Here is a 461373-nt window from a genome sequence, read left to right as displayed (position 1 = left end):
ACTACAAAGTCGCAGCGGGTCAAGTGCGCAGCCGCGGCTTCGACCTCAACGTCGCCGGCAACCTCACCCCTGAATGGCGCGTGATCGGCGGCTACGCCTACGTCGACGCCGAAGTCACCAAAGACAACACCGTCCGCGTCGGTTCACACCTGGCCAACATCCCGCGCAACAGCTTCAGCCTGCTCAACGTCTACGAATTCCAGGACGGTCGCCTCAAGGGCCTTGGGCTGGGCGCTGGCGCCAAATACGTCGATGAACGTGTTGGCCAGACCTCCAACACCGCCTTCTCCATGGACGCCTACACCGTGGTCGACCTGCTGGGCTACTACAAGGTCAACGACAAAGTCCGCCTGAACCTGGATGTGAAGAACCTGTTCAACCGCGATTTTGAGGAAGGCGCGTTCGGCAACTTCTACGCCTACCCAGGCGCGCCACGCACGGTGCAGGTGGGCATCGCCTACACCCTGTAAAACCGGGGCGGTGTGCAATCCCTCTGGGTGATTGCACACCGTATTCCTCAGCCCTCGAACACTGGGTGCGACGACCTTTCAATCGCCACCATGGCATCGGCCTGGCTCATCAACCCCGACTCTTCCAGAATCGACAACAGCGAGCGCCCTTGCGCCACCGATTGGCGTGCCAGCTTGCTCACACGGGCGTAGCCTAGCTGCGGAACCAGCGCGGTGGCCACGGCCATTGATTGAGCCAGGTGTTGTTCGTTACGTTCGGCATCGGCGGTTATCCCACTGATGCACTTCTCGCGAAACCGTTGGATGCCTTGGGTCAGCAGCGCAATGCTGTCGAACACGCGGGACGCCACCAGCGGCTCGAAGTGGTTGATCTCCAACTGACCGGCCTGGACCGCCTGCGCCACCGCCACATCATTGCCGATGACGGCGAAGCTCAACTGGATCATCGCCATGGGCAACACCGGGTTGACCTTGCCTGGCATGATCGACGAGCCGGCCTGGGCTTCGGGCAGCTTCAATTCGCCGATCCCACCGACCGGCCCGGAGGACAGCAAGGTCAGGTCAGAGGCGATCTTGGCCAGGGACGCGGAACCGGTGCGCAACTCAGCCGAAACCCGACAAAACACATCCATGTTCTGCATCGCATCGAAGGCGTTCGAGGGGGCCTGGTACTCAATGCCAGTGACCTGTACCAAGTGCTGATACACCGCGGCGCGATAAGCGGGCGGCGCACCAAACCCGGTGCCGATCGCTGTGCCGCCCAGCGGCAGGGTGCGCAGTGTGTCGCGCACGCCAGCCAGCGCGGTCGCCAGGCGATGGGTGAGGGCAGCGTACCCGGAAAACAGCTGGCCCAGGCGCATCGGCTGGGCATCCTGCAGGCAGGTGCGGCCCAGGTGCAGAATATCGGCAAACTGCACGGCTTTCTGGTCGAAGCGCGTAGCCAGTTGTTCCACTTCATCGATCAATGGCCCGAGCATCGCATGTGTCGCGATCTTCAATGCCGCAGGGTACACATCATTGGTCGACTGCGAGGCATTCACATGGTCATTGGGGTGCACCACGTCATACGAACCCGCCGCGTGGCCCATCAATTGCTGGGCGCGGTTGGCGATGACCTCGTTGAAGTTCATGTTGGTGGACGTGCCGCCGGAGCCTTCCAGCAGGTCAACGATCAGCGAGTCGTCGCACCGGCCGGCGATCACCTCGGCGCAGGCTTGCACGATGGCGTCGCACTGGGGCTGGGCAAGTACGCCGCAGGCGCGGTTGGCCAGTGCGGCCGCCCACTTGCACTGGGCAAAGGCATCGCGGAAGGCCGGGTAATAAGCGATGGTCAGCGGTGATACGCTGAGGTTGTCGAACCCGCGCACCGAGTTCACCCCGTACAGCTTGTCTGCCGGAATCTGTACGTCGCCGACGTAATCGGTTTCCAGCCGTGTAGCAACAGCATCAAAAATACTCACGAGCATCACCCTCATCAAATTGGATTAACGCCTCCACCCCTTTGTCCAGGGCCGTGAGCCTGGGCAGGAAGGAGTGGCGGATCACATCACGCGCCGTTTCGCACGCATCGGCGAAAAAGGCGCTGTATTCATTGCGTCGTGCTACCAGGTAAAGCGAGCGTTCCAGTTGCAGGTCCGGTGTGAGGTGCGCGGTCACGTTGTCGACCCAGGCACTGGCCTGCAAAAAACACATGGGGCTGGTAACGGCCCAACCGATGCCTTCGGCGACCATCGACGTCAGTGCATCGGCGTTATCCAGCTCCAGGCGGTTGGGCACTCGTACGTTCAGGCTGCGCAGATGACGCTCGATCTGCAGCCCCACCTGGGACATCCGGTTGAAGCGCACCACCGGCAGCACATTGGCCAGCGCGCGTACGTCCTCGACCGTGTGGATATCGCAGCGCGCTTGCCTGGGCGTGATAACAAAGTACTTTTCTGAAAACAGCCGATAGCGAATCACGTCATTGGCGTCCATCAACGGGTCGCTGGTGACGATCAGGTCCAGGTCGCGCCGCAACAGGGATTCACCTTGTTGCGGGCTGAGCCCTGTGCGAATGGACAACTGCGCGACCTTGCCGAGCAATTGCCGGGTGAACACCGACCCGCAGGTGGCGGCGAAGGAGTCCACCAAGCCGATGCGCAGGTCGGGGTTCACACCGCGCCCGGCGTCGATCACCTGAGCCTTGAGGTGGGACAGTTCCTCGCTCAACACCGAACCCCGGTTGCGCAAGGCAACCCCGAATGCGGTGAGGGCCATGGGCCGGGTGGTGCGGTCCACCAGCACCACCCCCAGTTCCTCCTCCAACTGACGCACCATCTGTGACACGCCGGACTGGGAAATACCCATGCGCGCGGCGGCCCCGGACATGCTGCCTTCCTCGGCAACCGCGATGAACACCTGGACTGCATACATGTCGATCAGCCTGTTCGCAGACATCCTCAACCTCACTTGATGGTGTTATTCAATGGCAACCTTGGCGTCCGTCCGAAGAGGATCGGGCGTGACCCCCGACAAGTCTTCCTTGCTGGTTTCTGGCGCAAACACGTGGCAGAACACGCCGCCGAAGACCAGCACGCCAACGCATACGCCCAACGCCGCATGGACCCCCACGTGCTGCACCGCGACTGGCAGCAGGAACGTCGCCACCGCCGAGCCGAACCGGCTGGCCGCCACGGCCAGGCCGATCCCCGAGGCCCGCAGATGGGTGGGGAACAATTCGGGTGGGTAGACGAACTCCAGGTTGACCGCCGCCGCCATCACACAGGCAAAAACGCCGAAGGCGAGGATGGTGCCCAGGGGGCCGAAACCGGCGTAGGCCAATACTGCCAGGCCCGCAGCACTCAAGTAGAAGGTGCCGACCAGGAATACGCGCCGGGACAGCCGATCAATGACCAGCAGACCGAGCAGTGCGCCGAGCAATAGCAACACGTTGTAGACCAGGCCACCGGCAAACTTGTCCTGCACGTTCAGGGCTTCCAGGACTTTGGGTGCGAATGTGCCGAGGGCGAAGAACGGAATCACCTGGCAGGTGTAGAACACGCAACCCACCAGCGTATTTTTGCGCCAGCGCGGGCTGAACAGTTCTGCCCATCTGCCACGCTGCTTGTGCCCATTGGCCGGGGCCACGGGTGCTGGCAGGAACACATGCGGGCCGAACTTGCTGCGCACAATGGCCATGGCTTCCTGGCTACGCCCGCGGGCCATCAACCAGATCGGCGATTCCGGCACGCCCATGCGCAAGGGCAGAATCAACAGGGCTGGGACGCCACTGAGGGCCAGCATCACGCGCCAGGCATCCGGGCCGATATCGCGGATGGCAAAGCCCACCAGATACGCCGCCACATAGCCCCCCGCCCAAGCTGCCGCTAGCACACTGAGCAGGCGTCCCCGATAGCGGCGCGGGGCAAATTCGGTCACCAGCGACTTGCTCACGACATAGTCGAAGCCCAGCACCAGCCCCAGCAGCAAACGCAGCGCCAACAATTGTTCGGGCGAGGTGACAAAGAACTGCGACGCAGAGATGACGGCGAACAACAGCATGTCCCAGGCGAAGATTGCCCGCCGGCCGAACTTGTCCGCGATAGGCCCGGCCAACAGGCTGCCAAGGAACAGTCCCGCCAAGGAAGCGGCGCCCAATAAGCCCATCCACAATGCCGTCAACTGTAACGGGCCGGCCGCCATGCTGACGGCGATCCCGATAATGCCCAGTACGAAACCATCACTGAACTGGCCACCCGTGCCGCTGAAAACCGTGCGGATATGGAAGCGGCTCAGCGGAAGGTCTTCGAACGCTACTTGACCACTCATTCGTCTCTCCACTTGCGTTTTTATAGTTGTGGGAACCGGTGCATCGGCACCGGCTGAGAGCGAGTCTAGGGCGGCAGCTTCACGAAATCAGCAGGTGCCCTGTGAGTATCAAGATAGCTGATACTGAGAGCCGCTTTTCTTGAACAGGGCACAAACGTGAAAGATATGAGCGAGTACGCGCAACTGACTCACGAGCTTGAGTCGCCGCAAAGTAGGACCCACATCACAGCTGCGACAGATGGCGGCCAATAAGCATTTACGTCCACCCCCAATCGATGAGAAAAGCACGTCCATTCCCTCGGATATGGACATCGCATGCCTCGTTCAACCCTCATCGTTCGTGTGTTCGTCGCGCTGCTGGCCAGTCTTGCGCTCGGGTATATCTGGATCATCGTCAGCGCCAAGCTGGAAATCGGCGGCGCCAGCCCGAATCAACAACGGCTGGGCACACTGCCGGGCGTGCGGCCACACGCGGTCAGCCAGGATTGCACCGGAGTGAAGGTGACCGCCCAGGGCACGTGGCTGGTGGGGCGGGTGACGAATGAATATGAACAGCTGGAACCCTCAAGCGAGCGGGTGGACTTGAATGGCTTGCTCGACGGCGAACTGCGTTCGGAGCCGGAGACCACCGTGGTTGCGCGTCTGGGGGCTGACGGGGTGTTCAAGCAGGTCGCCCAGGTCAGCGGCTCGGCCTGCCTGGTGGCGAGTGCGGAGGGCGCGCGCGTGTTTCTGCTGAGTTCGCTCTATCGACCCAACGATGCGGGGGGCCAGAACGCGGTGTTCCGCAGTGATGACCAGGGCAAGACCTGGCGCTGGGTGGCCGACGGGTTTTTCCCCGAGGTGAGCGGTGTGGCCACCCTGGTTTCGCCGTACTTCTATAATCAGGACGAGGTCTGGGCCTCGCGTTGGGCCGATGACGTCGAGCCGCAGGCCGGGGTGTACTACTCCGCCGACGGTGGCGCCCACAGCACGCCGATCACGGTGCCGCAACCGCTGGCGGTGACCCAAGACTACGCCCACAGCCTGCGCCCGGATATCCAGGAGTGGCGTGACTCAACTGAACAACTGACCCACGTATTGCAACAGGATGCGCAGCACGCGGTGATCTGGGTGTCGCAACGCTTCTGGGGCAGCCATCCCGATGGCAAGAGCGACAACCTGGCGATCGGTGTCACCACTCGCGTGCAGTTGAAGCGCACGGCCGGCACGTGGCAAGTCGAGGATATTCAGCGGGAAAACGGCCTGTACATCAGCGAGCTTGCGGACAACGGCGCCGGGCGCGTGATCGGCCTGATCGACCAGGGCCCCCATGGGCGCGCGGTGGTCGCCGAATTGAACACCGCGACGCTGGCCTGGAACACCTTGGGCGACTTGCCCAGTGTGTTCTCGCCCTTGAGTGCCGATACCCAGGCGCGTGGGCTATGGGTAGGGCGCAACAGCCTGGTGGTCAATACCTACAGCGATCATAAGCCGCCGCGCTGGCTGTACTGGTGGAGCGAGGCGAGTATCTCCGCCGATGCGGTGTTCTATTCGACGGACTGGGGCCATTCCTGGAAGCGTCTGTCGCTGGACGGGTACATGGGCGTGCGCGGGTTTGACGGTGCCAGTGATCGGGTGTTCTGGAGCGAACAGAATAACGCCGACGACACCCTCATTCACGCCTATGGCCTGCGCTGAATCGCCTACAACGGCGTCAACACATTCATCACCGTATCCAATGCCACCCGCGTGTCATCCAGTTGCACCAGCGATGCATGCCGGGCGCCGAGGGCGTCGCGGTTCTGGATCGCGGTGAGGATCGCCTTGTGCCGGGGCAGGCTCAGGCCCTGGATGTCGGGGCGGCGGTTGGTGATGTTGATCGACTCGCGCAACGGCAGCGACAGCATGTTGCACATGTAGGCGAGCAAATCGTTGCGCGTGGCGTCGGCGATGGCGCGGTGGAAGTCCAGGTCGGCCTGCAGCAGCTGTTCGTGGGTCTGCGCGGTTTCCATGCCCTGGTAGGCTTTTTCGATGGTGGCGATGTCTTCGTCGGTGGCAGTGGTCGCGGCCATGGCGGCGATCTCCGGCTCGAGGATGCGCCGCACACCGGCCAGGGTGTTGAAGAACTCACTGTGGGGCGTGGACTGCATCAACCAGGACAACACGTCCGGGTCGAGCAGGTGCCACTTCAACCGCGGCCGCACCACCGCGCCCACCCGTGGCTTGGAATACACCAGGCCCTTGGCGCTGAGCACCCGCGTGGCTTCGCGCAACACCGAGCGGCTGACCTGGTACTCCTCGCAGAGCGTGGCCTCCATGGGCAGCCGTTCTTCGGGCTTGAAGCGGCCGGAAACGATGTGCATGCCCAAGTCCTGAACGATCTGGGCATGCTGGCTCTTGCGCGGCTTGGGCGGCTGGTGATCCATGACGACGGGGAGGCTCTGGCTTAAAGACGCGGCATCATAGCATCCCAATTAGTGGGAATGCCGTGGGACTTCCGCCCCACGGCAACCCACCAGGAAGTCAAAGTCGCAGCCCTGGTCGGCCTGCAGCACATGGTCGATGTACAGCTGGCGGTAGCCGCCGACGATGAGGTTCTGCGGAGGCGCCAGGTCTGCCATGCGCGCCGCCAGCTCTGCGTCGGGGATGTCCAGGTGCAGGCGGCCGTTGGCGCAGTCCAGTTCGATCCAGTCGCCTTCCCGCACCGTGGCCAACGGCCCGCCGGCAGCGGCTTCCGGTGCCACGTGCAACACCACCGTGCCGTACGCCGTGCCACTCATGCGCGCATCGGAAATCCGCACCATATCGGTCACACCCTGGGCCAGCAGCTTGGCCGGCAGGCCCATGTTGCCGACCTCGGCCATGCCTGGGTAGCCCTTGGGCCCACAGTTTTTCATGACCAGGATCGAGTTGGCGTCCACGTCCAGTTCCGGGTCGTTGATGCGCGCCTTGTACATGTCGAAGTTCTCGAACACCACCGCACGGCCACGGTGCTGCATCAGCTCTGGGCTGGCGGCGGACGGCTTGAGCACCGCGCCCAGCGGGGCGAGGTTGCCGCGCAGCACGCAGATGCCGCCGTCGGCGCGGATCGGGTTGTCGAGGGTGCGGATCACTTCGTCCTGGCCGTAGATCGGTGAGTCCTGGGTGTTCTCGCCCAGGGTCTTGCCGTTGACGGTCAGGGCATTCGGATGCGGGATCAGGTTGGCTTCACCCAGGCGGCGCAGCACCGCGGGCAGGCCGCCGGCGTAGTAGAACTCTTCCATCAGGAAGCGCCCCGAGGGTTGCAGGTCGACGATGGTCGGCATGCCACGGCCCATGCGGGTCCAGTCGTCGAGGTCGAGTTCGACGCCGATGCGCCCGGCGATGGCCTTGAGGTGGATCACTGCATTGGTCGAGCCGCCGATGGCCGCGTTGACGCGGATCGCGTTTTCAAACGCCTCTTTGGTGAGGATCTTCGACAGCTTCAAGTCTTCGCGCACCATCTCCACGGCACGCATGCCGGACATGTGCGCCAGCACATAACGCCGCGCATCCACCGCCGGGATCGCCGCGTTGTGGGGCAGGGACGTGCCCAGCGCCTCGGCCATGCAGGCCATGGTCGATGCGGTGCCCATGGTGTTGCAGGTGCCCGCCGAGCGCGACATGCCGCCCTCGGCCGCGAGGAAGTCATCCAGGGTGATGGTGCCAGCTTTCACCTGTTCGCTGAGCTGCCACACCACGGTGCCCGAGCCGATGTCCTGGCCCTTGTGCTTGCCGTTGAGCATCGGCCCGCCGGTGACCACGATGGCCGGCACGTCGCAACTGGCGGCGCCCATCAGCAGGGCCGGGGTGGTTTTGTCGCAGCCGGTCAGCAGTACCACGCCGTCAATCGGGTTGCCGCGAATCGCCTCTTCCACGTCCATGCTCGCCAGGTTGCGGGTGAGCATGGCGGTGGGGCGCAGGTTGGATTCGCCATTGGAGAACACCGGGAACTCCACCGGGAAGCCGCCGGCCTCGATTACGCCGCGTTTGACGTGCTCGGCGATCTGGCGGAAATGCGCGTTGCACGGGGTCAGCTCCGACCAGGTATTGCAGATGCCGATGATCGGCTTGCCATGGAACTGATGGTCGGCAATGCCCTGGTTCTTCATCCAGCTGCGGTACATGAAGCCGTTCTTGTCGGCGGTACCGAACCACTGGGCGGAGCGGAGGCCGGGCTTTTTATCAGGCATGATCGATTCTCTTATTGTATGACTATATGTTCTATGCGTGCTTAAACATAAGCGCAAAAACGCTGCTTTGGAAGAGTTGTTTTGTAAATAGTCCTACTATATAGTCGATCTCAACTGAGGCATGACCCTGGCGGATTTTCGCGAGAGGCGTCCCCCGAGCTTCTATAAAAACAACAATCGGAGATCGACCCCATGAGCCAGGAACTGCGGCTTATTCGGCGCATCACGCTGAAACTGATTCCCTTCCTGATCCTGCTGTACCTGATCGCCTACGTGGACCGTTCCGCCGTGGGCTTCGCCAAGTTGCACATGGGCGCCGACGTCGGCATCGGCGATGCGGCCTATGGCCTGGGCGCAGGGTTGTTCTTCATTGGCTACTTCCTGTTCGAGATCCCCAGCAACCTGATGCTCGACCGCTTCGGCGCACGCCGCTGGTTTGCGCGGATCATGATCACCTGGGGCGCCATCACCATCGGCATGGCCTTCGTGCAGGGGCCGCACAGCTTCTATGTGATGCGCTTTCTGCTGGGCGCGGCGGAGGCGGGGTTCTTCCCCGGCGTGCTGTACTACATCACCCAATGGTTTCCGGTACGCCATCGCGGCAAGATCCTCGGGCTGTTCATCCTGTCGCAACCCATCGCGATGATGATCACCGGGCCAGTGTCCGGTGGCCTGCTGGGCATGGACGGCATCCTGGGGCTGCACGGCTGGCAATGGCTGTTCATCGTCATCGGCACTCCGGCGATCCTGCTGACCTGGCCGGTGCTGCGCTTCCTGCCGGATGGCCCCAAGCAAGTCACCTGGATGAGCGACGACGAAAAGACCTGGCTCACCGGCGAGCTCTCCAAAGACTTGCAAACCTACGGCCAGACCCGTCACGGCAACCCGCTGCATGCCTTGAAAGACCAACGCGTGTTGCTGCTGGCGCTGTTCTACCTGCCGGTGACCCTGAGCATCTACGGTCTGGGCCTGTGGCTGCCGACCCTGATCAAGCAATTCGGCGGCACTGACCTGGTCACCGGCTTTATCGCTGCGGTGCCATATATCTTCGGCATCATCGGCCTGCTGATCATCCCGCGCAGCTCCGACCGTTTGAACGACCGCTACGGCCACCTTGCGGTGCTCTACGTGCTGGGCGCCATCGGCCTGTTTTTCAGTGCCGCGCTCAGTGTGCCGGTGCTGCAAATGGCCGCGTTGTGCCTGGCGGCGTTCGCGATGTTTTCCTGCACCGCCGTGTTCTGGACCCTGCCCGGGCGCTTCTTCGCCGGCGCCAGTGCGGCGGCGGGCATTGCCCTGATCAATTCGGTGGGCAACCTCGGCGGCTATATCGGCCCGTTCGTGATCGGCGCGCTCAAGGAATACACCGGCAACCTCGCATCGGGTTTGTACTTTCTGTCCGGGGTGATGCTGTTCGGGCTGGTCCTGACCTTGGTGGTCTACCGCCTGCTCGAGCGCAAGCACGTGCTGCCCGCCGACCAATTTGCCGCCAGTGCCCGTGGCGCCACCCGACCTTAATCCAGGAGAACAGTCATGCGTTTAGTTCAGTTCGAGTTGCGTAACGGTGACCGCCGCGTCGGCGTGGTCGACGGCACCCAGCTGCGCGAAGTACACACAGCCCGCAGCGTGCGCGAGTTGGCCCTCGCCGCCATCGACGCCGGCGTAGGCCTGGCGCAATACGTGGACAGCCTGGGCCTGGATGACAGCTACGACTACGCAACGCTGCTGGCCGACCTGAGGATTCTGCCGCCGCTGGACCACCCGGACCCGGCCCACATGCTGATCAGCGGCACTGGCCTGACCCACCTGGGCAGCGCCTCGGCACGGGACAAGATGCACCAGGCCGGCGACGACACGGCGCTGACCGACACCATGCGCATCTTCCGATGGGGCGTGGAGGGCGGCCGTCCACCGGCTGGCCAGGCGGGCGTGCAACCCGAGTGGTTCTACAAGGGCGACGGCAGCATCGTGGTGCGCCCCGGCGCAGCCTTCCCGGTGCCACCGTTTGCCGAGGATGCCGGTGAAGAGCCGGAGATCGGCGGCCTGTATGTGATCGGCCCGGACAGCAAGCCCTATCGCGTCGGTTTTGCGGTGGGCAATGAATTCTCCGACCACATCATGGAGCGCAAGAACTACCTGTACCTGGCCCATTCCAAGCTGCGCAGTTGCAGCTATGGCCCGGAGTTGCGCGTGGGCGAGTTGCCCCAGCATCTGGCGGGCACCAGCCGTATTCTGCGCAACGGCGAAGTGATCTGGCAGAACGAGTTCCTCAGCGGCGAGGCCAATATGTGCCACAGCCTGGAGAACCTTGAGTACCACCACTTCAAATACCAACAGTTCCTCAAGCCCGGCGATGTGCACATCCACTTCTTCGGCACCGCCACGCTGTCATTCGCCGACGGTATACGGACCCAGGCCGGCGATGTGTTCGAGATCAGCCAGGCCGAGTTCGGTGCGCCGCTGGTCAACCGTGTCGGCAGCAGCGCTGCGGCGTTCGAACCCGGCAACGTCATCACCCTTTAATGGAGAACCCCATGACTCAGTTTCTCGGCCACAACTACATCGGCGGCCAGCGCAGCGCCAACGGCAGCATCACGCTGAAAAGCGTCGACGCCAGCACCGGCGAAGCCTTGCCCCAGGACTTTTTCCAGGCCACGCCGCAGGAAGTCGACGCCGCCGCCAAGGCTGCCGCGCAGGCCTACCCTGCGTACCGCGCCTTGAGTGCCTCGCGCCGTGCACAGTTCCTGGATGCGGTGGCCGATGAGCTGGACGCGCTGGGGGATGATTTTGTCGAGCTGGTCTGCCGCGAAACCGCGCTGCCGGCCGCCCGCATCAAGGGCGAACGCGGACGTACCAGCGGCCAGATGCGCCTGTTTGCCACAGTGCTGCGTCGCGGTGATTTCTACGGTGCGCGCATCGACAAGGCACTGCCCGACCGCCAACCGCTGCCACGCCCGGACCTGCGTCAATACCGCATCGGCCTTGGGCCGGTGGCAGTGTTTGGCGCGAGCAACTTCCCCCTGGCGTTTTCCACGGCGGGCGGTGATACGGCGGCGGCTTTGGCGGCCGGCTGCCCGGTGGTGTTCAAGGCCCACAGCGGGCATATGGCGACTGCCGAACGCGTTGCCGATGCGATCATCCGCGCGGCCGAGGCTACCGAGATGCCGGCCGGTGTGTTCAATATGATCTTCGGCGGTGGCGTGGGTGAAGCGCTGGTCAAGCACCCGGCAATCCAGGCGGTGGGCTTTACCGGCTCACTCAAGGGCGGGCGTGCCTTGTGCGACATGGCGGCGGCGCGCCCGCAGCCGATCCCGGTGTTCGCCGAGATGTCGAGCATCAACCCAGTGATCGTATTGCCCCAGGCCCTGACAACGCGGGCCGACAGCGTGGCGCGCGACCTGACCGCCTCGGTGGTACAAGGCTGCGGCCAATTTTGCACCAACCCTGGCCTGGTGATCGGTATCGCGTCGCCCGCATTCACCGCGTTCACCCAGCAAGTCGCGCAACTGATCGGCGCGCAACCGGCGCAGACCATGCTCAACGCCGGCACCCTGGGCAGCTACGGCAAAGGCCTGGAAAAACTCCTGGCGCACCCGGGCATCCAGCACCTGGCGGGCAACCAGCAGGCCGGCCATCAGGCGCAACCACAGCTGTTCAAGGCCGATGTGAACCTGTTGATCGACGGTGATGAAGTGCTGCAGGAAGAAGTGTTCGGCCCCACCACCGTGTTCGTCGAAGTCGCCGACCAGGCCCAGCTCAGCGCCGCCTTGCACGGCCTGCACGGGCAACTCACGGCGACGATCATTGGCGAGCCGGCCGACCTGCAACAGTTCGCCGAACTCACGCCGCTGCTGGAGCAGAAGGTCGGGCGCATCCTGCTCAACGGCTACCCCACCGGTGTGGAAGTCTGCGATTCGATGGTGCATGGCGGCCCGTACCCGGCCACCTCGGATGCCCGTGGCACCTCGGTCGGCACCTTGGCCATCGAGCGTTTCCTGCGCCCGGTGTGCTTCCAGAATTACCCTGATAGCCTGCTGCCCGACGCGTTGAAAAACGCCAACCCGTTGCGTATCCAGCGGCTGGTGGATGGCACGCCATCCCGCGACCCGCTGTAACGCGCACCTGAGAACAACAATCCAGGAGGCATCATGTCGTGTATCGCCGTTACCCCGCACCGTGCGCAATTGGGCGAGGGACCGTTCTGGGACGCGCCCACCCAGGCGCTGTACTGGGTGAATATCGCCGGCAAACAGGCGCTGCGCCTGATGGGCGGGCAGTTGCGGGTGTGGCAGTTGCCCGAGCATGTCTCGGCGTTCATTCCGTGTGAACGCGGCGATGCCCTGGTGACCCTGAGCAGCGGCGTGTATCGCCTCGACCTGGTCACCGAGGCCCTGACCCTGCTGTGCGTGGCCGACCCGCAACCGGGCAACCGTGGCAACGAAGCACGCTGCGATGCCCAGGGTCGCCTGTGGCTGGGCACCATGCAGAACAACATCGGCGAGCAGGGTGAAGACCTGCCCATCACCCGGCGCTCCGGTGGCCTGTTCCGTATCGATGCCGATGCGCAGGTCACACCGTTGCTCAGCGGCCTGGGCATTCCCAACACCTTGCTGTGGAGTGATGACGGCCGCCACATGCATTTTGGCGACAGCCTGGACGCCACGCTGTACCGCCACGCTATCCAGCCGGACGGCCAACTCGAATCCGCGCAGGTGTGGTTCGGTCCCCATGAGCGTGGCGGGCCGGACGGTTCGGCCATGGATGTGGAAGGCTACATCTGGAACGCCCGCTGGGATGGCAGTTGCCTGCTGCGCCTCACGCCCGACGGCACCGTCGAGCGCATCATCGAACTGCCCGTCAGCCGCCCCACCAGTTGTGTGTTTGGTGGCCCGGACCTGACCACTCTGTACATCACCAGCGCGGCCAGCCCGTTGGATCACCCCTTGGATGGCGCGGTGTTGGCCATCGAGGTCGATGTGCCTGGAACACCCTGTCATCGCTTTGCCGGATAAGTCCCCGTTTAAAAACAACAACAAGGAGTCACCCGTATGAATCGTCGTCGTGGTTTGCGTTCCCTGTGCTGCGCCGCTGTGGCGGTCTCGGCCATGAGCTTGAGCGGGCTGTTGCTGGCCGCTGAAGAAGTGAAGATCGGTTTCCTGGTCAAGCAGGCCGAGGAGCCGTGGTTCCAGACTGAATGGGCCTTCGCCGAGAAAGCCGGCAAGGAACATGGCTTCACCGTGATCAAGATCGCCGTGCCCGATGGCGAGAAGACCCTGTCGGCCATCGATAGCCTGGCCGCCAACGGTGCCAAGGGCTTTGTGATCTGCCCGCCGGATGTGTCCCTCGGCCCGGCCATCGTCGCCAAGGCCAAGGCCAACGGTTTGAAAGTCATTGCCGTGGATGACCGCTTTGTCGACGCCAAGGGCAACTTCATGGAGGACGTGCCGTACCTGGGCATGGCGGCCTTTGAAGTGGGCCAAAAGCAGGGCGCCGCGATGGCGGCCGAAGCGAAAAAACGCGGCTGGGACTGGAAGGACACCTACGCGGTGATCAACACCTTCAACGAACTCGACACCGGCAAGAAACGCACCGACGGCTCGGTCAAATCCCTGGAAGAGGCCGGCATGCCCAAGGACCACATCCTGTTCACCGCCGCCAAGACCCTCGACGTACCCGGCAGCATGGACGCCACCAACTCGGCGCTGGTCAAGCTGCCCAGCGGCGCGAAAAACCTGATCATCGGCGGCATGAACGACAACACCGTGCTGGGCGGCGTACGCGCCACCGAAAGCGCCGGCTTCAAGGCGGCCAACGTGATCGGCATCGGCATCAATGGCACCGATGCCATTGGCGAACTGAAAAAGGCTGAAAGCGGCTTCTTTGGCTCGATGCTGCCCAGCCCGCATATCGAGGGCTACAACACTGCGAAGATGATGTTCGATTGGGTCATGAGAGGCACCGAGCCTGCGAAATACACGGCGATGGACGAAGTAACCCTGATCACTCGCGCCAACTTCAAGGAAGAACTGACCAAGATCGGGCTGTGGCAATGACCGCTGCCGTCCTGCAGTTTGACGGCATCGGCAAAACCTTCCCGGGGGTCAAGGCGCTGGATGGCATCAGCTTCAGCGCCCACCCTGGGCAGGTGCACGCCCTGATGGGCGAGAACGGTGCGGGCAAGTCGACGCTGCTGAAGATCCTCGGCGGCGCCTACATTCCCAGCAGCGGCACGCTGCGGATCGGCGCGCAGGCCATGGCCTTCCGAAACGCCGCCGACAGCATTGCCAGCGGCGTGGCGGTGATCCACCAGGAGTTGCACCTGGTGCCGGAAATGACAGTGGCCGAGAACCTGTTCCTCGGCCACTTGCCCTCGCGTTTTGGCGTGGTCAACCGGGGGCTCCTGCGCAAGCAGGCCCTCGCGTGCCTCAAGGGGCTGGCGGATGAAATCGACCCTGCCGAGAAACTCGGACGTCTGTCCCTGGGCCAGCGCCAATTGGTGGAAATCGCCAAGGCGCTGTCCCGTGGCGCCCAGGTGATCGCCTTTGACGAGCCCACCAGCAGCCTGTCGGCGCGGGAAATCGACCGCCTGATGGCGATCATCACGCGCCTGCGCGATGAGGGCAAAGTGGTGCTCTATGTGTCGCACCGCATGGAAGAAGTGTTCCGCATCTGCAACGCCGTCACGGTGTTCAAGGACGGTCGGTATGTGCGTACGTTCGAGGACATGAGCGCTTTGACCCACGACCAACTGGTGACCTGCATGGTCGGTCGCGACATCCAGGACATCTACGACTACCGCCCGCGTGAACACGGCGAAGTCGCGCTCAAGGTCGATGGCCTGCTCGGTCCCGGCTTGCGTGAACCGATCAGTTTCAGCGTGCGCAAGGGCGAGATCCTTGGCCTGTTCGGGCTGGTCGGGGCTGGGCGCACCGAGCTGTTCCGGCTGCTCAGCGGCCTGGAGCGCGCCAGTGCCGGCAGCCTGCATTTGTGCGGGCAGGCGCTGCAACTGCGCTCGCCCAGGGATGCCATCGCCGCCGGCGTGCTGCTGTGCCCGGAAGACCGCAAGAAAGAGGGCATCATTCCGCTGTCCAGCGTCGCCGAGAACATCAATATCAGCGCACGCAGTGCCCACTCCAGGTTCGGCTGGCTGCTGCGCGAGGGCTGGGAAAAGGGCAACGCCGACCAGCAGATCCAGGCCATGAAGGTCAAGACACCCAACGCCGCGCAGAAGATCATGTACCTGTCCGGTGGCAATCAGCAGAAGGCCATTCTCGGTCGCTGGCTGTCGATGCCGATGAAAGTCCTGCTGCTGGACGAACCGACCCGTGGCATCGATATCGGCGCCAAGGCCGAGATCTACCAGATCATCCATAACCTGGCGGCCCAGGGCATTGCGGTGATTGTGGTGTCCAGCGACCTGATGGAAGTGATGGGCATCTCCGACCGCATCCTGGTGCTGTGCGAAGGCGCGATGCGCGGCGAACAAACCCGCGAGCACGCTACCGAATCCAACCTGCTGCAACTGGCCCTGCCGCGCAGCGTGGCGAACTGAGAGACGACTATGACCACTCAACACAACGTGCTGCCCACGGCACGCAAGCCCCTGGATCTGCGGGCCTTGCTGGATAACTGGGCGATGCTGCTGGCGGCGGTGAGCATCTTTTTGCTGTGCGCCTTGCTGATCGACAACTTCCTGTCACCGCTGAACATGCGTGGCCTGGGCCTGGCGATTTCCACCGTGGGCATCGCGGCCTGCACCATGCTGTTCTGCCTGGCGTCGGGGCATTTCGACCTGTCGGTGGGCTCGGTGATCGCCTGCGCCGGGGTGGTGGCGGCGATTGTGATGCGCGACACCGACAGTGTCCTGCTCGGCATTGGCGCCGCCTTGCTGATGGGCCTGCTGGTGGGGCTGATCAACGGTATCGTGATCGCCAAGCTGCGGGTCAACGCGCTGATCACCACCCTGGCGACGATGCAGATCGTGCGCGGCCTGGCGTACATCTTCGCCAACGGCAAGGCGGTGGGTGTGTCCCAGGATCAGTTCTTCATCTTCGGCAACGGCCAGTTGCTGGGGGTGCCGGTGCCGATCCTGATCACGATCCTGTGCTTCCTGTTCTTTGGCTGGCTGCTCAACTACACCACCTACGGGCGCAACACCATGGCCATCGGCGGCAACCCGGAAGCGGCGTTGCTGGCGGGCGTGAATGTGGACCGCACCAAGATCCTGATCTTTGCCATGCACGGGGTGATCGGTGCGTTGGCCGGGGTGATCCTGGCGTCACGCATGACCTCCGGCCAGCCGATGATCGGCCAGGGCTTTGAGCTGACGGTGATCTCGGCCTGTGTGCTGGGCGGGGTGTCGTTGAGTGGTGGGGTGGGGATGATCCGCCATGTGATTGCCGGGGTGTTGATTTTGGCGATCATCGAGAATGCGATGAACCTGAAGAACATCGATACCTTCTACCAGTACGTGATCCGCGGCTCGATCCTGCTGCTGGCGGTGGTCATCGATCGCATGAAACAACGCTGATCCCAAGCCAAATGTAGTTCCAAATGTGGGAGGGGGCTTGCCCCCGATAGCGGTGTGTCAGTGTGCATCTCTGTCTTTGACACTCTGCTATCGGGGGCAAGCCCCCTCCCACAAGTTTAGTCGGCGGAGAATTTGAAGACGGTGTTCTGGGTGTAGGTCTGACCTGGGTTCAGGCGAGTGGATGCAAACTTGGGCTGGTTAGGCGCATCCGGAAAATGCTGGGTCTCCAGCGTAAAACCGCTCCAGTGCTGATAGGTCTTGCCAGCCTTGCCCTTCACCGATCCATCGAGGAAGTTGCTGGTATAAAACTGCACCCCAGGCTCCGTGGTAAACAGCTGCAAGCGCCGCCCCGAGGCAGGATCATGCACCTCGGCCGCCAACTGCTTCACATCACCCTGGGTGTCCAGCGCCCAGTTGAAGTCGAACCCACCCTGTTTCGGCTCGGCAAATTTGAGCTGTGGGTGATCGTCCTTGATGTGCTGGCCGATCGGCGTCGGCGTGAGGAAGTCCATCGGTGTGCCCTTGACCGGCGCCAGCTCGCCGGTGGGAATCAGCGTCGCATTCACCGGCGTGTAATGGCTGGCATGCAAGGTGGCGACCTGCTTGAGGATGTCGCCATTGCCCGCACCGGCCAGGTTGAAATAGCTGTGGTTGGTGAGGTTGAGCACCGTGGGTTTGTCGGTGGTGGCGGCGTAGTCGATGTGCAGTTCGTTGTTGTCGTTGAGGCGGTAGGTGACTTCGGTCTTCAGGTTGCCGGGGAAGCCCATTTCGCCATCCTTGGACAGGTAGGTGAGGGTCACGCCGACCGAGTCCTTGGCCTTGACCGGCGTGGCTTTCCACACCCGCTTGTCGAAGCCCTGGGCGCCGCCATGCAGCGAGTTGGGGCCGTCGTTGAGTGGCACCTGGTAGCGCTTGCCGTCGAGTTCGAAGGCGCCGCCGGCCAGGCGGTTGCCGAAACGACCGATGGTTGCGCCGAAGAACGCCGTACCGCTCTGATAGCCTTGCACGTCGTCAAAGCCCAGTACCACGTCGTCGAGCTTGCCATTTTTGTCCGGCACCTTCAGCGACTGCAACACGCCACCGTAGGTGATCACCGTGGCTTGCATGCCATGGCTGTTACGCAGGATGTACTGCTCGACGGCGGTGCCGTCATTGGTTTTACCGAACGCTTTGTGTTCGCTGGTAAGGCCCGCTGCCTGGGCGCCGCCGCTGGCGACCAGCATGGACAGGGCGAGGCCCGAAAGCAGGTAACGAGGATGCTTCATGGTCGAACTTCCTTTTGTTGTTTTGAGTGGAATAGTTCTACTAATGTGCGATATTTTGTCGATATGACAGCGAATTTATAGCCTTAAACCGCATTTTTGCAAAATAAAATAAGACTAATTAAGCGAGGCAACCTTTTATGACGACTCAGCACGCCATTTACCCCGACCTTGAAGGCAAAACCGTCCTGGTCTCCGGCGGTGCCTCGGGCATCGGCGAATTCATGGTGCGCGCCTTCGCGGCCCAAGGCGCCAAGGTCGGCTTTGTCGACCGCGCACAAAGCCAGGGCGAACGCCTGGCGGCGCTGTTGAGTTCGCGCGGGCACAGCGTGGAATTCGTCAATTGCGACATCACCGACGAGATAGCCTATAAAGCCGCCATCACTCGTTTCGAACACTCGCTGGGGCCGATCACCGTGCTGGTGAACAACGCCGCCAATGACGTGCGGCATACCTTGGAGGAGGTCGACTCGCAGATGTTCGACCAGCTGATCTCCGTCAACCTCAAGCACGCCTTCTTCGCCGCCAAGGCGGTGGTGCCAATGATGAAGGGCGCAGGCGGTGGGGCGATCATCAACCTCGGCTCGGTGGGCTGGATGATGGCTTCGGCCGGCTACCCGGTGTACGCCGCGAGCAAGGCCGCCGCCCACGGCATGACCCGCGCCCTGGCCCGGGAGCTGGGGCCGAGCCGCATCCGCGTGAACACGCTGGTGCCGGGTTGGGTGATGACGGAAAAACAACTGGCGATGTGGGTCGACGATGCCGCCAAGGAACTGATCAGCCGCAGCCAATGTTTGCCGGGGAGTGTGTTGCCGGAACACATCGCCAACATGGCGTTGTTTCTCGCCTCCGATGCCTCGGCGATGTGTTCGGCGCAGAACTTTATTGTGGATGGTGGGTGGGTGTAGGCCCGATCATTCGATCGGGTATTTTTTGAAAGCCGGGTGCTGTTCCAGGCGCTCGGCGTGGCGTTTGAGGTTGGGGAACGCATCGGCCTCGACCACCGACGCCACGGTGAACTGGCTGAACGACCAGGCGACTGCCGCCGTCAGGGAAGCCTGGGTCAATACGTCACTGTCAGGCAGTTGCTTTTCCAGCAGCGAGTAGGCCGCCAGCAACTGCCCGCTGACGCGATCCAGCCAGGGCGCATGCAGCTTTTCGGCCGGGCGCAGGTTGTGTTCGTAAACGATCTGCACGCTTTTCTCGCAGGCCGCCAGGGCCAGGCCAAGGATATGCAGGTCATGGGCACGGGCGTCGGGGGAAGGGGGCAGCAGCTTTTTGTCGGCCGGGGCCAGGGTTTCCAGATAGTCGAGGATCAGGCTGGAATCCATCAGCACCGTGCCGTCATCCAGCACCAGGGTCGGGGCCTTGACCACCGGGTTGATCTGGGCGAACTCGCTGAAGGTGCTGAACACCGACAGTGGTTCATGCACAAAATCCACGCCGTACAGGTCCAGGGAAATGGCCACGCGGCGTACGTAGGGCGAGTCCAGCATGCCGATCAGTTTCATGAAGCCTCCGTTGCTCACAAGGTGATGGCTCCAGAGAGTAAGGGCACAGGATCGGCATGCGCAATGACTGAATGTTGCCTGCAAAGGTCAGGCTGCGGTCATTCAGGCAGGACGCCTGATGTTCTGCCGGCTGGCCCCCGGTGGCTGGCCGGTAATGCGCTTGAATGCACGACTGAACGCCGCCTGGGAGGTGTAGCCCAGGCGCAGCGCCACTTCTTCGATGGGTAAACGCTCCAGGGTCAGCCATTGGCTGGCCAGGCGCATGCGCAGTTCCGTCATGTAGCGCAGTGGCGGGATACCCAAGGTCGCCTGGAAGCGTTCGGCGAATACCGAGCGGGAGGTATAACACTGCGCGGCCAGTTCGGCCACGCTCCAATCGCGCCCGGGCTGCTGGTGCAGGACGAGCAGGGCGCCCGCCAACCGTGGGTCGCGCAACGCTGCCACCAAACCCGACGCATTGCCGCAGGCACACTCCACCCAACCCCGCACAATCATGGCGGCCACCACATCGGCCAGGCGCGTGAGGATGCCGGGGTAGCCGACGCGAGCCGTGGCGACTTCGCGTTCCATCACCGCCAGGATCGGCATCAGGCCGGGGTAACGCTGGCCCTGGGCATCGATCAGCATCAAGGCCGGCATCAGGCTGCCCAGCCCCTGGAGACTGCCGAGTTCGAACTCCATGCAGGCACTGAACAGCAAGGTACGTGGCGGCGAGTCCGGTGATGCATCCACAGCGCAGACGCTATCGCCCAGCGACGTCGCGTCAAAGCCTCCGATGTCCTGCACCGGCCTGTCCGCACTGGACAGCAGCGCATGGGCACCGCCGTGGGAGATGAACACGGCATTGCCCGCGGACAATTCGAACAGGCTGTCGTCGTCGGTGCGCAGGGTGGCTGTCCCTGCGGCAAGGAAATGGAAGTAGGCATGCCCCGGTCTGGCGTCAAAGCCCATGCCGAAGCTCGGCCCGGCCTGGATACGCCGGTACTGCACGCCGCGCAGGCGCATGCCGCGCAGCAGTTCGTCGATAAGGTCGGAGGACAGGGTGAACGGGGCCGCTGCAGTCATGTTCGGGGTTTCAGTCAAAAACTCAAGGGTTTGCATCATAGATCATCCGGTTTGGCAAACCTAGACTGGCCGTCGTGCTAATGACCGAGGATGTCGTGTGATGAATGATTGTGTAGCCCAAGCTGCTCACCCTGCCCAGGTGGCGCCCGATGCGCCCGCCTGGATGGCGGTGTTTTCCCTGGCCATGGGGGTGTTCGGCTTGTTGACGGCCGAATACCTGCCGGCCAGCCTGCTGACGCCAATGGCGATGGACCTTGGCGTGTCGGAGGCGCTGGCCGGGCAGGCCGTGACTGTGACGGCGGTGGTGGCGTTGTTCGCCGGGTTGCTGGTGCCGGGCCTGACGCGTGGAATCGACCGGCGCGTGGTGCTGCTGGGTTTTTCCCTGCTGATGATTGCTTCCAACCTGTTGGTGGCGTTTTCTTCCGGCCTGGCGGTGCTGCTGTTGATGCGCATCCTGCTGGGGGTTGCCCTGGGCGGCTTCTGGAGCATGGCGGCGGCGGTCGCGATGCGCCTGGTGCCGGCGGCGCTGCTGCCCCGGGCGCTGTCGATCATCTTCAGTGGGATTGCCGTGGGCACGGTGGTTGCCGTGCCGCTGGGCAGCTACCTCGGCGGCGTGTACGGCTGGCGCAGTGCATTTGTGGCAGCGGCAGCGGTCGGCACCGTGACGCTGGTGTTCCAGCTGTTCACGCTGCCGCGCCTGGCTCCCACGGGCAGTGCACGCTTGCGCACGGTGCTGGATGTGCTGCTGCGTCCAGGCATCGCCATCGGCATGTTGGGCTGCGTGCTGGTGCACACCGGGCACTTTGCGTTGTTCACCTACATCCGGCCCTTCCTGGAAAGCACCACGGGCGTGGGCACCGAAGGGCTGGCCTTGATGCTGCTGGGCTTCGGCGCCGCCAATTTCGTCGGCACGCTGTTGGCCGGTTGGATGCTGGTGCGTTATCCACGCGGCACGCTGGTGCTGATGCCGGTGTTGGTAGGCGTCGCGGCGCTGGCCCTGGTGTTGCTGCCGGCCTCGCTGTCAGGCCAGGCGTTGCTGCTGGCACTGTGGGGCATGGCCTTTGGCGGGGTGCCTGTGGCGTGGTCGAACTGGGTGGCCCGCGCTGTACCGGATCAAGCTGAAAGTGCCGGCGGCATGGTGGTGGCGTCCGTGCAATCGGCCATTGCGGCGGGCGCGGCCGGAGGGGGCGCGATGTTCAGTCTCAGTGGCATCAGCGGCGTGTTTCTCGGCGCCGGTGTGTTGATGCTGTTGGCTGCCTTGTTGATCGCACTGCGGGTGCAGGTGCCACGCACCGAGCCGGGCGTTGGTGCGGCGCTGCACCTGTGAACTAGCCGGCCAGGTTGGCCAGCAGCCACGCCGTGAAACTTCGCGCCAGCGGGTCATGCTCGCTGTCGCGGTGGGTCAGCATTGCCCAGCTTGGTCCGCGAATGGTCGCCTCGACCAGGGGCGTGAGCAACCCATCCGTGTGCGCCTGGCGGCTGAGCAACTGGCTGACCAGGCCAATCCCCAATCCGGTACACACCGCGTCGAGCAGCAAACCAGGGTCGGAAAAATTCAGGCCCTGGTCCTGCTGCCCCACATCGACCCCGGCTTCCACCGCCCAATGGCTCCAGTCCATTTCCCGCTCACCGTGCAGGGTGGTGCACTGTTCCCTGGGCTGCTTCAACAGCCGTGGGTGGCAGGCGGGAAACAAGCGGTCTGCATGCAGCACCTTGAAGCTGCATTCGGCCTGGGAGCTGATGTCGTCGCGCACCGCCAGGTCGATGGTCTGGCTGGCCATGTCGGGCACTTCGTCGGTGCTGAAGATCCACAGGTCGACTTCCGGGTGTTGCTGGCGGAAATCCGCGAGCCGTGGCAGCAACCAATGGCGTGCAAAGGTCGGCGTGGTGTTGAGCACCAGTTGATTGGGCTTGCGGTACTGCCCCAGGCGCCGCACGCCCACCGCCAGTTGCTGCAACAGCGCCTGGGTGGTGCTGAGGAAATCATGCCCGGCGTCGGTCAGGGCCACGCTGCGCCCGCTGCGGAAAAACAGCGGCTGTTCCAGGTACGCCTCCAGGCTGCGGATCTGCTGGCTGATCGCCGATTGGGTCAGGTGCAACTCTTCGGCGGCCTTGTGGAAACTGCCCAGTCGGGCGGCGGCTTCAAAGCCACGCAGGGTGCCGAGCGGCGGCCAGTGATTGAGCATGCTGATAAGTTCCTCTAATCAGTTTTCTACAAAATCCATCGTTTGTCCGGCGTTGTGAGCCGCCATAGCATGTACCCCAAGACTCCGTGGGCAGTTTTTACTGAACACAATGACTTAACTGAAGGGTACTTGTCATGCAGCACAATGCAATGCAAAACAACAGTTGGTGGATGCCTGCGGAGTGGGCCAGGCATGCGGCGACCTGGATGGTCTGGCCGCACAACCAGGGCCTGTGGGAAACCACCTGGGGCGTGACCCTGGCGCAGGTGCAGCAGGATTTTGCGCGGGTGGCCAATGCGATTGCGCGCTTTGAACCGGTGAAGATGATTGTTGATCCATCGGCTGTAGTCGGCGCCAAGGCGCTGTGCGGGCCGGGCATCGAGTTGATCGAACAGGCCGTGAACGACAGCTGGTGCCGCGACTCCGGCCCGACCTTTGTCTGCCACCCGCAACTGGGTACCGCCGGGGTGAGCTGGCGCTTCAACGCTTGGGGCGGCAAGTCGGCCCACGACCTGGACGAAAGCCTGGCGCGCCGGGTGCTCAACCACCTGGGGCTGGAGTGCTTCGGTACGCCCCTGGGCAATGAAGGCGGTGCCATCCATGTGGACGGCGAAGGCACGCTGATCACCACTGAATCAGTGCTGCTCAATCCCAACCGCAACCCCGGCATGAACAAGGCCGAGATGGAAGAGATCTTTGCGCGCCTGCTGGGCATCAAGAAGACCATTTGGTTGCCCGGCGACCCGGACTACGTCACGGGCGACATGACTGACGGGCATGTTGATGGTGTCTGCGCATTTGCCCGCCCTAGCGTGTTGCTGGTCGATGCGACTCACGATCAAAGCTCTGTATACGCCGAAGTGGTGCGCGAAAACCGTCGCGCCCTGGAACTCGCCACCGACGCCCAAGGTCGCCGTTTCGAGCTGATCGAGCTGTATGAAGCCACTGATGCGGTCGACACCGACGCCGAGGTGTTCTGCGCCTCCTACACCAATTTCTACATCGCCAACGGCGCAATCATCATGCCGGCCTATGGCATTGCAGCCGATCAGGTCGCGGCTGAAGTCTTGGTCCAAGCATTCCCTGGTCGCGAGATCGTACCGGTGCAGATCAACTACCTGGCCCATGGCGGCGGTGGGGTGCATTGCATCACTCAACAACAACCGGCGTGGGTGAAGCCATGAGCCTCTTGACGATTGCTACCACCCAGATGCCCTGCACCTGGGACCTGCCCGGCAACCTCGACCGTGCCGAGCAGCTAGTGCGCGACGCGGCGGCGCAGGGCGCGCAGGTGATCCTGTTGCAGGAACTGTTCACTACGCCGTATTTCTGCATCGAACAGCACCACAAGCATCTGGCGCTGGCCGAGGAATACGCGCACAGCCACGTACTCAAACGATTTGCCGCCCTGGCCCGGGAGCTGGGCGTGGTACTGCCGCTCAGCTGGTTCGAAAAGGCCGGCAATGCCTTCTTCAACTCCCTGAGCGTGGCGGATGCCGATGGGCGCTTGCTCGGCGTGTACCGCAAGACCCACATCCCGAATGCCATCGGCTATCAGGAGAAAGAGTATTTCAGCCCCGGCGATACCGGGTTCCGCGTGTGGGACACCGCGTTCGGGCGCCTCGGTGTGGGCATCTGCTGGGATCAGTGGTTTCCCGAAACCGCACGCTGCCTGGCGCTGCAAGGCGCCGAAGTGCTGCTGTTCCCCACCGCCATCGGCTCGGAACCCGGCTGTGCCACGCTCGACTCACGGGACCATTGGCAGATGACCATGCGCGGCCACGCGGCAGCGAATCTGTTGCCGGTGGTGGCGGCCAATCGCGTCGGGCGTGAGGTGGCGACCACCGACCCGAGCCTGCAAATGGACTTCTACGGCTCATCGTTCATCTGCGACCACAAGGGCAAGCTGCTGGCCGAAGCGGATCGCGACTCCACCGGCGTGTTGTTGCATGGCGTGGACCTGTCCGCCATGCGTGAGGAGCGCCTGACATGGGGCATCTATCGCGACCGTCGCCCTGAGATGTACAGCGGCCTCCTGACCCTGGACGGGCGCCCATCATGAAGCGGCTATTGAGTTGTGCGCTGATCATGACGAGTGTCTGCGCCTCGGCCGACGACAAAACCCTCAAGCTCTATAACTGGGCCGACTATTTCGCCGCCGACACCCTGTCCAAATTCACCGCCGAGACCGGCATCCGGGTGATCTACGACGTGATGGACGGCAGCGAAACCCTGGAAGCCAAGTTGATGGCCGGCGGCAGTGGCTACGACCTGATCTTCCCTGGTGATACCGTGGCCGAACGCCTGATGCGCGCCGGCAGTCTGCAAGCACTGGACCCCGCCAAGCTCAGCGCCATGAGCGACATCGAGCCGGGCCTGCAGAAACTGCGCACCCATTACGTCAACTCCAACAAAGCCACGGTGCCCTACACCTGGGGCACCATCGGCCTGACCTACAACACCGCGCAGATCCAACAGCGAATGCCGAATGCGCCGGTCAACAGCCTCGATTTGCTGTTCAAGCCGGAGAACGCGGCCAGGTTCGCTGATTGCGGCATCTCGCTGATCGACTCGCCGGACGAAGTGCTCGCGGTGGTGCTCAACTACCTGGGCCGCGACCCGCGCAGTGCCAAGCGCGAGGACCTGGCGGCGGCCAGCGAGCTGCTGCTCAAGCTGCGGCCCTACATCCGCAAGTTCCAGTCGCAACCGGTGACCGACCTGGTCAATGGCAACCTGTGCCTGTCCCTCGGCTACAGCGGCGACATGACCCAGGCCCAGCGCGCCGCCGATGCTGCCGGCAAAGCGGTGACCTTTGGTTATCACATCCCCCGTGAAGGCACCACCGTGTGGATGGACACCATGGCCATCCCGGTCGATGCGCAGCACCCGGAATACGCCTATGCGTTCATCAACTTCGTGATGCGCCCGCAAAACATGGCCGCCATCACCAACCTCACCGGCTACCCGACCGCGAACGCCAAGGCGCGGCCGGACGTGGAGGCGAGCATGCGCGACAACCCGGATATCTACCCGGACGCAGCGACCTTCGAACGGTTGATCGCCGGCAAGGACATCCCCCAGGCCGACATGCGTGCACGCATGCGGGTTTGGACTAAATTCAAGACGGCCCTGTGATTGAGATGTTTGTTGTGGTGAGCCGACTTGCTGTGGTGAGCGGGCTTGCCCCGCGCTGGAGTGCGCAGCGCTCCCGCTTTTTCGGGGCCGCTTCGCACCCCAGCGCGGGGCAAGCCCGCTCACTACAGACCTGTACCCTACGTTGAGGATTTTATGCCAACCCGTCGCACTTTCATCAAACACGCCAGCGTGGTCTGCGCCATGACCCTGATCGCCCCGCACATCCGTGCCGCTACCCGCGGCCGTTTCTACATGCCCGACGAGGGCGAAAAACATCGCCAGGCCTTCATCGCCTTTGGGGCCCAGGACGCCATCTGGGAGGACTTCACCGCCGATGTGCAAGCTGCCCTTGGCCGTATTGCCCGGGCGATTGCCGAGCATGAACCGGTCACGGTGTTCTGCCGCGAAGATGAGCGTGGGCTGGCCGAACAGCACTGCGGCACCCGCAATATCACCTTCGTGGAAACCGAGCTGGATGACATCTGGATGCGCGACACCGGTGCCAATTTTGTCATCGACGGCACCGGCGGCCTGGGCGCGGTGGACTTCAACTTCAACGGCTGGGGCGATAAGCAGCAGCATGCCGATGATGCGTTGCTGGCTGCACAGATCGCCGAAGCAACCGGCGCCCGGCCTATACGCAGCGAACTGGTGGGCGAGGGCGGGGGCATCGAGGTGGATGGCCTGGGCACCGGCATCATGACCGAAAGCAGCTGGATCAACCGCAATCGCAACCCGGACTGGAGCAAGGCCGAGGTCGAGGCCGAACTCAAGGAGCGCCTGGGCCTGCGCAAGATCATCTGGCTGCCGGGTATCAAGGGCAAGGACATCACCGATGCCCATGTCGACTTCTATGCACGTTTTGTCTCGCCTGGCGTGGTGCTGGCCAACCTCGACACCGACCCCGAGTCCTACGACCACAAGGTCACCCTGGCGCACCTGGAAATCCTCAAGCAGGCCACCGACGCAGACGGTCGCCCGTTGCAGGTGCATACGGTGTCACCACCGCTGAACCCGCGCAAAAGCCAATTCAGCCGGAGCAACGAGGACTTCGCTGCCGGCTATATCAATTATTTCGTGATCAACGGCGCGGTGATTGCGCCTGAATTCGGCGACCCGGTGGCAGATCGCAAGGCATTGGAGCTGCTGTCGCGCCTTTACCCGAATCGCAGGGTGGTGCAGCTCAATATCGATGCGATCGCGGCGGGCGGCGGTGGCATTCACTGTGTGACGAGCCATCAACCTTTGGTTTAGTCTGGAGCGCTTCGCTAATCGCAAACGCCTCTGGAGCCGTCAGCATGACCGATTACGTACCCCCGAAAGTGTGGACCTGGGACACCGAGAATGGCGGCACGTTCGCCAGCATCAACCGTCCCATTGCCGGCGCCACCCATGACAAGGAACTGCCGGTGGGCAAGCATCCGCTGCAGCTGTATTCCCTGGCCACGCCCAACGGGCAGAAGGTCACGATCCTGCTGGAAGAGCTGTTGGCCCTCGGGCACAGCGGCGCGGAGTACGATGCCTGGCTGATCAAGATCGGTGACGGCGACCAGTTCGGCAGCGGCTTCGTGGGGGTGAACCCGAACTCCAAGATCCCGGCACTGCTGGACCGCAGCGGCGCCACGCCGATTCGGGTGTTCGAGTCCGGAGCGATCCTGCAATACCTGGCCGAGAAGTTCGGTGCGTTCTTCCCTACCGAACCGGCGGCCCGTGCCGAATGCCTGTCGTGGTTGTTCTGGCAGATGGGTAGCGCGCCCTACCTGGGCGGTGGTTTCGGCCATTTCTATGCGTATGCGCCGAGCAAGATGGAATACGCGATCAACCGCTTTGCCATGGAGACCAAGCGTCAGCTCGATGTGCTCGACCAGCGCCTGGCGGTGAGCGAATACATCGCGGGTGATGAGTACACCATCGCCGATATCGCGATCTGGCCGTGGTATGGCGGGTTGGTCAAAGGCCGTTTGTATGGCGCGGCGGAGTTCCTCTCAGTGCATGAGTACAAGCATGTGTTGCGCTGGGCGGATGCGATTGAAGCACGGCCGGCGGTGCAGCGTGGGCGGCGGGTCAACCGGGTGTCCGGTGAGCCCCATGAGCAACTGGCCGAGCGGCATGACGCCAGCGACCTGGACTAAAGGCCTGACGCGGTAAGAACTGTGGGAGCGGGCTTGCTCGCGAATACGGAGTGTCAGTCAACAGATCCATTGGCTGATCCACCGCAATCGCGAGCAAGCCCGCACACACATTTGGATTTGTGTATTTCACTCTACTTGTAGCGCTGCTCAAACACTGCCACCTGCTCGGGCTTGATCAGCTCGAACGGCACCCACACCTGCGGCTCAATCGCCTCGCCCTTGATCATCCGCACCGCCGCCTGCACGGCCTGGGTGGCCTGGGCCTTCGGGTCCTGGAACACCGACGCCGTCAGCAAGCCGCGCTTGATCGCCGCCAGCCCGTCGGGCAAGCCATCAATGCCCACAATTGCCACATCGCCCTTGGCTTTACCCGCTTGCTGTAAAGCCATGGCCGCACCAATCGCCATTTCATCGTTGTTGGCCACGATGGCATCGAACGGCGTGCCCGCCAGCAGCCAGTTGCTGGTCAGGTCCATGCCCTTGCTGCGCTGCCATTCAGCGCTTTGCTGCTCGACGATCTTGATCCCGGGAAAGTCCTTGAGCACCTGTTTGGCGCCCTCTGTGCGGTCATGGGTGGCGTTCTGTGCGAGGTCGCCCATGATGATCGCCACGTTGCCCTTGCCGCCGAGTTTTTCCGCCAGGTAGCGCATCTGCAACTGCCCGGCCTCGATGTCGTTGGAGGCCACGGTGACCACGCCTTTGGGCAGGGTGCGTTCGTCCGGGTGGCGGTTGACGTACACCAGCGGTGTCTTCGCCGCCACGGCGGCGCGGGTCATGTTGGCGGTGGCGGCGGTGTCCACCGGCAGCACGATCACCGCGTCGACCTTCTGATTGAGAAAGCCTTCGACCTGATTGAGCTGGCGCACCACGTCGCCCTGGGCGTCTTCGAACTGGATCTGCACGTCCTGCTGCTTGGCGGCGGCTTCCAGACCGGTGCGCACGTAGGTCATGAAGTTGTCGTCGACCCGGGCAATGCTCACGCCGATGCGATAAGCGGCGAAGGTCCATTGGCTGAACAGCAGCAACAGCGTGGCAGCAAGCAATGAATAGCGGTTCATAAGGGGGTTCCTTTTATTGTTATAGGGTGAACGCCTGGCGGAAACGTGCCAGGGCCAACTCACTGTCACCGCTGGCCCAGCCTTCCAGGCCGACCACGCCGCTGTAGCCCATGGCATGCAAGGCCCTGGCGATGGCCGGGTAGTGGATTTCGCCGGTGCCGGGCTCCTGGCGTCCCGGCACGTCGGCCACCTGGATTTCACCGATGTGCGGGCCGGCGCGCTGGATCAGCTCGATCAGGTTTCCTTCGCCGATCTGCGCGTGGTACAGGTCCAGGTTCATCTTCAAATGCGGGCTGCCCACGGCCTTGATCAACGCCAGAGTGTCGTCGGCGCGGGCGAATGGCGTGCCGGGGTGATCGACCTCGGTGTTGAGGTTTTCCAGCAGGAACACACGGCCGGCGTCCTGCCCCAGGCGGGCGATTTTTTCCAGGGTCTTGCAGGCGCTCAGCCACATGCGCCCGGTGGTCCGGCTCACCGGTTGAACGGGCAGGCCGCCTTCGCCCAGGCCGGTGCCGTGCAGGTTGAGGCTGGGGCAACTCAACCGCTCGGCTACCCCCAGGGATTCGCGGGCGCTGTCGAGCAGTTGGCGGATGCCATCGGGGTCGGTGAGGGTGCCGCTGATGTAGCCGGTCATGGAGGTGAAGTCGGCGCCGGTGGCGGCCAGGGCGGCGATGTCCTTGTCTGTCCAGTTCCAGATTTCGGCGCTGAACCCCAGCGCGTGAATGCGCTTTACGCGCTCGACAAAGGGCAGGTCGAGAAACACCATCTCGGCGCTGACCGCCAGCTTGAACGGGCTCATACCGCCACCGCCTTGCCGGTTTCGAACGACTCGATGCACGCACGGGCAATCGCCAGGGCTGCGCGCGCGTCTTCGCCACTGGCCATCGGTTTGGCGCCGCTGCGCAGGCAGTCGACAAAGTGGTTGAGCTCGGCGATGTAGGCGTCGCGCAACAGGTCGGTGTCCAGGCGCTGGGTGTCGGCCTGGATGCCTTGGGCGAGGTAGCGCACCAAGTCGGACTCGTTAAGGCTGCCCATGCTCAGCATGCCGGCGCTGCCGAACACTTCGCCGCGCACGTCGTAGCCATACACGGCCTGGAAATTGGCTTCGGCAGTGGCGATGGCGCCGTTGTCGAAGCGGATCGCAACCACAGCGGTGTCGAGGAAGCCTTTGTTTTTGTAATCGGGCGCGATCAGTGCGTCAGCCATCACGTAGACCTGCACCGCCTCGGCGCCGGGGTTGAGGTAGCGCAGCGTGTCGAAATCGTGGATCAGGGTCTCGAGGAAGATCACCCATTGCGGCGAAGCGGCCGGGTTGTTCAGCGCCGGGTCGCGGGTCAGCGAGCGCAGCAGCTGCGGGGTGCCGATGCGGCCGGCGGCGACGTCGAGGTGCGCGGTGCGAAAGCTCTTGGCGAAACGCCGGTTGAAACCGACCTGCAGCGGCACCCGCGCATCGGCCGCGGCCGCGATGGCACGGTCGGCCTCATCCAGGGTGATGGCCATGGGTTTTTCGCAGAAGATCCCTTTGCCCGCGCGGGCCGCGCTGATCACCAGCTCGGCGTGGCTGCGGGCGGGGGCGGCGATGAGTACGCCGTCGATGTCCGGGTCGTCGAGCAATTGTTGAGGGTCGGTGTAAACCTTGCTCACGCCCAGTTCAGCGGCGAGGCGGGCGGCCTGGCCTGGCGTCGGGTCGGCAATCGCCGCCAGGCTGGCGCCGGGGATATGCCGAGCGGCGGTCAGGCCGTGGAAGCTGCCCATGCGACCGGCACCGATCAAACCCAGGCGGATGTGCTGTGTACTCATGAAATAACCCCTTGTTGTTATTGGCCCCAGGACGGTCCTGGTGGGCGAAGGGGTAGGAGCAAGGCTTGTGCCAATTCATAACACATTGATAAATAGCGATTTATTATTATTCATAAGCAAATAGTGTTCATTTAATGAACATGTCTATACTGACATGTCAAAAACATGGACATGGATACCGCCCCAATGAGCATGGCGTTCAGCGTGCAAGACCTCGACTACCTCGCAGCCCTTGGGCCTGCTGCGCTGAATGATGGCCCAGTGGCCGCGCTGGAGCAGGCCTGGCGTGACTGCCTGGCCGGTCAGGTCGAGCGCCCGGCGCACGTGCGCCAAGTGATCTGGGATTCGTGGCGGCGCAGCGTCGAGGCCGGTATCGACCCGGCAGACAACGCGTACCGCTTCGTGGCCGCCGAAACCCTGGCCGCCACCCAGACCACCCACCGCGTGCTGATCGCCGCCGCCGCGCAAGTCATGCGAGGTTTGCTGGCCTACAACCCGCGAGGCCATATCAACCTTACCGATGCCGACGGCACCACCCTGTATTTCTGCGGGCTGGACATCACCCCCGTGGGCAGTCGTCTGCTGGAATCGGTACAAGGCACCAACTGCACCGGCCTGGCGCTGGCCGAAGATCGCTTGGTGTACGTGCTGGCCGAGGAAAACTTCGGTATCGGCCTGCGCCAGCGCCGCATGCACTGCGCCGCTGCGCCGATCAAGAATGCTCAAGGCCAGACCCTGGCCATGCTGACCCTCACCGCCGAGCCCGGCTGGTTTCACTTCCATACCCTCGGCACGGTGCAGGCTGCGGCCGATGCCGTATCGCGGCAGATGGCCCTGCAAGGTCTGTTGGAAGAACAGCAAACCGTCCTCGAAGTGCTCAACGAAGGCCTGGTGGTGCTGGATGAGCGTGGCTGCATCAAGGCGCTTAACCGCTATGCCCGGCACCTGTTCGGGGTGGGGCTGGAGCTGATCGGTCAGCCGTTTCAGCAGTTGGGGCGCAGCGAATTGAGCGACTCGATGGGCGAGGCCGTTCGCGACCTCGACTGCACCTTCCACCTGCACAACCGCAGCCAACTCGCCTGCCTGGTCTCGGTGTGCCCGCTGGAGCAGGGCGGGGTGATCGTGTCACTGCGGGAGAACCGCCGCATCCGCGAAATCACCCGGCGCCTCATCGGCACCCAGGCCAGCTACACCTTCGACACCATCCAGGGACACTCGCGGGCGATCCAGGACGCGCTGCACTTGGGGCGCATCGCCAGTCGCAGTGATTCCACCACGCTGATCCTGGGTGAAAGCGGCACCGGCAAGGAGCTGTTCGCCCAGGCCATCCACAACGGCAGCGACCGCTGCAACGGCCCGTTTGTGGCGGTCAACTGCGGCGCGATTCCACGCGACCTGGTGCAAAGCGAGCTGTTCGGGCATGTCGAAGGCGCGTTTACCGGCTCGGCGCGTGGCGGCTCGGCGGGTAAGTTTGAACTGGCGGATGGCGGTACGATTTTTCTGGATGAGATTGGCGACATGTCCTTCGATGCCCAGGTGAGCTTGCTGCGGGTGTTGCAGGAAGGTGAGATCACCCGTGTCGGCGCGAAAAATTCGCGGCAAGTGGACGTGCGCATCATCGCCGCCACCCACCGCAACCTCAGCCAGGCGGTAGCGGAAGGCGCGTTTCGCGAAGACCTCTACTACCGCCTCAACGTGCTCAACCTGACCGTTCCGCCACTGCGCATGCGCCGTGAAGACATTCCGCTGCTGGCGCGGCACTTTCTGGCCCGCTGTGCACGCTCGTTGCGTAAGTCGGTGCAGGGCTTTTCACCGGAGGCGATGGCATTGCTCTCGGCCTATGGCTGGCCGGGCAATGTGCGCGAGTTGGAAAACAGCATCGAGCGGGCGACCAACTTGGCGACGGGGGCGCTGATCGAACCGGTGGACCTGCCATTGGAAAGCCGCCAACGCGCCCCGCTGCGCGGCTACGAACCGCACCCCGCCCAGGACCTGAGCAGTCACGAAATGCACGCCATCGTCGCCGCGCTTAAAAGCACCGGTGGCAATATCCGCCTGGCTGCGCGGCAACTGAACGTGTCGCGGGGCGGGCTGTACAACAAGATGAGTCGGTTTGGGCTGAATGCCGGGGATTTTCGTGGCGACTGAGATTTAAGCCTGGCGCAGTTCAAATGTGGGAGGGGGCTTGCTCCCGATAGCGGTGTGTCAGTCGATTCATCAGGTGACTGATTCAGCGCCATTGGGGCCTTGGTATCTACACAATTCTGGGGCTGGCGCTGGACCTGTGGGAGGGGGCTTGCCCCCGATAACGGTGTGTCATTCGATTCATCAGGTGACTGACTCAGCGCCATCGGGGCCTCTGTATCTACACAATTTCGGGTATGGCGCTGGACCTGTGGCGAGGGAGCTTGCTCCCGCTGGCGGCCTGGTAGACGATCAGGATGTTGGATCAGACCGGGTACATATCCGTTATTTAGGTAACGGCCACTATGGGTTCCGCTTTTACAGCGGCTCACTTTTGAAGAGCGCAAAAGTAAGCAAAACGCTCTTGCCCCAACACTCGGCACCTCGCTCACGCTCGGTGTGCCCGTAATCCGACAGGTATTTGGGGGGCCGCCGCCACGCGCCATCCATGGCGCGGGGCGGCTAAACCGGCATCCCTGCCGGTTTACCCCCCAAATCCCTGTCGAATTCCGGCCAGCGTGTTTGACGGGGCGCCTTAGATCAAAAGCGAGATCAAGATCAGGATCAAGAGCGACTCGCTTCGCATCGTGGTTAGCGTTGGTTGCTACAGCGTTGTGTCGGTGCCTATGGCCATCGCAGGCAAGCCAGTTCTCGCAGGGTTAATCGTATTTAGGCGGTTGTCTTAGGGGGAGTCAGGCACTCGATGGAGCGATCCACGGTGGTCTTGGCAATCTCCAGTAAATGCCACACCGCCAGGATCTTCGCCCGCTCGGGATTATCCAGTGTATCTCCACAATCCAGCGCGGTCGCCGATGCACTGTCGAGCAAGCTGGCGGTGTAGAGCAGAGCGTCTTCGAAGCTCAGGTCTTCGTTGATGGAGTGGAAGCCCTGGGTGGGCAGGTAGTGATCGATGGCGCGGTTGAAGGCGGCGCGGTCTTTGGCGGGGGCGAAGGGTGGGTCGGGTAGGGCTTTGTCCATGGTGCAACTCCTATTGAGCAAAGAAGCTACCGCCAACGCTGCTAAACGAGGGTGGCAGCTGTACGCGGGTTAGCAGACCGGTCAATAGGAAAACCAGCGCACCCGAAGGTGCCCCGCGCACAGCCACCATAAACGCAGATGTGAGCCGTGTGCCTATTGATGTCGGGCTGCTAAACCCGATCGCTGAAAAACCAGCGACGGACCGCAGACTAGCCACCGATTCCAGCAGGCACAAGGCGGCGAGGATTGTCTAGGAAACGTCCTGCAATTAAAAGGGACCTGCCTTGCTGGCCCTTTACAAACCATGACCAAATGCCACTAACCGCCCCCTGGCGGGTCGTCTCGCAGGCCTATGGCTTCAACTGTTTCCATTCAATGGCAAAGCGGGCCAGGTATTTGCGCAGGCGGTCTGCGTCATTGGGTTGTGCCTTGGCCTGGCGTGACACACCGAACAGTCGGCGGCCGGCGTCGGAAAGGCTGTCGGATTGCAGGCACACGTCGATTACGGCCTTGAGTTGCAATTGGTCGAACAGGTCCAGATCGGCCGGTAGCAGCGCATGGGTTTCGGTCAGCCCCCAGGCGTAGCGCAGGCGTTGGATTTCCTCTTCAGCCTGGGCTTCATCAATACGCCCGCTGTCGGCCAGGGTGGCCATGCGTGTGATGGAGGCCGACAGCTCGCGAAAGTTGCCCAGCCATGCCGCTTCGCTGGAACAGGCGAACGCCAGGTAGCGGCGGCGCGCCTCTAGATTAAAGCGCACGCGACGACCTTGCTCGCGGGCGTGGCGCTCCAGTTCGAAGTCGATATTGGGCTCGATATCCTCGCGCCTTCCCGTCAGGCCCGGCAGGTCAAAGGTCCACAGGTTGATGCGCGCATACAGGTCTTCGCGAAACAGCCCTTCGGCCACACGCCCGCGCAGGTCGCGGTGGGTGCCGGCGATGATCAGGAAGTCGCTGGCCACTTCACGGTCGGCGCCCATGGGGTAAAAGCGTTTTTCTTCGATGGCCTTGAGTAGCATCGCCTGTTCATCCAGGCCCAGCTCGCCGATTTCATCGAGGAACAACATGCCGCCGTCCGCCGCGCGCAGCAGGCCGTCGCGGGCGTTCTGCGCGCCGGTGAAGGCGCCCTTGGTATGCCCGAACAGTGCTGACATCGCGCCATCGCCGCGCAGGGTGGCGCAGTTGACTTCCACGAAGCGCCCCTGCACTTGGTGGCGGCTGCGCTTGAGTTCGTAAATGCGCCGGGCGAGAAAGGATTTGCCCGCGCCGGTGGGGCCGATCAGCAGCATGGGCGCGGTGGAACGCACGGCCACGCGCTCGATCTGTTCGATGGTGGTATTGAACGCACTGTTGCGCGTGGCAATCCCTGACTTGAGGAAGGCCAGGCCTTCCAGGCGCTGGTGGGCGAAGCGCGAGGCGATGCGGTCGTAGCGTGACAGGTCGAGATCGATCAGGGCGTGGGTGCCCGCGGCCGGTGCGGTGTCGTCACGGCGGCGAAGGGGGGCGGTCTGGATCAGCCGCGCCGGCAGGTTGCGTGCCTCGGTGAGCAGGAACCAGCAAATCTGGGCCACGTGGGTGCCGGTGGTGATGTGGACCAGGTAGTCCTCATGGTCGGTGTCGAAGGTGTAGGCGGCGGTGAAGTCGTGCAGCGCGCCGTAGACCTCTTCGAAATCCCAGGGGTCGTTCAGTGGCATGGGGTGCAGGCGCACCTCGGTGGTGGGCGAGATCTGCTGGATGTCGGCGCGTATCCGCTCGGCGAGGCTGACGTCACGGGCGTCGATGTCGTGGATCAGCTCCAGGCGATCGACCTGCAGGTTATCTTGCTGGCACAGGCCGACGCTGGGGCGCCAGTGATTCCAGCGGTTGGCGCCCTTGCCGACGCGATCCAGCTTGGACCCGATAAACCCGATGGCGACTGTGCGCTTGTGTTTCATGACTAGACCAAAATATAAATAACGATAGCCAAGGATATGAATGGCGTGAGGCCCTTGTCATCGGTTTTCAACGCTTCAATGCGTTTACATTAAAAATATCGATATAAAACAATAGCTTAAAAACTTTAAGCCCGGTATGGAAAAACCTGGCACGCCCGCTGCTATATCCCAGCCAACGCCGCAGTGCCGGCTTTTAAAAAAAAGAATCGAGATCATGCAAGAGAACACCTACCAACTGCTGGAAGTCGCCAACGGCAAGCCGATCAAACTCTGGACCCAGGGCGTGCCTGTGGAGCCTGAGGCGCGCAAGCAATTGATGAACACCGCCCAGATGCCGTTCATCTTCAAGCACCTCGCGGTGATGCCGGATGTGCACCTGGGCAAGGGCTCGACCATCGGCAGCGTGATCCCCACCGTGGGCGCGATCATCCCGGCAGCAGTGGGCGTGGATATCGGCTGCGGCATGATCGCTGCGCGTACCACATTGATGGCCGGCGACTTGCCCGACAACCTCCACGGTCTGCGTTGCGCCATCGAGGCCGCGGTGCCCCATGGTCGTACCCGCAGCCGCCAGGGCCGCGACAAAGGCGCGTGGGAACATGTACCGGCCCAGGCCGATCAGGTGTGGTCGGCGCTGCATCCACGCTTCAAGGCGATCACCGACAAGTACCCGCAACTGGAACGCAGCAACAACCGCCACCACTTGGGCACTCTGGGCACCGGCAACCATTTCGTCGAGGTGTGCCTGGATGAAGCCAACCGTGTGTGGTTCATGTTGCACAGCGGCTCGCGTGGAGTGGGGAATGCCATCGGCAACCTGTTTATCCAACTGGCCCAGGCGGACATGCGTCAACACCTGGCCAACTTGCCTGACCGCGACCTGGCGTACTTCGAAGAGGGCAGCCAGCACTTCGATGACTACGTGGAAGCCGTGGGCTGGGCGCAGGATTTTGCCCGGCAGAACCGTGAGTTGATGATGCGTGCGGTGGTCCAGGCCACGCGCCAGGTGATCAGCAAACCGTTTGAAGTGGCGCTGGAGGCCGTGAACTGTCATCACAACTACGTGCAGAAAGAGCGGCACTTCGGCGAAGAGATCCTGGTTACGCGTAAAGGTGCGGTGTCGGCGAAGAAAGGTGAACTGGGGATTATCCCAGGCTCCATGGGCGCCAAAAGCTTCATTGTGCGTGGGCTGGGTAACGAAGAGTCGTTCTGTTCCTGCAGCCACGGCGCCGGGCGCACCATGAGCCGCACCAAGGCGAAGAACACCTTCACCGTGGCCGACCAGATCCGCGCCACCGCCCATGTGGAGTGCCGCAAGGACGCCGATGTGATCGACGAAATTCCGATGGCCTACAAGGACATCGACCAGGTTATGCACGCTCAGCGCGAGCTGGTGGAAGTGCTGCACACTTTGCGCCAAGTGGTGTGCGTCAAAGGCTAAGAGGGGAAGCAAGATGCAAAAGGATGAACGCCACCCATTGAGCGACGCCATGCGCGCGCGGGTGCTACAGGAGCTTGACTGCATAGAGCGCGAACGCAATGTCACGGTGCTGTATGCCTGTGAGTCCGGCAGTCGGGCCTGGGGGTTTGCTTCCACCGACAGCGACTACGACGTGCGCTTTGTCTACGTGGAAAAACCCGACTGGTTCATGCAGGTGGATGCGCCGCGCGATGTGATCGAGCGCCCGTTGGATGACGAATTGGACGTGAGTGGTTGGGAGTTGCGCAAGACGCTGGGCCTGCTGCGCAAATCCAATCCCACGTTGCTGGAGTGGTTGGACTCGCCGTTGGTGTATCGCCAGCACGTCGAGGCGACAGCGCAGTTGCGCGCCTTGGCCGAGACGTTCTACAGCCCGCCGGCGGCGCGCAGTCATTACCTGTCGATGGCCAGGAAAAACTTTCGTGGTTACCTGCAAGGCGACACGGTGCGGTTCAAGAAGTACTTCTACGTGCTGCGACCGTTACTCGCGGTGCGGTGGATCGACCTCGGGCTGGGCCGTCCACCCATGACGTTCGCCGATTTGTTGAGCACGGTGGATGACCCGCAACTGCTCGATGAAGTGGACGCCTTGCTGGTGTTGAAACGCAATGCCGGGGAAGCGGCGTACGGGCCTCGGCGTCCGGTGCTGCACGCGTATATACACGGTGAATTGGAACGCAGCGTGCCGGTCTTGCCACGCACCCAGGCAGACTCACACCCACTGGACCGGTACCTGCGGGACACGGTCAAACGCTTTGCTTAAGGATGACGATGAAACAGGACGTGATTGAACTCGACGGCACCATCGGCGGTGGCCAGGTACTGCGCAGTGGCCTGAGCTTGTCGATGGTGACCGGGCTGACCCTGCGGATTAAAAATATTCGCGCCAAGCGCAGCCGGCCGGGGTTGATGCGCCAACACCTGACCGCTGTGCTGGCGGCGGCGCAAGTCTGTGGGGCCCAGGTACACGGTGCGCAATTGGGCTCGCAATCCCTGGTGTTCGAGCCGGGGCCGATTCAAGGCGGTGAATACCGCTTCAGCATCGGCACCGCCGGCAGTTGCACCCTGGTGTTGCAGACCCTGCTGCCGGCCTTGCTGCGCGCGCCCACGGCCAGTCGCGTGACGATCTGCGGCGGCACCCACAATCCGCTGGCACCGCCGGTGGACTTTTTGCAGCGTGCCTGGCTTCCGCTGTTGCGGCGCATGGGCGCGGCTATCGAATTGAGCTTGAACCGGTATGGGTTTGTGCCCGCCGGTGGTGGTGAGTTGGAGGCGTTCATTCAGCCAGCGCAACTGGCACCGTTGCAGTTGATGCAGCGCGGAAAACTGCTCGAAGCCCGGGCGATAACGCTGAATGCCGGGTTGCCTGCCCAGGTCAGCGAACGCGAGTTCAAACGCGTGCGCCAGCGCTTGTCGTTCGATGAGTCCCAGTTGTGCCCGATTGAGATCGACCCGGAACAAGGTCCGGGCAACGTGCTGATGCTGGAGTATGTCCACGAACACGTCACCGAAGTGTTCAGCGCTTTTGGCCAGGCCAACCTGCGCGCCGAGACGGTGGCTGACCAGGCGATCGAGCAGGCCATGGAATGGAACGGCACCGACACGGCGGTGGGCGAACATCTGGCCGATCAATTGTTGTTGCCGATGGCATTGGCTGGCGGTGGTCGTTTCACCACACCGCATATGAGCGACCATCTGCACAGCAATATGCAGGTGATCCAACGCTTCCTGCCCGTGCGGATTGAGAGTCACGTGCGGGAGGAGGGCGGCTTGATCATCGAGTGCCGCGCCCGCTAGAGGTTCTCCGACGTCACAATCTGCGGCGGTATATACACCCGCTGCCGCGCCGGATCGAACCCTTGCGCACTCTGCAACTCCACCATCAACTGCACCAACGCCGTCGCCGTCTGCCCCGGTTGCGAGTCCATCACCACATCGATCAAGCCCTGGCGCAGCGCCTGGCGCGACAGCTCGGTGGACTCCTGCAAAATGCAACACAACGCCGGCCGCTTGGGCAACTGCGCCAGGGCGCTGATGATGCCATCGCCGCCGCCGCCCACCACGCAGAGGCCGCGCAGGTCGCTGTGGCGGCTGATCAGGTCGAGGGTGGCTTCTTCGGTGATGTCGCAGTTGTCCAGGTTGATCAACGGCTCCAGCGGCTTGAGCCCCGGCGCGTGCTCGGCCAGGTAGCTGTGCAGGCCTTCGACCCGTGCCTGGTGGCCGAGAAAACGATGGCCGCCGAGCAGGATGCCCACGCTGCCTTTGCGCGCGCCGCAGGTGCGCGCGAGCAACCAGCCCATGGTGCGGCCGACCACATGGTTGTCCTGGCCCACGTAGGGTTCATCGGCCTGTTCATGGATATCCGAGAGCAGGGCGACCACCGGCACGCCGGCGGCGCGGATCTGCGCCAGGCACGCGTTGATCAGCGGATGGGCGAAGCTGACCACCGCCAGGCCATCGCACTGCACGGCCAGTTGTTCGATCTGCGCGACGATGGCGCTGGGCGAGCGATCCACGATGTACTCGAACTGGCACGTCAGGTTGGCGTTGGCATGCTGTTCGGCAGCCGTGCTGATTGCCTGCGCCAGGCTGGCATAGAACGCCTGGGCGGTGGCCAGCAACAGGATGCCGAAACGATAGGTCGGCCGACGTTCGCGAATGCGCTGGCCGATCAGCCGCGCCGCGAAATACCCCACCGCTTCGGCCGCCTGGAACACCTGCTCGGCGGTCTCGGGATTGACCGGTGCCCGTGCATTCAGCACGCGGTCGACGGTGGCCACACTCAGCCCGGCCTGGGCGGCCACGCTGGCGATGGTTGGGCGTTTGTGGTTGTTCATGACTGGCCCCTTGAGCGTCTTGATAGAAAACTATCAAGCCCCGCTGGGCCTGGATGATAGCTTGATAGGGAATGGATTCAAGGCCTTGAGGCCGAATAACCGGTTCTCTAAGGTGGGTTTCACACAGCACCAGAAACCACCCGCTTGCGGAGAACAATAACAATGCCTGGACACACCGCTCCTCTCACCCGTCGCGACTACAGCCTCACCGGCCCCGAAGCCGCCCGCGCCGTTGAAAAAGGCCTGGTCTCGGCCAGTTGGTACCAATCGCCGATCTCGCGTAAACGCATGAAAGAACTGATGCAGCGCCGTGACGGCCCGGCGCTGCTCGATACCGTCCTCTGGGTGAGCGCACTGTTTGCCAGCGGTTTTGGTGGCTACTGGTTCTGGGGCACCTGGGCCTGCGTGCCGTTCTTCCTCGTCTATGGCGTGCTGTATGGCACCGCGTCCAACCCGCGCTGGCATGAAACCGGCCACGGCACCGCCTTCAAGACCCGCTGGATGAACGACGTGCTGTACCAGGTCGCCAGCTTCATGTGCATCTTCGAACCCCACGTGTGGCGCTGGAGCCATGCCCGGCACCATACCGACACCATCGTGGTCGGCCGTGACCCAGAGATCGTCGAACCGCGTCCGCCGAGCTTCCTGATGATGGGCCTGAGCCTGTTCAACCTGCCCCTGGCCTGGAAGACCTTCAGCGGCGTGGCGCGCCACACCATCGGCAAGATGAGTGCCCAGGAAGCGGACTTCATCCCCGAATCCGAATGGCCCAAGGTGTTCCGTGCCGCGCGCATCTGGGTCGGCATTTATGCCTTGGTGATTGGCACTGCGTTGTACCTGCACAGCTGGTTACCGCTGATGCTGGTGGGCCTGCCGAGTATTTATGGCGCCTGGCTCGGCTATCTGTTCGGCCTCACCCAGCATGTCGGCCTGGCTGAAGACGTACTCGACCACCGCAGCAACTGCCGCACCATCTACATGAACCGTGTGCTGCGCTTTATCTACATGGACATGAACTACCACCTCGAACACCACATGTACCCGATGGTGCCGTACCACGCCCTCGCGCAACTGCACGAAGAAATCCGCAGCGACTGCCCGCCGCCTTACACCAACCTGTTCGAGGCGTACAAGGAGATCCTGCCGACCATCTGGAAGCAGCGCAGCGATCCCACCTATTTCGTCCAGCGCCCGATTCACCCGAACACGCATCCGGCGGCCCATGCGCCGGTGCATGCAGAAACCGCTGCCGGCTGACCCCCCTCCAAGCACAAGAGAAAACGCCATGAACGATCAATGGATCGAGGTCTGCGCCGTGGGCGAAATAGACGAAGAAGACGTGCTGCGCTTCGACCACGGGCCGCACACTTACGCGGTGTATCGCTCGGCCGAGAATGAATTTTTCGCCACCGCCGGCCTGTGCACCCACGAGAAAATCCACCTGGCCGACGGCCTGGTGATGGACCACGTGATCGAGTGCCCCAAGCACAACGGGCGCTTCGATTACCGCACCGGCAAGGCCCTCGGCGCGCCGGTGTGCGTCAACCTCAAGACTTACCCGGTGCGGGTCGAAGCGGGGCGGGTGTTGCTCGCCGTCACGGCCTGATCATGAACGATCCCTTGATCATCGTCGGCGCCGGCCATGCCGGTGGCCGTGCGGCGCTGACCCTGCGCGAAGAGGGTTACACCGGGCGCCTGATCCTGATCGGCGATGAGCCGCACTTGCCCTATGAACGGCCGCCGCTGTCCAAAGGCGTGTTGCAGGGCACGACGGACCTGGCCGGCTGCAGCCTGTGCGACAGCGTCCGGCTGGCCGAGTTGGGCATTGAGCACATCGCCGCTAACCCGGTGACGCAGTTGCAGCCGCAACAGCATCGCCTGCAACTGGCCGATGGCCAATGGCTGCGGTACGCCGGACTGCTGCTGGCCACCGGGGGGCGGGCGCGCCGCTTGCCTCAGGAGCAGGCCAACCTGCTCTACCTGCGTACCCACGATGAAGCGCTGGCCCTGCGCGCTGCGCTGAAGGCCGGGACGCGGCTGGTGGTGGTCGGCGGCGGATTCATCGGCCTGGAAGTGGCGGCGACGGCACGTGGCCTGGGCTGTGAGGTAACCCTGCTTGAAGCCGGGCCGCGATTGGCGGGCCGGGTGTTGCCGCCGGTTATCTCTGAGGCGCTGCTGGCCTTGCATCGCCAGCACGGCGTCGACGTTCGCCTGAAGGTGGCCTTGGAGTCGATCCAGGCCGACGCCGTGCTGCTGGTGGACGGGCAGCGCTTACCCTGCGACCTGGTAGTGGTCGGCATCGGCATGCAACCCAATATCGAATTGGCCACGGCAGCGGGGTTGGACGTGGGGCAGGGCATACGCGTGGATACGCACCTGCGCACCAGCGCGCCGGATATTTATGCCGCCGGTGACGTGTGTGAGTTTCGCCTGGATGGCCTCTATCAGCGCCAGGAAACCTGGCGCAACGCCGAGGCCCAGGGCCGGCATGCGGCGCTGAACCTGCTGGGCGGTGATGCGCCGTTCGAAGCGCTCCCCGGGTTCTGGTCCGACCAGTACGACTGGGGCTTGCAGACCGTCGGCGTGATCACGCCCTTGACGGTCAGCCGGCCATTGGCGAGCGGTGGCTTGCTGCTGTTTTACCTGGACGCCAATCACCGCGTGCAAGGTGCCTGCGGATGGGCACCCGGCAACAGCGTGGCCAAGGACATCAAACTCTGCGAGCGCCTGATCAGCGCGCGACTGTCACTCGATCCCGCCAGCCTGGCCGACCCCGAACTTTCCCTCAAACACCTGCTGCGAGGCTGATATGCGCCAATTCCTGGTGTTCCAATCCCTGTGGGCCATGCAGACCGAACCCGGTCCACTCGAGGCTCAACTCGAGCGCATCAAGGCCGCCGGTTTTGACGGCATTACCGACCATTACTTCAAACCCGCCGATGTCGCCCGCCTGCACGCCGCCGCCACGGCGCAAGGCTTGCAGATCGAAGGCCAGCTGTTCCCGCAATCGGTGGATGACCTAGCCGCCGCTTTGGATGTGATCAGCGCCTACGGCTGCCACCACCTCACCCTGCAAGCCGACGTGCGCCCACGCACCCAGGCCGAAGCGGCCCGACTGGTGGAAGGCTGGCAGCGGCTGGCTGAGCAGGTAGCGTTCCCGGTGCTGCTGGAAACCCACCGTTATCGTCTCACCAACGACCTGCTGTTCACCCTGGACCTGCTGGCACAGATGCCCGATCTGAAGCTGCTGGCCGACCTGTCCCACTACGTGGTCGGGCGTGAACTGCCGGAGCCGGGCGCCGCCGAGGACGATGCGCAGATACGCCGCATCCTGCGCAACAGCTGGGGTTTCCATGGTCGCGTGGCCAGTAGCGAGCAGGTGCAAGTGTCGTTGGACTTCCCGCAGCACCAAGCCTGGGTGCAGCGCTTTACCGAGTGGTGGCGCTACGGGATCGAAGACTGGCTGGCGCGCCCGCAGACGCCGCAGAGCCTGTCCTTTACCTGCGAACTCGGCCCGCCGCCCTATGCGATCACCGGTGCGAACGGCCGCGAGATCAGCGATCGCTGGGCCGAAGCGCTGAAGATGCAGGCGCTGATGCGTGAGGTGTGGCGCAGTTGTCAGAAATGATCTGCTAATCTGCGCGGGTTCAATCTCGCCCTTTAGCCTGGACTTTCACCATGACCCCATCCTCCGTTCAGCCGCCCCTGGAACCGCAGTCCGTGTGCCACCCGATCACCAGCAGCGCGATTTTCATGGTCGCCACTGTCACCCCCGGCAGCGAGGACAGGGTACGCGCCTGGTGCGCCGATATCGCCGGGCTGGTGCGCTCGGTGGGCAAGCGCGTGCCGGCCGGCAACCTGACCTGCGTCTGCGGGTTTGGCTCGGACGCCTGGGACCGCCTGTTCGGCGCGCCACGCCCGGCGGCCTTGCATCCGTTCCGCGAGTTCGGCGTGGCAGGGCGCATGGCCGTGTCGACACCGGGGGATATCCTCCTGCATATCCGCGCCGAACAGATGGACCTGTGCTTCGAACTGGCCACCCACATCATGGCGGCCCTGGGCGACAGCGTGAAGGTGGTGGATGAGGTCCAGGGTTTCCGCTATTTCGACATGCGCAGCATCATCGGCTTTGTCGACGGCACTGAGAACCCGGTAGGGCGCAAGGCCGAGGGTTTCACCATCGTCGGCGATGAAGACAGCGAGTTTCGCGGCGGCAGCTATGTGCTGGTGCAGAAGTACCTGCACAACATGACCGCCTGGAACGGTTTGACGGTGGAGGCCCAGGAGAAAGTGATCGGGCGCACCAAATTGTCGGATATCGAGCTGGATGAAGAAGACAAGCCAAGCAACTCCCACAGCGCATTGACCGTCATCACCGACGAGAACGGCGAAGAAGTGAAGATCCTGCGCGACAACATGCCCTTTGGCCGACCCGGAGCCGGGGAGTTTGGCACCTACTTCATCGGTTATGCGCGTTCGCCGCAGCCCCTGGAATTGATGCTGGAGAACATGTTCGTCGGCCGCCCGGTCGGCAATTATGACCGTCTGCTGGATTTCAGCACGGCAGTCACCGGCGGCCTGTTTTTCGTGCCCTCGGCTGACCTGCTGGAAGAATTGGCCGACCGAACCGGCAGTCTGTAAGGCAACACAGAACAAATGTGGGAGGGGGCTTGCCCCCGATAGCTGTGTGTCAGTCAACTTATATGCAGCTGACACTGCGCAATCGGGGGCAAGCCCCCTCCCACATTGGATTATTGGTGGTCTGAGATTAATGTCAGATCAGCTCAACAGCCCAGTGCTGACCGCCACAATCAGGAACACCCCCAGCAGCGCACGGTAGATCACGAATGGCCAGGTGGAGAACCGCTCCAGGAACTTCATCAGGCCCCAGATCGCGAAGAATGCCGAGACGCTCGCCACCACCAGTCCAAACAGCAAGTGCGGCCAGGCATGCGCCGGCATGTCGGCGTGCAGCAACACCCACAACTCCTTCAGCCCGGCGAGGGCGATGGCCGGCAAGCCCAGCAGGAAGGAGAAGCGCGCCGCTTCCTCACGCTTGAAATTGAGGAACAAGGCAGCGGTCAACGTGGAGCCGGAGCGCGATACCCCCGGAATCAACGCACCAATCTGCGCAATCCCGACGATCAACGCATCGCGCAGGCGCATTTCGCTCACTTCACGGGTGTGGCGTGCGCGAACCTCCGCCACCGCCAGCAACACCGCCATGACTACGCAGGAAATGCCGATCACCATCAGCCCGCGCAACGGCGAGTTGCATGCGTTCAAGGTCGAGGACAGCGCCAGGCCGGCAATCCCGATGGGGATGGTCGCCAGCACAATCGCCACCGCCAGCTTGAACCAGCGGTCGTTGTAGTCACCCCGACGTACCGCGCCGATGCTGCCGGTGGTGACCTGGCGCACATCGCGCCAGAAGTAACTGACCACCGCCGCCAGCGCCGCCAGTTGCATGGCCGCGGAAAACGCCGAACCGGGGTCCTGCCAGCCGAGCAGGGCGGGCACCACGCGCATGTGGGCGGTGGACGACACCGGCAGCAGTTCGGTAATGCCCTGGATCACGCCCAGGATGAAGATCTGCAGGTAATCCAGGGAGGCAAAACCCACATCCAGGCCGGCGGTACACATGTTGGTCAAAATAGGTGTCCTTGAAGAGCAGAGGCAAATTTCACGAAGTTTATTCGAAATGTTTCAAGGTTTCGGCAGAGGCAACACCTATTTGCAATCGGTTCAGCAAGTAGAAAGGTTGGCCTCTGCCCGTGTTTTGTGAACAATGGCGCCCTGCGTTTTTTCACCGAGAGCCCCATGCCTGAAACCACCGTCGAATTGATCCAGACCGGCCCCGAAGAAGCCGAGCTGATCCGTAATCTCTACCAGTACTACGCCTATGAATCGTCCGATTGGGAACAGGAAGATGTGGAGGCCGATGGCCGTTTCTATATCCATGACGAACACCTGGCCCGCTACTGGCAAGACCCGCAATGGAGCGCCAACCTGCTGCTGGTGGATGGCTACATCGCCGGCTTCCTGCTGATCGAAGGCAGCGAACTGCCAGGCATCGACGCCCTGGAACTGGCCGACCTGTTCATCCTCAAGCGCTACCGCCGCAAAGGCATTGGTCGCGCCATTGCCAGCCAGGTGCTGTGCAGCGGCCAGGCCAATTGGCTGGTGCGGTTCTATGACCAGGACGAAGTGTCACAGGCGTTCTGGCGCTCGGTGCTGGATAACCTGCCGCGCCCGGTGCAGACGATAGAGCTGGAGGATGACCCGCAGTTGGTCAGTTACCTGATCACGCGGGCGGCGCTGCATTAAAAGCCTGCTGCATCACCTGCGGCGGCTGGCCGAACGCCCTTAAAAACGCCTGGCGCATACGCTCGCGATCACCAAAGCCGGTTTCGCGGGCCACCACCTCGACCGGGTGGCGGCTGGTTTCCATCAGCGCCCGGGCGGCTTCCACACGCAGGGCTTCAATGGCTTTGGCCGGTGTCTGCCCGGTTTCCTCGCGGAATACCCGGCTGAATTGGCGTGGGCTCAGCCGGGCCACATCGGCGAGGGCTTCTACCGAGAGGTCGTGGGTCAGGTTCTCACGGGCGTAGGCCAGGGCCAGTTGCACGCGGTCTGACTTGGGGTCCAACTCCAACAGCGCCGACAGTTGCGATTGCTCACTGCCGCGACGCTGGGCAATCACCAGTTTGCGCGCAATGCGCCGGGCGAGGTCGCTGCCCAGGTCGTTCTCCACCATGGCCAACGCCAGGTCCACGCCGGCGCTCATGCCGGCACCGGTCCACACCTGGCCGTCGACGATAAACAGCTTGTCTTCTTCCAGGCGAATGTCCGGGTAGCGCTTGCGAAAGGCCGGTGCGTGAATCCAGTGGGTGGTGGTGCGCTTGCCTTCGAGCAGACCGGCTTCGGCCAGCACGAAGATGCCCATGCACAGCGAGGCCACGCGCCGCGACTGGGCGGAGGCGGCCTTGACCAGTTCGAGCAGGTTGGCTTCCGGCAGGCGGAATTCCAGGTAACCGCTGACGATCAGCGTGTCGTAGCCCTGCGGCCGGATCGCTGTGGTGTTCACGGAAAAGCCCTGGGACGTCATCACCGCGCCGCCACTCTCCGACACCAGGTGGAACTCATAGGCTGGCTCGCCGCGCAGCAGGTTCGCGCACTCGAACACCGAACCCAGGCTGAGGCTCAGGGATTGGAAGTTCGGGTAAACCATCAGCGCAACGCTGTGCATCGTCATTCTCCAAGGGGCGCGGGAGAGGGGATTGTCGGCGCGTGCCGGGTAAACGGCAACTGCCTTCGCGGCATGTCCGGAATCCTTGCGGATCTGACATTGTGCGCGATAGCCCCGACTCCTAACATTCCCTCAACGAACTAGACGACTGGTCTAATCGGACGGGATCAAGCATGAGCAGCGAAACCAAAAGTGCAAGACAGACCATTCTGGATACCGCGCAACGTATTGTCGGTCGCAAAGGATTTTCTGCGGTGGGCCTGAACGAAATACTGCAAGCCGCCGAAGTCCCCAAAGGTTCGTTTTATCACTACTTCAACTCTAAAGATGCGTTTGGCGTTGTATTGCTTGACCACTACTTCGACCACTACGTGCAGGGCATGCAGCAGTTGTTTGAACAGCCGGGCATGAGCCAGCACGCCAAGCTGATGCGTTATTGGCACAGTTGGATCAACAACCAGACCGGCTGCACCGACGCGGGCAAATGCCTTGCCGTCAAACTCGGTGCCGAGGTGTCAGACCTTTCAGAGCCGATGCGCCTGGCCCTGCAACGCGGCACCGCACGCACCATCGGGCTGCTCGCCGAGGCCTTGCAGCAGGGTGTCGAAGACGGCTCGGTAACGCTTACGCAACACCCCGAAAGCCTGGCCCAGCGCCTGTATGCGTTGTGGCTGGGGACCAGCGTCATGAGCAAGATCACCCGTACAGCGGCGCCGTTCGACCAGGCGCTGGGGTTGACCCGACAGTTGTTGGGGCATCCGCACGACACTGACACTCACACCTATCGAGGCACTGGAAAATGAAAGTATTAATGGTACTGACCTCTCACGACCAGCTCGGCGATACCGGGCGCAAGACCGGCTTCTGGCTCGAAGAATTTGCCGCACCCTATTACGCGTTCAAGGACGCCGGCGCCGACGTGGTGCTGGTTTCCCCGGTCGGTGGCCAGCCGCCGCTGGACCCGGTCAGCGACCTGCCGGACTTCCAGACCGAACAGACCCACCGCTTCGCCGCCGACCCGGCCGCGCAACAGGCCCTGGCGACCACGCTGAAGCTGGATTCGGTCAACGCCGATGACTTCGACACGGTGTTCTACCCAGGCGGCCACGGCCCGCTGTGGGACCTGGCAGAGTCGCCGGTATCGATCGCGTTGATCGAGTCCTTCGAGCGTGCCGGCAAGCCGATCGGCTTTGTCTGCCATGCACCGGGTGCCTTGCGTCACGTCAAGGCAGTCAACGGTGAGCCGCTGGTCAAGGGCCGTCGAGTCACCGGTTTCTCCAACTCGGAAGAGGCCGCCGTGGAACTGACCGATGTGGTGCCGTTCCTGGTGGAAGACGAGTTCAAGAAGTTGGGTGGCCTGTATGAGAAAGGCGCTGACTGGCAGTCCTTTGTCATTACCGATGGCTTGCTCGTCACCGGGCAAAACCCCGGCAGTTCCAGCGATGTCGCCAAGGCCCTGCTGAAACTCACCGCTTAACTCAATAAACCGCTGCAAGCATTGGCGACTTGTAAAAGTCGCCAATGCTTTAGCGCGCCCGCTATTTGGAAATTATTCAATGAATCACTCTATTTTAAGTACCCCGGTAAACCTGGGGCACCACACGCTGAACAACCGTATTGTGCTGCCACCGTTGACGCGCCAGCGCAGCGCCCAGCCGGGCGATATCGCCACTGACTTGATGGCCGAGTATTACCGCCAGCGCGCCAGTGCCGGCTTCATGGTCAGTGAGGGTACGCAGATTGAACCGCGTGGCCAAGGTTACGCGTGGACGCCGGGTATTTATACGCCGGCGCAGATCGACGGCTGGCGCAAGGTCACCGAGGCGGTGCATGCCGAAGGCGGGGTGATCTTTGCCCAGTTGTGGCATGTCGGTCGGGTGTCCCATAACGCCTTGCAACCGGACGGCGCCGCACCAGTGGCACCGTCTGCGCTCCAGGCATTGCAGGCCAAGGCCTTCATCGAAACCGCGCCGGGCGAGGGTGAGTTGAAGCAACCGCCGGTGCCGCGAGCGTTGACCACCCTGGAGATCGAGGAGCTGGTCGGGCACTACGCCCAGGCGGCGCGCAATGCATTGGATGCCGGGTTCGACGGGGTGGAGATCCACTCGGCGAATGGTTACCTGGTCAACCAGTTCATCTCCGCCCATTCCAACCAGCGTGAGGATGAATACGGTGGCTCGCTGCACAACCGCCTGCGCTTCCTGCGCGAGATCGTCGAAGCGGTGACCGCCGTGGTCGGGCCAGAGCGCCTGGGTGTGCGTTTCTCGCCGCTGTTCAGCGGCACCGACCAGGACCGGGTGTACATCGGCCTGGTGGAAGATGACCCGCACCACACCTATATCGAAGCGATCAAGGTGCTGGAGGCGTCGGGCATAGCCTATGTGTCGATTGCCGAAGCCGATTGGGATAACGCCCCGGTATTGCCCGAATCGTTCCGCCGAGCGGTACGCGACACCTTCAGCGGGCGGATCATCTATGCCGGTCGCTACACCGCTGAGCGCGGTGCTGATCTGGTTGAAGCAGGGCTGGCGGATTTGATCGCGTTCGGCCGGCCATTCATCGCCAATCCGGACTTGCCGCAGCGGATTTTCAACGACTGGCCGTTGAACCCGCTGCGGGCGGAAGGGATGTATGGGGGCGGCGAAGCGGGTTACGTCGACTATCCGGTGTTCGCCGGGTAATCAAACCACCCGCAACACAATCTTGCCAATGTGATCGCCACCTTCCATCCGCGCATGCGCCTGATCGGCCTGGGTGTAATCGAACACCTGGTCAATCATCGGCAGGCAGCGCCCGGCTGACAGCACCGGCCATACATGCTCGCGCAGTTGCTCGGCGATGGCGGCTTTCTCGTCCTTGGTGCGGGCACGCAGCAACGAGCCGGTGACGATGGCGCGTTTGCCGAGGATGGTCAGCAGGTCCACGTCATTGGCCTTGGCGCCGCCGAGGAAGCCGAGCATCACCAGGCGTCCGTCCATGGCCAGCGCCTTGAGGTTATTGTTGAGGTAGGAGGCGCCCATGATGTCGAGGATCACATCGACGCCTTGATCTCCGATCACCTCGGCAAAATCCTGCTCGCGATAATTGATCGCTTCAGCGCCCAAGGCACGGATGGCCGCACATTTCTCTTCGCTGCCGGCGGTGGCGAATGCCTGGATACCGAACTCGCGGCACAGCATCAGCGCGGTGGTGCCGATCCCGCTGGTGCCGCCATGGATCAGCACGCGCTGGCCCTTGTGCGCGCCGCCGATGCCGAACAGGTTGGCCCACACGGTAAAAAAGGTTTCCGGGATAGCGGCGGCCTGAATCCACTCCATGCCTTCGGGAACCGGCAACGCCTGGCTGGCGGGCACCGCGCAGTATTGGGCGTAGCCGCCGCCGTTGGTCAGGGCGCATACCCTGTCGCCGATTGCGTATTCGCTGACCCCTGCGCCCAGCGCGACCACCTCGCCGGCCACTTCCAGGCCGGGGATCGGGCTGAAGCCGGGTTTCATCGGGTACTTGCCGGCACGTTGCAAGGCGTCGGGGCGGTTGACCCCGGCGGCGTGCACGCGGATCAGGATTTCGCCGGGGGCCGGGGAGGGCACCGGTTCCTGGCGCGGCTTGAGCACCTCGGGGCCGCCGGGCGTGGTGATTTCAATCAGGGTCATGTCGGTGGGCAGGGTCATTGGGCGAATCCTGAGTATTTTCGATGGCTGTGAGCATAACCGAGATTGGTGATGCAATAATGCTGCGAATCAGCATGATAAGAGTGCATATATGCAGCAGTGGAGGAGGCAATGAACTGGGACGACGCACGGGTATTCCTGGCAGTGTGCCGCGAAAACACATTGCGCGGCGCCGCACGGGTGCTGGGCGTCGACCAGGCCACGGTGGGGCGCCGGGTCAACGCCTTGGAAAAGTCCTTGAACGCCACCTTGTTCCTGCGCACCTCCGAGGGCTACGCGCTCACTGCGGTCGGCGAAGCAGCGTTGCTTTCGGTGGAGAAAATGGAGCGCTCGGCCCTCGACCTGGAGCGCCAGATCCAGGGCCTGGATGACCGCCTGACCGGCACCGTGCGGGTCAGTACTACCGATTCCCTGGCCATCGATTTCCTGATCCCGGCCATCGCGCGCCTGCACGACCAACACCCCGATGTGCGCGTGCAACTGGACGCGTCCACGCAGATCCTCAGCCTGGCCAAGCGCGAGGCCGATATCGCCGTGCGCAACCAGCGCCCGGATAACCCCGACCTGATCGCCCGGCGCATTGCGCGCTGGCCGCTGGGGTTGTTTGCGTCCCAGGGCTACCTCGACCGCCACGGCGTGCCTGAGCCGGGCAGCCTGTTCGAAGGCCATGACCTGGTGGTATACCAACCTCACCTGCAAAGTCAGAAGGACATGACCCTGGTCTCCGAACCCTTGGGCCGTGGACGCATTGTCGCGGCCTTGAGTTCCAGCCTGCTGGTGCGCCGCTCCATCGCCGCCGGCATCGGCATCGGTGAAATCCCGGTGTGCACCGGTGAGCGCGACGGGTTGGTGCGCCTGTGGCCGGAGCGCACGCGGCCACTGCCGTACGACGTGTGGCTGGTGACCCACGCCGATCTGCGCCACACCGCACGGGTGCGGGCGGTGATCGAGAAGATTGTCGCGGCGTTTGCCGGCACGGGGGAGTGAGGTCAGCACAGGCTTGCAAGCGCTTAGGTGGCTCGGTCGACACAATCGACCTTTGTGGCAATCAACCGAGAGCACGTATGAACGAATCGACGCGTCAGGACCTGGGACTATTGTTTCTGCGGATCAGCGGGGCGCTGTTCCTGCTGTGGGTGCATGGCCTGCCCAAGTTGCTCAACTACAGCGAGCAATTGAAGCTGATCGAAGACCCGTTTCACCTGGGAGCGACTATCACGTTGCTGCTGGCGATTTTCGCCGAAGTGCTGTGCCCGTTGCTGATCGTTGCCGGGGTGCTGGTGCGCCTGGCATGCCTGCCGATCCTGGCGGTGCTGTTGATCGCCCTGTTGGTGGTACACCCGGAGTGGACGCTGTTCGAAGGGCAGTTCGGCTGGCTGCTGTTGATCATCTTCACCACCTTGCTGATCAGCGGGCCTGGTCGCCTGGTCCTGAGCCAGCGTTTCTCCTGAAAAAAAAAGGGCCGGGCAAGCCCGGCCAAAATAAGGAGAGGGTGGTTCAGGCGTTTCAGCGTTGCAGGAACGCCAGCAGGTCTTCATTCAACTGCTGCGCATGGGTCACGGCGAACCCGTGGGGCGCGTCCTTGTAGACTTTCAGTTCGGCGCCTTTGATCGAGGCGGCCGCCACTCTACCGGTGGTTTCGAACGGTACGATCTGGTCGCCGTCACCGTGGATCACCAGGGTCGGTACGTCGATTTTGGTCATGTCCGGGCGGAAGTCGGTTTCGGAGAACGCGGTGACGCAATCCACCGTTGACTTGAGGGATGCCAGCATCGCCACTTGCAGGGTCTGGGTCAGCACACCGTCAGAGACCTTCTGGCCCTGGTTGAGGCCGAAGAACGGTGTGTTGAAGTCGCTGATGAACTGCGCACGGTCCTTCAACAGGCCGGCCTTGATGCCATCGAACACTTCAGTCGGCACGCCTTGTGGGTAGTCCGGTTTCTGGCCGAACAACGGTGTGACTGCACCCAGCAGCACCAGGCCGGCCACGCGCGCGCTGCCGTGGCGTGCAATGTAGCGAGCCACGTCGCCACCGCCCATGGAGAAGCCCACCAGGGTCACGTCCTTGAGGTCAAGGTGTTCGATCAACTGGGCAATATCGTCGGCGAAGGTGTTGTAGTCATTGCCGGTCCACGGCTGGTCCGAGCGGCCGAACCCACGGCGGTCAAAGGCGATGGTGCGAAAACCACGGCTGCTCAGGTATTCCATCTGGTATTCCCACATGTCGGCGTCCAGCGGCCAGCCGTGGCTGAACAGCACGGGTTTACCGCTGCCCCAGTCTTTGAAATAGATCTGGGTACCGTCTTTGGCGACGAATGTGCTCATGGAAAACTCCTTGGGTCGAGGGAAAAGGCTCGGCATCACTATTGGTGTAAAGCGTACGTCGAGCTTGTACGGGTGTGCTTGGTTGGGGTTACCAGCTGAATTTCAGCTCGACCCCCAGGTAATTGCTGTCGTCGCCCCCTGCATCGCGCAGGGTCTGCCCCACGTCGTAGTGCACGGCCTCGACGGCGCCGGTGAGGTTGGGGCTGAACACATAGTCGGTGCGCACTTGCGCATAGGCACCGGTCCAGCGATCGCCCTGGCCTGCGGTGCCGGCCACCGGCAGGTTGGGCTGGGTGTAGACCGCATCGCTGGTGGTTTGGCGCCACAGCAGGCCGATGGCGGTTTGCACGCTGAGCCTGTCGATCGGCTTGAGCGTGATCGACGGCTTGACGTGAATCAGGTTGCTGTAGCCGGTGTAGCCCGCCAGGGAAAAGTAGTAGCCGTTGGGGAACAGCGGGTTGAAGGTGCCGACGGTGCCATCCCCGGTTTTGCGGTCGCCCGAGGCGATGTCCAGTTGCAGGCCGATGCGCGGCTTCCAGGCCAGGCTGTCGAAGGTGTAGCCGGTACGGCTGCCACCGGCCCAGGCGCGAATGTCCTTGTTGCCGACCGAGCCGCTTTGCAGCATCGCTTCAATGTCCCAGTCAAAGCCCATGGCCGCGCCGCCCAAGCGTGCGTCGAACAGATGGCGGGTCTCGTCGCCGTCGGCGTCCAGGTAATGGGCGGCGGTGCGCTCATACACGCCGTAGTAGGCGGACAACTCGTTCTTGCCACCCACCAGCCGCTCCACGCGGACCATGTGGAAGCGCGCATCGCTGTTGGATTTGTCGTCGAAGTGCCGCCCGTCCTGATACTGCACCGGCTGGCTGGCGATCCCGATAAAACGCCAGTTGGCGGTCTCCCAGTCGGCCCACAGTGCATCGAAGGACTGCCGCACATTCGGGCCGTCCCGCGATGAGATGAAGCGCTGCAGGTCGAAGGCGAAATCCTGGCGCCCGGCACGCGCCTTGAGGGTGCCGCTGCTGAAGGTATTCACATACTCGGCGAAGGCCAGGCGCAGATCGACGCGGTTCTGGTCGGCGCCGCCGATCGTCGTCTTGTCGTACGCCCGCACATCTTCCAATTGGGTGAACACCCGCCAGTGCTCGTTAAGATGCAGGTCGGCGTGGACCTGGAAGCGTTGGATCAGGTAGCGATCACGCTTCACATCCCGCACGCCGAAGCCACTGGCATCGTTCATCTCGAAACGCTCGCGCAACGTCGCGCCCAGGGACAGGTAGGTGTAGGGATTCGCGCTGGACAGCGGGATGTACTTCAAGCTGTCCAGCGGCTGCGTGCGCAGCGCCGGGTCCCGCAGCACCGACCAGTCTTCCTGCCAGCGGTTGGCCTTGATGGCCGGGCGTGTCGCTTGCTCGTCGGCGTGGACGCTGCCGACGAGCAGCGGCCACAGCACGGCCAGGCCCCAGCCTGTGCGACGCGTCATTTTGCGGCGTTGAGTTGATGGATCTCCGCGACGTAGCCGCCCGGAAACTCCACCAACGCACTGCGACGGCCTTTGCTGTCGAACGCAGGCACCAAGACTTTGGCGCCGGAGCCGGTGGCCTTGCCCAGGGTGGCCGTCAGGTCAGCCACTTGATAGCCGGTGGTCTCGTGGCCGAACGGGTAGGGCAGTTGGCCGTTGGTGACCAGCACCGCCATGCGCCCGAACGGCGATTCGATGTCGACGCGACGGTAGTTACCGTTGGCTTGGCCGATATCTGCACCTGGGGCGTGTTTGTCATCCGCCAGGACTTTGCCGTGGGCGAAGCCGATAAACGCTTTGATAAAGGTGTCGGCACGGTCGGCACTGAGGTACACGCGGTTTTCCGGCACGGTCTGGAACGCGGCGTAATCCGGGGTCTTGGTGTGCCAGTAAAGCTGCATGTTCACGCCGCCTGGCCACTGCACCACGGCGTCACGCCCGATCGGGTCGGGAAAGTCGCTGACGATCACCGCCGCGCCGTTCTCCCGGGCGGCCTTGAGGGCGAGGTCCATGTCCTTGACCAGATAGCCGTTGCGCTCCTGGCCGAACGGGTGCGGGATCGGCGTGGTGAAACCGAACAGCGATACCGTGCCGGCGGGGGTCTGTAGCAGTTGCGAAGTGGTGCTGCTGGGCACCGGCAGCACGTTCACCACCACCTGGGGCGTGCTTTTACCGCCGAAGGTGGCCAGGAAACTCTGGGTAAAACGGTCGACATCGGCCGGAGCGACGTAGACGTGGCTGGTGTCGTATTGCGGGGCTACGGCGACCGCAGGTGTTGCGGCGAAGGCGCTGTTCATCATGGCCCCGGCCAGCAAGGTGACTGCCAGCGATACCGTCCTGACTTTTCTACACATACCCACTCTCCCGCGTTTTGAGAAAGTCTCGATCTTAGGGGCGGGGCAGACCGGCGGATTGTACGGACGTGCTCGGTTGAACGATTCAGCGTCTATGCTGGTCATCGTAGATCGGTGTCATCCAGGAGGCTCAGGACATGCTCGACTTCTGCGCCAGGCACGGGATTGTCTCGGACATCGAGATGATCGATATCCAGGGCATCAACGAGGCGTATGAACGGAGGCTCAAGGGCGATGTGAAGTATCGGTTCGTGATCGATATGGACAGCTTGAAAAAGGAAAGCCCGGCGGCTTGAAATGCATTCTCCAAACCGCTGTAGAACCCCTGTGGGAGGGGGCTTGCCCCCGATAGCAGTCGGGCAGTCACCGCATCATTGACTGACCCGCCGCTATCGGGGGCGAGCCCCCTCCCACATTGGTTTGCGGTGTGTCTAGACCGAGAGGTGTTCGTACAGAATTGTCGCTCCCACCAGCATCAGCACCACACCACCGACCATCTCCGCACGCTTGCCCACCACCGTTCCCAGCACTCGGCCAAGCATCATCCCGATCGTCACCATGGTCATGGTCGCCAGGCCGATCGCCGCCGCCGCCACCAGGATGTTTACGTCTACGAACGCCAGGCCCACGCCCACCGCCAGCGCATCGATGCTGGTGGCGAAGGCTGTGACGGCGAGGATCATGAATGAGTGCTGGGTCGGCTTCTCGGCCTCTTCATCATCGGCTTTGAGCCCGTTCCAGATCATGTGCAGCCCCAGCCCGACCAACAGCGTAAACGCGATCCAGTGGTCCCAGTCTTCCACCCAGCGCGTGGCGGCGTGGCCGATGGCCCAGCCGATCATCGGCGTGATGGCTTCGATCACACCAAAGATCAGGCCGGCGCGCAGGGCTTCGGTGAGTCGCGGTTTGTGCAGGCTGGAGCCTTTGCCGATGGCGGCCGCAAAGGCGTCCGTGGACATGGCCAGGGCGAGAAGAATCAGGGAAATGGGGTTCACGGTAAGGCTTCCAGTCGGGCTATGGGACACAACGACACTCCCACGCGCCCGACTTGAGGCATGGAGGTGTCGCTGGTCTCACCAACCGAAAAGACGGTGTTCGCACCACGGCAGGTTGCCGAATATGTTGATACGAACGCTTCCAACAGGGTCAGAAGCCGGTTACTCCCCAACGAGGTGGACGATGTTAGGCGACTGGGTATGAAAATTCCGTCAAAAGGCCTTTGGCGAGCGGGCTTGCCCCGCGTTAGGTTGCGAAGCGACCCTGGAAGGAGGAATGCGGTGAATCAGGCCCGCTCCGGGCGCTGGTTTTGGGGCTGCTGCGCAGCCCAACGCGGGGCAAGCCCTCTCGCCACAGGGGACTTATCGCCCGTTTTGAAAGGACTGGCCCTCAAGGCCGCTGCGGCTTCACCGACGTGCCGAAGGTATTGCCCATGCGCACGCTGGTCGCCGCCGGGGTGGATAGGCCCACCGCGTTCGGCGGGCGTTTTTCGATGGGGAGGTTCTGCGCCTCGCGGTTCTTTTTGGCCGCCTTGGTTGCGTTCGTGTCGTTGCCCATCTGCTGGCTCAGGCAGCCATAGTCGGGGGCCTTGTAGCCGTCCACGCTGACCTCGGCGCACTTGCCGGCGGCGTTTTCGGCATGGGCCAGCAAGGGCAGGGCAGCGCACAGCAACAGGCTGGCAAGGGTCGGCAAGGTTTTCATCGGGCCTCCTGGCGGGCCCGAAGGAGTGGGCCGGTAAGGCTTGGAAGTCTAGTGCAGCGGGCCTCTCATCACCGTGATGTTTTTTTTGCTATCACCGTAACATCAGGTTCATAAACTGGCCTCAGGATGACGGTTTTCTAGGGCGCGTCGGCCGTGCAGCGATGCAGAACAGGGGGTGAACACGGAGCCTGGAGGCGCTTGATGTGCGCCCTGGTCTTGCTGTTGCTGCTGGCCGGTGGTCGCGCGGCGCAGGCAGAGTCACCGCTGCTGCCGTTGAACCTGCCGGCGCAGGACCTGGAACATGCACTGCAAGCCTACAGCCGTGCCACCGGGATGGCGGTGCTGGTGGACCGTGAATTGACGCGCGGGCGGCGCTCCATCGCAGTGCGCGGGCGCTTCACGGCGCAAGAAGCACTGGCGATATTGCTGACAGGGAGTGGCCTGATGGCCCGTTATGCACGCAGCGATGCGTTTACCTTGCAGACCCCGCAAGTTAGCCCACCGCCCACGACCCGGGGGGCGGCGGCACGCAACGCGGCGCGGATCAACAACAGTTATGCGACGGCGTTGCAGCAAGCCATCGAGACCAGCCTGTGCCGCTCGCCGCTGACCCGGCCCGGCAGTTTTCGCGCGCTGGTGCAGGTGTGGGTCAACCCGGATGGGCTGATCGAACACAGCCGGTTGGTGAGTTCCACCGGCGACGAACAACGCGATGAAGCACTGGTGCGCAGCCTGGCAGCGGCACGGGTTGAACGCCCGGCGCCGAGCTCGCTGCGCCAACCGGTGACTTTACTTTTGATGCCTGACACAACAGGAACGCGCATGGAATGCACAGCCGCAAAAGGAGCCTCGGAGGGATGAAAAATACCGGGCACAGTACGATGGTCAGCCTGTTCCTGGCCTCTTACGAAGACTTCAAGGTGCGGTTGCGCAAGCGCCTGGGCTCGGAGGACCTGGCCAACGACGTGCTGCACGAGACCTACCTGCGGGTCGACCGCATGGACGTGCCGCCGAACCTGCAACAGCCCAATGCCTACCTGTACCGCATGGCCCTGAACATCGCCGCCGACCGCCGCCAGGCCGACGCGCGCCTGCTCACCGGCAGCGAGGTGGAAGAGCTGCTGCAAAGCGCCGACGAAGCCCAGGACCCCTCGCGGGTAGTGGGCGGCCAGAAAGAAATCCAATCCCTGGTCAAGGCGCTCTACGAATTGCCCGCGCGCCGGCGCAAGATCCTCATCGCCGCGCGCCTGGAAGAGGCGCCGCACCTGGAAATCTCCCAGCGTTTCGGTATTTCCACGCGCATGGTCGAAAAGGAAATCAAGGCCGCCCTGGGCCACTGTGCCAAGCGCCTGGAAAGAAAAGTGATTCAGCGGTTCGGTCCCGGGGCCGGAAAACCGTCTTAGTGTCGAGTCCCTGATAAATCCGTGAGTACGTGCGCGCTTGAATATTTTTAGCCTCTCCACCGCCCGGCAGTCCGCCGCCAGCCCCCTGCACGATGAAGCCCGCGACTGGCTGCTCCTGCTGACCTCGGGCCGCGCCACCGTGGCCGATGCCAAGGCCCTCAAAGCCTGGTGCGCGCAGAGCCCGGAGCATGCCCAGGCTTTCGAGCAGGCCAAGGTGCTGTGGCAACAACTGGCGCCGGCGCTTGATCAAGTGTCGCAACCGCGCAGCTTTGGCCGCCGTGCCTTCCTCGGCGGCGCCATCGCTGCGTCGGCAGCCGTGGTGATGGTGCGGGTCGGTGTACCGGGTGGCTTTGCCGGGCTCACAGCGGACTATCGCACCGAAGTCGGCGAGCAACGCCAAGTGCTGTTGAGTCAAGGTATCAGCCTGGAACTCAACACCCAGACCCGCATCAGCCGGGTGGGTGAGGGCATCGAGTTGCTCGAAGGCGAAGTCGAGGTGGTCACCCACGTTGCGCAACCGCTGCGGGTCCAGGCCGGCGAAGGCTCGGTCAGCGCGGCGCAGGCACGCTTCAATGTGCGCAATACCGACCACCGGGTATGCGTCACCTGCATCGACGGTTCACTCTCGGTGGCCATCGCCGGGCGCAGCGTGCGCCTGGACAGCGGTCGGCAACTCACCTACGGCGCGGCCGGCGTCAGTGAGGTGACAACGGTGGACACCCAGGCGGTGGTGGCCTGGCGTGAACAGGTGCTGGTGTTCAACAACGCCACGCTGGCGACGGTGGTGGACGAGATCAACCGTTATCGCCCGGGCATGCTGCTGCTGTTGAACAAGGAACTGGGCCAGCGCCGGGTTCAGGCACGCTTCAGTTTGCAGCAGTTGGCGGGCGTGGCGTTGTTGATCCGCGATGCGTACGGGGTCAAGTGCAAGGAGTTGCCGGGTGGGGTGGTGTTGTTGAGTTAGGTCATGACCACTCAGGGTCAACACAACGCGTAGGTGACGGTGGCGGGGCGGCCTATTTCAACGGCCCGACCACTTGCCGATACTTCTCCACCCCTTGCGGCGTCTGCCGCACCAGGCTGATCTCCAGTCCCAGCGGGTCTTCACGGCGATTGCCACTCAACTGCCGCCAACCTTTGTCCGCTTCCCATACGCGTACCTGCAGGTCACTGACGCCGGTCAGCACCACCACGCCGTCCTTTGCCGCCGGCAGCGGGTAGCGGTCCCGCGCGGGGGCGGCAGCGCGGTAGAGTGCGTCGCCCTTGAGCCACCAACGCACCCGTTGCAGGCCATCGCCGGCTGCTGGGGCGCTGCGGATCACGTCCAGGCGAAAGCCCTTGCTGTCGGAGCTGCGCACGGTCACGGCGGCCAGTCCCTCTGTTTGGGTGGCTTGCGGGGGCGTCAGTTCGACACTGGCACGCAGGCTTATATCCCGTTGCATCTGGTTCAGCGCGCGCAGCAACACTTCGGTCTGTTCGGTGCTTGCCTGCAAATGCTGATCGGCGCGGGTGACGCTGTCCAGTCCGCGCCAGGCGATCAGGCTGACCACGGCCATGAGCATGATCGCCACCATCACTTCGATCAGGGTAAAGCCTTGCTGGGATCTGTTCATGGTTGACTCACTACGCGCATCAAGCCGGCGGCGTCGCGTTGCAGGCTGAGGCTGTGTTGGCCGTCGGACAGCACCACACGCAGCGGTGGGTTGATCCATTCAGCGTTGAGCACCAGGGTTTGCCGGGGTTCGAGACGGATCTGCATCGGCGTGCTTTCCCACAGGCGTGGGCGCAGCTGGTCGTCGTGTTTAAAGGTGTCGAGGCCCTGGCCGTCGTCCCGCTGGCGGTTGAAGCGAAAGCCCTTGGCATCCGCGCGCCAGGTGATGGGGCGGCCGTCGGCGTGGGCTTCGGCCTGGGCGACTTGCAGCAGTTGGCTCAGGCGCTCGGCATCCTTGCGCAACAGGTGCAGCGGGTCGGGCTTGATGGTGAGGCTGATGGCGGCGCTGGCGATGCCGATGATCACCAGCACCACCATCAGCTCGATCAGGGTGAAGCCTTGCTGTTTCATCGCGGGCTACCTGGAGAACTGGGGAGTGTGTGAAATAAAAGCGTGCGAATTGACCTGTAGGCTGGTGCGACGGACAAACAGGAGGTCCTCCCCATGACATTTGCCCCTCGTTTCACCCTGGCCCACGGTGTGCAGGCTGTGGGTGTGCTGGCCGCGCTGGCGGGTGTGGCGGTATGGACGCCGCTGCTACTCACCAGCGCCGAATCCCACACCCCGCAAGCCACGCCCCAGGCACTGGCGGCGCGCAGTGATAACCCGGCGCTGCAATGGTTTTCCAATGTGCCGACGGCGTTGCAGGTCAAGGTCACCGGCGTACTTGCGGGCGCGCGGGGCGCGGTGGCGATCCTCAGTCTGAATGACGGCCCGCCGCGCAGCTTTCTGCTGGGTGAACGGCTCAGCCCCGGTGTGCGGCTCACGGCCATTGAGGGCGACGGGGTGGAGATCGAGCGCGGCGGCGAGAAGCTGCGCGTCAACCTCGACAAGTTGCCGCCGGGGCCTGCGTTGCCGCTGCTCACTCGGCCATGACCTGGGTGTCCAGCCGCGCCAGGGGCGGCGCTTCGCGGCTGGCGTCGAGCACTTGCAGGTTGACCTGGAACAGGCGGCCGTCGGCGTTGATGGTCTGCTCGCAGCGCAGTTTCAGGCGGCCTTGATCGCAAGTGACGATCTGCTTGCCGCTGCGCAGGTGGCCTTCCAGGCGCAGTTCGGCGAGGCGACTCTGCGCCGCCAGCAACGCGATGGATTTGTCTCGCAGCAGGCCGTTGCTCTGGGTCATCAACCCGGCCACGCGCACGGCGGCGGCCATGGCCACGGCGATGATCGCCAGCGCCACCAGCACTTCGATCAGGGTAAAACCTTGCTCCTTGCGACGGCCGTACATGGCGCTCTCAAAGCCGGGAAACAGGCCCGCAGACTAGCGCCGGCAGTTGACCGATTGGCGACTGAAACTCCCGAGGATTTTCAATACGACTGACATGTGTTCTTGCAACACTGCGCCACGAATTGCACTCAAGCCAAGGAATGTCGAGATGGATATCGCGCGCCTAACGTCCCCATTGCCAGGCCCTCGCGGGCAGCGTGGCTTCACCCTGATCGAAATCATGGTGGTGGTGGTCATCCTCGGGATCCTCGCCGCGATGGTGGTGCCCAAGGTCCTGGATCGCCCGGACCAGGCGCGGGCCACGGCGGCCAAACAGGACATCGGCGGGTTGATGCAGGCGCTGAAGCTCTATCGCCTCGACCACGGCACTTACCCGAGCATGAACCAGGGTCTCAAGGTGTTGGTGGAGCGCCCGGCGGACGCCAAGAACAGCAACTGGCGCGCCTACCTGGACCGCCTGCCCAACGACCCATGGGGCCACCCTTATCACTACCTCAACCCGGGCGCCAATGGTGAGGTGGACGTGTTCTCCCTCGGCGCCGACGGCCAACCGGATGGCGATGGCGTGAATGCCGATATCGGCTCCTGGCAGCTCTAAGGCCCGCCATGAAACGGTATTCGCCCCCAGTGGCGAAGCAGCGCGGCATGGCGATTATAAGCGCCTTGCTGATCGCGGCGGTGGTGGCGGTACTGGCCGGCGCCATGCTCACGCGCCAGACCGTATTTACCCGCAGCCTCGAAGCCGAGCAGCTGCGCATCCAGGGCCAATGGTTGTTGCAGGGCGGCCTGGAGCGCAGCCGACAGCTGCTCTGGGACGCGCGCCAGAAGGACGTGCTGACCCGTCTTGATCAACCCTGGGCGCGGGCCCAAGGGGGGGCCTTCGAGGGGCGGATCGAGGACGAACAGGGCAAGTTCAACCTGCGCAACCTGGTCAGCCGCGAGCAGGTGGACACTGAGCAATTGCAGAGCTTCGAACGGCTGTGCCGCCTGATCGGTGTCGACCCGACGGTGAGTCGGCGCATCAGTCAGCGGGTGATCGCATCTTATGAACCACCCGCCAAATACCCGATGCTGCGCAGCCTGGATGAGTTGAGCGGGATCGAAGGCCTCGACCCCCTCGTGCTGCAGCGCATGCAGGCCTATATCAGCGTGCTGCCGGGCCCGACCTGGGTCAACGGCAACACCGCCAGCGCCGAAGTGCTCAGTGCAGTGGTGCCCCAGCTCAGCCTGGCCCAAGCCCATGGGTTGGTGGCCGAGCGTGACAGCGGGCAGTGGTTTATCAACCGGGGTGACTTCGTCAACCGCCTGCACCTGCCGCAAGTGGCGGTGGATTCGGTGCAGGTGGGCATTACCAGCGAGTGGTTCCGCGTGCAGGGCCAGGCGCGGCGCGAGCAGCGGCGAGTCACCCTTGACGCCTTGTTGCACCGCCCTGAAGACCGCCAGCCCCGGGTGATCTGGTCGCGGGTGGGCGTATGAAACGCTTGCGCATTGGCTTGCCGCCGCTGGATCAATTGAGCGCGCAGAGCCAGGTCCGGTTTGCCTGGGTGGAGCGTGGCGCGGTCATTGAAGAGGGCGACGCCAGCCTGGCGCAGTTGGGCCAGTCGCGCCAGGCGGCGGACTGCTTCCTGCATCCACGGGACAGCCTGCTGACCAGCCTGGAGCTGCCGCCATTACCCGCGGCGAAGACCGCTGCCGCCGTGGCTTGTGCCGCCCAGGCGTTGATCCTCGGCGCGGTTGAGCAGATGCAGGTCGCCCACGGCCCGCGTGAAAGCGATGGCCGCGTGCAGGTGGCCTGGGTACCCAAAGCCGGGCTGGAGCGGTTGGCGCAGTTGCCACTCAAGCTGCGCGGCCTGTACCCGGCGCCCTATGCGCTACCGGTGGGCGCGGCAGTGTTGGATAACGGCTACCTGCTGACCCGTGACAGCCTGCAACAAGGCACGGTGCACCCGCTGGGGTTGCAGGCGCTGGACCTGCCATTGGTGGATGCGGCGCAGCGTTGGAGCGGGCCGGTGCCCACATGGGGCTTGCATGGTCGCCTCACACAGCCCTCGACCGGCGGATGGGGCAGGGCACTGGCCTGCGTGGCGCTGGCCATGGCCATCTGGACCCTGGGCCTCAACCTGTACGCCGCCCGCCAGGTGGAGCAAGGCCAGCGACTCAAGGCGCTGATGAGCCAGCAGGTGCGCCAGGCGTTTCCGGCGTTGCCGGTAGTGCTCAACCCCTTGCAACAGGCCCGCCAGCAATTGGCCGCACGCCAGACCGGCGCGGCCGCCGACCCGGGCCAACGCTTCCCGGGCCTGCTGCAACTGGTGGGCAGCAACCTGCCGTTCATGGTCGGCAGTGTCGACAGCCTGACGTTTGAACAGGGGCGCTTGCGTGTCGAGCTGCTCGCCGACAGCCGTAACCCGACCGTCGAAGGTGAATGGCAGGCGGCGTTGGCCCAGGCCGGTTTCAGCGCCAGCCGCGATGGCCAGGCCTGGACCATTGCTCCCGCGCAAGCCGCAGAAAAAACCGGAGCCGGCGATGAATAAAGTCCAGCGACTGCGCAGCCAGGCCCGGGTGTTCTGGAACGGCCTGGCCCTGCGCGAAAAACGCATGCTCGGCGGCGCCGGGCTGGTCCTGGCCAGCCTGTTGACCTGGCTGGTGCTGGTGCAGCCCGCGTTGAAGAAGATCGATTACTGGCAAGCCGAGACCCCCAAGCTGCGCGCCCAGGCCGCAGCCTTGCAGGTGTTGTTGCAGGACGTCGCCGCGCCCAGGCCGGGTGACGAGGCCACATTGCGCCAGGCGCTGGACAGCGCCGGGCTGCAAGGGCATTACCAGTTGCAGGCGCTCGAACCCGGCGGTTGGCGCCTGACCTTCGACAACGCCCCGGCCGATGCGGTGGTGGGCTGGCTGTTGGGCAATGCCCGTTTGTTTTCCCTGGAGGTGTCCGAGGCGCGTTTGCAGCGCGTGCTCGATACCGTCGACAACTCGGCCGGCACTCTGTCCGGGACCGTTCGCATGGATCAGGCGCTTGGCGCTAAGGAAGCTTCATGAAGTGGTCAGTCCCCCCTTTCCGTATGGTTGCGCCGCTGCTGGTGCTGGCCCTGAGTGCGTGCAGCAGCCAGGACGCGTCCAAGCCGTTGCTGGTGGACAGCGAACTCGGCCAACCCCTGGCGGACACCCGTCGCAGTGGCGAGACTGTTCTCGACCGCCAGAGCCAACCCGCGCCCAAAGCGCCGGTACAGCACCGCGTCACCAACAGTGCTCGCGGCCATGCCCCGGCAGCTGTCAAGGCACGCAACCCGTTGGGTGACCAGCCGGTGCAACTCAATTTTGTCGACGCCGACATCCAGGCGGTGGTACGTGCACTGTCCCGTGCCACCGGCCAGCAGTTCCTGGTGGACCCACGGGTAAAGGGTAACCTCACCCTGGTCAGCGAAGGCCAGGTACCGGCGCATCAGGCCTACGACATGCTGCTGGCGGCGTTGCGCATGCAGGGCTTCAGCGTGGTCGATGTGGGCGGCGTCGCCCAGGTGGTGCCCGAGGCCGATGCCAAGCTGCTCGGCGGGCCGATCTACAGTGCCGGCAGCAGCGGCATGCAGACCCGCACGTTCCGTCTGCAATACGAAAACGCCGTCAACCTGATCCCGGTGCTGCGCCCCATCGTGTCGCCGAACAACCCGATCAACGCCTACCCCGGCAACAACAGTATTGTGATCACCGACTACGCGGAAAACCTGGCGCGGGTGGCGCAGATCATCAATGGCATCGACACCCCCAGCGCCATCGACACCGACGTGGTGATGGTGCAAAACGGCATCGCCGTGGACATCGCCGCCATGGTCTCCGAGTTGCTGGACACCCAGGGCGCCGACCAGACCCAGAAGATCAACGTGATCGGCGACCCGCGCTCCAACTCGATCATCATCCGCTCCGGCAGCCCGGAGCGGACCGAACTGGCGCGCAACCTGATCTACAAACTCGACAACGCCCAGAGCAACCCCAGCAACATGCACGTGGTGTACCTGCGCAACGCCCAGGCGGGCAAGTTGGCCCAGTCACTGCGTGGCTTGCTCACCGGCGAGAGCGATTCCGGCGTGAGCGACGATGCCCGTGGCAAGCTCAGCGCCATGGGCGGCAATGGCAAGAACACCGCCCAAGGCGCGAGCAACGCGCAAAACAGCAGCGGCACCCCCACCGGCAGCGGCGTGCAGTCGGGTTATGGCCAGGCCACCGGTTCGACCACCGGCACCAACGGCACCGCCAAGGATCAGGACACCGCGTTCAGCGCCGGCGGCGTGACGATCCAGGCTGACGCCACCACCAACACCCTGCTGATCTCCGCGCCGGACCCGCTGTACCGCAACCTGCGCGAAGTCATCGACATGCTCGACCAGCGTCGCGCCCAAGTGGTGATCGAAAGCCTGATCGTGGAGGTCGGCGAAGACGACGCCACCGAATTCGGCGTGCAGTGGCAGGCCGGCAACCTGGGGGGCAAGGGTGGGTTTGGTGGCGTGAACCTGGGCGGCAGCGGGGTGAACAGCGCGCCGACCAGCAAGACCAGCATCGATGTATTGCCCAAGGGCCTCAACGTGGGCCTGGTCAACGGCACCGTGGACATTCCCGGCATCGGCAAGGTACTCGACCTTAAGGTGTTGGCCCGTGCGTTGAAGAGCAAGGGCGGCACCAACATATTGTCCACGCCCAACCTGCTGACCCTGGACAACGAAGCGGCGAGTATTTTTGTGGGGCAGACCATTCCGTTTGTCACCGGCAGTTATGTGACCGGCGGCGGAGGCACCAGCAACAACCCGTTCCAGACGGTGCAGCGTGAAGAGGTGGGGCTCAAGTTGAACGTGCGGCCGCAGATTTCCGAGGGCGGTACGGTGAAACTGGATATCTACCAGGAGGTCAGCACGGTGGATGCGCGGGCGTCGGTGGAGGCGGGCACGGTGACCAACAAGCGGGCGATCGATACCAGTATTTTGCTGGATGACGGGCAGATCATGGTGCTCGGCGGGTTGCTGCAGGATGGGTACAGCCAGAGCAATGATGCGGTGCCGTGGTTGTCGGATATTCCGGGGTTGGGGGCGTTGTTTCGCAATGAGAAGCGCAGTGTGAACAAGACCAACCTGATGGTGTTTTTGCGGCCGTACATTATTCGGGACAGTGGGGCGGGGCGCAGTATTACGTTGAATCGGTATGAGTTTATGCGCAGGGCGCAAGGGGGGTTGCAGCCGGAGCATAGTTGGGCGATGCCGGATGTGCAGGCGCCGCAGTTGCCTTCTGTGGACAAGGCGATTCCTGGTTCTGGGGGGAGACGGTGATTGAGTACATATCCGTTGCTGCGGTAACGGCTACTTATGGTTCCGCCCTTACGGCGGGTCACTTTTGGAAGGACCGGGAGCCGGCCCAGCCAAAAGTAACCAAAAGGTCCTCGCCCCACCACTCGGCACCTCGCCTAGGCTCGGTGTGCCCTCACTCCGGCTTGAATCCGTGGGCCGCCGCAATGGGCCATCCATGGCCCAGTGCGGCTAACCCGGCGTCCTGCCGGGTTACCCACGGATTCAAGCCTGCGTTCGGCCAGCGTGGTTTTACGGGGCGCCGAAGAGCAAGAGCGACTCGCTTCGCATCGTGGATACGTTTTTTGTTTTGTGTTGCCGCCCTACTGTGGCGAGCGGGCTTGCCCCGCGTTGGGCTGCGAAGCAGCCCTAAAACCAGTGAGAGCACCGCGTTCATTCTGGCTTTCCGCGTCATCTTTAACGACCATCGCGGGCAAGCCCGGCTCCTACAGGGTAACGCGCACGCCTCAACAATCCGGTCGGCTACCAGGCCGCCGCGCTCTGCTTTTGATTGTGATCTTGATCTTAGGCGCCCCGTCAAACACGCTGGCCGGAATTCGGCAGGGATTTGGGGGGTAAACCGGCAGGGATGCCGGTTTAGCCGCCCCGCGCCATGGATGGCGCGTGGCGGCGGCCCCCCAAATCACTGTCGAATTACGGGCACACCGAGCCTAAGCGAGGTGCCGAGTGTTGGGGCAAGAGCGTTTTGCTTACTTTTGCGCTCTTCAAAAGTGAGCCGCCGTAAGGGCGGAACCATAAGCCGCCGTTACCCAAAAAACGGATATGTACACCCACCCAAAGGGCAACCCCAATGAGCCTATTGCCCTACGCCTGGGCCAAATCCCAACGCATCCTCCTGCGCCCCACCGAAGCAGGCCACCTGCTGACGGTGTGCCCCTCAACCCCCGGCTGGTCCATCAGCGAAGTCCATCGCCAGTTCGGCCCGGCCCAGCTCGAACAGGTGCGCGACGACGAACTCGACGGCCTGCTCACCGCCGCCTACGCCGACACCGGCAGCGCCGCCGCCGTGGTGGGCGCTGCCGAAAACGAGGTCGACCTTGACCGCCTGATGCAAGACATGCCCGAAGTCACTGACCTGCTCGACACCCAGGACGGCGCCCCGGTGATCCGCATGATCAACGCCTTGCTCACCCAGGCCGCCCGCGACGAAGCCAGCGACATCCATATCGAACCGTACGAAACCCATTCCGTGGTGCGCTACCGCGTCGACGGCACCCTGCGTGACGTGGTTTCGCCGCGCAAGGCTCTGCATGGCGCACTGGTGTCGCGCATCAAGATCATGGCCCAACTCGATATCGCCGAAAAACGCCTGCCCCAGGACGGGCGCATTGCCCTGCGCGTCGCCGGGCGTCCGATCGACATTCGCGTGTCCACGGTGCCCACCGGCCATGGCGAACGCGTCGTCATGCGCCTGCTGGACAAACAAGCCGGGCGCCTGCAGTTGGAGACCCTGGGCATGGAGCCGCAGCTGCTCGCGCGCCTGGATACGCTGATCCGCCAGCCCCACGGCATCGTGCTGGTCACCGGGCCTACCGGCAGTGGCAAGACCACCAGCCTGTACGCCGCCCTGGCGCGGCTGGATGCGAGTACCAGCAACATCCTTACCGTGGAAGACCCGGTGGAGTACGACCTGCCGGGCATCAGCCAGATCCAGGTCAACGCCAAGATCGACATGACCTTCGGCCTGGCCCTGCGCGCGATCCTGCGCCAGGACCCGGACATCATCATGATCGGCGAAATCCGTGACCTGGAGACCGCACAAATCGCCGTGCAGGCTTCGCTCACCGGTCACTTGGTGCTGGCGACCTTGCACACCAACGACGCGGTGTCGGCGGTCAACCGCCTGATCGATATGGGGGTGGAGCCGTTCTTGCTGGCGTCGTCCCTGCTGGGGGTGTTGGCCCAGCGCCTGGTAAGGCGCCTGTGCCCGCACTGCAAGCAGGAAGACCCCGCTGCGCCCGGCACCTGGCGCCCGGTGGGCTGCGCGCAGTGCAACCAGGTCGGCTACAGCGGGCGTACCGGTATCCATGAGTTGTTCTGTGTCGACGACGCGGTGCGCAGCCTGATCCACGAGGGTGCCAACGAGCAGGACCTGCGCCTGGCCGCGCGCCGCGCCGGGATGTTGAGCATGCGTGAAGACGGTGAACGCTGGGTGCGCAGCGCTGCCACCGCCCCCGAAGAAATCCTGCGTGTGACACGGGACGCCTGATGAATCGCTATCGCTACGAGGCCGCCGATGCCAGCGGCAAAGTCGAGGCCGGGCATGTGGAGGCTGACAGCCAGAGCGCAGCCTTTGCCAACCTGCGCAGTCGCGGTTTGACCGCGTTGTTGGTGCAGATCGAAGGCAATCAGCTGGCCGCGACGGGCAGCAGCCTGTTCAGCGCCAAGCTGTCGGACAACGACCTGGCCTGGGCCACGCGGCAACTGGCGAGCCTGCTGGGCGCAAGCCTGCCGTTGGAAGCCGCGCTGAGTGCCACGGTGGAGCAGGCCGAGAAAAAGCATATCGCCCAGACCCTGGCAGCCGTGCGCGCCGATGTGCGTGGCGGCATGCGCCTGGCGGATGCGTTGGCGGCGCGACCTCGGGATTTTCCGTCGATCTACCGCGCGCTGATCGCGGCGGGGGAGGAGTCCGGTGACCTGGCCCAGGTGATGGAGCGTTTGGCTGACTACATCGAGGAACGCAACAACCTGCGTGGCAAGATCCTCACCGCGTTTATCTACCCCGGCGTGGTGGGGCTGGTGTCCATCGGCATTGTGATTTTCTTGCTGAGCTATGTGGTGCCCCAGGTGGTCAGCGCGTTCTCCCAGGCACGCCAGGACCTGCCGGGGCTGACCCTGGCGATGCTCAACGCGAGTGACTTCATCCGCGCCTGGGGCTGGCTGTGTTTTGCCGGGATCGTCGGCGGGTTCTGGAGCTGGCGCCTGTACCTGCGCAATCCCGTGGCGCGCCTGAATTGGCACAGCCGCGTGCTGCGCCTGCCATTGATCGGGCGTTTTGTACTGGGGTTGAACACGGCACGGTTCGCCTCGACCCTGGCGATCCTCGGCGGTGCAGGGGTGCCGTTGCTGCGTGCCCTGGAGGCCGCGCGGCAAACCTTGTCCAACGACCGGCTCGACCAGTGCGTCAGCGATGCCACCGCCAAGGTCCGCGAAGGCGTCAACCTGGCCCAGGCGCTGGCGGTGGAAAAGGTCTTCCCGCCGGTGCTGATCCACCTGATCGCCAGCGGTGAAAAAACCGGCTCGCTACCACCGATGCTGGAGCGTGCGGCGCAGACGCTGTCGCGGGATATCGAACGGCGTGCCATGGGCATGACCGCCTTGCTGGAGCCGCTGATGATCGTGGTGATGGGGGCCGTGGTGCTGGTGATCGTCATGGCGGTGCTGTTGCCGATCATCGAGATCAACCAACTCGTCACCTGACTGTGGGAGGGGGCTTGCCCCCGATTGCGCAGAGTCAGTCACTACATCTTTGGCTGACCCACTGCAATCGGGGGGCAAGCCCCCTCCCACATTTGAACTGTGTTTATTCAATGGGTTTTTGTGCGCACCTGATGCTGCCCCGTCCAACCTCGGGTTCCTCATTCCGTCACATCCCGACAGCCTATGCCGCCTCCAGCCAAACGCGCTGAAACCTCGCTGTCACCTGCGTCCAAAGCGCTCGGAATCATGACCAAAACACCCGAGAATCTTTTTAAAAATCAAGGTGTTCCTCCCGAGGTTTTTTCCTACAAACGTCATCGGAAACTGCGAATTTCTCTCCCATGGTTTTCACCCCTGGCCACCCCCGCAAGACGGCTTGGGACCGAAGCCATGGCGTCATGCAAGAGCCATCTACCCCAAACGTACAAACACGACGAAAGGAGATTCTTCATGTTTAAGCGCAACGTTCTCGCGGTATCCATGACCCTCGCTGCACTGTGCTCGGCCCAGGCTGCAATGGCTGACATCAACGGCGGCGGCGCCACTCTGCCAGAACCGCTGTACAAGACTGCTGGCGTACTGACTGCCGGTTTTGCCGAGTACATCGGTGTCGGCAGCGGCAATGGCAAGTCAGCTTTCCTGAACAACGACTACACCAAGTTCGTCGCCGGTGTGACCAACAAGAACGTGCATTGGGCCGGCAGCGATTCCAAACTTTCCGCCGCTGAACTGCTCGCTTATCAAAACACCAAGCAAGCCGGTTGGGGCAAGCTGATCCAGGTACCTTCGGTGGCCACTTCGGTTGCCATTCCTTTCAACAAGACCGGTGCCGGTAACGTCAACCTGACCGTTGACCAACTCTGCGGCGTCTACTCGGGTCGTCTGACTACCTGGGACCAGATCACCCCAGGCCTTACCGGTACCATCCAAGTGGCTTACCGTAAAGGCGCCAGCGGCACGACCGAGCTGTTCACCCGTTTCCTCAATGCCAAGTGCAACCCGACATTGGAAAACGGTACTTTCGCCGTGACCCAGACTTTCGAAAGCAGCTTCTCCCGTGGCCTGCCAGCGGGTGCAATCAACCCTCTGCAAGAAGTCAACCCAGCCAGCACTACCACGCCTAAAGAAACCTTCAAGGACACCAGTGAAGGTGTGATGGGCTTGCTGAACAACGCTCAGAACCGCATCACCTACATGAGCCCGGACTGGGCTGCAACCAGCGTCGCCGGCCTGGGTGACGCAACCAAAGTCGCCACGATCGGTGGTGTTTCGCCTGCACCTGCAAACGTTTCGGCCGCGATCAACGCGATCCAGCCGCCAGCCGTCGCCAGCCGTGGCGACCAGAACGTCTGGGTGCCTGTGTTCGCAGCGACTACCAACCCCAACGACGCCAGCGTCGTGCAATACCCAAGCACCGGCTACCCAATCCTGGGCTTCACTAACCTGATCTTCAGCCAGTGCTATGCCAACGCTGATCAAACCACCCAAGTGCGTGCGTTCTTCTCCAAGCACTACGGCGCTTTGTCCAACAACGACACGGCGATCACCAACAACCGCTTCGTACCGCTGCCAGCCAGCTGGAAAACCGCTGTGCGTGACACCTTCGTCACCGCGTCCAACGGTTTGAGCATCGGCAACACCTCTGTTTGCAACCAAATCGGTCGTCCGCTGTAACCCACGTTTCAACGACCCGCGACACCGATCAGCAACGGCCTGTGCCGTTGCTGATTTTTTTGCGTTAACAGCCCCATGTGAACTTTCCATGACAGAAGTTCAGTCCCGTGCCTCGACAACCGCCTACTTCTCATACGTGAGCCTGTCTTGCTGCCTGTGCGCAGACAAATGTGTGATGACAAAGAAGGAAGACTCCAGATGGTCCGCTGCAAATCACCGGTTAACCTGAAAGCCCAAGAGACTATCCTGCACCTGAAGCCACTGGCCCACGCCATCGCCTTGTTGATGGTGGCAGGCAATGCCCAGGCGGCCACGGCGTTCAGTTCCAGCTGGTTTGCCGACAAAGGCGCGACCCAGGCGGCGACGGCGGCACGGATCAGCGCAGGTCAGGTACCGGGGATTCCGTCGCTGAACGAACAGGCCCGGGTCAACCAGCAGTTGGCGCGTTCCATCAGCACACTGAACACCAGTGTCGCGGCCATTGCTGCGCAACAGGCGGCGCAGGCAGCTGGGCGCCAAGCGGCGTTGGGCCAGGTCTCGACCATTCCCGATGGCTTGGGCAAGGGCGGCCTGCAGGTCGATAACAGCCTGACCCAGGGCTGGATCAACGCCAAGAACCCGACCCAGAGCCAGTCCGGCGGCAAGACCACCGTGACCATCGAGCAAACCGCCGACAAGGCGATCCTCAACTGGGAGACCTTCAACGTCGGGCGCAACACCACCGTGGATTTCCAGCAACAGTCCAATTGGGCCGTGCTCAACCGTGTCAATGATCCCGAATCGCGCCCCAGTGAGATCCAGGGGCAGATCCAGGGCGCCGGCACGGTGATGATCATGAACCGCAACGGTGTGGTGTTCAGCGGTACCAGCCAGGTCAATGTGCGCAATCTGGTAGCTGCGGCGGCGAACATCACCGATGAACAGTTCACCCAGCGTGGTATCTATGTGGATGCCAACGGCACCCAGCCGACCTTCACCGATGCGGCAGGCAAGGTCCAGGTGCAGCGCGGTGCGTTGATCCAGACCCATAAGGCTGCGACCTCCACTGACGCCGGTGGTTATGCGTTGCTGCTCGGTTCGGAGGTGGAAAACGCCGGTACTATCATCACCGCCAAAGGCCAGACCACGCTGGCAGCCGGTGACAGCTTTTACATCCGCAAGGGCGTCGGGACTGCCGGCAATGATCGGTCCACCACCCGTGGCAATGAAGTCGCCACCAGCCTCAAGGCCGGCAGCACGGCCGGCAAGGTCACCAACAACGGGCTGATCATGGCCTCTACGGGCGACATCACCCTCACGGGTCATCAGGTGCAACAGAACGGCGTAGCCCTGGCCAGTACCTCGGTGGACACGCGCGGCACGATCCATCTGCTGAACTCGGCAACCGATCAAACCGGCAGCGTGACCCTGGGCGAGGGCAGCACCACGGCGATCTTGCTGGACGCCAGTGGCAGCACAGCCCTCAACAGCCAGAAGGGTGCCGGCCTGGAAAAATTCGATGGCCTGGCCGCCAACCTGATCACGGGCCAGTTCAACAACCTCAGCGCGGTGGCCGACCGTACCGACCAGTCGCGTATCGAAATCGTCAGCGGCGGCACCGTGGACTTCCAGAAAGGCTCGATCACCCTGGCCACCGGCGGCCAAGTCGCGGTTAGCGCCACCGGTCGCAGCCTGGTGCGCGATGGCGCGATGATCGACGTGTCCGGTGCCATTGGCGTCAAGGTGTCGATGGACGCCAATAACATCAAGATCAACGTGCAGGGCAACGAGCAGCGCGATGCACCGGTCAACCGCGATGGCGGGCAACTGATCAACAATGATGTCTGGGTCGACTTGCGTGAACTGGTCTTCGTACCGGCAGGCACCAATGGTTATGCGACAGACCGCTGGTACACCGCGGGTGGCTTGCTTGAAGTCGGCGGTTACCTCGGCACACAGGGTCATTCGGTGGGCGAATGGATGGCCCAGGGCGGCACCGTGACCTTTACCGGCAAGGAGGCGGTGACCCAACAGGGTGCGCAGATCAACCTGTCCGGCGGCACCGTGGATGTGCAGGCCGGGTATGTGCGTCAGACCTGGCTCAAGGGGCCCGATGGGCGGTTGTACGAACTGTCGACGGCACCAGGCGACATTCTCTATTCGGGGCTCTACAAAGGTTATGAAGACACCAGCACGCGCTGGGGCCAGACCGACTACTACTACAACCCGATGATCGCCACGCAACGCCGTTACGAGAACGGTTACACCGTGGGCCGCGATGCCGGCAAGCTGGTCATCGGTACGAGCAGCGCGGTGCTCGAAGGCCAGGTGATCAGCGATGTGTTCCAGGGCGATCGCCAGACCCAGGCGCCGAATATCAACCTGGACGGTTACCAGCAGTCGCAGAAGGCCAAAGCCCAGCGTGCGCAGTTGATCATTGGCCAATACATCCCGATCTACAACAAGGCCACTGGCACCCTGCGCTACGCCCTCAGTGGTACCACCGACCAGGTGCTGGTCGACAGCAACACGCAGAAAATCGCAGACGGCCTTGACCTCACTGCCGCATTGCCGGCGGACCGCCAAGGCAAGTTGGTACTCGACAGTGACCAGCTCAATGGCTTCCAGCTGGGGGCGATCAAGGTCGGCGCCAAGCAGCAGATCACCGTCAACGGCGCGCTGAAAGTGGCCGATGGCGGCGACATCACCCTGTTCGGGCCGGGTGTTGCCATCAACGCCAACCTCACGGCCCATGGCGGCAGTATCAACGCTGGCAACATTCTCACCCAGGTTGACCGCGACAAAGGCAACGCGGTGGGGGACGTGATCCTGGCGGGCAGCGGGCGGCTTGACGTGGCCTCCGGGGTCAAGCTGGAGGCCGGCGGACGCTGGAATAACCTCGCGCTGGACCCCGCCAACCGTGAAGGTGTGGCGTATATCAATGGCGGCAAAGTGTCGCTGCGCAGCACCAACGTGGTCAACCTCGCCGCCGGTAGCCTGGTGGATGTGTCCTCGGGCGCCACGGTTGGCGAAGACGGCAAGCTCAGTGGTGGCAAGGGCGGCGACGTGAAGCTCGGCGGCCTCGGCAGCCTCGGCCTGGGCGGCGAGGTGCGTGGCTATGGCGTCAACGGCGGTGGCACCCTGGCGTTGCAGGCGCACAAGGTGTTGATCGGCACAGGTGCGGTAGATGCCGACACCCTGCAGTTGGGCGGCGACTTTTTCAACAAGGGGTTCTCGGCGTATGACATCACCGGTAATGAAGGGCTGATCGTCGCGAACGGTACCCAGGTCGATGTGAACATGCCGGTCTACCATGTGGGCGAGCAGGCCACCGGCGCGCCGACCGGCAGCGATGCGGCAAGTGCGCTCGAACGCTGGACCCCGCCGCTGTACCAGGAGGACGCCACCAAGGGCGTGCTGACCCAGCGCCGTGGCGCGAGCTTGAGCCTGAGCGCCGGCCATACGCTGTCGACGGCCGCGCAGATGGCGACGACGGCACTGACCGTGGGCCAGGGGGCGGTGATCAACGTCGATCCCGGCCAGGCGATCAACCTGCAGAGCATCGGCCAGCTCACCCTGGACGGTACGCTCAACGCGTGGGGCGGCAGCGTCAGCCTCAAGGGCTTGACCACGGCGGACTCGGAAAAAGTCGAGGCGATCGGCCATGGGCGTTCGATCTGGATCGGCGAACACGCGCTGATCGATGTGGCTGGCCGTGCCGTGACGGCTGTGGACAATCGCGGCGGCATTTATGGCCAGGTGCGCAACGGCGGGACGATCACGGTAGGGGGCGACATTGACCCCACCACCGGGGTTGCCAAGACCAGCAACCTGTTCGTGGTCGTGCGTGAGGGCGCGCGCCTGGATGCTTCCGGCACCCAGGCGTTGCTGGATGTGCCAGGCCAGGGGCGCACGACGGTGGCAAGCAACGGTGGCACCCTCGCTTTTGCGTCCAGCAACGGCCTGTACCTGGATGGCAGCTTCAAGGCTAATGCAGGTGGTGCCGGTGCGGCCGGCGGGCGTCTGGCATTGGCGCTGGAGGCACCGTATTACCTGCGCAGCCTGGCCACCAACCGGGTGTTACCGGTGCGCGAGCTGGTTCTGAGCCAGCAGTACCAGGCGCAAGCGCTGCCAGGCAGTGCCGAAGCGGCGGCCGATGCGTTGACCTACGGTCATGCCCGGCTTGGCGTCGACCAGGTGACGGCGGGCGGCTTTGATAGCCTGGCCCTGTTGGTCAATGGCGCGCTGAACATGGCGGGTGACGTTTCGCTGAACATGGGCCAGAGCCTGGAGGTGTACTCACAAGGCATAGGGTTGGCGAAGAACGCGCCCGTGACCGCCCAGGTTCATCTTGCGGCGCCCCATGTGGTACTCAGCGGCATGCTCGCGCCAGATCGGACCGGCATGGAGAGTTACATCACGCCGTACCTGGGTGACCCGGTATCGACTGTTCCGGGGCAGGGCCGGTTCACGGTTGACAGCGATCTGCTGGATATTCGCGACAAAGTCACGTTTGCCCTCAACCAGGGCTTTGACCGGGTCAATCTCAACAGCCGTGGCGATCTGCGTTTTCTCGCCGGACGCGATGGCGGCGTCACCCCCAATGGCTTCAGTACGGTCTTGCAGTCTGGCGGTGACCTGACCTTGCGGGCCTCACGTATCTACCCCGGCAGCGAAATCGCCGCGCAAGTGCTGGTGGGCCTCACCGGCAGCACGGCCACCGGTTTATTGTTCGATCCCGCGCGTACCCTCACCCTGGAAAAAAACGGCGACGCCAGCGTGGTCGCTCCGTATTCGATTTTCGGTCGCCTGCAATTGGGCGCAGCGACCATCAAGCAGGGCGGCGTGTTGCAGGCCCCGTTGGGTCTGATCGAAATCGGCAACCAGGGCAGCACCCGTGTCGAACTGCTGCCCGGCAGCCTGACGTCCGTGAGCGGCAAGGGGCTGGTGCTGCCGTACGGCGGAACCGTGGACGGCCAGGTCTACCGTTACAACGGCAAGACCGTGAACTTCATCGGCCAGGGCGGCGTGCGCAATGGCAACGGCGACCTGACCGTCGGCGTGATCCTGGGCGGCAAGTCGGTGGCGGTACTGCCCGACGCTACCCTGGATTTGTCCGGCGGCGGTGAGCTGCTGGGGGCCGGGTTTATTTCCGGTCGGGGGGGCTCTACGGATGCACGCTATAACCCACTGGTGCAGTTCGGCGCCAACGGCGGGTTTGTGCTGCCGGGATTGAGCACCAACCCGGTGTACGCCATCGTGCCGGGCGCGCAGCCAGGGTATGCGCCCGTGGCCGCCGAGGGCGGTGCGGTAGCACCTCTGGTCGGCCAGCAGATCACCATCGGCGCCGGTGTGCCGGGACTGCCGGCCGGCACCTATACCTTGATGCCGTCCACCTATGCCCTGATGCCCGGCGCCTTCCGGGTCGAGATCAATGGCCTGGCGGGGGCCGGCAGCGGTGCCGGTGTCATTGCGATGCGCAACGGTTCATGGTCCACCGCCGGGCAGCTGTCGATCATCAACATCGGGATCCGTAACAGCCAGGCCAGCCAAGTGATCATCACGTCGGCCGATACCTTGCGCCGTTATTCCCAGTACAACGAAATGAGTTATGCCCAATTCGCCGTCGCGGATGCGGCCAAGCTCGGTGTGCCACGGGCGCTGATGCCGGTGGACGCCAAAACGCTCAAGCTGGCCCTGGATGCCGGCGGCGGCAGTGACACCTTTTCGTTCAAGGGCATTGGCCGGTTCGAAGCAGCCCCGGGTGGCTATGGCGGCACGGTTGCGGTCACCAGCAGGGTGCCCAACGGCGCAATACAGATTGTCGACGCCAACAGCCCCTTGACCGAAGCGTTCAACGGTGTGACGGTGGATGCGCAAAGTCTCAACGCCATGGGTGCCAAGCGTTTGCTGGTGGGCGGTTTGTCGATGGTGCTGTATGGGCAGAGTGGCAACAACGTCGGATTTGCCACCAGCATGGCCGGGACCATCACCCTGCGTTCAGGCGCGAATCTGGTGGCGCCGGAAGTGATGATGGTTTCGCGCAATGGCGATATCGTGGTTGAGCAAGGCGCCTCCATCAATACCCTCGGCCAGGGCGCGGCGTCTTATGATTCACGCGATGGCTTTGTCTACAGCAGCGCGCCCAACATGCTCGTGGTCTCCAACGGCTTGATCAATGTGCTGCCGTATCCGGAAACGGCCGGCAGGGGCGGCGGCATCCGGATCGGTGCTTGCACCGCGAGCCCTTGCAGTGGGCAGACTGCGTTGTATTCCGAAGGCAGTATCGTGATCTCGACCACCCAGGCCCTGGAGCTGAATGACCAGGTGCGCTACGGCACTCGCCACCTCGCACTGGCCTTGAGCAACATCAACGTCGGCAGCGTCGAGGCCCTGGCCGATGCCGCCGCACGCAACGTGTTGCCGGCGGGCTTGACCCTCAACCAGCAGGTGATCAACCGCTTGCTGCGCGGTGATACCCAGTCTGGCGCACCGGCCCTGGAAACCCTGCAATTGTCGGCGGCCCAGGCATTCAACTTCTACGGCACCACGACGCTGGACACGTATGATGCACAGACCGGCAAGTCGCTGCTGAACAACTTGTTGCTGTCCACGCCGGCGATCTACGGCGCCGGCAATGCCAATGACGTGGCGACAATCCACACCGCCAACCTGATCTGGCAGGGCGCCGAGGCGCCTCCCGGCGCCGTGGTTGCCGGCGGTGCCGGAACCGGCAGTGGGCGCCTGGATATCAATGCCGAGCGCATCGAGTTCGGCTACGGCGCCTTTGCCCAGCCCAGCACCACCAAGACTTTCGACCGCCTGGCCCTGGGCTTTGCCAACGTCAACCTGAATGCCAGTGACCGCATTACGGCCAACTACAAGGGCAGCTTGTCGGTGTACCGGAACCTGACCGGCTACGACCCGGTCAAGGGCTTCCAGTACAGCGGCGGCAACCTCAATATCCTCACACCACTGATGACCGGTGAAGCCGGTTCGGTCAACCGTATCACTGCCGGCGGCGCCATTGATGTCGCCGCCGCCGCCGGTGCGCGGGGGACCGCCAATGGCATGGGCGCCGAGCTGTCCCTGCAAGGCGACAGTGTGCGAGTAGCCAGCGCCGTGGTATTGCCCAGCGGCAAGGTCAAGCTCGGCGCACGGGGCGACGTGGTACTGACGGACGGCGCATTGATCGACGTCGCCGGACGCTCGGTGGTCTTCAACGACCTCACTCAATACGGCTGGGGGGGCGAGGTATTGCTCGACAGCCGCAGCGGCAATGTTTTGCAGGCGGCGGGTTCGACCATCGACCTGTCGGCCAAACATAACCAGGCCGGCAAACTGCGTGCGGTTGCCGTTGATGCGGCAGGCGGTATTGTCGACCTGCAAGGCCGCGTTCTCGGCAGCAGCACCGGCTACTACGACGCCGGCGGCACCTTGATGCCTTATACGGCGGGCAGCGTGGAAATCCAGGCACAACGCCTGGGCGGCAATGGTTCGCTGGACCAACAGTTTGCCGACCTCAACCAGCGTCTCAATGCCGGCCAGGTGTTCGGTGCGCGCAGCTTCCAGCTCAAACAGGGCGACCTGACCATCGGCGAGGGGCTCAAGGCGGGCATCATCAACGTCTCGGTCGACAACGGCAGCCTGCGGGTCACTGGCCTGGTGGACGCCAGCGGCGAACGCGTCGGCAGTATCAGCCTGGCCGGCAAGAACGGCCTGACCCTCGCGGGCAGTGCGGTGCTGGATGCCCACGGCAGCAAGTTGCGGGTGGACAGCTACGGCAAGATCATCGATTCGCCGAACCGGGCCATGGTGGCGCTGAGTTCCGGTAACGGCGTGTTGACCCTGGCCGAAGGCGCGCGCATCGACCTGCGCCACGGCACCGCAGCCATTCGCGGCAACGATGGGCGCAATCGCGGCACCCTGGAGCTCAACGCACCGCGCCTGGCCGGGGCCGGCGGCGTCATCAACGACATCGCCATCGACGCCCATGGCCGCGTGGACATTCAAGGTGCTCGCGCGATCACCCTCAATGGCATGGCCACCTATGACGATGCGCCCGAGAAAACCGATCCAACCGCCAGCGGCAAACCGTACCAGCAAATCACCCAGGATTATCTGAACGACAAACATAGACTGAGCGCGGACTTTATCAACGCGGCGCTGCTCAACAACAACCTGCTGCAAAACAAGCTCGCCGGCTTGAATAACGACACCTACGGCGACACCTTCCACCTGCGTCCCGGTGTGGAAATCGTCAGCAAGACGCCAGACGGCGACCTGGTGGTGCAGGGTGACCTGGACCTGTCCGGCTATCGCTACGCCAGCCTCAAGTCGCCGACCCATGAAAAGACCGAGGCCGGCAGCCTGACCTTGCGCGCGGGGGGCGACCTGAGCATCTACGGCAGTATCAACGATGGCTTTGCGCTGCCGCCGGAGACTGTAGACGACAAGGGCTGGGTGCTGTTGCCGGGGGTTGACTTCACCGGTGGCGATATCGTAATGCCGGGGCAGGGCGTAAGCCTGGCAATCGGCACGGCCTTCCCGGCGGGTGTGGTGCTCAACTACGACCTGCCGATCGCCGACATCGGCGTGAGCGCAGGCACCCGTTTGCCGGTGCGCGCCACCCTCAGACAGGACCTGGTGCTGCCAGCCGGCACCGTGCTGGCGGCGGCGGTATTCGACAGCACGGGCAACGTGCTGTTTGCCGCTGGTACCTTGCTGAGCCAGGCGCAGACCCTGGTCAGCGGGTCGCAACTGGACGCCGGCAGTCTGTTGACCCAGAACACTTTGTTGAAGGCGATGACCTGGCCCAAGGGCGTGCCGCTGCCGCAGAATTTCCAGGCGCCTGGCCCCACCCAGAACGTGGTGACCCTGGCCCGCGATTTGCTGTTGCCCAAGGGTGCACTGATTCCTTCCGGTACCAACGTCAAGTTGCTCAACGATGCGACATCGGTCGAGCTGCGTCCCGAAGTGGCGGGGCGCCAGGGCCAGAACTGGGCCATTGCACCGATGCTGGCCGAGGGTTCGCAGTCGTGGTCGCTGCGGCTGGTGGCGGGCGCTGACACCGAGGCGGCCGACAGTCGGCTGTTGCAACCTCATCCCACAACCGGTGACCTGCGCCTGGCGGACAGTCACTACGGCATGTTCGCCAAGGAGCTGCCGTCCCAGGTCGTGCAAACGTGGTCTGCGGCCGGGGTCGAGCTGCTGGCGAGCCTGGGCAAGGACGTCAAGGTGGGTGACCCGATCGAACAGTCGCTGCTCGATGAGCTGGGCGGCGGTCCGATCGCCGATTTCTGTGCGGGTTCGCCGGAATACTGCGCGGTGAAGCCATCGTTTGTCTGGACCGCCCAGGCGGTGGCGGACCTGGCCGAGTACGGCCTGACGGAAGGCGCGCCGATTACCGATGCATTCCTGGCGCAATTCAACACCACCACCACGCAGTTCTGTGCGGATAACCCCGCTTACTGCCTTTCCCAATCGGTCAAGGAGTTCGGTGCAAGCCCCGCCGCGACGCGCTTCAGTGTGATCCGCACAGGCACCGGCGATCTGGAGTTGTTGAGCGCCGGCAACCTGAGCATGGACTCGCTGTACGGGGTGTACACCGCCGGCACCTCGTCTGCCGCCACCTTCGCGGGCGACCCGTACAACCAGCCCAAGTCCAACGGCCGGGGCAAGACCGTGCTGAACGACGAGGGCAGCTATTTCGAGCAATTCGTCAACGCCAGCCCCACCAGCCTGTACCGCGCCTGGTATCCGCAAGCGGGCGGCAACCTGAACGTGAAGGTGGGTGGCAACCTGACAGGCAATATCCTCAACGTCACGGCTTCCGCGCCTGGTCGGCCAAACCCTCTGGATACCGGCTACGATTCGGCCAGTGTCGGCAACTGGTTGTGGCGCCAGGGCAGCGGCACTGTCGATACGGGCGGGGCAGCGCAGCCCACGGCCTGGTGGATCAATTTCGGCAGTTACACCGCGACCGCCACAGCTGACCAACTGGTGGGCTTTACCGGTTTCGGCACCTTGGGCGGTGGCGACGTGGATGTACGGGTAGGCGGTGACGCCGGGATGCTTCGCTCGCTGGCCGGCAATGCCATGGCGGCCAATGCCAACCCACGCAGCCAGGGCTTGGTGCTGGCGGTCGGCAGCACCGGGCGGGTGGCCAGTGATGGCAGCCTGCAACTCACCGGTGGTGGTGACCTGCGGGTGCATATCGGCGGGGCGCTTAACCCTGAAAGCCAGCTTGATAGCAGCAGCTTGAACGGCACACTGGTGGACCTGCGCGGTAACGCTCAACTGCTGGGCGGCGCCTCGGGCCGGATAGAGTTGCAGTACGGCATTGCCAATACCGACCACAGCCCGGGTGAAGTGCGGGCGTTCGACGCGTTGCAGGCCACCCGGGGGCTGACGCGCGGCGGCATGGTGCTGGTGCCGGGTGATGCGACGTTCAGCCTGGCGACCCTGGGCGACCTGGCGTTGCAGAGCGTGATCGACCCCGGCCGGGTATTGCTGCCCAACAGTTCGTCATTTGTCCGCGGGCAGGAACACGGCCCAGGCACCAGTTGGTTCTCGCTGTGGACCGGGCAAACGGCGATCGACCTGTTTTCCGCCGGCGGCAACCTGTCGCCCAATTCCACGGGGCTGGCCTCTGACCTGGCGGTGGTCTATCCGTCGATCTTGCGTGCGACGGCCGCCAGCGGCAGCCTGTACTACGGCAAGGCGGGTAGCTCTTCCTTGACGGACAACGATTACAAATTCCCGTTGTTGCTTGCTCCGGGCGTGAACGGCCAGTTGCAGTTGCTTGCCCATGATTCGATCTATGCCGGCGGCACGTTCGTGAGCCAATCGGCAGCTGATCCAGCGATCATGGCCACGCCTTGGCAACCGGCATTTGTCGGCAGGCTCGGTACCGACATCAAGCCTGTCGCCAGCAACCTCTCGCCAAACGGCAGTTCCGACAACGTCCCGCTTCTACCACTGTTTGTGTTTGGTTCCGCCAGCGCGTCGACCAGCGGTTATGCTCCGGCCTCCGCTGCGCGCTTCTACGCATTGACCGGTGACCTGGTGGGTGTCAGCAGTGGGCGGATCATCTCGTTTGGGGTCAACCCCGGCGATCTGCATCAAGGGCAGACCTGGTACGAGGGCGGTGGTGCCGTGTGGATGATGGCAGGCCGGGATATTGTCAGCAGTGGCAGCCTGTTTGACCGAATCAGCGGTTACCAGAGAGAAACGTCCATGGGCAACCTGTTTGTCCACAACAGCCCCACCGATATCTCCATCGTGTCTGCCGGGCGCGACATCCTCTACAGCAACTTCCAGGTCGCCGGGCCGGGCGCGTTGGAGCTGACGGCCGGGCGCAATATCCAGATGGACGACAAAGTCAGCGTCACCAGCCTTGGCCCCGTAGCCTCGGGCGATAACCGCCCCGGCGCGAGCATTGTCATGCAAGCCGGCGTCGGCCCCGACGGCCCGGATTACCGTCGCTTCGTCGAGGCCTACCTGGACCCTGTGAACCTGGCGCAGCCGGGTGAGTCGATCCAGAGCGGCAAGGTCGCCAAGACCTACGAGAACGAACTGGTCGGCTGGCTCGCCGAGCGCTTTGGTTTTGTCGGCGGCACCGAGCAGGCGCGCACTTACTACGCGGCGCTCCCCGCCGAGCAACAACGGGTGTTCGCCCGCGACGTTTACTTCGCCGAGCTCAAGGCCGCTGGCCGTGAGTACAACAGCGCTGGCAGCGTGCGCCAGGGCAGCTACCTGCGTGGCCGCGTAGCGATTGCGGCGCTGTTCCCGGACAAGGACGTGGCCGGCAACCCGATCACCTACAAAGGCGACATCACGATGTTCGGTGGCGCGGGCGTACACACCAACTTCGGCGGTTCGATCCAGATGCTCACCCCGGGCGGCAGCCAGACCTTCGGTATCGAAGGCGCGGCGCCACCGTCGACGGCGGGGGTGATCACCCAGGGCGCGGGGGATATCCAGCTGTATTCCTTGGGCAGCATCCTGCTGGGTCAGAGCCGCATCATGACCACCTTCGGCGGCTCGATCATGGGCTGGACCAGCGAAGGCGACATCAACGCCGGGCGCGGTTCCAAGACCACCGTGGTGTACACGCCGCCCAAGCGTGTCTATGACAATTGGGGCAACGTCGGCCTGTCGCCGTCGGTGCCGAGTACCGGTGCGGGGATCGCCACGCTCAACCCAATCCCGGAAGTGCCGGCGGGGGACATCGACCTGATCGCGCCGCTGGGCACCATCGACGCCGGCGAGGCGGGGATCCGTGTGTCCGGCAACGTCAACATTGCCGCCTTGCGCGTGGTGAACGCGGCGAACATCCAGACCCAGGGCAAGTCGTCCGGGGTGCCGGTGGCCGCCAGCGTCAACACCGGCGCCATGAGCTCGGCCAGCGCGGCCGGGGCGGCGGCGTCCCAGGCGGCGGAAGACGCGGCGCGCAGCCAGCAGGCGGCCGCGAAGCAGGGCAGGCCGTCGATCATGACTGTGGAAGTGTTGAGCCTGGGCAACGAACCGTTGCCGCAAGAGCCTGCGCCGGCGCAGAAAACCTCCGGCTACAACCCCAACAGCCCGGTGCAGGTGCTGGGCGCAGGGCCGCTGAGCGAACAGGCGCGAGCGCGGCTGACGGATGAGGAGCGCAAGCAGATCAGTTTGTAAGGCTGTGGAAAGGACCTCTCGATGTACCGTTCGGGGCGATCAATGATCGCCCCTTTTTTTGCGCCGGTTACGGGTTGTCCTTGAGGGTCTTGAACGACTCGATGCGTTTGATCAGCCGCGTGTTCTTCGCCGAGTCGGCATTGCTGAACAGGAAGGAGAAGTCCGACGCCAGCCCGGATTTTCCGGCAATCGCCGCGTACTGGTGGCAGTCGTTGCAGTTGTCGGTCTGCACGTAGGTTTCCATGGTGGTGTTGGCGACGACGACACTCTGGTCGCTGACAAACGGCCCATAGGACAGCGGTACCTGCACGTTCGGCCCTGGGCCTGGGTCGTTGGGCGCATTGGGCGTCTTGGACCACAGCACATTCACCAGTTTGTAGTACTGGAATACCGACTGGCCCTGGGTCTGCTGGGCGAAGGTCTGCTGCACTGCCGTGTTCAGCGCCTGCATGTCCTGGGGCGTGGCGTTGGCGCGGGTGGCCTGCACCGGCTGGTCGAGGGGCGTGCAGTTGGGCGGCGTGTGCGTGGCGTCGCACTGCACGCGGGGCACATTCGGCGTGCAGGCATCACCGGTGCATGCCGGGTTGTTGAAGCTGTAGCCCTCGGGCGGCGCGGCACCACCGTCAGGCACGTTGTCGACCTGCTCGAAGGTGGTCCAGATGAAATTCGGCTGGGTCTGGGTCTTGTTGATGATATGCAGGCCCACCAGGCCAATCACTTCCTGGGTGCATTGCAGCGTGTCCGGGCGTTGCAGCCAGGCCACGGTGGTCAGGTAGCGCCCGTACAGGGCGGGCTTGTTGGTGAGCACGCGCCAGGCGGCTTTCAGTTCCAGGGCGCCGAGTTCTTCCTGCGGCAGCGCCTTGGCCGGCAGTTCACGCACCAGCTTGCCGGCCGGCAGTGACAGGCCGGCGGGGTGCCGGTTGTCGCTGTTCTGCGCCACGATCAGCTGGTTGGCCGCATCGTACAAACCGTTGTCGACGATGTAGTCGAACTCGGCCTTGCCCACCTTGCGCTCGAAAAACACCAGGTTGCCGGACTGGTCCGTTAGCCAACCGCCGGAGGCTTCCATGATCGAATCGGGCAGGGTCACCTGGGTGCCGCTGGACAGGTGGAAGCGGTGCTTGCGGTTGATCGCGCTTTCCGAGGTGGCGGTGATGAATTTACGCGCGCCCGTGGCAAACGCCTTGAGATTGCCGGTGGCGGTGCAATTGGACGGCACCAGGGTTTCCACGCCCCAGCCGGACGGCTTGGCCGCGCCGGGCAGGAAGATCTCGCTGGCATCCTTGTAGCTGGCCCACACTGGAGCCTTGCTCATCGGTTGGCCTGGGGTTGGCGGCACGCCGAACTGGGCCGCGCTGCTTTGCGTATCCGGCTCACCGGCCAGGCTCGGGTTGGCGGGCCAGCCGGGGTTGACCGGCCAGTTCATGGCGATGAACAACTGCCAGCCGAAACAATTGAGAAAAGCCTGCTCGGTGCCGAAATTGTTCACCGGCAGGAAGCCGCCGCTGGTGGGGTCGAACACCAACTGGCTGACGCAGCTCTGGGCATCCGAGGCGGCACTGGCCGGTGCGGGGGCCAGCCACGGGAGAAGGGCGCAGGTGATTGTGCAGACAATACGCAAGCGTGCCCGGCGCAGCGGGCGAAGCCATCCGTTCATGGTCGCATTCCTTGCTCAAGACTTAAGGGGCGGCCACCCACGCCAGGCATGGGCGGCCGGGTGGAACTCAGGCGCTGGGCACCAGGGCCAGGCCGCTTTCCCATGGGTGCTCGGTGGCACTCGGGTTGGCCGCTTCGTTGGGGTTGAGCGCACGCACGCTGACCAGCCCCGGCGCCGCGTTGCTGCTGACGGTAATGGTCATGATGTAGCCCTGGGTGCCGCCGCCGTCGGTCTGCCCGGGAATCGCCGAGGCATCCGGCAGGAACTGCGTGACCTGGGCCGTGATGCCCGGGTTGGAGAACTGCACCCGTGCATCCGCCGCCGTGGTGTTCGGGTCGGCGCCTTGCACCACCAGCACGAACTGGCTTGAGCTGCCGGGCGCAAAGCTGGCCGGCAAGTCGCTGGGGGATTGGCCGTAGAACAGGTCAATCGGCAGCAACTGCACCGGCCAGGGCTGCGCATCGGTGGTGTTGGCCGCCACGCAGGCGCACTCCTTGGGCTGGGCGGTGAGCGGTGCCGGGGTCACGCTGAGGGCCACATTCAGTTCGTTGGCGATCACCCACACGTAGTCGATCGGCGTGCCGCTGATGGTGATGTCATTGATCGAGAACCCTGCACTGGCCGGCACCTCGAAGACCGCCTGGAGGATCTGGTCGGAGTTGTTCGGGCCGGTGCCGGCGGTGCCACGGGTGACGCGCCAGTAGCTGCTGACATCCTGGCCTTGCGGGCCTTTCCAGGTGCTGAAGGACTTGGGTTGCTGCAGGTACAGGCCGATGGGGTTGGTCAACGAGATCAGGTTGTTGACCGCCGCCTGGTTGGCTGAGAACCCGATATGCGGGTCGGAGTTGCGGTAGTTCTGCCCGTACTGCGCGCAGCAGATCAGGCTCTGCTGGTTCTGGCTGCTGCTGAGCGGCCGCAGGATGGTGGCGGCCGCCGCCAGGTAGATCTCGGCACTCAGGGTGTTGGGGCCGGAGGTCAGGTGCATCGCGCCACCCGACACGCCCGGTATGCGCACGGTGCCGCTGTTCCATTTGTTCACGGTGTCGTAGGCGGGCTGGCCGGTGGTGGGGTCGAGTACCGGCTCGCCGGCCTTGCCGGTCGGGCCGTCGGCGGTGTAGCGCAGGTACAGGTCTTCGAGTTTCACCTGCGGGTCGACATACGCCTGGTACAGGCCCAGCACGGCACCCGGGTCGATGTTCCACATGGTCAGGAAGTACGCCGGGTTCTCGCTGGTGAACATGATGCTGCGCATGTTGCCGTCGGGGTCGCGGGTGATCGACCACTCGCAGTATTCATCCAGCCAGCCCCGTGGGCCAGAGGGCGAAAAGTCGGCGTAGGGGCCGTTCCAGTTGATGGATTTGCACAGCACGCTGGGGATCTGCAGTTGGGTCGCCTGCGGGTCCGGGTACAGCGAATACAGGGTGTTATTGAGGGTGATCTGGCCGTGGTCGGTCAGTTGCATCACCTGGTCCAGGGTCATGGCCTTGCCGCCCAGTTGCGGGACCACGGCGGCGCCGTTGTTGTAGAAGAACGTCCAGAGGCGATTGGGAAAGGGCTGCCAGGTGATGGTCTTCGGCGTCAGCGTGCCGTAGCCGCTCTCCAGCGGGTTGTAATAGCCCGAGCGCGGTGCATCGTTGAGGTTGGACCAGGGGTTGCCGATGATCGACATCTGGGTCCAGCCGGTGACGTTGTTGTTCCAGTCGGTCTCGAAGGTCGGCAATTGGTCCTCCAGGCCGAGCTTGTTGTAGTCCTTGGGCGCTTGTTCGGCAGGCGAGGTGAATTGGGTGAAGGGTGTGCTCATGTCGGTTCTCCAGCAGGGGTGTTGGTGGAGCAGCAACCGGCGTCCGGAGCGGGGCCGGCAGAGGTTTGGCGTGGGTCGTCCCACACCAGTTCGGCGATAAAGCCAGGCAGCGGCGCGTATGCATCGGCCGTCAACACCTGGCCACTATCGGAGTGGGTCACGACCAGCGATAACTGCGCTGCGTCGCTCGGTTTGAGCTTCAGTACCTGGGCATTGCGCGCAGCATTCAGCGCCCGCGACACGCCCTGGGTGATGCAGCGGCCCTTGTCGTCTACCAACCCCATGCCGATGCGGCTGAAACGCCCGACGTAATGCGGGTTGTCGGCGCGGGCGTGCTGCGCCGTGGCGTCGGGTTGGTTGAGGAAGACGTCGATCAGGTAGGTGTCATGGGTGCAGCGCACATGGTCGAACACCACCCAGGGACCTGTGCCTGCGGCCTGCGGTTGATGGCAGCACGCAGCCTTGGCCGCGCCGAACTGTGGGGCGACGGGCGTGCCGTAGTCGTAGCCGATGTGCCGGCTGTCCTGGGCCATGTCGCCGAGGGTGGTGTAGCGCCAGGCATCGGCGCTGGTGAAGGTCACGTCATCGGCCTGCTGCCCGGCGAACGGTTGCAACAGGCATTGGGTGGTGTACTGCGCCGCCGGGTTGGCACGGATCCAGACCTCCAGCATGCGATCGATATTGGCGTGATAGGAACAGAACACCGGGTCGAACGCGGTGTAGGCGTTGTCGGCCATGTCGCCGCCGATCCAGCCGTGATAGTTGTCGTGGGGCTGCTCGTAGAGCCCGTCGAAATTCAATGCGCGGTTGGGGTACAGATTGTTCGGTTGCGGTGGGTCGAAACTGGTGATGTTGGCCCAGGGGTAGCCCGGTACACCCTGGGGCTGGCTGAAGGTGGTGAACGCCAGCGCATCGACCACCTGCTGCTGGAAGATCCGGCTCATGCCATACAACTGGGTGCGCTCGAATCGGAAGGCCTCGCCCTGGGTGTAGAACAGCGGGTTGCGCTGCACATACCGGCAGTCGACGCCCTCGACCGGCGCGGTGGCGCAGACCTTGGAGCAACCATCCTTGGCCGCCGCATACCGCAACGGGTTATGCCGCACCTCACCGGTGTGCGGGTGCACGTAGGTTTCATCGAGGAACGCCTGAGGCAAGCCGGCCTGGGGGCTGCCGTCGATACTGGCGTCTGCGGCCATCCAGTCCCAGTAGGGAATCGCGCAGTCGATCAACGCTTCCAGGTACAGCAGGTAAGCGCGGTGCCACAAGGCAAAGGCTTCCTGGTAATGCAGGCACCAGTTGGTGTGGATGTAGGCATAGCGCTGCCAGGGCGAGCCGCTGTCGGGGTCGCCGATGTGCATTACGTCATCCAGCTTGGCGCGGTACAGGTTCAGTGCTTCGGGGCTCAGGGAGCGGATGTCCTGGCGCACACGCTTGACCGGGTGTGGCAGCGCCGGTGGCGGGATGCGTTCGGCCGGGTCGAACGGCGAAATGCTGTCCAGCCGCCAGCCCTGGTTGACCCACAGGCGGAAGGTTTCCAGGGCATCGAGCGGCCAGAACTGCTGCTGATCGGTGGTCAGCGGCATGTTGCGGGAGGCCAGGTGCTGGTAGATGGTTTGCGACCAGGTCTTGACCGAGGCCGGGTCTTCCAGGAACACATCGTAGGCGTTCATGCAGCCGACCCAGGTGGCGGCGACGGCGGCGCGCTGGGGGGCGGGTATCCAGTAGGGGGCGCTGAACAGCGCCTTGATATCACCGGTCCATGTCGGTTTCGCGACTATCATAAGATCCCTCTCATGCCGCCTTCAGGCCAGGTGTTGGCCGGGCTGCTAAGCTGGATCGATGTTAACTAGCCACTGCGCAGGATTTGTGCAAATTGGCCCGTCTTTGCGACGTATTCATTGCATTTTTTCAAGGACGATTTGGAACCGATGACAGACGCCATGGATTTGAAGATCCTGGGCAAGTTGCAGAAGGATTGCGACCAGAGCCTGGAGTTGTTGAGCGACAGCGTGGGGCTGTCTTCCACCAGTTGTTATCGGCGGATTCGCCGCATGGAGAGCGTAGGGATCATCAAGGCCAAGGTGGCGGTGCTGGATGAACGCAAATTGGGGATCCAGGTGACGGCGTTTTTCCTGATCAAGCTGGACAGGGATAGCCAGGATATTGACCGCAAGATGCAGCATATCCTGTCGACTCATCCGGAGATTCAGGATTGTTACTTGATGACCGGGGAGTTTGATTTTGTGATGGTGGCGAAGTTTCGGGATGCTGCGGAGTACACCGAGTATATCTATCGGTTTCTGGAGACTTATCGGGATATTCCGATTCGGACTTATTCTTCTACGTTGGTGGTTAGGACGGTTAAGAAGTCTTATGAGTTGCCGTTGCAGGGGGTTGGGTTTTGTTCTCGGAGTTGAGTACATATCCGTTTCTTCGGTAACGGCTACTTATGGTTCCGCTCTTACAGCGGCTCACTTTTGGAAAGGCCGGAATGCCGGCCCAGCCAAAAGTAAGCAAAAGGCCTTCGCCCCAACACTCGGTGCCTCGCTTAGGCTCGGCATGCCCTCACTCCGGCTTGAATCCGTGGGCCGCCGCAATGGGCCATCCATGGCCCAGTGCGGCTAACCCGGCGTCCTGCCGGGTTACCCACGGATTCAAGCCTGCGTTCGGCCAGCGTGTTTGACGGGGCGATCCCAGATCAAAAACAAGAGCGCGGCGGCCTTAGAGCCGACCGGATTGTATGGCCGGTACTCGGTCAAAGTGTGGGAGGGGGCTTGCCCCCGATGGCAGTGGGTCAGTCACTGATGAGTTGGCTGACACACCGCCATCGGGGGAAAGCCCCCTCCCACAGTTTTATCTTCATGTATCAGTTGAAGGGTCCCCCGGTGTCAGGGTAGTTGTCGTGTCCTCCGCTTTTTAAAAGTATTCCGGGGGCGGCAAGAGTAAGGTCATGCCTTTCTATTCAGAAGAACGCAAAGCTGCGCTGTTGAAAATGATGCTTCCGCCCCTGAGCCTGTCAGCGTCGGAGGTCGCGCGCCGTGAAGGTTGTAGCGACATGTCTCTTCATTATTGGCGTAAGCAAGCTGCTGCCAGAGGTTCTCAGTTGTCCGAAAACAAGCAGTCGCCTGAAAGTTGGTCTGCCGAATCCAAGCTCATGGCAGTCATCGAATCATCAGCTTTGTCGGAGCTGGAGCTGAGTGAGTATTGCCGTCGCAACGGTATTTTCCCTGAGCAAATTGACGGCTGGCGCAAAGCTTTCATTGCCAACAGCACTAATCACTCAGCGCTGAAAAAAGGAATCGCTGGTGAGACCAAGGAGGATAAGAACCGGATTCGGGAGCTGGAGCGTGAGCTGCGCCGAAAGGATGCAGCGCTGGCTGAAACAGTCGCATTGCTGGTGCTGCGAAAAAAGCTCAATGCCTACTGGGGGAACGACGACGAGGACAATTGACCTTGTTGCCAGAACGGCATCTTCTCGTCGACTGGCTCACCGAAGCCATCACTGCGGGTGCCCGCAGGGCGCCTGCGTGTCTAGAAGTCGGTATTTCGCTACGCACGCTACAACGCTGGATCCTGCCCGAAGCGTTGTTGGCAGATGGGCGCACCACGACGGTGAGGCCAGTGCCGAATAATGCTCTGACTGATGTTGAGCGCCAAGCCATCCTGGCCTTGTGCAACAGCAAGGCCTACGCACATCTGCCACCGAGCCAGATCGTGCCACGGCTCGCTGACGAGGGACGTTACATGGCATCGGAGGCAACCTTTTACCGAGTGCTGCGTGCGGCAGATCAGCAGCATCATCGTTCCCGCGCCAAACGCCCGCATCGCCATGAAGCACCCACCACCTACGCGGCGACAGCCGCCAATCAGGTGTGGTCTTGGGATATCACGTACCTGCCGTCGCCAGTTCGTGGGAAGTTTTACTACCTCTATTTGATCGAAGATATCTACAGCCGAAAGGCTGTGGGCTGGGAAGTTTACGAAGCAGAAAACGGTGAAAAAGCCGCTGTCCTACTGCAACGAAGTGTCACTAGAGAGAAGTGCTGGCGTCAGCCGCTGGTGCTTCACTCGGACAATGGCGCACCGATGAAATCGGTGACGTTACTGACCAAGATGTACGACCTGGGTATCACGCCATCGAGAGGAAGACCCCGGGTAAGCAACGATAATCCTTACTCGGAGTCGCTGTTTAGAACGCTGAAGTACTGCCCGCAGTGGCCGCAGGATGGATTTGGCAGCCTGGATGACGCGCGTATCTGGGTCAGGAATTTTATGGCCTGGTACAACACCGAGCATCGTCATAGCCGAATCCGCTTCGTGACACCCGCCCAGCGCCACGAGGGAAAAGACCGGGAAATCTTGGCCCGGAGGGCGGCAATCTATGGGCAAGCGAGAGAAAAAAGGCCTGAAAGGTGGTCAGGCGAGACACGCAACTGGAACCCTATCGGGACGGTGTACCTCAATCCCGAAAGGGAGCTGACAGTTGTCGTGAAGGTCGCCTAGCAAGACGGGAGACACGACAACTACCTTGAAAAACGCCGGGGTGGTTGGCTCTGGCTCTGGCTTTGATCTGCTTTTGATTTTGATGTTAGGCGCCCCGTCAAACACGCTGGCCGGAATTCGGCAGGGATTTGGGGGGTAAACCGGCAGGGATGCCGGTTTAGCCGCCCCGCGCCATGGATGGCGCGTGGCGGCGGCCCCCCAAATCACTGTCGGATTACGGGCACACCGAGCCTAAGCGAGGTGCCGAGTGTTGGGGCAAGAGCCTTTTGGTTACTTTTGGGCTCTTTCAAAAGTGACCCGCCGTAAGGGCGGAACCAATAGCCGCCGTTACCCAAATAACGGATATTCACACCACCAAGAATTGCCCCCCACCCAATCAAAAATGAAGCTTTCATGACAAAAGTTCGGTAGCCCATGGCCACTCCCGTCTCCTCTGTGTAACGCGCTTGAGCCCACCAGAAAGGTGAGCTTTTCAGCCGCAAGCAGGATGCCAGGAGTGGGGCGATGGGAACTATGGAACGTTACTCGAAAGTGGGCATGCAGGAGCTCGACCAGCGCCTGTCGAAGATCGTCGAAGCGGCGCGCAAGAAGCCGGTGTCGGTCTATCGCTATGGCGCGCCCTGGGTATGGATCGTCTCCCAGGAAGACTGGCAGGGCGCCCGCAAGGAAGTCTCAAGCTACATCCCGGCTGGCCATTCCCTGGTATTGCTGCGCCCGCAGATCGACGAAGTGCTCGACCAGCACCGTGACTGGCTCACCGCCGAACCCGCGATGTCGATCCCTGCGCAGACCGTGCTGCAGATCCTGCTGCTGCAACTGCTGTATTCGGTGCCCAGCGAGCAGCAACTGCATGAACAGCTGAACTACAACCTGCTGTTCCGCTGGTTCGTCGGCCTGGACCTCAACCAGAAGGTCTGGAGCGTTCATGTCCTGACGCGCGACATCGCCACGCTGCTGAACAACCCGCGTGCGGTGCAACTCATCCAGAAAATCATCGGTGACGTGTTTTGTGGCGCCTTGCTGCACATGCCGGAGTTCTCCTTGAACTTCGCCCTGTTGCACACCTGGCTGGCACGCCACGGCAACACTGCGATCACCAGCAATTGAGCAGGCCGCACGCCGGGGATTCGGCGACGGTGCGAACAATCAGACAGTCAGGGGGCGGTGTGGAGCATCTGTTCAAATTAACGCTGGCGCTGTGTTGCGTGACGCTGGGGAGCCTGGCGCAACCGGTGTTGGCCGAGGAAGAGGCGGCGGCGCGCAAGGTCGACGTCAACGAGTACTTCGTGCGCGGCAATACCGTGCTCGATGCGGCGACGATCGAGGAGGCGGTGTACCCATTCCTGGGGCCGCAAAAGACCCTGGGCGATATCGAAGGCGCTCGCGATGCGTTGCAGAAGATCTACCAGGCGCGTGGCTACCAGTCAGTGTTTGTCGAGCTGCCGGAGCAGAAGGTCGATGACGGTATCGTCTACCTGCAAGTGAGCGAAACCAAGGTCGGCCGCGTACGTGTGGTCGGGGCCAAGCACTATTCACCGGTGGAAATCCGCGAGCAGGTGCCGGCCCTGGAGGAGGGCGCAGTGCCGGACTTTGCCACGGTGCAAACCCAGTTGGCCGGCCTCAACCGCAGCGCCGGGCGCCAGGTCACGCCGCTGGTGCGCGAAGGCCAGCGCCCGGGCACGATGGATGTGGATCTGCAAGTGGAAGACCAGAATCCCTGGCACGCCAGCCTCGGCCTGAACAACGACTACAGCGCCGACACCGAGAAGCTGCGTTCGGTCGCCACGCTGGGTTACGACAACCTCTGGCAACTGGGCCACAGCATTTCCCTGACCTATTTCACCGCGCCCCAGGACACCGACAACGCCAAGGTCTGGTCCGGTTCCTACAGCGCGCCATTGAACGAGCGCTGGACCTTGCAGTTCTCCGGTTACCAGTCCGACAGCAACATCGCCACCATCGGCGGCAGCAACGTGTTGGGCAAGGGCCATTCCTACGGCGTGTCGGCCATCTACAACCTGCCGGCGGCGGGAAATTGGGCCAATTCGTTCTCGTTCGGCGTCGACTTCAAGGACTTCGACGAGCAGATGAAATTCGGCTCCAGCAGCGACCAGGTGCCCCTCAAGTACGCACCGTTCACCCTGGGTTACAACGGCTTTCGCTATACCGAACAATCGCAGCTGGGCCTGGGCCTGAACCTGGTGGTGGGCACCCGCGCGTTCTTTGGCTACGGCAGCGATGCCGAAGAGTTCGACTACAAGCGCTACAAGGCCAGCGCCAGTTTCGCCGTGCTCAAGGGCGACCTGAATTACACCTACACCTTTGCCAACGATTGGCAGTCGGCAACCAAAGGCGGCTTCCAGCTCGCGTCGGGGCCGCTGGTCTCCAACGAGCAGTATTCCGCCGGCGGCGCCACCTCGGTGCGCGGTTACCTGGCGGCGGAGCGTACCGGGGATGAGGGCTACTTGCTTTCCCAGGAGCTGCGCACGCCGTCCCTGGCCAAGTTCCTCGGCAGTTATGTGCAGGAGTGGCGCTTCTATGCGTTCGCCGAAGGCGCGCGCATGCGCCTGCACGACCCGCTGCCCGAGCAAGAAGACGAATACAGCCTGGCCAGTGTCGGCCTGGGCACCCGCGCCAGTTTGAGCAAATGGTTGTCCGGCAGCCTGGATTGGGGCTACCCGCTGCTCGATGGACCGAACACCCAGAAACAGGACTCGCGACTGCACTTCAGTGTGCAGGCGACTTTCTGACTTTTTCTTCCGGAGACTTCACCCATGCAACGCCTATTCCTGAGCCTGTTGATCTGCCTGGGCTTCGCGCTCCCGGCCACCGCCCATGCCTGGTGGCAGGACGACTGGCACTACCGCAAACAGATTTCGGTAGACACCACCGCCCAAGGCGCCGCGATCAGCCAGGCCCTGGGCCGCACTGCACTGCTGGTGCGCCTGCACACCGGCAACTTCACTTTTGACGGGGTCAAGGACGACGGTTCTGACCTGCGTTTTGTGAGTGCCGACGACAAGACCGTGTTCAACCACCAGATCGAAAGCTTCGACCCACTGATGGGCATGGCGCTGATCTGGGTCGATGTGCCCAAGGTCGAAGGCGGCCAGCGCCAGGACCTGTGGATGTACTACGGCAACCAGAAGGCACCGGCCACGGCCAATGGGCAACTGACCTTCGACCCGAACTACACCGCGCTGTATCACTTTGACGGGGCCAATGGCACACCAGCCCGGGACACCACGGCCTACGCCAACACCGCATTGAACGCCACCGGCGCGAGCATCGACGGCGTGATCGGCCGCGCCTTGCAGTTGAGCGGCCAAGCGTTGATGTTGCCGGCCAGCCCCTCGTTACAGCACGCGGCGGGCGGCGCGTTCACGTTCAGCGCCTGGTTGCGCCTGGACCAGGCCAGCGGCGAGCAAGCGGTGCTAGCCCGTCGCGACGGCGGCCATAGTCTGTTGCTGGGCCTGAACCAGGGCGTGCCGTTCGTGGAAGTCGACGGCCAGCGCGCCGTGTCCACCCAACCGCTGAACCCCGGTCAATGGCAACACCTGGCGTTCACCGCCGAGGGCGACAAGCTCACGCTGTATGTGAATGGCCGCGAAACCGCGACCCTGGCGCAGGCCTTGCCGGCGTTCAATTCTCAGATCGCCATCGGCGCCGACCTGCCGGAAGCCGGCAGCACCCACTTGCCATTCGCCGGGGCCATCGATGAGCTGCGCCTGTCCAAGGTGGCACGCCCGGCAGCACTGTTGCTGGCCGATGCCAGCGCCCAGGGCGCCGAGTCGAAACTGGTGGCCTACGGCGTGGATGAAGAACAGTCCGGCTTTGGTTTCGGCAGCCTGGGCTTTTTGCTCAACGCCGTACCGGTAGATGCCTGGGTGATCATCCTGGTGCTGGTGGCGATGATGTTCCAGTCGTGGGTCATCATGCTGCGCAAGAACCGCCAGGTCAGCCGCGTGAGCAGTGCCAACGAGATCTTCCGCGAGCACTTCGCGCAGATCGGCACCCGCCTGGAGATGTACGCCGACGACGCCCAGTTGGGTGAGCGCCTGGCCCATTCGTCGCTGTGGCGTCTGTATCTGGTGGCGGTCAAGGAAATCCGTACCCGCCGTGCCCAGGGCGCCGACACGTCGTCGGTGTCGGCCGCCACCATCGAAGCCATCCGCTGCTCCATGGATGGCGTGCGCACCCGCGAGAACCAGGCGCTCAGTTCCAAGCTCTCGACCCTGTCCAATGCCATCGCCGGCGGCCCGTACATCGGCCTGCTCGGTACGGTGCTGGGGATCATGGTGGTGTTCCTCGGCACGGCGATGGCCGGTGACGTCAACATCAACGCCATCGCCCCTGGCATGGCGGCGGCGCTGCTGGCCACGGCCATGGGCCTGTTCGTGGCGATCCCGGCGCTGTTTGGCTACAACCGCCTGATCACGCGCAACAAGGAAGTCAGTGCGGACATGCGCGTGTTCGTCGACGAGTTCATCACCCGCCTGGCGGAGATGCACGGCGAGAGCCAGCACAGTGAAACCGCGCACCGCCGCGAACATCACGCATCGGTTCCGGCCTGAGGAGAATCGCCATGGCTTCCGTAAATGCCTCCCACGACGATGACGATGACGCGGCCGTCGACAGCATCAACATCACGCCCCTGGTGGACGTGCTCATGGTGGTGTTGGTGATGTTTATCCTCACCGCGACCGCCCAGGTGTCGGGCATTCAGATTCACCTGCCCAAGGCCAGCGCCTCGGTGTCGTTGTCGGAGGCCAAGACCAAGGCCATTTCCGTGAATGACGGCGGCCAGGTGTTCCTCGACGCCTACCCGGTGACCCTCGGCGAGCTGGAAGAGCGCCTGCGCATCGAGAAAGCGCTGAACCCGGACTTCCCGGTGATCGTGCGCGGCGATGCGATGGTGCAGTACCAGAAGGTGATCGAAGTGCTCGACCTGCTGCGCCGGCTGGAGCTGTCCCAGGTCGGGTTGGTCACCGGCAAACCGAGCCAGGGCTGAGTCATGACTGCACAGATGCCGATCAGGCCACCGCCTGTGAAAAACACGCCGCCGTGGCGCCCGTTGAAGTGGGGCGCCGGCCTGTTGCTGGGCGCCGTCGCCGCCTGGTTCCTGTGGCAGTGGGCCAATGACATGAGCGGCGTGCGCCGTGAAGCGCCCAAGGTGCCGACGATTATTCCGTTGCCGCCACCACCTCCACCGCCGCCGGAGAAACCCAAGGAACCTGAGCCCCAGGTCGAAGAAAAAGTCCCGGAGCCGGTGCCGAGCCCGGAGCCCGAAGAGGTCAAGCCCGCCGAGGAAGCACCGCCTTCGCCTAACGAGGATTTGGCCAACCCGATGCAGATCGATGGCGACGCCCAGTCTGGCAATGACGGTTTCAACATCGGTGCCGGCAAGGGCGGCGGTATGGCCGGCAGCGGTGGCGGCGGGTTGGGCACCGGTACTTATAAGCAGTACCTGGCCGGCACCTACCAGCGCTTGATGCGCGAAGACCCGGAGCTGCGCAAGAAGGCCTTCTCGATACAGATAGACCTGTGGTTGGGCGCCGATGGCCAGGTCACCAAGGCACTGGTGGCCAAGTCCAGCGGCGATGCCGAGACCGATGCGCAGATGCTCGCCTTGATCCAGACGCCGCGTGCCACGCAGAAACCACCGGCGTCGCTGACGCTGCCCATGCGCCTGTCCCTCAAGGGCCGGCGCCCGGATTGATTGAATCCTTTTTCCAACGGTTTTTTACAGGAGTTGCGTACACATGATTTCCCCCGTGAATCGACTGACCCTGGCGGTCGGCATGGTCATCGCGACCCTGGTCGGCCAGGCGGCTGCGGCCCCGGTCGCGCCCTCGGAAAACGTCACCATCAACCTGATCCGCCTGCTGGTGCAGCAGGGCGTGCTGACCCAGGACACCGCCAACGGGCTGATCGCCCAGGCCGAAAAAGAAGCCCAGCAGGCGCGCCAGGCCAATGCCGCGCCGGTGGTGGCCGCAGGCCCGACCGCAGCCCCCGGCGATGTGCGGGTGCAATACGTGCCGCAGGCAGTGAAGGATCAGATTCGTGACCAGGTCAAGGCCGAGGTCATGGCCACCGCCAAGCAGGAAAACTGGGCCCAGCCCAATACCTTTCCGGACTGGATCTCGCGCATCAGCTTTGACGGCGACATTCGTCTGCGCGATGAATCGCGTTACTTCTCGGGCAACAACAGCAACAACATCACGGACTTCGCGAAGGTCAATGACACCGGCCCCTATGACGTCAACAAGAACTCCAACACCAAGTTCCCACCCTTGCTCAACACCCGCCAGGACCGTGAAAACCTGTTCCGCCTGCGCGCCCGGCTGGGCATGAAAGCGGTGCTCTCGCCGGACTGGACCGCCGGTATCCGCATCGCCACCGGCTCTGACAATAACCCGGTGTCCACCACCCAGACCCTGGGCGGCGGCTTCGGCAAAAAAGATATCTGGCTGGACCAGGGCTACCTCACCTGGACCACCACCGACTACATGAAGTTGACCGCCGGGCGTATCGGCAACCCGTTCTATTCCACTGACATGATGTATTCCAACGACCTCAACTTCGACGGTGTGGCCGCCATCTTCAACCACTCCCTCAACAGCGAATGGGGCGTGTTCGGCACGCTCGGCGCCTTCCCGATCGAATACACCTCCGACACCGCCAGCGCCAACGGCATCGACAAGGAAGACAGCGAGACCAAGTGGCTGTTTGGCGGGCAGATTGGCGCGGACTGGAAGATCAATCGCAGCAACCGCCTCAAGCTGGCCGCGGCCTATTACCAGTTCCAGGACATCGAAGGCGAGCGCTCCAGCCCTTGCGCGCCTTGGGCGGGTGCGGCGGGTTGCGACACGGACGGCACGCGGGTGGCGTTCATGCAAAAAGGCAACTCGGTGTTCAACCTGCGCAACAACACCACCAACCCGGCCGACCCGGCGAAAACGCCGGACCCTCAATTCGTCGGCCTGGCGTCCAAGTTCAATGTGCTGGACCTCAACCTGGTCTGGGACAGCGAGTTGCCGAGCGACTTCAAGTTGCGCTCCCAGGCCAACTTCATCCACAACCTGGCCTACGACAAGGGCGAGATGCTCAAGCGCAGCGAAGGCGAGATCGTCAACAACATCAACAGCAAGGGCCAGTTTGAAAGTGGCGGCAATGCGCTGATGGTCTCGTTCACCCTCGGCAGCGCGCTGGAGATGCGCAAGCGCGGCGACTGGAACGTGCTGGCCGGCTACAAGTACATCCAGCCCGACGCCTTGCCCGACGGCTTCAACGATTCCTCGTTCCACCTGGGCGGCACCAACGCCAAGGGCTACTTCATCGGCGCCAACTACGGCATCGAAAAGAACATCTACGCCAGTGCGCGTTGGTTGAGCGCGTCCGAAGTCTACGGCCAGCCGTTCGAAGTCGATGTGATGCAACTGGAACTCAACACGCGCTTTTGATGCGCAGGGAGATGCCACATGAACACGCGAATCTGCGGGTTGTTACTGCTGCTGGTCGCCACTGGCGCGTCGGCTGAAGGCATGGAGGAGCGCCTGCGCACGCAACTGCGCAGCACCACCCAGCAATTGCAGGCCCTGCAAAGCGAGCAGGCCCAGGCCAGCGCCGCGCGCCTGGCTGCGGAAAACCAGGCCAAGCAGGCCCAGGCGCAAATCAAGCAACTGACGGCCGAGCTGGACAAGGCCCGTGGCGTGGCCGAGCAAATGGCCGGCCAGCAACAGAGCCTGCACAGCCAGGCGCAGGCCCAGGTGGCGGCCAGCAACGAGCAGATCGGCAAGTTCAAGAAGGCCTATGACGAACTGCTGGTGCTGGCCAAGGGCAAAGAGGCCGAGCGGGCGCGCTTGCAGGCCCAACTGAGCGAACGTGACACACAAGTGCAGCAATGTTCAGTCAAGAATCAACAGATGTACGGCGTAGCCCAGCAGTTGCTCGCGGCCTACGAAAAAATTGACGTGGCCGAGGTGATGAGCATCCGCCAGCCGTTCGCCAGCAGCGCCCGGGTCAAGTTCGAGGAGCTGGCCCAAGGCTTTGGCGACGATTTGTACAAGAGCCGTTTCGATGCGCCCCAGGCAACTGCCAATCATTGATAGACAGGGAAGAGATCTTCATGAGCGAATTGATCACCAGCGTCACCACCCAGAGCCTCACCGAGTTGCTGCAGGAAGCCGGTTACCGGGTCAACCAGACTGAGCAAAACGGCATCGTGCAATTGCTCAGCGCCAGCCAGGGCATCGGCTTTGCGGTGCGTTTCGGCAACCCGGCGGCAGAGCAGGGCGCCTATGTGGATTTCACTTACAGCTGCGCGCTGCGGATCCAGGGCGAATTGCCCGAAGGTCTGGCCCAGGTATGGAACGCCTCACGCCGTTTTGCACGGTTGTCGGTGCAGGGTGAATTCCTGCTGATGGAAATGGACGTGGTGGTGGCCGGTGTCGGCGCTACGCACCTGTGCAGCCAGTTGGAGTTGTGGGACCGTCTGTTGCAGGAATTTATCGTCTACCTGCGTGAGTACAGCCAACAGGCCGCGCAGTTGCAGGCGGAAGCCGAGGCGCCGGTACTGTGAAAAAGCCAACCCTGATGGTCGGCGCGGGCGCGCTGGCCTTGCTGGTGGTGGCGGTGGGCTTGAGCCTGCGACCGGGCAGCGACCCGGTGGCGGCGCAGCAACCGGCGCCGGTGACTAACCCTGTACCGGTCGGACCAGCGGTGGCCCGCTTGGGCAACCAGCAGATCGACCTGACGGAACTGAAAACCGTGCTGGCCAGCCTGCCTGCCGAGTCCCGCGAACAATTGCGCGGCAACCGTGGCGCGCTGGAAACCTGGATTCGTTCGCGCCTGGCGCAAAAGGCCGTGCTCGAACAGGCCGACGCCCAGGGCTGGCGTCAGCGCCCGGACGTGGAGCAGCAAACCCGCGCCGCCGCCGAGCAGATTGTATTTCGCGATTACATGTTGTCGGTCAGCCAGGTGCCGGCCGATTACCCCAGCGCCGCCGAATTGCAGCAGGCCTACGACAGCGGCAAGTCGCAGTGGGTGACACCGCCGTTGTACCGAGTGAGCCAGATTTTCCTCGCGGTGAATGACCCGCAAGCCGTCGACAGTGTACGCCGCCAGGCCCAGGAGCTGAGCCGTCGCGCCCAGGCCGCACCGAATGATTTCGCCGCCCTGGCTACGCAGTTTTCCCAGGACACCGACTCCGCCGCACGCGGCGGTGACTCGGGCATGCAGCCGTTGCAGCAACTGGTGCCGGAAGTGCGCAGTGCGGTGTCGCGCCTCAAGGTCGGTGCCGTGTCGGACGTGGTGCAGAGTGCAGCGGGGTTCCATGTGCTCAAACTCACCGGCCAGCAACCGGCGCGCACCGCGACCCTCGACGAACTGCGTGAACGCCTCACCCAGGCCCTGCGTGCCCAGCGCCAGGAACAGATCGCCAAGGCTTACCTCGAAGGCATGCTCAATACCGCCACCCTGAGTATCGACGGCGCCGAGCTGAACAAAGTGCTGGAGTAACACGCGTCAACCCGCATTGGATGCACAGACCAACAAGACAGGGAGTCTCCCATGGCATTTCTAGAACCGTCTGCCCCCCAGGGGCCCTCCGTTTATCGCGTGTCAACCGAGGGCCGCAGCAGTTGGCTGACCCTGGCCCATGAGATCGACCCGGAAGTGGCGCGCTACTTCCTGGTGAGTGCGCGCTGCGGTTGTTTCATGCAGGCGGCGCGCAGTTTGAATATCAAGGCGACGCTGTTGCGCAAGCGTCTGGCGCAGTTGGAGGAACACCTGCGGCATTCGCTGTTCAGCTACCAGGGCAACGGTTTGGTGCTCAGTCGCGATGGCCAGCAGTTGCAAGCGCAGCTGATTGCACTGGCCCATGAACGACGCTTGCCGGTGACGGAGCAGCCGTTGATTCGGCTCGCGGTGGCTGAGCCGATCCTGCATGACATCCTTGGGCGTGACTTGATCGCCTTGCTGCGCCGCAATGCCAGCGTGCGCCTGGAGATCATCTCCATCGACAGCCAGTTGTCGTTGCAGGCGGTGGATGTGGACGTGGTGCTGTGGCTGTCGGACGCCGACGGGCCGGTGCCCGGTCCGAGCTTTGCCACTGAACCGCCTAGGGCCCTGGCGCGTTTGCAGTATCTGCCGCATATCGCCAAGCGTTATTCGCGGTTGACCACACGGCCGGACAGTGTGGAGGACCTCGACGATTACATGCTGGTGCAATGGCAGCCGGATGCGCAGGTGGGGGCTTTGCAGGCGTGGAACCAGGTGGTGCAGCAGCGCCTGGCGGCAGTGGTGCAGGTGCATGCGTATTCGCTGATGCTGGAGATGATCCGTTGTGGCGCGTGCATTGGGTTGCTGCCGCATTACATGAGCAGTTTCGACCGGGGGTTGGTGGCGTTGCCGGGGTTGCTGGATGAGCGTATGCAGCGCCAGGTGTGGTTGGCGGTGAATGCGCAGGTGCGGAATGAGGAGGCGGTGCGGATGATTGTGGAACTGATCGTCGGAACGTTTGAGGGACGGCGGGATTGGTTTGATTGATAGATTTATCCTCGGCCAGCAAATCCCCCTGTGGCGAGCGGGCTTGCCCCGCGTTGGGCTGCGTAGCAGCCCCAGTGAAGGCACCGAGGTATTCCTGAAAGAACTCAGCGTCGAGTTTTGGGGCTGCTGCGCAGCCCAGCGCGGGGCAAGCCCGCTCGCCACAAAGAACAGTTGTCACCGATGCACCGCGGCGTGCGTATCGCAGGCAAGCTCTCACAAGAAAAGCAGACTGACGGTCGCCGGCGTTGCGCGGCTGGGATAAGTGCGCCAGTCTTGGTGGCCTCATTCCCTGGGTCTAAGCACGCTGCGATGCAAGCCACACGCCTGACACTCATTTGCCATGCCCTCACGCCCCTGCAAAAACAGGGGCGTTTCTGCGATGACGAGCCGGTGGTGATCGATTGGCAGGGCGCGGCCGGCTCCCTCGCCGGGCGTTACAGGAAAAAACCGCGTTTATTGTGCGCTCCGGAGCTGCGTACTCGACAGACGGCTGGCTTGTTCGGCAGTGACGCGGTGATCGAAGACGCCCTGCGCGATGCTGATTTCGGCCAGTGGAAAGGCCAGCCCATCAGCCAACTCAATAGTGATGAGTTGAATACCTGGCTCACCGACAGCACCTTCGCGCCCCCGGGTGGGGAGTCAGTCGATGACGTGTGTGCACGCGTAGCGCAGTGGCTGAAAACCCTCGAATCCCAACCCGGCCATATTGTCGCCATCACCCACCCCTTTGTGATCCGCGCCGCGCTGTTGCAGGTGATGCAGTTTCCGCTGTCGATGTTCTACCGCATCGACGTCGAACCGTTGGCCGCCACCGAACTGCGCTTCAACACCGTCTGGCGCCTGCGCCTGGAAACTCACGCCTGAGCGCCTGAACATGGCAGAATCCAAGCCCCGCATTGAGAGCAACCCATGAAACGCATCCTGATCATCGGCATTGGCGCCGGCAACCCTGACTACATCACGATGCAGGCCGTGAAGGCGCTCAACCGTACCGACGTGTTTTTCCTGATGGACAAGGGCCAGAGCAAAGACAAGTTGATCGACCTGCGCCGCGAGATCTGCGAGACCTACATCACTGAGCCGGGCTATCGCTTCGTGGAGGCCGAGTGCCCCGAGCGTGTGCGCGGCGATATCGACTACACCACCGCCGTGCGGGACCTGAACCGCGACAAGCAGCAGACCTTCGAGCGCATGATCAACGAAGAAATGACTGACGGTGAAGTAGGTGCTTTCCTGGCGTGGGGCGACCCAGCGTTGTACGACAGCACCATCCGCATTTTGCAGGCGATTCTGGCCAGTGGCCGCTGCACCTTCGAGTTCGAGGTGATCCCCGGTATCACCAGCGTGCAGGCCCTGGCCGCACAACACAAAGTGGCGCTGAACCGCATCGGCAAGTCGGTCGAGATCACCACCGGGCGCCGTCTGGCGGCGGGGCAGGCGAGTGATGCCGACACCCTGGTGGTGATGCTCGACGCGGAAGACTCCTACCGCACCGTGGCCGATCAAGGCCTGGACATCTACTGGGGCGCCTACCTGGGCACGCAGGATGAGATCCTTATCAGTGGCAAGGTCAGTGAAGTGGCAGAAGAAATCGAACGGGTGCGCAAGGCGGCGCGCCTGGAGAATGGCTGGATCATGGACACTTATCTGCTGCGCAAACCCTGAGGTCACGTCCCATGCTCAAACTGTTTGCCCTGGCATTGACCCTGATGGTCGGCGTCGCTCATGCCGACGATACGCTGCACACTGACTTGCCGTTGTCGTACCTGGAACAGACCCAGGGCGATGCGCGCAACCAGCCGCTGGTGATTTTCCTGCACGGTTTCGGCAGTGACGAAGAGGATTTGTTCGGCATCAAGGACGCGCTGCCGTCGACCTGGACGTACCTGTCGGCCCGCGCGCCGATGCCGGTGGACCCGCATGGCTATCGCTGGTTTGCCAGGAAACCCGGTGATGGCGATTACGATGGCGAGACTGCCGACCTGCAACGCAGCGCCCGGTTGATCGAAGAGTTTGTCGGTAAAGCCACCGCCAAGTACCACACCCAGCCGGATCGGGTGTTCCTGGTGGGCTTCAGTCAGGGCGCGATCATGTCTTACGAGGTGGGGTTGCGTCGGCCGGAACTGCTGCGTGGGATTGCAGCGTTGAGTGGCAGCGTGCTGCCGGTGCTCAAGGCTGAGCTGAAGCCGGATGTGTCACTGGGCAAACTGGCGATTTTCATTGGCCACGGCACCTTGGACCAGGCGCTGCCTTATGCGTCGGCCACTCGGGCGAATGAGGTGTTGACGGGACTGGGGTTGAAGCCAGAGTTCCACGGGTATCCGGGCATGCCGCATACCATCAGTGAAGCGCAAGTGCAGGAGCTGAAAGCCTGGCTGGAAAAGAGCCTGAATTAAACGCGCTCAAACATTGTGGGAGGGGGCTTCTCCCTCCCACACTTGGACCAGGGTTGCCTGGAAGACTGTTATTTTCCGCCGGTAATCTGCTTCACCAGCGCCGCATGCCCCTTTGCGTCATCCGCCCGCGAGATTGCCTGGATCACCAGCAGGTGGTTGCCCGAACCGCCCAGGAACGTGGAGTTCAGCGTCTTGCCGCCGCCCTGGGTGGCGGTGCTGTCCACCTGGCGCAGGCCCAGGCCCTTGAAGGTCAGCTTCTTTTCGCTCTGTTTCTTGAAGTCCGGCAGGGCGGCGCTCTGGTCCTTGACGAAGCCGGCTACGGCGCCATCCAGGAATTTGGTGTCGTTATCCCCAATGGTCAGCCCATCGTTGCGCACGGTTTCGGCGACGATGACCACGCTTTTCGTGGTCTGGTTGGCGTACATCGTGCCTTGGGTGTCGGCAGTGCCATCCTCGGCCTTGCCGGCCGGCAGGGTGTCGGCGGAGTAGGCCTTGGGCAAGTTGAAGATGAACTTGCCGCCCAAGGTGGAGATGGTTTGGGTGGTCGGCTTGGACGCGGCGAACACGCTGCCGGCGGTCAGCGCGAGGGCCAGCAGGACGGCGGTCTTGGTGAAAGTGGCCATGAAGCGCTCCAGGGATGAACGAGATTGCGGCGTATTCTGTCAGAAAAATCGCAATCTCGTTCACTGGCAGCCTCACACCTTGTCGGACTCTTCCTCCAGTCGATCCATCTCAAACAGCCGCGCCAGTTCTGCCCGTGCTTCCTGGGCGGTTTGCATCACCTTGGCCGCGTCGTCGTACACCGCGTGTTGCGCGGCCAGCACTTGCAGGTCGTGGTTCTTGAAGCGGGTGATGCGCGCGTCGGCCTGGGCCTGGCTCAAGCCGAGGCCCACCAGGGTACGGCGGCTCATTTCCAGGCTGGAATAGAAGGTCTCGCGCACCGGCGAGGCGTCCAGGTCGACCAAGCGGTGCACGTGCTGGCGGTTACGCGCGCGGGCGATGATCTGCATGTGCGGGTAGAGGTTGCGCACCAGTTCGGCGGTCTTGATGTTGATTTCCGGGTCGTCCATGGCGATCACGAAGAATTCCGCCTGGTCGACCTTGGCCGCGTGCAGGATCTCGGGGCGTTGCGGGTCGCCGTAGAACACCGGCATGCCGCCGAAGCTGCGGGTCAGCTCGATGGTTTCCACCGAGGTGTCCAGGGCGATGAACGAGATGTTCTGCGCACGCAGGATTCGCGCCACGATCTGGCCCATACGGCCCATGCCGGCGATCACCACGCGTGGCGCATCGCTTTCGATGGTGCGGTATTCCTCGGGCACTTCCACCGGCTTGACCTTGGACTTGAACAGCTTCGGGCACACCAGCAGCAATAGCGGCGTCACCGCCATGGACAGGGTGATGGTCAGCACCAGTATGTCGTAGAGGTGCGGTTCGAACAGGCCCTGGTCGCGGCCGATCTTGAACACCACGAAGGCAAACTCACCGCCGGCCGCCAGCACCACGCCCAGGCGCAGGGCGCTTTCGCGATTGAGGTCACCCACCATGCGGCCCACGGCATACAGCAGCGGCAATTTCAGGCCTATCAACAGCAGCGTCAGGCCAATCACCACCAGCGGCGAGCTGAGCAACAGGCTGAGGTTGGCGCCCATGCCCACGCTGATGAAGAACAACCCCAGCAGCAGGCCCTTGAACGGCTCGATCTGGGATTCCAGTTCGTGGCGGTACTCCGAGTCTGCCAGCAGCAGGCCTGCGAGGAAGGCGCCGAGAGCCATGGACACGCCCACCAATTCCATCAACCACGCCGTGCCAATCACTACCAGCAGCGCAGTGGCGGTGGACACTTCACGCAGCCCGGTCTTGGCCACGATGCGAAACACCGGCCGCAACAGATAGCGTCCGCCGATGATCACCACGGCGATGCTGCCGAGGATCTGCAACACATGCTGCAGGCCCTGGGCTTCGGTGGTCGGGTGATCGCTGCCGGCCAGCAGCGGCACCATGGCGATCAGCGGGATCGCGGCGATGTCCTGGAACAGCAGGATGGCAAAGGCCAGGCGCCCGTGGGGCTGGTTCAGCTCCTTGCGCTCGGCCAGGCTTTGCAGGCCGAAGGCGGTGGACGACAGCGCCAGACCCAGGCCCAGCACGATGGCGCTGTTCCACGACTGGCCAAACAGCCACAACGCCACCACGCCCATCACCAGGCCGGTCAGCAGCACCTGCGCCAGGCCGACGCCGAACACCGCCTTGCGCATCACCCATAGACGCTTGGGTGACAGTTCCAGGCCGATGATGAACAGCAGCAACACCACCCCCAGCTCGGAGAACTGCGCGACGCTTTGCGGGTTGCCGATCAGGCCCAGCACCGATGGGCCGATGATTACACCGGCAAACAGATAGCCCAGCACCGCGCCCAGTTGCAGGCGTTTGGCCAGCGGTACGGTCAGCACGGCGGCGAGCAGGAACACCACGGCTGCTTGTAACAGGTTGCCTTCATGGGGCATTGCGAACTCCAGGATCTTTAAAACCAATCAACAGGCGGGTATTAGAGCGCTTTTTACATTTCGATAATTGTGTTTTTGCGGCGTAGGAGGGGGATAGCGCAGTGTTTTTCAAGGGCGCGAGCTTTCTGCCGGTGCAGTGGAAGGATGTACAAACAATTTCCCAAGCGCCGCAGGTGGAAGGCCGGGCACTTCGTCTCCTAATTTTTATGCTCTTGAGTTTATATTCCATGAGTGGCATATTTCATGAGCTGGGACGTTGAATACACGGATGAATTCGGAGACTGTTGGGAGGATTTGGGAGCAAAGGAACAAGTTTCCGTATCCGCTAGCGTTGATCTGCTGGTGCTTTTAGGTCCGGGCCTGGGCTTTCCCCACAGCAGCGCTATCAAGGGCTCCCGGCATGGCAACCTGCGGGAACTGCGCATACAGCACGCCGGTCGGCCGTTTCGTGTGTTGTATGCCTTTGATCCACGCCGATGTGCGTTGTTGCTGATCGGTGGAGACAAGACAGGACAACATCGGTGGTATGAGGAACACGTCCCGATGGCAGAAAAGCTATATGACGTGCATTTGGAAACAATGCGTAAAGAGGGCCGTAACCATGGCTAAGAAATTCGCTGAGCTTCAAGCGGGCATGACGTCACAAGCCCGCGCCGAAGCCAAGCAGTTGTTCCAGCAACACCTGCAGGAAATGCCGCTGCATGAGCTGCGCAAAGCCCAGCAGTTGAGCCAGCAGAGCCTGGCGAAGGCGTTGAATATCAACCAGGCGGCCGTCTCCAAGATGGAGCGCCGCACAGACATGTACATCAGCACGTTGCGTGACTACATCCGTGCGATGGGGGGCGAACTGGAAATCATCGCAACCTTCCCCGATGGCCAGGTCAAGATCGATAATTTCACTTATTGAAAGCATTGCAAACGCCCGGCGCGTGCCGGGCTTTGTTTTATCCGGCTATTTATCGCTTTGCATGACTGCACCTTGCCCGACCGGTGCGAGGTTCACCGGCCGGCGATACAAGCCCACCGCCAGCCCGGCGATGATGATCCCGATCGAGATCAGGTTCGGCGTGGAAATACGCTCATCCAGGATCAGCATCGAACTGGTAATGCCGAATACCGGAATCAGCAACGACAGCGGCGCCACGGTGGACACCGGGTACAACTTGAGCAGCGAGTTCCAGCCCCAGTAGGCGAAGTGCGTGGCCAGGTACACCTGGAACAGTATCGACAGGATCGCCGTCAGGTCGAGACTGCTTTGCAAACCTTCGAACGCGGCGCTGCCGTGCAGCAGCCAGGCGGTGAGGAACAGCGGGATCGGCGGGATCAGGCTGGCCCAGACCATGAACGAGAAGATTTCCTTGACCCCGGATTTCTTGATGATCACGTTGCCTACGCTCCAGGCCACTGCACTGAGGACGATCAGCATGACGCCCAGCACCGCGTGGTTGCCTTCCTGGGTGGAGATGATGCCCGCCAGGCCGATCAAGGCCAGTACGGCGCCGATCATCTGTGCGCCACGGATCTTCTCCTTGAACAGCACAAAGCCCCAGCCCATGGTGAAGAACACGCTGAGTTGAATGATCAGCGAAGCGATACCCGGGCTCACACCCACCTGGATGCCGTAGTTGATCACGCCCCACATGCCTAGCCCGAAGATAAAGCCATAGGCGGCCACGTAGCTGAACTTGACGGCGGGGCGCTTGATGAAGAACACCAGCGGCAAGGCGGCCAGGGCGAAACGGATTCCCGTGAGCACAAATGGGTCGATGGCACGCAGGCCCAGCTTGGTGATGGGGAAGTTGACCCCCCAGACCAGGGTGACGAGCACGGCGAGTGACAAATGTTTTTTCAGCATGGACCCTCCTTGGGTCAGGCGGCACAGCGCAGTTGCAATGTGCCGCCGGGAAGTCAGTTCAAGGCGAACCGTTTTTGCGTCAGGCGCAGCCCGGCATTTCCGGATACCCCTTCGAACGAACCAAACTTGGGCAGAGGCGATTTTAGGTGGCAGATGATTGGCCCGCTTGCTATGTCAGGTCATACTTTGACAAAATCGGGCCATGTCGCCGACCTTCACCTTATCCCCTTACGAACTCGATAGCCCTGCTGCGGTGGTGACGCTGCGCGAGTACCCGTCCGGCACGGTGTTCCCACGCCACACCCACCGGCGCGGGCAGTTCGCCTACGCATCCACCGGCGCGTTGAAGATGTTCACGGAGCTGGGCAATTGGGTGGTGCCGCCGCAGCGGGCGATCTGGGTACCGGGCGGGGTGGCGCACGAGATGCACATGCGCGGCGATGTGGTGATGCTCAATACCTACCTGGACGATGACGCGGCCCGACGTGCTGGGTTGCAGGACCATTGCCAGGTGTTTGCTGTATCGCCGTTATTGCGCCACCTGTTGGAAGCGGCGCTGGCGATTGGGCCATCGGCTTCGCCCAGCGTCCGTGATTGCTGCGTGCTGACCCTGTTGATCGACGAAATCGGTGCCATGCCCGAGTTGCCACTCAGTGCGCCGTTGCCGTCCGAGGCGCGCCTGGCCCGTTCTTGTCAACGCTTCCTGGAGGCGCCCACGCAGAACATTTCCATCGGTGAGATGGCCGACTGGTCGGGCATGAGTCGGCGTACCTTTACCCGTCACTTCCGCGAGTGCACGGGCATGACCTTTGTTTCGTGGCGCCAGCAGGTATGCCTGCTGGAGGCCACGGCACGGCTCAGTCATGGCTCGTCCATCACCGATGTGGCATTCGAATTGGGGTTCAGCAGTTCCAGCGCGTTTACGTCGGTGTTCCGGCGTAACCTGGGCGACTCACCGGCGCGCTACCTGGCCAAGTCCAAGGCAGCTTCCCTGTTCTGAACGGAGGAGGCGGCGACCCTGGTGCCTTTTTCCCAGCGGTACGGCGTTGAGCCTCGCCCTTTGTTACTATCGCCGTCCCTTGTCGCCAGGAGTCACGGCCCCATGCAGCACCAGTGGGATGAAATGCACCGCACCCGCAAGCCCACGTTCGTACTGTGCGGCGAGCCTCAGGGCGACGTGCTCAATCTCTATGTTCACGGTTATTCGGCGTTCTTCAACCGGCAACAACTGGGCAACTTCAAGGCGCAGTTGGCGAGTATCGAAGGTTCGACCAACCTGATGCTGTTCTGGCCGGCGGGGCATTTCCTGGAAAACCTGTTTGCGCCTTTCAAGGAGGTGATCGGCGCGATGCTGGGCGGCGGTAGCCTGGGCGCGGCAACCGTCGGGGTGGGCAAGGCGCTTGCCTATTTTCTTGATCACTACAAAAGCGTCGAGGCGCGGGTGGACGAAGTCGCCAAAAGCCTGCTGCCGGAACTGGCCAATTACCTGCACGGTGAATCCCTTGATGTGCGACGTATCAACCTGATCGGGCATTCCCTGGGCGCGCGGATCCTGGTCAAGAGCCTGCTCGCCAGCCCCGAAACCGCGCGGGAGCTACCCTTGGACAACCTGCTGTTGATGGGCGGCGCGATCTGTACGTCGAGCCCTTGGGATGTCGTGTCGGCGCCGCTCAAGGGGCGGGTAATCAACTGTCACTCCAGCAAGGACTGGGCCTTGGCCATAAAGCCGGACACCGAACGCTGCATCGGTCGTTATGCGATCCCGGTGACGCCGGCCCTCAAGGCCAAGGTCACCAACGTGCACCTGGCGACTTTCGATCACGCCGCCTATTGGCCGCAATTGCAGACGGTGGTGCAGTACACCGACCTGCTGCATGAACGGCGTGGCATGATCCGCTCCGACCAGCGCAGTGCTGAAGTGCGTTTTGCCGAGGAGGACATCGATTTGTTCCCTGCGCTGCTGCAGGCCCGGCCGGAAGAGGTGAAGTTCCTCGCCGAATTGATGGCGCAAAAACGCAGTGCATCGATATACGCCACGGTGCGCGAGCCGCTCAAGTTGGCTATTGAGCTGCAACGCATGGGCGGCGATACCTTCATGAACCTGGCCCGTGGACATGGCGTGGGTTATCGCCAGATCGCCGAAGATGTGGTGCAGCGGCTGGGGATCAAGTTCGACGAGCCGCTGGATACGGTCGCACTGGCCGATCTCGAAGCCCGGGTCGCCGAGAAACTCATCGAACAGTACAAGGACAAACTCAGCAACACGGACCGACAGGTGTTCGACGCAGAACTCAAGGCTGCCGCTCAAAAGGAGCAGGGCTTGTTCAGCCGTTTTGACGTAGGCCGGTCGGCCACCACCGCGTTGAGCGGCACGGCGTTGGCCGGGCTCACCGGTTTTATCCTGCGCCGTGGCGCTGCCACGGCAATCCCGGTGGTGGGCCAGGCGCTGGCGGCGGCGATGCTGGTGGTGAGCGGCGTGCGTGCATTTTCCGGCCCGGCGTATTCGATCACCACGTTGGCCGTGCTGGTGATCGGCGTGATTCGCCAGCGCATGGAGCGTGAAGCGCTGAACCAGGAGATGGACCTGGTGGTGCAGGTGGTGGAGGCGTTCGACCTGCCACGGGACACGGTGATGCGCACGGTCGTGTCTGACTGATAAGCTGCACCCTTGTCTTGTGTGTGCCTGGGATACCGCGTGAAATTCAGCCTGCCGAAAATTGCTACCGCCCCGTTCTGCCCGCCGGAAGTGGCCGGCTCCGTCGCCGTGGACCCCAAGGCTTCGTTCTTCAAGCGCATGTTGATGTTCGCCGGCCCTGGCCTGCTGGTCTCCATCGGCTATATGGACCCGGGCAATTGGGCCACGGCCATCGAGGCCGGTTCGCGCTATGGCTACAGCCTGTTGTTTGTGGTGTTGCTGGCCAGCCTGGCGGGGATGGCGGTGCAGTGCCTGTGCTCGCGCCTGGGTATCGCCACCGGCAAAGACCTGGCGCAGCTGTGCCGAGAGCGTTACAGCACGCGTTCTGCACGCACCCAGTGGGTGTTGGCGGAAATCTCCATCATCGCCACCGACCTTGCCGAAGTACTGGGCTGTGCCCTGGCATTTCACTTGCTGCTGGGGGTATCGCTGACCACTGGCATTGTGATCACCGCCTTTGACACGCTGTTGGTCCTGGCCCTGCAGAATCGTGGTTTCCGGCGCCTGGAGGCGATCATGCTGGCGCTGGTGGCGACCATCGGCGTGTGTTTCTTCATCGAGCTGGTGCTGATCAAACCTTACTGGCCGGACGTGTTCAGTGGTTTCACTCCGTCACTTTCCGCGATCAGCGACGCCGCGCCGCTCTACCTGGCCATCGGTATCCTCGGGGCCACGGTGATGCCCCATAACCTCTACTTGCACAGCTCCATCGTGCAAACCCGTCTGATCGGCAAGGACCTCGCCAGCAAACTGGACGCGGTCAAGCTGGCGCGCATCGACACCATCGGTTCATTGGCCCTGGCGCTGCTGGTCAACGCGGCGATCCTGATTCTCGCCGCCGCTGCTTTCCACAAGACCGGCCATACTGAGGTGGTCGAGATCCAGGACGCCTACCATCTGCTTGACCCGCTGGTGGGCGGTGCCTTCGCCAGCATCCTGTTCGGCATTGCGCTGTTGGCCTCCGGGCAAAGCTCCACCTTTACCGGCACCATCGCCGGGCAGGTGATCATGGAGGGCTACCTCAACCTGCGTATTCCCTGCTGGCAACGCCGCCTGATCACGCGTGGGCTGGCGCTGATTCCGGCGTTTCTGGGGGTGTGGCTGATGGGCGACGATGCCATCGGCAAGCTGCTGATCCTCAGCCAGGTGGTGCTCAGCCTGCAGTTGCCGTTTGCGCTGTATCCGTTGATCCGCATGACCGGCGATAAACAGCTGATGGGGCCATTCGTGAATCGGCTGCCGACGCGCTTGTTGGCGTGGTTTCTGTTTGCGCTGATCAGTGGGGCGAATGCCTGGTTGATTGGGCAGTGGGTGTTCGCTTGAGGCGGTACAGCGTTCTAGATGAGTTAGACCAGAATCGCCAAGGACGTGTATTGGGCGATGTGTGGATCGGCCGTCAATAGCCTCATGGGTTCGCTTATGGCTGTCGCAACAATGAGCCGATCAAAAGGGTCCTTGTGATGCTGCTCGAGATCCTTGACTGCGATGGCATGTTCCGAGGTGACGGGCAGTTCGGCAAATCCGCTTTCCAGGCAGTACTCACGGATTTCCTCCAAGTCTACGGTGAGTTTCCCCAGGCCGACCTTGATTGCCATTTCCCAGAATGTCGCAGCGCTGATGTAAACCTCCGCTGCATTCTCTATCAGCTTCCTGGCTTTGCTGGATAGCCTGGGGTCTTCCGTCAGGGTCCAGAGCAGGATGTGGGTGTCTAACAGCACTCTCACGGATGCTTGCCTTCGAAGGCATCCAGCAGGGCGCCAGGCAGGGGTGCGTCGAAGTCTTCGGGAATGACGAACTTGCCTTTCATGGCACCGATTCTCCGGCTTTTGCATTTCCCCACGGGCACAAGTTGTGCCATCGCACGTCCATGCTTGGCAATAGTGATGACTTTGCCAGCAGCGGCCTCATCCACCAGTTTTGACAGATTGTTTTTCGCTTCGCCCAAAGGAACCGTGATCATGTGGTTATCCCCATATTTTGGCCAAATATAGCCAAAACTGGGTGCGCTATCAAAGACGGCCAGACCGCTGGCGGACGCGGCGCGCTCAGATCGCGATGGTTTGTGATACGTGACTTTCATGGCAGTTCTCTAAAAGAGGATGTTGCGCAAGTCTGCCGTAATAGGCTTGGCCACAAGAATACTGGCCCGAAAAAACAGAATGGAACTACTTCCTGCTGTAGGAAAATTCCCGAACCACTTGGTTCACCGATCCCAATACGGCACGGCCCCAAAACACTCCACAAAATAATCAATCACCGTCCGCACCTTCAGCGACAGGCGCCGGCTGCCTGGCCACAGTGCCGCAATCTGCTGCGGCTCCAGGGTTGTCGCCACTTCATAGTCGGTCAGCACCGCCTGCAACGTGCCTGCGCGCAAGCCTTCGCCGATCAACCAGGAGGGAAACACCACCAGCCCCAGGCCTTGCTCGGCGGCATGGGTCAAGGTGTCGGCATGGTTGCCGGTGATCGGACCCTTGACGCTGTAGGGCGTCCAGTCGCCCTGGCCCTTGCGGAAAAACCAGCGTTGCTGGCCGGTGATGCCTTTGTAGGCCAGGCATTGGTGGTCGATCAGTTCGTCGGGATGTTGCGGCGTGCCATGCCGGGCCAGGTAGGCGGGGCTGGCGGCGATGCGAAAGCGTTGGGGCGCGAAGATGCGAGCCTGCATGCTCGAATCGTTGAGCACGCCGATGCGGAACAGCAGGTCAGTGCCGTCCTGCAGTGGATCGACGTACGTGTCGGTCTGCTGGATGTCCAGTTGCAGCTTCGGATAGCGTCGGCACAACTCACCCAGCCACGGCGACAGGTGGCGCTGGCCGAACACCATGGGTGCATTGATGCGCACCAGGCCGCTGGGTTCGCTTTCCTGTTCCTGCAATGCCTGGCTGGCGGCTTCGAGTTGTTCCAGCATCAACCGTGCATGCCGCCCGAGCAGACGACCGGCTTCGGTGGGGCTGACCGCGCGGGTGTGTCGGTAGAGCAACTGTTGGCCGAGGGCCTGTTCCATCAGCTGTATTTGTCGGGAGATGGAGGAGGGCGCCAGGCCTTCGCGGCGGGCCACTTCGGAGAAGCTGCCAAGGTCCAGCACGGCCACGAACAGGCGCAGTGCCTTGAAACTCAATTCATTCAAGCCTTGCATCATGCCTCCAGGCTGTGCGTTTTTCGCAAAGGTGTTGTCAGCATGCTCCCATTTATCGCACAGCACGGCCATCGGATAATGCGTGCCATGTTTCCTTTCTTGAAGCGCAGGTGTTGTATGCAGGCAAGTTCCATCGAGGGTGTGGCGCAAGCCAAACCGAAAAAAAACGTCTTGAGGTTGCTGTTGTTGCCGCTGGTGATCCTGGCAGGCATGGGCCTGTCGGTAGAGGCCGGTTTGCTCGGCCCGCTGGGTGTGCAGGTGGGGCATTTGTGGGCGACCCTGAGCATTTTCGGGGTGGGCTCGGCGATCCTGTATCTGCTGCTGTTGTTCAGTGGCCAGCAAAAGGGCCCGGCGCTCTCCGAACTGCCGCGCTGGCAGTTGATCGGCGGGTTCCTGGGGCCGATCTATGTGGTGGTGCTCACCCTGGCCACGCCACATATCGGTATTGCGATGACCATGATCGCGATTTTGTCCGGGCAGGTCGGCAAGAGTGTGCTGATCGACCATTTCGGCTGGTTCGGCGCGGCGCGCAAGCGGGTCAATGGCGAACGCTGGATTGCCCTGGCGTTGATTGTGGTGGCACTTGTTCTGATTGCACGAGGTTAAGGCGATGAATCTGATTCTGTTACTGGTCGTGGTGGTTGCCGCAGGTGCGGTGTTGAGCGTGCAGGCGGCGATCAACGGTCGCCTGGGCCAGGCGGTTGGGGTATTGCGTGGCAGCCTGGTGACCTTCTCGGTGGGGGCGATTGTCACCGCGTTAATGATTTTCTTCTTTGAACCCGTCCAGACGGTGAGCCTGCTGGACGTGCCGAAATGGCAACTGACCGGTGCGTTGTTCGGTGTGGTGTACATGATGGTGATGGTCGGCGCGGTGCCGGTGGTCGGGACGGCCGTCGCCACCGTCGCGGTGATCGTCGGGCAATTGGGCATGGGCATGCTGATCGACAACTTCGGCTGGCTGGGCAACCCGGCCATCGAGCTGTCGAGCAGCCGCATCGTGGCGATGGCCTGTCTCGCGTTGGCGCTGGTGTTCATGTATCGCAGCAATACCCGCACCGACTGAGGGGTTGAACCATCGACGGCGGGCCGCAGTCACTGCTTAAGGTGCCGGCGCCCGCCGCACCGAGACGACCATGAAGAAGGAGTCTGACCATGCCAGATAAAACCTGTGCCTGCCCACACTGCAAATGCGTGCTGGGACCTGATGCGGTCATGAAGGACGGCAAGGGCTATTGCTGTCAGGGCTGTGCCGAGCACCATGCCCATGGTGAGCCGTGTGCGGCTGCGACGGGGTGTGAGTGTGCCAAGTCTGCCAGAGGCTAGCGGTGTTTGAACCGGTGGGAGCCTGCGTGCTCCCACACGGTTTACCGGCCGCAAAAATCACTCGGATTGTCGTGCGGCGGTGATTACCATAGCGACTCTCCCTCGAATGATGTGCACCCCATGGCCCTGGCCGCGCCGCCTGACCTCAGTGATCCTGCCGTTCCCGTGCAACCCCTGGCGCGCACCTATCCGCGCGGGCTCTACGTTGAGCCCCACAGCCACGACTGGGGCCAGTTGCTCTATGCCATGAGCGGCGTGATGTGGGTCGAGACCCCGCAGGAAGCGCTGGTGGTGCCGCCACAGCGTGCCGTGTGGCTGCCGCCCGGCGTAGAACATGGTATCCGCGTGGTCTCGGACTTGCAGATGCGCAATATCTACCTGCGCCCGGCCCTTGCCGCAACGCTGGACAGCCAGGTGCAGGTGATCGAAGTCGGTGGGTTGTTGCGCGAGTTGATCGTCACGTTGGTGGACGAGGGCGATAACGGTGAGGTGGCGTACTACGACGCGCTGGTCAGCCTGGCCTTGCTGGAGCTGCAACGGGCGCGCCGCTCGCCGATTCGCATCGCCATGCCGGTGGAGGCCGACCGCCGGCTGATCAACGCCTGCCAGGCGGTCATGGCTGCGCCGTCACTGGAGATCCCTTTCGAGCAGCATGCCGAAACCGCCGGTGCCAGCGTGCGCACCCTGGCGCGGCTATTCCAGAACCACTTGGGCATGGGTTTTGCCGAATGGCGCCGCCAGGTGCAACTGGCCACGGCGGTGGCGGAGTTGATCCAGGGCCAGTCGGTCAGCGCCATCGCGCGTTCCCTGGGGTATTCGCCCAGCAGTTTCAGCGACATGTTCCGGCGTGAACTCGGTGTGGCGCCCTCGCAATACCTGGGCTGAGGGGTTGGCCGATAGCCTGAAGCACTTGGCCGATGCTTCAGGCATGCGCTCTCTACACTGAGCGCATCCACCCACAAGGCGCTGCCCCATGAACTACCTCATTTCCCTTGCCATCGGCCTGTTTGTCGGCGTGATCTACGGCGCACTCGACTTCCGCTCGCCCGCGCCGCCGGCCATCGCCCTGGTTGGTCTGATGGGCATGTTGCTGGGCGAAAAGCTCTGGCCCATGGGGCGGCAACTGGTGGGCACCTGGTTCTCCTGATCTCTTTTTATTCGATGGATATTGGCCATGAAAGCACTGCAATTTACTGCCACCGGCGACCTCAACACCCTGCGCTTTGTCGACGTCGCCACCCCGGTGCCGGCCGTGGGTGACGTGCTGGTACAGATCAAGGCCGCGGGCCTCAACCCCAGCGACGTCAAAAACGTGCTCGGTCGTTTCCCCTACACCACCTTGCCGCGCATCCCCGGCCGTGATTTCGCCGGGGTTGTGGTTGAAGGTCCGCAGGCGCTGGTGGGCCAGGAAGTCTGGGGCACCGGCCGTGACTTGGGCTTTTTTGCCGACGGTTCCCATGCCCAGTACCTCACCGTGTCGGCCAAGGGCGTGGCACATAAGCCTACCCACCTGAGTTTCGCCCAGGCCGCGAGCCTTGGCGTGCCGTACACCACTGCCTGGGATGCACTGGAGCGCAGCGGCGTGACCCACGGCACACGCCTGCTGGTGATCGGTGCCAATGGCGCGGTGGGCAGCGCGACCCTGGCCTTGGCGAAGATCCGTGGCGCCCAGGTGCTGGCCGCCGTACGTCGCCCGGAACAGGTTGAAGTCTTGCAGGGCCAGGGCTTCGACGCGATTGCCCTGGGCAAGCCGGAAGACCTGGGCGCACAGGTCAATGCCGTGTTCAAGGGCGGTGCGGATGTGATTTTCGACACCACCGGCTTCTGGCTGCCGGCCGCCGTGGCAGGCCTGGCGCCCTTCGGCCGCATAGCCATTATCGCCGCGCCGGTGGACGGCCATGTACAACTGCCGGCGCTGGCGTTGTACCGCAAGGGTGGTTCGGTGGTGGGGATCAATTCGTTGCTCTACAACTGCGAGCAGTGCGCCGTGATGCTGGAGCAGTTCGGGCGTTTCTTTGATGAAGGCTTGTTGCCACTGCCCACCGGCCTGCGTGAAGTGGCGCTGGCCGATGGGGTGCAGTGCTTCGAAGAGGTGAACCAGGGCAGCGCAGACAAGATCATCTTCCTGCCTTGATCCTGGCGGTCATGCCTCGGGAACGCCTTTCTCCCAGGCTGACCAGTTCTTGAGAATCGCCTGTACCAGCGGGTTGCCCGTGCGGTACAGGTTCTCCAGCGCCGGGACAAAACCGCCTTGGTCCGCATACTTCAACAGGTTATCCACTTCGCTGTAGCCCGGGTACGGCCGGTCGAAATCCGAACCGGCGCGCACCACCGCCAGGCGTTGGATGTCCACCAAGCCTTCGCGGCTGGCGCGTAGCAGGGCCTCATAGGTGGAGTTGTCTTCCTGCTGGGTGGTGCAATATTCGCCTTTGTTGTCGGTCAGCAGCTTGGTCCACACCTCGGCGCGTTCACTCAAGCGTGTGCCGGAAAACCAGGTATTGCCCGCCAAGGTGTCGCAGCGGGTGACTTGCGGCGGCTGGTTGGCCGGCGCGGCGGGGTAGTGTTTACGCCAGGCGCTGGATTCCTTGCTTTCCGTCAGCTCGACTTTCTGCGACAGGGCAAACGCCTTGGCCTGCAACTTGGGGTTCAGCTCAAACACTTCGGTCTTGTAGTCCAGCGGTGGTTTTTCGTTGGGGCCCTTGGTGTTGATGCCGACATAGCCGGTCGGCCAATCCGTCGGCGCATCCCGCGAATCCAGCTCCCACTGGGTGCCGAATTCCACCAGGTAATGTGCCCACGCGGCGGTGCCGATCGTGCCGTGCTTGGGGCTGATACCGGCGATCCCGGCGATCAGGAAGTAGCTCTGGCGCAGGTCGAACTTGGGCGACAGCGCCAAGGCCAGGGTGGAGGCCGCGGCGTTGGTCTGGCCCATGCCGGTGACCAGCAGGCATACATCCTGGGTATTGCAGCGGATCACCGGATACTCGGCAGACAAGCCCGGTACGCGCACTTCCTGCTTGAGTTCCAGGCGGTCGATCCAGGTTTGCGCCTCCGGGGCGAACATGGTGATCAGCATCACCTTGGGCTTGATCGGTGCAGATGCATCGGCCAGCACCAGCTGGGGCAGAACGGCCAGGCCAACAGCCATTGAGAGACGGGTAAACGCGTTCATCTAAAGCTCCTTGATCAGAATTGATAGCCCACGCCGGCGTAGTAACCCCAGCCGTCCGAGCGCGCGCGGAAATTTCCTTCGCCGAAATTCAACTCGCTGCCGTCCTCCCAGTTGCCGCCGTTATGAAAGTAACGGCCGACCAGGGTGAAACGCAGGTGGGTGAACGAATACAGCAGCACGTTGGTGGCCACCAGGGAATTGGCAGTGCGTGCCGGGTTGTCCTTGTGCAGGTCCGAGCCAAAATCGTAGTTGGTAAAGCCGATGTAGGTCAGCGAAGCGCCGTTATCGAATTTGCCGATGGGCACGATGTACTTCATTTGCGCACGGTAGCCGTCCCAGGAATATTCGTTGCTGGCGCCATAGTTTTCCCACTGGTAACGCCCGTAGAAGTTGGCCGACAGGTTGACCCGCGAGTGGGTGTCGATATCGGTGCCCAGGCCGCTGTACAGCGTATTTGCGCGGTTGGCCTTGTTGCTGCCGTGGTCGTAGATCCAGTCGAAGGCCACATACCATTCCTTGAACGGCCCGATGGCCAGGCTGCGGCCCGCCAGGTAGTCGATGGAAATACGCGGCTCATGTTCCATGAACACCGGCGAGCCATGGTCCCACACGCCCTTGTCATTACTGTTACCGATGGTGAGGATCTTCGGCACGTCGATGTAGCCGTACAGCTCGAAAGGCCCCTTGCGGCCGAAGTATTCGTACTCCAGATAGACGTCATCCTGCGGCTTGGGGCCGAAGCTGATGTCTTTGCTGCCGATCAACGTCAGGTCCTGATTGAACCAGTCCGACAGGTACACACCTTTTTTCGCCGGGCTGGCTTCAGGGCTGAGGGTTTCGCCCTGTGCTGAGTCATCGATGGGTTTTTCCTGCGCCAAAAGGGGCGCGCTGAGTAGTCCTGTAACGGCAGCCAGTAGCAAGGAAACACCAAAGGAGGTAGGACGCCTTGAGGTGAAGTGCATTGAAAATCCCTATTCGTACGCGGTTTGAACCCGATTCTTCGGGTGGAGGTGAACTTGGTTGCCAAGTTCGTACCGCAAACGTTTGCACAGGCTGTACCAACTTTGCTCAATCGATTGATCAGCTTGGAAAAAAACAGGATTAGTCGACCTTTTGGTCAGAATTGACCGGGTGTCATTTTTCGATGCGGTGGAACAGGTGCATCGCGGTTTCCCGCCGATAGTCACTCGGCGTCTGGTTCATCTCGATGCGAAAGTGCCGGTTGAAATTGGACAGGTTGGCGTAGCCCACTTCAAAGCAGATGTCCGCCACCGACATATCGCTTTGCAGCAACAGCCGGCAGGCGCGCTGCACCCGGAACTTGCGCATCAGGTCGATAAAACCGTGGCCGGTGTTGCGCTTGAAGAAGCGCGAAAAGCCCGGTTCGCTCATCTCCAACTGTTGCGCGATCACCGACAGGCGCACATCGCCGGTCAGCTCGCGCATCAAATAGTCGAATGCCTTGTTGATGCGTTCCGCGCTGCGCGCATCCAGGGTCGGCGCGTAGCAGGGGCTGGCCAGGGCCTTGACCTGTTGGGGCGGGGCGTTTTTCAGGGTGTCGAGCAATTGCAGGAACAGGATCAAGCGTTGCAGGCCCTGGGCGTTACCGATGGCTTCCATCCAATGCGCGGCCTGCAGCGCCGTGTCGCCGGTGAACTCCAGTCCACGGCGGGCCTGTTCGAACAACGGATGCAGGTCGCCGAGCTCCGGCAGGGTTCTGCGCAAGGCGAGGAGGGCGGCGCCGTCGAATTGCAGCACCACGTCGCGGCCGGTGAGGTATTCGCCGGGGGCCAGTTCGCCGATCCAGTCGTGGGGCAGGTCGGGGCCGATCAGTGCGACATGCCCGGCGCTGAAGGCACCGATGTAGTCGCCGGCCACCAGTTTGCCGCTGCCTTGGCGGATCAAGTGGATTTCGAATTCGGGGTGGTGGTTCCAGCGGGCCAGGTCGTAGGGATAGTCATGTTCGAACCAGCGGAAGCAGTGGTCCGGCTCGGGCAGGATCACTTCCAGTTCGGCGGGGCGGTGCTCGAACAGCGTGGCACGGCTGATGGGCATGAGCGGGCTTCTTGGGGTTCTTGTAATCGCTTCAAAATACGCGCCTCGGGCGTTCAGGCGCTACCCCCGCTTGCGTCCCGCACTGATACTTTTTTAACTCGCGCGTCCCCGGTTAAAAAAGTACCAGTCGAGCATCCGCCACGGGTTTGTGAGGGCCTGGCCAAGCTGCTGTAATCGGCGCTCAACAACAAAAACAACCGGTGGAAACCGCCATGTTCAAGCTCCCGCAAGTGTTGTTCCTGCTGTCCGGCCTGGCGTTGGCCATGCCCAGCCACGCCGCCGACACCGTCACCATCGCCACGGTCAACAACAGCGACATGATCCGCATGCAGCGCCTGTCCAAGGTGTTCGAAGCCCAGCACCCGGACATCAAGCTCAACTGGGTGGTGCTGGAAGAAAACGTGCTGCGCCAGCGCCTCACCACCGACATCGCCACCCAGGGCGGGCAATTCGATGTGTTGACCATCGGCACCTACGAAACCCCGCTCTGGGGCGCCAAGCACTGGCTGGAACCCTTGACCCAGCTGACGGCCGATTACGATGCCGACGATATCTTCCCCTCGGTGCGCCAGGGCCTGTCGGTCAACGACACCCTCTATGCCTTGCCGTTCTATGGTGAAAGTACCGTGACCTACTACCGTACCGACCTGTTCCAGCAGGCGGGCCTGAGCATGCCGGCGCACCCGACCTGGACCCAGCTCGGCGAGTTCGCGTCCAAGCTCACCGCCAAGGACAAGGGCCAATACGGCATGTGCTTGCGCGGCAAGGCCGGCTGGGGCGAGAACATCGCCTTGCTCAGCACCATGGCCAATGCCTTTGGCGCGCGCTGGTTCGACGAGCAGTGGAAACCCGAGCTGACCAGCCCCGAGTGGACCGCAGCCGCCAACTTTTACGTCAACACCCTCAAGCAGTACGGCCCGCCGGGCGTGTCCAGCAATGGTTTTAACGAAACCCTGGCGCTGTTCAACAGCGGGAAGTGTGCGATCTGGGTCGATGCCAGCGTGGCCGGCTCCTTCACCACCGATAAAAGCCAGAGCAAGGTGGCCGACAGCGTAGGTTTCGCCGCCGCGCCCACCGAGGTCACCGATAAAGGCTCGTCATGGCTCTACGCCTGGTCCCTGGCGATCCCGGCCACTTCCAAACACAAGGACGCCGCCAAGGCCTTTATCAGTTGGGCGACGTCCAAGGACTACATCCAGCTGGTCGCCGACAAAGAAGGCATTACCAACGTGCCGCCAGGCACCCGCCAGTCCACCTACAACGAGGCGTATTTAAAAGCTGCCCCGTTTGCCCAGGTGACCCTGGAGATGATGAAACACGCCGACCCTGCACACCCATCCGCCAAGCCGGTGCCGTACGTGGGCATCCAGTACGTGACCATCCCCGAGTTCCAGGCCATCGGCACCTCGGTCGGCAAGCTGTTCTCGGCGGCGCTGACGGGCGGCATGTCGGTTGACCAGGCTTTGCTGGAAGCGCAGTCCACCACCGAACGCGAGATGAAACGCGCCGGTTATCCGAAGTAACTTTTGACGGGACATACCCATGAAACGACTGGAAGGTAAAAGCGCGCTGATCACCGGGTCGGCACGCGGTATCGGCCGCGCCTTCGCCCAGGCCTACATCGAAGAAGGCGCCACGGTGGCCATCGCCGATATCAACCTGCAACGGGCCCAGGCCACGGCCGCCGAACTTGGCCCGCAGGCCTACGCCGTGGCCATGGACGTCACCGATCAGGCCTCTATCGACGGCGCGATTGCCGCCGTGGTGGCCCAGGCTGGCAAGCTGGATATCCTGGTCAACAACGCTGCGCTGTTCGACTTGGCGCCCATCGTCGACATCACCCGCGGCAGCTACGAGCGGCTGTTCTCGATCAACGTCGCCGGCACGCTGTTCACCCTGCAGGCCGCGGCGCGGCAGATGATCAGCCAGGGCCATGGCGGCAAGATCATCAACATGGCCAGCCAGGCCGGACGGCGCGGCGAACCGCTGGTGGCGATCTATTGCGCGACCAAGGCGGCGGTGATCAGCCTGACGCAATCGGCGGGGTTGAACCTGATCAGGCAGGGTATCAACGTCAATGCCATTGCTCCCGGGGTCGTGGACGGGGAACATTGGGATGGCGTGGATGCGTTGTTTGCCAAGCATGAAGGATTGGCACCTGGCGAAAAGAAGAAGCGGGTAGGGGCCGAGGTGCCGTTTGGGCGGATGGGCACGGCGCAGGATCTGACCGGGATGGCGATCTTCCTGGCGTCAAAGGAGGCCGACTATGTGGTGGCGCAGACCTACAACGTCGATGGCGGCAACTGGTTGAACTAGGACCCAATGTGGGAGGGGGCTTGCCCCCGATAGCGGTTGGGCAGTCACAGTTGTGCAATCTGACCCACTGCTATCGGGGGCAAGCCCCCTCCCACAGTTGAGCCTCTTTGTTCGTTGACTCGGGGCTAATCCGCAAAGCTGCGGTCGAAGAAGTAAACCTCTCCAGGCTTGAGGTTCTCCACCGTCGCCTGGGGCCTGCCGCCTTCACCCTGTTTCTTGCGCCCGGTCTCACGCAAGTACCCAGCCTCCGTCAGCTTCAGCAACCGCTGGCGAATACTGGTCTTCAACACCGGCCGCGCCAGTACCAAGGAAAAAATCGTGGTCGCCTCCGGCGCGCTGAATTCATTGCCCAGGAACATCAGCGGCAAGCTGCTGTACAACGACTTGGAAAACAAACGTTCCTGCACCGCTGCCACGATGCTGTTGTGATCGAACGGCAACTTGATGCCGCCACTCGCCACCGCCGTCAGCGAAAACCAGCCCTGGTGCTCACCCAGCGTCACGTCCTCGTTCACGATCGCCAGGTAATGGGTGGACGACGACCAGCAGCGCGGATCGCGAAACGCATCCCCCACCGTCCCCACCTGTTCGCTCCAGGCCAGGTCCAGCCCGACCTTGTCACTTGCTCGCAAGCGCTCCACCGCATCCTCGAGGCTCAGATCTTGCACGCCGCCATTCACCACCACCCCCGGCAACGCCCAGTGCCCGGCGAAGGGCTCGGCGTCGCGCTGGTTCAGCAGCAGTTTCAGTTCGCCAGAGGCACGGCAGTAAAACAGCACGCACAGGTCGACGGTATGGAGGTAGGCGCTACGGGGCATGTGATGTCCTTCTAAACAGCAGTGCGGCACAGTCTAACGGATCGAACAGATATGTCATGTACTGACTCCAGGATAGATAAACAAATGTTTGTTGCAATGAAAGTACATGACGTGTACTTTTATTTCCAGGCCACAGGAGAACCACCATGACCCTCGCGACAACTGCCATTGCCTCATTCGACGTCGACGCCCAGAAGAGCTTCACGCCGCTGTGCCCCAACGAGTTGCCGGTGGCCGGCGGTGACCGGATCGGCGCCGAGCTCAACTACATGGCCAGCCTTGCCGGCCATCGTATCGGCAGTAAGGACGCCCACACCCCGCACGCGCCCTGGGTGGTGGCGCAGCACAGCGACATGTTGCAACCCACCGGCCTGGACCACGCCGATGTGACCTGGGTGAGTCACTGTGTGCCGGGCACCGAAGGCTTCAACCTGCTGGACGAGTTGCCCACGCCCTATGACTACGACTACTTCATCTGGAAAGGCGTCGAACCCGACCTGCATCCCTACGGCGCCTGCTACCACGACCTGCACGACAAGCTGTCCACCGGCGTCATCGAGTATTTGAAAGCGCAAGGCGTGGTTCGCGTGATCGTCGGCGGCCTGGCCCTGGATTACTGCGTCAAGACCACCGCGTTGCAGTTGCTCAAGGCCGGCCTGGAAGTGTTGCTGCACTTGCCGGCGTGCCGAGGCATCAGCGAGGAGGGCGGTGTGCAGGCGGTCAATGAGTTGCTCAAGGCCGGTGCTGCGATCAGCCGCACCCGCGAAGAACTGGCCGCGATGGCCACGCGTTAAGGAGAAACACCATGGAAAGTGCGTACGACTACGAATCCCCGGTGATCCAGGGGTTGCTCGACACCGATTACTACACCTTCACCATGATGCAGGCGGTGTTGCACCAGTACCCTAACGTCGATGTGGAATACAACTTCATCGTCCGCTCCAGGGAAAAACTCGGCCACCTGATTCCTGAAATCCGTGCCGAGCTGGAGAAACTAGCCAGCCTGCGGATGCGCGAAGGCGAACTGCGCTTCCTGTTCAACCCTCGTTTTCGCGAATACCTCACCCCGGATTACGAGCGCTTCCTCGGCTTGTTCCGATTCAACCTGCGCTACATCCACGTCAGTGAAGTCGACGGCCAACTCAACATCCGCGTGGTTGGCCCGATGCTGCACTGCATCATGTTCGAGCAACCGGTGCTGGCGTTGGTCAGCGAGCTGCGCAACCGAGACAAATACCCCGACGTGACCCTGGAAGACGTCACCCGCAAGCTCTACCAGAAGTTCGACTGGCTGGAGAAAAACCTCAGCCGCGATGAACTGGCTGACCTGCGTGTGTCGGACTTCTCCACCCGTCGGCGCCTGTCGTTCAAGGCCCAGCGCGAAGTGGTGGACATCATGCGCCGCGACTTCCCCGGCCAGTTCGTCGGCACCAGCAACGCGCACTTGGCCTACGAATTCGACCTGCCGCTGATCGGCACCATGGCTCACCAATGGCTGATGGTGCACCAGCAACTGGGGCGCCTGCGCGAGAGCCAGAACGCCGCCCTGGAAAACTGGGTACGCGAGTACCGTGGCCGCCTGGGGATCGCCCTGACCGACTGCATCAGCACCGACTTTTTCCTCAAGGACTTCGACCTGTACTTCGCCAAGCTCTACGACGGCCTGCGCCAGGACTCCGGCGACCCCATCGTCTGGGCCGACAAGGTACTGGCTCGCTACAAGCAGCTGGGTATCGACCCGATGACCAAGGACCTGATGTTCTCCGACGGCCTGAACTTCGAAAAATGCCTGCCGATCCTGCGTCACGTGCGCGGCAAGGCCAAGTTCGGTTTCGGCATGGGCACCAGCCTGGCCTGCGATGTGGACGGCGTTGAACCGCTGAGCATCGTGATGAAACTGGTGCGGGTGCACGGCGAGCCAGTGGTGAAATTCTCCGATGACCCGATCAAGAACGTCTGCGAAGACGCCTCGTTTTTGCAGTACGCAGCACAAGTGTTCAACGTTGGCAGTGTGGAGGTGTGACATGCAAGAACGTATCGCACGGGAACTGAACATCAATCGCGCGTTGACCCAAGGCGGCGAACCCGAGGAAATCCAACGGCGCATCGACTTCATCAAGACCACCTTGCGCCACTCAGGCTGCAAGGCCCTGGTATTGGGCATCAGTGGCGGCGTCGACTCCCTCACCGCCGGCCGCCTGTGCCAATTGGCGGCAGAGCAACTGCGCAGCGAGGGCTACACCGCACGCTTTATCGCCATGCGCCTGCCCTACAAGACCCAGGCCGATGAACGTGACGCCCAGGCCTCCCTGGACTTCATCACCCCGGACCACATCGACACCCTCAACATCGCCGCCAGCGTCGACGGCCTGATGGCCAGCCTGGCCGCCGCCGAAGCCAGCGCCGAGCATGTCGATTTCATCAAGGGCAACGTCAAGGCCCGCACGCGCATGATCGCGCAATACGCCGTGGCCAACCTGCACAATGGCCTGGTGGTGGGCACCGACCACGGCGCCGAAGCGTTGATGGGGTTCTTCACCAAGTTCGGCGACGGCGCCTGCGACCTGGCCCCGTTGTCGGGCCTGACCAAGACCCAGGTGCGATTGCTCGCCACGGCCCTCGGCGCCCCGGCCAATCTGGTGCACAAACACCCGACGGCCGACCTGGAAGAACTGGTGCCGGGCAAGCTGGATGAGCATGCCTACGGTTGCACCTACGCAGAGATCGACGCCTACCTGATGGGCGAACTGGTGAGCGAGCGGGTGAGGACGATTGTCGAGGGGGCGTACAGCAAGACAGCGCACAAACGCGCGCTGCCGATTGCGCCCCTTTGATTAACGCTCGATTGACCGACTCCACCGCGCATTCCACTCCGGTCGCGCCTGGTTGACCTGGTCCCAATCAATCGAAATCGCCGTCTGCAAGTAACCCTGCATCGCCTCCACCCGTGCACGGGTCTTGTCGGTGGTCGGCGTAGTCGGGTTCGATGGAATCTGGTCGCCTTCCTCCAGCGCCGGTGCCTGGGCTTCGGCGGTCAGCAGGAAGGCCGCAAGTTTCTGCGCCAGTTCCGGCTGGTCATTGCGCGCGATCACGCATTCGGCCACGTTCAGCACCACCGCGCCTTCCTTGGGCTGCGCGTATTCCATGGGCACGCCGAGCAGTTTCTGGGTGGCGACCTGGGTTGGGGTGAGGGGGAAGATCGCGGCTTCGTCGGTCTGCACCATCTCGGAGATTTTCGCCGAGCTGGCGATGTATTCCAGCACGTTGGGGCCGACGGTCTTTGGCCAGGCCTTGAAGCCGGGTTCCACGTTGGTTTCGTCGCCGCCCTGGATGCGGTTGAACATCAGGAAACCGTGCAGGCCGAAGGTGGACGACGCCAGGGACTGGAACACCACTTTCTCCTTGAAGCGCGGGTCGGCCAGGTCCATCCATGAAGTGGGCGCGGCCCAGCCTTTTTCCTTGAACATTTTCGCGTTGTAGCCCAGACCGGTTACGCCGAGGGTCACGGCTACGGCTTCGTCCTTGATCTTCGCCTTGGCCGGGATCTGCTCCAGGGTCGGGCTCGGCGCCAGCTTGTCGCACAAGCCCATGGAGATCGCGCGGTACATGATGCCGTCGTCGAGGAACATCACGTGCATCTGTGGGTTGTCTTTGTTGGCCTGGACCTTGGCGAGGATGTCCGACGAGGTGCCGGGCACGATCACCACCTTGACGTTATTCGCTTTTTCGAACGCGGGCAGCACCTTGTCGGCGTACACCCGTTCCATGGTGCCGCCGTTCATGCCCAGGTACAGCGTGGGCGCGGCGTGCGCCGTTGAGGCGAGCAGGGCGAGGGACAAGCAGGACAGCGCGATACGTGGGTTCATGGATGTTTTTCCTCTCAGGCTTGGAAACGACGGATGGAAAACGCTTCGATGGGGTGGCGGCTGGCCCCGCTGCAGACGATCTCTGCCAGGGCTTCACCGACCGCGGGACCGAGCTGGAACCCGGCGCCGGCAAAGCCGAAACCGTGGAGCAAGCCGGGTTGGGTGCTGCTGGGGCCGATCACCGGTTCGTGATCGGGAAGGTAACCTTCGGTGCCGCTCCAGGTACGGATGGCCTGGGCGCCCTTGAGAAAGGGGTAGAGTTCGCCGGCGTTGCGCAGGATCTCCAGCACCGCCGCCTGCCCTGGGCGCGCGGTCAGCGGGCCGAGGGCAAAGCCGCGACCACCGCCGAGGATGCAATTGCCCCTAGCGACCTGCCGCGCATAAATCCCGCCACCTTCAACGCCGGTGCTCACGTTCATCACCACCGGCAAGGGCTCGGTGACCAGCATCGCCGGATGCGCCGAGGTGATCGGCACCGCTTCGCCAAACTGCGCGGCGACGCTTCCGGCCCAGGCGCCGGCGCAGTTGAGCAGCCATGGCGCTTGCAGGTGCAGGCCGTTGGCGCAGTTCACCTGGAACCGGCGGCTGTCATGTTCGATGCGGATCACCTCGGCCTGCTCGTACACGACGGCGCCATAACGCTGTGCGGCACGGGCGAAGGCAGGAGACACCAGGCGCGGGTTGGCATGTCCGTCTTCCGGGCACAGCGAGGCGCCCACGGCAATATCGCCGACCCAGGGGAAGCGTGCGCGCAATTCGGCGTAGTCCAGCAACTGCAGGCCCAGGCCAAAGCCACGGGTCTGCTCGGCGTACGCCTGCAACGCGGCGAAATCGGCATGACTGCGCGCCAGCTTCAAATGCCCGGAGCGCACGTATTCGCCGTCGATGCCGATCAACCCTGGCAAGTCGGCCCACAGTTGATGGGCGCGCTGGGACAATGGCAGTTGGTGCAAGGGCCGACCCTGGCGCCGCACGCCGCCATAGTTGACGCCACTGGAATGCGAGCCGCAAAAATCCCGCTCCACCAAGGCCACGTGCTGGCCTTTCTGCGCGAGCATCAAGGCCGCCGAGGCGCCGACAATGCCGCCGCCGAGGACGATCACGTCGATCATGGCTGCACCTCCACGCCAAACGGCAGCGGCTTGATCGGTGCCTGGCCGCGCAGGCGGCCCACGTGTTCAATGGCGCGGCCGCTGCGTTCGGCGACAATCTCCGCCGCCGCCAGCCCACACATCCGGCCCTGGCAGCGGCCCATGCCGACGCGACAGTGGGCCTTGACCCGGTTGAGCTCCCAGTGGCCTTCATCCACCACCGCGCGTATCTCGCCGGCGCTGACTTCTTCGCAACGGCACACCATTAACGCGTCCGGCGCCTGGGCCGCCCATTGCTCGTGGAAGGGGAACGCGGTTTCCAACCCATGACGAAAACGCTGGATGCGCGCCAGTTGCTGCTCCAATACGGCGGAGCGGCGCGAGTCAATCGTTGCCCCCGAATCTTCCAGCACCGCCAGTGCCGCACGTTCACCGGCCATCTGCGCGGCGTCCGCACCCATGATCCCTGCGCCGTCGCCTGCCAGGTACACACCGTTGACGCTGCTGCGCCCGGCGTTGTCCCGTTGCGGCAACCAGGCGCGGTTCAAGCTGTTCCAGGCGAACTCACAGCCGAGCAAGTCCGCCAGTTGCGTCTCGCTGCGCAACGCGTGGGCGAAAGCCACGGCGTCGCATTCCAGACGGTGTTCACCCCAACGAATGCCGCTGACTCGCTGTTCTCCGTCGATCTTCTGCAGCGTGGCGCCCTGATGCACGGCAATCCCATGGGCGCTCAGCCAGGCGCGGTAATACAGGCCCTTGGCCAAGGTCAGTGGTTGCCCGAGTAGCGCCGGCAGCGCACGGCACTGTGCACTGAACGGCGCGCTGTCGAGTACCGCCACCACCTTGGCCCCGGCCTTGGCATATTGGTAGGCGACCAGATACAGCAACGGCCCGCTGCCGCAGAACGCCACGCGCTCACCGATGGCGCAGCCCTGGTATTTCAAGGCGATCTGCGCCGCGCCCAGGCTGTACACGCCGGGCAGGGTCCAGCCCGGCACCGGCAGGATACGGTCGGTGGCGCCGGTCGCGACAATGATCCTGGTGTATTCGACGCTCTCGGCCCGGCCGTTGTTGAGCATGTCCAGGCGACCGTCCTCGGCATTCCACACCAGGGTTTGCGGTCGATAGTCGATCAGCGGCGCCAGCTCATCCATCGTGCGGTGCACGGCTTGGGCCTTGCTCGCTTCAAATCCGTAGATCTGCCTGGCGGTGCGCTGGAAGCCCAGGGGTTGCCGCCGATAGATCTGCCCGCCGCCGCGCAGGCTTTCATCGATCAGGCACGGTGTGATGCCATGGTCGAGCAGGGTGCGCGCCGCGCTGATCCCGGCCGGGCCTGCGCCCACAATCACCACCGGCTTCATGGCTGGCGCCCCGGGTCACGGCTGATCGCCTGGCCTTCTTCCAGCAGCGTCGAGCAGGCGCGCACGCGGCGGCCGTCCTCAAGCCGCACCCAGCAGTCCTGGCAGGCGCCCATCAGGCAGAAACCGGCGCGGCGCTCGGCGCTGAAGTCACTGCCGCGCAGGTGTTCGGCGCAGGTCAGCACGGCGGTGAGCAAGGTATCGCCAAGCAAGCCGCTGGCGGGTTGACCGTCCAGGGTAAAGGACAGGGCAGGGCGGCCGGTCTCGGCCACACGTTTGAACAAGGCCATCAATGTTTCCCCACCAGCACGCGGTCCAGGCCGTAGACCCGGTCCAGCAGAATCATGGTGGCCGCCGTCAACGCAATCACCAGCGCCGACACCGCCGCCATCATCGGGTCGATGGACTCGGTGGCGTACACATACATGCGCACCGGCAGGGTTTGCGTGGCCGGCGAGCTGACGAAGATCGACAGCGTCACTTCATCGAAACTGTTGATGAACGCTAGCAACCAGCCGCCGGCGACACCGGGCAGAATCATCGGCAGGGTGATCTGGCGAAACAGCGTAAAGCGGCCGGCCCCCAGGGATTCGGCGGCCTGCTCGGCACTGCGATCAATACCGATGGCGGCCGCCAGCACCAGGCGCAGCACATAGGGTGTGATGATGACTACGTGCGCGAGCATCAGCCAGGTGAAGCTGCCGTTGACGCCCATCAATGCGAACAAGCGCAGCATCGCCACGCCCAGCACCAGGTGCGGGATGATGATCGGCGACAGGAACAACGCGCTGAAGAAGTTGCGCCCCGGGAACGTGTACCGACTGATCGCCAACGCCGCCGGCACCGCAATCAACGTGGCCAGGCTGGCTGCGGTGAAGGCCAGGACCAGGCTGTTGTAGAACGCCTGAATAAAGTCGGCTCGCTCGAACACCGCGCGAAACCAGCGCAGCGAGAAGCCCGAAGTGGGCAGGCTCAAGGTGTTTTCCGGGGTGAACGCCACCAGGCACACCACCACCAGCGGCGCCATCATGAACAGCACCACCAAGCCGTGGAAACCGAGGGCCAAAGGACCGTTTCTGGACATGCGCTTAAACCCCCAGGGACTTTTTATAGCGGCCTTCGACCATGCGGTTCCAGCTCAGCATGATCAGCAGATTGACCAACAGCAGCACCACCGCGATGGTCGCGCCCATGGGCCAGTTGAGTTCCGAGAGGTACTGGTCGTACACCACGGTGGCGACCATTTTCAGGCGGCGCCCGCCAAGCAGGCCGGGGATCGCAAAGGAGCTCGCGGCCAGGCCGAACACGATCAGGGTGCCGGACAGCACGCCGGGCATGACCTGCGGCAGCACGATCTTGCGCATCACCGTGGCCTGGCTGGCGCCCAGCGACAATGCGGCCTGTTCCGCCGACGGGTCGAGCTTCTGTAGGGAGGTCCACACCGGGATGATCATGAACGGCAGCATCACGTGCACCAGCGCGATGATCACCGCGAACGGCGTGTACAGCAGCTTCACCGGGCGCCCGCCGAGCAGTTGGATCAGTTGGTTCACCAGGCCATCCGCGCCCAATAGCAGGCTCCAGCCGAAGGCGCGCACCACCACCGAAATCAGCAGCGGCGTGAGGATCAGGATCAGGAAGATCGAGCGCCACGGCGTGCCCATGCGGCTGAGGATGTAGGCCTCGGGCACACCGATCACCACACACAGCAGGGTCACCAGCGCGCTGATCCAGAAGGTGCGCCAGAAGATCTCGTAGAAGTACGAGTCGCTGAACAATGACAGGTAATGGGCCGAGGTCCATTCATCGGCCTTCACGCCTACCTGGTAGTCGAACACGTTGAACGACAGCACCAGGGTCAGGCCAAGCGGCAAAATCAGCAGCCCGACAAACAGCACCAGCGCCGGCAGCGACAGCAGGTAACCGCGACTCATGCGTGCACCTCGTCGGTTGCCAGTACGCGCAGCAAGTCCGCATGCCAGTCCAGGCCCACCGCCGCGCCGCAGCCCAGCGGTGCGCTGCCATCGTTGCTGCGCACCACGGTGATCTCGCCGAGGTCGGTGTGGATGCGGTACAGCCATTGGCTGCCGAAGAAGTAGCGATCAAGCACCTTGCCTTGCAGGCGGCCGGCGCCCACATTCACCAGCGTGATCTTTTCCGGGCGCAGGCTCAGGACCAACTCGCCATCGCCGCGTTCATGCCGTACTTGCGGGATCCCCAACTGATCGTAATCGCCAGCCAGCAGGTTGGCCTTGCCGACGAAGTCCGAGATGAAGCGCGTGCGTGGGTGTTCGTAGAGCTTGTACGGCGCGTCGATCTGGGTCACGCGCCCGGCCTGCATCACCACCACGCGGTCGCTGATGGACAGCGCTTCAGCCTGGTCGTGGGTGACCATCAAGGTGGTGATGCCGACGGCGCACTGGATGCGGCGGATCTCGAACTGCATCTCTTCGCGAAGGTTGGCGTCGAGGTTGGACAGCGGCTCATCGAGCAGCAACACCGGCGGTTCGATCACCAACGCACGGGCCAGGGCCACGCGCTGGCGCTGGCCGCCGGACAGTTCCCGGGGGTAGCGCTCGGCATGCTGGGCCAGGCGCACCAGTTCCAGCACAGTTTTCACCTTGCTGGCGATCTCGGCGGCCGGCACCTTGCGCATCTTCAGGCCGAAGGCGACGTTGTCGCGCACGCTCATGTGGGGGAACAGCGCATAGCTCTGGAACACCACGCCCAGGCCACGGCTGGCGGGCTTGGCGTGGGTTATGTCGCGCCCATCGAGCAGGATCTGCCCGCCGCTCACGTCAACGAAGCCGGCGATCATTTGCAGGGTGGTGGTCTTGCCGCAGCCCGAGGGGCCGAGCAGGGAAACGAACTCGCCTTTTTCCACCGCCAGGTCGGTGGCGACCACCGCGTCGACGGCGCCGTAGCGTTTGCTCAAGGCGTTGAGTTGGAGAAATGCCATGTCTGCGTTCCACCTTTTTTGAGTCGCGTCGAAACGCGCTTTTTTGTTTTGGGCAGATGCGAATGAGCTGTTGCCGGTGCGTTGGCGCTCGATCTTGAGTCGGCTGCCGGTTGTTGTTCATTTCGCCCCTGTGGACGCAGATTAGGACGAAGACTAGGATGGGCGGAAGATGGAATTTCACTGAACGGACTATTATTTTCAGATTTATTCACTCACCGGAATTTACCAAGAGATTGAGTGTTATGGATTCCACTGATCGAAATCAAAGCCGCAAAGAAGTCGGGGCGGGCGGGGTGTCTCGTCTATTCGCGCTGTTGCGCACCCTGGGTGACGTGCCGGAGGGCGGCGAACGCGTCACCCAGCTGGCGCAACAGGTGGGCCTGTCGCAACCCACCACCCATCGGCTGTTGCGCAGCTTGATGGACGAAGGCATGGTCGAGCAGGACGCCCGCAGCAAGCGCTATCGCCTGAGCCTGGAGTTCTTCGCCCTGGCGGCAAACGCGGGCAAGACCGGCAACCTGCGCGACCTGGTGCGCCCGAGCATGTTGCGCCTGAGTGCATCATTGGGCGACTCGCTGTTCCTGCTGGCGCGCAGCGGCTTCGATGCGATCTGCCTGGACCGCAGTGAAGGCCCGTACCCGATCCGCACCTTCACCGGCGATATTGGCGGGCGCGTGGCATTGGGCGTAGGGCAGGGCAGCCTGGCGATCCTCGCGTTCCTGCCGGAGGAAGAGCGCGAAACCGTGATCCGCTACAACCTGCCACGGCTCAAGGACTTCCACCTGTATGACGAAGTGCTGTTGCGCTCGGAAGTGGAGAACGTGCGTAACCTGGGGTATGCGGCACGTAATACCGGAGTGCTGGAGGGCATGGCCGGGTTAGCCGTGCCCATCCTCAACCGGGATGGGCACGCAGTGGCGGCGTTGAGTGTGGCGACCATCAGCGATCGCCTGGGACCGGGCCGGTTGCCGATGGTGGTGGAGTTGCTCAAGCGCGAAGCGGCGGCGATCGGGCCACGGATCAATCCGTTTGATCCGACGTTGCGCAGGCCCTCACAAACCTTTGGCGGATAACCCATTTCAGCCACGATGAAGATCAAAAAGTCTGAGCGGGCTGGCTCGCGAGTGAGGTGGGTCAGCCCTTGTTTGTCGGCGCAGTGGGATTAATCATCGTTTCCGGCCTTACCCGTTGTTCGTACTCTTCGGCGCTGATCAAGCCCAATTGCACGGCCGCCTCCTTGGGTGACAAGCCCTCGTCCGCGGCCTTGCGGGTGATCTGGGCCACGCGGTCATAACCCAGCAGCGGGTTGAGCACCGTCGCCATCAGCAATGAATGCTCCACGTTGTGTGCCAACTGCGGGCGGTTCACCTCCAGGTCGCTCAGCAGCTTGTGGGTGAACAGGTCGACGCCGTCGGTGAGCACGTCGATCGATTGCAGCAGGTTATGGATCAGCACCGGCTTGACCACGTTCAATTCGAAGGTGCTCGAAGCGCCCGCCAGAGTGATCGTGGTGTGGTTGCCCATCACCTGCATCGCCGCCTGCACCAGTACTTCGGCAATGGTCGGGTTGCGTTTGCCGGGCATGATCGAGGAGGTCAGGCCATCGTCCGGCACGATCAATTCACCCAGGCCGCAGCGCGGACCCGAACCGAGCAGGCGGATGTCATTGGCGATCTTGGTCAATGACACGGCCAGCACATTCAGCGCGCCAGAGGCTTCGACCAGGGCATCGTGGGTGCCCATGCCTTCGAATTTGCACGGGTTGGTTTCGAAGGGTTCGCCGGTGAGCCGGCTGATTTCCTCGCAGAACGCCACGTCAAAACCGACAGGTGTATTCAATCCAGTGCCCACCGCCGTGCCGCCTTGGGGCAGCAGGCAAAGGCGCGGCATGCACGCTTCGATGCGCGCGATACCGTGCTGGATCTGCTGGGCAAACGCGCCAAATGCCTGGCCCTGGCTCATGGGCACCGCATCCATCAGGTGGGTGCGACCGATTTTCAGCACGTCCTGCCAGGCGTCTGCCTTGGCGTTGAGTCCATCACGCAGATGGCCCAATGCAGGCAGCAGGCGACCGCGCAGTTCCAGCACGGTGGTCAGGTGCATCACCGTGGGGAAACTGTCGTTGGACGACTGCGAGCGGTTCACATGGTCATTGGGATGTACCGGCGACTTGCTGCCCAGTTCACCGCCTAGCGCGAGGTTGGCGCGGTTGGCAATCACTTCGTTGGCGTTCATGTTGGTCTGGGTGCCGGAGCCGGTTTGCCAGATCGACAGCGGAAAGTGCAGGTCGAGCTCGCCGTTGGCCAGTTCGTCCGCGGCCTGTTCGACTGCCTGCGCCAGGGCCGGTGCCAGCGCGCCGAGGCGTGCGTTGGCACGGGCACACGCGCGTTTCTGGTGGCCGAAGGCGCGGATCAGGCTGGCGGGGAACGGCTGTTTGCCGCCGAACACCTCCAGTGCCCGCTGGGTTTGTGCGCCCCAGTAGCGGTCGGCTGGTATGGACACCGGGCCGAACGCGTCGTGTTCGATTCGCTGAGTAGTCATCAGGAGCCTCGTTAAAGCGCAGCGCCGGCGGCACGGCCGAGCACGCGTTGATATTCACCCTGGGCGGTCTGCTGGGAGAACTCGCCGGACCATTTCGATACCACCACCGTGGCCACGCTATTGCCGATGGTGTTGCAGGTGGCAATCGCCATGGACATGAAGCGGTACACGCCGAACAGCAGCGCCAGGCCTTCGGCCGGCAGTACGCCGATGGCGGTCACGGTCGCGGCGAACACCACAAAGCTGCCACCCGACACCGCCGCCGCGCCCTTGGAGGTCACCAACATGATCGCAATGATGCCCAGTTGTTGTTCCCAGCTCAGCGGCACACCGTAGGCGTTGGCGATGAACAGCACGCACAGCGACATGTAGATCGATGTGCCGTCGAGGTTGAACGCATACCCGGTAGGCAGTACCAGACCGACGCTCTGCTTGGAGCAGCCGAATTTCTCGAGCTTTTGCAGCAGGCGCGGCAGGGCGCTTTCCGACGAGGCGGTGCCGAGCACGATGAAGATTTCATCCTTGATATAGGTGAGGAAGCGCCACAGGCTGAAGCCGCTCAACCGGCACACGGCGCCCAGCACCACAAAGATGAAGAAGGCGATGCCGACGTAGAACATCAACACCAGGTTGGCCAGGGACATCAGCACCGCTGTGCCATTGCTGCCCACCGCGTATGCCACCGAACCGAAGGCACCCAGGGGCGCGAATTTCATGATCAGGTTGATGAACTCGAAGAAGCATTCAGAGATACGGTTCAGGCCGTCCTCGATCACTTCCCGGCGCTCGGGCTTCAGGGCCAGCAGGGCGAAGCCGAACAGCACCGAGATCACCAGCACTTGCAGCAACTGGCCGCCAGCGAAGGCACCGACAAAATTGTCCGGGAAGATGCCGTAGATAAAGTCCATGGTCGAGGCGGGCGCATGCCCCTTGGCCACGGCGGCACTCGCGGCGGCGGCAGCGGCGCTGCTCGGGTGGGCGTCATGCATGCCGGAGCCGATCTGCAGCAGGTTGCCCCACAACAGGCCGATGGCCAGGGCGATGGTCGACACCACTTCGAAGTAAATCAGCGCGCGCAGGCCGACCTTGCCGACCCGCTTGATATCACCGGCCGAGGCGATGCCGTGGACCACTGTGAAAAACACCAGCGGCGCGACGGCGGTCTTGATCAGCTTGAGGAAGATATCGCCGAGGATCTTGAAACTGGCGGCCAGCTCCGGAGCAAGAAAGCCGAAGGCAATGCCGAGGAACATGGCGGCGGCGACCTGGAACGTCAGGTCCTTGTAGAGCGGTTTTTTGGCGGGGGTGGATGACATGTCTGTGATCTCATTGTTGTTATGGTTCGGATGACGCTCTGTGGGAGGGGGCTTGCCCCCGATAGCAGGGTGTCAGCCACCTGATTTTTCCCGGATACACCGCTATCGGGAGCAAGCCCCCTCCCACAGTTGGACCTCCATTGGTTTTCAGGTCAGCGGGGGACCGCGCCCTGGCGCGCCAGCGCGATATCCACCATCTGCGGCGCCAGCCCCAGATAGTTGGCGGGGTCGGTCAGGCGTTGCAGTTCGGCCACATCCAATTGCGCAGTGGCTTCGCCCTGGGCGAGCAGGGCGTCGAGCAGGCTGGTGCCCTGGTCGTTGGCCATGCGGCACGCGGCGTACACCACATCGTGGGCCACCTGGCGACCGAGGGCCGGGGCGAGGCCCATCATCACGGCTTCGGCGACGATCAGGCCCTGGGTCATGTCGAGGTTCCTGCGCATGCGCTCGGGGCGCACTTCCAGGCCGGCGAGCATGAAGGTCGCCTGGCCGAGGGACGCGGCGCTGAGGGCGAAAGCTTCGGGGATGGCGATCCACTCCGCCTGCCACGGGCCGGTAGAGCGTTCGAAGTCCTGGATCATCGCGTCGAGCATCAGCCCGGCGTGTTGGCGCACGCCCTTGGCGGCGGCATACATCAGCTCGCAGGAAATCGGGTTGCGCTTCTGCGGCATGGTGCTGCTGGCGCCACGGCCCTTGACGAAGGGCTCGTACACTTCGCCCAGTTCGCTGGTCATCATCATCATGATGTCCAGGGCGATCTTGCCCAGGGAGCCGGTGACCAGGCCGAGGAAGTTCAAGGTCTCGGCCAGCCCATCACGGGCCACATGCCAGGTGGCTTGCGGCACGCCCAGGCCGAGTTCGGCCATCAAGGCTTCCTGCACCTGCAACCCTTTGTCGCCCAGGGAAGCGAGGGTGCCGGCCGCGCCGGCGAATTGACCGATTTCGACCCGTGGACGCAACTCCACCAGGCGCTCGGCGTGGCGATCAAACATGCTCAGCCACACCGCGCACTTGTAGCCGAAGGTGATCGGCAGTGCGTGCTGCAAGTGGGTGCGACCCGCCATCGGCGTGTCGCGATAGCGCGCGGCGAGGCCAGCGAGCAGGCCGCGCACGGTCTGGATATCACGCTCGACGATGGCCAGCGCAGCGCGTATTTGCAGGACCACGGCAGTGTCCATGATGTCCTGGGTAGTGGCGCCCCAGTGCACGTAGCGGCCGGCTTCACCGCAGATGTTCGACAGTTGCTCCACCAGCGGCAGGATCGGGTAACCGACTATCTCGGTCTCGTGCTGCATCAGCGCCAGGTCCAGGGCTTCGTACCGCGACAGCGCGGCGATCTGCTCGGCGGCGTCGCCGGGGATCACCCCGCACCGCGCTTCGGCGCGGGCCAGGGCGACTTCCACTTCGATGTAACGCTCGATCAGTGCTTTATCAGAGAACACGCCGCGCATTTCGGCGGTGCCGAACATGTCGCGGAACAGGGCGGAATCAAAAACGGTACTCGACATGGGCAAATCCTAATTGTTATTTTTAAATCATACATATTTAATATGTACGTACATTATGATTGCGCCTGTGCTGATACACTGTCAACTCGACAACGAGGGTAAAAATGGAAAGCGTGAGCCAGAGGCGTTATGCGGCGGTGGCCAAGGACTTGATCGATCAGATTGGCAGCGGCCGTTACCCGGTGGGGTCGTTGCTGCCGACTGAGTTCGAACTCTGTTCGCTGTACGCGGTGAGCCGGCACACCGTGCGCGCGGCCATTGACCAGTTGCAGGGGCAAGGCATGGTCTCGCGGCGCAAGCGTGTGGGCACGCGGGTCGAAGCCGCGTCGCCCCAGGGCGGGTATTCCCAGGCGATGGCCTCGGTGGCCGACCTGGTGCAGGTCGCTGAAACCCATATCCGGGATATCCAAGGCGTACGCGAATTCGTCGTCGATATCGCCCAGGCCCGGCGCCTGGGACTGGAGCCGGGTGGGCATTATTTCTGTGTGTCGAGCATCAAGGTCGATGCCAGCGCCGGCAATGCGCCGCTGTGCTGGACCGACGTGTACGCCGAACAGGCCTTTGCCGAAGTGATCCCCGAAGCGCGCAAGCACCCGGATGAACTGATCGCCGCGCTGATCGGCAAGGCGTTCTCGCGGTCTATCGATGTGGTGGACCAGCAAGTGCGGCCGGTGCAGTTGTCGACCGAACTGGCGGCCAGCCTCAAGGCACAGGGCGGGGCGCTGGGGCTGAATATCATCCGCCAGTATCGTGATGAAAATGGCGGGCTGATTGCGGTGTCGGAGACGGTCTATCCAGCGGACCGTTTCACCCTGACCATGCAGATGAAGCGCGACAAGCTCTGATCCATACGACGATAACCTTGCATCTGGTAAAACTTTGGCTAATATGACCCGGGTAAAACATATATCACCCGGGTAATAAATATGCCTACGCGCACGCTTCCTGCTTGTACCGCCTTTATCCGCCACCAGCGTGTGGCGGCAGGTTCCTATGCCGACGTCGCCACGACGCTCGCCGAGCTTGACCAACCCACGGGCAGCTTCCTGGTCTTCGACGATGCCACCGGCAATCAGGTCGATTTTCCCTGGCCTGCGGGCTATGCGCCCGAACCACCCGCCCAGGTCGACGTGACCGACGAGCCTCCCACTCCCCCCTCGGTCGGACGCCCGAAACTGGGGGTGGTCGCGCGGGAAGTCACGCTGTTGCCGCGTCATTGGGAATGGCTGGGCCAGCAACGCGGCGGTGCTTCGGCGGCGTTGCGGCGGCTGGTGGATGAAGCGCGCACTGCCCATGCTTCTCGTGACCGGATACGCCAGGCCAAGGAAGCCGGCTATCGGTTCATGAGTGCCGTCGGCGGTGACCTGCCCGGTTTTGAAGACGCCTCGCGCGCGTTATTTGCCTTTGATGCGGCGGACTTTTCCCGCAAGATCGCGCACTGGCCTGTAGACGTGCAGACCTACCTGGCCTGGCTGTCGCGCGACGCGTTCCCTGTCTGACAACAACTCCTGGATTCGAACCTCATGGACGTCACCCAGCAACGGCCGTTGTGGCAGATCTACCTGATCTTTCTGGCACCGATGGTGCTGTCCAACTTCCTGCAAAGTTTTTCCGGCACCCTCAACGGTATCTATGTCGGGCAGATGCTTGGCACCCAGGCGCTGGCGGCGGTGTCGGGGATGTTTCCCATCGTGTTCTTTTTTATCGCCCTGGTGATCGGCCTGGGGGCCGGCGCCTCGGTACTGATCGGGCAGGCGTGGGGCGCGCAGGAAACCGCGCTGGTCAAGGTGATCACTGGCGCCACCCTGACGCTGGGCGCGTTGGTGGGGGTGATCGCAGCAGTACTCGGTAGTCTGTTTGCACGCCCGGCGTTGCAGGCGCTCGGCACGCCGGTGGATGTGCTCGACGATGCCGTGGGCTATGCGCAGATGATGATGTTGATCATGCCGCTGCTGCTGGTCTTTATTCTCTATACCCAATTGCTGCGTGGCGTCAGCGACACGATCTCGCCATTGCTCGCGCTGATGGTCTCTACCCTGGTCGGCCTGCTGCTGACACCGGCGCTGATCCGTGGCTGGATCGGCCTGCCGCCCCTGGGTATCCAGAGCGCGGTCTACGCCGGGTTGGTGGGTAATGCTGCGGCGATGCTGTTTTTGATCCTGCGCCTGCGGCATAAGCATCATGTGATGGCGCCGGATCGCGAACTACTGGCGGCCCTGCGCCTGGATCGGGTCATTCTCGGCAAGGTCCTGCGCATCGGCTTGCCCACGGGCTTGCAGATGGTGGTGTTGTCGCTGTCGGAGCTGGTTATCCTCGCCCTGGTCAACGGTCACGGTTCCCAGGCTACTGCGGCCTATGGCGCGGTCACGCAGATCGTCAACTATGTGCAATTCCCGGCGCTGTCGATTGCCATCACCGCATCGATCCTCGGCGCGCAGGCGATTGGTGCCGGCCGCCTGGAGCGCATCGGGCCGATCCTGCGCACCGGGCTGCTGATCAACACCTGCCTCACCGGTGGGCTGATCGTGCTCGGCTACCTGCTGTCCCACTGGCTGCTCGGCTTGTTCATCACCGATGACGCGGCGCGGGCCAATGCCGAGCACCTGCTGCACATTATGTTGTGGAGCATCCTGGTGTTCGGTTTCCAGGCGGTGGTGGGCGGGATCATGCGCGCCAGCGGCGTGGTGTTGATGCCGGTGGCGATCTCGATCTTCTGCGTGCTCTGCGTGGAACTGCCAATGGCCTACCTGCTCAACGCCCACTTCGGCCTGGAAGGGGTGTGGATGGCGTTCCCGGTGACCTACCTGGCCATGCTGGCGTTGCAGACTGCGTATTACCGGCAGGTGTGGCGACACAAGCAGATCAAGCGGTTGGTGTAAGGCTCAGGCCGCGCAGCAACAGTTCCAGGCTCTGCAAGCCTTGCTCCAGCCGCTCGTCCGGGTGTTCACCCCGGGCGATCCACAAAGCGGTGTTGAGCAAGCTTCCATTGATCAACTGCGCCAGTGCGTGGCTCGGGGCAGGGTGGATAACACCGGTTTGCATCAACGCCTCCAGGCGTTCGCGCAGCGATTCGACACAGTGTTGCTGAGAGCCGGTGTCGCCCAGAACGGCTGGCGCGTCCTGCAACACAATGCGCTGGATCTCACTGTCTTGAGCCATGCGCAAGTAGGTGCGGCAACGTTCGCAAAAACCGACCCAGGGGTTGGTGGCCTCAGCGGTTATGCGCTGCAGGCGCGCATCCATCTCGCTGTCGAGCTGGGCCACCACGGCCACCAACAAGCCCTTCTTGTCACCAAAATGGTGGTACAACGCACCCCGGGTCAGACCGGCGCGGGCGGTGAAATCGTCCATTGAGGTATTGGCGTACCCTTGGGCTGCGAAAGCTTCGCGGGCGCTGGCGATCAGCCTGGCGCGGGTCTCTTCGATCATTTCAGCACGGGCTCGGCTCATGGGTAGGGCTCGCAATGGGCAAGTGATAGATTGACATACGCTGCGTATGTTACGCATGATTTGTCACATACGCACCGTATGTATTTTGCCTCGAACAGTGCAGATAGCAAGTTCCGGGGCTTTCAGAAAGAGGTCACGCAGGATGGCAAACCCTTACGCCGAATTGTTCCAGGTCCCTGGCGCCCGGGCTTTTGTACTGGCGGGGATGCTGGCGCGCATGCCGGTCTCGATGACGGGGATCGGCTTGATCACCATGCTCTCGCAGGTGCACGGCGGTTACGGCCTGGCGGGCTCGGTGGCGGCGGTATTTGCCCTGGCCACGGCGTTTTGCGCGCCGCAGGTATCCAGGCTGGTGGACCGCTACAGCCAAGGGCGGGTGTTGCCGATTGCCGCGTCGATCGGCGGCGGGGCGTTGTTGATGTTGCTGCTGTGCACCCACTTGCAGGCACCGAACTGGACGTTGTTCCTGTTCGCTGCCCTGGCCGGTTGCATGCCTAACATGTCGGCCATGGTGCGGGCGCGCTGGACCGAGTTGTACCGCGGCCAGCCCAAGTTGCAGACCGCATTTGCCCTGGAGTCGGTGCTGGATGAGGTGTGCTTTATCATCGGCCCGCCGATCTCGGTGGGTCTGTGCGTGGTGCTGTTCCCGGAAGCCGGGCCGCTGGTGGCCGCGTTGTTGCTGGCGGTGGGCGTCACCACCTTTGTGTTGCAGCGCGAGACCGAGCCACCGGTGCACGCGCATCAGGGGCATCACGGTCGCTGGCTGATCGCCTCGCCCTCGGTGCTGATCCTGATGATCCTGCTGCTGGCCATGGGCGTGATCGTCGGCGTGGTAGATGTGGTCAGCGTCGCCTTTGCCCAGCATCAGGGCCAGCCGGCGGCTGCGAGCATCGTACTGTCGGTGTACGCCATCGGTTCGTGCCTGGCGGGGCTGGCGTTCGGCACCCTCAAGCTCAAGGCGCCGTTGCCCCGGCAGTTCCTGTTGTGCGGCATCGCCACGGCGTTGACCACTTTGCCGTTGCTGCTGGTGACCAACATCGCAGGGCTGGCGGTGGCGGTCTTTGTCTCCGGGCTGTTCTTTGCCCCCACCCTGATTGTGTCCATGGCCTTGGTGGAACAGGTCGTGCCCGCCAGTCGACTGACCGAAGGCATGACCTGGCTGATCACCGGCCTCAGCATCGGCGTGGCCATCGGTGCGGCGAGCTCCGGGTGGATGATCGACCACTTTGGCGCCACCAGCGGGTTCTGGGTGGCGCTGGCGGCGGGAGCGGTCGTGTTGGGGGCAGCGGTGTTGGGGTATCGGCGGCTAGGATGATCAGTTGATCGCAGGGCAAGCGTCTGCGCAGTGATGCTGCAGAAACTCGTTCAACGCTTGGCGGGTCAGGTCATTGAGCGTGACCTTTTTGCGGGTTGCCGCCAGCGCCGCTGCCAGGTGCAGGTCATGGCCGACCCGGACATTGAAGGAACCTTTGCAAGGTTTCTCTGGTGCATGCCCCAGGGTCTGGCAGGTGGCGAGGTAATCATCCACCGCCTCACGAAAGGCCGTATCCAGTTCGGCGACGGTTTTCCCTTCGTAGCTCACCAGCGCCTTGATGAACAAGACCTTGCCGAACAGGCAGTTGTCTTCGAGGCTGGCTTCGATGGAGCCGATGTAGCCGTTGTGTTTCAGTTGGTTGTTCACTGAATCAGCTCTCCTGATTTCAATTGTTCGATGATCTGGCGCCGAATGTAGTGTTTCAGTTCGTTGCCAGGGTGAGGCTTGTGCAAGGTGATCATTGCACTGGGGTCGCCGATGTCGAACTTGACGCGGCTTCCAGCCCCTTCAATCTGTGTGTAGCCCAGCCGACGCAGCAGCGTGACGAGCTCGGGCCAGGTAAATGTCATTTGCTCGTTGAGCAATTTGGCGAGCAGCTTTTCATTTTTGGACACGGCGTTCCCTGCGTGTAACTAAATGTAGTTGCAAAAAGTGGTGTTCGTCAATGCTAGCTCGTGTTCGGGTGGTCTTCCCGAGATTGATGTAACCCTTGATGACACCGTGCGCCGCGCCTGCCATCCCCGCTAATTTTTCCCTGTCCGGTTCGTTTTATAGGGACGACGTGCCTTTGTGCTTCCTGCCTACTGCTCCGGACTCCAAGAAATGAATGCTGAAGACTCCTTGAAACTTGCTCGCCGGTTTATCGGGTTGCCCCTGGAAAAACGCCAATTGTTCCTGCAGGCCCTGCAGAAAGAAGGCGTGGATTTTTCCCGGTTCCCGATTCCGGCAGGGGTGGAGGCGCAGGATCGCCAGGCGTTGTCCTACGCGCAGCAGCGCATGTGGTTTCTCTGGCAATTGGACCCGGCCAGCGGCGCCTATAACCTGCCGGGAGCGGTGCGACTCAAGGGGGCGTTGAGCCTCGGCGCGCTGGAGCAGGCGTTCGCCAGCCTGGTCACGCGCCACGAAACCCTGCGCACAGTGTTCCAGCGCCAGGCGGACGAGCGCCTGTTGCAAGTGCCGGCAGATACCTGGTTGACCGTCGAGCACCTGGACCTGAGTCACCTGGCCGCCGCCGCGCGCGAACAGGCCGTCAATGAGGCCGCGACCCGTCAATCCCTGCTGGCGTTCGACCTGGAAAACGGTCCGCTGCTGCGCGTGCAATTGCTCAAGCTCGACGCGCAGGAACACGTGCTGCTGCTGACCCTGCACCACATCGTCTCCGACGGCTGGTCGATGAACGTGCTGATCGACGAGTTCATCCGCTGCTACGACGCCCACGAGCGCAACGAAACCCCGCAACTGCCGGCCTTGCCGATCCAGTACAGCGACTACGCCCTGTGGCAGCGCCGCTGGCTGGAAGCGGGGGAGCAGGCGCGTCAACTGGATTACTGGCAAGCGCGCCTGGGTGATGAGCACCCGGTGCTGGAACTGCCCAGCGACCGCCCGCGCCCGGCCATGCCGAGCTACCAGGGCACGCGCCACAACTTCGTGATTGAACCTGGGCTGGCCATACAATTGCGTAGTTGCGCGCAAAAACACAACGTCACCCTGTTCATGCTGTTGTTCGGTGCTTTCAATGTGTTGCTGCATCGCTACACCGGGCAGGGCGATATCCGCGTCGGCGTGCCGATCGCCAACCGCAACCGCACTGAAGTCGAAGGGTTGATCGGCTTCTTCGTCAACACCCAGGTCTTCCGTACCGAGCTGACCGGGCAAACCCGCATCAATGAGCTGCTGCAAGGCATCAAGGAACACGCACTGGGCGCCCAGGCCCATCAGGAGTTGCCGTTCGAGCGCCTGGTGGAAGCCCTCAAGGTAGAACGCAGCCTGAGCCACACGCCGCTGTTCCAGGTGATGTACAACCACCAGCCGGTGGTGGCCGACATTACCAGTGTCAGCACCGCCTCCGGCCTGGAACTGGCATTAGTGGAGTGGCAAGGCCGCACCACCCAGTTCGACCTGACCCTCGACACCTATGAAAAATCCGGCACCCTGCATGCCGCGTTGACCTACGCAAACGACCTGTTCGACGCGCCAACCATCGAGCGCATGGCCGGGCATTGGCTCAGCCTGTTGCAGGCCATGGTGGTCGACGGTGAGCAGCGCATCGGCGAGCTGCCGATGTTGGCTGCGGATGAGCAGCAGGTGCTGGTCCACGGGTGGAACCAGACGACTGAGGCGTACCCGACCGAGCGCGGCATTCATCACCTGATCGAAGACCAGGCGCAGGCAACGCCGGATGCGCCGGCGCTGGTGTTCGGTGCGACCACGCTGACCTACGCCCAGCTCGATGCCCGTGCCAACCAACTGGCCCACGCCTTGCGCGAGCAGGGCGTCGGCCCTGACGCGCTGGTGGGGATCTGCGTCGAGCGCTCCATCGAGATGGTGGTCGGCCTGCTCGCCATTCTCAAGGCCGGCGGCGCCTATGTCCCGCTGGACCCTGAGTACCCTCGGGAACGCCTGGCCTACATGATCGAAGACAGCGGCATCCAGTTGCTGCTCAGCCAGCGCGCCCTGTTGCCACTGCTGCCGACCGCGGGCATCCAGGTGATTGCCCTGGACCAGCCCGCGAGCTGGCTCGACGGTTATAGCCGCCAGTCGCCAAGCGTTGACCTGCAGGCGCTGAACCTGGCCTACGTGATCTACACCTCGGGCTCAACGGGCAAGCCCAAAGGTGCCGGCAACAGCCACCGTGCGTTGGTCAACCGTTTGTGCTGGATGCAGCAGGCCTACGGCCTGGACGCCAGCGATGCGGTGCTGCAGAAAACCCCGTTCAGTTTCGACGTGTCGGTATGGGAGTTCTTTTGGCCGCTGATGACCGGCGCGCGCCTGGTTGTCGCCGCGCCCGGCGAACACCGCGAACCGGCGCGTTTGATCGAGACCATCGGGCAACACCGCATCACCACCTTGCACTTCGTGCCGTCGATGCTGCAGGCGTTTATCCATGAACCGGGCGTGCAAGCCTGCAACAGCCTGCGACGCATCGTCTGCAGCGGCGAAGCCTTGCCGCTGGATGCGCAGTTGCAAGTGTTCGCCAAGTTGCCACAGACGGGTCTGTTCAACCTCTACGGCCCGACCGAAGCCGCCATCGACGTGACGCACTGGACCTGCGTCGACGAAGGCGCCGACAGCGTGCCCATCGGCCGGCCCATCGCCAATCTCGCTACGTACGTGCTCGATGCCCAGCTCAACCCGGTGCCTGCTGGGGTCAGCGGTGAGCTGTACCTGGGCGGCGCCGGCCTGGCGCGCAGTTACCACCGGCGCCCGGCGCTGACCGCCGAGCGTTTTGTGCCGAGCCCGTTCGGTGACGGTGCGCGCCTGTATCGCACCGGCGACCGCGTGCGCCAGCGTGCCGATGGGGTGATCGAATACCTCGGTCGCCTCGATCATCAGGTCAAGCTGCGCGGCCTGCGTATCGAGCTGGGCGAAATCGAGACGCGCCTGATGCAGCACCCCTCGGTGCGTGAAGCCGTGGTGCTGGTGCAAGGCGGCAAGCAACTGGTGGCCTACCTGGTGCTGGAAGACCAGGCGCCGGCTGACCTCAAGGCCTGGCTGCTCGACAGCCTGCCGGAATACATGGTGCCGACCCATATAGTGCACTTGGCCAGGCTGCCAGTGACCGCCAACGGCAAGCTCGACCGCAAGGCCTTGCCGTTGCCCGACGCCGCGCCTCAGCAGGCGTATGTCGCCCCGGAAAGCGACTTGCAAAAAGCCCTGGCAGTGATCTGGAGCGATGTGCTCGGCGTGGAGCAAGTCGGTCTGGAAGACAACTTTTTTGAGCTGGGCGGTGATTCGATCATCTCCATCCAGGTGGTCAGCCGTGCGCGCCAGGCGGGCATTCGCCTGAGCCCGCGGGACCTGTTCCAGTACCAGAGCGTGCGCAGCCTGGCGCTGGTGGCGACCTTCGAGCAGGCGCCCCTCATCGATCAGGGACCGGTCACCGGCGAGGTGCTCCTCACGCCTGTGCAACACAGCTTTTTCGAGCAGGCGATTCCTGCGCGCCAGCACTGGAACCAGTCGTTGCTGCTGACCCCGCGAGAGACGCTGGAGCCCGTGCGCCTTGACGCCGCCTTGACCCGCTTGATCAACCACCACGATGCCCTGCGCCTGCGTTTTGTGCAGCAGGCGGATAGTTGGCGGCAGGCTCATGCCGAGCCGGTTGCGAGCGCTTCGTTATGGCAGTCCCAGGTCGCCGGCGAGGCTGAGTTGGCCGCACTGTGCGATGAGGCTCAACGCAGCCTCGATCTTGAACAGGGCCCGCTGCTGCGTGCGGTCCTGGCAAGCATGGCCGACGGCACCCAGCGCCTGTTGCTGGTGGTGCATCACCTGGCAGTGGACGGCGTATCGTGGCGTATCCTGCTCGAAGACCTGCAACAGGCCTACGGCAACGCCGCGTTGCCGGCCAAGACCAGCGCCTATCAGCAGTGGGCGCAGCAATTGCAGGCCCACGCGCAGACGCTGGACGCGCAACTGGCGTACTGGCAGGCACAGACCGCAAGCGCCGACCTGCCGTGCGACAACCCCCAGGGCAGCCTGCAAAACCGCCTGGGCAGCACCCTCGAAATCCGCCTCAGCGCCGATCACACCCGCCAACTGTTGCAAGACGCCCCGGCGGCCTACCGCACCCAGGTCAATGACCTGCTGCTGACCGCCTTGGCGCGCGTCATCAGCCGCTGGAGCGAGCAGCCCGCCGCGCTGATCCAACTGGAGGGCCATGGTCGCGAAGACCTGTTCGACACGCTCGACCTTAGCCGCACCGTGGGTTGGTTTACCAGCCTGTTCCCGGTGCGCCTGCAAGCCGAAGGCGAGCTGTCGGCGGCGATCAAGTCGGTGAAGGAGCAACTGCGTGCGGTGCCGCATAAAGGCATTGGCTACGGCCTGCTGCGCTACCTCGGTGCGCCTGACGTGCGTGAGACCTTGTCGACCCTGGCTGCACCGCGCATCACCTTCAACTACCTTGGCCAGTTCGACCGCCAGTTCAACGAAGCAGCGCTGTTTGTTCCGGCGACCCAGGGCAGCGGGCAGGCCCAGGATTGCGAGGCGCCGCTGGCCAACTGGCTGACGGTGGAAGGGCAGGTGTACGGCGGTGAGCTGGCCCTGCGGTGGGGGTTCAGTCGCGAGATGTTCGAGGTGGCGACTGTCCAACGCCTGGCGGATGACTATGCCGCTGAACTCCAGGCCCTGATCGAACACTGCTGCGCCACGCCGGCGGGGCAGGTCACGCCTTCGGACTTCCCCCTGGCGCGCCTGACCCAGCAGCAACTGGATGCCTTGCCCATCGCCGGGCCGGCGATGGCTGATCTCTACCCGTTGTCGCCGATGCAGCAGGGTATGTTGTTCCACACCCTCTATGAGCCCGAGGCCGAGGCTTACATCAACCAGTTGCGCCTGGATATCGACGGCCTGGACCTGCTGGCGTTCGGCCGTGCCTGGCAAGCCGCGCTGGACCGGCATGACATCCTGCGCAGCAGCTTCCACTGGATTGGCCTGGACAGCGCGCATCAAGTGATCCAGCGCCGAGTCGATGTGCAGTTGCACGTGATCGAAGACATCGACGCCGATTGCGATGCGCTCGCCGCTGCCGAGCGCGAGAAAGGTTTCGCGCTGAATGCCGCGCCGCTGTTTCGCCTGATGCTGGTACGCGGTGCCGGTAAGGCCTGGCACCTGATCTTCACCAGCCACCACATCCTTATGGACGGCTGGAGTAACGCCCAGTTGCTCGGCGAGGTCATCGCTCATTACGCCGGGCACAGCGTGCCGGCGCCGCTGGGGCAGTTCCGCGATTACCTGGGCTGGCTGCACCAGCAAGCGTCGGGCGAGGCGTTCTGGAAGGCTGCCCTGGCGCCGCTGCAAGCGCCAACCCTGCTTGCGCAGGCGCTGCGTGTGCCGGTCGAAGGCAAGGGCATGGCTGACCATCAGGTGGTGCTGGGTGACGACTTCACGCGTGCCCTGAGTGAGTTTGCCCGCCGCCATAAAGTCACCCTCAACACCGTGCTCCAAGGCGCATGGAGCGTGCTGCTGCAACGCTATACCGGGCAGGACTGCGTGGCCTTTGGAGCCACGGTGGCGGGGCGCTCGGCACCGTTGCCGGGGATCGAGCAACAACTGGGCCTGTTTATCAACACGCTGCCCATCATCAGCGCGGCCTCGCCAGCGCTGTCGGTGGCTGGCTGGCTGAGCGAGCTGCAAGCCCTCAACCTGAGCCTGCGCGACCACGAACATGTGCCGCTCTACGACATCCAGGGCTGGGCGGGGCAGCAGGGCGCTGCGCTGTTTGACACCTTGCTGGTGTTCGAAAACTTCCCGGTGGCCGAAGCCTTGAAACAAGGCGCACCCGCCGGCCTGACGTTCGGCCGCCTGCATAACCATGAACAGACCCACTACCCGCTGACCCTGGGGATCGAATTGGGCGCCAGCCTGCGCCTGGAGTTCGGCTACGACCAGGCCCGTTTCAGCGCTCAACAGGTCGCTCGATTGGGAGGCAACCTGCACCACCTGCTGGTGCAGATGCTCGCAGACGCGCAAGCACCGCTGGGCAACCTGCGCCTGATGGACCCCGCCACACGCCGCGACGTTCTCGCCCATAGCCGGGCGACCGGTGCCGTCCCGCGCCAACTGCGCGTGCATGAACGCATCGCCGCCCAGGCCGCCGCCACGCCTGACGCGCTGGCCGTGCAGGCGGGTGACGCACACCTGAGCTACGCCCAGCTCAATGCTCGCGCCAACCGGCTTGCCCATCGCCTGCTGGAACTGGGCGTTGGCCCAGGCCAGCGCGTCGGCCTGGCGGCACGACGTGGCCCGCAGTTGATCGTCAGCCTGCTGGCGGTGCTCAAAAGCGGCGCCGCCTATGTGCCGCTGGACCCGAACTATCCGGCCGAACGCCTGGCCTACATGCTGACAGACAGCCGGCTCGACCTGCTGCTCAGCGAAACCGGGCTGCTGGCCGACCTGCCGTTGCCCCAAGGGCTGGCGCGTGAGAGTTTCACCGCGTCCGGAGAAGAACTGGCAGGCTACCCGTCGACCAATCCAACCAACCATGCCGCCGCTGCCGACCTGGCCTATGTGATCTACACCTCGGGCTCCACCGGGCTGCCCAAGGGTGTAGCCATCGACCATGCCGCCCTCGGCCAGTTCTGCGACAGCGCCGAGGTCTACAGCGGCTTGAGCGCGGCAGACCGGGTGCTGCAATTTGCCACGTTCAGCTTCGACGGCTTTGTCGAGCAATGCTACCCGCCGCTGTGTGTGGGCGCGGCGCTGATCATGCGTGGCGACGAATTGTGGGACGCAGGGCAACTGGCGCGGCACATCGTCGAGCAGGGGGTGACCCTGGCGGACCTGCCGGCGGCCTACTGGTATTTGCTGGCCAAGGAATGTGCCGTCGACCAGCGCACCCTGGGCAACCTGCGTCAGGTGCATGTCGGCGGCGAGGCGATGTCGGTGGAAGGGTTGCGTGCGTGGCACGCCGCCGGCCTGTGCGACGTGCGCCTGGTCAACACCTACGGGCCGACCGAAGCGACTGTGGTGTCCAGCGTGCACACTTGCCAGTTGGCGGACGCCAGTGATGCGTTTGGCGTGCCGATTGGCCGGGCCATCGACGGTCGCTCCTTGTATGTGCTGGACAGTGGTTTCGAATTGCTCGCCACCGAGGGTGTGGGCGAGTTGTGCATCGGCGCCGAACACGGTTTGGCCCAACGTTACTTCGACCGCCCGGCGCTGACCGCCGAGCGCTTCCTGCCGGACCCGTTTTCCGCCGTGCCCGGCGCACGGCTTTACCGCAGTGGCGACCTGGCGCGCTATAACCAGGCGGGTGCGTTGGAGTATGTCGGGCGCATCGATCATCAAGTGAAGATCCGCGGGTTCCGCGTGGAAATGGGTGAGATCGAAGCCAGCCTGCAAGCTTTGCCGCAGCTGCGTGAAGCCGCGGTCATCGCGCAATCCAGCGCGACGGGCACGCAGTTGGTGGCGTACGTGGTTGCCGCCAACGGGCAGACCGTGGACGCTCAGGCATTGGCGGCCACCTTGCGCCAGTCCCTGCCGGATTACATGGTGCCGGGGCACTGGGTCGTCCTCGACGCCTTGCCGTTGAACAACAATGGCAAGCTTGACCGTCGCGCACTGCCGGTACCGGACTTGAATCACGCACGCCGGGCCTACCTGGCGCCGCAAACCCCGCTGCAAACGCGCTTGGCCGCCATCTGGCAAGCGGTGTTGCAAGTGGACCAGGTGGGGCTCAATGACCACTTCTTCGAGCGTGGCGGTCATTCGTTGCTGGCCACCCAAGTCATTTCGCGGGTGCGCCACGCACTGCAATTGGAAGTGCCGCTGCGGGCATTGTTCGAACAACCGACGCTGGAGGCGTTCGCCGATGTTTGCGCAGGGTTGCAGGCGACCACTGCGCTACCGCTGGTGGCAGTGACGCGCGACCAGCCGCTGGCACTGTCGTTCGCCCAGGAGCGCCAATGGTTCCTCTGGCAACTGGACCCGTCCAGCGCCGCCTACCACGTGCCGAGCGCCCTGCACCTGCGTGGCCGATTGGATGTCGCGGCGCTGGAACAGGCGTTCCAGGCCCTGGTGCAACGCCATGAGCCGTTGCGCACCACCTTTGTGGAAGAGGGCGAGCACACTTGGCAACGGATTCACCCGCACCTTGCGCTGCCGATCGAACACCAACAGGTCGAGGCCTGGGCGATCGAGCCTGCCGTGGCGCAGGAGATCCAACGCCCGTTCGACTTGGTCAATGGCCCGCTGATGCGCGTCAAATTGCTTCAAATCGAGGCCGAGCACCATGTACTGGTGATCACCCAGCACCACATCATCTCCGACGGTTGGTCGATGCAGGTGATGGTCGATGAGCTGGTGGCGCTGTATCAGGGCCGGGCCGAACTGCCGACGCAGCTCATCCAGTACGCCGACTATGCCCAGTGGCAACGTGATTGGATGGCAGCCGGTGAGCAACAACGCCAACTCGACTACTGGCGCCTGCGCCTGGGCAGCGAGCATGCCGTGCTGGAACTACCCCTGGACCACCCACGCCCGGCCGTGCAAAGCCATCGCGGTGCACGCCGCCAGGTGCACCTGGACAGCGCGTTGGTCGCCGGGCTCAAGGCCCTGGCCCAGCGTCAGGACGTAACCTTGTTCGTGCTGCTGCTGGCGTCGTTCCAGACCCTGCTGCATCGCTACAGTGGTCAATCCCAGATCCGGGTCGGCGTGCCCATTGCCAACCGCAATCGCCTGGAAACCGAGCGCCTGGTCGGCTTCTTCGTTAATACCCAGGTGCTGCAGGCCGATGTGCACGGGCAGATGGCGTTCGACCAATTGCTCGTCCAGGTCAAGCAGCGCGCCCTCGAGGCCCAGGCCCATCAGGACCTGCCGTTCGAGCAACTGGTGCAAGCCCTGCAACCGGAGCGCAGCCTCAGCCATAACCCACTGTTCCAGGTGATGTTCAATCACCAGGACCGCCTGCGCGCCGCGCCGCTGCAGTTGCCTGGCCTGGACCTGCAAGCGGTGGATTGGGCAGGGCACAGCACTCAGTTCGACTTGAATCTCGAGACTGAGGAGTCCGCTGCTGGCCTATGGGCCTCTCTGACCTACGCCACCGACCTGTTCGACGCCGCTACCCTGGATCGCCTGGCCGAGCATTGGCAAAACCTGATGCACGCGGTGGTGCAGGATGCGTCCCAAACCATTGATGAATTGACGATGCTCAGCGCGCCGCAATGGCAGCAGATGGTCGAAACGTGGAACGACAGCGCTGTCGACTACCCCCGCGAACACTGCGTGCACCAATTGTTCGAAGCCCAGGCCGTGGCACAGCCGCAAGCCCTTGCGGTGCAATTCAATGGCCAAGCCCTGAGCTACGGCGAACTCAACCGCCGCGCCAACCGCCTGGCCCATCGCCTGATCGCGGCGGGTGTGGGGCCGGACGTATTGGTGGCGGTGCATGTCGAGCGCTCCCTGGACATGGTGGTCGGCCTGCTGGCGACGCTCAAGGCCGGTGGCGCTTATGTGCCATTGGACCCGCAATTCCCGGCGGATCGCCTGGCTTTCATGCTCGGCGACAGCCGCGCACAGGTCCTGCTGACCCAGCCACACTTGATCGGTCACCTGGCGCACCCGCAGGGTGTGCAGGTATTGATGGTCGACGCCGCGCATGCTGCCGAGCACAACCCACAGGTCGACGTCACGCCGGAACACCTGGCCTATGTGATCTATACCTCCGGTTCCACCGGCAAACCCAAGGGCGTGATGGTGCGCCACCAGGCGCTGTGCAGCTTTACCTGCGGCATGGCCGACACCCTGGACATCGGTGCTGACGCTCGGGTGTTGTCGCTGACCACCTTCTCGTTCGACATCTTCGCCCTGGAGCTGTACGTCCCGTTGACCGTCGGCGCCACCGTATTGCTGAGCGGCCAGGAACTGGCCCTCGACCCGGAAGCGATCATCGACCTGGTCCACAGCCAATCGGCCAACGTGCTGCAAGCCACGCCGTCAACCTGGCGCATGCTGCTGGAAAGCCCACGCTCCCAGCTGCTGCACGGTATCAAGAGCCTGTGCGGCGGCGAAGCGCTGCCGGCGGACCTGGCCCAGCGCATGCTCGACCTGCAAGGCCCGCTGTGGAACCTTTATGGTCCCACCGAGACCACCATCTGGTCGGCGGCCCATCGTCTGCATGACGCACAACCATTTGTCGGGCGGCCTATCGCCAACACCACGTTGTTTATCCTCAATGCCGGGTTGACACCGAGCCCGGTGGGCGCTGCCGGTGAACTGCTGATCGGCGGTGTCGGCCTGGCCCGTGGTTACCACGAGCGCCCCGCGCTGACGGCCGAGCGCTTTGTGCCCAACCCGTATGGTGCGCCAGGAGAACGCCTGTACCGCACTGGCGACCTGGCCCGCTACCGTGCCGATGGCGTGGTGGAATACATCGGCCGCGTCGACCATCAGGTCAAGGTGCGTGGCTTCCGCATCGAACTCGGTGAAATCGAAGCCTGCCTGCGCGAGCATGCCGGCGTGCGCGAGGCCGTGGTCCTGGCCGATAACGACCGCTTGATCGCTTACCTGGTCAGCTCGGTACCCGACACGGTAGAAGCCTACAAGGCGGCCCTGCGCGAGCGCCTGCCGGACTACATGGTGCCGGCGCACCTGGTGTTCCTCGACAGCCTGCCCCTGACCCCCAACGGCAAGCTCGACCGTAAGGCTTTGCCTGCGGTGGACGCGGCACAGTTGAGCAATGGCCATGTGGCGCCAGTGACACTGCGTGAGCAGCAGGTCGCGGCGATCTGGGCCGAGGTGCTGGAGCTGCCGCAGGTCGGCCTTGACGATCACTTCTTCGAGCTCGGCGGGCATTCGCTGCTGGCCACCCGTGTTGTCTCGCGGGTTCGCCAGGTGCTGGCACTGGAAGTGGCACTCAAGACCCTGTTCGAACACCCGCGGTTGGAGGATTTCGTTCAGGCGCTGGGCGAGGAGGGCGTGGTTGCACCCGCGTTGCTCAAGGCTGACCGCAATCAACCGCTGCCGTTGTCCTATGCCCAGGAGCGCCAATGGTTCCTCTGGCAACTGGACCCGCAAAGCACGGCGTATCACATCCCCAGCGCATTACGTTTGAAAGGGCTGCTCGACCTGCCTGCTCTGCAATGCAGTTTCGACACCTTGCTGGCACGCCATGAAAGCCTGCGCACCCATGTGCGCCAGGACGCTGGCGGCGCGGTGCAGGTGATTGAAGACTCGGGCCTGATCGAGATCAGCCTGCTTGACACCGAGGAAGATGGCCTGAAAGCGCAGGTCGCAGAAGTGGTTGCGCAGCCATTCGACCTGCTGCGCGGGCCGCTGCTGCGGGCCAAGTTGCTGCGCCTGGCTGTTGATGACCACGTACTGGTGCTGGTGCAGCACCACATCGTCTCCGATGGCTGGTCGATGCAATTGATGGTCGAGGAACTGGTGCAGTTGTACGCCACCTTCAACCAGGGCCGGATGCCCGACTTGCCAGCCTTGCCGATCCAGTACGCCGATTACGCCCTGTGGCAGCGCAACTGGATGGAAGCCGGTGAGAAGGCCCGTCAACTGGCGTACTGGCAGGCTCAGCTGGGTGGCGTACAGCCGGTGCTGGAGCTGCCTTTCGACTACTTGCGCCCGGCAGTACAAAGCCAGCGTGGCGCGCGCCTGGGCATTGAGTTGCAACCTCAGCTGCTGAGCGGTCTGCGTCAGTTGGCGCAGAGCGTCGGAGTCACCTTGCCGATGGTACTGCTGGCGTCCTACCAGGCGCTGCTGCACCGCTACAGCGGCCAGGAAGACGTGCGCGTCGGCGTGCCGATTGCCAACCGCAATCGCCTGGAAACCGAAGGGCTGATCGGCTTCTTCGTCAACACCCAGGTGCTCAAGGCTGATATCCATGGGCAGATGAGTGTGGTGCAACTGTTGCAGCAGGTGCGCCAGCGTTCCCTGGAAGCACAGGCCCATCAGGACCTGCCGTTCGAGCAACTGGTCGAAGCCTTGCAGCCCGAGCGCAGCATGAGCCTGAGCCCGCTGTTCCAAGTGCTGTTCAACCATCGCGTGACCTCGGCCGCCAATCATTTGCAGCGGCTCGCCGAACTGGATGTCGAGGTGCTGAGCTGGGATGAAGGTGTGGCGCAGTTCGACCTGGCGCTGGATGTGGAGGAAAGCCAGGCGACGCTGCGTGCGTCCCTGAGTTATGCCACCGACCTGTTCGCCCCGGCGACCATCGAACGCATGGCCGGCCACTGGCAGAACCTGTTGCAGGTGATGGTCGCCGATCAACAGCAACCCATCAGCCAACTGAACCTGTTGGGCGAGGACGAGCGACAGCACATCCTGCAATTGTGGAACGAGACCGACGCGGGCTTCTCGGCCGAGCGTCTGGTTCACCAATTGGTGGCCGACCGCGCCCGGGAAAACCCGGATGCAGTCGCCGTTAAATTCGACGCGCAAACCCTGACCTACGGTGAACTGGACAGCCAGGCCAACCGCCTGGCCCATGCGCTGATCGCCCGTGGCGTCGGCCCGGAAGTGCGCGTGGCGATTGCCATGCCGCGCAGTGCCGAAATCATGGTGGCGTTCCTGGCGGTGATGAAGGCCGGTGGCGTTTATGTGCCGCTGGACGTGGAATACCCGCGTGATCGCCTGCTGTACATGATGCAGGACAGCCGTGCCCAGTTGCTGCTGAGCCACAGCAGTGCCTTGCAGCAACTGCCGATTCCAGATGGCCTGGACAGCCTGGCGATTGATCGCACCGAGGAGTGGGTAGGCTTCAGCGACACTGACCCTCAAGTGAAGCTGGACGGTGACAACCTGGCCTACGTGATCTACACCTCCGGCTCCACCGGCCTGCCCAAAGGCGTTGCGGTGTCCCACGGTCCGCTGGTGGCGCACATCATCGCCACCGGCGAGCGCTATGAAACTTCGCCTGCCGACTGCGAGCTGCACTTCATGTCCTTCGCCTTCGACGGCTCCCACGAAGGCTGGATGCACCCGTTGATCAACGGTGCCAGCGTGCTGATCCGCGATGACAGCCTGTGGCTGCCGGAATACACCTACCAGCAAATGCACCGCCACAACGTGACCATGGCGGTGTTCCCGCCGGTGTACCTGCAACAGTTGGCCGAACATGCCGAGCGTGACGGCAACCCGCCGAAGGTTCGTGTGTACTGCTTCGGTGGTGATGCCGTAGCCCAAGCCAGCTACGACCTGGCCTGGCGCGCACTCAAGCCGACCTATCTGTTCAACGGCTACGGCCCGACGGAAACGGTGGTCACGCCATTGCTGTGGAAAGCGCGCAAGGGCGACCCGTGCGGCGCCGTCTACGCCCCCATCGGCACGCTGTTGGGTAATCGCAGCGGCTACGTGCTGGATTCACAACTCAACCTGCAACCCATCGGCGTAGCCGGCGAGTTGTACCTGGGCGGCGAGGGTGTGGCGCGGGGTTACCTGGAACGCCCGGCACTGACTGCCGAACGCTTCGTGCCGGACCCGTTCGGCAAACCCGGCAGCCGTGCCTACCGCAGTGGCGACCTGACCCGTGGCCGCCCGGATGGCGTGGTGGATTACCTCGGGCGCGTCGACCATCAGGTGAAAATCCGTGGTTTCCGTATCGAGCTGGGCGAAATCGAAGCACGCCTGCGAGAGCAGGACAACGTCGGCGAAACCGTGGTGGTGGCCCAGGACGGCCCGACCGGCAAGCAGTTGGTGGCTTATGTAGTGCCCGCAGACGGCAGCCTGATTAACGAAACCGAGTTGCGCGACACCCTGCGTCGCGCCCTGAAGACCCGCCTGCCGGACTACATGGTGCCGACGCATTTCATGTTCCTGGCACAGATGCCGCTGACCCCCAACGGCAAGCTCGACCGCAAGGGCCTGCCCGAGCCGGATGCGAGCCTGTTGCAGCAGGCCTATGTGGCTCCCGAAACCGAGCTTGAGCAGCAGATCGCCGTGATCTGGGCCGATGTGCTGCGCCTGCCGCAAGTGGGCCTGAACGACAACTTCTTCGAGGTCGGCGGCCATTCCCTGTTGGCGATCCAGATCACCTCGCGGGTCCGGGCCGAGCTGGGCCTGGAAGTGCCGCTGGTGGAAGTGTTCCAGACCGAAACGCTGCGTGCCTACGTGCAGGCCGCCGCCACCTTCCGCGCCGGCAGCGCGGAAGACTTTGATGATCTTCGTGACTTTTTGAGCGAACTAGAGGCGATTTGACCCATGCTTTCCAACCCTAACATCGATCTGGTTTCGCGCTTTCTTCGCCTGCCTCTGGAACAGCGCCAGCAGTTTTACCAGCGCCTGCAAAGCCGGGGCATGAGCTTCGCTCAATTGCCGATTGCGTCGATCCGTGAGGATGGCCAACACCTGCCGCTGTCCTACGCCCAGGAACGCCAGTGGTTTCTCTGGCAGTTGGACCCGGACAGCGACGCTTACCACGTCCCCGGCGCCCTGCGCCTGAGCGGCCAGCTGGACAAGGCCGCCCTGCAACGCAGTTTCGATACCCTGGTGGCCCGCCACGCAAGCCTACGCACGCGCCTGCACCTGGACGGTGAGCAGCGTGCCCAGGAAGTGCTGGAGCATGGGGTGATCGAAATCGCCGAGCATGCCGTCGACGAAACACAGCTCAAGGCATGGGTCGAGGCCGAGATGGCCCGTCCGTTCGACCTGCAGCACGGCCCGTTGCTACGGGTCAGCTTGCTCGCCGTGAGTGAAGAGGAACACGTGCTGGTGCTGGTGCAGCACCATATCGTCTCCGATGGCTGGTCGATGGGCGTGATGGTGCAGGAGCTGATGCAGCTCTATGCCGCCTACAGCCAGGGCCAGGATTGTGCGTTGGCGCCGTTGCCGATCCAGTACGCCGACTATGCCCTGTGGCAGCGCAGTTGGATGGAGGCGGGGGAGAGGGCGCGGCAACTGGAGTATTGGCGTGAATTGCTCAGCGGCACGCAACCGGTACTGGAATTGCCGTTCGACCAGCCGCGCCCGGCGCAACAGAGCTTCCGCGGGGCGCGCCAGGACATCACGCTGGAGCCGGCACTGGTCACCGCGTTGAAGGCGCTGGCCCAGCGGGAAGGCGTGACGATGTTCATGCTGCTGTTGGCCTCGTTCCAGGCATTTTTGTTCCGCTACAGCGGCCAGCCGGATATTCGTGTCGGTGTGCCGATTGCCAACCGCAACCGCGTCGAGACCGAATCGCTGATTGGCTTTTTCGTCAACACCCAGGTGCTCAAGGCCGACCTCGATGGCCAGATGAGCTTTGCCCAATTGCTGCAACACACCAAGCGCCGCGCGCTGGAAGCCCAGGCCCATCAGGACTTGCCCTTTGAACAGTTGGTAGAAGCGCTGCAACCGGAGCGCAGCCTGAGCCATAACCCGCTGTTCCAGGTGATGTTCAACCATCAGGCCCATTCTCCGGCCGTGGCACAGCAGCTACCGGGGCTGCGCGTGGCCAACCTGGAATGGGACAGTCACAGTGCCCAGTTCGACCTGAGCCTGGACACCCAGGAGAGCGGCGACGGGATCTGGGCGTCCCTGACCTACGCCACCGACCTGTTCGGCGCCGCCACCGTAGCGCGTATGGCCGAGCACTGGCTGAGCCTGCTGCGTGCCGCCGTGGCAGATACCGCGTTGCCGTTGCAGGACCTGGCGACCCTCAACGCCCAAGAGCGCGAGCAGATCCTCGTCGAGTGGAACGCCACCGAGCGCGACTACCCGCAAGGGCAGTGGGTGCATCAGTTGATCGAAGCCCAGGCGCTGGCGCAGCCGGATGCGCCGGCGTTGCGCTTCAACGATATCGCCCTGAGTTATGCCGAACTCAACCGCCGTGCCAACCGCCTGGCGCATCGCCTGATCGAAGCTGGGGTAGGTCCGGACGTGCTGGTGGGCCTGGCGGTCGAGCGCTCCATCGACATGGTGGTGGGCCTGCTGGCGGTGCTCAAGGCCGGTGGTGCCTATGTGCCGCTGGACCCTGAGTACCCGCGTGAACGCCTGGCCTACATGCTGGACGACAGTGGCGTGAAACTGCTGCTGACCCAGGCACATATCCGTGAACAGCTGCCGATTCCCCAGGAGCTGGAAACCCTGGTATTGGGCGAGTCTGCATTCGCGACCTACAGTGACACCAACCCAGGCATCACGCTGGACGGCGAAAACCTCGCCTACGTGATCTACACCTCGGGCTCCACCGGTCAACCGAAAGGGGCGGGCAACCGTCATTCGGCGTTGCTCAACCGCCTGCAATGGATGCAGGAAGCCTATGGCCTGGAGGTCAGCGATACGGTGCTGCAAAAGACGCCGTTCAGCTTCGACGTATCGGTGTGGGAGTTCTTCTGGCCTTTGATGACCGGTGCGCGCCTGGTGGTGGCAGCGCCGGGGGATCATCGGGATCCGGCCAGGCTGATCAACCTGATCAATCAGCAGCAGGTCACCACGCTGCACTTTGTGCCGTCGATGCTGCAGGCGTTCCTTCAGGACCCGGCGGTGTCCACCTGCCAAAGCCTGCAACGCATCGTGTGCAGCGGCGAAGCCTTGCCGGTGGATGCCCAGCAGCAAGTCTTCGCCAAGCTGCCGCAAGCCGGGCTCTACAACCTGTACGGCCCGACCGAGGCTGCCATCGACGTGACCCACTGGACCTGCGTCGACGAAGGCCGTGACGCCGTACCGATTGGCCGTCCGATTGCCAACCTTGGTTGCTACATCCTCGACAGCAATTTCGAACCGGTGCCGGTCGGCGTGCTCGGCGAGCTGTACTTGGGCGGCATCGGCCTGGCCCGTGGTTACCACCGTCGTCCTTCCCTGACTGCCGAGCGTTTTATCGCGCATCCGTTTGTCAAAGGCGAACGCCTGTACCGTACCGGAGACCTGGCGCGTTATCGCGCAGACGGCGTGATCGAATACGCCGGGCGCATCGACCACCAAGTCAAGCTGCGCGGTCTGCGTATCGAACTGGGTGAAATCGAAGCGCGCCTGCTGGAACACGAATGGGTCCGCGAAACCGCCGTGCTGGCGGTGGAGGGCAAATGCCTGGTGGGCTACCTGGTGCTGCAAAACGCCGGCGATGACTGGCGCGATGTGCTGGCCGCCCACTTGGGCCAGCACCTGCCGGACTACATGGTCCCGGCCCAATGGGTGCTGCTGGAACAGATGCCGCTGAGCCCCAACGGCAAGCTGGACCGCAAGGCCCTGCCCAAGCCCGCATCCACCCAGCACTACGAAGCGCCGCAGAGTGCGCTGGAGCAGCAGATCGCAGCGATCTGGGCCGAGGTGCTCGGCGTCGAGCAAGTCGGCTTGAACGACAATTTCTTTGAGCGCGGCGGTGACTCGATCATCTCCATTCAAGTGGTCAGCCGTGCCCGTGCCGCCGGTATCCACTTCACCGCCAAGGCGCTGTTCCAGCACCAGACGGTGCGCAGCCTGGCCCGCGTGGCGCAATTACAGACCGCGCAAGTGATCGACCAGGGCCCGGTGCAGGGCGCGACTCCGTTGCTGCCGTTCCAGCAACTGTTCTTCGAGATGGACTTGCCGGACCGCCATCACTGGAACCAGTCCTTGCTGCTGACGCCGCGCCAGCCGCTGCTTGCCGAGCCACTGGAGACGGCGTTGCAGGCACTCACCCAGCACCACGATGTGCTGCGCCTGAGCTTCACCCCACAGGCCGAAGGCTGGACCGCACGCCACGACGCGCCAGCTGCCACCCTGCTTTGGCAGGCCAGCGTGGAGGATGCGGCCGAACTGCATGCCCTGTGCGAGCGCGCCCAGCGCAGCCTCGACCTGCAACAAGGCCAACTGCTGCGTGCAGTGCTCGCCGAGATGGCCGACGGTTCCCAGCGCCTGTTGCTAGTCATGCATCATCTGGTAGTGGACGGCGTGTCCTGGCGCGTGTTCCTCGAGGACCTGCAAAGCCTGTATCGCCAGCGGCGCTTGCCGGCCAAGACTTCGTCGTTCAAAGCCTGGGCCGAGCGTTTGCAGGCCCATGCCCGCAGCGAAGCGGTCGCGCCGGAAAAAGCCTTCTGGCGGCAACAGCTCCAGGGCGTGTCGACCGACTTGCCCTGCCGCGATCCGCAGGGCGCGCGTCCCGGGCGCCTGGCCCAGACCGTGGTCAGCCAACTGGATGCCGAGCGCACCCGGCAACTGCTGCAACAGGCGCCCACGGCCTACCGCACCCAAATCAACGACCTGCTGCTGACCGCCCTGGCACGTGTCATCTGCCAGTGGACCGGGCAGGCTTCGAGCCTGATCCAACTGGAAGGCCATGGCCGCGAAGACCTGTTCGACGACATCGACCTGACTCGCACCCTGGGCTGGTTCACCAGCCTGTTCCCGGTGCGCCTTACCCCGGCCGACTCCCTGGCGACCTCGATCAAGCAGATCAAGGAACAACTGCGCGCCGTGCCGGACAAGGGCCTGGGCTTCGGTGCGCTGCGCTACCTGGGCGACGACGCCACGCGCCAGGTGTTCGGCCAGTTGCCGGTGCCGCGCATTACCTTCAACTACCTGGGCCAGATCGATGGCAGCTTTGATCAGCCGGACGCTTTGTTCGTACCGGCGGCGGAGAGCACCGGTGCCGAGCAGAGCCCGGAGGCACCGCTGGGTAACTGGTTGACGTTGAACGGCCAGGTATACGGCGGCGAGCTGCACATGGGCTGGACCTTCAGCCCGCTGATGTTCGACCCTGCGCAGATCGAAGCCTTGAGCCAGGCGTTTACCCGTGAACTGACTGCATTGGTCGAGCATTGCTGCGCGCCTGGCAACCACGGCGTGACCGTCTCTGACTTCCCGTTGTCGCGCCTCACCCAGCCGCAGCTGGAATCCCTGCCGCTGGCCGCCGATGCCATCGAAGACCTCTACACCCTGTCGCCCATGCAGCAGGGCATGCTGTTCCACACCCTCTACGAGCAAGCAGCCGGCGACTACATCAACCAGATCCGCGTGACCGCCGAGGGCCTGGATGTGGCGCGGTTCCAGCAGGCCTGGGACGCCACGGTGCAAGCCCATGACGTGTTGCGCAGCGGCTTCTTCTGGGAAGGCCAGCTGGAATGGCCGTGCCAGGTGGTGTACCGCGAAGCCCGACTGCCGATTGAACACCTCGACTGGCGCGCCATGCCAGAACGCGAACTGGAATTGCACAACCTGCAGCAAGCCCAGCGCCGCCAGGGCTTTGACCTGGCCAAGGCGCCGCTGGTGCGCCTGGTACTGGTACGCACCGACGAGCAACGCCATGAGCTGATCTACACGAACCATCACATCCTGATGGACGGCTGGAGCAACTCGCGCCTGTTCGGCGAAGTGCTGCAACGCTACGCTGGCGTGGCGGTGCCGCCAGCGGCGGGGCGCTATCGCGACTACATCGGCTGGTTGCAGCAGCGTGATGCCGCTGCCACCGAAACCTTCTGGCGCGAACAGTTGGGCACGCTGCAAGCACCCACTCGCCTGGGCAGCAGCCAGCCGCTGGCGGCAGACGGGCACGGCGAGCACCCACTGAGCCTGGATCGCGCTCAGACTGAACGTCTCGAGGCCTTTGCACGCCACAACAAAGTGACGCTCAACACGCTTATCCAGGCCGCATGGCTGATCCTGTTGCAGCGCCATAGCGGGCAGTCGGTGGTGGCCTTCGGCGCCACGGTGGCCGGGCGCCCGGCGGAGCTTGTGGGGGTGGAGCAGCAGATCGGGCTGTTCATCAACACCTTGCCAGTGATCAGCGCCGTAGATGACCAGCAGAGCGTGGCGGCCTGGTTGCAAGCGGTACAGGACCGCAACCTGGCCCTGCGCGAGCATGAACACACCGGGCTGTACGACATTCAGCGCTGGGCCGGGCAGGGCGGTGAAGCCCTGTTCGACAATATCCTGGTGTTCGAGAACTACCCGGTGTCCAAGGCCCTGGAACAAAACGGTGGCAGCGGTATCCGTTTTGGCCTGCCGGAATCCCGCGAACAGACCAACTTCCCGCTGACGGTGCTGGTGGACGTCGGCGATACGTTGTCGGTGCAGTTCAGCTTTGCGCGTGCGCATTTCGATGCAAGCACGGTACACACCTATGGACGTCACCTGGTCAATCTGCTGCACGCCATGCTTGAGGGTGGCCAGCAACGTCTGGGCGACCTGGCGATGCTCGATACGGCTGAACGTCAGCAGGTGCTTCAGGATTGGAACGCCACGGCGCGGGACTACCCGTTGCAGCATGGCGTGCATCAGTTGATCGAAGAACAGGTGGCGCGCACGCCGGATGCCGCGGCGCTGGTGTTTGCCGGGCAGCGCTTGAGCTATATCGAACTGAACCGTCGTGCCAACCGCCTGGCCCATCGCCTGATGGAAGCCGGGGTCGGCCCGGACGTGCTGGTGGGCCTGGCCGTGGAGCGCTCCATTGAAATGGTGGTGGGCCTGCTGGCGGTGCTCAAGGCCGGTGGCGCCTATGTGCCGCTCGACCCGGAATACCCGCGTGAGCGCCTGGCCTACATGCTGGACGACAGTGGCGTGAAACTGCTGCTGACTCAGGCGCACTTGCGTGAACAGTTGCCGATCCCTCAGGGGCTGGAAACCCTGGTGCTGGGTGAGTCGACCTTTGAAGCCTACAGCGACGCCAACCCAGGCATCGCGCTGGATGGCGAAAACCTCGCCTACGTGATCTACACCTCGGGTTCCACCGGCCAACCCAAAGGCGCCGGTAACCGGCATTCAGCCCTGGCCAACCGTCTGCACTGGATGCAGGAAGCCTATGGGCTGGAGGTCAGCGATACCGTGCTGCAAAAGACCCCGTTCAGCTTCGACGTATCGGTGTGGGAGTTCTTCTGGCCGCTGATGACCGGCGCGCGCCTGGTGGTGGCAGCGCCGGGCGATCACCGCGATCCGGCCAGGCTGATCAACCTGATCAATCAAGAGCAGGTCACCACGCTGCACTTTGTACCGTCGATGCTGCAGGCGTTCCTGCAAGACCCGAAGGTCGCAACCTGCCACACCTTGCATCGCATTGTTTGCAGCGGTGAAGCCTTGCCGGTGGATGCCCAGCAGCAAGTCTTCGCCAAGCTGCCGCAAGCCGGGCTCTACAACTTGTACGGCCCGACCGAAGCCGCCATCGACGTGACCCATTGGACCTGCGTCGATGAAGGCCGCGATGCCGTGCCGATTGGACGCCCGATTGCCAACCTCGGATGCTACCTCCTCGACAGCAACTTCGAGCCGGTGCCGGTGGGTGTGTTGGGCGAGCTGTACCTCGGTGGGATTGGTCTGGCCCGTGGTTACCACCGCCGCCCGGCGCTGACCGCCGAACGTTTTGTCGCCCATCCCTTCATCAAGGGCGAGCGCCTGTACCGCACCGGTGACCTGGCCCGCTATCACCCTGACGGCGTGATCGAATACGCCGGGCGCATCGACCATCAGGTCAAACTGCGCGGCCTGCGCATCGAGCTGGGTGAAATCGAAGCGCGCCTGCTGGAACACGATTGGGTCCGTGAAACCGCCGTACTGGCGGTGGACGGCAAGCACTTGGTGGGCTACCTGGTGTTGCAAGACGCCGGCGACGATTGGCGCGATGTGCTGAGCGCTCACCTGGCGCAACAGCTGCCGGACTACATGGTGCCGGCCCAGTGGATGCTGCTGGAGCAGATGCCCCTGAGCCCCAACGGCAAGCTGGACCGCAAAGCGCTGCCGAAGGTCGACGCCAACCTGCAAGCCCGCGAATACCTGGCCCCGCACAGCGAACTGGAACAACAGATTGCCGCGATCTGGGCCGAGGTGCTGGACGTTGAGCGTGTGGGGCTAAACGACAACTTCTTCGAACTGGGCGGGCATTCCCTGCTGGCCACCCAGGTGGTGGTGCGCCTGCGCGAGCAATTGCACGCGGAGTTCGACGTCAAATCGATCTTCACCACCCCGACCCTGGCCGATTTCAGTGCCTATGTGGCGGCCCGGCAGACAAATAATTCGCCGGTGCAGGACGCATTGGCTAAATCCTTGGAGGCCCTCAAACGTCTATCAGCAGAAGATTTGGATAAATTGATTTCCTGAGGGGCGTGGCGTGCAAGCATTAATCGAGTCGGTAGGGTCACTTTCGGCGCAACAGAAGAAAGCGTTGGCGGTAATGCTCAAGCAGCAAGGCATCAACCTGTTTGAGATAGCCCCGGTTTTCAAGCGTCAGGACGGTGAGCCTCTTCGACTCTCTTATGCCCAGGAGCGGCAATGGTTTCTGTGGCAACTGGAGCCGCAGAGCACCGCTTATCACGTGCCCAGGGCCCTGCGCCTGAGCGGGCCCTTGGACGTGGCCGCATTGCAGCGCAGCTTTGACACGCTGATGATGCGTCATGAAAGCCTGCGCACGCATTTGCAGGAGGACGGCGACAGTGCCTTGCAGGTGATTGCCGAGCAGGCGCGGGTGCAGATCGCCGTGGTCGACGCCCGGGAGTCGCAGCTCAAGGACCTGGTGGAAGCGCAAATTGCCCAGCCGTTTGACTTGCAGCAAGGCCCGCTGTTGCGAGTCAAGCTGCTGCGCCTGGCGCCTGAGGAACATGTGCTGGTGCTGGTCCAGCATCACATCGTGTCTGATGGCTGGTCGATGCAGGTGATGGTCGACGAGCTGGTCCAGCTCTACGCGGCCCATGTGCAGGGCCAGGACCTGCAATTGCCGGCCTTGCCGATTCAATATGCCGACTATGCGCTGTGGCAACGCAGCTGGATGGAGGCGGGGGAACGTGAGCGCCAACTGGGCTACTGGACCGGCATGCTCGGTGGCGAGCAACCGGTACTGGAAATGCCGATGGACCGACCGCGACCGGCGGTGCAGAGCTACCGGGGTGCACGGCTCGACCTGACGCTCGAAGCGTCGCTGGTGGCGGGCCTCAAGCGCCTGGCGCAGCGCGAAGGCGTGACGGTGTTCATGTTGTTGCTGGCGTCGTTCCAGGCCGTGTTGCATCGCTACAGCGGCCAGGGTGATATCCGCATCGGCGTGCCGGTGGCCAACCGTAACCGGGTGGAAACCGAGCGCCTGATCGGCTTTTTCGTCAATACGCAGATTCTCAAGGCCGATATCGACGGCCAGATGACCTTCCATGAACTGCTGCAACAAACCCGCCAGCGCTCGGTAGAAGCCCAGGCGCATCAAGACTTGCCCTTTGAGCAACTGGTGGAAGCGCTGCAGCCGGAACGCAGCCTGAGCTACAACCCGTTGTTCCAGGTGATGTTCAACCACCAGACCGATACCCAGCGCAGCGGCGGCAGCGTCACCGGCCTGCACGTGCAGGGGCTGGAATGGGAGAGCAAGACCGCGCAGTTCGACCTCAACCTCGACACCCAGGAATCGGCTGAGGGCATCCAGGCGTCGTTGACCTACGCCACTGACCTGTTTGACGCGCCGGGCCTTGAGCGCTTGCTCGCGCACTGGCACCGTTTGTTGCAACAGGTGGTGCAGGATTGCAACGTCCGCGTCGGCGAGCTGCCGTTGCTGGACGATGCGCAATGGCAGCAACTGGTGCACACCTGGAACAACACGCATCAGGTGTTCCCCCAGGATGTCGGGGTGCACCGCCTGCTGGAAGCCCAGGCACAGGCCCGTCCGGACGCGACAGCGCTGGTCTGCAACGGCCAGTCTTTGAGCTACGCAGAACTGAACCTGCGCGCCAACCGCCTGGCCCATCGCCTGCGCGCGGCCGGTGTCGGCCCGGATGTGCTGGTGGCCGTGGCGCTGGAGCGTTCGGTGGACATGGTGCTGGCCTTGCTGGCCACGCTCAAGGCGGGCGGCGCCTATGTGCCGCTCGACCCGCAGTTTCCGGCCGACCGCCTGGCGTTCATGCTCGAAGACAGCCGCGCACGTGTGCTGTTGACCGCCGGTGACCTGCACGAGCGCCTGCCGCTGGCAGCCGATCAACAGGTGCTGTTCATCAGTGAACAGGAGGACGCCCGTTACAGCAGTGACAACCCGCAGGTCGCGCTGACCGATGAGCACCTGGCGTATGTGATCTACACCTCCGGCTCCACCGGCAAGCCCAAGGGTGTGATGGTGCGCCATGGCGCCCTGAGCAGCTTTACCCAGGGCATGGCCGACACGTTGAGCATCGACGCCAAGGCGCGGTTGCTGTCGTTGACCACCTTCTCCTTCGATATTTTCGCCCTTGAACTGTATGTCCCCCTGGCGGTGGGCGGCACGGTCGTGGTGGCGGACAAGCCTGTTTCCCAGGACCCCGAAGCCATCCTGAGCCTGCTGCATGAACAGGCGATCACGGTCGTGCAAGCCACGCCCTCGACCTGGCGCATGCTGCTCGACAGCGAGCGCCGCGCCGTGCTGCACGGGATCAAGTGCCTGTGCGGCGGCGAAGCGCTGCCGGCCGACCTGGCCGAGCGCATGCTGGCCCAGCAGGGCGCGGTGTGGAACCTGTACGGCCCGACGGAAACCACCATCTGGTCGGCGGCTCACTCACTGGTTGAGCCGTTGCCGTTTGTGGGTCGACCCATTGCCAACACATCGCTGTTTATCCTCAATGCCGAACTCGCTCCGACACCGGTCGGCGTCAGCGGGGAACTGCTGATCGGCGGTGTCGGCCTGGCCCGGGGTTATCACGGTCGTGCTGCGCTGACCGCCGAGCGCTTCGTACCCAACCCCTTTGCCCGCAACGGTGAGCGGCTGTACCGCACCGGCGACCTGGCGCGTTATCGCGTGGATGGTGTGGTCGAGTACATCGGCCGCGTCGACCATCAGGTCAAGGTGCGCGGGTTCCGTATCGAGTTGGGGGAAATTGAGGCGTGCCTGCGTGAGCAGAGCGCTGTCCGTGAAGCGGTGGTGGTGGCCGAGAATGACCAGCTCCTGGCGTATCTGGTGACGCACGCCGTGACATCGGAAACCGATCAGGGCACCCTGCGCGAGACGTTCAAGACCGCGCTGCGCGCGGTGTTGCCGGACTATATGGTGCCGGCGCATATGCTGTTCCTGGCGCGCCTGCCGTTGACGCCCAACGGCAAGCTGGACCGCAAGGCGCTGCCGAAGCCGGACGCCAGCCTGCTGCAAAAACGCTATGTGGCACCGGTCGGCGAGAAGGCGCAACAAGTGGCCGCGATCTGGGCCGAAGTGTTGGGGGTGCCACAGGTTGGCCTTGAAGATCATTTCTTCGAGCTGGGCGGTCACTCCTTGCTGGCGACACGTGTCGTGTCGCGGGTACGCCAGGCATTGGCGATCGACGTAGCGCTCAAGAGCCTGTTTGAACAACCGGTTTTGGGGGCGTTTGTACAGGCGCTGGGTGAAAAGGGCGCCGATGTTGCGCACATTAGCTTGGCTGACCGCGAACAACCCTTGCTGCTTTCCTATGCTCAAGAGCGCCAGTGGTTCCTCTGGCAGCTTGAACCGGACAGTGCGGCTTATCACATTCCGGCCGCGTTGCGCCTGGTGGGTGCGCTGGATCGCAACGCCCTGCAAAGGGCCTTCGATACTCTGGTGCAGCGCCATGAAACGCTGCGTACGGTGTTTTTTGCCGATACGCACCAGACTGTCCAGCGTGTGATCGAGCAAGTCGCGCCGGTCATCGACTATCAAGTGCTTGGCTCGACTGAGCCGGCCCGGTTGCAGGCGATGGTAGAAGACGAAATCGCCAGGCCATTCGACCTGCAGTCCGGGCCATTGCTGCGCATCAAGCTGCTGCAACTGAGCGAACGCGAGCATGTGTTGGTCATGGTGCAGCACCATATCGTCTCGGATGCCTGGTCGATGCAAGTGATGGTCGATGAGCTGGTGAGCTTGTATGCAGGCTACAGCCAGGGCCTTGAGCCCACCCTTGCACCGTTGCCGATTCAGTACGCCGACTATGCCCAGTGGCAGCGCAGCTGGATGGAGGCGGGTGAAAAGGAGCGCCAGCTGGCCTACTGGCGTGCGCGCCTGGGAGATGTGCAACCGGTGCTGGAGTTGCCGCTGGATCGGCCGCGTCCGGCCATGCAGAACTATCAGGGGGCACGCCTGGACCTGGTGCTGGAGTCGTCGGTGGTTGAGGGCTTGCGCGCCCTTGCACAGCGCGAAGGCGTGACGATGTTCATGCTGTTGCTCGCGTCCTTCCAGGCACTGTTGTACCGCTACACCGGCCAGTCGGACATCCGCGTTGGCGTGCCGATCGCCAACCGCAACCGTCTGGAAACCGAGCAGTTGATCGGCTTTTTCGTCAATACCCAGGTGCTCAAGGCCGAGATTGACGGGCACATGACCTTTGCCCAACTGCTGCAACAGGTCAAGGAACAGGCGCTGGGCGCGCAGGCCCACCAGGACCTGCCATTCGAGCAGTTGGTCGAAGCCTTGCAACCTGAGCGCAGCCTGAGCCACAACCCGTTGTTCCAGGTAATGTTCAACCACCAGTCGGCTGCGCAAGCCCATCGCGATGGTCAGCAACTACCTGGCCTGCGTGTGGAAGGGTTGACGTGGGACAGTCACACGGCGCATTTCGACCTGAGCCTGGACACCGAAGAGTCTGGTGAGGGGCTGCTGGCTTCGCTGACTTACGCCACCGCACTGTTCGACGCGAGCACCCTGCAGCGCTTCGCCGCCCATTGGCAGAACTTGCTCAAGCGTGTGGCGGGCAATGCCCAGCAGTGTGTCGCCGACTTGCCGATCCTGGGCAGAGATGAACAAGCGCAGATGCTGTACGCGTGGAACCCGCCGCAACCGTCGCGTGCCGCCCATGGCAGCGTGCTGCAAAAGTTCGAACAACAGGTGGCCAGCCAGCCCCAGGCTATCGCCTTGATCATGGATCAGCGGCGCATGACCTACGCCGACCTCAACCTGCGGGCCAACCGCTTGGCCCATGCACTGATCGAGCAGGGCGTGGGCGCCGACAGCCTGGTCGGCGTGGCCGTGGACCGTTCGCTGGAGATGATCGTTGCGCTGTTGGCGGTGCTCAAGGCCGGTGGCGCCTATGTCCCGCTGGACCCGCAATACCCCCAGGACCGCCTGCAATGCATGATCGAAGACAGCGGCCTGCAACTGTTGCTGACCCAGCAGCCGCTGCTGGAGCGCTTGCCGATCAGCCCTGGCCTGACGTTGATTTGCCTGGAAGAGGGTGCGGACTGGCTGGCCGAGTACCCGGGCAGCAATCCTGAGATACGGGCGTTCCCCGCGAACCTGGCGTACCTGATGTTCACCTCCGGCTCCACCGGGCGGCCCAAGGGCGTCGGTATCGATCAGGCCTCACTGGCACGGCATGTCGAGGTGTTTATCGAGCTGTTCGAACTGACTGCGGCTGACCGTGTGTTGCAGTTCGGTACGTTCAACTTCGACGGGTTTGTCGAACAGCTGTATCCGGCGCTGTGCTGCGGTGCCGCCGTGGTGGTGCGCGGCGGTGAGTTGTGGGACAGCGACACCTTCTATGCGCAACTGATCGAACATGACATTTCGGTGGTTGACCTGACCACCGCCTATTGGCACCTGATCGCTCGTGACTTTGCCGAGCGCGGTGTGCGCGATTACGGCCGCCTGCGCCAGGTGCATGCCGGTGGTGAGGCGATGCCACCGGAAGGGCTGGCCTCCTGGCGTGATGCCGGGCTGGGCCACGTGCGCCTGCTCAACACCTACGGCCCCACCGAAGCGACCGTCACGGTGACCGCTCTGGATTGCGCCGGTTACGTGGAGGGTCGCGAGACCGTTACGCAGATGATGCCGATTGGTCGCGTGCTGGACGGCCGTGCGATTTACCTGTTGGATGCCGGCCTGAACCCGGTGCCCGTGGGCGTGGCGGGTGAATTGGTGATCGGCGGGCCGCTGCTGGCACGGGGTTACTTCAACCGCGCCGCGCTGACCGCCGAACGGTTTATCCCCGACCCCTTCGACCCGCTCGGGGGAGGGCGTCTGTACCGTACCGGCGACCTGGCCCGTTACCGCGCCGATGGCGTGATCGAGTATATCGGTCGCATCGACCACCAGGTCAAGGTACGTGGCTTCCGTATCGAGCTGGGCGAGATCGAATCGCGCCTGCTGGCACAGGACGACGTGCGCGAAGCGTTGGTGATCGCTGCCGACCAGCAACTGATCGCCTACCTCGTCACCCCATTGACGGAAGCCGAGCAGCCTGGCTTGCGTGAGCGTATTCGTGGCGTGTTGCGCGATGAGCTACCGGACTACATGGTGCCGGCACATTTCATGTTTCTGGAGCGCCTGCCGCTGAGCCCCAACGGCAAGCTGGACCGGCATACCCTGCCACGCCCGGAAGCGGCTCAGGCGACAGAGGACTGGGTGGCCCCCATCAGTGCGCTGGAGCAGCAGGTCGCGGCGATCTGGGCAGATATTCTCGGCGCCGAGCGTATCGGTTTGAACGACCATTTCTTTGAACTCGGCGGGCATTCGTTGCTGGCCATGCAAGTGGCTTCACGCCTGCGGCATAACCTGGGGATCGAGTTACCCTTGCGTGTGCTGTTCGAACAACCGCGCCTGCAGGGGTTTGTGGCCGCGCTGCACACCGAGGGCAAGCGCGGCGGTTCGACGGCGCCGGCGTTGGTTCCCGCGTCTCGCGAGCTGCCGTTGGTGTTGTCCTACGCCCAGGAACGCCAGTGGTTCCTCTGGTTGCTCGACCCCGAGAGCACTGCCTACCACGTGCCCAGCGCTCTGCGCCTCAAGGGCCGTTTGGACCTGAACGCGCTGCAGCGCAGTTTCGATGCGTTGGTGGCGCGCCATGAAAGCCTGCGTACCCATCTGCATCAGGGCGATGAGCAGACCGTGCAGGTGATCCTGCCGCAGGCACGTGTCGAGATTGCATTGCGTCAGAGCGATGAAGCGCAGGTCAAGGCGCAGGTCGAAGCCGAGATCGCCCGGCCGTTCGACCTGCAAGCGGGGCCGCTGCTGCGGGCTACGCTGTTGCGCCTGAGCGACGACGAGCATGTATTGGTGCTGGTCCAGCACCATATCGTCTCGGACGGTTGGTCGATGCAGATCATGGTCGATGAACTGGTGCAACTGTACAGCGCCTACAGTCAGGGCCTGGAGGTGCAGTTGCCGGCCTTGCCGATCCAGTACGCTGATTACGCCCGTTGGCAGCGCGAGTGGATGGACGCCGGCGAGAAGGACCGGCAACTGGGCTACTGGCAGGCGTTGCTCGGTGGCGAGCAACCGGTGCTCGAACTGCCGTTCGACCACCAGCGCCCGGCTGAGCAAAGCCATCGCGGTGCGCGCCTGTTTGTAGAATTGCCGCCGGCCTTGGTCGCCGACCTCAAAGGCCTGGCACAGCGCGAAGGCGTGACGATGTTCATGCTGTTGCTGGCCTCGTTCCAGGCGTTGATGCATCGCTACAGCGGCCAGGAAGACGTGCGCGTGGGCGTGCCTATTGCCAACCGCAACCGAGTTGAAACCGAGCGGTTGCTGGGCTTTTTCGTCAATACCCAGGTGCTCAAGGCCGATATCGACGAGCAGACCTCAGTGCTGCAACTGTTGCAGCAGGCCCGCCGCCGTGCGCTGGAAGCCCAGGACCATCAGGATCTGCCGTTCGAGCAACTGGTGGAGGCACTGCAACCCGAGCGCAGCCTGAGCCTCAACCCGCTGTTCCAGGTGATGTTCAACCATCAAACCGAAGCACGTCTGGGCGCAACCGAGCATCAACTGTCCACCTTGCGTGTCGAAGGCATGGAATGGGCAAGCCAGACCGCGCACTTCGACCTGGACCTGGACGTGCATGAAGGCACTGACGGTATCTGGGCCACCCTGGGTTATGCCACCGATCTGTTCAATGCCTCCACCATCGAGCGCATGGCGCGGCATTGGCAGAACCTGCTGCAAGCGATGGTTGCCGACCAACAGCAACCCATCAGCCAACTGAACCTGTTGGGCGAGGACGAGCGACGGCACATCCTGCAGCTGTGGAACCAGACCGATGCCGGCTTCTCGGCCGAGCGCCTGGTGCACGAGCGAGTGGCCGACCGGGCCCGCGAAACCCCCGATGCCGTGGCAGTGAAGTTCGACGCACAGACCCTGACCTACGGCGAACTGGACAGCCAGGCCAACCGCCTGGCCCATGCGCTGATCGCCCGTGGCGTCGGCCCGGAAGTGCGCGTGGCGATTGCCATGCCGCGCAGTGCCGAAATCATGGTGGCGTTCCTTGCTGTGATGAAAGCCGGTGGCGTCTACGTGCCGCTGGATATCGAATACCCGCGAGATCGCCTGCTGTACATGATGCAGGACAGCCGTGCCCAGTTGCTGCTGACCCACACCAGCGCGTTGCAACAACTGCCTATTCCCGAGGGTCTGGACAGCCTGGCGATTGATCGCACCGAGGAATGGTCCGGTTACAGCGACACGGCGCCTGATGTGAAACTGGACGGCGACAACCTGGCCTACGTGATCTACACCTCCGGCTCCACCGGCCTGCCCAAGGGCGTGGCGGTATCCCACGGTCCGCTGGTGGCTCACATCATCGCCACCGGCGAGCGTTATGAAACCTCGCCCGCCGATTGCGAACTACACTTCATGTCGTTTGCCTTCGACGGCTCCCATGAAGGCTGGATGCACCCGTTGATCAACGGTGCCAGCGTGCTGATCCGCGATGACAGCCTGTGGCTGCCGGAATACACCTACCAGCAAATGCATCGCCACAACGTGACCATGGCGGTGTTCCCGCCGGTTTATCTGCAGCAGTTGGCCGAGCATGCCGAGCGTGACGGCAACCCGCCGAAGGTGCGCGTGTACTGCTTCGGTGGCGATGCCGTAGCCCAAGCCAGCTACGACCTGGCCTGGCGCGCACTCAAGCCGACCTATCTGTTCAACGGCTACGGCCCGACGGAAACGGTGGTCACGCCACTGCTGTGGAAAGCGCGCAAGGGCGACCCATGCGGCGCGGTCTACGCCCCGATTGGCACATTGCTGGGCAATCGCAATGGCTACGTGCTGGACTCGCAACTCAACCTGCAACCTATCGGCGTGGCTGGCGAGTTGTACCTGGGCGGCGAAGGCGTGGCCCGTGGGTATCTGGAACGTCCGGCACTGACCGCCGAACGCTTCGTGCCGGACCCGTTTGGCAAGCCTGGCAGCCGTGCCTACCGCAGCGGCGACCTGACCCGTGGCCGCCCGGATGGCGTGGTGGATTACCTGGGGCGCGTCGACCATCAGGTGAAGATCCGAGGCTTCCGTATCGAGCTGGGCGAAATCGAAGCGCGTCTGCGCGAACAGGACAACGTCGGTGAAACCGTCGTAGTCGCCCAGGACGGCCCGGCCGGCAAGCAGTTGGTAGCTTATGTGGTGCCCGCAGATGCCAGCCTGGCCAACGAAGCCGAGTTGCGCGAAACCTTGCGCCGCGCCTTGAAAACCCGTCTACCGGACTACATGGTGCCGGCGTACTTCATGTTCCTGGCGCAAATGCCGCTGACCCCTAACGGCAAGCTGGACCGCAAGGGCCTGCCGCAGCCGGACGCCAGCCTGTTGCAACAGGCCTACGTGGCACCGCAGAGCGAGTTGGAACAACAACTCGCGGCGATCTGGGCCGACGTGCTGCGCTTGCCGCAAGTGGGCCTGAACGATAACTTCTTCGAGCTGGGCGGTGATTCAATCATCTCAATCCAGGTGGTGAGCCGTGCGCGGCAGGCCGGAATCCGCTTTACGCCCAAGGACCTGTTCCAGCACCAGACCGTACAAAGCCTGGCCGGTGTGGCACGCCAGGGGGACGACGGGTTGACGATTGATCAGGCGGCCTTGAGTGGCGAAACGTTGCTGCTGCCGATCCAGCAGGCTTTCTTTGCCGATGAGATTGCCGAGCGTCACCACTGGAATCAGTCGGTGGTGCTCAAAGCCCATGAGCCCCTTGACGCTGGCATGCTTACCCAGGCCTTGCAGGCGCTGATCGTGCATCACGATGCGCTGCGTTCCCGGTTTGTCGAGGGCACGGACGGCTGGCAGGGTATGTATCGCGCCGCCGAGCACCACCAGGCCGATGCCGTGCTGTGGCAAAGCGTGCTGCACGATATCGAAGAGCTGGCTGTTTTGGGTGAGGAGGCGCAACGCAGCCTCGACCTCGACCAGGGCCCGTTGATGCGTGCGGTGCTGGTTCAATTGCACGATGGTACGCAACGCTTGCTGCTGGTTATCCACCACCTGGTGGTGGATGGCGTGTCATGGCGGATCCTCCTTGAGGACCTGCAAACGGCCTATCGCCAACTCGCCAGTGGCGCCAAGGTGGCGTTGCCCGCCAAGACCAGTTCGACCCGCGACTGGGCGCAGCGGCTTCAGCGATATGCCCAAGGCGACGCACTGACCCGGGAACTGGCATGGTGGCAAGCCCAATTGCACGGCGCCGAATCTGACCTGCCGGGCGCCAATCCGCAGGCGAGCTTGAGCAACCGGCATGCCGGCAGTGCGATCACGCACCTGGACGCCGCTCACACGCGCCGCCTGTTGCAGGATGCACCTGCCGCCTACCGCACCCAGATCAACGACCTGCTGCTGACGGCGCTGGCGCGGGTAATCGGGCGCTGGACCGGCCACGATTCCACCCTGATCCGCCTCGAAGGCCATGGCCGCGAAGACCTGTTCGAGGAGATCGACCTGACCCGCACGGTCGGCTGGTTCACCAGCATTTACCCGGTCAAACTCACGCCGGCTGCAACCCTGGCTGGCTCATTGAAGGGGATCAAGGAACAACTGCGCGCCATTCCCGACAAGGGCATCGGTTTTGGTGCTTTGCGCTACCTGGGCCAGCCCGAGGTACGCGATGCATTGGCAGACTTGCCGCAGCCGCGCATTACCTTCAACTACCTGGGCCAGTTCGATGCGAGTTTTGATAGCCCTGAACACGAGGGGCTGTTTGCGCCGTCCGGTGACGCTGCCGGCAACGATCAGAGCCCGGACGCATCGCTGGGCAACTGGTTGGAAATCAATGGCCAGGTGTACGGCGGCGAGCTGAACCTGAACTGGGGATTCAGCCAGCAGATGTTCGATCCCGCTTGCATCCAGCAGTTGGCCGATGACTACGCCGAAGAGCTCAAGGCGTTGATCAAGCACTGCTGCCAGCCCGGACAGGCCGGCGCCACGCCGTCGGACTTCCCGCTGGCGCGCTTGAACCAGGCGCAGTTGGATGGCTTGGGGTTGCCGTTGAACCAGGTCGAAGACCTTTACCCGCTGTCGCCGATGCAACAGGGCATGCTGTTCCAATCGCTGTTTGGCCAGGGCTCGGGCGACTACATCAACCAAATGCGCGTTGAGGTGCAAGGATTGGATGTGGCGCGTTTCCGCGCAGCCTGGCAGGTCGCGCTGGAGCACCACGATATCTTGCGGACCGGTTTCCTCTGGCAGACCGAGTTGGAGCAGCCGTTGCAAGTGGTGTACCGGACGGCGCAGGTGCCGTTTGTCGAGCACGATTGGCAGCAGCGCGCAGACAGTGGCGAGGCGCTTGACGCGTTGGCGCATACCCTGCGAGCCGATGGTTTTGTGCTGGAACAGGCGCCCTTGCTGAACCTGATGGTGGTCCGTACCGGTCCCGACAGCCACCATCTGATCTACACCAACCACCATATCCTGATGGATGGCTGGAGTGCCTCGCAGCTGTTCGGCGAGGTGCTGCAACAGTATGCCGGCGAGTCGGTGCGCGCACCCAGTGGGCGCTACCGGGATTACATCGGTTGGTTGCAGGCCCAGGACCCGTTCACCAGCGAGACCTTCTGGAAAGCCCAGTTGGCCGGTTTGCAGGAGCCCACGCGCCTTTCCCGTGGCATCACCCATGAGTCGGGTGTGCCCCAGGCCAATGGCGTTCATCACCTGACGCTGGAGCAGACGGCGACCGAACAGCTCAAGGCTTTCGCCCAGCGCCACAAGGTGACCCTCAATACGCTGGTGCAAAGCGCCTGGCTCTTGCTGTTGCAACGGCATACCGGCCTTGACACGGTCGCGTTCGGCGCCACGGTCGCGGGGCGTCCGGCCGAGTTGGCGGGTATCGAGCAGCAGGTCGGGTTGTTCATCAACACGCTACCGGTGGTGGCCACTCCAAGCCCGCAGTTGAGCGTCGACGCTTGGTTGCAGCAAGTGCAGGAACAAAACCTGCGCCTGCGTGAACAGGAGCACACGCCGCTGTTCGAGATCCAGCGTTGGGCCGGGCTTGGTGGCGAGGCGTTGTTCGACAGCATCCTGGTGTTCGAGAACTACCCGGTGTCCGAAGCGCTGGAGCAGGGCTCGCCGGCGGGCCTGCGGTTCGGTGCGATGGACAGCCTGGAACAGACCCACTATCCACTGACCGTGCTGCTGGCCATCGGTGACAGCCTGGCGGTGGAGTTCAACTACGCTCACGCCGCCTTCGACGCACAGGACATCGTGCACCTGGCGGAACATTTCCAGCAATTGCTGCAAGCCTTGACGCTGCCGCAGGTGGAGCGCCTGGCGGACTTGCCGTCGCTGCCCGCCGCACAGCGTCAACGGATCGTTGAGGACTGGAACGCAACGGCGCGTGAGTACCCGTTGCAGCGCGGCGTGCATCAGTTGATCGAAGAGCAGGTAGCCCTGACACCAGAAGCACCGGCTTTGGTGTTTGGTGCACAGCGCCTGAGCTACGCCGAACTGAACCGTCGGGCCAACCGCTTGGCGCATCGCCTGATCGAAGCTGGGGTAGGTCCGGACGTGCTGGTGGGCCTGGCGGTCGAGCGCTCCATTGAAATGGTGGTCGGCCTGCTCGCGGTGCTCAAGGCCGGTGGTGCCTATGTGCCGCTGGACCCTGAGTACCCGCGTGAACGCCTGGCCTACATGCTGGACGACAGTGGCGTGAAACTGCTGCTGACCCAGGCGCATTTGCGTGAACAGTTGCCGATTCCTCAGGGGCTGGAAACCCTGGTGCTGGGCGAGTCTGTATTCGAGCACTACAGCGACGCCAACCCAGGCATCACGCTGGACGGCGAAAACCTCGCCTACGTGATCTATACCTCGGGCTCCACCGGCCAACCCAAAGGCGCCGGCAACCGGCATTCAGCCCTGGCCAATCGCTTGCACTGGATGCAGGAAGCCTACGGCCTGGACGTCAGTGACACGGTGCTGCAAAAGACGCCGTTCAGCTTCGACGTATCGGTGTGGGAATTCTTCTGGCCTTTGATGACCGGTGCGCGCCTGGTGGTGGCAGCGCCGGGGGATCATCGGGATCCGGCCAGGCTGATCAACCTGATCAATCAGCAGCAGGTCACCACGCTGCACTTTGTGCCGTCGATGCTGCAGGCGTTCCTTCAGGACCCGGCGGTGTCCACCTGCCAAAGCCTGCAACGCATCGTGTGCAGCGGCGAGGCATTGCCGGTGGATGCCCAGCAGCAAGTCTTCGCCAAGCTGCCGCAAGCCGGGCTCTACAACCTGTACGGCCCAACTGAAGCGGCCATCGACGTGACCCACTGGACCTGCGTCGATGAAGGCCGTGACGCGGTACCGATCGGCAAACCCATTGCCAACCTGGGCTGCTACATCCTTGACAGCAACTTCGAACCGGTGCCGGTGGGTGTGTTGGGCGAGTTGTACCTCGGAGGGATCGGTCTGGCGCGTGGTTACCACCGCCGTCCGGCACTCACCGCCGAACGGTTTGTCGCCCATCCCTTCATCAAGGGGGAGCGCCTGTACCGCACCGGTGACCTGGCGCGCTACCGCGAAGACGGCGTGATCGAATACGCCGGGCGCATCGACCATCAGGTCAAACTGCGCGGCCTGCGCATCGAGCTGGGTGAAATCGAAGCGCGGCTGCTGGAGCATGCAGCGGTGCGTGAAGCGGCGGTATTGGCGGTAGACGGCCAATACCTGGTTGGCTACCTGGTCTTGCAGGAGCAGGATGCGCAGTGGCGTGAAACCCTCAGTGCCCACCTGGCCAGCCATTTGCCGGACTACATGGTGCCGGCACAATGGCTGTTGTTGGAGCAGATGCCCCTGAGCCCCAACGGTAAGCTGGACCGCAAGGCATTGCCTAAGCCGGACACTCAGTCGACCCAGCGTTTTGAGGCACCGCAGAATGAGCTCGAACAGAAAATCGCCGCGATCTGGACCGATGTACTTGGCGTAGAGCAAGTTGGGGTGAACGACAACTTCTTCGAGTTGGGTGGTCATTCGCTGTTGGTATTGATGCTCAAGGAGCGGATTCGCAAGGCCAGCAGCATCGACCTTTCTGTCAGCCAGTTGATGCTCAACCCGACCGTGCGTGCGCAAGTCGGTTGCCTGCAAGGGACGGCACGTCGTTCGCTGCTGGTCCCGCTCAACGGTCAGAACACGGGCACGCCTGTCTACCTGTTCCACCCCAGCTATGGTTCGGTGCATTGCTACAAGGCTTTGGCCCTGGCGTTGCGTGAGCAGCGGCCTGTGGTCGGTGTGATTTGTCGCGCATTGGCCGAGGAGGGTGCGCAAGTGCCGACCTGGGCCAGCATGGTCGAGGATTACATCACGCAGTTACTGGAAGCTCAGCCCGAAGGCGCCTTCCGCCTGGCCGGCTGGTCGCTGGGCGGCAACCTCGCGGTAGAGGTTGCGCATGGCCTGGAGCAGGCGGGCCGGAACGTGGAGTTCGTGGGTTGGATCGACTCGGCCCCCCCGCGTTGGCTCACTCAGTATTGGGATGCGGCCGTCATCACCGATGAGCGCGAGATCTCCGATAATGATCGGCGCGTGGCCTTGCTCGGTGTGATGTTCCCTGCGTTTGCAGAGGCGATCCATCGCACCTGGCAGGCTTTGCAAGTGGCCGACGACACGGCGGATCAGCAATGGGCAGGGTTCATCGAATGGGCTGAAACCACCTTGGGTGAAGCTTTCCGCGACATTCAGCAAACGCTGTTGGGTGGCAACGAGGCGCAGGTTTCCTGGGAGGTTGACCGCACCTTGTTCAAGCGTATGGAGCAGGCTGACTTCAAGCCACTCAAGGCGCCGGTGAGTTGCTGGTGGGCGGCCATGAGCCGTGCGGGCCAGCACAAGGCGTTGATCGAAGACAGTATGGCTCGGGTGCTCGGCCAGGCGGTGGTGCGGTCGGTGGAGATCGATGTGGACCACGAACGGATCATCGACAATGCCGAGTTCATACGCAGCTTTGTGATGGCCATGGAGTAACCGTCGCTTAATCCACAAGCCCCGGCTCATGGGTGTGAGCCGGGGCTTTTTTGTGGGGCAAAGGTGTGCACGGCAGAGGCACCGTACCGCCCATAAAAAAACACCCTGCGCAGGTGTTGCCTGCTCAGGGTGTCAGGGGGGGCCGGTGTAGGGTCAGAAGTCCCAGCGGGTCGAAAACATCACGTTGCGTGGGTCGCCGGCGTAGGACGAGGTGTAGAACCCGATGTTGGTGTAGTAGCGCTTGTCGAACACGTTATTGACGTTCACCGAGGCCGAGAGGTTTTTGGTGATCTGGTAGCGCGCCATTGCGTCAACCAGCCAGTACGGGTCTTGGGAGAAGCGCTGGGTCACTCTCTTGCCGCGGTTGTAGACGTCCTGCCAGGCCTCGCCCTGCCAGCGGGCGCCGCCGCCGAGGGTCAGTTTGTCGAGCGCGCCCGTCAGCTTGTAGCTGGTGTAGAAGTTCAGCTGGTCCTGAGGTTCCCAGGTGGAGAACTTCTTGCCGTCGTCATCGCGGATCACTTTGTGGGTGTAGCCCGCCTGCACTTGCCAGCCCGGCAGCAGTTCACCTGAGATCTCGGCTTCATAGCCCTTGGTTGTGGCCTGGACGCCCTTGTAGGCCCACTCGACAGGCGAGTTGGCCGGCATATTGTTGTTGTACTCAGTGTCTTCCTCGGCACGATTGGACTCATGGATCTCGAAGTAGGCCAGGCTGGCGTTCAAGCGGCCGTCGTAGAACTCACCTTTCAGGCCAATCTCGTAGTTCTCGCCTTCGTCTGGCTCGACCATCTTGTTGTTGCGGTCGGGCCGCAGTTGTTGCGGCATGAAGATCGAGGTATAGCTGCCGTACACCGAGAAATTTTTGTTCAGGTCATACACCACACCCGCATACGGGATGAGCTTGCCGGTTTCGCGCGAATCGTTGGTGCCGGTCAGGCGGTAGTCGGTCAGGCGTGAGCCGAGCAATACGGACAGATCATCGGTGATGCTCAGGCGGGTCGAGAAGTAGACGGCGGCCTGGCGGGTGATGTCGTCTTTTTCGTGGGCAGGGCCCCATTGTGGTTCAAGGCTGTCACCGTTCCATTCATAGAGCGGGAAATTGTTGCTGTCTCGATAGGTCGCTTCATAGCCGTAATAGTCGTTGCCTTCCCAGTGTGAACGCGACACCGAGGACCCGACGACCAACTGATGTTCGCGCCCAGCCAGGCTGAACGGCCCGGAGAGGTAGAAGTCACCGTTGTTGCTGATGGTCTTGCCGGTGAACTTGGAACCATAGACTGCAGTTCTGTCGGTAGTGCCCGAGATCGGCGACGCATAACCCAATGGCGCGTTGTACCCATTGAGCTGGTTGCTGTAGTTGGCCTTGGCGATCCAGCCATTATCCAGGGCGTGTTCCAGGGTGGCGAATACACTGCGGCTGTATTGCCCCCAGCTGCTCCACTTCGGCCCGTTGTTGTAGCCACGGTCGAACTTGATTTCATTGCCTACACCATCGAAAAGCGAGCGGCTGCCCGACCAGCTCGATCCTTTGGGATCGTTGTTCTGGTAATCGGCGCCAACGGTCAGCAGGGTGTCCGGGGAAAGGTCGAATTCGAGGATGCCGTAGTAGACATTGGTCTTGCGTTCGTAGTGGTCAATGAACGAATGCTTGTCCTGGTACGCCACAACGGCGCGCCCGCGGACATTGCCGCTATCGGTCAGCGGGCCACTCACGTCCAGTTCAGAGCGGTAGTTGTCCCATGAACCCGCGCCCAGGCCTACGTGGCCCTGGAATTCGGCGGTCGGCTTCTTGCGCACCAGGTTGATGGTGCCGCCAGGGCCGCCGGCGCCGGTCATCAGGCCGGTGGTGCCCTTGAGGATTTCGACGCGATCGTAGATAGCCATGTCGCTGAGGGTCTGGCCAGCCGAGTAACCCTCATTGCGCGTAGTGGGTACGCCGTCATACTGGAAATTCTGGATCGGGAAGCCGCGGGAATAGTAGTTGGTTCGTTCGCTGTCGAAGGTCGAGACAGTGATGCCTGGCGTGTGGCGCATCACGTCGTCAATACCGTTCAGGCCGAAGTCGTCCATGGTCTGGCGGGTGACGACGGAAATCGACTGCGGAGTCTCACGCGGCGTCAGCACCATCTTCGTAGCGGTCGCGATGGTACCTGGCGTGTAGGAACCGGTGCCTTCGGTAATGGTGCCCAACTGGTTGGCATTGATCTGGGTAGCGCCCAGCTCCAAGGCGCCGGTGCCGGAGGCGGGTGCGTTGATGATCATCGAGCTGCCCTGCAGGCTGTAGCTCACGCCAGTACCGGCCAGCAGGCGTTCGATGGCCTGCACCGGATCCATCTTGCCGCTGACGGCGGTGCTGTGTTTGTCTTTGACGGTGTCCGGGCTATACAGGAGCTGCAGGTTGGTTTGTTGACCGAATACCTGCAACGCTGTACTCAAAGGTTGCGCCGGGATGTTCAATTCGAACTCTTGCGCCTGAACATAGCCCGCCACTGGCAGGCTGACCGCAAGGGCCAGGGCACTGGGGAGAACGTTTAATTTCAAAGCCCGTCGCATGGAGACTGCGGTGCTCAACGGGCTGAGGGCAAGCCGTACTGGCATGGATTGTTTCTCTTTTTAGATGTTAGCAGATAGGTACTTAATGCGGTTAATTCTCATTGCTGCATATGAGACGTTCGCACTCGCATAAACCGGAAAAATTTATGCGGGCTCCAGTTCTGCAACGACTTTTCCGGCACTCAAACGCACCAACTGGTCGGCAATATCGAAATAGCGGTCGTCATGACTGATCACGATGATCGTCTTGCCCAGGCGCTTGAGGTCCGGCAGCAGTTCCGTGTAGAAGATGCGGCGGAAGGCCGGGTCCTGGTCGGCGGCCCATTCGTCGAACACCAGTACCGGGCGCTCTTCCAGCCAGGCGTTGACCAGGGCCAGGCGCTTGCGCTGCCCGGTGGAGAGGTCGGTGGTGCTGAACACGCCGTCCTTGACGCTGACCTTGTGCGCGATTTCCAGGCGTTCCAGGTACTTGGCGGCGCTGTCCAGCGACTGCGTGGCACTGCCCTGTACCAGGTCATCGAACAGGTAGTAGTCGGCGAATACCGTGGTGAATAGCTGACGGTAGTCGTCGCGCGCCGGGTCGGTCACGGTTTCGCCGTTGAGGCGGATTTCTCCGGCGTGGGGTTGATACAAACCGAGCAACAGCTTGATCAGGGTGGTCTTGCCGCAGCCGTTCTCGCCGACAATGAACACGATATCGCCCTGCTGGATGCTCAGGTTGATCGGCCCCAGGTGGAACGGCTGGCTGCCTTCCACCGGCGGCGGGCTGTAGGTCACGCCGCGCAATTCCAGGCTGTTGACCACCGGCGTGGGGGCTTCGCTGCCATCCATGAGCAAGTGCGGCTCGGGTGACGAGAAGCGGTCGGACAGCTCGGTGATGCGCGCAAAGGCAATCCGCGCCTTGCCGATGATCGGCAAGTAGCCAACCACATGCTCCAGCGGGCCTTTCATGTACAGCAGCACCAGCACGAAGCCGGTGATCACTGCGGGGTCCGGGTTCGGGTTATAGGCCTGCATCGCCAGGGCCAGGCCGATGACCACGAAGAACAGCATCGAGCCGAAGGTCTTGGCGACGATATAGATGTTCACCGAACGCACCTGGATATCGCTGATGCGGTCGGCGGTTTCCTGGATGCGGTGGGTGTTCATGCGGTAGCGACGTGGGCGGTGGATGCGCAGCTCCTTGGCACCGGAAGCAATCGCGGAGTAGTAGCGTTGCAATTCGTCTTCCTGGTCGCGGGCTTCGTCGAAGCCACGGATGCCCTTGTGCCCGGCGATGAATTGCACGCTGCTGCCAATCACGATGGCAACGATCATCATCAGGAACATCGGCACCGACAGGTACGCCAGGTAGCCAAGGCAACCCAGGGTCACGGTAGTCGCGATGGCCAGCGGCGTGAACGCAAAGGAAAAATCACTGATGGTGTCGACGTCATGGGTCAGCACCGGGATCAGGCGGTGAGAGCGAAATTGCTCGATCTGCTCGATGGGCGCCGAAAGCACCTTCTCACCCAGTTCCTTGCGCAGTGCCGCAATGATGCGTTGGCCCACATAGTTGGTGCCGATATCGGAGACGATCGAGCTGGTGAGTGCCAGCACACACAACGCCGCAAACGTCAGAATCACCCCCTGCGTCATCCCGGTGGACGAGTGCAAGGCGTTGTTGATGGTCGCCAGCAACAGCGTGATGGCCAGGCCGCCGGCCATGCCCAGGGCGACGGAGACGGTCACGATGGTGCGAAAGGGCCTGAGCAATGCGAGCAAACCTTTGAAGGCGCCGCGCTTGGGGTCGGTCATAAATACTTCCCGGAAAGTGAAAAAAGAGGGGGCTGGGCACACAGACCCTTACCCATGACAAACGAAGGATTGGCGTGACTATTTAGCGCGGCGTGCCCGGCGGTGGCGGGGATGGATAAATTAGGCGGGGCCTGGTTCGTTCTTGTGGAGTAGCCGCACGCGTTTTGGCGCGTGCCTGATTTATCCAGCGAGAGCGAAACAATGACGAAAAGGAATCTGGTGTACGTGTGGTCACTGCGCAATGCCGCCGCCGACAAGGCAGGACAGCCAGTGGCCTACAAGGACCACGAGCGCTACATGATGTCGGTGCTGGAATCCCTGGCAGGGGCCCTGAACGACACGCCGCTGGGCGAGGCTTACAACCTGGTGGGCGTGGTATATGACGATGACGAGCAGAACCCGCGCGACCAGCAACTGGTCCGCGACTACGGCTTCGCCTACCAGCCGGGCAGCCAATGGCTGTACCCGGCCGACCTGCGCGTGCAGGGGCGCCTGGTCAATGACTTGCTGCTGAGCGTGCCGTCCACCTATCGGCGCCTGCCACGGGGCAGCGCGGAACACATCGCCGGCAAGCAGGACTTCGAACGTCGCCTGCACGACACGCTGGTGGAATTGAAGGCGGACATCGTGGTGCTCGACGGCCTGCTGGTGATCCTCGATGAGCTGGTGCGCCCTGGTGCGCCGTTTGCCGGCCGCATCATGAACATCCACCCCGGTATTACCCGCATCGAATCGCCGTACGAGCGCCGTGGCGCCTATGCCACCTGGAACGCGCTGTACGGTGCGCGGGGGCTGACGGTCACGGATTGGGCGACCAAGGCCACCACGCCATCCGAGCCGCTGTACCTCACCGGTGCCTCGTTTCACTACGTGGACAACGGCATTGATTCCGGTGAAGTGTTCCACGACGTGCTCAAGACAGAGATCGCGCCGGACGACACCATCCTTGAGTTGCGCTGGAACAACTTCAACAACAGCCTGTTCCCGGCGTTGCATGAAGGGCTGGCGTTGTTGGCCCGGAAGGCAATCTAAAGCAGGCACGGTTGAACATGTGGGAGGGGGCTTGCCCCCGATGGCGGCAGTGACTGATACACCGCCATCGGGGGCAAGCCCCCTCCCACAAATGGATCTCCAGTGTCCTTAGAGGTCGCGCACGACGCGAAACCCCATCCAATCCGCGCATATCGCGCATGCTGAAGGCAAGGCAATCTAAAGCAGGCACGGTTAAACATGTGGGAGGGGGCTTGTCCCCGATAGCGGTAGTGACTGATACACCGCCATCGGGGGCAAGCCCCCTCCCACAAATGGATTTCCAGTGTTCCTGGAGGTCGCGCATGACGCGAAACCCCATCCAACCCGCGCACATCGCGCATGCTGAAGGCAAGGGAATCTAAAGCAGGCACGGTTGAACATGTGGGAGGGGGCTTGCCCCCGATGGCGGCAGTGACTGATACACCGCCATCGGGGGCAAGCCCCCTCCCACAAATGGATCTCCAGTGTCCTTAGAGGTCGCGCACGACGCGAAACCCCATCCAATCCGCGCATATCGCGCATGCTGAAGGCAAGGCAATCTAAAGCAGGCACGGTTAAACATGTGGGAGGGGGCTTGCCCCCGATGGCGGCAGTGACTGATACACCGCCATCGGGGGGCAAGCCCCCTCCCACAAATGGATTTCCAGTGTTCCTGGAGGTCGCGCATGACGCGAAACCCCATCCAACCCGCGCACATCGCGCATGCTGAAGGCAAGGCAATCTAAAGCAGGCACGGTTAAACATGTGGGAGGGGGCTTGCCCCCGATGGCGGGAGTGACTGATACACCGCCATCGGGGGCAAGCCCCCTCCCACAAATGGATTTCCAGTGCGGTTAGAGGTCGCGTACGACGCGGAACCCAATCCAATCCCCCCGCGTCTGCGGGTAGATGTTGTTGCGGTTGCCCGAGCGTGAAAACACCGGTGCCTCGCCCCAATCATTGCCGCGAATCATGTAGCCCTCGCAGTTCGGCTCCATCCACGCACTGCCATCGGTGGGCGCGCCGATGTAGTTGGGGTGTTCGCAGTCGGCCACGCGCTCGTAGACGTTGCCATGCATGTCGTACATGCCGAAGGCATTCGGCGGGTAGCTGCCCACAGGCGATGAGTAGCTGTAGCCATCGGCCGGGCCATAGGTGTTGGCGTGCTTGGCGATGCTGTAGTCCTTGCCCTCGTCGAACGGGAAGGGGAACGGCCCGGTGGAGCCGGCGCGCGCGGCGTATTCACGCTGGGCTTCGCTGACCATGTGGTACTGCTGGCCGGTTTTCTTCGATAGCCAGGCGACGTACTGCTTGATGTCGTCCATGTCCATGCACACCGCCGGCTGGCGCGGGCCCTGGGGGTAGCGTGGCTTGCTGGCGATGCATTCACGGCCGGGACGGGTGTCGCCGTCGGCGATCTTCACGCCGGTCTGGCGGATGTAGCTGTCCCATTCACCGGAGGTGATATGGAAACGGCTCATGGCGAACGGCTTGGCGAAGGTCACCTCGTGCATCGGGCCTTCATCCGGCTCGCGGCCGACTTCATCCTCGGGGGTGCCCATGGTGAAGGTGCCAGCCGGCAGCACCACCATTTCCGGGCAGTCTTTGCAGTCCTTGAATACTTTGCCGGGTTGCGGCGTGGCGGCCTGGGCCAGGTTGGGCAGCAAGGCGCCGCACAGGGCGGTGAGTGCCAATGCCGTGAGGGGGTTGTTCATGGGGTCCTCTCATTCAAAGTGGAAAAGCGGTGCATTACACCCGTTGGTCCAGCAGCGTCATGAAACGCTGGATCTCATCGGAGGAATTAAGCAGGCCGGGCGAAGTGCGGATCACCGGGCCGACATCACGGTCCACTGCGTCGATCACCACGCGGTTTTTCATCATGTAGTCGGCCATGGCATCGCTGTCCTGGCCTTTGACCCGGAAGAAGGTGAAGCCGGCCGACAGTTCGGGGCTGCGCGGGGTGACCAACTCGATACGCGGGTGCGCCAGCAGGTGGTCTTTCAGTTCGCTGTTCAGGGCGTGGATGCGCGTCTGCACCTGCGCCTTGCCCAGTTGCAGATGCAGCTTGAATGCCTCATCCGCCGCCCAGCGATGCTCGAAGGCGTGATAGCCGCCCGGGGTCATGGTGGTGGCGAAGTCCTTGTCTTCGGAGAAGGTCGGCACCATCGGCGTCACGTACTGGTTTTGCGGGTCGCGGGCACACACCAGCCCGGTGCCCCGTGGGCCGAACATCCACTTGTGGGTGCCGGCGATGAAAAAGTCGCAGCGCATGTCCGGGAAGTCGAGGTTTTCCACGCCGAAACCGTGCACACCGTCCACCACATAGAGGATGCGGTCCCTGTCGTCGCGGTTGCGGTTGTGTTCTTCCACCAGCTTGCCGATCTCGCCGATGGGCAGTTTCACGCCGCTGCCGGACTGTACCCAGGTCATGCCGAGTACACGGGTGTTGGGGCGGATATTGCGCTGGATATTGCCTAGCACTTCGTCCACGGACACCTGGTTGGCGTTTTTGAACAGGCTGATCTTGCGGACCTGGGTCTGCTCCTTGCGCACCCGGAAGTCCAGGCTGAACTCGGTAGCGTAGTGTTCGTGGACGGTGGTGAGGATCTCCTGGTCAGGCCGCACCTTGATCCCGCCATAAATCATCGCCAGCCCTTCGGAGGTGCTGCCGGTGAGGGCGATCTGCGCCGGCGTGGCCTTCAGGTAGTGACCGGCCCATTCGCGCACCTGGCCTTCACGTTTCCAGGTTTCCTGCAGGCCCCAGTCCATGGCCAGGCCCGGGTTGCGGTCGATCTGCGCGCGGTAGCGCTCGATGGCTTCGCGCACCGGCTTGGGGTGCGTGGCCACCAGGAAGTTGGAAAAATGCAGGTAGTCCGGGTCCTGGTTGAACAGTTGCTTGAACCCCGTCCATGGGTCATTCGATGCAGGGGCGGCGATAGCCTGGGGCAGCAGGGCGGCGCCCAGTGGCAGGCTGGCGGCAAATACCCCGGCCTGCTTGAGGAACGTACGGCGGTCGGTCATGGACTGGCTTCTGGATGATTAACGGTTGGCCAACGGCTTGGCGGATTTTTGTACCTGGTCCCACACCCGCAGGAAGTTGCCGCCCCACAGTTTGGCGATATCGGCTTCGGAGTAGCCGCGCTGGATCAGTTCGGCGGTGACGTTGCGGATTTCGCCGACGTTGTTCCAGCCCTGCACGCCGCCGCCATCGTTGAAGTCCGAGGCGAGGCCGACATGGTCGATGCCGATCTTGCGCACGGTGTAGTCGATGGCGTCCCCCAGGTCCTTGAGGGTGGCCTTGGGTTCTTCATCGAGGATGCCGTACAGCGCGCTGGCGTACTCGCCGAACTTGTGTTCCGGCCAGGCGGCGATGATCGCGTCGCCCGGCATCAAGGCCACGGCCAGGTTGGGCAGGGGCGGCAGGTCGAACCGTGCGCGCAGGGCATTGAGCTTGTCCCGGGTCGGCTGGCTCAACGGGCGCAGGTAGGCGGAGAAGCCCACGATCTGCACCACGCCGCCGCTCTGCTTGATCAGTTGCAGCTCTTTGTCGCTCAGGTTGCGCGGGATATCCACCGACGCACGCGGCGCCGAGTGGGAGGCGACCATCGGTGTGCGGCTCAACTGCGCCACCTGCTCCAGGGCCTTGGTCGACATCTGCGATACATCGATGATCACTCCCAGGTCATTGAGGCGGTGCACCGCTTGCTTGCCGATGTCCGACAAACCGTCGAGGGCGTCGGTGGAGTCATTGAAAAACGGCAGCGGGCGCGACGAGTCCGACCAGGCGTTGTTGCCCACATAGCTGAAGCCGAACATGCGCATGCCCCGCGCCGCCCACAGGTCCAGCAGGTTCAGGTCGTTGCCCAGCGGGTAGGCGTTGAGCATGCTGATAAAGATCGCGAATTTGCCTTCGCCATGCAGACGTCGGAAATCATCCGGGGTGTAGGCGATGGCGACCTGGTTGGGGTAGTCGCGCACCATGCCGCTGATGATCTTGTAGCGCACTTCCTGTTCGTTGCGCGCGGCTTCGACAAAACCGTCGGTGGGCTTGTGCGGGGCATTGGGGCCGTTCCAGATTTCCGGCCAGCCGAAAATCGTCAGCGCCGCACCGGACAAGCGCCCGCGTGCCGCTTTGGCCAGGTCAAACTGGCCGCTGCCGTCCCTGTCCGCCTCGTTGCCTGCGGTGCCGAAATCGATGGGTACGGTGATATGACTGTCGAACGACAACAGCCGGTCCTGCATTTCATTGGCCTGCTTGATCACCTCCAACGGGTAACCGGCATTGCCCTTGAACCAGTGATCCCAGGCCAGGAAACCGGCCCCGGCGCCGATGGCCAGTGCCAACGGCAAGCCGATATACAGCGCCTTTTTCGAACGTGGTTTTGTCATTGCCATCTCAGTCAGTTGAGGCCTTCGCTATCAGGGAAGAACGAGTGATAGGTGGGGAAATTTAGGCGGGCAGGGCGCGCCGGTAAATTTCCCCGGCGTGCAAACGTTCTAGCTCTGATAAAGCCGTTTCCTAAGGTAGACAATGACCATCTCTCGACGTGGGTTCATCGCAGGCCTGGCGCTGACAGGCGCCGCTGTGCCGGCCGCCTTCTATGCCCATCGCGAGTTGACGCGTGAAGAAGAATTGCCCATCACCCCCGGCGAAGCCACGGTAGACCTGGCCGATACCGCCGGCCAGCACCTAGCGAACACGCTGCGTGGGGTGTGGAGCCTGCGCCTGGAAGGCCGCGACGCCGGCCTCAAGGGCCTGCCGTTGGAAGGTCTGGAGTTGCTGCTCGACATCGCCCCGCGTGGACGTGGCTTGAGGGGGTACCTGGACACCGCTGCCAACCTGCGCGCCAGGGGCGAGCCACGTTACCGCGTGCTGGGTGACCTGCTGACAGGGGAGAGCGCCGTGCTCTATTGGCGCCTGATCGACCGCGACGCGATTGACGGCGTCCCCGCCTATGAGTTCAAGATGACCCTTGACCAGGTCTGGGCGGATTTTGCCAATGCCGGCAGCAGCACACTCAGCGGTCAGATCCTTGACCTCGACCGGCCCTTGGCGCTGGTCGAGCGTGATAACCGCTTTATCGCGCATAAACAGTGGTTCCCCGAGGCCCGGCAACGCATCGGTCTGAACCCGACCCTGCTGGCCTGGCTGATTTCCCCCGAACACCGTCTGTTCCACCAACTGTGGCATGCCACCCGTGACCAGTGGCACAAACTCTCCGAAGAAAAGCGCGACGCCCTGCGCGGCATCGGCTGGCAACCCGGCCCGCGTGGCCATGAGCGCGACGCCCGGGGCAAGCGCAAGGACCGCAACGGCTCGGGTATCGACTTCTTCTTCATGCACCGCCACATGCTCGGCACCGCGCGCTCCATGCAGGACCTGCCTTCATGGCCGCAATTCCCCGAGCCGCAACCGGCCTTGGAGCGCGATCGCCTGGGCTTTCTGCGCTACTTCGACAACCACGACGGCTTTGCGCTGCCGCCCACCTGGTGGGCGCCGGATGACAGCGACTACACCCAGTGGGTCAGCGACATCAAGGCCGCCGAGACCTATCACAGCAATTTCCAGGTGTGGGAGTCGCAGTACCGCGACCCGCGCTACCTGGCCAGATTCACCCTGGGGCAGCTCGGTTCCGAAATGGAGCTGGGCCTGCACGACTGGCTGCACATGCGCTGGGCCTCGGTGCCCCGCGACCCGTCCAACGGCGCACCGGTGCCCATGGCCCGCGACCCCTCCGACTTCGCCCCGCGCTGGTACGCGGCGGAAAACGACTTCCTCGGCGACCCGTTTTCCTCCCACGTCAACCCGGTGTTCTGGCACTTCCACGGCTGGATCGACGACCGCATCGAAGACTGGTTTCGCGCCCATGAGCGCTTCAATCCGGGCGAAGTCCGCCGCATGGAGGTCAACGGCGTAGCCTGGTTCGCGCCGGGCCGCTGGGTGGAAGTCGGCGACCCCTGGCTGGGGCCGGATACCCACGGCTGCAGCACCACCCCAGGGTTGCAGATGGGCCGGTCGATGGAGATGGACCCGGAGACCATGAAGCTGGCGCTGCGCATCACCTTCGGTGAAGACGAAAACAGGCTGCAGGGGCTGTTCAAGCGGGTGCCGAGACGACCGTGGTACGCCCGGCACCTGAAACTTGCCTGAACCTGTAGTGAGCAGGCTTGCCCCGCGCTGGGCTGCGCAGCAGCCCCATCAAAGCCGGTGTGTTCTTTCAGGTAAAACGAGGTGGCCGGATTAGGGCCGCTTCGCAGCCCAGCGCGGGGCAAGCCCGCTCACTACAACAGACCCGCCCACCACGGGAATCCCTCCGAGATTGAACCAACCCCGTCCCACCTTGTCCCCGCTTCCCATGTCACCCACCGCCCGCCAAATCCCTTAATTTTCCAAGCCTGCCGGAAGCCTCTCCAGGCCCCCGGCTGCGCCCGCGTTTTTTGACCGCGGTGCGCCCAGCAGACCCGATCCAAACGGCAGCTGAAAACGGACTTTCTTCTCAACCGTGACTTATCAGGCAGGTTACCCCCATGCAGTTCAGCGAATTATTGGCAGCGATTTCCACCCACGCGATCCGTCTGCAACTGGAAGAAGGCGACCTGATCATCCTTGGTGACGACGAGGCGCTGGACGATGCGCTGTGGGATCAACTGATCGCCCACAAGCCGCGCCTGCTGGAACTGGTCGCTGAACATGGCGGTGACTGGCTGAGCCCGGCCTACCGCATCACGCCGGACATGCTGCCGCTGGTCAGCCTCGACCAGGCGGCCATCGACCGTATCGTCGCCGCTATCCCCGGTGGCGCGGCGAATGTGCAGGACATCTACCCGCTGGCGCCGCTGCAGGAGGGCATGCTTTACCACCATCTGTCGGCGGAGCAGGGCGATCCCTACGTACTGCACGCGCAGTTCGAGTTCGACAGTCGTGCACGTTTGCAGGCGTTTGCCCAAGCCTTGCAGTGGGTGATAGATCGCCATGACATCCTGCGCACCTCGATGGTCTGGCAGCGTCTCGACGAGCCGCTGCAAGTGGTGTGGCGCAAGGCAACCCTGTCGTGCGAGGCCGTGGGCTTCGATGCGCGCACCGATCGCATGGACCTGGGCCAGGCACCGCTGCTGCGCCTGGTGTACACCGCAGATCCAGCGGACGGGCGCGTGGCGGCAACGTTGCTGTTTCACCACACCATCCTCGACCACACCGCCCTTGACGTGGTGCGCCACGAGATCCAGCTGTACCTGGCCGGCGAACAAGCCCAGGCCGGTGAGCCGGTGCCGTTTCGCAGCTATATCGCCCAGGTGCGCCATGGCGTCAGCGAGCAGGCCCATGAGGCGTTTTTCCGCGAGATGCTGGCGGATATCGACGAGCCGACGCTGCCGTTCGGCTTGCAGGATGTGCAGGGCGATGGCCTGGGCATCGACGAGGCGCGCATCCCCGTTGACAGCGCACTGAGCCGCCGCCTGCGCACCCTGGCCCGCCCGCTGGGCGTGAGCGTGGCGAGCATGATGCACCTGGCGCTGGCCCGCGTATTGGGCGTGGTCGCCGGGCGTGACGCGGTGGTGTTCGGCACCGTGATGCTCGGACGCATGGGCGCGGGCGAGGGCGGGGAACGAGCCCTGGGCATGTTCATCAACACCTTGCCCCTGCGCGTGGATGTGGGCGAGCAGGGCGTGCGGTCCGGGGTCAAGGCCACCCATGAGCGCCTCACCGCATTGCTCAATCACGAACACGCCTCCCTCGCGCTGGCCCAGCGCTGCAGTGGCGTGGCGGCGCCGACGCCGTTGTTCAGCGCCATGCTCAACTACCGCCATAGCGCCGCCACGGACATGGCCGAGGTGATCGAGGTGGCCGAGGGCATCCGCGTGCTCAGTGCCGAGGAGCGCACCAACTACCCGCTGACGGTCAACGTCGATGACCTGGGCGAGGATTTTGCGCTGACGGTGATGGTCGATGCCGCCATTGGCGCCGAACGGGTCGCCGCTTACCTGCATACCGCCCTGGACAGCCTGGCCGACGCCCTTGAGCAGCGACCGGATATGCCGCTCAGCGGCCTGAACATCCTGCCCGACGCCGAACGCCACACCCTGCTGCACGGCCTCAACCACAGCCCCACCCAATACGCCGATACCGCACTGATCCACCATCAAGTCGAAGCCCACGCCGCCGCCCAGCCTGACGCGATTGCCCTGCGCTTTGACAACCAGCGCGTTACCTACCGCCAGCTCAACGAACGTGCCAACCAGGTCGCCCATCGCCTGCTGGCCCAGGGCATTCGCCCGGATGATCGCGTGGCGATCTGCGTGGAGCGCGGCCCGGAGATGATCATCGGCCTACTGGGCACCCTCAAGGCCGGCGCCGGCTACGTGCCGATCGACCCGGCCTACCCGCTGGAACGCATCGCCTACACCCTGGCCGACAGCGCACCCTTGGCGGTATTGGTGCAAGCCAATACGTGCCATCTGGTCGGCGACCTGCCACAGATCGACCTCAATGGCTTGCGCGGCGAGTCCATCGTCAACCCACGCGTCGACCTCAGCCCGGCCCACCTGGCCTACGTGATCTACACCTCCGGCTCCACCGGCCAGCCCAAGGGCGTGATGATCGAACACCGCCAGGTTGCGCGCTTGTTCACCGCCACCGAACACTGGTTCGGCTTCAACCGCAACGACGTCTGGGCGTTGTTCCATTCCTTTGCCTTCGACTTCTCGGTATGGGAAATCTGGGGTGCGCTGATGCACGGCGGCCAGTTGCTGATCGTGCCGCAACTGGTCAGCCGCTCGCCGGACGAGTGCTACACGCTGCTCTGCGAAGCCGGTGTGAGCGTCCTCAACCAGACGCCCAGCGCCTTCCGCCAATTGATCGCTGCGCAAGGCCAGAACCCCCAGTCCCATTCCCTGCGCCAGGTGATCTTCGGCGGCGAAGCGCTGGAACCGGGCCTGCTCAAGCCGTGGTACGCCCGGGCGATCAACGCCGGCACGCAACTGGTGAACATGTACGGCATCACCGAAACCACCGTTCACGTGACCTATCGCGCCCTGGAAGCGGCGGATGCGCAGTTGGTCGGCGTCAGCCCAATTGGCGTACGCATTCCCGACTTGCAGTTGTATGTGCTCGATGCACGCCGCGAGCCGTTGCCGCTGGGGGTAGTGGGCGAGTTGTACGTGGGCGGCGCCGGGGTGGCGCGGGGTTACCTCAACCGTGAAGCGCTGACCGCCGAGCGCTTCCTGGTCGACCCGGCCAGCGGCCAGCGCCTGTACAAGACCGGCGACCTCGGCCGCCTGCTGGCCGACGGCAGCGTCGAATACCTGGGCCGCAACGATGACCAGGTGAAGATCCGTGGTTTCCGTATCGAACTGGGTGAGATCGAAGCGCACCTGGCCAGCGCCGAGGGCGTGCGTGACGCGGTAGTCATCGCCCGTGAAGACCAGCTGGGCGACAAGCGCCTCGTGGCCTACGTGATAGCCGAAGGCGAATTGCGTGCCGCCGACCTGCGCGACCACCTGTTGCTGAGCCTGGCCGACTACATGGTACCCAGTGCCTTTGTGCTGCTGGATAAATTCCCGCTCACCACCAACGGCAAACTCGACCGCAAGGCCCTGCCGGCGCCGGATGCCGATGCCCTGGCGCGCCGCGGTTACCAGGCGCCCCAAGGCGCGGTGGAAACGGCCATCGCGGCGATCTGGCAAGACCTGCTCACGCTTGACCGGGTGGGGCGTGACGACAACTTCTTCGAACTCGGAGGCCACTCGCTGTTGGCGGTCAAGCTGATCGAGCGCATGCGCCAGGTCGATCTCAGCGCCGATGTGCGCGTGCTGTTCGGCCAGCCGACGCTGGCGGCACTGGCCGCTGCGGTGGGGGGGCAGCACGAGGTGCAGGTGCCGGCCAACCGGATTACCGCCGCCACCCGGCACATCACCCCGGACATGCTGCCCCTGGTGGAGTTGGACCAGGCTGGCCTCGACCACATTATCCAGAGCGTGCCCGGCGGCGTCAGCAATGTGCAAGATATCTACGGCCTGGCGCCGTTGCAGGCCGGTATCCTGTATCACCACCTGGCTACCACCGAAGGCGATCCCTACGTGTTGCAGGTGCAGTTCAGCTTCGACGACCACACGGCGGTGGACGCGTTTGTCCAGGCGCTGCACAGCGTGATCGAGCGCAATGACATCCTGCGCACCGCGATCCTCTGGGAAGGCCTCGACGAGCCGGTGCAGGTGGTGTTGCGCCAGGCGGCGCTGGCCGTCGAGCGCATCGACGAACCGTTGGCGCAGTTGCAGCAACGCTTCGACCCGCGTCACTTCCGCCTGGACTTGAGCCGTGCGTCGCTGATGCGCTTTGTCTACGCCGAAGAGCAGGGCCGCTTTGTCGGCATCCTGCTGTTGCACCATATCCTGCTCGACCACACCGCGCTGCAAGTGCTGGTGGAAGAAATGAGCGCCAGCCTGGCCGGCAACAGCGCGCAACTGCCCGCCGCCGTGCAGTACCGCAACTACGTGGCCCAGGCGCGGTTGGGCGTCAGCCAGGCGCAGCACGAAGCGTTCTTCAGCGAGATGCTTGGCGACATCGACGAGCCGACCCTGGCCTTCGGCCTGCAGGACGTGAATGGCGATGGCAGCGGTATCATCGAGGCCCATTTGCCCTTGGAGCCGGCACTGAGCCTGGGCCTGCGCGAACAGGCGCGACAACTGGGCGTGAGCAGCGCGAGCCTGGTGCACCTGGCCTGGGCGCAGGTGCTGGGGCAGGTGTCCGGCCAACAGTCGGTGGTGTTCGGTACGGTATTGCTGGGGCGCATGCAGGGTGGCGAAGGTGCCGACCGGGCGCTGGGCATGTTCATCAATACCTTGCCGTTGCGGGTCAGCCTCGGTGCCGTGGGTGTGCAAGCCGGCGTGCGCGCCACCCATGCGCGCCTGGCGCAGTTGCTCGGGCATGAACATGCGTCGTTGTCCCTGGCCCAGCGCTGCAGTGGCGTGCCGGGTTCGCTGCCGCTGTTCAGCACCTTGCTCAACTATCGCCACAGCGCACCGGGGGAGGCGCCGGGAGACAACCCGTTCGCGGCCTCCGGCATTCAGATCCTCAGTTCCGAAGAACGCAGCAACTACCCGCTGGTGCTCAACGTCGATGACCTGGGCACAGGCTTTGCCTTGACGGTACAAGGCGTGGCAAGCCTGGATGTGCAGCGCGTGGGGGACTACATGCTCACCGCGCTGCGCCATCTGGTGACGGCGTTGCAACAGGCGCCGACCACGCCGTTGCAGGCGGTGTCGATCCTGCCGGCCGCCGAGCGTCGCCAGGTACTGGTGGACTTCAACGCCACCGCCCGTGAGTATCCGGCGCACCTTACCGTGCACCAGTTGTTCGAAGCCCAGGCGCTGGCCCGGCCGGAAGCGGTCGCGGCAGTGCAGGGCGCGTTGTCCCTGAGTTACCGTGACCTCAACCGCCGCGCCAACCGCCTGGCCCATCACTTGCTCAACCAGGGTGTGCAACCCGGCGAGAGCGTGGCGATTGCACTGCCGCGTTCGCTCGACCTGCTGATCTGCCAGTTGGCGATCCTCAAGTGCGGCGCGGTGTATGTGCCACTGGACATCAACGCGCCGGTCGAACGCCAGGCATTCATCGTGCAGGACAGTGGCGCACACCGGGTGCTGACGACCCTGGCCGACCTGAACCTGGACGCGCTGTCGCCGCGCAACCCGGAACTGCCGCAGGCTGCCGAAAGCGTCGCCTACATCCTCTACACCTCCGGCTCCACCGGCGCGCCGAAAGGCGTGCAAGTGCCGCACCGCGCTATCTCGCGCCTGGTGCTGAATAACGGTTATGCCGATTTCAATGCGCGCGACCGCGTGGCGTTCGCCTCCAACCCGGCATTCGACGCCAGCACCCTCGAGGTGTGGGCACCCCTGCTCAATGGCGGCTGCGTGGTGGTGGTCGAGCATGCGGTGCTGTTGTCCCAGGCGGCGTTCGCTGCGTTGTTGCACGAGCAAGCCGTCAACGTGCTGTGGATGACCGCCGGGCTGTTCCACCAGTACGCCGACGCGCTGCTGCCGGTGTTCGCGCAGTTGCGCTACCTGATCGTCGGTGGCGATGTCCTCGACCCCCAGGTGATCGGCCGGGTGCTCAGGCACGGCAAGCCCCAGCACCTGCTCAATGGCTACGGGCCCACCGAAGCCACTACGTTTTCCACCACCCATGAAATCACCCGGGTCGGCGAGGGCGGCATCCCCATCGGGCGGCCGATCGCCAATGCCCAGGCCTATGTGCTGGACCCACGCCAGCAACCGCTGCCGTTGGGTGTGGTCGGCGAGCTGTACATCGGCGGTGCGGGCGTGGCCACGGGGTATTTGAACCAACCGCAGCTCACCGCCGAGAAATTTATCCCGAACCCTTTCGGTGAGGGCCTGCTGTACCGCACCGGTGACCTGGCCTGCTGGCAGGCTGACGGCACTTTGCTGTACCAGGGGCGTAATGACCTGCAGGTGAAGATCCGTGGTTTCCGTATCGAACCCGGCGAAATCGAAACCTGCCTGGCCAGTTTTTCCGGCGTGAAGGACGTAGTGGTGCTGGCCCGCGAAGACCAGCCCGGCGACAAACGCCTTGTGGCCTACTACACGGCCGGTGCGGCGCTGGAGATCGAAGCCCTGCGCGCGCACCTGCAAGGCCGGTTGCCGGACTACATGGTGCCCTCGGCCTATGTGTGGCTGGAGCTGTTGCCGCTGACCGCCAATGGCAAGCTCGACCGCAAGGGCCTGCCGGTGCCGGACCAGAGTGCGCTGCTCAGCCGTGGTTTCGAGGCGCCGGAAGGCGAAGTGGAGACCCAGCTGGCGCAGATCTGGCAGGACGTGCTCAAGCTGGAGCGGGTCGGTCGTCATGATCATTTCTTCGAACTCGGCGGGCATTCGCTGCTGGCGGTCAGCCTGATCGAACGCATGCGCCAGGTCGGTCTGAGCTGTGACGTGCGCGTGTTGTTCAGCCAGCCAAGCCTGGCGGCGCTGGCGGCTGCCGTGGGCAGTGGCCGGGAAATCGTGGTGCCGGCCAATGGCATTCCACAGGGGTGTACCCGGATCACGCCGGCGATGCTGACGCTGGTGCAACTCGACCCCTCGGCCATCGAACGTATCGTGGCGAACGTGCCCGGCGGAGCGGCGAATGTGCAGGACATCTACCCGCTGGCGCCGTTGCAGGAAGGCATTCTCTACCACCACATCAGCGCCGAGCAGGGCGATCCGTACCTGCTGCAATCGCGCATGGCCTTCGACAGCCTCGAACGTTTGCACGGCTTCATGCAGGCCCTGCAACAGGTGGTGGCCCGTCACGACATCCTGCGCACCGGCGTGGTCTGGGAAGGCCTGGACAGCCCGGTGCAAGTGGTGTGGCGCAAGGCGCAGTTGAGCGTGCAAGCGGTCGACCTGGACCCGGCCGACGGCGACATCATCGAGCAGTTGCACGCACGCTTCGATGCCCGTCACTACCGCCTGGACATCACCCAGGCGCCGTTGCTGCGCATGGTGTATGCCCAGGACCCGGAGCATCACCGGGTGGCGGCGATCCTGTTGTTCCATCACCTGGCGCTGGATCACACCGCCATGGAGGTGGTGGGCCAGGAAATGCGCGCGTTCATGTTCAACCAGGCGCAGGACCTGCCCGAGGCGGCGCCATTTCGCAACTACGTGGCCCAGGCGCGCCTGGGTGTCAGCGTGGAGGAGCACGAGGCGTTCTTCCGCGACATGCTCGCCGATGTGGATGAGCCGACCTTGCCGTTTGGTGTACAGGACGTGCAGGGCGATGGGCGCGATATCGAGGAAGCTGAACAGGCTGTGGATGCCGCGCTGGCCCAACGGGTACGCGAACAGGCGCGGCAACTGGGCGTCAGCGCCGCGAGCCTGATGCACCTGGCCTGGGCACAGGTGCTGGGGCTGGTGTCCGGGCGTGACGACGTGGTGTTCGGCACCGTGTTGATGGGGCGCATGCAGGCCGGTGACGGTGCGGACCGTGCGTTGGGCATGTTCATCAACACCTTGCCCTTGCGCGTGGACGTGGCCGCCACTGCCGCCGCTGCGGTCAAGGCCACCCACGGGCGCTTGAGCGCCTTGCTCGGCCATGAACACGCGTCCCTGGCGCTGGCCCAGCGTTGCAGCGGCGTGGCAGGTGCATCGCCGCTGTTCAGCGCCTTGCTCAACTACCGTCACAGCAGCCCCGGTGAAATGGCCCGCGACGGCCACGGCATCTGGGAAGGCGTGCAACTGCTCGGCGGCGAAGAGCGTAGCAACTACCCGCTGACCTTGAGCGTGGATGACCTGGGTGAAGGCTTTGCCCTCACGGTACTGGCGCTGCCGCAGATCGGCGCCCAGCGCTTGTGCGGCTATATGCATAACGCCGTAGAACAATTGGTGGTCTGCCTGGAAAACGCACCGACGACCGTGCTCAACCAACTGCCGATCCTGCCGGCGGCGGAGCGCGAAACCCTGCTGCGCGATTTCAACGCCACCGCCGAGGATTTCCCGCACGGGCAGACCGTCCACGCTGCCTTCGAAGTGCAGGCCGAACGCCAACCCCAGGCCGTCGCGGTGGTGCAGGACGGTGAGGCGTTGACCTACGAACAGCTCAACCGGCGCGCCAACCAACTGGCTCATCACCTGTTGGCACTCGGTGTACAGCCCGACGACCGCGTCGCGCTCTGCTGCCGTCGCGGCCCGCAGATGCTGGTGGGTTTGCTGGGTATCCTCAAGGCCGGTGCCGGTTACGTGCCGATTGACCCGGCCTATCCCGCCGAGCGCATCGCCTATTTGCTCCAGGACAGCGCGCCGGTGGCGGTGCTGGCCGAAGCCACTACCCGCGACCTGTTGGGCAGCATCGCCACGCTGGACCTGCACGACCCAGGCCTGCAGCAGTATCCCGTCAGCAACCCACGGCTCAACGCCTTGACCCCGGCGCACCTGGCCTACGTCATTTACACCTCCGGCTCCACCGGCCAGCCCAAAGGCGTGATGGTGGAACACCGCAGCGTGGAAAACCTGGTGCACTGGCACTGCGAAGCCTTTGGCCTGGATGCGACGAGCCATACCAGCAGCGTGGCCGGTTTCGGTTTTGATGCCATGGCCTGGGAGGTCTGGCCGGCGCTGTGCGTGGGCGCGACCTTGCACCTGCCGCCGGCCGATCTGGGCAATGAAAACATCGACGAACTGCTGGCCTGGTGGCTGGCGCAACCGCTGGACGTCAGCTTCCTGCCGACGCCGGTGGCCGAGTACGCGTTCAGCCAGCAGCTGCAACACCCGACCCTGCGCATCCTGCTGATCGGTGGTGATCGCCTGCGCCAGTTCACCCACGAACGGCGCTTTGCGGTGATCAACAACTACGGCCCCACCGAAGCCACGGTGGTCGCCACCTCCGGCCGTGTACGCGCCGGGCAGGTGCTGCATATCGGGCGACCCGTCGCCAACGGCCGTGTCTACCTGCTGGACGCGCACTTGCGTGCGGTGCCGGTGGGCGTAGCGGGCGAGTTGTACGTGGGCGGCAGCGGCGTGGCTCGCGGTTACCTGAACCGCCCGGACCTGACCGCCGAACGTTTCCTGCAAGACCCGTTCAACACCGGGCGCATGTACCGCACCGGCGACCTGGCGCGCTGGTTGCCCGATGGCGCTATCGAGTACCTGGGCCGTAACGATGACCAGGTCAAAGTGCGCGGCGTGCGGGTTGAACTGGGCGAGATCGAAAACTGCCTAGCGGCCGTGGAAGGCGTCGGCGAAGCGGTGGTGCTGGAGCGTGACGGCCGCTTGATTGCCTGGTTCACCGCACAGCAACCACTGGACATCGAAACCCTGCGCACGCACCTGCAAGCCCAATTGCCCGAGGCCCTGGTGCCGGTCGCCTATGTGCAGGTGCAGGCATTGCCCCTGACCGCCAACGGCAAGCTGGACCGCAAGGCCCTGCCGCAGCCGGATCAAGCGGCGCTGCTGACCCGCGAATACGCAGCGCCCCAAGGCGAGGTGGAAACCACCCTGGCGCGCCTCTGGTCCGAGGTGCTGCAGGTTGAACAGGTGGGGCGCCATGACCACTTCTTCGAACTCGGCGGCCACTCGTTGCTGGCCGTCAGCCTGATCGAGCGCATGCGCCAGGTCGGCCTGAGTGCCGATGTGCGCGTGCTGTTCAGCCAGCCGACCCTGGCCGCCCTGGCCGCCGCCGTGGGCAGTGGCCGCGAAGTGCAGGTGCCGGCCAATCGCATTACTGCCGATTGCCGGCGCATCACCCCGGACCTGCTGACATTGGTGCAACTCGACCAGGCGACGATTGATCACGTGGTCGCCCAAGTGCCCGGCGGCGCCGCCAACGTGCAGGACATCTACCCGCTGGCGCCGTTGCAGGAAGGCATTCTGTACCACCACATCACGGCCGGGCAGGGCGACCCGTACCTGCTGCAATCTCACCTGGCGTTCGACAACCTTGAGCGGCTGAATGCCTTTGCCCAGGCGTTGCAGCAGGTGATCGACCGTCACGATATCCTGCGCACCGCCGTGGTCTGGGAGGGCCTGGCGCAACCGCTGCAAGTGGTGTGGCGCAAGGCCGAGTTGGCGGTGCAGGCGGATGTGCTTGAGCACCTGCACCAGCGCTTCGACCCGCGTCAGTACTGTGTGCCGATGAACCAGGCGCCGCTGGTGCGCCTGGTGTATGCGCCGGACCCGGCGCATCAGCGGGTGGTCGCGATCCTGTTGTTCCACCACATTGCCCTCGACCACACGGCGCTCGACGGCGTACGCCACGAGATGCAGGCCAGCCTGCTCGGGCTGCCGCAGCCGAGCGGTGCGGCCACGCCGTACCGCAACTACGTGGCCCAGGCCCGCCTGGGCGTCAGCGAAGCGGAGCATGAGCAGTTCTTCCGCGGGATGCTCGGTGATATCAGCGAGCCGACGTTGCCGTTTGGCTTGCAGGATGTGCGCGGCGACGGCAACGCCATTGAAGAGCTGCAACTGAACCTGGACCCGTCGCTCAACCAGCGCCTGCGTACCCAGGCCCGCTTGCAGGGGGTGAGTGCCGCGAGCCTGTTCCACCTGGCCTGGGCGCGGGTACTGGCCAGCACGTCCGGCCAGGAACACGTGGTGTTCGGCACCGTGCTGCTGGGCCGCATGCAAGGCGGCCAAGGCAGTGACCGTGCCCTGGGCATGTTCATCAATACCTTGCCGTTGCGTGTCGACATCGATGGGCGCGGCGTACGCGCTGCGGTCAAGCAGACCCATGCACAACTGACCGCGCTGCTCGGCCATGAACACGCGTCCCTGGCCCTTGCCCAGCGTTGCAGCGGGGTTGCCGCGCCGCAGCCGTTGTTCAGTGCGATGCTCAACTACCGCCACAGCGACAGCCGGCTGGCGCCGGTGTCCCAGGCCTGGGAAGGCATCCAGACCCTGGCCAGCGAGGAACGCACCAACTACCCGTTGACGTTGAACGTGGACGATCAGGGCGACGGTTTCCGCCTCACCGCGATGACCGCGCAGTCGATTGGCGCGCAACGCATCTGCGGTTACCTGCAGGTGACCTTGCAGGGCCTGGTCGACGCGCTGGAGCAGGCACCGCAGTGGGCGGTCAACCGCCTGCCGGTGCTGGAGGCCCAGGAGCGTCAGCAACTGCTGGCCGGTTTCAATGCTACCGAAGTGGCTTACGACCTGGAGCAGACCCTGCACGGCCTGTTCGAAGCGCAGGTGACGCGGACGCCGGACGCCATCGCCGTCAAGGCCGATGACCGCGTATTGACCTATGCCGAGCTGAATGCACGGGCCAATCAACTGGCCCACTACCTGCTGGAATTGGGCGTGCAGCCGGATTCGCGGGTGGCGATCTGCGTGGAGCGCGGCCTGGACATGGTCATCGGCCTGTACGCGATGCTCAAGGCCGGCGCCGCCTATGTGCCGCTGGACCCGGCATACCCGCTGGAGCGCATCGCCTACATGCTCGAAGACAGCGCGCCGGTGGCGGTGCTGGCCCAGGGCGCGACGCGGGCATTGCTGGGGGACGTGCCGGTGGTCGATCTGGACCAGCCGACCTGGCAGCAACAACCCACCAACAATCCACAGGTCGCGGCACATGGCGCCTACGTGATCTACACCTCCGGCTCCACCGGGCAACCCAAGGGCGTGATCAACGACCACCCCGGCGTGGTCAACCGCCTGCTGTGGATGCAGGACGCCTATGGCCTCAAGGCCCATGACCGGGTGCTGCAAAAAACACCGTTCAGCTTCGACGTGTCGGTGTGGGAATTTTTCTGGCCGCTGTTCACCGGCGCCTGCCTGGTGATGGCGCGCCCGGGCGGTCACAAAGACCCGGCCTATCTGTGCGAAGTCATCGCGAAAGAACAGATCACCACGCTGCACTTTGTGCCGTCGATGCTCGACGTGTTCCTGGCCCATGGTGATGTAAGCCAGGCCGCCGGACTGGTCCGTGTGATGTGCAGCGGCGAAGCCTTGCCCGGCAGCCTGGTGCGGCGCTTCAAGCAGCAGTTGCCGGACATCGGCCTGTACAACCTGTACGGCCCGACCGAAGCAGCGGTGGACGTGACCGCATGGAACTGCGCACGGCCGGACGTCCCGGACAACACACCCATCGGCAAACCCATCGCCAACACCCGCCTGTACGTGCTCGATGCACAGATGCAGCCCGTGCCATTGGGCGTGGTCGGCGAGCTGTACATCGGCGGCGTGCAAGTGGCGCGGGGTTACCTGAACCGGCCGGAGCTGACCGCCGAGCGCTTCCTCAAGGACCCGTTCACCGGTGGCCGCCTGTATCGCACCGGGGACCTGGGGCGTTACCTGGCCGACGGAAACATCGAATACCTCGGGCGCAACGATGACCAGGTGAAGATCCGTGGCCTGCGCATCGAACTGGGCGAAATCCAGGCGCGCCTGCTGGAACATCCCCAGGTCAGCGAAGCCGCGGTGGTGGCCCGTGAAGAGCGGCTCGTCGCCTACTACACCGGCGCTCGCTCAGCCGACCTGCGCGAGCATCTGTTGCAGCACCTGCCGGAGTTCATGGTGCCTGCGCTGTTCGTGCACCTGGACGCGTTGCCGTTGAGCCCCAACGGCAAGCTGGACCGCAAGGCACTGCCGGCGCCAGACGCCGATGCCTTGACCCTGCGCGACTACGAAGCCCCGGTGGGCGACACCGAAATCCTTCTGGCGCAACTCTGGGCCGAACTGCTCAACGTGGAGCGGGTAGGGCGCCAGGACAATTTCTTTGAACTGGGCGGGCATTCGCTGCTCGCCGTGAGCTTGATCGGGCGCTTGCGCCAGGAAGGCATGGAAGCCGATGTGCGTGGGTTGTTCGAACAGCCGACCCTGGCCGGCTACGCCGCAATGACTGAACGAATGGAGATCGTCCTGTGAGCATTCTCGAACTGCTGGCGACGCTGAAAACCAAGGATGTGCAACTCGCGCTCAAGGGCGAGCAATTGTCGGTACAAGGCAACAAGCAAGCGCTGAGCGACCCGTTGATCCTCGCCGCCCTGCGCGAACATAAACCGGCGCTGATCGAGCTGATCAAGGCTGGTGACTACTCGGCGGCCAACGAGGTGCCGGCCAATGGCATCCCGGCTGGCGCCACACAGATCACCCCGGCGATGTTGACCCTGTCCGAGCTGAGCCAGGACGAGATCGACCGGATCGTCGCCACCGTCGACGGCGGGGTGGCGAATATCCAGGACATCTACCCATTGGCGCCGCTGCAGGAAGGCATTCTCTTCCACCACGTCAGCACCGAGCAGGGCGACCCCTATGTGATGCAGTCGCAGTTCGCCTTCGACTCTATCGAGCGTTTCGAGGCGTTTGCCCAGGCCCTGCAAGGGGTGATGGACCGGCATGACATCCTGCGCACCGGCGTGGTCTGGGACGGCTTGCAGCAACCCTCGCAAGTGGTGTGGCGCACGGCAACGCTGCCGGTGCAGGCGCTGGAGCTGGACCCGGCCGACGGCGATATCGCCGGCCAGTTGCATGCGCGTTTCGACGCCCGCCATTACCGCCTCGACGTGACCCAGGCGCCCATGCTGCGCCTGGCCTGGGCCAAGGACCCGGCACAGCAGCGCATCGTCGCCATGCTGCTGTTCCATCACATGGCCCTGGACCACAGCGCCCTGGAAGTGGTGCGCCATGAAATGCAGGCGTTGCTGCAAGGCCACGCCGGGCAATTGGGGCACGCCGTGCCGTTTCGCAGCTACGTGGCGCAGGCGCGCCTGGGGGTCAGCGAGCAACAGCACGAGGCGTTCTTCCAGCAGATGCTCGGCGATGTGCTGGAGCCGACCTTGCCCTTCGGCCTGCAGGATGTGCAGGGCGATGGCCGTGGCATCAATGAACTCGACTGGCCGCTGACAGACACACTCAACCAGCGCCTGCGCGCTCAGGCCCGCGTGCTTGGGGTCAGCGTCGCCAGCCTGTTTCACCTGGGTTGGGCGCGGGTGCTGAGTGTGCTGGCCGGCAAGTCCCAGGTGGTGTTCGGCACCGTGCTGATGGGGCGCATGCAGGGCGGGCATGCTACGGACCGCGCCTTGGGCATATTCATCAACACCTTGCCGTTTCGCGTGGACGTGGGCGACGACGACCTGCGCAGTGCGGTCAAGGCCACCCATGCGCGCCTCACCGGGCTGTTGCGTCACGAACACGCGCCGCTGGCCCTGGCACAGCGTTGCAGCGGGGTGCTGGCGCCGACGCCATTGTTCAGCGCGCTGCTCAATTATCGCCACAGCGGCACCGGCACCAGCAGCGAGGCGGTGGCGGCGTGGCAGGGCATCGAGACCTTGCGTTCGGATGAGCGCACCAACTACCCGCTGACCTTGAGCGTCGATGACCTCGGCGAAGGGTTTGTCCTGCGGCTGTTGGCGACTACCCAGGTCGATCCGCAGCGTGTCTGCGCCTACCTGCAAACCGCCCTCGACCATCTGGTGACGGCTCTGGAGGAGGCGCCGCATACCGCGCTGAATCAGCTGGCAGTGGTTCCCGCCGACGAACAGCGCTTGCTGTTGCAGCACTTCAACGCCACCCAGGCGGATTTCCCCCAAGGCGACACGCTGCACGCGCGCGTCGAAGCCCAGGCGGCGCTCAGTCCCGACGCCACTGCCGCCGTGCATCAGGGCCGCCAGCTGACGTATGCCGAACTCAACCAGCAAGCCAACCTGCTGGCCCATCACCTGCTGGCGCTGGGGGTCCAGCCCGACGACCGCGTCGCCATCGTTGCCCGTCGCGGCCTCGACACCCTGGCCGGGCTGCTGGCGATCCTCAAGGCCGGCGCCTGCTATGTGCCGGTGGACCCGTCCCACCCGGCCGAGCGCCTCAACTACCTGCTCAGCGACAGCGCGCCGGTGGCAGTGTTGACCCAGCAGGCGCTGTTGGAGCGCCTGCCGGCCCTCGAAGTGCCGGTGATCAACCTCGACCGCTACACCTGGCAGCACCATTCGGCGAGCAATCCCAAGGTGGCGGTCACGCCGTCCAACCTGGCCTATGTGATCTACACCTCCGGCTCCACCGGGCTGCCCAAGGGCGTGATGGTCGAGCACCACACCGTGACCAACCTGGTGGACTGGCATTGCGGCGCCTTTGACCTGTGCGCCGGGCGCCATACGGCGAGTGTCGCCGGCTTTGGCTTTGACGCGATGGCCTGGGAAGTCTGGCCGGCGCTGTGCGTGGGCGCGACCCTGCACCTGCCACCGGCCCATGACGGCGCCGAGGATGTCGACGCACTGCTGGCCTGGTGGTGCGCGCAGCCGTTGGATGTGAGCTTCCTGCCCACGCCGGTGGCCGAGTACGCGTTCAGCCAGCAGCTCGAACACCCGACGCTGCGCACGCTGCTGATCGGTGGCGATCGCCTGCGCCAGTTCGGCCGTGCCCAGCGTTTTGAGCTGATCAACAACTACGGCCCCACCGAGGCCACTGTGGTCGCCACCTCCGGCAAGGTCGAGGCGGGCCAGCCGTTGCACATCGGCAAACCCATCGCCAACGCCACCGCGTACCTGCTGGATGAGCAACAGCAGCCGGTGCCGCTGGGCGTGACGGGGGAGTTGTACGTGGGCGGCAAAGGCGTGGCGCGCGGTTACCTGAACCGCCCGGAGCTGACCGCCGAGCGTTTCCTGCACGACCCGTTCAACCCCGGGCGCATGTACCGCACCGGCGACCTCGCACGCTGGCTGCCGGACGGCAACATCGAGTACCTGGGGCGCAATGACGACCAGGTGAAGATCCGTGGCATGCGCATCGAGCTGGGCGAAATCGAAACCCAGCTCAATCATCTGGCGGGCATCCAGGAAGCCGTGGTGCTGGTGCGTGACGAGCGCTTGGTTGCGTATTTCACCGAACAGCGCCAACTCGACCCGCTGGCGGTGGGCGATATCCGCGCCCACCTGGTGGCGCACCTGCCGGACTACATGGTGCCGGTCGCCTACGTGAAGCTGGACACGTTGCCCCTGACCGCCAATGGCAAGCTCGACCGCAAGGCCTTGCCGGCGCCGGACATGGCGGCGCTGTTTACCCGCGAGTACGTGGCGCCGGAAGGCGAGATCGAGAACGTGCTGGCGCAGATCTGGGCCGATGTGCTGCAGGTGCAGCGCGTGGGGCGGCGTGATCACTTCTTCGAACTGGGTGGGCATTCGTTGCTGGCGATGCGCATGGTCTCGCAGGTCCGTCAGCGCCTGGGTGTCGAGTTGCTGCTGGGCGACTTGTTTGCCAATGCCGAGTTGGCAGCGGTGGCTGAGGTGTTGGCTCAGTCAGGTCGCAGCACCTTGCCGGCTATTCTCCCGGCCAATCGCGATGAACCCACGCCGTTGTCCTTCGCCCAGCAACGCCTGTGGTTCCTGGCGCTGATGGAAGGCGCCAACACCGCCTACAACATTCCCATCGGCCTGCGCCTGCGTGGGCAGTTGCATGTGCAAGCGCTGCAACGGGCGTTGGCGCGCATCGTCGCGCGCCACGAAACCCTGCGCAGTCGCTTTGCCCAGCACGGTGACGAGGCCCAGGTGGTGATCGTGCCCGCCGAAGACGTGCTGCCCCTGCAAGTGCAGGACCTGCGCCGCCACCCGCAGCCGCAGCAGGCGCTGGACGCGCTGATCCATGGCGAGGCCTCGGCACCGTTCGACCTGGAGCGCGGCCCGCTGCTGCGTGGGCGCCTGGTGGTGATGGCCGGCGATCACCATGTGCTGTTGCTGACCCTGCACCATATCGTTTCCGATGGCTGGTCCATGGGCGTGCTCACCCGTGAACTGATGGCGCTGTACCAGGCCTTCAGCCACGGCCAGCCCGACCCCTTGCCGGCGTTGCCGATCCAGTACGGCGACTTCGCCGTGTGGCAGCGCCTGTGGCTCAGCGGCGAAGTGCTGCAGCGCCAGAGCACCTTTTGGCAACAGGCCCTGGCCGGTGCGCCGGCCTTGCTCACGCTGCCCACCGACCGCCCGCGCCCGGCGCAGCAGGACTACGCCGGCAGCAGCGTCGCGGTGCGCCTGGACGAACGCCTCACTGCCGGGCTCAAGGCCTTGAGCCAACGCCACGGCACCACGCTGTACATGACCTTGATGAGCGCCTGGGCCTCACTGCTGGCGCGGCTCTCCGGGCAGCACGATGTGGTGATCGGCTCGCCGGTGGCCAACCGCACGCGCAGTGAAGTGGAAGGGCTGATCGGCCTGTTCGTCAACACCCTGGCGGTGCGTATCGACACCTCCGGCGAGCTGAGCACCGAAGCGCTATTGGCGCGGGTCAAGGCCCAGGCCCTGGAAGCCCAGGCCCATCAGGACCTGCCGTTCGAACAAGTGGTGGAGATCACCCGGCCACCGCGCAGTCTGGCCCACAGCCCGCTGTTCCAGACCCTGCTGACCTGGCAGGACAGCAGCGCACCGACCCTGGCCCTGGGCGACCTGGCCTTGGAGGGCATCGTCGAGGACAGCCACTTTGCCAAGTTCGACCTGTCCCTGGACTTGTCGGAAGTGCAGGGCACCATCATCGGTGCGCTGGAATACGCGGTGGCGCTGTTCGACGCATCGACGGTGCAGCGTTACGTCGGCTACTTCACCCGCGTGTTGCAGGCCATGGTGGACAACGACCAGGCCGTGCTGGAACAGGTGCCGCTGGTGGATGAGCGCGAGCGCCAGCACCTGCTGTTTGATTTCAACGCCACCGAAGTGGCTTATGACCTTGAGCAGACTTTGCATGGCCTGTTCGAAGCACAGGTGACGTGGACGCCGGACGCCATCGCCGTCAAGGCCGATGACCGCGTATTGACCTATGCCGAGCTGAATGCGCGGTCCAATCAACTGGCCCACTACCTGCTGGAATTGGGCGTGCAGCCGGATTCGCGGGTGGCGATCTGCGTGGAGCGCGGCCTGGACATGGTCATCGGCCTGTACGCGATCCTCAAGGCCGGCGCCGCCTATGTGCCGCTGGACCCGGCATACCCGCTGGAGCGCATCGCCTACATGCTCGAAGACAGCGCGCCGGTGGCGGTGCTGGCCCAGGGCGCGACGCGGGCATTGCTGGGGGACGTGCCGGTGGTCGATCTGGACCAGCCGACCTGGCAACAGCAACCTGTCGACAACCCTCACGTGCCAGCCGTCAGTGCCTACGTGATCTACACCTCTGGCTCCACCGGCCAGCCCAAGGGTGTGATCAACGACCACCCCGGCGTGGTCAACCGCCTGCTGTGGATGCAGGACGCCTACGGTCTCAAGGCCCACGACAGGGTGTTGCAGAAAACCCCGTTCAGCTTCGACGTGTCGGTGTGGGAATTTTTCTGGCCGCTGTTCACCGGCGCCTGCCTGGTGATGGCGCGCCCAGGCGGTCACAAAGACCCGGCGTACCTGTGCGAGGTGATTGCCGCCGAGCAGATCACCACGCTGCACTTCGTGCCGTCGATGCTCGACGTGTTCCTGGCCCATGGCGATGTGAGCCAGGCAGCTGGACTGGTGCGCGTGATGTGCAGCGGCGAGGCTTTGCCCGGCAGCCTGGTGCGGCGCTTCAAGCAGCAATTGCCAGGCAGCCAATTGCATAACCTGTATGGCCCGACCGAAGCCGCTGTGGATGTGACCGCATGGAACTGCGCCGGGCCGGTGACGCCGGACAACACACCGATCGGCAAACCGATCGCCAACACCCGCCTGTACGTGCTCGACGCACAGATGCAGCCCGTGCCATTGGGCGTGGTCGGCGAGCTGTTCATCGGTGGCGTGCAAGTAGCGCGCGGTTACTTGAACCGCCCGGAACTGACCGCCGAACGCTTCCTCAAGGACCCGTTCACCGATGGCCGCCTGTATCGCACTGGCGACGTAGGCCGCTACCTGGTGGACGGCACTATCGAGTACCTGGGGCGCAACGACGACCAGGTGAAGATCCGTGGCCTGCGCATCGAGCTGGGGGAAATCCAGGCGCGCCTCACCGACTACCCGCAGGTCAATGAAGCCGCGGTGATCGCCCGTGACAATCGCCTGATTGCCTACTACACCGGGGCGTTCAGCGAGATCGATGCCTTGCGCACGCACCTGTTGCAGCACCTGCCGGAGTTCATGGTGCCGGCGATCTTCGTGCATCTGGAGACGCTGCCCCTGAGCCCCAACGGCAAGCTCGACCGTAAGGCACTGCCCGCGCCGGGCCTGGACTCGGTGGTGGTGCGCGAGTACGAAGCGCCCCAGGGCGACACGGAAATCGCCCTGGCCTGCCTGTGGGCCGAGTTGCTCAACGTGGAGCGCGTGGGCCGTCACGACAACTTCTTCGAGCTGGGTGGCCACTCGTTGCTCGCCGTGAGCCTGATGGGGCGCATGCGCCGCCTCGGGTTGTCGGCGGATGTGAAGGTATTGTTCGGCCAGCCGACCTTGTCGGCGTTAGCCGCCGCGTTGGGCGGCGGGCGCGAAGTGGCGGTGCCGGTCAATGGCATTGCTGCCGATTGCACCGCGATCACCCCGGGCATGTTGCCGTTGATCCAGCTGGAACAGCCGGCCATCGAGCGTATCGTCGCCTGCATCCCGGGCGGCGCGGCGAATGTGCAGGACATCTACCCGTTGGCGCCGTTGCAGGCCGGCATGCTCTATCAGCATCGCGCCGCGCAGGGCGGCGACGACTATGTGTTGCGGGCGCAGTTTGCGTTCGACAGCGCCCAGCGCCTGGAGGCATTTGCCCTGGCCTTGCAGGCGGTGATCCAGCGCCACGACAGCCTGCGTTCGTCGTTCCACTGGGACGGCCTGGAAGAACCGGTGCAGGTGGTGTGGCGCGAGGCCGCGCTGCGGGTCGAACGTGGGCCGATGCCGGAGCGGCTCGACCTGTCCCAGGCGCCGCTGATGCGCTTGGTGGTGAGTGAAGACAGTGCCACCTTGCTGTTCCACCACCTGGTGATGGACCACATCGCCCTGGAGATTTTGCAGCACGAAATGCAGGCGTTTCTCTCGGGCACGCAACACAGCCTGGGCGTGCCGGTGCCGTATCGCAACTATGTGGCCCAGACCCGCTTGGGGGTGGACGATCATGAGGCGTTCTTCCGCGAGATGCTGGGCGAGATCGACGAGCCGACCCGCTTGGAAAACCTCGGCGGCAATGAGCAGGTTCACTGCGCCCTTGACCTGGAGCTGAGCCAACGCCTGCGCACCCAGGCCCGGCAATCCGGCGTGAGCGCGGCCAGCCTGATGCACCTGGCCTGGGCGCACGTGCTGGGCAAGGTCTCGGGCCGTGAGCAGGTGGTGTTCGGCAGCGTGATGCTCGGTCGGCTGCAAGGCGGCGAAGGGGCCGAGCGGGCCATGGGCGTGTTCATCAACACGCTGCCGCTGCGGGTTGACCTGGGTCGGCACAGCGTGCGCGACGCGTTGCGTGCCACCCACGCACGCCTCACTCAACTGCTCAGCCACGAGCAGGCGCCGTTGGCCTTGGCCCAGCGCTGCAGCGGCGTGCCGGTGACGACGCCGCTGTTCGATACGCTGTTCAACTACCGCCACAGTGCGCCGCAGGTGGCGAGCGAGGCCTGGCAGGGCATCCGGTTGCTCAAGGCCGAGGAACACAGCAACTATGGCCTGTCGGTGAGCGTGGATGACCTGGGTGCGGGTTTCTCCTTCAAAGCCGTGGGGCAGGGCGCCCGCCGCGTGTGCGACTACCTGCGCATCGCCGTGGAGCAGGTGGTGCAGGCGTTGGAACAGGGCGGTACGACGGCCATCGGCCACGTGCCGATCCTGCCTGCCGCCGAACGCCAGCAATTGCTCGACCTGAACGCCACCACCCGCGCATTCCCGCGTGAGCATACGGTGCAACGTTTGTTCGAAGCCCAGGCCCATGCGCGTCCCGCAGCCATGGCGGCGCTGCATGGCGAGCAATCACTCAGTTATGGCGAGCTGAACAGCCGCGCCAATCGGCTGGCCCATCATCTGCTGGGCCTTGGGGTGCGTCCCGGCGATCACGTGGCAATCCTGCTGCCGCGCTCGCTAAACTTGCTGGTCAGCCAGCTGGCCGTGCTCAAGTGCGCCGCCGCTTACGTGCCGCTGGATATCAACGCTCCGACCGAGCGCCAGGCGTTCATGGTGCAGGACAGCAGCGCGGCCTGGTTGTTGACCGGCAGCGACGTTGCCGTCGACTACCCCGTGCAGCGCCTGGACCTCGACACCCTGGCCCTCGACCCGCAGCCGAGCCATAACCCGGATCTGTCGCAGTCGTCGGACAGCGTGGCGTACATCATGTACACCTCCGGCTCCACCGGCACGCCCAAAGGCGTGTTGGTGCCCCATCGCGGCATCACGCGCCTGGTACTGAACAACGGCTATGCCGACTTCAATGCCAGCGACCGCGTCGCCTTCGCCTCCAACCCGGCGTTTGATGCCAGCACCATGGACGTGTGGGGCCCGTTGCTCAATGGCGGCCAGGTGCAGGTGATCGACCATGCCACCTTGCTCGACCCGGCCGCCTTCGGCGTGGCCTTGGCGGACGCGACGGTGCTGTTTGTCACCACCGCGTTGTTCAACCAGTACGTGCAGTTGATTCCCCAGGCCCTGGCGGGCTTGCGCATCCTGCTGTGCGGCGGCGAGCGGGCCGACCCGGCGGCGTTCCGCAGCCTGTTGGCGCAGGCACCGGCATTGCGCCTGGTGCATTGCTACGGGCCGACCGAAACCACCACCTACGCCACCACCTACGAAGTGCGGTCGCTGGCCGAGACGGCCGACAGCGTGCCCATTGGCCTACCGATCGCCAACACGCAGGTGCATGTGCTGGACACGCAGTTGCAGCCGGTGCCTGTGGGCGTGACCGGTGAAATCTGCATTGGCGGCGACGGGGTGGCCAAGGGGTACCTGAACCGTGCTGAATTGACCGCCGAAAAGTTTGTGCAGGACCCGTTTATCCCAGGCGCCTTGATGTACCGCACCGGCGACCTCGGTCGCTGGACGGCGGAGGGCCTGCTGGAATGCATCGGGCGCAATGACGACCAGGTGAAGATCCGTGGTTTCCGTATCGAACTGGGTGAGATCGAAGCGCGCCTGGCCGGTTTCGCCGGTATCCAGGAAGTGGTGGTGCTGGCCCGTGAAGACGCACCGGGTGACAAGCGCCTGGTGGCGTATTTCACCTGGGCCGATGAGCCCCTCGGCATCGACAGCGTGCGGGCCTACCTGCAAGGCCAGTTGCCGGACTACATGCTGCCGTCGGCCTTCGTGCCGTTGGAGCACCTGCCATTGACCGCCAACGGCAAGGTCGACCGCAAAGCCTTGCCGGTGCCCGCGCTGGAAGCCTTGCACCGCCGCGAGTTTGAAGCGCCGGTGGATGCTCTGGAACAGACCCTGGCAGCGCTGTGGGCCGAGGTGCTGAAGCTGGAACAGGTTGGGCGCCACGACAGCTTCTTTGAATTGGGTGGGCACTCACTGCTGGCGATCCGCCTGGTCACCCTGGTGGAAGACGCTGGGTTGCACCTGTCCCTGGCCGAGCTGTTCCAGCACGCCAGCGTGGCCTCTGTCGCTGCGTTGTTGCGCCAGCGTACCGCCGCGCCAGTGGGCGACACGTCGGTGATCACGGTGCGCGGCAGGGGAGCGCAGGCGCCGTTGTTCCTGGTGCACGAGTTCAGTGGCATGGACGTGTACTTCCCGGCGCTGGGCCAGCACCTGCCGGGTGACTACCCGATCTACGGCCTGCCGGGCGTGGCCCTGGGCGAACCGCACCTGAACACTATGGAAGGCTTGGCGGCGCGGTTGGTCGGCTTGATTCGCGGCCTTCAACCCCATGGACCTTATCGGCTGGCCGGCTGGTCGTTTGGCGGCGTGCTGGCCTATGAAGTGGCGATGCAACTGCTGGGGCTGGATGAGGCCGTGGAGTTCCTCGGCCTGATCGACAGCTACGTGCCGCGCATGACCGACCAGGGCAAGGCGCGCTGGAGCGGGCCGGACGCGCTCAAGCGGCATTTGCTGTTGCAGTGCACGGCGTATTGGAAAGCACAGGGAGGTGCGGATGAACTGGCGAGCCTTGAACACTTGGAGGCAGACGTTGGACAGCTGGACTTTGCGCGCCTGCTGCAACGTTGTCGCGATGAAGGTGTGCTGCACGCGCAAATGGCGGCGGCGACGGACGCGGAGCTCTTGAACTATATCCAGCGCGAAGTCGGCCACGGGCATGCGTTGGCGCATTACAGCCTGTTCCCGTTGCCGGTTCCGGTGTACCTGTTCAGCGCGGGTGAGCGCCCGACCGAGTTGTCGCGGCGCAGTGAGTCGCTGGGTTGGCAAGAGGTATTGGCGCCGGGGCAATTGCGCCAGGTACAGGTGCCGGGGGACCACCAGAGCATGATGCAGGCGCCGCATATCCAGGCGCTCGGGCGAGCGATGAGCGAGGTGCTAAGGGCCTGTTCGCCGGTGGTGCAGGCGCCGCATCAACCCATGTTGCGTATTCAGAGCGGCCGGGCGGGGTATGCGCCGGTGTTCTGTGTGCCGGGTGCGGGAGACAGCGTCACCGGCTTTGTCGGCTTGGGCGAGGCCCTGGGGCGTGACTGGCCGCTGTTTGGCTTGCAGCCGCGTGGGCTGGACGGTGAGGCGGTGCCCCATAGCCAGGTGGAAGCGGCGGCGGCGTGTTACTTGATGGCCTTGGAACAGGAGTGTGCGCAGGGGCCGGTGCATCTGGTCGGGCATTCGTTTGGTGGCTGGGTCGCGCTGGAGATGGCGTTGCGATTGCAAGCGGCCGGGCGCGAAGTGGCGTCGTTGACGGTGATCGACAGTGAGGCGCCTGGTGGGGCCGCTAAGGTGTACACCACGACGGCGGCGTTGCTGCGCTTGATCGAGGCGATGCAGTTGTCGGCCGGCAGGTCGCTGGGGATTGATCCGGGGGATTTTGCCGCGAGTGATGAGGTGGCGCAGCGGCGGCGGTTACATGCCGGCATGGTTGGTGTCGGGTTGTTGCCGGGGCGTTCTGCGGTGGGTGCGATGGAGGGGCCGGCGCGCACTTATGCGGCGGCGTTGCGTACAGAGTATCGGCCGGGTGCGCGGTTCAAGGGCGTGGTGCGGTTGGTGTTGGCGGAGGATCCGGCGCTGGATGCGGCGGGGAATCAGCGGGAGCAAGGGTTGATGGTCGAGGGGTGGCGGCGGCAGGGGAGTGGGTTGCAGGTTTGGTATGGCGGGGGGAATCACTTTACGTTGCTCAAGGCGCCCAATGTGGTTGGGTTGGCGCGTTGGTGGGTAGATGGGGTGGTGGTTGGGGAGGTGGTTTCTTGAGTGGATTGTCGGTGTACATATCCGTCGCGTCGGTAACGGCTAGCCCGGCGGCCTCAGGGCCGACCGGTATTGTGTTTGTCGTTCGCGGCTCGAGTGTGGGAGGGGGCTTGCCCCCGATGACGGTGTGTCAGTTGATGCATCTGTGGCTGTCCCACTGCAATCGGGGGCAAGCCCCCTCCCACAGTTTTATCTCCATACATCAGGTAGATATCAGCCTGCTTTTGATCTGCTGGTGATCTGGCGTTTGATCCCAGACGCCCCGTAAAACCACGCTGACCTTCGTTCGGGCACACCGAGCCCGAGTGTTTGGGCAAGAGCGTTTTGCTTACTTTTGCGCTTTTCAAAAGTGAGCCGCCGTAAGGGCGGAACCATAAGCGGCCGTTACCTAAATAACGGATATGTACTCGATCAAAGGCCACCCATGGAAAAGTCAAAGTTACGCAAACTAGGAATGCTCACAGTCATCACAGTCGCCATCGGCCTGATCATCTACACGGTCCAGGCCCCCGCCGACGCCCCCCAATACCTCACCGCCACCGCCGAACGCGGTGACATCGAAAACGCCGTCCTCGCCACCGGCCTGCTCGAAGGCATCAAACAGGTCGACGTAGGCGCCCAGGTCTCCGGCCAATTGAAATCCCTCAAGGTCAAGGTCGGCGACAAAGTGAAAAAGGGCCAATGGCTCGCCGAAATCGACCCACTGGTCCTGCAAAACACCTTGCGCAAAGCCCAGGTCGACGAAGAAAACCTCCAGGCCCAACGCCGCGCCACGGCGGCCCAGCTCAAGCAGGCCAAGTCCGTGTACGAGCGCTACAAAGGCCTGCAGATCGACGAGTCGGTTTCACGCCAGGATTTTGAAGACGCCGAGTCCAACTTCCAGGTGCAACAGGCCAACCTGCTGTCCCTGGATGCGCAGATCAAAAGCGCCCACATCCAGATCGACACTGCCAAGGTCAACCTGGCCTACACCCGCATCGTCGCGCCCATCGACGGCGATGTGGTGGGCATCGTCACCCAGGAAGGCCAGACCGTGATCGCCAGCCAGCTGGCGCCGGTGCTGCTCAAGCTGGCGGACCTGGACACCATGACCGTCAAGGCCCAGGTCTCCGAGGCGGATGTGATTCACATCAGCCCCGGCCAGCAGGTGTACTTCACCATCCTCGGTGAAGCCGACAAGCGTTACTACGCCAAGCTGCGCGGCACCGAGCCGGCGCCGCAGAACTTCCTGGAAACCCAGACCGCCGGCACGCCAAAGCAGAACACGGCGGTGTTCTATAACGCGCTGTTCGACGTGCCCAACCCCGATCACCGCTTGCGTATCGCCATGACCGCCCAGGTGCGTATCGTGCTCGATACTGCCCAGGCCGCGTTGATGGTGCCGGTGGCGGCGCTCGGTGCGCGCAACAACGACGGCAGCTACCCGCTGCGGGTGCTGGATGCCAAGGGCAAGGCGGTGTCGCGGTATGTGAAGACCGGGATCAACAACAACGTCAAGGTGCAGATCCTCGACGGCCTGGCCGAAGGTGACAAAGTGGTGATCGGCGACGCAACCCCTGCTGTGGCGGGGAACTGACGGATGACCCAGCCACTGTTGGAACTCAAGGGCATCACCCGCAGTTTCATGGCCGGCGAGCGTGAGTTCATTGCGCTCAAGGGCATCGACCTGACGATTCATGCCGGGGAAATGGTTGCGATCATCGGCGCCTCGGGCTCGGGTAAATCGACCCTGATGAACATCCTCGGCGGCCTGGATTACGCCACGGCCGGCAGCTACAAGATCAATGGCATCGAAACCCGCTCATTGGGCGACGAGCAATTGGCCGAACTGCGCCGTGACTACTTCGGCTTTATCTTCCAGCGCTATCACTTGCTGGCGCACCTGAGTGCCTTGCACAACGTGGAAATGCCGGCGATTTACGCAGGCACACCGGAAACCGCGCGGCACAGTCGCGCGCGGGAATTGCTCACGCGCTTGGGTCTTGCGGGCCATACCACCCATCGCCCCAGCCAGCTCTCGGGCGGGCAGCAGCAACGGGTGAGTATCGCCCGAGCGTTGATGAACGGCGGCGAAGTGATCCTCGCCGATGAACCCACCGGTGCCCTCGACACCCACAGCGGCAAGGAGGTGATGCGCATCCTCGCCGAGCTGCATGCGGCCGGGCACACAGTGATCATCGTCACCCACGACCCCAAGGTCGCGGCGAATGCCCAGCGTATCGTCGAGGTGAGTGACGGCGAGATTGTCAGCGACAAGGCCAACGCCAGTGTCGGCCTGGAGCTGCCCAGCGAAACCCCCATCGAGCTCAAGCGCAGGGGCGCCCGGCGTCTGGTGGCGAGCCTGGGGTTGTTCAAGGAGGCCTTCAACATGGCCTGGGTCGCGCTGGTGTCCCATCGCATGCGCACCTTGCTGACCATGCTCGGTATCGTCATCGGCATCACCTCGGTGGTGTCGATCTCGGCCATCGGCGAAGGCGCCAAGCGTTATGTGCTCAAGGACATCCAGGCCATCGGCAGCAACACCATCGATATCTTTTCCGGCACCAGTTTCGGCGACAGCCGCGCCTCGGCCATCGAGACGTTGATGCCCTCGGATGTCGACGCGTTGAACCAGTTGTATTACGTCGACAGCGCCACGCCGGTGGTGGGCCGCAACCTGTTGCTGCGCTTTGGCAATATCGACCTGGACGCGCAGGTCAATGGCGTGAGTGACCGCTATTTCAAGGTCAAGGGGCTGAAGCTCGAAGCGGGTATCGCCTTCAGCGAAAGCGATGCACGCCGCCAGGCCCAGGTGGTGGTGATCGACCACAACACCCGCCATCGTCTGTTCGGGCCGAACGTCGACCCGTTGGGCCAGGTGATCCTGGTGGGTAACCTGCCGTGCACGGTGATCGGCGTGACGGCCGACAACAAAAACATGTTCGCCGCCAGCAAGGCGCTGAACGTGTGGGTGCCCTATGAAACGGCGGCGGGGCGTTTGTTGGGGCAACGTCATCTGGACAGCATTACTGTGCGCATCAAGGACGGCCAACCGAGCAAGGTGGTCGAAGACAACGTCAACAAGCTGATGCTGCAACGCCACGGCACCAAGGATTTCTTCACCAACAACCTCGACAGCATCATGCAGACGGTGCAGAAAACCAGCCGCTCCCTGGCACTGTTGCTGTCGTTGATCGCGGTGATTTCGCTGCTAGTGGGCGGTATCGGGGTGATGAACATCATGCTGGTGTCGGTGACCGAGCGCACCCGTGAGATCGGTATTCGCATGGCGGTGGGCGCCCGGCAATCGGACATTCGCCAGCAGTTCCTGGTGGAGGCGGTGATGGTGTGTTTGATCGGCGGGCTGATCGGGATCTCGCTGTCCTATGCCCTGGGCTTTCTGTTTTCGTTGTTTGTGAAGGAATGGGAGATGGTGTTTTCCCTGGGCTCGGTCATCACCGCGTTTGCCTGTTCGACATTGATCGGCATCGTGTTCGGCTTTGTGCCGGCGCGGAATGCGGCGCGGCTGGACCCGATCGAGGCCTTGGCAAGGGATTGAGGCCTGCTTGCCAATGAGAACCCAATGTGGGAGGGGGCTTGCCCCCGATTGCTGTGTATCAGCCACAATTTATATTGCTGACCCACCGCCATCGGGGGCAAGCCCCCTCCCACATTCAGACCGGTGTCGTCTTAAAAACCAGCCGTGTCCTCGGTGGCATACATCCACCGCAACAACGAATGCCGCCCGCTGATCCCCAACTTGATCGCCGCGCGTTTCAGGTAACTCTCGATGGTGTTGACCTTCAACGCCAATTGCTCCGCCAACTCCGGCGCCGTGCGCCCGGCCAGCAGGCCGACGCACACTTCGAGCTCACGGTTGGAGAGGGTCAGCCCCGATTGCACCAGGCGTTCCTCGATGCGCCGGCGCAGGGTTTCGAGGCCCTGGTTTTCCGGGGTCACCGGTTCGCTGTCCAGGCGGCACGGCTGGATCGCGGCGATGTGTTTTTCGACCATGGGCAACAGCAGGGTGGAGAAGTCCTGCAGCATGCTGCGCTCCTGCGGCGAGAAATTTTCGGACTGGTGTGAGCGATACACCGACAACACATAGCGCACGTCGTCGCGGCGGCGGGTGAGGTGCAATTGTGCCGCAGGTTGCTCTTCGCCCAAGGCTTCTACCGAGTCGGTGTAGACCGGGCTGATCTTGCGGCGGACCTGCCCTTCGGCACTCAGCTGCAATTGCCTGATATGGGTGGCGTCCACGGCCAGTTGGGTGAGGATCAGGTCATGCAGCATGCGCGGAAAATGGCGGCTGCCGGTGCTGGCGATGACCTTGCCAATATGGGGAAACAGCTGTGAGTTCATCAATTCGTCCATGAGGCGTGCAGGTATTCGGCCTTATAGCGACGGGGATTAAGAGGCATGCCAATGCGAATAACCTGCGGTGATAATCCTTCCCGCCGGGACCTATGCTAGTACAGCCTGGCGGCGGGAAGGGGATCCAATCTAAAAAAATTGGATTAGACACTCACGAGTTTGGACTTGTGTTGCGGCGTGCGCGTGCATTTGGCCAGTGCCTGCTGCACATCGGCCAGCAGGTCGGCGACGTCCTCAAGGCCCACCGACAACCGCACCAGCCCTTCGCTGATACCGTGCCGGGCGCGTTGCTCCGGGGTGTAGGTGGAGTGGGTCATGCTTGCCGGGTGCTGGGCCAGTGACTCGGCGTCGCCCAGGCTGACGGCACGGGTAAACAGCTTGAGGGCATTCATGAAGCGCCGGCCGGTTTTGATTCCGCCCTTGAGTTCGAAGGCGATCATGCCGCCGGGCATTTTCATCTGCCGTGTCGCCAGTTCGTATTGTGGAAAAGAACGCAGCCCCGGGTAAGTCACGCGCTCCACGGCGGGGTGTGCCTGCAAGGCCTCGGCCACCGCCTGGGCGTTGCTGCAATGACGGTCCATGCGCAGGGCCAGGGTCTTGAGGCCGCGCATCAGCAGCGAGGCATCCTGGGGCGACATGACGGCGCCGGTCAGGTCCTTGAGGCCTTGCAGACGAATGCGCTGGGCCAGCGCCTGGCTGCTCACGGCAATGCCCGCAGTGATATCGCCGTGGCCGCTCAGGTATTTGGTCGCCGAATGCACCACCACATCGGCGCCGAGTTCCAGGGGGCGTTGCAGGTAGGGCGTGCAGTAGGTGTTGTCGACCACTACGGTGATGTCGGGTTGCTGGTGGGCGAGGGTGGCGACGGCGGCGATATCCACCAGTTGCAGGTTGGGGTTGGCCGGGGTTTCGCAGTAGATCATGCGGGTCGCGGGGCTGAGTGCGGCTTGCAGGGCCGCCAGGTCGGTGAGATCGACATGCCGCACCTTGATGCCGAACTCGCCGATGCCGTGGTGCAGCAGGGCGAAGGTGCAACCGTACAGCGTCTGGCTGACGATCACCTCGTCGCCGGGGCGCAGCAGGGTCCAGAACGTTGCGGCAATCGCCCCCATGCCGGAACTGAACGCCACCGCCGCCTCACCGTTTTCCAGGGTCGCCATGCGTGACTCCAGCAGTGCCAGGGTCGGGTTGGAAATGCGCGTATAGAAGTGGCCGCTGGCTTCCCCGGCAAAACAGGCGGCGCCGTATTCGGCGGTGGGGAAGGCAAAGGTGGCAGACAGGTAAATCGGCGGGGCGAGCGCGCCGTGGTGGTCCTTGGGGTCGTAGCCGTGGTGGATGGCGCGGGTGGAAAAGCCGAATGCATTGTGTTTATTGTTCATGTCGCACGCTCCTTGTTTCCTACAATGCTATGCTCATAACCACAGATGAATTTTGCAATATTTGCTGCCAATTCCCGCGTCCTGGGATGAAAACCTCATAAAAATAACGAATAGAGGCACGTTATGCCTGTCAGTCTGGATCGCACCGATAAAGCGCTTTTAAACGCGTTGCAAGGTAATGCTCGGCTCACCGTGGCTGAATTGGCCGACCGCGTTTCCCTGACCACCTCCCCGTGTTGGCGCCGGGTGCGCAACCTGGAGGAGAGCGGGGTGATCAGTGGGTACCAGGCGATTCTCTCGCCCAAGGCGCTGGGATATGGGGTGACGGCGTTTGTCAGCATCATGATGGAGAGTCACACCCAGGACATTGCCCGGGCATTCGAGCAGCGTCTGTTGGAGATTCCCGAGATTGTGGCGTGTCATAACGTGTCGGGGCGGTATGATTTTTTGTTGGAAGTGGTGGCGAGGGATCTGGAGTCGTTTGGGGAGTTTGCGCGGGAGGTGTTGCAGACGTTGCCTTGCGTCAAGGAGATTTATTCGAGTTTTTCCTATAAGTCGGTGAGGGGGTTGCGGGTGATTCCGGTGCCGGGGTGATTGGGTGGTGTGTACATATCCGTTTCTTCGGTAACGGCTACTTAGGGTTCCGCCCTTACGGCGGCTCACTTTTGGAAGGACCGGAATGCCGGCCCAGCCAAAAGTAAGCAAAAGGTCCTCGCCCCAACACTCGGCACCTCGCCTAGGCTCGGTGTGCCCTCACTCCGGCTTGAATCCGTGGGCCGCCGTCATGGGCCATCCCTGGCCCAGGACGGCTAACCCGGCGTCCTGCCGGGTTACCCACGGATTCAAGCCTGCGTTCGGCCAGCGTGTTTGACGGGGCGCCCCAGATCAAAAGCAAGAGCGCGGCGGCCTTAGAGCCGACCGGATTGAATGGCCGGTACTCGGTCAAAGTGTGGGAGGGGGCTTGCCCCCGATGGCAGTGGGTCAGTCACTGATGAGTTGGCTGACACACCGCCATCGGGGGCAAGCCCCCTCCCACAGTTTGATCTTCATGTATCAGTTGAAGGGTGGTTTGCTCTGGCTCTGGCTCTGGCTCTGGCCCCCGGTGTCAGGGTAGTTGTCGTGTCCTCCGCTTTTTAAAAGTATTCCGGGGGCGGCAAGAGTAAGGTCATGCCTTTCTATTCAGAAGAACGCAAAGCTGCGCTGTTGAAAATGATGCTTCCGCCCCTGAGCCTGTCAGCGTCGGAGGTCGCGCGCCGTGAAGGTTGTAGCGACATGTCTCTTCATTATTGGCGTAAGCAAGCCGCTGCCAGAGGTTCTCAGTTGTCCGAAAACAAGCAGTCGCCTGAAAGTTGGTCTGCCGAATCCAAGCTCATGGCAGTCATCGAATCATCAGCTTTGTCGGAGCTGGAGCTGAGTGAGTATTGCCGTCGCAACGGTATTTTCCCTGAGCAAATTGACGGCTGGCGCAAAGCTTTCATTGCCAACAGCACTAATCACTCAGCGCTGAAAAAAGGAATCGCTGGTGAGACCAAGGAGGATAAGAACCGGATTCGGGAGCTGGAGCGTGAGCTGCGCCGAAAGGATGCAGCGCTGGCTGAAACAGTCGCATTGCTGGTGCTGCGAAAAAAGCTCAATGCCTACTGGGGGAACGACGACGAGGACAATTGACCTTGTTGCCAGAACGGCATCTTCTCGTCGACTGGCTCACCGAAGCCATCACTGCGGGCGCCCGCAGGGCGCCTGCGTGTCTAGAAGTCGGTATTTCGCTACGCACGCTACAACGCTGGATCCTGCCCGAAGCGTTGTTGGCAGATGGGCGCACCACGACGGTGAGGCCAGTGCCGAATAATGCTCTGACTGATGTTGAGCGCCAAGCCATCCTGGCCTTGTGCAACAGCAAGGCCTACGCACATCTGCCACCGAGCCAGATCGTGCCACGGCTCGCTGACGAGGGACGTTACATGGCATCGGAGGCAACCTTTTACCGAGTGCTGCGTGCGGCAGATCAGCAGCATCATCGTTCCCGCGCCAAACGCCCGCATCGCCATGAAGCACCCACCACCTACGCGGCGACAGCCGCCAATCAGGTGTGGTCTTGGGATATCACGTACCTGCCGTCGCCAGTTCGTGGGAAGTTTTACTACCTCTATTTGATCGAAGATATCTACAGCCGAAAGGCTGTGGGCTGGGAAGTTTACGAAGCAGAAAACGGTGAAAAAGCCGCTGTCCTACTGCAACGAAGTGTCACTACAGAGAAGTGCTGGCGTCAGCCGCTGGTGCTTCACTCGGACAATGGCGCACCGATGAAATCGGTGACGTTACTGACCAAGATGTACGACCTGGGTATCACGCCATCGAGAGGAAGACCCCGGGTAAGCAACGATAATCCTTACTCGGAGTCGCTGTTTAGAACGCTGAAGTACTGCCCGCAGTGGCCGCAGGATGGATTTGGCAGCCTGGATGACGCGCGTATCTGGGTCAGGAATTTTATGGCTTGGTACAACACCGAGCATCGTCATAGCCGAATCCGCTTCGTGACACCCGCCCAGCGCCACGAGGGAAAAGACCGGGAAATCTTGGCCCGGAGGGCGGCAATTTATGGGCAAGCGAGAGAAAAAAGGCCTGAAAGGTGGTCAGGCGAGACACGCAACTGGGACCCTATCGGGACGGTGTACCTCAATCCCGAAAGGGAGCTGACAGTTGTGGTGAAGGTCGCCTAGCAAGACGGGAGACACGACAACTACCTTGAAAAACGCCGTATGTGCCACGAGTACGCGTGTCATTGACACATCTTTGATGGCCGCATTGACGAGCTTTTCATTCCACACATCGAGGTGGCTGGTCGCTTCATCCAGCACCAATAATTTGGGTGACCGGTAAAAAGCTCGTGCTAGCAGGACTCTCTGCTTTTGTCCCCCTGAGAGTCCTGAACCAATATCCCCTACAAGCGTGTTGTAACTCATAGGCATGCTCATGATTTCGTCATGGATGGCGGCTTGTTTTGCACTGTTAACGATTGCTTCATGGTCAGGTTGGGCGTCGAAAAAGCTGATGTTGTCTGCGAGTGATCCAGTAAACAGTTGATCATCTTGCATAACCGTAGCAGTCATCTGGCGATAGTTTTTCAAACCTAGCTGTTCGAGTGGAACCCCGCCTACCAGTATGTCCCCTGAGGTGGGTTTCAAGAGTCCCAGCATCAGTTTCATCAATGTCGTCTTACCGCATCCTGAGCTCCCAGTAATCGCAAGGCATTCACCTGCCGAAATTTTCAGGCTGACATCATTTATGACGTCAGCCTCCTCTTCTGCGTACCTGAACGACACATGACGTAGTTCAACCGTTGCAGGCAAACACTCAATATCCGCATCCAAGGTCTGCGCATCTTTTTCAGGGGCGGTTAGGAGGATATCCGCTACACGTTCGCCGTGAAGTCGCAACATCTTCAACTCGAATAGCTTGTCGATCAGTGCCGCAATGCGCTGACTGAACTGGTCTTTGTAACTGAGGAATGCGAAGAGCATTCCCACCGATAGCTTGCCATCCATGACGGCAAGCGCAGCTAGCCAAATTACAACAACCCTCTCACTGTTGAAGATCCATGTGTGGGCTGATTGGAACGAAATTGAAAGTCTCGAAACGCGTAATTCGGCGTTGAGTTGATCCGCCAGTCCGTTAACCCATGCCAGGCGCCGTTGCTCTTCGCATCCGAACAGGCGAATGCTCTGTATGCCTCTGGCAGTCTCGATAAACAAAGTGTGTTGTTTGGCTGTGTGCGAAATGTGGACTGCAGTAGCCTCGCTCTGTCTGCTGAATGCGTACCAGCGCAGAATCGTGTAGAAACCCACTGCCAATAGACATATGGCGGTGAGCCCTAGGCTGTAGAAGGTCATGAAGACAAGTGTAGTGATGACGAGGAATCCGTCGATGATGCCCTCGATCAGTTGCGTAGTGACGGTTCTCTGGATGACTTGTAGAGCGTTGAACCGAGAAGCTATATCACCCAAGTGACGTTTTTCGAACCAGGTCATGGGAAGCCGTAGCAGATGCGAAAATGCATTACCCAGCCACTGGTAATTCACGTGAGTGGAAAGCGCCGCCGTCATCCACGAGCGAAAAAATGTCAGGCTCGCCTGAAGCAAAATGAGCAGTAAGAATCCCATGCCGAGAACTGTCATTAACTGCCGATCACCTGCGGCGAGTACGTCGTCCACCACCCATTGCACGTAAAACGGAGCGGTCAACGCTATGGCTTGTAAAACCAGGCCTATCAACAGCAGTTTGCCGATGCCTGAATGCAGTCCCTCAACTTTGCCAAGCATGGACCTCAGTGGCGTTCGATTACCGTCATTTGAGGGGGTGAATAATTCTCCAGGTAAAAGCTCCAGCACCACCCCGGTGTAGTGCTCGGATACCTGAGCCATAGACATCCGCCTCACGCCACAGACGGGATCGTGAATCACCACACGCTTGGTTGAGACCTCTTTCAAGACGACGAAATGATTCATATCCCAATGCAAAATACAGGGAAGCCTCAAGCGAGATAGCTGTACCAGCTCCACGCGCAGAGGTCGTGACTGAAAGCCGATGTGCTGAGCAATGGATATCAGACTCTTGAGGGTCGAACCTTTCAGCGAGACACTGAATCGCAGGCGCAATGCAAGTAAGTCAGTGGTTTTTCCCCAGTAGGTTGTCACCATTGCTAGGCATGCCAGACCACACTCTGCGGCTTCAGATTGGAGTAAAACTGGAAGTGAGCGTCTATTGAAACGTCTTAACCAGGTCATATCAGTGCTCACGTGTCATGTTTGTTTGAGAACGGTGAAACACACGGTGCGTGTTGAGTATCCTTTCCGATTATTGGTTGTGCGGGTAAGGGTTGGTACGTGTGCTCTCTTTTCCAGTAGGTTATGTAAAAAAATCCTACAGCAATTAATGTGAGGCTTGAAAAGCAAGTAAATACTATCGCAAGGCGAGTCGGTCCAGAGGTTTGTATTTGTAGGAAGTCTCCTTGCAGGCGAGGCGTTAAATGTTTAAGTGCTTTCGCTCTGAATATAGGTGGTCTTTTTTTGTAGGTGTTTTCTGTAGTCATTTTGCTTTGGCTTTTCATAGATCTGCCTTAAATAAAAAATTCATAATGTCTGTGTTGACTCTAATCAATCGCAATTCTTATAGTCAATCCGTTGGCGCCAAACAATTCTGAAAATTAACAGAGTGAGGATGTAGATATGAAGATCTATTTGCGTGGCCTGCCTGAAGGCCTCATTGGAAAGTCTGAATTGGAGTCGGAAACGTTGGAGTCTGCTTTTGAAGAGTATCCTGTTCTTGAGCTTTTTCAGCATGAAATAGAACAGGTGAGTGGTGGTGCATGCAATGCTAGAAGTTTTCGTGCGTGCGATGGTTGATTTGGCTGATCTTTAATTAATGGTGAATCATTAAGGACTGACTCGCCCCCGAGTTTCCTGGGGCTTGGGGACGAGTCAATATGAGTTTTTTATCGTGCAGGCAGGGCAGGATTTTATGCAGTTTGATTTTAAGGATGATCGATATAATCGACAGGAAAATATGCCTGAATGGGGGCAGGAGGGGCAGCGGAAATTGAAGGCTGCGTCGGTTGCAGTGATTGGTGCGGGTGGCGTTAAGTCAACCTTGCTCATGGCGCTGGTGGCGGGTGGAATAGGCAGGATCGGGATAATTGAGTTTGATAAAGTAGAATTGTCGAACCTGAACCGACAAGTTCTTTATCGAACCAATGATGTCGGGTTACCTAAGGGGATGGCGGCTCATAAAACGCTGACGAACCTGAATCCGGATATAACGATCGAGTTGATTGAGGAAAAAGTCTCCAGATCTAATATTGATAGGCTGCTCCAATCATACGATTTTATTGTTGAAGGGGGTGAATCCCCTGATGGGCGAAATGCGGTTAATGAATATTGCCTTCGAAGAAACAAGCCTATGGTCCATGCGTCTGCCCAGTTTTCTTACGGCTATGTGTTCTCAATGCTGCCTTCAAGAAATAGCGCTTGTTTTGCTTGTTTGTTTCCTCGGGATCATTCTCGTGTTGAACATACAGGACCTGTTCCTGTGAATGTATTGTCTACATCAGTGGCGGGGACGCTGGGCGCAGCAGAAGTGTTCAAATGGTTTTTGGGTTATGAGGAAAAGATGTATTTTAATAAGCGGCTGACGTTTTCGTCACTTTTGTTGAGTGGCGTGTTTAGTGTCGATGAGGTGGCTAAAAAGCGCGAATGTGAATACTGTTCCGTGTATACAGAAGAGAGGTAGATCCATGGAGTTTAAGCAGCCGTCATCCCAAGACGCGGTAGCGCTGTTAGCCTTTTTTAGCCAACTTGTTGAACGGGACCCCGAGCGGGTAGAGCGCCCCACGGATGTTCGATTGTTAAACCCTGACAAGGAAGCCGTCTGGATCGGCAAGTTACTTGAAAAAGAGGCAGCGGGGGAAGCTATTGTTTTGTGTGTGTTGAATAAGGCGTCAGTGATTGTGGGACTAGGCGAGGTCGAGCGGCGGCCCCGGTGGATTGAGCGTCACGTAGCGGAAATTCGTTTCGGTTTGCTGCCTGACTACGCTGAAGAAGGACGTGAGTTGGTAAGACTCTTGGAAACGCGGGCAAAAGCCATCGGTATTGAGTGTCTGTACTACTTTCACCTGGCGACGCAATCCCAGGGCATAGCGGTAGTAAAAGCATGCGGGTTTGAACTTGCCGGTACCTTGCCGGGGTATTACAAAAGAGAAAGTGGGTATGTCGACCGTGTTTTCTACACTAAAAGCATAACCTGATCGGGTGCATGGTTTTCGTGCGCTTCGAGAGTGTACGTGTATACCCTCGCCAATACCCCACCACCGCGATCAACAATTCTTGATCGCCATCAAGCAGTTTCCCAACCCCATCTTCCTATCATGGCCCCCGCCAAGCCATGAGGAAGACGACCATGTCAGAGACCTTCACCAAGGGCATGGCCAGGAATATCTACTTCGGAGGAAGCGTGTTCTTCTTCCTGATTTTCCTGGCCCTGACCTATCACACCGAACAGACCTTTCCCGTCCGCAGCAACGCCGACCAGCTCACCGAGTCGGTGGTGCGTGGCAAGGGCGTGTGGGAGCGCAATAACTGCGTCGGCTGCCACACGCTGTTGGGCGAGGGCGCCTACTTTGCGCCGGAGCTGGGCAATGTGTTCCAGCGCCGGGGCGGTGAAGAAGGGTTCAAGCCGTTCCTGCACGCCTGGATGAAGATGCAACCCCTGGGCGTCCCAGGGCGTCGGGCCATGCCGCAATTCAACCTCAATGACCAGGAGGTGAACGATCTGTCCGAGTTCCTCAAATGGAGCTCGAAGATCGACACCAACAACTGGCCACCGAACAAGGAGGGCTGAGCCATGCGCAGCGCCAATCCCTATCTGAAATTCCAATCCCAGGCCGTGGCCAAACCCTACTTTGTGTTTGCGCTGATGCTGTTTGTCGGCCAGGTGCTGTTCGGGCTGATCATGGGCCTGCAATACGTGGTGGGCGACTTTCTGTTCCCGCTGATCCCGTTCAACGTGGCGCGGATGGTGCACACCAACCTGTTGATCGTGTGGCTGCTGTTCGGCTTCATGGGCGCGGCGTATTACCTGGTGCCCGAGGAGGCGGACCGCGAGCTGCACAGCCCGAAACTGGCGATCCTGTTGTTCTGGGTATTCGCCGTGGCCGGCGTGCTGACCATCCTCGGCTACTTGCTGGTGCCGTACGCCGCGCTGGCGAAATTGACCCATAACGAACTGCTGCCGACCATGGGCCGTGAGTTCCTCGAGCAACCCACCATCACCAAGATGGGCATCGTGGTGGTGTGCCTGGGCTTTCTGTACAACATCGGCATGACCCTGCTCAAGGGCCGCAAGACCACGGTGAGCATGGTGATGATGACCGGGCTGATCGGCCTGGCGGTGTTCTTCCTGTTCTCCTTCTACAACCCCGGCAACCTCGCGCGGGACAAGTTCTACTGGTGGTGGGTGGTGCACCTGTGGGTGGAAGGCGTGTGGGAATTGATCATGGGCTCGATGCTGGCGTTCGTGCTGATCAAGGTCACCGGCGTCGACCGCGAGGTGGTGGAGAAATGGCTGTACGTGATCATCGCCATGGCGTTGATCACCGGGATCATCGGCACCGGGCACCACTTCTTCTGGATCGGTGCGCCGCAGGTGTGGTTGTGGGTCGGTTCGATCTTCTCGGCCCTGGAACCGCTGCCGTTCCTGGCGATGGTGATGTTCGCCTTCACCATGGTCAAGCGCCGTCGGCGCCAGCACCCGAACCGGGCGGCGACGTTGTGGGCCAAGGGCACCACGGTGACGGCGTTCTTCGGCGCCGGGGTCTGGGGTTTCCTGCACACCCTGGCCCCGGTCAACTTCTACACCCATGGCACCCAGCTCACGGCTGCCCACGGGCACCTGGCGTTCTTCGGCGCCTACGCGATGATCGTGATGACCCTGATCAGCTACGCCATGCCGCGCCTGCGTGGCCTCGGTGAAGCGCCGGATGCGCGTTCGCAGACCATCGAGGTATGGGGCTTCTGGCTGATGGTGGTGTCGATGGTGATGATCACCCTGTTCCTCACCGCCGCCGGCGCCGTGCAGGTGTGGTTGCAGCGCTGGCCGGTGGACGGTGTGGCGCTGCCGTTCATGGCCACGGTGGAGCATCTGAATACGCTGTTCTGGGCGCGGCTGGCCAGCGGCGTGGTGTTCCTGCTGGGGCTGCTCTGCTACCTGTACAGCTTCCGGCAACGGCGCGGCGTGGTCGGTGAGCCGGTCCCCGCCGTGTAGACAACAAGGTTAATCCCCAAGAGGGCGGCCCGGCTGGTACAGCGGGCCGTTTTACGTTTGGAGCAATGACATGGCTTTTACCCTGGAACTCGAAGAATGGGTCGGCAGTGCCTGGCACCGCTTTATCACACGCCGTGCCAGTGTGGATTTCCCCGAGGCGCGGGTTGCCCTGGCCGACCATCAACGCCGTGTGGCGCTGCTGTTCCGTGCGCTCGGCGGTGCGAATGGCATCGCCGTAGAAGCGGCTGGCGAGCGCGACCTGTTGCTGCGGCGCAACCTGCTGATGCGCATCGCCGGCACCTGCAAACAGGCACCGCTGGCCACCTGTGACGGCAACCGCCTGCGCTTGCCGGCCAGCGTGGCAGTATTTCCCGACCCGGCGCTGAATGCCGACTTGTACCAATGGCTGGCATTGCTCGCCGCCCACGCCGGCCCCATGACCCACTGGGTCCGCGACAATCAACGCTGGACCTGGCTGTTGCTGCAACGCTACCCGGCGATGCTGCCCCGTTATCGTCGCCTGGTGCATGCCCATCTGGAATTGCGCCCCGACCCGGCGGGCCTCAAGCCCGACGAAGCGGCCCTGGAAAAAGCCTTGCGCAAGGCCCTGTGCGAACCCGGTAGCGTGCGCCAGCTGCCGCGCAGCGAGCGCGCCCCGTGGCCATTGTCGTTATGGCTGTACCCACCGCAGCAGTTGGACGCACCGCACAGCGCCGACCTCGACGACGAAGGTGACGATCTGTCGGCGCCGCCGGGCGCACAACAGGGATCACCCAAGCGCGCCACACGCCTGGATGACCAGGCCCGCGACGGCGGCCTGCTGGTGGTGCGCCTGGAAAACCTGTTCAGCTGGACCGAGCACGTCGAGCTTGACCGCTGGACCGACGACAGCCAGGACCCCGACGCCGCCCGCGTCGCCGAAGACCTCGACCACCTGAGCCTGTCGCGCCAGCGTGTGCGCAAGAGTGGCGGGCTGAAACTGCACCTGGACCTGCCGCCCGCCGATGTCGACGACATCCCCCTCGGCGAGGGCATCAAGCTGCCCGAATGGGACTACCGCCGGCAATGCTTGCAGGACGCCTTCGTCAACCTGCAACTGATGCAACCACGCGCCGATCAACCCCAAGCGCTGCCCGCGCGCCTGCACGCCCAGGCCCAACGCCTGCGGCGCCAGTTCCAGCACCTGCGCACCGAGCGTCAATGGCAACGCCAGCAGTCCCAGGGCAGCGAACTCGACCTGCAGGCCTGGCTGGACTTTCATGTGGAGCGCCAGCACGGCGCCTGTGCCGAACGCGGGCTGTTCATGCAGCAGCGCCATACCCACCGCGACCTGGCCTGCCTGCTGCTGGCGGACCTGTCGATGTCCACCGACGCCCATCTGAACGACACGCAAAAGGTCATCGACGTGATCCGCGACAGCCTGTTGCTGTTCGGCGAAAGCCTGGCAGGGGCAGGGGACCGCTTTGCGCTGTATGGGTTCTCGTCCCTGCGTCGGCAGCAAGTGCGCCTGCAGGTGATCAAATCGTTCCAACACCCCTACGATGACCACACACGCGGGGTGATCCAGGCCCTCAAGCCGGGTTACTACACGCGCATGGGCGCCGCGATTCGCCAGGCCACCCACCTGCTGGGCGCCTGCAAGCAACGGCGCAAACTGCTGTTGCTGCTCACCGATGGCAAGCCCAACGACCTGGACCTCTACGAGGGACGCTATGGCGTGGAAGACACTCGCCAGGCGGTGCTGGAGGCGCGACGCAAGGGCCTGGTGCCGTTCTGCATCACCATCGACAAGCAGGCCGGCGACTACCTGCCGTACATGTTCGGCGCCCATGGCTTCACGCAGATCCGCCAGCCGGCGCAATTGCCTGAGCGTTTGCCGCAGCTGTACCGACAACTCACCGAGGGTCAGTAGATATCACGGGGCAGCCAGAAAAACATCGCGATGCAGAACAACGCGAGGCCCACGCAGAACCACTGGAAACGGCTGAGCCGCCGCGCCTGGTGGCCGGCCTCGGCGCTCGGCAGCGGCATGGCGCAGTGCTCGCAGGTGTCGCGCTGCACGGCATTGCGGTGCTGGCAATACAGGCAGGTCCTCACTCGAATTGCTCCAGGCGCAGGCGGTCGAGAATCGCGATCTGGCGAGCGTCCTGGGTGATGATCTGTTCGTCGATCAAGCGCCGGATAATCCGCGAGAACGTCTCCGGCTGGATCGACAAGTGCCCGGCGATCAACTGTTTGGCCATCGGCAGTTCGAAACGGTTTTCGCCGACCGGCAGGCGCATCAACTGGGTCATCAGGTAGCGCACCACGCGGTGGGTGGCGTTCTTCAACGACAGGGTCTCGATCTCGTTGACCCGCTGGTGCAGGCGCACGCACAGCGTGCCGAGCAAGGCGAAGGTCAGGCGGCTGTTGCTGTGCAGCAGGCGCATGTAGGTGGCGTTGGACAGCCGGTACAACTGGGTCGGGCACACGGCTTCGGCGCACGCCACATAGTTGGGCGTATCCATCAGCATCATCGCTTCGGCGAAGGTGCGGCGCTCGCCGACCACTTCGAAGACCTTTTCCTGGCCGTCCGGGGTCAAGCGGTAGATCTTCACCGCACCGGCAATCACGAAGTAGAAGGCGTCCGCCGGTTCGCCCTGGCGGAACAGGGGCTGGCCCTTGTCGACGCTGAGCAACTGGCTGCTGCTCATCAGCTCGTTGAGTTGGGGCTCGTCCATGGGCTCGAACAGGTGATGACTGCGCAGGATCTGGTGATGGACGCGATGGAGCACCATCTTAACCTCGGGGCACACAGGGGAAGGGGCGTCGAGGTTAATCCGGTTGCCCTTGGCGCGGCTTGATCTGCGACAAGGGCAAGACGCGCGCGCAGGTGCACCATCGGCGCAGTGATACATTCAGGAGCCCTGCCATGCACGTACTGGATCGACGCAAGGCCATGTCGATTACCCCGTTGTTTCGCCTGGCCTTTCGGCCGTTTTTCCTCGGTGCCTGCCTGTTGGCCGCGCTGGCGGTGCCGCTGTGGCTGCTGGCCCTGGGCGGCATGACCGGCAGTTGGCAACCGGCCGGCGGCTGGCTGGCCTGGCATCGGCATGAACTGCTGTTCGGCTTTGGCCTGGCGATCATCGCCGGTTTTCTGCTGACGGCGGTGCAGACCTGGACCGGTCGCCCCGGACTCAGCGGGGCACCCTTGGGCGTACTGGCGGCGCTGTGGCTGGCGGCGCGCGTGGGCTGGTTGCTCGACGTTCCCCTGCCATTGCTGGCGGTACTGGAACTGAGCTTCCCACTGGCGGTGGCGGGCGTGATGGGATGGACGCTGTGGCAGGTGCGGCAGACGCGCAATTATCCGATAGTGCTGGTGCTGGTATTGCTGGCGGTGGCCGATGGTTTGTCGCTGTATGACCAGGGCTTGCAGCGCCAGGCGGTGTTGACCGGCCTCTGGTTGGTGGCGGCGATGATGGGGCTGATCGGCGGGCGGGTGATCCCGTTTTTCACCCAGCGCGGCCTGGGTCGGGTCGCGGCGGTCAAGCCCTGGCCGTGGTTGGATCACCTGCTGTTGGGCGGTTCGGTGCTGGTCGCGTTGTTGTATGCCGGTGGGTTGGCCGTGTGGCCACAGGCGTGGATCGGCGTGCTGTTCGCGCTGCTCGGCGTGGGCCACCTGCTGCGCCTGGCGCGTTGGCATGATCGCGGCCTGTGGCGGGTGCCGCTGCTGTGGTCCCTGCACCTGGCCTATGCCTGGCTGGCGCTGGCGTGCCTGGGCATGGCGCTGTGGCATTTTGGCGCGCCGCTCAACCCGAGCCTGGCGGTGCACGCCTTGACCATCGGCGCCATGGCCGGGTTGATCGTGGCGATGATCGCGCGGGTCAGCCTCGGCCATACCGGCCGGCCATTGCAGCCGCCCTCGGGGATGACTCTGGCCTTTGCGTTGCTGAACCTGGCGTGTGTGTGCCGGGTGCTGCTGGTGCTGGTGTGGCCGGTGGCGGCATTGTGGTTGGCGGCGCTGTGCTGGTCCATCGGGCTGGGGCTGTACCTGTGGCGCTACGGGCCGATGCTGTGGCAGCCGCGTGTGGACGGGCATCCGGGTTAGGAGAGATCCATGTATTCAGTGCTATTGATGGTTCATCTGCTGGCGGCCATCGCGTTCATCGGCACGCTGTTTTTTGAAGTGGTGATCTGGCACAGCGCCCGGGAGGAGTTGGCCTGGTCCGCGCAGTTCACCTGCGACCAGGCGATTGCCCGGCGCTCGCGACGCGTGCTGCATCTGGTGGTCATCGTGCTGTACGGCGCGGGCCTGGGGCTGGCCTGGCACTACTGGGGCATGCCGTGGAGTGGTCGTTTTGCGTGGTTGCTGGGCCTGAAGATCCTGCTGGCCCTGAGCATCATCGGGCACTACCTGCTGCTGGCGTACTGGCTGGGTAAACAGCGCCTGAGCGCCAAGCGTGCACGGTGGATTCGGCGCAGCATCCTCGCGCACATGGTGCTGATCGTGATCATCGCTAAATCGTTGTGGTAAGCGGTATGCGGCGTCATGCCGCGGCCGATTGTTGATCGCGGTCAAGGGATAACGGTACGCCAGTTCCCACACTGTGGCGAACTTTCTGGAGGACCGCCCCATGCCCCTGTCCCTTGCGCAATTGCGCCGCAACTACACCCTCTACGGCCTTCGCGACGACTGCCCGCAGGCCGACCCGCTGGAGCTGTTCGGCCAGTGGCTGGACCAGGCCCGCAAGACCGAAGTGCCGCCGGCCGAGGCCAACAGCATGGCCCTGGCCACGGTGGACGGCCAGGGGCATGCCCACTGCCGCATCCTGCTGCTCAAGGGCTTCAGCGCCGACGGGTTTTTCTTCTTTGGCAATTACCAGAGCGCCAAGGGCCATGAACTGGCGGACAACCCCCATGCCGCCATGACGTTCTTCTGGCCGGGCCTGGAGCGCCAGGTGCGTATCGAAGGGCCGGTGGCGAAGGCGGATGCCGAGCTGTCGGACGACTATTTTGATGCCCGCCCGGTCGCCAGTCAGTTGGGCAGTTGGGCCTCGCCCCAGAGCCAGCCTCTGGCCCATCGCAGTGAGTTGGAAGGGCGCCTGCGCGAGGTCACCGAGCGTTTTGCCGGGCGCCAGCCGCCCCGGCCCGAGCACTGGGGCGGCTACTGCCTGCAACCCCAACGTATCGAGTTCTGGCAAGGCCGGCCGGACCGCTTGCACGACCGTCTTGACTATCGCCTGCATGACGCCGGGTGGCAGCGCACGCGCCTGGCCCCCTGACGGCATACCTCCTTCGAGGAATAGGCCCTGCGCCCGATGCGGCGCAGGCTGGATGCATCTTTTCAACGCCTGGAGCCTGGATCATGGCCCATCTGACCCAACGCAGTTTCGTTTCCCTGAACATCGCGGTGCTGACCATCAGCGACACCCGCACCTACGACACCGACACCTCCGGCGACACCCTGGTGGACCGCCTGCAACGTGCCGGCCACATGCTGATCGACCGTGGCATCGTGATGGATGACATCTACCAGATCCGCGCGCGCGTCTCGCAATGGATCGCCGACCCCCAGGTGCAAGTGGTGCTGATGACCGGTGGCACCGGTTTCACCGCGCGCGACAACACCCCTCAGGCGGTGTTGCCGTTGCTGGACAAACAGGTGGACGGCTTTGGCGAGTTGTTCCGCCAGGTATCGCTGGCGGAAATCGGTATGTCGACCCTGCAATCCCGAGCCCTGGCCGGTTTCAGCAACGGCGTGCTGGTGTGCTGCATGCCCGGTTCGCCGGGGGCCTGTCGTACTGCCTGGGACCAGATCCTGGTTGGCCAGTTGGACAGCCGCACCGGCCCGTGCAATTTTGCGCCGCACCTCAAGCCGCAACTCGATCAGATACTCGCGGCTTGTGAGGCACGCTCATGAGTCCCTGCGACAGCGGCGACCTGCTGCCCGTGGAAGAGGCCATCGAGCAGTTGCTGGCCCAGGCACCGCCGCCACCGTCCACCGAAATGCTTGCGTTGGCCGATGCCCTGGGGCGGGTGACCGCCGAAGAGGTGTTCTCGCCCCGTGACCTGCCGGGCTGGGACAACAGCGCCATGGACGGCTACGCCCTGCGCGCGTTTGACGTGCCGGAGCAGGGCGGTTACCTGGAAGTGGTCGGGCGGATCGCCGCCGGGCACAGCACGGATGTGCCGTTGCAGCCCGGGCAAGCCGTGCGCATCTTCACCGGCGCGCCGCTGCCGCCGGGTGCCGACAGCGTGGTGCCGCAGGAGCGCTGCCGGGTGTATGGCCAGCGCATCTGGTGCCCGCCGTTGCGCCTGGGCGAACACGTTCGCAAGCGCGGCGAAGAGCTGCAACGCGGGCAACGGGTACTGAGCGCCGGCAAACGCCTGCGCGCCCAGGAACTCGGCCTGTTGGCGGCGGCGGGCATTCCCCGGGTCAAGGTCTACCGGCCACTGCGCGTGTGCCTGCTCAGCAGTGGCGATGAACTGCGTGAGCCGGGCGAGTCGCTGGCGCCGGGGCAGATCTACAACAGCAATCGCTACCTCGTAGCGGCGTTGCTGCGTGGCTGGGGCGTGGAGGTGCACGACTACGGCGTGATGGCCGACGCGCTGGCGGCCAGCCGCGATGCGTTGGTGCTGGCCTCGTCCGAGTGCGACTTGCTGCTGACCACCGGCGGCGTGTCGGTGGGCGAAGAGGACCATCTCAAACAGGCGATCCAGGCACTCGGCAAGGTCGAGTTCTGGCGCCTGGCGATCCAGCCCGGCAAACCCCTGGCGTTCGGCCAAGTGGCCGGCAAACCCTGGATCGGCCTGCCGGGCAACCCCACCGCCGCGCTGGTCACCACGCTGATCGTGGTGCGCCCGTTCCTGCTGCGCGCCCAAGGCGCGGAGCGGGTGTTGCCGGTGCCTGTCAGCGTGCCGGCGGCGTTCGAGTGGCTCAAGCCCAACAAGCGCCGCCAATACCTGCGTGCGCGCTTGAGCCCCGACAGCGATGGGCAACTGCGCGCGATCCTGCACCCCCAGCAAAGCTCGGCGATGCTCGCCGCCGCCTGCTGGGCCGATGGCCTGGTGATCGTCGAGCGCGAGCAGCAGGTGCTCAAGGGCGCGGCCGTGCCGTTCCTGCCGTTTGCCGATTTTCAATAAGGAGCCACCATGCAACTGGTCTGCCCGGCAGGCAACCTGCCTGCGCTGAAAGCCGCCGTACGCCAAGGCGCCGACGCGGTGTACGTGGGTTTTCGCGATGACACCAATGCCCGGCATTTCGCCGGGCTGAACATGGACGACAAGCAGTTCGACGCCGCCGTCGCCCATATCCGCCAGCACCAGCGCAAGCTCTATGTGGCGGTCAACACTTACCCGCAGCCGAAGATTTGGTCGCGTTGGCAGCGCGCCGTGGACCGTGCCGCCGACCATGGCGTGGACGCGCTGATCGCCGGTGACCCCGGCGTGCTTGGCTATGCCGCGCACCATCATCCACAGCTGGCGTTGCACCTGTCGGTGCAGGGCTCGGCCACCCATGCGGCGGCGTTGAAATTCTATGTGGAGCGCTACGGCATCCGGCGCGCCGTGCTGCCTCGGGTGTTGTCGTTGGCCCAGGTCAAGCAGGTGGCGGCCAGCGGCACGGTGCCCATCGAGGTGTTCGGTTTTGGCAGCCTGTGCATCATGGCCGAAGGGCGTTGCCATCTGTCCTCCTATATCACCGGCGAATCCCCCAACCTGTGCGGCGTGTGTTCGCCGGCCAAGGCGGTGCGCTGGAGCGAGGATACCGATGGCCTCAGCGCACGCCTGAGCGAAGTGCTGATCGACCGCTACACCCCGGACGAACCCGCCGGCTACCCGACCCTGTGCAAGGGCCGCTTCCTGGTGGGCGGCAAGCGCTTCCATGCGCTGGAAGAACCCACCAGCCTCGACACCCTGGACCTGCTGCCCGAACTCAGTGCCATCGGCGTGGAAGCGGTGAAGATCGAAGGCCGGCAACGCAGCCCGGCCTATGTGGAGCAAGTCACCCGCGTGTGGCGCGCCGCCCTCGACGCGCACCGCAGCAGCCCGGCCCATTTCGCGGTCAAGGACCAATGGCGCCAGGTGCTTGCCGGGCTTTCCGAGGGCAGCCAGACCACCCTGGGGGCTTACCATCGTGCATGGCAATGAGGACACACAGATGAAACTCAGCCTGGGACCGGTGCTGTTTTATTGGGACAAGCAAGAGTTGGGGCGCTTCTACGCCGACATGGCCGCCTTGCCCCTGGACGTGATTTACCTGGGGGAAACCGTGTGCGCCAAACGCCGCGCGCTGAACCTGGATCAATGGCTGGGCCTGGGCCGTGAGTTGCAGGCGTGCAGCCCGGCGCAGATCGTGCTGTCGAGCCTCACCCTGATCGAAGCTGCGTCCGAACTCTCCAGCCTGCGCCGCCTGTGCGACAACGGCGAGTTGCTGGTGGAGGCCAACGACATGGGCGCCGTGCAGTTGCTGATCGAGCGCAAAGTGCCCTTTGTCGGTGGCCCGGCGCTCAACCTCTACAACGGCCACGCGCTGGTGCAGCTGCTCGACGCGGGCATGCAGCGCTGGGTGCCGCCGGTGGAATGCTCCCACGGCTTGATCGCCGATGTGCTGGAGCAGGTCCGCGAACTGGGACGGCCGCTGCCCGAAGTGGAGATCTTCGCCTACGGCCATTTGCCCCTAGCGTACTCGGCGCGCTGCTTCACCGCCCGTGCGGAGAATCGGCCCAAGGACGACTGCCAGTTTTGCTGCATCAACTACCCGGATGGCATGGCGTTGACCAGCCAGGAAGGGCAGGCGCTGTTTACCTTGAATGGGATTCAGACGATGTCCGCCGAGGTGACCAACTTGCTGGCGGACTATCCCGGCTTGGTCGCCTGTGGCGCCGACCTGTTGCGCCTGAGCCCACGGGCCGAAGGCATGGCCGAGGTGGTGCGTGCCTTCGACCAGGTGCGCCAGGGTGCCACGCCGCCGTTGCTGGTGAGTGGCTGCAACGGTTACTGGCATGGGCAGGCCGGCATGTTGCGGGTCGAGGAGGTGGGGTTGTGTTGAATCGCAAGCAATGGTTGCTCAAGGGTGCTGACCGGGTATTGCCGCTGATTCGCCGTGTGCCTTTCGCGGTGCAGCGCCTGGCGTTGCAACAGGGGCTCAACCGCTGCCTGGCCGAGCCGCTGCGCGACGACGGTTTTGACCTGCTGCGCGGACGCTGGATGTGCCTGCGCATTCCGGACCTGGGCTTGTGCTGGTACCTGACGTTGACGCGGGATGGGTTGCGGATTGCGCAGAAGGCGCAGGCCCAAGTGACCATCAGCGGCAATTGGCGCGAGTTCTTGTTGCTGGCCAGTCGGCAGGAAGACCCGGATACGTTGTTCTTCCGGCGGCGCCTGGTGATCGAAGGGGATACGGAGCTGGGGTTGGGTTTGAAGAACCTGATCGACAGCCTCGACCCGGATGTCTTACCGCCCTGGTTGTGGCGCAATCTGGAGCGGGCGGGGCGGGGGCTTGCGACCTGACGCTATCTGCGGCGCCGGGGTTTGGGATATGACTCGTTGGGGGGGGGGGCTCGGTGGGCATATCCATTTCTTCGGTAACGGCCACCTATGGTTCCGCCCTTACGGCGGCTCACTTTTGAAGAGCGCAAAAGTAAGCAAAACGCTCTTGCCCCAACACTCGGCACCTCGCCTAGGCTCGGTGTTCCCTCACTCCGGCTTGAATCCGTGGGCCGCCGTCATGGGCCATCCTTGGCCCAGGACGGCTAACCCGGCGTCCTGCCGGGTTACCCACGGATTCAAGCCTGCGTTCGGCCAGCGTGTTTGACGGGGCGCCCCAGATCAAGATCAAGAGCGCGGCGGCCTTAGAGCCGACCGGATTGAATGGCCGGTACTCGGTCAAAGTGTGGGAGGGGGCTTGCCCCCGATGGCAGTGGGTCAGTCACTGATGAGTTGGCTGACACACCGCCATCGGGGGCAAGCCCCCTCCCACAGTTTGATCTTCATGTATCAGTTGAAGGGTGGTTTGCTCTGGCTCTGGCTCTGGCTCTGGCTCTGGCTCTGGCTCTGGCTCTGGCTCTGGCTCTGGCTCTGGCTCTGGCTCTGGTTGTGGCTGTGGCTGTTGCTCTGGCTCTGGCTCTGGCTCTGGCTTTAGATCTGCTTTTGATTTTGATCTTAGGCGGCCCCCCAAATCACTGTCGAATTACGGGCACACCGAGCCTAGGCGAGGTGCCGAGTGTTGGGGCAAGAGCCCTTTGCTTACTTTGGGCTGGGCCGGCATTCCGGCTTTTCCAAAGTGAGCCGCCGTAAGGGCGGAACCCATATCAGCCATCACCTAAATAATGGATATACACCCGGTCAAAAGCTCACCCCACCTGCCGGAGGTGCTCCATCGCCCAAACCGCCGCCTCCACCCGCGACCTCAACCCCAGCTTATGCAGCAAATTCTTCACATGCACCTTCACCGTCCCCTCGGTAATCCCCAACTTATGCCCGATCACCTTGTTGCTGTAGCCACTGGCAATCGTCTTCAACACCTGCCGCTCCCGCTCAGTCAATTCCACCGCCGCATGGGGCTGCGGCGAGCGCAACGCCTGGGCCAAGACCCTGGTCAAGCCTGGGCTGATCACCAACGCGCCATGCAACGCATCACGGATAAACTCGACCACCAATTCCGGTTCCATGTCCTTGAGCAGATACCCATTGGCATCCAGGCGCAGGGCATCGCGAATATCGTCTTCAGCGTCGGACACGGTAAACAGCAACACCTTGCCCGCGTAGTCCATGGCCCGCAGGCGGCGCAGGGTTTCCAGGCCGTTCATGTGCGGCATGTTGTTGTCCAGCAGTACCAGGTCCGGTTGCAGGCAGGCGATCTGGTCGAGGGCTTCCTGACCGTTGCCGGCCTCGCCGACCACGTGCAGGTCGTCTTCCAGTTCGAGGATCTGGCGCATGCCGTGGCGCATCATCGGGTGGTCGTCGACCAACAGGATCCGGTGGCGAAGAGGGACGTTCATGAGGTGCTGCCTTGTAGGGTGTGGCCGAGGAATTCCGGCTGGAAACGTAATTGCACGCGGGTGCCCTGGGGCTCGCGTGGGCTGATCTCAAGCTGGCCGTGCAGGCTGCGGGCGCGTTCGTCCATGATGGTCAGGCCGTGGTGTTCGCGCTGGTCGACGGCGCCGCAGAAACCCCGGCCATCGTCTTCGATGCTCAAGCTCACGGTCTCGCCGACCTGGCGCAGTTGCAGCCAGGCATTCTGTGCATGGGCGTGGCGCAGGCAGTTGGACAGCGCTTCGCGGGTGATCTGCAACATGTGAATCTGCTCGCTGGCCGACAGCTGGAAGGCCAGGGCGTCCACGTGCAAGTGCACCTGGAATTCGCCGCGCCGGGAGAATTCTTCGGCGGTGTCCTGCAGCTCCTGCACCAGCCCGGCATCGTGGATCTGCAGGCGGAAGGTGGTGAGCAATTCGCGCAGTTGCCGGTAGGCGTTGTTGAGGCCATCGCGCAGTTCGCTGGTGACGGTGGCCAGGGTTTCGACTGGCTCGCCACGGCGGATCAGGGTTTGCATGCGGCTCACTTGCAGCTTCATGTAGGACAGCGCCTGGGCCAGGGAATCGTGCAGTTCGCGGGCGATGATGGTGCGCTCGTCCAGCAGCAACAGGCGGTGGTCCTGCTCGCGCTGGCGCTTGAGCGACAGTGAGGTGCCGATCAGGTTGGCCAGGGCCTGGATCAGTTGTTTTTCCCAGTCCTGGGGCGGGTGGCCATCGACGAAGTGCGCCTTGAGTTCGCCCAGTTCCGTGCCCTGGTTGCTGATGCTGAACACCTGCGGCGGTGCGGCCTTGTGCTTCTGGCAGGTGGCACAGTCGCCGATGGCGCACACGTTGCGGCTGTTCTCGCCGTGCAGGGCCAGCATCTGCTGGGCGGGGGCGAGGAAGTGACCTTGCAGGCACAGCGACAGGCGCAGGCCCGGCAGGCGTTTCTGGAAGCGCCGGATCAGTTCATCCAGGCCCTCGGCATTGGCCAGGCGCGTGGCCAGGCTGCGACTGCTCTGGTAGAGCAATTCGAGGGCGGCGTTGGCTTGTTGCAGGTTGAGGGTCTTGAGTTGCACCTGGGTTTCCAGGGTGCGGTGGGAGGCCTCGATGGTCTCGGCCATGGCGTTGAAGCTCAGCGCCAGTTGGCCCAGTTCGTCCTCGGAACGGTGGTTGACCCGGGTCTTGAAGTCGCCGTCGCGAAAACGCCGGGTGGCGTGCACCAGTTCTTCCAGCGGGTTGACCACGCCGTACTGCAACTCGTACAGGCCGAGCAACAGGATGATCAAGGTGCTGAACAACGCCAGGCCCTGAATGCCTTGCTGCCAGCTCTGTTTCTGCTCGCTCTGTTGCTGCAACAGGCTGACGAACTGGTTCAGTTGCTCGACGAACGCCGGTGCGCGGGCCTGGAACAAGTCGGCATCACCGCGAATCACCGCCGGGCCCAGTTCGCTGTCCCAGCGTTGGCGGATCTGCTGGTAACTCTGCAACAGCGCGCTTTGCGGGCCGTCTTCCAGCGCCGCCCTGAGCGAGGGGCTGTCGAGCCGGCGTTGCAGGCTCTGGCTGACCTCGGCGACCTCATCCGCGCGCGCGCCGGCCGCCAGCTTCCAGCTGAGGTGGTAGGTCTCCATGCGCACCGAGCCTGCGGTGTTGATCGCCGCGGCGTCGCCCTGGCTGAACCAGGCGATCAGCCCGGCACTGAGGGAGCTGGCCAGGGCCAGGATCGCGATGAGGATCACCGCCAGGCCGGCACGGGCGGGCAGGGAACTGCGCAGCCAGTCAAGCATGACGGCGCAGACGGAGTGGATGGCAGAGCAGCATGGTCGCACCTGGAGCGGGAAAGGGGGTTGTCAATGGCCTTCCCTGGCGCACTACCTCTAAAGAATTGCCGGCGAACCCTCCCACGGATAAAACCCGGCACAAGAGAACAATCCATTGATAAATAAAGGCTTTCTCTTGTTTTGCTGACTACCTCCTTGGAGGTAGACGGGGCGAGCATAGCCCCATACCCACCCGGCGGACGTTGACCTGGGTCAAGTTCCACCCAAGTGCCGCCCCTAACCTGCGCCCATGGAATCACTTTCTGGAGCGCATACCGTGACTCAACCCCGTATAAGACAAGGCCTGGTGCTGGGCATGAGCACCCTGGCCTTCACCGTCTGCTTTATGGTGTGGATGATGTTCGCCGTGCTCGGCGTGCCCATCAAGGAGCTGCTGCAACTCAACGAAACCCAGTTCGGCCTGCTGGCCGCCACGCCTGTATTGACCGGCTCCCTGGTACGCCTGCCGCTGGGCCTGCTCACCGACCGTTTCGGCGGGCGCATCGTGTTCTTCCTGCTGATGCTTGCCTGCGTGTTGCCGCTGTACCTGATCACCTACGCCACCGCCTACTGGCAGTTCCTGGTGCTGGGCCTGTTTGTCGGCCTGGCCGGCGGCTCGTTTTCGGTGGGCATCGCCTACGTCGCCAAATGGTTCGACAAGCACAACCAGGGCTTCGCCATGGGCGTGTTCGGTGCTGGCAATGCGGGGGCGGCGGTGACCAAGTTTCTCGCGCCGGGCCTGATCGCCCTTGGTACCTGGCACCTGGTGCCCAAGGTGTTCAGCGCGATCCTGTTTATCACCGCGCTGCTGTTCTGGTTCCTCACCAGCGAAAACAAGGCCCACCGCAGCGCCGGCGGCGCCACTTTGCGCCAACAGTTGCTGTGCCTCAAAGACCCGGCCGTGTGGCGCTACTGCCAGTACTACTCGATTGTGTTCGGCGGCTATGTGGCGCTGGCGCTGTGGGTGACCAAGTACTACGTGCAGGAATACGGTTTCAGCCTGCAAAGCGCCGCGCTGCTGGCCGCGTGTTTCTCGCTGCCGGGTGGTGTGCTGCGCGCCGTGGGCGGCTGGATGTCCGACCGCTGGGGCGCGCAGAGCGTGACCTGGTGGGTGTTGTGGGTGAGCTGGGTGTGCCTGTTCCTGCTCAGCTACCCGCAGACCCAGTTGCAGGTGATGACCGTCAACGGCCCGCTGGATTTCCACATCGGCCTCACGCCTGCGCTGTTCACCGTGCTGCTGTTCGTGATGGGCATCGCCTTCGCGTTCGGCAAGGCCTCGGTGTTCAAGTACATCGCCAATGACTATCCGCAAAACATGGGCGCGGTGTCCGGCATCGTCGGCCTGGCCGGTGGCCTGGGTGGCTTTGTGCTGCCGATTATGTTCGGCGCCCTGGTGGACCTCACTGGCGTGCGCTCTTCCTGCTTCATGTTGATGTACGGCGTGGTCTGGGTGTCCCTGGCCTGGATGTACTTCAGCGAAATCCGCAAACAACCGCTGCTCGGCAAGCCCGCGCTCCAAGGAGAATGATCATGTCCATTGCGCAAAAGCCCACCTCGGGCCCGGTGATCCATGACTGGCGCCCCGAAGACCCAGCGTTCTGGGGCGCCAGCGGCAAGAAGACCGCCACCCGCAACCTGTGGATCTCGATCCCCGCGCTGTTGCTGGCCTTTGCCGTGTGGATGGTGTGGAGCACGGTGATCGTGCGCCTCAACGCCATCGGCTTCAGCTTCACCACCGACCAGCTGTTCTGGCTGGCGGCACTGCCGGGCCTCTCTGGCGCGACGTTGCGGGTGTTCTACTCGTTCATGGTGCCGATCTTCGGCGGGCGCCGCTGGACCGCCCTGAGTACCGCGTCGTTGCTGCTGCCGTCGCTGTGGATGGGCTTCGCGGTGCAGGACCCCAACACGCCGTACAGCGTGTTCGTATTGATCGCGTTGCTCTGCGGTTTCGGCGGCGGCAACTTCGCTTCGAGCATGTCCAACATCAGCTTTTTCTACCCTAAGGCGCAGCAGGGCACCGCCCTGGGTTTGAACGCCGGCCTGGGTAACCTGGGCGTGTCGGTGATGCAGTTCTGCGTGCCGCTGGTGATTACCTTCGGGGTGTTCGGCCTGATGGGCGGGCAACCGCAAACCCTGGCGGACGGCAGCCAGCTATGGCTGCAGAACGCCGGTTTCATCTGGGTGCCGTTCATCCTCACCGTCACCGTCGCCGCGTGGTTCGGCATGAATGACCTGTCCAGCGCCCGTGCGTCGTTCAGCGACCAGGCGGTGATCTTCAAACGCAAGCACAACTGGCTGATGTGCTGGTTGTACCTCGCGACCTTCGGTTCATTCATCGGTTTTTCGGCGGCGTTCCCGCTGCTGATCAAGACCTCGTTTCCCGAGGTGGTGGCGCTGAAATTCGCCTTCCTCGGCCCGCTGGTGGGCGCGCTGGTACGCCCGCTCGGCGGCTGGCTGGCGGACAAACTGGGCGGTGCGCGGGTGACCCTGTGGAACTTCGTGCTGATGATCGTGATGGTGTTCGGCGTGCTGCACTTTCTGCCGCAGAACGGGCAGGGCGGCAGCTTCTACGGCTTCCTCGGCCTGTTCATGCTGCTCTTCATCACCACCGGCATCGGCAACGGCTCGACCTTCCGCATGATCCCGGTGATCTTCCGCACCCTTCACGAGAAGGCCAGCGCCGGCAAACCTGCTGCGGTGCGTGAACAGGCCCTGAAGGACGCCGGCAAGGAATCGGCTGCGGTGCTGGGGTTCAGCTCTGCGATGGGCGCATTCGGCGCGTTCTTCATCCCTAAATCCTTCGGCAGTTCCATGGCCGCCACCGGCAGCCCGGCCATGGCCTTCTACATGTTTGTCGGTTTCTACCTGAGCTGCATCGTCGTGACCTGGTGGTGGTACGCCCGCAAGGGCTGCGCCACACCCTGCTAGTCCGACCTGAATTCGCGGGGCAACGCACCCCACGGCACGCCTGATGAGGAAAGCACCATGAGTCACTTACTGGATCAACTGCGGTTCTTCAACCGCAAGCAAGACGAGTTCTCCGAGGGCCACGGCGAGACCCGCAAGGAGTCCCGCGACTGGGAAAACGTCTACCGTTCGCGCTGGCAGTACGACAAGATCGTGCGCTCCACCCACGGGGTGAACTGCACCGGCTCGTGCTCGTGGAAGATCTACGTGAAGAACGGCCTGATCACCTGGGAAACCCAGCAGACCGACTACCCGCGCACCCGCAACGACCTGCCCAACCATGAACCCCGTGGCTGCCCGCGTGGCGCCAGCTACAGCTGGTACATCTACAGCGCCAACCGGCTCAAGTACCCGAAGATCCGCAAGCCGTTGCTCAAGCTGTGGCGTGAAGCGCGCCTGACCATGGCCCCGGTGGAGGCCTGGGCGAGCATTGTCGAGGACAAGGCCAAGGCCGATTCGTACAAGAGCAAGCGCGGCATGGGCGGTTTCATCCGCTCCAACTGGGCGGAGGTCAACGAGATCATCGCTGCCTCCAACGTCTACACCATCAAACAGTATGGGCCGGACCGCATTGTCGGCTTCTCGCCGATCCCGGCCATGTCGATGGTCAGCTACGCGGCCGGCTCGCGTTACCTGTCGCTGCTGGGTGGGGTGTGCCTGAGTTTCTACGACTGGTACTGCGACCTGCCACCGGCCTCGCCGATGGTGTGGGGCGAGCAGACCGACGTGCCGGAATCGGCCGACTGGTACAACTCCAATTACATCATTGCCTGGGGTTCCAACGTCCCGCAGACCCGTACGCCGGACGCGCATTTCTTCACCGAGGTGCGCTACAAGGGCACCAAGACCGTGGCCATCACCCCCGACTACTCGGAAGTGGCCAAGCTCACCGACTTGTGGCTCAACCCCAAGCAGGGTACCGACGCCGCGTTGGCCCAGGCCTTCAACCATGTGATCTTCAAGGAATTTCACCTCGACCACCCGAGCGCCTATTTCACCGACTACGCCAAGCGCTTCACCGACCTGCCGGTGCTGGTGATGCTCAAGCCCGTGACCGGGTTTGCCCCCGGCGCTGGCTTCCAGCCTGACCGCTTCCTGCGCGCCTCGGACCTCACCGGCAACCTGGGCCAGGACAACAACCCGGAATGGAAAACCATCGCCCTCGACGAGAGCGGCGAACTGGTGTCGCCACAAGGGTCCATCGGCTACCGCTGGGGCGAGAAGGGCAAGTGGAACATCCTCGCCAAAGAGGGCGGTGAAGGCCGTGAAATTGACCTCAAGCTCAGCCTGATCGGCGCAGACGTGGCCGAAGTCGGCTTCCCGTACTTTGCCGGTGAAGCCCACGAACACTTCCAGCACGTGGCCGGTGACGCCGTACAGTTCCGCCGCGTGCCGGTGCACAGCGTGACGTTGGCCGATGGTAGTATTGCCAAGGTCGCCACGGTGTTCGACCTGTCCGCCGCTAACCTGGCCATCGACCGTGGCCTGGGCGGCAGCAACGTGGCCCGGGACTACGACGACGCCAGCGTGCCGGGCACCCCGGCCTGGCAGGAAGCGATCACCGGCGTCAGCCGCGAGAAAGCCATCCAGATCGCCCGTGAGTTCGCCGACAACGCCGACAAGACCAAGGGCCGCTCGATGATCATCGTCGGCGCGGCGATGAACCACTGGTACCACATGGACATGAACTACCGCGGGCTGATCAACATGCTCATGCTCTGCGGTTGTGTCGGCCAGACCGGCGGCGGTTGGGCCCACTATGTCGGCCAGGAAAAACTGCGCCCGCAATGCGGCTGGCTGCCCCTGGCGTTCGGCCTGGACTGGAGCCGCCCGCCACGCCAGATGAACGGCACCAGCTTCTTCTACGGCCACAGCTCGCAGTGGCGCCACGAAAAAATGAACATGCACGATGTGTTGTCGCCGATGGCGGACAAGTCGCAGTTCCCCACCCATGCACTGGACTACAACATCCGCGCCGAACGCGCCGGTTGGTTGCCCAGCGCGCCGCAGCTCAACACCAACCCGCTGCATATCTGCCGGGACGCGGCGGCCGCCGGCATGGAACCCAAAGACTACGTGGTCAAGGCCTGGCAGGACGGCACCTTGCGCTTTGCCTGCGAGCAACCGGACAGCCCGGTGAACTTCCCGCGCAACATGTTCATCTGGCGTTCCAACCTGCTTGGATCGTCGGGCAAGGGCCATGAGTACATGCTCAAGTACCTGCTCGGCACCAAGAACGGCGTGATGAACGAAGACATCGGCTTTGGCGGCGAAAGCAAGCCCACCGAAGCCGAATGGGTCGACGACGGCGCCATCGGCAAGCTCGACCTGGTGACCACCCTGGACTTCCGCATGTCGTCCACCTGCGTGTACTCCGACATCGTCTTGCCGACCGCCACCTGGTACGAAAAAGACGACATGAACACCTCGGACATGCACCCGTTCATCCACCCGTTGTCGGCGGCCATCGACCCGGCGTGGGAGTCGCGTTCCGACTGGGAAATCTACAAGGGCATCGCCAAGGCGTTCTCGGCCATGGCGGTCGGGCACCTGGGCGTCGAGCAGGACCTGGTCACCGTACCGTTGCTGCACGACAGCGTCGGCGAACTGGCCCAGCCGTTCGGCGGCACCGACTGGAAAAGCGCCGGTGTGGCGCCTGTACCCGGCAAGAACGCGCCGAACATGGCGGTGGTGGAGCGTGACTACCCGAACATCTACAAGAAATTCACCTCCCTCGGGCCCTTGCTGGAAAAACTCGGCAACGGTGGCAAGGGCATCAACTGGAACACCGATGACGAGGTGGCCTTCCTCGGCGAGCTGAACCATCACGAAGGCGACGCGGGCATCAGCCACGGTCGGCCGAAGATCGACACGGCCATCGATGCGGCCGAGGTGATCCTGTCCCTGGCCCCGGAAACCAACGGCCATGTGGCGGTCAAGGCCTGGGCGGCGCTGTCGGCCTTCACCGGCATCGACCACAGCCACCTGGCGTTGCCCAAGGCCCACGAAGCCATCCGCTTCCGCGATATCCAGGCGCAGCCGCGCAAGATCATCTCCAGCCCCACCTGGTCGGGCCTGGAAGACGACCATGTGAGCTACAACGCCGGCTACACCAACGTCCACGAAAACATCCCATGGCGCACCATCACCGGCCGCCAGCAGTTCTACCAGGACCACCCGTGGATGCAGGCGTTCGGCGAACAGCTGATGAGCTACCGGCCACCGGTCAACACCCGCACCATCGAAGGCGTGAAGGGCAAACGCAGCAATGGCGAGACCGAGATCGTGCTGAACTGGATCACCCCGCACCAGAAATGGGGCATCCACAGCACCTACAGCGACAACCTGCTGATGCTCACCCTGAGCCGTGGCGGGCCGATCGTGTGGCTCTCGGAAATCGATGCCAAGCGCGCCGGCATCGAGGACAACGACTGGATCGAATGCTTCAACGTCAACGGTGCGCTCACCGCCCGTGCGGTGGTCAGCCAGCGCGTCAAGGAGGGCATGGTGATGATGTACCACGCCCAGGAACGCATCGTGAATGTGCCCGGTTCGGAGACCACCAAGACCCGTGGCGGCCACCACAACTCGGTGACCCGCGTGGTGCTCAAGCCGACCCACATGATTGGCGGCTACGCCCAGCAGGCCTACGGCTTCAACTATTACGGCACGGTCGGTTGCAACCGCGACGAGTTCGTCGTGGTGCGCAAGATGGCCAAGGTCGACTGGCTCGATGGTTCCACCGGCGATGACTTGCCGCGCCCATTGCCGACCGATATCGAGGAGAACTGAGATGAAGATTCGCTCACAGATCGGCATGGTGCTGAACCTGGACAAATGCATCGGCTGCCACACCTGCTCGATCACCTGCAAGAACGTGTGGACCAGCCGCGAAGGCATGGAATACGCCTGGTTCAACAACGTCGAATCCAAGCCCGGCATCGGCTACCCCAAGGAGTGGGAAAACCAGGACAAGTGGAAGGGCGGCTGGGTGCGTAACGCCAACGGCAGCATCAACCCGCGTATCGGCGGCAAGTTCCGCGTGCTGGCGAATATCTTCGCCAACCCGGACCTGCCGAGCCTGGACGACTACTACGAGCCGTTCGACTTCGATTACCAGCACCTGCACACCGCGCCGTTGGGCGAGCACCAACCGACCGCGCGGCCGCGCTCGGTGGTATCGGGCAAGCGCATGCAGAAAATCGAGTGGGGCCCCAACTGGGAGGAAATCCTCGGCACCGAGTTCGCCAAGCGCCGCAAGGACAAGAACTTCGACCAGATCCAGGCGGATATCTACGGCGAGTACGAAAACACTTTCATGATGTACCTGCCGCGCCTGTGCGAGCACTGCCTCAACCCGGCATGCGCGGCGTCGTGCCCCAGCGGTGCGATCTACAAGCGTGAAGAAGACGGCATCGTGCTGATCGACCAGGAAAAATGCCGCGGCTGGCGCATGTGCATCAGCGGTTGCCCGTACAAGAAAATCTACTTCAACTGGAAGAGCGGCAAGTCCGAGAAGTGCATCTTCTGCTACCCGCGCATCGAGGCCGGCATGCCCACCGTGTGTGCCGAAACCTGCGTCGGGCGCATCCGCTACCTCGGCGTGTTGCTCTATGACGCCGACCGCATCAGCGAAGTGGCGAGCACGGCCAGCGAGCACGACCTGTACGAGAAACAACTGGAGATCTTCCTCGACCCGAATGACCCGGCGGTGATCCGCCAGGCCTTGGCCGATGGCGTACCACAGTCGGTGATCGACTCGGCGCAGCGTTCCCCCGTGTACAAGATGGCGGTGGACTGGAAACTCGCACTGCCGCTGCACCCGGAATACCGCACCTTGCCGATGGTCTGGTACGTGCCGCCGCTGTCGCCGATCCAGAACGCCGCCGCGGCCGGCACCGTGGGCATGAACGGGGTGATCCCGGACGTGGACAGCCTGCGCATCCCGCTGCGCTACCTGGCCAACATGCTTACCGCCGGCGATGAAAAACCGGTCAAGCGTGCCCTCAAGCGTCTATTGGCGATGCGTGCGTTCAAGCGTTCCCAGCAGGTCGATGGCGTGCAGGACCTGCAAGTGCTCGAAGACGTGGGCCTGAGCGTGCCGCAGGTGGAAGAGATGTACCGCTACCTGGCGATTGCCAACTACGAAGACCGCTTTGTGGTGCCGAGCGCGCACCGTGAAGACGCCATGAGCGACGCGTTCGCCGAACGTTCCGGCTGTGGTTTCAGCTTCGGCAGCGGCTGCAGCGGCAGTTCCGACACCAATATGTTCGGCGCCAAGAAGGCCAATCGCCGCGACGTCCTGAAAACCGTGCAGATCTGGGAGGACTGAGCCATGCGCATTCTTAAAGTGATTTCGTTGCTGCTGGACTATCCCACCGAGACCCTGGTGAACGGCCGCGATGAACTGGAGCAGGCGATCATCGAGTCGCGGGAAATCAGCCCCAAGCAACGCGGTGCGTTGTTCGAGCTGTTGGAGCTGATCTGCGCCAATGACCTGATGGATGGCCAGGAGCATTACGGCGCGTTGTTCGGCCGTGGTCGCTCGCTGTCGCTGCTGTTGTTTGAACACGTGCACGGCGAGTCCCGGGACCGTGGCCAGGCGATGGTCGACATGATGGCCCAGTACGAGGCCGCCGGGTTTGCCATCGGCGTCAAGGAGCTGCCGGACTATATCCCGCTGTACCTGGAGTTCCTCTCCACCCGCGAAGACATCGAGGCCCGCGAGGGCCTGGCGGATGTGGCGCACCTGCTGGCGTTGCTCGCGGCGCGCCTGGAAGAGCGTGAGAGCGCCTATGCCAGTTGCATGCGCGCGCTGTTGCAGATCGCCGGCACCGAGCCGCACCAGGCCGTGGCCGAGGTGCGCGCCCAGGTGGCGGCCGAGCCGCGCGACGACTCCCTCGAAGCCCTCGACAAAGTATGGGAAGAGGAGGCCGTGGACTTTATGCAGGCCGAGCAGCAGGACCGTTGCAGCGCGATGCCGAGCGCTCCCGGCAAGGCACGGGAAGAAAGCGCCGTGCCGCTGCATTGGGTGGATTTTCAGCAAGCAGCGCCGGCCGCCGTGCCGGCCGGGGAGGTGGGTAATGTCTAAGTGGAATTTGCTGGTATTCGGGGTGTACCCCTATGTGGCCCTGGCGATCTGCCTGTTGGGCAGTTGGGCGCGGTTCGACCTGTCGCAGTACACCTGGAAGGCCGGCTCCAGCCAGATGCTGAACAACCGTGGCATGCGCGTGGCGAGCAACTTCTTCCATATCGGCGTGCTGTTTGTGCTGGCCGGGCATTTCGTCGGTCTGCTCACACCGGCGTCGGTCTATCACCACGTAATCAGCACTGAAAACAAGCAACTGCTGGCGATGGTCTCCGGCGGGTTCTTCGGCCTGCTGTGCCTGGTGGGCTTGCTGATGCTGGTCAACCGCCGCTTGAGCGACCCGCGGGTGCGCGCCACATCGAGTACGTCGGACATCCTGATCCTGCTGGTGCTGCTGGCGCAGTTACTGCTCGGTTTGCTGACCATCGTCGCCTCGACCGGGCACATGGACGGCTCGGTGATGGTGATGCTCGCCGACTGGGCGCAGAACGTGGTGTTGCTGCGACCGGTGCAGGCGGCGGAATCGATTGCGCCGGTGTCGCTGATCTACAAGGCCCACGTGGCATTGGGCTTGACCCTGTTCGTGCTGTTCCCGTTTACCCGCCTGGTGCACATGGTCAGCGCGCCGATCTGGTACCTGGGGCGGCGTTACCAAATCGTGCGGCAGAAGTCGTGAGGAGCGCGTGATGACCCAGCCTGAATTGATTGCCAGCAGTGAACAGGAATGGCCCATCGTCAGCGTCAACGGCGTGTCGATCACGCCTGAGGCGATGGCCCTGGAGTTGCAATACCACCCGGCCGAAAGCCGCGAGGCGGCGGTGTACCTGGCGGCCCGCGCCCTGGTGATTCGCGAGTTGCTGCAACAGCGTATTGCCGAATTGGGCCTGGCGGTGGACATCGCCCCCGGCGAGAACGAAGAGGAAGCGGCCACGCGCTTGCTGCTGGAGCGCGAAATCAGCGTGCCGCAGTGCGACGAAGCGACCTGCCGGCATTACTTTGAGAGCAATCGCGGGCGCTTCCACAGCGCGCCGTTGCTGGCGGTGCGGCACATCCTGCTCGAGTGCGCGCCGGACGATGCCGAGGCACGCCAGATGGCCCATGTGCAGGCGGAAATCCTGTTGCTGAGCCTGGCGCAGACCCCCGGTACTTTCGCCGAGCTGGCCCTCAAGTATTCGGCGTGCCCCTCCAAGGCCCAGGGCGGTTCGCTGGGCCAGATCAGCAAGGGCCAGACCGTGCCGGAACTGGAACGCCAACTGTTCACCCTGGCACCGGGCCTGGCTGACAAACCGCTGGAAAGCCGCTATGGCTGGCACGTGATCAGCATCGACCAGCGCATCGAAGGGCAACCTCTGCCCTATGAAGCCGTGGCCGGGGCGATTCGCACCCAGCTGCAACAAGGCGTATGGCAGAAGGCATTGGTGCAGTACCTGCAAACCCTGATCGGCGCGGCGGACATTCGTGGCCTTGCGCTGCAGGGCGCCGACTCGCCGTTGGTGCAGTGACATGAGCCTGGTGGATGGGCTCGGCCGTAGCATCGACTACCTGCGCTTGTCGGTGACCGACCGCTGTGATTTTCGCTGTGTGTACTGCATGGCGAAGACCATGACCTTCCTGCCGCGCCAGCAGGTGTTGAGCCTGGAAGAACTGGAACGCCTGGCCCGGTTGTTCGTGGACCAGGGCGTGCGCAAGATCCGCCTGACCGGCGGTGAGCCGCTGATCCGGCCCGGGATTGTCGGGCTGTGCCGCAACATCGCGGCGTTGCCGGGCTTGCGTGAACTGGTGATGACCAGCAACGGCTCGCAACTGGCGCGATTGGCGCGGCCCTTAGTGGACGCAGGGGTCAAGCGCATGAACATCAGCCTCGACAGCCTGGACCCCGAGCGGTTTCGGGCGATCACCCGCAACGGTGACTTGCGCCAGGTACTGGACGGTATCGAGGCGGCGCGGGATGCGGGGTTCGAGCGGGTCAAGCTCAATTGCGTGGTGATGAAAGGGCGCAATTTCGATGAGGTGCCGGGGTTGGTGCGGTATGCGATCGAGCAGGGGATCGATATCAGTTTTATCGAGGAAATGCCCTTGGGGGATGTGGGGCGTTCGCGGGGGGAGACGTTCTGTGCCAGTGATGAAGTGCGTGGGGTGATTGCCCGTGAGCATGTGTTGCTCGACAGCACCGAGAACAGCGGTGGGCCGGCCAGGTATGTGCGGCTGGCGGGGCATCCGCGGACGCGGATCGGGTTTATTTCGCCTAATTCGCAGAATTTTTGTGGCAGTTGCAATCGGGTGCGAATGACGGTGGAGGGGCGGTTGTTGTTGTGTCTGGGGCAGGAGGATGCGCTGGACCTGTGTGGGTTGCTCAGGCGCTATCCGCTGGAGGATGGGCCGTTGGTTGAGGCGTTGCATCGGGCGTTGCGGGGGAAGCCGTTGGGGCATGATTTTACGGGGGCGGGGGAGGTGCAGGTGGTGCGGTTTATGAGTGTGAGTGGGGGGTGATGGGGGCTGTTTGGTCGTCGTGTACATATCCGTTTCTTCGGTCACGGCGGCTTATGGTTCCGCCCTTACGGCGGGTCACTTTTTGAAGAGCGCAAAAAGTAACCAAAAACGCTTCGCCCCAACACTCGGCACCTCGCCTAGGCTCGGTGTGCCCTCACTCCGGCTTGAATCCGTGGGCCGCCGCAATGGGCCATCCATGGCCCAGTGCGGCTAACCCGGCGTCCTGCCGGGTTACCCACGGATTCAAGCCTGCGTTCGGCCAGCGTGTTTGACGGGGCGCCCCAGATCAAAAGCAGGAGCGCGGCGGCCTTAGAGCCGACCGGATTGTATGGCCGGTACTCGGTCAAAGTGTGGGATGGGGCTTGCCCCCGATGACAGTGGGTCAGTCACTGATGAGTTGGCTGACACACCGCCATCGGGGGCAAGCCCCCTCCCACAGTTTGATCTTCATGTATCAGTTGAAGGGTGGTTTGCTCTGGCTCTGGCTCTGGCTCTGGCCGACCGGATTGTATGGGCGGTACTCGGTCAAAGTGTGGGAGGGGGCTTGCCCCCGATGGCAGTGGGTCAGTCACTGATGAGTTGGCTGACACACCGCCATCGGGGGCAAGCCCCCTCCCACAGTTTGATCTTCATGTATCAGTTGAAGGGTGGTTTGCTCTGGCTCTGGCTCTGGCCGACCGGATTGTATGGGCGGTACTCGGTCAAAGTGTGGGAGGGGGCTTGCCCCCGATGGCAGTGGGTCAGTCACTGATGAGCTGGCTGACACACCGCCATCGGGGGCAAGCCCCCTCCCACAGTTTGATCTTCATGTATCAGTTGAAGGGGCGGCGTTTTTCAAGGTAGTTGTCGTGTCTCCCGTCTTGCTAGGCGACCTTCACCACAACTGTCAGCTCCCTTTCGGGATTGAGGTACACCGTCCCGATAGGGTCCCAGTTGCGTGTCTCGCCTGACCACCTTTCAGGCCTTTTTTCTCTCGCTTGCCCATAAATTGCCGCCCTCCGGGCCAAGATTTCCCGGTCTTTTCCCTCGTGGCGCTGGGCGGGTGTCACGAAGCGGATTCGGCTATGACGATGCTCGGTGTTGTACCAAGCCATAAAATTCCTGACCCAGATACGCGCGTCATCCAGGCTGCCAAATCCATCCTGCGGCCACTGCGGGCAGTACTTCAGCGTTCTAAACAGCGACTCCGAGTAAGGATTATCGTTGCTTACCCGGGGTCTTCCTCTCGATGGCGTGATACCCAGGTCGTACATCTTGGTCAGTAACGTCACCGATTTCATCGGTGCGCCATTGTCCGAGTGAAGCACCAGCGGCTGACGCCAGCACTTCTCTGTAGTGACACTTCGTTGCAGTAGGACAGCGGCTTTTTCACCGTTTTCTGCTTCGTAAACTTCCCAGCCCACAGCCTTTCGGCTGTAGATATCTTCGATCAAATAGAGGTAGTAAAACTTCCCACGAACTGGCGACGGCAGGTACGTGATATCCCAAGACCACACCTGATTGGCGGCTGTCGCCGCGTAGGTGGTGGGTGCTTCATGGCGATGCGGGCGTTTGGCGCGGGAACGATGATGCTGCTGATCTGCCGCACGCAGCACTCGGTAAAAGGTTGCCTCCGATGCCATGTAACGTCCCTCGTCAGCGAGCCGTGGCACGATCTGGCTCGGTGGCAGATGTGCGTAGGCCTTGCTGTTGCACAAGGCCAGGATGGCTTGGCGCTCAACATCAGTCAGAGCATTATTCGGCACTGGCCTCACCGTCGTGGTGCGCCCATCTGCCAACAACGCTTCGGGCAGGATCCAGCGTTGTAGCGTGCGTAGCGAAATACCGACTTCTAGACACGCAGGCGCCCTGCGGGCGCCCGCAGTGATGGCTTCGGTGAGCCAGTCGACGAGAAGATGCCGTTCTGGCAACAAGGTCAATTGTCCTCGTCGTCGTTCCCCCAGTAGGCATTGAGCTTTTTTCGCAGCACCAGCAATGCGACTGTTTCAGCCAGCGCTGCATCCTTTCGGCGCAGCTCACGCTCCAGCTCCCGAATCCGGTTCTTATCCTCCTTGGTCTCACCAGCGATTCCTTTTTTCAGCGCTGAGTGATTAGTGCTGTTGGCAATGAAAGCTTTGCGCCAGCCGTCAATTTGCTCAGGGAAAATACCGTTGCGACGGCAATACTCACTCAGCTCCAGCTCCGACAAAGCTGATGATTCGATGACTGCCATGAGCTTGGATTCGGCAGACCAACTTTCAGGCGACTGCTTGTTTTCGGACAACTGAGAACCTCTGGCAGCGGCTTGCTTACGCCAATAATGAAGAGACATGTCGCTACAACCTTCACGGCGCGCGACCTCCGACGCTGACAGGCTCAGGGGCGGAAGCATCATTTTCAACAGCGCAGCTTTGCGTTCTTCTGAATAGAAAGGCATGACCTTACTCTTGCCGCCCCCGGAATACTTTTAAAAAGCGGAGGACACGACAACTACCCTGACACCGGGGGGGGGTGGTTTGCTCTGGCTCTGGCTTTAGATCTGCTTTTGATTTTGATCTTAGGCGCCCCGTCAAACACGCTGGCCGGAATTCGGCAGGGATTTGGGGGGGTAAACCGGCAGGGATGCCGGTTTAGCCGCCCCGCGCCATGGATGGCGCGTGGCGGCGGCCCCCCAAATCACTGTCGAATTACGGGCACACCGAGCCTGGGCGAGGTGCCGAGTGTTGGGGCAAGAGCCCTTTGGTTACTTTGGGGCTCTTTTCCAAAGTGACCCGCCGTAAGGGCGGAACCAATATCCGCCGTGACCTAAATAACGGATATGCCCCCGATCATAAAAACCTTGATCCCGATCAAGGGACACTCTCCGAGCTATTCGTAATATCACCGCATATTGTGTTTAAAGACTAAAAAATATCTATATGTAGTGTCTGGAGCCCCCCCAATGCAAACCGCGCTCACCCCCCTGACCAGCACCCGCCTACACAAACGCGACGGCACGCTCGTCCCCTTCGACGCCGAAAAAATCCGCCAGGCCCTGATCGCCGCCGGCACCGCCACCGGCGAATACCAGCCCCCCGACGTCGACCTGCTGCTGGGCGCCGTCCTGGCCCGCCTGAGAGGCATCGACCAACTGGACGTCGAACAAATCCAGGACAGCGTCGAACGCGTATTGATGGACGCCGGCTACTTCCTGTCGATGCGCGCCTACATCGTCTACCGCGAACAACACGGCCGCCTGCGCCGCGACCGCAAGACCCTGGTGGAAGTCGCCACCTCCATGAACGAATACCTCGACCGCGAAGACTGGCGCGTGCAGGCCAACGCCAACCAGGGCTATTCCCTCGGCGGGCTGGTGCTGAATGTGGCGGGCAAGGTCACCGCCAATTACTGGCTGGATGAGGTCTACAGCGAGCAGATCGGCCGTGCGCATCGCGAGGCCGACCTGCATATCCATGACCTGGACATGCTCGCCGGTTACTGCGCCGGCTGGTCCCTGCGTTCGTTGTTGCACGAAGGCCTCAATGGCGTGCCGGGACGCGTGGAGGCGGGGCCGCCCAAGCACTTGAGCAGCGCGCTGGGGCAGATGGTCAATTTCCTCGGCACCCTGCAGAACGAGTGGGCCGGCGCGCAGGCGTTCAGTTCCTTTGACACCTACCTGGCGCCCTATGTGCGCAAGGATCAGCTGAGCTATCCGCAAGTGCGCCAGGCGGTGCAGGAGTTCATCTACAACCTCAACGTGCCGTCACGCTGGGGCACCCAGACGCCGTTTACCAACCTGACCTTCGACTGGGTCTGCCCAGAAGATCTGCGTGAACAGGTGCCGGTGATCGGCGGTGAGGAAATGCCGTTTGCCTATGGCGACCTGCAAGCCGAAATGGCGTTGATCAACCGTGCCTACATCGAAGTCATGCAGGCCGGGGACGCCAAGGGCCGGGTGTTCACCTTCCCGATTCCGACCTACAACATCACCCATGATTTCCCCTGGGACAGCGACAACGCCGACCGCCTGTTCGAGATGACCGCACGTTACGGCCTGCCGTACTTCCAGAACTTCCTCAACTCGGACATGCAGCCCAACCAGGTGCGCTCGATGTGCTGCCGCCTGCAACTGGACGTGCGCGAATTGCTCAAGCGTGGCGGCGGGCTGTTTGGCTCGGCGGAGCAGACCGGCAGCCTGGGGGTGGTGACCATCAACTGTGCGCGCCTGGGCTACCTGTTCAAGGGGGATACCTCGGGCTTGCTGCAACGCCTGGACAGCCTGATGGAGATGGCCATGGAGAGCCTGGAGGTCAAGCGCAAGGTGATCCAGCATCACATGGACGCCGGTCTCTACCCCTACACCAAACGCTACCTGGGCACGCTGCGCAATCACTTCTCCACCATCGGCCTCAATGGCATGCACGAGATGCTGCGCAATTTCAGCGGTGACGAGCAGGGCATGCACACCGAGCAGGGCCGCGCCTTTGCGCTCAAGTTGCTTGACCACGTGCGCGCCACTTTGCTGCGCTTCCAGGAAGACACCGGCCATCTCTACAACCTCGAGGCGACGCCGGCCGAAGGCACCACTTACCGCTTCGCCAAGGAAGACCGCAAGCGCTACCCCGATATCTTGCAAGCGGGCAGCGATGTCGCGCCGTACTACACCAACTCGTCGCAACTGCCGGTGGGCTTTACCCAGGACCCTTTCGAAGCCCTGGAGCTGCAAGACGAACTGCAATGCAAATACACCGGCGGCACCGTGTTGCACCTGTACATGGCCGAGCAGATTTCCTCGACCCAGGCCTGCAAGCAGTTGGTGCGCAAGGCGCTGGGGCGCTTCCGCCTGCCGTACCTCACGGTGACGCCGACGTTTTCGATCTGCCCAGTGCATGGCTATCTGGCCGGTGAACATGAGTTCTGCCCCAAGTGCGATGAAGCCCTGGCAGCCGCCCGTTAAACCAAGCTTTCCAACCCCTAGGAGATTCACCATGCAAGCATCCCAGCCACAACGTCAGCGCTGCGAAGTCTGGACCCGGGTGATGGGTTATCACCGGCCGGTTTCGGCGTTCAACCCCGGCAAGCAGTCCGAGCACAAGGAGCGCGTGCACTTCACCGAAACGGCTGCGGCGGCCGGGCGTCAATGAGCCGAGCGCTACGGGTCGGGGGCCTGGTGCCCCTGACCACCCTCGACTACCCCGGCATGCTCGCCTGCGTGCTGTTCTGCCAGGGTTGTGCCTGGCGTTGCCGTTACTGTCACAACCCGGACCTGATCCCGCCGCGCGCCGACACGGAGGTGGATTGGCGCCGGGTGCTGCTGTTTCTGCAACGGCGCCGGGACTTGCTCGATGCGGTGGTGTTCAGCGGCGGCGAGCCGACTTTGCAGGAAGGCTTGCCGGCGGCGATGGATGAAGTGCGGGCGATGGGTTTTCACATCGGCTTGCACAGCGCCGGGATCAAACCGGCAGGGTTTGCCAATGCGTTGCGTCATGCCGACTGGGTCGGGTTCGACGTGAAGGCCCTGGCCGAAGACTGCCAGTCGATCACCCAGGTCAAGGGCAGTGGCGCCGCCAACTGGCGCAGCCTCGACACCTTGCTCGCCAGTGGCGTGGACTACGAGTGCCGCACCACGGTGCATTGGCACCTGATCGATCCACCTCGGTTGTTGCGGCTGGCCCAGCGTTTGCAAGCCACGGGTGTGCAGCGCTTCGCCGTGCAGATGGTGCGCACCGTCAGCATGCTCGACCCGCAATTGCCGAGTGCACCGGCACAGGCTGCGTTGCCCGAGCTGTGGGGCCGTTTGCGCGAGTTGTTTCCCGCGTTTGTCTTGCGAGGGTGACCGACACCCTCAACCGGTTTTTAAAGATGCTGCCCATGGTGGGCAGGTGTTCATCAAGGAATGTTCAGAATGAAGCAGTTAACCACGGCACAACGCATTGTCATCGGTTTCGCGATTGCGCCGCTGGCCCTGGTCGGCTTGGTGTTCTACGCCTTGCACGACCTGGCGACCCTCAAGCAACAGTCCGCACAGATCGTGCAGCAGGACTGGCCGAAAATCGCGCCGATCATGGTGATCGCCACCGGCGTGCGCGATAACGGCCGCAACACCCGCGACCTGCTGATCGACGCAGATAATCAGGCCGCTCAAGCTTCGATCGGCAGCACCCGGCAACGCATCACCGAGGCGTTCGCAACCCTCGAACCGTTGCTCGATACTGCCGAAGGCCAGGCCGCCTATGCGACCCTCAAGGCCCATCGTGAAACCTATGTGGCGGCCTTCACCCAGGTGCAGGCGCTGATCAAACAGGGCGCCCGTGAACAGGGACTGGCCCAGCTCAAGCAACAGGTGATGCCGGCTGAGCTTGCGGTGTTCAAGAGCCTGGATGCGCTGATGGCCATGCAGGGGCGCGTGTTCGCCGAGCGTGAGCAGGCGGCGCAGGTGCTGTACGACGACGCCCGGCGTACCATGCTGGGGCTGCTGCTGTTGTGTGTGGCGCTGGTGGTGACCGCCGCCGTCATCGTCACCCGCAGCGTGATCCGCCCGCTGGGCGGGGAGCCGGATGAGGCGGCGCGCGTACTCAGCCATATCGCCCAAGGCGACCTGACCATCGAAGTGCCGCTGGGCAACAGCGCCGAAGGCAGTGTGATGCGTAACCTGCACCAGATGCAGCAGAACCTTAACCAGATGGTCCGGCAGATTGCCGCGTCGGTGGACGGCGTGGCCAGTTCCTCCGAAGAGTTGAGCGCGGTCAGCAGCCAGACCAGCAGCAGCTTGCAGTCCCAGGGCCAGGAGATCGAGCAGGCGGCCACCGCCGTGAATGAGATGACCGCCGCCGTGGACGAGGTGGCGCGCAATGCGGTGAGTACCAGCGAGGCTTCGCGCCTGTCGGAACAGACTGCCCAGCGCGGTCGCGCCCAGGTGCAGGAGACCGTGGCGTCGATCAACACCCTGGCCACCGGCGTGGTGGAAACCTCGGAGCGCATCCAGCAACTGGCGGGCCGTGTGCAGGATATCAGCAGCGTGCTCGAAGTGATCCGCAGCATCGCCGACCAGACCAACCTGCTGGCCCTCAACGCCGCCATCGAAGCGGCCCGGGCCGGCGATGCCGGGCGCGGGTTCGCGGTGGTGGCCGATGAGGTGCGCGCGCTGGCCCATCGCACCCAGGCCTCGACCCAGGAGATCGAGCAGATGATCGGCAATATCCGCCAGGACACCGAACACGCGGTGGCGGCCATGCACAACAGCAGTGAGCGGGTGCAGGCGACCCTCGGCGTGGCGCAGCGTTCGGGGGAGGCGCTGGATGAAATCACCCGGTCCATTTCGCAGATCAACGAGCGCAACATGATGATCGCCAGCGCCACCGAAGAGCAGGCGCTGGTGGCGCGGGAGGTGGATCGTAACCTGGTGGGCATCCGCACACTGTCGCAGCAGGTGTTGCAGGGGGCCTTGCATACGGAGACGGCGGGGCATGACCTGGCGGGGATGGCGGGGGCGCTGCACCAGACCGTGGCGCGCTTCAAGGTCTAGCGAGAAGTTGGCAAATGTGGGAGGGGGCTTGCCCCCTCCCACAGTCTCAATGCTTCAGTTGGCCCAGCCCCAGAACTGCAGCCACCAGCCATAGCCGATCAACCCGGTACTCATCAGCATGCACAGCCACGCCCGTCCGCGAGGCAGTCCCTCGAGTCGTTGCCACGCCAACCACAGGCACCAGCCGATCGCCGCCATCAAGATCCCCGCTCGCAGCGGTTGCACCCACGCCAATACCAAGCCTTCGTAGCGCAACAGCTTCACCGTGGTCGCCGACAACCCCAGGAACAACCCCGCACCACCCAGGGGCGTCAACGTCAGCGCCAGGGGCCGAAACAGTGCGCGATCGCCCGCCGAGCGCGCAGCCAGTTGCAACCACAGCCAGCATCCGCCGCCCACCACCAGCGAGCTGCCGGCCAGATACAGCACGATGCACACCCCATCCAGCCAACTGAAACTGTCATTGACTTGCGGGTAGTGGGTGAGCAACCACCAGGGGGCGTTGTCGTGCAGCGGCCATAGCCAGTCGTGGCTCACCAGCCACTCGGCCAGGTGTTGCTTCAGGGCGATGAACCAGGGGCTTACCGTCCACTGAAACGCGCCTATGGCCAGGCCGATCACGCCGAACAGTAGCAGGCGTATGTCCCAGGCCGAGCCGTGGTGCAGGGGTGCCTGGAGAATCTCCTGGTTGCATGAGCGGGCGATCAATTGCACCGCACCGCGTTGCCCACTGCAGCGGCCGCAGGCGTGGCATTCGCTGGCGCCTTGCAGGCGACGGATGTCCAGCAGCGGCGCGCAGTTGGGCAACGGCAGGCGTGGCGCGGCGTTGGCCTTCCAGCGTTGTTCATCGACGGCGAAGTGCACCGGCGCCAGGCGGGCGAGCAGGGCGAAGACGCCGCTGACCGGGCACAGGTAGCGGCACCAGACGCGCTTGCCGCGTACGAACAGCAGGCCGACCACGACCGCCGCGAGGGTCGAACCACCGAGGATCAGCAATGCAGCCTGGGCGTAGTCGTACACGCTGATCAACTGGCCGTAGAGCGTGGTCAAGCAAAAGCCCAGGGTCGGCCAGCCGCCCCAGCGCAGCCAGCGCGGAATGCCCAGGCCGCGCCCGTGCTGGCTGGCCCATTCGCTCAAGGCACCTTCCGGGCAGAGCACTCCGCACCACAGGCGCCCGAACAGCATCATCGACAGCAACACGAACGGCCACCAGAGGCCCCAGAAGATGAATTGCGCAAGCAGCGTGAGGTTGTCGAGCAGGCGCGCCTGGCTGTCCGGCAGGGGCGACAGCGTCGGCAACACCAGCAGCACGGCGTACACCAGCACCACCGCCCATTGCACGCTTCGGATCAGCCGCCCATGGCGGCGCATGCCATCGCCCAGTTGCTGTAGCCAGCTCATGCGGCTTGCCGTGACCGGCGCAGGCCGTTGCCCACCAGCAGCCAATAGCCGAGCAACACCAGCACGGTGATCAGGCTGGGCGCGGCACGGTAGCCGGCGAAGTCTGCCAGCAACGCGCCCAGGCCGTAGCTGTCGTTCAGCAGCAGGCTGCTGTCCCAGCGGCTGTCACCGAAGGCCGAGTAGACCCAGTCGGGCATGTCCATCGCCAGCAGCTGCCCACTGATGCGGTCCACCGCAGCGACCAATAACGCGCCGCCCAGCAGCAACAGCAAGGCTTCGCTGAGGGCGAAAAAACGTGCCCAGGAAATAAAGCGTCGGCTGCTGCGCAACAGCACCACGGTCAGCCCGGCCAGCACCAGCCCCAGCACGCCACCGACGGCAAACAGGCCCAGGGCTTCGTCGTGCAGACGGGCACCGGCGCCATACAGGAACACCACGGTCTCACTGCCTTCGCGGCTTACCGCCAGCAGGGCCAGCAGCAACACACCCCAGCCGCCGTGCCGGGCCAAGCGCTGGTCGGCTTCACTGACCAGCCGGTGTCTGAGGGTGGGCGCATGGCGATGCATCCAGAACACCATCTGCACCATCAGGGCGCTGGCGACCAGGGTCAGCGCCGCTTGTAGCCATTCACCCGCGGGGCCGGTCATGGTTTCGCCGGCCCACAGCATCAACCCCGCCAACCCGGCGGAGCCGAGCAGGCCCAGCAGCACGCCGGCCCAGAGGTAACGGGCCAGGCGTGAGCGACCGGCCTGGCAGCTGATCCAGGCCAGCAGAATGCCAATCACCAGCAGCGCCTCGACGCTTTCGCGCCACACAATAAACATCGATGTGTTCATCAACGGCTCCTATTCGGCACGGATGCTGCCTTCGGGCAGTTGGGGGTTGAATTCGTCGAAGAACGGATAGGTGCCTGGCTTGAGGGGGTGGATCACCACAAAGGTGGTCACCCCAGGGGACAAGACTTTCTCCACCCGCAACGGCGTGCTTTCGAATTCGGCTGGGCCTTGGCCGAGGTTCTTGAGCACGATCTTGAAACGTTCGCCGGCCTTGACCGCCAATTGGGGTGGGGTGAAGTGGCCGTCTTGCAGGTTCAGTTCATAGGTGGGTAACGGTGCCGCCAAGGCTGCGCCGTTCAGCACACACCCGCCGAGCAGCAGGGCGCGGCGCATCAATAACCACCTTTCTTGCCGATGCCGGCGTAGACGAATTCGTAGTGCACTTCACAGCGTTCGAACCAAGGCGCGACCCCGGTTTCCTTGTCGGTATGACGGCCCAGGGAATGGTGGCCGAAAGGCGGGGTAACGGTGAAGGTGAGGCTGTATTTTCCCGGCCCTTGCAGCTTGACGTTGTCGCCATAGTGCGGGCCGTCATTGGCGACCATGGCGTGGAAGTCACCGTTGATGGGCGGCGTGTCGCCTTGTTTTTTCAGCGAGAAGGACAGGTTCAGGTAAGGCACGAAACTGCCTTCCTGAAAACCCTGCGCGTTGTCTGCCGTGGCGCGTACGTCGGCTTCCAGGTGCACGTCGGAATCGGCGGTGGCGCGCATCATGCCGGCGGGGGCCATCTCGATCGGCTGCAGGTACACCGCGCCGATTTCCAGCCCCGGGCAGTGTTGCGGTTCGCCGATTGGATACTCTTTCGCGGACGCTGCGCAGGTGGTCATCAACAGGAGGATGGGCAGCAGGGATGAGGTACGCATGAGGGCTTCCTGACGGGTGAGGGGAGAGAGCCCGAGTCTAGGAAGGTCTGGCGTGAATAATAATGATTCTTGTCAAGTTTGCAGGATATTTCATGATTGCCCGGCTTGATCCGGGTCAAGGCTGGGTCGGGATCGTGGCGTTAGGCTTGACCCACAGTTCGCCGGTAGGAAACTGCTTCATGGCCAAGCCATTTCCGCTGCATCCCAAACACCCTGAACGCATCTGCTGGGGGTGTGACCGCTATTGCGGCGCCTCCGACCTCGCCTGCGGCAATGGTGCCGACCGCACCATGCACCCGGCCGAGATGCTCGGTGATGACTGGTATGAACACGGCGACTGGGGGCTTACACCCGAGCCACCCGTTGCGGATGAGCCATCGCGAAAATTTTAATGAACCCTCGCGGCCCCTGCTTGACCTAAGGCATATGACCTAGGAGGTGAAGCATGGAAATTCAATATATCTGGATTGGTCTGGCAGTGATTCTGCTATTGCTGGAGTTGTGGGCGATCAATATCGTCTTGCGCAGCACGGGGGGCTGGGAGTCGAAAGGATTGTGGCTGGTGGTGCTGATTTTTGTACCGCTGTTCGGGCTGATCGCCTGGGCGATGTTCGGGCCGAAACGGGAAATGCCGGAGCATCGTAAAAGCTGAGGCATCAGCCCATAAAAAAACAGGCGCCTTCGAGGCGCCTGTTTTCGTTCAGCCCTCGGGTGTCAGCCTGCCAAAGCCTTGGCAATCGCCTCATTGAACGCCGGCAGATCGTCCGGTGTACGCGAGGTAATCAGTGTCCAGCCGTTGGCCTTGCACTCCTTGACGTCGGCATCGACCCAGCCGGCGGCACCGGCGTTTTCCAGGTCGATGCGCACGCTCTTGTAGGAGGTCAGGGTCTTGCCCTTGATTACGCCTGCATCAATCAGCGCCCATGGCCCGTGACAGATCGCGGCCACGGTTTTACCGGCCTGCACGAACGCGTTGATCAGCTTCAACGCGGCCGCATCCTGGCGCAACGTGTCCGCATTGACGGTGCCACCGGGAATGACCAGTGCATCGAAATCAGCAGCGCTGAGCTCGGACAGTTTTGCGTCGGATTCCACCGTCTGGTCTTTCTCGGTGTCGCCGACAAAAGTCTGTGTGGTGCCGCCCTTGCTGGAGGCGTGGGTCACCGTCGCGCCATAACCGCGCAGTGCTTCCAACGGCTTGAGCAGTTCATCGCGCTCAATGCCGGTATTGGAGGTGATGACCAGAATCTTTCTGCCGTTTAGGTGTGAACTCATGATCGAGCGTCTCCTGATGGGGAATGGGATCTGGGAGAGTTGATCCGGCTCGCACGGCAAAGGTTTAAATTAATTTGCGCTTATTTCTCGGACGGTTGGCGCGGGCAATTTCCTTGAACTATCCACACCGGCAAGCCTCTGCTGCTTAAGCGCCCGCCATTTTCACGGGCTTTCAATTGACTGGAGATACACCATGACTGCCGATAAAACCCCTGCACCCATCAGCTCTGAAGAAGCCCAGAGCGGCACGGAAAAACCCGTCAAGGGCCAAACCCTGGACCGCCCGAATCCCAAGACCGAAACCATCGATAAAGTGGTGACGCCCACCTCGATAAAGGACATCGAACGGCAGACCGATGCCATCAACGAACAGGCCGCCAAGGCCGAGCGCAAGCTGGGCCACTGAGCATGGCCCGTGCCATCAGCGCGACGGAGTTGGGCATCGACCTCAAGCCCGGCGATGACCACGCTCTGTTCAAGTGGTTTATCGCCAGCTTCCTGATGGGCAAGCGTATCCAGGCGCCGATTGCCGCGCAGGCCTATAAAGTGATTGTCGAGGAGGCAGGCCGTGACACTGCGCGCAAGCTGCAGCACTGCACATCGCGTGAATTGGTGGCCATGCTTGGACGCGCACATTACGTGCGCTATGACGAAACCACCGCGCAACGCTTGCTCGACCTCAGCGCCAGGTTGAACGCCGAATACGCCGGCAAGATCACCCATATGCGCAGTGTCAGCGAAAGCCGTGAGGCCTTCGAAAAACGCCTTGGGGAATTCGACGGTGTAGGCCCCAAGACCATCGAGATTTTCATGCGCGATGCGGCAGAGGTGCTGTTCTGACTGTGCCTACTCGAGCTCTACCCGCAGCACTTCCAACCCTAGCTGTTCATACGCCTCCACACTCGGCACGTGCCATTCGGTGATCAGCGTGTGAATACGACTGCACGGCGCCACCACAAACGGCTCCACGGCGCCGAGCTTGTCGGCCATGGTCACCGCCACCACGTGGGACGCACTGTCGAGCAGGGCTTGCTTGACCGCCACTTCATCAAAATGCAGCGAACTGATGCCGACTTGCGGATGCAGCGCGCACACGCCGGTAAACAGCAGGTCGGCCTTGACGCTCTGGATCAGCCGCACGGTTTCATGGCCGCTGGTGGACAGCGTGGCCGGGTTGAGTTGGCCGCCGGTAAGGATCACTTTAACGTCGGGATGGTCGGCCAGAGCGATGGCGATCATGGGCGATGTGGTGACTACCGTGAGGCGGATCGAGTGCGGCAATGACTGGGCGATCTGCAGGGTGGTGGAGCCGGAATCGAACAGCACGATCTGGCCGTCCTCGACCCGTTCGGCGGCCAGGCGGGCAAGGTGGCGCTTGGCGTCGTTGGTCTCGCCGACACGGGTGAAGAAGTCCTTGCCGGTGTCCTTGGGCCGGGGCAAGGCACCGCCGTGCACGCGTTGCAGCAGGCCGGCGGCGGCGAGTTCGCCGAGGTCGCGGCGAATGGTGTCCTGGGACACGGCGAAGTGCTCCACCAACTCCGAGGCGGTGACTTTGCCGTCGCGCTCCAGCAGCAACAAAATCTTCTGTTTGCGCAAGGAAGGCAGGTCGATGGCTTGATGCGTGTTGTGCATGGTTTTGCGTCTTTTTGCGGGTTTGTGCGAGATTAATTGCCCTGGGCTATAAACGCAATGGCTGGTTGTGCGCGCGATGGGCGGTTACTCTCAGCGTTCAGTCCAGGGAGAGGTGACCTAGATGTCGTTGATCACAACCATCGAAGATTTACGCAAGCTCGCGCAAAAACGTGTGCCCCGCATGTTCTACGACTACGCCGATTCCGGCTCCTGGACTGAGAGCACCTACCGCGCCAATGAAAGCGACTTTGCCCGCATCAAGTTCCGCCAGCGGGTGGCGCGCAATATCGACGAGCGCTCGATCCGCGCCAGCATGATCGGCCAGGACATGGCCATGCCCGTCGCGCTGGCACCGACCGGTTTGGCCGGCATGCAGCATGCCGATGGCGAGATTCTCACCGCTCGCGCCGCCGCAGCCTTTGGCCTGCGCTATACCTTGTCGACCATGAGCATTTGTTCGCTGGAAGACATCGCCGAGCACGTCGGCCAGCCGTTCTGGTTCCAGCTGTACGTGATGCGCGACCGCGCCTTTATCGAGCAATTGATCGAGCGCGCCAAGGCCGCCGGCGTGGATGCATTAGTGCTTACCCTCGACCTGCAGATCCTCGGGCAACGCCACAAGGACTTGATCAACGGCCTGTCAGCGCCGCCCAAACTGACGTTGCCGAATATTCTCAACATGGCCACCAAACCGCGTTGGGTGATGGGCATGCTGGGCACTAAACGGCGCGGCTTCGGCAATATCGTCGGGCATGTAAAAGGCGTGGCCGACATGAGTTCGCTGTCGTCCTGGACCGCCCAGCAATTCGACCCGCGTCTGAGTTGGGATGATGTGGAGTGGATCAAGAAGTGCTGGGGTGGCAAGCTGATCATCAAGGGCATCCTCGATGTGGAGGATGCACGCCTGGCCGCGAATGCCGGCGCCGATGCGTTGGTGGTGAGCAATCACGGAGGACGGCAATTGGATGGCGCCCCGTCGAGCATCAGCCAGTTGCCGGCGATTGTGGAGGCGGTGGGGGAGCGTATCGAGGTGTGGCTCGACGGCGGCATTCGCTCCGGCCAGGACGTGCTCAAGGCAGTGGCGTTGGGTGCCAAAGGTACGATGATCGGCCGGCCGCATTTGTATGGGCTGGGGGCGATGGGCGAGGCGGGTGTGACCAAGGCGCTCGAGATCATTGCCCGTGAGTTGGACGTGACGATGGCGCTGTGTGGGTATAACGATATACGCGATGTGAATCGCGAGATTTTGTTGCCGGGGACATTCCCGGAAAACCTTTTCTGAGCAAAAAAAACGTAAAAAAATAAAAAGAGTTGTCCACGAAAACCGTGGGTATCTCTGTGGATAACTTTGCGAAGCCCCGGCAGGGTTGGCGATTTAAGCCAAGATCAATATTTGATCAACTTCGGATTCGGCCCAGCATGGGCTGGGTTTGCGCTTGACAGGCAAGCGCGAACCCAGTGCCGAAAAACGTTTTTACGAGTCGCCGTTGCGGCCTGTGGAGTGCGTGACAACCTGCGCCGGCATCTTCGCTTGCATCAGTTTGTCCAGCGCCTGGCCGTAGCTGCGACCGGCCAGGCTCATGCTGTTGTTGTGGCTGGCACCGGGCACCAGTAACAGCCGTTTGGGCTCCCGGGCGGCTTCAAACAACTGCTGGCTGAAACGCGGTGGTACATAGCGGTCGTCAAGGCCATGCACCACCAGCAGCGGCATATGGATGTCGGCGATCTTGTCGATGGAATCGAACTTCTGCGACAGCAACCAACGCACCGGCAGTGAGGTGTTCGCCACGGCGGTGGCTACATCCGCCAGCGACGTAAAGGTGGATTCGATCACCAGCCCACGCACCGGCAACGGTGTCTGTTTGCCCAATTCGGCAGCCAGGTCGATGGCCACCGCGCCCCCCAGCGAGTGCCCGTAGATCAGGCGTTTCTGTGGGTCGGGTTGCAGCACCTGGAAGCGTTCCCAGGCGATGCGTGCGTCTTCGTACACGGTGGTTTCCGACGGCAGCTCGCCGTGGCTCTGGCCGAAACCGCGATAGTCGATGGCCAGCACCGAATAACCCAGGGCGTGCAGTTGCTCGATGCGAAACAGCTGCCCGGTGAGGTTCCAGCGCACGCCGTGCAGGTAGAGGATCGCGGGAGCATCTTTCTTGTCCGCCGGGTACCACCAGCCATGGATGTTCTGCCCCGATTTGAAGCTGGCCGGCTTGAGTTCGAATTCCTGCACCGCCTTGGGCAAGCCGCTGTACCAGCTGGCAGTGCCCGGCTCGATGCGAAACACCAGTTCGCGTTCCTTGTGTTGCAGCACGGCACAGCCCACCGGCAGGCCGACGATCAACAGCGCCATGCACACCAGGGGAAACCAGCGCAGGCTCAGGCGCGAGAGAAAACGTGAGGACATGAAGGTTCCAGGTAAAAGGTCAAGCAGGGGTTTTACCAGATGGCTTGCCCAGGCAGGTATTAATTCGACAGCCGCCCATGGGTGTTTCTTACAAAGTGTTACTGCATTGAACAATACGTGCAGAGATTGTTAGGGTGGGCCGCCGAACAGGAGAGCAAGCACATGGATTTCACAGGCAAGACTGCAATCGTCACCGGCGGCGCACGCGGGTTGGGGCTCTGTTACGCACGGGCCCTGGCCCAGGGCGGTGCACGGGTGGTGATCAGCGATATCGGCGCCGACAGCGCGGGCGCAGGCAGCGATGCAACGGTCGTCCAGGCGGCGGCAAAGGCGTTGCAGGCCGAAGGCTTGCACGTGATCGGTCACGGCGGCGACTTGTCCACGAACGAGGGCTGCCGGCAGTTGGTTGCGTACACCCTCGAGGTCTTTGGCCAACTCGATATCCTGATTCACAATGCCGGCTGGGTGGGTTACCAGAACATCACCGACCTCGACGCCACGTTCCTGCAGCGTGCCATGGACATCAACCTCTACGCCCCGCTGTGGCTGTGCAAGCACGCCTGGCCGCACCTGCTGCGTTCACCCGCGCCGCGCATCATCCTCACCACCTCCGACCGCGCCATGTACGCGCAGTACGAGCAAACCGGCCTGGTGGCCTACAGCGCCGGCAAGATGGCCCAACTGGGGATCATGAATGCGTTGAGCCATGAGGGGCTGGAGGCGGGCGTCAAAGTCAATGCAATCTCGCCGGTGGCGAAGACGCGCATGTGGGGCGTGACTCACGAGCCGGATGAACTCAAGCCGGAGTGGGTGACGCCAGGGGTGGTGTACCTGGCGTCGGCGCAGTGTGAAGACACCGGTTACATCCTGCGCGCGAGCAACGGCCAATTCACCGCCACGCGGTTTACGGAAAACCCCGGGGTTGAATATCCGCGTAATCTGGCGCGGATCAAGGCCAGCAGCGCAGAAGAAGTCGCCGCTGCCTGGGATCGCATCAAACAGACACATTCCCTTTCTTGAGAAAACGACCATGGCTGATAGCCCCGTGCGCATCACCGCTGAAGAGACCCTTTCGAAAAACTGGTACCTGCTGAAAAAATACAGCTTCGACCTGCGCCGCCGCGACGGCAGCTGGCAAGCCCAAACCCGCGAGGTGTACGACCGGGGCAATGGCGCGACCATCCTGCTGTACAACCGCGTGCAGCGTACGGTGTTGCTGATTCGCCAGTTTCGCATGCCGACGTTCGTCAACGATTACCATGGCTACCTCATCGAAGCGGCGGCCGGGTTGCTGGATAACGCCAGCCCCGAAGAACGCATTCGCCTGGAGGCCGAGGAAGAGACTGGCTATCGCGTCGGCCATGTCGAGAAAATCTACGCAGCGTTCATGAGCCCCGGCTCGGTGACCGAGCGGATTCACTTTTTCATGGGTGAATATCAGCCGGGTGATCGGGTTGGGACTGGCGGTGGCTTGGAAGAGGAGGGCGAAGATATCGAAGTGCTGGAGCTGGGCTTTGAGGAGGCTTTGGCAAGGGTGCAAAACGGCGAGATTGTGGATGGCAAGACCATCATGTTGTTGCAGCATTTGGAGTTGCGGATGCTTAAAGAGGGTTGGTGAACTCCCTTTGTTTGGGTGATCCCGCTTGTTGTGGTTCGTAGCCTTCCTGTGGTGAGCAGGCTTGTTGTGGTGAGCAGGCTTGCCCTGCGTTGGGCTGCGCAGCAGCCCCAAAACAGACAATGCCGATATACCTGAAAACACCCATCGCCTGGACGGGGGGACCGCTTCGCGGCCCAGCGCAGAGCAAGCCTGCTCGCCACAGAGGGGAGGTGTTGCCTTGGAGGGCGGTGTTTGGGTTACCAGGTTGACTGGTCTTCGAGGCTGGCTTATTAGAATTCTTCGATACCTACCCAGGCAGAAGCCAGATGCGCTTGTTTTCTTAATTCTCCGATCTTGGCGAGTCGTAGTAGTTTTTTAAACATCTCAATAAGACCTGCATAAACTTCCTCTGATTAATTACGGGTGCGCTGAAATAGGTTGACATGCTTTTGAAAATCGCATCAAAATTGTCATTGATGGCTAAGAAATGTGTGATCGAGGCAATGAACCACTCCTGCTCACTCCTCGTATAATCGAGAAATTCTGGTTTGGTTAACTCGTCAAAAAGATCGGCAAGTTCTTTTTCATTATTTACGTCTTTTGATGCAATTAGTTCTTCTCGCTCTAAGTCGTCAGTGTTTTCAATGTCGTAAGGGAACAGTAGTCCACGGATTATTGACATGCTAGGCTTATTTTTCATTTTAGTCATTTCTCCGTGTATGCAGTTTTTGGGTGGCCTTGGTTGTTTAATATCACCCTTGCTTTACGTTGTTGGCTATATTCTATTCCTTCTCTTGAGTATCCTTCGCCAACAATTTTTCCCATATTCATTGGTTCTAATGATGCAGTGTGTCCGTTTCGTCTAAAAATAAGCTGGGCTCGGTATATCGAGTTTAACTGATCTCTATGGCTGAGATAATGTGTTGCAGCGGGTGGGTATTTAGGTTCCCCTGAGTTTGGGCCCGATGTGTAGCGCTCAATAATTCCGGGTTGGGCGCGCACTAGTACGCATTGATCCCACCCGCCAGCTTCACCGGGTCCGGCGTCAGGTAACGCCCAACATCCGGATTGTAGTAACGATGGCGGTTGTAATGCAGCCCGCTTTCCTGATCGAAATACTGGCCCTGGAAGCGCAGCGGGGTTCTCGAGGTGGTATACGTATTTTTATTCGCCGTTGTGTTTGGTGTTGGGGCTGGGGTTGTTGCTGGTGGCGTGGGGGTGAGGGCCTGATTGCTCATCAGGCTGGGCAGTCATGTTCATTGCTGAATGAAGTACAGACTGGACATGGAGCTTGGGATTTTCTTGGCTTTGCCCAGTTTCAAATATTCATCGAATTCATGCGCCAGGTATTCTTTGTCGGTGTACTTTTTGTATTTTTGCGGCAGCTAACATGTGTAAACATATAACCGCCAGAGGTCAAAACCGTCGACCCTATCATCAGGCCCGCAATCAAAATCGATGTATAGATTCGATAGGTAAACGCAGCAATCCTTGGATTTCAGTTTTTTCTAGCATGTGTTTTGGAACATTTATTTTTACTCGGTTTTTTCTTGATGTCGGATTGTGTTTTTGGGGGGGTTAGAGTTTGCAAAAATATATATAGCCTTCAAAAGATATGCCTGCTATCCAATCTAAGCTTTCTTGAGTTATGTATGTATGCTGCGGAATCGTCGAAAATATTCTCAATGCTGGGGAGAGCTGCTTGATACCTATTGAATAAGCCTCATCGGTGGCGTCGCCTATAATAATGATGTCCGCTTTTGTGGTGTGTGTGATTTTTTCTGCAAGTGCATCCATTGACGTTTGTGATGTTGCTACACCCAGATAGATACTATCTTTCAATAAGTTCCATGCGATATTTGTTACGGAGAATGGGATGTTTTGACTGATGTTTTCTACCATGAGGTCATGTTTGACTTTTGTTAGGATGGTGATTTTTATGTTGATTTTTTTGAAGTCGTCAATGATTTCATCGTCAAGATAGCTCATTTCTTTGCAAACCTTTTAATTAGCTGGATCACCAATTTTTCGTCTCCTTCAAATGTAAAATGTGGGCCGTTTTTTTTTATGGGTCCATACATTGATATGTGCGCCACTATTTTGGTCGTATTCAACACGATAGCCAGTTTGTCTATCGGATGTTTGCATTCCTATGGGATCCCCTTTTCTTTTTCCAAATTTTCCTGGCTTTGGTATTTCTGCCCGGAAATTATTTTCTAATAACCACACTAGAGCTTTGTTTAAAGCCTGTTCATAAGTGACAGAGTGAACCACATCTCCTATTTCAGGGGGCGCTTTCTCGTGTGGTTTTTTTAATTTGCTTCTTTGTCCCGGACAATTACCGCGCGCGCAGGCAAATCCTATTGGGTCTACCCAGCCCGTAGGATTGGTAGTGTACAAGTACGCATTGATCCCACCCGCCAGCTTCACCGGATCAGGCGTCAGGTAACGCCCAACATCCGGATTGTAGTAGCGATGGCGGTTGTAATGCAGCCCGCTTTCCTGATCGAAATACTGACCCTGAAAACGCAGCGGGTTGTCGACTTTTCCGATGTCGACTCGGCTGATTTCTCCGTAGGCACGGTAATGCGCCGACCAGACGATTTCGCGGTCTTGGGCAGTGAGTTCCTGCGGGGTGCCGAGGTGGTCGAGTTGGTAGTGGTAGGCCTTGGTTTCCTTTGGACCAAAACCTTCCAGCAGCGCCAGCGGACGGAAGCTTTCCGGTTCGTAGAGATAGCTGCGGTGCCGATCCGCGTGGTGTTCAGCGATGAGTTTGTCGCCTTGCCAGAAGAACTCGGTCGTAATCCCATCAACGGTTTTGCTGATACGCCGCCCAAACGGGTCGTAGAGGTAGCTGGCGGTCTGGCCGTTGGGCGTTTTAATGCCGATCAGACGATGCTGACAGTCGTAGCGGTATTCGGTGACGAGGGCGTGGCCTTTGTCGTGATTGAAGATGAGGCGGTTGTTGTCTGGCAGGCGCAGGTTTTGCAGCTGGCCGCAGGCGTCGTAGCCGTAGCCGATTTACCTGAAAACCTTCTTCGCCTGGATTGGGGGGTAGTAGTTCATATCATTGCAAGGATTTCAGTATAGTAATTGCCCTTTTTACCTAGAACTAAAAGTGGGGTTTGATTCTATAAGTATTTCAGGTGTTTCTTTTTCGGGAAATTAATTTATTTAATTTTGCTTGGGTGTGTGTTTCTCGAGTGGGGGCCTAATGTCCGAAGTTTTAGCGGTCGGTGGCGGTGTTTCTGTTGCTGAGTACTTGTCATTCTTTTTCTGCTGAGCTTACACAGTCATGGTCGTCCAAGTGGATCAAAAATGTTAGGGCGCGATCGGTTAGCCAGAATGGATAGCCAGTTGTTTCACCTATAAGAAGTTCAATGTCCTGTGGGGTATTTATTTGCCATGCTCTATAGTTTGTATCGTAAACGATTAGTGTTAGATCTGTTTTCTTTATGTGTCTCGTTATTTCTTTCCAGAAATTCGAGTTGTACTCGGCATTTGTCTCATTGAAGTCCATAGGGTCAAGTGTGGATTTTTCAGTTGTGAAAAAACGTCTAGTTAATGCTTTGATTAATGAGCTAATCTCTTCTGTTGTAAGTTTTTTATGTTTAATACTAAGTGTGCTGAGCACTTCGTCTATTTCTGCTTCTAGATAATTCATCAGTTTTCCCCTATTTTTGAACGGCTAACTGGGAGCAGGTTGAGCAATATATGTCCTCTTACTGCTCCTCCACCGGTTCTTTTGCCTGGAGTTTGGTAGCCAATATGTGGTGATTGTGGACCTTTCTTGCTAAAAACAAGTGTAGGGTCATCTATGTTGACTTCCGCTCCTTTTTTTGGTCCATTTTCAACCCTCCATTCGGTTGGAAAAGATTTTCCATATTGGTCTTTACCCCACTTCGTGACGCTGTATTCATCCTTAGGTATATCTGTCCTGCGAAAAGCTTCATCTAAACCAATATGCATTTGCTCATAGGCACTACCGTTTTGATTACGCCAGTCCAGATCAACAGCAGGTTTCAATTCCCATTTTTGAGCGTCGATCAGTTGGGGGCAGTTCGTTGATTTGCAGGCTAACCCTAACGGATCAACCCACCCCGTAGGATTAGGCACGTACAGGTACGTGTTAATTCCGCCAGCCAGCTTCACCGGATCCGGCGTCAGGTAACGACCCACATCCGGATTGTAGTAGCGATGGCGGTTGTAGTGCAGCCCGCTTTCCTGATCGAAATACTGGCCCTGGAAACGCAGCGGGTTGTCGACTTTTCCGATGTCGAGGCGGGTGATTTCCCCGTAGGCGCGGTAATGCGCGGACCAGACGATTTCGCCGTCTTGGGCAGTGAGTTCCTGTGGGGTGCCGAGGTGGTCGAGTTGGTAGTGGTAGGCCTTGGTTTCCTTGGGGCCGAAGCCTTCCAGCAGCGCCAGCGGACGGAAGCTGTCCGGTTCATAGAGATAGCTGCGGTGCCGATCCGCGAGGTGTTCGGCGATGAGCTTGTCGCCTTGCCAGAAGAATTCGGTGGTTAGGCCGGCGACGGTTTTGCTGATACGCCGCCCAAACGGGTCGTAGCGGTAGCTGGCGGTTTGGCCGTTGGGTTTTTTAATACCGATCAGACGGTGCTGGCAGTCGTAGCGGTATTCGGTGACGAGGGCGTGGCCTTTGCCGCGTCGTTCGCGAATGAGGTTGCCGAAGGCGTCGTAGTCGTAGTGGTGGTCGCCCTGGATCATCAGGCGGTTGCCGGCGACGATGTCGGGGCCGGGGCGGTTGTGCATGAGCAGGTTGCTGGCGGGGTCGTGGCCGAAGCGTTCTTGCTCGCCTTGGGTGTGGTCGGCGCGGGTGAGGCGGTTGAGTGGGTCGTAGTGGTAGCGGTGTTCGCCCTTGCGGGTGTCGAGCAGGCGGGTGAGGTTTCCGGATTTGTCGTAGTCGTAGTGGCGGCGGTATAGCGGGCCTTCGGCATCAACGATGCTCTGGTTGAACAGGCGGCCCTGGTGGTCATGTTGGTAGTGGCTGAACAGTTGGCCTTGTTGGCGTTGCTGTTCGCGGCCGGCCTTGAACAGGTGTGAGGTGAGAACGGCGCCGTTCAGTTCGACGGTGGCAAGGTGGCCGCCTTTGTCGTGATTGAAGGTGAGGCGGTTGTTGTCCGGCAGGCGCAGGTTTTGCAGCTGACCGCAGGCGTCGTAGCCGTAGCGCAGGGTGCCCCAGCCTTGGTGTTCGGCGGTGAGGCGGTTTTGGCTGTCGTACTCGTAGGCCAGTGACCAGTGGCCGTCTTCTACGCCTAAGAGATTGCCCTGGCGGTCGTAGGTGTAATCGACGGTATTGCCATCGGGCAGGGTTTTTCTGACGAGGCGTCCGGCGTAATCGCGCTGGTAGCGGGTAACCAACTGACTGCCGTCATCGCCGTGTTCGGTCTTTTCCGAAAGGTTGCCATTAAGGTCGTAAACGTAAGCGGTGCGCTGGCCGTCAAACCCGGTTTCCTGCTGGATCAGGCCGTTGCTGTGGTACTGGAGCCGGTAGGTCTCGCCAACTTCGTTTTCGATTTCAGTCAGCAGTAACCGCGCATTGTCGTAGCGGTACTTGACCTGAGTGCCATCGGCATTGATGCGGCGGCTGATCAGGTGCAGGCCGTCGGCGTATTCGTAGCGGGTGATGTTCCCGAGTTCATCGCGCTCGGCGGTGATTTTTCCGTAAGCGTTGTAGGTATATTTACGCGTGTCGCCGCTCGGAAAGACGATCTGGACTGACCGCCCAACGTCGTCCCACTGATACTGGGTCAGCGCGCCATGCTCATCCTCACGCGCAATCTGTCGCCCAAGGTCGTCATAGCGATAACGCTTGATCCCGCCATTGGGCAACTGCTCCTCAAGCAACTGCCCGTGCTCGTTCCATACCAGCCGCTGACAGCTGTGATCCGGGTACCAAACCCCAATCAGTTGGCCATATTTGTTGTAGGTGTAATCGGTAACGTGACCGTCTGGATCGATCTTGCGCGTTACATCGCCCTGGTCATTGCGCTCATACTTCCAAACCGCTTTACCACGCCGCACAACCCGTACGAACCCGTTGTCATGCTCGTAGGTCGTCGGCTCATCGTCCCCCGGAAACACCGCCACCAAGCGCCCGGCTTCGTCGTACTGATACGCGGTGATCGCCCCCAGCGGATCCTGCTCAACGGTCAGCCGGCCTTGGTCATCGTAGGATTTGAAATGCTCGGCCCCGTCAGGATCAACCCGCTGCACCAGCCGCGCCCGCTGGTCATGTACGTAGACTTCCTGGCTGCCATCGGCGTTAAACACCGTGACCTGGCCGTTGTCATCCCAGGCATAACGCGTGTCCATCTGCGAGAAACTGGCCCAATGCCGGACACACCGCGCCGCCTTGCCAGACCGTTGCCACTCCCAGAAGAAACTCGCCCCACCGGCCAAACCGCGCTCAAGGATGACGTGCTGTTCGTCGTAGCGATAAACCTCGCTTTCACCGACCGCGTTGGTCGCTGAAACCAGTCGTCCCAAGCCGTCATAGGCGTAGGAAACAACCGTCTGCTCCGTCACCCACACAAACGGACCGTCATCCACAACGCGATGAATCTGGTAATCCACCGCCACGATCCGGCCCGACACATAGCGCAACCATAACGAGCGCCCGACACCGTTATCCACCCGCTCAACACGCCCCAGAAAGTCCCGGGTAATGCGCAGCCGGTTGTCATACGCGTCGCTGATCGCTGTCAGCACACCGTCGCGGAAGTGGTAGAAACGTGACGCCTGGGCCAGCACCAGTTCATCAGGCGACGAACCCAGATAGATTGCGGCTTCGGCAAGACTGTTGGTGATTGCGGGGCGAGAAGTAGACGGCAAGGGCAGGGTGGTGGAGCGGTTTTCATGATCGGTCCAAAGCACCGAATCCCCGGAAACACTCAGCCGATGCGCCAGCGCGTGACTCCAGCCAAACCCCAGCCCACAATCCACTTCTACGGCACTGGTGCGATACAACCGCGTCCACTCAAACGGCAAGATCCCGTCCAGCGTCCCATCGGTGAGGGTCAGCAGTTCCTCGCCGGTGACCATCGACACCGGGCAGCCGTTGGTGGCGGTCTTGTCCGAAGATGCCGCCGCATCCCCATTCGGGTTGCGAGCAGAAACCGGCACATCATCCACGGTCTCCTGCCGCACCAACGCGGTTCGCTGGGACTTGTTGCGCACCACCGGTACCGCGTTGGAGACCACCTGATCCGCAGCCTTCAACGGCGCATCCGGAATCGTCTTGATCGTCGTCGCCTGGCTACTGAGCAATATCGGCTTGGCCACCTGCGTGTGATCATCCGCACGGAATTTCCCGAACTGCCCAGCCATGTGCTCAAGCCATGTGCGCACACGTTGAGACTTGATGCTGCCCAGCACCTTCGTACTGATGCGTACCGCCATCCCCATCCCGGCCGTGGCAAGGCACAGCAGCAAATTGATCAATACTTCAGCGCTGATTTCCCCCAGCAGCTCATTCATATAAGGCGGCGGCAACATCCGCATCCAACTGACCATTGCCGACAGGTAAATGAACAGCAACGGCTCATCGCTCAGCACCAGCAGGCCCTTTGCGATGCTTTCGGTGCCGAGCTTCAACAGCTTTTCGAATTCTTCCTGGCTCAGGTAATGCAGTAGCTTTTCGGCATGCTTCAGTGGGTCCAGAAACCACTGAAGCATCTGCTTGATGTTGTCCCAGAGTGAATACAACGCCCCGCTAAACCCGCGTGCGTAGGCTTGGTGCAGTGAGAGGTAGCGCTTGAGGAAATTGGCTTCGGAATAACCCTTCCACAAGGCGGCGAAGGTGGTGGCCCATTCACTGCGCAGCCAGCCTTCCAGCGGTTCGATCACCGACTGATAAGAGGCGTACAGCGCCTTGAAGTGCGCCTTGGAAACGTTGGGATAGAAACTGACCCGGTACTGCTGGTTGCGATCACATTCCTTGATTTCGAGAATGCCGCTGGGTCCGATGGTTTTATGGAGGGGCTCCCCGAGCGGGCCACCGTCCGGATCGATGCGCTGCACCATCACGGGCGTATCGCCGATGGGTACGAATCGAGAACTCTGGAACATATGCACCAGTGTCAGCGTGCCGTCTGCTCGGCAGGTTGCGGTGGTGGTGCTGGGAAACAGGGAGCGGTTGATCGGCGCGACCAGCGCCACTTCATCCCCCACCTTGAAGACCTGTTCGATATCCAGCGCCGAAAAGCTGAAAAAGCTCGAAGCCCAGGCGTCGTAGTGATTGAGGCAGCGCTTGAAGTCGCTGATAACGGATTCGACGTCTCGCGTCTTTGAATCCAGGGTGGCCAGTACCAAATAGCCAATGGTTTGGCTGGTCACTTCGATCATGAAACAGCCCCATCCACCGGAGCCCAAACCCATAACGCCATCTGCAATCCCTCGCACTGTGTAGTCAGGCGACGGACTTTGCGGGCGTTTGCAGGGCAGGGGAGTAGAGCTTATCCGGCGGTTATGTGGGACGGTTCGATAACGCTTGTCCGCTATCGCGCGACTAGCGGCTATTGTCAGAAATTTCCCACAGGAGTACAAATGTACTCCATGACGACTCTCACCCCCCGCCGTACCGCCATCCTGACCTTTATCCGCGACCGCATCGCGCAGCAAGGCCAGCCCCCGAGCCTCGCCGAGATCGCCGAGGCGTTCGGTTTTGCCTCGCGCAGCGTGGCGCGCAAGCATGTGCTGGCGCTGACCGAAGCCGGGTTTATCGAGGTCAACCCCCACCAGGCGCGTGGCATTCGCCTGCTCAACCAGCCGGTGCGCCCGGAATGGCTGGATGTGCCGGTGCTCGGTCGCGTGGCCGCAGGTTTGCCTATCGGCGCCGATGCTGAAGTGCACAGTCGCCTGCAACTGGACCCGTCGACCTTCGCGAAAACCCCGGACTACCTGTTGCGCGTGCAGGGCGATTCGATGATCGAGGACGGTATTCTCGACGGTGATCTGGTTGGCGTACGCCGCAGTGCCGAGGCCTTGAACGGGCAGATCGTGGTGGCGCGCCTGGACGGCGAAGTGACCATCAAGCGTTTCGAGCGCAGTGGCGACCACGTGCGTCTGCTGCCGCGCAACCCCGCGTATCAACCCATCGTGGTGGGGCCCGACCAGGACCTGGCCATCGAAGGGGTGTTCTGCGGTTTGGTGAGGCAAGGCTGATGGGCGCCGTGGTTGCGCTGGACACGCTGTTCAATGGCGGGCGTGTCTGGAAGGGCCGGCCCGCCGCGCCGCCGTCCAGTGTGCATCCCACCGGGCTGGCGGCCCTGGACGCGGTGCTGCCCACGGGCGGCTGGCCGGAGGCGGCCTTGAGTGAAATCCTCATGGCCAAGGAAGGTGTGGGCGAATTGCAACTGGTGCTGCCGACCCTGGCGCGCTTGTCGAAGGCAGGGGAGCGCATTGTGTTGGTGGCGCCTCCGTATACACCGTACCCCCATGCCTGGCAGAACGCCGGGGTGGACCTGCGCCTGCTCTCGGTGATCCAGGCCGAGGAACGCGATGCCCTGTGGGCGGTGGAGCAATGCCTGCGTTCCGGCAGTTGCGGGGCGGTGCTGTGCTGGCCGCGCAAGGCCGATGACCGGGCGCTGCGGCGCCTGCAAGTGGCGGCGGAAACCGGGCAGACCCTGGCGTTTGCCTGGCGCGCCTTGAGTGAGTCGGTCAACTCATCGCCCGCCGCGCTACGCCTGGCCGTCGAGGCCAGGCCCGCGCAGGTAAGGGTGCTCAAGTGCCGGGGCGGGCTGGCCCATCCGACGCCGATTGCCCTGGCGGGGCACTGAGGTTGTCATGCGCTGGGTGTGTATTGTCTTCCCGCAATTGGCGCTGGACGGGGTGCAGCGTGTGCACCCCGAACCGGACCAACCCTTGGCCCTGCTGGCCGGCACGCCACAGCGGCGCGTGCTGCAAACCGTCAATGACGCCGCCCGCGCCCTGGGCCTGCGCCCCGGTCAATCCCTGACGGCGGCGCATGCCCTGACCAAAACCTTTGCCAGCGTCGAATACGACCCCGCCGAGATCGAGCGCCATCAACAGTTCCTGGCTGCCTGGGCCTACCAGTTCAGTTCCCAGGTCAGCCTGTATTACCCGCGTGCCTTGTTGTTTGAAATCGAATCGAGCCTGGGCTTGTTCGGGCCGTGGCCGCGGTTTGAAGCACGCTTGCGCAAGGAGCTGACCGAATTGGGCTTTCGTCACCGTATCGTCGCGGCGCCCAACCCGGCGGCGGCGCGGGTGCTGGCGAATATCTACGATGGTTTGGCGGTGCAGGATGACGGCTTGCTGCAGGCCCTGGCGCCGCTGCCCATCGATCGCGCCGGCCTCGACCCGCAGGCCGCCACGGCGTTGTCGCGCATGGGCCTGCGCCGCCTGGCCCAGGTGCAGGCGCTGCCTCGGCACACCTTGGCGCGGCGCTTTGATGCTGGACTGCTCAAGCACCTGGATGCATTGAGCGGGCAGCGGCCATTGGCCTTGGCGTTCTATCAGCCTCCGGACCGATTCGACGTGCGCATCGAGCTGAATTTCGACGTGCAGTCCCATCAGGCGCTGCTGTTTCCTTTGCGACGCCTGACGGGCGATCTGTCGGCCTTCCTGTGTGGCCGCGACAGTGGCGTGCAGCGCTTTGACTTGCACCTGGAACACGCCCAGGCGCCGGACACGGTGATCAAGGTTGGCCTGCTCAGCGCCGAGCGCGAACCGGCGATGCTGTTTGAATTGGCCCGGGGTCGCCTGGAGCAGGTACAGGTCACCTCACCGGTACGCGGTTTCCGCCTGGTCGCCCAGGATTTGCCGGTGTTCGTGCCGCAGCGCCAGGACCTGTTCGACGACCGCCCGCAACAGACCTTGCCGTGGGAACAATTGCGCGAACGCCTGCGCGCCCGTCTCGGCGATGAGGCCGTGCAGGGCTTGCGCTTCCACGCCGACCATCGCCCCGAATGCGCCTGGCAAGCGGCGAGCGACAAAAACCTCTGCCCGACCTTGCACAAGGTGCAACGCCCCGGTTGGTTGCTGAGCGAACCTACGCTATTGGCCGAACACGGCGTGAATATCCTCATGGGGCCGGAACGCATCGAGTCGGGCTGGTGGGACGGCGCCGATATCCGCCGCGACTACTACCTGATCCAGACCCGTGCCGGCCAGCAAGGCTGGGCCTTTCGTAACGTCGGGCAAAGCGATGGGTTGTGGCTGCAAGGCTGGTTTGCATGAATTACGCCGAGCTGCACTGCCTGTCCAACTTCAGCTTCCAGCGCGGTGCGTCGAGTGCGCTGGAGCTGTTCGAACGGGCCAAGCGCCAAGGCTACAGCGCCCTGGCGATCACTGACGAATGCACCTTGGCGGGCATCGTGCGGGCCTGGCAGGCGGCGAAGGCGGTGGAATTGCCGCTGATAATCGGCAGCGAGATGCGCCTAGAGAACGGCCCGAAACTGGTGCTGCTGGTGGAAGACCTCAGCGGTTACCAGCACCTGTGCCGCTTGATCACCGTGGCCCGGCGGCGCGCGGAAAAGGGCCGCTATCGCCTGTTGCAGGAGGACTTCGAGCAACCGCTGCCCGGCCTGCTGGCACTGTGGGTTGCCGAGGACGGCGACACCCAGGCCTCGATCCAGTGGCTGCGCCGCACCTTCGCCGGGCGCCTGTGGCTGGCGGTGCACCTGCACTGCGGCCAGGACGATGCGCGCCACCTGGAGCAACGCCTGAACCTGGCCGCCAGCCTGCACATCCCGGCGGTGGCCTGTGGCGATGTGCACATGCATGCGCGTGGCCGCCGCGCCCTGCAAGACACCATGACCGCCATCCGTCATCACGTGCCAGTGGCCGAAGCCGGCACGCGCCTGCACCCCAATGGCGAGCGGCACCTGCGCAGCCTCGATGCCCTGGCCGCGCTGTACCCGCACGCCTTGCTCGATGAAACCCAGGCGATTGCCCGCCGTTGCACCTTCGACCTCAGCCAGTTGCGCTACCACTACCCGCGTGAACTGGTGCCCAGTGGCCACGACGCCAAATCCTGGCTACGCGCCGTGACCGAAGCGGGCATCGCCCAACGCTGGCCGCAGGGTGTCGACGCCAAGACCTTGCAGCAGATCCACGACGAACTGAAGCTCATCAGCGAGCTGGGCTACGAAAGCTACTTCCTTACGGTGCATGACATTGTGCAGTTCGCCCGCAGCCGTTCGATCCTGTGCCAGGGCCGCGGTTCGGCGGCCAACTCGGCGGTGTGCTTTGCCTTGGGCATCACCGAGATCGACCCGAGCCTGACGAGTCTGTTGTTCGAACGTTTCCTGTCCAGGGAGCGCAACGAGCCGCCGGACATCGACGTGGACTTCGAACATGAGCGCCGCGAAGAAGTACTGCAGTACGTGTTCCAGCGCTACGGCCGCACCCGCGCGGCGCTGACGGCGGTGGTCAGCAGTTACCACGCCGCCGGCGCGGTACGCGATGTGGCCAAGGCCCTCGGGCTGCCGCCGGACCAGATCAACGCCCTGGCCGACTGCTGCGGGCGTTGGAGCGACGATGCCCCGCCGCTGGAGCGCCTGCGCGAAGGCGGCTTCGATCCCGACAGCCCGCTGTTGCGCCGGGTGCTCACGCTCACCCAGCAATTGATCGGCTTCCCTCGGCACCTGTCCCAGCACCCTGGCGGCTTCGTGATTTCCGAATACCCGCTGGACACCCTGGTGCCGGTGGAAAACGCCGCCATGGCCGAGCGCACCATCATCCAGTGGGACAAGGACGACCTCGACGCGGTGGGCTTGCTCAAGGTGGATATCCTGGCCTTGGGCATGCTCAGTGCGATCCGGCGTTGCTTCGACTTGCTGCGCCGTCACCGCAACCGCGACCTGGCCTTGGCGACGCTCCCCAAGGAAGACCCGGCCACCTACGCGATGATCAGCAAGGCCGACACCATCGGCGTGTTCCAGATCGAATCGCGGGCGCAGATGTCGATGTTGCCAAGGCTCAGGCCGCAGAAATTCTATGACCTGGTGATCGAGGTGGCCATCGTGCGACCGGGGCCGATCCAGGGCGGCATGGTGCACCCGTACCTGCGGCGGCGGAACAAGGAAGAACCCGAAACCTATCCTTCGCCGGAGCTTAAAACCGTTCTGGAACGCACCCTGGGCATTCCGCTGTTCCAGGAGCAAGTGATGCAGATCGCCATGGTCGCCGCCGACTACAGCCCCGGCGAGGCCGACCAGTTGCGCCGCTCCATGGCCGCCTGGAAACGCCACGGCGGCCTGGAGCCGCACCAGCAGCGCCTGCGCACCGGCATGCTGAAAAACGGTTACACCGAAGCCTTTGCCGCGCAGATTTTCGAGCAGATCAAAGGCTTTGGCAGCTATGGCTTCCCCGAGTCCCACGCGGCCAGTTTCGCCTTGCTGACCTACGCCAGTTGCTGGCTCAAGTGCCATGAACCGGCGGCGTTTGCCTGTGCGCTGATCAACAGTTGGCCCATGGGCTTCTACAGCCCGGACCAGATCCTGCAGGATGCACGGCGCCATCGCTTGCAGATTCGCCCGGTGGATGTGCAGGCCAGCGATTGGGATTGCAACCTGGAGCCCATCGACGGCGCGCAGCCGGCGATTCGCATGGGCTTGCGCATGATCTCCGGGTTTCGCGAAGAGGATGGGCGGCGCATCGAAGCCGCGCGCCTGCGTCGAGCGTTCAGCGACATTGCCGACCTGGACGAGCGCGCCGGGCTGGATGCACGTGCCCAGGCCCTGTTGGCAGATGCCGGGGCCTTGCGCGCCCTGGCCGATAACCGGCACAAGGCGCGCTGGGAGGTGGCTGGCGTGCACAAGCAACTGGGGCTGTTTGCCGGCCTGCCGAGCCCGGATGAAGCGCTGGTCGAGTTGCCGGCACCGAGCGTGGGCGAGGACCTGCAGGCCGACTATGCCACCGTGGGCACGACCCTGGGGCCGCATCCGCTGGCGTTGCTGCGGGATGAATTGCGCAAGCGCCGCTGTCGCAGCTCCCATGAACTGATGACGGTGGAGCACGGCCGTAATGTCTGCGTCGCGGGGCTGGTGACCGGTCGACAGCGCCCGGGGACTGCCAGCGGTGTGACCTTTGTCACCCTGGAAGATGAATTCGGCAACCTCAATGTGGTGGTCTGGCGTGACTTGGCCGAGCGTCAACGCCAGGCGCTGGTGGGCTCGCGGCTGTTGAAGGTGGACGGGCGCTGGGAAGCGGTGGGCGAGGTGCGGCACTTGATCGCCGGGCGCCTGACCGACCTGACGCCCTTGTTGGAAGGGATCAATGTGCGCAGTCGGGATTTTCACTGAGTCCCGTGGTTTCTGCTGTAATCACTTCTGATGCAGATGAGGTGAAACCATCCGGGTTTGCAGCGCTCCAAAACTTGCCGATGTTCTCTTAGCGCACAGAGCCAACCGATGCAATTCTTATCCAACCCCCACGGCTGCGAAGGCTGGGCCGGTGAAATGGCCCAGCGGATCCGCGCATTCGATTGGTCGGGCACCGACCTGGGCCCCATTGACCGCTGGTCCACCAGCCTGGCGTGTACCGTACAGATGATGCTGGCCTCGCCCGTGCCCATGGTGATGTTGTGGGGGCGCCTGGGGCACATGATCTACAACGACAGTTACTCGGCCTTTGCCGGCGGGCGCCATCCGTACCTGCTGGGCACGCCGGTGGAGCTGGGCTGGCCGGAAGTGGCCGAGTTCAACCGGCAGGTGATGGACACCTGCCTGGCCGGGGGCACCCTGTCATTCAATAACAAGGACCTGGTGCTGTTGCGCAACGGCCAGCCGGAAACCGTGTGGCTGGACCTCTACTACAGCCCGGTGGCCGGCGACGATCAACAACCGGCCGGCGTGCTGGCGATTGTGGTGGAGACCACCGAACTGGTGAAATCCGAACAAGTACGCCGGGAACTCACGCACAACCTCGAACAACGGGTGGCCGCCGAAGTGCAGGCGCGCTCTGCGGCCGAGGACCAGTTGCGCCAGTCGCAGAAACTCGAAGCCATCGGCGGCCTCACCGGCGGCGTGGCCCACGACTTCAATAACCTGCTGCAAGTGATCGCCGGCAACCTGCACCTGCTGGCCCGCCAGGAACCGAACAACGCCCAGGTGCAGCGGCGTGTCACCGCCGCCATTGCGGCGGTGGAGCGTGGGGCCAAGCTGTCGTCGCAACTGCTGGCGTTCGCCCGGCGTCAACCGCTGTCGCCGGCGGTGTACAACCCGCAACGCATTTACGCGGGGCTTGGCGAGTTGCTGCAACGGGCGTTGGGCGAAACCATCCATATCGACGTGCAGATGCCCCAGGATGCCTGGTTTATCAATGTCGACCGCAACCAACTGGAGAACGCGCTGCTCAACCTGGCAATCAATGCCCGCGATGCCATGAAGGGCGAGGGGGTGATCCGCATCTCCGGCGAAAACATCATCCTCAACCCGGACGATTGCGCGGGCAAAAGCATCAAGCCCGGCGAGTATGTGCGCCTGGAGGTGGCCGATACCGGCGTCGGCATGTCCGAGAGCACTCTCAAGCGCGCCTTTGAACCCTTCTTCACCACCAAGCGTGAAGGCCATGGCACTGGCCTGGGCCTGAGCATGGTGTTCGGCTTTGTGCGCCAGAGTGGCGGGCATGTGGAAATGTGGAGCGAGGAGGGCAAGGGCTCGGTGGTGCAGATGTATTTCCCCCACAGCCTGGAACCGGAAAGCCTCGATGTGCATATGGACCAGGTGCAGCCCAGCGGTGGCCAGGAAACCATCCTGGTGGTCGAGGACAATGAAGGTGTGCGCCTGACCGTCGTGGAATTGCTCGAACAGTCCGGCTACACCGTGCTCACCGCCGAAGACGGCGACCAGGCCATGTCGAAATTGCAGGCAGGCTCGCCACCGGATCTGATCTTCACCGATGTGGTCATGCCCGGCCGCGTCAAAAGCACCGACCTGGCCGACTGGGCCCGCCAGCAGACACCTGCCGTGCCGGTGCTGTTCACCTCCGGCCACACCCGTGACATTCTCTCCAGCAATCACCTGCTGAGCCCCGATATTCATCTGCTGAGCAAACCCTACAGCCCCGAAGCGCTGACGCAACGGGTGCGCAGCGTGCTCACCGCCCGACAAGGTTGTCCATGACTTCACAGCGCAATATTCCTCCGATCACTGCCCAACCCGCCGGCTTTGTCCGCGTGCGCGGCGCCCGCGAACACAACCTGCGCAACGTCGACGTGGATATTCCCCGCGATGCCCTGGTGGTGTTCACCGGGGTGTCGGGTTCCGGCAAATCGTCCCTGGCGTTTTCCACGGTGTATGCCGAGGCCCAGCGCCGCTATTTCGAGTCGGTGGCGCCCTATGCGCGGCGGTTGATCGACCAGGTCGGCGTGCCGGACGTGGACAGCATCGAGGGCCTGCCGCCTGCCGTGGCCCTGCAACAGCAGCGCGGCACGCCGAGTGCGCGTTCGTCGGTGGGCAGCGTGACCACGTTATCGAGTTTGATCCGCATGCTGTACTCCCGCGCCGGCAGTTATCCGAAGGGGCAGGCGATGCTGTACGCCGAAGACTTTTCGCCGAACCTGCCCCAGGGTGCATGCCCGCAGTGTCATGGCCTGGGGCGCGTGTATGAAGTGACCGAGGCGTTGATGGTGCCCGATCCTTCCCTGACCATTCGCCAGCGTGCGGTGGCGTCCTGGCCGTTGGCGTGGCAGGGGCAGAACCAGCGCGATATCCTGGTGACCCTGGGCTATGACGTGGATATCCCCTGGCGCGACCTGCCGAAAAAGCAGCGTGACTGGATCCTGTTCACCGAAGAAACCCCCACCGTCCCGGTGTACGCCGGCTTCACCCCGGAACAGACCCGCGATGCGTTGAAGCGCAAGCTGGAGCCGAGCTACCAGGGCACCTTTATCGGCGCACGGCGCTACATCCTGCACACCTTCAGCCATACCCAGAGCGCACTGATGAAAAAGCGCGTGTCGCAGTTCATGCAGGGCAGCGCCTGCCCGCTGTGCGACGGCAAGCGCCTGACCCAGGCGGCGCTGTCGGTGAAGTTTGCCGGGGTGGACATCGGTGAGTTGTCGCAACTGTCGTTGACGCAGTTGGCCGAGTTGCTGCGACCGGTGGCGGCGGGGCAGGACAAGATGAAGCTGTCGGTGGAGAAGCGCCTGGCCGCGCAGCGCATCGCCCAGGACTTGCTGGAGCGGGTCAGTACCTTGACCGAACTGGGCCTGGGTTACCTGTCCCTGGAGCGCAGCACGCCGACCCTGTCCTCCGGCGAGTTGCAGCGACTGCGGCTGGCAACGCAATTGGGCTCGCAGTTGTTTGGTGTGATCTACGTGCTGGACGAGCCCTCGGCGGGCCTGCACCCGGCGGACGGCGAAGCGTTGTTCACTGCCCTCGACCGCTTGAAGGCGGCCGGCAATTCATTGTTTGTGGTGGAGCATGACCTGGAAACCATGCGCCGCGCCGACTGGCTGATCGACGTCGGCCCGGCGGCCGGTGAACACGGCGGGCAGGTGCTGTACAGCGGCCCGCCGGCGGGGCTGGCGCAGGTGGCGGCGTCGCAGACCCGTGAGTACCTGTTCGCGCAAAAGCGCGTGTCGACTCAGGTGCGCCGTGAAGCCACCGGCTGGCTGCAACTGGAAGGTGTGACGCGCAATAATCTCAAGGGCCTTGACGTGGATTTCCCATTGGGCTGCTTCACGGCGGTCACCGGGATTTCTGGCTCGGGCAAGTCCAGCCTGGTCAGCCAGGCACTGCTGGAGCTGGTGGGCGCCGGCCTTGGGCGTGTGATGGAAAACGACGAAGAACCAAGCCTGGAAGACGACGCCCCGCAAACCAGCGGGGGCCACATCCGCGCCGGGCTGGAGCACATCCGCCGCCTGGTGCAGGTCGACCAGAAACCCATCGGCCGCACCCCGCGCTCCAACCTGGCGACCTACACCGGGCTGTTCGACAACGTGCGCAAGCTGTTCGCGGCCACCCCGGCGGCGAAGCAGCGTCACTTCGATGCCGGGCAGTTCTCCTTCAATGTCGCAAAGGGCCGTTGCCCGAATTGTGAAGGCGAGGGCTTTGTCAGCGTTGAACTGCTGTTCATGCCCAGCGTGTACGCGCCATGCCCGACCTGCCACGGCGCGCGCTACAACCCCGAGACCCTGGCGATCAAATGGCAAGGCTTGAGCATCGCCGAGGTACTGGGGCTGACGGTGGAACAGGCGGTGGAGGTGTTTGCCGAGCAGCCAGCGGTGTTGCGTTCGCTGCAGGTGCTACGGGATATCGGCCTGGGTTACCTGCGCCTGGGGCAACCGGCGACCGAGTTGTCCGGTGGCGAAGCGCAGCGCATCAAACTGGCGACCGAGCTGCAACGCAATGCGCGGGGCGCGACCTTGTATGTGCTGGACGAACCCACCACCGGGTTGCATCCACGGGATGTGGACCGCCTGCTCAGCCAGTTGAACCAACTGGTGGACGCTGGGCATACGGTGGTCGTGGTGGAGCATGAAATGCGCGTGGTGGCGCAGAGTGACTGGGTGATCGATATCGGGCCGGGGGCAGGGGATCTGGGCGGGAAGGTGGTGGCCAGTGGCACGCCGCAGAAGGTTGCCAAAAGCAAGACCAGCCGGACTGCGCCATTCCTGGCCAAAGAACTGAACTAAAAGCGGAAACTTGTGGGAGGGGGCTTGCCCCCGATGACAGTGTGTCAGTCAACTGATATGCGACTGACACACCGCTATCGGGGGCAAGTCGAACCGTCGCACCGCCCCTCCCACATTTCGATCACTGTTGAGTCAGTTGGATCTGCGCTTTCGCCTGCTTCACCACATTCTCCACGGTAAACCCGAACCTCTCCTGCAACTGGGCCAGCGGCGCCGACGCGCCAAAGCTGTTCATCACCACCTTGGCCCCGGTCTGCCCCACATACCGGTCCCAGCCAAGGGGGCCCGCCTGTTCCACCACGACCCGAGCTTTCACCGCCGACGGCAACACGCTGTCGCGGTAGGCCTGGTCCTGGTCCTCAAACAACTCCCAGCTGGGCATGGACACCACCTGCGCGGCAATCCCTTCTTCTTTCAACTGCTCGTACGCCGCCACCGCCAGGCTGACTTCGCTGCCTGTGGCCAGCAGAATCACCTGGGGCGCATCCGCACTTGCCAGCACGTAAGCGCCCCTGGCGGCCCCGGATGCCGGCGCGTACTGCGTACGATCCAGCGTCGGCAGCGGTTGGCGCGACAGCACCACGCAGCTCGGCCGATGGGTCTGTGCCAGCGCCACCTTCCACAGTTCGCGGGTTTCATTCGCGTCACCGGGGCGCAAGGTCAGCAGCCCCGGCGTTGCGCGCAACTGGGTCAGGTGCTCGATCGGCTGGTGGGTCGGCCCATCTTCACCCACGCCAATCGAGTCATGGGTAAACACAAACACCACCGGCAGCTCCATGATTGCCGCCAGGCGGATCGGCGGCTTCATGTAGTCGCTGAACACCAGGAAGGTCGAGGTGTACGGCCGCAGGTAGGACAGCGCCATGCCATTGGCGATGGCGCCCATGGCATGTTCCCGAATGCCGAAGTGCAGGTTGCGCCCGCTGTAGTCCTCGGCGCTGAAACGTCCGGCACCGTCAAAGGTGAGGTTGGTCTTGGTCGACGGTGACAGGTCGGCCGAGCCGCCCAGCAGCCAGGGGATTTGCCGGGCAAACGCATTCAGCACTTCACCTCCGGCGGCGCGGCTGGCCACCCCTTTGGCGTCAGGGTTGAAGTCGGGCAAATCGTCCTGCCAGTGCTCGGGCATTTCTCCGGCACGCATCCGGCGCAGTTCGTCAGCCCGTTCCGGTTCGTATTGCTCAAGCTGCGACAGGCGCTGGTTCCAGGCGTCGTACAAGGGTTGGCTGCGTTCCAGCAGTGCATCGCGCAACACATTGCGGGCTTCGTCGGGCACCAGGAAACTCGAGTCCTGCGGCCAGCCGTAGGCCGCCTTGGTCAAGCGGATTTCTTCGTCGCCCAGTGGCTCGCCATGGGCGGCGGCGGTGTTGTGTTTGTGCGGCGAACCGTAGCCGATCACGCTGTCGACCACAATCAGGGTCGGCGCACCGGTGTTGCTGTGGAAGGTTTCCAGCGCCGTGCCCAGGGCCTGCAAATCGTTGGCGTCGGTCACGTGCAAGGTGTGCCAGCCGTAGGCCTGGAAGCGCTTGATCACGTCCTCGCTGAACGCCAGTTCGGTGTGCCCCTCGATGCTGATGGTGTTGTTGTCATAGATCCAGCACAGCTTGTCCAGTTTCAAATGCCCGGCCATGGATGCCGCTTCGCCGCTGATGCCCTCCATCATGTCGCCGTCGCCGCACAGGGTGTAAACGTTGTAGTCGAACAGGGTTTTTTCTTCGCGGTTGAAGCGCTTGGCCAGCCAACGCTCGGCCATCGCCATGCCGACGCTGTTGGCGCAACCCTGACCCAGCGGGCCGGTGGTGGTCTCCACCCCAGTGGTCATACGGTATTCGGGGTGGCCGGGGGTTTTGGAGCCCGCTTGGCGAAACTGCTGGATATCGTCCAGGCTGACAGCGGCCTGGCCGGTGCGCTTGCCGTCGGCATCCAGTTCCACCACACCGGCCAGGTGCAGCAGCGAATACAGCAACATCGAGGCATGGCCGACGGACAGCACAAACCGATCACGGCTGGGCCAATCGGGATGCTGCGGGTGGTAACGCAAGAAGCGACTCCACAGCGTATAACCCACCGGCGCCAGGCCCATGGGCGTACCCGGATGGCCGGAATTGGCCTTTTGCACGGCATCCATGGCCAGGGTGCGGAGGGTGTTGATGCATTGGGTGTCGACAGCGGTGGCAGCGTGCGTCATGAAACCGGTCTCCCTCGGGTGGCTATCTAGAGTGGAGGGCAGGGCGCCGCAAAGGTTTGATCCAAACGCCCGCGCCGCGACGAACGGGGCTGTATTGACCCCGCGCATGACAAGACCCCTCGCAATGGTCTAGCTTCTAGGGCGTAGGCCATTGATCAACATGCGGAGGTACGCCATGCCAGTGAAACACGACCTGTATGAGGACTTGGGGTTGAGCAAGGAAGTCGTTCACGAACGCAGGGCGAGCGACAAACGCCTGGACTCGCTGCTCACGCAGTACGACGACGCTGACAAAGAGGTGCTGAAGGCGGAGTCGGCAAGTGCCAGCGACGAGGATGTGGAGAAGCTGAAGAAGAAACGCTTGTTGATCAAAGATGAGATTGTGGTGAAGTTGGGCTGATCACGATCGAGACTCCTTGTAGGAGCAAGCGTGCTCCTACAAGGTTATGGACATATTTTATCTACCCGGCTTTAGGCCAGTCACGGCGCATCTTCAGTAAACCGGGTTGATTCAAGCTTTTTGCTTTTTTTACGACGTTGTTGCCCACCTAGCAGTAAGGTAGTACTTGCAAAAAAGAGACCCATAAAACAGACCCCTGCAACAACAATCAACGTAGACGAGAAACCATATCTATCCAGCAGCCCGCCGAAGACAGTGTAGGAGATACCGATGATGATCGAATTGACTAGATTGGCGACGGAGAGGCAGGAGGCTCGAATGCGTGACTCTATGTTTTCATTGATGTAGGTCTCGTAGGCAGTTTCATAGATAGCGGGGAGTGACATGATTAAAATAAATACTGCGACTGAAGAGAGTGTTCCGGTATTCAAGGATAGGGTGAAGAGCAGTGCGGTGACAATGAGGGTGGTGGTGACGGCTATCACCCCAAGCGTGAATCTGGAGCAAATATATCCTGCAACCATAAACATGGCAGCCGATATGATTTCAACGGCGGCATAAATGCCGGCAATAACAGGTATTTCTAGACCCTGCTGGGAGAAGAATGGCTGGCCGTAGATGAAAAGAGGAATGGTTGAGAGTTCAAATAGAGCATATCCAACAAAGAGAGGTATCAGAAAAGCACCTCTGTTGGAGCTGAAAAATTTGATGAGTGAAGTAAAGCTACCCTCTGTGGTTTTCACATTTAATGCGTTTGCTTTATTGGTGCCCAGTGAAATGGGTGGATGCTTGATTTCGGGGTTGAATACTACAATTATGGCGCCGATAAGTTTTGATGCCGCAAAAAAAATATAGACTCCATTCCAAGATAAAGTGTCTTGTATGACGCCGCCAAGAAGCATGGATAAGCTCAGTGATATCGCACCAATAGCACGGGCGCGTGACAATATTTTAGGATACTCATCAGCCCGATGTTCTGCCAGTAAGTTGTCATACAGCAATGCTCTGTCTGAACCAGATCCCATGGCAATGCTGGCACCGAATAGGCAGAATATGATTGCGAAGGGAACAAAAGATGAAAATAGCAAAAATCCAATTCCACTTATACACAAGCCTAAAAAGCTGATGATAAGCGTGCACTTGCGACCATATCGATCTGCGAGTAAACCAGAGGGGATTTCCAGCGCGACTGAAGAAAAAAACAAGAACGACTGTAGAATGCCTACCTCTCCCTGGGTGATGCCGAGTTGCAGTAGGTAAAGTACAAATAAGCTTCTCTGGACGTCCAGATTCATGAAGACAGACAAAGCGTAATATAAGTTGTCGTTCTTGTTTTTGATAGGTTTAAGCATGCTTGTTGAGTGTCTGTTTTGGGGGGGCGGGAAGGAGGCTGATCGTTCCTGAATGGCACTCAGTAAAAGCCATGTTGCCAGCATTGAGCAAATGTAGGACTTCCTAAATGCGTGTAGTATTTTTCTGTTGGGTTTAATGTGGGTTGTTCTTTTTGGTGTATTTTTGCATTGCACGCATGATAAGCGCCGTGGGGCTTATGTCTGGAGGTTTAGAGCACATGCGCGTTACCTTGCAACTATTATGTTTTTTGAGTCGCTATTTCATAGATCATGAGCACTATCAGCACGGCTACCGTGAATGAGTACAGCAGCAACCCGCTCATCGAGATCGGTTGCTTGTACACATACACAGCGATCAAAAACTGCGTGATGGGCAATACGAATTGAAATAAGGCTGCCTGGGAAAGCGGGATTCTGCCGATGGCGTAGGCAAACATTATCAAGGGCACGACCGATATTACGCCTGCCAGGGGAAGCAGCCACTGAGCCTGAGTTGACATGGGATCTGGCCAGGCAAGGCTCCATCCAAGCAGCGCAACAGCGAGCACGATGGCGAGTGTTAAAAACAGAGTCTCGACGAACAAGCCCTCTACCGCATTCAATGGCGTGGCTTTTTTGATGCAGGTGTAACTCCCCCAAGTGACGGCGATCAGCACGTAAATCCAGTGGTTGAGCTCGCTGCTGGTTAGCGCCAGCAGCAAGGCTGCGGCCATGATAGTCAGCATTGAAACAGTCTGTGCAGGCCTGAGCTTCTCGCGGTAGAAAAAGACGCCCATCGTTATCGATAAAAACGGGGCAAGCAAATAGCCGAAGCCACTTTCAAGCACATGGCCGTGCAGGGATGCCCATATGAAGGTTCCCCAGTTAACGGCTACCAAAAAAGAAGCAGTGCAGTGCAGGCCTAACGTGCGGATATTGAGCTTTACGAGCTTACGAAAGCCTTGGCCAAACCCAATGATCACAGCCAGTGCGAGCAGGGATAGCAGGACCCTGTAGGCAACCAGAACCTGGGGCGTAAGTTCGTTCAGCTCTCGCCAGTACAGCGACGATACTCCAAGGAAAATGAAGGCTTGGTCATAGCTGCCGCACGCAGGGGAACCTGCTGCAGCATCGTTGTTTTATTGCGCAGTGAACAGGCACGTTCGCCCCGTTCACATTTTTTCAGAATTGACTGAAAGACATCATCCCACTCACTGCCTATGATGCCCACCGCCCACCCGGCTCTGGGGACTGTTGCAGCGCAAGGATTGCGCTGGTGAGCCGGGTGGGTACTTCAGTTCATGCCAGCAGCGCCTGGGTGCATTCATCGATGGAGCGCTGCTGCGTCTCGCCATACAGTTTCAATTCATCAATCGTCCGCCGGCCCAGTGCCTGTTCGAATTCGGCCTGGTTCGAGTTGGCCGCGTAGTGACTCTGCGCCGCATCCCCCAGGTTCGACTGGAAAATCCCCGCCGCGCTCACCGGCAGAAAATCTTCATACACCAACGGTTCCACGTCGATGTGGCCGGCGGCGATCAGTGCCTCCAGGGTGCGTGGTTGATCGGCGCTGCCGCGTGCCGCCAGGCCTTGTTCGGTGGGGAAGTAGCGGTAGTAGGCCAGGCCCTGCTCGCGCATCTGGGCATGGTTGTCCGGGAAGGCCTGGAAGTGTTGTTCCATCAATTCGACATAGCGTGCAGCGTTGCCCTCGTTGGGGAAGGCGCCCAGTGCGTCGCGGGCGGCGTTCAGCAGTTGGTCGTAGAGCGCGCGGCCTTTGGGCGTCAACGCCACGCCGCGTTGTTCGATTTCGCCGAAGCGTGCGCTGTGGCTGCCTTGGGCGTCGGTGAAGGCGATGGGTTCATCCAGGGCCTTGAAGCTGGTCTGGCGCAGCAGGATCGGGCAGTGGCGGCGCGGTGGGCCTTCGATCACGGCCTTGGGCGTGATGCCTTTGCCGGGCATGGCGGCCTGGACCTGGTCGATGTCCAGGGTGCGTGGGGTCAGGTGGTTGATGTGAGGCCCTTTGAAGGCGACCACGTCGGCGATCAGGCGGTGCTGGTCGCTCAGTTGCTGGTACTGGGCGGCGGTGACGGTGGCGGTGTGGTGCCAGCGGAAGGTTTCCAGGGCCTGGCGGATGAATTCGTCGGCATCCTGGGCGTTGAGGCCGCCATCTTTTTCGGCTTGTTCAATCAGCGCCAGGGCGCCGGGGGTGAAGATCGAGCGCTTGGCCAGGGCCGACTCGGCGAAAGCGCGCAGGTCGGGGTTTTCGATCAGTTCCAGGCGCAGCAATGAGGTGAACACCCGAAACGGGCTGGTCTGCAGCGCCTGTTCATGCACGGCGCGAAACGCGGTGGAGTGCACGGGCACGCCGGCCGGGGTCAGGTCGTAGTAGCCCACCGGCTGCATGCCCATCACCGCGAACAGGCGGCGGATGGTGGCCAGCTCGGTGGCGGTGCCCAGGCGGATCGCGCCGTGGCGTTCCATGTCCAGGCGCTGGATTTCGCCGGTGCGTTGCAGCTGTTGCGCCAGCTGCGGTTGGGTGTCGAGTACGTGGGCATTGGTCTCGGCCACCAGCTCCATCAGCGCGCCATACAACGGAACTTCATCTCGGTACATGTCGGACATGGCCTTGGAAAAGCCCTTGCGGATCTCGTCGGGGCTGACCTGTGCGGTGCTGTGCATAGAAAAATTCCTGATGGCGGGGGCGAGGATGGTGGCCTTTTGCTGGATTTTGTTGAGCGCAAGGCCGCCTTGCAAACGAAGATTCCTCAGGACTTCATTCTGCAAATGAATGAGATGACGTGAATATGACAAAAAGCGGCCCGTGTGAAATTTCATTTTCGGGCGATTTTCCTAACTAATTCTTCACGAAGTCCGCCCCGGCCGGCGTGAAAGAATCGTCACGTTTGCAAGGATGAAAACGCCGTTACGCACATCGCACACATAAAAATATGTTTAGGGGCCGTCGTTAATGAAAATTTCTACACTGGCGTTGTCGATCACCGCCGCCGTTCTTGCACAACAGGCTTACGCCGATGATTTCGGGCTCGGCTCGCTGGGCACTGGCAACGGTCACAGCGGCTTCCTTGAAGACAGCCATGCGTCCGTCAGTTCGCGGACCATGTACTACAGCGCGGACAACCGCTCGGGGACCAACAACGATTTGCGCGAAACCGCCACAGCGCTGCGGTTTGACTACAAATCCGGTTTTACCCAGGGCACCGTTGGCCTGGGTTTTGACGTCATGGCCTTCGGCGCGCTGCGCCTGGACGGTGGCGACGGCCACACGGCGGGCGCGGGCCTGGCGGGTAACGGCAATAGTTTCTTCCCGACCAAGAACAACGGCACTGAACCGGCCGATTCCTTCGGGCGCGCCGCTGGCAATGTGAAGTTCCGTATTTCCCAGACCGAGTTGCACGTCGGTGGCGGACTGGCACCGGTCCTGCCGATCCTGGTGTCCAACGACAGCCGCGTAGCACCGCAGACCTTTGATGGCGGCATCCTGACCTCCAACGACATTCCCAACGTCACCTTCACCGGTGGTGAGCTGAACCGCGTTGAAGGCCGTGCCTCCAGCAACTCCACACGCCTGAGCGTGGCCGGTGGTACTCGCGACAGCGACAGCTTCAAGTTCGGCGGCGTGGACTACAAGCCGTTTGGGTCTTCCGACAACGTGATCGCGAAAAACCTGACGTTGCAGTACTACTATGCCCAACTGCAAGACTTCTACAAACAGAACTACGTCGGCCTGGTCCATACCCTGCCGCTGGGCAATGACCAGTCGTTCAAGACCGACCTGCGCTACTTCGACAGCCGCAGCGACGGCAAGAACGGCGAAAGCGGCTACCAATTCAACAACAACGGTGGCTACGCCAAACACGCCGGCGAAGTCGACAACAAAACCTACAGTGCGGCCTTCACCTACCAACTGGGCGGCAGCAGCTTGATGCTCGGCCACATTGGCGTAGGTGACGACGGCGGTTTCGTCTGGGTCAACCAGGGCAGCCTCGCCGACCCGCACGCCCAAGGCGCTGGCGGCAGCGACTTCTACCTGTTCACCGACGCAGTGGTCGGCCAGTTCTCCCGTGCCGGTGAGCAGGTCAACTTTGGCCAGTACACCTATGACTTCAAGGCCTATGTGCCTGGCCTGAAGGCGTCCGTGGCCTACCTGGACGGTTCGGACATCAAGTCGAAGGTCGCCGGTGGCCCGGACCAGAAAGAGAACGAAGCCGACTTCCGCCTGGACTACGTGGTGCAGGCAGGTCCCCTGAAAGGCTTCGGTACCACGTTCCGTACCGGCACCTATCACGGCAAGAACACCGGCACCGCCGACCAGGACCAGACCCGCCTGATCTTCAACTACACCTACGCCATCTTCTAAGTCTTCATGTGCACCCGGGCGTCATTGGGCTCTACACTGCCTCTCACCTGGTAGGTGATGGAGGACCCGATGACGGCCACACCCGACACCCGAATGCTTGATACAACCGAAGGCCAGCGCCTGGCGCAGCAGGATGCCGAGCGTTGGCGCGAGTGGGGTCCCTATCTGAGCGAACGCCAATGGGGCACGGTGCGCGAAGACTACAGCGCCGACGGCGACGCCTGGGCCTATTTCCCCCATGAACATGCACGCAGCCGCGCCTACCGCTGGGGCGAGGATGGCCTGGCCGGTTTCAGTGACAAGGCGCAACGCTGGTGCCTGGGCCTGGCCCTGTGGAACGAGCGTGACGCGATCCTCAAGGAACGCCTGTTTGGCCTCGACAACGCCGAGGGCAACCACGGTGAAGACGTCAAGGAACTGTACTTTTTCGTCGACGGCGTACCGAGCCATGCCTACATGCGCATGCTCTACAAATACCCCCATGCTGCCTTTCCCTACGCCGACCTGATCAGCGAAAACGCCCGCCGTGGTCTGGCCGATGCCGAGTACGAGATCCTCGACACCGGCGTGTTCGAAGACAACCGCTACTGCGATGTCAGCGTCGAGTACGCCAAGCACCAGCCTGACGATCTCTTCATGCGCGTCACCGTGCACAACCGTTCGGACCAGCCGACGCGGCTGCAGGTGTTGCCGCAACTGTGGGCGCGCAATGACTGGAGCTGGACCTTCGACGTGCCCAAGCCGCAGTTGATGTTGGACGGGGAGCAGGTGCTGGCACGCCATCCGGAACTGCCGGACCGTCATCTCGGCGCCTGGGGCCAGGACGGGCTGGAGTGGCTGTTCTGCGAGAACGAAACCAACTACCCCAGGCTGGATGGGCAGCCTGCACCGGGGCCGTTCAAGGATGGGATCAACGATTACGTGGTCGAGGGTGTTCACTCGGCAATTCGGCGTGACAGCGGTACCAAAGTCGCGGCGCGTTTCGTCGTCGAACTGGCCGGGATGGAAAGTAAAACGCTCTACCTGCGCTTTGCCCCTGTCGACGCGCCACAGGTCAACGCGCGCAAGCTGTTCGAACAACGCCGCCAGGAAGCGGATGACTTCTACGCCGCCCTGCAACGTGGCATGGCCGACGACGATGCGCGCAATGTGCAGCGTCAGGCACTGGCCGGGTTGCTGTGGTCCAAGCAGCTGTACTATTTCGACGTCAACCAATGGCTCGACGGCGACCCCGCACAACCCGCGCCGCCCCCCGAGCGCCTGCATATCCGCAATACCCATTGGCGCCACCTGTCCAACTTCGACATTCTCTCGATGCCCGACACGTGGGAATACCCGTGGTATGCCTCGTGGGACCAGGGCTTCCAGGCGGTGGCCATGGCGCTGATCGATCCGGGGTATGCCAAGCAACAGCTGTTGCTGCTGGTGAAGGACCGCTTCATGCACCCCAACGGCCAATTGCCGGCCTACGAATGGCGGTTTGACGATGCCAACCCGCCGGTGCATGCCTGGGCCAGTTGGCGGGTGTATCAGCAGGACAAGGCGCTCAACGGCGTAGGCGATATGGATTTCCTCGAGCGGATTTTCCACAAGCTGCTGCTGAATTTTTCCTGGTGGGTCAACCGCAAGGACGCCGAGGGGCGCAACCTGTTCCAGGGTGGTTTCCTGGGGCTGGACAATATCGCCTTGTTCGACCGCTCCGCTGCACTGCCGCCGGGGTATCAGCTGGATCAGGCGGACGGCACGGCATGGGTCGCGGCCTATGCGCTGGACCTGATGCGCATCGGCCTGGAGCTGGCCAAGCGCAATGCGGTGTATGTCGACATCTCGGTGAAGTTCTTCGAGCACTTCCTGTACATCGCCGGCGCCATCAACCGTGTCGACGACAGCGCCGAAGGCCTGTGGGATGAGCAGGACCTGTTCTTCTACGACGTACTGCACCGCCCCGATGGCCAGAACGAGCCGGTGCGCCTGCGTTCGATGGTTGGGCTGATGCCGCTGTTTGCCGTGCTGGTACTGGAGCAGCACGAACATGAGGGCCTGGAGGGCTTGCGCGAGCGTCTGCTGGGGTTCATGAAACATCGGCCGGACCTGGCCAAGCTGGTTTCACGCTGGAACGAACCGGGGCAGGGCAATCGCCTGTTGCTGGCGCTGCTGCGCGGTGAGCGGACCAAAGACCTGTTGCGGCGCATGCTCGATGAACATGAGTTCCTGTCGACGTTTGGTGTGCGCTCCTTGTCCAAGGCATTCGCCGAGCAACCGCTGGCGTTGAAGATGAATGGCAACACCCTCAGTGCGCGTTACCAGCCGGGTGAATCCGACTCGCGGCTGTACGGTGGCAACTCCAACTGGCGCGGGCCGTTGTGGATGCCGGTGAACTACATGTTGATCGAGTCGCTGCGCGAATTTCACCGCTACTACGCTGACAACTTCTCGGTGGAGTACCCGGCGGGCAGCGGTTATCTGGCGTCCCTGGAGGAAGTGGCCGACAGCCTGAGCCAGCGCCTGACGCGGTTGTTCCTGAGGGATGAAAACGGCTCGCGGCCGTCGATGGTGGAGTATGCGCAGTTGGAGGCGGACCCGCAGAACCGTGAGCTGGTGCTGTTCCATGAGTACTTTCATGGCGAGACCGGGCGGGGGCTGGGGGCTTCGCATCAAACCGGGTGGAGTGCGTTGGTGGCGTTGTTGCTGCAACCAAAAATCTAAGTAGCGCCGCAGAAAAAATGTGGGAGCGGGCTTGCTCGCGAAAGCGGAGTGTCCGTCAATGCACCTGGCACTGATACACCGCATTCGCGAGCAAGCCCGCTCCCACAGGGATTCAGGGTCGCCCGTGAATCAGGAAGGGAACAGCTCGCTCAGCTTCATGGCCAGCATCATGTCGCCTTCGGTGCGCAGCTTGCCGCCCATGAAGGCCTGCATGCCGTCGGTGGAGCCGTCGACAATACCTTCCAGGGTTTCGCTGTCCATGACCAGGGTCACCTGGGCGTCCGGGTTTTCGCCTTCCTGCAGTTCACAGGTCTTGTCTTTGACGACCAGGGAGAAGTTCTTGGTGTCATCGATACGGAAACCGAATACCAGGTCCAAGCCTTCGGCAGCACTTGGGTTGAATTTGGCTTTCATTGCTTCTACAGCTTTGGCTACGTCAGTCATGGTTTCGATCCTTTTGGGTAGAGTCCAGTGACCTTGGGGTCACGGTTGGCCGCAGTTCATCGGAAGGTGATGAGCTGCGGCGCCTTCAACAGTTGCAAGTGGGTATGGCTGTTGAAGGAAGCCAGTGCCACCTCGCGCCCGCGGAATTTCAGCTGGTTGAGCGAGGTGTTAACAATTTGCCAGTTCAGTTCGAACGCCTGCGCGGCGGGCATCCGGGTGATCAGGTGGAGCAGGGCGGTGATGGTGCCGCCGGAGGTGAACACCGCGATCTTCTGGGTGTTGTCCGCCGCTTCAAGGATGCGTTGCAGGCCGCCTTGCACACGTTCCACGAAGCCCAGCCAGCTTTCGAGCCCCGGAGGGTCATAGGTGCCGGACAGCCAGCGCTCGATGATCAGGGCGAAGATGCGCTGGAACTCGCTGCGGTTCTGCGCGGCATTGCGCAGGATCTCCAGGGCTTCGGGTTCGGTGGTGAGCAGGTCGGGGAGCAGGGCGCGGATGATCGCGTCGGCATCGAATTCGTTGAACGCACTGTCGGTTTCCAGCGCTGGTACCGGCAGGCCGAGGGCGTGGTACTGATCGAAGGCGGCAGTGGCGGTGTGCTGCTGGCGGCGCAGGTCGCCGGCCACGCAGCGGTCGAACACCAGGCCCATGTCCGCCAGGTGGCGACCGAGCACTTGCGCCTGCTCCACGCCGACGGGCGACAGCACGTCATAGTCGTCTGCACCGAAGGAGGCCTGGCCATGTCGAATCAGATAGATGCTGCCCACGTCCGTTTTCCCGGTACGTTGAAAGTCTGGCGAGGTTATGAGGATGCCTGCGAGCTGTCAATGAAAAAACATACGCTTGTTTTAAAAGCTCGTTGGAGCCTGTACTTGCTGGCGGTTTGATCACTGGCCCGAACGCGGTGCCGCCGGTATGCTGGGGCAATCCGCGCCCGGCGCACTGCACTTGTAAGGAGCAACATGGATTTTTTGGCTGAATATGCGAGCTTTCTGGCGAAGACCGTCACCCTGGTGGTCGCTATTCTGGTGGTGTTGATCAGCTTCGCGGCGCTGCGCAGTAAAGGGCGTCGCAAATCCGCCGGCCAGTTGCAGGTCAGCAAGCTCAATGATTTCTACAAAGGCCTGCGTGAGCGCCTGGAGTCGACCCTGCTCGACAAGGACCAGCTCAAGGCCTTGCGCAAGTCCGAAGGCAAGGCCGAAAAGAAGAAGGGCAAGCAGAAAGCCGAGGCCAAGCCGCGGGTGTTCGTGCTGGACTTCGACGGTGACATCAAGGCTTCTGCCACCGAAAGCCTGCGCCATGAAATCACCGCATTGCTGAGCCTGGCTACCCCGAAAGACGAAGTGGTGCTGCGCCTGGAAAGCGGCGGCGGCATGGTCCACAGCTACGGCCTGGCCTCGTCGCAACTGGCGCGTATCCGCCAGGCGGGCGTGCCGTTGACCGTGTGCATCGACAAGGTCGCGGCGAGCGGCGGCTACATGATGGCGTGCATCGGCGAGAAGATCATCAGCGCGCCGTTTGCCATCCTCGGCTCCATTGGGGTGGTGGCGCAGTTGCCTAACGTCAACCGCCTGCTGAAAAAGCACGACATCGACTTCGAAGTGCTGACCGCCGGCGAGTACAAGCGCACGCTCACCGTGTTTGGCGAAAACACCGAGAAGGGCCGCGAGAAGTTCCAGGAAGACCTGGACATCACTCACCAGTTGTTCAAGAACTTCGTGTCGCGTTATCGCCCGCAGTTGGCAATCGATGACGTCGCCACCGGAGAAGTGTGGCTGGGTGTTGCAGCCCTCGACAAGCAACTGGTCGATGAGCTGCAAACCAGCGACGAATACCTGGCCACCAAGGCCAAGACCGCCGAGGTGTTCCACTTGCACTATGCCGAGCGCAAGAGCCTGCAGGAGCGCGTGGGCCTGGCGGCCAGCGGCTCGGTGGACCGGGTGCTGCTGACCTGGTGGAGCCGGTTGACCCAGCAGCGGTTCTGGTAAGGCTGATCAGCGGTGCGCAGGTTTTATTGAGGCCTGTTGCACCGCTGGAATGGGGTTCCTCATCAACATCCCCACCACCAACGCTCCAAGCAACCCCAACAATCCCGACACCCATAACACCCCGCTGAACCCACCCACAAACGCCTGCCGTGCCAGCGGCTGTATCACCGCCCGTGCCGATTCCGGCAACAAGCCCATCGCCGCCGGCATATCCCCGGCCACCACGCGTGAAGCAATCCCGTTCACCTGCGCCTGCCATTGCGCGCCGATGGTGGCGCTCAACAGCTGCTCGCTATGACTGCTCAACAACGCCCCATACACCCCAATCGCCAGCATGATCGCGCTGAAGCGCATGGTCGTGCTCATGCCCGACGCCATCCCCGCGCGGTCCCGTGGCACGCAGGCCATGATGTTTTTCTGCGTATCGCCATTGAGCAAGCCAGCACCCGCGCCCGTAACGGCAATCGCCAGGGCGAAGGGCAGGTAGCCGCCGGCGTTCACTGCCCAGGCACTCAAGAGGTTGCCGCTGCCCACCAGCGTCAACCCGGCGGCCATTATCGTCGCGGGTGCAAAGCGTGCGGCCAGGCGTGCGCCGATGCGCGGGCAAATCAGCATGGTCAGCGCAAACGGCAGCATGCCCAGGCCCGAGGCAATCGCGGAAAACCCCAGGCCGTTCTGCAGGTAAAACGGCAACAACGTCATCATCACCTGGGCACAGCCGGCATAGGCAAACATCCCCAGCAACGCTCCGATAAAGCGTGGGTGGCGGAACAGTTGCAGGTCGACCATGGGCCGCCGTTGCACCCGTTCGACGAGGACAAATACGCCCAGCAAGACCAAGCCGCCGATCAAGCGGGCGTAGGTCAACGGGTTGTCCCAGCCGATGCGATTGGCTTCGATAAGCCCCCAGATCAGGCACAGCAGGCTGGCGCTGAACGCCAGGCTACCCCAGGGATCGAGCCTTGCGGATTGGGTGTCGCGGGATTCCGGAATCGCGCGCAGGACCAGGCTCATCATCACCAGCCCTACCGGCAGGTTGAGGTAGAAGATCCAGCGCCAGCCCAGGTACTGGGTGATCAGGCCGCCCAGGGTTGGCGCGGCGGTCATCGCCACGCCCATGCACGCGCCCCAGAAGGCCCAGGCCTTGGCACGTTCCACTTCGTCGTGGAAGGTATGGCCGATGGAGGCGAGGGCGGATGTGAGCAACAGCGCCGCGCCCACGCCTTTGACGGCGCGGGCGATATCGAGGAACAGTGCAGTGGGCGCGGCCCCGCAACCCAATGACGCCAGGATGAAAATACTCAGCCCCCAGATCAGGGTTTTCTTGCGCCCGAACCGGTCGGCAATGCTCCCGGCCGGTAGCAATAACGCGGCAAATGCCAACATGTAGGCACTGACCACCCATTCGATATCGGCGAAGTTCGCCCCGAGGTCGCGGGCGATGCTCGGCAGGGTCACGGCGACGATATTGGTGTCGAGCACGATCAGCGAGCAGACGCCGGACGCGGTCAGCAGGATCAGGCGTGGGCTGACCCGGCTCATGGTTGAATTACCTCAAAGGCAATAGGTGAAGTGCAGTTGACGGACATCGCAAGGGCTCTCTACTGTTCTGGTTTGCCTCAGCATATCCGCGCTGCGCAGCGCCTTTATTAGCCAGGCCGACTCATTTCATTACCTTTGAGCTAATGCAGAAATGGAAATCCGTCATTTTCGCTATTTCCTGGCCGTCGCCCGTCAGCGCAACTTCACCCGCGCTGCCGAGCAGTTGGGGATCGCACCCCCCACTTTGAGCCGACAGATCCAGGACATGGAAACCAGCCTGGGCACGCGCCTGTTTGTCCGCCAGCAGCGCGAAGTCAGCCTGACCGAGGCCGGCGCCACGCTGCTGATCGAAGCGGAGGCGACGGTGCGTCAGTTCGAGTTTGCCCAGCGCAATGCCCAGCGTGCCGGGCGCGGTGAGATCGGCCATCTGGAGTTGGGCTACGTGGCTTCCGCTGTGTATTCCGGCGTGTTGCAGCGGCAGATGCAGGCGTTCTGCCAGGCGTTTCCCGATGTCAGCGTGAACGTGCGCGAATGCGCAATGGCCACACTGCCAGGCGCCGTTGCGGACGGGCGCTACGACATCGGCTACATCCGTTCGCCGATGACCTTGCCGGACGGTGTGGAAGCCGTGTGCCTGGACAGTGACGGTTTTGTGCTGGCGTTACCGCAGGATTCATGGCTGCTGGGTTTGAAGGTCATCCACTGCGAGCATCTGCAAAACGAGACCTTCATCCTGCCGGAACAGATCAGCGGCACGCTGCACGTGGCGGCCCAAGGTGGTTTTGCGCCGCGCCTGGGGCCGCAGCCGGGTGGGTTGGTGGCGGTTGTTGCGTTGGTGTCATTGGGGCAGGGCGTGGCGGTGGTGCCGACGTCGGTGGTGGGGCATGTGAGCTTGCCGGGGGTGGTGTACCGCGCGATCCAGGGCAATGAGGCGTCGTCCTGGTTGTCGTTGATTTACCGGCGCTTCGAGAAAGCGCCGGCAGTGGTGCGATACATCCACCAGGTCAGGGCTCAAGCACAACCTTGAGGGACTTGTCGCCGCGCTCCATCACTGCAAACGCTTCCTTGAAGTCCGCCAGGGCGAACTTGTGGGTGACCACGTCGCGCATGTCGATCTTGCGGTTGCCGATAAAGTCGATGGCGCGTGGGTACATATAGGGCCCCAGGTGCGAGCCGAGCACATCCAGTTCCTTGCGGTCGCCGATGATTGACCAGTCCACCGTGGCCTCGTCATTGAACACGCTGAACTCGACGAACCGCCCCAGCTTGCGCAGCATCGCCAGGCCCTGGTTCACCGCCTTGTGATGGCCGGTGGCTTCGATGTAGATGTCGCAGCCGTAGCCATCGGTGATGTCGCGGATCTTCGCCAGCACGTCGACTTCGGCCGGGTTCCACACCTCGTCGGCGCCCATGCGCAGGGCGAGGGCGGCGCGTTCCGGCTTCATGTCCAGCACGATGAGTTTCTTTGGGTTGCGCATGCGCACCGCACCAATGATGCCCAGGCCCAGCGTGCCGGCACCGGCGACCACTACCACGTCATCAAAGTCCACATTGGCGCGTTCGGCGGCGTGCAGCGAGCAGGCCAGGGGCTCGATCAGGATCGCTTCATCCGGGGCGATGGAATCCGGGACCTTATGGATGATGCCTTCCTTGGTGAAGATCATGTACTGGGCCATGGCGCCCTGCACGTTATTCTGGAAGCCGTACAGGTCGTGTTTCTGGCACATCCAGTACTGGCCGTGGTTGCAGAAGCGGCAGCCCCAGCACGGCACGATCTGCTCGGAAATGACCCGGTCGCCGATCTTCATACCGCGCTTTTCCGCGCCAGGCCCCAGGGCGACCACGCGGCACACGAATTCATGGCCGGGGATCATCGGCGGTTTCACATAGCGCGGTTGCTCGGCGTCGCCCCAGAACGACGGCGCGCCGCGATAGGTCTTGATGTCGCCCATGCAGATCCCGCACAACTCGACCTTGGTGAGGATTTCCTCGGGGCCGGGGGTGGGCACGTCGACGGTTTCCAGCCGATAGTCTTCCGGGCCATGGCAGACCACGGCCTGCATGGTTTTGGGGATGGCGGGATGCAGTTGTTCTTGCGGGCGTTCGGTGACAGTGGACATGGCAGGCCTCACAACAAAGATGAACGGATCGCTCCCATACGGGGAGCGATCAACCGGCGACGGCTTACTTGGCGCCGCTGACTTGCTTGTACAGCGCATCGGCGTTGGCGTTGGTCACCGGCACCCAGGGCAGGATGTAGTTCTTCGCGGTGCCGTCAGCCCACTTCACATCCTTGGCGTAGCGTTCCCAGATTACCGAGCGGGGCTTGTAGTCGCTGCCGGCCAAAGCGCGCAGGGCAACGTCCAGCGCACCCTGGGACTGGGCCTGGGCGTCCTGCAGGAAGGTGGTGACTTCGTCTTTCTTGGCGGCCTGGATGGCATCCGGCATGCCGTCGATGGAGGTGACCGGCACATCCTTGGAGGTCAGGCCGTGGGATTTCAGGGCTTGTACGGCGCCGAGGGCCATGTCGTCGTTCTGCGCGATGACGCCGTTGATGCCTTTGGGGTGGGCGTTCAGCCAGTCCTCGGTCAGTGCCATGGCCTGGGCGCGGTCCCAGTTGGCGGTCTTTTTCTCGATGATCTTGATGTCCGGGTGCTTGCCCAGCACTTCCAGCTCGCCTTTTTCCCGGTCGATCTGCGCCGACTGGCCGATCGGCCCCTGGATGATCACCACATTGCCCTTGCCATTGAGTTTGTCGACCATGGCCTGGGCCTGCAGGCGGCCGCCTTCCACATCGTCGTTACCCACGTAGGGGACGGCGGCATCGGCAACTTTCGTATTGGAGGCGATGACCACCACGTCGTTACTTATGGCTTGCTTCACGGTGCCGACGCCGGCCTTGGTGTCGATGGGTACGAAGAGGATGGCGTCGTAGTGTTGGGTCACCATGTTTTCGATCTGGTTGTTCTGGGTCAGCGCGTCGTAGTTGCCGTCGAATACGGTCAATTGCACGGTGCCGTCTTTAACGGCGGGGTGCTCCTTGAGTTCGCGTACCCAGTTCTGCATGAATTGGCCCTTGAGGCCGTAGACCGCGGCGCCGACCTTGTAGGTCTTGCCGTCGGCGGCCAGGGCGATGCTGCTGGCGAGGAGGGAGAGGGCCGCAACGGCGGCGAAGGTCGTAGCAAGTTTCATGATGAGCACCCCATTTATTGTTGTAGTCAGTCGTTCATTCATTGCCTTGTGCTGATCATGTGTTTATCAAATGAAATTCTGATCAGTCAAATGCTTTTACGAAAAACTGAGAAATAGGATGATTTATAGGTTTTTAGGCTGTTTGTGCCGGTTTGTGGCATGGGTTTTGATGTGTTTGTAGTGATAATAATTTCATTTAGTGATCAAATGATCGAATTGGTATGGAAGGTTTTACAGATCTTGTAATAGTTTTGGATTGTGGGAATTTTCCCTTTCAACTGTACGATTCAAGTCCTTTTGTCATTGCAGGATTTGCATGAACACCCTCTCGGAGCCTCCCAGTCGTCTTTCCCCAAGACATCCGCTGCCGCTGTTCCCGTTGAAGCACCCCGTATTCCGATTGCCAGCCCCGTACCGGTCCACTGACCGCGCCTTGCCGTGTCTGGCATTCTGAAAACCGATTGAAGAGGCTCTATAAATGGAATGGCTAGCGGATCCAACGGCCTGGCTCGGCCTGTTGACCTTGATTGTGCTGGAACTGGTGCTGGGCATCGACAACCTGGTGTTTATCGCGATCCTGGCGGACAAGCTGCCGCCGGAGCAGCGTGACCGTGCGCGCTTGATCGGCCTGTCCCTGGCGTTGCTGATGCGCCTGGGCCTGTTGGCGAGTATTTCCTGGTTGGTGACCCTCACCCAGCCGTTGTTCGAGGTGTTCGACAAGAGCTTCTCCGGTCGCGACCTGATCATGCTGTTTGGTGGTGTGTTCCTGTTGTTCAAGGCCACCATGGAATTGCACGAGCGCCTCGAAGGGCATGTGGCCCAGCGCACGGGCAATGTGGCCTATGCGATGTTCTGGCCCATCGTGGCGCAGATCGTGGTGCTCGACGCGGTGTTCTCCCTGGATGCGGTGATTACCGCCGTGGGCATGGTGGACGAACTGGCGGTGATGATGATCGCGGTGATCGTGTCCATCGGCCTGATGATCGTGGCGAGCAAGCCGCTGACGCGCTTCGTCAACGCGCACCCGACGGTGATCATGCTGTGCCTGGGCTTCCTGATGATGATCGGTTTCGCGCTGACCGCCGAAGGCCTGGGTTTCCATATTCCCAAGGGGTACCTGTACGCCGCCATCGGCTTCTCGATCCTGATCGAAGTGTTCAACCAGATCGCCCGTTCACGCCGCAAGAAGTCGGCGCAAGGCGTGTTGCCGGTGCGCGAGCGTACCGCCCATGCGGTGATGCGCCTGCTCGGCGGTCGCAGCCTGGCGGTGGAAGAGGTGGGTGAAGAGGTGGCTGACCTGCTCGGCGAGCCGGATGCCACTCAAGGCCCGCTGTTTGATCGACGTGAGCGCGTGATGATCAGTGGTGTGCTGCAACTGGCCGAGCGACCGATCCGCACGCTGATGACGCCACGGGCCAAGGTCGACTGCATCGATCTGGCGGATGATCCCGAGAGTATCCGCCTGAAACTGATGCATTCGTCCTACTCGCGACTGCCGTTGATCCGCAACGGCGCCGTCGACGAGCCGCTGGGCTTTGTGCACAAGAAGGAATTGCTCAAGGAATACCTGGCCGGCAACGAGCCGAACCTGGAGCACCTGGCACGTCGGGCGATCAATTTGCTCGAGAGTTTCTCGATCCTCAATGCGCTGGAGCAGATGCGTCAGGAATCCACCCACATTGCGTTCGTGATCAACGAATTCGGTGACTTTATGGGCGTGTTGAGCATGACCGACATTCTCGAGTCCATCGCCGGTGAGTTGCCGGATGCCAGCGAAATCGAAGGGCCTGACATCGTCGAGGAGGGTGATGGGTTCCGCGCCAATGGCGCTTTGAACCTCAGCCTGGTGCGCCAGCGTACCGGTTTCAACGCGGTCGCCACCGATGACTATCAGACCCTGGCCGGCCTGGTCATGAGCCTGCTCGATCGCCTGCCGGTGGTGGGTGACAGCCTGGAGCATGAGGGTTGGTGCTTGACCGTGGCGGCTGTGGAAGACCGCCGGGTGACGCAGGTCAGCCTGCTTCGGTGCGTGGGTTCCTGATGGGGGTGCAAGTGTTGCCACTCAGCTTCCTTTGAGGCCTGGAGTGGCGCCGCCGGGTGTTCTGCCGTCACGTCTGAGCGCGGCTTTTTGCTGCGCCGGCGTCTTTTTTCGGAAGGCATCGACGATGCCTTTCAAGTGTTTGGCGTTTGCAGTGCCAAATGCCGGGTGTGTTGGGCGCGATGGCCCTGCGGTCGTGTTGAACAAGCCGGCCAATGCACTCAGCTCCGAGAGGTCGGTTATCGGCCAGAACATCCCGGATGCACTTGCCACCGCCACTTTCATCGGGTGCGCGCCACCTGCTGAGTCACCGACATGGGCCTTGCAGAGCAGTTGAAGGTAGTCCGCCATGTGAGCCAGCGACAGGCCGTGGCGTTTTTCCGCCAGGAGCGTATACACGGGGATCGCCGCAGTCGGTTTTAAGTCGGGCTGGGTGATAGCGTCGTAGTAAGTGTAGGCCTCCATAGTGAGCTTGCGCAGGTTTGGGTTAGAGGGTGCGGATGCGTCGGGCTGCTGTGTGACAAAAAAATGCCCCTTTTTTGACCGCTTGATCAGTACGTGGTTGGCGTCGGGATCGATCAGCCACATCAGAATCCCCAGGAATTTGGTGTATTCGGAGCTTCTGGTGCTGATGTCCGATTTGAATTCAATCAGGAAGAACCGGTCTTCATGGGCGGTTAGCACGTCGCCCGCTGCACTTTCAGCCTTGCCGTCCAATTTCGCGAGGAGTGGCGGCGTTACCGCCATTTTTTCCACTGCCCGGTAGAGCTTTCCCTTGGTCTCATTGCAGGTATTTTGCTGTGTTGGGTCCGAGGGATTACACAGCAGTGATTGATTGTCCAAGAGGAACTGGGCAAGCGCGACTGAAATCAGTGCCTGCTGTTTTTCGCAGTGAAGGATCCACTGAATATCGCGAAACGCCAGAATCAACGTATCTTCCCAGGGCTGGTCGGCGTTCTCTGTTGCAGTTGCGGTGCTCATATCCATCCCCTCAGTTAACCGCTACGCCACTGAACTTGACCACGTTATCCTCGCCCTTGAGGCTGCGAAACCTGATCTTGAGTGCCGGGATGCTCTCCAGCTTCCCGCGCACGGGTTGGAACACCATCGTTACGCGGGTCGGCACATTGCGCACTAACGCAAAGGCGTTCCACTGGTCAGACTTTGACTGGCCAACAAGCAGTTGCTCGACATCCAGAGAACCGCCGGTTTTTTCAAACAGAGTACTTTGCTTTAGGTCGCGCATTTCGCGGTCGACATGGGTGTTGGTGAGTTCCAGCAGGCAGCTCGGTGCCTGGCCAATCTGCTCACACTCCAGCAGTTCGAAGCGTACACCGTCGACTAGCTCGATACGCTTGCCAAACAGGTTGGCGCCGTCATTTTCAGTCATCAACTTTTGTGATTGGGCAAATTCGAAAGTGGGTTTGGCGTACTCGCTACCCAGAATGAAAAAACCGCCGGCGAGCAGTACGGCCAGGATCACCGAAAGCGTGCCTTTTATCGCGTCCGGCAGGCGACGCGCCTGCCATCCAATAGACACTGCCGCGAGGAACAGGAATACGCTGATTACCAGTATCAAGTTTTTCCAGTTGAGAAAGCCAAAGCCGAACACGCTGGGGTCGGGAAACACATAGGTGATCAGCGCCCACATGGCGCCCAGCGTTGCGCTGATACCGGCCATTACTTTGGTGATTGCAGCATTGAGGCGTTTTTGTGGAAGCAGAGGAGTGTCCATACGCAGAAGAAAATCCATCGAGGCGGTAGAGGGGGTGCCGAACATTAACTCAATGAAGGCATTGAGCTATTATCCAGTAAGTGGCCCCCCGGTAAAGCCCTGGCCGCCCGGAAAGCTCACGATCAGGTCGAACACGAGCCAGATGCAGATGCTCGCGATATAGATCAGCAGGCATAAGGGCTTGAGTCGCTCGAAATCATGCTGGGCGAACTCAAGTTGCAAGGCGGATGAGGGGTGTTTCTTCAGGACTTAGGCTTCAATGGTCTTGAACATGGCTGACCCTGATGGCTGAGACTGCTTTGAGCCGCGTAGACGCTGGTCGTGTCGCGCAACCGCCAGGTTGATCAAGCAAACTCTGCGAGTGCCTGGAGCAGAGCCGACTCGGTAACCCCTTCAAGGGTCGACATCAACTGACCTTGTTGGTAGATAAGTAGCGTTGGAATACGCACGACCTTGGGGTGTCTGGGCGTATTCGCGCAGTCGAGGATCAATACCTTGATTTTTCCCTGGTGCGCTTTGGTGATTTCTACGAACCACGGCAGGGTCACATTGCATGCGTGACAGCCTTCGGAGGCGAACAGGGCAAACACGGTGAGCGGTGTATCCAGAGCTTGTTCAAAAGCTTCTTTGTTCTCGATAACCGCATTGAAATAGCTCATTGACGTTCTCCAGTCAGAAACCTAGCTCACGCTAAGTCCGGAGGCGTCAGTCGTCTACTGTCAACCTTCACAGGTCCCTGTCACGCTCCAAGCGTTCACGGGCTTTACGCGCCTGGCTCGCGCATTTCTTGTATTCCAGGTTATCCCTTGAGGCCTTTGCCTGGCGGTAGCCATGGTGGTTCTGGCTGGTGTAATTGGTGCTCAAGGCTTCGTTGAGCTTACGCAGCTCTGCCTTGCATTCGCGGCGGTCGTTACTGGCCAGAGCGTTGCCGGCCACCAGAAAGGACAGCAAAACCAGGGTGAGGCGAAACGTCATCAGGGTGGAGTCCTTGTTGGAATGAATGTGCCAAGGCTAGCCCAGCGTGGGGATTTTTCCACGCAACCGGCGCACTGCAACGGTGCGCGGTAACGCCGCTATGTCGCACGCCAGTGGGGCCTGTCACCGCTGTGTGGGGCCTTGCGTAGCAAAGTGATTTCAAGTGTTGGTTAGCACCTTGTCACGAATCATCTTTTATCTATTTGATCTAAAACAGATTTATTCATGTCGTGTTTTTCCGTTACCGCGTGTGGCACACTTTCTGCTGTCTATTCCGTTGTTACATACTAAGTTCCGGTATAGCGGAATACACAACCCCTGGAGTGCTTGTCATGCATCACCGACCTTCCGTGTTCAAAGCGTGTGTTTTTCTCTTCGCCGCATCGGCTTCCCTCGCAAGCGTAGTGCAGGCGGCGGACAGCAAGCTCGATGATGTGCTCAAGCGTGGGCACCTGATCGTGGGTACAGGCAGTACCAATGCGCCGTGGCACTTCCAGGGAGCGGATGGCAAGTTGCAGGGGTTTGATATCGACATCGGCCGCATCGTGGCCAAGGGTTTGTTCAACGACCCGAGCAAGGTCGAGTTCGTGGTGCAGTCCTCTGACGCGCGCATCCCCAACCTGCTCACCGACAAGGTCGACATGAGTTGCCAGTTCATCACCGTCACCGCCAGCCGCGCGCAGCAGGTGGCCTTCACCCTGCCGTACTACCGCGAAGGCGTGGGCCTGCTGCTGCCGAACAACAGCAAGTACAAGGAAATCGAAGACCTGCAGGCCGCCGGCGACAGCGTCACCGTGGCCGTGCTGCAAAACGTCTACGCCGAAGAACTGGTGCACCAGGCGCTGCCCAAGGCCAAGGTCGACCAGTACGACAGCGTCGACCTGATGTACCAGGCCGTGAATTCTGGTCGCGCCGATGCCGCCGCCACCGACCAGTCTTCGGTCAAATACCTGATGGTGCAGAACCCAGGCCGCTACCGCAGCCCGGCTTACGCCTGGAGCCCGCAAACCTATGCGTGCGCCGTCAAGCGTGGCGATCAGGACTGGCTGAACTTCGTCAACACCGCGCTGCATGAAGCCATGACCGGCGTGGAGTTCCCGACCTACAAGGCCTCGTTCAAGCAATGGTTCGGCGTGGACCTGCCGGAACCTGCGATCGGCTTCCCGGTTGAGTTCAAGTAAATCGAAAACCTGGGGCGTCGCTGACGGCGCCCCAATCAGGTACTGCTGACCATGAACTATCAGTTGAACTTTGCCGCCGTGTGGCGCGACTTCCCCAGCTTGCTGGCGGGGCTCGGCCTGGGCCTCGAGCTGGCGCTGCTGTCGATTGCGATTGGCTGCGTGATCGGCTTGATGATGGCATTTGCCATGCTGTCGAAACACAAGGCACTGCGCGTGCTGGCCTCGGTGTATGTGACGGTTATCCGCAATACGCCGATCCTGGTGTTGATCCTGTTGATCTACTTCGCCTTGCCCAGCCTGGGCATCCGCCTGGACAAGATCCCGTCGTTCATCATCACCTTGTCGTTGTACGCCGGGGCTTATCTGACCGAAGTGTTCCGCGCCGGGCTGCTGAATATTCCCAAGGGCTTGCGTGAAGCCGGGCTGGCCATCGGCCTGGGTGAGTGGCGTATCCGCGCCTACATCACCGTGCCGGTGATGCTGCGCAATGTGCTGCCCGCGCTGTCGAACAACTTCATTTCGCTGTTCAAGGACACCTCGCTCGCCGCCGCCATCGCGGTGCCGGAGCTGACCTATTACGCCCGCAAGATCAACGTCGAAAGCTACCGGGTGATCGAAACCTGGTTGGTCACGACCGCGCTCTACGTGGCCGCCTGTTACCTCATTGCCATGCTGCTCCGTTACCTGGAGCAGCGTCTGGCGATCCGTCGTTAAGGAAGGTTTCCATGTACGAATCCCCCAGCTGGTTGCATGAGTTGTGGATCGCCCGGGATACCCTCTGGGCGGGCTTTCAAGCCAGTGTTTATGTGTCCGCGCTGGCGATTATCTTCGGTACCCTGATCGGTATCGTCGCCGGGTTGATCCTGACCTACGGCAAATTCTGGATGCGGGCGCCGTTCCGGCTGTACGTCGACCTGATCCGCGGTACGCCGGTGTTTGTGCTGGTATTGGCGTGCTTCTACATGCTGCCGGCGCTCGGTTGGCAGATCACCGCGTTCCAGGCCGGTGCGGTCGGGTTGACGCTGTTCTGCGGCTCCCACGTTTCGGAGATCGTGCGCGGTGCGCTGCAGGCGATTCCCCGTGGGCAACTGGAAGCGGGCAAGGCCATCGGCCTGACGTTCTACCAGTCCCTGGGCTACGTGCTGTTGCCCCAGGCGTTGCGCCAGATCCTGCCGACCTGGGTCAATTCCTCCACGGAAATCGTCAAGGCCTCGACCTTGCTGTCGGTGATCGGCGTGGCCGAATTGCTGTTGAGCACCCAGCAAGTGATCGCACGCACCTTCATGACCCTGGAGTTCTACCTGTTCGCAGGCTTTATGTTCTTTGTCATCAACTACGCCATCGAGTTATTCGGGCGCTATATTGAAAAGCGGGTGGCCTTGCCATGAACCAACCTCAAACCAACCCACCGTTGCTGGACATCCGTGGCCTGCGCAAGCAGTACGGCCAGGTGGAAGTGCTCAAGGGCGTCGACCTGTCCATGCAGCGCGGCAACGTGGTGACCCTGATCGGCTCCAGCGGCTCGGGCAAGACCACCCTGTTGCGCTGCGTCAACCTGCTGGAAGAGTTCCAGGGCGGGCAGATCACCCTGGACGGCGAGTCCATCGGCTACCGCGACATCGATGGCAAGCGCGTGCGTCATCCCGAGCGCGTGATTGCCCAGCACCGTGCAATGACCGGCATGGCGTTCCAGCAATTCAACCTGTTCCCGCATTTGACCGCGTTGCAGAACGTGACCCTGGGCTTATTGAAAGTTAAGAAAATGCCTAAGGACGAGGCGGTAGCATTGGCGGAAAAATGGTTGGACCGTGTAGGACTTCTGGAGCGTCGTAATCACTTTCCCGGCCAGTTGTCCGGCGGCCAGCAACAGCGTGTGGCGATTGCCCGTGCGATTGCCATGAACCCCAGCCTGATGCTGTTTGACGAAGTCACTTCGGCCCTCGACCCGGAACTGGTGGGTGAAGTGCTCAGTGTGATCAAGGGCCTGGCGGAAGAGGGCATGACCATGTTGCTGGTCACCCACGAAATGCGCTTTGCCTATGAGGTATCGGACAAGATCGTATTTATGAACCAAGGGCGCATTGAAGAGCAGGGCACCTCGAAGGATATCTTCGAACGCCCGCAATCGCCGCGCCTGGCGGAATTTCTCAAGAACATTCGTTTTTAATCAGGAGCCTTTTTTATGAGCATTACTCGTTACGGTGCCGGCAGTACTGCCGGCGGTGGTCAGCCCCGTCCTTTCGCCCGCGCCGTGGAAGCGGATGGTTGGTTGTACGTCTCGGGCCAGGTGCCTGCGGTGGATGGCGAAATCATCACTGGCGGCATCATTGAGCAAACCCGGCAGACCATGCGCAACGTGGTGGCGATCCTCGAAGAGGCTGGCTACGAATTGAAAGATGTGGTGCGCGTGGGGGTATGGCTGGAGGACCCGCGGGACTTCTGGAGTTTCAATAAAGTCTTCGGCGAATACTTCACCCCGGAACATGCCCCGGCGCGGGCCTGTGTGCAGGCGAACATGATGGTCGACTGCAAGGTGGAGATCGATTGCGTGGCCTACAAGAAAAAGGGCTAAATGCCCCATTCTTGAAACCACGGAAAATCCAATGTGGGAGGGGGCTTGCCCCCGATGAAGGTGTGTCAGCACAAGCACAGGTCACTGGCTCGCCGCTATCGGGGGCAAGCCCCCTCCCACAAGGATCTGCGCAGATCACAGTATTTTTACAGGAATCGAAGGCTGCCATGACCGAAGACACCATCAAACGCCGCGCCAAAGGCCTGGACCGGGCATTCGATATCCTCGATTTTCTCAAGGAAATCGGCCAGCCCCTGCGCCCGAATGATATTGCCAGCGGCATCGGCAGCCCCAAATCCACCGTCTACGAATTGGTCGCGTCGCTGCTTGAGCGTCGTATTTTGGAAACGGTGGGCAAGGACGGTCACGTCTACCTCGGCCGCCAGCTGTACTTCCTGGGCCAGGCGCACCTGCGTCATTTCGACTTGACCCGCGAGGCCGATCACGCCTTGCAGGAGATCGTCAGCCAGACCCGCGAAACCGCGCAGATGTGCCTGCTCAACGGGCGCAAATACACGGTGGCGCTGATGCGCGAGGGCGAGCGGCATTTCCGCATTTCTTCGGATATCGGCGAAAACGCGCCAATCCCCTGGACTGCCTCCGGGCGCCTGTTGCTGGGGCACTTGAGCGACCAGCAGATCGTCGACCTGATCGACCACGACGACTTCATCCTGCCGGATGGCCAGCGCCTGCCGCTGGATACCTTCCTGTCGCAAATCCGTCAGGCCACCCTCGATGGCTTCTTTTCCTTCGACAGTGTGGCCGACACCTTTACCCATTGCTTTGCCGCCCCGGTGCGGGACGCGCAAGGCATCAGCATTGCGACTTTGTGCATCGTCGCCCCGCGCGCCGACGCGATCAAAAATTACAACGACTATCGCCGGGTGTTGATCGAAAGCGCCAACAACCTGGCTCGTCGCATCAACGAATAGGAGCATTTCATGTCTGCCATCAATGCCGTTGAAAAAGGCGCCGCCGCTGTCGGTGCCCATCTGGTCCGTGACGTCAGCCTGCCGGCCCTGGTGCTGCACCGTGACGCGCTGGAACACAACATCCGTTGGATGCAGGACTTCGTCAGCAAGAGCGGCGCGCAGCTCGCGCCCCATGGCAAGACCAGCATGATGCCGGCGCTGTTCCAGCGCCAGATCGCGGCGGGCGCCTGGGGCATCACTCTGGCCAACGCTGTGCAGACCCGCGCCGCGTATGCCGGTGGCGTGCGCCGCGTGTTGATGGCCAACCAACTGGTGGGCGCGCCGAACATGGCGTTGATCGCTGACCTGCTTGCCGACAAGGACTTCGACTTCCACTGCATGGTCGATCACCCGGACAACGTCGCTGACCTGGGCCTGTTCTTCGCCGCCCGTGGCCTGCGCCTGAATGTGATGATCGAGTACGGCGTGGTCGGCGGCCGTTGCGGTTGCCGCAGCGAGCAGGAAGTGCGCGAGCTGGCCAAGGCGATCAAGGCCCAGCCGGCCCTGGCTCTCACCGGTATCGAAGGCTATGAGGGCGTGATCCACGGCGAGCATGCCATCAGCGGTATCCGCGATTTCGCCGCGAGCCTGGTGCGCCTGGCGGTGGGTTTGCAGAACAACGGCTCTTTCGACCTGCCCAAGCCCATCATCACCGCGTCGGGCTCGGCCTGGTACGACCTGATCGCCGAGTCGTTCGAAGAACAGAACGCCGCCGGCCGCTTCCTCAGTGTGCTGCGTCCCGGCAGCTACGTGGCCCATGACCATGGCATCTACAAAGAAGCGCAATGCTGCGTGCTCGACCGCCGCAGCGACCTCGATGAAGGCCTGCACCCGGCCCTGGAAGTCTGGGCTCATGTGCAGTCGTTGCCCGAGCCGGGCTTTGCGGTGATCGCCCTGGGCAAGCGTGACGTGGCCTACGACGCCGGTCTGCCGGTGCCGCTCAAACGCTACAAGGCGGGTATTGTGCCGGCCGAGGGCGATGACGTGAGTGGCTGCAAGGTTACGGCGGTGATGGACCAGCATGCATTCATGACGGTGGCGCCGGGGGTTGAGTTGCGGATTGGCGACATCATCTCGTTCGGCACCTCGCACCCTTGCCTGACCTTCGACAAGTGGCAGGTCGGTTGCCTGGTGGATGAAAAATTGCAGGTGATCGAGTCCCTGCCTACCTGCTTCTAGACCGCGTCGATCCTATCGGGGGCAAGCCCCCTCCCACATTTGAATAGGTTCACACATCAAACTGTGGGAGGGGGCTTGCCCCCGATGAGGCCATCAGCCACACCCGAGACCATCACTATGAGTACCCAACCCCGCATTGCCCTGATCGGCGAATGCATGATCGAACTGCAACACCGCGCCGATGGCAGCCTGCACCAAAGCTTCGGCGGCGATACCCTGAACACGGCGGTGTACCTGCGCCGCGAGCTGGGCGACATCGGCAGCGTTGACTATGTCACCGCCCTGGGGGATGACAGTTTCAGTGACGCCATGTGCCAGCAGTGGATCGACGAAGGGTTGGGCTTGGGCAGGGTCCAGCGCCTGCCTGGACGTCTGCCGGGGTTGTACTGCATCCAGACCGACGCCAATGGCGAGCGCAAATTCCTGTATTGGCGCAACGAAGCCGCCGTGCGCGACTGCTTCACCACGCCGGCAGCCGAGCCGATCCTGGCCGCGCTGCCGGGCTATGACGTGGTGTATTTCAGCGGTATCACCTTGGCCGTACTGGGTGAAGTCGGCCGCGAACGCTTGCTGCAAACCCTGATCGAAACCCGCCGACGTGGCGGCAAGGTGGTGTTCGACAACAACTACCGGCCGCGATTGTGGGCGAGCGTCGAGGCGGCGCGTGCTGCGTATGAGCGTGTCCTGGCCGAAGTGGATATCGCCTTGCTCACCGAGGACGACGAGCGTGCGCTGTTTGGGTATGCCGACAGCGAGCAGGTGTTCGCGGCGTATCCGGGGATTGAAGAGGTGGTGCTCAAGCGTGGCGCGGATGCGTGCCTGATCCGCTGCAACGGCGAGCGCTTTTGCGTGCCGGCGATCAAGGTGGAAAAGGTGGTGGACACGACGGCGGCGGGGGATTCGTTCAGTGCGGCGTACCTGGCCGGGCGGCTCAAGGGAAGCTCGCCGGAGCAGGCTGCATTGGCTGGGCATCGGTTGGCCAGTCGGGTTATCCAGGTGCCGGGGGCGCTGATTCCCCGGGGGTGAATGGCCGCCTGCGGCGGATCGGGGGCAAGCCCCCTCCCACAGTTTGATTTGTGAACCTATTCAAATGTGGGAGGGGGCTTGCCCCCGATAGCGGTCTGCAGCCAACCCATCAATCCCGGTAAAACACCTGCACCAGGTGATACCCGAACTTGCTCTTGATCGGCCCGTGAACCACCTTCACCGGTTTCTTGAAGATCACCGCATCAATCGCCCCCACCATCTGCCCGGGCCGCACTTCGCCCAAGTCGCCGCCACGTTTGCCCGAGGGGCAAGTGGAGTACTTCTTGGCCAGCACATCAAACGCCTCGCCCTTGGCGATGCGCTGTTTGAGCTGTTCGGCTTCTTCGCTGGTTTTCACCAGGATATGACGGGCTTGGGCTTTCATTGATCTCTACCAGGTGTGCGACGGCGCGCGATTATGCCTGAACTCATTCGTTGGCGTTGATCATGCTGCGGATTTTTGTCGCCAGCAGCTCGATGGAAAACGGCTTGGGCACCATGTCCATGCCGTCTTCGAGGAAGCCCTGGCGCTCGGCGGCTTTTTCCGCATAACCGGTCATGAACAGTACCTTCAGCCCCGGCCGGTGCTGGCGGGCGATTTCCGCAAGCTGCCGGCCATTCATGCCTGGCAGGCCGACGTCAGTCACCAGCAGGTCCACGCGCAGATCCGACTCCAGCAGCGGCAGTGCGGCCCGAGCGTCGCCCGCCTGGTGCGCCGTGTAGCCCAGTTCATCGAGCACATTGACCACCAGCATGCGCACTGCCGGGTCATCTTCGACCACCACCACGGCTTCACCGGCCAGGGCCACCGGCGCTTCACTGTGGCTGGCGGGCAAGCTGCTTTCCAGGGAGGTGCCGTGCAGGCGCGGCAAATACAGGCGCACGCAGGTGCCCTGGCCCGGTTCGCTGTGGATGGTCACATGCCCACCGGACTGCTGGGCAAAGCCGTAGATCATTGACAGCCCTAGACCCGTGCCCTGGCCGATGGGTTTGGTGGTGAAGAACGGGTCGAACGCCTTGGCGAGGATTTTCGGGGCCATGCCGGTGCCGTTGTCGCACACGCCGAGCATCACGTAGTCACCGGCCTTGACCGGTTCCAGGGTGGTGATGTCGGTGCCGTCCAGGTAACTGTTGGCGGTTTCGATCAGCAGTTCTCCGCCATCGGGCATCGCGTCGCGGGCGTTGATCACCAGGTTGAGCAGGGCGTTTTCCAGTTGGCTGGCGTCGGTGTTCACCGGCCAGATGTCATGGCCGAGCTGCACCTTGAGGCTGATATGCGCGCCTTTGGTACGGCGGAACAACTCTTCAAGAGAGGCCACCAACTGGTTGGGGTCGAGCGGGCGGCGGTCCAGCGACTGACGCCGCGAGAACGCCAGCAAGCGGTGGGTGAGGGCGGCCGCACGGTGGGCGGAGGACACGGCGGCATCAGTGAAGCGCCCGATCTCGTCACTGCGCCCGGCGGCGATGTAGCGCTGCATCAGGTCCAGGCTGCCGATGATGCCGGTGAGCATGTTGTTGAAGTCATGGGCGATGCCGCCGGTGAGCTGGCCCACGGCTTCCATCTTCTGCGCATGGCGCAATGCATCTTCGGCGCGTTCACGTTCGAACATCTCGTTCTGCAGACGCTGGTTGGCCTCGGCCAGCGCCTGGGTACGCTGGGCCACACGTTCTTCGAGGTTTTCATTGAGGTGACGCAGGGCTTCTTCGGTGAGCTTGCGTTCGGTTTCATCGATTACAAAGATGTAGAAACCATTCACCGAACCGTCATTGCTGAAGCGTGGCAGGTACTTCATCAGGGCATGGCGTGGTCGACCATCCTGGTGCGGCGTAATGGTCATGAAGCTGCAGGCCTTGCCCTTGAGCGCAGCGGCGATCTTGTCCTCACGCCCGGCATACACCTCGTCGCCGAGCACTTCGCGGATGGTCTTGCCGTACAGCTCCTGGGGCGTCATGCCGTACCACTCCAGGTACGCACTGTTGTTCAGGCGGAACCGTTGCTCATGGTCGACATAACCGATCAGCACCGGCATGGCGTTGATGATCAACTGCAGTTCGGTCTGGCTTTGGCGCAAGGCCTGCTCGGTGTGTTTACGCTCGGTCAGGTCCAGCGCGGCGCCGAGGAAGCGCGCCGGGCGGCCTTGATGGTCCTTGTAGCAGCGCCCGCGGGCAAACACCCAGCGCAGTTGGCCATCGGCTTGCAGCAGGCGGTATTCCTCGGCGTATTCGGTGCCGAAAGTGATGCAATGCTTGATGCTGCGCGCCACCATGCCACGGTCATCCGGGTGCACGCCTTGCAGGTAGGCGCTGATCGGCAACCGGCTTGCATCGCTGGGGTCGACACCGTGCAGGTAGGCGAAGTGCGTGTCGGCGATAAAACGGTCTTCGCCAATGTCCCAGTCCCAGGTGCCGACGGCGTCGGTGGCCGCCAGTGCCAGTTGCAGGCGTTGCTCGGTGTTGTGCTGGGCCTTGCGCCGTTCGTTGGTTTCGATGGCGGTGACCAGGATGCCGGCCACGCTGCCGGTTTCATCGCGGATCGGGCTGTAGGTGAGGTCCAGCCAGATTTCCGTGTCGCGATTGTGGCGTTGCAGTACGAAGCGCTGCTCGCTGAAGGTGCGCACCTGGCCGCTGAGCACGGCGTCGTAGATCGGCGCGGTAAAGCTCTCAAGCTCCGGCCAGGTCTGGTGCGCCGGCTGGCCCATGGCCTCGGGGTGCTTGTTGCCCGCCAGTTGGGCGAAACCGTCGTTGTAGAGTTGCGTGAGCTGGTTGCCCCACAGCAGGAGCATCGGCATCGGCGAGTGCACGACGATATCGACCGCCGTGCGCAGGCTTTGCGGCCAATCTTTGGCCTCACCGAGAGGGCTTTGCGCCCAGTCCAGCCGCGCAATCAATGCGGCGGCTTCGCTGCCGGCGGATGTTCCAATCATGAAAAAGCCCTGAGCGTAACGCTTTGAAAAATGACAACACCCATTATCCCGTCAGTCGGCGATGGGTGACTACCCCCGAAAAATAGCATGCATTGGGGGTTTGTCTTCAAATGAGTACGTCAGCGCTGAAACCTTTCATCCTTGCGCCAGTTCCGGGCGATTGCGGAACTGATCAAGGGCCTGGGGGTTGGCCAGGGCATCGGTGTTCTTCACTGGCTCGCCGTGCACCACATTGCGCACTGCCAATTCGACGATCTTGCCGCTGATGGTGCGGGGGATATCGGTGACAGCGAGGATCTTCGCCGGCACATGGCGCGGTGTGGTGTTGGCACGGATCACCTGGCGGATCTGCTGTTCGAGGTATTCGTCCAGTTCGATACCGTCATTGAGGCGCACGAACAGCACCACGCGCACGTCGTCCTGCCAGCGTTGGCCGATGGCCAGGCTTTCCAGCACTTGTGGGACTTTTTCCACCTGGCGGTAGATCTCGGCAGTGCCGATACGCACACCGCCGGGGTTGAGCACGGCGTCGGAGCGCCCGTGGATCAGCAGGCTGCCATTCGGGCGTTGCTCGGCATAGTCACCCTGGGCCCACACGCCGGGAAACTGGCTGAAATACGAGGCGCGCAGCTTCTGGCGGTCCGGGTCGTTCCACAGGCCGATGGGCATCGCCGGGAAGTGCCGCGTGCACACCAGCTCGCCTTTTTCGCCGACCAGCGGCCGGCCCTGGTCGTCCCAGACTTCTATAGCCATCGCCAGGCTCTTGCACTGCATTTCACCGCGCCGTACCGGCAGCACCGGGTTGCCGATCACAAAGCAGGAGACGATATCGGTGCCGCCGGACATGGACGATAGGCATAGCTCATCCTTGATCTCGCGGTACACGTAGTCGTAGCTCTGCGGTGACAGCGGCGAACCGGTGGAAATCAGCCCTTTGAGGCTGCCCAGGTCGTGGCTCAAGCGCGGCCGCAATCCGGCCTTTTCCAACGTGGCGAGAAACTTGGGGCTGGTGCCGAACACGCTGATTTTTTCCGCATCGATCAGGTCGATCAAGCGCTCGGGGCCGGGGTGAAACGGTGAGCCGTCATACAGCACCGCCGTGGCGCCGAGGGCCAAGACCGACACCAGCCAGTTCCACATCATCCAGCCGCAGGTGGTGTAGTAGAACAGGCAGTCCTCGCGGGACAGGTCGGCGTGCAGGCCGTGTTCCTTGAGGTGGGTGAGCAACACGCCACCGGTGCCGTGGATGATGCACTTGGGCACGCCGGTGGTGCCACTGGAGTAGAGGATGTACAGCGGATGATCGAACGGTACCGCGACGAATTCAGGCTCGCCGCCGGGTTGGTAAACGTCTTGCCACAGCGCGACGCGGGCGTGGGTCTGATAGTCCTCGATCCTGGCCTGGGGGCGCGCATACGGCACGATGATCAACTGCTCCAAGGACGGCAGGCGCGCGAGAATTTCATTGAGTTTGGTGGTCTGGTCGATGTCTTTGCCAGCATAGCGGTAGCCGGCGCAGGTGATAAGCACCTTGGGTTCGATCTGGCCGAAGCGGTCGATCACGCCCTGGGTGCCGAAGTCCGGTGATGAGCACGACCAGATCGCCCCCAGGCTGGTGGTGGCGAGCATGCCCACCAGGGTTTGCCAGGTGTTGGGCATGCACGCGGCGACGCGGTCGCCTTGGGTCACGCCGGCAGCGCGCAGGCTGCGTTGCAGGCCGGCGACGTGGGCGGCCAGCTCGGCATAGGTCAGTTGCTCGCGCTGGCCGTCTTCTGCGATAGCCACCACGGCGACGTGATCATCACGCCGGCGCAGCAGGTGTTCGGCAAAATTCAGCGTCGCGCCGGGAAACCAGTGGGCGCTGGGCATCTCGGCGTCTTCGATCAGCACCGCGGTGGGCGGGCTGCGCAACTGCACGTCGAAATAGTCAACGATCGCCCGCCAGAAATCCGGGCGTTGGTCGATGCTCCACTGGTGCAGCGCCGGGTAGTCGCCAAGCTGCACGCTGTAACGCTTGTTGATGTGGCGCCGGAACTGGTCCATGCGCGTGTTGGCGATGCGTTCCGGGGAGGGTTGCCAGAGAATGTCGGACATCAGCAAGGTCTCTTGTTCTTATCTAGGTCTTCCACACAATACAGTTCAAATGTGGGAGGGGGCTTGCCCCCGATGAGGGAGTGCCAATTGATACATGGGGTGACTGACCCACCGCTATCGGGGGCAAGCCCCCTCCCACATTTTGAACGCCAGTGTCCGCTGTTACTGGGCCAGCCAGCCGCCGTCGATATTCCATGCGGCACCGCGTACCTGGCTGCCGGCTTCGCTGCACAAGAACAGCACCAGCTCACCCAACTGCGGCGGCGTCACAAACTCCAGCGACGGCTGCTTCTCCGCCAGCAGGTCGTGCTGCGCCTGCTGCGGGTCGACGCCAGTGGCGGCGCGATCATCGATCTGCTTCTGCACCAGCGGCGTCAGCACCCAGCCCGGGCAGATGGCGTTGCAGGTGACATTGCTGGTGGCGGTCTCCAGGCCGACCACCTTGGTCAACCCGATCACGCCATGCTTGGCCGCCACATACGCAGCCTTGCCCACCGAACCCACCTGGCCATGCACCGAGGCGATGTTGACGATACGCCCCCAGCCCTTGGCCTTCATGCCCGGCAGGCTCAAGCGCGTGCTGTGGAACACCGAGGACAGGTTGATCGCGATGATCGAGTCCCAGCGCTCGACGGGGAAGTCTTCCACCGCCGCCACGTGCTGGATACCGGCGTTGTTGACCAGGATGTCGACGCCGCCGAATTCACGCTCGGCGTAGGCGAGCATGTCGGCGATCTGCGCCGGGTCGCTGACGTCGGCCGGGTGGTGGCCGACCTTGCCGCCGAACGCCTGTACCTGGGTGATCACCGCGCTGGCGTCGCCGAAGCCATTGAGGATCAGGTTGGCGCCAGCCTTGGCCAGGCTCAGGGCGATGCCCAGGCCGATGCCGCTGGTGGAGCCGGTGACCAGGGCGGTCTTGCCGTTCAATGTCGTCATGCAAACCTCACACAATGCCGGTGGCGTAGAAAGTACCGATCACCACGAACACCGCGAGGGTCTTGATGATCGTGATACCGAAAATGTCCTTGTAGGCTTCGCGGTGCGTCAGGCCGGTGACCGCCAGCAGCGTGATCACCGCGCCGTTGTGGGGCAGGGTGTCCATGCCGCCGCTGGCCATGGCCGCGACGCGGTGCAGCACTTCAAGGGGGATATTGGCCGCATGGGCCGCCGAAATAAAGCTTTCGGACATGGCCGCGAGGGCGATGCTCATGCCGCCCGACGCGGAGCCGGTGATACCGGCCAGCAGGGTCACGGTGATCGCTTCATTGACCAGCGGGTTGGGAATGCTCTTGAGCCAGTCAGCCAGCACCAGAAAGCCCGGCAGCGAGGCGATCACGGCACCAAAACCATATTCCGAGGCGGTATTCATCGCCGCCAGCAGCGCACCGCTGACCGCACTTTTGCTGCCTTCGGCCAGCTTGCTCTTGATCGCCGAGAAGCCGAACACCAGCACCACGATAATCCCCACCAGCAACGCCGCCTGTACCGCCCAGATCGCGGTGAGCTTGGCGATTTCGGTGGTCACCGGCGTGCTCATGCCCGGCAGGCTGAGGCTGTGGGTCTTGCCGTACCACTGCGGGATCCAGTGAGTGAACAGCAGGTTCATCACGCCCACCAGGATCAGCGGCGACAGCGCGATCCAGGGGTTGGGCAGGGTCAGGTTCTCGGCGGTTTCCGGCTCGTTGCGCAGCTCCGTGCCATAGCCTTCACCGGCAAGTTGCGCCTTGTTGCGCTGGCGCGCCAGGTAGAGCATGCCGGCGCAGAACACGAAAATCGTGCCGATCAAGCCCAGCCACGGCGCGGCCCAGGCGGTGGTGTTGAAGAAGGTGCTGGGGATGATGTTCTGGATCTGCGGCGTGCCGGGCAAGGCGTCCATGGTGAACGAGAACGCGCCGAGGGCGATGGTCGCCGGGATCAGGCGCTTGGGGATATTGCTCTGGCGGAACATCTCCGCTGCAAATGGATACACCGCAAACACCACCACGAACAGCGACACGCCGCCGTAGGTGAGCAGGGCGCAGACCAGCACGATTACCAGCATCGCCTGGCGTGTGCCAAGCAAACGAATGGCCGCGGCCACGATAGAGCGCGAAAAGCCTGACAGCTCGATCAGCTTGCCGAACACCGCGCCCAGCAGGAACACCGGGAAATACAGTTTGATAAAACCGACCATTTTCTCCATGAACACCCCGGTAAACGCAGGGGCGACGGCGGACGGGTCGGTGAGCAGGACAGCGCCGAGGGCGGCAATGGGGGCAAACAGGATAACGCTATAGCCACGGTAGGCAGCCAGCATCAGCAGCGCGAGGGCTGCCAGGGCAATGATCACACTCATGGTGTGTCTCCATCGGATTGTTATTTTTGTGGGGTGTTGCTTTAGGAGAGGGCTATAGCGAGATATGTGCCATGTTCTTAACTTATTGAAATTTATGAATAATTTATAGGTTGTGGTTGGATGTTCCGAATATTGTCTCTATTTTGAGACAAATGATAAACCAATGTGGGAGGGGGCTTGCCCCCGATAGCGGTACTTCAGTCACCTATGAGTTGACTGACACACTGCCATCGGGGGCAAGCCCCCTCTCACATTGGGTTATCTCTATATTGAGAGCTGTGTCTCCATTTTGAGATCAGTCGATGCCCAACGCCACCATCTTCTTGTACAGCGTCGACCGCCCAAGCCCCAGTCGCTTGGCCGCTTCCACCACATTCCCCTCGCACGCGCTCAATGCCGCCGCGATGATCTGCCGATCAAACCGCTCCCGCGCCGCACTGAAGCTTTCACCCTCGACCGTCGCGACGGCACTGCCACGCGCCACGGGGGTGAAGGTGCCGATCGCGGCGCGAATCTCCCCGGCATTCAACACAAGGTCATCACTCAACAACGCCGCCCGCTCAAGTACGTTGCGCAGTTCGCGGATATTCCCTGGCCACGCATGCTGGGCCAGCAACGCCAGGGCTTCACGGTCCAGCTCATGCTGGCTGCGCAGTTCCTCCAGAATCGCCTCGCTCAACGCCGGAATATCTTCAAGCCGCTCACGCAACGGCGGCACCTGGATCGGCAGCACATTCAGCCGGTAATACAAATCCGCGCGGAATTCGCCGCGCTTGATCGCCGCCTCCAGGTCCATGGACGTGGCGGCGATCACCCGTACATCGCTGTGCAGCATCTCGTTGGAACCGACCGGTTCGAATTCCTTTTCCTGCAACACCCGCAGCAGTTTGCTTTGCAAGGGCAGGGGCATGTCGCCGATTTCGTCGAGGAACAGCGTGCCGCCCTGGGCAATCTGGAATTTACCGGGGCGGCCTTTGCGGTCGGCGCCGGTAAACGCGCCCGGTGCGGTGCCGAAGAACTCGGCTTCGAGCAGGTCAGCCGGAATCGCCGCGCTGTTGACGCTGACAAACGCCTTGTGCGCACGGGTGGAGGCGCCGTGAATCGCCTGGGCCAACAACTCCTTGCCGGTACCGGTTTCGCCCAGCAGTAACACCGGCGATTCAGCGCTGGCACTGCGCCGCGCGCGGCGTTTCACTTCGAGGCTGGCGGCGCTGGTGCCGATAAAATGCGCGAAGTTGTATTTGCTCTGCCGCGAACGCAGCAGGGAGCGCGTCGACGCCAACTCCTGCTGCATGCTCAGGTAGCGTTCGATCAGCGGCGACAGGTTGCGCAGCTCATCAAACAAGGCAAAGCCGATCGCACCGATCACCGCGCCGGCGTCGTTGTGGATCGGCAAGCGCATCACCACCAACGGGCCTTTGGGCGTGTCCTGGATGTCCAGCAATATGGGCTGGTCATTGCGTACCACCTGGCGCAGCAAGCTGTTGGAAATCACCTGCTCGCACGGCTGGCCGATGGCTTCGTCGGCGCTTTTGAGGCCAAAACGCCTGGCGTAGCGCTCGTTCATCCACACGATATTGGCGTCGCGGTCGACAATCACCGTGCCTTCGCTGGACTGCTCGATGATCTCGAACAGCGACTGGATGGCCAGGCCGCGAACCTGTTGGTAATCCGTCAGGCTGGTACTCATGACGACAGCCCGCAGGCGGCCGCCAGCAATTCCTTGGTGTACGGATGCTGCGGAGCATCAAACACCTGATGGCTCACGCCGGCCTCCACCACCTTGCCGTCCTTGACCACAATCATGTCGTGGGCCATCGCACGCACCACCGCCAGGTCATGGCTGATAAACAGGTAGGTCAGGCCGTATTTCTCCTGCAACTCACGCAGCAACGCCACCACTTGTTTCTGCACAGTGCGGTCGAGGGCTGAGGTCGGTTCGTCGAGCAACATCAGCGCCGGTTTGAGCACCAAGGCGCGGGCGATGGCGATGCGTTGGCGCTGGCCGCCGGAAAATTCGTGGGGGTAGCGATGGCGGCTGGCGGGATCGAGGCCCACGTCCTTGAGCACCTGCACCACCTGCGCATCGCGGTCGGCCAGGCTGCACGGTGCGTGAACCTCCAGGCCTTCGCTGATGATCTGCTCCACGGTCATGCGTGGGCTGAGGCTGCCGTAAGGGTCCTGGAACACCACCTGCATTTGCTTGCGCCACGGGCGCATCTGCTGGTGGTTCAGCGGGTCGAGGGCTTCACCCTGGAAGCGGATGCTGCCGCTGGAGTCCAGCAGTCGCAGGATCGCCTGGCCCAGGGTGGACTTGCCCGAGCCGGACTCGCCGACAATCCCCAGGGTCTTGCCGCGCTGCACGCTCAGGCTGATGCCATCCACCGCACGTAAATACGTTTTGCGCCGGAAAAACCCGCCGCCAAGGGGGAATTGCACGGTCAGGTCATCCACCTGCAACACCGTCTCGCGTGCATCGCTGCACAGTGCATCGCCGGCCGGTTCTGCATCCAGCAGCAGGCGGCTGTAGGGGTGTTGAGGCGCGTTGAACAGTGTCTGGCAGTCGGCCTGCTCGACGATCTCGCCGGCTCGCATCACGCATACGCGCTGGGCAATGCTGCGCACCAGGTTGAGGTCGTGGCTGATCAGCAGCAGGGACATGCCCAGACGTTGTTGCAAGGACTTGAGCAGCAGCAGGATCTTGCGCTGCACGGTTACGTCCAGCGCTGTGGTGGGTTCGTCGGCGATCAGCAGTTCCGGCTCGCAGGCCAGGGCCATGGCGATCATCACCCGCTGGCGCTGGCCACCGGAGAGCTGGTGCGGATAGGCTTTGAGCCGCTCCTGAGGCTTCTGGATGCCCACCAGTTCGAGCAATTCGAGGATGCGCGCCTGCGCCGCCTTGCCGCCCAAGCCCTTGTGCAGCAGCAGGGTTTCGCCGATCTGCTTTTCGATGCTGTGCAGCGGGTTGAGCGAGGTCATTGGCTCCTGGAAGATCATGGCAATGCGGTTGCCGCGCAGCTTCTGCAAATTGGCGGTCGAAGCGCCGACCAGTTCCTGGCCACGGTACTTGATGGAACCGGTGGTTTTAGTGCCGGCCTCGGGCAGCAGTTGCAGGATCGAGTGGGCCGTCACCGACTTGCCCGAGCCCGACTCGCCTACCAGTGCCAGGCACTCGCCGGGGCGCACATCCAGGCACAGGTTGCGCACCACGGTCTGGCCGCTGAACGCGACGCTGAGGTCGCGGATTTCGATCAGGTTCATAGGCAGTCACTCATGAGCGTGGGTCGAAGGCATCACGCAATGCCTCGCCGATAAAGACCAGCAGCGACAGGATCAGCGCCAGGGTGAAAAACGCGGTCAGGCCCAGCCACGGCGCTTGCAGGTTCTGCTTGCCCTGAGCGATTAGCTCACCCAGCGACGCGCTGCCTGCCGGCATGCCGAAACCGAGGAAATCCAGGGCGCTCAGCGTAGAAATCGCACCGGTCAGGATAAACGGCAGGTAACTCAAGGTCGCCGTCATGGCGTTGGGCAGGATATGCCGGCGGATGATCTTGCCATCGCCCAGGCCCAGGGCCCGTGCGGCCTTGACGTATTCCAGGTTGCGCCCGCGCAGGAACTCGGCGCGCACCACGTCCACCAGGGCCAGCCAGGAAAACAGCGCCATGATCCCCAGCAGCCACCAGAAATTCGGCTCTACAAAACCCGACAGGATGATCAGCAGGTACAGCACCGGCAACCCGGACCACACTTCCAGCACACGCTGGCCGATCAGGTCCACCCAGCCGCCGTAATAGCCCTGCAACGCACCGGCGGCAATACCGATGGCCGCGCTGATCGCGGTGAGCGCCAGGGCAAACAGGATCGACACGCGCGCGCCAAAGATCACCCGCGCCAGCACATCCCGCGACTGGTCATCGGTGCCCAGCCAGTTCACCGCCGAGGGCGGGCTGGGGGCAGGGCGGGTCAGCTCGTAGTTGGGCGTGTCGTCGCTGAACGGAATCGGCGGGAACAGCATCCAGCCGCCGTCCTGCTCGATCAGCTTTCGCACGTAGTCACTGCGGTAATCGGCCTGGAACGGCAACTGGCCGCCGAACTGTTGCTCGGTGTAGCGCTTGAACACCGGGAAATACAGCTCGTTCTTGAAACTCAGCACCAAGGGTTTGTCATTGGCGATCAACTCGCCGCCCAGTGTCAGGATAAACAGACCGATAAACAGCCACAGCGACCACCAGCCGCGACGGTTTTTCTTGAACCGCTCGAAACGCCGACGCGCCACGGGAGACAGATTAAGCATCAGGCGTTCCTCGCGGCGAAGTCGATACGCGGGTCCACCAGGGTGTAGCAGAGGTCACCGATGAGTTTTATCAAGAGGCCGAACAAGGTGAAGATGAACAGCGAACCGAACACCACCGGGTAGTCCCGGGACACAGCCGCCTCGTAGCTCATGCGGCCCAGGCCGTCGAGGGAGAAGATCACCTCGATCAGCAGCGAACCGGCAAAGAACACGGCAATAAAGGCCTGGGGAATTCCGGAGATCACCAGCAGCATCGCGTTGCGGAACACATGCCCGTAGAGCACGCGTCGTTCGCTCAAGCCTTTGGCGCGGGCAGTCACCACGTACTGGCGCGTGATTTCATTGAGGAACGAGTTTTTGGTGAGGATGGTCAGCGTGGCAAACCCGCCGATCACCAGTGAAGTAACCGGCAATACCAGGTGCCAGAAGTAATCGGCGATCTTGCCCACGGTGCTCAGCTCTTCGAAGTTCTCCGACACCAGTCCGCGTACCGGGAACCAGTTCAGCGAAGTGCCACCGGCAAACACCACGATCAGGAACATCGCGAACAGGAACGCCGGCATGGCATAGCCGATGACAATTGCGGTGCTGCTCCACACATCAAAACTGCTGCCGTGGCGCACTGCCTTGCGGATCCCCAGGGGGATCGATACCAGGTAGGTGATCAGCGTGGCCCACAGGCCGAGGGAAATGGTCACGGGCATTTTTTCCAGGATCAGGTCGATCACCGTCTTGCCGCGAAAGAAGCTGTTGCCGAAGTCCAGTTGGGCGTAGCTCTTGAGCATCAGCCACAGGCGCTCCGGCGCGGGCTTGTCGAAGCCGTACTGTTTCTCGATGTCAGCGATCAGCTTCGGGTCCAGGCCCCGGCTGGCGCGGGAGCCACCGCTGATGCCTTCGCCGGAGGAACCGCCGACGCCACCGCCGCCGATCCCTTGCAGGTGGGCGATGGCTTGCTCCACCGGACCGCCGGGGGCGGCCTGTACGATCACGAAATTCACCAGCAGGATGATCACCAGCGTCGGGATGATCAGCAGCAGGCGTCGCACGATATAGGCAAACATCAGCGCGCACCTCCGCGTTTTTTCAGCTCAGCGTTCATTTGTTCATTCGTCAGCGGCGTGGGGCTGATTTCCCACCAGGTTTCCAGGGCTTCGTCGTTCTTTGCCTCGATGGCCGGGCGGCCGAAACGGTTCCACCACGCGGCGGACGTGCCGGGCGGGTAGTAATTGGGGATCCACAGGTAGTTCCATTGCAGCACCCGGTCCAGCGCGTGGGCGTAGGTGAGCATCTGCGCCTGGGTATCGGCCTTGACCAGGCCCTTGATCAGGCTGTCGACGGCGGGGTCCTTGAGTACTGCGTAGTTGTTGGCGCCTGGATCGTAGGCGGCCGCCGAGCCGAAATAGTTGTACAGCTCCATGCCCGGTGACGTGGTGACGGGGAAACCGATGACGATCATGTCGTAGTCCCTGGCCATGATCCGATTGACGTATTGCGAGGAGTCGATACGGCGGATATTCAGGGTAATACCGATTTGCGCCAGGTTACGTTTGTACGGTAACAACAGACGTTCGAGGCCGTTCTGAGTGTTGAGGAACGTGAATTCCAGTGGTTCGCCTTCGGCGTTCACCAATTTGTCACCCTCTGGTTTCCAGCCGGCTTCCTCCAGCAAGGCCAGGGCTTGCAGCTGCTTGTCGCGGATCACACCGCTGCCGTCAGTGACCGGCGCCTTGAACACCTGGGTGAACACCTCGTCGGGGACCTGGCCGCGCAAGGGTTCAAGAATCGCTAGCTCTTCTTTTGTTGGCGGCTGGCTGGCGGCCAGCGGGCTGTTGGAGAAGTAACTCTGCTGGCGGATGTACATGTTCCGCATCATTTGCCGGTTGGCCCATTCAAAATCCCACAGCATCGCCAGGGCCTGGCGCACGCGGCGGTCCTTGAATATCGGTTTTTGTACGTTGAACACGTAACCCTGGGCCGGTTGCGGCATCTCCCTGGCCAGGTGCGCGCGTTGCAGGCGACCATCATCCAGGGCCGGGCCGTTGTAGCCAATGGAGTACCCAGTGGCGGAAAACTCCCGGTTGAAATCGTAGGCGCCGCCGCGCAATACCTGGCGGGCCACTTCGGTGTCGCCGAAATACTCCAGGCTCAGGTGATCGAAGTTGTACAGGCCGCGGCTGACGGGCAAGTCCTTGCCCCACCAGCTCGCGTCGCGGGTAAAGGTGATGGTGCTGCCGGAGTCGATCTTGCTGACTTTATAGGGGCCGCTGCCCAACGGGGCTTCATAGCCGCCGCCATTGGCAAAGTCACGGGTCTTCCACCAATGCTCAGGGAAGACAGGCAGGGTGGCGATATCCAGGGGCAGTGTGCGGTTTTCATTGCTGGAGAAATCGAAACGCACCTGGCGCTCGCCTTCGACTTCGACGTGCTTGACGTCGGCGAACAGGGTGCGAAAGCGCAAGCTGCCCTGGGTCATCAGCAGGTCGAAGCTGTAGCGCACGTCCTCGGCGGTGATCGGCTTGCCATCGGCAAAGCGCGCCTTGGGGTTGAGGAAAAAGCGTAGCGACAGGCCGTCGTCGGCGCGCTCCATTTTTTCAGCGACCAGGCCGTAGACCGTGTAGGGCTCGTCGAGGGAGCGCTGGGCCAGGGGCGCGTAGAGCCAGCCGTCGACCTGGGACACCCCGATGCCTTTGTCGATATACGGCAACACATGGTCGAAGCGCCCGATCTCGATGGCCGAGCGGCGCAGGCTGCCACCCTTGGGGGCGTTGGGGTTGGCGTAGTCGAAATGGGTAAAGCCGGCAGGGTACTTGGCCGGTTCGCCATACACCGTCAGGTACGGTTGAGGCGCCGCGATCACGGCAGTGCTGGCCAGCAGCAGTGCCAGGGACGAGCTAAAGAAGTAAGAAAAAGCCAATCGCATTGTCAGCCTTGAACGCCGTATGAAGAAGAAAAGGGATTTGTACGCTAACGGCATCAGCGTCGCCAGTCATCACATGCACAACGGCCCACCAAAAGGCGGGCCGTTGTTTATTGCATCAGCACAGGCGGGATCAGTCCTGGCGGCTGGTGACTTCGAGCAGGTGGTAGCCGAACTGGGTTTTTACCGGGCCTTGCACGGTGTTGACCGGGGCGCTGAACACGACGGTGTCGAATTCCTTGACCATCTGGCCCGGACCGAACGAACCCAGGTCACCGCCTTGGCGGCTGGATGGGCAGCTGGAGTTGGCTTTGGCGACTTCTGCGAAATCAGCGCCGCCTTCGATTTGGGCCTTGAGTTCGTTGCACTTGTCTTCAGTGGAAACGAGGATGTGACGGGCGGTGGCTTTGGCCATGGGAAGTAACTCCTTGAATAAAAAAGGTGAGCCTACCGGATTCAGGCGGTTATTTCCCGGCAAAGTTCCGCCGGATTGCCCGAGTGGCTCAGGCACGGGCCATAGCGCCGCTGTGGGTGAGCCATTCGATGAGCTGCGCATGCACTGTCGGGTAGGGTTCAGGCCAGGACGATGTAGTCGTTCTGCTGGATGATCGGCCGATGCGGGCCTTGCACCAGATGGATATAGCGACCGTCCACCAGGTCGATGGGCAAGCAGTCGTCGATGTCCAGTACTCCATCGGTATGGGCCTGGGACCAGTGACGCAGCATCTGTTGCTTGCCCTTGTTCGTGGCCTCCTGCTTATTGCGGGCGGCCACCAGGAGGTAGTGGTGGGCCTCGCCAAAACTGTTGGCCTCATAACCGCCCAGGTTGATGAAGTACAGGTGGTGTGCGCCGGCTGCAGGGGCCAGGGGGCTGAGTTCGACCTTCCAGCCGTCGACGCCGTCCACCGCCATCCACGAGTCGATATGCACGCCCTTGGGGCTGCCAAACCAATCGGCGCGCAGTTGCGCGTAGGCTGCTTCCAGCGTGTCCGCAACTGCAAACACCACATCGTGCACTTCAATTTTCGCCCGTGGGTGCTTACCCCCGAGCATGACGACAAACAGCATTGCAGAGACTTCCTGGCGACTTGGCAGAGGCTAACCATACTTCGATTGAACCCTTTTGTCCGGCCAATGCCACACTGTTAATTCGCGAACTCATCAGGAGGTTGTCATGCGTACCATTGATCTGGCGGGTGTTCCCGTTCCTGTCATCGGCCAGGGCACCTGGCGCATGGGCGAAAACCCCGACCAGCACCGCGCGGAAGTCGCGGCGTTGCAACTGGGTATCGACGAGGGCATGACCCTCATCGATACCGCCGAAATGTACGGGGAGGGCGGCGCTGAAACGGTGGTCGGCGAGGCCATTCGTGGCCGCCGCGACCAGGTGTTCCTGGTCAGCAAGGTCTACCCGCACAATGCCAGCCACAAGGGCGTGCCCCGTGCCTGTGAGGCCAGCCTCCAGCGCCTGGGCACCGACTACATTGATCTGTATCTGCTGCACTGGCGCGGCCAGTACCCGCTGGAAGAAACGGTCGAAGCCTTCGAACGCCTGCGCGAAGCGGGCAAGATCGGACGTTGGGGCGTCTCCAATTTCGACGTGGCCGACCTGCAGGAACTTGCCTCCCCGGCCTGCGCCACCAACCAGGTGCTCTACAACATCGAAGAACGCGGCATCGAGTTCGACCTGCTGCCCTGGTGGCAACAGCACCACTTGCCCTTGATGGCGTACTGCCCGATCGCCCAGGGCGGCGAACTGCTGTCCAGCCCCACCCTCAAGCAGATCGCCCGCCGTCACGAGGTCACACCCGCCCAGGTCTCCCTGGCCTGGGTGTTGCGCCAGGACGGTGTGATCGCCATCCCCAAGGCCGTTACGCCCGAGCACGTGCGACTCAACGCAGCAGCAGCCAAGCTGGTGTTGGATGAGCACGACCTGGACGCGATCGATCGGGTATTCGGCGCGCCAAAACGCAAGCATCCTTTGGCGATGGTGTAGTTGCCTTACGGAAACGGCGCCTTCCTTGGCGCCGCGCCCGCGTCAAGCCGGTTTAACCCGCAACCGGGCTGCGCCAGTCATCCGACCCGGAAGTACCGGACACTTCGTGAGTCCACACAATCTTGCGATAGGTGAAGTACACATCTTCCAAGTGAGTGAAATGGGCGTTGTCGGGGTCCTGGCAGTTGGGCATGCGTGACTGGATATCCACGATGGTCGCCCCCTCCAGTTCGATGGTGAAGTAATGCTCCTGCGTCCCGGCCGACGAAGTGCGCAGCCATTCCAGCCGGCACTTGACCTCTTCGCCGCTGGTCAAAGCGCTGAAGAGCAGGGGCGAGGACTTATCGAACACTTTGCTGATCATCAGGGGTTTATGCACCCGCTGGCCGGTTGGCTGGCCCGACTGTGGGTCGCGGGGAATGATCACCTGATGAGAAAACGCCTGGACCAGAATCTGGTCCTCATGGCCTTCCTGGTAAATGTTACCTACCGAGTCCTGGGTAAACGTGCCTGCCGTGATCAAACCTTGTTTTACACCGGTAATAGAGAGATACGCGGGTGTTGGCATGACGGGGTTCCTTGTCTGATTGATGAGGTAGTTCCAACCGATAAGTTTTCGGCTGGGCAAATGCCTATAACAAGAAGCGTGCCTGAAAGTGCAGGCGCCAATGGAATCAGGGTGATGCTGTTGTAGTAGGTCGGATATTCAGCGCGATAGGCTGCTACTGGGCTTAATTACGTGTATTTGATTGCGCATGGGTGCGCATTTAGTTGCTCATCTTGAAATGTCGATAAATGCTGAAGTTGGATGATTAGTTGAATGACTATGCAGGGTTAGGTGCGCAAAATCCTGCGCATTCCCGGTGGTAGCTGGGTTTGTAGGAAAAGGACTAAGTGTAATTCCATCGCTTGCTGAATGTTTTGGGCATGACTAAGGTTCGAGGGCTTCGCAGGAAAATGCGAACTCAAGATAGCCCACTGTCACGCATTACTTGCGTGGTTAGTTGGTTTGTTTGGTTTTTTAGTTGTGCATGGTGGAAAATGATTTATTCGGATAGCCGGTATGATTATTATCTAGAAGTTGCACGATCACCCTGTCTGCAAACAAGTTTTGCCGGTAGCGACATGCGCTTTTCGAGTGAATATGAAGTGCTGGAGTCCGAGCTGGCCAAGGCACAATCGATTCATGCCGGCAGCCAGCCCGACTGGCACAAGGTGCTGGAAACCAGCGAGAACCTGCTACGCCACCAGTCCAAGGATCTGCGGGTGGCTGTGTGGTTGACCTGGGCGTTGCACCAGCGTGAATCCTACCCGGGGCTGCTGGCGGGGCTCGGGATGTTGCGCTACCTCTGTGAGCATCAGTGGTCGGTGCTCTACCCGGAAAAACCGCGCACCCGCGGTGCCGCATTCGGATGGCTGGTATTGCGCCTTGAGCCGCTGTTCACGCAGGGCCTGGCGCTGCAGAACCAGCAGCCTTTGTTCCGCGCCGTGCTTGAGCACCTGGTGCGTCTGGACGAGCTTTGGGCCGAGCACCTGGGGGATGATGCGCCGCTGCTGTTGCCGGTTCGCAGGCAATTGGCGCAGCGATTGGAGCGGGCAGCGCAGGACGATACCCCGGTGGCGGGGTTGAGCGGGGTTATCGAGCAAGTCAAGCAGGCCGCCAGCCAACTGCGCAAGCCCGAAGCAGCGGTGGAGAGCGAAAAGGACGCGCACAAGGTGCTCCGTACCTTGCAGGAGCAGGCCCGCCCACTCTGTGCCTGGTGGCTGCGCCAGAACGCCACCGACCTGCGCGCGTTGCGTTTGAGCCGGACACTGGCATGGCTGGCACTCGCCAGCTACCCGAATGCCGATAACGAGCAGGTGACCGCATTGCGCGGGCCGGCTCCCGACAAGCTCAAGCGTTATCAGGAGCGCTTTGCACAAGGCCATCACGCAGACCTGGTGCTTGAGCTTGAGGCCAGTCTTGCCGGGGCGATGTTCTGGTTCGATGGTCTGCGCATGCTCTGGGAATGCCTGGAGGTCCTGCAGGCCGACCTGGCCATGACCGAGCTGGAAGTGACCTTCGCGCTGTTGCTGCAACGCTTGCCGGACCTGCCTGCGTTTCGTTTTCACGACGGCGCACCCTTTGCCGACGCAGCCACTCGCGACTGGATCTCCCAGCGGGTTGCCCATCACCTGCACAGGCCTGAATTGCCCGCAGCACTCATTGATGCCCAAGCCGAGCCCTGGGCGATCGCCTTGCAGACGGTGACACAGCGGCTGCGCCAGGACGGGCTCAAGTCTGCCATCCGAGAGCTCAAGCAAGGCATGCAGGCTGCGCGCAGTGATCGCGCACGTTTTCATTGGCGGCTCGCCCAAGCGCGTCTGTGCATACAGGCGGGCAAGCATGAGCTGGCGAAGATCCAGCTCGAACAGCTTGACCACGAACTGCAACGCACGGGCCTGGAGCGCTGGGAGCCAGAGCTGGCCCTGGAAGTGACGCAGCTCCTGCACCGCTGCTGCGACCTGCTGCCACAAAACCATGCCGTGCGCGAACGCAAGGAAGACACCCATCGCAGGCTGTGCCTCTTCGATCTGGAAGCGGTACTTGAATAGGCTTTCGAGCCACTTGAAAAAGGAGAGACACCATGGCCAAAGAAGGTTCGGTAGCCCCCAAGGAACGTATCAATATCACGTTCAAACCCGCAATCGGCGGGGCGCAGGAAGAAGTCGAGCTCCCATTGAAGCTGTTGGTACTGGGCGATTTCACCCAGCGTGAGGACGCGCGCAAGCTTGAAGATCGCAAGCCCATCGCTATCGACAAGAACACCCTGGATGACGTGTTGGCCAAGCAGGCATTGAGCTTGACGTTGAGCGTGCCCAACCGTTTGCAGGAAGAGGCTGGCGTTGACGAGTTGGCCATTCAGGTACGCATCAATGCCATGAAGGATTTCAACCCGGCGAACCTGGTGGAACAGGTGCCCGAGTTACACAAGCTGATGGCGCTGCGTGAGGCACTCATGGCGTTGAAGGGGCCGTTGGGCAACACCCCGAGCTTTCGCAAGGCGATCGAACAAACCCTGGCCGACGATGAGTCCCGCGCACGGGTACTGGCGGAACTTGGGCTGGACAGCCCCGACGCCTGACATTTTTCAGTAAAAGGACACTGACCCCATGACGACACAACAGCATTCGCTGCCGGCACGACCTTCTGATCAGTACAGCATCCTCGATAACATCGTTGCCCAGACATTACTGAGCGCCGACGACGACGCCTATGACATTGCCAAGCGCGGTGTCTCGGCGTTCATCGAAGAGTTGATCAAGCCCCAGAACCGTGGCGAGCCCGTCAAGAAACGCCTGGTCGACCGGATGATCGCCGAGATCGACACCAAGCTCAGCCTGCAGATGGACGAGATACTGCACCATCCCGACTTCCAGGCGCTGGAAGCGTCCTGGAAGGGCTTGCAACTGCTGGTCGATCGCACCAACTTTCGCGAGAACATCAAGATCGAACTCCTGAACGTCTCCAGGCAAGACCTGCTGGAAGATTTTGAAGATTCGCCGGAAGTGACCCAGTCCGGGTTGTACAAACACATCTACAGTGCGGAGTACGGGCAGTTTGGTGGCCAGCCGGTGGGCGCGATTATCGCCAACTACTTCCTGTCTCCCAGCGCCCCCGATGTAAAGCTGATGCAGTACGCCTCCAGTGTGGCCTGCATGGCCCATGCACCATTTATCGCAGCTGCCGGCCCGGCGTTTTTCGGCTTGGAAAGTTTCACCGGTTTACCCGACCTCAAGGACCTGAAGGACCATTTCGAAGGCCCGCAATTTGCCAAATGGCAAAGCTTTCGCCAAAGCGAAGATGCGCGCTACATCGGCTTGACCGTGCCGCGATTCCTGCTGCGTACGCCATATGATCCGCTTGAGTGTCCAGTCAAGACCTTCGCCTATCAGGAAAACGTGGTCAACAGCCACGAGCACTACCTGTGGGGCAACACGGCCTACGCCTTCGCCACGCGCCTGACTGACAGTTTCGCGCGGTTCCGCTGGTGCCCGAACATCATTGGCCCGCAAAGTGGTGGAGCGGTGGAAGACTTGCCGTTGCATCACTTCCAGAGCATGGGGGAAATCGAAACCAAGATCCCCACCGAAGTGTTGGTGTCCGACCGTCGTGAATACGAACTGGCGCAAGAAGGCTTCATCGCCTTGACGATGCGCAAGGGCAGTGACAATGCGGCGTTTTTTTCCGCCAGCTCGGTGCAAAAGCCGAAACACTTCGGGCTCAGCCCCGAGGGCAAGGAAGCCGAGTTGAATTACCGCCTGGGTACCCAGTTGCCGTACATGATGGTGGTCAATCGCCTGGCCCATTACCTCAAGGTCCTTCAGCGTGAGCAATTGGGTTCATGGAAGGAGCGCACTGACCTGGAGCTGGAACTCAATAAATGGATTCGCCAGTACGTCGCCGACCAGGAAAACCCCAGCGCCGAAGTGCGTGGGCGACGGCCCTTGCGGGCGGCACGCATCGTCGTCAGTGATGTCGAGGGTGAGCCCGGCTGGTATCGCGTCAACCTGAGTGTGCGACCGCATTTCAAGTACATGGGCGCTGATTTCACGCTATCCCTCGTCGGCAAGCTCGACAAAGAATGAGCAAGGACCAGGAAGTGCGCGGTTATCGAAGCCTGTTCGAGCGCCTTGAGCGTCCGGCGGCAACCCCCGCCAGTAGCGTGACATCTGTCGCGCACCATCTGGGGAAAATGCTCAGTATCCGTGCCGGCAGCGTTCAGACACTGCCGGACTACGGTATGCCCGACCTCAATGATATGAATCAGAGCCTGCATGAATCGCTGAGTCAGTCACGTCTGTTGATCGAGCGATTTATCCGAGCTTACGAGCCGCGCTTGAAGCAGGTAAAAGTGATGACGTTGCCACGGGATCATGACCCGCTGGCACTTGCCTTCGCTATCGAAGCCACCCTGGTGGTCAAGGGTGTCGCTCAACCGGTGGTGTTTACCGCGCGGCTCTCTGATTCCGGTCGGGTAGAGGTCATGCCTGATGACCTTTAACCGTTACTACCAGAGCGAACTCAGTGCGCTGCGACAGCTCGGTCGACGCTTCTCCGAGCGCAATCCGGCGCTTGCTCCGTTTCTTGCGGAAGCCGGTCAGGACCCGGACGTAGAGCGGTTACTGGAGGGCTTTGCGTTTCTCACCGGGCGCTTGCGCCAGAAATTGGATGACGAGCTTCCAGAGCTGACGCATTCGCTGATGCAGTTGCTCTGGCCCAACTACATGCGCCCGCTGCCTGCCTTCAGCATCCTGCAGTTTGATCCGCTGAAACACTCAGGCCCTGGTGTGTGGGTCGCGCGCGATACGCCGGTTGAAAGTGCCGCAGTCAATGACGAACGATGCCGCTTTCGTACCTGTTACGCCACTCAGGTTTTGCCGTTGCAGCTGAGTGCGCTGGACTACAGCGCCCAGGCTGAACGGGGAAGTTTGAGCCTGCGCCTGGAGATGAGTGCAGAAGGCAACTTCAGTGAGTGGCACTTCGATCAGTTACGTCTGCATCTGGCGGGGGATCGCTACATCAGCCAGGCGTTGTACCTGAGTCTGTTGCGTCATCTGGAGGGTATCGAGTTGCTGCCTTTCGGTCGGGATGGCATGCCGATTCACGGGGTGGATGGGCAAGTGATATCGCTGTTTCTGGGCGCCGATCAGGTTCAGCCGGTAGGGTTCAGCGAGGAGCAGGCGCTGATTCCGTATCCGCCGAATACGTTTGGCGGCTATCGCCATCTGCAGGAGTATTTTGCCTTTCCCGACAAGTACCTGTTTGTCGATGTGGGCGGGTTGGGGGCACTGCAAAGATTACCTGGCGAACTGCTCAAGCAGGTGTGCGGCGTGGTGTTGCGCTTCCGATTGGGCAGGCCATGGCGAGAACCCAGACAGCCCAGCCTGGATAACGTGAAGCTGTACTGCACCCCCATCGTCAACCTGTTCAAGCATGACGCGGTACCCATCCGCCTGGACGGAAAACAGGACGAATACCTGCTGATCCCTGGTGAGTACTCACGCGGGAACGCCAGTGTATTTTCCGTAGACAGCGTCACGGGTTGGCATCCCGGAGGGCTGGGATATCAGGCCTACGTGCCCTTTGAATCCTTCGAGCATGAGGGGGATACCGCGCGTTCCCAGGGGCCGGCGAGTTACAGCATTCGCCAGCGGCCATCGGCGCAGCATACCGGGCTGGATACCTGGCTCGGGTTGGGCAGCGGTCTGGAGTTGGACCAGCAAACACTGTCGATCGAGCTGACGTGCACCAATCACAACCTGCCTCGACAATTGCAGGTCGGCGCTATCAACCAGGCTTGCGAGCAGACGCCGCAAGGGCTGTCGTTCCGGAATATCTGCGCACCGACAGCCAGTTTTACTCCACCTCTGGACCGGGACTTTCTCTGGCGACTGATCAGCAACATGTCGCTCAACTACCTGTCACTGACTGACATCCATGCCTTGAAAGTGATCCTCGAAACCTACGATCTACCACGCTATCACGATCGCCAGGCGCAGAAGGTCAGCGAGAGACGATTAGGCGCGATGCGCTCGGTCAGCCACACAGCGGTCGACCAATTGCTCCACGGCTTGCCGATTCGCGGGTTACGCATCGACTTGAGCATCGATCCCCAGGGCTTCCTGGGGGAGGGCGAAGTGTTTGTGTTCGCCTCGGTGCTCAACGAGTTCTTCGCGCTGTACGCCAGCCTCAACGCTTACCACGAACTAAGAGTCATCAGCACACAAGGAGACGTGTACCTATGGCCACCACGGATGGGCCAGCAGCCCCCGCTTTGACACAACTGACCCGGGTTATCCGCGAGTACTCGCTGTTTCAGGCGGTCCTGCGGGTCATCCAGCGTCTGCGCGATGCCCATCCGTTGCTGGATGACGACACGCTGTACGACTTGCTGGAGTTCCAGGCCAACCCGGGCCTGGGTTTTCCTGGTCACGATATCGACCGGGTGGTGTTTTTTATCGAGCACGGCCAGTTGCGTGCGCGTTTGCGTCTTAACGTGCTGGGCCTGTGTGGTGCGGGCTCGCCATTGCCGGCGTTTTACGGTGAGCAGGCGTGCACCGACGAATTGGGTGGCAATGCAACCCGGGACTTCCTTGACGTGTTCCACCACCGTCTGCAACGGCTGATGTTGCCGATCTGGCGCAAATATCGCTATCGGGCGTGTTTCCAGGTAAGCGCCGGTGATGCCTTCTCCGAGCAGATGTTTGCGTTGATCGGGTTAAGGGGGCCGCAGGTCCGCAGCGCCACGCAACTGAATGGCAAGCGACTGTTGCCCTACCTGGGGTTGCTCAGCCTGCGGGTGCATTCGGCGGCCTTGATCGAGGCGGTGCTGCGTTACTACTTCAAGCATCGTCGTTTGTTCGTCGAGCAGTGGGTCCTGCGCAGCGTGGTCATCGCCGAGTCGCAGCGAAATCGGCTTGGCGCCGCGAACAGCACCCTTGGCCATGACCAGGTGCTGGGCAGCCGGGTGGCTGATCGCAACGGCAAGTTCAGGGTGCATCTGCAGGGGCTGGGGTGGGACCGATTCCATGGTTTTTTGCCGACCGGCGCGGACTATCCGCTGCTGTGTTCGTTGGTGCGCCTGACGGCGCGGGACCCTTTGGACTATGACGTGCGCCTGGTCATGGCCAAGGAAGAGATCCGGCCTTTGCACATCGGTGAACACAACGTCTGCCGCCTCGGCTGGACCAGTTGGCTGGCGCATGAGTGCGCCGACGGTGTGGTCATTGTGCCTGGCAACGCTTATTAGGGATGAATCAGGATGATGAATGTGGACCTGCAACAACTTATCCAGGCATTGACCCCCCAGGCCCGCCGAGACCTGGAGCGTTCCGCCGAGCGCTGCGTCATGCGCGGCGGCCGGGAAGTGCTGGTGGAAGACCTGCTGTTGACCCTGCTGGAACATCACGATGGCCTGCTGGTGCGGGCGCTGAAGGATGCCGATATTGAAACCGCAGAACTGCAAGCCACGCTGCAAACCAAGGGGGAGGCGAGTGCGTCACGCAATCCGGTGTTTGCCCAGGCACTGGTGCAATGGCTGCAACAGGCTTCGATGGTTGCTCATTTGGAACTGCGGCACATTGAGGTCGATCACGGCGCCCTGTTGCTGGCGCTCTTGCGTCATCCGCTGCAACACGCGGGCAGCGCCTATCAGGTTTTTCTGAGCCGGCTGGATCCACAGCGTGTGCAGGCGTTCGTGTTGAGTCAGGCGTCTCGTACACACCCCGCGCCCCAGGGCGAATCACTGCTGGAGCGCTTCACTCACGACCTGACACGCCAGGCCCGTGAAGGGCGTATTGACCCGGTGTTATGTCGTGACGTTGAGATCGGCCAGTTGATCGACATACTCATGCGTCGACGCAAGAACAACCCAATCCTGGTCGGCGAAGCCGGAGTGGGCAAGACAGCCGTTGTCGAAGGCCTCGCGCTGCGGGTGGCCACTGCACAGGTGCCCGAGTCTCTCAAGGAGGTGCGGGTACTGACCTTGGACATGGGCCTGCTCCAGGCCGGTGCCAGTATCAAGGGCGAGTTCGAGCGACGCCTGAAGGGTGTGATCGATGAGGTCAACGCCGCGGTGAAACCGATGATCCTGTTTATCGATGAAGCGCACACGCTGGTGGGAGCGGGTGGGCAGGCGGGTGCGTCCGATGCCGCCAATCTGCTCAAGCCGGCGCTGGCCCGCGGCGAGTTGCGCACCATCGCTGCGACGACCTGGACGGAATACAAGAAATACTTCGAAAAAGACCCGGCATTGGCGCGACGTTTCCAGCCTGTGCGGGTCGGTGAGCCCAGCGTCGAGCAAGCGATCTCGATCCTGCGCGGACTAGTCCCGGTGTATGAGCGCAGTCATGGCGTTTACGTGCGGGACGATGCGGTGGTCGCGGCGGCGCAGATGAGCGCCCGTTACCTGGCCGGGCGTCAGTTGCCCGACAAGGCGGTAGATGTACTGGATACCGCCTGCGCTCGTTTGCGCACTCGCCGCGAGACCGCGCCTGAGGCGTTGCAACACCTTTATGCAGAACAGGCGGAAGGCGCGCGGCAGCTTCAGGCATTGAGTCGAGACCGGGACGAAGGTTTTCCCGTGGACGAACAGACCTTGCACGCGTTGGACCAGCGTATGGAGACGCTGGACGGTGAGCGCCTGGACCATGAGCAACGCTGGCTTGAACAGCAGCAAACCACGCAGCAGGTGTGCCCCCGCCTGGTGGCTCAGGTCATCAGTGCCTGGACGGGGATCCCGGTTGAACAACTGGCACTTGAGCACAGTGACCGGGTGCTGGGTTTTGCCGATGCGTTGCGCCTGCGCATTCTCGGCCAGGAGCAAGCGGTGCAGGCCCTGGACCGCAACCTGCGTGCGGTTGCTGCCGGGCTCAACAAGGCTGACGCGCCGGTCGGCGTATTCCTGCTGGTCGGCCCCAGTGGCGTGGGTAAGACTGAGACGGCGCTGGCCCTTGGCGACCTGCTGTATGGCGGTGAGCGCTTCGTCACCACCCTTAACATGTCGGAGTTCCAGGAAAAACATTCCCTGTCCCGGTTGATTGGCGCACCGCCCGGTTATGTCGGTTTTGGCGAGGGCGGCGTGTTGACGGAAGCCGTGCGGCAACGCCCGTATTCGGTGGTGTTGCTCGATGAGGTCGAGAAGGCCGACCCGGAAGTGTTGAACCTGTTCTACCAGATTTTCGACAAGGGCCTGGCCAATGATGGGGAAGGCCGGGAAATCGACTTTCGCAACACGCTGATCCTGATGACGTCCAACCTGGGCAGTGAGCGCATCGGGCAATTGTGCGCAGGCGGCCGGCGACCTGACGTGCAAACGCTGCATCAGGCGATCCTGCCGCAATTGCGGGACCACTTCAAAGCCGCGTTATTGGCCAGGATGCGTGTCGTGCCGTATTACCCGGTCACGGATGACGTCCTGCATGACTTGGCAAGGCTCAAGCTCGAACGCCTGGGACAACGCTTGAGTCTGCGCAGCCTGGCATTCAGCTACACGCCGGAGCTGGTTGAGCACATGGCCGAGCGGTGCGCCCACGATGACAGTGGTGCGCGTTATATCGATCAATGGATCGAGCTGCATTTGTTGCCGCAGGTGGTCGATCGGCGGTTGCAAGCCATGGCCCGAGGTGAACCTGTGTCACAGGTCCATGCGCGGTTGGCGGCTAACGGTGTTCCAACCTGTGAGTTCAGCCAATGAGGGAGGATCGGCTGCTCACTCTGCTGCCCCGTTCGGCGGCCTGTTCCGATGCGCTGCTTGACGGGTTCATCCGCCTGGGCAGCGCGGACGACGCAGCCACTCTCCCCGGTTTGTGTGTCGCCGCAGCGGCGCAACTGAGCGAGTGTGACCTCAGCCAATGGTACTGGCGCAACGAATCCACTGGCCGGCTTGAACTGATCGCCCAGCATTTGCACGGCATGCCTTGCCCTGGCGATCCGGCCTGTACCAAGGATTTCCAGCATGAACAGGTGCTGCACTATGTGCTGAACCAGCAAACCGCGCTCAGCCTGGAAGCACACTCAGGCAGCGTGTACGAGTACGGTTTCCTGCCGGTCATGGCGACCCCCTGGCAAGCGTTGGCATGTGTGCCGTTGTTTGACCGAGGCAAGGGCATCAAGGGTGTGTTGCTGTGTGCCAGCCAGCATCGGAAAAACCTGCAGGCCTACACCGCCGCCTTGAGCCAATTGGGCAGCCTTGCCTTGATGCAGCGCGCTTTACTGCGGTGTCAGTGTGCCACGGCACGTGTTGCCCAACCCCAGGCTTGCCTGCCGGCGCCGCGTTCAGCGTACGGGTTGATCGGCAGCAGTACGGCTATGGACGAGACGTATCGTCTGATCGGCAAGGTGCTGCATACGCCCTACACCGTGTTGCTGCGTGGCGAGACCGGTACAGGCAAGGAGGTCGTGGCGCGGGCGATCCATTCTGCGGGGCCGCGCAGGAGCAAAGCCTTTGTGGTGCAAAACTGTGCGGCGTTTCCCGAAGGGCTGCTGGAAAGTGAGCTGTTCGGTTATCGCAAAGGTGCTTTCACTGGGGCTGAGCGTAACCACACCGGGCTGTTTGACAGCGCTGACGGCGGCACGCTGCTCCTCGACGAAATCGGTGATATGCCGCTGTCGCTGCAGGCTAAATTGCTGCGGGTCTTGCAGGAGGGCGAAGTGCGTCCGTTGGGCGCCAGTACGGCCCACAAGGTGGATGTACGCATCATCGCCGCAACCCATCGTGACCTCGCCGCAATGGTCGCCCAAGGCGGCTTTCGCGAGGACCTTTACTACAGGCTCGCACAGTTTCCCATCGAACTGCCGCCTCTGCGTGAGCGCGACGGCGATGTGTTGCTGTTGGCGCGGGAATTCGCGCATCAAGCCTCTGCCGCCCTTGGGCGTGTGCCGGTGGAATGGTCGAATGCAGCCCTTGATCAACTCTCGGGTCACGCCTTCCCCGGCAATGTCCGCGAACTCAAATGCCTGGTGGAACGTGCGGTGCTGCTCTGTGACGACGGCGTGATCCTGCCGGCACACCTGTCCTTGCCGGTGCCGGCTGCCACTGGGGCAGTCGATGCGACGTTGCGCCAACGCCTGGAGCGGGTAGAGCGGGTGTTCCTGATCGATTGCCTGCACAAGAACCGTGGCAATCGCACCCGTACCGCCCGTGAGTTGGGCGTTGCGCGGCGCACGCTGCTTTACCGCCTGGCGCGCTTGAAAATCCCCGTGGGGGACGCCCGCGAGGAGGGTTGAGCAGGGAACGTGCGGGCCGCTTATTTTCATGGGAGATACCTGATGCCTTTTCATCCGTGGCAAGCCCTGGTGCTTGCGCTGAGTTTGTTGAGTGGCTGTAACGCCAATTATGTCTTTGATGATGCCGACTACCGTCCGTTGGGTGACCCCCATGCGACTCGTCGTGGGCACTGAACAGGGGGCCGCTGTCATGCAATTGATGTTTGAACTCTGTAGCACCGCAAGCGGGGAGCCCCCTGAGCGCAAGACGTTTGACGGGGTCGGTGGCGTGATCGGACGTAAGTCGAGTTGTGACTGGGTGCTCGCGGATGCCAACCGTCTGATTTCCAGTCACCACGCCCTGGTCAGTTTTAGAGAGGGCCGCTATTTCCTGACGGATATCAGCAGCAACGGTATCGGTGTGTCGGGCAGTATGGAGCGCCTGTGCAAAGGACAGGCACGGCTCATCAGTGACGGCGATGTGTACCAACTTGGGCTGCTGGATATCCGTGCCCGCCTGGTGTTGCAGGCAGGGCCGGTTGTTGCTCGGCAACACACGATTCCAGACGATGCGTTCCTGGGGCTGGATCCTGTCGAAGCATTGGATCGCGAGGCACGGCTCGGCAATTCCTTAGCAGAGCTGGACGCGTTGAACACCACGCCGCAGGCAGCGTTCGAAGCGTTACGTCAGGGCACGGTGGAGCACGATCACCTGGTCGTGCCGCAATGGGCTGAGCCAGCCGGAGACGTTGTGTCACCTGGCCCTGTCACGCCACCACCGGCAACCTCGCAAGCATTCTGGGCGCAGTTCGCCCACGCATTGGGCATGCAGGTGGATTCGCTTGATACGCCGGGGCGCGAAGCCCTGGCGATCAAGGTGGCGGGCCTGTTCAGGCAAACCCTCGAAGGGTTGCAGCAAAGCCTGCGAACCCGTGATGAACTCAACAGCGAGGTCCACGGCTTATTGGCGGTTCCGCTGCTCAATACCCGCAATCCGTTGAAAAACTGCGCCGACAGCCATGCCGCCCTGGCTTTTTTGCTCGGCGACGGTGAGTCCGATCAGTTCTCTGCCGAGCAAGCGGTCGACCAGGCGTACCGAGACTTGCAGGTTCATCAACTGGCTCTGGTCGTGGCCTGTCGGGCTGCCGTACGCGGTGCAGTGGCAGCCTTTGCGCCTGGGCGCCTGCTGCTGCGCTTTGAACGTGACGGCAATGCACCCAGGTTCTTCAGCGATGGCGCCCATTGGCGGGCCTACCAACGCCATTACAGGCGACTGACTGACGAGGAACCCTTGGATGAGCAGATGCTGCGTCATGACTTTTGCAAGGCCTATGAGGAACAGGTACGCCTGGTCTCCACGCTTCACGCGGGGTACGCAGGATGATTGGCCGGTCTCGGGTCGCTGTCTTATCAACGCTGCTAGTGCTGGGGTTGCTGGCGGGATGCAGCAACTTTTCACCTTTTTCCACCCTCACCAAGCTGGACCTGACATTGACGGCCAGCGACGAGGTCAACCCCGACCTTCACGGCCGCCCCTCGCCCGTGGTGGTGCAATTGCTGGAACTGCGGCATCCGGTGGCCTTTGAAAACGCTGATTTCTTCAGCCTCTACGGCCGGGCCGAGCAGGCACTGCCCAAGGATTGGGTCAGCGGCGAGGAGCTGGAACTGCGCCCCGGCGAACGGCTGGCGCTCAAGCTGAGTGTCGAGCCGCGCAGTCGCTATGTCGGCGTGCTGGCGGCCTATCGTGACTTGCCCCATGTGCAATGGCGATGGGTGCTGCCTTTGGCTCCCGGACAGTTGACCCGTGCCGACATCGTGCTGGACCAGACGGGTATCCGGATGGCAGCAACTCAACCTGACAGGACGGAGGACTGAGATGCAGATCCACAACGTTATCTGGCAAGAGGGCATGCTGCTGAGGCCCCAACACTTGCAGCACAGCGACCGCTACTACCATCGGCAACTCAACCATACCCGGCTGTTGAACAGTGATGCCTGGGGTTTCCTGAGCCTGGAAGTCGATGTGCAGTACCTCAACCTGGGCAAGATTGTGGTGAACCAGGCCAGCGGAGTGTTACCGGACGGCAGCCTGTTCGAGCTGAGCGGCACCCTGGAACCCCTGATGTTGCAGGTGCCTGCCAATCCAGGCAGGCAGGCTGTGTACCTGGCGCTGCCGCTGGCGACTGACAATCAGATCGAGGTGCGCTCGAAGGAGCAAAGCGATGTCCTGGCGCGCTATGTCGCCTGTGATGCAGAGATCGGTGACTCCGCTGCCGGGGTCGACTCCCGTTGCCAGATCAAATGCGCGCGCCCGGACTTGCGCCTGATGCTGGGCGAGCCGCCCGGTGACCCTTTCTACGTGAAACTCCAGGTTGCCCGGGTGGTGGATTCGACCCAGGACGGTGGTGTGAGGCTGGATGCGGATTTTGTACCGACGTTTATCTACCTCCAGGGCTCGGGGTATGTGGCGTCTTGCATCAACGAAATCACCAGCCTGCTGGCGACCCGTGGCGATGCGATTGCAGCTCGCATCCAGGGAAACGGCGCTTCCGCCAGCGCACAGGTCGGCGACTTTTTGATGCTGCAGTTGATCAATCGTGCGGAGTTGAGATTGCGTCACTACCTGAGCCAGACCCAGGTGCGCCCGGAGGTGGTGTATCGGGAGTTGCTGTCGATTTTCGGTGAGCTGTGCACGTTTTCCAACGACAACAAACGTGCGCAATTTCCGGTGCAATACCGGCATGGCGATCAGGGCGCGAGCTTTCGCGGGTTGATGGAAGGCCTTCGTACGGTGCTGTCGCTGGTGTTGGAACAGCAGGCGGTCGAGTTGACGCTGCAACCCCGTCAGTACGGGGTGCTGGTCTGCCCGGTGAGCGACCTCAAGTTACTCGGTACGGCCACCTTCATCCTGGCGGCCACTGCCCAGTGCGATACCGAGGAGCTGCGTCATCGACTGCCGGCCCATCTCAAGATCGGACCGGTGGAGCGCATCCGCGAACTGGTCAACCTGCACCTGGCCGGGATCAAGGTCAAGCCGTTGCCGGTAGCGCCGCGGCAGATTCCGTTCCACGCCGGCAAGACCTATTTCATGCTCGAACTCAGCCCCCGTGACATTGCACAGCTGGAGCAATCAGGTGGTTTCGCCTTCCACGCCAGCGGCGAGTTTGCCGAGCTGGAACTCAACTTCTGGGCTATCAGGAACTGACGTCATGACTATGGACAGTGAATACCCGCAAGACGAAAAAACCGTGTTGCTTGACCGTGAGGGTCTCGGCCCGGCGCACGCAGCCGTTACGGACTTTCCGTCGCCGCCACGCTTCGAGCAACTGGAAGACCGCATGATCTATTGCGCCCAGCTGCAAGGTACACGGCACTTCAAGAGTGGCCCCAATGTGCTGTTGACCGCGGCTTGGGAACTCTTGCTGCAAGTGGTCCAGCTCAAGGCCAACCCCGGTCGCGAAAGCCAGCAGGCACTCAATGAGCAGTTTTCCTCAGGCATCAATGCGTTCGAGGCCTATGCCTTGTATCTGGGCGCCGAGAACAGCCAGGTGATGTCGGCGCGTTACGTGCTGTGCAGTGTCATTGATGAAGCCGTGGTCACTACGCCGTGGGGTGGCCGTAGCGACTGGTCGAAGACCAGCCTGCTTAGCCGCTTCCATAACGAAACCTTTGGCGGTGAAAAGTTTTTCCAACTGCTCGAGCGCTTGTCCCGCGACCCCGTCAAGCATGTGGCCCTGCTGGAGTTGATGTACCTGTGCCTGTCCTTGGGGTTCGAAGGCCAATACCGCGTCATGGAGCGGGGGAGGGCGCAGCTCGAAACCGTACACGACGCGGTGTATCGCCAGATCAGGCATGTGCGCGGCGATCAGCCGCCGTTAACCCCTGTAGCAGACGCCGACGGGACCGCTCGGGCACGGATACGCATTGTCTCTGCTGCCTGGGCCGCAGTCTGCGTGCTGGCGTGTCTGCTGGTGGTGTATTCGGGGTTCGCCTGGATGCTGGGGCAGGAGCGCAGGGCGACGTTGCATGCTTTCCAATCTTCGCTGGCAGAGCCGTCTCGGACGCCCTTGTAACGCTGGGAGCAATGAATGAACGCATTCTTCAAACGCGTGGGCAGGGTGCTGCGCGAGAGTTGGGCATGGAGCCTGTTGCTGGTGCTGGCCGGCGCGCTGCTGGTGTGGTTCGTCGGGCCGTTGCTGGCGGTAGACGACTACCGTTTCTGGCAGGGTTCGACGGCCCGGTTGTTGACCATCAGCGCAATGCTGCTGTTATGGGGATTGGCGATGGTGGTGGTGGGAGCACGTCGCTCCGCGCGTTTGGATCAGCCTGGGCAGCGTGAACATCTTCAGCAGCAGGGGTTGATCAATGACGAAGTGGCGCAGGTGCGGGGGCGCTTCAAGGAAGCGCTGCAGACGTTGAAAACCGCGCAGCGCTACGGCGAGCGCAGTGAGCGTTCGCGCCAGGAATTGCCCTGGTACCTGTTGATCGGCGAGCAGGGCAGCGGCAAGACCGACTTGCTGGCCGCTGCCGGGTTGCCGACGGCGCTCGACCGGACGCACCCGATGCAGCCAGGCGCCACCTCGTACTGTGACTGGTATTTTGCAGACGATGCGGTGGTGGTCGAGATGGCAGGTCGATACCTGAGCCAACCCGACCAAAGTGTCGATGCAGCAGGATGGTCGACAATGCTGGACATGCTCAAGTCATGGCGCAGGGCACGGCCGCTCGATGGCGTGGTGGTGACGCTGTCCGTCGGTACGCTGTTGCGCAGCAACGAACACGACCTGGAGCGTCACGCGCGCCATGTGCGTAACCGCTTGCAGGACATTCAGCAGTCACTGCAGGTGGATGTGCCGGTGTATCTGGTGCTGACCCAGCTTGATCGGTTGGCCGGGTTTGCCGAGTTCTTTGATGCGCGGCAGGGCGACGCCACAGAAGACTGGCTGGGTGAGCGCCTGGTGGCGGCTGCGGCAGGCATGGAAGTCGCCGAGGTACGCGAAACATTCGACGCCTTGTTGCAACGCGTGGCGGCCGAGCTGATCCCGCGCTTGCATCAGGAACGCAACCTTGAGCGCCGAGGCCGCATGCTGGGTTTTCCTCAGCATCTTGCGCGCCTGGGCGAGTTTGTCTGCCTGTTTATCGAGAGTGCGTTTGCCGCCCATCGCTACCAGCGAATCAACGGCTTGCGCGGGTTCTACCTGACCTGCGCGAAGACAGATGATGTGCGTGCCCATTTTGCCCAGGGCCTGTTCAATCGGGTGATTTTTGCCGAGGCCGGTCTTGCCGGGTTGCGTGCCCCGGAGCGGCAGCGCATCCGTCGACGCCACGGGTTGATGGCGCTGGCCGCCTCATTGGTTGTGGGTGCTGCCGGGGCGCTGTGGGCGCACAGTTACGCGTTCAACCATCAGCGGCTGGTGCAACTGCGGGAGCTGATCAACCCCAAGTCCGTAGGCCAACCCGAAGCGGACGCCAGCCTGGCGTTGCTCGCACTGTTGGACAGTCGCCTGGCGGCCACAGGGGTGTTTCCACCGGCGGCCAAAGTACCTTGGGTTGAGCGGGGCGGCTTGTATCAGGGCGAGATGAGTCGGCCGTTATTGAGCAGCGCCTACGAACAAGCCCTGCATCAGCAATTGCTGCCCTACGTGACCCTACGGCTCGAACAACAGGTACGTGACAGCCTGGGTGATCGCGAGCAGTTGCTCGACAGCCTGCGCGCTTACCTGATGCTCAATCTGCCCGAGCGACGTGATAAGGCCTGGTTGGCCGAGCAAGTGGCGGGGCTGCGGACTGTTGGGTACATCGAGGATGCATCGACACACAAACGCCTGAACGAACATGTTGCACGGCTCGTTGAACAGGGTTTTTTGGCCCCGCTGAATGATGAGTTGGTCGCCCATGCCCGCCTGGTGCTGCGCGGTGAGCCAATGGCAGAGGTGGTCTACCGGACACTGCGCGAGCAAGCGCGGCACCTGGAACCCTTGCGCCTCGCTGAAAACCCCGCGTTTTCCAGGGTTGAGCCGCCCATCCCGGGTTTCTATACGCGTAAATACCTGCAGTTTTTCGAAAGCCAGGGGCCACAGTTGGTCAATGCCATCGCCCAGGATAACTGGGTGCTTGGCGAGGCCGCAGACCTCAGCGTCGTGGACTTGCGCAAGCTGATGCTGGAGCTGGAACAGCGTTACTTCAGCGAGTACGCCGACATCTGGAGTGATGCGCTGGGTCGAGTCAGGCTACTGGAAAGCGACGACCTGAGGCACGATGCGCAGCAGCTCGCGAACTTCACTTCCGCCCAGTCGGCGCTGGTGTTGCTGTTGCGGCAGGTGCGTGAACACACGCGATTGCTGCCGACCCATGAGCGGCTTGAAGCGGTGAGCCAGCAGGTCGCTGAGTTGGGCGCGCCGGTGTCCGGCTTGCTCACCCGAGCCTTGCCGCGCCAAACGCTGCCGGATACTGCCCGGCGCGCTTTACTGCGTCGTTTCGAGCCTTTGCACCTATTGCTGGATGAAGAGCAGAACCCGACCGCCGAGCTGACCCAGGCCTTGCGCTTGCTGGATGAGCTGCACCTGCAAGTCTCGACACTGAACCGTGACAGTTCGCCCGAGCAGGCCGCATTCAAGATGGCCAGGCAACGCATGGATGGACAGCAGCCGCTGCTGGGCAACCTGCGTGACGCTGCTGCTCGCCTGCCGCAGCCGCTCAAGGGCTGGTTGGACGGGATTGCCGAGCAAACCTGGCGCCATCTGCTGGATGACGCCTATGGGTATGTGAACCAGCGTTATCACAGTGAGGTGTATGGTTTTTATGTGAAGGCGATCCGGCACCGCTACCCCTTCAATGCCGATGCCGGCAGCGATGTTGCCCTGGGTGATTTCCAGTCGTTCTTTAAACCACGGGGGGTGATGGAGCACTTCTATGACAGCTACCTGCGGCCGTTCGTCAGTGTCGAGGGGAGCCGCTATCGTTTGCGGGGCCTTGAGGGCCGCAGCCTACCGGTTTCACGCTCGTTGCTCGACCAACTGACCCGGGCGCAGGTGATTCGCCAAGGGTTCTTCAGCGCAGACCAGGGGGATTGGACCGTTCTGTTCACGCTAGCGCCCTACAGCCTGGACCAGGCCGTCAACCGGGCGACGCTGCGGGTGGGCGATCAGCAATTGGAATACCGTCACGGCCCCATCGTGCCGATGGCGTTCCATTGGCCGATTGATGCGGACAATGGGCGCAGCAGCCTGGTACTGGAGCGCGGTACGGAGCGACCGCTGGGCATTGAAAAAGACCAGGGGGCCTGGTCGTTGTTCCGGCTTTTCGAATTGATGCAAAACGAGCCGGCCAGCGGCAGGGATGCACAGATACTCAAGGCCGACCTGGCCGGCCTGCGTGCCAACTACCTGCTCACCAGCCAACGCAGCCCCAGCCCGTTCCAGATGGCTACATGGCGCGGCTTTCGCCTGCCGGAGCAATTGTGAACCGCGCGCACCCTTGGCGAAGTGCCGGCCGTACGGCGCAAGGCAAGCGTCGTGCGCGTAACGAGGATGGGTTCCTCGATTGCCCGCAACGCGGTTGCTGGGCGGTCGCCGATGGAATGGGTGGGCATCATGCTGGGAATGTGGCCAGTCAAAGGGTAATCAGCAGTCTGGCGGCGCTGCCAGGGCAAGGCAGCTTCGACCAACGGGTCGAGGCCGTCCAACGCTGCCTGCGCGGGCTCGACAGCCAGTTGCAGGCGGCCGATGGCCCCTCAGGCATCATGGGCAGTACGGTGGTTGTGCTGTTGCTTGAGCGTGACCGCGCGGCGTGCATCTGGGCAGGGGACAGCCGATGTTATCTCTGGCGAGGGCAGCGTTTGTATCAGCTGTCCAGGGACCACTCCCTGCAACAGCAACTGATGGACAAGCAGCATTTGAGCCTGGAACTGGCCCGCGCTCATCCAGACGCCCGCGCCTTGACTCGTGCCATTGGCGCGGGAAAACCGCTGAGTCTGGAGATACTGGAACTGCGTCCCCACCCAGGCGATGTGTTCTTGCTGTGCAGTGATGGCCTGTACCAAGGGCTCAGCCACCGGGAACTGGGGCGCGCGATGAATGCCGGCACGCCAGGGCAGGTGGTGGAGCGGTTGTTCAGCGACGTGCTACGTGGGCCCGCACAGGATGACCTCACTGCGGTGGTGGTGCAGCCATGAACGCCGCTGTCGGCCCGCCGAACCTGCTTGCGGGACGCTACCAGCTGGAGCGAATGCTCGGTTCAGGGGGCATGGGGGTGGTCTATCGTGCCCGGGATCTGCTACATGAGGCGTTTGGCGAACCGGACGCGCGCGTGGCGCTGAAGCTGTTGGGAGAGACGCTCTGTGCGTCCACCGACGCCCACGTGTTGCTGTACAGCGAGTTCGCCCTGACCCGAAGCCTGCGCCATGAACACGTGGTCCGGGCCTTTTCTTTCGAGGTCGACACAGCGCACCAGTTGGCATTCTTCACCATGGAAGTGATGCCCGGCCTGACCCTGGACCGCCTGCTCCCGGAATGCCCGCAAGGGTTGGCGTGGCCGGTGTTGCAACCCATCGCCGTGCAACTGCTGGATGCACTGGCGTACACCCATCGACAAGGGGTCCTGCATGGCGATGTGAAACCGGCGAACATCATGGTGGGGGAGCAGGGGGTACGCTTGTTCGATTTTGGCCTGGGCCATGCTGAAGCGCAGGCAAGGGCAGGATTGCCCGGCTTGAGCCGCAGTCGCCTGAATGCCTGGACCCCTGCGTATGCGGCACCGGAGCTGATGGCCGGCGGGCTTCCGTCAGCCCGTGCGGATTTATACGGGGTTGCCAGCGTGCTCTATGAACTGGCCGAAGGGAGGCGCCCCGGCGAACGTCAGCAGCATCAGCCGCTGCCGAGGCCGAGGCAACTGCCCAGGCATTGCTGGCCCGCTGTGTGTTCGGCACTGGCGATGGATCCTGAACAACGAACGGTGTCGGTCGCCGAGTTGCGCGAAGTGCTGGGGGGCAGGCGCCGTCTCTGGTTCCTGGGGTAGTGCGTTAGCGGGGCAGGTCGTGCAGTTGGCAGTACTCGACCCAGCTCAGGCCAGCCATCTGCGCCACCTCCTTGTGCACTTCGAGGCGCTGGGCTTCAAAGGCCTCGCAGGAGTCGGCGGTCAGTTTGAGGGTCAGCTCCCAGGCAAACAGGCCCTGGCGTTCAGCTTGCGCTTCAAAGGCTTCATGCAAGCGTTCGGCGCGGTACTGGACCAGGGTTTCGCCCCTGGCCTGCGCAGCCAGCGGATTCAGGGTATCCAGTTCGGCGGCGACTTCGGGGTGTTCATCAAGGAATTTGTCCAGCGCGCGCTGGTGGTTATCACCGGGTTGTGACAAAGGCTTACTCCAAACACAGGTCAGGGGGAGGCGGATAGGCTTCATTGAAGCAGATTCGGCGATTGGCCTGTTATCCGATACGGAAAATTCACCCAGATGAATGGCAAAAGGCTTTCGCTCATTGGGCCAGGACGTGTAGCGTTAGCCGGTGCTTCCAGCCCTGCCTTGCAGGGACAGTGGGCGATGGGCAGAGGGATGGGTCATGGCGCAAACGCTGTTCAAGCTTTTCTTCACCCAACGCCTGGCTGCGTTGGCCAGCACTGAATCGCTGCGGGCGATCCGCGAAGGGCTGTTGTGGATCCTGCCTTGTCTGCTGGTCTCGGCGGGCTTTCTGATTCTGTCGGAATGTGCTCGCGTCCTTGGCTTCCACGCGCAGGTGGTGGCGTTCCTCGCCGGCCTGCACAACCAGATCAGTTCCGTGATCCCGCTGCTGGTGGCCGCGTCCATCGGTTACATGCTGGCGATCCAGCATCGCCTGCCCCAATTGCCCGTGGCATTCCTGTGCCTGGCCCATGTGGTGGTGGCGACATTCATCCTGCGGGACTACCCCAGGGCCTCGGCCACCTTTGTGCTGTTTATCGCCATTGCCTCGCCGCTGTTGAACGTTCCCGCAATTGCCTGGCTGCACCGCTACCGCTGGACCCGTCTGGTCAACGAAGACCTGGTGGGGCACAACCTGCGGGGCACGATCAATATGGTGCTGCCAGGCGCTATCACCGCCCTGGCATTGGTGGTGGTGCTGTCCTTGTTGCTGCAGATTCCGTATGTGGCGCAGTTGCAAGGCCCCCAGGTGCTGGACGCGCTGGAGTCGCCCTACGGCAGCGGCCTGTTCGTGACCCTGATGAATTCGCTGCTGTGGTTTTTCGGCATCCACGGCGTGTACGCCATGCAACCGCTGTTCGATGTACTGGACCAGGTCGTGGTGCTGAACAGCACGGCCCTGGCGGCGGGCGAGCCGGTCAAATATGTGTTGAACAGTGGCCTGTTGGGCAGCTTTGCGTTTATCGGTGGCTCGGGCGGTGCATTGTGCCTGTTGCTGGCCATCCTGCTGTTCTCCAGGAGCCAGTCCATGCGCTTGTTGGCGGTGGCGAGCCTGCCGCTGTCACTGTTCAACGTCAGCGAGGTGCTGCTGTTCGGCTTGCCGATCATCCTCAACCCGCGTTTGTTCATACCGTTTCTGATCGTCCCCGCGTTGAATGCCATGCTGGCGTTGACGGTGGTGCAGATGGGCTGGGTGTCGCCGGCGGTGGTCAGCGTGCCGTTCACCGCGCCGGTGCTGCTCAATGCCTATCTGAGTACCCACGGCGACCTGGCGGCGGTGGCGCTGCAAGTGGCGCTGCTGGGCCTGGGCACCCTGGTGTACGCGCCGTATGTGCGGGCGATCCATCGCCAGGCCAGTGAAGGGGGCACGGTGTACCTCAAGTCCCTGGACATGACCTTCCGTGGCCTTGAAGAAAAGGGCCGTCTGCGCGAGCTGGACCCGGTACTCGCCTCCCACAAGACCCTGGCGCGCCAGGCCGTGGAACTGAGCCGCATCCAGCAGATCAGCGACTATGAGTTCTACCTCGAATTCCAGCCGCAGGTCTCGACCCGCACCGGCCTGTGCACCGGGTGTGAAGCGCTGATGCGGGCCCGCGATGCCCAGGGCACGGTGCATTCGCCGTGGGAATTCCTGCAATGGCTGGCCCAGGCGCGGTTGATGCCGGATGTGGATGTGTGGGTGGCGTCCCAGGCAGTTCGCCAGTACCAGAAGTGGCAGAAACTCGGTTTTGCCCTGCCGATGACCATCAATATTTCCAGCGCGACCCTGACCGACGCCGCCTATGGCGAACGCCTGGTGGAGATCCTGGCCCAGGCCCATGGGCACGTATCGGTAGAGATCACCGAAGACGCGCTGGTCAGTGATATCCAGATCACGCGCCAGACCATCCAGAAGCTGCAGGCCATTGGTGCCAAGGTGTATATCGACGACTTCGGCACCGGCTTCTCGGCCCTGAGTTACCTGCACCAGTTCCCGGTGGACTTCATCAAGATCGACCGCAGCTTCGTGGTGGCCCAGCACGAGCCCAAGGGCGCACAGGTGATGACCGGCATGCTGCGCTTCTGTGAGGCGTTGAACCTGGGCGTTGTGGTGGAGGGCGTCGAGACTGCCGAGCAGTTGGCCTTCCTGAATACCGGCGCCGAATTGATTATCCAGGGCTGGTATTTCAGCAAGGCGCTGCCGGGCGATCAGTTGCAAGGGTTTGTACGTGAACGCGCCGCCTTAGCGCAGGTTTAATACCCGCGCTGGGTCTGCTCGATCTCCTCGACCAGGCCATCGATCCCGGCCAGGCGTGCCCGATTGTCGTGGTCCCAGGGGTGAAAGCCGGGTTTGAAGTAATGCAGCCACGGCACCAGCATCCGTGGGAAAACACCCTTCGGCCCATACAGAAACTTCAACATGCGCCAGAAGCCTTTCAGGTGCCCACCCGACTTGCGGTCGGCAATCAGCAAGCGCAGGTGAAAGTCGAACACCACCAGCCAGAAGAACACCGTGGTGGTGAGCATGGTGCCGGTGCGCAACAGGTAGCGCATGGGGCCGGGCTTGATCACGCGGTTCCACACATCGAAGGCCACGGCCTTGTGCTCGGTTTCTTCCAGGGCGTGCCAGTACCACATCTGCTGATAGCCCTTGAGTGAATTGCCGAAGCGTGAAGGGTCGCTCAACAGGATTTCAGCCAGCATCGCCGTGTAGTGCTCAAGGGCAATGGTGACTGCCAGGTTGAAGGACGGTGGCAGGTGCTTTTTCTGCAGGTCGAGGATGAATTTGAGGCGTCGGTCGAGTGTATGCGCAGGCAGCCCGGCGGCTTGCAGCAAGTCGTTGTAGGCCACGTGTTCACGGCTGTGCATGGCCTCCTGGCCGATGAAACCCTGGATCTCTTTTTTCAGTTCGGGGTCGTCGATGTGTTGCCGGTAGTGGCGCACGCTGTCCATGAAAAACAGCTCGCCCTGGGGAAACAGCAGCGACAGGGCATTGAAAAAATGCGTGATGAACGGGCCTTGTTCATGCCAGTCCTTGATGCGCTCGGCGGGCAGGGCGAAATGGATGTCACGGCGGATCGGCAACATAGTGCGTGCTCCTGTTCAGAGACGGGGCTCGTCATTGGTTTCAAACACCGGCGTACGCGGCTTGGGCGCCATGCGCTTGCTGGCGAACACCACCAGGGCCTGATAGGCGGCCGGCAGGCAACGGGCGAGCAGGTCGAGGCAATACGCGTCGCGGCCGATGAGCACGCGGCGCTTGTTTTTGCGCACGCCATGCAGGATCACTTTGGCGGCCTGGTCGGCGTCGGTGATGAACAGCTTTTCGAAGTCGGCGCGGGCCTGCTGTTCGCTGTGGATCAGGAAGCCCGTCATGTTCGCGTCGATACGGCTGCTGCGGCAGATGTCGGTGCGGATACCACCGGGGTGCACGCAGGTGGCTGACACGCCGCAGCGTTGCAGGTCCAGTTCCTGGCGCAGGGATTCGGTAAAGCCGCGCACCGCAAACTTGGTGGCGTTATAGCCGCTCATGCCGGGCTGGGCGAACAGGCCGAATACGCTGGACGTGTTGATCACATGGCCGTCGCCCGAGGCTTTCAGGTGCGGCAGAAATGCTTTGGTGCCATGCACCACTCCCCAGAAGTTGATGCCGACGATCCATTCCAGGTCGGCATAGTCAACGCCTTCCACGGTACTCGATAGGGCCACCCCGGCATTGTTGAACACCAGGTTGACCTGGCCGTGATCGGCCACGCAGCGTGCGGCCCAGTCCTCCATGGCCTGGCGATCGGACACGTCCAGCACCTGGGTAGTGACCGACACCGGGGCCAGGGTCGAGGTCTTGATCAGCGCCAGGGTCTGTTCCAGTCCCTGGCTGTTTTTATCCGCCAGCGCCAGGTGGCAACCTTCACGCGCCAGGGCCAATGCCAGGGCGCGGCCCATGCCGGACGCGGCGCCGGTAATTGCCGCTACGCGGCCATTGAATGACTTCATGACAGACTGCCTTCCGGGGTGGAGTGGGGGGCCGGCACGGGGCGGCTGGGCGTGTTGACCGGCAGCAGGTCGACCACATAATCCTTGAGTGCAAACTGGCGGGTGACCTGCTTGAAGCGCCAGGTCGAGCCAGGCCACAGGGTGGTGTTCTTACCGGTGCGCGGGTCGAGGTACCAGCTCTGGCACCCACCGGTATTCCAGATGGTGCGCTTGAGCTTGGCTTGCAGCTGTTGGTTGTAGGCGCTTTCCACGGCCGCTTTGACGTCCACCGTAGCGATGCGCTGCCGCTGCATGTGCTGGAGCGCATCGAGGATGTAGGTCACCTGGGCTTCGATCATCAGGATCATCGAGTTATGCCCCAGGCCGGTGTTGGGGCCGACGATCAGGAACAGGTTGGGATAGCCAGGCACCGTGGTGCCCTTGTAGGCATGGGCGCCGTCTTTCCAGGTGTCCATCAGGTCCACACCGCCACGCCCGATGATGCAGTCGCGGGGCAGGGGATCGGTGGCCTGGAAGCCGGTGCCGAAGATCAGGCAATCGGCCGGGTGCTTGATGCCGTCGGCAGTGATCACACCGTCGGCTTCGATGCGCAGCACGTTATCTGTCACCACCTCGACATTGCTGCGCGACAAGGCGGGGTAGTAGTCGTTGGAAATCAGTACGCGCTTGCAGCCGATGGTGTAGTCCGGGGTCAGGGTCTTGCGCAGGGACGGGCGCGCCACTTGTTTGTGCAGGTGACGAAGGGCGATTTTCTGCACCATTTTCATCAGCCGCGGGTGCAGGGCAAAGCCCACCACCCGGCCTTCCAGCGCCCAGTAAAAAGCACCGCGCACCAGGCGTTGAGTGAAGGGCAGGTGCTTGAACAGCCAGCGCTCAAAGGGGGTAATCGCCCGGTCGGGCTTGGGCATGATCCACGGTGGCGTGCGCTGGAACAGGTCCAGATGGGCCACTTGCGGCGCGATCTGCGGTACGAACTGAATGGCACTGGCGCCGGTGCCGATCACTGCCACGCGTTTGCCTTTCAAGGAATAGTCGTGGTCCCACTGCTGGGAGTGGAAGCGCTTGCCCTTGAAGCTGTCCAGACCCGGAATATCCGGTAACGCTGGGCGCGACAGGCCGCCCATGCCTGACACCAGCACCCGCGCGCTGACCTGGCGGCCATCGCTGAAGTTCAATTGCCAGCGTTGCAGGTGCTCATCGAACACCGCGCGCTGCAAGCCCATGCCGAAACGCAGGTAGGGCGCCAATCCAAAGCGCGTGGCGCATTGCTCCAGATACGCACGGATCTCCGCCTGCGGCGCGAACTGCCGTGTCCAGGCCGGGTTGGGTGCAAAGGAAAACGAATACACATGGGACTGCACATCGCAGGCGCAGCCCGGGTAGTGGTTGTCCCGCCAGGTGCCGCCGAGGGTGTCGGCCTGTTCGGCAATAAAGAAGTCGGTGAACCCGGCCTCCTTGAGCTTGATCGCCATGCACAGGCCGGCGAAGCCGGAGCCGATGATGGCGATGTCGATTGAATCACTCTGGGCATTCATAAGCAGTCCCTCGTGGGCATCGGATGTGCTCCTTTCTTGTTTTGTCTTTTAGATAGAACACCATTGCAAAGAAAAATTGAATTACTTATTTTAAAAAAGATTTTAAATAATCTACCTGAAAATATCGCCTACGCTAGTCCCAGGTCTCTCATGTGCCACTTGTCCGACGTACAGGCACGCAGTTTGGGTCCAGGATGTGGACGATGGCCGAGGCCTTGATCAATTCCGGTCAGGTCGCCGGCAGCAGGGATGCAGAGGACCGAGCTATGGCTGTTGAATGGGTTGTCGCTGCGGCTGTGTTTATAGGCGCGAGCGCCGTTTTGTGGGGGTTCAGTACATGGATGACGCGGCGTATCGAAGCCGCCGTTCCGATCAACGGGCGCTTTCTGGAGGTGGACGGCGAGCGCTTTCATTATTACGAGGAAGGCAAAGGCCCGCCGCTGGTGATGATTCACGGGCTGATGGGCAGCAGTCGCAACCTGACGTATGCCTTGTCCGGCCAGTTGCGCGAGCATTTTCGCGTGATCAGCCTCGACCGACCAGGGTCGGGCTATTCCACCCGTCATAAAGGCACCCCTGCAGACTTGCCAGCCCAGGCACGGCAAGTGGCGGCGTTTATCAATACGCTGGGCCTGGATAAACCGCTGGTACTGGGGCATTCCCTTGGTGGGGCGATTTCCCTGGCGCTCGCCCTCGACCATCCCCATGCGGTGTCCGGGCTGATACTGGTGGCGCCCCTGACGCACCCTCAACCGACCTTGCCACTGGTGTTCTGGTCACTGGCTGTGCGACCTGCCTGGCTCAGGCGCTGGGTGTCGCGCACCTTGACGGTTCCCATGGGCCTGTTGACGCGCCGCTCGGTGGTCAAGGGCGTGTTCGCACCGGACAGTGCCCCGGACGACTTCGCCACCCGTGGCGGCGGGCTGCTGGGCATGCGTCCTGACAACTTCTATGCAGCCTCCAGCGAGATCGCTCTGGTCAACGACGACCTGCCGGACATGGTCAAGCGCTACCCGCAACTGACGCTGCCCATCAGCCTGATCTACGGCGCACGGGACAAGGTCCTGGACTTTCGCAAGCACGGCCAGGCCCTGGCCGACAAGGTGCCGGGCCTGAAGCTGCAAGTAGTGGAAGGGCGCGGGCATATGCTGCCGATCACCGCCACCGAACGGGTGGTCGAGGCAGTCCAGCAGTTGGCCAAGCGGGCGCGGCCAGCACAGACCGCCGCGATCCTGCATCCGCCATTTGCCTTGGCGAACAAATAATCGTGGCCCTCGTTGCGGGTTTGACTGTCCGAAATGCTTGCCCTAGAGACCTGACCAAACAGCTGAAAAAGAGACTGCACGGTCACGCAAAAAAGGCCTCGAAAAAGTAGTTGACGACCTAACGATTCCGCGCTATTTCTTTAAAAAAATATTTCAATGTTTATTTTGAAATGATTTTTGAAATGCCTAAGAGCGAATAAAAATGAAAAAAACGTCTTTTATCGCATGGTTGATTTCCTGGAGCCTTCAGCGCTCCCTGAACCTGTTTCCTGCCTCCCTGCCACGGAGGCTGCCATGAATCAGACCCTGGCAGCCCCAAGCATCTGGACCGACGGCAAACGTCACCTGTGGTGGCTGGGCATCATGCCCCTGGCCACCCCGTTGCTCTCCGGCGCACTGGCCATCAGCACCGGTATCCAGCAACTCTGGTGGGTCGGTGTACTGGTGATCTTCGGCCTGATCCCGTTGATCGATGGCTTGCTCGGTGAAGACGTGAGCAACCCGCCCGAATCCGCCGTCAGCCACCTCGAATCCCAAAGCTACTATCGCTGGATCGTCTACACCGGCGTGCTGTTTGTGATCTCGTCGGTGGTGATCACCGGCTGGCTCGCCGCGGGCGGTATCGACTGGATCATCCAGGGCGGCCTGTTGCAGGCTGCCGCGAACCTGGAGCCGTCCAGCTGGCTGTCTCACGCCGCGAGTTACATCACTGCACGCACGCAACTGCATGGCGAACCGAGCTGGTTCACTTACCTGGGCATGGCCATGTCGACCGGCGCCGCCACCGGCATCGCGATCAACACGGCGCATGAGCTGGGGCACAAGCCCAACGCGCTGGAAGTGTTCCTGGCCAAGGTCACCCTGGCACCGACGTTCTACGGGCACTTCTACACCGAGCACAACCGTGGCCATCACGTGCGTGTCGCTACGCCGGAAGACCCCGCCAGTTCGCGGTTGGGCGAGAGCTTTTGGGCGTTCCTGCCACGCTCGGTGTGGTTCAGTGCACGCTCGGCGTGGAACCTGGAGCGCGAACGCCTGCGCAAACTCGGTTTGCCGGCCTGGCACTGGCAGAACGGTGTGCTCAGCGCCTGGATGTACAGCGTGGTGCTGTGGGGCGCGATGATCGCCTGGCTGGGCGCGGCAGTGATTCCGTTCCTGATTATCCAGGGCATCTACGGCTTCTCGTTGCTGGAAGTCGTGAACTATGTGGAGCACTACGGCCTTAAACGCCAGAAGTTGCCCAACGGACGTTATGAACGTTGCTCGCCACGGCATTCATGGAACAGCAACCGTATTGTTACCAATATCTTTCTGTTCCAACTTCAACGGCACTCTGATCACCATGCCAACCCGACCCGTAGTTATCAGTCGTTGCGCCACTTTGATGAATCACCGCAACTGCCCTATGGCTACGCGAGCATGATTGTCTGGGCCTATGTGCCGTACTTGTGGCGGCGGCGCATGGACCATCGCGTGCTGAATCATTATGCCGGGGATATCTCCCTGACCAATCTTCAGCCCTCACAGCGGTTGAAGTACCTGGAGAAGTACAGTAACAGCGCCAAGCCGTTCTAAGTTCAAGTAACCGGCTGTTGGCGTACTCGGGGTCTGCGTGCCGCGCAGGCTGCTTTCGCCCAAGGTTTACAAAATCAGTTGCAACACAGTGGTTTGACCCGAACAAAAATAATTAAAGGGAAGGACGTACACCATGCAATCACCTGCCAAGTTCACCACCCACATCGTATTGGCCGCGCTGGGCCTGATCGCGTATCACCAGGCCCAGGCTGCGCGCATCGAACCGGCGGGCAGCGCCTTTACCGCCCAAGGCCCCATCAGCTTCTCCAAGGGCGCGCTGATCAGCGCCGACTGCACCATCAAAGTGGCCGGCAAGGTCGCGGCCGATGGCTCATCGGTGAATGTCGACAAAGTTGAATTCGACGGCGGCCTCAAGTGCAGCCGCGTGGAAGCCATCAACTTGCCGTGGGTGTTAGTCGCCAAAGACACCAAGAGTGGTTCCATGTCAAAAATCAGCGTGGACGTGCATGCCTTTGGCCTGGGCGGAAAGTGCGGACCTTCAACGGCCGATGGCACTTGGGATAACGCCACCGGCAAGTTGGAAGCCACCAATGTGCCGATTGGCGAAGACTGCAAGATCAAGACGGTGTCGATCAAGATGCCGCCGAACTTCAAAGTTGTTGAATAACCGTCGGATGTTGCAGCGGTAATTGAATTGAGATTTGGCTGGAAAGGGAAGTTCTGCAGATTCACCGTGACCTCTCGTTCATGGCCATTACCCCTGGCGAAATGACTTCGCCTTAACATGTGAGGAAAAACAATGAAAAGCTTGAAAACCCTCGTTTGTGCAACTTCGTTCGCCCTCTGCGTTGGTGCCGCTTCAATGGCCAGCGCGGCCACTATCGCGCCGACTGGCGGCTTCACTGCAAGCGGTCCGATTTCGGTGGCTTCACCTGCTTCGCTGGGAATTGCCGTGCCTTGCAACATCACGTTTACCGGTACGGTAGCGGCTGATGGCACCACTGCTGCCATCACTGGTGCGAGCGTCAGCGGCTCTAACGCGTTGTGTGGTGTACCGGTTATGCAGAACTTGCCTTGGACGCTGAAAAACATCGTGCCCGTGGCGGGTAGCACCAACAACTTCACTGGGGTTGTGGAAGGTGTGAGCTTCAAGATTGTTTCGAACTGTGGCACTGCAAACATCGCCGTCACTTGGAACAACGCGACCAATACGCTGAGTATTCCGGCTGCACAAACTGTGGGTGCCTGCAGCATCAAAACCCTGGCTGTCAATCCAAGCCCGGCCTTCACTGTGACCCCTTGATAACGTGCTTCTGGCTGTAAACGTGATGATCACACGTTAAGGCGGGCGCCTTGCAAAAGGCGCCCGCTGACGTGGGACAGGTTTGAACGCCGAACATGAGAAAAATAATAAGGAACAGGGCATGAACAATAAAAAACAACAGGCGCGCACATTATTGAGTCTGGCGATTCTAGGCAGCCTCATGACTGCAACCGGTCAGGCGCAGGCTGGCGGGTTTTCCACGCCGACTTTCGGTGCTCCTGGCTGGGGGAGAGCCTTCGGGGGGGGATCGTTGTTCCAGAATGACCCGTCTGCGGCTTACAACAACCCGGCGGCCATGGCTTTCATCGATCACAACGTTTCTCAGTTCACCGTCGATTACGCACGGATTAATATCAAATACAAGGGGACGGCCAAGGATTACGCAGGCAATGCGCCAGCCGCCGTAGACCCCACTGATTTAAGCTCCACGCCACGCACCGGTGATGGTGGACAAGGCGGCTTTACCGCGTGGTTGCCCACCGGCTTCATGGTGATGCCTATCAACGACCGTTTTGCTTTCGGTTTAAGCCAGGTAGTGCCGATGGGTGCACGTACAACCTGGGACCAGGACTGGATCGGCCGGGATTTTGCGGTCGATACGCGTATTGAAACCGTCGGAGTCACGGGTTCGTTATCGTTCAAGGTTAATGACCAGTTCTCTTTGGGCGCCGGTGCAATTGTTCAGCACACCAAAGGGTTTGTCAGCCAGAACATCGACTTATATGCAGCAGCGGCGTTGTCACCTGCCATCGGAATTCCGTTCCCTTCCGGTGTGGGTTCTTCTTTGATGCGGGTCAAGGTGGATAACACCTCCGTTGGCTGGTTTGCCGGTGTGGTCTGGAAGCCAACCGAATTCGACACCCTGGGTTTGAACTACCACGCCAAGATAAAAAACAAGCTAGAGGGTAAGTACAGCATTTACGCCGACGACGCGAACAAAGCGCTGATCGATGGTGGCCTGCCTGCACTCGCGTATCCGGGGCTCAACCTCAACTCCAATGGCGCCAATGCCTCCGCGCAACTGGATGTGCCGGCAAATGCCTCTGTCGATTGGGTGCATCAGTTCAATGACCGTCTGACGTTGGGCGCCAGCGTTACCTGGACTCAATGGTCGTCGTTTAAGGCACTGACATTGAAGTCTGACGGCGCGCAAATTGTGTCAATTCCCTACAATTATAAAAACGCTTGGATGGTTTCGCTGGGCGGTGACTATAAATTCACCGACGACTTCACTTTCCGTGCCGGTGTAGCCACCGACCAGACCCCAACACGAAACTCCACACGTGACCCACGTATTCCGGACGGTGATCGTATATTTGCTTCCCTCGGGTTTGGCTACAACATCCGTGCTATTCCTGGTTTGAGTATCGATGGGGCTTACTCGCGGCAATTCGTCGAGAAAGCCAAGCTGAGGACCCACAACCAGGATCGTTTGGGTGGGGCCACTCTCGATGGCAAGGCCGACGCGAAGGGTGAAGTTGTCAGCCTTTCGGCGACTTACGCGTTCTGATTCATTGTGAGCGCAGGGCCCATAGACGAGCGGCAGGGAGCGCATCTCCCGTGCCGTTTGAGTCTGGCCTGGCGTTGATGGGTCGCGCAGGCGACCCGTACCGCTTCAACTCAATCGCGACTCTGTAAGGCTGACCTGTTCAGCCGTTGTTTATTCGTCCAAGCATTAAATAAAAATTTCAAAACAAAAATTGAATGTTTTTCTCCGAGTTTGTAGTGTGGCCTTACGCCTGAGGTCAGTGCGACCTGCAAGCGCTTTTGCCATACCCTGAATCGAGTAGAGGTATCCCCATGTTTATCTGGTTATTGGTGGGTGTCGCCGCTGCGATTGCCCTGGCGTATCGACAAGCCGCTGCCATTCACTGGTTGGGTGCAGGCCTGATCTGGCTGGCGGTCGGTTATCTGTTCAACGTGGTCGCCGGTTTCGGCATGACCGTCGCGGCGCTCCTGGTGCTCCTGCCTGCAGTGCTGATGACCATCAAACCCCTGCGCCGTACCTTGCTCACCAGCAACGCCCTGGGCCTGTTTCGTACAATCATGCCCGCTATGTCCGACACCGAGCGCGCCGCGATCGAGTCTGGCACCGTGTGGTGGGACGCCGAGCTGTTCAGTGGCAAGCCCGATTGGCAGCGCCTGCTGCAAGCCGCGCCCGCCAGCCTGAGCGCCGAAGAGCAGGCCTTCCTCGATAACGAAGTGGAGACCCTGTGCGACATCGCCAACGATTGGGAAACCACCCAGGTGTGGCAGGATATGTCCCCTGAGGGCTGGCAATACACCAAGGATGCCGGGTTCCTCGGCATGATCATTCCCAAGCAGTACGGTGGCAAAGGCTTCTCCCACTATGCGCATTCGCAGGTGGTGATGAAGCTGTCGACGCGCTGCTCGGCGGCGGCGATTTCGGTGATGGTGCCCAATTCCCTCGGCCCGGCCGAACTGCTGCTGCACTACGGCACCGATGCCCAGCGCAATTACTACTTGCCGCGCCTGGCGCGGGGCGAAGACATCCCGTGCTTTGCCCTGACCAGCCCGTATGCCGGCTCCGATGCCGGGGCGATTCCCGACCTGGGCATCGTCTGCAAAGGGATGCATGAAGGCGAGGAAGTGCTCGGCTTCCGGGTGACCTGGGACAAGCGCTACATCACCCTCGGCCCCATCGCCACGGTGCTCGGCCTGGCGTTTCGCGCAGAAGATCCGGACGGCCTGCTCGGCGTTCCGGGTTCCCTTGGCATCACCTGCGCACTGATTCCAACGTCTCACCCAGGCGTCAACAGCGGCCGCCGGCATTGGCCACTCAACGCCGTGTTCCAGAACGGTCCTACCACCGGCAAGGACGTGTTCATCCCCCTGGAATGGGTGATCGGCGGGCGCGAACAAGTCGGCAACGGCTGGCGCATGTTGATGGAATGCCTGGCAGCCGGACGGGCGATTTCCCTGCCATCGGCCAACGTTGGCCTGGGCAAGGTCGCGGTGCGCGGCACAACCGCGTATGCGGCGATGCGTAAACAGTTCGGCCTGCCCATCGGCAAGTTCGAAGGCGTGCAAGCGCCCCTGGCGCGGATGGCCGGGCACCTGTATGCCTGCGATGCGGTGCGCAAGGTGTCGGTAGCGTCCCTGGATGCGGGAGAGAAACCTTCGGTGATCTCGGCCATTGCCAAGTACCACGTTACCGAGCGGGCGCGGATCATCGTCAATGACGGCATGGACATCGTCGCCGGCAAAGGCATCTGCATGGGGCCGAATAACTTCCTGGCCCGCGCCTATCAGCAAAGCCCCATCGCCATTACGGTGGAAGGCGCGAACATCATGACGCGCTGCCTGATTATCTTTGGCCAGGGCCTGATCCGTTGCCATCCCTATGTGTTCCGCGAGATGGAAGCGGCGCGCAACCCGGACCGGCGCAAGGCGCTAGAGGCATTCGACAGTGCCATGTTCGGCCATGTGAGCTTTGTATTGGCCAACACAGTGCGTGCAGTGGTGCATTCCCTGACAGGCGGCCGGCTGATTTCTGCCCCGGCCAAGACCGACCCCGCGCTGGCGTCCTATTACCGCCAGGCCAATCGCCTGTCGGTGGTGCTGGCGTTGGTCTCGGACATCTCCATGGGCGTGCTGGGCGGTGCCCTCAAGCGCAAGGAAAGTATCACCGGGCGCCTGGGGGATATTCTGTCGCAGCTGTACATCCTGTCCTGCGTGCTCAAGCGCTTTGAGGATGACGGCCGGCCCCAGGCGGATTTGCCGCTGGTGCACTGGGCGGCCCAGGATGCGTTGCTGCGTGCCCATGAAGCGTTGGCCGAAGTGCTCGATAACTACCCGTCGAAAGCCGCCGCCTCCGTGCTGAAGGCATTGACGTTCCCCTTCGGTATCCCATTGCGCAAGCCGTCCGACCGCCTGCTGGCCCAGGTGGCCGATGTGGTGCAGACGCCGGGGGAAACCCGCGACCGTCTGCTGGCCAATTCCTACATCCCACGTCCGGAAATCGACAAGCTGGCCTATGGCGAACTGGGTTTCCGTCTGTTGCCGCAAGTGGAGCTGATCGAGGCCCGACTAAAGTCCGCCGTCAAGCAGGGCCTGATCGAGCCAATGCCGATCTCCGCCACGGCGTTCACGACCTGGCGCGTCAAGGCACGGGCACTGGACCTGATCAGCGACGACGAAGACACCTTGCTCGGGCGTTATGTGGAATACGCCGACCACGGCATCCAGGTGGACGACTTTCCGCAGGACTTCGGCTTGTTGGAAGCATTGCAACAGCGCAAGCAGGCGCTGGAGCCGACCACGAAACGTCGCGCCAGCCAAAGTGAAAACGCCTCAGTCAATTAGGAAAAAACCCAATCAATGTGGGAGGGGGCTTGCCCCCGATAGCGGTGGTTCAGCCAATGAATCGTTGACTGATAGAGTGCTATCGGGGGCAAGCCCCCTCCCACACAGACCGGGTTTACACGGCAAGTATGTGTGGTGAGTGAATCTATCTATGAGTGACAGCTACCTTTCGTTCGTCAATTCCCCCTGGGGCCGTCGCCTGGCCCAGGCCGTGGGTTTACCGCAACCGCTGCCGCTGCAACGCCATCGCAGCGGCCAGCATGGCCTGGTCAATCCGGTGATCGTTGCCGGGGCAGGGCGTCTGGCCGCTGAAGTGCAGCGTGTGTTCGCGGCCACCGACACAGTGATCGCTACCCCGGCCACGCCCAAGGCGCCGTCCACGGTCAAGGTGCAGGGCGCAGTGTTTGACGCCAGCGCCGTGGCCGATCTGCAACAGCTGGACGAGCTGTATGAATTCTTCCACGCCAACGCCAAACGCATCGGCCACCATGGTCGCGTGGTGGTGCTCGGCACTGCGCCGGAACACTGCCAGGACTTGCCCCAGGCCATCGCCCAACGCGCCCTTGAAGGGCTGGTGCGCTCGCTGGCCAAAGAGCTGCGCCGGGCGATCACCGTGCAATTGATCTACGTTGCGCCGGGTGCCGAAGAAGCACTGGACAGCAGCTTGCGTTTCTTCCTGTCGCGCCGCTCGGCCTATGTGTCCGGGCAAGTGGTGCGCCTGGAACAACCGGTAGACGGCCACGTCAACGTCAACTGGGACAAACCCTTCGCCGGCCGCCGCGCCCTGGTCACCGGCGCCTCCCGTGGCATCGGCCTGGCGATCGCCCAGGTGCTTGCCCGAGACGGTGCGCATGTGGTGTGCGTGGACGTGCCCCAGGCGCAAGAAGCCTTGCAGCAAGCCGCCACCAGCGTTGGCGGTTCCGCCTTGCCGCTGGACATCACCGCCCCGGATGCGGCCGCGTTGTTGCAGGCCCACACCAGCCAATACGGCGCGTTTGATGTGGTGGTGCACAACGCCGGGATCACCCGTGACAAAACCATCGCCAAGATGCCCGAAGCCGCGTGGCGCAGCGTGCTGGCGGTCAACCTCGAAGCACCGTTGCAACTCAGCCAGGCGTTGCTGGACAACCAAGGGCTCAATCCCGGTGGGCGCATCGTCTGCGTGTCGTCGATCTCCGGCATTGCCGGTAACCTCGGCCAGAGCAATTACGCCACCTCCAAGGCCGGTGTGATTGGCCTGGTGCAAGGCCTGGCACCCCATGCAGCGGCGCAGCAGGTCACGGTGAACGCGGTGGCGCCCGGGTTTATCGAGACCCAGATGACCGCGAAAATCCCGCTGATGATCCGCGAAGCAGGGCGGCGCATGAACTCGATGTCCCAGGGCGGGCAGCCGATTGACGTGGCCGAGACCATCGCTTGGCTGGCACACCCGGCGTCCGGCGGGGTCAACGGCCAAGTCGTACGCGTGTGCGGGCAAAGCCTGCTGGGGGCCTGAGCCATGGACTACGTGACGCAGATTATCGACCCGCCGCCATCGCGCACGCGCTTGCTGCTGGATGGCGTGCGCGCCTTGCGCAAACCCAAGCTCGATGGCGCGCCGCTGCTGCCCAAAGAGCGCCTGGTGCGTGCGGCGGCAGAGTTGTCCGGCGCCGACATAGAGGCCTATGGCCGCGCCTGTGGATTTCGCCGTGAGCAGGGCGTGCCGTTGTCCTATCCCCATGTGCTGGCCTTTCCGCTGCACCTGATGCTGCTGACGCGCCCGAGTTTCCCGTACCCGGCCAGCGGCATGGTGCACCTGGCCAATCGCATTCGTCAGCACCAGCGCCTGCACTCGGGCCAGGCCTTGCGCCTGGAGGTTTATGCCGAGCGTTGGGTCGCCCATCCCAAAGGCCAGGCGCTGAGCATCGCCACGCGTGCCTACGGTGCCGACGCCCTGGTGTGGGAGAGCGACAGCTTGTACCTGCGCCGCGACGTCAACGACCCGGTCGGCCAGCCGTGGGACGACGTGTTGCCGTTGCAGGAGGAGGGCTTGTTGCGCACCCAGCGCTGGGTGTTGCCCGCCGACCTGGGCCGGCGTTTTGCCAAGGTGTCGGGGGACTTCAACCCGATTCATACCTCCGTGATCGGCGCGAAACTCTTTGGCTTTCGCCGTGCCATCGCCCATGGCATGTGGACCCTGGGCCGAGCGCTCGCCGCGCAGCAACCACCCGGCGGGCTGGACCAGGCCGAGGCCCATTGCGACTTCAAGCTGCCGATCTTCCTGCCCGGCCAGGTAGCGCTGTGGAACCACCCCGTGACCGGCCCGCGCCGTGAATTCGAAGTGCGCAACTTCGCCGGCGACAAACCCCATATGCGCGGCCTATTCATTTGGAATGAGAGCGTTCGATGAGTGACTACAGCTTCAACCCGCCGCCGACCCGCCGTGTGGCGATTATCGGCGGCAACCGCATCCCGTTTGCCCGCTCCAACACGGTGTACGCCCACGACAGCAACCAGGACCTGTTGGTGGCCGCCTTGCAGGGCCTGGTCGACCGTTACAATCTGCACGGCCAACGCCTCGGTGAGTTTGCCGCCGGCGCGGTGATCAAACACTCGCGGGATTTCAACCTGGCGCGCGAGTCGCTGCTCTCCACCACCTTGTCGCCGGACACGCCGGCCTACGACGTACAGCAAGCCTGCGGCACCGGCCTGGAAGCGGCCTTGCTGGTGGCGAACAAGATCGCCCTGGGCCAGATCGAGGTGGGCGTTGCCGGCGGTTCCGACACCACCTCCGACGCACCGATCGGCATCAACGAATCGCTGCGCCACACCTTGCTTGCGGCCAACCGCGCCAAGGGCATGGGCGCCAAGTTGAAGACGTTGCTCAAGGTTCGGCCGTCGATGTTCTTCAAACCATTGCTGCCGCGCAATGGCGAGCCACGCACCGGCTTGTCCATGGGCGAGCACTGCGAAGCAATGGCCAAACGCTGGCAGATCAAGCGCCTGGCCCAGGATGAGTTGACCCTCACCAGCCACCAACGCCTGGAAGCGGCCTACAAGCGCGGCTTCTTCGACGACCTGATCAGCCCCCATCGCGGACTGGCGAAGGACAACAACCTGCGCGCCGATGCCAGCCTGGAGAAGCTCGCCGGCCTGGCCCCGGCCTACGACCGCCAGGACGGCACGCTCACGGCGGGCAATTCCACGCCGCTGACCGATGGCGCCTCGGTGGTGTTGTTGGCCAGCGAGGCGTGGGCCGCCGAACACGGCTGGCCGGTGCTGGCCTACCTGCGTACCGGCGAGACCGCCGCGGTGAACTTCGTCGACGGCAGCGAAGGCCTGTTGATGGCCCCGGCCTACGCAGTGCCGCGCATGCTCCAGCGCGAAGGCTTGAGCTTCAACGACTTTGATTTCTTCGAGATCCACGAAGCCTTCGCCGCCCAGGTGCTGTGCACGCTCAAGGCCTGGGAAGACGCCGATTACTGCCGCGAGCGGCTAGGCCTGGAGGCACCGCTGGGGGCCATCGACCGCGCCAAAATGAACGTCAACGGTGGCTCACTCGGTTGCGGCCACCCGTTCGCGGCCACCGGTGGCCGGCAATTGGCGGCGCTGGCTAAGATCATCCATGAGAACGGTGGCGGGCGCGGGCTGATTTCGATCTGCGCGGCGGGCGGGCTGGGCATTACCGCCATCGTCGAAAAGTAGCTCTATCAAAAACAACAACAAGGAGACTGCCATGAACGCTGTAAGCCTGGAACACACCGAACGGATCTGGTTGAACGCTTACCTGCCTGGCGTCCCGGCGGATATCGATGCGGGTATCGAGGACTACCCGTCGTTGCGCGAGGTATTCCTGGAGCACCTGGAGAAGTTTCGCGAGCGGGTGGCCTACGTCAGTATCGGCACCGAAATGACCTATGCCGACTGGCAGGTGCAAGGGTACGCCTTTGCGGCCTGGCTGCAGGCACAGGGCGTCAAGCAGGGCGATCGCGTGGCGCTGATGATGCCCAACTGCTTGCAGTACCCGATCTGCCTGCTGGGCACGATCCTGGCCGGCGCCGTGGTGGTCAACGTCAACCCGCTGTACACCGCCCATGAGCTCAAGCATCTGCTCAAGGACAGCGGCGCGGAAACCGTGGTGATCTTCGAGAACTTCGCCCACACCCTGGAAAAAGTCATCACCGGCAGCAGCGTCAAGCGCGTGGTGATCGCCGCCATCGGTGACCTGCTCGGCACCTTCAAGGGCGCGGCGATGAACTTCATCCTGCGCCGTGTGCAAAAGCAGGTGCCGGCGTTCAACCTGCGCGGTTCGGTGCGCTTCAACCAGGTGCTGAAACAGGGGCGGGCACTCAACCATTTCCCAGTGGGGATGCATCTGGACGACCTGGCCTTTTTGCAATACACCGGCGGCACCACCGGCGACGCCAAGGGCGTGATGCTCAGCCACCGCAATATCATCGCCAACCTGTTGCAAGCCAAGGCGTGGGTGGGTGACCAACTGGACCAGGACAAGCAGGAAACCAACGTCACCTTGCTGCCGCTGTACCACATCTTTTCCCTGACGGTGAATTGCCTGATGTTCATGTGCCTGGGCGGGCGCAACATCCTGATCGCCAACCCACGGGACGTGAAACGGGTGCAGATGATCCTGCGCAAGGAGCGTTTCAACGGCATTGCCGGGGTCAACACCTTGTTCAACGGCTTGCTGGAGAACAAGGAGTTCTGTGCGCGGGACTTTTCCGACCTGCGCATGGTGATCGCCGGCGGCATGGCCACCCACACGGCGGTAGCCAAGCGTTGGAAGGAAGTCACCGGGCTGCCGATCATCGAGGGCTACGGCCTCACCGAGTGTTCGCCGGTGGTGAGCATCAGCCCGATCAACATTGCGCGCATGCGTGAGATGGAGTTCACCGGCAGCATCGGCGTGCCCTTGCCGTCGACCTGGGTGCGCTTCATGCGCGAAGACGGCGAGCTGGCTGATATCGGCGAGCAGGGCGAGTTGCAAGTGCGCGGGCCGCAGGTGATGCAGGGCTACTGGAAACGCCCGGAGGCGACCGCCGAGGTGCTGGATGCCGAGGGGTGGCTATCGACCGGCGATATCGGTGTGATGGACGAGCGCGGCTATATCCGCCTGGTGGACCGCAAGAAAGACATGATCCTGGTTTCGGGTTTCAACGTGTACCCCAATGAAATCGAGGATGTGGTGGCGCTGCACCCAGGCGTGGGTGAAGTGGCGGCGATTGGCGTGGAAGATGGCGTGACCGGGGAGAAGGTGAAGATCATCGTGGTGCGCAAGGACCCGAACCTCACGCAGGAGCAGATTCTGGTGCATTGCCGGGAGTACCTGACGGGGTACAAGGTGCCCAAGTACGTGGAGTTCCGTACTACTGAGCTGCCCAAGACCACCGTCGGCAAAGTCCTGCGCCGGGCCTTGCGCTAGACTTTGCTTTTTGTAGTGAGCGGGCTTGCCCCGCGCGAGGCAAGCTCGCTCACCACAAGGTTCGGGGCTGTTAAACTTCTTCGACGTGTACCCAGCGTTCTTCTTTGGCCGCCACGCGAATTGCCGTCGCCAACCGCTCCACTTCCCACGCGGCCTCAAAGTCGGTGCCATCCGCACCCTGGCCTGCGAGCGCCAGCATCAACTCCTGCACCTCCAGCGTCTTCAGTTCGTTGTACCCCAACTGATGCCCCGCCGCCGGGCTGAACGCCGCGTAACCTGGCAGGGCGGGGCCGGCGAGCAAACGCTGGAAGCCGTCCTGGCCAATACGGCATACCTGCAATTCATTCAAGCGTTCCTGATCGAAGGCCAGGGTGCCTTTCGTGCCGCTGATCTCGAAACTCAGGTGGTTCTTGTAGCCGTGCTTGAGCCAACTGCTGCTGACCGTGCCACGTGCACCGTTGGCGAAACGCAGCAGGGCATGCACCTGGTCATCCACGGCGATGGATTTCAGCTCGGTGCTGCCGTTGATGGCAGGGCGCTGGCCGTGGACGGTCTGGGTGTCGGCACATACGCTCGTCACATCCCCCACCAGATAACGGGCCATCGACAACAAATGACTGCCCAGGTCCGCCAGGGCGCCCCCCGCATGTTCGACCTCACAGCGCCATGACCACGGGGAGGTCGGGTCGGCCATGAAGTCCTCGCTGAACTCGCCCTGGAAACTGATGATTTCGCCGAGGTCGCCGCTGGCAATCATCTGCCGCGCCAGCGTGATCATCGGGTTGTGCTGGTAGTTGTAGCCGACCCGCGTCACCACCCCGGCGGCACTGGCGGCGAGGCGCATGGCGTCCGCCTGTTCCAGGCTGACGGCCAGGGGTTTTTCGCAGTACACCGCTTTGCCCGCAGCAATCGCGGCCATGGCCATGGGGTAGTGCAAATGGTTGGGGGTGGTGATGGCTACCACATCGACGCTCGGGTCATTGATCAGCGCCTGCCAGTCGCCATGGGCCTGGGCAAATCCCCAGGCGGTGGCGCAGCGCTGGGCGCGTTCGCTGTCGGCATCAGCCAGGGCGGCCAGCTTGAGGGGTACCGGCAGTTCGAATACCGCACGGGCGTTATTGAATGCCAATGCATGGGCGCGGCCCATGAAGCCTGTGCCGATCAAGCCGATTCCGAGTTCACGCATCGCCGTGGTCCTTTGGATTATTGTTTTCAGGAAGGCTATTAATGGAATAAAAATTCCTAAAATTCAATAGATGGAATAAAAATTCATTTGCGCGCTGGCGATCACCCCGGCGAATGCAGCTACATTCACCATGGGGCCAAATGCCTTCAGTTAACAAAAGATAACGTAGCGCCGATTGTCAGACGATTCGAAAGCCCGATAGGATGGCCCCTGCTTCCTCCAGGCGCTCTAGATTGCAGGTTTCAAGGCCCCGGAAGGCAAGCGATAACAATAATAAATGGGAGAAAGGTCTATGAGTGAGCCTGTAATGGGTTGGGTTGTCTGCCGCCCACGCGCCGCACGCAGGGTTGCGATGCTGGCCACAGCGCTCTCGTTGCTGGTCGGTGGTGCGTTGTCCACACCGGTACTGGCCGCCAGCGATACCGCCGCAACGCCGGTGTTTGCGATTGAATCCCCCAAGGCCGCCAAGGGCCTGATGATCGACGTGGTCCACGCGGGCAAGCGCCTGGTGGCGGTCGGTGATCGCGGGCACATCCTCTATTCCGACGACCAGGGCAGCACCTGGACCCAAGCCAAAGTCCCCACCCGGCAATTGCTCACGGCGGTGTTTTTTGTCGATGACAAGCAAGGCTGGGCGGTCGGCCATGATGCGCAGATCCTCGCCAGCGCCGACGGCGGCGCCACCTGGACCCAGCAATACCAGGACCTCAAGCGCGAAGCACCTTTACTCGATGTGTGGTTCAACGACGCGAACCACGGCCTGGCCGTGGGCGCCTACGGTGCGTTGATCGAAACCACCGATGGCGGCAAGACCTGGAATGACGTCAGCGACCGCCTTGACAACGAAGACCAGTACCACCTCAACGCCATCGCGCACATCAAGGATGCCGGCCTGTTCATCGTCGGCGAGCAGGGCAGCATGTTCCGCTCCAGCGACGACGGCCAGACCTGGGAAAAGCTCGAAGGCCCCTACGAGGGCTCGCTGTTCGGCGTGATCGGCACCGCCCAGCCGCAGACGCTGCTGGCCTATGGCTTGCGTGGCAACCTGTACCGCTCCACGGATTTTGGCAGCACCTGGGAGCCGGTCGAATTGAACGCGGCGCGGGGAGCGCTGGAGTTTGGTTTGTCGGGCGCGACCTTGCTGGATGACGGCTCCATCGTCGTGGTGGGCAACGGTGGCAGCGTGGTGGTCAGCCATGACGATGGTCTGACCTTCAGCGTGTTCAACCGTCCGGACCGGATTTCGCTGTCGTCCGTCACGGCGGCAGGCAACGGCAACTTGATTCTGGCGGGGCAGGGTGGCGTTCGCGTCGCCGCGCCCAACGGCGCCGAACTCGTAAAACAATAATAAGGGCGGGGAAAGAATGAGCAGTCATCACAACGATAAAGCAACCTTTCTTGAGCGCCTGATCTTCAACAACCGGCCAGCAGTGATCGTCATCTGCCTGCTGGTGAGTATTTTCCTGTTCTGGCAGGCGACTTTGATTCGCCCGTCCACCAGCTTCGAGAAGATGATCCCCCTCAAGCACCCCTTCATCGAAAAGATGATGGAACACCGTAACGACCTGGCCAACCTGGGCAACACGGTGCGCATCTCGGTGGAGGCCAAGGACGGTGACATTTTTACCAAGGAGTACATGGAGACCCTGCGGCAGATCAACGACGAGGTGTTCTACATCTCTGGCGTCGACCGTTCGGGGCTCAAGTCGCTGTGGAGCCCCAGCGTACGCTGGACCGAAGTGACCGAAGAAGGCTTTGCCGGCGGTGAAGTGATCCCGCAGAGCTACAACGGCTCGCCGGAAAGTCTCGATCAACTGCGCAACAACGTGCTCAAGTCCGGCCAGGTAGGGCGCCTGGTGGCCAACGATTTCAAGTCGAGCATCGTCGACATTCCGCTGCTGGAGTCCTACCCGGACCCGCAGGACCAGGGCAAGTTACTGGCCCTGGACTACCGCAAGTTCTCCCACGAACTGGAAGACAAGATCCGCGATAAGTTCGAAGCCCAGAACCCCAACGTCAAGATCCACATCGTCGGCTTCGCCAAGAAGGTCGGTGACCTGATCGACGGCCTGGTCATGGTGGTGATGTTCTTCGGCATCGCGTTCGTTATCACCCTGATCCTGCTGCTGTGGTTCACCAACTGCCTGCGCAGCACCGTCGCCGTGTTGAGCACTACGCTGGTGGCGGTGATCTGGCAGCTGGGGTTGATGCACTTCTTCGGTTTCGGCCTTGATCCGTATTCGATGCTGGTGCCGTTCCTGATCTTCGCCATCGGGATCTCCCACGGCGTGCAGAAGATCAACGGCATCGCGCTGCAGTCCAGCGAGGCGGACAACGCCCTGACCGCCGCGCGGCGCACCTTCCGGCAACTGTTCCTGCCGGGGATGATCGCCATCCTTGCCGACGCCGTGGGCTTCATCACGCTGTTGATCATCGACATCGGTGTGATCCGCGAACTGGCGATTGGCGCGTCCATCGGTGTGGCGGTGATCGTGTTCACCAACCTGATCCTGCTGCCGGTGGCGATCTCCTATGTCGGCATCAGCAAGCGCGCCATCGCCAAGAGCAAGAAAGACGCGAATCGCGAACATTCGTTCTGGCGCCTGCTGTCGAATTTCGCCAACCCGAAAGTCGCGCCGATCTCCATCGCCCTGGCGCTTGTCGCCTTTGGTGGCGGCCTCTGGTACAGCCAGAACCTGAAGATCGGCGACCTTGACCAGGGTGCGCCGGAGCTGCGCCCGGACTCGCGCTACAACAAGGACAACAACTTCATCATCAGCAACTACTCCACCAGTTCCGACGTGCTGGTGGTGATGGTCAAGACCAAGGCCGAAGGCTGCTCGCGCTATGAAGCCATGGCGCCCATCGACCAGTTGATGTGGAAGATGCAGAACACCGAAGGTGTGCAGTCGGCGATCTCGCTGGTGACCGTGTCCAAGCAGATGATCAAGGGCATGAACGAAGGCAACCTGAAATGGGAAACCCTGTCGCGCAACCCGGATGTGCTGAACAACTCCATCGCCCGTGCCGATGGCCTGTACAACAACAATTGCTCGCTGGCGCCGGTGCTGGTATTCCTCAATGACCACAAGGCCGAAACCCTCGACCGTGCGGTGCATGCAGTGCAGGACTTTGCCAAGGAGAACAACAGGGACGGCCTGGAATTCATCCTCGCCGCCGGTAACGCCGGGATCGAAGCGGCCACCAACGAAGTGATCAAGGAGTCGGAACTGACCATCCTGATCCTGGTGTACCTGTGCGTGGCGACCATGTGCATGATCACCTTCCGCTCCTGGGCCGCGACGCTGTGCATCGTGCTGCCGCTGGTGCTGACCTCGGTGCTGGGCAACGCGCTGATGGCGTTCATGGGTATCGGCGTCAAGGTCGCGACCTTGCCGGTGGTGGCCCTTGGCGTGGGGATTGGCGTGGACTACGGCATCTACATCTACAGCCGCCTGGAAAGCTTCCTGCGTGCCGGTTTGCCGTTGCAAGAAGCCTATTACCAGACCCTCAAGTCCACCGGTAAAGCCGTGCTGTTCACCGGCCTGTGCCTGGCGATCGGCGTGTGCACCTGGATCTTCTCGGCCATCAAGTTCCAGGCCGACATGGGCCTGATGCTGACCTTCATGCTGTTGTGGAACATGTTCGGTGCGTTGTGGCTGCTGCCGGCGCTGGCGCGGTTCCTGATCAAGCCGGAGAAGTTGGCGGGGCAGAAGGGCAACTCGTTGTTTGCGCACTGAGTCGTCGCGTTTTGAAAAAGCCGCACAGTGTGCGGCTTTTTTGCGGGTTACCGTTTCAGGAACAGGTTCTCATCCAGTGGTTTACTGAACGTTGGGCTTGGGCGCTATCTTCAGGAACAGGTTGTCCAGTGGCGGGGTGATCAGCACATAGACAATTTTGGTCACCGGTGCGTTGTCGGGGTCCTTCACACGGCTCAGATAATCCTGCACATGGGCCTTGAGCAAATCCTTCTGGGTGAGTTTGCGTTGCTCCGGCAACTTCAGATGCGCCCGGGTGTAATTCGCGGGTGGAGCGTCAGCGGCAGCATAGTGGAAGTGCGCGTACCACAGCACCACCGGTGGCTTTTGCGCCTTGTCGTACACCGCGTATTCGGTGAAGAAGTCGCCACTGAGGGTCGGGCGTTGCGGATCGGCCTGGCTGGTGAGGTTGATATCGATCTGCTGGTGGTCCCAGAGGTAAGCGACGCTTTCCATTGTCGGCCACTGGCGTTTGTAGGCTTCGCTGCAGATACGTTGTGCCCAGCGATTGATGTCCTTGGCCTGTGCCAGGCATTCATCGATCAGATTCTGGGCGGTAGGCGCGTTGAAATGGTCGCGTTTTATTTCGTTGGCGAGCTCGGTCAGTTTGTTGGCTTGTGTGTTGAGCAACTTATCCCATTCGCCGGGGTTGGCGTCCTGGCGGGTGAGGGGGGAGTCCAGCTTCGCCTGGTCCGCCGCGACCAATTGTTCCAGGTCTTGGCGTTGTTCAATCAAGGCCTGGGCTTCACTTTTGAGGTCCGCGAGTGAGCGAGCCTGTGGGGCCGGCGCGAGGGTGGCCTCCTCGTCGATGGGGGCCCAACCATCCGCCTGCTGGTTATACGAAGCCAGGGTTTTACCCAGCAACGTGTCAGTGATGGTGATGTGTTCCTGGGTGGTTTGCGCGTCGGCGGGTTTGAGTTCGCCGATCAGGTATTCCTTTTTCCGGGTCTTGAACACGCGCTTTGCCGCAGGCTTGGCGCGCAGGGTTTTGGATAACGGCAGTTCGACCTTGAGGTCTTCCTGCTCTCGCACCACCGATTCCAGTTCGTTTTGCGCCAACACCTTGGCGTATTCAAGGCCTTTGAGCACACGCTCGGCTTCCGGGCCTAAAGCATCGGGCTTGAGCGTCTTGAGGGCTTGTAGGGCGAATTCGGCATGCTGGTACTTATCGAGGACGGTCTCGTAGACATTGCGTTGCTCGGCCAGTGGGTACTCGGTACTGCTGCGTACCTCGAGGTGGGATTTCAGGCTTATGTCCAGCCCGGACACTTGATAACGGGCCTTGTAATACCACTGCAACGCAGAAAGTTGTGAATGCATCTTGAGGCGTAACTGGCTCAGGCCGGTCAGCAGTTCCAACGCATTTAGCTTCAGGTTGTCGGAGAAAAACAATTCAACCACTGGAATGCTTGCCAGCAGTTCTTGACGTACTGCACGCGCGGCCCCCGACCCTTGCCCAAGGTGCTCAAGGGTGGCTTCCATCGTGGCGGAATGCACGGCCATGTGTTCGAGGTAATCGATATAACCCGTGACCATCCGCAGGTTTTCGTCGACGAGGGCCAAGTCTCCCGCCACTATTTGCGGCTGCATGCGTTGGTTCCACGCCTCCAAGGGTTCGCCCGCTTCGGTCGCGGTATGGAATCCCAACGCTTCCAATTGCATCTTGTGGAGAAACAACTGTTGGTTCCAAACCTCTTTCAGGATGGTTGATGGATTGATCTGGGGCAGGTCAGCAATCGCGGCGGCCTCCAATTGACGGGTCAAGGTGGCTAGCTCGAAGCGCACGGGCAACGCTTGGGAAAGTTGAGTTTCGACGTTCTGCAGCAGCGTTTCGAACTGATTGCGCAGGCGCTTGTATTCCTGGACTTCAGTCTGTTGGCGTACTTCCAGGCTCGGGCGTTGTGTATCGGAAGCTTTAAGCAGCAGATCCTGAATGATTTGCAGGGTCTTGAGTTGTTTCTCCAGGCTTTTGAGGGCGGGTGGCAACTGGGCGCCTGCTTGATCGATCGGTGCCGTGAGGAACTGCGCTTCCTGAACGAGTTGGAGTGCGCGCGCCTGCAACCTTTCATTCTCAAGCTGCTTTTCATTGCGCAGCTCTTGCAATCGCTTGCGTCCACCCCCCAGCAGCTTGAGCCCCCGGTCCACCGTCCAATGGCCGCGGCCGTCGGTTTTCAGCTGGATGCCCGGGTGTTCCGGCTTCAGAGGATGAATAATGAAGACCTCGCCAAAACCCGGCACGATGTTGACCCTGAACAGCAGGCCACCCAGCGAGGCATGCCATTGGCGGTTGATCGAGTACAAGCCGCGATACATCCCAAGGGAAACCGGCTCGGGAATGGGGGTTGGCCAGGGCACGTTGACGGCCAGCAGCTTCTGCAAAAGCCTGGCCGATGCGCCGTCGCCCGCCAATGAGCGGTCAAAGTCCAACAAGGTGCGGCCACCACCGGGCGGTTCGGAAGGCAGCCCGACAGCCCCCCGTTCAACCACAGCCGATCGACCGATTGATTGGCCAGGCCAGCGTCGTTGGAACGGCGCGGGAGTCGTGGCGCGTTCATCGCGCAAAGGCGTTTCGCGGGGCGCGCTGAGCGACCCATGATGCAACAGCAGCATGCCGACATTGAGCAGCAGATCCACCCACGCCAGCTCCCTGGCGGTCGGATCGTCACTTTCCAGTGCCGGCAGGTCTTTCACCAGGCTTTGTGTGGCCTGCATCAGCCAGCCGATTGCCGCCAAGGGACCACGCACGACCAGCAGTAGTGTGTTGAACCCCAGTTGCAGGCCTTCCAGGATCAGTGCCCAGCGGCTTTCGCTGTTGGATGTGGACGCTTGTTCAGCCTGATCCAACAGTTGTCGGGTTTCACTGCCGAACAGGTATTCCATGAGGCTGCCACTGTTGAGCGCCTGAAGCAGTTCGTCGTTGCATTCGTCGTCGGCGCGCGTCAGCTCTGCGGGCTTGGGCACGCTGGGCAGGCTATCGAACTCCGAACCGATACCCACGCGTACAGAGTGAGGCTGGGTGAAGCCACCGTGGCTGTAGATGCCTCTGGCGTTGTCAGTCATCCAGGTCAGGACACTGTCCTGCAGGGTACCCGGTTGCGCGATGGCGGCCAGCAGTTGGTCGCGGTTGGCGTACTCCAACAATGCATCGGGATAGGCCGGGCGATACAGCAAGTGCGGGCCTGATTGTGTATTGCGCGGTTCAATGATGAACATGTTGCGCACGACATCGGCCGTGGCGCCTGGTTTACGTACAAAGGCCAGCGGGCGGATCACAATTTCGTCGTCACCAACCCGACGTTCCAGCGGGTTAGGGTTTACCAGTGCATTGACACAGTGAAAGCCGCGTTGAGTCAGGCCCGCCTGGCCATTGATCAAGCACTCCAGCGCGTGGGTCTTTAAATGAATGGGCCGTAGTTGCTCGAACAGCTGTTGGCGTTTACGCGCGGCCTGGGTATCCCCCATCAGCTCTCGGCGCAGGTAGGCGGGATAGTTTTTGCCGATATCAACACGCTGGACCAGTTTAAGCAGGTAGTCGGGCGTCAACCACGTTTCGATCTCGCGGCCCGTGCGGTGGCGCACGGTCATGCGGCCCTTGGGGCGGCCGGACAGGTTCTTCAGCGCCAGGTCAACCAGGCTCATGACGACCGGTTCAATGTAACCCCCTTCGAGGGTGCCCACCGGCACATGAAAGGTCAGTTCCAGATCGTCGGCCTGGTAGCCGGCAGACAACGCCTCAAGGGTGCAGGCACGTTGCCCGCCCTGGGCAACGGCGCGGTCCATGCACAACTGTTGGTTCAAATGCGCGGTGGCATAACCGCGCAGGGTTTCCAGGCTATCGAAGTCTGAGTCGCCGAGGACCTGGCGCTTGATGTTGGCGTGTTCCAGCAGGTTTTGGCGGTAGGCCATCCGGTTGGCCGCGCTGGCGTCTTGCAGAGTGGCTGGCAGGGCTGCCTGGATGGATGCCAGGGTTGCCAGCGGCGTGGCGCTGGATTGGGCCAGCCACTGCGCGGGATCGGTGGTCACCGCAAACAGCTCTTCCAGCGCTTGCACCGTCGTTTGGGCCGGGAGTTGGAGGGCGGCGAGATCGTCCAGTTGCTGGTTCAGGATTAGCGCGGCCTGTACCTCAAAAATATTCCCGTCCGGCTCGTACTGCTGCCAGGTGATCTGGTCGGCAGTGAAACGCTGTTGCACGTGTTTGCCCCATGCCTGGCCGAAGGTGTCCAGGTCGGGGTAGGGCTCAACCTCACCGGATAAGCGATACAACAACACCTGCTCTGCGCGAACCACCAGGATCTCGGTGGCCTGGAAGGTGAGCCGCTTGCCCGAGCGCTGCAAATGCGTTTCCAGGGTGTAGGCGTGGACCTCGTTCGCGGGGGCGGGGCCGAGCGCACGGGTTGCCCGGTCTGGATAGCGGTTCAAGGCGTTGAGAATTTCAAGGTGTTGCGCCGTGACGCTGGTCTGGCGCGTGGCGACGTCGAGCAACACGCCCTGCAGCACATCGGCCAGCCACTTCCAGCGGCTGCCCCCTGCGTCACTGTCTTGTCCCCAATACGCGGCCAGTGCTTCTTGAAAACCGATGAACAGTACGTGAGGTAGCTCCCGAAGGATGGCCTCGATGACCCGCAGGTCGAAGTCGCGACGATCTCCGTTGACCTGATAGCTGAGCCGAGTGCCGGTTGCATCGCTCAGGTAGCAATCCAGGTTCTGGCGTGCCGTCAATTCGGGAAAACTGCCGTCGGCGATATGGTTCAGCGCGACGTCCAGCAAAGGCAGCAAGACTCGGCCACCGCCTTCGCGGGGTACGGCCAGCCGAAGATCGGTGACGGGCAGCGTCAGGGGCGGGTACTTTTCCACCAGGTGGGTGCCCAGCATTTGCGCGGTGACGGTGCGCAACGTCGGGCGCCCGAGAAACTGCGCTTCAACCGCTTGTCGTGTGGGGTTTGCCGCTGGGGTATTGGGCTGTGCGGGCATGGGAATTCCTTTACGTCGGATAAGAATGCGTCCTTGCAAGGTAATGCCCGGCGTTGCCAGCATGCGGTAGCCCGCTATGGTTTTAGGCCCCGGCAGCAAACTGGCCTATGATTAGCGCTTTGAACCTGATGAAAGACTGTGATGACTGAGAATTTGCCTGCCGTCCTTGAAACCAGCGACATGCTTGAAATCGATGGGCTGCATGCCTTCGATTTCCAACTCGATAAAGAAAAATTGCTGATCACCGCCATGGACGGCCGTGCAGAAAAACGCTGGCGCTTCAGCCTGGAACAGGTAAACGCCGCGACGTTCGATGACACCTTGCAAAGCTGGACCCTTACCGGTGATTCGGGCGAGCACCGCCTGATCTGCATGCGCGCCTTCACCGGCAACAATAACGACGAGGATGAAGCGGATGATGATGCGTAAATTCTGGCCGCTGCTGATGGCCGGCAGCGTGGGCGCGATGTCGGTGCAAGCCGCGCCGGCCGACACCTATGAACTGTTGGTGGGCAGCTATACCGCCGGCAGCAGCGAAGGCATCTATCGCCTGCAATTCGACAGCCGTACGGGTCAGTTCAGCGGTAAACCGGTGCTCGCGGCCAAAGCGGCCAACCCGTCCTGGCTGACGATCTCCAAGGACCAGAAGCACCTGTTTGTGGTCAACGAGAACGGTCCCGGGCAGAAAGACCCGGTCGGGCGCGTAAGCAGCTACAGCATCGATCCGCAGACTCACCAACTGACCCTGGTCAACCAGGTGCAGAGCCTGGGCAATGAGCCGACCCATTCCAGCGTGGCCGCCGATGGGCGCTACCTATTGGTCGCCAACTATTCGGTGGTGGAAGACCCGGGCGGCAGCCTGGCGGTGCTGCCGGTCGACGCCACGGGCAAGCTGTCGCCTCCGGTGCAACTGAGTGGGCACCCGGCCAGTCGCGTGAACCCTGAGCGGCAGGCGTCGAACCACGTGCATTCGGTGGTGTCGTCGCCGGATGGCAAGTACGTGTTTGTGCAGGACCTGGGGGCGGACAAGGTGTTTGCCTACCGCTACGACCCCAAGGCCAACCATGAACTGCCATTGACCCCGGCCAACCCGGCCTCGGTGCAACTGCCGCCAGGCAGCGGCCCGCGCCACCTGTTGTTCAGCGCTGATGGCAAGCACGCCTGGTTGACCACCGAGATGAGCGCGCAGGTGGCGGTGTTCGACTACAAGGACGGCCAGTTGACCCAGACCCAACTGGTGGACTTCGCCGCCGGGCAGCCGGTGTCCGACAAGGCCGGTGCCGCGTTGCATGCCTCCAGTGACGGCAAATTCCTCTACGTGAGCAACCGTGGCACGGCCAACCAGTTGCTGGTGTTCAGCATCGACCCGGCCACCGCGCACCTCAAGGAGTTGCAACGTCGCTCGGTGGACGGTGACCACCCGCGCGAATTCAGCCTGGACCCCAGCGGTCGGTTCCTGCTGATCGCCAATCAGAAAAGCAACGAAATCGTCGTAGTCGAACGCGACCCAAAAACCGGCCTGCTGGGTAAAACCGTGCAGAAATTGCCGATTGATGCGCCCAGCGACCTCAAGTTCCTGGTGCGTCAATAAGCCACAGGCCCCGCCGCGCGGGGCCTGACCCTTTCTATTAATTCTGTTAATAGCGGCTACTGTTTCAAAGCATTTCTAAGGTTCAGCCCTCGGGCGTAAGTTTGGTTCCAAGGCCTTCCCCGGCCACTCAACCAAACGAACACAAGGGTTACCGCCATGAATCTGAACCTCTTCTCCATCATCGCCGCTTCCGCTGTTTCTGCCACTGTTGCCCTGCCTGCCGCAGCCAGCGTGGAAGTGACCGGCAAAAAATCCAGCACCAGCGCCTACACCCAGAAATACCTGCAACAGAGCGCCAATTTCTATGCTGCACTGGATCACAAGACCCAGCAATAACCTGCACACCGGCAGACGCCAAACCACTGGAACGAAGCCTGGCTCGTTCAAGTGGTTTGGCGTTTGTGTGTGTGCAGAAGAAAAAAGATTGATATCACATTGCCATGCGTTTAAATTTGACGCTCAGAAATTGACGCTCATCTTCCTGGAATCGACAGCATGGCACTCCGACTCGCCGCACTCATTCTGGTGCTTTATTCCGCGCCCATTTTGTCCTCCGTACAGTTGGTGGACGGTGAGCCGGAGGTTGCTCGCGAGCGATTGTTGGATTTGGTTGAAGGCTGATACGGATTGGCCGTGGCGAACGGGCTTGCCCCGCGTTGGGCTGCGCAGCAGCCCCAATAAGAACAACGCATTTTTATCGGTAGGAATGCGGTGAAGGGTTTCAGGGCCGCTTCGCGCCCCAGCGCGGGGCAAGCCCGCTCACCACAGGTTAATTTTTTGCCATCACCGCAATGAACAGCGGCGATTGCAGAAACTGCTCCAGCCACTGATGCAGCCGAGGATACGGCGCAGCAGCAAACCACTCCCGATCCACATGGGCAAACTGCCGCACAAACGGCGCCAGGGCCATGTCCGCCAGGCTCGGATGCTCTGCCAGCAAGTACGCGCGTTCCGCCAGCAAGCCTTCCAGCTTCTGCAAAAACACCGCGCCCTCGGCCCGATAGTGTTCCATCGGGTGTTCCGGGTAGCGGTCGGCGTACTTGTATCGATCCAGGTGATACTTGAAGCCCTGGTCGTTCTCGGCAATCAGTGCCAGTACCGCCGGGTCACCCTGCAGCAGCCAATCATCCGGATCGTGCTGGGCCAGGGCCCATTGCATGATCTCCAGGCTCTCTTCAATCACCCGTCCGTCAACGCTCAGTACCGGCACCGTGCCCTTGGGCGACAGCGCCAGCATCTCGGCCGGCTTGGCCTTGAGGCTCACCTCGATGATCTGCACGGGCACACCTGAATAACGCAACGCCAGGCGCGCCCGCATCGCATACGGGCAGCGCCGGAACGAATACAGCAGCGCTTCGCTCACTTCACCTCCACCGTGCTCAAACCATTGCCCTGGCGCTTGACCTGGATCTGTACCGGGATGCGTTCGTGCATTTCCTGCACGTGGGAAATCACCGCCACCTTACGGCCCTGGGCCTGCAAACCGTCCAGCGCGTCCATCGCCAGTTGCAGCGATTCCGGGTCCAGGCTGCCGAAGCCTTCATCGATAAACAGCGACTCGATCTTCAATGTGCTGGAGGCCATCGACGCCAGGCCCAAGGCCAACGCCAACGACACCAGGAAGGTTTCGCCGCCGGACAACGAGTGCACCGAGCGAAGTTCGTCGCCCATTTCCGTGTCCATCACCAGCAGCCCGAGCATGCTGCCGCCGCGCTTGAGGCGGTAACGGCGTACCAGTTGGCGCAGTTGCACGTTGGCGTGGTGCACCAGCAGGTCGAGGTTGTAGGCCTGGGCGATCTTGCGGAAGGTGTCGCCGGTGGCCGAGCCGATCAGTGCGTTCAGGCGCGCCCAGCGTTGCCATTCGTCATACGCCTTGGCGATCTGCTCGGCAAAGGCCTGGTTGGCGTCCTGGCGACGCTGGTCTTCGGACTGCCGCGCGCGCAGTTCGGCGCAGTGTTTCTCGGCCTCGGCCAATTGCTGGTTGAGTGTGGCCAGGGCGGTGTCCAGCTCATTGGCTGCGAGGTTGCCATTGTGTTGGGCCTGGTGCTCGGCAAGGCGTTGCTCACGTTCCTGCAGCAGGACCCTGGCCTGTTCGACGGCTTTTTCACTGTGCTGTAACTGCTGGCGCAAGTGGCTGACCTGGGCGTCGTCGTAGGCCAGCAAACGGTCGAGGCCGGCGTCGTCGAGTTCCGGGTGCAGGGCGCGCCAGTCGTGCAGGCGCGTGTCGAGGCTGTGCTGTTCGGCCTGCAATGCCTGTTCGCGTTCCTGCTGAGCCTTGAGGTCGGCGGCCAGTTGGATCAGCGCGTTGTGGATGTCCTGCAGTTGTTGGTTGACGTCGGTTTCGCTCTGGCGCGACTGGGTGACGGCGTGATCCAGCTGTTGCTGCCACTGTTCGGCGCTGGTGTGCTCACCGAGCAACGCGCTGAGTTTTTCCTGAGCCGTTTGCTGTTGGCTCGCCAGTTCGGTGACTTGCTGGAGCAGGGCGTCGAGTTGTTGCTGGCGATGCTGCTGGTGGGTCTGTTCCTTCTCGATCGCCTGTTGACGTTCCTGTTGCTCGGCCAATTCGTCGCGCTGGTGGCCCAGCTGTTCCAGGCGCTGGCTGACCTGCTGGTCCAGCTGCATGAAGGTGGCGGCCGGCTCGGCGCGCAGACCTGCCAGGGTGTCTGGGGGCAGCAGGTTGGCGAAGGCACTCAGTTCCTGCTCAAGGCGTTCGCGGTCACTGGCCAACTCGCGTTGCTGGTCGACCAGTAATTGGCGGGCCTGCTGGCTTGCCTCCTGGGCGGCTTGCAGTTGTTGCTGCAGGCGCCCGGCGTTTTGTTGCAGGTTGAGCAGGGCGCCTTGGCGCTGTTCGTCCTGGCTGATGCTTTGGGTCAGTTGGCTCAGTTGCTGCTCAAGCCAGGCGCTGCGTTTGGCGGCCTCTTGGTTGAACAACGATGCGGTCAGCGGGTGTGCATCCAGGCTCGGTTTCAGCGCTTGTTGTTGCGTCGCCAGGTGTTCCTGCTGTTGCAGGTATTCCTTCTGCTGGGCGATCAAACCGCCCACTTCGCCACGCAACTCGGTGAGTTTCTCCTTGAGGGTGTCCACCGCGTTCTGCGCGTTGGCTTCCTCGTTTTCGTCATGACGACCAAGGCTTTGCAGCAGGGCTTCGGGCTGGTGGTACGGGTGTTCGTGACTGCCGCACACCGGGCAGGGCTGGTCGTCCTGCAACTGCTCGCGCAATTCCTCGACGCTGGCACTGCGGGCCAGGCGTTGGCGTTCCAGCAGCTGTTTGGTCACGTTCAGCGTCTGTTCCGCGACGGTCAGCTCGGCCTTGGTGTGCAGGCCGGTCTGGTTCAACTGTTCGCGTTGCTGTTGGGCCGTGGTGAGCTTTTGCGTCAGGCTGGTGGCTTGCTGGTCCAGCTGTTGCTGGTTGTCCCACAGGCGCGTCAGGTCTTCGAAGGCTCGCTGCTGTTTGCGATTGTCTTGCAGCAGGCTGGCCAGCAATTGGATCTGCTCGGCCACGGCGTGAGGCTCGGCACCGGCCTCCTGATACAGCAAGTCCAGGGCTTCGCGTTGCTGGGTGAACTGTTCAGCGGCGCTGCTTGCACGTTGCTCCAGTTGCGGCAGTTCGGCCTGGCCTTTGTTCAGGCGGTTACCGATCAGCATCAGCTGCTGCAGGCGGTCGCGGTAGGCGGTCCACGCATCACTTAGCGGCGCAAGGGCGGCGCTGCGCTCAAGCTCGGTACTCAGGCGTTGCAGGCGCTCTGCGACCTGGTGCTGTTTTTCCAGCAGGCCAGTGAGCTGGGCCTGGCCTTCGGTGCAGGCGCTTGCGTGCCGCTGTTTGTCCTCGGTGCGCTTGGCCAGCTCTTTGGTCAAGTGCGCGAGGGTGCTTTGTTCGTCGAACGCCTGGCGCAGCAAAGGCGCGGCATCCGCCTGGTTGTTCAGCGCTTCAGCCAGGGCGGTTTGCGCGTTGGTTTGTTGGTGCCGGGCCTGTTCCTGGCGGGTGTGTAGTTCGTCTTGTTGCCGGGTATGCGACTGAATCTGCGCCGCCAACGGCGCCAGCTGTGTGCCGAGTTCCGCCTGGCGCACGAACAGATGACGCTGCGGCGCCAACTGTTCCAGGCGGCTCAGGTCCTGGCGCTGCGCGTCCTGGTTATTCCACTCGGCCTGCGCCAGCTGAAGCTGCTCGGTGGCGGCGAGTTGGCGTTCCTGCCATTCGCGCAGTTCCTTGAGCCAGGTGTGCTGAAGCTCCAGCTGCTTGAGTTGGGCCTGCTGGGTCCTGAGGTGTTGCTGCGCGGCATCGAATTGTTGATCGAGTTCGGCACGGGCTTCAGCGGCCAGCGGCACCACGCCGGTGGCCTGGTCCTGCAACTGTTTGTGCGCGTCCCGGGCCTCTTTGGCCTTGTCGAAGGCGCGTCGGCCAAGCTGGGTGTACAGCGCGGTGTCGGTGAGCTTTTCCAGCAGTTCGCTGCGCTCGTTGTCGTTGGCCTTGAGAAACGCACTGAACTCGCTTTGCGCCAGCAACACGGCGCGGGTGAACTGTTCGAAGTTCAGGCCCAGGGCCAGTTCCAGCTGGGTCTTGTATTCGGTTTTCTGGCTGGCCAGCAGTTGGTCGCTGTCCAGGTCGATCAGGCTCTGGCGGCTGTTCTGCAACTTGCCGCTGGCCTTGTCGCGGGCGCGGTTGGCTTCCCAGCGCGCGCGGTAGCGGCGGCCACTGACGCCGACAAAATCCACCTCGGCATAACCGCCACCGGTGCCGCGTCGCAACAACGTGCGCGGGTCACCGATGGAGATATCGCTGTCGGCATCCGGCATCTTCGCCTGGCCGGTATCACCCAGGCGCGGCACGGCGCCAAACAGCGCCAGGCACAAGGCATCGAGCAAGGTGCTTTTACCGGCGCCGGTCGGCCCGGTGATTGCGAACAACCCGGCGCTGGCCAGGGGCTCGGCGGTGAAGTCAATCTCGAATGGGCCGGCCAGGGAAGCGAGGTTTTTCAGGCGGATGGCGAGGATCTTCATGGCTGTTCCCCCTCTTGCTGCACTTCCTGGAGCAACACGGCGAAGTCCTTCAAGGTCTGTTCATCCACCTCGCTGCCATAGCTGTCCTGCCAGGCGCGGCTGAACAGTTCCTGGGGCGTGAGCTGGTCGAGTTCGATCAGGCGGTCGTCGCCTTCGTCTTCACGGGGGCCTTTACCGGCGTACTCGGCGGCGATGCGCACCAGGCGCACTGCCTTGCCTTGCAGCGCGGCTTCGATTTGCTGGCGCAGGTCGGGTTGCGGTTCGTCGAGCAGGACGCGCACTTCGAGCCAGGGGTGGCGTTGGGTTTCGGCGAGCAGGTCGATGTCCGGCAACTCGGCCAGGGCCTTGAGGATATCGGCCAGGGGCACGGCTTCCAGGCGTTGCAGGTCGACTGAACGCGGAATCAGGATGGGCTCGACGCTCACCAGGCATTGGCCCTGGAACACCACATCGAGGATCTGGTGCTTGTAGCCGATTTCGGAAAACGACAGCGGGATCGGCGAACCGCTGTAGCGAATACGCTCTTCGCCATTGACCTTCTGCGGCTTGTGCAAATGGCCGAGGGCCACATAGCCGACACTTTTATCGAACAAGCTGGCCGGCAGCGCCTCGGCATTGCCGATGATCAGGCTGCGCTCGGAGTCTTCCGACACCGAACCACCGGCCATGTGTGCATGGCTGATGGCAATCAGCGCCTGGCCTTTTTTGCGCTTGGCATTGGCCGCAGCGATCAGCCATTCATGCACCTGGCCGATGCCGCGCAGGTAATCGTCGCCCAGGTGCGCGCCGGTAACTTCCGCCGGGCGCAGGAAAGGCAAAGCCAGGCACCAGGCGGCAATCTTGCCTTTGGCATCGGGCAGCGGGATCAGCAGGCGTTCGGCGTCGAGCTGGCCGTCATCCAGCCATAACACGCGGCCGAGCGCATGAGTGCGCAGTCGGCGCATCAGCGGTGCCGGCAGCTCGATGCGCGAGCCGGAATCGTGGTTGCCGGCGATCATCACGATGGTCAGCTTGGGGTTTTGTTCGTGGGCGCTGATGATGAAGTCATACAGCCGCTCCTGGGCCTTGAGCGGCGGGTTGACGGTATCGAAGATATCGCCGGCGATGAGCAGAGCATCCGGCTGATGGGTCTTGAGTTGGCCCAGCAGCCACTCGAGGAAACAGGCGTGTTCGAAGTCGCGTTCCTGGCCGTGGAGGTTTTGGCCCAGGTGCCAGTCGGAGGTGTGAAACAGACGCAAGGCGAACTCCGTGGAATAGATGAAAAGGAGGGGAGTTTACCTGTAATGCGACCCTGCTGCCCCCAGGCGACGCAGATTCAATGTGGGAGGGGGCTTGCTCCGGGTGGCGGTGGGTCAGGCAGTGCATTTCTATCTGACACACCGCATTCGCGAGTAAACCGCCCCGTGCCAAGGGTTAGAATATTTATCTGAAAAAAACGCAAAGTAAAATGCTATTAAATGCCGATCTTATAAGTGGGAGGCAGGATTAGGACGCGCCTTACTTGTTCCTACACTAAAAAATGACAGGCCTTTCCTTCCAGAATTTAGGAAGCGGCTGGCTTACTTTGATAAATAATTCATGCAGTCTGGCAAGCGTGGAGTGGTCAATTGACGCGCTCCCTGCGTGATGCGCTTTGTGTTTTCTTAATACTGATGGAGACTATTATGAAAAGCCTTATTGCATTGCCGCTTGCTGGATTGATGCTTGTTTCATTCCAGGCATCTGCGTTGTGTTTGAATATTGCTGATAGTTATACCGGGATAATGCAGCCCAATGATGAGATTACGGTATATGGTCCATTTAAAATAACCGGAGCCAATAGCTGTTCTGCCGCGAATATCGATGCAACGGTTTCAGCGGGAGGAGCGGGAAGTGCTCCGGCGATTTTTATCGAGCGTGAAGTAGGCTCATCCTGGAGCAGAGTGTCATTCAGTATCGGCACTAACGCGTCTTACGTGGGGCCATTCGGTACCTATCGTGTAAGGCTGAAAAACGAAACCAGCGCGTCTAAATCCTATTCAGGTACGGTGAGATACGGACGCTAGATGAGCAGGCGGCGCGTCAGGTTGAACCTGGCGCGCCTTGACTCATAAATCAAATTCAAGCGTACTCATTTATCGATAAATCATTATTAGCGGACTTGACAAAATACGCCAATGCACCAACAGCTTGATTTGCGCTGACCATCCCTTGCAAGTGATCCATGGCACCGTCTTGCATTGCAACCATTGGTTCACTTTTGAAAAAAGCCCGCGTATCTTCCAGTTTCTCGTTGAATAGGGCAATGGCATTAAATTTTACGTGGGTGTTTGTTTGGCGACCATTGGCATCTGATGCACCATCACCCGAAATGAACATCCCAAAAGCGCGTTGGCTGATCATTCCGTCATCGTAGAGCCTTCTACCGACTTTCTTAAGCTCATCCGTACTGATTGACGTCATATCATAATCTTTCAAAAACTCCTTAAGTTGACTGATCTTCTCCTGATCGCCAAGCTTCAATGTATCCGCCGCCTCGGAGGCTTCGGTAATAGTGAAGGCATTCGTGACTTGCTGCGGGTTTTTGATGGCGTAAGCGTCTGTCTGCTTACTTAAAGGCGGATAGGAAACATTCAACGTAATGGCCATTTTAAAAAACTCCATTAATCGAAAGCTACATCGCTTTATCGGCCACGCCTGTCCTATCTTAAGTAGTCACCTTGGCTACTTGGGATACAGCGGCGGCAAGCTGGTGGTATCCGCCGTCGGATCCACCTCACGCTCAGCCATCGGAATCGCCTTCACCGCACGCCACAAGTCCTCCCCCAGCCAGAAATGCCCACTCTCGCTGTACAGCGCACCATTCAGCCCGTCCAACGCGTCCGACAGCGGCACAAACCGCGCCGCCATATCCGCCAGGGTTTCCGGCTGTTGCCGCGCCCAGGCGTCGAGGGCCTGGCGGGTGGCTTGGGGGTCGTTGGCCTGGGTGGCGCGTTTAAGGTCATCGAGCAGGGTGCGCGGGCTCGGGCCGGTTTGTGCGGCGCGCTGCACGGCCGGTTGCCGACGTGCACGCCACCACAGGCCAAACCCCAGCAGGGTGGTGCAGGCCAGGATCAGCGTGCTCAGTTGCCATAGCCACAGGCGCTCATCGTCCGGTGCGGTGATCACCGTCGGTGTGGCGGGGGTATCCACGGCCAGGCTCGGGTTGATGGCAACCTGCACGGTGCGGGCGGGCAGGCTGGTGCGCTCCAGGTGGTCTTCGTGGGTGTTCCACCACACCACGTCCACGGCAGGCAGTTCCAGGTTGCCTGCGCGGGTGGGCACGAGCGCCTCGCGGTCTTCGCGGCTGCCGATCAAGCCACGGTCGTTGTTCTGGTTGCCGAGCACCGGCTGGTCCGGGTAGCGGCGCAGGCCGTTGACTTCGGTGCTGGGCAGTGCCGGCAGTTGCGCGCTGGACAGGCCTTCGGCCTTGACCGTGAGGCTGCGGGTCAGGGAGTCGCCGACTTGCACGTGCTCGGGTTCGGGGTTCCAGTTTTCGCTCAGGGTCAGGCTGCGTGCCGGCAACCACGGCGTATCGGCGGGGTACAGCGCCGGTTTGGGTTTGACCACCAGCGGCAGCTCTGCGGAACTCACGTGGATCAACTTGCCCGGCTTGGTGCCTTGCAGGGTGTTTTCCTGGGGTGGGCGCGATTCCACCAGCGTCGCGCTGAAAGTCTGCGCAGGGATTGCCAACGTGCCGCTGTGCTGCGGGTAGATGGCGTAGCGGGTCTCGATCACGCCGTGGCGGATGCTGTTGATGACCTTTTCGTAGGTGCGCGACTCGCCCAGCTGTTCCACACGCGCATCGGCAATTTGCAACGGCGTGAGGCTGCTGTCGTCATACAGCGACACCGAGTGGTAGACGCGCACGGTCAACAGCGCCTGGGCCTGGACGTAGACGCTGGTCTGGTCGAGGTTGGCCTCGACAAACACCGGCGCCAGCTCGGCAGCAGTGTTCTGGCTGGCGGTTTCCACCACTTGCAGGCTGATCGGCTGGGTCTTGTGTTCGCCCACTTGCAGGGGCGGGATGACCACCGTGCCGTTTTCCCGGGGCAGCAGGGTGATGATCCAGCGCGTGGTGGCGTGGTTGTCGCCGCCCAGCGTGGTGAGCTGGTTGATCTGCCGCGTGCCGCTGACTTCGAACTGTGCATCCAGCGGCGACAGGTCGGGCTTGCCGAACTGGGTCACGTCGCTGGATTCCACCGTGAGTTCCACCGTTTCCCCGGAGTTGACGCGGCTGCGGTCGACGCTGGCGACCAGGCTCGCCGCCTGGGCGTGGCCTGCCGACAGGGCGAGCAGAAACAGTAGGGTGGTGCGGCGGCTCATCGAGTCTTGTCCTGATGTTGTTGCTGTTCGTACCAGAATTTGCGGCGCAGCAGTTCTCCGGGGTTGTCCGGGATCTCCTGCAGCCATTGCTCCAGGGCCTGGCGATGTTCACCGTCAAGGCTGGCATCGTTGGGCCGCAGCGGCGGGGTAGTGGTCTGTTCGTCGCCCAGTTCGCTGCCCGGCACTTCATTGCCCGCGGTTTGCGGCGTGTTGCCGGGCTGGGTGTCGCCAGTGCCGGCTTCGCCCTGGCCTTGGGATGACTGTTCGCCCCCCGTGGCGTTTTGCCCCGTGCCGCCCGGTTGCGCAGTTTGGCCGGGTTGGGTGGTTTCGTCATCCTCGTTTTTTGCCGCAGGAGGCGGCTCCGGTTGGGCCTGTTCCTGCATAAGGGTTTCCACCAGCGCTTTGTTTTTCAGCGCCGGTTGCAGATCGGGCTGGGCTTCGAGGGCTTGCTCGTAGGCGTCGATGGCGGCTTCCAGTTCACCGGATTTTGCCAGGGCATTGCCCCGATTGTAGTGGGAGTAGGCGTCATTACCCTCGGCGAACAGCTTGATGGCCTCGGCATAGTTGCCGGCATCGTAAAGCGCCACGCCCCTCCACTGCGGGTCCTGGAAGTGTTCGGCGGCTTCGGCGGGGCGTTTTTTCTTCAGCAGATATTGGCCCTGCTGGTCGGGGCGCAACCACAAATCCTGCAAGCCGAACGCGTAGCTGGGCTGCGGCGCGCTCAACAACAGCAGCGGCAGGCAGAACAGCCAGCCACGCCGGCCAGCGCAGGCGGCCAGCAGCAACAGCGGCAGGAGCAGCCAGTAACCCTGGTCGGCCCAGGTGTCGAGGTGCAGCAACTGGCCATCGTTGCGCAGGGCTTGCGGTGGGTCGAGTACGCCGAGCTGGCGCAGGTCCTTGTCGTCCAGCCGCGCAGCGCGGTAGCGGCCACCCATTTCGCTGGCGAAGGCCTTGAGGGTCGGGCTGTCCAGGCGCGGCACCAGGATCGCGCCTTGTTCGTCCTTGAGGAATTCGCCGCTCTCCTGGGTCACCGGCGTGCCCTCGCGGCTGCCGATGCCGAGGATCGACAAGCTCGGCGCCTGGCCGCTTTGCAGCAGCAGGCGGATGCCCTGGCGCTCCTGTTTGGACAACGAAGAACCGATCAACAACAGGCGCCCCTGGCCGAGGCCGCCTTGCTTGAGCAGGCCCAGCGCCTTCTCGACGGCCAGGTCGGCGCGGTGGCCCGGTTCGGGCATGATCGAGGGGCGCAAGGCTTCCAGCAGGTTGCGGCTGGTGGCCAGGTCGTCCGACAGCGGCACCAGCGTGTGGGCGCTGCCCGCGTAGACGATGATGGCGGTTTGCGCGTCGGTGCGCGCCTGCAACAGGTCGTACAGTTTGCGCCGTGCCTGCTCCAGGCGGTTGGGCGGGCTGTCGGTGGCGAGCATTTCCGGGGTCAGTTCCAGCAGTACCACCAACGGGTCGGACGGCTTCTGGCTGGACTGTTCAACCCTTTGCCAACTGGGGCCGAGCAACGCCAGCACCGCCAACAGCCAGGCGATGCCGAGCACCACCCAAGGCGATTTACTCTCGCGGCCGTTGCCACCACTGAGCAATACCGCGTGGAAGGCCGGCGGCAAGATCATCTGCCAGCGCCCGGCGCGCTTTTGCCGGTGCCACAGGTGCCACAGCAGCCAGCCGAGCAACGGCAGCAGCAACAGCCACCAGGGACGGAACCAGTGCGGCCACAGGTCGATCATCGACGCCTCCGCAAACGCAGGCGTTTAAGGCGTTGGCGCCATTCCGGGTGTTGCTGCAGGAACATGCCCTTGCTCGACAGTTTATTGAACACGCGTTGCAGGGCGTTGTTCGGCCAACGTTCCTGGATCACCAGCAACATGCTCAGCACCAGCGCGAGGGCCAGCGGCGCGCTGTACAAGGCCAGGGCGGGGCGTGCCTGGGTGGGTTGTTGTTCGACGGGTTCGAGCTTGTCGAGGGTTTGCTTGATCGCTTGCAACTCTTCGCCATCGCGCGCGCGGAAGTACTGGCCATGAGTGGCTTCGGCGATGGCCTTGAGCGCCGGTTCGTCGAGGTCCAGGCTCGGGTTGACGCCGAGGATGCCCAGGGAGCCGGTCTGTTCCGGGTCGGCGCCGATGCCGATGGGGTAGATCTTCACGCCTTCTTCGGCCGCCAGGCGCGCAGCGGTCAGCGGGTCGATCTGCCCGGCGTTGTTGGCGCCGTCGGTGACCAGGATCAGCACGCGGCTCTGCGCCGGACGCTGGCGCAGGCGTTTCAAGGCCAGGCCGATGGCGTCGCCAATCGCGGTGTTCTTGCCGGCAATGCCGATGCGCGCTTCATCCAGCCAGGTGCGCACGGTGCGGCGGTCGAAGGTCAGCGGTGCCTGCAGGTAGGCCTGGCTGCCGAACAGGATCAGGCCGACGCGATCACCTTGGCGCCCTTCAAGAAAATCGCCGAGCAGGTGCTTGACCAGGCTCAAGCGACTTACGTCTTCGTCCTGCCAGTGCATATCGGGAAAATCCATCGAGCCGGACACGTCCACCGCCACCAGCAGGTCGCGGCCACTGGCGGCGATGGGCAGCGGTTCGCCGAGCCATTCCGGGCGTGCGGCGGCGGTCAGCAGCAGCAACCACAGCACCACGAACGGTGCTTGCTGGCGCCAGCCTGGCAGGTTGACGCGGGCGCGGCGGCGGGCCAGGCCTTCGAGGTCGCTGAGGTAGCTGACTTTCAGGGCGGGCTCGCCGCTGTCGGCTGCCGGCAGCACCAGGCGCATCAGCCAGGGCAATGGCAACAGGGCAAAGATCCACGGCCAGGCGAATTCAAACATGTTTGCGAATCCAGGTATCGACCGCTTGGGTCAGGCCGGCGATGGCCTTGTCGTCGAGTTTGCATTCGGGTTTGTAGGCGCCTTCCACCAACACCATCCAGCGCGTGAGGCCGGCGGCGGGGCAGCGGTTGTCGAGGAATGCCAGCCATTTGCGGCCGTTGAGGGTGTGGCTCTGGCTGTAGGGGTAGTCGTTGCGGCACAGGCGCTTGAGCAGGCCGTTGAGCTGTTGCAGCCAGGCGCCGGCAGGCGCGCCGTCGTAGGGTTTGGGCATCAGCGCCAGTTCCGCCAGGGCGGCAATGCGCAGCGGGTCCAGCGGTTGTTCGGCGCGGGCGATGGGGCGACGGGTCGGCAGAAAGCGGCGCAGCGACCATAGGCCCCAACCGAGCAGCGGAATCGCCAGCAGCAACAGCCACCAACCCGGCGCAGGCGGCCAGAAGCCGATGGCGGGCGGGGCGATCAGCGGCTGCAGTTGGTCCAGGCTGCTCATTGTTTTTTAACCGGGCGTTGCGGGTTGAGGTATTCACGCAGTTGCTCGACCATTTCGCTCTGGGTACTCAAGGGCATCAACAGCACACGCAGCTTTTGCGCGAGCAGTTCCCAGCGCGCAATGCGCGCTTCGGCCTGGGCCTTGTAGGCCTGGCGCAGGTCGAAGTTGAGCGTATCCAGTTCCAACTGCGCGCCACGTTCGGCGAAACGCAGCAGCCCGGCGGCGGGCAGGGCGTGGTCCAGCGGGTCGGAAATCGGCAGCAGCAACAGGTCGCAGTGACGTGACAGCAGGCTCAGTTGTTGCTCGGCGCCCTCAGTGAGGGCGCGTTCGTCGCAGATCACAATCACCAGGCTGCCGGGGCGCAACACTTCGCGGCCACGGCGCAGGGCCATGCCGAGGGCGTCGGCTTCGGGGCGGCTCTCGGTGTTCAGGCTCTGGTTGACTCGCACCAGGCGGTTGAGCAGTTGCAGCAGGCTTTGTTTGCTGCGCCGGGGTTTGATTTCGTAGTGCTCGCTGTCGCCGAACACCAGCCCGCCCACACGGTCGTTGTGGCCCAGCGCGGCCCAGCCGATCAGGCTGGCTGCCTGCGCTGCGAGCACCGCCTTGAACATCTGCCCGGAGCCGAAAAACAGCCGGCAGCTTTGTTCCACCATGATAAAGATCGGCCGCTCGCGCTCTTCATGGAACAGCTTGGTGTGCGGCTCCTGGGTGCGCGCCGTCACGCGCCAGTCGATGGTGCGCACGTCGTCCCCGGCCTGGTACACGCGCACCTGGTCGAAGTCCACCCCGCGTCCGCGCAGCTTGGAGTGGTGCAGGCCGATCAGCGGGCTGCGCTGGCTTGGCGTGGAAAACAGCTGCACTTCGCGCACGCGATGGCGCATCTCGATCAACTCGCTGAGCGTGACGCGGACCCCATCGCTGGCGTTCATGGGTTTCAAGCGACGGCAACGACGTCGAGAATGCGTTGCACCACGCGGTCCTGGTCGATGCCGGCGGCTTCGGCTTCGAACGACAGGATGATGCGATGGCGCAGCACGTCGAACAGCACCGCCTGGATGTCTTCCGGGCTGACAAAGTCGCGACCGGCCAGCCAGGCATGGGCACGGGCGCAGCGGTCGAGGGCGATGGAGCCGCGTGGGCTGGCGCCGTAGGCGATCCACTCGGCCATCTCCGGGTCGAACTTGGCCGGGGTGCGCGTGGCCATCACCAACTGCACCAGGTATTCCTCCACGGCGTCAGCCATGTACAGGCCGAGGATTTCCTTGCGTGCGGCGAAGATCGCCTGCTGGCTGACGCGGCGTTCCGGCTTGGTTTCGCCGTTGAGCGCCTCGCCACGGGCCTGTTGCAGGATGCGTCGCTCGACGGCGGCGTCGGGGAAGCCGATCTTGACGTGCATCAGGAAACGGTCGAGCTGGGCTTCAGGCAGCGGGTAGGTGCCTTCCTGCTCGATGGGGTTTTGCGTGGCCATCACCAGGAACAGCGGCGACAGGTCATAGGTGCTGCGCCCGACGCTGACCTGGCGCTCGGCCATGGCTTCCAGCAGTGCCGATTGCACCTTGGCCGGGGCACGGTTGATTTCGTCCGCCAACACCAGGTTGTGGAAGATCGGCCCCTGTTGGAACACGAAGCTGCCGGTTTCCGGACGATAGATCTCTGTGCCGGTGATGTCGGCGGGCAACAGGTCGGGGGTGAACTGGATACGATGGAACTGCGCTTCAATGCCTTCGGCCAACTCTTTGATGGCCTTGGTCTTGGCCAGGCCCGGCGCGCCTTCCACCAGCATGTGGCCGTCGGCGAGCAGCGCGATCAACAGGCGATCGATGAGTTTTTCCTGGCCGAGAATCTGCGTAGAAAGAAAGGTTCGCAGCGCAAGCAGCGCTTCACGATGTTCCATCGATGACGGTTCCTGGAGAGATGAGCCTTGGGGTTGTGAAAAATGCCAAGGCCTGGGGCGTCTACTTTAATGCATGGAGGGGGGTGGCGACTAACGGCGTGACGGGTATTTTTGGCAAATCTTGTAGGAAATTTGTGTGGGAACACGGTCGATGTGGGAGGGGGCTTGCCCCCGATAGCAGTGGGTCAGTGGCTGCATCCGTGGCTGACACGCCGCTATCGGGGGCAAGCCCCCTCCCACATTTGATTGTGGGTGCCGTTTAAATTCGGGTGAAAGTGCCGGTGCCTTTCAGGATGTTTTGCAGGGTTTGCTCGACTTCGACCAGGTCCGACGCAGCGGTGGCGTGGGTAATCTGCAACTGGTCCTTGCCACCCAGGGCATCGGCATCCCCGGCAGCCAGTTCGATCAGCAGGATGGTGTCACTCAGCGTGACCTTCAGCCCATCCAGCGTCGACGGCTCGTAGTCCCAGGTCAATTCCACTTCGTCTTCGTCCGGGTAACGGGTGAGCATGAACATCTCGCCGTTCTTGCCGTGGCAGCAGAGCATGGCCATGTTGTCTTCTTCGTCGTCGCACGGCGTGGCCATCAGGGCGTCGGTTTTCAGTTGCAGCATGGGCAATCCTGTCTGGGGTAGGGCGTGATGCGGGCAATTGTGCCATTGCGGCGAATTTTGTGCTGCTTCCTGTGTCAGACCCAGTGCATGACCTGACGGGCAATATCGGTCATTTCTGATACTCGCCGGCGTCGAAGTAGCCGGATTTTCTGCCGGGAATGACGGGTTGCCCAAGTCGCAACCCGGCGCCTGCTTACCGATGACCGAATATGTCGCAGCGTCGCAAGCAGCTGGCTTCCTACACTCGTTAAGCTGCGCAACGGATGTGCACGAGCCTGGCGCCTGACCTGCCCGTCGTACCGTCACCCGGCTAGGTGCACATCTTATGGAAGTTGTATGTGACCTCATTGTCTTGTCCAGCTTCACCCACCTGTCACCCTGATTCGTTTATGGTGCTTTACTCGTCACCCAGCGAACAGCGCTGACGGTCTCCCCGCAAGGGGATAACACGCGACGCTTCCATCAATAACAAGCCCAAGCGGAGTACCACAGATGGCGTTTTTCACCGCAGCCAGCAAGGCCGACTTCCAGCATCAACTGCAAGCGGCACTGGCGCAGCACATCAGTGAACAGGCACTGCCACAAGTGGCGCTGTTCGCTGAACAATTCTTCGGCATCATTTCCCTGGACGAACTGACCCAGCGTCGCCTTTCCGACCTGGCCGGTTGCACCCTCTCTGCGTGGCGCCTGCTTGAGCGCTTTGATCACACCCAACCGCAAGTGCGGGTCTACAACCCCGATTACGAACGTCATGGCTGGCAGTCGACCCACACCGCGGTCGAAGTGCTGCACCATGACCTGCCCTTCCTGGTGGACTCGGTCCGCACCGAGCTGAACCGCCGTGGCTACAGCATCCACACCTTGCAGACCACCGTGCTCAGCGTACGCCGTGGCGCCAAGGGCGAGTTGCTGGAAATCCTGCCAAAAGGCACCCAGGGCGAAGGCATCCAGCAAGAATCGCTGATGTACCTGGAAATCGACCGTTGCGCCAACGCCGCCGAACTGAATGTGCTGAGCAAAGAGCTTGAGCAGGTGCTGGGTGAAGTGCGTGTGGCCGTGGCCGATTTCGAGCCGATGAAAGCCAAGGTCCAGGACCTGCTGGCCGGTATCGACGCAAGCCAGTTCGCCATCGACGGCGAAGAAAAGGCCGAGATCAAGAACTTCCTGGAATGGCTGGTGGGCAACCACTTCACCTTTCTCGGCTATGAAGAGTTCGTGGTACGTGACGAGGCGGACGGCGGTCATATCGAATATGACGCCGGTTCCTTCCTCGGTCTGACCAAACTGCTGCGTGCCGGGCTCACCGCCGAAGACCTGCGTATCGAAGACTATGCCGTCGCCTACCTGCGTGAACCGACCATGCTTTCGTTCGCCAAGGCCGCGCACCCAAGCCGCGTGCACCGTCCAGCCTACCCGGACTACGTGTCGATCCGTGAAATCGACGCCGATGGCAAGGTCATCAAGGAACACCGTTTCATGGGCCTGTACACCTCGTCGGTGTACGGCGAAAGCGTACGGGTGATTCCGTATATCCGCCGCAAGGTCGCGGAAATCGAGCGCCGCTCCGGCTTCCAGCCCAAGGCGCACCTGGGCAAGGAGCTGGCGCAAGTCGTTGAAGTGCTGCCCCGTGACGATCTGTTCCAGACCCCGGTCGACGAGCTGTTCAGCACCGTGATGTCGATCGTGCAGATCCAGGAACGCAACAAGATCCGCGTGTTCCTGCGCAAAGACCCGTACGGTCGATTCTGCTACTGCCTGGCCTACGTGCCACGTGACATCTATTCCACCGAAGTGCGCCAGAAGATCCAGCAAGTATTGATGGATCGCCTGAAGGCTTCGGACTGCGAGTTCTGGACCTTCTTCTCCGAGTCCGTGCTGGCCCGTGTACAGCTGATCCTGCGGGTTGACCCGAAGAACCGCCTGGACATCGACCCGCTGCAACTGGAAAAAGAAGTGGTGCAGGCCTGCCGCAGCTGGCAGGACGACTACTCCAGCCTCGTCGTCGAAAGCTTCGGCGAAGCCCATGGCACCAACGTGCTGGCGGACTTCCCGAAAGGCTTCCCGGCCGGTTACCGCGAGCGCTTTGCCGCGCATTCGGCGGTGGTCGACATGCAGCACTTGCTCAGCCTCACCGAGGCCAACCCGCTGGTGATGAGTTTCTATCAGCCGCTGGGCCAGGTTTCCGGCCAGCGCGAGCTGCATTGCAAGCTGTACCACGCCGACACCCCGCTGGCGCTGTCCGACGTGCTGCCGATCCTGGAAAACCTCGGCCTGCGCGTGCTCGGTGAGTTCCCGTATCGCCTGCGTCACGCCAATGGCCGCGAGTTCTGGATCCATGATTTCGCGTTCATCGCCGCCGAGGGCGTGAACCTGGATATCCAGCAGCTCAACGACACTCTGCAGGACGCATTCGTGCACATCGTGCATGGCGACGCCGAGAACGATGCGTTCAACCGCCTGGTACTCACCGCCGGCCTGCCGTGGCGCGACGTCGCGCTGCTGCGTGCCTACGCCCGCTACCTCAAGCAGATCCGCCTGGGCTTCGACCTGGGTTACATCGCCAGCACCCTGAACAACCACACCGACATCGCCCGCGAGTTGACCCGGTTGTTCAAGACCCGTTTCTACCTGGCGCGCAAGCTCACCAGCGACGACCTGGAAGACAAGCAGCAACGTCTGGAACAAGCGATCCTCACCGCCCTTGACGACGTCCAGGTGCTCAACGAAGACCGCATCCTGCGTCGCTACCTGGACCTGATCAAGGCGACCCTGCGTACCAACTTCTACCAGACCGACGCGAACGGCCAGAACAAGTCGTACTTCAGCTTCAAGTTCAACCCGCACGCGATCCCTGAGCTGCCCAAGCCTGTGCCGAAGTTCGAAATCTTCGTGTACTCGCCACGGGTCGAAGGCGTGCACCTGCGCTTCGGCAACGTCGCGCGCGGCGGCCTGCGCTGGTCCGATCGTGAAGAAGACTTCCGTACCGAAGTGCTTGGCCTGGTGAAAGCCCAGCAAGTGAAGAACTCGGTCATCGTGCCAGTGGGTGCGAAGGGCGGCTTCCTGCCGCGTCGCCTGCCATTGGGCGGCAGCCGTGACGAGATCGCGGCCGAGGGCATCGCCTGCTACCGCATCTTCATTTCCGGCCTGTTGGATATTACCGACAACCTCAAGGATGGCGCCCTGGTGCCACCGGCCAACGTCGTGCGCCATGACGACGATGACCCGTACCTGGTAGTAGCAGCGGACAAGGGCACTGCGACCTTCTCCGACATCGCCAACGGCATCGCCATCGACTACGGCTTCTGGCTGGGTGATGCGTTCGCCTCCGGTGGTTCCGCCGGTTACGACCACAAGAAAATGGGCATCACCGCCAAGGGCGCGTGGGTCGGTGTGCAGCGCCACTTCCGTGAGCGCGGCATCAATGTGCAGGAAGACAGCATCACCGTGGTGGGCGTCGGCGACATGGCCGGCGACGTGTTCGGCAACGGCCTGTTGATGTCCGACAAGCTGCAACTGGTCGCGGCCTTCAACCACCTGCATATCTTCATCGATCCAAACCCGAACCCGGCGACCAGCTTCGTCGAGCGCCAGCGCATGTTCGAGCTGCCACGTTCGGCCTGGACCGACTACGACACCAGCATCATGTCCGAAGGCGGCGGTATCTTCTCGCGCAGCGCGAAGAGCATTGCCATCTCGCCACAGATGAAAGAACGCTTCGACATCGCGGCCGACAAGCTGACCCCGACTGAACTGCTGAACGCCTTGCTCAAGGCGCCGGTGGACCTGTTGTGGAACGGCGGTATCGGCACCTACGTCAAGGCCAGCAGCGAAAGTCATGCCGACGTGGGCGACAAGGCCAACGACGCGCTGCGCGTCAACGGCAACGAGCTGCGCTGCAAGGTGGTGGGCGAGGGCGGTAACCTCGGCATGACCCAGCTGGGTCGTGTGGAATTCGGCCTCAATGGCGGCGGTTCCAACACCGACTTCATCGACAACGCCGGTGGCGTGGACTGCTCCGACCACGAAGTGAACATCAAGATCCTGCTCAACGAAGTGGTGCAGGCCGGTGATATGACCGACAAGCAACGCAACCAGTTGCTGGCGAGCATGACCGACGAAGTCGGCAGCCTGGTGTTGGGCAACAACTACAAGCAGACCCAGGCCCTGTCCCTGGCGGCGCGCCGTGCCTACGAGCGTGCCGCCGAGTACAAGCGCCTGATGAGCGACCTGGAAGGCCGTGGCAAGCTGGACCGCGCTATCGAGTACCTGCCGACCGAGGAGCAGCTCACCGAGCGCGCCGCCAACGGCAAGGGCCTGACCCGTCCGGAACTGTCGGTGCTGATCTCGTACAGCAAGATCGACCTCAAGGAAGCGCTGCTCAAGTCGCTGGTGCCGGATGACGATTACCTGACTCGTGACATGGAGACCGCATTCCCGCCGAGCCTGGTCGCCAAGTTCGGTGAGGCCATGCGTCGTCACCGTCTGAAGCGCGAGATCGTCAGCACCCAGATCGCCAACGACCTGGTCAACCACATGGGCATCACCTTCGTGCAGCGACTCAAAGAGTCGACCGGCATGAGCCCGGCGAACGTGGCTGGCGCCTATGTGATCGTGCGTGACATCTTCCACCTCCCGCACTGGTTCCGTCAGATTGAAGCCCTGGACCACCAGGTCTCCGCCGACGTGCAATTGCAGTTGATGGACGAGCTGATGCGCCTGGGCCGTCGCGCTACGCGCTGGTTCCTGCGCAGCCGTCGCAATGAGCAGGACGCTGGCCGTGACACCGCGCACTTCGGTCCGCACCTGGCGGCGCTGGGCCTCAAGCTCGACGAACTGCTGGAAGGCCCGACCCGCGAAGGCTGGCAGAAGCGCTACCAGGCCTACACCGAAGCCGGCGTACCGGAACTGTTGGCGCGCATGGTTGCTGGCACGACCCACCTGTACACCTTGCTGCCGATCATTGAAGCCGCTGACGTGACCGGGCATGACGCCGCCGAAGTGGCCAAGGCCTACTTCGCCGTCGGCAGCGCCTTGGACTTGCCGTGGTACCTGCAGCAGATCAGTGATCTGCCGGTGGGCAACAACTGGCAGGCCCAGGCCCGCGAAGCGTTCCGCGACGATGTGGACTGGCAGCAGCGCGCGATCACCATCTCCGTCCTGCAAATGGCCGACGCGCCACAAGACATGGAAGCCCGCGTGGCCCTGTGGCTTGAGCAGCACAAGGACATGGCCGAGCGTTGGGTGGCGATGATGGTGGAAATCCGTGCTGCGGTCGGCACGGACTACGCCATGTACGCGGTAGCCAACCGTGAGTTGCTGGACCTGGCGTTGAGTGGGCAGTCGGTGTTGCAACCGGCCTAGACCCCTGGTGAAACCAATGTGGGAGGGGGCTTGCCCCCGATGGCGGTGTATCAGTCAACATCTTCATTGACTGACACGCTGCCATCGGGGGCAAGTCGAATCGTCGCACCGCCCCTCCCACATTTTGATCTCCATTCATCAGGAGGTCAGTGGTGTTTCAGTAATTTGCTTTCCAGGTGATCCAGGTGTTGGGTCATCAGAGTCACTGCGGTGCTTGAGTCGCGTTGCTCCAACGCCTCCACAATCGCCACATGCTCCTGCCACGCGCAATACGTGCAGGCCTTTGCCTCGTACTGGGCAATGATCAACGACGTCAACGGCACCAGGCTGTTGAGGAACTGCGCCAACGGCGCATTGCCGGCCATCGTCGCCAAATGCAGGTGAAACTCCCCCGACAACCGAATCGCCGGCCCACGCTGATCGCGTTCGATGCAATCACGTTCCCGTGCAATCAGTTCGCGCAACTGACGTATCTGCGTGGCTGTCGCCTGGGCGCAGGCCAACTGCACCACAGTGATTTCGGTCATGCGCCGCGCTTCGAGGATCTGTCGCGTCTGCTGAGCATCCGGCGCGGCCACCTGGGCACGCTGGTTGGGGCGCAGGATGATCACTTGCTGATGGGACAGCTTGGCCAGCACCCGGCGTATCACGCTGCGGCTCACGCCAAACGTTTCGCCCAGGCCTTCTTCGGTAAAACGGCTGGCCGGGGCGATACGTTGTTCGAGGATGGCGTCGAACAAGCGCGGGTAGATGTCATCCACCGAAGGCTTTTTACCGGCGACCAGGCGCAGGGTCGGCAGGATGGGGTCGTAGTGCAAGGCGTGGGCGGTCATGGCCTGTCTCCAAAAAATCAGCTGCCGAGATGGTCGTCCGGGATGTTCAGGGCAATGCCCATGCGCAGGCCTTCCTGCAGGATGTGCCGGCGCATCTCGGCACTCGCCAGGGCGCTGTTCTTGTTGCGGATGGCGCGCACCACGGCTTCGTTTTCCTGCAGGCGTTCGGCCAGGTGTTCGGGCGAGTTGCGCAGCACCTGGGCGCTTTGCTTGAGGGCGTTGCTGGTCTGCTGCACCACGTTCTGGAAGATCGGGTTGGAGGTGAGGGCGAACAGTTCCTCGTGAAAGCCGATGTAGGCGTTCATGCCCGCTTCAGCGTCACCGGCATCGAGGGCTTCGCGCATGTCCATCAAGGTCAGGCGCAGTTGGCCGACTTCCTTGCTGCTGATCGACTGGGCCACCAGGCCGACAATGAACGGCTCCAGGGTGTAGCGCAGTTGCAGGATGTCTTCCAGGCTGGCGTCGGCCACGGCATCGCTGGACTGCGGTTCGCTGACGCTGGTTTCCAGCACCACCACGCCTTTGCCGGGCATGGAGCGCACCAGGCCGAGGGTCTCCAGCACGATGACCGCTTCACGCAGGCTGGGGCGGCTGATGCCCATCTGTTCGGCCAGTTCGCGCTGGCCGGGGAGCATTTCACCCCGGCGCCACTGACCACGCGCCAAGGCGGCGCGGAGTTTTTCTACGACTGAATTGACGACGGTTGAGGTGCTGATCACGTCGTGCGTCTCCTTGATGTTGCGAATAGATGTGTGGGAGGGGGCTTGCCCCCGATGGCGGTGTGTCAGTCACAGAATCACTGACGGGTAGATCGCTATCGGGGGCAAGCCCCCTCCCACATTTCAGAACTCCTGGTGTGCGGGCAACACCGGCTTCTTGGCCTGGAAGGCATAGCCTTGCTGACCGTCGAGCACCTTGTTGGCGCGCTGGATATCGATGTCTTTCTCCCAGCGGGCAATGGCCACGGTCGCCACGCAGTTGCCGATCAGGTTAGTCAATGCACGGCCGATGCCCATGAACCAATCCACCGCCAGCACCAGCACCAGGCCCACCACCGGAATCGCCGGGATCGCCGTGAGGGTCGCCGCCAGGATCACCAGCGCCGACCCCGGAATGCCGTGGGCGCCTTTGGAGGTGATCAGCGATACCAGCAGGATCGTCAACAGGTCGGTCATCGACAGGGGGGTACCGGTGGCATTGGCGATGAACACAATGGCCAGGGTCAGGTAGATCGAGAAGCCATCGAGGTTGAACGAATACCCCGTTGGAATCACCAGGCCGACGGTGGAGCTGCCAATGCCCAGGTGTTCCAGTTTGCGCATGATCTGTGGTAGCACGGCGTCGGAGGAAGCGGTGCCCATCACGATCAGCAGTTCTTCACGCAGGTACTTGAGCAGCGGCAACATGCGCAGGCCCGACAGGCGCATCACCAGGCCGAGGATCAGCGCGACGAAGGCAAAGCAGGTCAGGTAGAACAGGCCCACCAGGCTCCCCAGGTGCTGCAGCGAGTCCAGCCCGTAGGTACTGGTGGTGAAGGCGATTGCACCGAACACACCGATCGGCGCCAGGCGCACGATCATGCCCATGATGCGGAAGATGATGTGGCTCAGTTCGTTGATCAGCCGCGAGATGCCCGATGCCGCTTCGCCCACCAGGTTCAGCGCGCTGCCGAACAGTACCGAAAACAGCAGTACTTGCAGCACGTTGTTGTCGGCAAAGGCACCGATCACCGAGTTGGGGATCAGGTCCATCAGGAACTGGCTGGTGCCGCGGATATGCTGGCCCTTGTCGGCCAGTTCATTCAAACCAGCGGACGACAACTGTTCCAGGTGGATATTGGCGCCTTGGCCGATGCCGGTGCTGAAGGCCATGACCAAACCGATCACCAGGGCGACGGTGGTGAGGATCTCAAAGTAGATCACCGACTTGAGGCCGATGCGTCCGACTTTCTTCAAGTCGCCGGCGCCGGAAATGCCGCTGACCACCACGCAGAACACGATCAGGCCGATCAGCATTTTGATCAGCTTGATAAAGCCGTCACCCAGGGGTTTGAGTTGCGAGGAGAATTCGGGAAGGGCCAGGCCGCAGGCGATGCCGAGCATCAGGCCAATCACGACTTGCAGGAAAATCGAACGCGAGCACCATCTGAGCATGGGAGGGATCTCTATTCGGTGCCCTGGTGGTTCCAGGGCTTAATTGTTGTGGTCTTACCGGTAAGTCCAGTGCGGGGCCAGTCTACGCCCGGTATTTTTGAAATCACAAGCAATTATTTGGCGGTTGACAGGTCCCGGTCTGACCAGTTGGTCGGTAAGGGCGATGCTTGAGCGGTTGGCGGGGTGGAATTTTTTTCGCTTATCATCCGCTGCTCGGCACATGAGGTGATGGATGGACACACCAGGACTGACCACTGACGACAATGGGCACACCCACTGCAGCTGGCGCACGGCGGCGCCGGAATACCCGCGTTACCACGACGCCGAATGGGGCGTGCCGGTGGCGGATGATATCCAGTTGTACGAGAAGATCTGCCTGGAAGGCTTTCAGGCGGGCATGGCGTGGATCACCATTTTGCGCAAGCGTGAACAGTTTCGAGTGGCGTTCGAGGGCTTTGATTTCAGAAGGGTGGCGCAGTACGGCGAGGCGGATATCGCGCGCTTGATGCAGGACCCGGGCATCGTGCGCAATCGGGCCAAGATCGTGTCCACGATCAACAATGCGCGCCGCGCCTGTGAGCTGGTGGATGAGACCGGGTCGCTGGCGCGCTGGTTGTGGGCGTTCGAACCCGGTGAGGAGGAACGGCCGGCGGTGGTGGACATGGCTTACTGGACGGGCAATCCCACGTCGCCGGCCTCAGTGCGCTTGTCCAAGGCCTTGAAGAAGCGCGGCTGGACGTTCGTGGGGCCGACCACGATGTATGCGTTGATGCAGGCGATGGGCATGGTCAATGATCACCTCGATGGTTGCGCCTGCCGCGAGCGGATCCAAGACCTGCGCCGCCAGTTCCAGCGCCCCTGAGTCACTGACCGATACAAACCAAAATGTGGGAGGGGGCAAGCCTCCTCCCACCTTTCTGATTTGTGGCGTGGAGGGTTACTTGGGCAGGGGGGTAAGCACCTCGGCCTTGTCATCCAGCACCATCACCACCAGCAGCTTGGCCGGTTTGGTCTGGCTGGCATTGCTCGATTCAAAGTGCCGGGAACCGGCCGGCTCGTAGAACGATTCGCCGACCTTATAGGTTTTTGCGGGCTCGTCGTTCACCCGTGAAGTGATCGCGCCTTCCAGCACGTAGGCCACGGCGGTGCCCGTGTGGCTGTGGGGCACGGTGGCCTGGCCGGGGGCATAGTCGACGGTGAGCATGAGGGTTTTCTTGCCCGGGACATTGGTCAGCGCGTGCTCCTGCAGGACCTTGATCGACTCCTGGTTGTACACCGGTTCGTGAGCAAAGGTGCTGAGCGAGGCGAGCATTAGGGAGGTGGCGAGCAATCGTTTCATGATGAAGTTTCCGAGTAGTTCGAGATCTGTTCACCCTACGCCGCAGTGCCTGGGTGACCAATAACCAATCCGGCGGAAAATTCGCTAGCCAATCTGCTGGAGAATATCGCGCACCTTGTCCAGCGCCGGGTCGATGTCCAGGGTCTCGATCGCGCCGAAGCCGATGATCAGGCCCGAGCGTACCGGCGCGTCGTGGAAGAACACATCCAGCGGGTACAAGCCCACTTCCACCCGGCGTGCCAGCTCCATCAGCAGCGGGATATTCACCGGCATCTTGCACAGCGCCGCCATGTGGAACCCGGCCACGGTTGGCACCGCTTCGAACCACGGCGACAGGTCCCCCGCCAGGCGCTGCAGGATGCGCTCGCGACGCCCGGCGTAGACCGTATGGCAGCGACGGATGTGCTTGAGCAGGTAGCCCTCGCTGATGAACTTGGCCAGCGCCCACTGGGGCAGGGTGGAGCTGTGCTGGTCGGTCAATTGCTTGGCCTTGAGCACCGCACCGTAGATGGCCGGCGGCAGCACTGCGTAGCCCAGGCGCAGCTCGGGTAGCAGGGTTTTCGAGAAGGTGCCCACATAGGTCACCACGCCACGGGTGTCCATGCTTTGCAGCGAGTCGGTGGGCCGTCCTTCGTAACGGAACTCGCTGTCGTAATCGTCCTCGATGATGATTGCGCCCAGCGCAAACGCACGCGCCAGCAAGGCTTCGCGACGTGCCAGGCTCATCGGCATGCCGAGGGGGAACTGGTGGGAGGGCGTCACGTAGATCAGCCGTGTGCCATCGGGGATCCGGTCGACCCGGATGCCCTGTTCGTCCACCGGCACGCTGGCGACCTGGGCTCCTACCGCGATGAACATCTGGCGGGCAGGGCTGTAGCCGGGGTCTTCCATGGCCACAATGCTGCCTGGTTCCAGCACCACGCGGGCAATCAGGTCCAGCGCCTGTTGCGCGCCGTTGGTGACCACGATGTCGCTGTCGCGGCAGTTGACCCCACGGGAGAACGCGATGTGCCCGGCGATCGCGCTGCGCAGCGCCGGCAAGCCCTCGGGTTGGCTGTAGAAACCACTGTTCTGGGCAATGCGCCGCAGCGCGTCCTGGGTGCAGCGGCGCCATTCGTCCTGGGGGAACTGGTTGCGGCTGGTGGCGCCGCCGATAAATTCATAGCGCAAGGTGCTATCGCGTGTGGGATGACGCATCGGCGAGGGCAGCGCCTGCCATTTCGCCAGGTTGGCGGCACAGGCCAGGTCGGTGGCGGTTTGCACGCGATTCGCCTGTGGCGCCCAGGCATTGACGAAGGTGCCACGGCCAGTCTTGCCTACCAGCAAGCCTTCATAGGTCAACGTGGCGTAGGTGTCGGACACGGTCTTGCGCGATATGCCTAATTGCTCGGCCAGCAGGCGGCTGGGTGGCAGTTGCGCACCCGCCGCGAGCCGCCCGCTGGCGATGGCTTCACGCAACTGCTGATACAGCTGGGCAGCCAGGTCCTTGCGCCCTTTGATAACGATGTGGAATTCCATGTTTCATCCCGAGACAGTTCGATCTGCGCCAAGGTTACGCGCAAATCGATCTGTAGAAACCCAGGCGTACTCAGGACAGGAAACCACCGTCCACATTCAGCGATACACCGGTGGTGTAGCTGGACGCGTCACTGGCCAGGAACAGCACCGCACCGGCCATCTCGCTCGGCTCGGCCACGCGCTTGAGCGGGATCTGCGCCAGGGCCATTTTCAGGATCGAGTCGTTCTTGACCAGGGCCGAGGCAAACTTGGTGTCGGTCAGGCCCGGCAGCAGGGCGTTGCAGCGAATGCCGAACGCCGCGCATTCCTTGGCGAACACCTTGGTCATGTTGATCACGGCGGCCTTGGTCACCGAGTAGATGCCCTGGAACACACCCGGCGAGATCCCGTTGATCGAGGCGACGTTGATGATGCTGCCGCCACCGTTCTCGCGCATCAACTTGCCGGCTTCCACGGACATGAAGAAGTAGCCACGGATGTTCACGTCCACGGTCTTCTGGAACGCACCGAGGTCGGTGTCCAGCACGTTGCAGAATTGCGGGTTGGTCGCGGCGTTGTTGACCAGGATATCCAGGCGGCCGAACTGCTCGCGGATGCCGGCGAATACCTGGGTGATCTGCTCCATTTCTCCGATATGGCAGGCCACGGCCGTGGCCTTGCCGCCGTCGGCGATGATTGCGTCGGCGACGTGCTGGCAGCCTTCCAGCTTGCGGCTGGAGACGATCACGTGGGCGCCTTGCTGGGCCAGCAACTTGGCGATGGCCTCGCCGATGCCACGGCTGGCGCCGGAAACGAATGCGATCTTGCCATCGAGGTCGAACAGGTGGGTCTTGGACATAGCGGTTCCTTAAAGGGACGATTTGCTGATGACGTTCAGGCTCATCTGCTCGAGCAGCTTGTTCATGTGAATGAACTGCGCAAAGCGTTTGTCCTGGGTCTGGCCATGGAAGAAGCGGTAGTAGATCTGTTGCACGATGCCGGCCAGGCGGAACAGGCCGTAGGTGTAGTAGAAGTCGAAGTTGTCGATCTGCAGGCCTGCGCGCTCGGCGTAATAGTCGACGAACTCGCCGCGGGTGAGCATGCCGGGGGCGTTGCTCGGCTGGCGCCGCATCAGTTGCACCGGTGCCGGGTCCGCCGCTTCGATCCAGTAGGCGAGGGTGTTGCCCAGGTCCATCAGCGGGTCGCCGAGGGTGGTGAGTTCCCAGTCCAGCACGCCGATGATCTGCATCGGGTTGTGCGGATCGAGGATCACGTTATCGAAGCGGTAGTCGTTGTGCACGATGCTGGACGTGGGGTGATCGGCCGGCATCTTGTCGTTGAGCCAGGCGCGTACCGCTTCCCAGCGCGGTGCGTCGGGGGTCAGGGCTTTCTCGTAGCGGTCGCTCCAGCCGCGGATCTGGCGTGCCACGTAGCCCTCGGGCTTGCCCAGGTCGGCCAGGCCGCAGGCGTGGTAGTCCACCTGGTGCAGTTCGACGAACTTATCGATGAAGCTTTTGCACAACGCCTCGGTCCTGCTGGCGTCCAGGCCCAGTTCGGCTGGCAGGTCGGAGCGCAGGATGATGCCGTTGACGCGCTCCATCACATAGAACTCGGCACCGATCACCGACTCATCCGTGCAATGCACATAGGCTTTGGGGCAGTACGGGAAGCCGTCCTTGAGCTGGTTGAGAATGCGGTATTCGCGGCCCATGTCATGGGCGGACTTGGCCTTGTGACCAAAGGGCGGGCGACGCAGCACGAATTCCTGGCCGGGGTATTCCAGCAGGTAGGTCAGGTTGGACGCACCACCGGGAAACTGGCTGATCCTGGGCGTGCCGTCCAGGCCCGGGATATGGGCCTTGAGGTAGGGATCGATCAGGCTGGCATCAAGCTCTTCGCCTGGGCGAATCTGGGTCGATTGGTCGTTCAGCGCCATGCTTATCCCTTCTGCTTATTCTAAAGGCCTTGGACTATTTCCTAATCTAATGCGCGCAGCCGCCCAGCGACAAGGTCGGGGCGGCTTAATAGGTTAGCGTGTTGGACGATGATCAGCGTGCCTGATCGGTCATTTAGTGGGCGGGGGCAGGGCGACCGGGGTGAGCACCGGGCGGCCGGCAAAGTACTCCACCAGGTTGTCGGCCACGCGTTGCACGGTGTCGTGGGCGGCTTCCGGCGACAGTCCGGCCACGTGGGAGGTGAGCACGGTATTGCTGAGCTTCTTGAGCGCGTCGGGCACCTTGGGTTCGTCGTCGAATACGTCCAGCGCGGCGCCACCGATGCGACGCTGCTCCAGGGCGGCGACCAGGTCGGCGGTGACCACCACACTGCCACGGCCGATATTGACCAGGTAGCCATTCGGCCCCAGGGCATCCAGGGCGTGGCGGTCGATCAGGTGGCGAGTGCTGGCGCCGCCCGGCGTGGCCAGGATCAGGAAGTCCGAGGTGCGCGCCAGTTCAACGGCGGTGGCGCAGTAGGTGTAGTCCACATCGTCACGCGGTTGGCGGTTGTGATAGCTCACTTCCATGCCGAACCCCAGGGCAGCGCGCTTGGCGATCTCCATGCCCACGGCGCCCAACCCGAGAATGCCCAGTTGCTTGCCGCCCAGGGACGGGCGCATCACTTTGGGCCATTCGCTGCGGCGCACCGCGGCGTCGGTCTGCGGGATGCCGCGCACCAGCGACAGCAGCAACGCCATGGCGTGATCGGCCACCGACGGCGCATTCACCCCGGCGCCGTTGGTAACCACGATCCCGCGATTGCTGGCGGCCTGCAGGTCGACGTGTTCGTAGCCGGCGCCGATCACGCAGATGATTTCCAGCAGGGGCAGGGCGGCGATTTCCTCGGCGTACAAGCCCAGCGGGCCACGGGTCAGCACCGCCTTGATCTGGCTGCCGTGGGCCTTGATCGCTTCGGCGCGTTCGGCAGGGGTCGGCGCCAGGATCACATGAAAGTCATTGCCCTCGATGATGGGCAGGTATTCGTTGATGGTTTCAACCAGGACCAGAACAGTAGCGGTCATCGGAAGGCTCTTCCTGAAGGGTTTGAGGGGAGGAGTATGCCGTATTTGTGCGGTCAGAAGCGGATCTCGGCCACGCTGGCCCGCTTTACAAACGCACCGGCCAGGGTCGTATTGTGATGCTCGATGATCGCCTCGGCTTTTAGCGCCGGCGTGTCCATGCAGGTATGACCATCTTCGGGCAGCACCACCGAAAACCCCAACTCCACGGCGACCCGGCAGGTAGTGTCGATGCAGAACTGGGTTTTCATCCCGACGATCACCAACTCCTTGACCTGCGCCGCGCTCAGTTGCTGCTCAAGATCGGTGCCCAGGAAGCAACTGGGACGGGTCTTGTTGAACAGGTAATCGCGGGATTCGTCGACCTCTAGCTCATGCCACAGCTGCCAGAACGGGCTGCCGGCTGCAATCGGTGAGCCCCCAGGGCCGGTGTGGCGCGCCACGAAGATCGGTACGCTTGCGTTGCGCGCACGATGAATCAGCTGGTTGATGGAGGCGAGCACGCGTTCGCGTTCAAACGGTTTGTCCGGGCCATCGTATAAACCGGTTTGCATATCGATGATCAGCAGGGCGTCAGCCATGGTGTTGCTCCTGGTGGTTGCCGAACGGACGGAGCAAAAAAAGGCCCCGTCCATTGCTGGCGGGGCCTTGGGTTGGATCTGTGAAGTGTCTAGCTCAAGCACCCACAGCCACCGCGCGACCCGCCGTAAGCGGTCGTGATGGTGGTACGGGTGAGGACGAGCTGGATAATGTTCATGGCCCGATCATGCTGGGATGGGGGAAGGGCTGTCAACGGGCAACAGGGTATTTCTTGTAGCCTTCAGGAACTCGTCCGACAGGCTATTACCCCGTGTCGCACGCGCCAAGGTGACTGCGCCCACCATCATCGCGTAATGGGCCAGCATGGCTTGACGGTCTCCGTCGTCCAGTTGAGAGAAAATCTCCAGGGACTTTTCCACGCCTTCTATAAAGGTGTGCTGCAAGGCGGTATCAGCGGGTTCGTGGCACATATCCGGGGCGAAGGCCGAGACCGGGCAGCCGTCGCCGGGGTTGTCGCGGTGGGTGGCGGTCAGGTAAGGCCCCAGCACCGCCTGGCGGGCGGCCTGTTGATCATCGCTGTGCTCGATTTTGGCCTGCCAGCCCAGGTTGGCGTGCTCGAATGCCTGTTGGCAGGCTTCGGTGGCCAGGGCCTCCTTGGACGCGAAGTGCCCGTAGAACCCGCCGTGGGTCAGGCCGGCAGCGGCCATCACGTCTGACAGACTGATGCCGTGCAGCCCGCGTTCGCGAAACAGGTGCGTGGCGGCCTCGACGATGATTTCGCGGTTGAGATCGGCTTGTTTGCGGGAGACGCGAGGCATGGCGGGGCTCTCTGGATACACGGTGGGCGTTGTGTGAAAACTACAGTAACGTGTGAAATTCTAAAATAGATTTGTGCGGGAATGTATATCAGGTATCTCGCCAAGCGCCGCGAAAATCGCCGCCTACAGCCGCCCCTGCGGGCTTGCACCGCACCACCGTTCCTCAGCTAAGTCTTTGCTTATTCACAAGAATCCCGGACAATCCGGCCCCTTCTATGGTCGGGGCGCTGCCTGTCAGGTTTTTCTGACTCGTCCCGGCTGTGTAAATGCGGAGATCCGACCGGATGAATGATCAGGCCAATAGCGTCGACGAACGCTATGCAACGACACCTGCAACCCTCACAAGCTGGAGCCGCCAGGACACCACCTGGATGCTTGGCCTGTTCGGCACCGCCATTGGCGCCGGTACGCTGTTCTTGCCGATCAACGCGGGCCTGGGCGGCTTCTGGCCCCTGGTGATCCTCGCGCTGCTGGCGTTCCCGATGACCTTCTTCGCCCACCGTGGCCTGACCCGTTTCGTACTGTCTGGCCGTGCAGGCTCCGACATCACCGACGTAGTGGAAGAACACTTCGGCATCAAGGCCGGCGCGCTGATTACCTTGCTGTACTTCTTTGCGATCTTCCCGATTCTGCTGATCTACAGTGTGGCGTTGACCAACACGGTCGGCAGCTTCATGGAACACCAACTGCACATCGCGCCACCGCCACGGGCGATCCTGTCGTTCGTGCTGATCCTCGGCCTGCTGGGCGTGGTGCGTTGCGGCGAGCAAGTGATCGTCAAGGCCATGAGCCTGATGGTGTATCCGTTTATCGTCGCGTTGCTGTTCCTGGCGGTGTACCTGATCCCGCATTGGAACGGCGGCATCCTCAGCACCGCCAGCCAAGTCCCGGCACCGTCCGCACTGCTCAACACCCTGTGGCTGGCGATTCCGGTGATGGTGTTCTCGTTCAACCATTCGCCGATCATCTCGGCCTTTGCAGTGGACCAGAAGCGCCAGTACGGCGCCCACGCCGATGAGCGCAGCTCGCAGATTCTGTCCCGCGCGCACCTGTTGATGGTGGTGATGGTGCTGTTCTTCGTGTTCAGCTGCGTGCTGACCCTGTCGCCGGCGCAACTGGCCGAAGCGAAGGCGCAGAACCTGTCGATCCTGTCGTACCTGGCCAACCACTTCAATAACCCGACCATCGAGTTCGCAGCGCCGTTGATTGCGTTCGTGGCGATTGCCAAGTCGTTCCTGGGCCACTACATCGGCGCCAGTGAAGGCCTCAAGGGCCTGGTGCTGAAGACGGGGCGTCGTCCGGAGGCCAAGCGCCTGGACCGCATGACTGCGGCTTTCATGCTCGTGGTGTGCTGGATCGTGGCGACGTTGAACCCGAGCATTCTCGGCATGATCGAGGCGCTGGGCGGTCCGATCATTGCTTCGATTCTGTTCCTGATGCCGATGTATGCCATTCGCAAGGTGCCGGCCATGGCCAAGTACCGTGGGCAGGCGTCCAATGTGTTTGTCACGGCGGTGGGGTTGGTGGCGATTACTGCGGTGGTCTATTCGTTCTTCGCTTAAACCTGACGCGGTAAAAATGTGGGAGGGGGCTTGCCCCCGATCGCGGTGTCTCAGTGCCGGATTTATTGGCTGACCCACTGCTATCGGGGGCAAGCCCCCTCCCACATTTGTACTGCATTCCAGGCATAAAAAACGCCGCGTACCTCACGATACGCGGCGTTTTTTCACATCAACACCTTAGGCTTGAATCACCGGGATGTTGGCGCTTGCTGCGATCTTGCGGAACTCGGCGATCTGGTCGAAGTTCAGGTAGCGGTAGACGTCACTGGCCATGGTGTCCAGTTTCGCTGCGTAGCCCATGTACTCTTCGACGGTCGGCAGGCGACCCAGGGTAGAAGCTACCGCTGCCAGCTCGGCCGAAGCCAGGTAGACGTTGGCGCCGTCACCCAGACGGTTCGGGAAGTTACGGGTCGACGTCGACACCACGGTCGAATTCGGCTCAACACGTGCCTGGTTACCCATGCACAGCGAGCAGCCCGGCATTTCCATGCGCGCGCCAGCCTTGCCGTAGATGCCGTAGTAGCCTTCTTCGGTCAGTTGGTGAGCGTCCATCTTGGTCGGCGGCGACAGCCACAGACGGGTTGGCAGCTGACCCTTGACCTGCTCCAGCAGCTTGCCGGCCGCGCGGAAGTGACCGATGTTGGTCATGCACGAACCGATGAACACTTCGTCGATCTTCTCGCCGGCAACGCTCGACAGCAGGCGGGCATCGTCCGGGTCGTTCGGTGCGCAGAGGATCGGCTCGTTGATGTCGGCCAGGTCGATCTCGATGATTTCGGCGTATTCCGCGTCGGCATCGGCTTCCATCAGCTCAGGGTTCTTGACCCAGGCTTCCATCGCTTGGGCGCGACGTTCCAGGGTGCGTGCATCGCCGTAGCCTTCACCGATCATCCAGCGCAGCAGGGTGATGTTGGAGTTCAGGTATTCGGTGATCGACTCTTTCGACAGCTTGATGGTGCAACCGGCAGCCGAACGTTCAGCCGAGGCGTCGGACAGCTCGAAAGCCTGTTCCAGCGTCAGGTCGTTCAGGCCTTCGATTTCCAGGATGCGGCCGGAGAAGGCGTTCTTCTTGCCTTTCTTCTCTACAGTCAGCAGACCCGACTGGATCGCGTAGTAAGGAATGGCATGAACCAGGTCACGCAGGGTGATGCCAGGCTTCATCTTGCCTTTGAAGCGCACCAGGATCGATTCCGGCATGTCCAGTGGCATTACGCCAGTGGCTGCGGCGAACGCAACCAGACCGGAACCGGCCGGGAACGAGATGCCCATCGGGAAACGGGTGTGGGAGTCACCACCGGTACCCACGGTGTCCGGCAGCAGCATGCGGTTCAGCCAGCTGTGGATGATGCCGTCGCCTGGACGCAGCGATACACCGCCACGGGTCATGATGAAGTCAGGCAGGGTGTGGTGGGTGGTCACGTCGATCGGCTTTGGATAGGCCGCGGTGTGGCAGAACGACTGCATTACCAGGTCGGTCGAGAAGCCCAGGCACGCCAGGTCTTTCAGTTCGTCACGGGTCATCGGACCGGTGGTGTCCTGGGAACCCACGGTGGTCATCTTCGGTTCGCAGTAGGTGCCAGGACGAACGCCTTTGCCTTCTGGCAGGCCGCACGCCTTGCCGACCATTTTCTGCGCCAGGGTGAAGCCTTTGCCGGTGTCGACAGGCGCTTCAGGCAGCTTGAACAGGTCGGTTGGGCCCAGGCCCAGCTCGGCACGGGCCTTGTCGGTCAGGCCGCGACCGATGATCAGCGGGATACGGCCACCGGCGCGGACTTCGTCCAACAGCACCGGAGTCTTCATTTCGAAGGTGGTGATGACTTCGTCGGTGCCGTGTTTGCAGACCTTGCCAGCATGCGGGTACAGGTCGATCACGTCGCCCATGTTGATGTTGGAAACGTCGAATTCGATGGGCAGTGCGCCGGCATCTTCCATGGTGTTGTAGAAGATCGGGGCGATCTTGCTGCCGAAGCAGAAGCCGCCAGCGCGCTTGTTCGGCACGTACGGAACGTCGTCGCCGAAGAACCACAGTACGGAGTTGGTCGCGGATTTACGCGAGGAACCGGTACCGACCACGTCACCGACGTAGGCGATCGGGAAGCCCTGGCCGCGCATTTCTTCGATCTGCTTCATCGGGCCGGTCTTGCCTTGCTCGTCCGGCACAATGCCTTCACGGGCCATTTTCAGCATGGCCAGGGCGTGCAGTGGGATGTCGGGACGGGACCAGGCATCCGGCGCAGGGGACAGGTCGTCGGTGTTGGTTTCGCCGGTCACCTTGAATACGCGCAGGCTGATCTTGTCGGCCAGGGTAGGGCGGTTGCGGAACCACTCGCCGTCAGCCCAGGACTGGATCACGGCTTTGGCGTGTTCATTGCCGTTACGGGCTTTTTCGGCCACGTCGTGGAACGCATCGAACATCAGCAGGGTGTGCTTGAGTTGGGCGGCGGCGACGGGAGCCAGTGTGGCGTCGTCCAGCAGCTCGACCAGGGTCACGATGTTGTAGCCGCCTTGCATGGTGCCAAGCAGTTCAACGGCGCGTTTCTTGTCGATCAGGGGGGAAGTGGCTTCGCCCTTGGCCAGGGCAGACAGGAAACCGGCCTTGACGTAGGCAGCTTCGTCAACGCCTGGTGGAATGCGGTTGGTAATCAGGTCAACGAGGAATTCTTCTTCGCCAGCCGGGGGATTTTTCAGCAGCTCGACCAGGCCTGCGGTTTGTTCGGCGTTAAGCGGCTGGGGAACAATACCCAGGGCTGCGCGCTCTTCGATATGTTTGCGGTAGGCTTCAAGCACAGTTATTACCCTCATCAGTGGTCCCACGGGACGCTCATCCAGAAATGAACGGCACGCATGCGCTCGGGGGCTTTTTGGGCCGCAAAGCCAGCGCTGCCGGCATTCCTCACAGAAGCTGCTTTCAAAGTTTTACGCCTGCAGAACGGAGCTGATGAGGGTTGGCGAGGGCTCTGACCTACCGAGTCATGACCCGCGCCAACACCGTTCTGAAGGAACGACTGTGCTCGTGACGCTTTGAAAACAGCTTCCAGCGGATTATTGGCGCCTTACAAGGCCGGATGATTCTACGGCAAAAAATTTCTAAAGGTAAGTTGCCTGACCAAGTTTGCTGGGTGATCGAGCTTAGACAAAGGGCTAACATGGCGCATTGTTTTGCTGATCTGCGTGCCGTTACCCATGTCCAACCAAACCATCAAGACCCCCTGCGTCGGCCTGTGCTCCACGGTTTACGGCGATCTGGTGTGCCGGGGCTGCAAGCGCTTCCACCACGAAGTGATCCAGTGGAATGGCTATAACGAAGAAGAAAAACGTGCGGTCTGGCTACGCCTGGAGCAGCTGTTGGTGCAGGTAATGGCCGGCAAACTGGAGGTTTTCGACCCCAAGACCCTGCGCGGCCAGTTGGAACAGCGCAAGATCCGCTTCGTGCCGCACCAGTCCGAGTACTGCTGGGCCTACCAGTTGATCGCCCGGGGGGCGCGGGTGATCTCCAACCTGGAGGCCTATGGCATGGTGCTATTGCCGGAGTTTCGCGACTGGCCGTTGCCGGACCTGCGCGATGCGATTGATCGGGAGTTCTTTATCCTGTCCGAGGCGCATTACCAGCGCTATATCGCGCCGGGGTTTCTGCGCGATGTGTTTTCCAACTGACAACGGATAACCCCTGTGGGAGGGGGCTTGCCCCCGATGGCAGTGTGTCAGCCTGGGATTTATCCACTGACACACCCTCATCGGGGGCAAGCCCCCTCCCACATTTTTTATCTTCATTGTTTGAAAGGTCGGCATCAGGTCTTGTTGGCCTGCTCCACGAGGCGATCCATCACTTCGTCAGGTTTCAGCACCAGTACGTCACTTTCCAGGGCGTCCAGCACCACCTCTGCGGTGTTACCGATCAGCGCCCCGGAAATCCCGGTGCGCCCTACGGTGCCGATGATCGTGACCGCCGCCGACAGTTTGTGGGCAAGGTAGGGGATCAGTACATCGGCAGGGCCTTCTTCAATATGCAGGTGTTTGTCATCCACATCGAACTCCGCCTGGAACGCCCTGCATTGCTCGCGATACCGCGCCTCGATGGTTTCCTTGAGCTGGAACGTCGGGTCCGCCGCCGACAGCATCGGCGAAGGATGCGCGCTGATCACATGCAACTGCGCCTTGGCCAGGTTGGCGATATCAAAGCCATGGTCAATGATCGAATTGTGCAGCGAACGGTGTTCGCCATCGGTATTGCCGACGTCGATCGCCGCCAGGATCTTTGCGCCCGTCCAGGGTGTGGACGTCTTGACCAGCAATACCGCACTCGGGCAATAGCGCAGCAGCTTCCAGTCCGCCGGCGTCAGCAGGGCTTTTTTCAGCGGGTTGTCCGGGAAGTGCTGCTTGATCACCAATCCGCAGCCCTCGGCCTGCTGCACGTCGATGATGGTTTCATGCAGGCTGGCATTCCACGCCTGTTCGGTGCTGACGCTGTAGCCGTCCTCCTTCAAACCCGCCTTGAGCAGGGCCAGCAGCGCCGAGTGCTCATGCTTCTTGTCGCACACCAGCAAGTGCAGGTGCGCATCGGTGACCCCGGCAATCAGCTTGGCACGCTTGAGGGCCAGGCTTTCCGAGTGCTCGGGTTCGATGATCACCAGGATGCTGCGGATGGCTTGCATGATCGGGATCTCCATAAAAAGGACGGGGGCCTGGAACAACTATAGTTGCTGGCGTGCGCACGTCATGTTGATGCACATCAAGGCCGGTGGCTGGTGGTCTGCGGCGGGGTCGGTATAATCGCCGGCCTTTTGTGATCCTTTTGCCCGTGAGCCCGATGAACCTGCCAGAAATCCACGAATTCCTCGGTTGCCGCACCCCTGATGCCTGGGTCCAGGCCGCGCTGGCCAATCAGGAAACCCTGCTGATCGACCACAAGAACTGCGAATTCAAAGCCGCCAGCACCGCCCTGAGCCTGATCGCCAAGTACTACAGCCATGTCGACCTGATCAACATGATGTCGCGCCTGGCCCGCGAGGAGTTGGTGCATCACGAGCAGGTCATGCGCCTGATGAAAAAGCGCAAGATCGAGCTGCGCCAGCTGCATGCCGGGCGCTACGCCTCGGGCTTGCGCAAAGTGGTGCGCAGCCATGAACCGGTGAAACTGGTGGATACCTTGGTGGTCGGCGCCTTTATCGAAGCGCGCAGTTGCGAGCGTTTCGAAGCCCTGGTGCCGCATTTGGACGAAGAACTCGGCAAGTTCTACTTCGGCCTGCTGAAAAGCGAGGCGCGGCACTTCCAGGGTTACCTGAAGCTGGCGTACCAGTATGGCGACACCAAGGACGTCGCCCAGGTGATCGAGCGGGTGAGGGCGACCGAGCAGGACCTGATCGAGTCACCCGACATCGAGTTCCGCTTTCACAGTGGCGTGCCAGCCTGAGGCCACGGCCACACCGAGCAACGCGGCGATCCCGGTCAGCAGCAGGATCACCGTCTGCGTCCCCAGTGGCGCCGCCAGCACCGCCACCGCCAGGCCGGCCAAGGGTTGCGGCAGGTTGTTGAGTAGGGTGATCACGCCCACGGTCTTGCCGAAGTCCTGCACGGGGATCACCCGCTGGCGGGTGCTGCGCAGGTAGACGTTGAACATCTTGTCGAAGCCGGTCACCAACAGGAAACCCACGGCGTACAGCCACACGCCTGGGCTTGCGGCCATGATCAACGCCCCCACGCCGATCATCGAATAGGACAAGCCGCCCAGTACCTTCAACGGCAGTCCGGCCCGGGCCAGGTAAAACAAAATTCCGATGGTCACTAATGCGCCCGCTGCCTGCAGCAAGGCATAGGCGTCCTTGCCCGCCGCAAACTGGCCGGTGACCATCGCCGCCGACGTGGCCAGGGTGACGCCAATGATCAGGTTCACCCCCACGGCCAGGGTGATGATCCGTTTCAAGTCCGGCAGGTTGCGGATATGCCCGAACGCAATCTTTAGCGGTCGCAGCCAGATGTCCTGATGCTGTTCGAAGGTTTCCAGGTGCGCCGTGCTGGAGCGTTGCCACACGCGCATCGCCAGGTCGGCCAGCACAAACAATCCGGCCACGGCCAGTACCACCCAATGCCAGGCCCAGACTTCCAGCATCAGCGCCGCCACCAGCGGCCCCAGCACCAGCCCGCTCTGGTCGGCGATCTGCGAGTAGGAGAGGGTCTTGGCGTAGCTGTAGTGCGCGAAGATATGCGGCATCAGCACTTCCCGCGCCATGATGCCCTGGGTCGTGAGCACCCCGCACAGCGCCGAGAGCAGGACAATCCAGTAAAGGCCATCGAACACCCCATACAACACCACCGCGAGCACGCACGCCAGCGCCCGGTATACCTGGCTGATCTGCAGCAGGCGCACCGGCGTGAACTTGTCGCACAAGGCGCCGCACACCGGGAACGCCAGGTAACGCGGCAGCGACTCGACGAAGAATGCCAGCCCGGCCCAGGCTACACTCTGGGTGGTCTGGAATACGATCAGGGGCACGATGAACAGCAGGATCTGGTCCGCCAGCCGCGACAGGAACAGCGAAACAAAGAACGCCAGGTAATCCTTGCGCATACAACTCCCTGTGGACGGCGTTAAAGAGTGCGGGGTATTTGTTAAAAACTCTTAAAAGCATGAAGCTTCGTCGGCAGCCGCTGCGCAGTTGCTTTAGTTGCGCAGCTTGCCACCTATAATGCCAGCTCTTCAATCCGCGTCTGCACACTGAGAACTTATGGAAAACCTGGGGTTGGGCAAGGTCTTGCTCGTTGAAGACGACGAAAAACTCGCGGGGCTCATCGCGCACTTCCTGGCGCAGCATGGCTTCGAGGTGCGCGTGGAGCACCGGGGCGATGAGGCATTGGCGGCGTTCCTGGAGTTCAAGCCGAAGATCGTCGTGCTCGACCTGATGCTGCCTGGCCAGAGTGGCCTGCATGTGTGCCGCGGGATCCGCGCCGTGTCCGACACGCCGATTGTGATCCTCACGGCCAAGGAAGATGACCTTGACCACATCCTGGGCCTGGAGTCCGGCGCCGACGACTATGTGATCAAGCCGATCAAGCCGCCTGTGCTGCTGGCGCGCCTGCGTGCGCTGCAACGACGCCAGGCCCCGGAGCCGACCGTGCGCGGTGCCCTGGCATTCGGGCGGTTGGCCATTGATCGCAGTTGCCGGGGCGTCAGCCTGGGCGACGACAAGATCGATCTGACCACCATGGAGTTCGAGCTGCTGTGGCTGCTGGCCAGCAACTCGGGCACGATCCTGTCCCGCGATGACATCCTCAACCGCATGCGCGGTATCGCGTTCGACGGCCTCAACCGCAGCGTCGACGTGTACATCAGCAAACTGCGCAGCAAGCTCAACGACAACCCCCGTGAACCGGTGTGTATCAAGACCATCTGGGGCAAGGGCTACCTGTTCAATCCGTTCGCGTGGGAGGCTTAAATGCTGCGGCTGTTTCTGCGCCTGTATGTGATCCTGGCGCTCGGTCTGGCGGGGGCGATCTGGCTGGTCAACTACACCTTCGACGAGCTGTTGCCCGAAGCCAACGAAACCTATAACCGCGAAGCCTTGCGCGGCCCGGCGTATGCCCTGGTGGAGCAACTGCGTCCGCTCAGGGCCGACGAACGCCCGGCCCGGCTGGCTGAGCTGCAACCCCATTACGGGCTGCACTTGAAGTTGGTCCAGAAGGACACCCAGGCACTCACCGAGCGCGAGACGCAACTGCTGGCTGCGGGTTTGCTGGTGGTGCGCGGTGATTTCATGGAGTTTCTCACCAGTATTGACGGCGGCCCGCAACTGCTGGAAATCAAGCTGCCGGAAGAACCCAAGTGGCTCTACCTGTGGGCCTATGGTTTCCTCGGGGTGTGCCTGGCGATCGTGCTGTATTTCTGGGTACGCCCGCACTGGCGCGACCTCGAGCATATTCGCCTGGCCGCACAACGCTTTGGTGACAACGACCTCAGTTCTCGCATCCTGCTGCCGCGCCGTTCCACCGTGCGCGAACTGGCGGGGCACTTCAACCAGATGGCCGAGCGCATCGAAAGCCTGATCGCCAACCTGCGCGAACTGACCAATGCGGTGTCGCACGAGCTGCGCACGCCGATTGCACGCCTGTCGTTCGAGCTCGACCAGCTCAAGCAACAAGCCGACCCGCGTCTGCGTGGCGAACTGATCGCCGACATGTATGCCGACCTGGGCGAGCTGGAAGAAATGGTCTCCGAACTGCTCACCTACGCCAGCCTGGAGCGCGGCGCCACCCAGGTCACCCGCGAGCGCATCGAGGCCCACAGCTGGCTCGACAGTGTGATCGGCAGCGTGGCGCTGGAGGCCGAAGCCGCGGGCATCCAGTTGTCGTTGCGCACCTGCGAAGTGGACTATATCCAGATCGAGCCGCGCTTTATGGCGCGTGCGGTGATCAACCTGCTGCGCAATGCCATTCGGTATGCCGAGCGCCGTGTGGAAGTGTCGTTGGTCAAGTTCGGCAGCGGGTATGAAGTGCGGGTGTGTGATGACGGCCCTGGCGTGCCGGAGGAAGGCCGTTCGAAGATCTTCCAACCCTTCATGCGCCTGGATGCCAGCCGTGACCGCCGCACCGGTGGCTTCGGCCTGGGCCTGGCGCTGGTGCAGCGGGTGTCGCAGTGGCACGGTGGCCAGGTGCAGGTGCAGGATTCGGAATGGGGCGGCGCCTCCTTCCGGATGACCTGGGCTTACGCCGAATAATGTGGGAGGGGGCTTGCCCCCGATGGCGGTGGATCAGTCCACATCGCTATCGAGGGCAAGCCCCCTCCCACCTATCCAATCAGAACGTGTATTCCAGCACGCCCATCACCGACGTCTGCAAGCGTCGCTCCACAATCGGGCTCTTGCCCGCTTCATCCGCCAGGTACTGCACATCCAGCAAGGTCGAGAACTCGGTGTGCTCGCTGATCGGCAGGCTCCAGACCAGGTTCAGGCCATTGCTGATATTGCCGGCACCGGCCTTGTAGGCCTTGAAGCGGCTGCGTGCGGCCTGGCCGGTGGTGACGCCGTACCAGGTCTGCATATAGTCACGGTCGCCAAAGTGGCTGTTGATGTTGGCATCGACGGAGCCATAACGGCCTTCGTACAGCGTGGTGCCCAGGCTCAGCTCCAAATGCGTAAAGGCCTTGCCGCTGTCCTTGTGGTCATCTTCCTTGAGCGCGTGCTCCAGGGTCGCGCCGACAATGGCGCCGCCGAGATTGTAGTGGGCGCTCACGCCCAGCTGCGGGCGTGACTTGATTTCGCCCATGCCCTTGAGGCGCTTGGAGCCCAAGTGCATGGATTCGTTTTTGTCCTTGCGCGATGCACTGGCGCCGACATACGCACTGAAACTCAAGGCATTGCCTTCGTAGCCCCAGCCCAGGCCTTTGTCGGTGTCGAGGAAAATCCCCCAGGGGCTGACGATGGCGCCGCCGAACACCGGCGCAGTCATGCGCTCATCGCTGCCGCTGTAGCGGGGCAGGTTGGCCACGCCGGCTTTGAGCGTGTAGGTCCAGTCCTCGGCCAGCACTGCGTCGGCGCTTGCCAGCAAACACAGCGAGGTGAGGGACAGGCAGAGGTTTTTGGGGCTCATCAGGGTTTTCATGTCGGTCAGAAACTCAAGGGTGGATGGGTACGTTTGAAGGAGTATCCCGAGGCGCTAAGGCCGTTGACCTGGCGGCTGACGGTGTCGCCCAGGCCATAACCGTTGCCGGCGAGTACGGCGTGGGCGTTGTCCACCGGCAGCAGGATGTAATCGGTCAAAGGCTCGTCGTGCAGTTGGCCGCGAATCACCAGGAAGCCGTCTTCCAGGCGCACGCTGATGCCGCTCAACGGCGCGTCGGGTTCATGGGTGTTGAGCACTTGATAGGTGCCGACGGTGTCGGCCCAGGCCATGGGCAAGGGCGGCGGGTCGATGCGTTCGCCGATGGCGATGCGCTGGCCGTGGCTGCGCGCGGTGAGCATCTGTCGGCCCTGCACAGTGATCACGTCGAGCTGTACGCGGCCGAGTTCGCCGAGGTCCTTGAGCCAGAACCCGAGGACTTTCTTTTGCGCGCGCAGCCAGCCGTGGTCGTCACGCAGCAGCTCGAAGTCGTAGCCGGCCAGTTCGCCGCGTAGCCGACCGGCGTCGTCCCGGATGCGGAACACGCCCCAGGCGGTGGCGTAAAAGCCGGACAGGCGCTGGCGGTCGATGGCGGCCGGCACCTGGCGCAGCTTGAGCCCGTGACGGGGCGCCTGGCACTCGTCGCTGCACACCGGCTCGCCGGTCTGCGCCTGGAGCATCAGGCGCAGGGTGTCGGTGGCCAGGTTGGCGACCAGGTCTTCGGCGTTGCTGTCATTGGCCATGATGATCACCGCCAGTTGCTGGTCCGGCAGCAGGGTCAACTGCGCGGCAAAATCATCGCCGCCACCGCTGTGCTGGTAGGTGCGCACGCCAGGCCCGACCGGCTCGTCACCGCACGGCGCGAGAAACCAGGCCAGGCCGATCCGGCAATCGAAGTCCAGGGCGTTGCCGGTGTTTTGCTGGGTGAACATGTCATCGATGGACCGCTGGTTCATCACCCGGTTGCCCTTGTACAGGCCCTCGGCGAACAACATCTGTACGTAATGGCTGAGGTCCTTGGGGCTGGCCCACAAACCGCCGGCCGCCAGGTCACGCACTTGCGCGTCGGTGCTGGCGATACCACCCTGATAGCCCTGGGCGCGATAACCCGCCTGTACTGCGGTGCCGATAAAACTCGCCTGGTTCATCTCCAGCGGCTTGAGCAGGCTGTGTTGCAATTGAGCCTCGAACTCTCTGCCGCTGCTGCGTTCGATCGCCGCGCCGACCAGCGCATAACCCAGGTTGGAATAGGCCACTTGGGTGCCGGGCGGTGTGCTCAGCCAGACGCCGGACAGGCGCATCGGCATCTGCCCCATGGCATAGCTGTTGCGCAGGTCGCGCAGGTGCTCGCTGGGCAGGCCGGATTGATGACTGAGCAGGCGACGCAAGGTGATGTCGCGGTCGGCGGCCTGCTGGTCGGTGTGGAAACGCGAACGCACATAGAACTCGCGCAACGTCTGTTGGATCGGTGCGTCCAGCGCCAGCCGCTGCTGTTCAACCAGTTGCAGGGCGGCGCTGGCGGTGAGCAGCTTGGAAATCGCACCAGCGCGAAACGCCGTGTTCGGCGTCACGGGCACGCCCAGGGTTTTGTCGGCCATGCCGAACCCGCGCGCCCAGATCAACTCCTGCCCGTTGACCAGTGCAATCGACAAACCGGGCACATTGGCCTGGGCCATATCCCGGGGGATGCGGGTTTGCAGGTAGCGGATGATCGCGCTGTAGTCGCCCTTGGGGATCGGCGGCGGGGTAGAGGCTTGCCCCTGGCAGCCGATGCTGCCCAACAGGCAACCGAGCAATGGAATACCGCGCAACGTGCGAAGCATGATGAGCACCCGGCAGGTGGTTTGGATGCTCAAATGCTAGGGGCGTGGCGCCCGGGGGTCTTTGACAGCTTTGTCGAGAAACTGTCAAAGACTGTTAACGCGCCAAGGTGTGTGGCTCATGTCACGTCAGTGCAATACGCGTTGGAGGAACTGCCGTGTCCTTTCTTCCTGTGGCTCATTGATTACCTGGCGAGCGTCACCGACTTCACAGATCAACCCGTTATCGAAGAATGCAATTCGGTCTGCGCACTCGCGAGCGAAGGCAATGTCATGGGTCACCATGATGAGGGTCATGCCTGAGTCCTTGAGTTTGCGGATAGTATCCAGCACCTCTCCCACGAGTTCAGGGTCGAGGGCGGAGGTGACCTCGTCGAATAGCATGTAGTCAGGCTGCATGGCCAGGGCGCGCGCTATCGCCAGTCGTTGCTGCTGGCCTCCAGACAGGCTGGCAGGGCGCATGTCTGCGCGATTGTCGAGGCCGACGAAAGCCAGGTGGTCACGAGCCAGTTGCAGAGCCTGGGCGTTGGGAAGCTTCTTGACCAGGCGCGGCGCCAGCGCCACGTTCTCCAGGGCGGTGAGGTGGGGGAATGCGTTGTATTGCTGGAACACGATGCCGAGCTTCTGGCGCAACTTGTTCAGGTCGGTTCCCCTGGCGTGCACATCCGTGCCGTCGACCATGATGCTACCTCCTTGAATCGGCTCCAGGCCATTGATGCACTGGAGCAAGGTGGACTTCCCCGACCCGCTGGCGCCGATCAGGCACAACACTTCACTCTTCTGGATGGTCAGGTTGACGCCCTTGATGACTTCGACAGCGCCGAAGCTTTTGCGGACATCCTTGATATCAATCATGGTGCATTACCTTTTCGAGATGGCGGCTGTAGCGGGAGATCGGGTAGCAGATCGCAAAGTAGAAGAGACCTGCGCCCGCGAGCACCAGGAGTGCTTCGTTCGAGCGGTTGATCAGGATCTGTGAAGCTCTCAGCAGCTCGATGTAGCCCACTACGCTCACGAGGGCTGTATCTTTTGTCAGGCCTATCACTGTGCCAATCCAGCCGGGAAGCAGTGTGCGAAAGGCAAGCGGGGCGGATAGGTGGCGCAGCTCCTGCCAATAGCTCAGCCCGAGTGACCGGCTGGCTTTTTTCAGTTGCGGGCGCACGGATTGCAAACCCGCGCGGACCAGTTCCGAGGTCAGCATGCCCATGTACAGGCTGAGGACGACAACCCCGATAAACAGTGGGCTCATCCCGAAGCCGGCCATGGCAAACAGGCTGTTGACCAGGATGAACTGGATGATCAGCGGAATGCTGCGGATGACGTTGACGAACGGTCCGAGTGCGAGACGTGCGAACACTGATTCTTGTCGAAGCCAACCGATCATCACGCCGAGCAGGCTGCCAAAAAAGGTGGCCAGCAGCGTCAGTAACAAGGTGTGCCACATACCGGTGAGCACAAACGGAAGATCGCCCCAGTGCAAACCTGAGTAAGCCAATTGGAATTGCATGATTGCCTACCCCTTGAACACGCGCCAGAAAGTGAGTCGGGCGCCGCCCTCGATAAGCTTGGACATGACGAAGTAGATCACGGCGGCGATGATGAAAAACTCAAACGTCCTGAAGGATTCGGACTGGGCCGCCTGCGTGGCGCCCGTGAGTTCGCGCAGGCCGATGATCATGCCCAGCGAGCTGTTGAGCAGGGCCCAGTTGAGTTGGTTGACGTAAGGGAAATAGACAATCCTGAACAGCTGCGGAAAGACCACATGGGTGTAGGCAGCGAATGATGAAATACCCAACGACCTGGCTGCGCGGTGTTGTTGTCGTGGAATAGCCTGCAACCCGCCACGAAAAATCTCGGCGAGGTAGCCGGCGTTGTTGAAAGACAGGGCGAACAGCATCGCCAGGTAGCTGGAGAAATGCAGCCCCAGTGCGCCAAGGCCAAAATAGATCATGTACACCTGGAACAGCGCTGGTGTATTGCGAGCGACTTCGATCCAGGACGTTGCGACAGCGTATCCAAGGCCTTTTTCCTGTTGACGTAACAGGGTCAGCGCAAGGGCGATCAGCGTGCCGATGATCATTGAAAGTACGGTCAGCACCAGCGTCGTTTTTGCCCCCTCGATCAGCTCGGGGAGCTTCTCCCAGACCATTGACCAATAAAACGTGTACCCGAACATAGCGCAGGCTCCAGGCAGGAGCGGCCGCGGCCGGCCGCTCGGAAGGTGAGGTTAGTAGTCCACGCCGGCAACTGTCAGCAAAGGCGCCTCGCCGTCACCGAAGTACTGCGCATACAGTTCTTGGTAGCGACCGTTCTTGACTTGGGTCCATACGAAGGTCTTCACCCAATTGAGCATCTGCGGGTCTGACTTTTTGACGGCGATGCCGCACAGGTCGGGAGGCGTAGGTGCTACTCCCTTGATCGTGAGCGTGGGAAATTGACCGCTCTGAACCAGTGCGGCCGCCGATGCATTTCCGATGATCACGCCGTCTATCTTGCCCTGGGCCAGTGCCAGGTAACCTTCGGCTTCGCTGCCGAACCCCGTATAGCTGCCGTTCGGGTCATCCCAGCCTTTGCGTAGCGCCTGCAGTTCCTGCTCGGTCGTGGTGCCTGTGACACCACCGATGTTGCGGCCTTTCAGGTCCTCGAAACGTTCGATGTTGGCGTCTTTGCGGGTGAGTACAACGTTGGTGTAGTTCACGTAGGGCTGGGAAAAATTCACGCTCATGGCGCGCTGGGGTGAGATCGAGGTGGAAGCAATCAGCACGTCGATGCGATTGGACACCAGTGCGGGAATACGTTCGGAGGAAGGTGTCTCGACAATCACGGCCTTTGCCCCAAGGGCCTTGGCCATGTCCTTGCAGTACTGAACGTCGTATCCCTCCGGCTCATTGGCCTGGTTGCGAAAACCCGCCGGCGGGTAGTCGAGTTGCACACCGCATCGTAGGGTTTTTGATGAAATGACCTGGTCCAGGGTTGAACCGGCGCCGGCTGAGTTCATGGAAGCGGTTGTGGCGAGGACGAGCAGGAGAGAGGTGCTTGCGTGACGTGCAATGTTCATGGAAATCCCCGATCTGATTGGCATTGTATTTTTTAGGGGTGTGGCGTTGGTATGCGTTGTATCCAATCTACATCTGTCGAAAAATCTACCAAATGTTTATTCGCGGAAGTAGAGGGGGAAACAGGGTTTTTTGCATTGAAGGTCAAAAAAACAGCCTATAAATTCTAAATAAACCTTAAAAAACAATTGGTTGTGTCTAATAAAAAAGATGTTGCTGACTATGAAGTGTGTCAGGGTTTGGCAGACGCAGCAGCGACGGTTGACAGATTGTGTTTATTGTATCCAATCTACATGCGCTCGTTCTGGTCGATCAGATCGGGCATGATTGCTTTCAAAAAGGTGCATTTTTTCCATCTGAAAAGGGTGCGATTCATGAGGCACGTAATCGTCATTGGCGCCGGCATTGTGGGGCTGGCAACGGCGCATCATCTGCTGGGGGCGGGAGTCCGCGTCACCCTGGTTGACCGCGACCCTGAAGGTGACAAAGCATCGTTCGGCAATGCCGGAGGCATCGCGGTCACGGAAGTGATTCCAGCTGCGGTGCCGGGCGTGTTGTGGAAAGTGCCCGGATGGCTGGCGGACCCGTTGGGACCCCTGGCGATACGTCCGGGGCACGCGCCCAGGTTGATACCGTGGCTGCTGCGTTTCTCCCGTGCCGGCAGGCCCTCGGAGTTCAAGCGCATATCGGCGGCGTTGGCGGCACTTAACGCTCGGGTCTACGACGACCTGCTGCCGCTGCTCGCGGAACACAATCTTCGCGAAGAGCTGCTACAACTCGGCGCCCTGACGGTCTACGAGAAAGAAGCGGCGTTTGACAAGGACGCAATGCAGTGGGGCCTCAAACGAGCGTGGGGTGTTGAGGTGCGCACGTTGACCGGCAACGAAGCACGTGAAATCGAGCCTGCACTGGGTCGGACAATCACGCGCGGGGTGTTCACACCCCAGTGGTCACACGTCAGGGACCCCAAGACCCTGGTTGATAAGTTGCGTCAGTCATTGCTTGCCAGGGGGCTTTGCATTCAGGTCGCCGAGGCCTGTGGTATCCGGCCGGGCCTTGAGGGTAGCGCTGTGTCGGTGGGGCTCGTCGATGGCCGGTGGTTAACGGCCGATAAGGTCGTGGTCGCCGCCGGTGCGTGGTCAGGCCTACTCGCCCAGCGCCTTGGCGACAAGGTCTTGCTGGAAAGCGAGCGAGGCTACAACACCACCCTTCCCGAACCGGGTGTCGTCTTGTCCAGGGAGGTGATCTTCGCGGAGCGCCACTTCGTGGCCACGCCGTTGAGCTGTGGTTTGAGGGTCGGTGGCGCCGCGGAGTTCGGCGGGTTGAATGCACCGGCGAATTTCAAGCGCTCCCAGGCCTTGGCCAGGCTGGCCGCGCTCTATCTGCCCGGGTTGCGTACGGAGGGCGGTACCCGTTGGGCCGGGCATCGCCCTGCGACCCCTGACAGCCTGCCGGTGATCGGCGCCTCAGCGCGCCATCCCTCGGTGATATACGCCTTTGGCCATGGTCATCTCGGGCTTACCCAGGCGGCCACAACCGGTCGCTTGGTCAGCGATATTGCTCTGGGCAAACCCTCTTTGGTCGACCTTGAACCCTATGCAATCAGCCGTTTCAACTAACGCGTTCAAAAGGGAGTTCCTATGTCTCGTCATACGTTCTTTTGCATCGATGCGCATACCTGTGGCAATCCGGTGCGCATCGTCACCGCGGGGGGGCCTTTGCTGCCCAATGTTTCAATGGCTGAAAAGCGTCAGATTTTCCAGCGCGAGCATGATTGGGTGCGACAAGCGTTGATGTTCGAACCGCGTGGTCATGATGGGATGTCAGGCAGCATCTTGTATCCGTCGTCACGTGAGGATTGCGACATCGGCGTGTTGTTCATTGAGGTCAGTGGCTGCCTGCCAATGTGCGGTCACGGCACCATCGGAACGGTGACTGCGGCGCTGGAAGCCGGTCTGGTGGTGCCGAGGATCGAGGGTTCGTTGGCCATCGAGGCGCCGGCCGGGCGCGTTGCGATCGACTACGTGAAAAACGGTACGAGAGTGGAGCAGGTTCGCCTGTACAACGTTGCGAGTTATCTCCACGCAGCTGATGTGGCGCTTGATGTACCCACCCTGGGCAAATTGAACATAGACCTGGCGTATGGAGGAAATTTCTACGTCATCATCGAGCCGCAAGCCGGTTGGGATGGCCTGGATTCAATGGACGTCAGTGAAATTATTCGGTTGAGTCCTCTGGTTCGTCAGGCCGCGCAGGCGCTGCTGGCGCCGGTGCATCCGCAAGACAGTCGTATCCAGGGCATCAGCCATGTGATGTGGTGTGACAAACCCAGGAACCCACGCGCGCACGCGCGCAACGCAGTGTTTTACGGTGACAAGGCCATTGATCGTTCACCGTGTGGCACAGGTTCTTCTGCGCGCATGGCACAACTGGTCGCCCGAAGCCGCTTGAAGGTGGGCGATACGTTTGTCCACGAGAGCATCATCGGCACACTGTTTGATTGTCGGGTCGAGTCGGCGACGGAGGTAGGTGCTTTCCCGGGCATCATGCCGAGCATTGCTGGTTGGGCTCAGGTCACGGGGCACAACACTATTCTTGTGGATGAGCGCGATCCGCTGGCGCATGGGTTTCAACTCAATTGAGCCAAGTGGACAAGCCCCTCCGCCAAGGAGGGGCGCCACTGGCATTCAAGCCTGGGTTTCTTTATCGCGTTTTTTCTTGAGCAGTGTGACCAGGTCAGAACCTGCACGCTGAATGTGCTTGCGCAGGAACTGAACCGCTTTCTTGACATCACGTTTTTCGCACAGGTGGAGTAGCTCGCGGTGGTCGACTTCGGCTTCTTTTTTCCCCGCGGTCAGCAACAGTTGCAGGCGGATGTATCGATCCGTCTGAACGTTGATGCCTTGAACGATAGCCAGCGTTTGCACACGATCAGCCGCTGCATACAGGCTTTGATGAAACAGCCAATTGAGCTTGCCCCATTGCGCGATGTCATCGTCGAGGTAGGCGGCTTCAAGTTGCGGCAGCAATTGTTTGGTGGCCGCAAAGTGTGCGTCGGTCATTTTCGGCAGGGAGCGTTCCAATAGCTCGGATTCCAATAGCGCACGCAGGTCAAACAACTCCGCGATTTGCTCAAGGGGAATGGACTTCACCACGGAGCCTTTGTGAATCTGCGTCGTGATCAGCCCGGACGCCTCCAGCTCCTTGAATGCTTCACGCACCGGCATGCGGCTCACACCGTACTCGGTCGCAATGGTCTCTTGGATCAGCGACTCGCCTTCCTTGAATTCCCCATTCAGGATCCGCTCACGCAGTGATTCCGCCAGGGTTTCAGGCAAGCTTTGACGTTTGATGCGCAGGTTGGGTAAAGGCTCTTTCTTCGGCATTCTTCAACTACTGACAGGTGAATGGATCCAGGATTTGAGATCCCCATCGGTCGATCATACCTCAGGCTCACGAGTGTAGGACGCTTCCAGTAAATGAGCGCGAAACATGTCAAGGTTTCACTGTGCCATCTATCCTTCGGCTGAGCCCTAATGGGTTGCTGTCCTGGAGTGCCGGGGGTAGCAAAGCCTGGGGGAAGTCCTGGTAACACACGGGGCGCAGGAATCGATTGATCGCCAGGCTGCCTACTGAAGTGGAGCGAGGGTCGGAAGTCGCCGGGAAGGGGCCACCATGAACCATGGCATGACAGACTTCCACGCCTGTGCCGAAACCGTTCAGCAGAATACGTCCGGCCTTTTTCTCCAGTGTGGGCAGCAGCGCGGCGAGTGCGGGGTAGTCGTTGGTGCTGGCGTGAACGGAAATCGTCAATTGACCTCCCAGCGCTTCAAGTACCTGCAGCAGGCTGGAGGCATCGGGGCATCGAACGATCAACGATGAGGCGCCAAAGACCTCGTCACGCAGTTCTGTATTTTTCAGGAACGCATGCGCGCTGGTGGCGAACAGCGCGGCCTGCCCTTGGAAGCTTTCACCTTGTCGTCCTCGTCCAAGCAGTTCTACGCCAGACTGCGCACGCAGTTTTTCGACACCGTCGCAATAATTGTCATAGATCAGACGCGTCAGCATGGTTGTCGCAGGTGCGGCGCTCAGGGCGATGATTGCCGCGTGCTCAAAGGCTGCGAGTGACGGGCCCTCGATCGCCAGGATCAATCCAGGGTTCGTACAGAACTGGCCTGCGCCCAGGATGAGCGAAGCGACGAAGGTGTCAGCGATCGCCGCACTGCGTTCGGCCAGCGCATGGGGCAGCAACACCACTGGGTTGATCGCGCTCATTTCGGCGTAGACCGGTATCGGCTCCGGGCGCGCCGCTGCAATATTCATCAAGGCTATGCCTGCTCGTTGCGAACCCGTGAAGCCCACCGCCTTGATCCGGTGATCGGCAACCAGGGCCTGGCTGATGCTGTGCTGCGCATCGAATATCAGGGAGAAAACGCCCTCCGGTAAATTGCATGCACTTATTGAACGCTGAATCGCCTGGCCCACCAGCTCGGATGTACCTGGATGCGCCGAGTGCGCCTTGACGATCACTGGGCAGCCGGCGGCCAGTGCAGAGGCGGTATCGCCCCCCGCGACAGAAAACGCCAGTGGAAAATTGGACGCGCCGAACACGGCCACCGGGCCAAGGGCAATGTTGCGCAGCCGGATGTCTGCGCGTGGCAGTGGTGTGCGTTCAGGGCATGCAGGATCAACGCGAGCCTCCAGGAAACTGCCGTCGCGGACAACGGAGGCGAACAGCGCCAACTGGTTGACCGTGCGGGTCCGTTCGCCCTCAAGGCGCCCGCGCGGCAGACCTGTTTCGGCCATGCAACGTTCGATCAAGGCATCACCCAGCGCGAGGAGATTGCGCGCAATGGTTTCCAGGAAAACCGCACGATGCCCTGGCGTCGTTTCGCGGTAAGCATCGAAAGCCGCATTTGCCAGTGCGCAAGCGCTGTCGAGGTCGTCCAGCGTGGCACCGCCGAAGGCTGGGGAAAGGGGCTCACCGGTGGCGGCGTTGAATCCCCACATCTGACCGTTTTTACCGCGAACCTTCGACTGACCGATCAGCATCTCACCTGTAATGGACATAACGGGACTCGCTCAATGAAAAATGGCTGTGAAGGGGTTGGATGATGGTTGACGGAGCGGGCCCCTTGACGAGGCGAAAGGGCCCGTTGCGTCAGCCGCGAACGGCGAGGCTATCGATCGCTTTCTGGACGGTGCTGATCACGTATTCGCGCTCCTCGCCTACAAGGGCCAGGCGTGGTGCGCGCGTCCATTCCGGCGCGCCGTAGACCAGGTGCTCGGCCAGCTTGATGTACTGCACCAGCTTGACGTGTACATCCAGGTGAAAGGACGGGGTGAGGATGTGGTACAGCTCGCGGGCTTCGCTGAAGCGTTGCTGGGCGCAGAGATTGAAGAGCTTGACGCATTCTGCCGGCCACACGTTGGTCATGCCCGACACCCAGCCGGTGACGCCCAGTGCGCTGCTTTCGACGATCAGGTCGTCGACCCCGCAAAAGATGCTGAAGCGATCGCCGAAGGCCACGTACATGTCGGTCACGCGCCGGATGTCGCCGGTTTCTTCCTTGACGCAGACGATCTCGGGTGTGTCCACCAGGTCGGCCAGGATCGCCGGGGTGCAGTCCACGCCATAGGCGATCGGGTTGTTGTAGATCATGATCGGCAAGTCGGTTGCGCTGGCGATGCCCTTGTACCATTCCACCGTCTCGCGATGATCGGTCTTGTAGCCAAGGCTTGGAAACACCATCAGTCCTTGGGCGCCAAAACGCTTGTACAGCGCCGCATGCTTCCTGGCCGTTTGCAGGGTGATTTCGGCCAGGCCGCACAGCACCGGCACACGCCCGTCGGCGACCTCGACCGCCGCGCGAATGACTGATTCGCGCTCCTGCATGCTCATTGACGCGTTCTCGCCCAGCATAGGCAGGACAACAACGCCTGAAACCCCATTATTGATCAGTCGATCAATGCTGGCTTGGGTTGCCGCCAAATCGACCTCGCCATCCTCGGTCAGCTTGGTGGTGACTGCGGGGAAAACGCCTTTCCAGATTGCCATTTCAAGTACCTTTTTTGTTGTGGTGGGACTGCTTTTAGATTGTCAACTGTATCCAATCTACAATCTGTCAATTTCGCTTGTCCACCTGAGGCTTGTTTTTTTTATGGCAAAAAAATTCTGTGGTGATTAACGCGCCAGCCCATGCCGCTCATGCCACTGCGCAATGGACTCCTGCGGGTACTCGTCAAACTGCAGGTCACCCTTGCGCACTGTGAGCTCCACCCACGGCGCCTTCGACGCCAGCATCAAGTGCGTATGGTCCGGCGGTACCGGCAACGGTGTGTCGATGGCCGAGGCAAACGGGTGGATCAGCTCCGGCCATTCCGGGCTGAACACCCACAGCGCGCTGCCGCATTGCGAGCAGAAATGCCGCTCGGCGCTACTCGCATGGGCGCGGCTGGCGCCTTCGGGCTTGAGCCTGGCGTGGTAGATCGAAATGGCTTTGCGCCCGCGCACCTTCAGGCTCGCGGTGTCACCGGCCAGGTTGATCGCGTAGCCACCGCCGCCCTGGGTCTTGCGACAGATCGAGCAGTAGCAACGCTGGTAAGGGTAGGGGTGGGCGCTGGTGAGGCTGAATGTGACGGCGCCGCAATGGCAGGATCCTTCGAGCTGCATGGGCTGACTCCTGATCAGGGTATGTAACAACGCTTTGCTAATACCTTAGCCTCAGGCAAGATTCAGCGCTTTGGTTTCAGGGAAGACGCCCATGATTGCTCAGTTGCAAAGCGCTGCCGCGCAAATCCGCCATGCTGTACGTGCCGCAACCGAGGGCTTGGTGGGGCGCGAGCAATTGGCCGAACTGATCGTGCTGGCGGCGGTGGCCCAGGAACATATCCTGGTGATCGGGCCGCCCGGCACCGCCAAGAGCGCCGTGGTGCGGCGCGTTGCGCAGTCGATGGGCGGGCGCTATTTCGAGTACCTGCTCGGGCGCTTCACCGAACCGTCCGAACTGTTTGGCGCGGTCGACCTGAAAAAGCTGCGCGAAGGCACGGTGGAAACCGATGTCAGCGGCATGCTGCCGGAAGCCGACATCGTGTTTCTCGACGAAGTCTTCCTGGGCTCCACCGCGATCCTCAATACCTTGCTCGGCGTACTCAACGAGCGGCGTTTCCGCCGTGGCCACACCCAGGTGCAATGCCCGCTGCGGGTGTGCGTCGGCGCGGCCAACGGCCTGCCGGATGATGAAGCGCTGGCGGCCTTTGGTGATCGTTTCCTGTTGCACCTGTTTGTCGAGTCGGTGCCGGACAACCAATTGGAGGCCATGCTGGCCGGTGGCTGGCAGTCGGAGCAACGCCCGGTGCAGCAGTTGCTGGGCCTCACGCAACTGGACACGCTTGGCCATGCGTTGAAAAACGTCGACCTGGCCGCCGTGCGTCCCGCCCTGGCCCAGGCGGTTCGTCGTCTGCGTGAAGCCGGCATCCAGTTGTCTGACCGACGCATCGTCAAATCCCAACGCCTGATCGCCGCCGCCGCGTTGCTCAGCGGCCGCCTCGAAGCCAGCGACGCTGACCTGTGGCCGCTGCTGTACGTGTTGCCGACCCAGGCCACCCAACAACAGGGGCGTGAGGTGTTGCGCGACCTGTTTGCCGCGTCCAGCAACAGCCATCTGTTCAGCGCCGTGGAAGAGGCTACGTTGCAGCCGATGTCACGTCTGAATCGCCTGCTGGAAACCGCCGAAGACTATCTCGCCCGTAGCGAACCGCCGACCAGTACGGCGCTCGAAGGGTTGTTGCGCGAGATTGATGCGAACTTCAACAGCCAGACGATGCCCGAGCCGTTGCAGCGGGCACGGGGGCAACTCACACGATTGCTGACACCTGCCGAATGAGTGCGTTGCCCCATCCTTGGCGCTGGCGCTCACGCCAGGCACCCGTCGAGGCGCAAGCCGCCGTGGCCTGGGGTGATGCGGCACGCCGGATGCTCAGGCGCCTGGCGCTGCTTGAGCCTGAACACGCCGCGCGTCTGCACGCCACGGCCAACGGTGAGGTGCTGGTGGTGACCGGCTCGACGGCTGATCTGCCGTGGGTCGACGGCGTGGCTTACGCGGCTCCCAGCGCGAGCGCGCCACACCTCTGGTTGCCGACCAGCTGGGAGCCGGATGTGCCCCAAGACCTGCTGGGCCAGGCCTTTTCCGCACGCTTCAAGCGTTCGCCCCTGCTGGTGTGGCATGAGCCTGCGGCCGTGGTCCCGTTGGACCGCTTGCTGGCCGTTTCGCCTGCCCTTGTGCAACGTATCGCTGATTATTGGGGAGTCACTCATGCAACTGCCTGAGTCGCTGCAACCCTGGCGGCACTGGCTGGAATGGTTTGCCCCGGAACAGTTACCCGTGTTCGCCGACCTGCTGGGCCGCCTCAACCCGCTGTTGGGACCGCTGCGAGGCCTGCACCAGGGCGGTGTGCCGGAGCCCGACGGCCTGGGCGACCTGCACCGGCGCGGTGCCTATGAGCGGCTGCTCTCCAGCGAATGGCTGCTGGCCGATGAAGTACCCGATGAGTTCCTGCGCCGGGCGGTCGGCGGCGAGCATATGTTCCTCGCGCCACAGTACCGCGCCCAGGCGGCGAACCGTCTGATCGTGGTGTTGTTCGACGCCGGACCCCTGCAATTGGGCGTCGCGCGCCTGGTACACCTGGCGCTGCTGATATTGCTGGCGCGGCGAGCCGAGGAGGCGGGGGCGCAATTGCGCTGGGGCATTCTGCAGGGCACGCCGGTGTTGCATGAGCTGGACTCGGCGGCGCAACTCAAGCGCTTGCTCGAAGCCCGTACCTACGAGGTGGTGAGCGACACCCATTGGCTGGCTTGGCGTGACGCCTTGGCCGAACATCTGGCGGGAGAGTGCTGGGTGGTCGGCCAGCGCTTGCCGCCTACCGATTCCAAGACCTGCACCCACCGCGTGCAGATTGCGCGCAACCTGGACGGACGCAGTCTGTCTTTTGCCTTGCAGTCACGACGCGTGTCGCTGCCCATGCCCGACGAGCAACAGGCGGTGCGCCTGCTCAAGGGCCAGTTCGATAACGCCGCGCATACCCCGCCGCCCACCGCCACCGGGCGGGTGGCGCGGGTGGCTTTGACATTGTCACCGGTCATCTCCGGCTCCGGCAACTATGTCGCCCTGCGCCTGCTCGACGAACACGGCATGGTGGTGATCAAGCTGCCGCACAAAAACCAGAAAAAAGCCCTGGAGGTACGCCGTCGCCTGTGGGGCAAACACCAGCATGTGTTTGCCGCCGCGTTTAATTATCGCAGCCTCGGTGCGGTGCTCGGTGATGGCCACATCCTGACCTTCTGGAATATCCCCGGCCTTGTTTCCGCCAACAAACCTGCACGCGAAGAGCTGCACCTGCCACCGGGCACCGCGACCTTGCTGCCCGCGGTGTGGCTGCGCGGCCAACAAGCGGAACGCCTGTATGTGCTTGATACAAATGGTCAGCTCGCCCACTGGCAGCGTCCCGGTCATGGACCGAGGGGCGCGTTTTTCTCGGTAACCAACAATGTCATAGGCTTGGCGCAGCTGGATGCCTTGTCGTTGGTCTACGCCCGCAGCGAGGCCGGGCAACTGGTGGCGTACCCCGCAACGGCCTCTGGTGTCCGCAGTTCCGGCTATGCGGTCGGTGCAGCGGCCGGGGTCAGCCAGGTACTGTTCGCCAGCACCTCCCACTGGAAGTACACCTTTGGCGGGTGCGCATTACTCACTCACCATGATGGCCGCCAGAGTTGGCGCCTGGTGACCCACGACAGCTTCCCCGCGAAAAGGGCGCAGATCGACTTGGCGCCGGGCTGGAGTGCTATCGGCCTGCATCACCATGTGGCCGCGCAGGAGTGCTATGCATTGGTACTGCTGGGCCCGAACCAGCACACCGTCGGCCTGTACTCGGAAGGTCTGCAACAGACGCTGTTCACCACCTCCGCACCGATTGCCCGTGCCAGCTTCTGCCCCATGAGCGGGCTGGTGGCGGTGCTGACCACCGCCCGGGAACTACTGGTGTTCAACGTCACCGAGCGCGCCATGCGTTTGCAAGTCATGTGCGACCTGAAACAAGAGCCTGCCCATGCATGAGCACGAACCCCTGCTGATCCGCCGACCGCTGCTGACCGGCCACCAGTCCATCGACGGTGTGTGGTTGCCTGCTGACCGCTTCACCACGCAGGAGCGGGCTCGCCTGATCCTCGGACACTGGCGCGCGGGCGCCGCCGCCTACCGTTTTGCCGACGGAGATGTGTTGCAGTTCAGCGTGCCCGTCGCATTCGATTGCCAGACCTTAGACGGCTGGCCGCTGGTCCGCCAGGGGCGTGGGTTGTGTTCGGCACGGCTGACCGCTGACGAGCTGCGTGCTTTACCCACCGCCGACTTGTGGCTGGTGCGCGCCAGCCAGGTGCACGCCTTGCAGCTGCGCGACGCCAAGGTCCTTGAGCCTGGGTTGTGGCTGGAGATCAGTGCCTACACCTTACTCGATACCTTCGATTGTCATGCGCCGGTTGCGCCGCAGCTGCCCGTGCCGGACATCACCGATGTGCGTGAGATCCTTGGCGGCTTGGCGCCGGTCAGTCCCGAGCAGGAAGGCGTGATCCGCGCGTTGCTGGAGCGTCAACCGCCAGCGCCGAAAGCAGCGCCTCCCAAGGCGGCCCAGCCATGGGCCAGTGAGGCGCCCGCGCAGTACCCGGCGTTGAAACTGGGCGCCACCCTGGCGTTGGTCGCCGGGTTGATCTGGATGGGCACTCACAGCCAATCCCAACCCCTGACACCGATTCCTGCTTCGACCACTGAAGACATCAGCCGCGTGATCCTGGGCATGTTGCTAGGCGCAACGGTGTTCACTGCCTTGTTGATGGGCATCAACAAATACCTGCGTCGAGGCGTGCAGCCCGTCGGCGCCGCGCCTTCGGCACCGGCGGATCCGGGCATCGCCGAGCGGGCCACACCGGCTCGGCTTAAACCGTCCGCCTGGCGCCGTTGGCTGACCCGTCTGACCGAGCTTTCAAAACTGTCCAGGCTCTACGGCAAACGCCAGGCCGCCTACATGCAGCGCATGCTGGAGATGTTCGAGGACGGTGATTTTGCCGAAGCCTTGCGCCATGCCATTCCTCTGGGAGGCCAGGAGCCGGATGCTGAACAGAACTTCGGTACGCCGCAGCGGCGCGACGACCTGACCCTCAGCCAGCAGAGCGGGCCAGGCCGCGCCTACCACTTCGAACAAAGCCTGACCGAGCACCTGCGCGAGGTCTATCGCCGCTCATACGAACGCCTGGCTCGGGAAAACCGGATCGAAGAAGCGGTATTTGTCCTCGCCGAACTGCTCAAGGAGCGCCAGGAAGCCCTCGACTACCTGGAAAAGCACGCACGTTACCAACAGGCTGCCGACCTGGCCCTGGCCTGGGACATGCCGTCGGCGGTCATCGTGCGTCTGCTGTGCCTGGCCGAGAACTGGCAGCGTGCCTTACTGGTGGCGCGGCGTGACGATGCGTTTGCCGATGCCGTGGTGTTGCTCCAGGCCAGGCAGCCGCAGATTGCCGAGCGTTTGCGCCTGGAGTGGGCCGAATCGCTGATCGCCAAGGGCCTGTGGCTGCAAGCCGTCGAGGTGGTGTGGAGCCTGCCGGATGAGCGCACGCGCGCGGCGCAATGGTTGCTGGATGCCGAAGCGGCCGGTGGGCGGCTGGCGATGGGGGCCTTGGTCAAACGCGCGATTCTGCTGCCGCAGACCCTGGAAGCTTACGGGCCGTGGATCGAACAGTTGCGCGACGCTCCCGACCGATACGCCGAGCGTGACGCCCTGGCGCACGCCCTGTTGGCGCACAAATCTGATGCCGCTGCCCTGAGTTGGCTGGCCGGTGCAACCGTGCACGCAGTGATCGCCGACCAACTCAGTGGTCGCGGCGGGCTGAACTTCAATCAGCTGCAAGCGCTGGTCAAGATGAGCCGCGATAAATTGTTGCAGGCAGACTTGCCTGGCCAGGCCCTGAAGCGGCCTGCCATACGCTCGTTGGTAGGGGTGGGTGATGCGCTGGAGTGGACCGCCCCGACCCAGGGTAGCCGACCGATATACGACGCAGTGTCGCTGGATGACGAGCGTTACCTGGTGGCGCTGGGCGAGGCCGGTGCGGTGGTGACGGATGCCAGCGGCCAGCCACTGTTCCTCTTCGCCGTGCCGGCCCAGCGGATTGTCCTGGCTCACAGTCGGCAGATGGCGCTGGTGCTGGCCCGGCGTGACCGGGTATGGCGTATCAGCAAACTCGACCTGGTCAACCGTACCGCCACCGACCTGGGCGTGCAGGTGCTGGAGGTGTTCGCCGAGCAGTTTGACGGCAGCACCTGGACCCTCGGTCAGGACCGGCAACTGCGCGTGGTGGACGTGGATCGCAACTTTCAGACCCTGTGGCATGTCAGCGACTTGCCGGGGGCGCTGCGCGCGCTCAAAGGCAACGAACGTAATGAGTTCCTCTGGCTCTACAACCCGCGCGAGGGTGTCGAACGCTGGCACTATCGCTTGCCTGAGCGTCGCTTGGCCGGGCGTGAGCCGGCGTCCACGCAGTCGCAGGAAAGCCACGCGCTGTACTGTGCACTCGATCAAACCATTGAGTACGGGATCAGGTGCCGCGATGACGAAGAGCCGACGCTGATCCTGGATGTCGATGGCAACCGCAAGGGTTATCGCATGCCGGGCTGTGACGAAGGTTTCTTCGACGGCGACCCGGTGCGCATTGCCCTCGACGCGCAGTGGTTGGTGTTCGGCTATATTGCCGGCGAACGCGACACGCGTTGGCACTTTATCCATCGCGCCAGTGACCACCTGTGTGCGGTGCTGCACTGGCCTCGTTACGAAGTGAACATCCGTCGCACCGAGGACGGCTGGCTGTTATTCGACGACCAGGGGCGCTTGAGCCATGTCACCGTGGACGGTGCGCGTCTGCGTAACCTCAGTTTGCACTGACCGAGTCCGGCATCAACGTGGCGATCAACGCACGAATGGTGCCGGGTAACGCCTCCAGCTCCCGCACCAGGATGCTGCGCTCGCGGATTGCCCAGGGTTCATCCAGCTTCACCGCCACCAGCCGCATGGTACGGCTGTGGCGCACGGCGGCGGACTCCGGAATGATGCCGATGCCCACACCGGCTTCGACCATGCGGCAGATTGCCTCGAAACTCGACATCTGGATGCGCAGCGACAGCTGCTTGCCCAGCCGCTCGACGTGTTCACGCAGGAAGCTCAGCAAGGTGCTGCCTTCATGCAGGCCGATGTGCTGGTAGGCGAGGGTCTGTTCCAGGGTGACGGAGGGTTGTTCCGCCAGCGCATGCCCCACCGGCACCATCAGCACCAGTTTATCCGTGCTGAAGTGCAGTACCTGCAACCCCGAGGCTTCCACGGGGCCGGCGATGATGCCCATGTCGCTGGTGCCATCCAGTACGCCGCGCACGATGTCGCGGGACAGGCGCTCCTGCAGGTCGACGGTCACGCCGGGGCGCTGGGACAGGAAGCCCGCCAGCACCTCCGGCAAGAACTCGGTGACCGCCGTGGTGTTGGCAAAAATGCGGATATGCCCGGCCGAATCCACGCCGTATTGGGTGAATTCGCTCTTCAGGTAATCCACCTGGCGCATGATCAACCGTGCATGGTGCAGCAGGCGCTCTCCGGCCGGGGTGATCTCCACGCCACGGCTGTCGCGGTACAGCAGGCGCGTGTCGAGTTGGCCTTCGAGGGCCTTGATCCGCGCACTGGCGGCGGCCGGCGAGAGGAACGCACGCTTGGCGCCCTGGGTCAGGCTGGGGGATTCGGCGATGTGGATAAACAGGCGCAGGTCGGCCAGATCGAAGTGCATGCAAGACTCCCGGGACAGGATGGCGGCGTTCAGCATAACCGAACGCTGGTTTATTGAAATGCAAATTCCCGGAACGGGTACACCCTTGCATGATCCGGGGCAGACACTCACTGCCCGAGGACCTGCACCCGATGAGCGCCACCGATTGGATCGGCCGTAGCGAAACCGCCCACGACCACCTCAGCCATAACCTGCTCAAGCGTATTGCCGCCACCTTTGGCGAAGCCGTGCCCGAAGACGGCGCGGATATCCCGCCGCTGTGGCAGTGGTGTTTCTTCCAGGACCCACTGCCGGAAACCGCTCTGGGCGGTGATGGTCATCCGGCCCGTGGCGGCTTCCTGCCGCCGGCCGACAACCGCAATCGCATGTGGGCCGGTGGGCGCATCGAGTTCCTGCATGCACTGCGTGCCGGTGAGGCGGCGACCCGGGTGTCGACCATCACCCAGGTCGAAGAAAAGACCGGGCGCACTGGCTCGCTGCTGTTCGTCACCGTGCGCCACGACTACTCCCAGGCAGGCCGCCTGGCGATCCGCGAGGAACAGGACATCGTCTACCGCGAACCCACGCCGCCCAAATCGGGCAGCGGCGAGGCGCTGGAGCAGGGCGAGTGGTGCGAAACCGTCGACCCCACGGCGACCCTGCTGTTTCGCTACAGCGCGGTGACCTTCAACGGCCACCGCATTCACTACGACTACCCCTACGTCACCGGCACCGAAGGCTATGCCGGGCTGGTGGTGCACGGGCCGCTGATCGCCACCCTGAACTTGCGTGCGTTCTGTCGCGCCCATCCCGACGCCACCTTGCGCCGGTTTGCCTATCGCGGTGTGCGCCCATTGATTGCGCCGCAACCCTTCGAAGTGGGCGGGCGCGTCACCGAAACCGGCGTTGCCCAACTGTGGGCTGGCAATAGCGATGGCCTGGCGCAGCAAGCCCAGGTGAATTTCGAATAATCCAAGAACAACAGGCGGAGAGCCGCAGATGAACCCGAATGACAACGAAGAACTCAACGCCATCCGCGAAGGCGTGCGCGCCTTGTGCGCTGAATTTGATGCCGCCTACTGGCGCAGGATCGATGAAGAGAAGGGCTTTCCCGAGGCTTTCGTCAAGGCGCTGACCGACGCCGGCTGGCTGTCGGCGATGATCCCCGAGGAATACGGCGGTTCCGGCCTGGGCCTGGCCGAGGCCTCGGTCATCCTCGAAGAAGTGAACCGCTGCGGCGGCAACTCCGGCACCGTGCATGGCCAGATGTACAACATGTTCACCCTGTTGCGGCACGGCAGCGAAGCGCAGAAACGCTTCTACCTGCCCAAACTGGCCAGCGGCGAATTGCGCCTGCAATCGATGGGCGTGACCGAGCCGACCACCGGCACCGATACCACCAAGATCAAGACCACCGCAATCAAGCGCGGCGACAAGTACGTGATCAACGGCCAGAAGGTGTGGATCTCGCGGGTCCAGCATTCCGACCTGATGATCCTGCTGGCGCGCACCACGCCGTTGGCCGAGGTGAAGAAGAAATCCGAAGGCATGTCGATCTTCCTCGTCGACCTGCGCGAAGCCATCGGCAACGGGCTCACCGTGCAGCCCATCGCCAACATGGTCAACCACGAGACCAACGAGCTGTTCTTCGACAACCTGGAGTTGCCGTTGGACAGCCTGATCGGCGAAGAGGGCAAGGGTTTCAAATACATCCTCGACGGCCTCAATGCCGAACGCACGCTGATCGCCGCCGAATGCATCGGCGATGGCCGCTGGTTTATCGAGAAGGCCAGCGCGTATGCCCGTGACCGCGTGGTGTTTGGCCGGCCCATCGGGCAGAACCAGGGCGTGCAGTTCCCGATTGCCGAGGCGCATATCGAGATCGAAGCGGCAGACCTGATGCGCTGGCGCGCCTGCGAGGAATACGACAGCGGCAAGCATGCCGGCGCCAGCGCCAACATGGCCAAGTACCTGGCGGCCAAGGCGTCCTGGGAGGCGGCCAATGCCTGCCTGCAAACCCACGGCGGTTTCGGCTTTGCCTGCGAGTACGACGTGGAGCGCAAATTCCGCGAGACGCGCCTGTACCAGGTGGCGCCGATCTCCACCAACCTGATCCTGTCCTACGTGGCCGAGCACCTGCTCGAACTGCCACGCAGCTTCTGAGGGGCCGACCATGAGCCATACCCAAGCCTTATGTCGGTTCCTGGCGGATCTGCACTACGCACAGTTGCCCGAAACCGTCCTCGCGCGCACCGAAGACCTGTACCTGGATTGGCTGGCCTCGGCGCTGGCGAGTAAAGGGGCGCACCCGATTCCGTTGTTCGAGCGCTATGCCCGGAAGATGGGGCCGAGCAGCGGCCCGGCCCAGGTGATCGTCAATGGCACCAGCAGCAGCGCCTACTTCGCCGCGTTGGTCAATGGCGCTTCATCGCACCTGGTGGAGCAGGATGACCTGCACAACAGCTCCGTGTTGCACCCGGCGACCGTGGTATTTCCGGCTGCCTTGGCCGCCGCCCAGGACCTGGGCAAATCCGGGCGCGACTTGCTGCTGGCCTCGGTGGCCGGTTACGAGGCGGGTATCCGCATCGGGGAATTCATGGGCCGCTCCCATTACCGCATCTTCCACACCACGGCCACCGTCGGCACCCTGGCGGCGGCGGTGGCGGTGGGCAAGTTGCTGGATTTCAACCAGGAACAATTCATCAACCTGCTCGGCAGCGCAGGCACCCAGGCCGCCGGGTTGTGGGAGTTCCTGCGCGATGCCGCCGACTCCAAGCAGCTGCACACGGCCAAGGCGGCAGCGGACGGGTTGCTCGCCGCTTACCTGACGGCGGATGGGCTGACCGGTGCACGCAATATTCTTGAGGGCGACCAAGGGCTGGCGGCGGGCATGTCCAGTGATGCCGAGCCGGGCAAGTTGTCCGCCGGCCTGGGCAGTCGCTGGGCATTGCTGGAGACCTCGTTCAAGTTTCATGCGTCGTGCCGCCATACCCATCCTGCGGCCGATGCGCTGTTGGAGCTGATGCAGCGCGAACAGCTCGCCGCCGCCGATATTGCCCGCGTGGAAACCCGCGTGCATCAGGGCGCCATCGATGTACTGGGGCGCGTGAACGTACCGGCCAGCGTGCACCAGGCCAAGTTCTCCATGGGCACTGTGCTGGGCTTGATTGCCGTACACGGCAAGGCCGGGCTCACCGAGTTCCATGAGCTGGCGTTGACCGACCCGGCCGTGTCGGCTTTTCGCGACAAGGTCAGCATGAGCCTCGACCGCGAAGTCGACGGCGCCTACCCGCAACGCTGGCTCGGCCGTGTCACCGTCACCACGCAGGATGGCCGCACACTGCACGGCGCCATCGACGAGCCCAAGGGCGATCCGGGCAACACCCTGAGCCGCACGGAGCTGGCGGACAAATTCCAGCGCCTCGCCCAATTCAGCAACGCCCGCACACCGGCCCAGGCCAACGCACTGATCGACAAGGTCTGGGATTTGCGCAACGCCACGTCCATGGCCCACTGGCTCTGAGGAACTGTCATGACTAACCCAAGACCGCTGGACGGCATCACCGTTGTCAGCCTGGAACATGCGATTGCCGCGCCATTCTGCACCCGTCAGTTGGCGGACCTGGGCGCTCGTGTGATCAAGATCGAACGCCCCGGCGTCGGCGACTTTGCCCGTGGCTACGACGAACGCGTGCGCGGTCTGGCCTCGCATTTTGTGTGGACCAACCGCTCCAAGGAAAGCCTGACCCTGGACCTCAAGCAGGACGAGGCGGGCGATATTCTCGACACCTTGCTCGCCGACGCCGATGTGCTGGTGCAGAACCTCGCGCCTGGCGCGGCGGCGCGCATGGGCCTGTCGTTCGAGGCGCTGCATGCGCACTTTCCGCGGCTGATCGTGTGCGATATTTCCGGCTACGGCGAAGGCGGGCCGTACGAGAAAAAGAAGGCCTACGACCTGCTGATCCAGAGCGAGGGCGGTTTTCTCTCGGTGACCGGTGGCCCTGGCGACGACCAGATGGCCAAGGCCGGTTGCTCCATCGCCGACATCTCGGCGGGCATGTACGCCTACAGCGGCATCCTCTCGGCGCTGCTGCTGCGCGGCAAGACCGGCAAGGGCAGCCGCATCGACGTGAGCATGCTGGAAAGCCTGGTGGAGTGGATGGGCTACCCGATGTATTACGCCTTCGACGGCGCCCCGCAGCCACCGCGTGCCGGGGCCGCGCATTCGACGATCTATCCCTACGGCCCGTTTCCCACCGGCGATGGCGGCACGGTGATGCTCGGTTTGCAGAACGAGCGCGAATGGGCGGCGTTCTGCGACAAGGTACTGCTCACGCCTGAATTGGCGACGGACGAGCGTTTCAGCGCCAACTTCAAACGCTCGGCGAACCGTGAGGTGCTGCGCCAGATCATCGTCGACAGCTTTGCGCAGTTGGATGCCGAGGCGGTGATCCAACGCCTGGAGGACGCGCAGATCGCCAGCGCCCGGGTCAACGATATGCAGGGCGTATGGGACCACCCGCAACTCAAGGCCCGTGACAGCTGGCGCGAGGTCGATAGCCCGGCCGGTCCGCTGCCGTCGCTGTTGCCGCCGGCCCGCAATGCGGCGTTTACCCCGCGCATGGACGGCGTTCCGGCGCTGGGCCAGCACAGCCAGGGCATTCTCGACCGGCTCGGTTACTCCGGCGATGCCATCGACAGCCTGCGTGCACGCGGCGTTATCTAAATAAGGAATTCTGTGATGCCAAAGCCATTGGTGCGTTCGGCGTTGTTTGTACCCGGTAGCCGACCGGAACGATTTTCCAAAGCCCTGGCCAGTGGGGCCGATGCGGTGATCGTGGATTTCGAGGACGCGGTCGAAGAACCGCTCAAGCGCCAGGCGCGGGATAACCTCGGGGTGTTCCTGACGGCGAACCCCGCTGCCCAGGTGTGGGTGCGCATCAATGCGCCGGAGCATGCCGAGCATTTCGAGGATGTGGCGTTCTGCAAAGCCCATCCGAATGTGGCGGGGGTATTGCTACCCAAGGTTGAAAGTGCCGCGCAAGTGGCGGTGGTTGCCGCCACCGGCAAAGTGATCTGGCCGATTATCGAAAGCGCCCGTGGCTTGCTGGCCGTGGCCGAGATCGCCCATGCGCCACAGGTGCAGCGCCTGTCGTTTGGCGGGCTGGACCTGGCGCTGGACCTGAACCTGAGCAGCAACTCCGCGGCTGCGCAGTTCGCCCTGGACCAGGCGCGCCTGGCGCTGATTGTGCATTCGCGGGCGGCGGGTCTGGTCGCGCCGTTGGACGGTGTACACCCGGCCATCGATGACCCGGAAGGCCTGCGCCGTTCGATCCGGCATGCCTATGAAATGGGCTTTGCCGGGGCGCTGTGTATCCATCCCAAGCAGGTGGCGGTGATCCATGCAGCGCTCGCACCGAGCGCCGCAGACCTGGCTTGGGCGCAGCGGGTGGTGGACGCCGGCGCCCATGGGGCAGGGGCCTACCAGATCGATGGGCAGATGGTGGATGCGCCGGTGTTGCTGCGCGCGCAAAGGTTGTTGGCGGCCCAGGCGTAGCGTTCGGCCACGCCGAACGCAGGTATCTAAAATTCGAAATTCACTACACGCGTCACATCAGGCACCTTGCCTTACAACACAACAATAAGAAGGTGATTTTCCATGCTCAAGCTCTCCCGGGCGCTGCTGTGCGCCGCCACCTTGTTTGCCGCAGGCCTAGCCCAGGCGGCGGACCCGATCGTGATCAAGTTCGCCCACGTGGTGGCCGAAAACACCCCCAAAGGCCAGGGCGCGCTGTTGTTCAAGAAGCTCGCCGAAGAACGCCTGCCGGGCAAGGTGAAGGTCGAGGTGTACCCGAACTCGTCGCTGTTCGGCGATGGCAAGGAAATGGAAGCGCTGCTGCTGGGCGACGTGCAGATGCTGGCGCCGTCCCTGGCCAAGTTCGAGCAATACACCAAGCAGGTGCAGATCTATGACCTGCCGTTCCTGTTCAACGACCTGGCCGCCGTTGACCGCTTCCAGGCGGCCCAGGGCAAGGCGCTGCTGACCTCGATGCAGGATAAGAACATCCTCGGCCTGGCCTATTGGCACAACGGCCTCAAGCAACTGTCGGCCAACAAGGCGCTGCATGAACCCAAGGATGCCCGTGGCCTGAAGTTCCGCGTACAGGCCTCCAGCGTGCTGGAAGAGCAGTTCAAGGCGATCCGCGCCAACCCGCGCAAGATGAGCTTCGCCGAGGTGTACCAGGGCCTGCAGACCGGTACCGTCAACGGCACCGAGAACACCTGGTCGAACTATGAAAGCCAGAAGGTCAACGAGGTGCAGAAGTACTTCACCGAGTCCAACCATGGCCTGATCGACTACATGGTGATCACCAACGCCAAGTTCTGGAACGGCCTGCCACCGGACATCCGCAGCACCCTGGAGCAGATCATGGTCGAGGTCACCGTCGAGGTGAACAAACAGGCCGAAGCGCTGAACCAGTCGGCCAAGCAGAAGATCGTCGACGCCAAGACCAGCGAAATCATCGAACTGACCCCGGAGCAACGCCAGCTGTGGCGCGAAGCCATGCGCCCGGTGTGGCAGAAGTTCGAGGGTGAGATCGGCGCGGACCTGATCAAGGCGGCGGACGCGTCCAACCAGTAATCCCCCAGTGTGGGAGGGGGCTTGCCCCCGATTGCGGTGTGTCAGCTTGCTCATCTGTCTCTGACCCACCGCTATCGGGGGCAAGCCCCCTCCCACCTATCGATCCGGTTTTCACCCTGACATCTCATTTGCTTTCGCGAGGTTTTGCCATGCAAACGCTAAGGCGCGTCTGGGAGCACCTGGAGGAAGGTTTCATCGCCTTCCTGCTGGCCGCCATGACCCTGGTGACATTTGTCTACGTCATGCTCAACAACATCTACACGCTGTTCTTTGCCCTGTCTGACAAGTGGGCCTTCAGCAGCACCTTCTTCGGCGCCCTGGGCGACCACACCATGACCTGGGCCCAGGACATGACCTGGAGCGTGGCGCTGACCAAGGCCATGTTCGGCTGGCTGATTTTCTTCGGTATTTCCTACGGCGTACGCACCGCCGGCCACCTTGGCGTCGACGCACTGGTCAAGCTGACCAGGCGCCCGGTGCAACGCTTGCTGGGCATGATTGCCTGCCTGTGCTGCCTGGCCTACGCCGGGCTGTTCATGATCGCCAGCTACAAGTGGGTCAGCGCGGTGATGACCGCGCATATCGGCGCAGAAGACCTCGACCAGTACGGCATTGACGTCGGTGACATCGTGATCATCGTGCCCATTGGTTTTGCCATGGTGTTTATCCGCTACCTGGAAATTTTCTACCGCATTTTTACCCACCGTCAGGTCGGGTTGGGGCTGGCCGACGAGGCCGGCGAGGCCAGCAAATTGGCCGGCAGCCATGAGGAGCGTCACTGATGGCCGTGCTCTGTCTGTTTCTGCTGTTGTTCGTGTTCATGTTCCTCGGCGTGCCGATCGCGATTTCCCTGGGCTTGTCCGGTGCGGTGTCGATCCTGATGTTCAGCCAGGACTCGGTGAGCTCCCTGGCGATCAAGCTGTTCGAGACGTCCGACGCCTACACCTTCCTGGCGATTCCGTTCTTCCTGCTCTCCGGCGCGTTCATGACCACCGGCGGTGTGGCACAGCGCCTGATCGACTTTGCCAACGCCTGTGTCGGACATATCCGTGGCGGCCTGGCCATTGCGGCGGTGTTGGCGTGCATGCTGTTTGCGGCGCTGTCCGGTTCGTCACCGGCGACCGTGGCGGCGGTAGGTTCGATTGCCGTGGCGGGCATGGTGCGTTCCGGCTACCCGAAGGAGTTCGGGGCGGGGATCATCTGTAACGCCGGCACCCTGGGCATCCTGATCCCGCCGTCGATTGTGATGGTGGTGTATTCGGCGGCGACTGAAACCTCGGTCGGCAAGCTGTTCATGGCCGGGGTGATTCCGGGCCTGTTGCTGGGCCTGATGCTGATGATCGCCATCTACATCGTCGCGCGCATCAAGAAGCTGCCGGCCCAGCCCCGAGCGACCTTCCGCGAATGGCTGACCTGCGCGCGCCGCGCCTTCTGGGGCCTGTTGCTGCTGGTGATCATCCTCGGCGGCATCTACAGCGGCATGTTCACCCCGACCGAAGCGGCAGCGGTGGCGGCGGTGTATTCAGCGTTTGTGGCGTTGTTCGTCTACAAGGACATGAAGCTGCGCGACTGTCCCAAGGTGCTGCTGGAGTCCGGGCGCCTGGCGAT

The 461373-nt window shown here is 62.3% G+C and carries 344 protein-coding genes and 4 pseudogenes (2 of these 348 only partly in view); 200 read left to right on the top strand and 148 right to left on the bottom strand.

What is annotated here, in order from left to right:
• On the top strand, positions 1 to 470 hold the end of the coding sequence (locus NL123_RS19205; protein WP_494356099.1) for a TonB-dependent siderophore receptor. It extends 1648 nt beyond the left edge of the window; only the last 470 of its 2118 coding nucleotides appear in the window; its start codon lies beyond the left edge, outside the window; the stop codon is at positions 468 to 470.
• 47 nt (positions 471 to 517) lie between these two features.
• On the opposite strand, the gene NL123_RS19200 is transcribed toward NL123_RS19205, so the two are convergent.
• Genes NL123_RS19200 through NL123_RS19190 form a run of 3 tightly spaced genes read right to left on the bottom strand, consistent with a single transcriptional unit; the run spans position 518 to position 4277 of the window.
• Entirely contained in the window at positions 518 to 1930 is a 1413-nt protein-coding gene (locus tag NL123_RS19200; RefSeq protein ID WP_248487766.1) for an aspartate ammonia-lyase, read from the bottom strand.
• Positions 1917 to 2906 carry a LysR family transcriptional regulator gene (locus NL123_RS19195; protein ID WP_058426986.1) on the bottom strand — a complete coding sequence of 330 codons (990 nt, stop codon included), beginning with the start codon at positions 2904 to 2906 and terminating at the stop codon, positions 1917 to 1919. The genes NL123_RS19200 and NL123_RS19195 overlap by 14 nt, the downstream gene beginning before the upstream one ends.
• A 21-nt stretch (positions 2907 to 2927) precedes the next feature.
• The gene (locus NL123_RS19190) at positions 2928 to 4277 is read right to left on the bottom strand and encodes an MFS transporter (RefSeq protein WP_494356098.1); all 1350 of its coding nucleotides are present in this window, start codon (positions 4275 to 4277) and stop codon (positions 2928 to 2930) included.
• Positions 4278 to 4592: 315 nt separating this feature from the next.
• Between NL123_RS19190 and NL123_RS19185 the strand changes: the two genes are divergently transcribed.
• The gene (locus tag NL123_RS19185) at positions 4593 to 5954 is read left to right on the top strand and encodes a beta propeller repeat protein (RefSeq protein WP_494356097.1); all 1362 of its coding nucleotides are present in this window, start codon (positions 4593 to 4595) and stop codon (positions 5952 to 5954) included.
• 5 nt (positions 5955 to 5959) lie between these two features.
• Here NL123_RS19185 and NL123_RS19180 read toward each other — a convergent pair whose 3' ends face one another.
• Together NL123_RS19180 and NL123_RS19175 are read right to left on the bottom strand one after the other, a co-directional pair.
• Entirely contained in the window at positions 5960 to 6682 is a 723-nt protein-coding gene (locus NL123_RS19180) for a FadR/GntR family transcriptional regulator (RefSeq protein ID WP_494356096.1), read from the bottom strand.
• Between the two features lie 48 nt (positions 6683 to 6730).
• On the bottom strand, positions 6731 to 8467 hold the full coding sequence (locus NL123_RS19175; RefSeq protein ID WP_248487771.1) for an IlvD/Edd family dehydratase: 1737 nt from the start codon (positions 8465 to 8467) through the stop codon (positions 6731 to 6733).
• Between the two features lie 192 nt (positions 8468 to 8659).
• Here NL123_RS19175 and NL123_RS19170 point away from each other — a divergent pair, with 192 nt between their 5' ends.
• Genes NL123_RS19170 through araH form a run of 7 tightly spaced genes read left to right on the top strand, consistent with a single transcriptional unit; the run spans position 8660 to position 16994 of the window.
• Positions 8660 to 9982 carry an MFS transporter gene (locus tag NL123_RS19170; protein ID WP_494356095.1) on the top strand — a complete coding sequence of 441 codons (1323 nt, stop codon included), beginning with the start codon at positions 8660 to 8662 and terminating at the stop codon, positions 9980 to 9982.
• 15 nt (positions 9983 to 9997) lie between these two features.
• Complete coding sequence (gene araD1 / locus NL123_RS19165; RefSeq protein WP_494356094.1) at positions 9998 to 10987, top strand: AraD1 family protein; 990 nt, start codon at positions 9998 to 10000, stop codon at positions 10985 to 10987.
• Between the two features lie 11 nt (positions 10988 to 10998).
• A complete protein-coding gene (locus tag NL123_RS19160; protein WP_248487774.1) occupies positions 10999 to 12579 on the top strand; it encodes an aldehyde dehydrogenase (NADP(+)) in 1581 nt (526 codons plus the stop codon).
• A 33-nt stretch (positions 12580 to 12612) separates the two neighbouring features.
• On the top strand, positions 12613 to 13476 hold the full coding sequence (locus NL123_RS19155; protein ID WP_494356093.1) for an SMP-30/gluconolactonase/LRE family protein: 864 nt from the start codon (positions 12613 to 12615) through the stop codon (positions 13474 to 13476).
• Positions 13477 to 13512: 36 nt separating this feature from the next.
• Positions 13513 to 14517, top strand: a complete 1005-nt coding sequence (locus tag NL123_RS19150) for a substrate-binding domain-containing protein (RefSeq protein ID WP_494356092.1) — start codon at positions 13513 to 13515, stop codon at positions 14515 to 14517.
• Complete coding sequence (araG, locus tag NL123_RS19145) at positions 14514 to 16016, top strand: L-arabinose ABC transporter ATP-binding protein AraG (RefSeq protein WP_494356091.1); 1503 nt, start codon at positions 14514 to 14516, stop codon at positions 16014 to 16016. The genes NL123_RS19150 and araG overlap by 4 nt, the downstream gene beginning before the upstream one ends.
• 9 nt (positions 16017 to 16025) lie before the next feature.
• Complete coding sequence (gene araH / locus NL123_RS19140; protein ID WP_248487778.1) at positions 16026 to 16994, top strand: L-arabinose ABC transporter permease AraH; 969 nt, start codon at positions 16026 to 16028, stop codon at positions 16992 to 16994.
• 116 nt (positions 16995 to 17110) lie between these two features.
• Here araH and NL123_RS19135 read toward each other — a convergent pair whose 3' ends face one another.
• Positions 17111 to 18259 carry an aldose epimerase family protein gene (locus NL123_RS19135; RefSeq protein WP_248487779.1) on the bottom strand — a complete coding sequence of 383 codons (1149 nt, stop codon included), beginning with the start codon at positions 18257 to 18259 and terminating at the stop codon, positions 17111 to 17113.
• A 137-nt stretch (positions 18260 to 18396) separates the two neighbouring features.
• On the opposite strand from NL123_RS19135, the gene NL123_RS19130 reads away from it, so the two are divergent.
• Positions 18397 to 19164, top strand: a complete 768-nt coding sequence (locus tag NL123_RS19130; protein WP_248487780.1) for an SDR family NAD(P)-dependent oxidoreductase — start codon at positions 18397 to 18399, stop codon at positions 19162 to 19164.
• Positions 19165 to 19170: 6 nt separating this feature from the next.
• Here the strand turns inward: NL123_RS19130 and NL123_RS19125 are convergent, their stop codons facing one another.
• Together NL123_RS19125 and NL123_RS19120 are read right to left on the bottom strand one after the other, a co-directional pair.
• Complete coding sequence (locus tag NL123_RS19125; RefSeq protein ID WP_494356090.1) at positions 19171 to 19767, bottom strand: glutathione S-transferase family protein; 597 nt, start codon at positions 19765 to 19767, stop codon at positions 19171 to 19173.
• Positions 19768 to 19869: 102 nt separating this feature from the next.
• Positions 19870 to 20868: an AraC family transcriptional regulator gene (locus tag NL123_RS19120; RefSeq protein ID WP_494358326.1), complete on the bottom strand. Its 999-nt coding sequence runs from the start codon at positions 20866 to 20868 to the stop codon at positions 19870 to 19872.
• Between the two features lie 64 nt (positions 20869 to 20932).
• On the opposite strand from NL123_RS19120, the gene NL123_RS19115 reads away from it, so the two are divergent.
• Positions 20933 to 22159: an MFS transporter gene (locus tag NL123_RS19115; protein WP_494356089.1), complete on the top strand. Its 1227-nt coding sequence runs from the start codon at positions 20933 to 20935 to the stop codon at positions 22157 to 22159.
• A 1-nt stretch (position 22160) separates the two neighbouring features.
• On the opposite strand, the gene NL123_RS19110 is transcribed toward NL123_RS19115, so the two are convergent.
• Positions 22161 to 23018 carry a LysR substrate-binding domain-containing protein gene (locus tag NL123_RS19110; protein WP_494356088.1) on the bottom strand — a complete coding sequence of 286 codons (858 nt, stop codon included), beginning with the start codon at positions 23016 to 23018 and terminating at the stop codon, positions 22161 to 22163.
• 134 nt (positions 23019 to 23152) lie between these two features.
• Here NL123_RS19110 and NL123_RS19105 point away from each other — a divergent pair, with 134 nt between their 5' ends.
• From NL123_RS19105 to yghU, 5 genes are all read left to right on the top strand, one after another.
• Complete coding sequence (locus tag NL123_RS19105; RefSeq protein WP_494356087.1) at positions 23153 to 24202, top strand: agmatine deiminase family protein; 1050 nt, start codon at positions 23153 to 23155, stop codon at positions 24200 to 24202.
• A complete protein-coding gene (aguB, locus tag NL123_RS19100; RefSeq protein WP_494356086.1) occupies positions 24199 to 25080 on the top strand; it encodes an N-carbamoylputrescine amidase in 882 nt (293 codons plus the stop codon). Before NL123_RS19105 ends, aguB begins: the two co-directional genes overlap by 4 nt.
• Positions 25077 to 26153, top strand: coding sequence for an extracellular solute-binding protein (locus NL123_RS19095; protein ID WP_494356085.1), 1077 nt, complete (start codon positions 25077 to 25079; stop codon positions 26151 to 26153). Before aguB ends, NL123_RS19095 begins: the two co-directional genes overlap by 4 nt.
• Before the next feature lie 153 nt (positions 26154 to 26306).
• The gene (locus NL123_RS19090; RefSeq protein ID WP_494356084.1) at positions 26307 to 27407 is read left to right on the top strand and encodes an agmatine deiminase family protein; all 1101 of its coding nucleotides are present in this window, start codon (positions 26307 to 26309) and stop codon (positions 27405 to 27407) included.
• A gap of 44 nt (positions 27408 to 27451) precedes the next feature.
• A complete protein-coding gene (yghU, locus tag NL123_RS19085; protein ID WP_464708328.1) occupies positions 27452 to 28285 on the top strand; it encodes a glutathione-dependent disulfide-bond oxidoreductase in 834 nt (277 codons plus the stop codon).
• A gap of 131 nt (positions 28286 to 28416) precedes the next feature.
• On the opposite strand, the gene NL123_RS19080 is transcribed toward yghU, so the two are convergent.
• The 3 genes from NL123_RS19080 to NL123_RS19070 are packed head-to-tail and all read right to left on the bottom strand — an operon-like array spanning position 28417 to position 31143.
• Positions 28417 to 29343, bottom strand: coding sequence for a sugar ABC transporter substrate-binding protein (locus NL123_RS19080; protein WP_494356083.1), 927 nt, complete (start codon positions 29341 to 29343; stop codon positions 28417 to 28419).
• A gap of 19 nt (positions 29344 to 29362) precedes the next feature.
• On the bottom strand, positions 29363 to 30142 hold the full coding sequence (locus NL123_RS19075) for a TIM barrel protein (protein ID WP_248487786.1): 780 nt from the start codon (positions 30140 to 30142) through the stop codon (positions 29363 to 29365).
• Entirely contained in the window at positions 30139 to 31143 is a 1005-nt protein-coding gene (locus tag NL123_RS19070) for a Gfo/Idh/MocA family oxidoreductase (RefSeq protein WP_494356082.1), read from the bottom strand. The genes NL123_RS19075 and NL123_RS19070 overlap by 4 nt, the downstream gene beginning before the upstream one ends.
• Before the next feature lie 186 nt (positions 31144 to 31329).
• On the opposite strand from NL123_RS19070, the gene NL123_RS19065 reads away from it, so the two are divergent.
• Positions 31330 to 33291, top strand: a complete 1962-nt coding sequence (locus tag NL123_RS19065) for a sigma-54 interaction domain-containing protein (RefSeq protein ID WP_494358325.1) — start codon at positions 31330 to 31332, stop codon at positions 33289 to 33291.
• Positions 33292 to 33996: 705 nt separating this feature from the next.
• Here NL123_RS19065 and NL123_RS19060 read toward each other — a convergent pair.
• Together NL123_RS19060 and rtcR are read right to left on the bottom strand one after the other, a co-directional pair.
• The gene (locus NL123_RS19060) at positions 33997 to 34305 is read right to left on the bottom strand and encodes a DUF6124 family protein (protein WP_248487788.1); all 309 of its coding nucleotides are present in this window, start codon (positions 34303 to 34305) and stop codon (positions 33997 to 33999) included.
• 350 nt (positions 34306 to 34655) lie between these two features.
• Positions 34656 to 36236 (bottom strand): RNA repair transcriptional activator RtcR, encoded by a 1581-nt coding sequence (rtcR, locus tag NL123_RS19055; protein WP_494356081.1) that lies wholly within the window; start codon positions 36234 to 36236, stop codon positions 34656 to 34658.
• A gap of 214 nt (positions 36237 to 36450) precedes the next feature.
• On the opposite strand from rtcR, the gene NL123_RS19050 reads away from it, so the two are divergent.
• From NL123_RS19050 to rtcA, 3 genes are read left to right on the top strand one after another with little or no spacing between them, the layout of a single operon-like run.
• Complete coding sequence (locus NL123_RS19050) at positions 36451 to 37677, top strand: RtcB family protein (protein ID WP_248487790.1); 1227 nt, start codon at positions 36451 to 36453, stop codon at positions 37675 to 37677.
• A 13-nt stretch (positions 37678 to 37690) separates the two neighbouring features.
• Positions 37691 to 38479, top strand: a complete 789-nt coding sequence (locus NL123_RS19045) for a nucleotidyltransferase domain-containing protein (RefSeq protein WP_494356080.1) — start codon at positions 37691 to 37693, stop codon at positions 38477 to 38479.
• 8 nt (positions 38480 to 38487) lie between these two features.
• Entirely contained in the window at positions 38488 to 39513 is a 1026-nt protein-coding gene (rtcA, locus tag NL123_RS19040; protein WP_248487792.1) for an RNA 3'-terminal phosphate cyclase, read from the top strand.
• On the opposite strand, the gene NL123_RS19035 is transcribed toward rtcA, so the two are convergent.
• The gene (locus tag NL123_RS19035; RefSeq protein WP_494356079.1) at positions 39510 to 40553 is read right to left on the bottom strand and encodes a LacI family DNA-binding transcriptional regulator; all 1044 of its coding nucleotides are present in this window, start codon (positions 40551 to 40553) and stop codon (positions 39510 to 39512) included. The two genes, rtcA and NL123_RS19035, sit on opposite strands and share 4 nt — an antisense overlap.
• Before the next feature lie 162 nt (positions 40554 to 40715).
• Between NL123_RS19035 and NL123_RS19030 the strand changes: the two genes are divergently transcribed.
• Genes NL123_RS19030 through NL123_RS19010 form a run of 5 tightly spaced genes read left to right on the top strand, consistent with a single transcriptional unit; the run spans position 40716 to position 45194 of the window.
• Positions 40716 to 41810: a fatty acid desaturase family protein gene (locus NL123_RS19030; protein WP_494356078.1), complete on the top strand. Its 1095-nt coding sequence runs from the start codon at positions 40716 to 40718 to the stop codon at positions 41808 to 41810.
• Between the two features lie 28 nt (positions 41811 to 41838).
• Entirely contained in the window at positions 41839 to 42159 is a 321-nt protein-coding gene (locus NL123_RS19025) for a MocE family 2Fe-2S type ferredoxin (protein WP_494356077.1), read from the top strand.
• 2 nt (positions 42160 to 42161) lie between these two features.
• On the top strand, positions 42162 to 43361 hold the full coding sequence (locus tag NL123_RS19020; protein ID WP_494356076.1) for an NAD(P)/FAD-dependent oxidoreductase: 1200 nt from the start codon (positions 42162 to 42164) through the stop codon (positions 43359 to 43361).
• Between the two features lies 1 nt (position 43362).
• Entirely contained in the window at positions 43363 to 44181 is an 819-nt protein-coding gene (locus tag NL123_RS19015; protein ID WP_494356075.1) for a sugar phosphate isomerase/epimerase family protein, read from the top strand.
• Positions 44182 to 44231: 50 nt separating this feature from the next.
• Positions 44232 to 45194, top strand: a complete 963-nt coding sequence (locus NL123_RS19010; RefSeq protein WP_494356074.1) for a Dyp-type peroxidase — start codon at positions 44232 to 44234, stop codon at positions 45192 to 45194.
• Positions 45195 to 45332: 138 nt separating this feature from the next.
• Here the strand turns inward: NL123_RS19010 and NL123_RS19005 are convergent, their stop codons facing one another.
• Positions 45333 to 46205: an undecaprenyl-diphosphate phosphatase gene (locus NL123_RS19005; protein WP_310863515.1), complete on the bottom strand. Its 873-nt coding sequence runs from the start codon at positions 46203 to 46205 to the stop codon at positions 45333 to 45335.
• Positions 46206 to 46373: 168 nt separating this feature from the next.
• Between NL123_RS19005 and NL123_RS19000 the strand changes: the two genes are divergently transcribed.
• Positions 46374 to 46880, top strand: a complete 507-nt coding sequence (locus NL123_RS19000; protein ID WP_071495187.1) for a GNAT family N-acetyltransferase — start codon at positions 46374 to 46376, stop codon at positions 46878 to 46880.
• On the opposite strand, the gene NL123_RS18995 is transcribed toward NL123_RS19000, so the two are convergent.
• Positions 46858 to 47802, bottom strand: a complete 945-nt coding sequence (locus NL123_RS18995; protein WP_248487798.1) for a GlxA family transcriptional regulator — start codon at positions 47800 to 47802, stop codon at positions 46858 to 46860. The genes NL123_RS19000 and NL123_RS18995 overlap by 23 nt on opposite strands.
• 173 nt (positions 47803 to 47975) lie before the next feature.
• On the opposite strand from NL123_RS18995, the gene NL123_RS18990 reads away from it, so the two are divergent.
• The 3 genes from NL123_RS18990 (at position 47976) to NL123_RS18980 (ending at position 50483) form a co-directional block, all read left to right on the top strand.
• On the top strand, positions 47976 to 48605 hold the full coding sequence (locus NL123_RS18990) for a TetR/AcrR family transcriptional regulator (protein WP_248487799.1): 630 nt from the start codon (positions 47976 to 47978) through the stop codon (positions 48603 to 48605).
• Positions 48602 to 49279 (top strand): type 1 glutamine amidotransferase domain-containing protein, encoded by a 678-nt coding sequence (locus NL123_RS18985; RefSeq protein ID WP_494356073.1) that lies wholly within the window; start codon positions 48602 to 48604, stop codon positions 49277 to 49279. Before NL123_RS18990 ends, NL123_RS18985 begins: the two co-directional genes overlap by 4 nt.
• A gap of 79 nt (positions 49280 to 49358) precedes the next feature.
• Entirely contained in the window at positions 49359 to 50483 is a 1125-nt protein-coding gene (locus tag NL123_RS18980) for an alkene reductase (protein ID WP_179028747.1), read from the top strand.
• Here the strand turns inward: NL123_RS18980 and NL123_RS18975 are convergent, their stop codons facing one another.
• Positions 50484 to 51470: an NAD(P)H-quinone oxidoreductase gene (locus NL123_RS18975; RefSeq protein WP_494356072.1), complete on the bottom strand. Its 987-nt coding sequence runs from the start codon at positions 51468 to 51470 to the stop codon at positions 50484 to 50486.
• Between the two features lie 111 nt (positions 51471 to 51581).
• Here NL123_RS18975 and NL123_RS18970 point away from each other — a divergent pair, with 111 nt between their 5' ends.
• Entirely contained in the window at positions 51582 to 52457 is an 876-nt protein-coding gene (locus NL123_RS18970) for a LysR family transcriptional regulator (protein ID WP_494356071.1), read from the top strand.
• A 77-nt stretch (positions 52458 to 52534) separates the two neighbouring features.
• On the top strand, positions 52535 to 52921 hold the full coding sequence (locus tag NL123_RS18965; RefSeq protein WP_058426949.1) for a DoxX family protein: 387 nt from the start codon (positions 52535 to 52537) through the stop codon (positions 52919 to 52921).
• A 55-nt stretch (positions 52922 to 52976) separates the two neighbouring features.
• Here the strand turns inward: NL123_RS18965 and NL123_RS18960 are convergent, their stop codons facing one another.
• The 3 genes from NL123_RS18960 to NL123_RS18950 form a co-directional block, all read right to left on the bottom strand.
• Positions 52977 to 53795 (bottom strand): alpha/beta fold hydrolase, encoded by an 819-nt coding sequence (locus tag NL123_RS18960; RefSeq protein ID WP_494356070.1) that lies wholly within the window; start codon positions 53793 to 53795, stop codon positions 52977 to 52979.
• An 88-nt stretch (positions 53796 to 53883) separates the two neighbouring features.
• Positions 53884 to 55275 carry an alginate export family protein gene (locus NL123_RS18955; RefSeq protein WP_494356069.1) on the bottom strand — a complete coding sequence of 464 codons (1392 nt, stop codon included), beginning with the start codon at positions 55273 to 55275 and terminating at the stop codon, positions 53884 to 53886.
• Positions 55272 to 56168, bottom strand: a complete 897-nt coding sequence (locus NL123_RS18950) for a VOC family protein (RefSeq protein WP_248487806.1) — start codon at positions 56166 to 56168, stop codon at positions 55272 to 55274. The genes NL123_RS18955 and NL123_RS18950 overlap by 4 nt, the downstream gene beginning before the upstream one ends.
• Positions 56169 to 56278: 110 nt before the next feature.
• Here NL123_RS18950 and NL123_RS18945 point away from each other — a divergent pair.
• Positions 56279 to 56464 (top strand): annotated as a pseudogene (locus NL123_RS18945) (NAD(P)-dependent alcohol dehydrogenase); the annotation flags it as partial.
• A gap of 135 nt (positions 56465 to 56599) precedes the next feature.
• Here the strand turns inward: NL123_RS18945 and mntP are convergent.
• Both mntP and NL123_RS18935 read right to left on the bottom strand, forming a co-directional pair.
• Positions 56600 to 57163, bottom strand: coding sequence for a manganese efflux pump MntP (gene mntP, locus NL123_RS18940; RefSeq protein WP_071494836.1), 564 nt, complete (start codon positions 57161 to 57163; stop codon positions 56600 to 56602).
• A 391-nt stretch (positions 57164 to 57554) separates the two neighbouring features.
• Positions 57555 to 57866: a hypothetical protein gene (locus NL123_RS18935; protein WP_248487808.1), complete on the bottom strand. Its 312-nt coding sequence runs from the start codon at positions 57864 to 57866 to the stop codon at positions 57555 to 57557.
• Positions 57867 to 58067: 201 nt separating this feature from the next.
• On the opposite strand from NL123_RS18935, the gene NL123_RS18930 reads away from it, so the two are divergent.
• The 3 genes from NL123_RS18930 to NL123_RS18920 are packed head-to-tail and all read left to right on the top strand — an operon-like array spanning position 58068 to position 60233.
• On the top strand, positions 58068 to 58727 hold the full coding sequence (locus NL123_RS18930; protein WP_248487809.1) for a secretin and TonB N-terminal domain-containing protein: 660 nt from the start codon (positions 58068 to 58070) through the stop codon (positions 58725 to 58727).
• Positions 58724 to 59269 (top strand): RNA polymerase sigma factor, encoded by a 546-nt coding sequence (locus tag NL123_RS18925; RefSeq protein WP_016980117.1) that lies wholly within the window; start codon positions 58724 to 58726, stop codon positions 59267 to 59269. Before NL123_RS18930 ends, NL123_RS18925 begins: the two co-directional genes overlap by 4 nt.
• A 37-nt stretch (positions 59270 to 59306) precedes the next feature.
• The gene (locus NL123_RS18920; protein ID WP_494356068.1) at positions 59307 to 60233 is read left to right on the top strand and encodes a FecR family protein; all 927 of its coding nucleotides are present in this window, start codon (positions 59307 to 59309) and stop codon (positions 60231 to 60233) included.
• 52 nt (positions 60234 to 60285) lie between these two features.
• Here NL123_RS18920 and NL123_RS18915 read toward each other — a convergent pair whose 3' ends face one another.
• Complete coding sequence (locus NL123_RS18915; protein ID WP_494356067.1) at positions 60286 to 60882, bottom strand: type II secretion system protein GspJ; 597 nt, start codon at positions 60880 to 60882, stop codon at positions 60286 to 60288.
• On the bottom strand, positions 60879 to 61331 hold the full coding sequence (gene gspH / locus NL123_RS18910) for a type II secretion system minor pseudopilin GspH (protein ID WP_494356066.1): 453 nt from the start codon (positions 61329 to 61331) through the stop codon (positions 60879 to 60881). The genes NL123_RS18915 and gspH overlap by 4 nt, the downstream gene beginning before the upstream one ends.
• Before the next feature lie 93 nt (positions 61332 to 61424).
• Between gspH and NL123_RS18905 the strand changes: the two genes are divergently transcribed.
• Entirely contained in the window at positions 61425 to 61856 is a 432-nt protein-coding gene (locus tag NL123_RS18905) for a type II secretion system protein N (RefSeq protein ID WP_248487817.1), read from the top strand.
• On the opposite strand, the gene gspI is transcribed toward NL123_RS18905, so the two are convergent.
• The gene (gspI, locus tag NL123_RS18900; RefSeq protein ID WP_248487818.1) at positions 61843 to 62208 is read right to left on the bottom strand and encodes a type II secretion system minor pseudopilin GspI; all 366 of its coding nucleotides are present in this window, start codon (positions 62206 to 62208) and stop codon (positions 61843 to 61845) included. The genes NL123_RS18905 and gspI overlap by 14 nt on opposite strands.
• A gap of 148 nt (positions 62209 to 62356) precedes the next feature.
• On the opposite strand from gspI, the gene gspG reads away from it, so the two are divergent.
• From gspG to NL123_RS18855, 9 genes are all read left to right on the top strand, one after another.
• Complete coding sequence (gene gspG / locus NL123_RS18895) at positions 62357 to 62806, top strand: type II secretion system major pseudopilin GspG (protein ID WP_058427239.1); 450 nt, start codon at positions 62357 to 62359, stop codon at positions 62804 to 62806.
• An 8-nt stretch (positions 62807 to 62814) separates the two neighbouring features.
• Positions 62815 to 63684, top strand: a complete 870-nt coding sequence (gene gspK, locus NL123_RS18890) for a type II secretion system minor pseudopilin GspK (protein WP_248487819.1) — start codon at positions 62815 to 62817, stop codon at positions 63682 to 63684.
• Positions 63681 to 64739 carry a type II secretion system protein GspL gene (gene gspL / locus NL123_RS18885; protein WP_494356065.1) on the top strand — a complete coding sequence of 353 codons (1059 nt, stop codon included), beginning with the start codon at positions 63681 to 63683 and terminating at the stop codon, positions 64737 to 64739. Before gspK ends, gspL begins: the two co-directional genes overlap by 4 nt.
• Positions 64732 to 65244: a type II secretion system protein M gene (locus NL123_RS18880; protein ID WP_248487821.1), complete on the top strand. Its 513-nt coding sequence runs from the start codon at positions 64732 to 64734 to the stop codon at positions 65242 to 65244. The genes gspL and NL123_RS18880 overlap by 8 nt, the downstream gene beginning before the upstream one ends.
• Positions 65241 to 67517: a type II secretion system secretin GspD gene (gspD, locus tag NL123_RS18875; RefSeq protein ID WP_494356064.1), complete on the top strand. Its 2277-nt coding sequence runs from the start codon at positions 65241 to 65243 to the stop codon at positions 67515 to 67517. The genes NL123_RS18880 and gspD overlap by 4 nt, the downstream gene beginning before the upstream one ends.
• A gap of 826 nt (positions 67518 to 68343) precedes the next feature.
• The gene (gene gspE, locus NL123_RS18870) at positions 68344 to 69762 is read left to right on the top strand and encodes a type II secretion system ATPase GspE (RefSeq protein ID WP_494356063.1); all 1419 of its coding nucleotides are present in this window, start codon (positions 68344 to 68346) and stop codon (positions 69760 to 69762) included.
• Positions 69762 to 70973 (top strand): type II secretion system inner membrane protein GspF, encoded by a 1212-nt coding sequence (gene gspF, locus NL123_RS18865; RefSeq protein WP_494356062.1) that lies wholly within the window; start codon positions 69762 to 69764, stop codon positions 70971 to 70973. The genes gspE and gspF overlap by 1 nt, the downstream gene beginning before the upstream one ends.
• 450 nt (positions 70974 to 71423) lie before the next feature.
• Positions 71424 to 72647, top strand: coding sequence for a substrate-binding domain-containing protein (locus NL123_RS18860; protein WP_248487824.1), 1224 nt, complete (start codon positions 71424 to 71426; stop codon positions 72645 to 72647).
• 198 nt (positions 72648 to 72845) lie between these two features.
• Positions 72846 to 85298, top strand: a complete 12453-nt coding sequence (locus NL123_RS18855) for a filamentous hemagglutinin family protein (protein ID WP_494356061.1) — start codon at positions 72846 to 72848, stop codon at positions 85296 to 85298.
• 67 nt (positions 85299 to 85365) lie between these two features.
• Here NL123_RS18855 and NL123_RS18850 read toward each other — a convergent pair whose 3' ends face one another.
• From NL123_RS18850 to NL123_RS18840, 3 genes are all read right to left on the bottom strand, one after another.
• Positions 85366 to 86955 carry a hypothetical protein gene (locus NL123_RS18850; RefSeq protein ID WP_248487826.1) on the bottom strand — a complete coding sequence of 530 codons (1590 nt, stop codon included), beginning with the start codon at positions 86953 to 86955 and terminating at the stop codon, positions 85366 to 85368.
• A gap of 67 nt (positions 86956 to 87022) precedes the next feature.
• A complete protein-coding gene (locus tag NL123_RS18845; RefSeq protein ID WP_494356060.1) occupies positions 87023 to 88756 on the bottom strand; it encodes a DUF8225 domain-containing protein in 1734 nt (577 codons plus the stop codon).
• Positions 88753 to 90540, bottom strand: a complete 1788-nt coding sequence (locus NL123_RS18840) for a tyrosinase family protein (protein WP_494356059.1) — start codon at positions 90538 to 90540, stop codon at positions 88753 to 88755. Before NL123_RS18840 ends, NL123_RS18845 begins: the two co-directional genes overlap by 4 nt.
• Positions 90541 to 90699: 159 nt before the next feature.
• Here NL123_RS18840 and NL123_RS18835 point away from each other — a divergent pair, with 159 nt between their 5' ends.
• Complete coding sequence (locus tag NL123_RS18835) at positions 90700 to 91176, top strand: Lrp/AsnC family transcriptional regulator (protein WP_071491274.1); 477 nt, start codon at positions 90700 to 90702, stop codon at positions 91174 to 91176.
• A gap of 533 nt (positions 91177 to 91709) precedes the next feature.
• A protein-coding gene (locus NL123_RS18830) for an IS3 family transposase (protein WP_494356058.1) occupies positions 91710 to 93262 on the top strand; the annotation gives its coding sequence in 2 pieces (ribosomal slippage) (positions 91710 to 92172 and positions 92172 to 93262; 1554 coding nt in all).
• A 203-nt stretch (positions 93263 to 93465) separates the two neighbouring features.
• On the opposite strand, the gene NL123_RS18825 is transcribed toward NL123_RS18830, so the two are convergent.
• Positions 93466 to 93678 carry a hypothetical protein gene (locus NL123_RS18825; RefSeq protein ID WP_494356057.1) on the bottom strand — a complete coding sequence of 71 codons (213 nt, stop codon included), beginning with the start codon at positions 93676 to 93678 and terminating at the stop codon, positions 93466 to 93468.
• Positions 93679 to 93775: 97 nt separating this feature from the next.
• Between NL123_RS18825 and NL123_RS18820 the strand changes: the two genes are divergently transcribed.
• The 13 genes from NL123_RS18820 (at position 93776) to NL123_RS18760 (ending at position 106206) form a co-directional block, all read left to right on the top strand.
• A complete protein-coding gene (locus tag NL123_RS18820; protein ID WP_248488196.1) occupies positions 93776 to 94369 on the top strand; it encodes a transposase in 594 nt (197 codons plus the stop codon).
• 59 nt (positions 94370 to 94428) lie between these two features.
• The gene (locus tag NL123_RS18815; RefSeq protein ID WP_248487829.1) at positions 94429 to 96012 is read left to right on the top strand and encodes a ShlB/FhaC/HecB family hemolysin secretion/activation protein; all 1584 of its coding nucleotides are present in this window, start codon (positions 94429 to 94431) and stop codon (positions 96010 to 96012) included.
• Between the two features lie 24 nt (positions 96013 to 96036).
• A complete protein-coding gene (locus tag NL123_RS18810) occupies positions 96037 to 97836 on the top strand; it encodes a DUF2341 domain-containing protein (protein ID WP_494356056.1) in 1800 nt (599 codons plus the stop codon).
• Between the two features lie 11 nt (positions 97837 to 97847).
• Positions 97848 to 98273, top strand: coding sequence for an ExbD/TolR family protein (locus NL123_RS18805; RefSeq protein ID WP_010211136.1), 426 nt, complete (start codon positions 97848 to 97850; stop codon positions 98271 to 98273).
• A 3-nt stretch (positions 98274 to 98276) separates the two neighbouring features.
• The gene (locus NL123_RS18800) at positions 98277 to 98981 is read left to right on the top strand and encodes an energy transducer TonB family protein (RefSeq protein ID WP_248487831.1); all 705 of its coding nucleotides are present in this window, start codon (positions 98277 to 98279) and stop codon (positions 98979 to 98981) included.
• A 43-nt stretch (positions 98982 to 99024) separates the two neighbouring features.
• Positions 99025 to 100725 (top strand): putative porin, encoded by a 1701-nt coding sequence (locus NL123_RS18795; protein WP_248487832.1) that lies wholly within the window; start codon positions 99025 to 99027, stop codon positions 100723 to 100725.
• 18 nt (positions 100726 to 100743) lie between these two features.
• The gene (locus tag NL123_RS18790; RefSeq protein WP_071495333.1) at positions 100744 to 101370 is read left to right on the top strand and encodes a DNA repair protein; all 627 of its coding nucleotides are present in this window, start codon (positions 100744 to 100746) and stop codon (positions 101368 to 101370) included.
• A gap of 20 nt (positions 101371 to 101390) precedes the next feature.
• Positions 101391 to 101843 carry a YbjN domain-containing protein gene (locus tag NL123_RS18785; RefSeq protein ID WP_494356055.1) on the top strand — a complete coding sequence of 151 codons (453 nt, stop codon included), beginning with the start codon at positions 101391 to 101393 and terminating at the stop codon, positions 101841 to 101843.
• A complete protein-coding gene (locus NL123_RS18780) occupies positions 101840 to 102781 on the top strand; it encodes a peptidylprolyl isomerase (protein WP_494356054.1) in 942 nt (313 codons plus the stop codon). The genes NL123_RS18785 and NL123_RS18780 overlap by 4 nt, the downstream gene beginning before the upstream one ends.
• 51 nt (positions 102782 to 102832) lie before the next feature.
• On the top strand, positions 102833 to 103810 hold the full coding sequence (locus tag NL123_RS18775; protein WP_494356053.1) for a LysR family transcriptional regulator: 978 nt from the start codon (positions 102833 to 102835) through the stop codon (positions 103808 to 103810).
• A gap of 309 nt (positions 103811 to 104119) precedes the next feature.
• Positions 104120 to 104674, top strand: a complete 555-nt coding sequence (locus tag NL123_RS18770) for a histidine phosphatase family protein (protein ID WP_494356052.1) — start codon at positions 104120 to 104122, stop codon at positions 104672 to 104674.
• A 45-nt stretch (positions 104675 to 104719) separates the two neighbouring features.
• Complete coding sequence (cobF, locus tag NL123_RS18765; protein WP_248487836.1) at positions 104720 to 105475, top strand: precorrin-6A synthase (deacetylating); 756 nt, start codon at positions 104720 to 104722, stop codon at positions 105473 to 105475.
• Positions 105476 to 105486: 11 nt separating this feature from the next.
• Complete coding sequence (locus NL123_RS18760; protein WP_494356051.1) at positions 105487 to 106206, top strand: alpha/beta hydrolase; 720 nt, start codon at positions 105487 to 105489, stop codon at positions 106204 to 106206.
• A 68-nt stretch (positions 106207 to 106274) separates the two neighbouring features.
• Here the strand turns inward: NL123_RS18760 and NL123_RS18755 are convergent, their stop codons facing one another.
• Both NL123_RS18755 and NL123_RS18750 read right to left on the bottom strand, forming a co-directional pair.
• A complete protein-coding gene (locus NL123_RS18755) occupies positions 106275 to 106829 on the bottom strand; it encodes a DcrB/PsbP domain-containing protein (protein ID WP_248487838.1) in 555 nt (184 codons plus the stop codon).
• 72 nt (positions 106830 to 106901) lie between these two features.
• A complete protein-coding gene (locus NL123_RS18750; protein WP_494356050.1) occupies positions 106902 to 108710 on the bottom strand; it encodes a monovalent cation:proton antiporter-2 (CPA2) family protein in 1809 nt (602 codons plus the stop codon).
• A 243-nt stretch (positions 108711 to 108953) separates the two neighbouring features.
• Between NL123_RS18750 and NL123_RS18745 the strand changes: the two genes are divergently transcribed.
• Together NL123_RS18745 and NL123_RS18740 are read left to right on the top strand one after the other, a co-directional pair.
• A complete protein-coding gene (locus NL123_RS18745; protein ID WP_248487840.1) occupies positions 108954 to 109319 on the top strand; it encodes a type II toxin-antitoxin system RelE/ParE family toxin in 366 nt (121 codons plus the stop codon).
• Positions 109312 to 109617 (top strand): XRE family transcriptional regulator, encoded by a 306-nt coding sequence (locus NL123_RS18740; RefSeq protein WP_248487841.1) that lies wholly within the window; start codon positions 109312 to 109314, stop codon positions 109615 to 109617. The genes NL123_RS18745 and NL123_RS18740 overlap by 8 nt, the downstream gene beginning before the upstream one ends.
• Before the next feature lie 45 nt (positions 109618 to 109662).
• On the opposite strand, the gene NL123_RS18735 is transcribed toward NL123_RS18740, so the two are convergent.
• Positions 109663 to 110565: an EamA family transporter gene (locus tag NL123_RS18735; protein WP_248487842.1), complete on the bottom strand. Its 903-nt coding sequence runs from the start codon at positions 110563 to 110565 to the stop codon at positions 109663 to 109665.
• 202 nt (positions 110566 to 110767) lie between these two features.
• Between NL123_RS18735 and NL123_RS18730 the strand changes: the two genes are divergently transcribed.
• The 3 genes from NL123_RS18730 to NL123_RS18720 all read left to right on the top strand — a co-directional run bounded on the left by NL123_RS18730 (position 110768) and on the right by NL123_RS18720 (position 114583).
• Positions 110768 to 111565 carry an AraC family transcriptional regulator gene (locus NL123_RS18730; RefSeq protein ID WP_494356049.1) on the top strand — a complete coding sequence of 266 codons (798 nt, stop codon included), beginning with the start codon at positions 110768 to 110770 and terminating at the stop codon, positions 111563 to 111565.
• Between the two features lie 102 nt (positions 111566 to 111667).
• A complete protein-coding gene (locus tag NL123_RS18725; protein WP_494356048.1) occupies positions 111668 to 113221 on the top strand; it encodes a DUF726 domain-containing protein in 1554 nt (517 codons plus the stop codon).
• Positions 113222 to 113260: 39 nt separating this feature from the next.
• Positions 113261 to 114583, top strand: a complete 1323-nt coding sequence (locus NL123_RS18720) for an Nramp family divalent metal transporter (RefSeq protein WP_248487845.1) — start codon at positions 113261 to 113263, stop codon at positions 114581 to 114583.
• A gap of 23 nt (positions 114584 to 114606) precedes the next feature.
• Here NL123_RS18720 and NL123_RS18715 read toward each other — a convergent pair whose 3' ends face one another.
• From NL123_RS18715 to NL123_RS18705, 3 genes are all read right to left on the bottom strand, one after another.
• On the bottom strand, positions 114607 to 114984 hold the full coding sequence (locus NL123_RS18715) for a type II toxin-antitoxin system VapC family toxin (RefSeq protein ID WP_494356047.1): 378 nt from the start codon (positions 114982 to 114984) through the stop codon (positions 114607 to 114609).
• Positions 114981 to 115340, bottom strand: coding sequence for a type II toxin-antitoxin system Phd/YefM family antitoxin (locus NL123_RS18710; RefSeq protein WP_248487847.1), 360 nt, complete (start codon positions 115338 to 115340; stop codon positions 114981 to 114983). Before NL123_RS18710 ends, NL123_RS18715 begins: the two co-directional genes overlap by 4 nt.
• 123 nt (positions 115341 to 115463) lie before the next feature.
• The gene (locus NL123_RS18705; protein WP_248487848.1) at positions 115464 to 116396 is read right to left on the bottom strand and encodes a LysR family transcriptional regulator; all 933 of its coding nucleotides are present in this window, start codon (positions 116394 to 116396) and stop codon (positions 115464 to 115466) included.
• Positions 116397 to 116513: 117 nt separating this feature from the next.
• Between NL123_RS18705 and NL123_RS18700 the strand changes: the two genes are divergently transcribed.
• The 6 genes from NL123_RS18700 (at position 116514) to NL123_RS18675 (ending at position 119853) form a co-directional block, all read left to right on the top strand.
• The gene (locus NL123_RS18700; RefSeq protein WP_248487849.1) at positions 116514 to 117002 is read left to right on the top strand and encodes a DMT family transporter; all 489 of its coding nucleotides are present in this window, start codon (positions 116514 to 116516) and stop codon (positions 117000 to 117002) included.
• A 4-nt stretch (positions 117003 to 117006) separates the two neighbouring features.
• Positions 117007 to 117459, top strand: coding sequence for a DMT family transporter (locus NL123_RS18695; protein ID WP_248487850.1), 453 nt, complete (start codon positions 117007 to 117009; stop codon positions 117457 to 117459).
• Positions 117460 to 117548: 89 nt separating this feature from the next.
• Positions 117549 to 117719, top strand: coding sequence for a metallothionein (locus NL123_RS18690; protein WP_248487851.1), 171 nt, complete (start codon positions 117549 to 117551; stop codon positions 117717 to 117719).
• Positions 117720 to 117839: 120 nt separating this feature from the next.
• Positions 117840 to 118604: an AraC family transcriptional regulator gene (locus NL123_RS18685; RefSeq protein ID WP_494356046.1), complete on the top strand. Its 765-nt coding sequence runs from the start codon at positions 117840 to 117842 to the stop codon at positions 118602 to 118604.
• Positions 118605 to 118692: 88 nt separating this feature from the next.
• The gene (locus NL123_RS18680) at positions 118693 to 118866 is read left to right on the top strand and encodes a DUF1427 family protein (protein ID WP_073860085.1); all 174 of its coding nucleotides are present in this window, start codon (positions 118693 to 118695) and stop codon (positions 118864 to 118866) included.
• A gap of 27 nt (positions 118867 to 118893) precedes the next feature.
• Positions 118894 to 119853 carry a quinone oxidoreductase family protein gene (locus tag NL123_RS18675; RefSeq protein WP_494356045.1) on the top strand — a complete coding sequence of 320 codons (960 nt, stop codon included), beginning with the start codon at positions 118894 to 118896 and terminating at the stop codon, positions 119851 to 119853.
• A 9-nt stretch (positions 119854 to 119862) separates the two neighbouring features.
• On the opposite strand, the gene NL123_RS18670 is transcribed toward NL123_RS18675, so the two are convergent.
• From NL123_RS18670 to NL123_RS18660, 3 genes are all read right to left on the bottom strand, one after another.
• A complete protein-coding gene (locus tag NL123_RS18670) occupies positions 119863 to 120891 on the bottom strand; it encodes a purine-nucleoside phosphorylase (protein ID WP_494356044.1) in 1029 nt (342 codons plus the stop codon).
• A 14-nt stretch (positions 120892 to 120905) separates the two neighbouring features.
• Entirely contained in the window at positions 120906 to 121853 is a 948-nt protein-coding gene (locus NL123_RS18665; RefSeq protein WP_494356043.1) for a nucleoside-specific channel-forming protein Tsx, read from the bottom strand.
• 172 nt (positions 121854 to 122025) lie between these two features.
• A complete protein-coding gene (locus NL123_RS18660) occupies positions 122026 to 122946 on the bottom strand; it encodes an AraC family transcriptional regulator (RefSeq protein WP_494356042.1) in 921 nt (306 codons plus the stop codon).
• A gap of 263 nt (positions 122947 to 123209) precedes the next feature.
• On the opposite strand from NL123_RS18660, the gene NL123_RS18655 reads away from it, so the two are divergent.
• Together NL123_RS18655 and NL123_RS18650 are read left to right on the top strand one after the other, a co-directional pair.
• Positions 123210 to 124469 (top strand): ABC transporter substrate-binding protein, encoded by a 1260-nt coding sequence (locus NL123_RS18655; RefSeq protein WP_494358324.1) that lies wholly within the window; start codon positions 123210 to 123212, stop codon positions 124467 to 124469.
• Positions 124470 to 124488: 19 nt separating this feature from the next.
• Complete coding sequence (locus NL123_RS18650; RefSeq protein ID WP_494356041.1) at positions 124489 to 125262, top strand: L-iditol 2-dehydrogenase; 774 nt, start codon at positions 124489 to 124491, stop codon at positions 125260 to 125262.
• Positions 125263 to 125387: 125 nt separating this feature from the next.
• Here NL123_RS18650 and NL123_RS18645 read toward each other — a convergent pair whose 3' ends face one another.
• Positions 125388 to 126080, bottom strand: coding sequence for an NUDIX hydrolase (locus tag NL123_RS18645; RefSeq protein ID WP_494356040.1), 693 nt, complete (start codon positions 126078 to 126080; stop codon positions 125388 to 125390).
• Between the two features lie 146 nt (positions 126081 to 126226).
• On the opposite strand from NL123_RS18645, the gene NL123_RS18640 reads away from it, so the two are divergent.
• Genes NL123_RS18640 through nadE form a run of 3 tightly spaced genes read left to right on the top strand, consistent with a single transcriptional unit; the run spans position 126227 to position 128914 of the window.
• On the top strand, positions 126227 to 126874 hold the full coding sequence (locus NL123_RS18640; RefSeq protein WP_494356039.1) for a nicotinamidase: 648 nt from the start codon (positions 126227 to 126229) through the stop codon (positions 126872 to 126874).
• A gap of 11 nt (positions 126875 to 126885) precedes the next feature.
• Positions 126886 to 128103: a nicotinate phosphoribosyltransferase gene (pncB, locus tag NL123_RS18635; RefSeq protein WP_248487925.1), complete on the top strand. Its 1218-nt coding sequence runs from the start codon at positions 126886 to 126888 to the stop codon at positions 128101 to 128103.
• A 1-nt stretch (position 128104) separates the two neighbouring features.
• On the top strand, positions 128105 to 128914 hold the full coding sequence (gene nadE, locus NL123_RS18630) for an NAD(+) synthase (RefSeq protein ID WP_494356038.1): 810 nt from the start codon (positions 128105 to 128107) through the stop codon (positions 128912 to 128914).
• Here nadE and NL123_RS18625 read toward each other — a convergent pair whose 3' ends face one another.
• From NL123_RS18625 to NL123_RS18595, 7 genes are read right to left on the bottom strand one after another with little or no spacing between them, the layout of a single operon-like run.
• Positions 128915 to 129946: an ABC transporter substrate-binding protein gene (locus NL123_RS18625; protein ID WP_248487927.1), complete on the bottom strand. Its 1032-nt coding sequence runs from the start codon at positions 129944 to 129946 to the stop codon at positions 128915 to 128917. It abuts the gene before it with no gap.
• A 14-nt stretch (positions 129947 to 129960) separates the two neighbouring features.
• Positions 129961 to 131058 (bottom strand): NAD(P)/FAD-dependent oxidoreductase, encoded by a 1098-nt coding sequence (locus NL123_RS18620; protein ID WP_248487928.1) that lies wholly within the window; start codon positions 131056 to 131058, stop codon positions 129961 to 129963.
• Complete coding sequence (locus NL123_RS18615) at positions 131055 to 132398, bottom strand: FAD/NAD(P)-dependent oxidoreductase (protein ID WP_494356037.1); 1344 nt, start codon at positions 132396 to 132398, stop codon at positions 131055 to 131057. The genes NL123_RS18620 and NL123_RS18615 overlap by 4 nt, the downstream gene beginning before the upstream one ends.
• Complete coding sequence (locus NL123_RS18610; protein ID WP_248487930.1) at positions 132395 to 132685, bottom strand: (2Fe-2S)-binding protein; 291 nt, start codon at positions 132683 to 132685, stop codon at positions 132395 to 132397. The genes NL123_RS18615 and NL123_RS18610 overlap by 4 nt, the downstream gene beginning before the upstream one ends.
• The gene (locus NL123_RS18605) at positions 132685 to 133479 is read right to left on the bottom strand and encodes an ABC transporter permease (protein WP_071495296.1); all 795 of its coding nucleotides are present in this window, start codon (positions 133477 to 133479) and stop codon (positions 132685 to 132687) included. The genes NL123_RS18610 and NL123_RS18605 overlap by 1 nt, the downstream gene beginning before the upstream one ends.
• Before the next feature lie 4 nt (positions 133480 to 133483).
• Positions 133484 to 134329: an ABC transporter permease gene (locus tag NL123_RS18600; RefSeq protein ID WP_494356036.1), complete on the bottom strand. Its 846-nt coding sequence runs from the start codon at positions 134327 to 134329 to the stop codon at positions 133484 to 133486.
• Positions 134326 to 135354, bottom strand: coding sequence for an ABC transporter ATP-binding protein (locus tag NL123_RS18595; RefSeq protein WP_494356035.1), 1029 nt, complete (start codon positions 135352 to 135354; stop codon positions 134326 to 134328). The genes NL123_RS18600 and NL123_RS18595 overlap by 4 nt, the downstream gene beginning before the upstream one ends.
• Before the next feature lie 242 nt (positions 135355 to 135596).
• Between NL123_RS18595 and NL123_RS18590 the strand changes: the two genes are divergently transcribed.
• The gene (locus NL123_RS18590) at positions 135597 to 136427 is read left to right on the top strand and encodes an IclR family transcriptional regulator (RefSeq protein ID WP_494356034.1); all 831 of its coding nucleotides are present in this window, start codon (positions 135597 to 135599) and stop codon (positions 136425 to 136427) included.
• 61 nt (positions 136428 to 136488) lie between these two features.
• Here NL123_RS18590 and NL123_RS18585 read toward each other — a convergent pair whose 3' ends face one another.
• From NL123_RS18585 to NL123_RS18575, 3 genes are all read right to left on the bottom strand, one after another.
• On the bottom strand, positions 136489 to 137895 hold the full coding sequence (locus tag NL123_RS18585) for a class II fumarate hydratase (RefSeq protein ID WP_494356033.1): 1407 nt from the start codon (positions 137893 to 137895) through the stop codon (positions 136489 to 136491).
• Positions 137896 to 137906: 11 nt separating this feature from the next.
• On the bottom strand, positions 137907 to 139211 hold the full coding sequence (locus NL123_RS18580) for a cation:dicarboxylate symporter family transporter (protein WP_494356032.1): 1305 nt from the start codon (positions 139209 to 139211) through the stop codon (positions 137907 to 137909).
• Positions 139212 to 139363: 152 nt separating this feature from the next.
• On the bottom strand, positions 139364 to 140719 hold the full coding sequence (locus tag NL123_RS18575) for a class-II fumarase/aspartase family protein (RefSeq protein WP_248487935.1): 1356 nt from the start codon (positions 140717 to 140719) through the stop codon (positions 139364 to 139366).
• A 104-nt stretch (positions 140720 to 140823) separates the two neighbouring features.
• Between NL123_RS18575 and NL123_RS18570 the strand changes: the two genes are divergently transcribed.
• The 3 genes from NL123_RS18570 to NL123_RS18560 all read left to right on the top strand — a co-directional run bounded on the left by NL123_RS18570 (position 140824) and on the right by NL123_RS18560 (position 143598).
• Positions 140824 to 141564 carry a GntR family transcriptional regulator gene (locus tag NL123_RS18570; RefSeq protein ID WP_494356031.1) on the top strand — a complete coding sequence of 247 codons (741 nt, stop codon included), beginning with the start codon at positions 140824 to 140826 and terminating at the stop codon, positions 141562 to 141564.
• A gap of 81 nt (positions 141565 to 141645) precedes the next feature.
• Positions 141646 to 142218, top strand: a complete 573-nt coding sequence (locus NL123_RS18565) for a DUF2239 family protein (RefSeq protein ID WP_494356030.1) — start codon at positions 141646 to 141648, stop codon at positions 142216 to 142218.
• Positions 142219 to 142242: 24 nt separating this feature from the next.
• The gene (locus NL123_RS18560; RefSeq protein ID WP_494356029.1) at positions 142243 to 143598 is read left to right on the top strand and encodes an MATE family efflux transporter; all 1356 of its coding nucleotides are present in this window, start codon (positions 142243 to 142245) and stop codon (positions 143596 to 143598) included.
• Here NL123_RS18560 and NL123_RS18555 read toward each other — a convergent pair.
• Positions 143582 to 144169: a TetR/AcrR family transcriptional regulator gene (locus NL123_RS18555; RefSeq protein ID WP_494356028.1), complete on the bottom strand. Its 588-nt coding sequence runs from the start codon at positions 144167 to 144169 to the stop codon at positions 143582 to 143584. The two genes, NL123_RS18560 and NL123_RS18555, sit on opposite strands and share 17 nt — an antisense overlap.
• A gap of 142 nt (positions 144170 to 144311) precedes the next feature.
• Here NL123_RS18555 and NL123_RS18550 point away from each other — a divergent pair, with 142 nt between their 5' ends.
• Positions 144312 to 145484: an MFS transporter gene (locus NL123_RS18550; RefSeq protein ID WP_248487939.1), complete on the top strand. Its 1173-nt coding sequence runs from the start codon at positions 144312 to 144314 to the stop codon at positions 145482 to 145484.
• Here NL123_RS18550 and NL123_RS18545 read toward each other — a convergent pair whose 3' ends face one another.
• Positions 145485 to 145850 carry a type II toxin-antitoxin system HicB family antitoxin gene (locus NL123_RS18545; protein ID WP_248487940.1) on the bottom strand — a complete coding sequence of 122 codons (366 nt, stop codon included), beginning with the start codon at positions 145848 to 145850 and terminating at the stop codon, positions 145485 to 145487.
• A complete protein-coding gene (locus tag NL123_RS18540) occupies positions 145847 to 146098 on the bottom strand; it encodes a type II toxin-antitoxin system HicA family toxin (protein WP_185710291.1) in 252 nt (83 codons plus the stop codon). The genes NL123_RS18545 and NL123_RS18540 overlap by 4 nt, the downstream gene beginning before the upstream one ends.
• Positions 146099 to 146306: 208 nt before the next feature.
• Here NL123_RS18540 and NL123_RS18535 point away from each other — a divergent pair, with 208 nt between their 5' ends.
• Genes NL123_RS18535 through NL123_RS18525 form a run of 3 tightly spaced genes read left to right on the top strand, consistent with a single transcriptional unit; the run spans position 146307 to position 183096 of the window.
• Entirely contained in the window at positions 146307 to 160343 is a 14037-nt protein-coding gene (locus NL123_RS18535; RefSeq protein WP_494356027.1) for a non-ribosomal peptide synthase/polyketide synthase, read from the top strand.
• Between the two features lie 3 nt (positions 160344 to 160346).
• Positions 160347 to 168128 (top strand): amino acid adenylation domain-containing protein, encoded by a 7782-nt coding sequence (locus NL123_RS18530; RefSeq protein ID WP_494356026.1) that lies wholly within the window; start codon positions 160347 to 160349, stop codon positions 168126 to 168128.
• A 10-nt stretch (positions 168129 to 168138) separates the two neighbouring features.
• Complete coding sequence (locus NL123_RS18525; RefSeq protein ID WP_494356025.1) at positions 168139 to 183096, top strand: non-ribosomal peptide synthase/polyketide synthase; 14958 nt, start codon at positions 168139 to 168141, stop codon at positions 183094 to 183096.
• A 153-nt stretch (positions 183097 to 183249) separates the two neighbouring features.
• On the opposite strand, the gene NL123_RS18520 is transcribed toward NL123_RS18525, so the two are convergent.
• Together NL123_RS18520 and NL123_RS18515 are read right to left on the bottom strand one after the other, a co-directional pair.
• On the bottom strand, positions 183250 to 185691 hold the full coding sequence (locus NL123_RS18520; protein WP_494356024.1) for a TonB-dependent siderophore receptor: 2442 nt from the start codon (positions 185689 to 185691) through the stop codon (positions 183250 to 183252).
• 99 nt (positions 185692 to 185790) lie between these two features.
• On the bottom strand, positions 185791 to 187443 hold the full coding sequence (locus tag NL123_RS18515; protein ID WP_248487943.1) for a cyclic peptide export ABC transporter: 1653 nt from the start codon (positions 187441 to 187443) through the stop codon (positions 185791 to 185793).
• Between the two features lie 201 nt (positions 187444 to 187644).
• Here NL123_RS18515 and NL123_RS18510 point away from each other — a divergent pair, with 201 nt between their 5' ends.
• Entirely contained in the window at positions 187645 to 188475 is an 831-nt protein-coding gene (locus NL123_RS18510) for a formyl transferase (RefSeq protein WP_248487944.1), read from the top strand.
• Positions 188476 to 189308: 833 nt separating this feature from the next.
• Here the strand turns inward: NL123_RS18510 and pvdO are convergent.
• From pvdO to pvdM, 3 genes are read right to left on the bottom strand one after another with little or no spacing between them, the layout of a single operon-like run.
• Positions 189309 to 190169 (bottom strand): dihydropyoverdine dehydrogenase, encoded by an 861-nt coding sequence (pvdO, locus tag NL123_RS18505; protein ID WP_494356023.1) that lies wholly within the window; start codon positions 190167 to 190169, stop codon positions 189309 to 189311.
• Positions 190170 to 190203: 34 nt separating this feature from the next.
• Positions 190204 to 191475 carry a pyoverdine-tailoring periplasmic protein PvdN gene (gene pvdN, locus NL123_RS18500; protein WP_494356022.1) on the bottom strand — a complete coding sequence of 424 codons (1272 nt, stop codon included), beginning with the start codon at positions 191473 to 191475 and terminating at the stop codon, positions 190204 to 190206.
• An 18-nt stretch (positions 191476 to 191493) separates the two neighbouring features.
• On the bottom strand, positions 191494 to 192843 hold the full coding sequence (pvdM, locus tag NL123_RS18495) for a pyoverdine-tailoring dipeptidase-like protein PvdM (RefSeq protein ID WP_494356021.1): 1350 nt from the start codon (positions 192841 to 192843) through the stop codon (positions 191494 to 191496).
• 142 nt (positions 192844 to 192985) lie between these two features.
• On the opposite strand from pvdM, the gene pvdP reads away from it, so the two are divergent.
• The 5 genes from pvdP to NL123_RS18470 all read left to right on the top strand — a co-directional run bounded on the left by pvdP (position 192986) and on the right by NL123_RS18470 (position 222636).
• A complete protein-coding gene (gene pvdP, locus NL123_RS18490; protein WP_494356020.1) occupies positions 192986 to 194605 on the top strand; it encodes a pyoverdine maturation tyrosinase PvdP in 1620 nt (539 codons plus the stop codon).
• A gap of 377 nt (positions 194606 to 194982) precedes the next feature.
• Complete coding sequence (locus tag NL123_RS18485; RefSeq protein ID WP_494356019.1) at positions 194983 to 207810, top strand: amino acid adenylation domain-containing protein; 12828 nt, start codon at positions 194983 to 194985, stop codon at positions 207808 to 207810.
• Positions 207807 to 219101 carry an amino acid adenylation domain-containing protein gene (locus NL123_RS18480; protein WP_494356018.1) on the top strand — a complete coding sequence of 3765 codons (11295 nt, stop codon included), beginning with the start codon at positions 207807 to 207809 and terminating at the stop codon, positions 219099 to 219101. Before NL123_RS18485 ends, NL123_RS18480 begins: the two co-directional genes overlap by 4 nt.
• Positions 219102 to 219522: 421 nt before the next feature.
• Positions 219523 to 220674, top strand: coding sequence for a macrolide transporter subunit MacA (gene macA, locus NL123_RS18475; protein ID WP_494356017.1), 1152 nt, complete (start codon positions 219523 to 219525; stop codon positions 220672 to 220674).
• Positions 220675 to 220677: 3 nt separating this feature from the next.
• On the top strand, positions 220678 to 222636 hold the full coding sequence (locus tag NL123_RS18470) for a MacB family efflux pump subunit (protein ID WP_494356016.1): 1959 nt from the start codon (positions 220678 to 220680) through the stop codon (positions 222634 to 222636).
• A gap of 131 nt (positions 222637 to 222767) precedes the next feature.
• Here NL123_RS18470 and NL123_RS18465 read toward each other — a convergent pair whose 3' ends face one another.
• Positions 222768 to 223439, bottom strand: coding sequence for a response regulator transcription factor (locus tag NL123_RS18465; RefSeq protein WP_494356015.1), 672 nt, complete (start codon positions 223437 to 223439; stop codon positions 222768 to 222770).
• A gap of 155 nt (positions 223440 to 223594) precedes the next feature.
• Entirely contained in the window at positions 223595 to 224830 is a 1236-nt protein-coding gene (locus tag NL123_RS18460; RefSeq protein WP_494356014.1) for a methionine gamma-lyase, read from the bottom strand.
• Positions 224831 to 224953: 123 nt separating this feature from the next.
• Between NL123_RS18460 and NL123_RS18455 the strand changes: the two genes are divergently transcribed.
• Together NL123_RS18455 and NL123_RS18450 are read left to right on the top strand one after the other, a co-directional pair.
• Entirely contained in the window at positions 224954 to 225424 is a 471-nt protein-coding gene (locus NL123_RS18455; RefSeq protein ID WP_248487954.1) for an Lrp/AsnC family transcriptional regulator, read from the top strand.
• Between the two features lie 573 nt (positions 225425 to 225997).
• Positions 225998 to 227550 (top strand): IS3 family transposase gene (locus NL123_RS18450; RefSeq protein ID WP_494355999.1). Its coding sequence is split into 2 segments (ribosomal slippage): positions 225998 to 226460 and positions 226460 to 227550, totalling 1554 coding nucleotides; the frame shifts between segments, so codons are not numbered across the junction.
• On the opposite strand, the gene NL123_RS18445 is transcribed toward NL123_RS18450, so the two are convergent.
• Positions 227464 to 229527, bottom strand: coding sequence for a peptidase domain-containing ABC transporter (locus tag NL123_RS18445; protein WP_494356013.1), 2064 nt, complete (start codon positions 229525 to 229527; stop codon positions 227464 to 227466). The genes NL123_RS18450 and NL123_RS18445 overlap by 87 nt on opposite strands.
• Positions 229528 to 230055: 528 nt before the next feature.
• Between NL123_RS18445 and NL123_RS18440 the strand changes: the two genes are divergently transcribed.
• The 6 genes from NL123_RS18440 (at position 230056) to NL123_RS18415 (ending at position 235556) form a co-directional block, all read left to right on the top strand.
• A complete protein-coding gene (locus tag NL123_RS18440) occupies positions 230056 to 230232 on the top strand; it encodes a hypothetical protein (RefSeq protein WP_156790784.1) in 177 nt (58 codons plus the stop codon).
• Between the two features lie 115 nt (positions 230233 to 230347).
• On the top strand, positions 230348 to 231115 hold the full coding sequence (locus tag NL123_RS18435) for a HesA/MoeB/ThiF family protein (protein WP_310863832.1): 768 nt from the start codon (positions 230348 to 230350) through the stop codon (positions 231113 to 231115).
• Between the two features lie 4 nt (positions 231116 to 231119).
• Complete coding sequence (locus NL123_RS18430) at positions 231120 to 231629, top strand: GNAT family N-acetyltransferase (RefSeq protein ID WP_494356012.1); 510 nt, start codon at positions 231120 to 231122, stop codon at positions 231627 to 231629.
• A 152-nt stretch (positions 231630 to 231781) separates the two neighbouring features.
• Positions 231782 to 232222: a c-type cytochrome gene (locus NL123_RS18425; protein ID WP_058427515.1), complete on the top strand. Its 441-nt coding sequence runs from the start codon at positions 231782 to 231784 to the stop codon at positions 232220 to 232222.
• A 3-nt stretch (positions 232223 to 232225) separates the two neighbouring features.
• Positions 232226 to 233644 carry a cbb3-type cytochrome c oxidase subunit I gene (locus NL123_RS18420; RefSeq protein WP_494356011.1) on the top strand — a complete coding sequence of 473 codons (1419 nt, stop codon included), beginning with the start codon at positions 232226 to 232228 and terminating at the stop codon, positions 233642 to 233644.
• A 70-nt stretch (positions 233645 to 233714) separates the two neighbouring features.
• Complete coding sequence (locus NL123_RS18415) at positions 233715 to 235556, top strand: nitric oxide reductase activation protein NorD (RefSeq protein ID WP_494356010.1); 1842 nt, start codon at positions 233715 to 233717, stop codon at positions 235554 to 235556.
• Here NL123_RS18415 and NL123_RS18410 read toward each other — a convergent pair.
• A complete protein-coding gene (locus NL123_RS18410; RefSeq protein WP_494356009.1) occupies positions 235550 to 235741 on the bottom strand; it encodes a protein DnrP in 192 nt (63 codons plus the stop codon). The two genes, NL123_RS18415 and NL123_RS18410, sit on opposite strands and share 7 nt — an antisense overlap.
• The gene (locus NL123_RS18405) at positions 235738 to 236421 is read right to left on the bottom strand and encodes a Crp/Fnr family transcriptional regulator (RefSeq protein ID WP_494356008.1); all 684 of its coding nucleotides are present in this window, start codon (positions 236419 to 236421) and stop codon (positions 235738 to 235740) included. The genes NL123_RS18410 and NL123_RS18405 overlap by 4 nt, the downstream gene beginning before the upstream one ends.
• 134 nt (positions 236422 to 236555) lie before the next feature.
• Here NL123_RS18405 and NL123_RS18400 point away from each other — a divergent pair, with 134 nt between their 5' ends.
• From NL123_RS18400 to ubiT, 8 genes are all read left to right on the top strand, one after another.
• Positions 236556 to 237731, top strand: coding sequence for an NnrS family protein (locus NL123_RS18400; protein ID WP_494356007.1), 1176 nt, complete (start codon positions 236556 to 236558; stop codon positions 237729 to 237731).
• 9 nt (positions 237732 to 237740) lie between these two features.
• Complete coding sequence (locus NL123_RS18395; RefSeq protein ID WP_058427521.1) at positions 237741 to 238157, top strand: hypothetical protein; 417 nt, start codon at positions 237741 to 237743, stop codon at positions 238155 to 238157.
• 100 nt (positions 238158 to 238257) lie between these two features.
• A complete protein-coding gene (gene pdxH, locus NL123_RS18390) occupies positions 238258 to 238905 on the top strand; it encodes a pyridoxamine 5'-phosphate oxidase (protein ID WP_494356006.1) in 648 nt (215 codons plus the stop codon).
• Positions 238906 to 238988: 83 nt separating this feature from the next.
• Positions 238989 to 239543 (top strand): molybdenum cofactor biosynthesis protein B, encoded by a 555-nt coding sequence (moaB, locus tag NL123_RS18385; protein ID WP_071492618.1) that lies wholly within the window; start codon positions 238989 to 238991, stop codon positions 239541 to 239543.
• Positions 239540 to 240766, top strand: coding sequence for a molybdopterin molybdotransferase MoeA (locus tag NL123_RS18380; RefSeq protein WP_494356005.1), 1227 nt, complete (start codon positions 239540 to 239542; stop codon positions 240764 to 240766). Before moaB ends, NL123_RS18380 begins: the two co-directional genes overlap by 4 nt.
• A gap of 9 nt (positions 240767 to 240775) precedes the next feature.
• The gene (ubiU, locus tag NL123_RS18375) at positions 240776 to 241771 is read left to right on the top strand and encodes a ubiquinone anaerobic biosynthesis protein UbiU (protein WP_494356004.1); all 996 of its coding nucleotides are present in this window, start codon (positions 240776 to 240778) and stop codon (positions 241769 to 241771) included.
• Positions 241772 to 241781: 10 nt separating this feature from the next.
• Positions 241782 to 242672, top strand: a complete 891-nt coding sequence (locus NL123_RS18370) for a U32 family peptidase (protein ID WP_494356003.1) — start codon at positions 241782 to 241784, stop codon at positions 242670 to 242672.
• Positions 242666 to 243133, top strand: coding sequence for a ubiquinone anaerobic biosynthesis accessory factor UbiT (ubiT, locus tag NL123_RS18365; protein ID WP_248482103.1), 468 nt, complete (start codon positions 242666 to 242668; stop codon positions 243131 to 243133). Before NL123_RS18370 ends, ubiT begins: the two co-directional genes overlap by 7 nt.
• Before the next feature lie 842 nt (positions 243134 to 243975).
• On the opposite strand, the gene narL is transcribed toward ubiT, so the two are convergent.
• Positions 243976 to 244623 carry a two-component system response regulator NarL gene (gene narL, locus NL123_RS18360; RefSeq protein ID WP_494356002.1) on the bottom strand — a complete coding sequence of 216 codons (648 nt, stop codon included), beginning with the start codon at positions 244621 to 244623 and terminating at the stop codon, positions 243976 to 243978.
• A complete protein-coding gene (locus NL123_RS18355) occupies positions 244620 to 246422 on the bottom strand; it encodes a HAMP domain-containing protein (protein ID WP_494356001.1) in 1803 nt (600 codons plus the stop codon). Before NL123_RS18355 ends, narL begins: the two co-directional genes overlap by 4 nt.
• Positions 246423 to 246732: 310 nt before the next feature.
• On the opposite strand from NL123_RS18355, the gene NL123_RS18350 reads away from it, so the two are divergent.
• Genes NL123_RS18350 through moaA form a run of 8 tightly spaced genes read left to right on the top strand, consistent with a single transcriptional unit; the run spans position 246733 to position 258000 of the window.
• Positions 246733 to 247983, top strand: a complete 1251-nt coding sequence (locus NL123_RS18350; RefSeq protein ID WP_081049362.1) for an MFS transporter — start codon at positions 246733 to 246735, stop codon at positions 247981 to 247983.
• A 2-nt stretch (positions 247984 to 247985) separates the two neighbouring features.
• Complete coding sequence (locus tag NL123_RS18345; RefSeq protein WP_071492625.1) at positions 247986 to 249383, top strand: NarK family nitrate/nitrite MFS transporter; 1398 nt, start codon at positions 247986 to 247988, stop codon at positions 249381 to 249383.
• Positions 249384 to 249440: 57 nt separating this feature from the next.
• Entirely contained in the window at positions 249441 to 253214 is a 3774-nt protein-coding gene (locus tag NL123_RS18340; protein ID WP_494356000.1) for a nitrate reductase subunit alpha, read from the top strand.
• A 1-nt stretch (position 253215) separates the two neighbouring features.
• Positions 253216 to 254754, top strand: a complete 1539-nt coding sequence (narH, locus tag NL123_RS18335) for a nitrate reductase subunit beta (protein WP_058427563.1) — start codon at positions 253216 to 253218, stop codon at positions 254752 to 254754.
• A gap of 3 nt (positions 254755 to 254757) precedes the next feature.
• Positions 254758 to 255513 carry a nitrate reductase molybdenum cofactor assembly chaperone gene (gene narJ / locus NL123_RS18330; protein WP_248482091.1) on the top strand — a complete coding sequence of 252 codons (756 nt, stop codon included), beginning with the start codon at positions 254758 to 254760 and terminating at the stop codon, positions 255511 to 255513.
• Positions 255506 to 256186 (top strand): respiratory nitrate reductase subunit gamma, encoded by a 681-nt coding sequence (gene narI / locus NL123_RS18325; RefSeq protein ID WP_248482089.1) that lies wholly within the window; start codon positions 255506 to 255508, stop codon positions 256184 to 256186. Before narJ ends, narI begins: the two co-directional genes overlap by 8 nt.
• Positions 256187 to 256196: 10 nt before the next feature.
• Positions 256197 to 257012 carry a peptidylprolyl isomerase gene (locus tag NL123_RS18320; RefSeq protein ID WP_248482087.1) on the top strand — a complete coding sequence of 272 codons (816 nt, stop codon included), beginning with the start codon at positions 256197 to 256199 and terminating at the stop codon, positions 257010 to 257012.
• Between the two features lies 1 nt (position 257013).
• Entirely contained in the window at positions 257014 to 258000 is a 987-nt protein-coding gene (moaA, locus tag NL123_RS18315) for a GTP 3',8-cyclase MoaA (protein WP_248482085.1), read from the top strand.
• A gap of 863 nt (positions 258001 to 258863) precedes the next feature.
• On the opposite strand, the gene NL123_RS18310 is transcribed toward moaA, so the two are convergent.
• Positions 258864 to 260416 (bottom strand): IS3 family transposase gene (locus tag NL123_RS18310; RefSeq protein ID WP_494355999.1). Its coding sequence is split into 2 segments (ribosomal slippage): positions 258864 to 259954 and positions 259954 to 260416, totalling 1554 coding nucleotides; the frame shifts between segments, so codons are not numbered across the junction.
• Positions 260417 to 260920: 504 nt separating this feature from the next.
• On the opposite strand from NL123_RS18310, the gene NL123_RS18305 reads away from it, so the two are divergent.
• From NL123_RS18305 to NL123_RS18290, 4 genes are all read left to right on the top strand, one after another.
• Positions 260921 to 262915, top strand: a complete 1995-nt coding sequence (locus tag NL123_RS18305) for a ribonucleoside triphosphate reductase (RefSeq protein WP_494355998.1) — start codon at positions 260921 to 260923, stop codon at positions 262913 to 262915.
• Positions 262916 to 262946: 31 nt separating this feature from the next.
• Positions 262947 to 263102, top strand: a complete 156-nt coding sequence (nrdD, locus tag NL123_RS18300) for an anaerobic ribonucleoside-triphosphate reductase (protein WP_058427276.1) — start codon at positions 262947 to 262949, stop codon at positions 263100 to 263102.
• Positions 263099 to 263794 carry an anaerobic ribonucleoside-triphosphate reductase activating protein gene (locus NL123_RS18295; protein WP_494355997.1) on the top strand — a complete coding sequence of 232 codons (696 nt, stop codon included), beginning with the start codon at positions 263099 to 263101 and terminating at the stop codon, positions 263792 to 263794. The genes nrdD and NL123_RS18295 overlap by 4 nt, the downstream gene beginning before the upstream one ends.
• Before the next feature lie 69 nt (positions 263795 to 263863).
• The gene (locus NL123_RS18290; protein ID WP_494355996.1) at positions 263864 to 265483 is read left to right on the top strand and encodes a methyl-accepting chemotaxis protein; all 1620 of its coding nucleotides are present in this window, start codon (positions 263864 to 263866) and stop codon (positions 265481 to 265483) included.
• Between the two features lie 54 nt (positions 265484 to 265537).
• Here the strand turns inward: NL123_RS18290 and NL123_RS18285 are convergent, their stop codons facing one another.
• From NL123_RS18285 to NL123_RS18270, 4 genes are read right to left on the bottom strand one after another with little or no spacing between them, the layout of a single operon-like run.
• Positions 265538 to 266884 carry a 4Fe-4S binding protein gene (locus NL123_RS18285; RefSeq protein ID WP_494355995.1) on the bottom strand — a complete coding sequence of 449 codons (1347 nt, stop codon included), beginning with the start codon at positions 266882 to 266884 and terminating at the stop codon, positions 265538 to 265540.
• On the bottom strand, positions 266881 to 267720 hold the full coding sequence (locus tag NL123_RS18280) for an FTR1 family iron permease (protein WP_494355994.1): 840 nt from the start codon (positions 267718 to 267720) through the stop codon (positions 266881 to 266883). The genes NL123_RS18285 and NL123_RS18280 overlap by 4 nt, the downstream gene beginning before the upstream one ends.
• 9 nt (positions 267721 to 267729) lie before the next feature.
• A complete protein-coding gene (locus tag NL123_RS18275) occupies positions 267730 to 268053 on the bottom strand; it encodes a cupredoxin domain-containing protein (protein ID WP_494355993.1) in 324 nt (107 codons plus the stop codon).
• Positions 268053 to 268583 carry an iron transporter gene (locus tag NL123_RS18270; protein ID WP_248482073.1) on the bottom strand — a complete coding sequence of 177 codons (531 nt, stop codon included), beginning with the start codon at positions 268581 to 268583 and terminating at the stop codon, positions 268053 to 268055. The genes NL123_RS18275 and NL123_RS18270 overlap by 1 nt, the downstream gene beginning before the upstream one ends.
• A 179-nt stretch (positions 268584 to 268762) precedes the next feature.
• Here NL123_RS18270 and NL123_RS18265 point away from each other — a divergent pair, with 179 nt between their 5' ends.
• Positions 268763 to 268975 (top strand): DUF3079 domain-containing protein, encoded by a 213-nt coding sequence (locus NL123_RS18265; protein ID WP_248482071.1) that lies wholly within the window; start codon positions 268763 to 268765, stop codon positions 268973 to 268975.
• A 53-nt stretch (positions 268976 to 269028) separates the two neighbouring features.
• Positions 269029 to 269235 carry a PLDc N-terminal domain-containing protein gene (locus tag NL123_RS18260; RefSeq protein WP_058427284.1) on the top strand — a complete coding sequence of 69 codons (207 nt, stop codon included), beginning with the start codon at positions 269029 to 269031 and terminating at the stop codon, positions 269233 to 269235.
• A gap of 62 nt (positions 269236 to 269297) precedes the next feature.
• On the opposite strand, the gene NL123_RS18255 is transcribed toward NL123_RS18260, so the two are convergent.
• Positions 269298 to 269858 carry a type 1 glutamine amidotransferase domain-containing protein gene (locus NL123_RS18255; RefSeq protein WP_248482069.1) on the bottom strand — a complete coding sequence of 187 codons (561 nt, stop codon included), beginning with the start codon at positions 269856 to 269858 and terminating at the stop codon, positions 269298 to 269300.
• 193 nt (positions 269859 to 270051) lie between these two features.
• Here NL123_RS18255 and NL123_RS18250 point away from each other — a divergent pair, with 193 nt between their 5' ends.
• Together NL123_RS18250 and NL123_RS18245 are read left to right on the top strand one after the other, a co-directional pair.
• Positions 270052 to 270264: a hypothetical protein gene (locus tag NL123_RS18250; RefSeq protein WP_058427286.1), complete on the top strand. Its 213-nt coding sequence runs from the start codon at positions 270052 to 270054 to the stop codon at positions 270262 to 270264.
• Between the two features lie 2 nt (positions 270265 to 270266).
• On the top strand, positions 270267 to 270698 hold the full coding sequence (locus NL123_RS18245; protein WP_248482067.1) for a DNA methylase: 432 nt from the start codon (positions 270267 to 270269) through the stop codon (positions 270696 to 270698).
• 6 nt (positions 270699 to 270704) lie between these two features.
• Here the strand turns inward: NL123_RS18245 and NL123_RS18240 are convergent, their stop codons facing one another.
• On the bottom strand, positions 270705 to 271490 hold the full coding sequence (locus NL123_RS18240) for a DeoR/GlpR family DNA-binding transcription regulator (protein ID WP_248482065.1): 786 nt from the start codon (positions 271488 to 271490) through the stop codon (positions 270705 to 270707).
• A 121-nt stretch (positions 271491 to 271611) separates the two neighbouring features.
• On the opposite strand from NL123_RS18240, the gene NL123_RS18235 reads away from it, so the two are divergent.
• Complete coding sequence (locus NL123_RS18235) at positions 271612 to 272772, top strand: alpha-hydroxy acid oxidase (protein ID WP_248482063.1); 1161 nt, start codon at positions 271612 to 271614, stop codon at positions 272770 to 272772.
• Between the two features lie 192 nt (positions 272773 to 272964).
• Here the strand turns inward: NL123_RS18235 and NL123_RS18230 are convergent, their stop codons facing one another.
• Positions 272965 to 273891 carry an alpha/beta hydrolase gene (locus NL123_RS18230; RefSeq protein WP_494355992.1) on the bottom strand — a complete coding sequence of 309 codons (927 nt, stop codon included), beginning with the start codon at positions 273889 to 273891 and terminating at the stop codon, positions 272965 to 272967.
• Positions 273892 to 274053: 162 nt separating this feature from the next.
• Here NL123_RS18230 and NL123_RS18225 point away from each other — a divergent pair, with 162 nt between their 5' ends.
• Both NL123_RS18225 and NL123_RS18220 read left to right on the top strand, forming a co-directional pair.
• Positions 274054 to 274911, top strand: coding sequence for an SDR family NAD(P)-dependent oxidoreductase (locus NL123_RS18225; RefSeq protein ID WP_248482059.1), 858 nt, complete (start codon positions 274054 to 274056; stop codon positions 274909 to 274911).
• Between the two features lie 10 nt (positions 274912 to 274921).
• Positions 274922 to 275509, top strand: a complete 588-nt coding sequence (locus NL123_RS18220; RefSeq protein ID WP_494355991.1) for an NUDIX domain-containing protein — start codon at positions 274922 to 274924, stop codon at positions 275507 to 275509.
• Between the two features lie 319 nt (positions 275510 to 275828).
• Here the strand turns inward: NL123_RS18220 and NL123_RS18215 are convergent, their stop codons facing one another.
• The 7 genes and pseudogenes from NL123_RS18215 to NL123_RS18185 form a co-directional block, all read right to left on the bottom strand.
• Positions 275829 to 276188 carry a hypothetical protein gene (locus NL123_RS18215; protein ID WP_494355990.1) on the bottom strand — a complete coding sequence of 120 codons (360 nt, stop codon included), beginning with the start codon at positions 276186 to 276188 and terminating at the stop codon, positions 275829 to 275831.
• Between the two features lie 5 nt (positions 276189 to 276193).
• Positions 276194 to 276627: pseudogene (locus NL123_RS18210) on the bottom strand (RHS repeat-associated core domain-containing protein); the annotation flags it as partial.
• Positions 276628 to 276873: 246 nt separating this feature from the next.
• Positions 276874 to 276948 carry a hypothetical protein gene (locus tag NL123_RS18205; RefSeq protein WP_494358323.1) on the bottom strand — a complete coding sequence of 25 codons (75 nt, stop codon included), beginning with the start codon at positions 276946 to 276948 and terminating at the stop codon, positions 276874 to 276876.
• 118 nt (positions 276949 to 277066) lie between these two features.
• A complete protein-coding gene (locus NL123_RS18200) occupies positions 277067 to 277477 on the bottom strand; it encodes a hypothetical protein (RefSeq protein ID WP_494355989.1) in 411 nt (136 codons plus the stop codon).
• Positions 277478 to 277807: 330 nt separating this feature from the next.
• Positions 277808 to 278503 (bottom strand): annotated as a pseudogene (locus NL123_RS18195) (RHS repeat domain-containing protein); the annotation flags it as partial.
• Between the two features lie 250 nt (positions 278504 to 278753).
• The gene (locus NL123_RS18190; protein ID WP_494355988.1) at positions 278754 to 279152 is read right to left on the bottom strand and encodes a hypothetical protein; all 399 of its coding nucleotides are present in this window, start codon (positions 279150 to 279152) and stop codon (positions 278754 to 278756) included.
• On the bottom strand, positions 279152 to 283855 hold the full coding sequence (locus NL123_RS18185; RefSeq protein WP_494355987.1) for an RHS repeat-associated core domain-containing protein: 4704 nt from the start codon (positions 283853 to 283855) through the stop codon (positions 279152 to 279154). Before NL123_RS18185 ends, NL123_RS18190 begins: the two co-directional genes overlap by 1 nt.
• A gap of 201 nt (positions 283856 to 284056) precedes the next feature.
• Between NL123_RS18185 and lexA the strand changes: the two genes are divergently transcribed.
• The 6 genes from lexA (at position 284057) to uvrA (ending at position 294113) form a co-directional block, all read left to right on the top strand.
• Positions 284057 to 284674 (top strand): transcriptional repressor LexA, encoded by a 618-nt coding sequence (gene lexA / locus NL123_RS18180; RefSeq protein WP_494355986.1) that lies wholly within the window; start codon positions 284057 to 284059, stop codon positions 284672 to 284674.
• Positions 284674 to 285288 (top strand): translesion DNA synthesis-associated protein ImuA, encoded by a 615-nt coding sequence (imuA, locus tag NL123_RS18175; protein WP_494355985.1) that lies wholly within the window; start codon positions 284674 to 284676, stop codon positions 285286 to 285288. The genes lexA and imuA overlap by 1 nt, the downstream gene beginning before the upstream one ends.
• Before the next feature lie 7 nt (positions 285289 to 285295).
• Entirely contained in the window at positions 285296 to 286708 is a 1413-nt protein-coding gene (locus tag NL123_RS18170; protein ID WP_494355984.1) for a Y-family DNA polymerase, read from the top strand.
• Positions 286684 to 289776, top strand: a complete 3093-nt coding sequence (locus NL123_RS18165) for an error-prone DNA polymerase (protein WP_494355983.1) — start codon at positions 286684 to 286686, stop codon at positions 289774 to 289776. The genes NL123_RS18170 and NL123_RS18165 overlap by 25 nt, the downstream gene beginning before the upstream one ends.
• 108 nt (positions 289777 to 289884) lie before the next feature.
• Positions 289885 to 291597: an ATP-binding protein gene (locus NL123_RS18160; protein ID WP_494355982.1), complete on the top strand. Its 1713-nt coding sequence runs from the start codon at positions 289885 to 289887 to the stop codon at positions 291595 to 291597.
• Positions 291594 to 294113, top strand: a complete 2520-nt coding sequence (gene uvrA, locus NL123_RS18155) for an excinuclease ABC subunit UvrA (RefSeq protein ID WP_494355981.1) — start codon at positions 291594 to 291596, stop codon at positions 294111 to 294113. Before NL123_RS18160 ends, uvrA begins: the two co-directional genes overlap by 4 nt.
• A 121-nt stretch (positions 294114 to 294234) precedes the next feature.
• Here uvrA and tkt read toward each other — a convergent pair whose 3' ends face one another.
• A complete protein-coding gene (gene tkt / locus NL123_RS18150) occupies positions 294235 to 296298 on the bottom strand; it encodes a transketolase (protein ID WP_494355980.1) in 2064 nt (687 codons plus the stop codon).
• Positions 296299 to 296473: 175 nt separating this feature from the next.
• Here tkt and NL123_RS18145 point away from each other — a divergent pair, with 175 nt between their 5' ends.
• The gene (locus tag NL123_RS18145; protein WP_494355979.1) at positions 296474 to 296698 is read left to right on the top strand and encodes a DUF465 domain-containing protein; all 225 of its coding nucleotides are present in this window, start codon (positions 296474 to 296476) and stop codon (positions 296696 to 296698) included.
• Positions 296699 to 296778: 80 nt separating this feature from the next.
• Here NL123_RS18145 and NL123_RS18140 read toward each other — a convergent pair whose 3' ends face one another.
• From NL123_RS18140 to hglS, 3 genes are all read right to left on the bottom strand, one after another.
• Positions 296779 to 298050 carry an MFS transporter gene (locus NL123_RS18140; RefSeq protein ID WP_494355978.1) on the bottom strand — a complete coding sequence of 424 codons (1272 nt, stop codon included), beginning with the start codon at positions 298048 to 298050 and terminating at the stop codon, positions 296779 to 296781.
• Between the two features lie 239 nt (positions 298051 to 298289).
• Entirely contained in the window at positions 298290 to 299012 is a 723-nt protein-coding gene (locus tag NL123_RS18135; protein ID WP_494355977.1) for an EamA family transporter, read from the bottom strand.
• A 316-nt stretch (positions 299013 to 299328) separates the two neighbouring features.
• Positions 299329 to 300705, bottom strand: a complete 1377-nt coding sequence (gene hglS / locus NL123_RS18130; protein ID WP_494355976.1) for a 2-oxoadipate dioxygenase/decarboxylase HglS — start codon at positions 300703 to 300705, stop codon at positions 299329 to 299331.
• A gap of 289 nt (positions 300706 to 300994) precedes the next feature.
• On the opposite strand from hglS, the gene NL123_RS18125 reads away from it, so the two are divergent.
• On the top strand, positions 300995 to 302404 hold the full coding sequence (locus tag NL123_RS18125; protein ID WP_494355975.1) for an OprD family outer membrane porin: 1410 nt from the start codon (positions 300995 to 300997) through the stop codon (positions 302402 to 302404).
• A gap of 69 nt (positions 302405 to 302473) precedes the next feature.
• The gene (locus NL123_RS18120; RefSeq protein ID WP_494355974.1) at positions 302474 to 305110 is read left to right on the top strand and encodes an MGH1-like glycoside hydrolase domain-containing protein; all 2637 of its coding nucleotides are present in this window, start codon (positions 302474 to 302476) and stop codon (positions 305108 to 305110) included.
• A gap of 129 nt (positions 305111 to 305239) precedes the next feature.
• Here the strand turns inward: NL123_RS18120 and NL123_RS18115 are convergent, their stop codons facing one another.
• Positions 305240 to 305554 carry an SCP2 sterol-binding domain-containing protein gene (locus NL123_RS18115; protein WP_005788868.1) on the bottom strand — a complete coding sequence of 105 codons (315 nt, stop codon included), beginning with the start codon at positions 305552 to 305554 and terminating at the stop codon, positions 305240 to 305242.
• Between the two features lie 56 nt (positions 305555 to 305610).
• The gene (locus NL123_RS18110) at positions 305611 to 306321 is read right to left on the bottom strand and encodes a histidine phosphatase family protein (protein WP_494355973.1); all 711 of its coding nucleotides are present in this window, start codon (positions 306319 to 306321) and stop codon (positions 305611 to 305613) included.
• A 195-nt stretch (positions 306322 to 306516) separates the two neighbouring features.
• Between NL123_RS18110 and sohB the strand changes: the two genes are divergently transcribed.
• Positions 306517 to 307542: a protease SohB gene (gene sohB / locus NL123_RS18105; RefSeq protein WP_010210988.1), complete on the top strand. Its 1026-nt coding sequence runs from the start codon at positions 306517 to 306519 to the stop codon at positions 307540 to 307542.
• Positions 307543 to 307548: 6 nt separating this feature from the next.
• Here the strand turns inward: sohB and NL123_RS18100 are convergent, their stop codons facing one another.
• Positions 307549 to 309084 carry an MFS transporter gene (locus tag NL123_RS18100; protein ID WP_494355972.1) on the bottom strand — a complete coding sequence of 512 codons (1536 nt, stop codon included), beginning with the start codon at positions 309082 to 309084 and terminating at the stop codon, positions 307549 to 307551.
• 151 nt (positions 309085 to 309235) lie between these two features.
• On the opposite strand from NL123_RS18100, the gene NL123_RS18095 reads away from it, so the two are divergent.
• A complete protein-coding gene (locus NL123_RS18095; protein WP_494355971.1) occupies positions 309236 to 310111 on the top strand; it encodes a LysR family transcriptional regulator in 876 nt (291 codons plus the stop codon).
• On the opposite strand, the gene NL123_RS18090 is transcribed toward NL123_RS18095, so the two are convergent.
• On the bottom strand, positions 310089 to 311204 hold the full coding sequence (locus NL123_RS18090; RefSeq protein WP_494355970.1) for an MDR/zinc-dependent alcohol dehydrogenase-like family protein: 1116 nt from the start codon (positions 311202 to 311204) through the stop codon (positions 310089 to 310091). The two genes, NL123_RS18095 and NL123_RS18090, sit on opposite strands and share 23 nt — an antisense overlap.
• Before the next feature lie 64 nt (positions 311205 to 311268).
• Entirely contained in the window at positions 311269 to 312276 is a 1008-nt protein-coding gene (locus NL123_RS18085; RefSeq protein WP_494355969.1) for a substrate-binding domain-containing protein, read from the bottom strand.
• 478 nt (positions 312277 to 312754) lie between these two features.
• Between NL123_RS18085 and NL123_RS18080 the strand changes: the two genes are divergently transcribed.
• Positions 312755 to 314317 carry a TerC family protein gene (locus NL123_RS18080; protein WP_494355968.1) on the top strand — a complete coding sequence of 521 codons (1563 nt, stop codon included), beginning with the start codon at positions 312755 to 312757 and terminating at the stop codon, positions 314315 to 314317.
• A gap of 21 nt (positions 314318 to 314338) precedes the next feature.
• Here NL123_RS18080 and NL123_RS18075 read toward each other — a convergent pair whose 3' ends face one another.
• The 5 genes and pseudogenes from NL123_RS18075 to NL123_RS18055 form a co-directional block, all read right to left on the bottom strand.
• Positions 314339 to 315295: a hypothetical protein gene (locus NL123_RS18075; RefSeq protein WP_494355967.1), complete on the bottom strand. Its 957-nt coding sequence runs from the start codon at positions 315293 to 315295 to the stop codon at positions 314339 to 314341.
• 10 nt (positions 315296 to 315305) lie between these two features.
• A complete protein-coding gene (locus NL123_RS18070; RefSeq protein ID WP_248488043.1) occupies positions 315306 to 316049 on the bottom strand; it encodes a hypothetical protein in 744 nt (247 codons plus the stop codon).
• Positions 316050 to 316139: 90 nt separating this feature from the next.
• Positions 316140 to 316295: pseudogene (locus tag NL123_RS18065) on the bottom strand (GGDEF domain-containing protein); the annotation flags it as partial.
• 98 nt (positions 316296 to 316393) lie between these two features.
• Positions 316394 to 316708 (bottom strand): thioredoxin family protein, encoded by a 315-nt coding sequence (locus NL123_RS18060; RefSeq protein WP_248488044.1) that lies wholly within the window; start codon positions 316706 to 316708, stop codon positions 316394 to 316396.
• A gap of 67 nt (positions 316709 to 316775) precedes the next feature.
• Entirely contained in the window at positions 316776 to 317024 is a 249-nt protein-coding gene (locus NL123_RS18055; RefSeq protein WP_248488045.1) for a hypothetical protein, read from the bottom strand.
• A gap of 332 nt (positions 317025 to 317356) precedes the next feature.
• Between NL123_RS18055 and NL123_RS18050 the strand changes: the two genes are divergently transcribed.
• The 8 genes from NL123_RS18050 (at position 317357) to NL123_RS18015 (ending at position 323953) form a co-directional block, all read left to right on the top strand.
• A complete protein-coding gene (locus NL123_RS18050) occupies positions 317357 to 318205 on the top strand; it encodes a transporter substrate-binding protein (RefSeq protein WP_071493089.1) in 849 nt (282 codons plus the stop codon).
• A gap of 51 nt (positions 318206 to 318256) precedes the next feature.
• A complete protein-coding gene (locus tag NL123_RS18045) occupies positions 318257 to 318919 on the top strand; it encodes an amino acid ABC transporter permease (protein ID WP_025857547.1) in 663 nt (220 codons plus the stop codon).
• An 11-nt stretch (positions 318920 to 318930) separates the two neighbouring features.
• Positions 318931 to 319593 (top strand): amino acid ABC transporter permease, encoded by a 663-nt coding sequence (locus tag NL123_RS18040; protein WP_016976586.1) that lies wholly within the window; start codon positions 318931 to 318933, stop codon positions 319591 to 319593.
• Positions 319590 to 320372: an amino acid ABC transporter ATP-binding protein gene (locus NL123_RS18035; protein WP_248488046.1), complete on the top strand. Its 783-nt coding sequence runs from the start codon at positions 319590 to 319592 to the stop codon at positions 320370 to 320372. The genes NL123_RS18040 and NL123_RS18035 overlap by 4 nt, the downstream gene beginning before the upstream one ends.
• Before the next feature lie 15 nt (positions 320373 to 320387).
• Complete coding sequence (locus tag NL123_RS18030) at positions 320388 to 320777, top strand: RidA family protein (RefSeq protein WP_010210958.1); 390 nt, start codon at positions 320388 to 320390, stop codon at positions 320775 to 320777.
• A 167-nt stretch (positions 320778 to 320944) separates the two neighbouring features.
• The gene (locus NL123_RS18025; RefSeq protein WP_248488047.1) at positions 320945 to 321709 is read left to right on the top strand and encodes an IclR family transcriptional regulator; all 765 of its coding nucleotides are present in this window, start codon (positions 320945 to 320947) and stop codon (positions 321707 to 321709) included.
• 9 nt (positions 321710 to 321718) lie between these two features.
• A complete protein-coding gene (locus NL123_RS18020; RefSeq protein WP_494355966.1) occupies positions 321719 to 322927 on the top strand; it encodes an amino acid deaminase in 1209 nt (402 codons plus the stop codon).
• A gap of 117 nt (positions 322928 to 323044) precedes the next feature.
• Positions 323045 to 323953: a sugar kinase gene (locus NL123_RS18015; RefSeq protein ID WP_248488049.1), complete on the top strand. Its 909-nt coding sequence runs from the start codon at positions 323045 to 323047 to the stop codon at positions 323951 to 323953.
• A 109-nt stretch (positions 323954 to 324062) separates the two neighbouring features.
• Here the strand turns inward: NL123_RS18015 and NL123_RS18010 are convergent, their stop codons facing one another.
• The 12 genes from NL123_RS18010 to NL123_RS17955 form a co-directional block, all read right to left on the bottom strand.
• A complete protein-coding gene (locus tag NL123_RS18010; RefSeq protein WP_003174397.1) occupies positions 324063 to 324338 on the bottom strand; it encodes a peptidylprolyl isomerase in 276 nt (91 codons plus the stop codon).
• Between the two features lie 43 nt (positions 324339 to 324381).
• Positions 324382 to 326877: a PAS domain-containing hybrid sensor histidine kinase/response regulator gene (locus tag NL123_RS18005; RefSeq protein ID WP_494355965.1), complete on the bottom strand. Its 2496-nt coding sequence runs from the start codon at positions 326875 to 326877 to the stop codon at positions 324382 to 324384.
• Between the two features lie 135 nt (positions 326878 to 327012).
• Entirely contained in the window at positions 327013 to 328971 is a 1959-nt protein-coding gene (locus tag NL123_RS18000) for an acetoacetate--CoA ligase (RefSeq protein ID WP_248488051.1), read from the bottom strand.
• A gap of 162 nt (positions 328972 to 329133) precedes the next feature.
• Entirely contained in the window at positions 329134 to 329907 is a 774-nt protein-coding gene (locus tag NL123_RS17995) for a 3-hydroxybutyrate dehydrogenase (RefSeq protein WP_248488052.1), read from the bottom strand.
• A gap of 7 nt (positions 329908 to 329914) precedes the next feature.
• Positions 329915 to 331306: a GntP family permease gene (locus NL123_RS17990; RefSeq protein ID WP_248488053.1), complete on the bottom strand. Its 1392-nt coding sequence runs from the start codon at positions 331304 to 331306 to the stop codon at positions 329915 to 329917.
• A gap of 295 nt (positions 331307 to 331601) precedes the next feature.
• Positions 331602 to 332996: a sigma-54 interaction domain-containing protein gene (locus NL123_RS17985; RefSeq protein WP_248488054.1), complete on the bottom strand. Its 1395-nt coding sequence runs from the start codon at positions 332994 to 332996 to the stop codon at positions 331602 to 331604.
• Positions 332993 to 334567: an ABC transporter ATP-binding protein gene (locus tag NL123_RS17980; protein WP_494355964.1), complete on the bottom strand. Its 1575-nt coding sequence runs from the start codon at positions 334565 to 334567 to the stop codon at positions 332993 to 332995. Before NL123_RS17980 ends, NL123_RS17985 begins: the two co-directional genes overlap by 4 nt.
• A 10-nt stretch (positions 334568 to 334577) precedes the next feature.
• The gene (locus tag NL123_RS17975) at positions 334578 to 335600 is read right to left on the bottom strand and encodes an ABC transporter permease (RefSeq protein ID WP_248488056.1); all 1023 of its coding nucleotides are present in this window, start codon (positions 335598 to 335600) and stop codon (positions 334578 to 334580) included.
• Complete coding sequence (locus NL123_RS17970) at positions 335600 to 336661, bottom strand: microcin C ABC transporter permease YejB (RefSeq protein WP_016976573.1); 1062 nt, start codon at positions 336659 to 336661, stop codon at positions 335600 to 335602. The genes NL123_RS17975 and NL123_RS17970 overlap by 1 nt, the downstream gene beginning before the upstream one ends.
• Complete coding sequence (locus NL123_RS17965; protein WP_248488057.1) at positions 336661 to 338520, bottom strand: extracellular solute-binding protein; 1860 nt, start codon at positions 338518 to 338520, stop codon at positions 336661 to 336663. The genes NL123_RS17970 and NL123_RS17965 overlap by 1 nt, the downstream gene beginning before the upstream one ends.
• A 130-nt stretch (positions 338521 to 338650) precedes the next feature.
• Positions 338651 to 338932: a peptidylprolyl isomerase gene (locus NL123_RS17960; protein WP_003174386.1), complete on the bottom strand. Its 282-nt coding sequence runs from the start codon at positions 338930 to 338932 to the stop codon at positions 338651 to 338653.
• A gap of 158 nt (positions 338933 to 339090) precedes the next feature.
• Positions 339091 to 339585: a DUF1543 domain-containing protein gene (locus NL123_RS17955; protein WP_248488058.1), complete on the bottom strand. Its 495-nt coding sequence runs from the start codon at positions 339583 to 339585 to the stop codon at positions 339091 to 339093.
• A 106-nt stretch (positions 339586 to 339691) separates the two neighbouring features.
• Between NL123_RS17955 and NL123_RS17950 the strand changes: the two genes are divergently transcribed.
• Positions 339692 to 340513, top strand: coding sequence for an aldo/keto reductase (locus NL123_RS17950; protein WP_102592766.1), 822 nt, complete (start codon positions 339692 to 339694; stop codon positions 340511 to 340513).
• Positions 340514 to 340565: 52 nt separating this feature from the next.
• Here NL123_RS17950 and NL123_RS17945 read toward each other — a convergent pair whose 3' ends face one another.
• Positions 340566 to 341081, bottom strand: a complete 516-nt coding sequence (locus tag NL123_RS17945; RefSeq protein WP_025858362.1) for an Hcp family type VI secretion system effector — start codon at positions 341079 to 341081, stop codon at positions 340566 to 340568.
• Positions 341082 to 341554: 473 nt separating this feature from the next.
• Between NL123_RS17945 and tssA the strand changes: the two genes are divergently transcribed.
• From tssA to NL123_RS17865, 16 genes are read left to right on the top strand one after another with little or no spacing between them, the layout of a single operon-like run.
• The gene (gene tssA, locus NL123_RS17940) at positions 341555 to 343108 is read left to right on the top strand and encodes a type VI secretion system protein TssA (RefSeq protein WP_494355963.1); all 1554 of its coding nucleotides are present in this window, start codon (positions 341555 to 341557) and stop codon (positions 343106 to 343108) included.
• A gap of 32 nt (positions 343109 to 343140) precedes the next feature.
• Positions 343141 to 343638 (top strand): type VI secretion system contractile sheath small subunit, encoded by a 498-nt coding sequence (tssB, locus tag NL123_RS17935; protein ID WP_248488060.1) that lies wholly within the window; start codon positions 343141 to 343143, stop codon positions 343636 to 343638.
• 28 nt (positions 343639 to 343666) lie between these two features.
• Complete coding sequence (tssC, locus tag NL123_RS17930) at positions 343667 to 345142, top strand: type VI secretion system contractile sheath large subunit (protein WP_494355962.1); 1476 nt, start codon at positions 343667 to 343669, stop codon at positions 345140 to 345142.
• Positions 345139 to 345558: a type VI secretion system baseplate subunit TssE gene (tssE, locus tag NL123_RS17925; RefSeq protein WP_494355961.1), complete on the top strand. Its 420-nt coding sequence runs from the start codon at positions 345139 to 345141 to the stop codon at positions 345556 to 345558. The genes tssC and tssE overlap by 4 nt, the downstream gene beginning before the upstream one ends.
• Positions 345548 to 347335, top strand: coding sequence for a type VI secretion system baseplate subunit TssF (tssF, locus tag NL123_RS17920; RefSeq protein ID WP_494355960.1), 1788 nt, complete (start codon positions 345548 to 345550; stop codon positions 347333 to 347335). The genes tssE and tssF overlap by 11 nt, the downstream gene beginning before the upstream one ends.
• Positions 347299 to 348306: a type VI secretion system baseplate subunit TssG gene (gene tssG, locus NL123_RS17915; protein ID WP_494355959.1), complete on the top strand. Its 1008-nt coding sequence runs from the start codon at positions 347299 to 347301 to the stop codon at positions 348304 to 348306. The genes tssF and tssG overlap by 37 nt, the downstream gene beginning before the upstream one ends.
• Before the next feature lie 12 nt (positions 348307 to 348318).
• A complete protein-coding gene (locus NL123_RS17910) occupies positions 348319 to 350751 on the top strand; it encodes an AAA family ATPase (RefSeq protein ID WP_494355958.1) in 2433 nt (810 codons plus the stop codon).
• The gene (locus tag NL123_RS17905) at positions 350748 to 352283 is read left to right on the top strand and encodes a sigma-54 interaction domain-containing protein (RefSeq protein ID WP_494355957.1); all 1536 of its coding nucleotides are present in this window, start codon (positions 350748 to 350750) and stop codon (positions 352281 to 352283) included. Before NL123_RS17910 ends, NL123_RS17905 begins: the two co-directional genes overlap by 4 nt.
• 42 nt (positions 352284 to 352325) lie before the next feature.
• The gene (locus tag NL123_RS17900) at positions 352326 to 352457 is read left to right on the top strand and encodes a type VI secretion protein (protein ID WP_248488065.1); all 132 of its coding nucleotides are present in this window, start codon (positions 352326 to 352328) and stop codon (positions 352455 to 352457) included.
• Between the two features lie 16 nt (positions 352458 to 352473).
• Positions 352474 to 353646, top strand: a complete 1173-nt coding sequence (tagH, locus tag NL123_RS17895; protein WP_494355956.1) for a type VI secretion system-associated FHA domain protein TagH — start codon at positions 352474 to 352476, stop codon at positions 353644 to 353646.
• Positions 353643 to 354137 carry a type VI secretion system lipoprotein TssJ gene (gene tssJ / locus NL123_RS17890; protein WP_494355955.1) on the top strand — a complete coding sequence of 165 codons (495 nt, stop codon included), beginning with the start codon at positions 353643 to 353645 and terminating at the stop codon, positions 354135 to 354137. Before tagH ends, tssJ begins: the two co-directional genes overlap by 4 nt.
• Position 354138: 1 nt before the next feature.
• On the top strand, positions 354139 to 355467 hold the full coding sequence (gene tssK, locus NL123_RS17885; protein WP_248488068.1) for a type VI secretion system baseplate subunit TssK: 1329 nt from the start codon (positions 354139 to 354141) through the stop codon (positions 355465 to 355467).
• Positions 355468 to 355471: 4 nt separating this feature from the next.
• Entirely contained in the window at positions 355472 to 356335 is an 864-nt protein-coding gene (gene icmH / locus NL123_RS17880; protein ID WP_248488069.1) for a type IVB secretion system protein IcmH/DotU, read from the top strand.
• Positions 356336 to 356350: 15 nt separating this feature from the next.
• Entirely contained in the window at positions 356351 to 359725 is a 3375-nt protein-coding gene (gene tssM, locus NL123_RS17875; RefSeq protein ID WP_494355954.1) for a type VI secretion system membrane subunit TssM, read from the top strand.
• Positions 359722 to 360435 carry a PP2C family protein-serine/threonine phosphatase gene (locus tag NL123_RS17870; RefSeq protein WP_494355953.1) on the top strand — a complete coding sequence of 238 codons (714 nt, stop codon included), beginning with the start codon at positions 359722 to 359724 and terminating at the stop codon, positions 360433 to 360435. The genes tssM and NL123_RS17870 overlap by 4 nt, the downstream gene beginning before the upstream one ends.
• Complete coding sequence (locus tag NL123_RS17865; RefSeq protein WP_494355952.1) at positions 360432 to 361277, top strand: serine/threonine-protein kinase; 846 nt, start codon at positions 360432 to 360434, stop codon at positions 361275 to 361277. Before NL123_RS17870 ends, NL123_RS17865 begins: the two co-directional genes overlap by 4 nt.
• A gap of 4 nt (positions 361278 to 361281) precedes the next feature.
• Here NL123_RS17865 and NL123_RS17860 read toward each other — a convergent pair whose 3' ends face one another.
• A complete protein-coding gene (locus tag NL123_RS17860; RefSeq protein WP_494355951.1) occupies positions 361282 to 361611 on the bottom strand; it encodes a DUF6388 family protein in 330 nt (109 codons plus the stop codon).
• A 202-nt stretch (positions 361612 to 361813) separates the two neighbouring features.
• Between NL123_RS17860 and NL123_RS17855 the strand changes: the two genes are divergently transcribed.
• Complete coding sequence (locus NL123_RS17855; protein ID WP_494355950.1) at positions 361814 to 363889, top strand: EAL domain-containing protein; 2076 nt, start codon at positions 361814 to 361816, stop codon at positions 363887 to 363889.
• Here the strand turns inward: NL123_RS17855 and NL123_RS17850 are convergent.
• Genes NL123_RS17850 through NL123_RS17840 form a run of 3 tightly spaced genes read right to left on the bottom strand, consistent with a single transcriptional unit; the run spans position 363886 to position 367160 of the window.
• Positions 363886 to 364719 (bottom strand): metal-dependent hydrolase, encoded by an 834-nt coding sequence (locus NL123_RS17850; protein ID WP_071493119.1) that lies wholly within the window; start codon positions 364717 to 364719, stop codon positions 363886 to 363888. The two genes, NL123_RS17855 and NL123_RS17850, sit on opposite strands and share 4 nt — an antisense overlap.
• A gap of 15 nt (positions 364720 to 364734) precedes the next feature.
• Positions 364735 to 365625, bottom strand: coding sequence for an SDR family NAD(P)-dependent oxidoreductase (locus NL123_RS17845; RefSeq protein WP_494355949.1), 891 nt, complete (start codon positions 365623 to 365625; stop codon positions 364735 to 364737).
• A complete protein-coding gene (locus NL123_RS17840; protein WP_494355948.1) occupies positions 365622 to 367160 on the bottom strand; it encodes a flavin-containing monooxygenase in 1539 nt (512 codons plus the stop codon). The genes NL123_RS17845 and NL123_RS17840 overlap by 4 nt, the downstream gene beginning before the upstream one ends.
• A gap of 266 nt (positions 367161 to 367426) precedes the next feature.
• Here NL123_RS17840 and NL123_RS17835 point away from each other — a divergent pair, with 266 nt between their 5' ends.
• The 10 genes from NL123_RS17835 to NL123_RS17790 all read left to right on the top strand — a co-directional run bounded on the left by NL123_RS17835 (position 367427) and on the right by NL123_RS17790 (position 381030).
• The gene (locus NL123_RS17835; RefSeq protein ID WP_494355947.1) at positions 367427 to 368425 is read left to right on the top strand and encodes an alpha/beta fold hydrolase; all 999 of its coding nucleotides are present in this window, start codon (positions 367427 to 367429) and stop codon (positions 368423 to 368425) included.
• Positions 368426 to 368719: 294 nt separating this feature from the next.
• Entirely contained in the window at positions 368720 to 370000 is a 1281-nt protein-coding gene (locus NL123_RS17830; RefSeq protein ID WP_248488079.1) for an alkane 1-monooxygenase, read from the top strand.
• Positions 370001 to 370133: 133 nt separating this feature from the next.
• The gene (gene praA / locus NL123_RS17825; RefSeq protein ID WP_494355946.1) at positions 370134 to 370628 is read left to right on the top strand and encodes an alkane oxidation protein activator PraA; all 495 of its coding nucleotides are present in this window, start codon (positions 370134 to 370136) and stop codon (positions 370626 to 370628) included.
• A 132-nt stretch (positions 370629 to 370760) separates the two neighbouring features.
• A complete protein-coding gene (praB, locus tag NL123_RS17820; RefSeq protein ID WP_058424136.1) occupies positions 370761 to 371264 on the top strand; it encodes an alkane oxidation protein activator PraB in 504 nt (167 codons plus the stop codon).
• A gap of 121 nt (positions 371265 to 371385) precedes the next feature.
• Positions 371386 to 372795: an outer membrane protein transport protein gene (locus tag NL123_RS17815; protein WP_248488080.1), complete on the top strand. Its 1410-nt coding sequence runs from the start codon at positions 371386 to 371388 to the stop codon at positions 372793 to 372795.
• A 290-nt stretch (positions 372796 to 373085) separates the two neighbouring features.
• Complete coding sequence (locus NL123_RS17810; RefSeq protein ID WP_494355945.1) at positions 373086 to 375611, top strand: acyl-CoA dehydrogenase; 2526 nt, start codon at positions 373086 to 373088, stop codon at positions 375609 to 375611.
• Positions 375612 to 375762: 151 nt separating this feature from the next.
• The gene (locus NL123_RS17805) at positions 375763 to 377106 is read left to right on the top strand and encodes a 3-oxoacyl-ACP reductase (RefSeq protein WP_494355944.1); all 1344 of its coding nucleotides are present in this window, start codon (positions 375763 to 375765) and stop codon (positions 377104 to 377106) included.
• Between the two features lie 3 nt (positions 377107 to 377109).
• Positions 377110 to 378000 carry a MaoC/PaaZ C-terminal domain-containing protein gene (locus NL123_RS17800; RefSeq protein ID WP_494355943.1) on the top strand — a complete coding sequence of 297 codons (891 nt, stop codon included), beginning with the start codon at positions 377110 to 377112 and terminating at the stop codon, positions 377998 to 378000.
• Entirely contained in the window at positions 377997 to 379295 is a 1299-nt protein-coding gene (locus NL123_RS17795; protein ID WP_248488084.1) for an acetyl-CoA C-acetyltransferase, read from the top strand. Before NL123_RS17800 ends, NL123_RS17795 begins: the two co-directional genes overlap by 4 nt.
• A gap of 31 nt (positions 379296 to 379326) precedes the next feature.
• Positions 379327 to 381030, top strand: a complete 1704-nt coding sequence (locus tag NL123_RS17790; RefSeq protein ID WP_494355942.1) for an AMP-binding protein — start codon at positions 379327 to 379329, stop codon at positions 381028 to 381030.
• Between the two features lie 70 nt (positions 381031 to 381100).
• Here NL123_RS17790 and NL123_RS17785 read toward each other — a convergent pair whose 3' ends face one another.
• Entirely contained in the window at positions 381101 to 382216 is a 1116-nt protein-coding gene (locus NL123_RS17785; RefSeq protein WP_248488086.1) for a Gfo/Idh/MocA family protein, read from the bottom strand.
• 307 nt (positions 382217 to 382523) lie between these two features.
• Between NL123_RS17785 and NL123_RS17780 the strand changes: the two genes are divergently transcribed.
• The gene (locus tag NL123_RS17780) at positions 382524 to 383564 is read left to right on the top strand and encodes a WD40/YVTN/BNR-like repeat-containing protein (RefSeq protein ID WP_248488205.1); all 1041 of its coding nucleotides are present in this window, start codon (positions 382524 to 382526) and stop codon (positions 383562 to 383564) included.
• Between the two features lie 16 nt (positions 383565 to 383580).
• Positions 383581 to 385956, top strand: coding sequence for an efflux RND transporter permease subunit (locus NL123_RS17775; RefSeq protein ID WP_248488087.1), 2376 nt, complete (start codon positions 383581 to 383583; stop codon positions 385954 to 385956).
• An 81-nt stretch (positions 385957 to 386037) separates the two neighbouring features.
• Here NL123_RS17775 and NL123_RS17770 read toward each other — a convergent pair whose 3' ends face one another.
• Positions 386038 to 390945 carry a dermonecrotic toxin domain-containing protein gene (locus NL123_RS17770; RefSeq protein WP_494355941.1) on the bottom strand — a complete coding sequence of 1636 codons (4908 nt, stop codon included), beginning with the start codon at positions 390943 to 390945 and terminating at the stop codon, positions 386038 to 386040.
• Positions 390946 to 391086: 141 nt separating this feature from the next.
• On the opposite strand from NL123_RS17770, the gene NL123_RS17765 reads away from it, so the two are divergent.
• From NL123_RS17765 to NL123_RS17755, 3 genes are all read left to right on the top strand, one after another.
• A complete protein-coding gene (locus NL123_RS17765; RefSeq protein WP_058424120.1) occupies positions 391087 to 391374 on the top strand; it encodes a DUF5629 family protein in 288 nt (95 codons plus the stop codon).
• Entirely contained in the window at positions 391361 to 392536 is a 1176-nt protein-coding gene (locus NL123_RS17760) for a lactonase family protein (RefSeq protein ID WP_494355940.1), read from the top strand. Before NL123_RS17765 ends, NL123_RS17760 begins: the two co-directional genes overlap by 14 nt.
• Before the next feature lie 156 nt (positions 392537 to 392692).
• Entirely contained in the window at positions 392693 to 392872 is a 180-nt protein-coding gene (locus NL123_RS17755; protein WP_010210027.1) for a hypothetical protein, read from the top strand.
• 433 nt (positions 392873 to 393305) lie between these two features.
• Here NL123_RS17755 and NL123_RS17750 read toward each other — a convergent pair whose 3' ends face one another.
• Genes NL123_RS17750 through NL123_RS17740 form a run of 3 tightly spaced genes read right to left on the bottom strand, consistent with a single transcriptional unit; the run spans position 393306 to position 398772 of the window.
• The gene (locus NL123_RS17750) at positions 393306 to 393899 is read right to left on the bottom strand and encodes a glutathione S-transferase (RefSeq protein WP_494355939.1); all 594 of its coding nucleotides are present in this window, start codon (positions 393897 to 393899) and stop codon (positions 393306 to 393308) included.
• Entirely contained in the window at positions 393896 to 397534 is a 3639-nt protein-coding gene (locus NL123_RS17745; RefSeq protein WP_248488091.1) for an AAA family ATPase, read from the bottom strand. Before NL123_RS17745 ends, NL123_RS17750 begins: the two co-directional genes overlap by 4 nt.
• A complete protein-coding gene (locus NL123_RS17740; RefSeq protein WP_494355938.1) occupies positions 397531 to 398772 on the bottom strand; it encodes an exonuclease SbcCD subunit D C-terminal domain-containing protein in 1242 nt (413 codons plus the stop codon). Before NL123_RS17740 ends, NL123_RS17745 begins: the two co-directional genes overlap by 4 nt.
• Positions 398773 to 399198: 426 nt before the next feature.
• Between NL123_RS17740 and NL123_RS17735 the strand changes: the two genes are divergently transcribed.
• On the top strand, positions 399199 to 399579 hold the full coding sequence (locus NL123_RS17735) for a hypothetical protein (protein WP_494355937.1): 381 nt from the start codon (positions 399199 to 399201) through the stop codon (positions 399577 to 399579).
• A gap of 55 nt (positions 399580 to 399634) precedes the next feature.
• Here NL123_RS17735 and NL123_RS17730 read toward each other — a convergent pair whose 3' ends face one another.
• The 8 genes from NL123_RS17730 to NL123_RS17695 all read right to left on the bottom strand — a co-directional run bounded on the left by NL123_RS17730 (position 399635) and on the right by NL123_RS17695 (position 407693).
• Positions 399635 to 400162, bottom strand: a complete 528-nt coding sequence (locus NL123_RS17730) for a hypothetical protein (protein ID WP_248488093.1) — start codon at positions 400160 to 400162, stop codon at positions 399635 to 399637.
• A gap of 75 nt (positions 400163 to 400237) precedes the next feature.
• Positions 400238 to 401878 (bottom strand): BatD family protein, encoded by a 1641-nt coding sequence (locus NL123_RS17725; protein WP_494355936.1) that lies wholly within the window; start codon positions 401876 to 401878, stop codon positions 400238 to 400240.
• Positions 401875 to 403614: a tetratricopeptide repeat protein gene (locus NL123_RS17720; protein WP_494355935.1), complete on the bottom strand. Its 1740-nt coding sequence runs from the start codon at positions 403612 to 403614 to the stop codon at positions 401875 to 401877. The genes NL123_RS17725 and NL123_RS17720 overlap by 4 nt, the downstream gene beginning before the upstream one ends.
• Complete coding sequence (locus NL123_RS17715) at positions 403611 to 404699, bottom strand: vWA domain-containing protein (protein WP_494355934.1); 1089 nt, start codon at positions 404697 to 404699, stop codon at positions 403611 to 403613. Before NL123_RS17715 ends, NL123_RS17720 begins: the two co-directional genes overlap by 4 nt.
• The gene (locus NL123_RS17710) at positions 404692 to 405186 is read right to left on the bottom strand and encodes a DUF4381 domain-containing protein (RefSeq protein ID WP_248488097.1); all 495 of its coding nucleotides are present in this window, start codon (positions 405184 to 405186) and stop codon (positions 404692 to 404694) included. Before NL123_RS17710 ends, NL123_RS17715 begins: the two co-directional genes overlap by 8 nt.
• Positions 405183 to 406115 carry a DUF58 domain-containing protein gene (locus NL123_RS17705; protein ID WP_248488098.1) on the bottom strand — a complete coding sequence of 311 codons (933 nt, stop codon included), beginning with the start codon at positions 406113 to 406115 and terminating at the stop codon, positions 405183 to 405185. Before NL123_RS17705 ends, NL123_RS17710 begins: the two co-directional genes overlap by 4 nt.
• Before the next feature lie 5 nt (positions 406116 to 406120).
• Positions 406121 to 407080, bottom strand: coding sequence for an AAA family ATPase (locus NL123_RS17700; protein ID WP_003174327.1), 960 nt, complete (start codon positions 407078 to 407080; stop codon positions 406121 to 406123).
• 259 nt (positions 407081 to 407339) lie between these two features.
• Positions 407340 to 407693: a hypothetical protein gene (locus NL123_RS17695; RefSeq protein ID WP_248488099.1), complete on the bottom strand. Its 354-nt coding sequence runs from the start codon at positions 407691 to 407693 to the stop codon at positions 407340 to 407342.
• A 492-nt stretch (positions 407694 to 408185) separates the two neighbouring features.
• Here NL123_RS17695 and NL123_RS17690 point away from each other — a divergent pair, with 492 nt between their 5' ends.
• On the top strand, positions 408186 to 413054 hold the full coding sequence (locus NL123_RS17690; RefSeq protein ID WP_248488100.1) for an NAD-glutamate dehydrogenase: 4869 nt from the start codon (positions 408186 to 408188) through the stop codon (positions 413052 to 413054).
• A gap of 146 nt (positions 413055 to 413200) precedes the next feature.
• Here NL123_RS17690 and NL123_RS17685 read toward each other — a convergent pair whose 3' ends face one another.
• The 3 genes from NL123_RS17685 to NL123_RS17675 all read right to left on the bottom strand — a co-directional run bounded on the left by NL123_RS17685 (position 413201) and on the right by NL123_RS17675 (position 416055).
• Positions 413201 to 413887 carry a GntR family transcriptional regulator gene (locus NL123_RS17685; RefSeq protein WP_248488101.1) on the bottom strand — a complete coding sequence of 229 codons (687 nt, stop codon included), beginning with the start codon at positions 413885 to 413887 and terminating at the stop codon, positions 413201 to 413203.
• 17 nt (positions 413888 to 413904) lie between these two features.
• Entirely contained in the window at positions 413905 to 414606 is a 702-nt protein-coding gene (locus NL123_RS17680; protein ID WP_058424105.1) for a FadR/GntR family transcriptional regulator, read from the bottom strand.
• A 123-nt stretch (positions 414607 to 414729) separates the two neighbouring features.
• Positions 414730 to 416055: a C4-dicarboxylate transporter DctA gene (locus tag NL123_RS17675; protein ID WP_172832151.1), complete on the bottom strand. Its 1326-nt coding sequence runs from the start codon at positions 416053 to 416055 to the stop codon at positions 414730 to 414732.
• Positions 416056 to 416272: 217 nt separating this feature from the next.
• Here NL123_RS17675 and NL123_RS17670 point away from each other — a divergent pair, with 217 nt between their 5' ends.
• Positions 416273 to 416902: a DNA-3-methyladenine glycosylase I gene (locus tag NL123_RS17670; protein ID WP_494355933.1), complete on the top strand. Its 630-nt coding sequence runs from the start codon at positions 416273 to 416275 to the stop codon at positions 416900 to 416902.
• Positions 416903 to 416977: 75 nt separating this feature from the next.
• Here the strand turns inward: NL123_RS17670 and NL123_RS17665 are convergent, their stop codons facing one another.
• The 7 genes from NL123_RS17665 to NL123_RS17635 all read right to left on the bottom strand — a co-directional run bounded on the left by NL123_RS17665 (position 416978) and on the right by NL123_RS17635 (position 423250).
• Positions 416978 to 417379, bottom strand: coding sequence for a cupin domain-containing protein (locus NL123_RS17665; RefSeq protein ID WP_494355932.1), 402 nt, complete (start codon positions 417377 to 417379; stop codon positions 416978 to 416980).
• An 84-nt stretch (positions 417380 to 417463) separates the two neighbouring features.
• Positions 417464 to 418897, bottom strand: coding sequence for a MocR-like pyridoxine biosynthesis transcription factor PdxR (gene pdxR, locus NL123_RS17660; protein ID WP_494355931.1), 1434 nt, complete (start codon positions 418895 to 418897; stop codon positions 417464 to 417466).
• A gap of 70 nt (positions 418898 to 418967) precedes the next feature.
• Complete coding sequence (locus tag NL123_RS17655; RefSeq protein WP_071493152.1) at positions 418968 to 419735, bottom strand: SDR family oxidoreductase; 768 nt, start codon at positions 419733 to 419735, stop codon at positions 418968 to 418970.
• Positions 419736 to 419744: 9 nt separating this feature from the next.
• Entirely contained in the window at positions 419745 to 420812 is a 1068-nt protein-coding gene (locus NL123_RS17650; protein WP_494355930.1) for a phosphotransferase family protein, read from the bottom strand.
• A gap of 129 nt (positions 420813 to 420941) precedes the next feature.
• A complete protein-coding gene (locus tag NL123_RS17645; RefSeq protein ID WP_248488106.1) occupies positions 420942 to 421895 on the bottom strand; it encodes a 2-hydroxyacid dehydrogenase in 954 nt (317 codons plus the stop codon).
• Between the two features lie 53 nt (positions 421896 to 421948).
• Positions 421949 to 422473, bottom strand: coding sequence for a cysteine hydrolase family protein (locus NL123_RS17640; RefSeq protein ID WP_248488107.1), 525 nt, complete (start codon positions 422471 to 422473; stop codon positions 421949 to 421951).
• A 183-nt stretch (positions 422474 to 422656) separates the two neighbouring features.
• Complete coding sequence (locus tag NL123_RS17635; RefSeq protein WP_494355929.1) at positions 422657 to 423250, bottom strand: TetR/AcrR family transcriptional regulator; 594 nt, start codon at positions 423248 to 423250, stop codon at positions 422657 to 422659.
• A gap of 284 nt (positions 423251 to 423534) precedes the next feature.
• Between NL123_RS17635 and NL123_RS17630 the strand changes: the two genes are divergently transcribed.
• Positions 423535 to 424812 carry a serine/threonine transporter gene (locus NL123_RS17630; RefSeq protein WP_494355928.1) on the top strand — a complete coding sequence of 426 codons (1278 nt, stop codon included), beginning with the start codon at positions 423535 to 423537 and terminating at the stop codon, positions 424810 to 424812.
• Between the two features lie 177 nt (positions 424813 to 424989).
• Here the strand turns inward: NL123_RS17630 and acnB are convergent, their stop codons facing one another.
• Entirely contained in the window at positions 424990 to 427599 is a 2610-nt protein-coding gene (acnB, locus tag NL123_RS17625; RefSeq protein ID WP_071487935.1) for a bifunctional aconitate hydratase 2/2-methylisocitrate dehydratase, read from the bottom strand.
• A gap of 396 nt (positions 427600 to 427995) precedes the next feature.
• On the opposite strand from acnB, the gene NL123_RS17620 reads away from it, so the two are divergent.
• Positions 427996 to 428466: a DUF1289 domain-containing protein gene (locus NL123_RS17620; RefSeq protein ID WP_248488110.1), complete on the top strand. Its 471-nt coding sequence runs from the start codon at positions 427996 to 427998 to the stop codon at positions 428464 to 428466.
• Between the two features lie 134 nt (positions 428467 to 428600).
• Here the strand turns inward: NL123_RS17620 and NL123_RS17615 are convergent, their stop codons facing one another.
• Positions 428601 to 429464 (bottom strand): universal stress protein, encoded by an 864-nt coding sequence (locus NL123_RS17615; RefSeq protein WP_494355927.1) that lies wholly within the window; start codon positions 429462 to 429464, stop codon positions 428601 to 428603.
• 155 nt (positions 429465 to 429619) lie between these two features.
• Here NL123_RS17615 and NL123_RS17610 point away from each other — a divergent pair, with 155 nt between their 5' ends.
• Positions 429620 to 430222 carry a MiaE family protein gene (locus NL123_RS17610; protein WP_494355926.1) on the top strand — a complete coding sequence of 201 codons (603 nt, stop codon included), beginning with the start codon at positions 429620 to 429622 and terminating at the stop codon, positions 430220 to 430222.
• Here the strand turns inward: NL123_RS17610 and NL123_RS17605 are convergent.
• Complete coding sequence (locus NL123_RS17605) at positions 430178 to 431377, bottom strand: MFS transporter (RefSeq protein ID WP_494355925.1); 1200 nt, start codon at positions 431375 to 431377, stop codon at positions 430178 to 430180. The two genes, NL123_RS17610 and NL123_RS17605, sit on opposite strands and share 45 nt — an antisense overlap.
• A 157-nt stretch (positions 431378 to 431534) precedes the next feature.
• Between NL123_RS17605 and NL123_RS17600 the strand changes: the two genes are divergently transcribed.
• Both NL123_RS17600 and NL123_RS17595 read left to right on the top strand, forming a co-directional pair.
• Positions 431535 to 432242, top strand: coding sequence for a winged helix-turn-helix domain-containing protein (locus NL123_RS17600; protein WP_494355924.1), 708 nt, complete (start codon positions 431535 to 431537; stop codon positions 432240 to 432242).
• A complete protein-coding gene (locus NL123_RS17595; protein ID WP_494355923.1) occupies positions 432243 to 433520 on the top strand; it encodes an ATP-binding protein in 1278 nt (425 codons plus the stop codon).
• A 79-nt stretch (positions 433521 to 433599) separates the two neighbouring features.
• On the opposite strand, the gene NL123_RS17590 is transcribed toward NL123_RS17595, so the two are convergent.
• From NL123_RS17590 to NL123_RS17565, 6 genes are all read right to left on the bottom strand, one after another.
• Entirely contained in the window at positions 433600 to 434391 is a 792-nt protein-coding gene (locus tag NL123_RS17590) for a MipA/OmpV family protein (protein WP_248488115.1), read from the bottom strand.
• A 17-nt stretch (positions 434392 to 434408) separates the two neighbouring features.
• Complete coding sequence (locus NL123_RS17585; RefSeq protein WP_494355922.1) at positions 434409 to 436223, bottom strand: serine hydrolase domain-containing protein; 1815 nt, start codon at positions 436221 to 436223, stop codon at positions 434409 to 434411.
• 126 nt (positions 436224 to 436349) lie between these two features.
• The gene (locus NL123_RS17580) at positions 436350 to 437075 is read right to left on the bottom strand and encodes an amino acid ABC transporter ATP-binding protein (protein ID WP_248488117.1); all 726 of its coding nucleotides are present in this window, start codon (positions 437073 to 437075) and stop codon (positions 436350 to 436352) included.
• A complete protein-coding gene (locus tag NL123_RS17575; RefSeq protein WP_248488118.1) occupies positions 437068 to 437727 on the bottom strand; it encodes an amino acid ABC transporter permease in 660 nt (219 codons plus the stop codon). The genes NL123_RS17580 and NL123_RS17575 overlap by 8 nt, the downstream gene beginning before the upstream one ends.
• A 6-nt stretch (positions 437728 to 437733) precedes the next feature.
• Complete coding sequence (locus NL123_RS17570) at positions 437734 to 438396, bottom strand: amino acid ABC transporter permease (RefSeq protein ID WP_248488119.1); 663 nt, start codon at positions 438394 to 438396, stop codon at positions 437734 to 437736.
• 51 nt (positions 438397 to 438447) lie between these two features.
• The gene (locus tag NL123_RS17565; protein WP_248488120.1) at positions 438448 to 439218 is read right to left on the bottom strand and encodes a transporter substrate-binding domain-containing protein; all 771 of its coding nucleotides are present in this window, start codon (positions 439216 to 439218) and stop codon (positions 438448 to 438450) included.
• 252 nt (positions 439219 to 439470) lie between these two features.
• Here NL123_RS17565 and NL123_RS17560 point away from each other — a divergent pair, with 252 nt between their 5' ends.
• Complete coding sequence (locus NL123_RS17560) at positions 439471 to 440895, top strand: NAD(P)/FAD-dependent oxidoreductase (protein ID WP_248488121.1); 1425 nt, start codon at positions 439471 to 439473, stop codon at positions 440893 to 440895.
• A 21-nt stretch (positions 440896 to 440916) separates the two neighbouring features.
• Positions 440917 to 441918 (top strand): 4-hydroxyproline epimerase, encoded by a 1002-nt coding sequence (locus tag NL123_RS17555; RefSeq protein WP_494355921.1) that lies wholly within the window; start codon positions 440917 to 440919, stop codon positions 441916 to 441918.
• Positions 441919 to 441963: 45 nt separating this feature from the next.
• Here the strand turns inward: NL123_RS17555 and NL123_RS17550 are convergent, their stop codons facing one another.
• From NL123_RS17550 to NL123_RS17535, 4 genes are all read right to left on the bottom strand, one after another.
• On the bottom strand, positions 441964 to 442662 hold the full coding sequence (locus NL123_RS17550) for a GntR family transcriptional regulator (RefSeq protein WP_248488123.1): 699 nt from the start codon (positions 442660 to 442662) through the stop codon (positions 441964 to 441966).
• A gap of 109 nt (positions 442663 to 442771) precedes the next feature.
• Positions 442772 to 444346 carry an aldehyde dehydrogenase (NADP(+)) gene (locus tag NL123_RS17545; protein ID WP_494355920.1) on the bottom strand — a complete coding sequence of 525 codons (1575 nt, stop codon included), beginning with the start codon at positions 444344 to 444346 and terminating at the stop codon, positions 442772 to 442774.
• 91 nt (positions 444347 to 444437) lie between these two features.
• Positions 444438 to 445334 (bottom strand): dihydrodipicolinate synthase family protein, encoded by an 897-nt coding sequence (locus NL123_RS17540; RefSeq protein ID WP_248488125.1) that lies wholly within the window; start codon positions 445332 to 445334, stop codon positions 444438 to 444440.
• A 126-nt stretch (positions 445335 to 445460) separates the two neighbouring features.
• A complete protein-coding gene (locus NL123_RS17535; protein WP_248488126.1) occupies positions 445461 to 445949 on the bottom strand; it encodes a GFA family protein in 489 nt (162 codons plus the stop codon).
• Positions 445950 to 446040: 91 nt separating this feature from the next.
• Here NL123_RS17535 and NL123_RS17530 point away from each other — a divergent pair, with 91 nt between their 5' ends.
• From NL123_RS17530 to NL123_RS17515, 4 genes are read left to right on the top strand one after another with little or no spacing between them, the layout of a single operon-like run.
• Positions 446041 to 447162 carry an AAA family ATPase gene (locus tag NL123_RS17530; protein ID WP_494355919.1) on the top strand — a complete coding sequence of 374 codons (1122 nt, stop codon included), beginning with the start codon at positions 446041 to 446043 and terminating at the stop codon, positions 447160 to 447162.
• The gene (locus tag NL123_RS17525) at positions 447159 to 447605 is read left to right on the top strand and encodes a bpX5 domain-containing protein (RefSeq protein WP_494355918.1); all 447 of its coding nucleotides are present in this window, start codon (positions 447159 to 447161) and stop codon (positions 447603 to 447605) included. Before NL123_RS17530 ends, NL123_RS17525 begins: the two co-directional genes overlap by 4 nt.
• Entirely contained in the window at positions 447592 to 449388 is a 1797-nt protein-coding gene (locus NL123_RS17520; protein ID WP_494355917.1) for a hypothetical protein, read from the top strand. Before NL123_RS17525 ends, NL123_RS17520 begins: the two co-directional genes overlap by 14 nt.
• Positions 449381 to 452257: a bpX6 domain-containing protein gene (locus NL123_RS17515; RefSeq protein WP_494355916.1), complete on the top strand. Its 2877-nt coding sequence runs from the start codon at positions 449381 to 449383 to the stop codon at positions 452255 to 452257. Before NL123_RS17520 ends, NL123_RS17515 begins: the two co-directional genes overlap by 8 nt.
• Here NL123_RS17515 and NL123_RS17510 read toward each other — a convergent pair.
• Positions 452244 to 453143, bottom strand: a complete 900-nt coding sequence (locus NL123_RS17510) for a LysR family transcriptional regulator (protein ID WP_248488131.1) — start codon at positions 453141 to 453143, stop codon at positions 452244 to 452246. The two genes, NL123_RS17515 and NL123_RS17510, sit on opposite strands and share 14 nt — an antisense overlap.
• A 131-nt stretch (positions 453144 to 453274) precedes the next feature.
• Here NL123_RS17510 and NL123_RS17505 point away from each other — a divergent pair, with 131 nt between their 5' ends.
• The 8 genes from NL123_RS17505 to dctM all read left to right on the top strand — a co-directional run.
• A complete protein-coding gene (locus NL123_RS17505; RefSeq protein WP_494355915.1) occupies positions 453275 to 454093 on the top strand; it encodes an HTD2 family dehydratase in 819 nt (272 codons plus the stop codon).
• Positions 454094 to 454121: 28 nt separating this feature from the next.
• Entirely contained in the window at positions 454122 to 455285 is a 1164-nt protein-coding gene (locus tag NL123_RS17500; protein ID WP_058424085.1) for an acyl-CoA dehydrogenase family protein, read from the top strand.
• 10 nt (positions 455286 to 455295) lie between these two features.
• Positions 455296 to 456645: an MmgE/PrpD family protein gene (locus NL123_RS17495; protein WP_248488133.1), complete on the top strand. Its 1350-nt coding sequence runs from the start codon at positions 455296 to 455298 to the stop codon at positions 456643 to 456645.
• A gap of 9 nt (positions 456646 to 456654) precedes the next feature.
• On the top strand, positions 456655 to 457848 hold the full coding sequence (locus NL123_RS17490; RefSeq protein WP_248488134.1) for a CaiB/BaiF CoA transferase family protein: 1194 nt from the start codon (positions 456655 to 456657) through the stop codon (positions 457846 to 457848).
• 15 nt (positions 457849 to 457863) lie between these two features.
• Positions 457864 to 458679, top strand: a complete 816-nt coding sequence (locus tag NL123_RS17485; RefSeq protein WP_248488135.1) for an HpcH/HpaI aldolase/citrate lyase family protein — start codon at positions 457864 to 457866, stop codon at positions 458677 to 458679.
• Positions 458680 to 458781: 102 nt separating this feature from the next.
• Positions 458782 to 459765 carry a TRAP transporter substrate-binding protein gene (gene dctP, locus NL123_RS17480; protein WP_248488136.1) on the top strand — a complete coding sequence of 328 codons (984 nt, stop codon included), beginning with the start codon at positions 458782 to 458784 and terminating at the stop codon, positions 459763 to 459765.
• A gap of 149 nt (positions 459766 to 459914) precedes the next feature.
• Positions 459915 to 460547 (top strand): TRAP transporter small permease, encoded by a 633-nt coding sequence (locus NL123_RS17475; protein WP_494355914.1) that lies wholly within the window; start codon positions 459915 to 459917, stop codon positions 460545 to 460547.
• Positions 460547 to 461373 carry the 5' portion of a C4-dicarboxylate TRAP transporter large permease protein DctM gene (gene dctM / locus NL123_RS17470; protein WP_058424079.1) on the top strand. It continues 454 nt past the right edge of the window, so 827 of the gene's 1281 nt are visible here — the first part of the coding sequence; it begins with the start codon at positions 460547 to 460549; the stop codon falls past the right edge of the window. Before NL123_RS17475 ends, dctM begins: the two co-directional genes overlap by 1 nt.

The sequence above is a fragment of the Pseudomonas sp. FBCC-B1565 genome (assembly GCF_059133265.1).
The sequence above is the reverse complement of the archived record's forward strand: the minus strand, read 5'-3'. Positions and strand labels throughout refer to the sequence as shown.

What these genes read in the sequence shown, in the direction of transcription:
- NL123_RS19195 (WP_058426986.1), bottom strand. Translation starts at nt 2,906, where the DNA reads ATGTCTGCGAACAGGCTGATCGACATGTATGCAGTCCAGGTGTTCATC.
- NL123_RS19190 (WP_494356098.1), bottom strand. Translation starts at nt 4,277, where the DNA reads ATGAGTGGTCAAGTAGCGTTCGAAGACCTTCCGCTGAGCCGCTTCCAT.
- NL123_RS19185 (WP_494356097.1), top strand. Translation starts at nt 4,593, where the DNA reads ATGCCTCGTTCAACCCTCATCGTTCGTGTGTTCGTCGCGCTGCTGGCC.
- NL123_RS19180 (WP_494356096.1), bottom strand. Translation starts at nt 6,682, where the DNA reads ATGGATCACCAGCCGCCCAAGCCGCGCAAGAGCCAGCATGCCCAGATC.
- NL123_RS19175 (WP_248487771.1), bottom strand. Translation starts at nt 8,467, where the DNA reads ATGCCTGATAAAAAGCCCGGCCTCCGCTCCGCCCAGTGGTTCGGTACC.
- NL123_RS19170 (WP_494356095.1), top strand. Translation starts at nt 8,660, where the DNA reads ATGAGCCAGGAACTGCGGCTTATTCGGCGCATCACGCTGAAACTGATT.
- araD1 (WP_494356094.1), top strand. Translation starts at nt 9,998, where the DNA reads ATGCGTTTAGTTCAGTTCGAGTTGCGTAACGGTGACCGCCGCGTCGGC.
- NL123_RS19160 (WP_248487774.1), top strand. Translation starts at nt 10,999, where the DNA reads ATGACTCAGTTTCTCGGCCACAACTACATCGGCGGCCAGCGCAGCGCC.
- NL123_RS19155 (WP_494356093.1), top strand. Translation starts at nt 12,613, where the DNA reads ATGTCGTGTATCGCCGTTACCCCGCACCGTGCGCAATTGGGCGAGGGA.
- NL123_RS19150 (WP_494356092.1), top strand. Translation starts at nt 13,513, where the DNA reads ATGAATCGTCGTCGTGGTTTGCGTTCCCTGTGCTGCGCCGCTGTGGCG.
- araG (WP_494356091.1), top strand. Translation starts at nt 14,514, where the DNA reads ATGACCGCTGCCGTCCTGCAGTTTGACGGCATCGGCAAAACCTTCCCG.
- araH (WP_248487778.1), top strand. Translation starts at nt 16,026, where the DNA reads ATGACCACTCAACACAACGTGCTGCCCACGGCACGCAAGCCCCTGGAT.
- NL123_RS19135 (WP_248487779.1), bottom strand. Translation starts at nt 18,259, where the DNA reads ATGAAGCATCCTCGTTACCTGCTTTCGGGCCTCGCCCTGTCCATGCTG.
- NL123_RS19130 (WP_248487780.1), top strand. Translation starts at nt 18,397, where the DNA reads ATGACGACTCAGCACGCCATTTACCCCGACCTTGAAGGCAAAACCGTC.
- NL123_RS19125 (WP_494356090.1), bottom strand. Translation starts at nt 19,767, where the DNA reads ATGAAACTGATCGGCATGCTGGACTCGCCCTACGTACGCCGCGTGGCC.
- NL123_RS19120 (WP_494358326.1), bottom strand. Translation starts at nt 20,868, where the DNA reads ATGCAAACCCTTGAGTTTTTGACTGAAACCCCGAACATGACTGCAGCG.
- NL123_RS19115 (WP_494356089.1), top strand. Translation starts at nt 20,933, where the DNA reads ATGAATGATTGTGTAGCCCAAGCTGCTCACCCTGCCCAGGTGGCGCCC.
- NL123_RS19110 (WP_494356088.1), bottom strand. Translation starts at nt 23,018, where the DNA reads ATGCTCAATCACTGGCCGCCGCTCGGCACCCTGCGTGGCTTTGAAGCC.
- NL123_RS19105 (WP_494356087.1), top strand. Translation starts at nt 23,153, where the DNA reads ATGCAGCACAATGCAATGCAAAACAACAGTTGGTGGATGCCTGCGGAG.
- aguB (WP_494356086.1), top strand. Translation starts at nt 24,199, where the DNA reads ATGAGCCTCTTGACGATTGCTACCACCCAGATGCCCTGCACCTGGGAC.
- NL123_RS19095 (WP_494356085.1), top strand. Translation starts at nt 25,077, where the DNA reads ATGAAGCGGCTATTGAGTTGTGCGCTGATCATGACGAGTGTCTGCGCC.
- NL123_RS19090 (WP_494356084.1), top strand. Translation starts at nt 26,307, where the DNA reads ATGCCAACCCGTCGCACTTTCATCAAACACGCCAGCGTGGTCTGCGCC.
- yghU (WP_464708328.1), top strand. Translation starts at nt 27,452, where the DNA reads ATGACCGATTACGTACCCCCGAAAGTGTGGACCTGGGACACCGAGAAT.
- NL123_RS19080 (WP_494356083.1), bottom strand. Translation starts at nt 29,343, where the DNA reads ATGAACCGCTATTCATTGCTTGCTGCCACGCTGTTGCTGCTGTTCAGC.
- NL123_RS19075 (WP_248487786.1), bottom strand. Translation starts at nt 30,142, where the DNA reads ATGAGCCCGTTCAAGCTGGCGGTCAGCGCCGAGATGGTGTTTCTCGAC.
- NL123_RS19070 (WP_494356082.1), bottom strand. Translation starts at nt 31,143, where the DNA reads ATGAGTACACAGCACATCCGCCTGGGTTTGATCGGTGCCGGTCGCATG.
- NL123_RS19065 (WP_494358325.1), top strand. Translation starts at nt 31,330, where the DNA reads ATGAGCATGGCGTTCAGCGTGCAAGACCTCGACTACCTCGCAGCCCTT.
- NL123_RS19060 (WP_248487788.1), bottom strand. Translation starts at nt 34,305, where the DNA reads ATGGACAAAGCCCTACCCGACCCACCCTTCGCCCCCGCCAAAGACCGC.
- rtcR (WP_494356081.1), bottom strand. Translation starts at nt 36,236, where the DNA reads ATGAAACACAAGCGCACAGTCGCCATCGGGTTTATCGGGTCCAAGCTG.
- NL123_RS19050 (WP_248487790.1), top strand. Translation starts at nt 36,451, where the DNA reads ATGCAAGAGAACACCTACCAACTGCTGGAAGTCGCCAACGGCAAGCCG.
- NL123_RS19045 (WP_494356080.1), top strand. Translation starts at nt 37,691, where the DNA reads ATGCAAAAGGATGAACGCCACCCATTGAGCGACGCCATGCGCGCGCGG.
- rtcA (WP_248487792.1), top strand. Translation starts at nt 38,488, where the DNA reads ATGAAACAGGACGTGATTGAACTCGACGGCACCATCGGCGGTGGCCAG.
- NL123_RS19035 (WP_494356079.1), bottom strand. Translation starts at nt 40,553, where the DNA reads ATGAACAACCACAAACGCCCAACCATCGCCAGCGTGGCCGCCCAGGCC.
- NL123_RS19030 (WP_494356078.1), top strand. Translation starts at nt 40,716, where the DNA reads ATGCCTGGACACACCGCTCCTCTCACCCGTCGCGACTACAGCCTCACC.
- NL123_RS19025 (WP_494356077.1), top strand. Translation starts at nt 41,839, where the DNA reads ATGAACGATCAATGGATCGAGGTCTGCGCCGTGGGCGAAATAGACGAA.
- NL123_RS19020 (WP_494356076.1), top strand. Translation starts at nt 42,162, where the DNA reads ATGAACGATCCCTTGATCATCGTCGGCGCCGGCCATGCCGGTGGCCGT.
- NL123_RS19015 (WP_494356075.1), top strand. Translation starts at nt 43,363, where the DNA reads ATGCGCCAATTCCTGGTGTTCCAATCCCTGTGGGCCATGCAGACCGAA.
- NL123_RS19010 (WP_494356074.1), top strand. Translation starts at nt 44,232, where the DNA reads ATGACCCCATCCTCCGTTCAGCCGCCCCTGGAACCGCAGTCCGTGTGC.
- NL123_RS19000 (WP_071495187.1), top strand. Translation starts at nt 46,374, where the DNA reads ATGCCTGAAACCACCGTCGAATTGATCCAGACCGGCCCCGAAGAAGCC.
- NL123_RS18995 (WP_248487798.1), bottom strand. Translation starts at nt 47,802, where the DNA reads ATGCACAGCGTTGCGCTGATGGTTTACCCGAACTTCCAATCCCTGAGC.
- NL123_RS18990 (WP_248487799.1), top strand. Translation starts at nt 47,976, where the DNA reads ATGAGCAGCGAAACCAAAAGTGCAAGACAGACCATTCTGGATACCGCG.
- NL123_RS18985 (WP_494356073.1), top strand. Translation starts at nt 48,602, where the DNA reads ATGAAAGTATTAATGGTACTGACCTCTCACGACCAGCTCGGCGATACC.
- NL123_RS18980 (WP_179028747.1), top strand. Translation starts at nt 49,359, where the DNA reads ATGAATCACTCTATTTTAAGTACCCCGGTAAACCTGGGGCACCACACG.
- NL123_RS18975 (WP_494356072.1), bottom strand. Translation starts at nt 51,470, where the DNA reads ATGACCCTGCCCACCGACATGACCCTGATTGAAATCACCACGCCCGGC.
- NL123_RS18970 (WP_494356071.1), top strand. Translation starts at nt 51,582, where the DNA reads ATGAACTGGGACGACGCACGGGTATTCCTGGCAGTGTGCCGCGAAAAC.
- NL123_RS18965 (WP_058426949.1), top strand. Translation starts at nt 52,535, where the DNA reads ATGAACGAATCGACGCGTCAGGACCTGGGACTATTGTTTCTGCGGATC.
- NL123_RS18960 (WP_494356070.1), bottom strand. Translation starts at nt 53,795, where the DNA reads ATGAGCACATTCGTCGCCAAAGACGGTACCCAGATCTATTTCAAAGAC.
- NL123_RS18955 (WP_494356069.1), bottom strand. Translation starts at nt 55,275, where the DNA reads ATGACGCGTCGCACAGGCTGGGGCCTGGCCGTGCTGTGGCCGCTGCTC.
- NL123_RS18950 (WP_248487806.1), bottom strand. Translation starts at nt 56,168, where the DNA reads ATGTGTAGAAAAGTCAGGACGGTATCGCTGGCAGTCACCTTGCTGGCC.
- NL123_RS18935 (WP_248487808.1), bottom strand. Translation starts at nt 57,866, where the DNA reads ATGAAAACCTTGCCGACCCTTGCCAGCCTGTTGCTGTGCGCTGCCCTG.
- NL123_RS18930 (WP_248487809.1), top strand. Translation starts at nt 58,068, where the DNA reads ATGTGCGCCCTGGTCTTGCTGTTGCTGCTGGCCGGTGGTCGCGCGGCG.
- NL123_RS18925 (WP_016980117.1), top strand. Translation starts at nt 58,724, where the DNA reads ATGAAAAATACCGGGCACAGTACGATGGTCAGCCTGTTCCTGGCCTCT.
- NL123_RS18915 (WP_494356067.1), bottom strand. Translation starts at nt 60,882, where the DNA reads ATGAACAGATCCCAGCAAGGCTTTACCCTGATCGAAGTGATGGTGGCG.
- gspH (WP_494356066.1), bottom strand. Translation starts at nt 61,331, where the DNA reads ATGAAACAGCAAGGCTTCACCCTGATCGAGCTGATGGTGGTGCTGGTG.
- NL123_RS18905 (WP_248487817.1), top strand. Translation starts at nt 61,425, where the DNA reads ATGACATTTGCCCCTCGTTTCACCCTGGCCCACGGTGTGCAGGCTGTG.
- gspI (WP_248487818.1), bottom strand. Translation starts at nt 62,208, where the DNA reads ATGTACGGCCGTCGCAAGGAGCAAGGTTTTACCCTGATCGAAGTGCTG.
- gspG (WP_058427239.1), top strand. Translation starts at nt 62,357, where the DNA reads ATGGATATCGCGCGCCTAACGTCCCCATTGCCAGGCCCTCGCGGGCAG.
- gspK (WP_248487819.1), top strand. Translation starts at nt 62,815, where the DNA reads ATGAAACGGTATTCGCCCCCAGTGGCGAAGCAGCGCGGCATGGCGATT.
- gspL (WP_494356065.1), top strand. Translation starts at nt 63,681, where the DNA reads ATGAAACGCTTGCGCATTGGCTTGCCGCCGCTGGATCAATTGAGCGCG.
- NL123_RS18880 (WP_248487821.1), top strand. Translation starts at nt 64,732, where the DNA reads ATGAATAAAGTCCAGCGACTGCGCAGCCAGGCCCGGGTGTTCTGGAAC.
- gspD (WP_494356064.1), top strand. Translation starts at nt 65,241, where the DNA reads ATGAAGTGGTCAGTCCCCCCTTTCCGTATGGTTGCGCCGCTGCTGGTG.
- gspE (WP_494356063.1), top strand. Translation starts at nt 68,344, where the DNA reads ATGAGCCTATTGCCCTACGCCTGGGCCAAATCCCAACGCATCCTCCTG.
- gspF (WP_494356062.1), top strand. Translation starts at nt 69,762, where the DNA reads ATGAATCGCTATCGCTACGAGGCCGCCGATGCCAGCGGCAAAGTCGAG.
- NL123_RS18860 (WP_248487824.1), top strand. Translation starts at nt 71,424, where the DNA reads ATGTTTAAGCGCAACGTTCTCGCGGTATCCATGACCCTCGCTGCACTG.
- NL123_RS18855 (WP_494356061.1), top strand. Translation starts at nt 72,846, where the DNA reads ATGGTCCGCTGCAAATCACCGGTTAACCTGAAAGCCCAAGAGACTATC.
- NL123_RS18850 (WP_248487826.1), bottom strand. Translation starts at nt 86,955, where the DNA reads ATGAACGGATGGCTTCGCCCGCTGCGCCGGGCACGCTTGCGTATTGTC.
- NL123_RS18845 (WP_494356060.1), bottom strand. Translation starts at nt 88,756, where the DNA reads ATGAGCACACCCTTCACCCAATTCACCTCGCCTGCCGAACAAGCGCCC.
- NL123_RS18840 (WP_494356059.1), bottom strand. Translation starts at nt 90,540, where the DNA reads ATGATAGTCGCGAAACCGACATGGACCGGTGATATCAAGGCGCTGTTC.
- NL123_RS18835 (WP_071491274.1), top strand. Translation starts at nt 90,700, where the DNA reads ATGGATTTGAAGATCCTGGGCAAGTTGCAGAAGGATTGCGACCAGAGC.
- NL123_RS18825 (WP_494356057.1), bottom strand. Translation starts at nt 93,678, where the DNA reads ATGGGCTACCGAACTTTTGTCATGAAAGCTTCATTTTTGATTGGGTGG.
- NL123_RS18820 (WP_248488196.1), top strand. Translation starts at nt 93,776, where the DNA reads ATGGAACGTTACTCGAAAGTGGGCATGCAGGAGCTCGACCAGCGCCTG.
- NL123_RS18810 (WP_494356056.1), top strand. Translation starts at nt 96,037, where the DNA reads ATGCAACGCCTATTCCTGAGCCTGTTGATCTGCCTGGGCTTCGCGCTC.
- NL123_RS18805 (WP_010211136.1), top strand. Translation starts at nt 97,848, where the DNA reads ATGGCTTCCGTAAATGCCTCCCACGACGATGACGATGACGCGGCCGTC.
- NL123_RS18800 (WP_248487831.1), top strand. Translation starts at nt 98,277, where the DNA reads ATGACTGCACAGATGCCGATCAGGCCACCGCCTGTGAAAAACACGCCG.
- NL123_RS18795 (WP_248487832.1), top strand. Translation starts at nt 99,025, where the DNA reads ATGATTTCCCCCGTGAATCGACTGACCCTGGCGGTCGGCATGGTCATC.
- NL123_RS18790 (WP_071495333.1), top strand. Translation starts at nt 100,744, where the DNA reads ATGAACACGCGAATCTGCGGGTTGTTACTGCTGCTGGTCGCCACTGGC.
- NL123_RS18785 (WP_494356055.1), top strand. Translation starts at nt 101,391, where the DNA reads ATGAGCGAATTGATCACCAGCGTCACCACCCAGAGCCTCACCGAGTTG.
- NL123_RS18775 (WP_494356053.1), top strand. Translation starts at nt 102,833, where the DNA reads ATGGCATTTCTAGAACCGTCTGCCCCCCAGGGGCCCTCCGTTTATCGC.
- NL123_RS18770 (WP_494356052.1), top strand. Translation starts at nt 104,120, where the DNA reads ATGCAAGCCACACGCCTGACACTCATTTGCCATGCCCTCACGCCCCTG.
- cobF (WP_248487836.1), top strand. Translation starts at nt 104,720, where the DNA reads ATGAAACGCATCCTGATCATCGGCATTGGCGCCGGCAACCCTGACTAC.
- NL123_RS18760 (WP_494356051.1), top strand. Translation starts at nt 105,487, where the DNA reads ATGCTCAAACTGTTTGCCCTGGCATTGACCCTGATGGTCGGCGTCGCT.
- NL123_RS18755 (WP_248487838.1), bottom strand. Translation starts at nt 106,829, where the DNA reads ATGGCCACTTTCACCAAGACCGCCGTCCTGCTGGCCCTCGCGCTGACC.
- NL123_RS18750 (WP_494356050.1), bottom strand. Translation starts at nt 108,710, where the DNA reads ATGCCCCATGAAGGCAACCTGTTACAAGCAGCCGTGGTGTTCCTGCTC.
- NL123_RS18745 (WP_248487840.1), top strand. Translation starts at nt 108,954, where the DNA reads ATGAGCTGGGACGTTGAATACACGGATGAATTCGGAGACTGTTGGGAG.
- NL123_RS18740 (WP_248487841.1), top strand. Translation starts at nt 109,312, where the DNA reads ATGGCTAAGAAATTCGCTGAGCTTCAAGCGGGCATGACGTCACAAGCC.
- NL123_RS18735 (WP_248487842.1), bottom strand. Translation starts at nt 110,565, where the DNA reads ATGCTGAAAAAACATTTGTCACTCGCCGTGCTCGTCACCCTGGTCTGG.
- NL123_RS18730 (WP_494356049.1), top strand. Translation starts at nt 110,768, where the DNA reads ATGTCGCCGACCTTCACCTTATCCCCTTACGAACTCGATAGCCCTGCT.
- NL123_RS18725 (WP_494356048.1), top strand. Translation starts at nt 111,668, where the DNA reads ATGCAGCACCAGTGGGATGAAATGCACCGCACCCGCAAGCCCACGTTC.
- NL123_RS18710 (WP_248487847.1), bottom strand. Translation starts at nt 115,340, where the DNA reads ATGAAAGTCACGTATCACAAACCATCGCGATCTGAGCGCGCCGCGTCC.
- NL123_RS18705 (WP_248487848.1), bottom strand. Translation starts at nt 116,396, where the DNA reads ATGCAAGGCTTGAATGAATTGAGTTTCAAGGCACTGCGCCTGTTCGTG.
- NL123_RS18700 (WP_248487849.1), top strand. Translation starts at nt 116,514, where the DNA reads ATGCAGGCAAGTTCCATCGAGGGTGTGGCGCAAGCCAAACCGAAAAAA.
- NL123_RS18695 (WP_248487850.1), top strand. Translation starts at nt 117,007, where the DNA reads ATGAATCTGATTCTGTTACTGGTCGTGGTGGTTGCCGCAGGTGCGGTG.
- NL123_RS18690 (WP_248487851.1), top strand. Translation starts at nt 117,549, where the DNA reads ATGCCAGATAAAACCTGTGCCTGCCCACACTGCAAATGCGTGCTGGGA.
- NL123_RS18685 (WP_494356046.1), top strand. Translation starts at nt 117,840, where the DNA reads ATGGCCCTGGCCGCGCCGCCTGACCTCAGTGATCCTGCCGTTCCCGTG.
- NL123_RS18680 (WP_073860085.1), top strand. Translation starts at nt 118,693, where the DNA reads ATGAACTACCTCATTTCCCTTGCCATCGGCCTGTTTGTCGGCGTGATC.
- NL123_RS18675 (WP_494356045.1), top strand. Translation starts at nt 118,894, where the DNA reads ATGAAAGCACTGCAATTTACTGCCACCGGCGACCTCAACACCCTGCGC.
- NL123_RS18670 (WP_494356044.1), bottom strand. Translation starts at nt 120,891, where the DNA reads ATGAACGCGTTTACCCGTCTCTCAATGGCTGTTGGCCTGGCCGTTCTG.
- NL123_RS18665 (WP_494356043.1), bottom strand. Translation starts at nt 121,853, where the DNA reads ATGCACTTCACCTCAAGGCGTCCTACCTCCTTTGGTGTTTCCTTGCTA.
- NL123_RS18660 (WP_494356042.1), bottom strand. Translation starts at nt 122,946, where the DNA reads ATGCCCATCAGCCGTGCCACGCTGTTCGAGCACCGCCCCGCCGAACTG.
- NL123_RS18655 (WP_494358324.1), top strand. Translation starts at nt 123,210, where the DNA reads ATGCCCAGCCACGCCGCCGACACCGTCACCATCGCCACGGTCAACAAC.
- NL123_RS18650 (WP_494356041.1), top strand. Translation starts at nt 124,489, where the DNA reads ATGAAACGACTGGAAGGTAAAAGCGCGCTGATCACCGGGTCGGCACGC.
- NL123_RS18645 (WP_494356040.1), bottom strand. Translation starts at nt 126,080, where the DNA reads ATGCCCCGTAGCGCCTACCTCCATACCGTCGACCTGTGCGTGCTGTTT.
- NL123_RS18640 (WP_494356039.1), top strand. Translation starts at nt 126,227, where the DNA reads ATGACCCTCGCGACAACTGCCATTGCCTCATTCGACGTCGACGCCCAG.
- pncB (WP_248487925.1), top strand. Translation starts at nt 126,886, where the DNA reads ATGGAAAGTGCGTACGACTACGAATCCCCGGTGATCCAGGGGTTGCTC.
- nadE (WP_494356038.1), top strand. Translation starts at nt 128,105, where the DNA reads ATGCAAGAACGTATCGCACGGGAACTGAACATCAATCGCGCGTTGACC.
- NL123_RS18625 (WP_248487927.1), bottom strand. Translation starts at nt 129,946, where the DNA reads ATGAACCCACGTATCGCGCTGTCCTGCTTGTCCCTCGCCCTGCTCGCC.
- NL123_RS18620 (WP_248487928.1), bottom strand. Translation starts at nt 131,058, where the DNA reads ATGATCGACGTGATCGTCCTCGGCGGCGGCATTGTCGGCGCCTCGGCG.
- NL123_RS18615 (WP_494356037.1), bottom strand. Translation starts at nt 132,398, where the DNA reads ATGAAGCCGGTGGTGATTGTGGGCGCAGGCCCGGCCGGGATCAGCGCG.
- NL123_RS18610 (WP_248487930.1), bottom strand. Translation starts at nt 132,685, where the DNA reads ATGGCCTTGTTCAAACGTGTGGCCGAGACCGGCCGCCCTGCCCTGTCC.
- NL123_RS18605 (WP_071495296.1), bottom strand. Translation starts at nt 133,479, where the DNA reads ATGTCCAGAAACGGTCCTTTGGCCCTCGGTTTCCACGGCTTGGTGGTG.
- NL123_RS18600 (WP_494356036.1), bottom strand. Translation starts at nt 134,329, where the DNA reads ATGAGTCGCGGTTACCTGCTGTCGCTGCCGGCGCTGGTGCTGTTTGTC.
- NL123_RS18595 (WP_494356035.1), bottom strand. Translation starts at nt 135,354, where the DNA reads ATGGCATTTCTCCAACTCAACGCCTTGAGCAAACGCTACGGCGCCGTC.
- NL123_RS18590 (WP_494356034.1), top strand. Translation starts at nt 135,597, where the DNA reads ATGGATTCCACTGATCGAAATCAAAGCCGCAAAGAAGTCGGGGCGGGC.
- NL123_RS18585 (WP_494356033.1), bottom strand. Translation starts at nt 137,895, where the DNA reads ATGACTACTCAGCGAATCGAACACGACGCGTTCGGCCCGGTGTCCATA.
- NL123_RS18580 (WP_494356032.1), bottom strand. Translation starts at nt 139,211, where the DNA reads ATGTCATCCACCCCCGCCAAAAAACCGCTCTACAAGGACCTGACGTTC.
- NL123_RS18575 (WP_248487935.1), bottom strand. Translation starts at nt 140,719, where the DNA reads ATGTCGAGTACCGTTTTTGATTCCGCCCTGTTCCGCGACATGTTCGGC.
- NL123_RS18570 (WP_494356031.1), top strand. Translation starts at nt 140,824, where the DNA reads ATGGAAAGCGTGAGCCAGAGGCGTTATGCGGCGGTGGCCAAGGACTTG.
- NL123_RS18565 (WP_494356030.1), top strand. Translation starts at nt 141,646, where the DNA reads ATGCCTACGCGCACGCTTCCTGCTTGTACCGCCTTTATCCGCCACCAG.
- NL123_RS18560 (WP_494356029.1), top strand. Translation starts at nt 142,243, where the DNA reads ATGGACGTCACCCAGCAACGGCCGTTGTGGCAGATCTACCTGATCTTT.
- NL123_RS18555 (WP_494356028.1), bottom strand. Translation starts at nt 144,169, where the DNA reads ATGAGCCGAGCCCGTGCTGAAATGATCGAAGAGACCCGCGCCAGGCTG.
- NL123_RS18550 (WP_248487939.1), top strand. Translation starts at nt 144,312, where the DNA reads ATGGCAAACCCTTACGCCGAATTGTTCCAGGTCCCTGGCGCCCGGGCT.
- NL123_RS18535 (WP_494356027.1), top strand. Translation starts at nt 146,307, where the DNA reads ATGAATGCTGAAGACTCCTTGAAACTTGCTCGCCGGTTTATCGGGTTG.
- NL123_RS18530 (WP_494356026.1), top strand. Translation starts at nt 160,347, where the DNA reads ATGCTTTCCAACCCTAACATCGATCTGGTTTCGCGCTTTCTTCGCCTG.
- NL123_RS18520 (WP_494356024.1), bottom strand. Translation starts at nt 185,691, where the DNA reads ATGCCAGTACGGCTTGCCCTCAGCCCGTTGAGCACCGCAGTCTCCATG.
- NL123_RS18515 (WP_248487943.1), bottom strand. Translation starts at nt 187,443, where the DNA reads ATGACCGACCCCAAGCGCGGCGCCTTCAAAGGTTTGCTCGCATTGCTC.
- NL123_RS18510 (WP_248487944.1), top strand. Translation starts at nt 187,645, where the DNA reads ATGACGAAAAGGAATCTGGTGTACGTGTGGTCACTGCGCAATGCCGCC.
- pvdO (WP_494356023.1), bottom strand. Translation starts at nt 190,169, where the DNA reads ATGAACAACCCCCTCACGGCATTGGCACTCACCGCCCTGTGCGGCGCC.
- pvdN (WP_494356022.1), bottom strand. Translation starts at nt 191,475, where the DNA reads ATGACCGACCGCCGTACGTTCCTCAAGCAGGCCGGGGTATTTGCCGCC.
- pvdM (WP_494356021.1), bottom strand. Translation starts at nt 192,843, where the DNA reads ATGACAAAACCACGTTCGAAAAAGGCGCTGTATATCGGCTTGCCGTTG.
- pvdP (WP_494356020.1), top strand. Translation starts at nt 192,986, where the DNA reads ATGACCATCTCTCGACGTGGGTTCATCGCAGGCCTGGCGCTGACAGGC.
- NL123_RS18485 (WP_494356019.1), top strand. Translation starts at nt 194,983, where the DNA reads ATGCAGTTCAGCGAATTATTGGCAGCGATTTCCACCCACGCGATCCGT.
- macA (WP_494356017.1), top strand. Translation starts at nt 219,523, where the DNA reads ATGGAAAAGTCAAAGTTACGCAAACTAGGAATGCTCACAGTCATCACA.
- NL123_RS18470 (WP_494356016.1), top strand. Translation starts at nt 220,678, where the DNA reads ATGACCCAGCCACTGTTGGAACTCAAGGGCATCACCCGCAGTTTCATG.
- NL123_RS18465 (WP_494356015.1), bottom strand. Translation starts at nt 223,439, where the DNA reads ATGAACTCACAGCTGTTTCCCCATATTGGCAAGGTCATCGCCAGCACC.
- NL123_RS18460 (WP_494356014.1), bottom strand. Translation starts at nt 224,830, where the DNA reads ATGAACAATAAACACAATGCATTCGGCTTTTCCACCCGCGCCATCCAC.
- NL123_RS18455 (WP_248487954.1), top strand. Translation starts at nt 224,954, where the DNA reads ATGCCTGTCAGTCTGGATCGCACCGATAAAGCGCTTTTAAACGCGTTG.
- NL123_RS18445 (WP_494356013.1), bottom strand. Translation starts at nt 229,527, where the DNA reads ATGGTGACAACCTACTGGGGAAAAACCACTGACTTACTTGCATTGCGC.
- NL123_RS18440 (WP_156790784.1), top strand. Translation starts at nt 230,056, where the DNA reads ATGAAGATCTATTTGCGTGGCCTGCCTGAAGGCCTCATTGGAAAGTCT.
- NL123_RS18435 (WP_310863832.1), top strand. Translation starts at nt 230,348, where the DNA reads ATGCAGTTTGATTTTAAGGATGATCGATATAATCGACAGGAAAATATG.
- NL123_RS18430 (WP_494356012.1), top strand. Translation starts at nt 231,120, where the DNA reads ATGGAGTTTAAGCAGCCGTCATCCCAAGACGCGGTAGCGCTGTTAGCC.
- NL123_RS18425 (WP_058427515.1), top strand. Translation starts at nt 231,782, where the DNA reads ATGTCAGAGACCTTCACCAAGGGCATGGCCAGGAATATCTACTTCGGA.
- NL123_RS18420 (WP_494356011.1), top strand. Translation starts at nt 232,226, where the DNA reads ATGCGCAGCGCCAATCCCTATCTGAAATTCCAATCCCAGGCCGTGGCC.
- NL123_RS18415 (WP_494356010.1), top strand. Translation starts at nt 233,715, where the DNA reads ATGGCTTTTACCCTGGAACTCGAAGAATGGGTCGGCAGTGCCTGGCAC.
- NL123_RS18405 (WP_494356008.1), bottom strand. Translation starts at nt 236,421, where the DNA reads ATGGTGCTCCATCGCGTCCATCACCAGATCCTGCGCAGTCATCACCTG.
- NL123_RS18400 (WP_494356007.1), top strand. Translation starts at nt 236,556, where the DNA reads ATGCACGTACTGGATCGACGCAAGGCCATGTCGATTACCCCGTTGTTT.
- NL123_RS18395 (WP_058427521.1), top strand. Translation starts at nt 237,741, where the DNA reads ATGTATTCAGTGCTATTGATGGTTCATCTGCTGGCGGCCATCGCGTTC.
- pdxH (WP_494356006.1), top strand. Translation starts at nt 238,258, where the DNA reads ATGCCCCTGTCCCTTGCGCAATTGCGCCGCAACTACACCCTCTACGGC.
- moaB (WP_071492618.1), top strand. Translation starts at nt 238,989, where the DNA reads ATGGCCCATCTGACCCAACGCAGTTTCGTTTCCCTGAACATCGCGGTG.
- NL123_RS18380 (WP_494356005.1), top strand. Translation starts at nt 239,540, where the DNA reads ATGAGTCCCTGCGACAGCGGCGACCTGCTGCCCGTGGAAGAGGCCATC.
- ubiU (WP_494356004.1), top strand. Translation starts at nt 240,776, where the DNA reads ATGCAACTGGTCTGCCCGGCAGGCAACCTGCCTGCGCTGAAAGCCGCC.
- NL123_RS18370 (WP_494356003.1), top strand. Translation starts at nt 241,782, where the DNA reads ATGAAACTCAGCCTGGGACCGGTGCTGTTTTATTGGGACAAGCAAGAG.
- narL (WP_494356002.1), bottom strand. Translation starts at nt 244,623, where the DNA reads ATGAACGTCCCTCTTCGCCACCGGATCCTGTTGGTCGACGACCACCCG.
- NL123_RS18355 (WP_494356001.1), bottom strand. Translation starts at nt 246,422, where the DNA reads ATGCTTGACTGGCTGCGCAGTTCCCTGCCCGCCCGTGCCGGCCTGGCG.
- NL123_RS18345 (WP_071492625.1), top strand. Translation starts at nt 247,986, where the DNA reads ATGTCCATTGCGCAAAAGCCCACCTCGGGCCCGGTGATCCATGACTGG.
- NL123_RS18340 (WP_494356000.1), top strand. Translation starts at nt 249,441, where the DNA reads ATGAGTCACTTACTGGATCAACTGCGGTTCTTCAACCGCAAGCAAGAC.
- narH (WP_058427563.1), top strand. Translation starts at nt 253,216, where the DNA reads ATGAAGATTCGCTCACAGATCGGCATGGTGCTGAACCTGGACAAATGC.
- narJ (WP_248482091.1), top strand. Translation starts at nt 254,758, where the DNA reads ATGCGCATTCTTAAAGTGATTTCGTTGCTGCTGGACTATCCCACCGAG.
- narI (WP_248482089.1), top strand. Translation starts at nt 255,506, where the DNA reads ATGTCTAAGTGGAATTTGCTGGTATTCGGGGTGTACCCCTATGTGGCC.
- NL123_RS18320 (WP_248482087.1), top strand. Translation starts at nt 256,197, where the DNA reads ATGACCCAGCCTGAATTGATTGCCAGCAGTGAACAGGAATGGCCCATC.
- moaA (WP_248482085.1), top strand. Translation starts at nt 257,014, where the DNA reads ATGAGCCTGGTGGATGGGCTCGGCCGTAGCATCGACTACCTGCGCTTG.
- NL123_RS18305 (WP_494355998.1), top strand. Translation starts at nt 260,921, where the DNA reads ATGCAAACCGCGCTCACCCCCCTGACCAGCACCCGCCTACACAAACGC.
- nrdD (WP_058427276.1), top strand. Translation starts at nt 262,947, where the DNA reads ATGCAAGCATCCCAGCCACAACGTCAGCGCTGCGAAGTCTGGACCCGG.
- NL123_RS18295 (WP_494355997.1), top strand. Translation starts at nt 263,099, where the DNA reads ATGAGCCGAGCGCTACGGGTCGGGGGCCTGGTGCCCCTGACCACCCTC.
- NL123_RS18290 (WP_494355996.1), top strand. Translation starts at nt 263,864, where the DNA reads ATGAAGCAGTTAACCACGGCACAACGCATTGTCATCGGTTTCGCGATT.
- NL123_RS18285 (WP_494355995.1), bottom strand. Translation starts at nt 266,884, where the DNA reads ATGAGCTGGCTACAGCAACTGGGCGATGGCATGCGCCGCCATGGGCGG.
- NL123_RS18280 (WP_494355994.1), bottom strand. Translation starts at nt 267,720, where the DNA reads ATGAACACATCGATGTTTATTGTGTGGCGCGAAAGCGTCGAGGCGCTG.
- NL123_RS18275 (WP_494355993.1), bottom strand. Translation starts at nt 268,053, where the DNA reads ATGCGCCGCGCCCTGCTGCTCGGCGGGTGTGTGCTGAACGGCGCAGCC.
- NL123_RS18270 (WP_248482073.1), bottom strand. Translation starts at nt 268,583, where the DNA reads ATGCGTACCTCATCCCTGCTGCCCATCCTCCTGTTGATGACCACCTGC.
- NL123_RS18265 (WP_248482071.1), top strand. Translation starts at nt 268,763, where the DNA reads ATGGCCAAGCCATTTCCGCTGCATCCCAAACACCCTGAACGCATCTGC.
- NL123_RS18260 (WP_058427284.1), top strand. Translation starts at nt 269,029, where the DNA reads ATGGAAATTCAATATATCTGGATTGGTCTGGCAGTGATTCTGCTATTG.
- NL123_RS18255 (WP_248482069.1), bottom strand. Translation starts at nt 269,858, where the DNA reads ATGAGTTCACACCTAAACGGCAGAAAGATTCTGGTCATCACCTCCAAT.
- NL123_RS18250 (WP_058427286.1), top strand. Translation starts at nt 270,052, where the DNA reads ATGACTGCCGATAAAACCCCTGCACCCATCAGCTCTGAAGAAGCCCAG.
- NL123_RS18245 (WP_248482067.1), top strand. Translation starts at nt 270,267, where the DNA reads ATGGCCCGTGCCATCAGCGCGACGGAGTTGGGCATCGACCTCAAGCCC.
- NL123_RS18240 (WP_248482065.1), bottom strand. Translation starts at nt 271,490, where the DNA reads ATGCACAACACGCATCAAGCCATCGACCTGCCTTCCTTGCGCAAACAG.
- NL123_RS18235 (WP_248482063.1), top strand. Translation starts at nt 271,612, where the DNA reads ATGTCGTTGATCACAACCATCGAAGATTTACGCAAGCTCGCGCAAAAA.
- NL123_RS18230 (WP_494355992.1), bottom strand. Translation starts at nt 273,891, where the DNA reads ATGTCCTCACGTTTTCTCTCGCGCCTGAGCCTGCGCTGGTTTCCCCTG.
- NL123_RS18225 (WP_248482059.1), top strand. Translation starts at nt 274,054, where the DNA reads ATGGATTTCACAGGCAAGACTGCAATCGTCACCGGCGGCGCACGCGGG.
- NL123_RS18220 (WP_494355991.1), top strand. Translation starts at nt 274,922, where the DNA reads ATGGCTGATAGCCCCGTGCGCATCACCGCTGAAGAGACCCTTTCGAAA.
- NL123_RS18215 (WP_494355990.1), bottom strand. Translation starts at nt 276,188, where the DNA reads ATGAAAAATAAGCCTAGCATGTCAATAATCCGTGGACTACTGTTCCCT.
- NL123_RS18200 (WP_494355989.1), bottom strand. Translation starts at nt 277,477, where the DNA reads ATGAGCTATCTTGACGATGAAATCATTGACGACTTCAAAAAAATCAAC.
- NL123_RS18190 (WP_494355988.1), bottom strand. Translation starts at nt 279,152, where the DNA reads ATGAATTATCTAGAAGCAGAAATAGACGAAGTGCTCAGCACACTTAGT.
- NL123_RS18185 (WP_494355987.1), bottom strand. Translation starts at nt 283,855, where the DNA reads ATGATCGAAGTGACCAGCCAAACCATTGGCTATTTGGTACTGGCCACC.
- lexA (WP_494355986.1), top strand. Translation starts at nt 284,057, where the DNA reads ATGTACTCCATGACGACTCTCACCCCCCGCCGTACCGCCATCCTGACC.
- imuA (WP_494355985.1), top strand. Translation starts at nt 284,674, where the DNA reads ATGGGCGCCGTGGTTGCGCTGGACACGCTGTTCAATGGCGGGCGTGTC.
- NL123_RS18170 (WP_494355984.1), top strand. Translation starts at nt 285,296, where the DNA reads ATGCGCTGGGTGTGTATTGTCTTCCCGCAATTGGCGCTGGACGGGGTG.
- NL123_RS18160 (WP_494355982.1), top strand. Translation starts at nt 289,885, where the DNA reads ATGCAATTCTTATCCAACCCCCACGGCTGCGAAGGCTGGGCCGGTGAA.
- uvrA (WP_494355981.1), top strand. Translation starts at nt 291,594, where the DNA reads ATGACTTCACAGCGCAATATTCCTCCGATCACTGCCCAACCCGCCGGC.
- tkt (WP_494355980.1), bottom strand. Translation starts at nt 296,298, where the DNA reads ATGACGCACGCTGCCACCGCTGTCGACACCCAATGCATCAACACCCTC.
- NL123_RS18145 (WP_494355979.1), top strand. Translation starts at nt 296,474, where the DNA reads ATGCCAGTGAAACACGACCTGTATGAGGACTTGGGGTTGAGCAAGGAA.
- NL123_RS18140 (WP_494355978.1), bottom strand. Translation starts at nt 298,050, where the DNA reads ATGCTTAAACCTATCAAAAACAAGAACGACAACTTATATTACGCTTTG.
- hglS (WP_494355976.1), bottom strand. Translation starts at nt 300,705, where the DNA reads ATGCACAGCACCGCACAGGTCAGCCCCGACGAGATCCGCAAGGGCTTT.
- NL123_RS18125 (WP_494355975.1), top strand. Translation starts at nt 300,995, where the DNA reads ATGAAAATTTCTACACTGGCGTTGTCGATCACCGCCGCCGTTCTTGCA.
- NL123_RS18120 (WP_494355974.1), top strand. Translation starts at nt 302,474, where the DNA reads ATGACGGCCACACCCGACACCCGAATGCTTGATACAACCGAAGGCCAG.
- NL123_RS18115 (WP_005788868.1), bottom strand. Translation starts at nt 305,554, where the DNA reads ATGACTGACGTAGCCAAAGCTGTAGAAGCAATGAAAGCCAAATTCAAC.
- sohB (WP_010210988.1), top strand. Translation starts at nt 306,517, where the DNA reads ATGGATTTTTTGGCTGAATATGCGAGCTTTCTGGCGAAGACCGTCACC.
- NL123_RS18100 (WP_494355972.1), bottom strand. Translation starts at nt 309,084, where the DNA reads ATGAGCCGGGTCAGCCCACGCCTGATCCTGCTGACCGCGTCCGGCGTC.
- NL123_RS18095 (WP_494355971.1), top strand. Translation starts at nt 309,236, where the DNA reads ATGGAAATCCGTCATTTTCGCTATTTCCTGGCCGTCGCCCGTCAGCGC.
- NL123_RS18090 (WP_494355970.1), bottom strand. Translation starts at nt 311,204, where the DNA reads ATGTCCACTGTCACCGAACGCCCGCAAGAACAACTGCATCCCGCCATC.
- NL123_RS18085 (WP_494355969.1), bottom strand. Translation starts at nt 312,276, where the DNA reads ATGAAACTTGCTACGACCTTCGCCGCCGTTGCGGCCCTCTCCCTCCTC.
- NL123_RS18080 (WP_494355968.1), top strand. Translation starts at nt 312,755, where the DNA reads ATGGAATGGCTAGCGGATCCAACGGCCTGGCTCGGCCTGTTGACCTTG.
- NL123_RS18075 (WP_494355967.1), bottom strand. Translation starts at nt 315,295, where the DNA reads ATGAGCACCGCAACTGCAACAGAGAACGCCGACCAGCCCTGGGAAGAT.
- NL123_RS18070 (WP_248488043.1), bottom strand. Translation starts at nt 316,049, where the DNA reads ATGGACACTCCTCTGCTTCCACAAAAACGCCTCAATGCTGCAATCACC.
- NL123_RS18060 (WP_248488044.1), bottom strand. Translation starts at nt 316,708, where the DNA reads ATGAGCTATTTCAATGCGGTTATCGAGAACAAAGAAGCTTTTGAACAA.
- NL123_RS18055 (WP_248488045.1), bottom strand. Translation starts at nt 317,024, where the DNA reads ATGACGTTTCGCCTCACCCTGGTTTTGCTGTCCTTTCTGGTGGCCGGC.
- NL123_RS18050 (WP_071493089.1), top strand. Translation starts at nt 317,357, where the DNA reads ATGCATCACCGACCTTCCGTGTTCAAAGCGTGTGTTTTTCTCTTCGCC.
- NL123_RS18045 (WP_025857547.1), top strand. Translation starts at nt 318,257, where the DNA reads ATGAACTATCAGTTGAACTTTGCCGCCGTGTGGCGCGACTTCCCCAGC.
- NL123_RS18040 (WP_016976586.1), top strand. Translation starts at nt 318,931, where the DNA reads ATGTACGAATCCCCCAGCTGGTTGCATGAGTTGTGGATCGCCCGGGAT.
- NL123_RS18035 (WP_248488046.1), top strand. Translation starts at nt 319,590, where the DNA reads ATGAACCAACCTCAAACCAACCCACCGTTGCTGGACATCCGTGGCCTG.
- NL123_RS18030 (WP_010210958.1), top strand. Translation starts at nt 320,388, where the DNA reads ATGAGCATTACTCGTTACGGTGCCGGCAGTACTGCCGGCGGTGGTCAG.
- NL123_RS18025 (WP_248488047.1), top strand. Translation starts at nt 320,945, where the DNA reads ATGACCGAAGACACCATCAAACGCCGCGCCAAAGGCCTGGACCGGGCA.
- NL123_RS18020 (WP_494355966.1), top strand. Translation starts at nt 321,719, where the DNA reads ATGTCTGCCATCAATGCCGTTGAAAAAGGCGCCGCCGCTGTCGGTGCC.
- NL123_RS18015 (WP_248488049.1), top strand. Translation starts at nt 323,045, where the DNA reads ATGAGTACCCAACCCCGCATTGCCCTGATCGGCGAATGCATGATCGAA.
- NL123_RS18010 (WP_003174397.1), bottom strand. Translation starts at nt 324,338, where the DNA reads ATGAAAGCCCAAGCCCGTCATATCCTGGTGAAAACCAGCGAAGAAGCC.
- NL123_RS18005 (WP_494355965.1), bottom strand. Translation starts at nt 326,877, where the DNA reads ATGATTGGAACATCCGCCGGCAGCGAAGCCGCCGCATTGATTGCGCGG.
- NL123_RS18000 (WP_248488051.1), bottom strand. Translation starts at nt 328,971, where the DNA reads ATGTCCGACATTCTCTGGCAACCCTCCCCGGAACGCATCGCCAACACG.
- NL123_RS17995 (WP_248488052.1), bottom strand. Translation starts at nt 329,907, where the DNA reads ATGACGACATTGAACGGCAAGACCGCCCTGGTCACCGGCTCCACCAGC.
- NL123_RS17990 (WP_248488053.1), bottom strand. Translation starts at nt 331,306, where the DNA reads ATGAGTGTGATCATTGCCCTGGCAGCCCTCGCGCTGCTGATGCTGGCT.
- NL123_RS17985 (WP_248488054.1), bottom strand. Translation starts at nt 332,996, where the DNA reads ATGAGTACCAGCCTGACGGATTACCAACAGGTTCGCGGCCTGGCCATC.
- NL123_RS17980 (WP_494355964.1), bottom strand. Translation starts at nt 334,567, where the DNA reads ATGAACCTGATCGAAATCCGCGACCTCAGCGTCGCGTTCAGCGGCCAG.
- NL123_RS17975 (WP_248488056.1), bottom strand. Translation starts at nt 335,600, where the DNA reads ATGCTTAATCTGTCTCCCGTGGCGCGTCGGCGTTTCGAGCGGTTCAAG.
- NL123_RS17970 (WP_016976573.1), bottom strand. Translation starts at nt 336,661, where the DNA reads ATGTTTGCCTATATCGTGCGACGCCTGCTGCTGATCATCCCGACGCTG.
- NL123_RS17965 (WP_248488057.1), bottom strand. Translation starts at nt 338,520, where the DNA reads ATGCGATTGGCTTTTTCTTACTTCTTTAGCTCGTCCCTGGCACTGCTG.
- NL123_RS17960 (WP_003174386.1), bottom strand. Translation starts at nt 338,932, where the DNA reads ATGGCCAAAGCCACCGCCCGTCACATCCTCGTTTCCACTGAAGACAAG.
- NL123_RS17955 (WP_248488058.1), bottom strand. Translation starts at nt 339,585, where the DNA reads ATGCTGTTTGTCGTCATGCTCGGGGGTAAGCACCCACGGGCGAAAATT.
- NL123_RS17950 (WP_102592766.1), top strand. Translation starts at nt 339,692, where the DNA reads ATGCGTACCATTGATCTGGCGGGTGTTCCCGTTCCTGTCATCGGCCAG.
- NL123_RS17945 (WP_025858362.1), bottom strand. Translation starts at nt 341,081, where the DNA reads ATGCCAACACCCGCGTATCTCTCTATTACCGGTGTAAAACAAGGTTTG.
- tssA (WP_494355963.1), top strand. Translation starts at nt 341,555, where the DNA reads ATGATTTATTCGGATAGCCGGTATGATTATTATCTAGAAGTTGCACGA.
- tssB (WP_248488060.1), top strand. Translation starts at nt 343,141, where the DNA reads ATGGCCAAAGAAGGTTCGGTAGCCCCCAAGGAACGTATCAATATCACG.
- tssC (WP_494355962.1), top strand. Translation starts at nt 343,667, where the DNA reads ATGACGACACAACAGCATTCGCTGCCGGCACGACCTTCTGATCAGTAC.
- tssE (WP_494355961.1), top strand. Translation starts at nt 345,139, where the DNA reads ATGAGCAAGGACCAGGAAGTGCGCGGTTATCGAAGCCTGTTCGAGCGC.
- tssF (WP_494355960.1), top strand. Translation starts at nt 345,548, where the DNA reads ATGACCTTTAACCGTTACTACCAGAGCGAACTCAGTGCGCTGCGACAG.
- tssG (WP_494355959.1), top strand. Translation starts at nt 347,299, where the DNA reads ATGGCCACCACGGATGGGCCAGCAGCCCCCGCTTTGACACAACTGACC.
- NL123_RS17910 (WP_494355958.1), top strand. Translation starts at nt 348,319, where the DNA reads ATGATGAATGTGGACCTGCAACAACTTATCCAGGCATTGACCCCCCAG.
- NL123_RS17905 (WP_494355957.1), top strand. Translation starts at nt 350,748, where the DNA reads ATGAGGGAGGATCGGCTGCTCACTCTGCTGCCCCGTTCGGCGGCCTGT.
- NL123_RS17900 (WP_248488065.1), top strand. Translation starts at nt 352,326, where the DNA reads ATGCCTTTTCATCCGTGGCAAGCCCTGGTGCTTGCGCTGAGTTTGTTG.
- tagH (WP_494355956.1), top strand. Translation starts at nt 352,474, where the DNA reads ATGCAATTGATGTTTGAACTCTGTAGCACCGCAAGCGGGGAGCCCCCT.
- tssJ (WP_494355955.1), top strand. Translation starts at nt 353,643, where the DNA reads ATGATTGGCCGGTCTCGGGTCGCTGTCTTATCAACGCTGCTAGTGCTG.
- tssK (WP_248488068.1), top strand. Translation starts at nt 354,139, where the DNA reads ATGCAGATCCACAACGTTATCTGGCAAGAGGGCATGCTGCTGAGGCCC.
- icmH (WP_248488069.1), top strand. Translation starts at nt 355,472, where the DNA reads ATGACTATGGACAGTGAATACCCGCAAGACGAAAAAACCGTGTTGCTT.
- tssM (WP_494355954.1), top strand. Translation starts at nt 356,351, where the DNA reads ATGAACGCATTCTTCAAACGCGTGGGCAGGGTGCTGCGCGAGAGTTGG.
- NL123_RS17865 (WP_494355952.1), top strand. Translation starts at nt 360,432, where the DNA reads ATGAACGCCGCTGTCGGCCCGCCGAACCTGCTTGCGGGACGCTACCAG.
- NL123_RS17855 (WP_494355950.1), top strand. Translation starts at nt 361,814, where the DNA reads ATGGCGCAAACGCTGTTCAAGCTTTTCTTCACCCAACGCCTGGCTGCG.
- NL123_RS17850 (WP_071493119.1), bottom strand. Translation starts at nt 364,719, where the DNA reads ATGTTGCCGATCCGCCGTGACATCCATTTCGCCCTGCCCGCCGAGCGC.
- NL123_RS17845 (WP_494355949.1), bottom strand. Translation starts at nt 365,625, where the DNA reads ATGAAGTCATTCAATGGCCGCGTAGCGGCAATTACCGGCGCCGCGTCC.
- NL123_RS17840 (WP_494355948.1), bottom strand. Translation starts at nt 367,160, where the DNA reads ATGAATGCCCAGAGTGATTCAATCGACATCGCCATCATCGGCTCCGGC.
- NL123_RS17835 (WP_494355947.1), top strand. Translation starts at nt 367,427, where the DNA reads ATGGCTGTTGAATGGGTTGTCGCTGCGGCTGTGTTTATAGGCGCGAGC.
- NL123_RS17830 (WP_248488079.1), top strand. Translation starts at nt 368,720, where the DNA reads ATGAATCAGACCCTGGCAGCCCCAAGCATCTGGACCGACGGCAAACGT.
- praA (WP_494355946.1), top strand. Translation starts at nt 370,134, where the DNA reads ATGCAATCACCTGCCAAGTTCACCACCCACATCGTATTGGCCGCGCTG.
- praB (WP_058424136.1), top strand. Translation starts at nt 370,761, where the DNA reads ATGAAAAGCTTGAAAACCCTCGTTTGTGCAACTTCGTTCGCCCTCTGC.
- NL123_RS17815 (WP_248488080.1), top strand. Translation starts at nt 371,386, where the DNA reads ATGAACAATAAAAAACAACAGGCGCGCACATTATTGAGTCTGGCGATT.
- NL123_RS17810 (WP_494355945.1), top strand. Translation starts at nt 373,086, where the DNA reads ATGTTTATCTGGTTATTGGTGGGTGTCGCCGCTGCGATTGCCCTGGCG.
- NL123_RS17805 (WP_494355944.1), top strand. Translation starts at nt 375,763, where the DNA reads ATGAGTGACAGCTACCTTTCGTTCGTCAATTCCCCCTGGGGCCGTCGC.
- NL123_RS17800 (WP_494355943.1), top strand. Translation starts at nt 377,110, where the DNA reads ATGGACTACGTGACGCAGATTATCGACCCGCCGCCATCGCGCACGCGC.
- NL123_RS17795 (WP_248488084.1), top strand. Translation starts at nt 377,997, where the DNA reads ATGAGTGACTACAGCTTCAACCCGCCGCCGACCCGCCGTGTGGCGATT.
- NL123_RS17790 (WP_494355942.1), top strand. Translation starts at nt 379,327, where the DNA reads ATGAACGCTGTAAGCCTGGAACACACCGAACGGATCTGGTTGAACGCT.
- NL123_RS17785 (WP_248488086.1), bottom strand. Translation starts at nt 382,216, where the DNA reads ATGCGTGAACTCGGAATCGGCTTGATCGGCACAGGCTTCATGGGCCGC.
- NL123_RS17780 (WP_248488205.1), top strand. Translation starts at nt 382,524, where the DNA reads ATGGGTTGGGTTGTCTGCCGCCCACGCGCCGCACGCAGGGTTGCGATG.
- NL123_RS17775 (WP_248488087.1), top strand. Translation starts at nt 383,581, where the DNA reads ATGAGCAGTCATCACAACGATAAAGCAACCTTTCTTGAGCGCCTGATC.
- NL123_RS17770 (WP_494355941.1), bottom strand. Translation starts at nt 390,945, where the DNA reads ATGCCCGCACAGCCCAATACCCCAGCGGCAAACCCCACACGACAAGCG.
- NL123_RS17765 (WP_058424120.1), top strand. Translation starts at nt 391,087, where the DNA reads ATGACTGAGAATTTGCCTGCCGTCCTTGAAACCAGCGACATGCTTGAA.
- NL123_RS17760 (WP_494355940.1), top strand. Translation starts at nt 391,361, where the DNA reads ATGATGATGCGTAAATTCTGGCCGCTGCTGATGGCCGGCAGCGTGGGC.
- NL123_RS17755 (WP_010210027.1), top strand. Translation starts at nt 392,693, where the DNA reads ATGAATCTGAACCTCTTCTCCATCATCGCCGCTTCCGCTGTTTCTGCC.
- NL123_RS17745 (WP_248488091.1), bottom strand. Translation starts at nt 397,534, where the DNA reads ATGAAGATCCTCGCCATCCGCCTGAAAAACCTCGCTTCCCTGGCCGGC.
- NL123_RS17735 (WP_494355937.1), top strand. Translation starts at nt 399,199, where the DNA reads ATGAAAAGCCTTATTGCATTGCCGCTTGCTGGATTGATGCTTGTTTCA.
- NL123_RS17730 (WP_248488093.1), bottom strand. Translation starts at nt 400,162, where the DNA reads ATGGCCATTACGTTGAATGTTTCCTATCCGCCTTTAAGTAAGCAGACA.
- NL123_RS17725 (WP_494355936.1), bottom strand. Translation starts at nt 401,878, where the DNA reads ATGAGCCGCCGCACCACCCTACTGTTTCTGCTCGCCCTGTCGGCAGGC.
- NL123_RS17720 (WP_494355935.1), bottom strand. Translation starts at nt 403,614, where the DNA reads ATGATCGACCTGTGGCCGCACTGGTTCCGTCCCTGGTGGCTGTTGCTG.
- NL123_RS17715 (WP_494355934.1), bottom strand. Translation starts at nt 404,699, where the DNA reads ATGTTTGAATTCGCCTGGCCGTGGATCTTTGCCCTGTTGCCATTGCCC.
- NL123_RS17710 (WP_248488097.1), bottom strand. Translation starts at nt 405,186, where the DNA reads ATGAGCAGCCTGGACCAACTGCAGCCGCTGATCGCCCCGCCCGCCATC.
- NL123_RS17705 (WP_248488098.1), bottom strand. Translation starts at nt 406,115, where the DNA reads ATGAACGCCAGCGATGGGGTCCGCGTCACGCTCAGCGAGTTGATCGAG.
- NL123_RS17700 (WP_003174327.1), bottom strand. Translation starts at nt 407,080, where the DNA reads ATGGAACATCGTGAAGCGCTGCTTGCGCTGCGAACCTTTCTTTCTACG.
- NL123_RS17695 (WP_248488099.1), bottom strand. Translation starts at nt 407,693, where the DNA reads ATGCTGCAACTGAAAACCGACGCCCTGATGGCCACGCCGTGCGACGAC.
- NL123_RS17690 (WP_248488100.1), top strand. Translation starts at nt 408,186, where the DNA reads ATGGCGTTTTTCACCGCAGCCAGCAAGGCCGACTTCCAGCATCAACTG.
- NL123_RS17685 (WP_248488101.1), bottom strand. Translation starts at nt 413,887, where the DNA reads ATGACCGCCCACGCCTTGCACTACGACCCCATCCTGCCGACCCTGCGC.
- NL123_RS17670 (WP_494355933.1), top strand. Translation starts at nt 416,273, where the DNA reads ATGGACACACCAGGACTGACCACTGACGACAATGGGCACACCCACTGC.
- NL123_RS17665 (WP_494355932.1), bottom strand. Translation starts at nt 417,379, where the DNA reads ATGAAACGATTGCTCGCCACCTCCCTAATGCTCGCCTCGCTCAGCACC.
- pdxR (WP_494355931.1), bottom strand. Translation starts at nt 418,897, where the DNA reads ATGGAATTCCACATCGTTATCAAAGGGCGCAAGGACCTGGCTGCCCAG.
- NL123_RS17655 (WP_071493152.1), bottom strand. Translation starts at nt 419,735, where the DNA reads ATGTCCAAGACCCACCTGTTCGACCTCGATGGCAAGATCGCATTCGTT.
- NL123_RS17650 (WP_494355930.1), bottom strand. Translation starts at nt 420,812, where the DNA reads ATGGCGCTGAACGACCAATCGACCCAGATTCGCCCAGGCGAAGAGCTT.
- NL123_RS17645 (WP_248488106.1), bottom strand. Translation starts at nt 421,895, where the DNA reads ATGACCGCTACTGTTCTGGTCCTGGTTGAAACCATCAACGAATACCTG.
- NL123_RS17640 (WP_248488107.1), bottom strand. Translation starts at nt 422,473, where the DNA reads ATGGCTGACGCCCTGCTGATCATCGATATGCAAACCGGTTTATACGAT.
- NL123_RS17635 (WP_494355929.1), bottom strand. Translation starts at nt 423,250, where the DNA reads ATGCCTCGCGTCTCCCGCAAACAAGCCGATCTCAACCGCGAAATCATC.
- NL123_RS17630 (WP_494355928.1), top strand. Translation starts at nt 423,535, where the DNA reads ATGAATGATCAGGCCAATAGCGTCGACGAACGCTATGCAACGACACCT.
- NL123_RS17620 (WP_248488110.1), top strand. Translation starts at nt 427,996, where the DNA reads ATGTCCAACCAAACCATCAAGACCCCCTGCGTCGGCCTGTGCTCCACG.
- NL123_RS17615 (WP_494355927.1), bottom strand. Translation starts at nt 429,464, where the DNA reads ATGCAAGCCATCCGCAGCATCCTGGTGATCATCGAACCCGAGCACTCG.
- NL123_RS17610 (WP_494355926.1), top strand. Translation starts at nt 429,620, where the DNA reads ATGAACCTGCCAGAAATCCACGAATTCCTCGGTTGCCGCACCCCTGAT.
- NL123_RS17605 (WP_494355925.1), bottom strand. Translation starts at nt 431,377, where the DNA reads ATGCGCAAGGATTACCTGGCGTTCTTTGTTTCGCTGTTCCTGTCGCGG.
- NL123_RS17600 (WP_494355924.1), top strand. Translation starts at nt 431,535, where the DNA reads ATGGAAAACCTGGGGTTGGGCAAGGTCTTGCTCGTTGAAGACGACGAA.
- NL123_RS17595 (WP_494355923.1), top strand. Translation starts at nt 432,243, where the DNA reads ATGCTGCGGCTGTTTCTGCGCCTGTATGTGATCCTGGCGCTCGGTCTG.
- NL123_RS17590 (WP_248488115.1), bottom strand. Translation starts at nt 434,391, where the DNA reads ATGAGCCCCAAAAACCTCTGCCTGTCCCTCACCTCGCTGTGTTTGCTG.
- NL123_RS17585 (WP_494355922.1), bottom strand. Translation starts at nt 436,223, where the DNA reads ATGCTTCGCACGTTGCGCGGTATTCCATTGCTCGGTTGCCTGTTGGGC.
- NL123_RS17580 (WP_248488117.1), bottom strand. Translation starts at nt 437,075, where the DNA reads ATGATTGATATCAAGGATGTCCGCAAAAGCTTCGGCGCTGTCGAAGTC.
- NL123_RS17575 (WP_248488118.1), bottom strand. Translation starts at nt 437,727, where the DNA reads ATGCAATTCCAATTGGCTTACTCAGGTTTGCACTGGGGCGATCTTCCG.
- NL123_RS17570 (WP_248488119.1), bottom strand. Translation starts at nt 438,396, where the DNA reads ATGTTCGGGTACACGTTTTATTGGTCAATGGTCTGGGAGAAGCTCCCC.
- NL123_RS17565 (WP_248488120.1), bottom strand. Translation starts at nt 439,218, where the DNA reads ATGAACTCAGCCGGCGCCGGTTCAACCCTGGACCAGGTCATTTCATCA.
- NL123_RS17555 (WP_494355921.1), top strand. Translation starts at nt 440,917, where the DNA reads ATGTCTCGTCATACGTTCTTTTGCATCGATGCGCATACCTGTGGCAAT.
- NL123_RS17550 (WP_248488123.1), bottom strand. Translation starts at nt 442,662, where the DNA reads ATGCCGAAGAAAGAGCCTTTACCCAACCTGCGCATCAAACGTCAAAGC.
- NL123_RS17545 (WP_494355920.1), bottom strand. Translation starts at nt 444,346, where the DNA reads ATGTCCATTACAGGTGAGATGCTGATCGGTCAGTCGAAGGTTCGCGGT.
- NL123_RS17540 (WP_248488125.1), bottom strand. Translation starts at nt 445,334, where the DNA reads ATGGCAATCTGGAAAGGCGTTTTCCCCGCAGTCACCACCAAGCTGACC.
- NL123_RS17535 (WP_248488126.1), bottom strand. Translation starts at nt 445,949, where the DNA reads ATGCAGCTCGAAGGATCCTGCCATTGCGGCGCCGTCACATTCAGCCTC.
- NL123_RS17530 (WP_494355919.1), top strand. Translation starts at nt 446,041, where the DNA reads ATGATTGCTCAGTTGCAAAGCGCTGCCGCGCAAATCCGCCATGCTGTA.
- NL123_RS17525 (WP_494355918.1), top strand. Translation starts at nt 447,159, where the DNA reads ATGAGTGCGTTGCCCCATCCTTGGCGCTGGCGCTCACGCCAGGCACCC.
- NL123_RS17520 (WP_494355917.1), top strand. Translation starts at nt 447,592, where the DNA reads ATGCAACTGCCTGAGTCGCTGCAACCCTGGCGGCACTGGCTGGAATGG.
- NL123_RS17515 (WP_494355916.1), top strand. Translation starts at nt 449,381, where the DNA reads ATGCATGAGCACGAACCCCTGCTGATCCGCCGACCGCTGCTGACCGGC.
- NL123_RS17510 (WP_248488131.1), bottom strand. Translation starts at nt 453,143, where the DNA reads ATGCACTTCGATCTGGCCGACCTGCGCCTGTTTATCCACATCGCCGAA.
- NL123_RS17505 (WP_494355915.1), top strand. Translation starts at nt 453,275, where the DNA reads ATGAGCGCCACCGATTGGATCGGCCGTAGCGAAACCGCCCACGACCAC.
- NL123_RS17500 (WP_058424085.1), top strand. Translation starts at nt 454,122, where the DNA reads ATGAACCCGAATGACAACGAAGAACTCAACGCCATCCGCGAAGGCGTG.
- NL123_RS17495 (WP_248488133.1), top strand. Translation starts at nt 455,296, where the DNA reads ATGAGCCATACCCAAGCCTTATGTCGGTTCCTGGCGGATCTGCACTAC.
- NL123_RS17490 (WP_248488134.1), top strand. Translation starts at nt 456,655, where the DNA reads ATGACTAACCCAAGACCGCTGGACGGCATCACCGTTGTCAGCCTGGAA.
- NL123_RS17485 (WP_248488135.1), top strand. Translation starts at nt 457,864, where the DNA reads ATGCCAAAGCCATTGGTGCGTTCGGCGTTGTTTGTACCCGGTAGCCGA.
- dctP (WP_248488136.1), top strand. Translation starts at nt 458,782, where the DNA reads ATGCTCAAGCTCTCCCGGGCGCTGCTGTGCGCCGCCACCTTGTTTGCC.
- NL123_RS17475 (WP_494355914.1), top strand. Translation starts at nt 459,915, where the DNA reads ATGCAAACGCTAAGGCGCGTCTGGGAGCACCTGGAGGAAGGTTTCATC.